423 protein-coding genes, 2 tRNA genes, 1 pseudogene and 1 riboswitch (2 of these 427 running past the window's edge) are annotated in these 461,373 nt (G+C 59.1%); of the genes and pseudogenes, 201 read left to right on the top strand and 225 right to left on the bottom strand.

Going from position 1 to position 461,373, the window contains the following annotated elements:
- The 4 genes from QUE89_RS02580 to QUE89_RS02565 all read right to left on the bottom strand — a co-directional run.
- Positions 1-744, bottom strand: partial view of a RelA/SpoT family protein gene (locus tag QUE89_RS02580; RefSeq protein WP_286221731.1) — the 5' portion only. It extends 1,401 nt beyond the left edge of the window; the window shows 744 of its 2,145 coding nt (coding positions 1-744); the start codon lies at positions 742-744; its stop codon lies off the left edge, out of view.
- A gap of 168 nt (positions 745-912) precedes the next feature.
- Positions 913-1,125, bottom strand: a complete 213-nt coding sequence (gene rpoZ, locus QUE89_RS02575) for a DNA-directed RNA polymerase subunit omega (RefSeq protein ID WP_041340923.1) — start codon at positions 1,123-1,125, stop codon at positions 913-915.
- Between the two features lie 89 nt (positions 1,126-1,214).
- Positions 1,215-1,841 (bottom strand): guanylate kinase, encoded by a 627-nt coding sequence (gmk, locus tag QUE89_RS02570; protein WP_286221730.1) that lies wholly within the window; start codon positions 1,839-1,841, stop codon positions 1,215-1,217.
- A 101-nt stretch (positions 1,842-1,942) separates the two neighbouring features.
- Entirely contained in the window at positions 1,943-2,809 is an 867-nt protein-coding gene (locus QUE89_RS02565) for a YicC/YloC family endoribonuclease (RefSeq protein WP_286221729.1), read from the bottom strand.
- A gap of 187 nt (positions 2,810-2,996) precedes the next feature.
- Between QUE89_RS02565 and rph the strand changes: the two genes are divergently transcribed.
- Positions 2,997-3,713, top strand: coding sequence for a ribonuclease PH (rph, locus tag QUE89_RS02560; RefSeq protein ID WP_138440433.1), 717 nt, complete (start codon positions 2,997-2,999; stop codon positions 3,711-3,713).
- Positions 3,714-3,852: 139 nt separating this feature from the next.
- Here the strand turns inward: rph and QUE89_RS02555 are convergent, their stop codons facing one another.
- Positions 3,853-4,659, bottom strand: a complete 807-nt coding sequence (locus QUE89_RS02555) for an exodeoxyribonuclease III (protein WP_286221728.1) — start codon at positions 4,657-4,659, stop codon at positions 3,853-3,855.
- Positions 4,660-4,740: 81 nt separating this feature from the next.
- On the opposite strand from QUE89_RS02555, the gene pyrE reads away from it, so the two are divergent.
- Both pyrE and QUE89_RS02545 read left to right on the top strand, forming a co-directional pair.
- Positions 4,741-5,379: an orotate phosphoribosyltransferase gene (pyrE, locus tag QUE89_RS02550; RefSeq protein ID WP_286221727.1), complete on the top strand. Its 639-nt coding sequence runs from the start codon at positions 4,741-4,743 to the stop codon at positions 5,377-5,379.
- A 3-nt stretch (positions 5,380-5,382) separates the two neighbouring features.
- Positions 5,383-6,045: a DUF4124 domain-containing protein gene (locus QUE89_RS02545; protein ID WP_286221726.1), complete on the top strand. Its 663-nt coding sequence runs from the start codon at positions 5,383-5,385 to the stop codon at positions 6,043-6,045.
- Positions 6,046-6,160: 115 nt separating this feature from the next.
- On the opposite strand, the gene QUE89_RS02540 is transcribed toward QUE89_RS02545, so the two are convergent.
- Positions 6,161-6,571, bottom strand: coding sequence for a hypothetical protein (locus tag QUE89_RS02540; RefSeq protein WP_286221725.1), 411 nt, complete (start codon positions 6,569-6,571; stop codon positions 6,161-6,163).
- Positions 6,572-6,719: 148 nt separating this feature from the next.
- Positions 6,720-7,061: a DUF2782 domain-containing protein gene (locus tag QUE89_RS02535; protein WP_286221724.1), complete on the bottom strand. Its 342-nt coding sequence runs from the start codon at positions 7,059-7,061 to the stop codon at positions 6,720-6,722.
- A gap of 87 nt (positions 7,062-7,148) precedes the next feature.
- Here QUE89_RS02535 and polA point away from each other — a divergent pair, with 87 nt between their 5' ends.
- Both polA and QUE89_RS02525 read left to right on the top strand, forming a co-directional pair.
- Entirely contained in the window at positions 7,149-9,872 is a 2,724-nt protein-coding gene (polA, locus tag QUE89_RS02530; RefSeq protein WP_286221723.1) for a DNA polymerase I, read from the top strand.
- A 289-nt stretch (positions 9,873-10,161) separates the two neighbouring features.
- The gene (locus QUE89_RS02525; RefSeq protein ID WP_286221722.1) at positions 10,162-10,542 is read left to right on the top strand and encodes a hypothetical protein; all 381 of its coding nucleotides are present in this window, start codon (positions 10,162-10,164) and stop codon (positions 10,540-10,542) included.
- A 43-nt stretch (positions 10,543-10,585) separates the two neighbouring features.
- On the opposite strand, the gene QUE89_RS02520 is transcribed toward QUE89_RS02525, so the two are convergent.
- From QUE89_RS02520 to QUE89_RS02510, 3 genes are all read right to left on the bottom strand, one after another.
- Positions 10,586-11,959 carry an OmpP1/FadL family transporter gene (locus tag QUE89_RS02520; RefSeq protein WP_286221721.1) on the bottom strand — a complete coding sequence of 458 codons (1,374 nt, stop codon included), beginning with the start codon at positions 11,957-11,959 and terminating at the stop codon, positions 10,586-10,588.
- Between the two features lie 107 nt (positions 11,960-12,066).
- The gene (locus QUE89_RS02515) at positions 12,067-13,188 is read right to left on the bottom strand and encodes a PilT/PilU family type 4a pilus ATPase (RefSeq protein WP_286221720.1); all 1,122 of its coding nucleotides are present in this window, start codon (positions 13,186-13,188) and stop codon (positions 12,067-12,069) included.
- Between the two features lie 40 nt (positions 13,189-13,228).
- Positions 13,229-14,263: a type IV pilus twitching motility protein PilT gene (locus tag QUE89_RS02510; protein ID WP_286221719.1), complete on the bottom strand. Its 1,035-nt coding sequence runs from the start codon at positions 14,261-14,263 to the stop codon at positions 13,229-13,231.
- A 141-nt stretch (positions 14,264-14,404) separates the two neighbouring features.
- Here QUE89_RS02510 and QUE89_RS02505 point away from each other — a divergent pair, with 141 nt between their 5' ends.
- From QUE89_RS02505 to QUE89_RS02460, 10 genes are all read left to right on the top strand, one after another.
- A complete protein-coding gene (locus tag QUE89_RS02505) occupies positions 14,405-15,109 on the top strand; it encodes a YggS family pyridoxal phosphate-dependent enzyme (protein ID WP_286221718.1) in 705 nt (234 codons plus the stop codon).
- Between the two features lie 62 nt (positions 15,110-15,171).
- Positions 15,172-16,005: a pyrroline-5-carboxylate reductase gene (gene proC, locus QUE89_RS02500; RefSeq protein WP_286221717.1), complete on the top strand. Its 834-nt coding sequence runs from the start codon at positions 15,172-15,174 to the stop codon at positions 16,003-16,005.
- 22 nt (positions 16,006-16,027) lie between these two features.
- Entirely contained in the window at positions 16,028-16,612 is a 585-nt protein-coding gene (locus QUE89_RS02495; protein ID WP_286221716.1) for a YggT family protein, read from the top strand.
- A 257-nt stretch (positions 16,613-16,869) separates the two neighbouring features.
- Positions 16,870-18,834: a dynamin family protein gene (locus tag QUE89_RS02490; protein WP_286221715.1), complete on the top strand. Its 1,965-nt coding sequence runs from the start codon at positions 16,870-16,872 to the stop codon at positions 18,832-18,834.
- Positions 18,835-18,961: 127 nt separating this feature from the next.
- On the top strand, positions 18,962-20,110 hold the full coding sequence (metX, locus tag QUE89_RS02485; RefSeq protein WP_286221714.1) for a homoserine O-succinyltransferase MetX: 1,149 nt from the start codon (positions 18,962-18,964) through the stop codon (positions 20,108-20,110).
- Positions 20,107-20,712 carry a methionine biosynthesis protein MetW gene (metW, locus tag QUE89_RS02480; protein WP_286221713.1) on the top strand — a complete coding sequence of 202 codons (606 nt, stop codon included), beginning with the start codon at positions 20,107-20,109 and terminating at the stop codon, positions 20,710-20,712. Before metX ends, metW begins: the two co-directional genes overlap by 4 nt.
- Complete coding sequence (locus tag QUE89_RS02475) at positions 20,709-21,164, top strand: DUF4426 domain-containing protein (RefSeq protein WP_286221712.1); 456 nt, start codon at positions 20,709-20,711, stop codon at positions 21,162-21,164. The genes metW and QUE89_RS02475 overlap by 4 nt, the downstream gene beginning before the upstream one ends.
- A 7-nt stretch (positions 21,165-21,171) precedes the next feature.
- Positions 21,172-21,771, top strand: a complete 600-nt coding sequence (gene rdgB / locus QUE89_RS02470; protein ID WP_286221711.1) for an RdgB/HAM1 family non-canonical purine NTP pyrophosphatase — start codon at positions 21,172-21,174, stop codon at positions 21,769-21,771.
- Between the two features lie 4 nt (positions 21,772-21,775).
- The gene (gene hemW / locus QUE89_RS02465; protein WP_434784089.1) at positions 21,776-22,924 is read left to right on the top strand and encodes a radical SAM family heme chaperone HemW; all 1,149 of its coding nucleotides are present in this window, start codon (positions 21,776-21,778) and stop codon (positions 22,922-22,924) included.
- A complete protein-coding gene (locus tag QUE89_RS02460; protein WP_286221710.1) occupies positions 22,924-23,457 on the top strand; it encodes a hypothetical protein in 534 nt (177 codons plus the stop codon). The genes hemW and QUE89_RS02460 overlap by 1 nt, the downstream gene beginning before the upstream one ends.
- 19 nt (positions 23,458-23,476) lie before the next feature.
- Here QUE89_RS02460 and trmB read toward each other — a convergent pair whose 3' ends face one another.
- The 3 genes from trmB to QUE89_RS02445 form a co-directional block, all read right to left on the bottom strand.
- The gene (gene trmB / locus QUE89_RS02455; protein ID WP_286221709.1) at positions 23,477-24,211 is read right to left on the bottom strand and encodes a tRNA (guanosine(46)-N7)-methyltransferase TrmB; all 735 of its coding nucleotides are present in this window, start codon (positions 24,209-24,211) and stop codon (positions 23,477-23,479) included.
- 88 nt (positions 24,212-24,299) lie between these two features.
- Positions 24,300-25,832 (bottom strand): YifB family Mg chelatase-like AAA ATPase, encoded by a 1,533-nt coding sequence (locus tag QUE89_RS02450; RefSeq protein ID WP_286221708.1) that lies wholly within the window; start codon positions 25,830-25,832, stop codon positions 24,300-24,302.
- A 62-nt stretch (positions 25,833-25,894) separates the two neighbouring features.
- Positions 25,895-26,149 carry an accessory factor UbiK family protein gene (locus QUE89_RS02445; RefSeq protein WP_041340869.1) on the bottom strand — a complete coding sequence of 85 codons (255 nt, stop codon included), beginning with the start codon at positions 26,147-26,149 and terminating at the stop codon, positions 25,895-25,897.
- Between the two features lie 381 nt (positions 26,150-26,530).
- Between QUE89_RS02445 and glnK the strand changes: the two genes are divergently transcribed.
- Both glnK and QUE89_RS02435 read left to right on the top strand, forming a co-directional pair.
- Positions 26,531-26,869, top strand: coding sequence for a P-II family nitrogen regulator (gene glnK, locus QUE89_RS02440; protein WP_004578958.1), 339 nt, complete (start codon positions 26,531-26,533; stop codon positions 26,867-26,869).
- Between the two features lie 75 nt (positions 26,870-26,944).
- Positions 26,945-28,213, top strand: a complete 1,269-nt coding sequence (locus QUE89_RS02435) for an ammonium transporter (RefSeq protein ID WP_286221707.1) — start codon at positions 26,945-26,947, stop codon at positions 28,211-28,213.
- Between the two features lie 62 nt (positions 28,214-28,275).
- Here QUE89_RS02435 and QUE89_RS02430 read toward each other — a convergent pair whose 3' ends face one another.
- Both QUE89_RS02430 and speE read right to left on the bottom strand, forming a co-directional pair.
- On the bottom strand, positions 28,276-28,476 hold the full coding sequence (locus QUE89_RS02430; protein ID WP_286221706.1) for a DUF6316 family protein: 201 nt from the start codon (positions 28,474-28,476) through the stop codon (positions 28,276-28,278).
- A gap of 182 nt (positions 28,477-28,658) precedes the next feature.
- Positions 28,659-29,540: a polyamine aminopropyltransferase gene (speE, locus tag QUE89_RS02425; RefSeq protein WP_286221705.1), complete on the bottom strand. Its 882-nt coding sequence runs from the start codon at positions 29,538-29,540 to the stop codon at positions 28,659-28,661.
- Positions 29,541-29,752: 212 nt separating this feature from the next.
- Between speE and speA the strand changes: the two genes are divergently transcribed.
- From speA to QUE89_RS02410, 3 genes are all read left to right on the top strand, one after another.
- The gene (gene speA, locus QUE89_RS02420; protein ID WP_286221704.1) at positions 29,753-31,663 is read left to right on the top strand and encodes a biosynthetic arginine decarboxylase; all 1,911 of its coding nucleotides are present in this window, start codon (positions 29,753-29,755) and stop codon (positions 31,661-31,663) included.
- A 174-nt stretch (positions 31,664-31,837) separates the two neighbouring features.
- A complete protein-coding gene (locus QUE89_RS02415; protein ID WP_286221703.1) occupies positions 31,838-32,437 on the top strand; it encodes a sigma-70 family RNA polymerase sigma factor in 600 nt (199 codons plus the stop codon).
- The gene (locus QUE89_RS02410; protein WP_286221702.1) at positions 32,434-33,072 is read left to right on the top strand and encodes a ChrR family anti-sigma-E factor; all 639 of its coding nucleotides are present in this window, start codon (positions 32,434-32,436) and stop codon (positions 33,070-33,072) included. Before QUE89_RS02415 ends, QUE89_RS02410 begins: the two co-directional genes overlap by 4 nt.
- A gap of 61 nt (positions 33,073-33,133) precedes the next feature.
- Here QUE89_RS02410 and QUE89_RS02405 read toward each other — a convergent pair whose 3' ends face one another.
- Entirely contained in the window at positions 33,134-33,877 is a 744-nt protein-coding gene (locus QUE89_RS02405) for an SDR family oxidoreductase (protein WP_286221701.1), read from the bottom strand.
- A 238-nt stretch (positions 33,878-34,115) separates the two neighbouring features.
- On the opposite strand from QUE89_RS02405, the gene QUE89_RS02400 reads away from it, so the two are divergent.
- From QUE89_RS02400 to QUE89_RS02390, 3 genes are all read left to right on the top strand, one after another.
- Entirely contained in the window at positions 34,116-35,891 is a 1,776-nt protein-coding gene (locus QUE89_RS02400; RefSeq protein ID WP_286221700.1) for an acyl-CoA dehydrogenase C-terminal domain-containing protein, read from the top strand.
- A 170-nt stretch (positions 35,892-36,061) separates the two neighbouring features.
- Positions 36,062-36,853, top strand: coding sequence for a tRNA cyclic N6-threonylcarbamoyladenosine(37) synthase TcdA (gene tcdA / locus QUE89_RS02395; protein ID WP_286221699.1), 792 nt, complete (start codon positions 36,062-36,064; stop codon positions 36,851-36,853).
- A 21-nt stretch (positions 36,854-36,874) separates the two neighbouring features.
- Positions 36,875-38,764: a cation:proton antiporter gene (locus QUE89_RS02390; RefSeq protein WP_286221698.1), complete on the top strand. Its 1,890-nt coding sequence runs from the start codon at positions 36,875-36,877 to the stop codon at positions 38,762-38,764.
- 10 nt (positions 38,765-38,774) lie between these two features.
- Here the strand turns inward: QUE89_RS02390 and QUE89_RS02385 are convergent, their stop codons facing one another.
- From QUE89_RS02385 to QUE89_RS02370, 4 genes are all read right to left on the bottom strand, one after another.
- Positions 38,775-39,758, bottom strand: a complete 984-nt coding sequence (locus QUE89_RS02385) for an NADP-dependent oxidoreductase (RefSeq protein ID WP_286221697.1) — start codon at positions 39,756-39,758, stop codon at positions 38,775-38,777.
- Between the two features lie 72 nt (positions 39,759-39,830).
- Positions 39,831-40,304 (bottom strand): acyl-CoA thioesterase, encoded by a 474-nt coding sequence (locus QUE89_RS02380; protein ID WP_286221696.1) that lies wholly within the window; start codon positions 40,302-40,304, stop codon positions 39,831-39,833.
- Positions 40,301-41,389, bottom strand: a complete 1,089-nt coding sequence (locus QUE89_RS02375; protein ID WP_286221695.1) for an SMP-30/gluconolactonase/LRE family protein — start codon at positions 41,387-41,389, stop codon at positions 40,301-40,303. The genes QUE89_RS02380 and QUE89_RS02375 overlap by 4 nt, the downstream gene beginning before the upstream one ends.
- A gap of 105 nt (positions 41,390-41,494) precedes the next feature.
- The gene (locus QUE89_RS02370; protein ID WP_286221694.1) at positions 41,495-42,292 is read right to left on the bottom strand and encodes an alpha/beta fold hydrolase; all 798 of its coding nucleotides are present in this window, start codon (positions 42,290-42,292) and stop codon (positions 41,495-41,497) included.
- A 415-nt stretch (positions 42,293-42,707) separates the two neighbouring features.
- Here QUE89_RS02370 and QUE89_RS02365 point away from each other — a divergent pair, with 415 nt between their 5' ends.
- The 3 genes from QUE89_RS02365 to QUE89_RS02355 all read left to right on the top strand — a co-directional run bounded on the left by QUE89_RS02365 (position 42,708) and on the right by QUE89_RS02355 (position 45,993).
- On the top strand, positions 42,708-43,790 hold the full coding sequence (locus tag QUE89_RS02365; RefSeq protein ID WP_286221693.1) for an AraC family transcriptional regulator: 1,083 nt from the start codon (positions 42,708-42,710) through the stop codon (positions 43,788-43,790).
- Between the two features lie 2 nt (positions 43,791-43,792).
- Positions 43,793-45,223 carry a cardiolipin synthase gene (gene cls / locus QUE89_RS02360; RefSeq protein WP_286222808.1) on the top strand — a complete coding sequence of 477 codons (1,431 nt, stop codon included), beginning with the start codon at positions 43,793-43,795 and terminating at the stop codon, positions 45,221-45,223.
- Positions 45,224-45,315: 92 nt separating this feature from the next.
- On the top strand, positions 45,316-45,993 hold the full coding sequence (locus QUE89_RS02355) for a GntR family transcriptional regulator (RefSeq protein ID WP_286221692.1): 678 nt from the start codon (positions 45,316-45,318) through the stop codon (positions 45,991-45,993).
- Positions 45,994-46,000: 7 nt separating this feature from the next.
- Here QUE89_RS02355 and QUE89_RS02350 read toward each other — a convergent pair whose 3' ends face one another.
- Entirely contained in the window at positions 46,001-48,196 is a 2,196-nt protein-coding gene (locus tag QUE89_RS02350) for a patatin-like phospholipase family protein (protein ID WP_286221691.1), read from the bottom strand.
- A 19-nt stretch (positions 48,197-48,215) separates the two neighbouring features.
- Positions 48,216-48,833 (bottom strand): hypothetical protein, encoded by a 618-nt coding sequence (locus QUE89_RS02345; protein WP_286221690.1) that lies wholly within the window; start codon positions 48,831-48,833, stop codon positions 48,216-48,218.
- A gap of 242 nt (positions 48,834-49,075) precedes the next feature.
- Here QUE89_RS02345 and QUE89_RS02340 point away from each other — a divergent pair, with 242 nt between their 5' ends.
- Positions 49,076-49,414 (top strand): hypothetical protein, encoded by a 339-nt coding sequence (locus QUE89_RS02340; protein ID WP_434784097.1) that lies wholly within the window; start codon positions 49,076-49,078, stop codon positions 49,412-49,414.
- A 10-nt stretch (positions 49,415-49,424) separates the two neighbouring features.
- Here the strand turns inward: QUE89_RS02340 and QUE89_RS02335 are convergent, their stop codons facing one another.
- Positions 49,425-52,214 (bottom strand): ATP-binding protein, encoded by a 2,790-nt coding sequence (locus QUE89_RS02335; protein ID WP_434784088.1) that lies wholly within the window; start codon positions 52,212-52,214, stop codon positions 49,425-49,427.
- 96 nt (positions 52,215-52,310) lie between these two features.
- Between QUE89_RS02335 and QUE89_RS02330 the strand changes: the two genes are divergently transcribed.
- Positions 52,311-52,544, top strand: a complete 234-nt coding sequence (locus QUE89_RS02330) for a DUF2789 domain-containing protein (RefSeq protein ID WP_286221687.1) — start codon at positions 52,311-52,313, stop codon at positions 52,542-52,544.
- Here QUE89_RS02330 and QUE89_RS02325 read toward each other — a convergent pair.
- The 7 genes from QUE89_RS02325 to QUE89_RS02295 all read right to left on the bottom strand — a co-directional run bounded on the left by QUE89_RS02325 (position 52,538) and on the right by QUE89_RS02295 (position 61,100).
- On the bottom strand, positions 52,538-53,986 hold the full coding sequence (locus QUE89_RS02325) for a GGDEF domain-containing protein (RefSeq protein ID WP_286221686.1): 1,449 nt from the start codon (positions 53,984-53,986) through the stop codon (positions 52,538-52,540). The two genes, QUE89_RS02330 and QUE89_RS02325, sit on opposite strands and share 7 nt — an antisense overlap.
- A gap of 60 nt (positions 53,987-54,046) precedes the next feature.
- The gene (gene xerC / locus QUE89_RS02320) at positions 54,047-55,015 is read right to left on the bottom strand and encodes a tyrosine recombinase XerC (protein WP_434784087.1); all 969 of its coding nucleotides are present in this window, start codon (positions 55,013-55,015) and stop codon (positions 54,047-54,049) included.
- A 1-nt stretch (position 55,016) separates the two neighbouring features.
- The gene (locus QUE89_RS02315; RefSeq protein ID WP_286221685.1) at positions 55,017-55,763 is read right to left on the bottom strand and encodes a DUF484 family protein; all 747 of its coding nucleotides are present in this window, start codon (positions 55,761-55,763) and stop codon (positions 55,017-55,019) included.
- Between the two features lie 25 nt (positions 55,764-55,788).
- Positions 55,789-56,694: a diaminopimelate epimerase gene (gene dapF / locus QUE89_RS02310; RefSeq protein WP_286221684.1), complete on the bottom strand. Its 906-nt coding sequence runs from the start codon at positions 56,692-56,694 to the stop codon at positions 55,789-55,791.
- Positions 56,695-56,708: 14 nt separating this feature from the next.
- Positions 56,709-57,959, bottom strand: a complete 1,251-nt coding sequence (lysA, locus tag QUE89_RS02305; protein ID WP_286221683.1) for a diaminopimelate decarboxylase — start codon at positions 57,957-57,959, stop codon at positions 56,709-56,711.
- A 40-nt stretch (positions 57,960-57,999) separates the two neighbouring features.
- The gene (lptM, locus tag QUE89_RS02300) at positions 58,000-58,176 is read right to left on the bottom strand and encodes an LPS translocon maturation chaperone LptM (protein ID WP_203298795.1); all 177 of its coding nucleotides are present in this window, start codon (positions 58,174-58,176) and stop codon (positions 58,000-58,002) included.
- A 65-nt stretch (positions 58,177-58,241) separates the two neighbouring features.
- Positions 58,242-61,100 (bottom strand): class I adenylate cyclase, encoded by a 2,859-nt coding sequence (locus tag QUE89_RS02295; protein ID WP_286221682.1) that lies wholly within the window; start codon positions 61,098-61,100, stop codon positions 58,242-58,244.
- A gap of 144 nt (positions 61,101-61,244) precedes the next feature.
- Between QUE89_RS02295 and QUE89_RS02290 the strand changes: the two genes are divergently transcribed.
- On the top strand, positions 61,245-63,689 hold the full coding sequence (locus tag QUE89_RS02290) for an EAL domain-containing protein (protein ID WP_286221681.1): 2,445 nt from the start codon (positions 61,245-61,247) through the stop codon (positions 63,687-63,689).
- A 28-nt stretch (positions 63,690-63,717) separates the two neighbouring features.
- Here QUE89_RS02290 and argH read toward each other — a convergent pair whose 3' ends face one another.
- Positions 63,718-65,127, bottom strand: a complete 1,410-nt coding sequence (gene argH / locus QUE89_RS02285) for an argininosuccinate lyase (RefSeq protein WP_286221680.1) — start codon at positions 65,125-65,127, stop codon at positions 63,718-63,720.
- A 172-nt stretch (positions 65,128-65,299) separates the two neighbouring features.
- Between argH and QUE89_RS02280 the strand changes: the two genes are divergently transcribed.
- The 6 genes from QUE89_RS02280 to QUE89_RS02255 all read left to right on the top strand — a co-directional run bounded on the left by QUE89_RS02280 (position 65,300) and on the right by QUE89_RS02255 (position 71,279).
- Positions 65,300-66,292, top strand: coding sequence for a sensor histidine kinase (locus QUE89_RS02280; protein ID WP_286222806.1), 993 nt, complete (start codon positions 65,300-65,302; stop codon positions 66,290-66,292).
- A gap of 9 nt (positions 66,293-66,301) precedes the next feature.
- On the top strand, positions 66,302-67,063 hold the full coding sequence (locus tag QUE89_RS02275; RefSeq protein ID WP_286221679.1) for a LytR/AlgR family response regulator transcription factor: 762 nt from the start codon (positions 66,302-66,304) through the stop codon (positions 67,061-67,063).
- 95 nt (positions 67,064-67,158) lie between these two features.
- Positions 67,159-68,100, top strand: coding sequence for a hydroxymethylbilane synthase (hemC, locus tag QUE89_RS02270; protein ID WP_286221678.1), 942 nt, complete (start codon positions 67,159-67,161; stop codon positions 68,098-68,100).
- Positions 68,081-68,893 (top strand): uroporphyrinogen-III synthase, encoded by an 813-nt coding sequence (locus QUE89_RS02265; RefSeq protein WP_286221677.1) that lies wholly within the window; start codon positions 68,081-68,083, stop codon positions 68,891-68,893. The genes hemC and QUE89_RS02265 overlap by 20 nt, the downstream gene beginning before the upstream one ends.
- Before the next feature lie 8 nt (positions 68,894-68,901).
- The gene (locus tag QUE89_RS02260) at positions 68,902-70,041 is read left to right on the top strand and encodes a uroporphyrinogen-III C-methyltransferase (protein WP_286221676.1); all 1,140 of its coding nucleotides are present in this window, start codon (positions 68,902-68,904) and stop codon (positions 70,039-70,041) included.
- A complete protein-coding gene (locus QUE89_RS02255) occupies positions 70,038-71,279 on the top strand; it encodes a heme biosynthesis HemY N-terminal domain-containing protein (RefSeq protein ID WP_286221675.1) in 1,242 nt (413 codons plus the stop codon). The genes QUE89_RS02260 and QUE89_RS02255 overlap by 4 nt, the downstream gene beginning before the upstream one ends.
- Before the next feature lie 81 nt (positions 71,280-71,360).
- Here QUE89_RS02255 and QUE89_RS02250 read toward each other — a convergent pair whose 3' ends face one another.
- The 3 genes from QUE89_RS02250 to rho all read right to left on the bottom strand — a co-directional run bounded on the left by QUE89_RS02250 (position 71,361) and on the right by rho (position 75,377).
- Positions 71,361-72,353, bottom strand: a complete 993-nt coding sequence (locus QUE89_RS02250; RefSeq protein WP_286221674.1) for a 2Fe-2S iron-sulfur cluster-binding protein — start codon at positions 72,351-72,353, stop codon at positions 71,361-71,363.
- 10 nt (positions 72,354-72,363) lie between these two features.
- Positions 72,364-73,854 (bottom strand): 4-hydroxy-3-polyprenylbenzoate decarboxylase, encoded by a 1,491-nt coding sequence (gene ubiD / locus QUE89_RS02245; protein WP_286221673.1) that lies wholly within the window; start codon positions 73,852-73,854, stop codon positions 72,364-72,366.
- Between the two features lie 260 nt (positions 73,855-74,114).
- Positions 74,115-75,377 (bottom strand): transcription termination factor Rho, encoded by a 1,263-nt coding sequence (rho, locus tag QUE89_RS02240; RefSeq protein WP_286221672.1) that lies wholly within the window; start codon positions 75,375-75,377, stop codon positions 74,115-74,117.
- A gap of 373 nt (positions 75,378-75,750) precedes the next feature.
- Here rho and moaB point away from each other — a divergent pair, with 373 nt between their 5' ends.
- From moaB to QUE89_RS02220, 4 genes are read left to right on the top strand one after another with little or no spacing between them, the layout of a single operon-like run.
- Positions 75,751-76,323 carry a molybdenum cofactor biosynthesis protein B gene (gene moaB, locus QUE89_RS02235; protein ID WP_286221671.1) on the top strand — a complete coding sequence of 191 codons (573 nt, stop codon included), beginning with the start codon at positions 75,751-75,753 and terminating at the stop codon, positions 76,321-76,323.
- 32 nt (positions 76,324-76,355) lie between these two features.
- Positions 76,356-77,570, top strand: coding sequence for a molybdopterin molybdotransferase MoeA (locus QUE89_RS02230; protein ID WP_286221670.1), 1,215 nt, complete (start codon positions 76,356-76,358; stop codon positions 77,568-77,570).
- 2 nt (positions 77,571-77,572) lie between these two features.
- Positions 77,573-77,833 carry a MoaD/ThiS family protein gene (locus QUE89_RS02225; RefSeq protein ID WP_286221669.1) on the top strand — a complete coding sequence of 87 codons (261 nt, stop codon included), beginning with the start codon at positions 77,573-77,575 and terminating at the stop codon, positions 77,831-77,833.
- 1 nt (position 77,834) lies between these two features.
- Positions 77,835-78,281 carry a molybdenum cofactor biosynthesis protein MoaE gene (locus tag QUE89_RS02220; RefSeq protein WP_286221668.1) on the top strand — a complete coding sequence of 149 codons (447 nt, stop codon included), beginning with the start codon at positions 77,835-77,837 and terminating at the stop codon, positions 78,279-78,281.
- A gap of 53 nt (positions 78,282-78,334) precedes the next feature.
- On the opposite strand, the gene trxA is transcribed toward QUE89_RS02220, so the two are convergent.
- The gene (trxA, locus tag QUE89_RS02215) at positions 78,335-78,661 is read right to left on the bottom strand and encodes a thioredoxin TrxA (RefSeq protein ID WP_041340817.1); all 327 of its coding nucleotides are present in this window, start codon (positions 78,659-78,661) and stop codon (positions 78,335-78,337) included.
- Between the two features lie 312 nt (positions 78,662-78,973).
- Here trxA and ppx point away from each other — a divergent pair, with 312 nt between their 5' ends.
- Entirely contained in the window at positions 78,974-80,449 is a 1,476-nt protein-coding gene (gene ppx / locus QUE89_RS02210) for an exopolyphosphatase (protein WP_286222805.1), read from the top strand.
- On the opposite strand, the gene QUE89_RS02205 is transcribed toward ppx, so the two are convergent.
- Complete coding sequence (locus QUE89_RS02205; protein ID WP_286221667.1) at positions 80,446-82,398, bottom strand: ATP-binding cassette domain-containing protein; 1,953 nt, start codon at positions 82,396-82,398, stop codon at positions 80,446-80,448. The two genes, ppx and QUE89_RS02205, sit on opposite strands and share 4 nt — an antisense overlap.
- A 103-nt stretch (positions 82,399-82,501) precedes the next feature.
- On the opposite strand from QUE89_RS02205, the gene QUE89_RS02200 reads away from it, so the two are divergent.
- From QUE89_RS02200 to bamJ, 3 genes are all read left to right on the top strand, one after another.
- Positions 82,502-83,002: a TIGR02444 family protein gene (locus QUE89_RS02200; protein WP_286221666.1), complete on the top strand. Its 501-nt coding sequence runs from the start codon at positions 82,502-82,504 to the stop codon at positions 83,000-83,002.
- Positions 82,999-83,382: a DUF4124 domain-containing protein gene (locus tag QUE89_RS02195; RefSeq protein WP_286221665.1), complete on the top strand. Its 384-nt coding sequence runs from the start codon at positions 82,999-83,001 to the stop codon at positions 83,380-83,382. The genes QUE89_RS02200 and QUE89_RS02195 overlap by 4 nt, the downstream gene beginning before the upstream one ends.
- Before the next feature lie 122 nt (positions 83,383-83,504).
- Positions 83,505-84,224 (top strand): BamJ family beta-barrel-assembly machinery protein, encoded by a 720-nt coding sequence (bamJ, locus tag QUE89_RS02190; RefSeq protein ID WP_286221664.1) that lies wholly within the window; start codon positions 83,505-83,507, stop codon positions 84,222-84,224.
- 68 nt (positions 84,225-84,292) lie between these two features.
- On the opposite strand, the gene rsd is transcribed toward bamJ, so the two are convergent.
- Positions 84,293-84,772, bottom strand: coding sequence for a sigma D regulator (gene rsd, locus QUE89_RS02185; RefSeq protein WP_286221663.1), 480 nt, complete (start codon positions 84,770-84,772; stop codon positions 84,293-84,295).
- 100 nt (positions 84,773-84,872) lie between these two features.
- The gene (locus tag QUE89_RS02180; protein WP_286221662.1) at positions 84,873-85,379 is read right to left on the bottom strand and encodes a disulfide bond formation protein B; all 507 of its coding nucleotides are present in this window, start codon (positions 85,377-85,379) and stop codon (positions 84,873-84,875) included.
- Between the two features lie 123 nt (positions 85,380-85,502).
- On the opposite strand from QUE89_RS02180, the gene QUE89_RS02175 reads away from it, so the two are divergent.
- Positions 85,503-85,946 carry a flagellar basal body-associated FliL family protein gene (locus tag QUE89_RS02175; RefSeq protein WP_286221661.1) on the top strand — a complete coding sequence of 148 codons (444 nt, stop codon included), beginning with the start codon at positions 85,503-85,505 and terminating at the stop codon, positions 85,944-85,946.
- Between the two features lie 17 nt (positions 85,947-85,963).
- Here the strand turns inward: QUE89_RS02175 and rmf are convergent, their stop codons facing one another.
- The 4 genes from rmf to QUE89_RS02155 form a co-directional block, all read right to left on the bottom strand.
- Positions 85,964-86,182: a ribosome modulation factor gene (gene rmf, locus QUE89_RS02170; RefSeq protein ID WP_286221660.1), complete on the bottom strand. Its 219-nt coding sequence runs from the start codon at positions 86,180-86,182 to the stop codon at positions 85,964-85,966.
- A 115-nt stretch (positions 86,183-86,297) separates the two neighbouring features.
- Positions 86,298-87,857 (bottom strand): glutamate--cysteine ligase, encoded by a 1,560-nt coding sequence (gshA, locus tag QUE89_RS02165; protein WP_286221659.1) that lies wholly within the window; start codon positions 87,855-87,857, stop codon positions 86,298-86,300.
- 75 nt (positions 87,858-87,932) lie between these two features.
- The gene (locus QUE89_RS02160; RefSeq protein ID WP_286221658.1) at positions 87,933-90,269 is read right to left on the bottom strand and encodes a Tex family protein; all 2,337 of its coding nucleotides are present in this window, start codon (positions 90,267-90,269) and stop codon (positions 87,933-87,935) included.
- A 55-nt stretch (positions 90,270-90,324) separates the two neighbouring features.
- The gene (locus QUE89_RS02155) at positions 90,325-92,061 is read right to left on the bottom strand and encodes a GGDEF/EAL domain-containing response regulator (protein WP_286221657.1); all 1,737 of its coding nucleotides are present in this window, start codon (positions 92,059-92,061) and stop codon (positions 90,325-90,327) included.
- A 144-nt stretch (positions 92,062-92,205) separates the two neighbouring features.
- Between QUE89_RS02155 and rep the strand changes: the two genes are divergently transcribed.
- Positions 92,206-94,224: a DNA helicase Rep gene (gene rep, locus QUE89_RS02150; RefSeq protein WP_286221656.1), complete on the top strand. Its 2,019-nt coding sequence runs from the start codon at positions 92,206-92,208 to the stop codon at positions 94,222-94,224.
- A 141-nt stretch (positions 94,225-94,365) separates the two neighbouring features.
- Here the strand turns inward: rep and QUE89_RS02145 are convergent, their stop codons facing one another.
- Positions 94,366-94,779, bottom strand: coding sequence for a c-type cytochrome (locus tag QUE89_RS02145; protein WP_286221655.1), 414 nt, complete (start codon positions 94,777-94,779; stop codon positions 94,366-94,368).
- A gap of 202 nt (positions 94,780-94,981) precedes the next feature.
- Here QUE89_RS02145 and QUE89_RS02140 point away from each other — a divergent pair, with 202 nt between their 5' ends.
- Both QUE89_RS02140 and QUE89_RS02135 read left to right on the top strand, forming a co-directional pair.
- Positions 94,982-95,320, top strand: a complete 339-nt coding sequence (locus tag QUE89_RS02140) for a hypothetical protein (RefSeq protein ID WP_286221654.1) — start codon at positions 94,982-94,984, stop codon at positions 95,318-95,320.
- Between the two features lie 10 nt (positions 95,321-95,330).
- Entirely contained in the window at positions 95,331-96,449 is a 1,119-nt protein-coding gene (locus QUE89_RS02135; protein WP_286221653.1) for a phospholipase A, read from the top strand.
- A gap of 158 nt (positions 96,450-96,607) precedes the next feature.
- On the opposite strand, the gene QUE89_RS02130 is transcribed toward QUE89_RS02135, so the two are convergent.
- The 12 genes from QUE89_RS02130 to QUE89_RS02075 form a co-directional block, all read right to left on the bottom strand.
- The gene (locus QUE89_RS02130) at positions 96,608-97,960 is read right to left on the bottom strand and encodes a phosphohexomutase domain-containing protein (protein ID WP_286221652.1); all 1,353 of its coding nucleotides are present in this window, start codon (positions 97,958-97,960) and stop codon (positions 96,608-96,610) included.
- 9 nt (positions 97,961-97,969) lie between these two features.
- Positions 97,970-98,446: a bacterioferritin gene (gene bfr, locus QUE89_RS02125; protein WP_286221651.1), complete on the bottom strand. Its 477-nt coding sequence runs from the start codon at positions 98,444-98,446 to the stop codon at positions 97,970-97,972.
- A 143-nt stretch (positions 98,447-98,589) separates the two neighbouring features.
- Positions 98,590-98,796, bottom strand: a complete 207-nt coding sequence (locus QUE89_RS02120) for a bacterioferritin-associated ferredoxin (protein ID WP_286221650.1) — start codon at positions 98,794-98,796, stop codon at positions 98,590-98,592.
- A gap of 98 nt (positions 98,797-98,894) precedes the next feature.
- Positions 98,895-100,187: a Xaa-Pro dipeptidase gene (gene pepQ, locus QUE89_RS02115; RefSeq protein WP_286221649.1), complete on the bottom strand. Its 1,293-nt coding sequence runs from the start codon at positions 100,185-100,187 to the stop codon at positions 98,895-98,897.
- Complete coding sequence (locus QUE89_RS02110; protein ID WP_286221648.1) at positions 100,180-101,094, bottom strand: LysR family transcriptional regulator; 915 nt, start codon at positions 101,092-101,094, stop codon at positions 100,180-100,182. Before QUE89_RS02110 ends, pepQ begins: the two co-directional genes overlap by 8 nt.
- Before the next feature lie 60 nt (positions 101,095-101,154).
- Positions 101,155-102,171, bottom strand: coding sequence for an ABC transporter ATP-binding protein (locus QUE89_RS02105; RefSeq protein WP_286221647.1), 1,017 nt, complete (start codon positions 102,169-102,171; stop codon positions 101,155-101,157).
- Positions 102,168-103,166, bottom strand: a complete 999-nt coding sequence (locus QUE89_RS02100; protein ID WP_138440247.1) for an ABC transporter ATP-binding protein — start codon at positions 103,164-103,166, stop codon at positions 102,168-102,170. The genes QUE89_RS02105 and QUE89_RS02100 overlap by 4 nt, the downstream gene beginning before the upstream one ends.
- 16 nt (positions 103,167-103,182) lie before the next feature.
- On the bottom strand, positions 103,183-104,115 hold the full coding sequence (locus QUE89_RS02095) for an ABC transporter permease (RefSeq protein WP_138440246.1): 933 nt from the start codon (positions 104,113-104,115) through the stop codon (positions 103,183-103,185).
- Positions 104,112-105,161, bottom strand: a complete 1,050-nt coding sequence (locus QUE89_RS02090; protein ID WP_286221646.1) for an ABC transporter permease — start codon at positions 105,159-105,161, stop codon at positions 104,112-104,114. Before QUE89_RS02090 ends, QUE89_RS02095 begins: the two co-directional genes overlap by 4 nt.
- A 107-nt stretch (positions 105,162-105,268) precedes the next feature.
- Positions 105,269-106,831, bottom strand: a complete 1,563-nt coding sequence (locus QUE89_RS02085; protein ID WP_286221645.1) for an ABC transporter substrate-binding protein — start codon at positions 106,829-106,831, stop codon at positions 105,269-105,271.
- Positions 106,832-107,010: 179 nt separating this feature from the next.
- Positions 107,011-107,733, bottom strand: a complete 723-nt coding sequence (locus QUE89_RS02080) for an LrgB family protein (protein WP_286221644.1) — start codon at positions 107,731-107,733, stop codon at positions 107,011-107,013.
- Positions 107,726-108,100 (bottom strand): CidA/LrgA family protein, encoded by a 375-nt coding sequence (locus tag QUE89_RS02075; protein ID WP_286221643.1) that lies wholly within the window; start codon positions 108,098-108,100, stop codon positions 107,726-107,728. Before QUE89_RS02075 ends, QUE89_RS02080 begins: the two co-directional genes overlap by 8 nt.
- An 80-nt stretch (positions 108,101-108,180) precedes the next feature.
- Here QUE89_RS02075 and QUE89_RS02070 point away from each other — a divergent pair, with 80 nt between their 5' ends.
- A complete protein-coding gene (locus QUE89_RS02070) occupies positions 108,181-108,717 on the top strand; it encodes a YaeQ family protein (protein ID WP_286221642.1) in 537 nt (178 codons plus the stop codon).
- A 22-nt stretch (positions 108,718-108,739) separates the two neighbouring features.
- Here the strand turns inward: QUE89_RS02070 and QUE89_RS02065 are convergent, their stop codons facing one another.
- The 13 genes from QUE89_RS02065 to QUE89_RS02005 form a co-directional block, all read right to left on the bottom strand.
- The gene (locus tag QUE89_RS02065; RefSeq protein ID WP_286221641.1) at positions 108,740-110,125 is read right to left on the bottom strand and encodes a phosphohexomutase domain-containing protein; all 1,386 of its coding nucleotides are present in this window, start codon (positions 110,123-110,125) and stop codon (positions 108,740-108,742) included.
- A 73-nt stretch (positions 110,126-110,198) separates the two neighbouring features.
- Positions 110,199-111,689, bottom strand: coding sequence for a mannose-1-phosphate guanylyltransferase/mannose-6-phosphate isomerase (locus QUE89_RS02060; RefSeq protein ID WP_286221640.1), 1,491 nt, complete (start codon positions 111,687-111,689; stop codon positions 110,199-110,201).
- A 75-nt stretch (positions 111,690-111,764) separates the two neighbouring features.
- Positions 111,765-112,943 (bottom strand): alginate lyase family protein, encoded by a 1,179-nt coding sequence (locus QUE89_RS02055; protein ID WP_286221639.1) that lies wholly within the window; start codon positions 112,941-112,943, stop codon positions 111,765-111,767.
- 29 nt (positions 112,944-112,972) lie between these two features.
- Positions 112,973-114,412, bottom strand: coding sequence for an alginate O-acetyltransferase AlgX-related protein (locus QUE89_RS02050; RefSeq protein WP_286221638.1), 1,440 nt, complete (start codon positions 114,410-114,412; stop codon positions 112,973-112,975).
- A 58-nt stretch (positions 114,413-114,470) separates the two neighbouring features.
- On the bottom strand, positions 114,471-115,118 hold the full coding sequence (locus tag QUE89_RS02045) for an alginate O-acetyltransferase AlgF (RefSeq protein WP_286221637.1): 648 nt from the start codon (positions 115,116-115,118) through the stop codon (positions 114,471-114,473).
- A gap of 11 nt (positions 115,119-115,129) precedes the next feature.
- Positions 115,130-116,293: an alginate O-acetyltransferase gene (locus tag QUE89_RS02040; RefSeq protein WP_286221636.1), complete on the bottom strand. Its 1,164-nt coding sequence runs from the start codon at positions 116,291-116,293 to the stop codon at positions 115,130-115,132.
- 8 nt (positions 116,294-116,301) lie between these two features.
- Positions 116,302-117,720: an MBOAT family O-acyltransferase gene (locus QUE89_RS02035; RefSeq protein ID WP_286221635.1), complete on the bottom strand. Its 1,419-nt coding sequence runs from the start codon at positions 117,718-117,720 to the stop codon at positions 116,302-116,304.
- Positions 117,721-117,745: 25 nt separating this feature from the next.
- Entirely contained in the window at positions 117,746-119,338 is a 1,593-nt protein-coding gene (locus QUE89_RS02030) for a right-handed parallel beta-helix repeat-containing protein (protein ID WP_286221634.1), read from the bottom strand.
- Between the two features lie 9 nt (positions 119,339-119,347).
- On the bottom strand, positions 119,348-120,769 hold the full coding sequence (locus tag QUE89_RS02025; protein WP_286221633.1) for an alginate export family protein: 1,422 nt from the start codon (positions 120,767-120,769) through the stop codon (positions 119,348-119,350).
- A 6-nt stretch (positions 120,770-120,775) separates the two neighbouring features.
- A complete protein-coding gene (locus tag QUE89_RS02020; protein WP_286221632.1) occupies positions 120,776-122,152 on the bottom strand; it encodes a tetratricopeptide repeat protein in 1,377 nt (458 codons plus the stop codon).
- Between the two features lie 14 nt (positions 122,153-122,166).
- On the bottom strand, positions 122,167-123,336 hold the full coding sequence (locus QUE89_RS02015; protein WP_286221631.1) for a PilZ domain-containing protein: 1,170 nt from the start codon (positions 123,334-123,336) through the stop codon (positions 122,167-122,169).
- A gap of 58 nt (positions 123,337-123,394) precedes the next feature.
- The gene (locus QUE89_RS02010; RefSeq protein ID WP_286222804.1) at positions 123,395-124,870 is read right to left on the bottom strand and encodes a glycosyltransferase family 2 protein; all 1,476 of its coding nucleotides are present in this window, start codon (positions 124,868-124,870) and stop codon (positions 123,395-123,397) included.
- 87 nt (positions 124,871-124,957) lie between these two features.
- Positions 124,958-126,268 (bottom strand): nucleotide sugar dehydrogenase, encoded by a 1,311-nt coding sequence (locus tag QUE89_RS02005; RefSeq protein ID WP_286221630.1) that lies wholly within the window; start codon positions 126,266-126,268, stop codon positions 124,958-124,960.
- A gap of 697 nt (positions 126,269-126,965) precedes the next feature.
- Between QUE89_RS02005 and QUE89_RS02000 the strand changes: the two genes are divergently transcribed.
- Positions 126,966-127,042: transfer RNA gene (locus QUE89_RS02000), tRNA-Arg, on the top strand.
- A gap of 69 nt (positions 127,043-127,111) precedes the next feature.
- Here the strand turns inward: QUE89_RS02000 and QUE89_RS01995 are convergent.
- Together QUE89_RS01995 and QUE89_RS01990 are read right to left on the bottom strand one after the other, a co-directional pair.
- Positions 127,112-127,504: a glutaredoxin family protein gene (locus tag QUE89_RS01995; protein WP_286221629.1), complete on the bottom strand. Its 393-nt coding sequence runs from the start codon at positions 127,502-127,504 to the stop codon at positions 127,112-127,114.
- Between the two features lie 114 nt (positions 127,505-127,618).
- On the bottom strand, positions 127,619-131,083 hold the full coding sequence (locus QUE89_RS01990) for a PAS domain S-box protein (protein WP_286221628.1): 3,465 nt from the start codon (positions 131,081-131,083) through the stop codon (positions 127,619-127,621).
- A gap of 441 nt (positions 131,084-131,524) precedes the next feature.
- On the opposite strand from QUE89_RS01990, the gene QUE89_RS01985 reads away from it, so the two are divergent.
- On the top strand, positions 131,525-133,876 hold the full coding sequence (locus tag QUE89_RS01985) for a 7TM diverse intracellular signaling domain-containing protein (RefSeq protein ID WP_286221627.1): 2,352 nt from the start codon (positions 131,525-131,527) through the stop codon (positions 133,874-133,876).
- A 31-nt stretch (positions 133,877-133,907) separates the two neighbouring features.
- Here QUE89_RS01985 and QUE89_RS01980 read toward each other — a convergent pair whose 3' ends face one another.
- A complete protein-coding gene (locus QUE89_RS01980; protein WP_286221626.1) occupies positions 133,908-134,600 on the bottom strand; it encodes a type 2 periplasmic-binding domain-containing protein in 693 nt (230 codons plus the stop codon).
- 214 nt (positions 134,601-134,814) lie between these two features.
- Here QUE89_RS01980 and QUE89_RS01975 point away from each other — a divergent pair, with 214 nt between their 5' ends.
- From QUE89_RS01975 to QUE89_RS01945, 7 genes are all read left to right on the top strand, one after another.
- Positions 134,815-135,510, top strand: a complete 696-nt coding sequence (locus tag QUE89_RS01975) for an ABC transporter permease (RefSeq protein WP_286221625.1) — start codon at positions 134,815-134,817, stop codon at positions 135,508-135,510.
- Complete coding sequence (locus tag QUE89_RS01970; protein WP_286221624.1) at positions 135,503-136,213, top strand: ATP-binding cassette domain-containing protein; 711 nt, start codon at positions 135,503-135,505, stop codon at positions 136,211-136,213. The genes QUE89_RS01975 and QUE89_RS01970 overlap by 8 nt, the downstream gene beginning before the upstream one ends.
- Before the next feature lie 89 nt (positions 136,214-136,302).
- Positions 136,303-137,100, top strand: coding sequence for an ABC transporter substrate-binding protein (locus QUE89_RS01965; RefSeq protein WP_286221623.1), 798 nt, complete (start codon positions 136,303-136,305; stop codon positions 137,098-137,100).
- A 75-nt stretch (positions 137,101-137,175) separates the two neighbouring features.
- Entirely contained in the window at positions 137,176-138,045 is an 870-nt protein-coding gene (locus QUE89_RS01960; RefSeq protein ID WP_286221622.1) for a formate dehydrogenase accessory sulfurtransferase FdhD, read from the top strand.
- Positions 138,046-138,057: 12 nt separating this feature from the next.
- On the top strand, positions 138,058-138,645 hold the full coding sequence (gene mobA / locus QUE89_RS01955; RefSeq protein WP_286221621.1) for a molybdenum cofactor guanylyltransferase MobA: 588 nt from the start codon (positions 138,058-138,060) through the stop codon (positions 138,643-138,645).
- On the top strand, positions 138,621-139,163 hold the full coding sequence (gene mobB, locus QUE89_RS01950) for a molybdopterin-guanine dinucleotide biosynthesis protein B (protein ID WP_286221620.1): 543 nt from the start codon (positions 138,621-138,623) through the stop codon (positions 139,161-139,163). The genes mobA and mobB overlap by 25 nt, the downstream gene beginning before the upstream one ends.
- On the top strand, positions 139,160-140,422 hold the full coding sequence (locus QUE89_RS01945; protein ID WP_286221619.1) for a molybdopterin-binding protein: 1,263 nt from the start codon (positions 139,160-139,162) through the stop codon (positions 140,420-140,422). Before mobB ends, QUE89_RS01945 begins: the two co-directional genes overlap by 4 nt.
- Here QUE89_RS01945 and QUE89_RS01940 read toward each other — a convergent pair whose 3' ends face one another.
- From QUE89_RS01940 to QUE89_RS01925, 4 genes are read right to left on the bottom strand one after another with little or no spacing between them, the layout of a single operon-like run.
- On the bottom strand, positions 140,423-140,899 hold the full coding sequence (locus tag QUE89_RS01940) for a DUF6505 family protein (RefSeq protein WP_286221618.1): 477 nt from the start codon (positions 140,897-140,899) through the stop codon (positions 140,423-140,425). It lies immediately after the preceding gene.
- Entirely contained in the window at positions 140,896-141,600 is a 705-nt protein-coding gene (locus tag QUE89_RS01935; RefSeq protein WP_286221617.1) for a biotin/lipoate--protein ligase family protein, read from the bottom strand. Before QUE89_RS01935 ends, QUE89_RS01940 begins: the two co-directional genes overlap by 4 nt.
- On the bottom strand, positions 141,597-142,442 hold the full coding sequence (locus tag QUE89_RS01930; protein ID WP_286221616.1) for an Mrp/NBP35 family ATP-binding protein: 846 nt from the start codon (positions 142,440-142,442) through the stop codon (positions 141,597-141,599). Before QUE89_RS01930 ends, QUE89_RS01935 begins: the two co-directional genes overlap by 4 nt.
- 19 nt (positions 142,443-142,461) lie before the next feature.
- A complete protein-coding gene (locus tag QUE89_RS01925) occupies positions 142,462-144,441 on the bottom strand; it encodes a 4Fe-4S binding protein (protein WP_286221615.1) in 1,980 nt (659 codons plus the stop codon).
- A 148-nt stretch (positions 144,442-144,589) separates the two neighbouring features.
- On the opposite strand from QUE89_RS01925, the gene QUE89_RS01920 reads away from it, so the two are divergent.
- The 9 genes from QUE89_RS01920 to QUE89_RS01880 all read left to right on the top strand — a co-directional run bounded on the left by QUE89_RS01920 (position 144,590) and on the right by QUE89_RS01880 (position 151,952).
- Positions 144,590-145,168, top strand: coding sequence for a DUF3305 domain-containing protein (locus QUE89_RS01920; RefSeq protein WP_286221614.1), 579 nt, complete (start codon positions 144,590-144,592; stop codon positions 145,166-145,168).
- On the top strand, positions 145,168-145,752 hold the full coding sequence (locus tag QUE89_RS01915; RefSeq protein WP_286221613.1) for a DUF3306 domain-containing protein: 585 nt from the start codon (positions 145,168-145,170) through the stop codon (positions 145,750-145,752). Before QUE89_RS01920 ends, QUE89_RS01915 begins: the two co-directional genes overlap by 1 nt.
- 116 nt (positions 145,753-145,868) lie before the next feature.
- Complete coding sequence (locus QUE89_RS01910; RefSeq protein WP_286221612.1) at positions 145,869-146,480, top strand: TorD/DmsD family molecular chaperone; 612 nt, start codon at positions 145,869-145,871, stop codon at positions 146,478-146,480.
- A gap of 40 nt (positions 146,481-146,520) precedes the next feature.
- Positions 146,521-146,712, top strand: coding sequence for a hypothetical protein (locus QUE89_RS01905; RefSeq protein ID WP_286221611.1), 192 nt, complete (start codon positions 146,521-146,523; stop codon positions 146,710-146,712).
- An 87-nt stretch (positions 146,713-146,799) separates the two neighbouring features.
- On the top strand, positions 146,800-149,685 hold the full coding sequence (locus tag QUE89_RS01900) for a formate dehydrogenase subunit alpha (protein WP_286221610.1): 2,886 nt from the start codon (positions 146,800-146,802) through the stop codon (positions 149,683-149,685).
- A gap of 15 nt (positions 149,686-149,700) precedes the next feature.
- Complete coding sequence (gene fdh3B, locus QUE89_RS01895) at positions 149,701-150,309, top strand: formate dehydrogenase FDH3 subunit beta (protein WP_286221609.1); 609 nt, start codon at positions 149,701-149,703, stop codon at positions 150,307-150,309.
- An 89-nt stretch (positions 150,310-150,398) separates the two neighbouring features.
- Positions 150,399-151,571, top strand: coding sequence for a formate dehydrogenase subunit gamma (locus QUE89_RS01890; RefSeq protein ID WP_286221608.1), 1,173 nt, complete (start codon positions 150,399-150,401; stop codon positions 151,569-151,571).
- Complete coding sequence (locus tag QUE89_RS01885) at positions 151,568-151,708, top strand: hypothetical protein (protein WP_286221607.1); 141 nt, start codon at positions 151,568-151,570, stop codon at positions 151,706-151,708. The genes QUE89_RS01890 and QUE89_RS01885 overlap by 4 nt, the downstream gene beginning before the upstream one ends.
- Positions 151,689-151,952 (top strand): sulfurtransferase TusA family protein, encoded by a 264-nt coding sequence (locus QUE89_RS01880; protein ID WP_286221606.1) that lies wholly within the window; start codon positions 151,689-151,691, stop codon positions 151,950-151,952. Before QUE89_RS01885 ends, QUE89_RS01880 begins: the two co-directional genes overlap by 20 nt.
- Before the next feature lie 23 nt (positions 151,953-151,975).
- Here QUE89_RS01880 and QUE89_RS01875 read toward each other — a convergent pair whose 3' ends face one another.
- From QUE89_RS01875 to QUE89_RS01865, 3 genes are all read right to left on the bottom strand, one after another.
- Positions 151,976-152,740 (bottom strand): metalloregulator ArsR/SmtB family transcription factor, encoded by a 765-nt coding sequence (locus tag QUE89_RS01875; RefSeq protein WP_286221605.1) that lies wholly within the window; start codon positions 152,738-152,740, stop codon positions 151,976-151,978.
- A 178-nt stretch (positions 152,741-152,918) separates the two neighbouring features.
- Positions 152,919-153,734: a DODA-type extradiol aromatic ring-opening family dioxygenase gene (locus QUE89_RS01870; RefSeq protein WP_286221604.1), complete on the bottom strand. Its 816-nt coding sequence runs from the start codon at positions 153,732-153,734 to the stop codon at positions 152,919-152,921.
- Between the two features lie 91 nt (positions 153,735-153,825).
- On the bottom strand, positions 153,826-154,302 hold the full coding sequence (locus QUE89_RS01865) for a DoxX family protein (protein ID WP_286221603.1): 477 nt from the start codon (positions 154,300-154,302) through the stop codon (positions 153,826-153,828).
- A gap of 156 nt (positions 154,303-154,458) precedes the next feature.
- Here QUE89_RS01865 and QUE89_RS01860 point away from each other — a divergent pair, with 156 nt between their 5' ends.
- The 3 genes from QUE89_RS01860 to QUE89_RS01850 all read left to right on the top strand — a co-directional run bounded on the left by QUE89_RS01860 (position 154,459) and on the right by QUE89_RS01850 (position 157,125).
- Positions 154,459-155,355, top strand: coding sequence for a LysR family transcriptional regulator (locus tag QUE89_RS01860; RefSeq protein WP_286221602.1), 897 nt, complete (start codon positions 154,459-154,461; stop codon positions 155,353-155,355).
- Positions 155,356-155,480: 125 nt separating this feature from the next.
- Positions 155,481-156,638, top strand: coding sequence for an iron-containing alcohol dehydrogenase (locus tag QUE89_RS01855; RefSeq protein ID WP_286221601.1), 1,158 nt, complete (start codon positions 155,481-155,483; stop codon positions 156,636-156,638).
- Positions 156,639-156,651: 13 nt separating this feature from the next.
- Positions 156,652-157,125: an acyl-CoA thioesterase gene (locus QUE89_RS01850; RefSeq protein WP_434784086.1), complete on the top strand. Its 474-nt coding sequence runs from the start codon at positions 156,652-156,654 to the stop codon at positions 157,123-157,125.
- 1 nt (position 157,126) lies between these two features.
- Here the strand turns inward: QUE89_RS01850 and QUE89_RS01845 are convergent, their stop codons facing one another.
- Positions 157,127-158,011 (bottom strand): LysR family transcriptional regulator, encoded by an 885-nt coding sequence (locus tag QUE89_RS01845; RefSeq protein ID WP_286221600.1) that lies wholly within the window; start codon positions 158,009-158,011, stop codon positions 157,127-157,129.
- Positions 158,012-158,112: 101 nt separating this feature from the next.
- Between QUE89_RS01845 and QUE89_RS01840 the strand changes: the two genes are divergently transcribed.
- Positions 158,113-159,285: an MFS transporter gene (locus tag QUE89_RS01840; protein WP_286221599.1), complete on the top strand. Its 1,173-nt coding sequence runs from the start codon at positions 158,113-158,115 to the stop codon at positions 159,283-159,285.
- Positions 159,286-159,456: 171 nt separating this feature from the next.
- Here the strand turns inward: QUE89_RS01840 and katG are convergent, their stop codons facing one another.
- Positions 159,457-161,685 (bottom strand): catalase/peroxidase HPI, encoded by a 2,229-nt coding sequence (katG, locus tag QUE89_RS01835; RefSeq protein WP_434784085.1) that lies wholly within the window; start codon positions 161,683-161,685, stop codon positions 159,457-159,459.
- A gap of 450 nt (positions 161,686-162,135) precedes the next feature.
- Here katG and QUE89_RS01830 point away from each other — a divergent pair, with 450 nt between their 5' ends.
- Positions 162,136-162,387: a hypothetical protein gene (locus tag QUE89_RS01830; RefSeq protein WP_286221598.1), complete on the top strand. Its 252-nt coding sequence runs from the start codon at positions 162,136-162,138 to the stop codon at positions 162,385-162,387.
- A 15-nt stretch (positions 162,388-162,402) separates the two neighbouring features.
- On the opposite strand, the gene QUE89_RS01825 is transcribed toward QUE89_RS01830, so the two are convergent.
- Entirely contained in the window at positions 162,403-163,593 is a 1,191-nt protein-coding gene (locus QUE89_RS01825; RefSeq protein ID WP_286221597.1) for a GGDEF domain-containing protein, read from the bottom strand.
- A gap of 149 nt (positions 163,594-163,742) precedes the next feature.
- Between QUE89_RS01825 and nfsA the strand changes: the two genes are divergently transcribed.
- Positions 163,743-164,480 carry an oxygen-insensitive NADPH nitroreductase gene (nfsA, locus tag QUE89_RS01820; RefSeq protein WP_286221596.1) on the top strand — a complete coding sequence of 246 codons (738 nt, stop codon included), beginning with the start codon at positions 163,743-163,745 and terminating at the stop codon, positions 164,478-164,480.
- 158 nt (positions 164,481-164,638) lie between these two features.
- Here the strand turns inward: nfsA and QUE89_RS01815 are convergent, their stop codons facing one another.
- Positions 164,639-165,394: a putative 4-mercaptohistidine N1-methyltransferase gene (locus QUE89_RS01815; RefSeq protein ID WP_286221595.1), complete on the bottom strand. Its 756-nt coding sequence runs from the start codon at positions 165,392-165,394 to the stop codon at positions 164,639-164,641.
- Between the two features lie 44 nt (positions 165,395-165,438).
- Positions 165,439-166,584 carry a mechanosensitive ion channel family protein gene (locus QUE89_RS01810; protein ID WP_286221594.1) on the bottom strand — a complete coding sequence of 382 codons (1,146 nt, stop codon included), beginning with the start codon at positions 166,582-166,584 and terminating at the stop codon, positions 165,439-165,441.
- Between the two features lie 115 nt (positions 166,585-166,699).
- Between QUE89_RS01810 and QUE89_RS01805 the strand changes: the two genes are divergently transcribed.
- Positions 166,700-167,476 (top strand): crotonase/enoyl-CoA hydratase family protein, encoded by a 777-nt coding sequence (locus tag QUE89_RS01805; RefSeq protein WP_286221593.1) that lies wholly within the window; start codon positions 166,700-166,702, stop codon positions 167,474-167,476.
- Here the strand turns inward: QUE89_RS01805 and QUE89_RS01800 are convergent.
- Complete coding sequence (locus QUE89_RS01800; protein WP_286221592.1) at positions 167,442-168,314, bottom strand: Nmad3 family putative nucleotide modification protein; 873 nt, start codon at positions 168,312-168,314, stop codon at positions 167,442-167,444. The genes QUE89_RS01805 and QUE89_RS01800 overlap by 35 nt on opposite strands.
- Positions 168,315-168,453: 139 nt before the next feature.
- Between QUE89_RS01800 and QUE89_RS01795 the strand changes: the two genes are divergently transcribed.
- The 7 genes from QUE89_RS01795 to QUE89_RS01765 all read left to right on the top strand — a co-directional run bounded on the left by QUE89_RS01795 (position 168,454) and on the right by QUE89_RS01765 (position 175,176).
- Positions 168,454-169,446 (top strand): LLM class flavin-dependent oxidoreductase, encoded by a 993-nt coding sequence (locus QUE89_RS01795; RefSeq protein WP_286221591.1) that lies wholly within the window; start codon positions 168,454-168,456, stop codon positions 169,444-169,446.
- Between the two features lie 50 nt (positions 169,447-169,496).
- A complete protein-coding gene (locus QUE89_RS01790; protein WP_286221590.1) occupies positions 169,497-170,018 on the top strand; it encodes a YqiA/YcfP family alpha/beta fold hydrolase in 522 nt (173 codons plus the stop codon).
- 159 nt (positions 170,019-170,177) lie between these two features.
- On the top strand, positions 170,178-171,206 hold the full coding sequence (locus tag QUE89_RS01785; protein ID WP_286221589.1) for a TRAP transporter substrate-binding protein: 1,029 nt from the start codon (positions 170,178-170,180) through the stop codon (positions 171,204-171,206).
- A gap of 123 nt (positions 171,207-171,329) precedes the next feature.
- Positions 171,330-171,923, top strand: a complete 594-nt coding sequence (locus QUE89_RS01780) for a TRAP transporter small permease (RefSeq protein ID WP_041340711.1) — start codon at positions 171,330-171,332, stop codon at positions 171,921-171,923.
- Positions 171,924-171,957: 34 nt separating this feature from the next.
- Positions 171,958-173,244, top strand: coding sequence for a TRAP transporter large permease (locus QUE89_RS01775; RefSeq protein WP_286221588.1), 1,287 nt, complete (start codon positions 171,958-171,960; stop codon positions 173,242-173,244).
- 34 nt (positions 173,245-173,278) lie between these two features.
- On the top strand, positions 173,279-173,719 hold the full coding sequence (locus QUE89_RS01770) for a universal stress protein (RefSeq protein ID WP_286221587.1): 441 nt from the start codon (positions 173,279-173,281) through the stop codon (positions 173,717-173,719).
- 44 nt (positions 173,720-173,763) lie between these two features.
- Positions 173,764-175,176 carry an alanine/glycine:cation symporter family protein gene (locus tag QUE89_RS01765; protein ID WP_286221586.1) on the top strand — a complete coding sequence of 471 codons (1,413 nt, stop codon included), beginning with the start codon at positions 173,764-173,766 and terminating at the stop codon, positions 175,174-175,176.
- 33 nt (positions 175,177-175,209) lie between these two features.
- On the opposite strand, the gene QUE89_RS01760 is transcribed toward QUE89_RS01765, so the two are convergent.
- The 6 genes from QUE89_RS01760 to QUE89_RS01735 all read right to left on the bottom strand — a co-directional run bounded on the left by QUE89_RS01760 (position 175,210) and on the right by QUE89_RS01735 (position 182,622).
- Positions 175,210-177,486 (bottom strand): sensor domain-containing diguanylate cyclase, encoded by a 2,277-nt coding sequence (locus QUE89_RS01760; protein ID WP_286221585.1) that lies wholly within the window; start codon positions 177,484-177,486, stop codon positions 175,210-175,212.
- A 149-nt stretch (positions 177,487-177,635) separates the two neighbouring features.
- A complete protein-coding gene (locus QUE89_RS01755) occupies positions 177,636-178,676 on the bottom strand; it encodes an extracellular solute-binding protein (RefSeq protein ID WP_286221584.1) in 1,041 nt (346 codons plus the stop codon).
- The gene (gene potC / locus QUE89_RS01750) at positions 178,673-179,443 is read right to left on the bottom strand and encodes a spermidine/putrescine ABC transporter permease PotC (RefSeq protein ID WP_286221583.1); all 771 of its coding nucleotides are present in this window, start codon (positions 179,441-179,443) and stop codon (positions 178,673-178,675) included. Before potC ends, QUE89_RS01755 begins: the two co-directional genes overlap by 4 nt.
- Positions 179,443-180,300 carry a spermidine/putrescine ABC transporter permease PotB gene (gene potB, locus QUE89_RS01745; protein ID WP_286221582.1) on the bottom strand — a complete coding sequence of 286 codons (858 nt, stop codon included), beginning with the start codon at positions 180,298-180,300 and terminating at the stop codon, positions 179,443-179,445. The genes potC and potB overlap by 1 nt, the downstream gene beginning before the upstream one ends.
- The gene (gene potA, locus QUE89_RS01740) at positions 180,293-181,414 is read right to left on the bottom strand and encodes a spermidine/putrescine ABC transporter ATP-binding protein PotA (RefSeq protein WP_286221581.1); all 1,122 of its coding nucleotides are present in this window, start codon (positions 181,412-181,414) and stop codon (positions 180,293-180,295) included. Before potA ends, potB begins: the two co-directional genes overlap by 8 nt.
- Before the next feature lie 140 nt (positions 181,415-181,554).
- Complete coding sequence (locus tag QUE89_RS01735) at positions 181,555-182,622, bottom strand: TRAP transporter substrate-binding protein (RefSeq protein ID WP_434784084.1); 1,068 nt, start codon at positions 182,620-182,622, stop codon at positions 181,555-181,557.
- A 182-nt stretch (positions 182,623-182,804) separates the two neighbouring features.
- On the opposite strand from QUE89_RS01735, the gene QUE89_RS01730 reads away from it, so the two are divergent.
- Positions 182,805-183,989, top strand: coding sequence for a response regulator (locus QUE89_RS01730; protein ID WP_286221580.1), 1,185 nt, complete (start codon positions 182,805-182,807; stop codon positions 183,987-183,989).
- 1 nt (position 183,990) lies between these two features.
- Here the strand turns inward: QUE89_RS01730 and QUE89_RS01725 are convergent, their stop codons facing one another.
- A complete protein-coding gene (locus QUE89_RS01725) occupies positions 183,991-185,667 on the bottom strand; it encodes a methyl-accepting chemotaxis protein (protein WP_286221579.1) in 1,677 nt (558 codons plus the stop codon).
- A gap of 248 nt (positions 185,668-185,915) precedes the next feature.
- On the opposite strand from QUE89_RS01725, the gene QUE89_RS01720 reads away from it, so the two are divergent.
- Positions 185,916-187,274, top strand: coding sequence for a CHAD domain-containing protein (locus tag QUE89_RS01720; RefSeq protein WP_286221578.1), 1,359 nt, complete (start codon positions 185,916-185,918; stop codon positions 187,272-187,274).
- A complete protein-coding gene (locus tag QUE89_RS01715; RefSeq protein WP_286221577.1) occupies positions 187,271-187,438 on the top strand; it encodes a DCC1-like thiol-disulfide oxidoreductase family protein in 168 nt (55 codons plus the stop codon). Before QUE89_RS01720 ends, QUE89_RS01715 begins: the two co-directional genes overlap by 4 nt.
- Here the strand turns inward: QUE89_RS01715 and QUE89_RS01710 are convergent.
- Positions 187,416-188,285, bottom strand: a complete 870-nt coding sequence (locus tag QUE89_RS01710) for a cation diffusion facilitator family transporter (protein WP_286221576.1) — start codon at positions 188,283-188,285, stop codon at positions 187,416-187,418. The genes QUE89_RS01715 and QUE89_RS01710 overlap by 23 nt on opposite strands.
- 96 nt (positions 188,286-188,381) lie before the next feature.
- Here QUE89_RS01710 and QUE89_RS01705 point away from each other — a divergent pair, with 96 nt between their 5' ends.
- The gene (locus QUE89_RS01705) at positions 188,382-189,263 is read left to right on the top strand and encodes a LysR family transcriptional regulator (RefSeq protein WP_286221575.1); all 882 of its coding nucleotides are present in this window, start codon (positions 188,382-188,384) and stop codon (positions 189,261-189,263) included.
- Between the two features lie 35 nt (positions 189,264-189,298).
- On the opposite strand, the gene QUE89_RS01700 is transcribed toward QUE89_RS01705, so the two are convergent.
- Complete coding sequence (locus QUE89_RS01700; RefSeq protein ID WP_286222800.1) at positions 189,299-189,646, bottom strand: YchJ family protein; 348 nt, start codon at positions 189,644-189,646, stop codon at positions 189,299-189,301.
- Between the two features lie 60 nt (positions 189,647-189,706).
- Positions 189,707-189,787: pseudogene (locus QUE89_RS01695) on the bottom strand (hypothetical protein); the annotation flags it as partial.
- 111 nt (positions 189,788-189,898) lie between these two features.
- On the opposite strand from QUE89_RS01695, the gene QUE89_RS01690 reads away from it, so the two are divergent.
- Positions 189,899-190,630: a sulfite exporter TauE/SafE family protein gene (locus QUE89_RS01690; protein ID WP_286221574.1), complete on the top strand. Its 732-nt coding sequence runs from the start codon at positions 189,899-189,901 to the stop codon at positions 190,628-190,630.
- Positions 190,631-190,633: 3 nt separating this feature from the next.
- Here the strand turns inward: QUE89_RS01690 and QUE89_RS01685 are convergent, their stop codons facing one another.
- On the bottom strand, positions 190,634-191,311 hold the full coding sequence (locus QUE89_RS01685; protein ID WP_286221573.1) for a Frag1/DRAM/Sfk1 family protein: 678 nt from the start codon (positions 191,309-191,311) through the stop codon (positions 190,634-190,636).
- 171 nt (positions 191,312-191,482) lie between these two features.
- Between QUE89_RS01685 and QUE89_RS01680 the strand changes: the two genes are divergently transcribed.
- Positions 191,483-192,844, top strand: a complete 1,362-nt coding sequence (locus QUE89_RS01680) for a cyclic di-GMP phosphodiesterase (protein ID WP_286221572.1) — start codon at positions 191,483-191,485, stop codon at positions 192,842-192,844.
- On the opposite strand, the gene QUE89_RS01675 is transcribed toward QUE89_RS01680, so the two are convergent.
- The 3 genes from QUE89_RS01675 to QUE89_RS01665 form a co-directional block, all read right to left on the bottom strand.
- Positions 192,841-193,272, bottom strand: a complete 432-nt coding sequence (locus QUE89_RS01675; protein ID WP_286221571.1) for a hotdog fold thioesterase — start codon at positions 193,270-193,272, stop codon at positions 192,841-192,843. The two genes, QUE89_RS01680 and QUE89_RS01675, sit on opposite strands and share 4 nt — an antisense overlap.
- A gap of 92 nt (positions 193,273-193,364) precedes the next feature.
- Positions 193,365-194,747: a ribonuclease J gene (locus tag QUE89_RS01670; RefSeq protein ID WP_286221570.1), complete on the bottom strand. Its 1,383-nt coding sequence runs from the start codon at positions 194,745-194,747 to the stop codon at positions 193,365-193,367.
- The gene (locus tag QUE89_RS01665) at positions 194,744-195,496 is read right to left on the bottom strand and encodes a substrate-binding periplasmic protein (protein ID WP_286221569.1); all 753 of its coding nucleotides are present in this window, start codon (positions 195,494-195,496) and stop codon (positions 194,744-194,746) included. Before QUE89_RS01665 ends, QUE89_RS01670 begins: the two co-directional genes overlap by 4 nt.
- Positions 195,497-195,687: 191 nt before the next feature.
- Between QUE89_RS01665 and QUE89_RS01660 the strand changes: the two genes are divergently transcribed.
- Positions 195,688-196,371, top strand: coding sequence for a type 1 glutamine amidotransferase domain-containing protein (locus QUE89_RS01660; protein WP_041340691.1), 684 nt, complete (start codon positions 195,688-195,690; stop codon positions 196,369-196,371).
- On the opposite strand, the gene QUE89_RS01655 is transcribed toward QUE89_RS01660, so the two are convergent.
- From QUE89_RS01655 to QUE89_RS01610, 10 genes are all read right to left on the bottom strand, one after another.
- Positions 196,372-196,839, bottom strand: coding sequence for an acyl-CoA thioesterase (locus QUE89_RS01655; RefSeq protein ID WP_286221568.1), 468 nt, complete (start codon positions 196,837-196,839; stop codon positions 196,372-196,374).
- A gap of 45 nt (positions 196,840-196,884) precedes the next feature.
- Positions 196,885-198,063: a benzoate/H(+) symporter BenE family transporter gene (locus tag QUE89_RS01650; protein WP_286221567.1), complete on the bottom strand. Its 1,179-nt coding sequence runs from the start codon at positions 198,061-198,063 to the stop codon at positions 196,885-196,887.
- Between the two features lie 111 nt (positions 198,064-198,174).
- The gene (locus QUE89_RS01645) at positions 198,175-199,524 is read right to left on the bottom strand and encodes an MFS transporter (protein ID WP_286221566.1); all 1,350 of its coding nucleotides are present in this window, start codon (positions 199,522-199,524) and stop codon (positions 198,175-198,177) included.
- Between the two features lie 46 nt (positions 199,525-199,570).
- On the bottom strand, positions 199,571-200,350 hold the full coding sequence (gene benD / locus QUE89_RS01640) for a benzoate diol dehydrogenase BenD (protein ID WP_286221565.1): 780 nt from the start codon (positions 200,348-200,350) through the stop codon (positions 199,571-199,573).
- On the bottom strand, positions 200,347-201,375 hold the full coding sequence (gene benC / locus QUE89_RS01635; protein ID WP_286221564.1) for a benzoate 1,2-dioxygenase electron transfer component BenC: 1,029 nt from the start codon (positions 201,373-201,375) through the stop codon (positions 200,347-200,349). Before benC ends, benD begins: the two co-directional genes overlap by 4 nt.
- Before the next feature lie 20 nt (positions 201,376-201,395).
- Positions 201,396-201,887, bottom strand: coding sequence for a benzoate 1,2-dioxygenase small subunit (gene benB / locus QUE89_RS01630; protein ID WP_286221563.1), 492 nt, complete (start codon positions 201,885-201,887; stop codon positions 201,396-201,398).
- Positions 201,884-203,275, bottom strand: a complete 1,392-nt coding sequence (locus QUE89_RS01625) for a Rieske 2Fe-2S domain-containing protein (protein WP_286221562.1) — start codon at positions 203,273-203,275, stop codon at positions 201,884-201,886. The genes benB and QUE89_RS01625 overlap by 4 nt, the downstream gene beginning before the upstream one ends.
- A 31-nt stretch (positions 203,276-203,306) precedes the next feature.
- On the bottom strand, positions 203,307-204,248 hold the full coding sequence (gene catA / locus QUE89_RS01620; RefSeq protein WP_286221561.1) for a catechol 1,2-dioxygenase: 942 nt from the start codon (positions 204,246-204,248) through the stop codon (positions 203,307-203,309).
- Positions 204,249-204,317: 69 nt separating this feature from the next.
- A complete protein-coding gene (gene catC, locus QUE89_RS01615) occupies positions 204,318-204,608 on the bottom strand; it encodes a muconolactone Delta-isomerase (protein WP_286221560.1) in 291 nt (96 codons plus the stop codon).
- Positions 204,609-204,642: 34 nt separating this feature from the next.
- On the bottom strand, positions 204,643-205,764 hold the full coding sequence (locus QUE89_RS01610; RefSeq protein ID WP_286221559.1) for a muconate/chloromuconate family cycloisomerase: 1,122 nt from the start codon (positions 205,762-205,764) through the stop codon (positions 204,643-204,645).
- Between the two features lie 106 nt (positions 205,765-205,870).
- Between QUE89_RS01610 and QUE89_RS01605 the strand changes: the two genes are divergently transcribed.
- On the top strand, positions 205,871-206,773 hold the full coding sequence (locus tag QUE89_RS01605; protein ID WP_286221558.1) for a LysR family transcriptional regulator: 903 nt from the start codon (positions 205,871-205,873) through the stop codon (positions 206,771-206,773).
- Here QUE89_RS01605 and QUE89_RS01600 read toward each other — a convergent pair whose 3' ends face one another.
- A complete protein-coding gene (locus QUE89_RS01600) occupies positions 206,774-207,553 on the bottom strand; it encodes an IclR family transcriptional regulator domain-containing protein (protein WP_286221557.1) in 780 nt (259 codons plus the stop codon).
- A gap of 197 nt (positions 207,554-207,750) precedes the next feature.
- Between QUE89_RS01600 and QUE89_RS01595 the strand changes: the two genes are divergently transcribed.
- From QUE89_RS01595 to QUE89_RS01540, 12 genes are all read left to right on the top strand, one after another.
- On the top strand, positions 207,751-208,566 hold the full coding sequence (locus tag QUE89_RS01595) for a CoA transferase subunit A (protein WP_286221556.1): 816 nt from the start codon (positions 207,751-207,753) through the stop codon (positions 208,564-208,566).
- The gene (locus QUE89_RS01590; RefSeq protein ID WP_286221555.1) at positions 208,566-209,354 is read left to right on the top strand and encodes a CoA-transferase subunit beta; all 789 of its coding nucleotides are present in this window, start codon (positions 208,566-208,568) and stop codon (positions 209,352-209,354) included. Before QUE89_RS01595 ends, QUE89_RS01590 begins: the two co-directional genes overlap by 1 nt.
- An 8-nt stretch (positions 209,355-209,362) precedes the next feature.
- Positions 209,363-210,565 (top strand): 3-oxoadipyl-CoA thiolase, encoded by a 1,203-nt coding sequence (pcaF, locus tag QUE89_RS01585; protein ID WP_286221554.1) that lies wholly within the window; start codon positions 209,363-209,365, stop codon positions 210,563-210,565.
- Positions 210,566-210,579: 14 nt separating this feature from the next.
- Positions 210,580-211,368: an alpha/beta fold hydrolase gene (locus tag QUE89_RS01580; protein WP_286221553.1), complete on the top strand. Its 789-nt coding sequence runs from the start codon at positions 210,580-210,582 to the stop codon at positions 211,366-211,368.
- Positions 211,369-211,521: 153 nt separating this feature from the next.
- On the top strand, positions 211,522-212,442 hold the full coding sequence (locus QUE89_RS01575; RefSeq protein ID WP_286221552.1) for a methyl-accepting chemotaxis protein: 921 nt from the start codon (positions 211,522-211,524) through the stop codon (positions 212,440-212,442).
- 145 nt (positions 212,443-212,587) lie between these two features.
- On the top strand, positions 212,588-213,763 hold the full coding sequence (locus QUE89_RS01570; protein WP_286221551.1) for an ABC transporter substrate-binding protein: 1,176 nt from the start codon (positions 212,588-212,590) through the stop codon (positions 213,761-213,763).
- Positions 213,764-213,861: 98 nt separating this feature from the next.
- Positions 213,862-214,725 carry a branched-chain amino acid ABC transporter permease gene (locus QUE89_RS01565; RefSeq protein ID WP_286221550.1) on the top strand — a complete coding sequence of 288 codons (864 nt, stop codon included), beginning with the start codon at positions 213,862-213,864 and terminating at the stop codon, positions 214,723-214,725.
- A gap of 13 nt (positions 214,726-214,738) precedes the next feature.
- Entirely contained in the window at positions 214,739-215,695 is a 957-nt protein-coding gene (locus QUE89_RS01560; protein WP_286221549.1) for a branched-chain amino acid ABC transporter permease, read from the top strand.
- A 2-nt stretch (positions 215,696-215,697) separates the two neighbouring features.
- Positions 215,698-216,465, top strand: coding sequence for an ABC transporter ATP-binding protein (locus tag QUE89_RS01555; RefSeq protein ID WP_286221548.1), 768 nt, complete (start codon positions 215,698-215,700; stop codon positions 216,463-216,465).
- Positions 216,462-217,175, top strand: a complete 714-nt coding sequence (locus QUE89_RS01550) for an ABC transporter ATP-binding protein (protein WP_286221547.1) — start codon at positions 216,462-216,464, stop codon at positions 217,173-217,175. The genes QUE89_RS01555 and QUE89_RS01550 overlap by 4 nt, the downstream gene beginning before the upstream one ends.
- A 95-nt stretch (positions 217,176-217,270) precedes the next feature.
- Positions 217,271-218,269, top strand: coding sequence for a porin (locus tag QUE89_RS01545; protein WP_286221546.1), 999 nt, complete (start codon positions 217,271-217,273; stop codon positions 218,267-218,269).
- Positions 218,270-218,386: 117 nt separating this feature from the next.
- Positions 218,387-219,193, top strand: coding sequence for an IclR family transcriptional regulator (locus QUE89_RS01540; RefSeq protein WP_286221545.1), 807 nt, complete (start codon positions 218,387-218,389; stop codon positions 219,191-219,193).
- 8 nt (positions 219,194-219,201) lie between these two features.
- On the opposite strand, the gene QUE89_RS01535 is transcribed toward QUE89_RS01540, so the two are convergent.
- Complete coding sequence (locus tag QUE89_RS01535) at positions 219,202-220,158, bottom strand: AraC family transcriptional regulator (protein ID WP_286221544.1); 957 nt, start codon at positions 220,156-220,158, stop codon at positions 219,202-219,204.
- A gap of 162 nt (positions 220,159-220,320) precedes the next feature.
- Here QUE89_RS01535 and QUE89_RS01530 point away from each other — a divergent pair, with 162 nt between their 5' ends.
- Together QUE89_RS01530 and QUE89_RS01525 are read left to right on the top strand one after the other, a co-directional pair.
- The gene (locus tag QUE89_RS01530) at positions 220,321-221,049 is read left to right on the top strand and encodes a MotA/TolQ/ExbB proton channel family protein (protein WP_286221543.1); all 729 of its coding nucleotides are present in this window, start codon (positions 220,321-220,323) and stop codon (positions 221,047-221,049) included.
- A complete protein-coding gene (locus QUE89_RS01525) occupies positions 221,046-222,092 on the top strand; it encodes a peptidoglycan -binding protein (protein WP_286221542.1) in 1,047 nt (348 codons plus the stop codon). The genes QUE89_RS01530 and QUE89_RS01525 overlap by 4 nt, the downstream gene beginning before the upstream one ends.
- A gap of 41 nt (positions 222,093-222,133) precedes the next feature.
- Here the strand turns inward: QUE89_RS01525 and QUE89_RS01520 are convergent, their stop codons facing one another.
- Entirely contained in the window at positions 222,134-223,246 is a 1,113-nt protein-coding gene (locus QUE89_RS01520) for an S-(hydroxymethyl)glutathione dehydrogenase/class III alcohol dehydrogenase (RefSeq protein ID WP_286221541.1), read from the bottom strand.
- 87 nt (positions 223,247-223,333) lie between these two features.
- On the opposite strand from QUE89_RS01520, the gene QUE89_RS01515 reads away from it, so the two are divergent.
- The 12 genes from QUE89_RS01515 (at position 223,334) to QUE89_RS01460 (ending at position 234,332) form a co-directional block, all read left to right on the top strand.
- Entirely contained in the window at positions 223,334-223,921 is a 588-nt protein-coding gene (locus tag QUE89_RS01515) for a TetR/AcrR family transcriptional regulator (protein ID WP_247843956.1), read from the top strand.
- 88 nt (positions 223,922-224,009) lie between these two features.
- The gene (locus tag QUE89_RS01510) at positions 224,010-225,335 is read left to right on the top strand and encodes a DASH family cryptochrome (protein WP_286221540.1); all 1,326 of its coding nucleotides are present in this window, start codon (positions 224,010-224,012) and stop codon (positions 225,333-225,335) included.
- Complete coding sequence (locus QUE89_RS01505) at positions 225,332-225,829, top strand: DUF6231 family protein (RefSeq protein WP_286221539.1); 498 nt, start codon at positions 225,332-225,334, stop codon at positions 225,827-225,829. Before QUE89_RS01510 ends, QUE89_RS01505 begins: the two co-directional genes overlap by 4 nt.
- Entirely contained in the window at positions 225,823-226,518 is a 696-nt protein-coding gene (locus QUE89_RS01500) for a tRNA-uridine aminocarboxypropyltransferase (RefSeq protein WP_286221538.1), read from the top strand. Before QUE89_RS01505 ends, QUE89_RS01500 begins: the two co-directional genes overlap by 7 nt.
- Positions 226,518-226,937: a YkvA family protein gene (locus QUE89_RS01495; protein ID WP_286221537.1), complete on the top strand. Its 420-nt coding sequence runs from the start codon at positions 226,518-226,520 to the stop codon at positions 226,935-226,937. The genes QUE89_RS01500 and QUE89_RS01495 overlap by 1 nt, the downstream gene beginning before the upstream one ends.
- A 65-nt stretch (positions 226,938-227,002) precedes the next feature.
- Complete coding sequence (gene pomA / locus QUE89_RS01490) at positions 227,003-227,779, top strand: flagellar motor protein PomA (RefSeq protein WP_286221536.1); 777 nt, start codon at positions 227,003-227,005, stop codon at positions 227,777-227,779.
- Positions 227,780-227,782: 3 nt separating this feature from the next.
- Positions 227,783-228,733 (top strand): MotB family protein, encoded by a 951-nt coding sequence (locus QUE89_RS01485; protein WP_286221535.1) that lies wholly within the window; start codon positions 227,783-227,785, stop codon positions 228,731-228,733.
- A gap of 220 nt (positions 228,734-228,953) precedes the next feature.
- Positions 228,954-230,162, top strand: a complete 1,209-nt coding sequence (locus QUE89_RS01480; RefSeq protein WP_286221534.1) for an ammonium transporter — start codon at positions 228,954-228,956, stop codon at positions 230,160-230,162.
- Between the two features lie 203 nt (positions 230,163-230,365).
- The gene (locus QUE89_RS01475; RefSeq protein ID WP_286221533.1) at positions 230,366-231,799 is read left to right on the top strand and encodes a circularly permuted type 2 ATP-grasp protein; all 1,434 of its coding nucleotides are present in this window, start codon (positions 230,366-230,368) and stop codon (positions 231,797-231,799) included.
- Positions 231,793-232,731 (top strand): alpha-E domain-containing protein, encoded by a 939-nt coding sequence (locus QUE89_RS01470; RefSeq protein ID WP_286221532.1) that lies wholly within the window; start codon positions 231,793-231,795, stop codon positions 232,729-232,731. Before QUE89_RS01475 ends, QUE89_RS01470 begins: the two co-directional genes overlap by 7 nt.
- Positions 232,728-233,513: a transglutaminase family protein gene (locus QUE89_RS01465; protein WP_286221531.1), complete on the top strand. Its 786-nt coding sequence runs from the start codon at positions 232,728-232,730 to the stop codon at positions 233,511-233,513. The genes QUE89_RS01470 and QUE89_RS01465 overlap by 4 nt, the downstream gene beginning before the upstream one ends.
- A 93-nt stretch (positions 233,514-233,606) precedes the next feature.
- Positions 233,607-234,332, top strand: coding sequence for a proteasome-type protease (locus tag QUE89_RS01460; protein WP_286221530.1), 726 nt, complete (start codon positions 233,607-233,609; stop codon positions 234,330-234,332).
- Positions 234,333-234,337: 5 nt separating this feature from the next.
- Here QUE89_RS01460 and QUE89_RS01455 read toward each other — a convergent pair whose 3' ends face one another.
- The 14 genes from QUE89_RS01455 to QUE89_RS01390 form a co-directional block, all read right to left on the bottom strand.
- Complete coding sequence (locus QUE89_RS01455; protein ID WP_286221529.1) at positions 234,338-235,387, bottom strand: lipocalin-like domain-containing protein; 1,050 nt, start codon at positions 235,385-235,387, stop codon at positions 234,338-234,340.
- 68 nt (positions 235,388-235,455) lie between these two features.
- Positions 235,456-237,759 (bottom strand): FtsX-like permease family protein, encoded by a 2,304-nt coding sequence (locus tag QUE89_RS01450; RefSeq protein ID WP_286221528.1) that lies wholly within the window; start codon positions 237,757-237,759, stop codon positions 235,456-235,458.
- A complete protein-coding gene (locus QUE89_RS01445; protein WP_286221527.1) occupies positions 237,759-238,502 on the bottom strand; it encodes an ABC transporter ATP-binding protein in 744 nt (247 codons plus the stop codon). The genes QUE89_RS01450 and QUE89_RS01445 overlap by 1 nt, the downstream gene beginning before the upstream one ends.
- Positions 238,503-238,537: 35 nt before the next feature.
- Positions 238,538-241,702 carry an efflux RND transporter permease subunit gene (locus QUE89_RS01440; RefSeq protein WP_286221526.1) on the bottom strand — a complete coding sequence of 1,055 codons (3,165 nt, stop codon included), beginning with the start codon at positions 241,700-241,702 and terminating at the stop codon, positions 238,538-238,540.
- Entirely contained in the window at positions 241,699-242,958 is a 1,260-nt protein-coding gene (locus QUE89_RS01435) for an efflux RND transporter periplasmic adaptor subunit (protein ID WP_286221525.1), read from the bottom strand. Before QUE89_RS01435 ends, QUE89_RS01440 begins: the two co-directional genes overlap by 4 nt.
- 160 nt (positions 242,959-243,118) lie before the next feature.
- Entirely contained in the window at positions 243,119-243,778 is a 660-nt protein-coding gene (locus QUE89_RS01430; protein ID WP_286221524.1) for an energy-coupling factor ABC transporter permease, read from the bottom strand.
- An 84-nt stretch (positions 243,779-243,862) separates the two neighbouring features.
- Positions 243,863-245,596, bottom strand: a complete 1,734-nt coding sequence (locus QUE89_RS01425) for a SulP family inorganic anion transporter (protein ID WP_286221523.1) — start codon at positions 245,594-245,596, stop codon at positions 243,863-243,865.
- 7 nt (positions 245,597-245,603) lie between these two features.
- Positions 245,604-246,470 (bottom strand): MBL fold metallo-hydrolase, encoded by an 867-nt coding sequence (locus QUE89_RS01420; protein WP_286221522.1) that lies wholly within the window; start codon positions 246,468-246,470, stop codon positions 245,604-245,606.
- 77 nt (positions 246,471-246,547) lie between these two features.
- A complete protein-coding gene (locus QUE89_RS01415) occupies positions 246,548-248,068 on the bottom strand; it encodes a sensor domain-containing diguanylate cyclase (RefSeq protein WP_286221521.1) in 1,521 nt (506 codons plus the stop codon).
- Between the two features lie 132 nt (positions 248,069-248,200).
- Positions 248,201-248,869 carry a DNA-3-methyladenine glycosylase I gene (locus QUE89_RS01410; protein ID WP_286221520.1) on the bottom strand — a complete coding sequence of 223 codons (669 nt, stop codon included), beginning with the start codon at positions 248,867-248,869 and terminating at the stop codon, positions 248,201-248,203.
- 38 nt (positions 248,870-248,907) lie between these two features.
- A complete protein-coding gene (locus QUE89_RS01405; RefSeq protein WP_286221519.1) occupies positions 248,908-249,675 on the bottom strand; it encodes an ABC transporter ATP-binding protein in 768 nt (255 codons plus the stop codon).
- Positions 249,676-249,678: 3 nt separating this feature from the next.
- Positions 249,679-250,653 carry a FecCD family ABC transporter permease gene (locus QUE89_RS01400; protein ID WP_286221518.1) on the bottom strand — a complete coding sequence of 325 codons (975 nt, stop codon included), beginning with the start codon at positions 250,651-250,653 and terminating at the stop codon, positions 249,679-249,681.
- Positions 250,640-251,581: a cobalamin-binding protein gene (locus tag QUE89_RS01395; RefSeq protein ID WP_286221517.1), complete on the bottom strand. Its 942-nt coding sequence runs from the start codon at positions 251,579-251,581 to the stop codon at positions 250,640-250,642. The genes QUE89_RS01400 and QUE89_RS01395 overlap by 14 nt, the downstream gene beginning before the upstream one ends.
- A 29-nt stretch (positions 251,582-251,610) precedes the next feature.
- Positions 251,611-253,413 carry a TonB-dependent receptor domain-containing protein gene (locus QUE89_RS01390; RefSeq protein WP_286221516.1) on the bottom strand — a complete coding sequence of 601 codons (1,803 nt, stop codon included), beginning with the start codon at positions 253,411-253,413 and terminating at the stop codon, positions 251,611-251,613.
- Between the two features lie 137 nt (positions 253,414-253,550).
- A riboswitch (cobalamin riboswitch) is annotated at positions 253,551-253,775 on the bottom strand.
- 141 nt (positions 253,776-253,916) lie between these two features.
- On the opposite strand from QUE89_RS01390, the gene QUE89_RS01385 reads away from it, so the two are divergent.
- Both QUE89_RS01385 and QUE89_RS01380 read left to right on the top strand, forming a co-directional pair.
- A complete protein-coding gene (locus QUE89_RS01385; RefSeq protein ID WP_286221515.1) occupies positions 253,917-255,794 on the top strand; it encodes a putative nucleotidyltransferase substrate binding domain-containing protein in 1,878 nt (625 codons plus the stop codon).
- Entirely contained in the window at positions 255,784-256,509 is a 726-nt protein-coding gene (locus tag QUE89_RS01380) for a 3'-5' exonuclease (RefSeq protein ID WP_286221514.1), read from the top strand. The genes QUE89_RS01385 and QUE89_RS01380 overlap by 11 nt, the downstream gene beginning before the upstream one ends.
- Before the next feature lie 36 nt (positions 256,510-256,545).
- On the opposite strand, the gene msrB is transcribed toward QUE89_RS01380, so the two are convergent.
- The 5 genes from msrB to QUE89_RS01355 all read right to left on the bottom strand — a co-directional run bounded on the left by msrB (position 256,546) and on the right by QUE89_RS01355 (position 261,559).
- The gene (msrB, locus tag QUE89_RS01375) at positions 256,546-257,742 is read right to left on the bottom strand and encodes a peptide-methionine (R)-S-oxide reductase MsrB (protein WP_286221513.1); all 1,197 of its coding nucleotides are present in this window, start codon (positions 257,740-257,742) and stop codon (positions 256,546-256,548) included.
- Between the two features lie 95 nt (positions 257,743-257,837).
- Positions 257,838-259,343, bottom strand: coding sequence for a sensor histidine kinase (locus QUE89_RS01370; protein ID WP_286221512.1), 1,506 nt, complete (start codon positions 259,341-259,343; stop codon positions 257,838-257,840).
- Positions 259,344-259,346: 3 nt separating this feature from the next.
- Positions 259,347-260,048 carry a response regulator transcription factor gene (locus QUE89_RS01365; protein ID WP_286221511.1) on the bottom strand — a complete coding sequence of 234 codons (702 nt, stop codon included), beginning with the start codon at positions 260,046-260,048 and terminating at the stop codon, positions 259,347-259,349.
- A gap of 35 nt (positions 260,049-260,083) precedes the next feature.
- Positions 260,084-260,386 (bottom strand): hypothetical protein, encoded by a 303-nt coding sequence (locus QUE89_RS01360; protein WP_286221510.1) that lies wholly within the window; start codon positions 260,384-260,386, stop codon positions 260,084-260,086.
- 195 nt (positions 260,387-260,581) lie between these two features.
- Positions 260,582-261,559 carry an NAD(P)H-dependent flavin oxidoreductase gene (locus tag QUE89_RS01355; protein ID WP_286221509.1) on the bottom strand — a complete coding sequence of 326 codons (978 nt, stop codon included), beginning with the start codon at positions 261,557-261,559 and terminating at the stop codon, positions 260,582-260,584.
- 55 nt (positions 261,560-261,614) lie between these two features.
- On the opposite strand from QUE89_RS01355, the gene QUE89_RS01350 reads away from it, so the two are divergent.
- A complete protein-coding gene (locus QUE89_RS01350; RefSeq protein ID WP_286221508.1) occupies positions 261,615-262,196 on the top strand; it encodes a QsdR family transcriptional regulator in 582 nt (193 codons plus the stop codon).
- Between the two features lie 41 nt (positions 262,197-262,237).
- On the opposite strand, the gene QUE89_RS01345 is transcribed toward QUE89_RS01350, so the two are convergent.
- From QUE89_RS01345 to QUE89_RS01330, 4 genes are all read right to left on the bottom strand, one after another.
- Positions 262,238-263,653: an aldehyde dehydrogenase family protein gene (locus tag QUE89_RS01345; RefSeq protein ID WP_286221507.1), complete on the bottom strand. Its 1,416-nt coding sequence runs from the start codon at positions 263,651-263,653 to the stop codon at positions 262,238-262,240.
- Positions 263,654-263,692: 39 nt separating this feature from the next.
- Complete coding sequence (locus QUE89_RS01340; RefSeq protein ID WP_286221506.1) at positions 263,693-264,877, bottom strand: acetyl-CoA C-acyltransferase; 1,185 nt, start codon at positions 264,875-264,877, stop codon at positions 263,693-263,695.
- Between the two features lie 20 nt (positions 264,878-264,897).
- Complete coding sequence (locus tag QUE89_RS01335) at positions 264,898-266,991, bottom strand: 3-hydroxyacyl-CoA dehydrogenase NAD-binding domain-containing protein (RefSeq protein ID WP_286221505.1); 2,094 nt, start codon at positions 266,989-266,991, stop codon at positions 264,898-264,900.
- A gap of 197 nt (positions 266,992-267,188) precedes the next feature.
- Complete coding sequence (locus QUE89_RS01330) at positions 267,189-267,983, bottom strand: IclR family transcriptional regulator (RefSeq protein WP_238942213.1); 795 nt, start codon at positions 267,981-267,983, stop codon at positions 267,189-267,191.
- Between the two features lie 318 nt (positions 267,984-268,301).
- Here QUE89_RS01330 and QUE89_RS01325 point away from each other — a divergent pair, with 318 nt between their 5' ends.
- Complete coding sequence (locus QUE89_RS01325) at positions 268,302-269,231, top strand: 2-hydroxyacid dehydrogenase (RefSeq protein WP_286221504.1); 930 nt, start codon at positions 268,302-268,304, stop codon at positions 269,229-269,231.
- Here QUE89_RS01325 and QUE89_RS01320 read toward each other — a convergent pair.
- Positions 269,217-270,503, bottom strand: coding sequence for a hypothetical protein (locus tag QUE89_RS01320; RefSeq protein WP_286222944.1), 1,287 nt, complete (start codon positions 270,501-270,503; stop codon positions 269,217-269,219). The two genes, QUE89_RS01325 and QUE89_RS01320, sit on opposite strands and share 15 nt — an antisense overlap.
- Before the next feature lie 277 nt (positions 270,504-270,780).
- On the opposite strand from QUE89_RS01320, the gene QUE89_RS01315 reads away from it, so the two are divergent.
- Both QUE89_RS01315 and QUE89_RS01310 read left to right on the top strand, forming a co-directional pair.
- A complete protein-coding gene (locus QUE89_RS01315; protein ID WP_286221503.1) occupies positions 270,781-271,986 on the top strand; it encodes a 3-oxoadipyl-CoA thiolase in 1,206 nt (401 codons plus the stop codon).
- 21 nt (positions 271,987-272,007) lie between these two features.
- The gene (locus tag QUE89_RS01310; RefSeq protein WP_286221502.1) at positions 272,008-273,183 is read left to right on the top strand and encodes an acyl-CoA dehydrogenase; all 1,176 of its coding nucleotides are present in this window, start codon (positions 272,008-272,010) and stop codon (positions 273,181-273,183) included.
- Here QUE89_RS01310 and QUE89_RS01305 read toward each other — a convergent pair.
- The 4 genes from QUE89_RS01305 to QUE89_RS01290 all read right to left on the bottom strand — a co-directional run bounded on the left by QUE89_RS01305 (position 273,168) and on the right by QUE89_RS01290 (position 279,984).
- Positions 273,168-273,464: a hypothetical protein gene (locus QUE89_RS01305; protein WP_286221501.1), complete on the bottom strand. Its 297-nt coding sequence runs from the start codon at positions 273,462-273,464 to the stop codon at positions 273,168-273,170. The two genes, QUE89_RS01310 and QUE89_RS01305, sit on opposite strands and share 16 nt — an antisense overlap.
- A gap of 87 nt (positions 273,465-273,551) precedes the next feature.
- On the bottom strand, positions 273,552-274,904 hold the full coding sequence (locus tag QUE89_RS01300; protein WP_434784117.1) for a DUF1329 domain-containing protein: 1,353 nt from the start codon (positions 274,902-274,904) through the stop codon (positions 273,552-273,554).
- A gap of 41 nt (positions 274,905-274,945) precedes the next feature.
- Positions 274,946-276,874, bottom strand: coding sequence for a DUF1302 domain-containing protein (locus QUE89_RS01295; protein WP_286221499.1), 1,929 nt, complete (start codon positions 276,872-276,874; stop codon positions 274,946-274,948).
- A 122-nt stretch (positions 276,875-276,996) separates the two neighbouring features.
- A complete protein-coding gene (locus QUE89_RS01290) occupies positions 276,997-279,984 on the bottom strand; it encodes a hypothetical protein (protein ID WP_286221498.1) in 2,988 nt (995 codons plus the stop codon).
- A 287-nt stretch (positions 279,985-280,271) separates the two neighbouring features.
- On the opposite strand from QUE89_RS01290, the gene QUE89_RS01285 reads away from it, so the two are divergent.
- The 10 genes from QUE89_RS01285 (at position 280,272) to QUE89_RS01240 (ending at position 290,460) form a co-directional block, all read left to right on the top strand.
- The gene (locus QUE89_RS01285) at positions 280,272-280,859 is read left to right on the top strand and encodes an RNA polymerase sigma factor (protein ID WP_286221497.1); all 588 of its coding nucleotides are present in this window, start codon (positions 280,272-280,274) and stop codon (positions 280,857-280,859) included.
- Entirely contained in the window at positions 280,831-281,523 is a 693-nt protein-coding gene (locus QUE89_RS01280) for an anti-sigma factor family protein (protein WP_286221496.1), read from the top strand. The genes QUE89_RS01285 and QUE89_RS01280 overlap by 29 nt, the downstream gene beginning before the upstream one ends.
- Entirely contained in the window at positions 281,520-281,990 is a 471-nt protein-coding gene (locus QUE89_RS01275) for a hypothetical protein (protein ID WP_286221495.1), read from the top strand. The genes QUE89_RS01280 and QUE89_RS01275 overlap by 4 nt, the downstream gene beginning before the upstream one ends.
- Positions 281,991-282,161: 171 nt before the next feature.
- Positions 282,162-283,478: an outer membrane beta-barrel protein gene (locus QUE89_RS01270; RefSeq protein ID WP_286221494.1), complete on the top strand. Its 1,317-nt coding sequence runs from the start codon at positions 282,162-282,164 to the stop codon at positions 283,476-283,478.
- Positions 283,479-283,849: 371 nt separating this feature from the next.
- Positions 283,850-285,046, top strand: a complete 1,197-nt coding sequence (locus QUE89_RS01265; protein WP_286221493.1) for an acyl-CoA dehydrogenase family protein — start codon at positions 283,850-283,852, stop codon at positions 285,044-285,046.
- Positions 285,047-285,056: 10 nt separating this feature from the next.
- Positions 285,057-286,211 (top strand): acyl-CoA dehydrogenase family protein, encoded by a 1,155-nt coding sequence (locus tag QUE89_RS01260; protein WP_286221492.1) that lies wholly within the window; start codon positions 285,057-285,059, stop codon positions 286,209-286,211.
- A 107-nt stretch (positions 286,212-286,318) separates the two neighbouring features.
- Positions 286,319-287,080, top strand: coding sequence for a class II aldolase/adducin family protein (locus QUE89_RS01255; RefSeq protein WP_286221491.1), 762 nt, complete (start codon positions 286,319-286,321; stop codon positions 287,078-287,080).
- Between the two features lie 26 nt (positions 287,081-287,106).
- Complete coding sequence (locus QUE89_RS01250) at positions 287,107-287,562, top strand: MaoC family dehydratase (RefSeq protein ID WP_286221490.1); 456 nt, start codon at positions 287,107-287,109, stop codon at positions 287,560-287,562.
- A 326-nt stretch (positions 287,563-287,888) separates the two neighbouring features.
- A complete protein-coding gene (locus QUE89_RS01245) occupies positions 287,889-289,838 on the top strand; it encodes a methyl-accepting chemotaxis protein (RefSeq protein ID WP_286221489.1) in 1,950 nt (649 codons plus the stop codon).
- A gap of 256 nt (positions 289,839-290,094) precedes the next feature.
- Complete coding sequence (locus QUE89_RS01240) at positions 290,095-290,460, top strand: helix-turn-helix domain-containing protein (RefSeq protein WP_286221488.1); 366 nt, start codon at positions 290,095-290,097, stop codon at positions 290,458-290,460.
- 16 nt (positions 290,461-290,476) lie between these two features.
- On the opposite strand, the gene QUE89_RS01235 is transcribed toward QUE89_RS01240, so the two are convergent.
- The 8 genes from QUE89_RS01235 to QUE89_RS01200 form a co-directional block, all read right to left on the bottom strand.
- Entirely contained in the window at positions 290,477-291,412 is a 936-nt protein-coding gene (locus QUE89_RS01235; RefSeq protein WP_286221487.1) for a ketopantoate reductase family protein, read from the bottom strand.
- Positions 291,409-293,082 (bottom strand): long-chain fatty acid--CoA ligase, encoded by a 1,674-nt coding sequence (locus tag QUE89_RS01230; RefSeq protein ID WP_286221486.1) that lies wholly within the window; start codon positions 293,080-293,082, stop codon positions 291,409-291,411. The genes QUE89_RS01235 and QUE89_RS01230 overlap by 4 nt, the downstream gene beginning before the upstream one ends.
- A gap of 23 nt (positions 293,083-293,105) precedes the next feature.
- Positions 293,106-293,921 (bottom strand): 5'/3'-nucleotidase SurE, encoded by an 816-nt coding sequence (gene surE / locus QUE89_RS01225; RefSeq protein WP_286221485.1) that lies wholly within the window; start codon positions 293,919-293,921, stop codon positions 293,106-293,108.
- Positions 293,918-294,982, bottom strand: a complete 1,065-nt coding sequence (locus QUE89_RS01220) for a phosphotransferase (protein ID WP_286221484.1) — start codon at positions 294,980-294,982, stop codon at positions 293,918-293,920. Before QUE89_RS01220 ends, surE begins: the two co-directional genes overlap by 4 nt.
- 149 nt (positions 294,983-295,131) lie before the next feature.
- Complete coding sequence (locus QUE89_RS01215) at positions 295,132-295,899, bottom strand: SDR family NAD(P)-dependent oxidoreductase (protein ID WP_286221483.1); 768 nt, start codon at positions 295,897-295,899, stop codon at positions 295,132-295,134.
- A 167-nt stretch (positions 295,900-296,066) separates the two neighbouring features.
- Complete coding sequence (locus QUE89_RS01210; protein ID WP_286221482.1) at positions 296,067-297,269, bottom strand: acyl-CoA dehydrogenase family protein; 1,203 nt, start codon at positions 297,267-297,269, stop codon at positions 296,067-296,069.
- Positions 297,270-297,353: 84 nt separating this feature from the next.
- Positions 297,354-297,794 carry a PaaI family thioesterase gene (locus QUE89_RS01205; protein ID WP_041342320.1) on the bottom strand — a complete coding sequence of 147 codons (441 nt, stop codon included), beginning with the start codon at positions 297,792-297,794 and terminating at the stop codon, positions 297,354-297,356.
- The gene (locus tag QUE89_RS01200; protein ID WP_286221481.1) at positions 297,794-298,588 is read right to left on the bottom strand and encodes an SDR family NAD(P)-dependent oxidoreductase; all 795 of its coding nucleotides are present in this window, start codon (positions 298,586-298,588) and stop codon (positions 297,794-297,796) included. The genes QUE89_RS01205 and QUE89_RS01200 overlap by 1 nt, the downstream gene beginning before the upstream one ends.
- A 143-nt stretch (positions 298,589-298,731) precedes the next feature.
- On the opposite strand from QUE89_RS01200, the gene QUE89_RS01195 reads away from it, so the two are divergent.
- Positions 298,732-300,324, top strand: coding sequence for a class I adenylate-forming enzyme family protein (locus QUE89_RS01195; protein WP_286221480.1), 1,593 nt, complete (start codon positions 298,732-298,734; stop codon positions 300,322-300,324).
- Positions 300,325-300,348: 24 nt separating this feature from the next.
- Here the strand turns inward: QUE89_RS01195 and QUE89_RS01190 are convergent, their stop codons facing one another.
- Positions 300,349-301,089: an enoyl-CoA hydratase/isomerase family protein gene (locus QUE89_RS01190; RefSeq protein WP_286221479.1), complete on the bottom strand. Its 741-nt coding sequence runs from the start codon at positions 301,087-301,089 to the stop codon at positions 300,349-300,351.
- Between the two features lie 162 nt (positions 301,090-301,251).
- Between QUE89_RS01190 and dctP the strand changes: the two genes are divergently transcribed.
- The 4 genes from dctP to QUE89_RS01170 all read left to right on the top strand — a co-directional run bounded on the left by dctP (position 301,252) and on the right by QUE89_RS01170 (position 304,984).
- Positions 301,252-302,298, top strand: a complete 1,047-nt coding sequence (dctP, locus tag QUE89_RS01185; protein ID WP_286221478.1) for a TRAP transporter substrate-binding protein DctP — start codon at positions 301,252-301,254, stop codon at positions 302,296-302,298.
- 88 nt (positions 302,299-302,386) lie between these two features.
- Positions 302,387-302,932, top strand: coding sequence for a TRAP transporter small permease subunit (locus tag QUE89_RS01180; RefSeq protein ID WP_286221477.1), 546 nt, complete (start codon positions 302,387-302,389; stop codon positions 302,930-302,932).
- Entirely contained in the window at positions 302,929-304,239 is a 1,311-nt protein-coding gene (locus tag QUE89_RS01175) for a TRAP transporter large permease (protein WP_286221476.1), read from the top strand. The genes QUE89_RS01180 and QUE89_RS01175 overlap by 4 nt, the downstream gene beginning before the upstream one ends.
- A gap of 106 nt (positions 304,240-304,345) precedes the next feature.
- Positions 304,346-304,984, top strand: coding sequence for a hypothetical protein (locus tag QUE89_RS01170; protein ID WP_286221475.1), 639 nt, complete (start codon positions 304,346-304,348; stop codon positions 304,982-304,984).
- Between the two features lie 77 nt (positions 304,985-305,061).
- Here the strand turns inward: QUE89_RS01170 and QUE89_RS01165 are convergent, their stop codons facing one another.
- The 3 genes from QUE89_RS01165 to QUE89_RS01155 all read right to left on the bottom strand — a co-directional run bounded on the left by QUE89_RS01165 (position 305,062) and on the right by QUE89_RS01155 (position 309,173).
- Positions 305,062-306,459, bottom strand: coding sequence for a sodium-dependent transporter (locus QUE89_RS01165; RefSeq protein ID WP_286221474.1), 1,398 nt, complete (start codon positions 306,457-306,459; stop codon positions 305,062-305,064).
- A gap of 166 nt (positions 306,460-306,625) precedes the next feature.
- Positions 306,626-308,200, bottom strand: coding sequence for a methyl-accepting chemotaxis protein (locus QUE89_RS01160; protein ID WP_286221473.1), 1,575 nt, complete (start codon positions 308,198-308,200; stop codon positions 306,626-306,628).
- A gap of 82 nt (positions 308,201-308,282) precedes the next feature.
- Positions 308,283-309,173, bottom strand: coding sequence for a carboxylate/amino acid/amine transporter (locus tag QUE89_RS01155; RefSeq protein ID WP_286221472.1), 891 nt, complete (start codon positions 309,171-309,173; stop codon positions 308,283-308,285).
- 162 nt (positions 309,174-309,335) lie between these two features.
- Between QUE89_RS01155 and QUE89_RS01150 the strand changes: the two genes are divergently transcribed.
- Positions 309,336-310,733: an MATE family efflux transporter gene (locus QUE89_RS01150; protein WP_286221471.1), complete on the top strand. Its 1,398-nt coding sequence runs from the start codon at positions 309,336-309,338 to the stop codon at positions 310,731-310,733.
- On the opposite strand, the gene QUE89_RS01145 is transcribed toward QUE89_RS01150, so the two are convergent.
- Positions 310,663-311,691, bottom strand: coding sequence for a GGDEF domain-containing protein (locus tag QUE89_RS01145; RefSeq protein ID WP_286221470.1), 1,029 nt, complete (start codon positions 311,689-311,691; stop codon positions 310,663-310,665). The genes QUE89_RS01150 and QUE89_RS01145 overlap by 71 nt on opposite strands.
- A gap of 264 nt (positions 311,692-311,955) precedes the next feature.
- Here QUE89_RS01145 and QUE89_RS01140 point away from each other — a divergent pair, with 264 nt between their 5' ends.
- The gene (locus QUE89_RS01140) at positions 311,956-313,080 is read left to right on the top strand and encodes an HD-GYP domain-containing protein (RefSeq protein WP_286221469.1); all 1,125 of its coding nucleotides are present in this window, start codon (positions 311,956-311,958) and stop codon (positions 313,078-313,080) included.
- 17 nt (positions 313,081-313,097) lie between these two features.
- On the opposite strand, the gene fghA is transcribed toward QUE89_RS01140, so the two are convergent.
- On the bottom strand, positions 313,098-313,943 hold the full coding sequence (gene fghA / locus QUE89_RS01135) for an S-formylglutathione hydrolase (RefSeq protein ID WP_286221468.1): 846 nt from the start codon (positions 313,941-313,943) through the stop codon (positions 313,098-313,100).
- A gap of 26 nt (positions 313,944-313,969) precedes the next feature.
- Complete coding sequence (locus QUE89_RS01130; protein ID WP_286221467.1) at positions 313,970-314,401, bottom strand: CBS domain-containing protein; 432 nt, start codon at positions 314,399-314,401, stop codon at positions 313,970-313,972.
- Between the two features lie 201 nt (positions 314,402-314,602).
- Here QUE89_RS01130 and QUE89_RS01125 point away from each other — a divergent pair, with 201 nt between their 5' ends.
- Both QUE89_RS01125 and QUE89_RS01120 read left to right on the top strand, forming a co-directional pair.
- A complete protein-coding gene (locus QUE89_RS01125; RefSeq protein WP_286221466.1) occupies positions 314,603-315,967 on the top strand; it encodes an alanine/glycine:cation symporter family protein in 1,365 nt (454 codons plus the stop codon).
- 132 nt (positions 315,968-316,099) lie between these two features.
- Positions 316,100-316,753 (top strand): peroxiredoxin, encoded by a 654-nt coding sequence (locus tag QUE89_RS01120; protein ID WP_286221465.1) that lies wholly within the window; start codon positions 316,100-316,102, stop codon positions 316,751-316,753.
- 49 nt (positions 316,754-316,802) lie between these two features.
- On the opposite strand, the gene QUE89_RS01115 is transcribed toward QUE89_RS01120, so the two are convergent.
- Both QUE89_RS01115 and QUE89_RS01110 read right to left on the bottom strand, forming a co-directional pair.
- Positions 316,803-318,062, bottom strand: coding sequence for a methyltransferase (locus QUE89_RS01115; RefSeq protein ID WP_286221464.1), 1,260 nt, complete (start codon positions 318,060-318,062; stop codon positions 316,803-316,805).
- Between the two features lie 49 nt (positions 318,063-318,111).
- Positions 318,112-319,383, bottom strand: a complete 1,272-nt coding sequence (locus tag QUE89_RS01110) for a D-amino acid dehydrogenase (RefSeq protein ID WP_286221463.1) — start codon at positions 319,381-319,383, stop codon at positions 318,112-318,114.
- 218 nt (positions 319,384-319,601) lie between these two features.
- Here QUE89_RS01110 and QUE89_RS01105 point away from each other — a divergent pair, with 218 nt between their 5' ends.
- Positions 319,602-320,411 carry a TatD family hydrolase gene (locus QUE89_RS01105; RefSeq protein WP_286221462.1) on the top strand — a complete coding sequence of 270 codons (810 nt, stop codon included), beginning with the start codon at positions 319,602-319,604 and terminating at the stop codon, positions 320,409-320,411.
- On the top strand, positions 320,408-321,616 hold the full coding sequence (locus QUE89_RS01100; protein ID WP_286221461.1) for a cyclic di-GMP phosphodiesterase: 1,209 nt from the start codon (positions 320,408-320,410) through the stop codon (positions 321,614-321,616). The genes QUE89_RS01105 and QUE89_RS01100 overlap by 4 nt, the downstream gene beginning before the upstream one ends.
- 30 nt (positions 321,617-321,646) lie before the next feature.
- Here the strand turns inward: QUE89_RS01100 and QUE89_RS01095 are convergent, their stop codons facing one another.
- From QUE89_RS01095 to QUE89_RS01070, 6 genes are all read right to left on the bottom strand, one after another.
- Positions 321,647-322,555, bottom strand: coding sequence for a LysO family transporter (locus QUE89_RS01095; RefSeq protein WP_286221460.1), 909 nt, complete (start codon positions 322,553-322,555; stop codon positions 321,647-321,649).
- 34 nt (positions 322,556-322,589) lie between these two features.
- Entirely contained in the window at positions 322,590-322,961 is a 372-nt protein-coding gene (locus QUE89_RS01090) for a PA4575 family protein (RefSeq protein ID WP_286221459.1), read from the bottom strand.
- A 15-nt stretch (positions 322,962-322,976) separates the two neighbouring features.
- The gene (locus tag QUE89_RS01085; RefSeq protein WP_286221458.1) at positions 322,977-323,297 is read right to left on the bottom strand and encodes a DUF2288 domain-containing protein; all 321 of its coding nucleotides are present in this window, start codon (positions 323,295-323,297) and stop codon (positions 322,977-322,979) included.
- An 88-nt stretch (positions 323,298-323,385) separates the two neighbouring features.
- The gene (locus QUE89_RS01080) at positions 323,386-323,799 is read right to left on the bottom strand and encodes a response regulator (RefSeq protein WP_286221457.1); all 414 of its coding nucleotides are present in this window, start codon (positions 323,797-323,799) and stop codon (positions 323,386-323,388) included.
- Positions 323,774-324,970, bottom strand: a complete 1,197-nt coding sequence (locus QUE89_RS01075) for a response regulator (protein ID WP_286221456.1) — start codon at positions 324,968-324,970, stop codon at positions 323,774-323,776. The genes QUE89_RS01080 and QUE89_RS01075 overlap by 26 nt, the downstream gene beginning before the upstream one ends.
- Positions 324,971-324,973: 3 nt before the next feature.
- Complete coding sequence (locus QUE89_RS01070; protein WP_286221455.1) at positions 324,974-326,647, bottom strand: diguanylate cyclase; 1,674 nt, start codon at positions 326,645-326,647, stop codon at positions 324,974-324,976.
- Positions 326,648-326,757: 110 nt separating this feature from the next.
- Here QUE89_RS01070 and QUE89_RS01065 point away from each other — a divergent pair, with 110 nt between their 5' ends.
- From QUE89_RS01065 to QUE89_RS01055, 3 genes are read left to right on the top strand one after another with little or no spacing between them, the layout of a single operon-like run.
- Positions 326,758-328,533 carry an ATP-binding protein gene (locus QUE89_RS01065; protein ID WP_286221454.1) on the top strand — a complete coding sequence of 592 codons (1,776 nt, stop codon included), beginning with the start codon at positions 326,758-326,760 and terminating at the stop codon, positions 328,531-328,533.
- 7 nt (positions 328,534-328,540) lie between these two features.
- Positions 328,541-331,396, top strand: coding sequence for a PAS domain-containing protein (locus QUE89_RS01060; RefSeq protein WP_286221453.1), 2,856 nt, complete (start codon positions 328,541-328,543; stop codon positions 331,394-331,396).
- Complete coding sequence (locus QUE89_RS01055) at positions 331,383-333,326, top strand: sensor histidine kinase (protein WP_286221452.1); 1,944 nt, start codon at positions 331,383-331,385, stop codon at positions 333,324-333,326. The genes QUE89_RS01060 and QUE89_RS01055 overlap by 14 nt, the downstream gene beginning before the upstream one ends.
- A gap of 61 nt (positions 333,327-333,387) precedes the next feature.
- On the opposite strand, the gene acnA is transcribed toward QUE89_RS01055, so the two are convergent.
- Positions 333,388-336,132, bottom strand: a complete 2,745-nt coding sequence (acnA, locus tag QUE89_RS01050) for an aconitate hydratase AcnA (protein WP_286221451.1) — start codon at positions 336,130-336,132, stop codon at positions 333,388-333,390.
- A gap of 159 nt (positions 336,133-336,291) precedes the next feature.
- On the bottom strand, positions 336,292-338,115 hold the full coding sequence (locus QUE89_RS01045; protein ID WP_434784083.1) for an ABC transporter ATP-binding protein: 1,824 nt from the start codon (positions 338,113-338,115) through the stop codon (positions 336,292-336,294).
- A gap of 145 nt (positions 338,116-338,260) precedes the next feature.
- Between QUE89_RS01045 and QUE89_RS01040 the strand changes: the two genes are divergently transcribed.
- Positions 338,261-339,715, top strand: coding sequence for a hypothetical protein (locus tag QUE89_RS01040; RefSeq protein WP_286221450.1), 1,455 nt, complete (start codon positions 338,261-338,263; stop codon positions 339,713-339,715).
- A gap of 117 nt (positions 339,716-339,832) precedes the next feature.
- Here QUE89_RS01040 and QUE89_RS01035 read toward each other — a convergent pair whose 3' ends face one another.
- Positions 339,833-341,281, bottom strand: coding sequence for a rhomboid family intramembrane serine protease (locus QUE89_RS01035; RefSeq protein WP_286221449.1), 1,449 nt, complete (start codon positions 341,279-341,281; stop codon positions 339,833-339,835).
- A gap of 307 nt (positions 341,282-341,588) precedes the next feature.
- Here QUE89_RS01035 and QUE89_RS01030 point away from each other — a divergent pair, with 307 nt between their 5' ends.
- Complete coding sequence (locus tag QUE89_RS01030) at positions 341,589-342,035, top strand: OmpA family protein (RefSeq protein ID WP_286221448.1); 447 nt, start codon at positions 341,589-341,591, stop codon at positions 342,033-342,035.
- A gap of 70 nt (positions 342,036-342,105) precedes the next feature.
- Here the strand turns inward: QUE89_RS01030 and QUE89_RS01025 are convergent, their stop codons facing one another.
- The 5 genes from QUE89_RS01025 to QUE89_RS01005 form a co-directional block, all read right to left on the bottom strand.
- Entirely contained in the window at positions 342,106-342,507 is a 402-nt protein-coding gene (locus QUE89_RS01025; RefSeq protein ID WP_286221447.1) for an MAPEG family protein, read from the bottom strand.
- 2 nt (positions 342,508-342,509) lie between these two features.
- On the bottom strand, positions 342,510-342,752 hold the full coding sequence (locus tag QUE89_RS01020) for a GlsB/YeaQ/YmgE family stress response membrane protein (protein ID WP_041339979.1): 243 nt from the start codon (positions 342,750-342,752) through the stop codon (positions 342,510-342,512).
- Positions 342,753-342,866: 114 nt separating this feature from the next.
- Positions 342,867-343,565 carry a lysophospholipid acyltransferase family protein gene (locus QUE89_RS01015; RefSeq protein ID WP_286221446.1) on the bottom strand — a complete coding sequence of 233 codons (699 nt, stop codon included), beginning with the start codon at positions 343,563-343,565 and terminating at the stop codon, positions 342,867-342,869.
- A 48-nt stretch (positions 343,566-343,613) separates the two neighbouring features.
- Positions 343,614-344,216: a class GN sortase gene (locus QUE89_RS01010; protein WP_286221445.1), complete on the bottom strand. Its 603-nt coding sequence runs from the start codon at positions 344,214-344,216 to the stop codon at positions 343,614-343,616.
- Entirely contained in the window at positions 344,213-346,327 is a 2,115-nt protein-coding gene (locus tag QUE89_RS01005; protein ID WP_286221444.1) for a marine proteobacterial sortase target protein, read from the bottom strand. Before QUE89_RS01005 ends, QUE89_RS01010 begins: the two co-directional genes overlap by 4 nt.
- Positions 346,328-346,530: 203 nt before the next feature.
- Between QUE89_RS01005 and pdsR the strand changes: the two genes are divergently transcribed.
- On the top strand, positions 346,531-347,232 hold the full coding sequence (pdsR, locus tag QUE89_RS01000) for a proteobacterial dedicated sortase system response regulator (protein ID WP_041339974.1): 702 nt from the start codon (positions 346,531-346,533) through the stop codon (positions 347,230-347,232).
- A 3-nt stretch (positions 347,233-347,235) separates the two neighbouring features.
- Positions 347,236-349,299, top strand: coding sequence for an ATP-binding protein (locus QUE89_RS00995; RefSeq protein ID WP_286221443.1), 2,064 nt, complete (start codon positions 347,236-347,238; stop codon positions 349,297-349,299).
- Between the two features lie 2 nt (positions 349,300-349,301).
- On the opposite strand, the gene QUE89_RS00990 is transcribed toward QUE89_RS00995, so the two are convergent.
- Complete coding sequence (locus tag QUE89_RS00990; protein ID WP_286221442.1) at positions 349,302-350,099, bottom strand: ATP-binding protein; 798 nt, start codon at positions 350,097-350,099, stop codon at positions 349,302-349,304.
- Between the two features lie 86 nt (positions 350,100-350,185).
- Between QUE89_RS00990 and QUE89_RS00985 the strand changes: the two genes are divergently transcribed.
- From QUE89_RS00985 to cysK, 3 genes are all read left to right on the top strand, one after another.
- The gene (locus QUE89_RS00985; RefSeq protein WP_041339971.1) at positions 350,186-350,629 is read left to right on the top strand and encodes a methylglyoxal synthase; all 444 of its coding nucleotides are present in this window, start codon (positions 350,186-350,188) and stop codon (positions 350,627-350,629) included.
- 77 nt (positions 350,630-350,706) lie between these two features.
- A complete protein-coding gene (locus QUE89_RS00980; RefSeq protein WP_286221441.1) occupies positions 350,707-353,631 on the top strand; it encodes a transporter substrate-binding domain-containing diguanylate cyclase in 2,925 nt (974 codons plus the stop codon).
- 39 nt (positions 353,632-353,670) lie between these two features.
- Positions 353,671-354,642, top strand: a complete 972-nt coding sequence (gene cysK, locus QUE89_RS00975) for a cysteine synthase A (protein WP_286221440.1) — start codon at positions 353,671-353,673, stop codon at positions 354,640-354,642.
- 62 nt (positions 354,643-354,704) lie between these two features.
- Here the strand turns inward: cysK and QUE89_RS00970 are convergent, their stop codons facing one another.
- The 5 genes from QUE89_RS00970 to QUE89_RS00950 form a co-directional block, all read right to left on the bottom strand.
- On the bottom strand, positions 354,705-355,283 hold the full coding sequence (locus QUE89_RS00970; RefSeq protein ID WP_286221439.1) for a porin family protein: 579 nt from the start codon (positions 355,281-355,283) through the stop codon (positions 354,705-354,707).
- A gap of 141 nt (positions 355,284-355,424) precedes the next feature.
- Positions 355,425-356,726, bottom strand: a complete 1,302-nt coding sequence (locus QUE89_RS00965; protein WP_286221438.1) for a glycerophosphodiester phosphodiesterase family protein — start codon at positions 356,724-356,726, stop codon at positions 355,425-355,427.
- Positions 356,727-356,895: 169 nt separating this feature from the next.
- Complete coding sequence (locus tag QUE89_RS00960) at positions 356,896-357,678, bottom strand: MetQ/NlpA family ABC transporter substrate-binding protein (RefSeq protein WP_286221437.1); 783 nt, start codon at positions 357,676-357,678, stop codon at positions 356,896-356,898.
- A 19-nt stretch (positions 357,679-357,697) separates the two neighbouring features.
- Positions 357,698-358,375, bottom strand: coding sequence for a methionine ABC transporter permease (locus QUE89_RS00955; protein ID WP_286221436.1), 678 nt, complete (start codon positions 358,373-358,375; stop codon positions 357,698-357,700).
- Positions 358,375-359,382 carry a methionine ABC transporter ATP-binding protein gene (locus tag QUE89_RS00950; RefSeq protein ID WP_286222942.1) on the bottom strand — a complete coding sequence of 336 codons (1,008 nt, stop codon included), beginning with the start codon at positions 359,380-359,382 and terminating at the stop codon, positions 358,375-358,377. The genes QUE89_RS00955 and QUE89_RS00950 overlap by 1 nt, the downstream gene beginning before the upstream one ends.
- A gap of 197 nt (positions 359,383-359,579) precedes the next feature.
- Between QUE89_RS00950 and QUE89_RS00945 the strand changes: the two genes are divergently transcribed.
- Positions 359,580-361,001 (top strand): HDOD domain-containing protein, encoded by a 1,422-nt coding sequence (locus QUE89_RS00945; RefSeq protein WP_286221435.1) that lies wholly within the window; start codon positions 359,580-359,582, stop codon positions 360,999-361,001.
- 6 nt (positions 361,002-361,007) lie between these two features.
- Here QUE89_RS00945 and QUE89_RS00940 read toward each other — a convergent pair whose 3' ends face one another.
- The gene (locus QUE89_RS00940) at positions 361,008-361,694 is read right to left on the bottom strand and encodes an anti-sigma factor (RefSeq protein WP_286221434.1); all 687 of its coding nucleotides are present in this window, start codon (positions 361,692-361,694) and stop codon (positions 361,008-361,010) included.
- A 2-nt stretch (positions 361,695-361,696) separates the two neighbouring features.
- Positions 361,697-362,254, bottom strand: a complete 558-nt coding sequence (locus tag QUE89_RS00935; RefSeq protein WP_286221433.1) for a sigma-70 family RNA polymerase sigma factor — start codon at positions 362,252-362,254, stop codon at positions 361,697-361,699.
- Between the two features lie 153 nt (positions 362,255-362,407).
- On the opposite strand from QUE89_RS00935, the gene QUE89_RS00930 reads away from it, so the two are divergent.
- Genes QUE89_RS00930 through QUE89_RS00915 form a run of 4 tightly spaced genes read left to right on the top strand, consistent with a single transcriptional unit; the run spans position 362,408 to position 366,458 of the window.
- Positions 362,408-363,877, top strand: coding sequence for a DUF4331 domain-containing protein (locus QUE89_RS00930; RefSeq protein WP_286221432.1), 1,470 nt, complete (start codon positions 362,408-362,410; stop codon positions 363,875-363,877).
- A gap of 13 nt (positions 363,878-363,890) precedes the next feature.
- Positions 363,891-364,127 carry a hypothetical protein gene (locus QUE89_RS00925; RefSeq protein ID WP_286221431.1) on the top strand — a complete coding sequence of 79 codons (237 nt, stop codon included), beginning with the start codon at positions 363,891-363,893 and terminating at the stop codon, positions 364,125-364,127.
- Positions 364,111-365,325, top strand: coding sequence for a tetratricopeptide repeat protein (locus QUE89_RS00920; RefSeq protein ID WP_286221430.1), 1,215 nt, complete (start codon positions 364,111-364,113; stop codon positions 365,323-365,325). The genes QUE89_RS00925 and QUE89_RS00920 overlap by 17 nt, the downstream gene beginning before the upstream one ends.
- Positions 365,322-366,458, top strand: coding sequence for a HupE/UreJ family protein (locus tag QUE89_RS00915; RefSeq protein WP_286221429.1), 1,137 nt, complete (start codon positions 365,322-365,324; stop codon positions 366,456-366,458). Before QUE89_RS00920 ends, QUE89_RS00915 begins: the two co-directional genes overlap by 4 nt.
- A gap of 50 nt (positions 366,459-366,508) precedes the next feature.
- Here QUE89_RS00915 and QUE89_RS00910 read toward each other — a convergent pair whose 3' ends face one another.
- Both QUE89_RS00910 and QUE89_RS00905 read right to left on the bottom strand, forming a co-directional pair.
- On the bottom strand, positions 366,509-367,120 hold the full coding sequence (locus QUE89_RS00910) for a hypothetical protein (protein WP_286221428.1): 612 nt from the start codon (positions 367,118-367,120) through the stop codon (positions 366,509-366,511).
- Between the two features lie 123 nt (positions 367,121-367,243).
- Positions 367,244-368,737 carry an amidase gene (locus tag QUE89_RS00905; protein ID WP_286221427.1) on the bottom strand — a complete coding sequence of 498 codons (1,494 nt, stop codon included), beginning with the start codon at positions 368,735-368,737 and terminating at the stop codon, positions 367,244-367,246.
- Between the two features lie 67 nt (positions 368,738-368,804).
- Between QUE89_RS00905 and QUE89_RS00900 the strand changes: the two genes are divergently transcribed.
- Both QUE89_RS00900 and QUE89_RS00895 read left to right on the top strand, forming a co-directional pair.
- A complete protein-coding gene (locus QUE89_RS00900) occupies positions 368,805-369,917 on the top strand; it encodes a lysozyme family protein (protein WP_286221426.1) in 1,113 nt (370 codons plus the stop codon).
- A complete protein-coding gene (locus QUE89_RS00895; RefSeq protein ID WP_286221425.1) occupies positions 369,908-370,672 on the top strand; it encodes a sulfite exporter TauE/SafE family protein in 765 nt (254 codons plus the stop codon). The genes QUE89_RS00900 and QUE89_RS00895 overlap by 10 nt, the downstream gene beginning before the upstream one ends.
- 3 nt (positions 370,673-370,675) lie before the next feature.
- Here the strand turns inward: QUE89_RS00895 and QUE89_RS00890 are convergent, their stop codons facing one another.
- Positions 370,676-373,018 carry a sensor domain-containing diguanylate cyclase gene (locus tag QUE89_RS00890; protein WP_353506797.1) on the bottom strand — a complete coding sequence of 781 codons (2,343 nt, stop codon included), beginning with the start codon at positions 373,016-373,018 and terminating at the stop codon, positions 370,676-370,678.
- A 215-nt stretch (positions 373,019-373,233) separates the two neighbouring features.
- Here QUE89_RS00890 and QUE89_RS00885 point away from each other — a divergent pair, with 215 nt between their 5' ends.
- The 8 genes from QUE89_RS00885 (at position 373,234) to QUE89_RS00850 (ending at position 380,124) form a co-directional block, all read left to right on the top strand.
- Positions 373,234-374,028: a MotA/TolQ/ExbB proton channel family protein gene (locus QUE89_RS00885; RefSeq protein ID WP_286221424.1), complete on the top strand. Its 795-nt coding sequence runs from the start codon at positions 373,234-373,236 to the stop codon at positions 374,026-374,028.
- On the top strand, positions 374,015-374,428 hold the full coding sequence (locus QUE89_RS00880; RefSeq protein ID WP_286221423.1) for an ExbD/TolR family protein: 414 nt from the start codon (positions 374,015-374,017) through the stop codon (positions 374,426-374,428). Before QUE89_RS00885 ends, QUE89_RS00880 begins: the two co-directional genes overlap by 14 nt.
- Positions 374,425-374,835, top strand: coding sequence for an ExbD/TolR family protein (locus QUE89_RS00875; protein WP_286221422.1), 411 nt, complete (start codon positions 374,425-374,427; stop codon positions 374,833-374,835). Before QUE89_RS00880 ends, QUE89_RS00875 begins: the two co-directional genes overlap by 4 nt.
- Complete coding sequence (locus QUE89_RS00870) at positions 374,832-375,590, top strand: energy transducer TonB (protein ID WP_286221421.1); 759 nt, start codon at positions 374,832-374,834, stop codon at positions 375,588-375,590. Before QUE89_RS00875 ends, QUE89_RS00870 begins: the two co-directional genes overlap by 4 nt.
- A gap of 326 nt (positions 375,591-375,916) precedes the next feature.
- A complete protein-coding gene (locus QUE89_RS00865; protein ID WP_286221420.1) occupies positions 375,917-376,765 on the top strand; it encodes a formate/nitrite transporter family protein in 849 nt (282 codons plus the stop codon).
- Positions 376,766-376,799: 34 nt separating this feature from the next.
- Complete coding sequence (locus QUE89_RS00860; protein WP_286222940.1) at positions 376,800-378,575, top strand: bifunctional protein-serine/threonine kinase/phosphatase; 1,776 nt, start codon at positions 376,800-376,802, stop codon at positions 378,573-378,575.
- Positions 378,576-378,785: 210 nt separating this feature from the next.
- Positions 378,786-379,304: an Hcp family type VI secretion system effector gene (locus QUE89_RS00855; RefSeq protein WP_203299042.1), complete on the top strand. Its 519-nt coding sequence runs from the start codon at positions 378,786-378,788 to the stop codon at positions 379,302-379,304.
- A gap of 109 nt (positions 379,305-379,413) precedes the next feature.
- Positions 379,414-380,124: a hypothetical protein gene (locus QUE89_RS00850; RefSeq protein ID WP_353506796.1), complete on the top strand. Its 711-nt coding sequence runs from the start codon at positions 379,414-379,416 to the stop codon at positions 380,122-380,124.
- 7 nt (positions 380,125-380,131) lie between these two features.
- Here the strand turns inward: QUE89_RS00850 and QUE89_RS00845 are convergent, their stop codons facing one another.
- On the bottom strand, positions 380,132-382,828 hold the full coding sequence (locus QUE89_RS00845; protein ID WP_286221419.1) for a nitrate reductase: 2,697 nt from the start codon (positions 382,826-382,828) through the stop codon (positions 380,132-380,134).
- Positions 382,829-383,387: 559 nt separating this feature from the next.
- Between QUE89_RS00845 and QUE89_RS00840 the strand changes: the two genes are divergently transcribed.
- From QUE89_RS00840 to QUE89_RS00830, 3 genes are read left to right on the top strand one after another with little or no spacing between them, the layout of a single operon-like run.
- On the top strand, positions 383,388-384,704 hold the full coding sequence (locus QUE89_RS00840) for a CmpA/NrtA family ABC transporter substrate-binding protein (protein WP_286222938.1): 1,317 nt from the start codon (positions 383,388-383,390) through the stop codon (positions 384,702-384,704).
- 23 nt (positions 384,705-384,727) lie between these two features.
- Entirely contained in the window at positions 384,728-385,723 is a 996-nt protein-coding gene (locus QUE89_RS00835) for an ABC transporter permease (protein WP_138439872.1), read from the top strand.
- Positions 385,724-385,734: 11 nt separating this feature from the next.
- Complete coding sequence (locus tag QUE89_RS00830) at positions 385,735-386,592, top strand: ABC transporter ATP-binding protein (RefSeq protein WP_286221418.1); 858 nt, start codon at positions 385,735-385,737, stop codon at positions 386,590-386,592.
- Between the two features lie 24 nt (positions 386,593-386,616).
- Here the strand turns inward: QUE89_RS00830 and QUE89_RS00825 are convergent, their stop codons facing one another.
- The gene (locus QUE89_RS00825; RefSeq protein WP_286221417.1) at positions 386,617-387,915 is read right to left on the bottom strand and encodes a nitrate- and nitrite sensing domain-containing protein; all 1,299 of its coding nucleotides are present in this window, start codon (positions 387,913-387,915) and stop codon (positions 386,617-386,619) included.
- Positions 387,916-388,269: 354 nt separating this feature from the next.
- Here QUE89_RS00825 and QUE89_RS00820 point away from each other — a divergent pair, with 354 nt between their 5' ends.
- From QUE89_RS00820 to QUE89_RS00805, 4 genes are all read left to right on the top strand, one after another.
- Positions 388,270-389,514, top strand: a complete 1,245-nt coding sequence (locus QUE89_RS00820; protein ID WP_286221416.1) for an NAD(P)/FAD-dependent oxidoreductase — start codon at positions 388,270-388,272, stop codon at positions 389,512-389,514.
- Between the two features lie 27 nt (positions 389,515-389,541).
- Positions 389,542-392,049 carry a nitrite reductase large subunit NirB gene (gene nirB / locus QUE89_RS00815; protein ID WP_286221415.1) on the top strand — a complete coding sequence of 836 codons (2,508 nt, stop codon included), beginning with the start codon at positions 389,542-389,544 and terminating at the stop codon, positions 392,047-392,049.
- Positions 392,050-392,213: 164 nt separating this feature from the next.
- Positions 392,214-392,582, top strand: coding sequence for a nitrite reductase small subunit NirD (nirD, locus tag QUE89_RS00810; RefSeq protein WP_286221414.1), 369 nt, complete (start codon positions 392,214-392,216; stop codon positions 392,580-392,582).
- Positions 392,583-392,671: 89 nt separating this feature from the next.
- A complete protein-coding gene (locus tag QUE89_RS00805) occupies positions 392,672-394,039 on the top strand; it encodes a WS/DGAT/MGAT family O-acyltransferase (RefSeq protein ID WP_286221413.1) in 1,368 nt (455 codons plus the stop codon).
- On the opposite strand, the gene QUE89_RS00800 is transcribed toward QUE89_RS00805, so the two are convergent.
- The 4 genes from QUE89_RS00800 to QUE89_RS00785 form a co-directional block, all read right to left on the bottom strand.
- Positions 394,040-394,444: a TM2 domain-containing protein gene (locus tag QUE89_RS00800; RefSeq protein ID WP_286221412.1), complete on the bottom strand. Its 405-nt coding sequence runs from the start codon at positions 394,442-394,444 to the stop codon at positions 394,040-394,042.
- Positions 394,445-394,554: 110 nt separating this feature from the next.
- A complete protein-coding gene (locus tag QUE89_RS00795) occupies positions 394,555-395,343 on the bottom strand; it encodes a class II glutamine amidotransferase (protein ID WP_286221411.1) in 789 nt (262 codons plus the stop codon).
- 50 nt (positions 395,344-395,393) lie between these two features.
- The gene (locus tag QUE89_RS00790) at positions 395,394-396,500 is read right to left on the bottom strand and encodes a GGDEF domain-containing protein (RefSeq protein ID WP_286221410.1); all 1,107 of its coding nucleotides are present in this window, start codon (positions 396,498-396,500) and stop codon (positions 395,394-395,396) included.
- A 103-nt stretch (positions 396,501-396,603) separates the two neighbouring features.
- Positions 396,604-397,419 carry an SDR family NAD(P)-dependent oxidoreductase gene (locus tag QUE89_RS00785; RefSeq protein ID WP_286221409.1) on the bottom strand — a complete coding sequence of 272 codons (816 nt, stop codon included), beginning with the start codon at positions 397,417-397,419 and terminating at the stop codon, positions 396,604-396,606.
- A 218-nt stretch (positions 397,420-397,637) separates the two neighbouring features.
- On the opposite strand from QUE89_RS00785, the gene QUE89_RS00780 reads away from it, so the two are divergent.
- Both QUE89_RS00780 and QUE89_RS00775 read left to right on the top strand, forming a co-directional pair.
- Entirely contained in the window at positions 397,638-398,096 is a 459-nt protein-coding gene (locus tag QUE89_RS00780; RefSeq protein WP_286221408.1) for an NfeD family protein, read from the top strand.
- Positions 398,097-398,098: 2 nt separating this feature from the next.
- Positions 398,099-399,133: an SPFH domain-containing protein gene (locus tag QUE89_RS00775; protein ID WP_286221407.1), complete on the top strand. Its 1,035-nt coding sequence runs from the start codon at positions 398,099-398,101 to the stop codon at positions 399,131-399,133.
- A gap of 25 nt (positions 399,134-399,158) precedes the next feature.
- Here QUE89_RS00775 and yfbR read toward each other — a convergent pair whose 3' ends face one another.
- Positions 399,159-399,752, bottom strand: a complete 594-nt coding sequence (yfbR, locus tag QUE89_RS00770) for a 5'-deoxynucleotidase (RefSeq protein ID WP_286221406.1) — start codon at positions 399,750-399,752, stop codon at positions 399,159-399,161.
- 106 nt (positions 399,753-399,858) lie between these two features.
- Here yfbR and QUE89_RS00765 point away from each other — a divergent pair, with 106 nt between their 5' ends.
- Positions 399,859-400,677, top strand: a complete 819-nt coding sequence (locus QUE89_RS00765; RefSeq protein WP_286221405.1) for a substrate-binding periplasmic protein — start codon at positions 399,859-399,861, stop codon at positions 400,675-400,677.
- A 2-nt stretch (positions 400,678-400,679) separates the two neighbouring features.
- On the opposite strand, the gene QUE89_RS00760 is transcribed toward QUE89_RS00765, so the two are convergent.
- A complete protein-coding gene (locus QUE89_RS00760; protein ID WP_286221404.1) occupies positions 400,680-403,478 on the bottom strand; it encodes a DUF748 domain-containing protein in 2,799 nt (932 codons plus the stop codon).
- Between the two features lie 150 nt (positions 403,479-403,628).
- Here QUE89_RS00760 and pdxH point away from each other — a divergent pair, with 150 nt between their 5' ends.
- Genes pdxH through QUE89_RS00740 form a run of 4 tightly spaced genes read left to right on the top strand, consistent with a single transcriptional unit; the run spans position 403,629 to position 405,724 of the window.
- The gene (pdxH, locus tag QUE89_RS00755; protein ID WP_286221403.1) at positions 403,629-404,264 is read left to right on the top strand and encodes a pyridoxamine 5'-phosphate oxidase; all 636 of its coding nucleotides are present in this window, start codon (positions 403,629-403,631) and stop codon (positions 404,262-404,264) included.
- A 46-nt stretch (positions 404,265-404,310) separates the two neighbouring features.
- Positions 404,311-404,892: a DNA-3-methyladenine glycosylase I gene (locus tag QUE89_RS00750; protein ID WP_286221402.1), complete on the top strand. Its 582-nt coding sequence runs from the start codon at positions 404,311-404,313 to the stop codon at positions 404,890-404,892.
- A 59-nt stretch (positions 404,893-404,951) separates the two neighbouring features.
- The gene (locus QUE89_RS00745; RefSeq protein ID WP_286221401.1) at positions 404,952-405,272 is read left to right on the top strand and encodes a DUF6482 family protein; all 321 of its coding nucleotides are present in this window, start codon (positions 404,952-404,954) and stop codon (positions 405,270-405,272) included.
- The gene (locus tag QUE89_RS00740) at positions 405,269-405,724 is read left to right on the top strand and encodes a DUF3429 domain-containing protein (protein ID WP_286221400.1); all 456 of its coding nucleotides are present in this window, start codon (positions 405,269-405,271) and stop codon (positions 405,722-405,724) included. Before QUE89_RS00745 ends, QUE89_RS00740 begins: the two co-directional genes overlap by 4 nt.
- A 43-nt stretch (positions 405,725-405,767) precedes the next feature.
- On the opposite strand, the gene QUE89_RS00735 is transcribed toward QUE89_RS00740, so the two are convergent.
- The 8 genes from QUE89_RS00735 to QUE89_RS00700 all read right to left on the bottom strand — a co-directional run bounded on the left by QUE89_RS00735 (position 405,768) and on the right by QUE89_RS00700 (position 416,265).
- The gene (locus tag QUE89_RS00735) at positions 405,768-406,766 is read right to left on the bottom strand and encodes a sigma-70 family RNA polymerase sigma factor (RefSeq protein ID WP_286221399.1); all 999 of its coding nucleotides are present in this window, start codon (positions 406,764-406,766) and stop codon (positions 405,768-405,770) included.
- A gap of 160 nt (positions 406,767-406,926) precedes the next feature.
- Positions 406,927-408,378, bottom strand: coding sequence for an aspartate kinase (locus QUE89_RS00730; RefSeq protein WP_286221398.1), 1,452 nt, complete (start codon positions 408,376-408,378; stop codon positions 406,927-406,929).
- A gap of 61 nt (positions 408,379-408,439) precedes the next feature.
- On the bottom strand, positions 408,440-409,708 hold the full coding sequence (gene ectB, locus QUE89_RS00725) for a diaminobutyrate--2-oxoglutarate transaminase (RefSeq protein WP_286221397.1): 1,269 nt from the start codon (positions 409,706-409,708) through the stop codon (positions 408,440-408,442).
- Between the two features lie 213 nt (positions 409,709-409,921).
- Positions 409,922-410,437: a diaminobutyrate acetyltransferase gene (ectA, locus tag QUE89_RS00720; protein WP_203299068.1), complete on the bottom strand. Its 516-nt coding sequence runs from the start codon at positions 410,435-410,437 to the stop codon at positions 409,922-409,924.
- A 150-nt stretch (positions 410,438-410,587) separates the two neighbouring features.
- On the bottom strand, positions 410,588-411,538 hold the full coding sequence (locus QUE89_RS00715; RefSeq protein WP_286221396.1) for a metallophosphoesterase family protein: 951 nt from the start codon (positions 411,536-411,538) through the stop codon (positions 410,588-410,590).
- 9 nt (positions 411,539-411,547) lie between these two features.
- Positions 411,548-412,951, bottom strand: coding sequence for a sodium:solute symporter family transporter (locus QUE89_RS00710; RefSeq protein WP_286221395.1), 1,404 nt, complete (start codon positions 412,949-412,951; stop codon positions 411,548-411,550).
- A gap of 169 nt (positions 412,952-413,120) precedes the next feature.
- A complete protein-coding gene (locus QUE89_RS00705; protein WP_286221394.1) occupies positions 413,121-414,089 on the bottom strand; it encodes a radical SAM protein in 969 nt (322 codons plus the stop codon).
- Complete coding sequence (locus QUE89_RS00700) at positions 414,076-416,265, bottom strand: dihydrolipoyl dehydrogenase family protein (protein ID WP_286221393.1); 2,190 nt, start codon at positions 416,263-416,265, stop codon at positions 414,076-414,078. The genes QUE89_RS00705 and QUE89_RS00700 overlap by 14 nt, the downstream gene beginning before the upstream one ends.
- Before the next feature lie 282 nt (positions 416,266-416,547).
- Here QUE89_RS00700 and QUE89_RS00695 point away from each other — a divergent pair, with 282 nt between their 5' ends.
- Positions 416,548-417,165 carry an RNA polymerase sigma factor gene (locus QUE89_RS00695; protein WP_286221392.1) on the top strand — a complete coding sequence of 206 codons (618 nt, stop codon included), beginning with the start codon at positions 416,548-416,550 and terminating at the stop codon, positions 417,163-417,165.
- Positions 417,159-417,431: a zf-HC2 domain-containing protein gene (locus tag QUE89_RS00690; protein WP_286221391.1), complete on the top strand. Its 273-nt coding sequence runs from the start codon at positions 417,159-417,161 to the stop codon at positions 417,429-417,431. Before QUE89_RS00695 ends, QUE89_RS00690 begins: the two co-directional genes overlap by 7 nt.
- Here the strand turns inward: QUE89_RS00690 and QUE89_RS00685 are convergent.
- From QUE89_RS00685 to QUE89_RS00675, 3 genes are all read right to left on the bottom strand, one after another.
- Positions 417,428-418,189, bottom strand: coding sequence for a DUF6969 family protein (locus tag QUE89_RS00685; RefSeq protein ID WP_286221390.1), 762 nt, complete (start codon positions 418,187-418,189; stop codon positions 417,428-417,430). The two genes, QUE89_RS00690 and QUE89_RS00685, sit on opposite strands and share 4 nt — an antisense overlap.
- Positions 418,190-418,276: 87 nt before the next feature.
- A complete protein-coding gene (locus tag QUE89_RS00680; protein ID WP_286221389.1) occupies positions 418,277-419,167 on the bottom strand; it encodes a cytochrome c peroxidase in 891 nt (296 codons plus the stop codon).
- A 116-nt stretch (positions 419,168-419,283) separates the two neighbouring features.
- Positions 419,284-420,252, bottom strand: coding sequence for a DUF3179 domain-containing protein (locus tag QUE89_RS00675; RefSeq protein ID WP_286221388.1), 969 nt, complete (start codon positions 420,250-420,252; stop codon positions 419,284-419,286).
- A gap of 168 nt (positions 420,253-420,420) precedes the next feature.
- Here QUE89_RS00675 and QUE89_RS00670 point away from each other — a divergent pair, with 168 nt between their 5' ends.
- The 4 genes from QUE89_RS00670 (at position 420,421) to QUE89_RS00655 (ending at position 423,550) form a co-directional block, all read left to right on the top strand.
- Positions 420,421-421,206 (top strand): C40 family peptidase, encoded by a 786-nt coding sequence (locus tag QUE89_RS00670; RefSeq protein WP_286221387.1) that lies wholly within the window; start codon positions 420,421-420,423, stop codon positions 421,204-421,206.
- Positions 421,207-421,361: 155 nt separating this feature from the next.
- Entirely contained in the window at positions 421,362-422,114 is a 753-nt protein-coding gene (locus QUE89_RS00665) for an amino acid ABC transporter substrate-binding protein (protein ID WP_286221386.1), read from the top strand.
- An 18-nt stretch (positions 422,115-422,132) separates the two neighbouring features.
- Positions 422,133-422,807, top strand: coding sequence for an amino acid ABC transporter permease (locus QUE89_RS00660; protein WP_138439839.1), 675 nt, complete (start codon positions 422,133-422,135; stop codon positions 422,805-422,807).
- Positions 422,804-423,550: an amino acid ABC transporter ATP-binding protein gene (locus QUE89_RS00655; RefSeq protein ID WP_286221385.1), complete on the top strand. Its 747-nt coding sequence runs from the start codon at positions 422,804-422,806 to the stop codon at positions 423,548-423,550. Before QUE89_RS00660 ends, QUE89_RS00655 begins: the two co-directional genes overlap by 4 nt.
- Before the next feature lie 45 nt (positions 423,551-423,595).
- On the opposite strand, the gene QUE89_RS00650 is transcribed toward QUE89_RS00655, so the two are convergent.
- From QUE89_RS00650 to QUE89_RS00630, 5 genes are all read right to left on the bottom strand, one after another.
- Complete coding sequence (locus tag QUE89_RS00650; RefSeq protein ID WP_286221384.1) at positions 423,596-424,294, bottom strand: SDR family NAD(P)-dependent oxidoreductase; 699 nt, start codon at positions 424,292-424,294, stop codon at positions 423,596-423,598.
- Positions 424,295-424,324: 30 nt separating this feature from the next.
- Positions 424,325-424,522, bottom strand: coding sequence for a hypothetical protein (locus QUE89_RS00645; protein WP_228264052.1), 198 nt, complete (start codon positions 424,520-424,522; stop codon positions 424,325-424,327).
- Positions 424,523-424,538: 16 nt separating this feature from the next.
- Positions 424,539-425,753 carry a YeeE/YedE family protein gene (locus QUE89_RS00640; RefSeq protein WP_286221383.1) on the bottom strand — a complete coding sequence of 405 codons (1,215 nt, stop codon included), beginning with the start codon at positions 425,751-425,753 and terminating at the stop codon, positions 424,539-424,541.
- 11 nt (positions 425,754-425,764) lie between these two features.
- On the bottom strand, positions 425,765-426,718 hold the full coding sequence (locus tag QUE89_RS00635; RefSeq protein ID WP_286221382.1) for a sulfurtransferase: 954 nt from the start codon (positions 426,716-426,718) through the stop codon (positions 425,765-425,767).
- A gap of 104 nt (positions 426,719-426,822) precedes the next feature.
- Positions 426,823-427,515: a TVP38/TMEM64 family protein gene (locus QUE89_RS00630; protein ID WP_286221381.1), complete on the bottom strand. Its 693-nt coding sequence runs from the start codon at positions 427,513-427,515 to the stop codon at positions 426,823-426,825.
- Positions 427,516-427,696: 181 nt separating this feature from the next.
- Between QUE89_RS00630 and QUE89_RS00625 the strand changes: the two genes are divergently transcribed.
- Entirely contained in the window at positions 427,697-427,840 is a 144-nt protein-coding gene (locus QUE89_RS00625; protein WP_286221380.1) for a hypothetical protein, read from the top strand.
- Here QUE89_RS00625 and QUE89_RS00620 read toward each other — a convergent pair.
- Positions 427,837-428,688: a UDP-2,3-diacylglucosamine diphosphatase gene (locus QUE89_RS00620; RefSeq protein ID WP_286221379.1), complete on the bottom strand. Its 852-nt coding sequence runs from the start codon at positions 428,686-428,688 to the stop codon at positions 427,837-427,839. The genes QUE89_RS00625 and QUE89_RS00620 overlap by 4 nt on opposite strands.
- 96 nt (positions 428,689-428,784) lie before the next feature.
- Entirely contained in the window at positions 428,785-429,408 is a 624-nt protein-coding gene (locus QUE89_RS00615; protein WP_286221378.1) for a YbhB/YbcL family Raf kinase inhibitor-like protein, read from the bottom strand.
- Between the two features lie 193 nt (positions 429,409-429,601).
- On the opposite strand from QUE89_RS00615, the gene QUE89_RS00610 reads away from it, so the two are divergent.
- The 3 genes from QUE89_RS00610 to QUE89_RS00600 all read left to right on the top strand — a co-directional run bounded on the left by QUE89_RS00610 (position 429,602) and on the right by QUE89_RS00600 (position 431,031).
- A complete protein-coding gene (locus QUE89_RS00610) occupies positions 429,602-430,033 on the top strand; it encodes an ankyrin repeat domain-containing protein (RefSeq protein WP_286221377.1) in 432 nt (143 codons plus the stop codon).
- Positions 430,034-430,038: 5 nt separating this feature from the next.
- Positions 430,039-430,779: a spermidine synthase gene (locus QUE89_RS00605; protein WP_286221376.1), complete on the top strand. Its 741-nt coding sequence runs from the start codon at positions 430,039-430,041 to the stop codon at positions 430,777-430,779.
- A gap of 75 nt (positions 430,780-430,854) precedes the next feature.
- A complete protein-coding gene (locus tag QUE89_RS00600) occupies positions 430,855-431,031 on the top strand; it encodes a hypothetical protein (RefSeq protein WP_286221375.1) in 177 nt (58 codons plus the stop codon).
- A 4-nt stretch (positions 431,032-431,035) separates the two neighbouring features.
- On the opposite strand, the gene QUE89_RS00595 is transcribed toward QUE89_RS00600, so the two are convergent.
- Both QUE89_RS00595 and QUE89_RS00590 read right to left on the bottom strand, forming a co-directional pair.
- Positions 431,036-431,596, bottom strand: coding sequence for an LOG family protein (locus QUE89_RS00595; RefSeq protein ID WP_286221374.1), 561 nt, complete (start codon positions 431,594-431,596; stop codon positions 431,036-431,038).
- Positions 431,597-431,833: 237 nt separating this feature from the next.
- Complete coding sequence (locus QUE89_RS00590) at positions 431,834-432,388, bottom strand: carboxymuconolactone decarboxylase family protein (protein WP_286221373.1); 555 nt, start codon at positions 432,386-432,388, stop codon at positions 431,834-431,836.
- Between the two features lie 124 nt (positions 432,389-432,512).
- Between QUE89_RS00590 and QUE89_RS00585 the strand changes: the two genes are divergently transcribed.
- Positions 432,513-433,118: a TetR/AcrR family transcriptional regulator gene (locus QUE89_RS00585; RefSeq protein ID WP_286221372.1), complete on the top strand. Its 606-nt coding sequence runs from the start codon at positions 432,513-432,515 to the stop codon at positions 433,116-433,118.
- Positions 433,119-433,294: 176 nt separating this feature from the next.
- Positions 433,295-434,605 carry an NAD(P)/FAD-dependent oxidoreductase gene (locus QUE89_RS00580; RefSeq protein ID WP_286221371.1) on the top strand — a complete coding sequence of 437 codons (1,311 nt, stop codon included), beginning with the start codon at positions 433,295-433,297 and terminating at the stop codon, positions 434,603-434,605.
- Between the two features lie 52 nt (positions 434,606-434,657).
- Here the strand turns inward: QUE89_RS00580 and QUE89_RS00575 are convergent, their stop codons facing one another.
- Together QUE89_RS00575 and QUE89_RS00570 are read right to left on the bottom strand one after the other, a co-directional pair.
- Complete coding sequence (locus QUE89_RS00575; RefSeq protein WP_286221370.1) at positions 434,658-436,940, bottom strand: bifunctional diguanylate cyclase/phosphodiesterase; 2,283 nt, start codon at positions 436,938-436,940, stop codon at positions 434,658-434,660.
- Positions 436,941-437,109: 169 nt separating this feature from the next.
- A tRNA-Gly gene (locus tag QUE89_RS00570) sits at positions 437,110-437,183 on the bottom strand.
- Between the two features lie 71 nt (positions 437,184-437,254).
- Here QUE89_RS00570 and QUE89_RS00565 point away from each other — a divergent pair.
- The 3 genes from QUE89_RS00565 to QUE89_RS00555 all read left to right on the top strand — a co-directional run bounded on the left by QUE89_RS00565 (position 437,255) and on the right by QUE89_RS00555 (position 440,131).
- Positions 437,255-438,979 (top strand): potassium/proton antiporter, encoded by a 1,725-nt coding sequence (locus tag QUE89_RS00565; RefSeq protein WP_286221369.1) that lies wholly within the window; start codon positions 437,255-437,257, stop codon positions 438,977-438,979.
- 108 nt (positions 438,980-439,087) lie between these two features.
- A complete protein-coding gene (locus QUE89_RS00560; protein WP_286221368.1) occupies positions 439,088-439,648 on the top strand; it encodes a L,D-transpeptidase family protein in 561 nt (186 codons plus the stop codon).
- A gap of 204 nt (positions 439,649-439,852) precedes the next feature.
- Positions 439,853-440,131 (top strand): Lpp/OprI family alanine-zipper lipoprotein, encoded by a 279-nt coding sequence (locus QUE89_RS00555; protein WP_041339864.1) that lies wholly within the window; start codon positions 439,853-439,855, stop codon positions 440,129-440,131.
- Positions 440,132-440,179: 48 nt separating this feature from the next.
- On the opposite strand, the gene QUE89_RS00550 is transcribed toward QUE89_RS00555, so the two are convergent.
- The 8 genes from QUE89_RS00550 to QUE89_RS00515 all read right to left on the bottom strand — a co-directional run bounded on the left by QUE89_RS00550 (position 440,180) and on the right by QUE89_RS00515 (position 448,453).
- Entirely contained in the window at positions 440,180-440,968 is a 789-nt protein-coding gene (locus QUE89_RS00550; protein ID WP_286221367.1) for a slipin family protein, read from the bottom strand.
- A 40-nt stretch (positions 440,969-441,008) separates the two neighbouring features.
- Positions 441,009-442,433 (bottom strand): NfeD family protein, encoded by a 1,425-nt coding sequence (locus tag QUE89_RS00545; protein WP_286221366.1) that lies wholly within the window; start codon positions 442,431-442,433, stop codon positions 441,009-441,011.
- A 26-nt stretch (positions 442,434-442,459) separates the two neighbouring features.
- Positions 442,460-443,212, bottom strand: a complete 753-nt coding sequence (locus tag QUE89_RS00540; RefSeq protein WP_286221365.1) for an SDR family oxidoreductase — start codon at positions 443,210-443,212, stop codon at positions 442,460-442,462.
- A gap of 50 nt (positions 443,213-443,262) precedes the next feature.
- A complete protein-coding gene (locus QUE89_RS00535) occupies positions 443,263-444,318 on the bottom strand; it encodes a L,D-transpeptidase family protein (RefSeq protein ID WP_286221364.1) in 1,056 nt (351 codons plus the stop codon).
- Between the two features lie 53 nt (positions 444,319-444,371).
- Positions 444,372-444,941 (bottom strand): TMEM165/GDT1 family protein, encoded by a 570-nt coding sequence (locus tag QUE89_RS00530; protein WP_286221363.1) that lies wholly within the window; start codon positions 444,939-444,941, stop codon positions 444,372-444,374.
- Between the two features lie 227 nt (positions 444,942-445,168).
- Positions 445,169-446,560: a DHA2 family efflux MFS transporter permease subunit gene (locus QUE89_RS00525; protein WP_286221362.1), complete on the bottom strand. Its 1,392-nt coding sequence runs from the start codon at positions 446,558-446,560 to the stop codon at positions 445,169-445,171.
- Positions 446,561-446,563: 3 nt separating this feature from the next.
- Positions 446,564-446,989 (bottom strand): MarR family transcriptional regulator, encoded by a 426-nt coding sequence (locus QUE89_RS00520; RefSeq protein WP_286221361.1) that lies wholly within the window; start codon positions 446,987-446,989, stop codon positions 446,564-446,566.
- A 177-nt stretch (positions 446,990-447,166) separates the two neighbouring features.
- Positions 447,167-448,453: an MFS transporter gene (locus QUE89_RS00515; RefSeq protein ID WP_286221360.1), complete on the bottom strand. Its 1,287-nt coding sequence runs from the start codon at positions 448,451-448,453 to the stop codon at positions 447,167-447,169.
- 274 nt (positions 448,454-448,727) lie between these two features.
- Between QUE89_RS00515 and QUE89_RS00510 the strand changes: the two genes are divergently transcribed.
- From QUE89_RS00510 to QUE89_RS00500, 3 genes are all read left to right on the top strand, one after another.
- Complete coding sequence (locus QUE89_RS00510; protein ID WP_286221359.1) at positions 448,728-449,630, top strand: helix-turn-helix transcriptional regulator; 903 nt, start codon at positions 448,728-448,730, stop codon at positions 449,628-449,630.
- A 9-nt stretch (positions 449,631-449,639) separates the two neighbouring features.
- Entirely contained in the window at positions 449,640-451,409 is a 1,770-nt protein-coding gene (locus tag QUE89_RS00505) for an ExeM/NucH family extracellular endonuclease (RefSeq protein WP_353506795.1), read from the top strand.
- A 166-nt stretch (positions 451,410-451,575) separates the two neighbouring features.
- Positions 451,576-452,646, top strand: coding sequence for an AraC family transcriptional regulator (locus tag QUE89_RS00500; protein WP_286221358.1), 1,071 nt, complete (start codon positions 451,576-451,578; stop codon positions 452,644-452,646).
- Positions 452,647-452,655: 9 nt separating this feature from the next.
- Here the strand turns inward: QUE89_RS00500 and queE are convergent, their stop codons facing one another.
- Both queE and queC read right to left on the bottom strand, forming a co-directional pair.
- Positions 452,656-453,312, bottom strand: a complete 657-nt coding sequence (gene queE / locus QUE89_RS00495) for a 7-carboxy-7-deazaguanine synthase (protein ID WP_286221357.1) — start codon at positions 453,310-453,312, stop codon at positions 452,656-452,658.
- Positions 453,312-453,977 (bottom strand): 7-cyano-7-deazaguanine synthase QueC, encoded by a 666-nt coding sequence (gene queC / locus QUE89_RS00490; RefSeq protein ID WP_286221356.1) that lies wholly within the window; start codon positions 453,975-453,977, stop codon positions 453,312-453,314. The genes queE and queC overlap by 1 nt, the downstream gene beginning before the upstream one ends.
- A 185-nt stretch (positions 453,978-454,162) precedes the next feature.
- Between queC and QUE89_RS00485 the strand changes: the two genes are divergently transcribed.
- Complete coding sequence (locus QUE89_RS00485) at positions 454,163-454,699, top strand: 3'-5' exonuclease (protein ID WP_286221355.1); 537 nt, start codon at positions 454,163-454,165, stop codon at positions 454,697-454,699.
- Positions 454,700-454,735: 36 nt separating this feature from the next.
- Here the strand turns inward: QUE89_RS00485 and QUE89_RS00480 are convergent, their stop codons facing one another.
- The gene (locus QUE89_RS00480) at positions 454,736-454,975 is read right to left on the bottom strand and encodes a hypothetical protein (RefSeq protein WP_286221354.1); all 240 of its coding nucleotides are present in this window, start codon (positions 454,973-454,975) and stop codon (positions 454,736-454,738) included.
- A 544-nt stretch (positions 454,976-455,519) separates the two neighbouring features.
- Between QUE89_RS00480 and QUE89_RS00475 the strand changes: the two genes are divergently transcribed.
- The gene (locus QUE89_RS00475) at positions 455,520-455,792 is read left to right on the top strand and encodes a hypothetical protein (protein WP_203299103.1); all 273 of its coding nucleotides are present in this window, start codon (positions 455,520-455,522) and stop codon (positions 455,790-455,792) included.
- A gap of 52 nt (positions 455,793-455,844) precedes the next feature.
- Here QUE89_RS00475 and QUE89_RS00470 read toward each other — a convergent pair whose 3' ends face one another.
- From QUE89_RS00470 to QUE89_RS00460, 3 genes are read right to left on the bottom strand one after another with little or no spacing between them, the layout of a single operon-like run.
- Complete coding sequence (locus QUE89_RS00470; protein WP_286221353.1) at positions 455,845-456,258, bottom strand: response regulator; 414 nt, start codon at positions 456,256-456,258, stop codon at positions 455,845-455,847.
- 46 nt (positions 456,259-456,304) lie between these two features.
- Positions 456,305-456,871, bottom strand: coding sequence for a hypothetical protein (locus QUE89_RS00465; RefSeq protein WP_286221352.1), 567 nt, complete (start codon positions 456,869-456,871; stop codon positions 456,305-456,307).
- A gap of 13 nt (positions 456,872-456,884) precedes the next feature.
- Positions 456,885-460,502: a 7TM diverse intracellular signaling domain-containing protein gene (locus QUE89_RS00460; protein ID WP_286221351.1), complete on the bottom strand. Its 3,618-nt coding sequence runs from the start codon at positions 460,500-460,502 to the stop codon at positions 456,885-456,887.
- Between the two features lie 77 nt (positions 460,503-460,579).
- Here QUE89_RS00460 and QUE89_RS00455 point away from each other — a divergent pair, with 77 nt between their 5' ends.
- Positions 460,580-461,373 carry the 5' portion of a hypothetical protein gene (locus QUE89_RS00455; protein WP_286221350.1) on the top strand. It continues 235 nt past the right edge of the window, so only the first 794 of its 1,029 coding nucleotides appear in the window; its start codon is at positions 460,580-460,582; the stop codon falls past the right edge of the window.

The raw sequence follows: 461,373 nt of genomic DNA, 5'->3' as shown, positions 1-461,373 counted from the left end.
GTTGTAGATGCTGTTCAGGTGTTTCTCGCGACCCAGGATGCGCCCGGGCAAGCCACGCTCTTCCAACTTTTCCTGCAGCTTGCCGCGAATCTCTTCAATGATCTCGCGATGGCTGCCCCGCAGCTTGTCGACAGCCTTGGAGATGTACTTGGAGCGCATGGGATAAAGCGAGGAAAAGCCGAGGTCTTCCAGCTCGGTACAAATGGAATGCATACCGAGGCGATTAGCAATAGGGGCGTAGATATCCAGGGTTTCGGTGGCGATGCGCTGGCGCTTTTCGTAGGGCATGGGGCCCAGCGTACGCATGTTGTGCAGGCGGTCGGCCAGTTTTACCAGGATAACCCGAATGTCCCTTGCCATGGCGAGGGTCATCTTCTGGAAGTTTTCCGCCTGCGCTTCCGCCCGGGACCGGAATTCAATCTGGGTCAGCTTGCTGACACCGTCGACCAGCTCGGCCACATCGTCGCCAAACTGCTCGGCCAGGGCATCCTTGGGAATGCCGGTGTCTTCGATGACGTCGTGGAGCATGGCCGCCATCAGGCTCTGATGGTCCAGCCTCAGGTCGGCCAGGATATGGGCAACGGCCAATGGGTGGGTGATGTAGCGGTCACCGCTTTTGCGCATCTGCCCTTCGTGGGCCTGTTCGGCATAATAGTAGGCGCGTCGCACCTGATTGATGCGATTGGTATCCAGATAGGTACTGAGCTCTTTCGCCAGACCCTCAACCGTAGCCTCTGCCGACACCGCGCCTCCGTATATTTATGAAATCCAGGGACAAAAAAACCCGAATGCACGCATCCGGGTCCTTCCTGATCCTGCCAACAACGTCCGTTCTATAGCTACACTATAAAGCGCCGAGACAGATTTCAATGCTTCCGAGGCGCGGATACGTATTTGTACCCGTACCTGAGGTCACTCGTCGTCGTCTTCCTGCAACAACTCACGACCTACTTTGCCTTCAGCGATCTCGCGCAGGGCGATAACTGTCGGCTTGTCGTTCTCTTCAGCCACCGCCGGTTCCGCACCTTTGGTCGCAAGCTGACGGGCACGCTTGGTAGCCAGCATCACCAGCTGGAAGCGGTTATCAACGTTTTCCAGACAATCTTCAACGGTAACTCGTGCCATAACTTCCCCGAAAATAAAATGACTGATCTAGCAGACCGCGTAGTTTACTGCGCCCGGCTCAATTTGTATACAGCAACAAGCACCATAAACTACTGCGACAACTGGGCCAGCAGCTCGCTGTGGCGATCCTGCTGGACCCCGATCCGCACCCGCTGACTGCGGACAATGGCCAGCAGATCCGCCAGCGCCACCTCGAAGTCGTCATTCACCACCAGGAAATCGAATTCCAGAGCGTGCTGGCACTCTTCCCTGGCCTCGGTCAGGCGACGCTCCACCACGTCCGGCGCGTCGGTACCACGCCCGGTCAGACGCTCCCGGAGAGTTGCCGCCGACGGCGGTACAATGAAAATGCTGACGCACTCGGGCATCAGCCGGCGCACCTGTTCCGCGCCCTGCCAATCAATTTCCAGGATAACGTCCTGGCCTCGGGCCAGGGTTTCGCGCACCCAGATGTGAGAGGTGCCGTAATAGTTGCCGAACACATCGGCGTGCTCCAGGAACTCACCCCGCGCAATCATCGCTTCAAAATCCTCGCGACTCACGAAGTGATAGTTCACGCCATCCCGCTCGCCTTCGCGCATCGGCCGGGTCGTGTGGGAAATCGATACACCCAGTTTATCGTCGTTGCCGAGCATGGCGGCCACCAGACTGGTCTTGCCAGCACCGGACGGCGCCGAAATAACGTACAGCGTACCCTGTTCTACTGTCGGGCTCATGAACAAACAACTCCAACCTGCATGTATTCAATAGCCCCACTGGATTCCCAGCGGCGCCTGGAAAACGCCGGATTATACGGTTTTCGGGCGGTCTCCGCACGTCACTCCAGGTTCTGCACCTGCTCGCGCATCTGTTCGATCAGCACTTTCAGATCCACCGCCGAGCGGGTCACCCGGGCATCAATACTCTTGCTGCTAAGGGTGTTGGCTTCGCGGTTCAGTTCCTGCATCAGAAAATCCAGCCGACGACCAATGGCATCGCCACCCTTGATGGTATCGGTGACTTCGCCAACGTGAGCATCCAGGCGATCCAGCTCCTCGGCCACATCACTCTTCTGGGCCAGCATCACCATTTCCTGAGCCACGCGCTCGGGCTCCAGCTCAACACCGGCCTTCTCAAATCGGCTGCGCAGGTTTTCTTCCTGGGCCACGAGCAAGTCCGGCATCAGTTCACGCACCTCGGTTACCAGCCGGGTCATGGTGGCCAGGCGGTCATCGAACAACGGCCGCAACCGCTCGCCTTCCCGCTCACGCACCGTCACCAGCTCTCGCACCGTGTCTTCGAACAGAGCCTTGGCGGCGTCCTTGACCGGACCAAAATCCTGCTCAGTTACCGACAGCACACCCGGCCAGCGCAGAATATCCAGGGCGCTGATGTGTGCCGGGTTGTCCAGAATCCGATTGACGTGATTGGCGGCCTCGTTGACCGCCTTCGCCATGTCGTCATTAATTTCAAAACTCTGTGACGCCTTGTCCGCCGACTGCAGTCGCATGGACACGTCGACTTTGCCACGCTTCAGCTGCTTGCGAAGCTCCTCCCGGAACGGATTTTCCAGCTCTCGAAACGCCTCGGGCAAGCGGAACGAAGGCTCCAGGTAGCGATGATTGACCGTGCGAATTTCGCACGTCAGCGTACCCCAGTCTCCCTGAACATCCTTGCGGGCAAACGCGGTCATACTTCGAATCATGGCAACTCCGGTCATGGTGGAAGACAGTGAATCGAGTTTAACAGGCTCTGAACGCCCTCGGCGAGCCTGACCGCTCCGAAGTCAAACCGACTTGACCGACGTGTTATACTGCCCGCCCTTTCGAAAACTCAACCGGGATCATCCCGGACATCAATCCAGACACCAACCACAGAATTCAGGATTAACTATGCGACCAAGTGGCAGAACGCCCGAGCAACCCAGAGACGTTCGAATCACCCGGAATTACACCCGTCATGCCGAAGGTTCGGTACTGGTGGAATTTGGTGACACCAAGGTGATCTGCACCGCCTCTGTCGAGAACAAAGTACCGCCCTTTCTCCGTGGCGAAGGCAAAGGCTGGATCACCGCCGAATACGGCATGCTGCCGCGCTCAACCGGTAGCCGCATGGGCCGCGAAGCCGCACGCGGCAAACAGGGCGGACGCACCGTCGAAATCCAGCGTCTGATCGGCCGTTCCCTGCGTGCTGCCGTTGACCTGAGCGCACTGGGCGAGCACAGCATCACCATCGACTGCGACGTTATTCAGGCTGACGGCGGCACCCGCACCGCGGCCATCACCGGCGGCTGTGTGGCCCTGGTCGATGCTCTGAACCACCTGGTGGCAGAAAAGCGCCTGAAGAAATCACCGCTCAAGCAGATGGTCGCGGCCTTCTCCGTGGGCGTTTACAAAGGCACGCCGGTCGTTGATCTGGATTACCCGGAAGACTCCGAAGCCGAAACCGACATGAACGTGATCATGACTGACCAGGGCGGGTTCATTGAGATCCAGGGCACTGCCGAAGGTGCACCGTTCGTGAAGGATGAACTGGACAGCATGCTGGACCTTGCGAAGACCGGCATTGAGCAGCTGTTCGAGATCCAGAAGGCAGCGCTGGAAGGTTAAAGAAAACTGCAGAGTCTGGGCATTGGCGTAGGGCCTACTGCCCAGACTGTTGGAGGCCATGGATGGCCGGAAACAAGCGTACAGGGATGTACTCGCAGCGTGTCTGGGCAGTAGGCCCTACGCCAATGCTCGCACCGATCTAGAATCCAATTTCGATGTCGTAATCCATGATCACCGGCGCGTGATCAGAGAACCGGGTTGAGCCATCAATCCAGCCATCCAGAATAGTATTGCGAATGCCCGGGGTCAGCAGGTGGTAGTCCACCCGGATACCCGCATTGCGACGCGCACCCTCAGCCTGCTCAGGCCACCAGGTAAACTGGTTGCTCTGCTTATTAATCTCCCGGAAAGCATCAATACAGCCCATCTCATCGAATAGGCGATCCAGCCATGCCCGCTCATGGGGCAGAAAGCCCGAGAAGTCGTGCTTGTGGTAAAGCGGACTGGCATCGGTCACATGATGGGCGGTCTGGAGATTGGCACAGAGGACAAACTGACGGCGCTTTCGCAGCGTCTTTTGCATGTGAAGGCCAAAACCTTCCAGAAACTCATCCTTGTGATCCAACACCGTGAGATCATCATCACCAATGAGCTCTTCTTCACGCCCCAGGGCACACGGAGCCAGCACACAGCCTACCGACACCTTGTCAAAGTCGGCCTGAATGAAGCGGCCTTCGCGATCAGCCTGCTCGTTGGCAAACCCATACATGATCGCCTTCGGGAAATGGCGGGTGTAAATGCCAACACCACCATCCTCGTTCTTCTCGCCATCAATAAAGTAGGCCTGATACCCCTCTGGGATGAGGTTATAGTCCTCGATCTCATAGGCACGCATGCGGTGATCCTGAACGCAGATAACGTCAGCATCCTGATCCGCCAGCCAGTCAAATAAACCTTTGTCAACGGCCTGGGCAAGCCCGTTAACGCTGATAGATACTACGCGCATACGTGTTCCCTGATTCGGTTTGTGTGTATGATACCGTTTTCACACGTTAAATAAAGATCCACACCCGCCAGAAGCCTTGCCATGCACGACTATCAGCAAAATTTCATCGAATTTGCCATCCGCCGGAATGTACTTCGTTTTGGCGAATTTACGCTCAAATCCGGCCGCACAAGTCCGTACTTTTTTAATGCGGGGCTGTTCAATACCGGCGACGATCTACTGCAACTAAGCAAAGCCTATGCCGCCGCGATAGAACGCAGTGGGCTAGAGTATGACATCATCTTCGGGCCTGCCTATAAGGGCATTCCGTTGGCCACAGTAACCGCCATGGCGCTGGCTACAGACGGTAACAGCAAACCTTTTGCCTTCAACCGTAAAGAAAAGAAAGATCATGGCGAAGGTGGCAACATTGTCGGCGCCCCATTGCAGGGCAAGGTCCTGATCGTCGATGATGTTATCACCGCAGGCACTGCCATTCGCGAATCCATGGATCTGATTCGCAATGCCGGTGCTGAACCGGCAGGTGTGCTGATTGCACTGGATCGCCAGGAAAAAGGCAACGGTGAGCTCTCCGCGATCCAGGAAGTGGAGCAGGAATTTGGCGTCCCGGTGATCAGCATTATCCGCCTGGAACAGGTTCTGGACTACCTGAAGGCCAACCCGGAATTTGCCGGCCACGCCGAAAAGGTCGCCAGTTATCGGGATCGCTACGGAGTCTGATAGATGGCCAGACGCTCTATTCTTTCCAGATTCTCAGCAGTGAAACTCACTGCCTGTACTGTTTTGGCGTTCAGCCTGGTCGCCACCGCAGAAGCCGGTATGTACCGCTACACTGACGAGAACGGGCGGATGGTCATCAGCAACACCATCCCCCAGGAAGCGACCAAACGAGGCTACGACATACTCGGCAGCAACGGCCGGGTAGTTGAAACAATCCCTCCTGCCCCGACCGAAGAAGAAATAGCGGCCCGGGAAGCGGAAAAACAGCGCCAGAAAGAACTGGCTGCTCAACAGGAACTAGACCGGCAGCTGCTGAAACGCTACAGCCACCCGGACCAGGCTGTTCGCGCCATGCACCGGAAAATCCGGGAACTGGAAGGCCTGATTCAACTCAAGCGCGGTAACATCTCCGTCATTTCCAGCCAACTGGACAGCGAGCAAAGCCGGGCAGCGAACATCGAGCGTTCCGGCGGCAACATTCCCGAATCCATGCTGGAAAAAATCCGGCGCCTGGAATCTCAGATCCGCGATCTCGAACGGGAAATCAGCATCCAGAGCCAGGAAATTGATGAACTCCGGGCCGAATTCGAGGCCGATATCAAGCGCCTTGAACAGGTGACCGGCGAATCCCGAACCCTCACCCTGGACACGTCCAGCGACCAATAAGGCCACGCCACGCAAGGCCAACTAAGAAAATCCAGACACTAAAAAAGGCGGTGGTTATTAAAACCACCGCCTTTTTTAGTTGCGGCCACCGACTACCGGTGGCCGCTTCAACGTCTTAGGCAGACGCAGTTGTCTTCTTGGCAGCGGCGCTCTTACGCGCAGTGCTCTTGCGTGCAGCCGGCTTGTTGTCGGTTGCAGCAGCTTTGGCGCTTTGAGCAACGCTGGTTACTTCGTCAGCGGTTTCAGAAACAGCGTCTTGCGCTTCTTTCTCAAGCTTGGCAACCAGGTCGGCTGCGAAGTTGCCGAAACGGCTGTTCAGGTTACGCAGTTGCTCAAACAGGCTGTCGCTGTAGCCGTTGTAACGGGTGCGCAGGCTCTTGACGCTGTATTCACGCGCCTCAGACTCCAGCTTCTCGGCGTATTCAAACGGCTTGGAGGCCAGCTTCTTCTGCTGCTCTTCCGCGGCGTTGATGCCCTTCTCAACGATTTCCTGAATCTGTTCCTGATAGGATTTGAGTTTACCCATGTCTAAATCTCCTGAGGTTTGCCAAAAATTTTTTGGTCCAGCGGCCAAGCGTTAAGCGCTCGCCTTCTCTGATCAACGAATGCCAATCTACGGAGAAAAATTAGAATGTTCATACTAAAACCGAACATGGGTGGGATCGCAGTTATACCTACCAGCGGAACAGCACCCAACTGGGCACAAGCATTTCAGACTCGGTTTCCTGAATCCAGCCACCACCGTCTGAAGGCACCAGGTAATACTCGGAGCCTACTTCCGGTACCACCTTGATCTCCATGAGCTGACCGTTTACCCGGTACTCATAGAATACCTCGTTCTCACCGGGACGAATCACGATCTGAGGCCCTTCGCTGGTCGGCTGATAGTCCGAAATCACCACCGGTTCGTCGGGTGTCTGGACCAGAGTGCCGTCGAGGGAGCCGTTTTCCTGGGCAATGACGGCACCGGACGAGCAGGCAAGGAGCAAGGCCACCGGACGGGCGAATCGTTTCATTTTCGTGATACCCTTTTGCGCATTGAATTCAATACAGAGTTGCACAAGCCAACCAACGCTTCAATCAGAATCCGGACCCCTGTAGACATGACTGAGCAAAAGACCCCACCCGTGGTTCTTGTGGACGGTTCGTCCTACCTTTTCCGCGCCTATCACGCACTGCCCCCGCTAATGACGAGCAAGAACCAACCAACCGGAGCGATCAAAGGGGTGATCAGCATGCTCCGGCGCCTGGAGCAGGATTTTCCCGGCTCTAAAATGGTGGTGGTGTTCGACGCCAAGGGTAAAACTTTTCGGCACGAGATGTACGACGAGTACAAGGCCAACCGCCCACCCATGCCGGACGACCTGGCCTGCCAGATAGCCCCCATCCACGAGATTGTCCAGGCCATGGGGCTGCCCCTGCTGATTGTCTCCGGCGTGGAAGCGGACGATGTCATTGGCACCCTGGCTCATGAGGCCACGAGCAAGGGTATCGAGGTGGTGGTCTCCACCGGCGACAAGGACATGGCGCAGTTGGTTAGCGACCATGTCACGCTGATCAACACCATGACCGAAACCCGCATGGACCGGGACGGTGTGGTGGAAAAATTTGGCGTCACCCCCGAGCAGATCATCGACTACCTGGCCCTGGTCGGCGACAAGGTAGATAACATCCCCGGGGTGAACAAATGCGGGCCGAAAACCGCGGTGAAATGGCTGCAAAGCTATCAGGACATCGACAACCTGATGTCGCACGCGGACGAGATCAAAGGCAAGATCGGAGAGTACCTGCGCGAAGCTACCGAGACCCTGCCCCTGAGCCGCGAGCTGGCCACGATCAAGACTGACGTTGATCTGGAGTTCGGCCTGGAAGACCTGAAACTGCGTGAGCAGAAAGACGATGAGCTGCGGGAACTGTTCCAGGAGTATGAATTCCGCACCTGGGTTGCCGAACTGGAATCCGGCAGCGACTCGGCGGGCGAAGCCGAGGCCCCGAAAACCGAAAAACCTGCCGTGGAAAAACGCTACAGCATCATTACCGACCAGGGTGAGCTGGATACGTGGCTGGAGCGCCTGCGGAAATCAGACCTGTTTGCCTTCGACACCGAGACCACCAGCCTGCGTTACAGTGAGGCTGAAGTGGTTGGCGTGTCATTCGCCGTCGAACCCGGTGAAGCCGCCTATCTGCCCCTGGGTCACGACTACATGGGTGCACCGGACCAGCTCGACCGGGACACCGTACTGGCGCAGCTGAAACCCCTGCTGGAAGACCCAAACCAGGCCAAGGTCGGTCAGAATCTGAAATACGACAAAAACGTGCTGGCCAATCACGGCATCACCCTGGAGGGTATTGCCGAAGACACCATGCTGGAGTCTTACGTGCTCAACTCGGTGTCCAGTCGTCACGACATGGACACTCTGGCTCGACAGTACCTGGACGAAAACACCACCACCTTCGAATCGATCGCCGGCAAAGGCGCCAAACAACTTACCTTTAACCAGATCGAGTTAGACACGGCCGGCCCCTACGCGGCGGAAGACGCTGACATTACCCTGCGCCTGCATCAGGTGCTGACGCCGCTGCTGGAAAAAACCGGCAAACTGGCCTCGGTGTACCGGGACATTGATCTGCCCCTGGTGCCCGTGCTCTCCCGCATGGAGCAGCGCGGCACCCTGATCAATGCCAGCACCCTGAGAAAGCACAGCCAGGAATTGGCCGAGCGTATGGCCGAACTGGAGCAGGAAGCCCACGAGGTCGCTGGTGAAACCTTTAACCTGGGCTCCCCAAAACAACTGCAGGTGATTTTCTACGAGAAGATGGGCCTGCCGGTGATCAAAAAGACTCCGAAAGGCGCCCCCTCAACCGCTGAACCAGTGTTGCAGGAGCTGGCCCACGAGCATGAACTGCCGCGGCTGATCCTGGAGCACCGAAGCCTGAGCAAGCTCAAATCAACCTACACTGACACCCTGCCAGAGCTGATCAGCCACCGCACCGGACGGGTCCACACCTCCTACCACCAGGCGGTAACCGCAACCGGCAGGCTGTCGTCGTCCGAGCCTAACCTGCAGAACATTCCCATCCGCAGCGAACAGGGCCGCCGGATCCGCCAGGCCTTTGTGGCACCGGAGGGTTACAAGTTGTTGGCCGCCGACTACTCTCAGATTGAGCTGCGCATCATGGCGCATCTGTCTGGCGACAAAGGGCTGCTGACCGCGTTCGAAAAAGGCGAAGACATTCACAAGGCGACCGCGGCAGAAGTGTTCGGGGTATCCCTGGATGAAGTTTCCGGGGACCAGCGGCGCAGCGCCAAGGCGATTAACTTTGGCCTGATCTACGGCATGTCCGCGTTTGGCCTGGCCCGCCAGCTTGATGTTGAACGCAAGGTCGCCCAGGCGTACATCGACAAGTACTTTGAGCGCTACCCGGGTGTGCTTACCTACATGGACAACATTCGCAAACAGGCCCACGACGACGGCTTTGTGGAAACCCTGTACGGGCGCCGGCTCTACCTGCCAGAGATCAACGCCCGCAACAAGCAGCTACAGCAGGCCGCCGAGCGTACCGCGATCAATGCCCCCATGCAGGGTACCGCCGCCGACATCATCAAGCGGGCCATGATCGAGGTGGAATCCTGGCTGCTACGGGACCACGCTGACGATGCCCGCATGACCATGCAGGTGCACGACGAACTGATCCTGGAAGTGAAGGAGTCGGCCCTGGACGCGGTCCGGGAAGGCCTGGTACAGCGGATGTCTGCCGCCGCCAGCCTGGATGTGCCACTGCTGGTGGAAGCCGGCGTCGGCGACAACTGGGACGAAGCGCACTAACCACGGAGACCTCCAGAATTCACCCTGGCACCAGGAACTCTACCGGTGCCAGGGGGACCCACTAAAATGGGGCAGATGCCGACATTTTGCACTGAAACAAAGCGCATTTTTTCAACCAGCCCACTCATGCTTTACCTCCGCCCTGACCCTCACCCCCCGACTTTCCAGTGTCCTCCACGGCTTTCATACGAAGCGGCACGATATTCGCAGCATGAGTCAGGTCGGCAGCGCCCAATCCCAAGGGACCACGCCCTGCCATGTTGTGACACCCCATTCCGAGGCCGTAACCATGACATCTCTGGCATCTGAACGAAGCTGGCTGCTGGACCCGGGTCTGCTGAAACTGGTTCATCAATGTCGTCGCCTGATCCGCTCCGAATTTGGCGTAAAGCTGCATCTGACGGAAGAACATCTGGAACAACAACTGGCTGAATTCGCGAGCAAAACTCGCTCCAGCCACCTGACCAACACTTGGAAAACCCTGCAGGAACAGGTTCCGCACTTGTCTGTAGCAACGGCAAGCGAGGAGGAGTCAGCGACACCAAAGCGGTTGTATCGGGGCCAGGAGATCGCGTGGGATAGCCGACCGACGGCAACGGTGGGCGATTCGGAGGGAGAAGACCTGGCACGGAAGAAGAAAGTCATCTACCGTGGCCAGGTGGTTGGCTGATCATTTGCCGTGGATTACAGACTACTGATCAGCCGGTGATGGTTTAAAACGCCTTGCTTACCTGAACCGACGCGCTCCAGGCACTGAGCTCGTAGGTACCCTGGTAATTGGCAGTTGATGACGGCTCAGTCGGATTCTGGTGGGTGTATTCGCGATCGTTGACCTCGGCATCATCCTCAAAGATCAGAGTGCCGACCGCCGCGTCTACGGTCCAGCCGTTACGAATATCCTGCCACTGGGCACCAAGGGTCAGCCAGTGCCGGTCCTCGGAGGGAATCCGAGCCGTGACATACTCATCCACCGGCGACTCGTCCCAGGCATAGCCAGCCTTGAAGGCCCATTCCGGGGTGGCCTGCCAGATACCACCCAGATTGAACTGCCAGGTATTGTTCCAGCGCTCGGTAATGTGGGTGATGTAGGTGCCTGGCTCCGACGATCGGGTAATTTCGCCGTTCGCCTCCCGACTAATGATGTCCAGCTCTTCAAACCGGCTCCAGCGCGCGTAGGTGGCGCCGGCCAAAACGGTGACTTCATCCGTCAAACGATGCCGGGCACCGAAGGTGATGCTCTCCGGAATCGCCAGCGGCACAGTAACTTTCTCATTCAGAGTGGTGGTCTGGGCGTAGGTCGGGGGCACCGGCACGTCGCTGATTTCTGCGTCTCCCTTCAACTCCAGCTCGGTTCCGGTCTGAGCGGTCAGGCCAAACTGGGTACGTTCCGAAAGTTCGTACAAAAAACCAACCCGGAAAGTCACCCCGACATCGTCGCCTTCAATATCGGCATAGGGCTCAGGCAAGACCACGGCCGCCGCACCGGCATCATCGCTCAGGTCCTGGTACCGGCTCAGCCGACCCTCGGCGTACATGATATTGAGCCCCGCCCCCATGGACAGTCCCTGGCCATTGCTGACCGATACCGAGGGCGTGAACGCAATGGCGGTCAGCTCGGTTTTATCAGCAAAGAACCGGCCGGCGAAATCGTTGTCATAATCGGCGGCTAGCCCGTAAGGGGCATGAATGCCAAAGCCAACGTCCACGTTGTCGTTCAACTCATGGGTCAGATAGAAATTCGGCAACACCGCAGGATCGGCAATGTCACCGCCATCAGTGGCCGGCTGTACAGGTACGGAGGGATTTTTCCGGGTAACGGAAATGCTGTCCCGCTTGGCCTCGGCATCGATATCCAGAACAGCGGCACCAAACGACATGTTGGTGCCAGACAACTGGCTCATGCCCGCGGGGTTGAACAGGACGGTGGTGGCGTTCTCAGGATTGGCGGCAACGCCAGCATTGGCCACACCCATGGCGCTGGCGCTCTGTTCGTTCAGGGAAAAGCCACCGGCCAGGGCACTGACCGGTGCGGTCAGTACGGCCAGCGAGGCAAATCGGACAGCCCGGGTAAGCAGTTGGGGTCTCATGTACTGGTATCTCCTTATAAATTTTGCGCGGAGTATACGCAGCACACCTATTTGGCCTCAAATACCAAAACTATCTATTCAACATGCTAATAATTAACGACTTTCCCTTAATCGTCCTGAATCGACAACTTATCAACGCTAGATGACAGCTGATCTGCACCCTGGGCATCCGCCCCGAGCTTGATCATCAGGCGCAGATCATTGGCAGAATCGGCATGGGCCAGGGCGTCTTCGTAGGTGATAGAGCCTTCTGCGTAGAGCTTATACAGGGCCTGATCGAAGGTTTGCATGCCGGTTTCGTTAGACTTGGCCATCAGCTCCTTGAGCTTGTGCACCTCGCCTTTGCGAATCATATCGGCAACCAACGGCGAGTTGATCAGTACTTCGATAACCGCCTTCCGGCCCTTTCCATCCGGCGTGGGCACCAGCTGCTGGGCCACGATGGCCTTCAGGTTCAGGGACAGATCCATCCAGATCTGGTTGTGCTGTTCCGGGGGAAAGAACTGAATAATCCGATCCAGCGCCTGGTTGGCATTGTTGGCGTGCAGGGTGGCCAGGCACAGGTGCCCGGTTTCTGCGAACTGCACCGAGTACTCCATGGTCTGGCGGGTTCGCACCTCACCAATCAGGATAACGTCCGGTGCCTGACGCAGGGTGTTTTTCAGGGCCACCTCAAAGCTATCGGTATCGATACCCACCTCGCGCTGGGTAACGATGCAGCCTTGATGCTGGTGCACGAATTCAATCGGATCTTCGATGGAAATGATGTGGCCACGGCTGTTGCGGTTGCGGTGTCCGAGCATCGCCGCCAGCGACGTTGACTTACCGGTACCGGTGGCGCCAACAAACATAATCAGCCCACGCTTGGTCATCGCCAGCTCTTTGATCACCTCGGGTAATGCCAGGTCATCAATCTGGGGAATCTTGACCTCAATACGGCGCAGCACCATGCCACACAGGTTACGCTGGAAGAAGGCGCTGACCCGGAAACGGCCAATTCCCCGGGCACTGATGGCGAAGTTACACTCGTGGCTTTCCTCGAACTCCGCGCGCTGCTTGTCGTTCATTGAACCGTAGACGAATTCCCGGGTCTGTTCCGGCGTCAGGGCGTTCTTGGTCACCGGCAGCACTTTCCCGTTCACCTTCATGCTGGGCGGAACACCCGCGGTGATGAACAGGTCCGAACCGCCCTTTTCGACCATCAGGCGCAGCAGCTTTTCAAATTCCATACGAATACCTGTGAAGTTTCTTGATTCTTGTTAGTGCAGATCAGAAATTGTCTGGCATTTTGGCCTTGGCACGAGCCGCTTCGCGTGAGATCAGGCCCTTTTGCAGCAGCCGCTCCAGGCACTGGTCCAGGGTCTGCATGCCCAGCGAACCACCGGTTTGAATCGATGAGTACATCTGGGCAATTTTGTCTTCGCGGATCAGGTTCCGGATGGCGGAGGTACCGATCATGATTTCGTGGGCGGCAATCCGGCCACCACCCATTTTTTTCATCAGGGTCTGGGAAATAACCGCCTGCAGGGACTCGGACAGCATCGAGCGGACCATGGACTTCTCTTCGGCCGGGAACACGTCAACAACCCGGTCGATGGTCTTGGCCGCTGAGGTGGTGTGCAGAGTGCCGAAAACCAGGTGGCCGGTTTCCGCCGCCGTCAGCGCCAAACGGATGGTTTCAAGATCTCGCAGCTCGCCTACCAGGATGATGTCGGGATCTTCCCGCAGCGCCGAGCGCAGGGCTTCGTTGAAGCCCAGAGTGTCCCGATGCACTTCACGCTGGTTGACCAGGCACTTCTTGGACTCGTGTACGAATTCGATCGGGTCCTCGATGGTGAGGACGTGCTCATACCGGGTGTCGTTGATGTAGTCCATCATCGCCGCCAGGGTGGTGGACTTACCGGAGCCGGTCGGCCCGGTGACCAGCACCAGTCCGCGTGGCACCGAGGAGATGTCCTTGAAGGTCTGCCCCATGCCCAGGTCTTCCATGGTCAGAACCTTGGAAGGAATGGTCCGGAACACGCCACCGGCGCCCCGATTCTGGTTGAAGGCGTTGACACGGAAACGGGCGACTCCGGGAACTTCAAACGAGAAGTCGGTTTCCAGGAATTCCTCGTAGTCCTTTCGCTGCTTGTCGTTCATGATGTCGTAAATCAGCCCGTGCACCTCTTTGTGCTCCATGGGCGGAAGGTTGATACGACGTACATCACCATCAACGCGAATCATCGGTGGCAGGCCAGCTGAGAGGTGCAAGTCCGACGCACCCTGTTTGGCCGAGAAGGCAAGCAGTTCAGTAATATCCATAGGAATCCTCGGAAGGCTTTTTCTTTTATCCCGGTAGCATCGGTCCGGCGGATTTCCCGGCGCGGTTCACTTGGCATTTCAGTGACCTGCGGGTAACGTGTCACCGTACAGGTGGCACACCGAACGTGGCGATTTCACACTATGAGCAGCATAGCAGACAACATCGGGAGCGTAACCCGACGCATACAAAAAGCAACATTGAAAGCGGGCCGGGAGCCCGGCTCTGTGCACCTGTTGGCAGTCAGTAAGACCCGAACTGCGGATGACCTGCGAGCGGCGATTGCCGCCGGGCAGACCGCATTCGGGGAAAACTACCTGCAAGAAGCCCTCGACAAGATCGACGCGCTGGCCGATATCGCCGGGATCGACTGGCACTTCATCGGGCCGATCCAGTCCAACAAGACCCGACAGATCGCCACCGCTTTCTCCTGGGTCCATAGCGTCGACCGCCTCAAGATCGCCCGGCGCCTGAGCGAACAACGGGCCGCCGAGCTGCCGCCATTGAATATCTGCCTCCAGGTCAACATCAATGAAGAAGACAGCAAGACCGGCTGCACACTGGCGGAGCTGCCTGAGCTGGTGCAGGCTATCGGCGAGTTAACGAACCTGTCGCTGCGTGGCTTGATGGCCATCCCCGATCCGGATCAGCCCGAGGCGGAGCTTCGGCTCAGTTTTCGCCGCCTTACCCGGGCCTTGCACGATCTGAAGGCGCAGTACCCGGACGCAGGGCCGCTGGACACGCTGTCCATGGGCATGTCCGGTGACCTGGAAGTTGCCATTGCCGAGGGCGCCACCTGGGTGCGCGTAGGCACCGATGTGTTTGGCGCTCGCCCTGTGAAGAGCTGAAGCTAGCGGATCCTGTTATGATCAGGGCCGGACGTTTAACCGATCAACCGTTGGAGTGAACCTTGAGCACATCACCAACCATTTCATTCATTGGCGCGGGCAACATGGCCAGCGCCATCATTGGCGGTATGCTGGACAGCGGCTACAAAGCTGCCAACATCTGGGTCAGCGCACCGGATGATGGCCATCTGCAGTCCATCCGCAAGAAGTTCGGCGTAAGCGTCACCACCGACAACCGCTACTGCGCTCAACAAGCCGATATGGTCGTTCTGGCGGTCAAACCCCAGGTCATGGCCGACGTCTGCCGCGACATTGCACCGGTAGTACAGAACACCCGACCACTGATGGTCTCTATCGCCGCAGGCCTGACCGCCGAAACCCTGGACGAGTGGCTGGCCGGTGGCCTGCCCCTGGTGCGGGTGATGCCCAATACGCCGTCATTGGTGGGCAAAGGGGCTGCTGGCCTGTATGCCAATGCCCAGGTGAAGGATGCACAGAAGAAGATGGTCGAGTCGGTCTTCGAAAGCATCGGCTCCGCGCTCTGGGTTGAGGACGAGAACCTGCTGCACGCAGTGACCGCGCTGTCCGGCAGTGGCCCGGCCTATTTTTTCCTGATGCTTGAAGCTCTGGAAGAGGTCGCCGTCGATGCCGGTATCGAGGCAGGCACGGCCCGGGAACTGGCGATCCAGACCATGGCCGGGGCAGCGGAAATGGCTGCACGCAGCGAGCACGACCCCGGTCAGCTCAAGCGCAACGTCATGTCTCCCGGCGGCACCACCGAGCAGGCCATCAACACCTTCGAAGAAGGTGGGCTGCGCGATCTGGTCCGCAAGGCGTACGGTGCGGCGTTCAAACGCTCGGAAGAAATGGCCAGCGAACTGGCAGGCAAACAGTAACCGATAACGGAGACACGGCTTCATGCTGGCAGACATCCTGATTACGATCCTGCTCATTGCATCCACCTTTTACATGACCATCGTGCTGCTACGGTTTCTGCTGCAGCTGGCCCGGGCGGATTTCTATAATCCGATTTCCCAATTCGTGGTCAAGGCCACCAACCCGCCACTGAAGCCGCTGCGTCGCTTCATTCCAGGCTGGGGCGGCATTGACGGTGCATCACTGGTGCTGGCCATCGCCATTCAGGCGATCACCTTTCTGCTAATCCTGATCGCACTGAACGGTGGCATTCCATCGTTCAACCCCCTCACCCTGATGGTGTGGGCGGTGCTGAACGTGCTCGACCTGATTGTGAAGATCTATTTCTGGTCGGTGATTGCCGTGGTCGTGGTGAGCTGGATCGCGCCCGGCAGCGGACACCCGGCGATTCAGCTGGTCGCCCAGATCACCGAGCCGGTGATGCGTCCGGTGCGCAACATCATGCCGTCCATGGGCGGCCTGGATCTGTCACCGATCATCGTGTTCCTGATTCTGAACGTAATTTCGGTGGTCATCGAGCACATGAAGATGGCTGCAGGGCTCGGCTCGATCGGCCTCGGTTTGTAAACTACATCTCAAAAATACATTTCGTTACAGTTCTCGACGAAATGGATTAATCCGAAGCTGCAAGATCATCCCTATGATTTTGCAGCTTTTTTATTGCAAGTCCTGCCGATATAGACGACAGTCTTGTGAGGCCCTGGCTTCAAAGCTGCGGGGAACAGGATACTATTAACAGTAATTAATCCGCCCTCCAGAGCATCGTGCCCCAAGCACCTGGCAGTCGCGCAGAAGGCTCGGTAGTAGCGCAGAAGGAAAGATCAATGAATCAGCAGGGAACTCTGTCGCAGCAGGTAGAGGCATACCACAACTGGAAGAAAGAGCTAATCCGACAGATTGGCCGCTACCGGTTATGGCTGCAGGACAACAACCTTTTTTCGGACGATGTCAGTACCCGTATCCGTCACGGCCTGGAACTGCTGGTTGAAGACGAACTGACCATTGCCTTTGTGGGCGAGTACTCCCGCGGCAAAACCGAACTGATCAATGCCCTGTTCTTCTCCGAATACGGCCAGCGCATGCTGCCGTCGCAGGCCGGGCGCACCACCATGTGCCCAACCGAACTGTTCTTTGATCGCAGCGCCAACCAGAACTACCTCTTACTGTTACCAATAGAAACCCGCACTGGCGAACTGTCCCTGCAGCAGCTGCGCAAGCTGCCTGAGCGCTGGGTCAAGCACGAGCTCGACGAACGCGACCCCGACGTCATGCGCGAGGTGCTGGCAGAGGTGGCCCGGGTCAAGAGCGTGCGCCCGCAGGAAGCCCGCCGCCTGGGCTTCGACGAAGACATGTTGGAGCATGATCGCAACAACCCGGGCCAGGTACTGGTGCCGGCCTGGCGCAACGCCCAAATCAGCATTCGCCACCCGCTGTTCGAGCGTGGCCTACGCATACTCGACACGCCAGGGCTGAACGCCCTGGGCTCCGAGCCTGAGCTGACCATCAGCATGCTGCCCCGGGCCCACGCGGTCATTTTTGTGCTGAGCGCCGACACCGGCGTGACCGCCAGCGACCTGACCATCTGGAAAGAGCACATTGATACCGAGCATGCCGACCACCGGGCCGGACGCTTTGCGGTACTGAACAAGATCGACGTGCTCTGGGATGACCTGCAGGGTGAGAAACACACTGAGGACGCCATTGAGCGGGTGCGCGAATACACCGCCGACCATCTGGGCATGCGCCAGCACGATGTCATCCCACTGTCTGCCAAGCAGGGCCTGGTCAGCCGGGTTCGCAAGGATGAGGCGCTGTTTGAACGATCCAACATCGGACAGCTGGAGCAACTGATCATCCAGCGCATCCTGATGCACAAGGAGCAGCTGATTACCCAGAGTCTGATCAATGATCTGCTGGGCATGCTGCAAAACAGTCAGGCCGCAATGCAGACCCGACTGGACTCACTCCAGGAAGAACTGGCGGCCTGCTCCGGCACCACCATGGACAAGGCCGCGCTGGCCCGGCTCGCCGATCGGGCTCATAAAGACTACGACTTCTACTACAAGAAGCTGATTACCCTGCGCTCCAGCCGTCGGTTGATGGATTCCCAGGGCGACCTGTTGAAACGGCTGGTGGCCGAGAAACGTTTTGAAGACCACGCCGAACGCATTCGCCAGTCCATGTCCAAAAGCTGGACCACGGCTGGCATGAACCGGGCCATGGACCAGTTCTTTGAGCTGCTTGAAAGTGACTTGACCAACCTGTTAAGCGAAGGTCACCTGGCGGAAAAAATGGTCGGCGCCATCTACCGGCGCTACAACGACGACACCCGGGCCCGCCACCTGGAACCGATTCCGCTGCGGGCCGGGCGCCATGTCATTGCAGTTCGTGAACTGCGCAAGAAAGCGCGGCGATTCCGCATCAGTCCCAAGAACCTGCTGACCGAGCAGTCCCTGCTGGTGCGCCGCTTCTTCAATGTCATGGTGGGCGAAGCCCGTACCCTGCACGCCCGGGTGCGCACCGACGTTGATCGCTGGCCCCGGGAAGCATTGCTGCCGATCATGCAGTACTCCATGGAACAGAAGCAGCTGCTGGAGCACCAGATCCGGCGCCTGCGGGACATGGTGCGCAATGACCGCGACGGCCGTGCCGAACGGGAACGCCTGCACAACACCATCTCCGACCTTAGCCGGCAGCTGGAACTGGCCGACGCCATGCACCGCCAGATCCGAAAACCGGCGCCAACCCTGATCCAGCAAAAAGTCGTCAACATCTCCGGGGCGTTCTAAGCCCCCGTCACAGGCACTCGCCATCGGTTGCAGCCATGACGGCCCGGCTTTAAACTGCTGGGCTGGCGATGGCTTTGCCATTGCTGTTCCAGATACTTACAGACCGAACCAGGAACCTTTCGCGCCAATGCCCGATTCCCTGCCTGCGGATTCTGTCGGAGTAGTTGCCCCGCAGACTCTTCATTTCGACACGCCCATCGAGCTGGCCTGCGGCCAGGCCCTGGACAGCTATGACCTGGTGGTTGAAACCTACGGTCAGCTGAACGCCGATGCCAGCAACGCCGTGCTTATCTGCCATGCCCTGAGCGGCCATCACCACGCCGCCGGTTACCACAGCGCAGACGAGCGCAAACCCGGCTGGTGGGACAGTTGCATCGGCCCCGGCAAGCCCATCGACACCAACCGTTTTTTTGTGGTGAGCCTGAACAACCTGGGCGGCTGCCACGGCAGCACCGGCCCCAACAGCATCAATCCGGCCACCGGCAAGCCCTACGGCCCGGATTTCCCCGTTATTACCGTCGGCGACTGGGTGAAGAGCCAGGCCCTGCTGGCGGATAGGCTGGGCATTCAATGCTGGGCCGCGGTGGTGGGCGGATCGCTCGGTGGCATGCAGGCGCTGCAATGGAGCCTGGATTATCCGGAGCGACTGAAGCACTCGGTGGTGATCGCCTCCACGCCCCGACTTACGGCCCAGAATATCGCCTTCAATGAAGTGGCCAGGCAGGCCATTACCTCCGACCGGGAATTCCACGACGGCCGCTACTACGATTTCGGGCTGGTACCCCGGCGCGGCCTGATGCTGGCACGCATGGTCGGCCACATCACCTACCTGTCCGATGCCTCGATGGGCGAAAAATTTGGTCGCGAGCTGCGGGACCAGGCCTACAAGTTCGGGTACGACGCCGAATTCCAGGTGGAAAGCTACCTGCGCTACCAGGGCGAGCGGTTTTCCGAGTCCTTCGACGCCAACACTTATTTGCTGATGACCAAAGCGCTGGATTATTTCGACCCCGCCTACGATTATGGCGGCGACCTGGCCCGGGCGCTGGCTGAGGCCCGGTGTGAATTCCTGGTGCTGTCGTTCAGCACCGACTGGCGCTTCACTCCGGCCCGATCGGAGGAATTGGTCAACGCCATGATTGCGGCCCGACGAAAAGTCAGCTACTCCGAAATAGACGCACCCTGGGGCCACGACGCGTTTCTGATCCCGACGCCCCGCTACACCGACATTTTCACCGCCTACATGGATCGCGTAGCCAGGGAGGTGGGCCAATGAGACCGGATCTTGAAATCATCCAGCAATGGATCCAACCCGGCTATCATGTACTGGACCTCGGTTGCGGTGACGGCACCCTGCTCGACTACCTGCAACGGGAGCGCGGCGCCAGCGGCTTTGGCCTGGAGATCAACCCCGAGCATATCACCACGTGTATGAGCCGCGGGGTCCCGGTCATCGAGCAAAACCTCGACACCCAGGGCCTGGGTAACTTCGACGATGGCAGTTTCGATACTGTACTCATGACCCAGGCATTGCAGGCGGTGCGCCGCCCGGACAGGGTTCTGGACGAAATGCTGCGGGTCGGCCGCGATGGCATCGTCACCTTTCCCAACTTTGCCCATTGGCGTTTGCGTTGGGGCCTGGCGTTGAGCGGTCGTATGCCCGAATCCGAAGCCTTACCGTATAAATGGTACAACACCCCCAACATCCGGTTGTGCACCTTCAAGGATTTTGAAGCTCTATGCCGCCAAAAGGGCATTCGCATCAAGAGCCGACGGGTTGTCGACGGCCAGCATCAGAATAGTTGGCTGGCCCGGTTGTGGCCCAACCTGCTGGGGGAAATTGCCATCTATCGCATCACACGGGAGAACGAACAATGAGACTCGCAAAGCGTCTTTGCCTGTACGCCCTGTCCACCCTGGTGGCGCTGGCGTTTGCCCTGCAGGTACACGCCGCCGGCAACCAGGACTTCGGTGACATCCAGGTGCACTGGAGCGTCCTGCCCAGCACCTTCCTTTCCCCGGAAGTGGCTAAGGCCAACAACCTGCAGCGCAGCAAGGGCATTGGAATTATCAACATTGCGATCATGAAGGAAAACGAAGACGGAACCATGGCGCCGATGGGCGGTCAGGTTGAAGGCAAGGTTTCCAATGATATCCAACAGGTGCGGTTCCTGGCGTTTCGAAGGGTGCAGGAAGGCGACGCGGTGTATTTCATTGCCGAGTACCAGTACAGCTCCGGGGAACTGATGACTTTCAATGTCACGGCCCGCCCCACCGGCGAACAGCGAGACCTGCCGGTCCGGTTTGCCCACACACTGTTCAGCGACTGAGTAAAGCATGACTGACAAAATCGTGATTGCCAGCAACAACAAGGGCAAGATCGCAGAACTAACAGATCTGCTTGCCCCCCTGGGCATGACACCCGTAGCCCAGGGTGAGCTGGGTGTGGGTGAAGCCGAAGAGCCAGCCGTGACCTTTGTGGAAAACGCCATACTCAAGGCCCGGCACGCCTCCCGGATAACGGGCCTGCCGGCACTGGCCGACGACAGCGGACTGGCGGTGGACTGCCTGGATGGCCAGCCGGGCGTGCGCTCGGCCCGCTACGCCGGCGACAATGCCAGCGATCAGGACAACGTCGACACGCTGCTGGCTGCCATGGCCTCGGTACCCGAAGGCCAGCGCGGTGCGCAATTTCACTGCGTACTGGTATTTTTGCGGCATGCAGACGACCCTACACCGGTCGTCTGCCACGGTCGCTGGCCCGGGGCCATCCTGTCCGCGCCCGCCGGTGACGGTGGCTTCGGTTACGATCCGGTATTCTGGGTCTCCGAGCACCAGTGCAGTGCCGCCGAACTGACCCGGGCTGAGAAGAGCCGCATCAGTCACCGGGGCCGCGCCCTGGCGCAACTGACACAACAGCTGAAAGCGGGAGCGTGACGCCGTGACCGCCCCTGCACCGGTGGCGGTCACGCCACCGCTGAGCCTGTATTTGCACATGCCCTGGTGCGTGCGCAAATGCCCCTACTGTGATTTCAATTCCCACGCGGTTAAGCACGAGATCCCGGAAACGGCGTACCTGAAAGCCCTGCTGGAAGACATCGACCAGGACCTTGGCTTTGCCTCAGGCCGGGAAATCCAGACGGTATTCATTGGCGGGGGCACCCCCTCGCTGATGACCGGTGAGTTCTACCACACTCTGTTCCGGGAGCTACGCGCTCGCCTGAACCTGGCGCCGGATGCCGAAATCACCCTAGAGGCCAATCCGGGCACTCTGGAGGAAGGCCGTTTTGAAGCCTTCCGGAGCGCCGGTATCAATCGCCTCTCCATTGGCGTGCAAAGCTTCAACAGCGCCCATCTGCAGGCTCTGGGCCGGATCCACGATAGCCATGCCGCGCACCGGGCCATCGAAGCGGCGCGCCAGGCCGGCTTCGACAACTTCAACGTCGACCTGATGCACGGATTGCCGGGCCAGACCCCGGCCGACGCCATTGCCGACCTCAAGGCCGCACTCAGTCATAACCCTTCGCACCTGTCCTGGTATCAGCTGACGCTGGAACCAAACACCGAATTCTACAGCCGCCCGCCCCGGTTACCCGACGACGAGCGGCTGTGGGAAATCTACCGTCAGGGTGGCGACTTCCTGCACCAGCAGGGATTCCGGGATTACGAGGTGTCGGCCTGGAGCCGCCCGGGACAGGCATCGCGCCACAACCTGAACTACTGGACCTTTGGTGACTACTTGGCACTGGGGGCCGGTGCCCACGGCAAAATCAGCCTCGCCGATGGCAGCATCCGACGCTACTGGAAAACCCGGCAACCGGAAGCCTACCTGAACCGGATCGGCAGCCGAACGGCAGGCACAGAGACCATTGAAGTCGAGGACTTGCCGCTGGAGTTCCTGATGAACGCACTGCGGCTGACGGAAGGGGTGGAGGAAACACTGTTTACCGAGCGTACGGGTTTACCCCTGTCCTCAGTTGCGGTAAAACTTGAGCAGTTGCGTGACGAAAAACTGCTGGAGCGGCATCGCCTACAGGCCACTGACCTGGGCCAGCGATACCTGAACAGCCTGTTGGAGCGATTTCTGTAATGGACTGGATGAAAGAACTCGCAGCGCTACCCAAGACCTTGAGGGTTACCCTGATCACCGCCTTGATGCTGCTTGTGGTATTGATCTTGGTCAACCAGCCATTACAGACCGGCTCGGCGCCCCAGGGCATTGTCAGCTTCCAGATGGCCGGAACCGCGGATCAGGCCCATGCCATTCTCCGCAGCTGGCGCTCTGGTGGTGAAGTCTGGGCTCAGGTGTCGTTGTGGCTCGATTTCCTGTTTATCCCCGCCTACGTGCTGGCGCTGATCCAGCTTACCCGACACTTTACCCGGGATCGTCCCGGTGTCCGTGAGCGCATGGTCGCGCGCTGGGTTCGAGCCCTGTTCGTCGCGGCTGGCCTCAGCGACGTCACCGAAAACATCCTGTTGCTGAACAACTTCAACCCGCCGACCGATGTGGTTAGCCTGTCCGCCACCATCTGCGCCCTGATCAAGTACACCGGACTGACCTTGGGCATTGCCGGCCTGGTCATCGTTCGGGCTTCACGCCGCCACCCGCTCGCTCACGGCTGACGGCTATCGGTTTCCCGAGTCAGTTAGTGCGATGGAACAGCAGGTCCCAGACGCCGTGGCCGAGTCGCTCACCGCGCTTTTCGAACTTGGTGATGGGTCGGTCTTCGGGCCGGGGTGAGAAGGCACCGTTGTCCTGAGTGTTGGCAAAGCCCTCCGATTCGCACATGACTTCCATCATGTGCCCGGAGTAATTCTCCCAATCCGTCGCCAGATGAAGAATACCGCCAACCCGCAACTTGTGACGGATGCGCTGCACGAATTCGTGCTGGATCAGGCGACGCTTGTGGTGCTTTTTCTTGTGCCAGGGGTCCGGGAAAAACACCATCACCCGATCAAGACAGGCGTCCGGAAGGCACAGGTCAATGACGTCGTTGGCATCAATACTGTAAACCCGGACATTCTCCAATCCGCGATCTTCCACCTCTTTCAGCAACGCGCCGACACCCGGCAGGTGCACTTCGACACCAATGAAATCCTGCTCCGGCGCGGCCTCGGCCATGTCCGCCAGCGACCCGCCCATACCAAAACCGATTTCCAGGTTCAGCATGGCTTCGCGGCCAAACACCTCCCGTGGGTCAATCATGCCGTCTTCGCGGGTCAGGCCGTACTTGGGCCAGCTGCGTTCATAGGCTTTCTTCTGGCCCTCGGTCATCCGGCCCTGCCGAAGCACGAAGCTGCGAATACCTCGGCGGGTGGTTACCGGCGACTCTTGAGCAGATTCCTTCGGCTCATGCGGGTCTTTCTGGTCGGTCATTTGAAGTCCTCAACCGCAGGCTGCGGGTCTGGTTAAGCGGAATTTTGGCAACAGTTTACCAGAGTCCTGGGGGTCAGGGGATCAGGGGTCAGGAGGACACCAGGGCACTCTGTCCGTGCTGGCGATCAAGCTGGCGATAGCCCAACGCCTCAACCAGGTGACTGTGTGCCAGGTGCTCGGCTCCGTCCAGATCCGCCAGGGTGCGGGCGACCCTCAATATTCGGTGCAGGGCCCGCGCTGACAGCCCCAGTTTCTCCATGGCACCGGTGAGCAGGCGCTCGCCGTCGGCATCCAGGCGACAGACTTCCTGCAAGGCACGGCCGCCCAGTGCCGAATTCTGTTGTTTACGCTTATTCTGCCGAGCCCGCGCCTGTGCAACCCGGCTCCGGACCACGGCACTGGATTCGCCACCCCCGGCCTGCCCCATCAGGATGTCACCACTTTGAACCGGTACTTCCACGTGCAGATCGAAGCGGTCCAGCAATGGCCCGGAAATCTTCGACCGATAGCGCAACACCTGTTGCGGCGTACACTGGCATTCGATGCTCGGATGACCACTGTAGCCACAGGGGCATGGATTCATCGCACCAACCACCTGAAATCTGGCTGGAAACCGAACCTGGCGAGCGGCCCGGCTGATGGCGATTTCCCCGGTTTCCATGGGTTCACGCAGCACTTCCAGGACCCGGCGTTCAAACTCCGGTAACTCGTCCAGAAACAGTACGCCCCGATGCGCCAGGGAGATTTCACCAGGCCTCGGGCTACTGCCACCACCGACCATGGCAATTGCCGAGGCGGTGTGATGGGGCGCCCGATAGGGCGGGCTGTGCCAGTCGTCCGTAGCCAGGGCCAGACCCGCAACGGAATGAACACTGGCGACTTCCATCGCGGCGTCATCCTCCAGATCCGGCAGAATGCCGGGCAATCGGCTAGCCAACATACTCTTACCAGTGCCCGGCGGACCAAAGAACAGCAGGTTGTGATTGCCGGCGGCGGCCACTTCCAAGGCTCGCCGGGGCACATTCTGGCCACAAACATCGGCCAGATCCGGGAGCTCGCGGCCAGATTCCGATGCTGGCGTACGCGGAGCCCTGGCCACCGGCACCAGCCGGGCACGGGCGGTTAGATGCTCAACCACCGCCAACAGGTGCCCCGCCGCCAGAACCTCGCCCTGGCTGGCCAGGGCCGCTTCAGCGGCATTGGCCTGGGGCACCAAAAGCGCCCGGCCATCAGCCCGGGCAGCCAGTACGGACGGCAAGACACCATTCAGCGGGCGAAGCGCTCCGTCCAGAGACAACTCTCCCACGAATTCGTGGGCAGACAGACTATCGGCGGGAATCTGGCCCGAGGCGGCAAGAATGCCGAGGGCGATGGGTAGATCAAAGCGGCCGCCCTCTTTAGGCAAATCGGCAGGCGCCAGGTTGATAGTGATACGACGGGCGGGGAATTCGAAGCCGGCATTTAGCAGGGCGCTGCGAACGCGCTCACGACTCTCCCGGACGCCGGTTTCCGGCAGCCCGACGATTGAGAGGGCGGGCAGACCACCCGAAAGATGAACTTCAACGGTCACCGCAGGCGCGGAGACCCCCACGCTGGCGCGTGAATGGACAATGGCAAGCATGACAACCTTCCCTGGTTAACATAGATACAACCGGCCCGAACTCCTTTCGGGCCGTTGTCGGGCTATTGCTCTTGCAGCTTTTGCTCGAGCGCGGCAACCCGGTGTTCCAGTGCGTCGACCTTTTCACGGGTCTTCATCAAAACCGCCTGCTGGGCGTCGAATTCTTCCCGGGTTACCAGTTCCAGCCGGGAAAGCACCGACATCACCGTGGCCCGAGCCTGGGTTTCGAAATCCTCACGGGCAGCCCGTGCCATATCCGGAACGAATTGACCAAACTGGCCCTGCAATTGGGCGAAAATATCCTGCGGACCTTTCACGCATCACCTCTACTGATTGAAATAATGGCCGGTTTTACGACCAGACACGGGGCCTGCACCGGTACGCGGGAGTGTATCACACCGCGCCCCCTGCCATACTGTAGCCGGTCGACAGTATAATGACTGGCGCTGCCCCGTTGAGTCGCTCTAATTTGGCCCAATACGGGGCGCAACGCCCGATTTTGGTGCACGGTTTTGCGCCAATCTGGGACAGCCGTTCGCTAGACGACTGTTATTAAAGATTTTTTTTGCGTTGGCACACCCGATGCTAAAGCTCTCGTACGCAATCCGCACAATTGGTGTGCGAGGTGGCAGCATTCCGAACCCAACCGCTGGCCCAGAAGCCTTTGAAGTTGGGACGGCTTTACCAAGGAGAAAGCAATGAAACTTGTGACAGCGATCATCAAGCCTTTCAAGTTGGATGATGTCCGTGAGGCACTATCCGAGATTGGCGTGCAAGGCGTAACCGTCACTGAAGTCAAAGGCTTCGGTCGACAGAAAGGCCACACCGAGCTTTACCGTGGCGCAGAGTACGTAGTGGATTTCCTGCCCAAAGTTAAGGTGGAAGTTGCCATTGGCGACAACCTGCTTGACCAGGTTATTGAGTCCATCACCAAGGCAGCCAACACCGGCAAGATCGGTGACGGCAAGATCTTCGTGACTGAACTGGAGCAAGCCATCCGGATCCGGACTGGCGAAACCGGCGAAGAAGCGGTCTGATCCAGATCTAAAAAGAAAGACTTAGCCAGCGCAAAAAAACTTATAACCTGAAAAGCCTCGTGCGGAGGGCTTCAAATGGAAAGCAATCTTTTTCACCTGCAGTACGCAATGGATACCTTCTATTTCCTGGTGTGCGGCGCCTTAGTAATGTGGATGGCCGCGGGCTTCGCCATGCTGGAAGCCGGCCTGGTACGCTCCAAGAACACCACGGAAATTCTGACCAAGAACGTGGCACTGTTTGCCATCTCCTGCATCATGTACCTGGTGTGCGGTTACGCCATCATGTACGGCGGTAACATCTTCCTGTCCGGCATCGCCGACGTAGATACCGCAGCTGTTCTGGGTGACTTCGCCGGCCGTGAAGACGGCTTCGAGGGTGGCTCCATCTACTCCGGCGCTTCTGACTTCTTCTTCCAGGTGGTGTTCGTCGCTACCGCCATGTCCATCGTTTCCGGTGCCGTGGCTGAGCGTATGAAGCTCTGGGCCTTCCTGATCTTCGCGGTTGTCATGACCGGCTTCATCTACCCGATGGAAGGTGCATGGACCTGGGGCGGCGCGTCTGTCTTCGGTATGTACTCCCTGGGTGACCTGGGCTTCAGCGACTTTGCCGGCTCCGGCATCGTTCACATGGCGGGTGCGGCCGCGGCTCTGGCGGGTGTTATCCTGCTGGGTGCCCGTAAAGGCAAATACGGTGCGAACGGCGAGATCCGCGCCTTCCCGGGTGCCAACCTGCCGCTGGCTACTCTCGGTACCTTCATCCTGTGGATGGGCTGGTTCGGCTTCAACGGTGGCTCGGTACTGAAGCTGGGCGACATCGCCAGCGCCAACTCCGTGGCCATGGTGTTCCTGAACACCAACACCGCCGCTGCCGGTGGTGCGGTTGCCGCCCTGATCACCGCTCGCCTGATGTTTGGCAAGGCCGACCTGACCATGCTGTTGAACGGCGCCCTGGCTGGCCTGGTGGTGATCACCGCTGAGCCGTCCACTCCGAGCGCTCTGACCGCTACCCTGTTCGGCGCCTTCGGCGGTGTCCTGGTAGTACTGAGCATCGTCACCATGGACAAGCTGCGTATCGACGATCCGGTCGGTGCCATCTCGGTCCACGGTGTCTGTGGCCTGCTGGGTCTGCTGCTGGTTCCGATCACCAACGGTGGCGCAAGCTTCAGTGGCCAGATCATCGGCGCAATCACCATCTTCGCCTGGGTTTTCGTCGCCAGCCTGGTCGTCTGGGGCATCCTGAAAGCCGTGATGGGCCTGCGGGTCAGCGAAGAAGACGAGTACGAAGGTGTGGATCTGTCCGAGTGTGGTATGGAAGCCTACCCGGAGTTTGTGAGCGCCAAGTAATACACGGCCTCTCGATCCCAACAAAAAAGGCGCCCTTCGGCGCCTTTTTTCGTGGTTACACTTTAGTGTGTTAGCTGGGCACAGTACGACTGGTACTCAGCCTTTTGCAAATACACACGCAATTCCAGCACAGCCTCAAGCTCAGACTCAAAAGGGCCTTCAATTGAACCCTCCCGGGTTTCAAAGAAATACTCACCATTCACCGAACTCAAGCGCTCTGACCGGAACCAGTTTTTCTCAGACTCCCCTTGTCGCACCGTCATGGTTCCCTCTCCTGACGTAGTTCCCTATCTCAGATCATTTCCCACTGCTCCATCAGTCTAGTCAAGCCATCCTGCTCCGTAGAGACCATCTTGATCAAAGCAACCAGCCGCTCATAGCCGGAAGGAATGACGACACCCGAAACCCGCCAGAAACGACTACAGGTTCAGGTGCCGTCGCCGTATCAGCCCTCGCCGGGTATGACGTGATCCTCCAGTTCATCAACCATGAACTGCGGCATCGCCAGGGCGCCGTGGTGGGTACCCGGGTTGTAATAACGGGTAACAAACGGACGGTTCTCGGCATCTTCCTCGCGGAAATAGCGCACAGGCTTGTCTTTGCCCGCCATGGTGCAGCTCCACCAGCCCGTGGGATAAACCGGCTGCGGGAATGGCAGGGTCTGGACGTGGTCAAAGCCGGCCTTGCGCATGTCGTCGTGAATCGACTTGATGATGGTGCTGGTGTGCAACAGCGGAGACTCGCTCTGCTGCACGATCAAGCCGCCGTCACGCAGAGCCAGCATGGCATCGCGATAGAAATCGAGGGCGAACAGGCCTTCGGCCGGACCGACCGGATCGGTGCTGTCGATGATGATCAAATCGAGGCTATTGGGCTCGATGTCACGAATCCACTGGATGCCATCGCCAAAGAAGAAATTGGCCCGGGGATCACCATTGGATTCACACAGCTCCGGGAAGTACTTTTCCGAAACCCGGGTGACCCGCTCATCAATCTCCACCTGCCAGGCTTCTTCTACGCCCGGATGCTTGAGCACTTCTTTCAGGGTGCCACAGTCGCCACCACCAATGATCACTACCTTGCGCGGATCCTTGTGGGTGAACAAGGCCGGGTGGGTCATCATCTCGTGGTACAGGAAGTTGTCGCGACTGGTCAACATCACGCAACCGTCCAGCACCATCAGGTTGCCGAAGGTTTCGGTTTCATAGATTTCCAGCTTCTGGAACGGCGTCTGCTCCTCATGCACCTTCTTTTTCACCTGCAGGGAAAATGCCGTCCCGTGATCCTGGAATACTTCGGTAAACCAACCTTCGTTCAATGCCGTCATCGTACTTCTCCTGCTGTGGTCCATGAGCCGGGTTAAGGGGCGTATTGTAGGCATGCCACCCCGGTAGCTAAAGCTTTAATCGCCGGACTTGTCGTGTAGTTTCCACACCCGGTTCTTTTAGCCGGCGAGCGGAATCCATACAATGGCGACCATACAATCGGCCGCGTCTGCCCCTATCTCGCCGGCCCCGGTTTTCTGACAGGATAGCAAGCATGAGCGAATCCAGCGGCACCACTGCCCACAAGGTCTACAACATTGCCCATTGGAGCGATGGCTACATCGGTGTGAATGATCAGGGCCAGGTGCTGGTCCGCCCGGATCGTGGCCACAGTCCGGCCCGCATCAACCTGCCAGACCTGACTCAGTCGCTGCTGCAGTCCGGCATACAGCTGCCGGTGCTCATCCGCTTCACCGACATCCTGCACGATCGGGTCAACAAACTGTGCGGCGCCTTCAACATGGTTGCCGGCGACCAGGGCTATCAAGGCCAGTACACTGCGGTGTATCCGATCAAGGTCAACCAGCAGCGCCGGGTGATAGAAGAGCTGTTGTCGGCCGAACCCGCCGCCAGCCAAGGCCAGATCGGTCTGGAGGCTGGCAGCAAGCCCGAACTGATGGCGGTGCTGGCCATGTCCCGGCAGCCCGGTTCGGTCATTGTCTGCAACGGCTACAAGGACCGGGAATACATTCGCCTGGCACTGATCGGCCAGAAGCTGGGCCACCGGGTATTTATCGTGGTGGAAAAGCAGTCAGAACTGCCACTGATTCTGGACGAAGCCCGGGATTTGGGTGTGTCGCCACTGATAGGTGTGCGCGCCCGCCTGGCCACGATCGGCAAGGGCAACTGGCAGAATACCGGCGGCGAGAAATCCAAGTTCGGACTGTCCGCCAGCCAGGTGCTGGATGTGGTCAACACCCTTCGCCAGGCCGGCGCCCTCGACACCCTGCAATTGCTGCACTTTCACCTGGGCTCGCAAATTGCCAACATCCGCGACATCCAGACCGGCCTAAGGGAATGCGCGCGTTTCTACAGCGAGTTGCGCCAGTTGGGCGCGCCCATCGGCACCGTGGACATTGGCGGCGGCCTGGGCGTGGACTACGAGGGCACCCGTTCCCGCAGCAGTTGCTCGATGAACTACAGCGTGCACGAATACGCCTACAACGTGATTCATGTCCTGCAGACCGAATGCGACCGCTACGGCATCCCGCACCCAAACCTGATCAGCGAATCGGGCCGGGCCCTGACTGCGCATCACTCCGTGCTGGTGACCAATGTGATTGACCGGGAAGTACCCCAGGACCGCAGCCCGGAGCAGCCGTCGCCCGAGGCACCGGGGCCATTGCATGATCTGTGGCGGGATCTGCTCAGCCTGGAGGATTCCGACACCCCGCGCTCGCTGGCCGAGATCTACCACGACGTGCTCCACGCCATGGCCGATGTCCATGGCCAGTTTGCCCATGGCGTGCTGTCGTTACCGGAACGTGCCGACGCCGAAACCCTCTACACCCGCTGCTGCCGCCTGCTGCGGAACCAGCTGAATTCGGCCAATCGGGCGCACCGGGAGATCATTGACGAACTGAATGAGAAACTGGCGGAAAAGCTGTTCGTGAACTTCTCCCTGTTCCAGTCGCTGCCGGATGTTTGGGGCATCGACCAGATCTTCCCGGTAATGCCGATCAACGGCCTGAACCGGCCAATGACTCGCCGCGCCGTTATCCAGGACATCACCTGCGATTCCGATGGCCGCATTGACCAGTACGTTGACGGCCAGGGCACAGAAACCACCCTGCCGCTGCCCGAGGAAAGCCCGGGCGAGCCAATGCTCATGGGCTTCTTCATGACCGGGGCCTACCAGGAAATTCTCGGCGACATGCACAACCTGTTTGGCGACACGCATTCGGTAGATGTGAAACTGAATCCGGAAGGCGGCTTCAGCATTGGCCAGCGGATCACCGGCGATACGGTTTCCAAGGTGCTGCGCTACGTTAACTTCGAGCCCGAGGACCTGCTCAAGACTTACCAGCAGAAATTCAGCGCCAGTCACCTGTCCGGTTCCCAGCGAATGCAGTTGTTGGCGGAGCTGACCGCAGGCCTGGAAGGCTACACCTACCTGGAGGAGTGAACCCGGCGCTTCTCCGGAAGCGCCGCCTGCCCCCTCACCCATCCTTCTTTTTCGTATTTGCACTGATCCGGGCACCGATCCGGCCCGTAAATTACCTGACTGACAAACCCGGGACGAGTGCATAGAATGATGGCTAGAACAAGTTCGAATCATGTATCTGTCAAGGAGCGTCCAGTGAGCACACTGGAGCAAAAACCGACCAGCTCTGAAGGAAGAAAAGACCCTTGGAGCCAGTTGCTGCAGAAAGTGGGCAAGAACCAGGATCGCGCGGCTTACCACGCGCTCTTTGAGCACTTTGGCCCGCAGATCAAGTATTACGCCATGGCAAACGGACTGGCGAGCCATGCCGAAGAGCTGGTTCAGGAGGTCTTCGTTTCCATTTGGCGTCGATCCTGCCTCTACGACTGGCGCAAGGCCGCCGCCTCGACCTGGATTTTCACCATCGCCCGGAACCAGCGCATCGACATGCTGCGTAAGATGCAGCGCACTAGCGCGGAAATGCCGGTTGAAACCGAAGATCTCTGGCAGATTCCCGGAGACAATGAGAACGAACCCGTCACATCGTTGCACCGTCTCATGTCGGAGCGGCGCATTCGGGAGTCGCTGACGCATTTGCCCGAAGAACAGACTACCGTGATTGCCAAGGTCTACATGGAACACAAGTCGCACCAGATGGTCGCGAATGAGTTGAATATTCCCCTTGGCACAGTGAAAAGCCGGGTTCGCTTGGCGTTGAACAAGTTGAAAGTGATTTTGCAGGATCAAAACGTATGACACGTCATCATCCCGACAGTCTGAGCTTGATGGAATACAGCGCAGGCAATCTGAGCGAGCCGCATGCTCTGTGCATTCGGCTGCACCTGGACGAATGTCCACATTGCCGCAGTCGCGTCGATACGCTCGACAGCCTGGGTGCGGTGATGATGGAACAACAGCCTAAGGTGTCTGTTTCCGAGGGCATGTTCGATAGCATTCTCTCCATGATCGACAGTGAGCCGGCGGAAGCAGCCAAGGCTGCCACAGCGCCACGGATCAGTGTCTTACAGAAGCTGCTCGGCGACGACATCAACAAGCTGCCTTGGAAGCGGCAGCTGGGTGATGTCAGCGTGCTGGACATTACCGATCGCTTCCCGGGTCAGTCCGAGCAGGTTGTGTTGCAGAAACTGGCGGCAGGCGGCAAGGCTCCGGCCCACACCCACCGGGGCGAAGAAACCACAATCGTCTTGCAAGGTGCATTTGCCGACCAGAAAGGTGTGTTCAATCAGTGGGACTTTGTTGTGCTGGATGACAAGGACGAACACAAGCCCGTGGCTGTGGGTTGTGAAGATTGCATCACGCTGTCGGTATTGAGTGCCCCGGTAAAACTGACCGGCACTTTTACCCGGATGCTGAACCCGTTCATCCGCTGAGCGGCTCAAGGCTGACAAAAAGGGCGATCGTTGATCGCCCTTTTTTTGTGCCCGCCATAACCTACCAAGGCAATTCTGAACCATCCCAACTCAGGAAGCGGCCGTTGTCGTCACTGTTCACATTGCCTATGACCTTGAGCAGATTCTCCGCAGTCTGCGCCGGCGTATGTACCTTCAGTTGCGCCAACGACTGACGAAACGGCTCACTGAACGTCGACTCGGTAGTGCCCGGGTGCAGCGCCACACAGGCTACCGGCATACAACGCCGGGGCAACTCCACCGACAGCCCCCGCACCAGCATATTCAGAGCCGCCTTGGAGCTCCGGTAGGTGTACCAGCCGCCAAGGCGGTTGTCGGTGATGGACCCCACCTTCGCCGAAATTGCCGCAATACGTTTCAGCTCCTTGTGCCTGAGCCACGGGATCAGAGCCTGCACCAGCAGGCCAAATCCGGTGACATTGACTGCAAAAGCCTGGCTCATAGCGTCGGCAGACAAGTCTTCCAGGCGTTTCTCCGGAAACACGGTGTCGGAATGCAGCAAGCCGACCGCATAAATAAGTGTGTCGATACCCTCTCGGGCCGGGAACACAGATTCCAGAGCATCGGTCACTGAGGCCAGAGAACTGCCGTCACTGGCATCCCAAGGCACCAACATGACCCGATCGGAGCTGCGCAACGTCTCGGGCGCCCGATCCGGGTTCCGGCACAGACCCACTACCCGGCTATCCGGGTACTCGGCCAGAATGGCCTCCGCCAATGCAGCACCAATGGCTCCCGACGCCCCAGCTATCAGCACTCGTTCCATGGTATCTCTCCCACTGCTGTGAACATTCTAGCGCTCGGGCTCGCTCTTGAGTCGCGCGCTCAGATCCTGAAGGAAATACGAACAATTTAATGGCTGGACTGCTGGCGCCTGTGAACCGGGACATTAAAACGGGCGTATGAATATCCGGTTCTGATTAACCACACCAACAGACACCACAAGATTTCGGGCGATTGGCTCGGCGTCTCAAGGTCAAGAAGCACACTGAGGAGAGTACTCCATGCAATACCAGGCTCCCGCGAACGATCTTCGCTTTCTGTTGTTTGATGTATTGGGTGCAGACCGGCTCCACGAGCTGGAAAAATACGCCGACGCCACTCCCGACCTGATTTCTGCGGTCATTGACGAAGCCGGCAAGCTGGCCGCGGAAGTGATCCAGCCCACCAACCAGGTTGGCGATCGCGAAGGCTGCAGCTACGATCCCGAGACTCACGAGGTGACCACGCCTGCCGGTTTCAAGGAAGCCTATCAAAAGTTTGTTGAAGGTGGCTGGACCGCCCTGGATGCCCCGCTTGAGTTTGGTGGCCAGGGACTTCCGCACACCCTCAAATTTATTGTCGATGAGATGGTCTGCTCCACCAACCTCTCGCTGGGCATGTACCCGGGCCTCACCCACGGCGCCATCAGCGCCCTTCACGCCCACGGCTCTGATGATCTGAAAAAGGTGTATCTGGAGAAACTCATCTCCGGCGAGTGGACCGGCACCATGTGCCTGACCGAGCCCCAGTGTGGTACTGACCTGGGCCTGATCCGCTCTCGCGCGACACCGAACGACGACGGCAGCTATGCCATCGAAGGCACCAAGATCTGGATCACCGGTGGTGAGCACGACCTGGTCGACAACATTGTCCACCTGGTACTGGCCAAGCTGCCCGGTGCGCCCGACACCACCAAGGGCATTTCCCTGTTCGTGGTACCCAAGGTCCTGCCGGACACCGGCGAGCGCAACCCAGCGTTCTGTGGTGGCCTGGAACACAAGATGGGCATCAAGGGTTCCGCCACCTGCGTGATGAATTTTGAAGGCGCCAAAGGCTGGCTGGTGGGCGAGCCCAACGACGGCATGCGTGCCATGTTCACCATGATGAATGAAGCCCGTCTGATGGTGGGCATGCAGGGTCTGGGCCTGGCCGAAATGGCTTACCAGGAGAGCCTGGGCTTCGCCCGCGAGCGTCTGCAGAGCCGTTCCCTGAGTGGCCCCAAGAATCCGGACGGCCCGGCCGACCCGATCATCGTGCATCCCGACGTGCGTCGCATGCTGATGCGCCAGAAAGTGTTGAACGAAGGCATGCGTGCCCTGGCCCTGTTTACCGGCCACCACCTGGACCTGTCCGTGGCCCACACCGATGAAGCCGTGCGTGAATCGTCGAACGATCTGGTGCAACTGCTGACGCCGGTGGTCAAAGCCTTCCTGACCGATGAGGGCTTCAACAACGCCAACACCGGTCTGCAGGTACTGGGCGGTTCCGGATTCACCACCGACTGGCCGCTGGAGCAGCTGGTTCGTGATGGCCGCATCGCCAGGATCTACGAGGGTACCAACGGCATTCAGGCCATGGACCTGGTCGGCCGCAAGCTCAGCCTGAAGGGCGGACAGCTGGTGCGTAGCCTGTTTGGTGTGCTCACCGGTTACCTCAAGGACAACCCGGAAGCACCCCATCGTGAAGAGCTGAAAGACGCCATCAAGTGTCTTGAGGAAGCCACCCTGTGGCTGGCAAGCAACGCGCCGAGCGATCCGGAACAGGCCGGCTCCGCCGCCACCCCGTACCTGCGACTGATGGCCCTGACGGTGATCGGCTACCTCTGGTCGCGCATGGCCGGTGTTGCCGGTCAGCAGCTGGAAGCGGATGGCGCCAACAAGCCACTGCTGGAGAGCAAGCAGGTGTCTGCCCGTTTCTACTTTGAGAAACTTCTGCCGGAAATCCACTGGCTGCTGGGCGACATCAAGACTGGCAAAGGCAGCCTCATGGCGTTCGACGACGACCACTGGGCCGCTTAAGGTCAGAACCGGTCAGGGCCAAACGGCCCTGACCTTCCCTCACTCTTTCAACACCCTGCAACACCCGGCACCGTCCGAGTACTGCAACACCTGCGGGCTGACCCGGCTCTGGGTTACAATTGCGCTCTTTGATTCCGTCCGGTCCCACACCGGACCCGACCGGAGGCCGCATGAACGCCGACGATTACGCCTTTCGCTTTGGTGGTATTGAACGACTCTATGGGCGCCGCGCCCTGGAGGCCTTTCGATCCGCCCACATTGCCATTGTCGGACTGGGGGGCGTGGGCTCCTGGGCCGCCGAATCGCTCGCCCGTAGTGGCATCGGCACCATCACCCTGATCGACATGGACGACATTTGCGTGTCCAACACCAACCGCCAGCTTCATGCCCTGGAGCAGCAGTACGGTCGTACCAAGACCGATGCCATGGCGGACCGCCTGCGGGCAATCAATCCCCAGGCTGATATCCGGGTGCATTTCGGTTTCCTGACCACCAAGAACGTCGCTGAGCTGATCACTCCGGAGATGACCGGCGTGGTCGATGCCATCGACAGCGTCAAGGCCAAGGCCGCCCTGATCGCTCACTGCCAGCGCCGCAAGCTACCGTTAGTATGCGCCGGCGGTGCCGGTGGTCAGATGGATCCGACCCAGATCCAGGTCGCGGATTTGAGCAAGACCACCCAGGATCCGCTGCTGGCGAAGGTTCGGAACCTGTTGCGCCGGGAGTACGGTTTTTCGCGCAACCCAAAGCGCCGTTTTGGTATTGAGGCCGTATACTCGCTGGAGCAACTGACATATCCTGCCGGGAACGGCGAGGTGTGCTTGCAGAAACCGGCAACAGAAGGGCCGGTGCGACTGGATTGCGCATCAGGTTTCGGCGCGGCAAGCCCGGTCACCGCCAGTTTTGGCTTCTTTGCGGCGTCCCGGTTGCTGAACCGGATTGCCAGACGCGCCAACCAATAACCCTAAGGATTTGCCCTCATTATGCCCATTAGCACGGTCCTGCTGCTTGCCAGCATCGGCGTTCTCTCTCTGTTCTGCCAATGGCTGGCCTGGCGGGTCAGGATGCCGGCAATCCTGTTTCTGCTCGCCGGCGGCCTGGCAGCTGGTCCGCTCTTCGGCTTCCTGGTGCCAGAAGCGGTGTTCGGTGAGCTGCTGTTCCCGGTCATTTCCCTGGCGGTCGCCATTATCCTGTTCGAAGGAAGCCTGACCCTACGCCTGGCAGAAATCCGTGGCCACGGCAAAATGGTGCGCAACCTGATTCCGGTTGGTTCCATCGTCACCTGCATCATCGGCACATTATCAGTACGCTGGCTGCTGGATGTATCCTGGCCGGTGGCACTGCTGTTCGGCGCCATTTCCATCGTTACCGGCCCCACGGTAATTGCACCGCTGCTGCGCTCGGTCCGGCCAAAATCCAATCTGGCCAACATCTTGCGCTGGGAAGGCATCATCATCGATCCGGTTGGTGCCCTGCTGGCGGTCCTGGTGTTCGAGGGCATTGTGTCCTGGGGCCAGGGCAACGTGTTTGGCCACTCGCTGTACATTTTCGGCAAGACCCTGATGGTGGGTTTTCTGATCGGCGCTGTGGCCGGTTACCTGAACGGCCTGATACTGCGCAAGCACTTGGTCCCACAGTACCTGCACAATGCCGGCACCCTGACGTTCATGCTCGGGGTGTACGCTCTGTCCAACGAAATCGCCCATGAATCTGGCCTGCTGACGGTCACCGTGATGGGTATCTGGATGGCCAACATGAAGCAGGTGCCGATCGAGAGCATTCTTGAATTCAAAGAGTCGCTCAGCGTCCTTCTCATTTCTGCCCTGTTCATCATTCTGGCGGCCCGCGTGGAGTTCAGTGCCATTGCCGAACTGGGCTGGGGCCTGGCCCTGGTTCTGGCAATCCTGATGCTGGTGGCCCGTCCGCTGAGCATTTTCCTGTCGGCGATTGGCACCAAACTGAACTGGCGGGAGAAACTGTTTCTGAGCTGGATTGCCCCCCGTGGCATTGTAGCGGCTGCGGTCTCGGCACTGTTTGCTTTTCAGCTTCAGAAACTAGGCTACGAGAGTGCCGGCACCCTGGTGCCGCTGGTGTTCATGCTTATCATTGCCACCGTGACATTGCAGAGCCTGACCGCTCGCCCAGTGGCCAAAATGCTGAAAGTAGACGAGCCGGCGGCCTACGGATTTCTGGTACTCGGGGCTAACCCCGTAGCGCGCATGATCGGCCTGGCCCTGAAAAAATCCGACGTGCCGGTCACTCTGGCGGACACCAACTGGGAGAACGTGCGTCAAGCGCGCATGGAAAACCTGCAGACCTATTTTGGCAATCCGGTGTCGGAACACGCCTCGACCCACCTGGACCTGACGGGTATCGGCAACCTGCTGGTGATCTCGCCCTATAAACACATGAACTCACTGGCCACCTACCACTTCCTGGACTGGTTCGGGAACCACAGCGTGTTCAGTCTCGCGGAAGGCGATCAGGATCAGAAAGCGCGGCACCAGACCGCTGAGAAAATCCAGATGACCCGCGGCCTGTTCGGAGGTGTGAGCTACGCCAAGCTGGCCAGCCTGGCGAGCCAGGACTACACAGTGCGCACTACCCAACTCAGCGACGAGTTCAGCTATGACGACTTCCTGAACAAGTTCCAGCGCCAGGCCCTGGTGCTGTTCGTGTTCGACAGCAAGGGCCACGTCATGCCGGTAATGGACATGGAGACGCTAAAACCGGAGAAAGACTGGATGCTGATCAGCCTGGTTCCGCCCCAGGCTCGCAAGGAGCGCAAGGAGCGGGACGGCCAGGCAGACAATGGCACTGCCGCTGGCGACGGCTCGAACGAGAAGGAGAGCGAGAGTAACCGAGGGGCTTAACCTAAGCCCCTCAGCGGCAGTCCAGCACCAGTTTGCCACGCACGTGACCGCCTTCGAGCAGTTCATGGGCGTGGGCAACCTGATCAAGGGGAAAGATCTGATCCAGATGTACCCGGACATCGCCATCCTCGATCAGCTCGGCAATTTCATCCAGGTGAAAGACATCGGGACGCACGGTCATCCCATGGGCACGCAAGCCCATGTTCTCGGCGGCACTGATGATTTCATCGGCGGTCACCGTCGGGATGGTCACCAGAACACCATGCTCACCGAGGGTATGCAGCGAGCGCTTACCTTCCTCACCGCCCACCAGATCAAGCACAACATCGAGGCCGTAGCACTCTTCAGCCACGTCGGTGGTGCGGTAATCGATGACTTCGTGCACACCCAGCTCGGCCAGGAAATCCCGGTTCGACGCAGACGCCGTGGCCACCACGTGAGCACCGCGCTCCAGCGCAAACTGAACGGCAAAATGCCCTACCCCACCGGCACCGGCGTGAACCAGGATTTTCTGCCCGGACTCCAGCTTGGCCACTTCGAACAGCGCCTGCCAGGCAGTCAAGGCTGCCAGGGGTAAGGCGCCGGCCGCCAGCAGATCCAATTCTTCCGGTACGATGGCAAATTCATCAGCCCCGGCCACCGCGTAACTGGCGTAACCACCGCCACCCTCGGGAAAGCCGATCATGCCCATCACCCGATCTCCGGGCGCCAGTGTCGTCACGTCGTCGGCGACTGCAACCACTTCGCCGGCCACGTCGTAACCCGGGGTCCATGGCAGGCTGTTTTCAATCTGCCGGGCGGCGAAGCCCAGCCCTTTACGGGTCTTCCAGTCGATGGGGTTGAGACCGGCACCATGAACGCGCACCAGTACCTGGCCCGGGCCGGGCTGCGGGATATCCGACGTTTTCACCTGCAGGACATCGCGTTCGCCAAACCGGGCATAGCTGACATGACGCATGGTGTTTTCGGTGCTGGACTCTTCGGGATTTACCATGACGGTCTCCGGACAACGGCAGTAACGGGAAGCAGTTTTTTCAGACTAGCAGAAGATGGCACCAAAGGTGATTCATTTGACGGCCACGCCGGCGCCACCGTCGACTGCGGCGGCGGCCAGGATCTCGGCGAATTCACGGGGAGCCCGGCTCGGGCGCTGGGATTTCATATCGACGCAGGCATGGGTGGAAACCGCCCGTACCAGGGTCTTGCCGTCAGCCGGGCGGACCAGCTGGAACTGGCGCGAAGAGCGAAAGCGGCCGTCATAGCCGGTCAACCAGGTGCCCAGGATCAGCCGGTCACCGGTATTGGCTGAGGTCAGATAGTCGATCTCGGTGCGGGTGATGGCCATCGCCTTGCCGGTGGCCTCATGCAATTCCCAGGTCATACCCAGACTTTCGATGTGGGCCCAACTCACGTCTTCCAGCCAGCGCACGTAGACCACGTTGTTGGCATGCCCCAGGCGATCGGTGTCGTCGTCCCGCACGGTGATTTCAAGGGTAAACGGATCTGGCAGATCCCACTGAAGGGCGCTGGCGTCGGTCATACTTCATCGTCTCCAAGACCGGGAATGGCCTGCAACGGTAGCCGCCCGATACGATCGTTGTGAAGTGAACCAAAGTATAGGTAACCGCCGTGGGGATTGACCGAGGTGATCTCCTGCAAGTGCGTGCCCCGGGTGTCATGGAGACTGGTAATCACCTCCCCATCCCGATCAAAAGCCACCACCAGGCCGTATTCACGCGGCGTGGGCTTTAGGCGGTCCGGCAGCTTGGCCACCAGATCCTTGAGCCAGGGACTGCGGTGCAGGGTATCCACCCGGGTGTCACGAAGCGAGGGAAAGGCCACCCAGTAACGACCCTCAGCGTCCACGGCCAGGTTATCGGGGAAGCCCGGCAGGTTGTCGGCAAACACCTCGGCCTGGCCTGCCTTGGGGCCGTGAATCCAGTAACGTAGGGTGCGGTACTTCCAGGTTTCGTTGACCAGCACAAAGGCCCCGTCCGGCGAGACCGAGACACCGTTGGCAAAATGCAGGTTGCCGAGCAGCACCTCAACCTTGCCGGTATACGGCGAATACCGCAGCAGGCGCCCGTGGGGACGCATTTCCAGGAGGTCGAGCCGGTAATCCGGATGCTGGAAACGGGAACTGGCGTCGGTGAAGTAGATGCGGCCATCGGGACCGATATCGACGTCGTCGGTGAACCGGAACGGGGTGCCCTCGGCTTCCCGCGCCAACACGGTGATAGTCTTGTCCGGCGCGATCGACAACAGGCCTTTCCAGGCGTCGGCCACAATCAGATTGCCGGCGTCATCGAACACCAGGCCCAGGGGGCGGCCTTCGGTCTTGAGCCAGGTTTCCACCCGGCCATCAGGGAACAGCCGGACAATGCGGCCATCCTGGGTGCCGGCGTAGACAGTACCATCGTCACTGACGGTGGTATCTTCCGGGCCATACACTTGCCCGCGTGCCAGCAGGTCCGCCAGCCGGAGCCGCTCATTGGGGGCCAGGGGCCCGGTCAGCGGCGGCGGCGATGGCGGCTGCCAGGCCTTGCTGTCAATGGGCGACGGTGTCAGCAGAAAACTGCCCAGCAACACGAACAGGACCAGCGCTCCCACCATCAACCATTTCATAGATCATGCCCGCCTGTTCGTGTATTCAAACCCGTCCCCGCGATGGCTTAACCTTAGCAGACCGCTGCCACCGGAGAAAAATACGAACCCCGGGGGAAAAATAACCTACTGACCCTCGGCCAGGAACCGGCGACTCAGGGCAGCAAAGGTATCGGCCTTCTCGGCGTGCAGCCAGTGCCCGGTATCCTCAATCACACGCAGCTCCGCGGCAGGAAACAGACGCTCAATCTGCTCCCGGTGCTTCTCCTGAATGTAAGCCGATTCGGCACCTTTCAGGAACAACACCGGCCCTTCGTAGGGTCCGTCGCCTTCCGGAGCCATGGCAAGATTGCCGTAACAGGCATCGATGACCGGCAGGTTCAGGCGCCAGCGGAAGACGGCTCCGCCCTCTTCCTGCTCCTCCCGCGGTACCCGTTCAAGATTCTTCAGCAGGAACTGGCGGATGGAAGGCACATCAACAAACTCAGACAAGAACTTGTCGGCATCCTGGCGAGTGCGCGCATTCTGCAAGTCGAGGCTTTTCAGGCCTTCCAGAATGGCGTCGTGGCGGGGCTTGTAACTGACCGGCGCAATATCGGCGACCACTATTTTCTCGACCCGGTGCGGGGCCTGCAAGGCCACCTGCATAGCCACCTTGCCGCCCATGGAATGGCCAAGGAGACGGGCCTTGTCGATGCCCTGCCGGTCCAGATAGGCAATCACATCCTCGGCCATGGCGGGGTAGTCCATGGTATCGCTGTGGGGAGAACTGCCGTGATTACGCTGATCCAGGGCGTGGACTTGCCACTCGTCCTGCAGCCGGCGGGCAATGCCGCCGAGATTCTCCAGCGACCCGAACAGGCCATGCAACAGGATCAGCGGCGCACCTTCGCCGGTAATTCGGTGGTTCAGCTCGACACTCATGGGTAGACGATCTCCGGTTTAGCGGGTGGTTTCTGACCGGTTACATTACCACCGCCAGTGCAGCGCGCAAATTTTGCCTGGCCGTGATCGTCCTTCTGGAACCAAAGTACAGGCACAAAAAAGCCGGGCCAAGGCCCGGCTTTTTCAGTCGTCGGCGTTACGCCGAAGGACTCAGCAATAGAAGATGCTGTTCAAGTACTCGGCGAGCGCCATAACGTTCGTCCGTTCGGTCTCATTGTGCGGTACAAAAATTTCCTGTTCCATATAACTCCTCCTGAAAACACCGTTCCATTGCATCAACCTGATGACTTAATGCTATCGTTGTTGCCATGACAAACCGTTGACAGGCGGTTTCATTCGCTTGACATTTTGTATCAAACCCAGATGAAAGTTTGTTAACCATCGGGAATACGCCTTGATCTCTGCTGCGTCAGAAAACAACCACACACCCCTGGTGGCCGCCTCCAGTACGCTGGCTCTGGTGCATTACCTCCAGAGCCAGGGCCTGCTGGACACAGCCCGGGTACAACAGATCATTGGCATGGACTTGCAGGCGTTGGCCGATCCGGATTTGAGGATACCGGCGCCGGCTCACTACCGCCTGTGGGACTACGCTGAGCAGGTAACCGGTGATCCGGCCGTGGGTCTGCACGCCGGCCTGGTAGTCGATCCGGAACGCATGGGGCTGGTGGGCCACGTGTTCTTCAACTGCGACACCCTGGGTGAAGCGGTGACCCAGTATGTCCGCCTGCACCGGTTAATCAACGAATCGGTGACCCTGAGTTTTGAGCAGACGGGCGAAGAGGCCATCCTGACCTGGCAACCGGATGCCCCCAACCACTACTCCCGGCAGGACATGGACCGAACCCTTGCAGCAGCGCTGAGCCGGACCCGTCACTTCATTCACCCGGAGATTCAGGCCGAGTGGGTCGAGATCGCTCATCCGCGCCCAAGTTACGCCGGCGAGTATGAAACCCTGTTGGGTGGCCCGGTGACATTTGACTGTGTCTCTACCCGGCTGGCCTTCGACAGTCGCCATCTCAGTCATGGCATCCCCCGCCGCAATCCCTACGTATACTCCGCGGTACTGAAGCAGGTGAACTCGGTGTTGGCGCGGCTGCAACCGAGACGCTCATTCGGCCGCAAGATCCGACGCCTGATTTCCAAGCAGATGGCCACGGAGAGGATTGATGCCGACAGCCTGGCGAGGCAGTGTCACATGAGCCGCCAGACCCTGTATCGAAAACTGAAGCGGGAGGGGCTCAGCTTCCACGATCTGGTCGAGCAAGTTCGCAAGGACAAGGCTCTACGCTATGTCGCTGCAGATCACTACGCCCTGGGTGAAATCGCCTTCCTGCTGGGATTTTCGGAACTCAGCGCCTTTAGCCGCGCGTTCAAACGCTGGACCGGCACGGCGCCGGCCCAGTACCGCGCCAATCAGCTGGCCCGCACCCACCCGACATCCGGGGCCTCAGCCCCTTCGGAAACAGATAAGTGATTATGGAAAATGTCTCTCTGGTGGCAGTGGCGCTTGGCCTGCTTTACTTGGCCGCACTGGCCTGCATCTACCGGATTCTGCTGACCTATCGCACCGCCCAGGGCGCCATCGCCTGGATCATCGGCCTGCTCGGTTTGCCCTACGTGGCGGTGCCGCTGTTTGCGCTGTTCGGGCGCTATCGTTTCGGAGGTTACGTCCGGGCCCGGCGCATGGGGAACCGGGGCCTGACCAACCTGCTGAACCGGTTTGAGCGCCAAACCACGTCCATCGCGGCGCCGGCCGACCAGTACTTTACCGACGAACTCCAGGTGCTGTGCAAACTGGGCCGCCAACCCTTTACCGAGGGCAATCGCTGCACCCTGCTTCGAGACGGAGAGGCCACGTTTGAAGCCTTGTTCGAAGCCATGGAAAACGCCACCCGCTATATTCTGATGGAGTTCTACATTGTCCGTTCCGACCGGGTTGGCCGCCGCATCAAGTCGATCCTGGAGCGCAAACTGGCTCAGGGCGTGGAGGTCTGTTTCCTGTATGACAACATCGGCAGCGTCGGGCTATCGAAAAGCTATCTGAAGCAGCTGACCGCTGCCGGCGCCCGGGTAGCCTCCTTTGGTGATGGCAACGTTCGCCGACGCCGGTTCCAGATTAACTTCCGTAACCACCGCAAGCTGCTGGTCTGCGATGGCACCATCGGCTTTGTCGGCGGCATCAATCTCGGCGACGAATACCTTGGCACTGCCATGGACCAGGAACCCTGGCGGGATACCCATTGCCGGATTGAGGGCCCGGCGGTGACCGGGCTGCAGCTGACCTGGCTGGAGGACTGGAATTGGGCCAGTGATGAGTGCCCGGACCTGGACTGGGCGCCGCAGAACAACACCGCCGGTGAGGATCGGGTACTGATGCTGCCAACCGGGCCGGCGGATGACTGGGAAACCTGCACCCTGTTCTTCCTGAACTGTATCAACAACGCCCGCAATCGCCTGTGGATCTGTTCGCCCTACTTCGTGCCTGACTTTCAAATCATGAACGCGCTGCAGCTGGCTGCCCTTCGTGGTGTCGATGTGCGCATCATGATTCCGGAGAAATCCGACAGCAGGCTGATTGGCCTGGCGGCGTACTCTTATCTGGTTCAGGCCTGTAAAAGCGGTGTTGGCATCTACCGCTATCAGCCGGGCTTCATGCATCAGAAGGTCGTTCTGGTGGATGACCGTTACGCCGCGGTGGGCACGGCCAACCTGGACAACCGGTCAATGCGGCTGAACTTTGAAATCACTGCCGTAACCACCGCGCCTCATTTCATCAACAGCGTTGAGTCCATGCTCGAAGACGACCTGGACAACTGCCGGCTGATGACCGAGCGCGACTACAAGGACAGGTCCATCCTGTTCCGGTTGACCTGCCGTGCCATCCGCCTGCTCGCGCCACTGCTATGATCCCGGCTGCGAGCAAGGTACTGGTTTCTTCCAGCCCGATTATGCGACTATTCCAAGATCTATCGGCCCGTATGCAGTAGCGACACCACACCATGAACGCCTTCCGACCCAGAGAAACCCTGACCGAACAGGTCGCCCGCCATATTGAAAACCTGATTGCCTTCGGCCAGCTACGTTCTGGCGAACGCATTTACGAAGGTGCCATGGCCAAGGATATGGACGTCAGCCACGGCTCCATCCGCGAGGGTCTGCTGTTGCTGGAGAAACGCCACCTGGTGCGGAACGTGCCGCGCAAGGGCGCCTTCGTGACCACCCTCGACGAGTATTTTGTCCGCAGTCTGTACGAGACACTCGAACTCTACCTGACCCACACCGGCCGAAAATTGGTCCGGCAGTGGCAGCCGGCCGACATGGAACGGCTGGAGTCGCTCTATGCCCAGATGAAATCCTGCTTTGAGACCAGCGACCTGATGGCGTTTCTCGAACTGGGTATCGAGTACACCAAGGCCTCGCTGGTGTACGCAGACAACTACTTTATCGTGGCCGCCATTGATGATCTCTGGCCCTCGGCCAAGCGTTGCGCTTTCGTAGCCTTCCAGCGCGGTGGCAGCCATGTCTTCGAGGACAACCTGGCGCACATGCAGGAATCCATCCAGGCGATTAAAGACCGGGATGAGGAGCGCCTGACGGCGATCCTCCACCGCTACGCCATGCAGCAGTGCCAGCAGGTGCTGGACGCCATCGCCGTGATCGAGAAGCAGGACACCTAGCGGAAGATCAGTAGAACAGCTGGGTGAACGAGAAACCGATGTTCAGGTAGGCGGCCCAGTCGTCCCGGTTGTTGTAGGCGGTAGCAAACTGCACCGGCCCCAGAAAGGTATCCACGCCGGCAAACACGCTGTAGGAACGCACCGTGTTACGCCAGCTGGCCTGATCAAACGATTCCCAGGCGTTTCCTGCCTCAAAACCAGCACCGGCAAACCAGGGCACCCACGGCCCGCCAAATGCCTGACTGGCATAGAGTGCACCCAGCAGGGCGTTATCGCCGGTAATCTCGCCCGGCGCGTACGCCGACAACCGGCGGAACCCACCCAGGCGCACCGCGTTCTCGATGCCGGGTTCACCGGCGGTTACCGCCTCGGCAAACAGCAAGCCGGTCATATTGAAGCCTTTCCAGCTGTCGGTGCCCAGCACCATGCCGGTGACCGAATCGAACTGGCGGTCTGAGCCCAGACCCTCGCGCTCCACCCGGCCCCGAATACCAGCGAAGGCGCCGTGGCGGGGGAAGAAGGTGTCGTCCAGGGAATCATGCACCAGTTGCAGGCTGAGACCGCCCCGATGCACGGTATCATCGCGTACGATCGGCTGGCCGATCTGTTCATCCACGGTGGCAAAGCCACGGACGTATGTCAGGCGGATTTCAGCGTTACCGCCCAACTCCATACCCAGAGCCAGGTCCAGATCCCGGTACGTGACGTCCACTTCGCTGACCGGTCGGGTACCACCGTCATAGATACCCAGAGTGTCACGACTGTACTCGCCACCAAGCACCAGGAAACGTTGGTAGCCATAATCGAGTGGCTGATACCACTGGGTTCGTACCCAGGGATCGGTACCGAGCTGAACCCCGCTCTGCCATTCCGCACCCAGATCATTAAGCTCGGTCATCCTCAGACCGGTGGCGATATTGAAACGGGTCTCACCGTCGAAGTTGTCCTCGTACCCAAGGCCAAACGACAGGTAATTCGGCCCCCAGCTTTTCTCCTTTACCCGCACAGTCAACACGGTGCCATCCGGACTCGGTTCCAAGGCGTAGGACACCGTTTCGTAATAGCCCAGACCATAAATACGCTTGAGATCCGCTTCCAGTGTTTCCACGTCGAGTGGCTCACCAGCCTTTTGTTGAATTCGCTCCCGCAGGAATTCAGGGGCCAGGCCCCCACCCTGTTCAATTCGAATACGGCCAATCGGCCCGGCCTGGTAGGGGGTGAATGCCACCTGCTCCTTGTAGCCGGCCCACGCGATAGGCGACACCATCAAAGGCCTCAACTCCACAGCCTTTTCCCTGGCAGCGGTAGCACCCAGTTCGAACAGCATCGGCGCATTGTAGAAATCTGCCGAACTGACGCCCACGAGGTCGGGCCGGACAATGATGTCCTGATCGCCCAGCAGATCAAGCTGCTGTTCGGTATTACGACGGGTCATGATGGTGGTCAGCTGTCCCACTACGGAGAAAGCTTCGTTCAGTTTTTCAGCATCCAGCAGCGGGTCGGTGATATCGACAGCAATGATCACGTCTGCGCCCATGTCCCGGGCCACGCTAACCGGCAGGTTATTAGCCACTCCACCGTCCACCAACAGCCGGCCATTGCGGTTAACAGGAGCGTAAACACCGGGGATACTCATGCTGGCGCGGACTGCTTCGGCCAGATTGCCATCGCCCATCACCACTTGTTCGCCGGATTCCAGATCGGTGGCCACCGCCCGGAATGGGATGGCGAGGCGATCGAAGTCCTCCACCAGCGCGGCGTTGCGGGTCAGTTCATTGAGAATGAAACCGAGATTCTGACCCGCGATGATGCCGCCCCCGACGTACAGGCCATCGGCCCGGACCCCAATGCCCGGGGTAACGGGCAGTCGCACCTCATCCTGTTTGCGCCGTATTGGCTTGTAGACCCGACCGGGATCGTCCTGGAAGCTGGACAGCCAGTCCATCTCAATGAACCGACGTTCGATGTCCTCCACCGGCATCCCTGATGCATACAGGGCGCCCACTGCAGAGCCGGCACTGGTGCCCACCACCAGGTCCACGGGAATGTTCATTTCCTCCAGCACCCGCAGCACCCCGACGTGGGCCATGCCTTTTGCGCCGCCGCCACTCAGTACCAGCCCAACCTTTGGCCGCTCTGCCGCATACAGGGGCGCAGCCATCACGGCGATGGCCAGGACCACAACCTGCAAACCAAGTTTCATTGCCAGCAGTACTCTCGAATCAGGCACCGTGGGTGGGCTTGTCAGTTGCGTCTTCGTCGACCAATGACAGGTGCGACACATCCGGCACCACCGGCGGTGGCAACTCCCGCTCCACGCCCAGATCGGTGCCGGCGGGCGCCAGTGTCCAGTCTTCAATGTGCTGGAACATCGGCGCTTCCACCTCGAGATGCTCCATCAACGTGACACCCACCGGGTCCAGGCTCAGACCCGAGCCGGACAGAATGTCGTCCACCTTGTCACCGGCCACCGGCAAGCGTTCCCCGGGCTCGGTTTCAGGCACCGTGCCGGTTGCCGGGGCTGGCTGCGGCGTTTCAGTGGCCGCCGGCTCAGCGGCACTCGATGCCACGGGCTCCGGAGTGGCCGTGGAGGCCGGACGCGACGGTTCCGGCGCGCCCGCCATAGGCTGAACATAGGCAATCATGCCGTGCTTCTTCAGTACTGCACGGTACTTTTCAGCCTGAACCTCTTCCAGCTTGTTGCGAATCACCACCGGCTGGCCACTGAACATCCGCTCCACCTGCTCGACACTGGCCTTGAACAGGTTGCGCGCATTGGCTCGAGCAGCTTCCGGATCGGTACCGGGAGCGCATTCTCCTTTAAAGACGAGCTGAAACATGCGAATTCCTCTTATATGACTGTCTTATTCACAGAATAGTTGATAGCTTAGCCGCCGGCTGCTGCCAGGCCGCCACCCGAACCGCAACAAACGCAAAAAGTTGAAAAATTAATGCCCTTCACTACGCAAAGTGCCAGCCACTCTGCAATAATCACCTGTAACGAAAGTTTACACTCGGTAACACGAATGTCTGATTGCCACGGGGAGCACCCGTCATGAGAACCACTTTTTTTGCCACTGCCATGCTCGTCACCCTACTAGCAGCCACCGGCTCCGCCCATGGCGAGAACCTCGATATCCTGATGAGCCAGGTTTTTCCCCAGGACCAGGCGACGTACATTGGCTACGAAAGTGTAGAGCGTGAAGACATCCCCGCCTCTGCGGCCGTAGAACGCAAATACCTGATTGTTGATTTCCGGTTTGAAGCCGCGCAGCCCCCAGTAGAGCAACTTCAGGCCAGCGTGCACAAGGTATGCATGACCCTGCTGAAAGACCTCGATCTGATTCGCCAGCTCTCCAATTCCGGTTACGACATGGTTGCGGTTGCCTTCGACCGCCGCTCCCAGTTCGACTGCCTCTAAGGCACCCCGACTATCGCTTGCGACCAAGCAGTTTCGGGAACGATTCCAGAGCACTGTTCACCGCGTCCAGATTAAACGCCTCCACGTCCGCCAGCAGTTTCTCACCGTAATGGGTCACCGATTTCGAGCGGAACCGCTGCCCCCATGCCATCAACCGCCGGGCGAAATCTTTCATCTTCTCCGGATCCCCGCTTTCGCGAATGGTTTGCCACTCATCTCCGAAATCCGAGGCCAACTGTTCCCGCAGCCAGCCACGCTCCTGAATACTCAGGGTCTGGGCCAGCAGGCGCTCGGCTTCCTTGGGTTCGCCTTCGTCTTCGGCTTCTTGCCCGGTTGCCTCCACCCTGGGCAGGACCACGGTAAACACCGAGCCTTCACCGGGCTCACTCTCAAGCTCCAATTCACCGCCCATCATGCGCGCCAGTTTCCGGCTGATTGCCAGCCCCAGGCCGGTACCGCCATAACGCCGGGTATTCTGGCCTTCCTGCTGTTCAAAGGCGTCGAATATTCGGTCGCGCTGATCCGCAGGAATCCCAATACCGGTATCCCGGACCGTAACCACCAGCCGGTAGAACTTACGAACCTCACCGCCGCCGGCGTCCGACTCGCTGGTTTTCTCGGACTTCAGCCGCGTCGCCGTGGCCCGTACCGTAACCCCACCCTCGTGGGTAAACTTGATGGCATTACCCACCAGGTTGAACAGCACCTGCCGCAACCGGGTTTCATCGAGCATCATCGCGGCCGGCATGTTTGAATCGACACTGACCTCCAACGAAATACCCTGTTCCATGGCGCGCAAATCGAAGATGTGTCGCACATCGCCCAACAATCGGCGCATCGAAACCGCCGAATAATCCAGTCGCAGCTTGCCGGCCTCGATTCGGGACAGATCGAGAATGTCGTTGATCAGCATCAACAGGCTTCGACTGCCCGCCCGGATTGCTTCCAGATAGGTTCGCTGCTGGGGATCGGTAACGGTATTGTTGAGCAGGTCGCTGTAGCCAATGACAGCATTCATCGGAGTCCGGATCTCGTGGGACATATTGGCCAGGAACTCACTCTTGGCCAGACTCGCGGTTTCCGCTTCCCGGGCCAGGCGCTCGGCTTCCAGCTTGGCCGCCCGCAATTCATCTTCGCTACGCCGCAGGGCATTCTCGGAACGAATCCGCTCATCCACTTCCCGGGACAGCTTGCGGTTCCAGTACAGGAAGATCAGCACCACCAGCACGGCTATCAGCACCACCCGTCGCACCACCGTGTAGTCAGTCTCCTGCTCGATATCGAGGTGGATCCAGCGGTTGTAGATGGCCTCCGTTTCCGACGCGTCGAGGCTGTTCAGTGCCTGATTCAGAATCCGGTGCAACTCGGGGTTGTCCTTGCTGACCGCCAGCCGCAGGTCGTACTCGTAGGGCGTGATGCTGGTGATTCGCAGATTCGACAGTCCGAGCCGGGCCACGGTGTAACTGACCGCCGGAATGTGGGTAACCATCACCTCCAGATCGCCGTTGGACAACGCCAGCAAGCCTTCCTCAACCGTTTCCACCGGATAGATATCGAGGTTCGGGTGGTTGATCAGCAGGTAATCATGGGCCGCGTGACGATTGACCACCCCCACACGCTCATCGCGCAGTTCGCGCAATTCACCAATAAAGCGGCCGTCGTCCCGAATGGCCAGGGCAATGGGCACAGTCAGGTAGGCGCGGGTAAACAAGTACTCACTTTCGGTGCGCGGGGTTCGAGACAGCCCCGGCAGAATATCGATATCGCCGGCTTGCAACTGCCGCTCGGCGACGCCACGATCCGACACCACCGAACGATTGAACCTGGCATTCAGCTCGGTCTCCAGACGAGTCACCAGATCCGGCACCAGACCGGTTGGCCGGTCATCCTGGGCATACTCGAACGGCGGCCAGTCCGATCGGAAGGCCACTCGCAAATTGGGATGCCGCTTGAGCCACTCCTGATCTGAAGCCGATAATTCGAGGCCACTGCGTTCCAGCGCCGGCACATCGGCCTGCAGCCAGGCCTGGCGGATAACCCGGTGTTCGTTGTGGCTGATTGCCGCCACCGCCTGGTTCAGCACGTGAAACAAACGATCGTCGTCCACGTCCACCTGCAACACCACATCAACCCGGGCCTCCTCCAGCAATGCCGCCAGTCCGATACCACTAATCATCGCCGACTGCAGGTAATCCGATACCACCGGCACGGGTCCGAGAAAAGCATCGGCCTGCCCCGACAACACGCGACTGACGGCATCACCAATGCTGTCGACCGGAACCGGGGTGAAGCTCTCAACCGGGTCGAGCATCGGATACTGGCTAACGTCGCCATCGATGATCGCTATGCGGCCACCTTCAAGATCCGAGAGGCTGCGAATGGCAACGTCGCCGGCACTGACAAACAGACCGTACGTCAGGCTCATCAGGGGTTCGCTGTAACGCTTGCCCGGGGTCACCTGGGCGTCGGGCAGGCGGGTTGTCAGAATTGCGTCGGTGACCGGCCCGGGCGCTTCGCTGTCCTGGCCCAGGGTTACCGGCTCAATGGGCACGTCCAGCTTACCCGAGAGCCGGGCCAGGTAATCGATGTAGGTACCGGCAAGGGTGCCATCGCCGGTATCGAAGATCAGCGGAACCTGGCCGATGTGTACGCCAATCCGAAAACTGTCCTGCTCGCCAAGCCAGGTCAGCTGTTCATTGCCCAGGATCGGCGCTGGCGACGGCTGGGGCGGGTCGGCACGCAATGGGGATTGAAACAGCACGAGAAGGCAGCATAGTAAGAAGGGTGGGATCGCCTTCACTGGATATCCTTAGGGGTTCCGCTACATTTCAGGGAACAATACCTGCAAACGACTGTGATTTCATTCTGGCAAACGCCGATCAGGAGAAACCAACCCATGGACACCAGCAAGCACACGCTCAATACCCTTTTCGAACAACTCGGCCTGGCGGCTGATGAAAAGAGCATTGAGGACTTCGTGACCAAATACTCGCCGTTGCCCGGGGAGATTGCGCTGCAGGATGCGCCCTTCTGGTCTGAGAGTCAGTCACACTTCCTGGAAGAAGGTCTGGAAGAGGACAGCGATTGGGCCGAAGTTATCGACGAACTCGATGCTCGCATGCGTCACTGACTGGCGTCTTCGTCTTCAATATTGATGCGATTCCGACCGGAGTCCTTGGCCAGATAGAGGGCCCGGTCGGCACGTTCAAATACGGCTTCTTCCGAGTCTCCCCGCCTGAACGCCGCCAGGCCCGCCGAAAAGGTCACGCTTACTGGTTCGCCACTGAAGTGAAACGGCAACTTGCTGATCCGCTGCCGTAACTTTTCCATCGCCACCAGGGCCGCGTCCGGTCCCGTCTCCGGGAACATTAATACAAATTCCTCACCGCCATAGCGGGCGACATAGTCGGTAGTCCGAAGGCTGGCTTTCAGCTCCCGGGAAATCAGTTGCAGCACCCGGTCTCCGGCCTTGTGGCCGTAGCCGTCGTTGATACGCTTGAACAGATCAATGTCCAGCAGGCCGATGGTCAGCTCGTTCTGGTACCGCTGCCAACGGTTGAACTCAAACGACAGCCGCTCCTGCCAGGCTTCGCGGTTGGGCAGCTGGGTCAGCAGATCGGTCATGGCACGCTCGCGCTCGCGCCGGACCTCCGATTGCAGTTGCTCGGAATTGGCCTCCATTACAGCAATTTTTTCCTGCATTGCCCTTAGCTGGTCCGACATCACCTTCTCACGATCGGTTTCCTTATCCCGGAACCGGCCGACGGCATCGCCAATGGAAGACAGGTGACGGCTCACGGAGGCTTTCAGCTGAGTCAGGTCTTCACTGTCGCGAACATCAGCCCCAATGCGGGCCATGCCCTCGCGAATTTCCTGATCCAGGGTCTCGGACGCCGACAGCCGATCCATCTGAGCCGTAGATTGCTCCGCGAAATGCTCATGCAACAGCGCCAGCCGCTCATCAAGACGTTTGAGGAAGGCTTCAAATTCGCCACGGCTTCGGTTCACCGCCGTAATCACCAGCTCGGCAACATAATTCAGCCCCTCGCGAAGCTCATTCCAGTCGTCACTGGAAAGCAGGACCCGCTGCAGTTCCCGGGCACGGGCTTCGGCCACGGAATCCAGGGACACTTGATCCAACAGTTGCCCCAGCAGTTGTCCAACTCGCTGGGCAATTCTCAGGCGCCCACTGTTATCCGCCAAATCCCGGTCATCACCCGGGATGGACGCCACCGGTGCTACTTCGGCATTGCTATTGAGGGAATCCCGCGACGGAGCCGACGATGCTTGTGCCTGCTTCGCCTCTGTGTGCTCATCCAGCAACGCAACCTGCCGATCAATCTGCTCCTGCAGTTCGCGCCAGGCCTCGACATCCACCGTTTTCTTGCGAAGATCCTTGCGTACCCGCGCCAGCAGAAGATCCAGCTCCCGGGACTGGCCCTCGGAAGCAAGACTGGTTCGGACCAGCATCCGCTCAAGGGTATTACGCTCGGTTTGCCACTGCTCTTCGCGGCTGTCTGACGACTCCAGCGCCTGCAGGTATTTCTCCTTCCAGGACTGATCCGATGCCATGAAACGCTCCTGTAGTGCTTTCCCAAATCCCATGATCTTGCAGTATTTCCCTATCGTCAGCTAGTCATCAGCTTGACCATCCCCACGCGATTCGCTCGCCGATCCTCGACGGTGCGCACGGGGATGACTCCGGTCATAAACCCGGGCCAGATGTTGAAAATCAAGGTGAGTATAGACCTGTGTGGTGGCAATGTCGGCATGACCGAGTAACTCCTGCACCGCACGCAGATCTCCGCTGGATTCCAGCATGTGGCTGGCAAAGGAGTGACGCAGCAGATGCGGGTGCAGTTTTTGATCCGCGCCCTTGGCCAGCCCCCAGCGATTCAGGCGGGACTGGACACTGCGATGACTGAGCCGGTGGCCGCGCTGACTGACAAACAGCGCCGGCTCGGATTCGGCAGCCAGGCCAGCCCTCAGCGGCAACCAGGTCTCGATGGCAGCGCGCGCCTTGCGGCCAACTGGCACCACCCGTTCCTTGTCGCCCTTACCCACCACCCGGACTTCACCACCGGACAGGTCCACGGACGTCAGGTTTAGCCCCACCAGCTCCGCCAACCGCAAACCCGAGGAGTACATCAGCTCGAACATGCACAGATCCCGAGTTTCCAACGGGTCTTCGGCATCGGCATCCAGCAGGTGATTGAGCTGATCCACGTCCGCCACTTTGGGCAATCGCCGGGGGCTCTTGGGCGCACGAATATCGAGAGCGGGATTGTCGGTCGCCAGACGCTCCCGCAACAGGTACTGGAACAGTCGGCGAATGGCGGACAGGTGGCGGGCAATACTGCGACCGCCGAGCCCGTCACGGCTGAGCGTGGCCACATACCGACGCACGTCGTGGGTGGACACATCCCGCCACTGGTTTTGCTGGCCGGCGTTAAGCCAGTGTGCCAGCCGCAGCAGGTCGCGCTGATAATTGTCGCAGGTTCGGGGGGAATGACGTTTTTCCGAGGCGAGATGACCGATGAAATCGGTCAGGGGTGCTGACAGGCTGTCCGGCAGCTCCGTAGCACCCTGCACCTCGGCCACTTCAGCGGGACTCCGTTGCGATCTCGGTGACCGGGGTTGCTGAGGTATGGCGCTGAACCATCGGGGGAAGCAGACGGCTCAAGGTATCACTGATGTAGCTCAGAAACAGCGAGCCCATGCTCTGGTCAAAATAGCCGGGCTGGCAGCTACCCACGGCAAACACCCCAACCAGCTCGTCGCTGCGCAGAGGTACCAGCGCCACCGAGGCAATAGGCTCTTCCCGGTCCGGAAACAGGAAGGCTCGTTCACTCTCCCGGAACTGGCCACAGACCGCGCGATCACCTTCGAGCAGGGAGCCAAGGCGTTCACGGGCTTCAACCGGACGAACCACGTGCAGTGCACCCTGGGACGCGCCGGCTACGTCAGCGTCGGTAAACAGCAGGACCGACGCAGCGTCAAGGCCAAAATCTCCGCGGATGCTGTCATCAATGGCCGAGGCCATATCGTTCAGGGTGCGGGCTTCAATGACCTGCATCAGCAGGCGCTTGCTCTTTTCGAACAGACGGTCATTCTGGCGGGCAATCGACACCAGCTCGACCAGTTCACGGCGCAATGTATCGCGCTGTTCACGGAACAGGTGCACCTGCCGTTCCACCAGTGAAATGGCTCGACCGCTGTCATGGGGGAGGGTCAGGCTGCGCAGCAGCTCATCCTGATCCACGAAAAACTCCGGATTCTCACGCAGGTAATCTGCTACCTGCTCCCGGGTGAGCTCTTCGGCCTTCTGGTGGGCCGTTTGTTCTGTCATCACGCTCTCCTGACTGTCCGGACCATTATCGGGAGGATCTGCCGTTTCTCCGGCGACGCCCCTGATGGTCGCCTGGCAGCCGCAGTTGGCCCTCGAATACGCTCGTTGCGGGGCCTTCCATCATAACAGGGGCCCCATCACCCTGCCATTCGATCACCAGGCGGCCACCACGCAGCTCTACCTCGACCCGATGATCCAGTAGACCGCGCAGGCAGCCTGCCACGACAGCAGCACAGGCGCCACTGCCACAGGCCAGGGTTTCGCCTGAACCGCGTTCAAACACTCGCAGACGGGCATGGTTGCGATCGATGATCTGAAGAAAACCGATATTGGCACGGGCGGGGAAGCGGGGGTGGTTTTCGAGGCGCGGCCCCAGTGTTTCCACCGGCGCGGTATCGACATCATCGACCAGCAGAACGCCATGGGGATTACCCATGGAGACCGCACTCAATTCCGCGCTGGTGCCGTCCACTTCCACGGTGTACACGTCCTTCCTGCGATCGGCGGCAAAAGGAATAGCCGGTGGATTCAGTTCCGGCACGCCCATATTGACCATCACCAGGCCATCTTTGCCCACCCGCAACTCGATCACGCCCTTGGCGGTCTGCACCCGGATTACCCGCTTGTTGGTCAGGCGCTGGTCACGGACGAAACGGGCAAAACAGCGGGCCCCGTTGCCACATTGCTCGACTTCGGAGCCGTCGGCGTTGAAGATCCGATAGCGGAAGTCCACATCGGGAAGTCCCGGCGGCTCCACCACCAGCAACTGGTCGAAGCCGATGCCGAAATTGCGATCAGCCAGGTCCCGAATCACTTCCGGGCGCAGCCGAAATGGCTGACTGATGGCATCAACCACCATGAAGTCGTTGCCCAGACCGTGCATTTTGGTAAATCGCACGGCCGCACCCTGACCCCGTCGCTGCTGACTCATCTCTGGCGCTCCACTCATTCCGGCAGACAGCTTTCAGGCGCAAGCTGGTCTTCGAGGGTTTCACGGCGACGAACCACGTGCACCTGATCACCATCGACCATCAGCTCGGGTGGTCGGTTTCGGCTGTTGTAGTTCGAGCTCATCACGAAACCGTAGGCGCCAGCGGAACGAACCGCCAGCAGATCACCAGCCTGAAGCCGGAGCGATCGGTCCTTGCCCAGGAAGTCACCGGTCTCGCACACCGGACCCACCAGATCCCAGAACTTCTCGTCACCCTCGGAGTGAGGCTTTACCGGAACGATGGCCTGCCAGGCATCGTACAGGGCCGGCCGGATCAGGTCGTTCATGGCAGCATCAATAATGCCGAAGTTGCGGTGTTCGGTGCACTTCAGGAATTCCACCCGTGTCAGCAGGATCCCGGCATTGGCGGCAATTGAACGCCCTGGCTCCATCACCAGCTCCAGCTCACGATCGCCGAGCCGGGCTGCCAGCGCGGTCACATAGTCTGACGGCTGCGGAGGCTGCTCCTGATTGTAGGTCACACCCAGGCCACCGCCGATGTCCAGGTGGTGCACGGTAATACCTTGCGCGACCAGGGTGTCGATCAGGGCCAGCACCCGGTCGAGGGCGTCCAGAAACGGCGAGACCGAGGTCAGCTGGGAGCCGATGTGACAATCCACGCCTTTGATGTCGAGATTGGGCAAAGTCGCGGCCCGGGCATAGACCGCAGGCGCTTCTGCAATGTCGATGCCGAACTTGTTCTCTTTCAGACCGGTAGAGATGTAGGGGTGAGTACCCGCATCCACATCCGGATTCACCCGCAGGGATATCGGCGCCTTCACGCCCAGCTCACCGGCGACGGCATTCAGACGATCAAGCTCGGTGTCCGATTCAACATTGAAACAGCGCACGCCAACCTCAAGCGCGCGCTTCATTTCCCACTCCTGCTTACCAACGCCGGAGAACACAACCTTGCTCGCATCACCGCCGGCCCGCAGCACTCGCTCCAGCTCACCGGCAGACACGATGTCGAAGCCCGCGCCCAGGCGCGCCAGAACGTTCAGCACCGCCAGGTTACTGTTGGCCTTAACTGCATAGCACACCAGGTGCGGACGGCCTTCGAGGGCATCGTCATAGGCCCGGTAATGGCGCTCCAGGGTCGCCCGGGAATACACGTAGGCCGGAGTTCCAAAGCGCTCGGCAATGGTTGCAACCGGCACGTCCTCGGCGAACAGCTCGCCGTTGCGGTAATTGAAGTGATCCATGATTGTCCTGATTCGTTAAACGGGGCACCCGAGCACTGGGTCAGTCGCCGGCATCCTCATCATCGCGGACGTCCCGGCTGCCGGTTTCGGCCGGAGCCGTGCTCGCTTCCGCTGTCGACTCACCCGGAGCCTCCCGGTAAAGCGGGCCCTTCTGACCGCAGCCGGCCAGTGCCGTCAGCAGAATCAGACCGGTGACCAGAATGTGTACCGCGCGCATGCTTGCTACCCCTGTATTTATATTGGCGGAAGTATACCTGAGACCCGGCCCGTGCGGCGAGAACACTAGCGCCCGCTATTCATTGCCCGGTTCAGGGATTGCTCGAGAATCGATCGATAGTAGAGGTACTGACTGGTCTGTATATCCCGCTGGTAGACTTGGGGATCAAGATCGTTGGGCAGGTGCAGGTCGGTCAGATACACCGGATAGCCCTCCTGATTTTGACGCAGGGACCGGATGTAGTGAGCCACCGCAGGAATCAGCTGGTCGCCGTATTCCTGCACGGTGAATTCATGTTCACCACAGAACAGATCAAAACGAACCCGACTGCCACCCTCCTGTACTCCGACCGCCTGGACCTCCAGGCCAGGCAGGGCCAAGCCAGCATCGTGCTCCGGCCGCAGTTCGGTCTGCCAGCTCCCCGCCCGCTGCACCACTTCCAGACACTGGATACCGGCACCCGCCATCGGCATATCGCCTTGGCGCAGGAGTCTGCGTTCCAGCAGGTTTTCCAGAAAACGCAGCAATGGCGTCAGCAGATAGCGGCGACTGCTGACAGGCTGTTGCCAGCTGGTTACGGACCCCATCTCGTCCACAACCCACAGGCGCGCCTGATCGCCTCGCACATAGTAGAAAACTTGGATGCTGTCCGGCTCGCTGGCCTGGCAAACCGCCCTGAGCGCGGGTTCGTCGATGCCCGCATAGCGATCAAACACTACCGGCAGGTACTGCTCCTGGGGTAACGCCAGGTGTTCCATCAGGCCGGCGAAACTGTCGAGGGCGACAAAACCCGGCTCCTGGCCGCTGAACTGCAGCAGAAAATAGCGCCGGTCCATTTCGATGACGTAGCGCAAGGGGTGCGGCCCGACACCGCCAGCAAAGAACTGTCGCAAGACATCTCCGAACAGTTCCTGAACCCGTCGGGCGACGGCGGCTCCGTGGCCGCGATTATGGCTGTGAACCTGAATGCCGGGCAGATCGGCCGGATTTCCGGCCACCGACGCCAACACGTTTTTCAGGCACTGGATCAGGGTGTCGCCCGCCGCGTAGTGCTGCAGGCTTACCTCGTGCCAGCTATTGAAGGTGGCCTGATCGATGGTCACTACCAGGTTCTCCCGGCCACCACTGAAGCCCAGGGAGTCGTGTCGGGCGCTGAGTTTGTGCAGGCCTTTCTCGGTCAGATGGGCCTGGGGATCAACGGCGACATTTACCAGCAGCAGGTGTCGTAATGGGTGCACCCCTCGGGACAGGGCCTCCCGGTTGGCTGGTTCAACGGGGAACGGCAGGAAACTGGCCAGGGCATCCAGCATTTCCCGCAGCTCGCTGACCGACGCCACACTGTGGCCGGCACGCACGTTCAACCGGGTGGTACGGGACAACAGGCCATTGCAGTAACACCACAACATCAACTCGGTGAGATTACCGGACCGTCGAATCACCGGCTGCCAGAAAGCGTCTGCCGGATCTTCCAGATCCCGGTACAACAGCCAACCATTACCATCGCCGCCCTGCTCCGATTGGTGATGGAACGCCAGGTTCTCCTCCACCAGGGTTGGCGCCAGGCCCGGATTGATCTGCTCTACCTTGCCGGCTTTGCGCTGAAAAGCCGCGTACAGCTTTCGCCCCAGTAGGTTGATGTCGTTGGCACTGATGGCGGCGCGGGTTCCGTGGTCCCGGGCCATTTTCGATAACAGCCGGTAGCTGTGAGTAAGCTCCGCGACAATCACCCGGCGCAACCGGGTGACATCTTCCGCCCGCCAGCGCTGGCGGTTATCCAGCTCGGTCAGCACCGGCTCGGGCCATTGCCAGCGCTCTACCAGTTGCGCCAGCAGGCGAGCACGCCATTGCTCCGGTGCCAGGTCGGCGCGGGTCAGTGGTAGCCCGGCCTTCAGGTACAGGCTCCGCCGCACCAAATCAAGCCTGGCGCCGGCCTCCGGCACGGACAGCCAGGCCTCCAGCCGGTTGTACAGCAAAACATAGGGATCCAGTCCATCGGCATCGGTCTTCCCCAGGTACACCGCGCGCTTGAACACGCTGGACAGCAGCGGCTGATCCGCAGTCTGGGCGTAGCATTCGATCAGCAACAACTTGAGAATCGATTTCCAGGGCGAATCAATGCCCTTGTACAGCTGCCAGACCCCGGCCCCCAGAAACTCCTCCTCGGGAATCGCCGACACCGGACCAAAATCAATGAACTCATCGCCCCGAATGAACCGGCAGTCCACCAGCTGGCGCATGCACTCGTCATAGCGGTCTTCCTGATCGGCAGGCACCAGCCACCACATAGGGTAACGGCCGCCGAGATGAATACTGGTGCGGTAGAATTCATCGAGCAGCAGGTAATGCTGGGCACTTCCGCAATTCTCGCCGGTCACCTCGGCTCGCTGACGCCCGGCCCGCCAATCGTCGGCACAGAATACGAAGACATGCAGCTCAACCCCAAGCGAGGCAGCCCAGTCGGACAGCCGGTCAGCTTTGCGCTCGAGACAGCGGATGCCCCGCTCCGACAAATCGCTGCGATGGCACAACCACACATCCAGATCACTGGCTACAGAATGACCAAGGGTACCGGGGCTGCCCATCAGGAACAGGGCATCCAGGTCCGCTCGGCGCTTGCCCTCGTCGCGCACGCTGAACGTGCGTGCCAGACGACGGGCGGCGCCCAGTGTCGCGGGTGAGGGTTGATAGTGGCTCAGCCCGTAAGGGCAATCAGCGTCCTGATAACCGGGCAAGGCGGGATGATTGGTGTGAAACACCAGCGGCAGGACTTCCAGCACCATCTGCTGGCGATAGGTCAGCGCCGAGTGGGCCCGCTGCCAGCGCTGCTGATTGACCGCAAGAAACCGGTCCCGCAAACGACGCAGGGTTTTGCGATCAATACCCTCGTCAAAATTCAGGGCGATCGGGGCAACGTGGGCGGTCAAGGCAGCTCCCGGGAGAGGTTCTTTTCGAAGTCAGTATCAGTATGATGGAGCATCGTGGCAAAACCGACAAAAAAATAAAAGCGATGCCGGCAGGCATGCGGCCAGCGCGCTGAATGAAAAAAAGAAGACCGAGGCTCCCCCGTCGTGAAAGAATTTGTTATTCGTCGCTACCGTTCCGATCAGCCCAGCGGTTCCGAGCGCAGCACCCTGGTGCGCATTGATGACGAGGGCAAGGTCCTGTTCGCAGACCGTCACGCCGAATCCGTCCTGGGCTACGACGCCGGCGACCTCGAAGGCTTCCCGGCAAACCGGGTGCTGGCCTCCCGCCAGGACGACCCCTTTGCACCCGCCAACCGCCACCAGCTTGAACGGGGACAGACGGTGATGGTGACCTGCCGTCACAAGGATGGCTTTTTCTATACCGCCTGCCTCAGCCTGCGCCTCGACATGCAGGATTCCGATCCCGCCGCCAACGCCAGCATTCACCAGCAGGACAGCCGACACATGGATCCGCGCCTGCTGAAACAGGCCGAGGGCAACGCCGCCTTCGGGCTCTGGCAATTGGACGCCCGGACTAACGAGATGACCTGGACCGAAGGCGTGTTCCGGCTGCTGGAACTGCGGCCTGACTCAGACATCACCCCGGAGCAGGCACTGTTTTACTGCCAGACTGGCCAAAGCCGCATTCGGGCCTTGTATCGCCGCTGCCTCCGGACTGGTAAGCCGTTCACCCTGGAGCTGACTCTGCTCACCGCCCGCCAGCGTTCCCGCCGGGTGCGTCTGTACGGGCGAGCCCTGAAAGACGGTCAGCAAATCCGGCGAGTGGGCGGTAGCCTGGTGGATCTGACCCCGGTAATGGAACAGAATCAGGCCCGCCAGAACGCCGAACAGATCCTCGAGGCCACCACACTGGCCACCCCGGACCTGGTGGCGGCGGTAGACCGGGAGCTCAACCTGCTGCATTGCAATGCCCCGTTTCAACTTCAATTTGCCAGTGTCTTCGGCGTGTCCCCAAGCACCGGTGACAACCTCAGGCAACTGCTGGCCAAGCACCCCAACGAACGCCGGCTGATTGACCGGTTGTGGCAGCGAGCCTTCGACCGGGACAGCTTCGTCGTGGAGATGCCCTTGGCCCAGCAAAACCGGGAACTGCCGGTTTACGAATTTCACTATCAACGGTTAACCAACAGCCAGGGCGAAGTGACCGGCGCGGTACAGGTTGCCAAGGACATCAGCCAACGCATCCAGCACAGCGCCAGCAGCGATTACCGTATCCGCCACGATCCAGTCACCGGGCTGATGAACCGGCGTGCCTTCATCGCCCGGTTGCTACGCACACTGGAACAGAAAACCCACCGCGACTCTTGCGACAGTCTGCTCTATCTCGACCTCGATGGCTTTGAAGACTTCAATGACCGAGCCGGCAGCGGCACCTGTGATCGCTACCTGCGGGAGCTGGCGGGCACCCTCGGCATCCGGGTGCGGCAACGGGATGCCCTGGCCCGACTGTCCGGTGACACCTTTGCCCTGCTGATCGAAAACTGCCCAGAACCCCGGGCCCGGACAATTGCCGAGGACATCCTGGCGCTGATTGGTGAGTTTGTCTTCGAATGGCAGGGTCAGGCCCTGCAGACCACGGCCTCCGGCGGCTTGCTGGTGATGGAGACCGATGCTCCCAGCGATCCCGAGCACTTGCTGAAGCAGGCCGCCAACCTGTGCCACACGGCCAAAACCTCCGGGCGCAACCGGGTGCACACGGCCCGGGCAATGTCCTGCCAGGCCGACGACACCACGGCGAACCAACAGCTGGATTTGATTCGCCGGGCGCTGGACGACAACAACCTGATCCTGATGTACCAGGCGCTCCGGCCGGTGGCCAGCGTCACTTGGGGCGATCACATCGAGATCCTGAGCCGGATACCCAGCGACGATAACAACTCCGAGCCACTGATGCCGGACCAGTTTCTGCCCATTGCCGAGCGTTTCGACCTGGCCAAACGGCTGGACCGCCGGGTCATCGGTGAAACCCTGGCCTGGCTCAACAGGCAGCCGTTACTGGAACCACGAATTAAATACTGTGGCTTTAACCTGTCACTGACCAGTGTACTGGACGACACCTTTGCCGACTTCATGGAAACGCAGCTGCGGCAGTCGCCATTCCCGGCGCACTGTTTCTGCCTGGAAATCCGCGAAGCCCACGCCACCCAATACCCGGAAGTAGTGGCAGTACTGTGTGATGCCCTGCACCGGATTGGCTGCCGGGTGGCGCTGGACGGAGCCGGCGCATCGGTGGAAAGCTACAGCCTGGCGGCCAACCTGCCGGTCGACATCATCAAGCTGGATCGTCGGGTCATGGAAAATCTGGACGAGGATCCTGTGCAGCAGGTTATGGCGGAAGCCCTGCACAGGATTGCCGAGGTAGCGGGCAAACAGACGGTGGCGACGTTTATCGAAAACGACGATACGCTCAGGAAGGTACGAACCCTGGGGATTCATTACGGCCAGGGCTTCCGTTTAGCCCGGCCGCAACCGCTGGCAGAACTGACGCCCGCCGCGGTTGATCTGACCACCGGGCGCATCGGCGGTTAAACCGCGCGCCCTGGTCACCTGGCCGGACTCAGCCCAGCAGCTTGCGCGCTCGACCGACGGCGGCCCGCACCTGATTCGGCGCTGTGCCACCCAGGTGATCCCGGGCCTGGACCGAGCCTTCCAGGGTCAGCACGTCGAATACATCCTCACCGATCACGTCCGAGAACTGTTTCAGTTCGTCCAGGGTCATGTCCGACAAGTCACGGCCCTCCGCCACGCCAAAGGCAACCGACTTACCAACAATCTCATGGGCATCGCGAAAGGCCACGCCCTTTTTGACCAGGTAGTCGGCCAGATCGGTGGCGGTGGAGAAACCATGCTTGGCCGCCACACGCATGTTGTCGGCCTTGGCACGAATCGCCGGGACCATGTCGGCGTAGGCCTTCAGGCAGCCCTTGATGGTGTCGACGGTGTCAAACAGTGGCTCCTTGTCTTCCTGGTTGTCCTTGTTGTAGGCCAACGGCTGGCTTTTCATCAGGGTCAGCAGGCTGATCAGGTGACCATTAACCCGGCCGGTTTTGCCGCGCACCAGCTCCGGTACATCCGGATTCTTCTTCTGGGGCATGATCGACGAACCGGTACAGAACCGGTCTGGCAGATCGATAAAATCAAACTGGGCCGAGGTCCACAGCACCAGTTCCTCGCTGAAGCGCGACAGGTGGGTCATCAGCAGCGCGGAGAAGCTGCAGAATTCGATCGCAAAATCCCGGTCACTGACCGAATCCAGCGAGTTCTCGCTCGGGCGATCAAAGCCCAGCAGCTGCGCCGTCATGTTGCGATCGATGGGATAGGTGGTGCCGGCCAGGGCAGCAGCGCCAAGGGGCATGACATTGACCCGCTTGCGACAATCCTGCAAACGCTCTGCATCGCGTACCAGCATCTCGTACCAGGCCAACAGATGGTGGCCAAAGGTGACCGGCTGGGCGGTTTGCAAGTGGGTGAAACCGGGCATGATGGTCTCCGCCTCGCGCTCGGCCAGATCCAGCAACCCCAGCTGCAGGCGATGCAGCTCTTCGGTGATGACATCGATCTCGTCGCGCAGGTACAGGCGGATATCGGTAGCGACCTGGTCGTTACGACTGCGACCGGTGTGCAACTTCTTGCCGGTGATGCCGATGCGGTCGGTCAGCCGCGCCTCAATGTTCATGTGAACGTCTTCCAGGCTCACGGACCACTGGAACGTGCCGGCTTCGATGTCGGCCTTGACCGCCTTCAGGCCTTCAATGATGGTGTCGCGTTCTTCTTCAGTCAGCACGCCCACCGCGGCCAGCATGGTGGCGTGGGCGATGGAACCGGTGATGTCATGGTGATACAGGCGCTGATCAAAGCCCACGGATGCGGTGAAGCGCTCGACGAAGGCGTCGGTCGGCTCGCTGAAGCGTCCGCCCCAGGGTTTTTCAGACGTTGTGGCCTGGTCAGGTTTGTTCTGATCCGTCATGGTCTATCTTTCCTGCTGACAGCCCGGCATCATCGGCCGGGAATTGGGTACATTAGTGTGGCGGGAGTATAGCATTCTGGCCGATGTAAAGGAGCCACCCCTGAACGGTGACAAAGCGGTAGACGTCAGCGAATTCTTTGTACCAGACCTGTGCCGGGTGCGGGCAGTGTTCATGCTGCTGATCACCAGCGAACTGCTGGTGCTGGTGCTGGCAATCGTCCAGGCCGAGGCCGGCTGGATCGACTGGAACTACTTTGGCCTGCTGTCACTCTTCGTGCAGTGGACCACCCTGACCAGTGCCGCGCTAATCTGCCTGCTGCGGCAATGGCTGGCACGGCTGACGGTGACCAAGGCCACTCTCAGTATTGTCACCATTGTGCTGTTGGACGTGTTCGCGTTCAGCCTGTTTGCCGACAGCGTCCTGCACCCCCAGGCCGGGGTCGCGGTTTGGCAGGGTATCGCCAAGAAACTACTGCTCGCCCTGCTGATCGTACTGATGGTGCTGCGTTATTTTTACCTGCAGCATCAGTGGCAACAGCAGCGGGAAGCCGAAATGCAGTCTCACCTGACTGCGCTTCAGGCCCGGATTCAGCCTCACTTTCTGTTCAACAGTATGAACACCATCGCCAGCCTGATCGCGGTCAATCCGGACCAGGCTGAAGAAGCCGTTCTGGACCTGTCGGAGCTGTTCCGGGCCAGCCTGCGCACCGTCGACCAACTCATTCCCCTGAACCAGGAGCTGGACCTGTGCCAGCGTTATCTGGCCATTGAAGCCCTGCGTCTGGGCGACCGCCTGACCCTGGAGTGGGCCATCGAACCGGGGCTTGAGGCCCAGGCCATTCCGCCCCTGTCACTGCAGCCGCTGGTGGAAAACGCCATTTACCACGGCATCCAGCCCCGGCCCGACGGTGGCATCGTGCGCATTGAGGCGCAGTCCCGCGGGGATTTTGTATACTTGATGGTTCAGAACCCGATACCGGATCAGAACGATCGCCAGCACGAGGGCAACCGGATGGCCCTGGCCAACATCCGGCTGCGCCTGCAGGCGCTTTTTGGCGCTCCGGCGGTGCTCAAACAGAGTCACCACAACAACATTTACACGGTCACCCTGAGACTCCCGCGCCAGAGCGCGAACTCCCAGCCAGCCACAGACCAGAGGAGCTGATTACCCGCCATGCCCAGCAGCCCTTCAAGCCCCCGCAGAATCCTGATCGCCGACGACGAACCGCTGGCACGGGAACGGTTGCGCCGGCTGGTCAGTGCACTTCCCGAGTACACGGTGTGCGGCGAGGCCGCGGACGGCGATGCGGCCCTGCGTCAGATGGCGACTCTGGAACCGGACATCCTGTTGCTGGATATCCGGATGCCCGGCATGGATGGCATGGAGGCAGCGGCCCGACTGGAACAACTCACCAACCCGCCCGCACTGATCTTCTGCACCGCTTACGACCACTATGCGATCCAGGCCTTCGGCGTTCAGGCCACCGCCTACCTGCTCAAACCGGTGCGCAAGGAAGCCCTGGCCGATGCTCTGGGGCGGGTTGGCCGGGTCAACCGGGTGCAGCGGCAGACACTGACGGAGCAAAGCACTGCCAACGATGAACAGCTCGCGGTGCGCACCTACCGGGGCACCGAATTGATTGACCTTGCCGATATCCTGTACTGCGAGGCCGACCAGAAGTACGTGACCCTACACCACGCCGCGGGTGAAACCGTGTGCGATTTCACCCTCAAGGAACTCGAAGGCAGCTACCCCCATCACTTGCTGCGCATTCACCGCCACACCCTGGTTGGCGTGCGCTTCATCCAGGCTTTACGACGCACCGCCGATGGCCAGAGCGTGGTCGCGCTGCGCGACGGCCAGGGCGAACTGCCAGTGAGCCGTCGACACGCCAGCAGCGTGCGCCAGTGGCTGCAGGAACACCAACCGGGCTAAGGTCTTCCCTCGGGAAGCCACAACACCGATCGCGGGACATTTTTGCCGTCACAAGGTAACCTTGGCGTACATTTACCGAACCGACAGTGAGTGGCATGTCCAAACGCACCCTTCGCATCGCAACCCGCAGCAGTGCACTGGCACTGTGGCAGGCAGAATTCATCAAAGCGGAACTGGAACGGCTGAACGACGACATCACCGTTGAGCTGGTCAAGATCAAGACCCAGGGCGATAAGATCCTGGATGTGCCCCTGGCCAAGATCGGTGGCAAGGGTCTGTTCGTGAAGGAGCTGGAAGAGGCCATGTTGGATGGCCGTGCGGATCTGGCCGTGCACTCCATGAAAGACGTTCCGATGCACTTCCCGGAAGGCCTCGGCCTGGTCGCTATTTGCGAGCGCGAGGACCCGACCGACGCGTTCGTGAGCAACAACTACGACAATGTTGACGCCCTGCCCAATGGCGCTGTGGTTGGCACCGCCAGTCTGCGCCGTGAGGCGCAACTGCGGGCCTACCGCCCGGATCTGCAGATCCGCGTGCTACGGGGCAACGTCAACACCCGTCTGGCCAAGCTCGACGCCGGTGACTACGAAGCCATCGTTCTGGCCAGCTCCGGCCTCAAGCGGCTGGGCTTCCACGACCGCATCCGCTACTGCCTGCCGGACACCATTTCGCTGCCAGCCGTCGGCCAGGGCGCGCTCGGCATTGAATGCCGGCTCGACGACAACGAGCTGCGCGCCATGCTGGAGCCGCTGAACCACGTCGACACCTGGGATCGGGTCAGCGCCGAGCGTGCCCTCAACCGTCGGCTCGAAGGCGGCTGCCAGGTGCCCATCGCTGCCTACGCCCTGCTGGAAGATAACGACACACTCTGGCTGCGCGGCCTGGTCGGCGCCGTTGATGGCACCCAGATCTTGCGGGTAGAAGGCCGGGCACCTCGCAGCGAAGGCGAACGCCTGGGCCGCGAGCTGGCCGAAGACCTGCTCGCACTCGGTGCCGACAAGGTACTGGCTGAGATCTATGGCCACACCCCCCGCTAAGTTGCCCGATCTCCAGGGCCGGCACATCCTGATCTGCCGGCCCGAACCCGAAGCCTCCCGTCTTGCCCAGTGTTTTCGTGAAGCTGGCGCGGTGCCCCGGGTGCTGCCCCTTATCGAGCGCGAGCCCTTGCCGGAGACACCGGAGCGCCGCACGCTGATTCTCAGCCTCGATCACTTCACCCACATCATCACCGTCAGCCCCTACGCGGCCCGCCTGCTTCTGGACGAGGTAGACACCTGGTGGCCACAGATTCCGACCGGCATTCGCTGGTACGCCGTCGGTTCCGGAACCGCCGCGGTGCTGGCCGAGCAAGGACTGAGCCCGCGCCGACCGGCCCAGGGCTGGACCAGCGAAGCGCTGCTGGCCTTACCCTCCCTGGCCCGGATTGACGGTGAGCGGGTACTGCTGGCACGCGGCGAAGACGGCCGCGAACTGATTCGGGAAACCCTGGAAGCGAGGGGCGCTCAGGTGACCGTGCTGCCGCTGTATCGCCGCTACCTGCCCGACCACTCCAGCGAACAGATTGATCACCTGCTGGGCGACTTTGCTCCCGAGGCCATCGTCACGCTCTCGGGCGAAACCTTGAACAATCTCATCGCACTATGTGCGAAGAGCGACCATAATCTATACGATAGGTTATTGATTGTTCCCGCAGATCGGGTCGCCGACCAGGCTCGTACTGCAGGGTTCGAATTTCCGTGCATACCAGGAAGCCTTGCCGACAACGACATCGTGGCCACCGTTGCAGAGCAACTGAACGGCCGGGACGGTAGCTCCGGAACAGTTAAGTAAGGACGCCCGTGACTGAGACAACTAATCAACTGCCCGCCACTCTCGCCAAGGAACCAGCACAGCGCCAGAGGCTCTGGCCGGTCTGGCTCATTGCCATCGTCGCCCTGATATTGGCCATTGCCCTGGCTTTGTGGAGCTGGCAGCAGTGGAACAACCACCAGGCCGTTCTGGCCTCACTCGACAATCTCCAGCAGGACACGGCTCAGCTTGAGGACCGCTACGGCGATCGCGGCAGCGAGCAGAATCAGCGCCTGCAATCCCTGGAGCAGACCCTGAGCGCGCAACGGGAACTGATCGCCCGACAGCAACGCCAGATCGATCACAACGCCCGGGAATTGCTGGAAGCCGGCAACCGCACCCGTACTGACTGGCTGCTGGCCGAAGCGGAGTACTTGCTGAGGATCGCCAATCAGCGCCTGATGATTGAAAAGGACATCCGCGGTGCCCGCTCGGCATTGGAAGCCGCCGACGAGGTGCTGACCGAATCCGACGACATTGGCGTGTACCCGGTCCGCCAGCAACTGGCCCGGGAAATCCTCGCACTCAAGAGCATCAGCGGCGTTGACCGCACCGGGCTGTACCTGAAGCTCGAAGCGGCTATCGACAGCATTCACCAGCTCACCGACCAGGCCCTGATCAGCGAGCAGGCGCCGGGCTTTGTTCGTAAAGATGGCGATACCTCCGCCGATACAGGGGAGGAATCTGGCGCCCTGAGCCAGGCCTGGAACACCGCCAAGACAACGTTGAAGCAGGTCGTGGTCGTGCGGCGTATGGACGAACCGGTAAAACCGCTGCTATCTCCGGACCAGAGTGCCTACGCCCGCCTGAATCTGCAGCTGATGCTGGAAGAGGCGGAAATGGCGGTACTCCGCGGTAACCAGCCGCTGTACGAACGGGCACTGACCAAGGCCCGCAGCACCATCGACAGCTGGTACGACGCCAGCAACCCTCGGGTCACAGCACTGTCAGACACCCTGAGCGAACTGGCCGGGCGCAATGTTGATCCGGAATTGCCGGACATCAGCCAGTCTCTGGACCTGCTCAAGCAGCGTCTGGCAGGCCGGCTGAATGGCGGCGAACAGAAAGAGACCGAGGCTCAAAGTGGAACCCGAGGCAAGTCCGAAGGCAATGGAGGCGATAATTCATGATTCGCCTGCTGCTGATTGTCCTGCTGGCCCTGCTGATCGGGACCGGGCTGTCAATGGGTCTGCAATATGACCTCGGCTATATCCGCATCAGCCTCGGGCACTATCTGATCGAAACCAATTTCTGGGTCGGTGTCGCTTTGCTGGTGGCATTGGTTGCACTGATCATGGTCAGCGTCGGCCTGTTCCGACGCTTCCGCCAGAGCACTGGCGTGGTTGCCGGATGGCTGGCCCGTGGCAACGAACGCCGCGCACGCCGTCGTACTACCCAGGGTCTGCTGGCGCTGGCCGAGGGCAACTGGCCCCGGGCGCGCAAGCTGCTGACCTCCTCAGCCAACAACGCCGACACCCCACTGATCAATTACCTGGCTGCGGCCCAGGCCTCGTTCGAATCCGGTGATCACGAAGCCGTGGACGAGCTACTACGCCTCGCCTTCGAAAGCACACCCGGATCCGACATGGCCGTGGGCATCACCCAGGCCCAGTTGCAGCTAGCCGGCAATCGCCTGGAACAGGCCCTGGCCACTCTGGTGCGCCTGCGCAAACAATCGCCGCACCACCCGTTCGTTCTTAAGCTGTTGAAGAACACCTATCTGCGCCTGGAAGCCTGGAGCGAGCTGTCGAAATTGCTGCCCGAGCTGCGCAAGCGCAACGTACTGCCGGACGATGAGCTGCACGAACTCCAGCGTCTGGTTTGGCACAACCTGCTGGAAGATGCGGCCGAGGATTGTCGCCGGCAGCGCAAGGAAGACCCGAACGCCTCGTTGGAACCGCTGACTCGCCTGTGGGACGAGCTGCCTGGCTTCCTGCGCCGTGACGAACACACCATCCGGGACTACGCCAGACTGTTGGCCAACCTGGGCGAAGAGGCCCAGACCGAAACCCTGCTACGCAAGGTGCTGAGAAATCACTGGAGCGATGAACTGGTGAACCTGTACGGCCGGATTGAGGGACAGAAACCGGATGAGCAGCTTCTCGTCGCCGAACAATGGCTCAAAGACCGGCCCAACAATGCCGAACTGCTGCTGGCACTGGGCCGCCTCAGTCTGCGCAACGAGCTTTGGGGCAAGGCCCGCGAGTACTTCGAAACCAGCCTGCGCCTGCGCCGCAGCCGGGAGACCCTGGCGGAACTGAGTCGGCTGAACGCGCACATGGGTGAGGAAGAGGTCAGCATCAAGCTGATGATGCAGGGGCTGGCCAACGACAACGGCCTGCCCGAACTGCCAATGCCACGGGCCTAAAAATTACCCTGAAAAACCAATAAAAAAACGGGCCTGCTGGCCCGTTTTTCTGATCTCTCTATCTTCGACCAATCTTTCTGACTAACCCCGGGGCGCGTACTCCAGCACATCGGAAAAGAAGGCTTCTTCTGGCAGACCGGCCTCAATGAGGGCATCCATAAGCGTGTACACCATGGTCGGTGAACCACTGGCATGCACTTCCACATTAGCCCAATCCATACCGGTGGCCAATACGGTCCGCACCAGCTGATCGTGGTGTCCGCCCCAATCATTGTCCTCGTCATCACCCACCACCGGACGGAAGGTAAACGCTGGCCACTCCTGGTCCCAGCGGTGAGCCAGTGAGCGCAGGTACATGTCCTCATGACGGCGCACGCCCCAGAACAGCGTCACCGGCTGGTTGTAGGAGGTGCTCCGAAGGTAATCCACCAGGCTCTTCATCTGCGCAAAACCGGTACCGGCGGCAACCAGCAACAACGGCTTCGCCGGCGCTTGCGCCAGACAGGCCTTGCCGTGGGGCAACTCCAGGGTCACCTCGCCGCCGGAAGTCAGCGCGTCGATCACTTTCTGGGCCGACACCCACTCCGGTGACGCCTGGATGTGCAGCTCGATGCTCTGCTCCGAAGGACAGCTGGCAATGGAAAAGTAGCAGGGATCGGCGTCCGGCAGGATCACCGACAGATACTGGCCAGCGTGGAACGACAGCTCCCGCCGGCGCGGGAGCTGAAGCTCGACGCGGTAGACGTCATGACTGATGGACTGAACGTCCGCGACCTTTGCCTGAAATTTGCGAGGCTGATTAGCTCCAGCTGCCATAACGGCGTCTATCTCCAGTTCGAGATCAGTCAACGCCCGGCTTCTACACAGCATCAGGGGTTCACCGATCGAAATATTCTGTTGATTTCGGGTATTCAACGCGGTGCCAGCCATCAGCCGGCCACCGCAAAGTTCACACACCCCGTTGCGACAGGCCGCGGGAACCGCGATCCCTGCCCTGGTGGCAGCGCCCAGTAAATCGTCTTCGGGCTCGGCGTCAAAGCTGAGCCCGGAAGGCTGCAAAACCACCCGCTTCACGTTTCTGACCCTATTGGTCGGGGCGATCAGGTCCGGTTTCAATGCCCAGACTGTCCCAGAGTGAATCCACTCGCTGCTTGACCTCATCGGTCATCTCAATGGGCGTACCCCACTCCCGATCGGTCTCCCCTGGCCACTTGTTGGTGGCATCCAGGCCCATTTTCGAGCCCAGGCCGGAAACCGGCGAAGCGAAATCCAGGTAATCGATGGGCGTATTGTCCACCAGCGTGGTGTCCCGGGTCGGGTCCATGCGGGTGGTCATGGCCCAGATCACGTCTTTCCAGTCCCGCGCGTTGACGTCGTCATCGGTGACGATTACAAACTTGGTGTACATAAACTGACGCAGGAACGACCATACGCCCATCATCACCCGTTTGGCATGGCCGGGATACTGTTTCTTCATAGTCACCACTGCAAGGCGGTAGGAACAGCCCTCCGGTGGCAGGTAGAAATCGACGATCTCCGGAAACTGCTTTTGCAGAATCGGGATAAAGACCTCGTTCAGAGCTACCCCGAGAATGGCCGGCTCATCGGGTGGCCGCCCGGTGTAGGTGCTGTGGTAGATCGGGTCCTTGCGATGGGTAATGCGCTCAACGGTAAAGACCGGGAACTGGTCCACCTCGTTGTAATAGCCGGTGTGATCCCCGAACGGTCCTTCCGGGGCCATGTCATCCGGGTAGATGAAGCCTTCCAGCACAATTTCAGCACTGGCCGGCACCTGCAGGTCACTCAATCCGGCTTTCACCAGCTCGGTCCGACTGCCGCGAAGCAGGCCCGCGAACGCGTATTCCGACAGCGAATCCGGCACCGGCGTCACCGCCCCAAGAATAGTAGCCGGGTCCGCGCCCAGGGCAACGGCCACGGGATACGGCTGGCCCGGATTGGCCTTCTGGAATTCCTGGAAATCCAGCGCACCACCGCGGTGGCTGAGCCAGCGCATAATCAGCCGATTGCGACCGATCACCTGCTGGCGATAGATCCCGAGATTCTGGCGTTCCTTGTGTGGCCCACGGGTAATCACCAGCGGCCAGGTCACCAGCGGCCCGGCATCGCCCGGCCAGCAGTGCTGCACCGGAATCTGGTACAGGTCCACCTTATCCTTCTCGATCACCACGTCCTGGCACGGCGCCGAACGCAACACCTTCGGGCTCATGCGCATGACCTGTCGGAACAGCGGCAGCTTCTCGATGGCGTCCCGGAAGCCCTTGGGGGGATCCGGCTCTTTCAGAAAGGCCAGCAGCTTGCCGATATCCCGCAGCGCGGTCACATCGTCCTGCCCCATACCCATGGCCACCCGCTTTGGCGTACCGAACAGGTTCGCCAGCACCGGCATGTCGTGCCCCTTGGGGTTCTCGAACAGCAACGCCGGACCGCCCGCCCGCAAGGTGCGGTCGCAGATTTCCGTCATTTCCAGATGGGGATCAACTTCAACAGAGATGCGCTTCAGTTCGCCCAGCTTTTCCAGCTGGTCCATGAAGTCTCGCAGGTCGTTGTATTTCATCGCGTGCTCCGAAGGTTTCGGGCTTTTTACGGGCTGCGGCGCTTATCGGATGTTTAAACTTAACGCCAGGTCAGGATGGAGGGACGGGTGCGCGCAGGAATCAGGAGAGCAGTGCCGGGAGACCTTGTTCCGGACTGTGTCTTGCCAGGGATGGCAAGACCAAGCCTACAGGGACGTATCCACGGCGTGTCCGGGGCAAGGTCTCCCGGCGCAGCTAAACCGAAAGGTTCAACGCGCCGGGGCTAATCCCTGACTCTGCCTTAACGACGCTTCATCGACTGGAAGAACTCGTCGTTGGTCTTGGTGTCCCGGAGCTTGTCCAGCAGGAACTCGATGGCTGCGGTATCGTCGTCCATCGAATGCAGCAGCTTACGCAGGATCCACACACGCTGGATGTCCGCCTCAGTCATCAGCAGGTCTTCACGACGGGTGCCGGAGCTACGGATGTTAAGCGCTGGGTACGTACGCTTCTCGGCGATCTTGCGGTCCAGGTGCACTTCCATGTTACCGGTGCCCTTGAACTCCTCGTAGATCACCTCGTCCATCTTGGAACCGGTGTTGACCAGTGCCGTCGCCAGGATGGTCAGGCTGCCGCCCTCTTCCACATTCCGGGCTGCACCGAAGAACCGCTTAGGCTTCTCCAGGGCGTGGGCATCAACACCACCGGTCAGAACCTTGCCGGAGGACGGGATCACGGTATTGTAGGCACGAGCCAGACGGGTAATGGAATCCAGCAGGATCACCACGTCTTTCTTGTGCTCAACCAGGCGCTTGGCCTTCTCGATCACCATCTCGGCAACCTGAACGTGCCGCGCGGGTGGCTCGTCGAACGTGGAAGCAATAACCTCGCCGCGCACGGTGCGCTGCATCTCGGTCACTTCTTCCGGACGCTCGTCGATCAGCAGCACCATCACGTGGCATTCCGGGTTGTTGCGGGTAATCGACTGGGCGATGCTCTGCATCAGCAGCGTCTTACCGGCCTTGGGCGGCGACACGATCAGGCCACGCTGGCCCTTGCCGATAGGCGCCACCAGATCGAGCACCCGGGAGGACAGGTCCTCGGTGCTGCCGTTACCGGCTTCAAGCATCAGGCGCTCTTCCGGGAACAGCGGCGTCAGGTTCTCGAACAGGATCTTGTTACGGGCGTTGTCCGGCTTGTCGAAGTTAATTTCATTAACCTTCAACAGGGCAAAATAACGCTCGCCGTCTTTGGGCGGGCGAATCTTGCCGGCAATGGTGTCACCGGTACGCAGGTTAAAACGACGGATCTGGCTCGGAGAGACGTAAATATCGTCCGGTCCCGCCAGGTAGGAAGCGTCGGCGGAACGGAGGAAACCAAAACCGTCCTGCAGAATTTCCAGTACGCCATCGCCGTAGATGTCTTCGCCGCCCTTGGCGTGTCTCTTCAGAATGGTGAAGATGACATCCTGCTTGCGCGAACGAGCCAGGTTATCGAGGCCCATCTCTTGCGCAATTTCGAGCAATTCGGGCATGGACTTCTGCTTGAGTTCAGTAAGATTCATAGTTTGTTGGATTATCAGGAATGGAAGTAATCGAATGTGGGATGACAGGGTGTCCCTGCACGGATTGATCAAAAATTAACGTCGTTGAGCTTGTTGCTGGCCAGATGGAGCAACCGGGTGTAGATGGAATCCGGGTTTAAAAGGGTCTGAAGCCAGAGAGTGGGAACAACCGTCCCCTAGGCAACGAAGATCATCGACCACCTCACTGGCGAATGTCAAGTAAACTGTCCAAATTAACGCCAACTTAACCCGGATCCTGATCCCTGTGACCAACGCCGCCTGGCAGGCTTGGCCGGAGACCTCTTCCAATCCTCGGCCGTGATCCGGATACTTACGTTATCAGTATTTATCCCAAAATTACGGAGCTAACGCCATGGGCATCGACCTCGCCGGCGAATTCAAACCCCTTAACATCGCCCTGTTGACCGTCTCTGACAGCCGCGGCCCCGAGCAAGACACCTCGGGCCAGTTTCTGGCCGACAATCTGCTCGAGGCAGGACATCACTTGGCAGCCCGGCGCATCCTCCCGGACGACGTGTACCTGATACGCGCCCTGATCGCCCACTGGATCGCCGACCCGTCCGTGCATGCCGTACTGATCACGGGCGGCACCGGTTTTTCTGAACGCGACAGCACGCCAGAAGCGGTTGGACCACTGCTGGACAAGACCGTTGATGGCTTTGGTGAGGAATTCCGACGCCTGTCAGCCGCAGAAATCGCCAGCTCCACCATCCAATCCCGGGCCTTTGGCGGTTTATCCAACCACACCGTTATCTTTTGTCTACCGGGTTCCACTGGCGCCTGCCGGACAGGCTGGAACGGTATCCTGCGCAATCAGCTGGACAGTCGACACTCCCCCTGCAACTTTGCCGGGCTGGTTTTGCGCAAACCGGACAAGCCCCTGCACCGGGTAAACGAACAGATCGCCACCCGCGCGACCAATTGAGTGCATTCAGCGAACAACAAGGAGAACCGCTCATGGTCAGCCCTGACCTGACGCCCCTGGAAGATGCCCTGGGTCACTTGCTATCCCGAGCACCGGCGATCAGTCGCACCGAAATTGTGGCGCTGCCCGATGCTCTGGATCGTATTCTGGCTGAAGATCAGAGGGTCCCGGCAGATGTGCCACCGGCGGACAACAGCTCGGTGGATGGCTACGCCCTGCGCCAACAGGACCTTCAGGCAACCAAGCCTCTGCCGATTTCGGCCCGCATCCCTGCCGGCACCGCACCCACGCCACTGGCCGCAGGTACCGCTGCCCGCATTTTTACCGGCTCGGAGATCCCAGCCGGAGCCGATTCCGTGGTCATGCAGGAACAGGTCGATGTTTCTGAAACCGGCATCCGGGTACAGACAGACGTTGAGCCAGGCCAGAACATCCGGCGCCGGGGGCAGGATCTGAACAAGGGCGATCTGGCCTTGCCCCGAGGCACCCGCCTGCGCGCTCAGGAGCTGGGGCTACTTGCCTCCATGGGCGTGGCTCAGGTGCCCGTCATGGGCAAGCTCAAAGTCTCTATCCTCACCACCGGAGACGAGCTGGTGGAACCCGGGCAACCCCTGGGCCCGGGACAGATCTACAACACCAATAGATTTACTCTGCTGGGCCTGCTAAAGCACGCCGCCTGCGAAGTGGTCCTGTGCGAAGGTCTGGCCGACAACCGAGCCGCCACCGAGACCACGCTGAAAAAAGCCGCCGCCCAGGCAGACCTGATCATCACCACAGGCGGGGTTTCCGTAGGCGAGGAGGATCACGTGCGTGCCGCACTGGAGGCCACCGGCAACCTGTCGCTCTGGCGCCTGGCGATAAAGCCGGGCAAACCACTGGCCTTCGGCGCGATCGACGGCACTCCCCTGCTCGGACTACCCGGCAACCCAGCTGCCGTTCTGGTCACCTTTGCCATGATCGTGATGCCCTTTATCCGTCAGTGCCAGGGCCAGCCGCGCATTCATCCGGTCGGCGAGCGGCTGCCAGCGGACTTTGAGGTTCCTTCACCCTCAATCCGCCGGGGCTTTTTCCGGACTCGCAAAGAGCATAAGGCCGGAGAGCTCTGTTTGGCTGCGCACCCCAATCAGAGTTCCGGCATGCTCAGCTCCGCCTGCTGGGCCGATGGTCTGGCAGTGATTCCCGAGAACAGCGAAGTCCGGATCGGCGACGTGCTAACCTACTATTCATTCACCGAGCTTTTGGCCTGATCATGACTGCAGACACCTTCACTGTCCGTTTCTTCGCCCGACTACGGGAGGAACTGGACACCGAGAAGCTCACGCTTCCGGCCGAACCCGGCCTGACCACTGGGGCTATCCTGGCCAGCCTGGCCGAGCGCGGTGGTGCCTGGGGCCAGCTTCAAGGAAAACAGCCGGTAATGATTGCGGTGAACCAGGCCATGGCCAAGCTGTCTACCGAAGTACGTGCCGGCGATGAGGTAGCTTTTTTCCCGCCGGTAACCGGAGGCTGAGATGATTTCGATTCAGACCGAAGATTTCGATCCGGCGGCGGAATACCAACGGCTCAGAGACAGTGGGGCTGGCACCGGCGCCATTGCGACCTTTACCGGCCTGGTAAGGGACAGTGGCGATCTGAGTGACGTTCAAGGCTTATATCTGGAGCACTACCCCGGCATGACCGAGCAGGTCATTGAGGGATTGGTTGCCGAGGCGTCATCCCGCTGGGATGTCCGCCAGGCGCGAGTGATCCACCGGGTAGGCCGACTGGCACTGCAAGACCAGATTGTCTTCGTTGGCGTCTGCAGCGCGCACCGGAGCGACGCATTCGCCGCCTGCCAGTTCCTGATGGACGCCCTCAAGACCTCGGCACCGTTCTGGAAAAAGGAAATCACCGCATCCGGGGAGCATTGGGTGGAGCAGAAGGACTCTGACGTCGCCCGCAGCGACGCCTGGCAATAAAAAACCGCCCGTGAGCGCATGCTCAGGGGCGGTTTTTAGCAACCGGCCGGCAATCAGAGATTGCTGTCCAGGAAGGCTACCAACTGCGACTTGGACAGGGCGCCTACCTTGGTGGCATCAACGTTGCCGTTCTTGAACAGCATCAGAGTCGGGATACCGCGGATGTTGAACTTGGGCGGAGTCTGCTCGTTTTCGTCGATGTTCAGCTTGCAGATTTTCAGCTTACCTTCGTATTCGTCTGCAATGTCTTCCAGTACCGGAGCGATCATCTTGCAGGGACCGCACCATTCCGCCCAGTAATCTACCAGTACCGGAACGTCGGACTGCAGCACGTCCTGCTCAAAGGAAGCGTCGGTTACGTTTACGATATTTCCGCTCATTACCATTTCCTGATTCGTGCGCCCTACATCATGTCAGCCAGCTTTAGAACTGCAGCAGGGCGCTGTTCACTTCGCTGAATGATTGCCTCGTTGTTGAAACAACCTTTCACCCTTATCGAGATGAGCCATACTTTACGCGATTGGTCCGCAATATGTGAAGCGGTAGATCGGCCTGTCCGTTACTGACAGGCCTGAGGGATTTCGCTTATAGTAGCCCGGAAGCTCACCTTTAAAAGGATTTCGACCACCGTGACGGCCGCATCCACCTCCGAAAATTCTGTTCCTCCTTCGGAGGTTCTCGCAGCCATCGACATGGGCTCCAACAGCTTCCACATGGTCGTTGCCCGGCTGGTACACGGAGAAATCCGCACTCTTGAGAAAATGGGCGAAAAGGTCCAGCTGGGCGCGGGTCTCGACGAAGCCAACAACCTGACCCCCGAGGCGCAAGAGCGAGGCCTGTCCTGCTTGCGTCGGTTCGCTCAGCGACTGAACGGCATGCCACCGAGTGGCGTTCAGATCGTCGGCACCAATGCCCTCCGGGTGGCCCGCAACGCCCACATCTTCATGGACCTGGCCGAGGAAGTGCTGGGCTACCCGGTGGAAATCATCGCCGGCCGTGAAGAAGCCCGCCTCATCTACCTGGGCGTTTCCCATACCCTGTCCGACGATTGCGGCCGACGACTGGTGATCGACATCGGCGGCGGCAGCACCGAGTTCATCATCGGTCAGCGCTTCGAACCCGAAGTGCTCGAAAGCCTGCACATGGGCTGTGTATCTTTCCGCAATCGCTATTTCCCGGACGGCAAGATCACCCGGCGCCAGATGGACAAGGCCGTTACCCACGCCGAACAGGAGTTGCTGAACATTCGCCGGCACTTCCGGTCCGTGGGCTGGCAGAGTGCAGTGGGGTCATCCGGCTCCATCAAGGCGATCTCCAGTGTCTTGGCCAACTTGAAGATATCCGACGGCACCATCACCCGAGACGGAATGCTGGAGCTTCGCAAGCGCCTGGTGGACATGGGCAGGATCGAAAAACTGGATGATCTGGGCGTGCGCGCAGACCGCCAGAGCATCTTCCCGGCCGGCTTCGCGATTTTGATGGCTGCATTCCAGTCACTCGGGATCGAGGAAATGGAATTTGCCGATGGCGCCTTGCGGGAGGGGTTGTTATATGACATCGCCGGACGGATTCAGCATGAAGATGTGCGCGAGCGCACCATTTCCGCACTGCAGGAGCGCTATCACGTGGACCAGGCCCATGGCGCCGCCGTCGAGCAGACGGCTGTGGCGGCCTGGGAGCAGGTGGCGGACACCTGGGGTGTGCGCACCGCCAGCGACGAGGAGGTTTTACGCTGGGCCTGCCGCCTCCATGAGATTGGGCTGACCATCTCTCACAGTCAGTATCACAAGCACGGCGCCTATCTGCTGCGTTATTCCGACCTGCCTGGTTTCAGCCAGCAGTTTCAGCGTGATCTGGCCACCTTGGTGCGGGGTCACCGACGGAAATTCTCGCCGGCCATTTTCGAAGGCGTGGATGATCCGGACGACAAAACCCGGCTGCGCTATCTATGCGTGCTGGTTCGCCTGGCCGTGCTGATTCAGCACCCGCGCAACCTGGAGCCACCACCGCGACTGGCACTCAGTGCCGACGCCAACAAACTGACCGTCGAATTTGACGAGGGTTGGCTCGACGATCGGCCGCTCACCCTGGCCGATCTCGAAAACGAACGGGACTATCTTGCCAGGCAGAATTTCGAGCTGGTGATTCCGGTCGCTGAGCGGGCCTAGCCCGTCAGCTCCGCCTCCAACGACTCAACAGTTTCACTAACCTCAAGCCACTCCGCCTCAATGTCTTCCAGCTGGCGCTTGGCCTCCGCCTGCTTGCCCAGCAGCTCTTTCAACCGAGCTTGCCCCTCAGCATCGTACAGGGCCGGGTTGGCCAGGTCGGCCTCCAATGCCTGCAGGGATTGCTGCAGGCCATCCATATCCTTCTCCAGGCTGGTCTGGCGCTTGCGGTACGGACTGATTTTCTGGCGCAGTGCGGCCTCTGCTCGCTTGCGGGCTTTGCGATCGTCAGCGCTCTCACCGACAGGCTCCGCCGTACTGGTTTCTGCCTCAGCGCCGTTGACTGAGGCCTGGTTATTACGCGGAGCCTCGGTGTCGTCTTTGCGACGATCTGCCAGCCAGCGCTCATAATCTTCCAGGTCACCCTGATATTCTTGCACGCGGCCGTCATTCACCAGCCAGAACTCATCCACCGTATTGCGCAGCAGGTGACGATCGTGGGACACCACTACGATGGCGCCTTCGAAGTTCTGCAGGGCCATGGTCAGGGCCTGGCGCATCTCCAGATCCAGGTGGTTGGTGGGCTCATCGAGTAGCAACAGGTTCGGACGCTGCCAGGCGATGATCGCCAGCGCGACCCGGGCTTTCTCGCCACCGGAGAACGAACGGATTGCGCTCAGTGCCTCATCGCCGTGGAAATCGAAGCCGCCCAGAAAATTGCGAATGCTCTGTTCCGAGGCCTTGGGAGACAGGCGCTGAAGGTGCAGGAACGGACTGGCGTCCAGATCGAGGGATTCCAGCTGGTGTTGGGCAAAATAACCAATGGCCAGATGTTCGCCGCAGGTCCGGTCCCCGGCCAGCAGGGTCTTTTCACCGCGCAAGCCATCCATCAATGTCGATTTACCAGCGCCATTGGGGCCCAGAAGGCCAATGCGGCTGCCAGGCAAAAGCGTAAGATTGATCCCGGAGAGAATCGGTGTGGTGCCATGGCCGGCCTGGCCATTACGGATGGACAGCAGCGGGTTGGATACTTTCTCGGACACCGGGAATTCGAAGCTGAACGGCGAATCGATGTGCGCCGGTGCGATACGCTCCATGCGCTCCAGTGCCTTGACCCGGCTCTGGGCCTGCCGGGCCTTGGTGGCCTTGGCTTTGAATCGATCGATGAAGCGCTGAATCTCGGCGATCCGGGCCTGCTGGCGCTCGAAGCCCGCTTGCTGCTGGGCCAGGCGTTCGCTGCGCTGGCCTTCGAAGGCGGTGTAGTTACCGGTATAGAGCTCAAGCTGCTGCTGGTCAAAGTGCACCAGATGAGTGGCCACCCGGTCCATGAAATCCCGGTCATGGGAAATGAACAGCAGGGTACCGGGATAGCGGCGAAGCCAGTTTTCAAGCCACAGGCAAGCATCCAGATCCAGGTGGTTGGTGGGCTCATCCAGCAATAACAGGTCCGAAGGCCTCATCAAGGCCTGGGCCAGGTTGAGCCGGATCCGCCAGCCACCAGAAAACGCCGACACCGGCCGGCCAATGTCGTAATCGGAAAAGCCGAGTCCGCGCAGCAGGGTCTCGGCACGGCGCGACGCCGACCAGGCTTCATGGATATCAAGCTCGCCGTGAATGCGGGCCTGGGCGTAATCATCGCCACGTGCTTCAGCTTCGGCCAGCTCGGCCTCCATACGCCGGAGATCGAGGTCGCCGTCGAGGACAAAATCCCGGGCGCTGCGATCGGAGGCTTTCACCTCCTGGGCCATGTGGGCAATGCGGCAGCCGCCTGGCAGCGACACGCTGCCCTGCTCCGGTGCCAACTGGCCCAGCAGCAGCTGGAACAGGCTGGATTTACCGGCGCCGTTGGCGCCGACAATGGCGACACGCTGGCCCGGCTGGACGGTGAGGTTGACCGCCTGTAGCAACCAGGCGCCGCCCCGTTGTAAACTGAGATCGGTTATCGTTAACATATGTCCATTTTATCAACGTATCGTTGGCAAAGAAGGTCCAGTTACCATGACGGTTTGTTCACAGAGCCCATCGGAACGAACGACGGACAGCTTGGACTTGCCGGTGCAACTGCAATCCGATAACCCTCTGTGGCAATTCGCATTAGCCTTCTGGCAAAAGGCGGGCGTTCAGGAAAATTGCCTGGCGCTGCAGCAGCAAGGCTGGAGTGTCACCAGAGTCCTGTGCGCAGCCTGGCTGGCGCTGGACGATCAATCGTACACCGGAAATGAAGACGCTACGGTAACAGAGTGGCGCAACCGTGTAACGAGCGCCTTGCGCGCTGTTCGACAACGGCTTCCGAAGGCAAGTGCGCAGTGTACCACTCTGCGTGAAGGCGTTGCTGGTCTCGAACTTGAAGCCGAGCGTATAGAACTCGCACTAGCCTGGCATACACTGACAACCAACAATCCGGAAACTGGCGATATGCACGGACGCGATGTACTCATCCAGAACAATCTCGAGGCTGCCGCCCCTTCAACGGGCGCGGTCGCGAACGCAAAGAGCCAATTGAATGCACTGGCCGGCACGCTGGCCGACATCTCCACGGGAGACCACAAGCCATGATTATGAAATGGCTCATCCGGATCTCATTCCCGGCACTGGGGTTGTTATTGATGCTGATTTTCTTTGGCCTCAATGACCCCGAGCAGGTTACAGAATCTGTCGCCGAGGAAACACCTGAAGAAATACCAGCCTTCGAAGGACTGGTACCCTCCCCGGTGCCTACCGACGGACCGGACATCGTATTCAAGTGGCAGGACACCGAGGGCAACTGGCATTACGCCGACCAACCCCCGTCCCAGGGTCGCTGGAACACCCTGGCGATCGAGCGCGCCGACACTGATCTGTCCCGCAACCGGGTCGCCGATCCGGAAAACGACTGGCAGTCTCCCTATCGGGCCCCTTTCTCCATGGGTCCGACCGCGGGCAGTAACGGTAGCTAGGATATCCGTCCGTTTTCTTAACACATGTTCAGTGGCAACTGCCGCCAGAACCCGTTACCTTCTGCGTTCCGACATACACTCTACGGGGCCCTGCCCCGGCACATACGTTAAAGGATGAAGCAATGAAAAAGACACTGCTCGCACTGGCAATGGCTGGCGTTGTGGCCGGCTGCTCCACCCCGCCAGAGACTCCGGAAGATCCGAAGCTGGAATCCACCGACCAGAAAGTCAGCTACGGCATGGGCCTGGTACTCGGTGAGCGGATGAGCAACGATCTGCCGGATTTGCAGATGGATCAATTCCTACAGGGTATTCAGCATGGCCACGCTGGCGACGAAGAAGCCCAGCGCATGAGCCGCGAAGAAATTCAAGCTGCCCTGATGAGCTACCAGCAGGAAATGCAGCAGAAGCAGTCTGAACAGGCTGAAGAGCTAGCCCAAAAGAACCTGGAAGCAGGCGAAGCCTTCCTGGCAGAGAACGCGGATCGCGATGACGTGGAGAGCACGGACTCGGGCCTGCAGTACGAAGTCCTGGAATCAGGCTCCGGCGAGAAGCCAGCCGCCACGGACACCGTCCGGGTTCATTACACCGGCGAGCTGCTGTCTGGTGAAGTCTTCGACAGCTCCCGCGAGCGCGGCGAGCCGGTAACCTTCGGACTGAACCAGGTCATCCCGGGCTGGACCGAAGGCCTGCAGCTGATGAGCGAAGGTGCTCGTTACAAGCTCTACATCCCGGCCGATCTGGCCTATGGCCCTGGCGGCAATCGCGCCATTGGCCCGAACGAAACACTGGTATTCGACGTCGAACTGCTGGAGATTAATCCGCAGGCTGACTCAGAATAACGAGCAGCCAGCAAAAAGCCTCAGCCCGGTTACCCGGTGCTGAGGCTTTTTTTTGCCAATTCCGTCGGTCAGACCGAAGCTAATTTGCCTGCATGCGCGTTGTGCAGATGCTCGATCAGAAAATCTTCCATCTCGAAACGGCTTTCCAGACTCTCACCCAATTTCGACAGTTCGCCATACAGAGCTTTGAGCTCGTCTTCGGACAACTCCTTGCCGTCCAGACGATCGTTGAAGTTCAGGGCCACCTCAGTGGTTTCCTGAATACGAGGATACAATTTGGCCGCCAGCTCCTGGCCACCGTCGTTGAAGTCCTTGGCCTCACGAACCAGCTGCTCGTAGATTTCAAAGTGCCCGGTCGAAACATAATCAACCAACACTTCACACAGGCGCACAAATTTTTCTCTCAGGGCTTCAGTCTGGGAAAAATCGTTTTCCCCGGACAGATCACAGTAATGAACCAGCAACTCCTGACGCTCTTTGAGCCAGCGGTCAATGAGCTCGCTGACTCCGCCCCATCGCTCCCTCGCATTTCGGCAATTTTCCAGCATGACGCCTGTTCTCCGCTTTATTCCGGATCTTCTGTCTCGGTCTTGATGTCTTTTCAAGTAATTTCAACTTACCCCATGGCTGCGGTCTGCCGCAACCGTTTCAGCCGGCAATGCCGTTTTTTGGCGTTGAGCGACGCAACAGCAAGGCAAGGCCGGTCACTACCAGCAGGCTAAAGAACACGGCCGTCCAGCCGGGAATGCTCAGACCCATGAAACGCCAAACCACTTCGGCACAATCACCTGTGCCTTTCAGTGCAGTAGCCAGCACCTCAAAAAACGGCAGTACCTCCAGCATGTAATCGACAGAGGGGCCGCAGGCAGGAACCTGATCCGCCGGAAGGCTCTGCAGCCAGAGCTGACGACCGGCAACACCCAGGCCCGCGCCGGCCATCACGGCCAGCAGCAGACCGTAGATGCGCACACCCAGGCCAGAAGGGCCATGTAACACCGCCATCAGACTGACCAGACCTGCGCCCATGAACCCAAAGCGCTGGAGCCAGCACAGCGGGCAGGGCTCGAGCCCCATCACGTATTGCATGTAAAAGGCGACACCCAGTAACCCGGCGCACACCAGAAAAATAAGTCCGAACACCTGCCTGCTTGTCAAAACAACACCTCGGATAAACGAATTGAACCTGCATCCACCCACAGGGCCTGCTATTCTCGGTCCCATCGGTGGCATCATTGTTGATCGGCCACTTAACCCTAAACCATGACCAACTTCAAGCTTATGACACTTCAGCCAAAACTCGCCCTGACCTTGTTGCTTCTCTTATGCTCACTGGTGGCCACACCACTGGCCGCCGAGGAGCCCGAAGAAGAAGAGGAAGCCGTCGAGGAAGATCGCATTACTGCCTATATTGCCATGGACCCGCCGTTCGTGACCCACATCGGCACGCCGGGCACCAAGGTGACCTATCTCAAGGCCTCAGTCAGCCTTCGGGTTGCCAGTACTGGCGCCCAACCGGCGCTGGACGCACACATGCCGAGACTGCGCCATGAGCTGGTCATGCTGCTTGGTGAGCAAACGGACAGCGAGCGGCTGACAGCCCTGGAAGGCCAGCAGGCTCTGCGAGAGGAAGCGACAACCCGGATCAATCAGGTGCTGGAAGAGCAACAAACCGGTGAAAGCATCACCGGCGTGCTGTTTACTGAATTCGTGGTGCAGAAGTAGCGCGGAGATTAACAGGTTCAGGCGATGCGGGAGAACAAATCGTTGTCCTGCACTGCCTGCCTTTCCCGGGCGACCTGATCGGCGTCGTCCCAACCCGCTTCCCAGGCGGCAATGACCACATCACCGCGGTACGGGCAACGGGCCTTATCCATGCCCATCGAGGCTGCCATATAACCCTGTCGATAGGCCTTATTGAGCGCCTCTACTTCCCAGCCGAGCTTGATATCCCTTGGCATGACGCCATCCCCTGTTGTCCCTGTGATTACAAAAACTAACAGTCGGCCTGAGACCTGACAAACAGTTTGTCTGGATTCTGTGAGTCAGGTCCGCCCAAGCTGCGAGACCCCGGCCTCAAGCCTTCAGGTACTGGTCCAGGAACACGCCAAACGGCGGCTGATCCACATCTTCCATGCGGGCCTGATCCGCCAGGGATTGCTCGGTCATGGCCTGGAACGATGCCTGCATTTCCGGTGACAGACCTTCCTCGCGAAGGGTCTGCTGGTGTTGGCGGGATTGCTCCATCACCCACTCCCGATGGCCCAACCCGGATTCCCGCATGGCATCCACTACCTGGGACGACGGCACCGACCAGACGCCAAGCTCCGGCATTTTTCCGCGCTGCTCGGCCAGTGCGTTGCGATAGGTGTCGGTTCCGGTCCAGCTGTCCAGCAATTCCGCCAGCGGCTCCAGTTGGTCAAAGAGGGCTGTTGCTGCGTCACCCACTGGCTTGCGCGCACCACCCTGGCACAAGTTGAGTTCTCGGTTACGGCCCTGGGCAACCACATCTTTGTAGTTGTCATCCAGCCGCTCGCACTCATCGTCGCCGATACGCGGGCTGTCAGTCAGCAGGCAATCCAGCAGGAACAGGTCCAAAAAGTCGATCTGGGCGGCATTGACACCTTCCGGCGAGAACGGATCCAAATCCAGGCAACGAACTTCGATGTACTCGACGCCGCGGGCCTCGAGCGCCTGAATCGGCTTTTCTCCGCTTTCGGCAGTCCGCTTCGGGCGCACCGCGCTGTAGTACTCGTTTTCAATCTGCAGCACGCTGGTGTTGATCTGGATGAACTGGTCATCGCGACGAACCCCGATCTTTTCATAGGCCGGCCAGGGCGTGTGGATGGCCCGGTCGAGGGTCTGGGTATAGGTGCTCAGTTCGTTGAAACAGATATTGAGCGACGATTGCGCATTGTTGTGGTAGCCCAAATCGCCCATCCGCAGGGAAGTCGCATCCTGGCCGAACCAGGTACGGTCATCTAGCCGGCTAAGCTTGTGGCTGGTGTCGGCAACGAAACTGGCATCCAGGGCCGGGGACGAGCCGAACAGCAGCATCAACAGCCAGCTGCGACGACGGAAATTGCGGATCAGCCAGAAGTACTGATCAGATTTGAAGTCCTTGAGGCTTTGCTGGTTACCCAGCGCTTGCTGCCAGATCTGCCAGAAGCTGTCGGGCAGCGACAGGTTGTAATGGGCGCCAGCGATGCTCTGCATCATCCGGCCATAACGCACCGCCAGGCCCTGACGATAGACATGCTTCAGGCGACCGATGTTGGAGCTGCCGTATTCGGCAATGGGAATGCTGGCATCGCCGTCCAGTTCGCAGGGCATACTAGCGGCCCAGAACACTTCGTCACCGAGATTCTGCTGCACAAACCGGTGGATGTTGCGAAGCGACTCCAGCATTTCATCGGTACTTGAGCATACCGGCGTAATCAGCTCCAGCAGCGCTTCCGAATAATCGGTGGTGATGCTCGGATGGGTCAGGGCCGACCCCAACGCCTTCGGGTGCGGGGTCTGAGCAATAAAGCCGTTGCGATCAACGCGCAGGCCTTCCTTTTCGACGCCTTTACGAAAACCCTGCCAGTCACTGGCGGCAAACTGGCGAAAAACAGAATGGCGGGACTCAGCCATGGTGAACTCCTGCTGCGACCGGCGCAGTCTCGTGAACCGCGCCGATCGATGAAAAGATAGAAAACCGGTTAACGGCTATCCTTTGCGGGCCGAGGCCAGAGCCTGGGCCAATGCACCCGCCATGGCGCCCTGCTGTTGTTTCTGACCGCCGCCGCTCTGGCGTGAATTCCGGCTGCCGGTCTTCTGTTCGGTACGGGCACGCCCGCTACCGGCTGGCTTGCCATCGTTCTTTTCACCCGGCTGATCGTCCATACGCATGGACAGGGCAATTCGCTTGCGGGGGATATCCACGTCCATCACTTTGACCTTGACGATATCCCCGGCTTTCACGACTTCCCGCGGATCCTTCACGAAAGTATGGGACAGCGCAGAAATGTGTACCAGCCCGTCCTGGTGAACTCCAATGTCCACGAACGCACCGAAGTTGGTGACGTTGGTCACCGAGCCTTCCAGCACCATACCTGGCTTCAGGTCACTCAGGGTTTCCACGCCTTCCTCGAAACTGGCGAAGCGGAATTCCGGGCGCGGGTCCCTGCCCGGCTTCTCCAGTTCGGAGATGATGTCTTTAATAGTCGGCAACCCGAATTGTTCTGTTACGTAATCCTTCGGATTCAGACCACGCAGGAACGACGAATCACCCACAATGTCCTCGACCTTACGTTGATTCTTGGCGGCAATCGCCTCCACCACACCGTAGGCTTCAGGGTGCACCGACGAGCGGTCCAGGGGATTATCGCCACTGGCAATCCGCAGGAAACCGGCGGCCTGCTCAAAGGTGCGATCGCCCAGGCGGGACACCTTCAGCAGCTGCTTGCGGTTGTTAAACAGACCATTCTGGCTGCGGAAATCAACGATGTTCTGGGCGATGCTCTGGTTCAGGCCAGACACCCGTGCCAACAAGGGCACGGAGGCCGTGTTCAGATCGACACCCACACCGTTTACACAGTCTTCCACCACGGCATCCAGGCTGCGGGACAGCTGCACCTGAGACACGTCGTGCTGGTACTGGCCTACGCCGATGGACTTGGGCTCGATCTTCACCAGCTCGGCCAGAGGATCCTGCAGGCGGCGGGCGATGGACACGGCACCGCGAATGGTGACGTCCAGGTCCGGCAGCTCGCGGGAAGCGAATTCGGAAGCGGAATAGATAGAGGCCCCGGACTCACTGACCACGATGCGCGCCAGCTTCAGTTCCGGGTAGCGCTTGCACAGGTCGGCCACCAGCTTCTCGGTTTCCCGGGATGCGGTGCCGTTGCCGATCGCCACCAGCTCAATCTTGTAGTCGCGACACCAGCGAGCCAATTGCTCAATCGACTGGTCCCACTGGTTCTTCGGGGCATGGGGGTATATCGCGCCGTGGCCCACCACCTGGCTGGTGCCATCGATCACCGCCACTTTCACCCCGGTCCGAAGCCCGGGGTCCAGCCCCAGGGTTGGACGCGGACCAGCCGGCGCCAACAGCAGCAGATCTTTCAGGTTGGCGGCAAAGACGTTGATCGCCTCAGATTCCGCGGCTTCGCGTACCTGGGCCATCAGGTCGGTTTCGATCTGGGTCGACAGTTTTACCCGCCAGGTCCAGCGCACCACTTCTGACAGCCATTTGTCGGCCGCCCGGCCGCTGTCCCGGAGATTCCAGTGGGCGGCAATGCGCTGCTCGGCCGGATGTGGCTGTTTGCGATTGTCTTCAACATCACCGACCACAATGGTAAACGCCAGGATGCCTTCGTTGCGGCCACGCAGAATGGCGAGGGCCCGGTGCGATGGCACCTTCTTGAGCGGCTCGACGTGATCAAAATAATCCCGGAACTTCGCGCCCTCAGTTTCCTTGCCCTCAATCACCGACACCTTTAACTGACCTTCCTGCCAGATGAAATCACGCAGACTGCCCAGCAGCTCGGCATCTTCCGCGAAGCGCTCCATGAGGATATAGCGGGCGCCGTCCAGCGCGCCCTTGGTGTCTTCAATACCGGCTTCTTTATTCAGATAGCCCTGGGCGGTGGCCTCGGGCTCCAGCGTCGGATCTTCAAGCAGGGCGTCCGCCAATGGCTCCAGACCGGCCTCACGGGCAATCTGGGCCTTGGTGCGACGCTTGGGCTTGTACGGCAGGTACAGATCTTCCAGGCGATTCTTGGTGTCGGCACCGTCGATACTGGCGCGCAGCTCGTCGGTCAGCTTGCCCTGCTCGTCGATGCTGTTGAGGATGGTGCTCCGCCGGTCTTCGAGCTCGCGCAGGTAACGCAGCCGCTCTTCCAGGTTACGCAGCTGGCTGTCGTCCAGCGAGCCGGTAACCTCTTTCCGGTAACGGGCGATAAACGGAACGGTTGCACCCTCGTCGAGCATTTCGACGGTGGCATTGACCTGTTGCTCACGAACGCCGAGTTCGTCGGCGATGCGCCTGGAAATACTGTTCATGCAACCTCTGTTAAATAGGATCGGTATCGGATTAAAGAAGGAAAGGTACAGCGGCTTATCGTTGCAGGCAAGCAGCCTGTCCGCGGTTGCGCAGGAATTGCACCAGGTCTTTCCACGGCATGGGCCGGGCGTAATAGTAACCCTGGATCTCATCGCAGTGTTGGTCGCGCAGGAACTCCAGCTGTCCCTCGGTTTCCACACCCTCGGCAACCACGCTGATCTGCAGGCTGTGGGCCAGGCTGATGATGGCCCGAATGATGTGTTCGGCGTCCGCAGAATGGCCCAGTTCCTGAATAAACGACTTATCGATTTTCACCAGCGATATGGGCAGGTGCTGAAGGTTGCTGAGCGAGGAGAAGCCGGTACCAAAATCGTCCAGCGCGAAGCTGATACCCAGTTGATTGAGTTCCCGCAGACAGCGCTGGGCGTAGTCCAGATCGTGCATCATGGCACTTTCAGTGAGCTCCAGCTCCAACAGACTGGTATCAACATTGGCGTTGAAGATGATCCGGAATATGGTCTCAGTCATCTTGCGATCGTGGAACTGGCGGAACGACAGGTTCACCGCGAACACCAGTCCCGGGAAACCAAGATCTGCAGATTCCCGGAGCCTTTGGCAGGCCTGCTCGATCACCCAGTAACCGATCGGCACAATCAGGCCACTGCGTTCCGCCACCGGTATGAACTCGTCGGGCCCTACCAGACCCCGCTCCGGATGGTTCCAGCGCAATAGGCACTCGACACCGCGCACTTCATCGGTGGCCAGATCGATCCGGGGCTGATAATACAATTCCAGCTCCCGGCCCCGGAGGGCATGGCGCAGATCCCCCTCCAGCCGAAGCTGGTGGCCGGCGGAAATGTGCAGCTGATGATCATAGAAACGGTAGCTGGATCCCGGCTCCCGCTTGGCTTCGAACGTGGCGCGGTTGGCCCGCCGGAGCAGGTTCTCGGCATTATCACCGGACTCCGGGTAGGTCGCCACGCCAACGCTGGCACTCAACCCAATGACCTGACCACTGACCGTGATGGGCTCATCCAGGGCACCGATCACTTTCCGGATAATGTGGGCAACATCGAGGGAGTCCTCGACCTGTTCAACAATGATGGCCAGCTCATCGCCACCAATGCGCATCAGCGAATCCACCCGCCGAAGGGTATGCCGCAGCCGTTCAGCCAGTTTCAGCATTAACTGATCACCGTTCTGATAGCCGAAGGATTCGTTGATGCTGCGGAAATCGTCGATATTCAGATGCAACAATGCCAGGCGATGCTCGCCCCGTTCGGCCCGCAACAAGGATTGTTGCAGCCGGTCGAAGAACAGATCCCGATTGATGAAGCCTGTAGCAACCGCACTGCCAAGCTGGGTGTGCGACGACTCGGACAGCTGGCTCCGGTACCAGAGACTCTTGACCGCCCGGCACAGGTTCCAGTGATCCAGGGTTTGCCGACACAAATAGTCGTCCGCACCAACCGCCAGGAGTTCCGGCGCGCGTTCCTCGGCCGGTTCGGCACTCAGGGCCAGTACCGGCTTCTCATTGCTGGCCACGGCCAGGTATTGCAGAAAGGCTGGTTCGGAGCCGCCGTGAAATACGCAGTCCCAGATAATAACGTCAAAGCTGGCGTTGTGAATCAGGTCGTCACAATCAATCAGGTCCGGGCACCAGATGATGTCAGGTTCGAATTCCCGATCCCGGGACAGGTAATCGTGCAGCCAGAGGTAGTCTGAATAGTCCGGAATGAGGAGCAACAGCCGCAGCTGACTTCGCCGTATCATTTCCAGGGGAAGCGTCATTTAGCAGAATCCATGGTTGCGTGAGCGTCCGAATCCGTCCCATGTAGAATAGACGATACACGGTCAAGGTACAGAAAGTCCTGCTGGTGTAGAATACACCAAACGTTCGATAGTCCCCTTTTGTCCAATTCTGGCCCCTTATTTGTGAACAAGCTCAACCCGAGACAAAGTGAAGCGGTACGCTACGCCGATGGTCCCCTGTTGGTCCTGGCCGGCGCCGGCAGTGGCAAAACCAGTGTTATCACCCGGAAGATCGCCTATCTGATTGAACAGCTGGGCATTCCCGGCCGCCACATTGCCGCCGTAACCTTCACCAACAAAGCCGCCCGGGAAATGAAAGAGCGGGTCGGGCGCATCGTCGACCGCAAACTCACCCGGGGCCTGATCGTCTCAACCTTTCATAACCTGGGTCTGAACATGATCCGGGAAGAGCACATGCACCTGGGTTACTACCCCGGTTTCTCGATCTTCGATGCCGAAGACGCCAAAGCCCTGCTGCAGGACCTGATGCTGCACGAAGGCAGCACCGATGCCGGTGACGAACTGAACGATGTCCAGATGACCATTTCATCCTGGAAGAACGCCCTTCGCAGCCCGAGCGAGGCCCTAAGCAAAGCGGCGGACGAACGAGAACAACGCATTGCACTGATTTATAAGAAGTATAACGAATATTTGAAAGCCTACAATGCGGTTGATTTCGACGATCTGATTTTGCTGCCGGTGCAGCTGTTCCGCAGCAACCCGGAAGTACTGGCGAAATGGCGGCGCAAGATCCGCTACATGCTGGTAGACGAATACCAGGACACCAACGTCTGCCAGTACGAGCTGGTCAAGTTGCTGGTAGCCGAGCGGGCCGCGTTTACCGTAGTCGGTGACGATGACCAGTCAATCTATGCCTGGCGTGGCGCCCGTCCGGAAAACCTGGAACAGCTAAAGGAAGACTTCCCCAGCCTGAAAATCGTCAAGCTGGAACAGAATTATCGCTCCACCGGCCGCATCCTGCGCAGCGCCAACACTGTGATCGCCAACAACCCGCACGTGTTCGAGAAAGCGCTGTGGAGTGACCACACCATTGGCGAGGAAATCCGGATCGTCCGCTGCCGCAGCGAAGACGCGGAGACCGAGCGGGTCGCGACCGAGATCCTGGATCAGAAACTCAAGAAGGGACTGGAATTCCGGGATTTCGCGGTGCTCTATCGGGGCAACCACCAGGCCCGGCTGCTGGAGATGAAACTGCAGGCCTACCAGATTCCGTATCGGATCTCCGGCGGCCAGTCGTTTTTCTCCAAGAACGAGATCAAGGACGCGATGTCCTACCTCCGTCTGCTGATCAATCCGGACGATGACGCCGCTTTTCTCCGGGTAGTTAACGTGCCGCGCCGGGAAATCGGCCCGCGCACGCTCGAACAATTGAGCCACTATGCCCGGGCTCGCAATGTCAGCCTCTTCAAGTCCCTGGGCGACATGGGAGCGGAAACTCATGTCACCGAGAAAGGCCTGGACCGACTGCGCCGCTTTGCCCATTGGGTCGATGCCACCTGCGAGCGCCTGCACGGTGAAGACCCGATTCCGGTGATCAAGCAGCTGTTCACCGACATTGAGTATGAGGAGTGGTTGCACCAGCACTCGGGCACGCCGAAACAGGCTGAACGCCGGATGGAGAACATCTGGTACCTGGTGGAGTCGATCCAGCGCATGCTCGATGACGGCAAGGGCACCGCTGACGAACTGGGCATTGAAGACGCCATCACCAAACTCATCCTGCGCGATATGATGGAGCAACGGGAGGAGGACGACGACAGCGACAAGGTTCAGCTGCTGACCCTGCACGCCTCTAAGGGCCTGGAGTTTCCCCACGTATTTATCATGGGACTGGAAGAGGAAATCCTTCCGCACCGCAGCAGCATCGAGGAAGGCAACATCGAAGAAGAACGCCGGCTGATGTATGTCGGCATCACCCGGGCCCGGGAAACCCTGACCCTGACCTACGCCGCCGCGCGCCGCCAGTACGGGGAAAAGATCGAAACCATTCCCAGCCGGTTCCTGGACGAGCTTCCAGACGAGGATCTGAAGTGGGAGGGCCAGGGCGATCTCGACGTCGAGGCCAACCAGAAGAAAGGCAAGGCCACCCTCAGCGCCTTGCTTGGAGACCTTGGGGCCTGAACTGCCAATGCGCGGATGGAGCTGAGTCACCTCCCGGCACGTTGAGCCTAAAACCCCTTCGACTAGTCGAGGCCGTAGCAACCGCAGCCCATAAAAAAGCCCCCGCAATGCGGGGGCTTTTCATTACTACCGAAGAGCAGCTTACTTACTCTCTGACACCAGATACTCAACCGCGCTGGCGATTTCTTCATCGGGGCAGCTGGCACAACCACCTTTCGCAGGCATGGCATTGAAGCCATTGACCGCGTGGTTGATCAGGGTTTCCATGCCCTTGTCGATGCGAGGAGCCCAGGCTGCGGCATCACCCTTCTTGGGTGCGCCGGCGGCACCGGTGTTGTGACACGCCATGCACACGGCGTCATACACTTCCGGGCCAGGGCGAGGACCAGAGCTGGCAGTCTGGGTTGGCGCAGCAGCGGCACCACACTCGTCACCCTGCATGCATACTTCGCCAACCGGCGCGATGCGTGAGCGAATTTCATCTTCAACATTTGCCATCACGGCACCGGCGGTAAGGCCGAAACCAAGTAGCACGACGGCCAGGACTCTCTTCATCTTCACAATGCACCTCGCATTAGAGCGTTATAATCTTTTGATGTCCGCATTATAGCGACTGAGCCCGGGCAAAAAAACCAAACTGCAAAATCCTTGCTTGAATTCAATCGCTTTCATTGCCATTTCGTAAATCAAACAGCGTTTTGCCGGCATTCCGGCTACCATAGTGACGCTTTTAACTCAGGATTTCAGGAATCGCTAAATGTCCCAGCCCGACACCCCTTCACGCCACCCGTTGCGCAAGCCTTTACTGATCGCCGAATTCACCGCCCTGGCCATTTTGCTGGCCTCCATGGGCTGGTTCTCAAGCTACACCGGTGATGGCGGCACGCTGGACGCAGCTTGGCTTCTGATACCCGCCTTGGCAAGCCTGGGTGTGTTTCTCAGTTTCATCGGGCTGATGTATTTGCGATGGGTAGCGGCAGCAGATACTGCCAACCGTTTTCGCCACAAAGTCATTTTCTCTTTGCTGGCGGTTACTCTTATCAGTGTTTGGGTATACGGCATTGCCAACACCTGGTTCAGCCTGAACGCCAGTTAAGGACCTCATCATGCGTGTACAGCTTTCTGCTTTTACGGCTTTTGGTCTGGCCCTGGTTGCCGGCACCGCCAGTGCCGAGGGCACTGACTCAGGGGACAACAGCGCCCAGCCCAAGCCGCTCACCGCGGAAGAATGCGCGCTGATCGAAAACGGCGTTCGCCGGCTGGCCTGTTACGACCGGGTTCTGGACCCGGGCAAGGCCCGGCAGAATGCCGAGCCGGAAAAGGTTAAGCAGGTTGAGCAGGAGGCCGATAAGACCCTACCCTCCCGGGAAACCGCCGTGAAGGACATGACTGGGGATGGCGATAGCAATGAAGGCGTGATGACCACCATTGTCGACCGCTACATTGCTGCAGAGAAGGCAGTATTCTCGTTCTCCGGAAGTTTTGTCGGGTACCGGCCGACCTATATTCTGCCGCTAACCTGGGTGAAAGATCCCAATTCCAATCCGACCAGTCCGCGCCTGGGCGCCTCAGGTTACGATTATGACCTGGAGCGGGAAGAGGCCAAATACCAGATCAGCTTCAAGGTACCGCTGCTCACCGGCATGCTGGATGACCGCACTACCATGTGGTTCGGCTACACCCAGAAGTCGTTCTGGCAGGTATACAACCAGGATGATTCCGCGCCCTTCCGGGAGACCAACTACGAACCCGAAATTTTCCTGCGCTATCAGAGCGACTTCAAGATTGGCAAGGGCACCCTGAACGCGGTTACGCTCGGCCTCAATCATCAGTCCAATGGTCAGTCCGAGCCCCGCTCCCGGAGCTGGAATCGGGTTACTGCGTCGGCCGCCTACAGCTACGATCGCTGGCTCTTCATCGTCCAGCCCTGGTTCCGGATTCCGGAGGGTGACGAGGACGACAATGAGGACATTGAACGTTATCTGGGCCACGCCAACTACACGGCGGTGTACAAGCTGACGGAAGACCGGACGTTCTCGCTGAATCTGATGAATAACCTGCGGTCGAATAATAAGACGTCGGTGGAGTTCGGGTACAGCTTCCCGATGGGGGATACGGTGAAGGGCTTTTTCCAGTACTACAACGGGTATGGGGAGAGTCTGATCGACTACAACAAGCGGACCGAGCGGTTTGGCATCGGGATTATGCTGAACGACTGGCTCTGAAGCACTCCACGCAAACGGGAGAAGGTCGATCAGTCAGGATGATGTGGCTGAAACCCGCTCAAGCACATTCATGTGGCGCTTGAGCTCCGCCATCCTTGGCTCCGCACAGTTTCAGCCACATCATCCTGCCAGCTCTCCCCGCAGCTACGAGGAGAGTCTTACTGATTCAACCGTTCCATCTCAGCAAGCAGCTCTTCGGTTTTTGCTTCCATCAGCGGAATATCCGCCCGCGATTCCACGTTCAGTCTCACCACCGGTTCGGTGTTCGACATCCGCAGGTTGAAACGCCAGTCGTCGAACTCGATGCTGACACCGTCCACGTGGCTGATGCTTTTCGCACCAACACTGTATTTGGCTTCAATAGCAGCGATCACCTTGGGGGGATCGGCGATGGTGCGGTTGATTTCGCCGCTGGCCGGGTAGGCTTCGATGCGGGCGTCGATCAACGAAGACAGGGTCTGGCCGGACTGGAGCAGGCGCTCTGCGATCAGCAGCCAGGGAATCATGCCGCTGTCGCAGTAGGCGAAGTCGCGGAAGTAGTGGTGCGCGCTCATTTCGCCACCGTAGGCCGCGTCCTCATCGCGCATGCGCTGTTTGATGAAGGCATGGCCGGTCTTGCTTTCGATGGCTTCGCCACCGGCCGAGGCGACCAGGTCGAGGGTGTTCCAGGTCAGGCGCGGGTCGTGGATAACCTTGCCACCGCCGGTTTTGCGCAGGAACTGGTCTGCCAGCAGGCCAACGATGTAGTAGCCCTCGATAAATCGGCCGTTCTCGTCGAAGAAGAAGCAGCGGTCATAGTCACCGTCCCAGGCGATGCCCATGGCGGCGCCTTCGGCGATCACGGCGTCGGCCGTCGCCGCGCGGTTTTCCGGCAGGATCGGGTTAGGCACACCGTTGGGGAAATGGCCATCCGGCTGGTGGTGCACTTTCACGAATTCGAACGGCAGGTGCTGTTCCAGCTCGTCGATCACCAGCCCTGCCCCGCCGTTGCCGGCGTTGACTGCGAGGGTCATGGGTTTGAGGGCGGTGGCGTCCACGTAACCCAGCAGGTGGTCGATGTAGGCACTCATCGCTTCCAGCGGCTCGTAGCGACCCAGCTTGGAGGCGTCGGTGAACGGCTCCAGTACGCGATCACGAATGTCGTTCAGGCCATTGTCGGAGCTGATCGGGCGGGACTGCGGCCCGACCATTTTCATGCCATTGTGGTCTTTCGGGTTGTGGCTGGCGGTGACCATGATGCCACCGTCCATGTCGTAATGGCTGGTGGCGAAATACACCATCTCGGTGCCGCACAGGCCAATGTCGAAGACGTCGGCACCAGCCGCCATCAGACCGGAGCTCAAGGCTTCGGCAATGTCAGGACTGGACAGGCGGATGTCGTACCCGACAATTACTTTCTTCGCACCGGTGATGTCCACATAGGCACGCCCGATGCGTTCAGCCAGCTCCGGATTCAGCTGATCCGGCACCCGGCCGCGCAGGTCATAAGCTTTGAAGCAAGACAGATCCATTGTCAGGTTTTACTCCGCGGCGGATGATTGCAGCTGGATGTAGTTCTGAATGCCCATCTGCGTAATCAGTTCCTGCTGGGTTTCCAGCCAGTCGATGTGCTCTTCTTCGCTGTCGAGAATGCTACGGAACAACTGTCGGCTACCGTAATCCTGGACCTGCTCGCAGTAGGCGATGGCTTCTTTCAGGTCGACGTGGGCAGTGTGCTCAATTTTCAGATCGCAGGCGATCATTTCCTCAACGTTTTCACCAATCAACAGCTTGTTGAGATCCTGCAGGTTCGGCAGCCCCTGAAGGAACAGAATGCGTTCGATCAGCTGGTCGGCGTGCTTCATCTCGTCGATGGACTCTTCGTATTCCTTGTCGGCGAGCTTGGTAATACCCCAGTCCTTGTACATGCGCGAGTGCAAAAAGTACTGGTTGATGGCGGTGAGTTCGTTGCAAAGCACTTTGTTCAGGTATTGGATAACTTTCTTATCGCCTTTCATGACCGGGCTCCTTGATGACGGATGAGTACGATTTCTTAGGATAGCCGGTTATGCGGTAATAAAAAATTGCAGGCGGGAACCAGTTGCAACAATGCCGGCCAGGGCGGCCGGCTCCAGTGGGGGCGAGTAGTGTTAAATGATGCCTAGGCCGGTTGTGCCAGCAGGTTGGCCAGCGACAGGTAGTCCGGGGTCGCCGCTTCTCTCAGGATCTCACGCGCGGTGGCGGCGCAGCGGCCACACTGAGTGCCGACACCCATTTCCTTACCCAACTGGCGCATGGAAGTGACGCCATTCTCGGCAGCTTCGCGGATTTCTCGGTCGGTGACACCGTGACAAAGGCACACGTACATAGGGCTCTCTCACTGACGACAATAAAGTGAGTGATAATTATTGTTATTTGCGTCTAGAATTACAACCCCATCGTGTTAATTTTGTGCAACCGGATGTTTCAGCCGCCCATCTCACGGGTCAGGTTGCAGGCGCCGTCAGCGGTCACCACCACGTTATCCTCTATGCGAATGCCACCGCAGCCCCGCAAATCATCAATCACCTCATGATCGAAGTGCTTCCCAAGCGGCCCCTTTAGCACTGGATCGATTAGTGACGGAATGATGTAGAGACCAGGCTCGATGGTCACCACCATGCCCTCTTCCAGGGTGCGGGTCAGGCGCAAGAACGGTGCATCAGCCGGGGACGGCTCAAGCTTGCCAGCGACATCGTGCACCTGAATTCCCAGGAAATGGCCAATACCGTGGGGAAAGAAGGCGCGGGTAATTCCCTGCTCTACCAAGGCTTCATCGTCCAGCCCCGATACCACGCCAGCTGCGTTCAACAGCGCGGCGAGACCCTGGTGGGTCTTGCGGTGGATAGCGGCGTACTCCACACCGGGCGCAACCATTTCGCACAGGCGATTCTGCAGCTGGTCCAACCCCTGCACCAGGGCCGCGAATCGGCCCTCACCGGGTGCCGGTGTGGTTCGGGTAATGTCAGAACAGTAGCCCCGAAAGCGCACGCCGGCGTCAATCAACAGGCTGCGGGGGCGCTCTGGCGCCTGGGTATCGTAATACTGGTAATGCAGGGTACCGGCGTGTTCGTTAACCCCGATAATGCTGTGGTATGGCGCTTCGGCCTCGCGCTGCCCGGTGGCCTGCTGGTAAGCCAGGCTGATGTCGAACTCGCTGCCACCGGCCAGGAATGCGTCTCGGGCGGCCCGGTGTCCGCCTACGGCAATTTCGTTGGCGCGGGCGAGACAGGCAATTTCGTAAGGTGTCTTGCGCACCCGGGTTTCGTCCAGGGCAGCCAGCAAAGGAGCCGGGTTGTGCTCGCCCGGCACGTCGGCCAGTCCGGCAGGATCACCGATCACCGCCAGCTTGCCCGACTTTTCCATCGACGGTGCGCTCCGGCCTTCGCTGAACCGTACCTCCACGACCTGCTGCCAGGGTTCTTCCGGCAATTCCAGATTGGCGTGCCAAAAGTCGACCGGCTGGTATAGCCACAGTAACGGGGTCTGGCCCGGTCGAATCAGCAACCAGCTGTGCTCCTGGCCCGCCAGTCCGGTCCAATGCAGGAACGGGCCGTAGCCCTGGAACTGCCACGACTGATCATCGCCGTAACGCATGGGGGCGGCACCGGAGCTGATCAGCAGGCTGTCGTATCCGTGCGCCTTCAGGGCCTTTTCGTAGCGTTGCTGCAGGGTCCGGATGTGATCAATCTGAAGGGACAGGATCTCGGTCTCAGGCATGTTGGCTTTCCAGGGTTGTCCAAAGGGTTAATAGGTCGTCAGAGCGGGGCTGGCGCAGTCGGATCAAACGGATTTCCAAGGGCACATCCCATTGGTCGCCGCCGGCGCGCGCCAGACTGCCAAATTGCTCGCTCTTTTCAGTCATACGCTGGGGTAGCCAGCCCATACCAAACCCCTGTTTAACCAGGGCCTTGATACTGGCGGACTGAGTATTCTCGTTCAGTGGCAGCAGATTCGCCGAGACTTTGCTGCGGCTCAGGTGGGCCTCAATCGCTGATTGCAGAAACCCGCGCGGGTGGTAGGCAATCAACGGCACCGGCTGCTCAGTGGTGCCGGGTAGCGGATACCTGGGCCGACCGGCTTCATCGGCCACACTCACCGGCACCAGGAATTCCCGGGCCAGGGTGATGAATTCATAGCGTTGCGGATCGAGCCGCTCGCCCCAGGGCAGGTCCTGATGCCAGTAACACAGCACCAGATCACATTCACCATTATCCAGGGCATCCAGAAACTGTTCACCAACCCAGTTGGTGGCTTTCAGGTTCAGTTGCAGGCGCTCAGCAAGCCCAACTTGTTGGGCCCATTGTTGGTAGAAATGGGAGAACAGACCCTGGGTAGAGCCAACACTGATGCGGGCCGAGGCCTCCGCCTCCAGATCATGGATCCGGTCGCGGGTTTCGCGAACGTCCCGGGTCACCCGTTCACACAACTCGATAAACGCCTCCCCGGCTGGGGTCAGCGACAGCGGCAACGTCTGGCGATTGATCAGCGTTGCGCCCATGGCTTCTTCGAGGAGTTTGATGCGCCGGCTGAACGTAGGCTGGCTCACGTGCTGCAACTCGGCAGCACGTGAGAAATGGCGCGTTCGGGCCAGCGCCATAAAGTCTTCTAACCAGCGTATTTCCATGGGGTCACCGGGAGGGGCAAAAAAGTATGACGGGCATCATAGCTTATCCCGGCACCCCTGTTACAACCGCCCTTCTTCGACCGCGTGGCAAGCGACCTGCGCACCTTCATCGGTGGCGATCAGCTGCGGAATCTCCTGCCGACAACGCTCGTTGGCGTAGGGGCAACGACCATGGAAAACACAGCCCGACGGCAGGTTCACCGGTGTCGGCACTTCCCCTTGCAGGCGGATGTGGTTGGGCCGGTCATCTTCAAGCTTGGGAATGGCCGACAACAGGGCCTGGGTATACGGGTGGCGCGGAGTACTGAACAGGGTCTTGGTGTCCGCCAGCTCGCACACCCGGCCCAGGTACATCACCGCCACACGGGTGCCGAAATGCTCCACCACAGCCAGGTCGTGGGTGATGAACAGGTAGGTCAGGTTGCGCTTCTCCTGAGCGTCCATCAGCAGGTTCAGCACCTGGGCCTGAATGGACACGTCGAGCGCCGAAATCGGCTCGTCCGCCACGATGAACTCCGGGTCCACCGCCAGCGCCCGCGCAATGGCAATACGCTGACGCTGGCCGCCGGAGAATTCGTGACCAAAGCGGCTGCCCCAATCCAGGTCGATACCCACGGACTGCATCACTTCACTGACCTTTTCCTTCACCCGGTCGGTATCCCAGTCCGGGTGATGGAAACGGATCGGCTCTTCCAGAGTTTGCTGGATGGTCATCCGCGGGTTCAACGACGCATAGGGATTCTGGAAAATCATCTGCATCTTGCGGCGGTACGGCAGAACCTCCTTGCCGTCCAGATTATCGATGCGCTCGCCGTCGTAGTAGATCTCGCCGCCGCTGGGCGACAACAGCCCCATCACCGTGCGCGCGACTGTGGATTTGCCGCAGCCGGACTCGCCGACCACGCACAGGGCTTCGCCTTTCTGCACCTGCAGGTCCACGCCGTTGATGGCGTGTACCGCTTCCTGCTTGCGATGAAAACGGCCCTTCTTGAACGAGATCTGCTCCAGCAGGCTGCCGGACAGGTCAAACCTCTTCTCCAGCCCGCGAATGTCGACCAGTGGGGTTTGTGAGGTCATTGTTCCGACTCCTGCATGTGTTTCTCCTGCTCAATAAGATTACTGACTTCGTAACAGGCCACATCCACATTCCCCGACCGCACATACTCGGGCATGGTGCGCTTGCACTGCTCGGTGGCGAACTTGCAACGTGGATGGAACGGGCAGCCGGTGGGGACGTTTTTCAGAGACGGCATGGAACCCGGAATCTGGAACAGCCGCTCACCCGGCTCACCCATCTGCGGCAGGGCGTTGATTAGGCCCTGGGTATACGGATGCTGGGCATCGTTGATGATTTCCCGGGTTGAGCCCTGCTCGATAATCCGGCCCGAATACATCACCAGCATGCGCTGGGTGACCTGAGACACCACACCCAGATCGTGGGTGATCAGCATCAGGGCGACGTTGTCCTGCTCACACAACTCCAGCAGCAGCGCCATGATTTCCGCCTGAATGGTCACGTCCAGGGCGGTGGTCGGCTCGTCGGCGATGATGATTTCCGGGTCGAGCAACAGCGCGATGGCAATGATCACCCGCTGGCGCATACCACCCGACAGCTCGTGCGGGTACTGATCCAGACGTTTCTCCGGCGACGGGATCTGCACCTTGTTGAGCTTGCTCAGGGCAATGGCCCGGGCGTCTTTGGTGCTGATGCGCCGATGCGCCTTGATGGCTTCAACCATCTGGGTGCCGATCGACAGCACCGGGTTCAGGGTCATCATCGGATCCTGAAAAATCATCGCGATTCGGTTGCCGCGAATCTTGCGCAGCTCGCGCTCGCTCATGGCCGCCAGGTCCTTGCCCTCGAACAAAATCTGGCCGCCGGCGATGTAGCCGGGGCGGGCAATCAGGTTGAGGATGGAGAACGCGGCCACGGATTTACCAGCACCGGATTCGCCCACCAACCCCAGGCGCTCGCCTTTGTCCAGGCTGAAGCTGATACCGCGCAGGGCGGTCAGGTCGCCGCCGCGCACGGCAAAGCGAACATCAAGATCTTTTACTTCCAGAAGTGCCATTACTTACCCCTGCCTTTTAACCTTTGTAGAGCCGTGGATTCATGACATCCCGCAACCAGTCACCCAACAGGTTGATGACCAACACGAGCACCACCAGCACCAGGCCGGGAATCAGGGTGATCCACCAGGAACCACTCTGGATGTAATCAAAGCCGGATTTGATCAGCGAGCCCAGCGACGGCTGGGTTTCGGGCATGCCCAGCCCCAGGAACGACAGCGCCGCCTCGGAAATGATGGCGTTGGCGATCTGCACCGTGGCAATGACAAAAATCGGCGACAGGGTATTGGGCAGAATGTGCCGGAACATGATGCGTCGGGTTCCGAAGCCCATGACCTTGGCGGCATCGACATACTCTTTCTTCTTCTCCGCCAGTACCGAGGCGCGCACGGTCCGGGCGATCTGCGGCCACTCGGCCACACCGATGATGAAAATCAGCATGTAGATGGCGATCTCACCGAACATCAGGTTGCCGAAGCTGGCCTTGAACACCGCGCCGACAATGATCGCGACCATCAGGGTGGAGAACGACAGCTGCACATCGGCGATGCGCATCAGGATGGAATCCACCCGACCACCCAGGTAACCGGCCAGCAGGCCGAACAGAATACCCAGCACGGCCTGCAGCACCACGGCGCCAAAACCGATCAGCAGGGATACCCGGGTGCCATAGAGAATGGTGGACAGCATGTCACGGCCCTGGGCATCGGTGCCCAGCGGGAAGGCCGCATCGGCCCCGCTCATGCCCACCGGCGGCAGTTCCGAGTTCATGATGTTGATCTGTGCCAGATCGTACGGATCTGTGGGCGCCAGCAAGGGCGCGAAGACCGCCGCGGCCACCATCAGCACCAGCACCAGAAAGCTCACAATGGCAATCTTGTCGCGCTTGAAGCTGTACCAGAGGAAGGAGTCGCGAAAGCGATCCCAGCGTGAAATCGTCGCCGTCGTCATGCTTTCTTACCTGTCAGTTTTACCGTTGGGTTCACCAGGCCGTAGATCAGATCCACGATGGTGTTGGTAATTACGAAGATCAGTCCCACCACCATCAGGTAGGCCACGATCAGTGGGATATCACTGCGGGTGATGGCTTCGAGGAACATCAACCCGACCCCCGGCCATTGAAAGACCGTTTCGGTGAGGATGGTGTACGCCACCATGGTGCCAATCTGGACACCGCCAACGGTGATCACCGGCAGCATGGTGTTTTTCAGGGCGTGCAGGAAATTGACGCGAGCTGGCTGCAGACCCTTGGCCCGGGCATAGCGCACGTAATCGCTCTGCAGCACTTCCATCATCTCCGCCCGGATCAGCCGGATAAACAGCGGCAGCATGATGGAGGCCAGTGAAATGGCCGGCAGAATCAGGTGCAACAGACCGCCCTGGGAGAAGAACCCGGAGTGCCAGGTGCCAAACAGGTGCGTCAACTCGTCACCTCGGCCATAGGACGGCAGACCGCCTTCGGTCGACAGCGCGCTGTTCAGGCCCTGGCCCCACCCGGTGTCGGCCGGGAACAGATCCACGGTGACGCCGATGGAGAATAACTGAATCAGAACAATGGCAGTCAGGAAGACCGGGATGGAGATCCCGACGGTGCTAACCCCCATAAAGAATTTGGAGAGTAATGCCTGGGGCCGGATGGCGGCGTAGACGCCAATGGGCACCGAGAAAAACAGGATGATCAGACTGGCGCCAATGGCCAGTTCCAGGGTTGCTGGCAGGTGCTCGAGAATGACGTCCAGTGTCGGTTTGCCGTAAAAGTAGGAAATGCCCAGATCACCCTGAACGGCATTACCGGCAAAACGCAGGTACTGGACCACCAATGGATCGTTCAAACCCATTTCATCCCGGATGGCTTCGCGCTCCTCTTCGGAGACCGACATGCCAACCATCTGCTGAAGGGGATCGCCCAGGCCATCCTGGATGGCAAACGCAATCACACTGATCACAAACATGACCAGTATTGCTTGGGATATCCGCTGAACCAAAAACGCTAACATGGATAAATTCCGGAGTTTGCTTTAAGAAGCGCGGGCTTCAAATAAAGCGTGCTGCAAATAAAAGGCCGGCGCCGGAAGCTCCGACGCCGGCCAGCCTTCAGAGGCAATTACTCAACGACCAGGTCACCCAGGTACGGGAAGTTCATCACGTTCAGGATCGGCTCAATCTGAACGCTCTTCTTGCTGGCCCAGGCCAGGTCCTGCCAGTGCAACGGAACGAAAGCAGCTTCGTCGTACAGACGCTGCTCAACTTCCTTCAACATGGCGGCACGCTTATCCAGATCGGTTTCAACGTTGGCCTTGTCAACCAGGGCATCGAGCTCGGCGTTGCAGTAGTTGCCAGCGTTGTATTGGCCAGAACCGCTGTCCGCATCCGGGCAGAAGGTCAGGAACTCAAAGAAGTTCGCCGAGTCTTCGGTATCCGCGTGCCAACCAATCATCATCATGTCCGCAGCGCGGTTGTCGTACTCCGGCCAGTACTGGGCTTTCGGCAGAGTCTTCAGGTCCACAGTGATGTTGATGCGTGCCAGCATGGCGGCAACCGCCTGGGCGATCTTGGCATCGTTCACGTAGCGGTTGTTCGGCGCCATCATGGAGATGGTGAAGCCGTCCTCGTAACCGGCTTCCTTCATCAGCTCCTGGGCCTTGGCCACGTCAAAGCGCGGAGTCAGCGCTTCGTTATGGCCCTGGTAACCTGCGGGTGACATCTGTGCGGCCGGCGTCGCAAAACCTTTCATGATCTTGGCGGCGATGCCTTCCTGGTTAATGGCGTAGGCGATGGCCTGACGCACCTTCGGATTCTTGAACGCTTCAACCCGCTCCTGGTTCATGTGGAACAGGATGATGCGGGTACCGCTCATGGTGACGAGCTCGGAGTTCTTGTCGTTGCGGATACGCTCGAGATCGGTCGGCGGAACCGGCGCCACGAAATCAACACCACCAGACAGCAGTGCAGATACCCGGGTGTTGTTCTCTTTGATCGGAGTCAGCACGATCTTGCCAACGTTGCCCGGAGACTCGGAATCCCAGTAATCGTCAAAACGCTCGAATTCCACACGCACGCCCTGCTGACGGCTGGCCACGGTGTACGGGCCGGTACCCGACATGTTGCTGGAGGCGAACGAGTTGCCGTGCTTGACGATGGCGTCTTTGGCCTGACCGCTGTCGGTCTGGCCGCTGTAAAACTCGCTGTCCATCGGGAAAATGTAAGTCGCGGTGTTCAGCAGCAGCGGGTACGGCTCGCTGGTGACCAGCTCGAAGGTGTAGTCGTCAATAACATTGATGCCACTGAACGGTTTGAAGATGGCCTTGAAATCCTGGCTCTGCTTCAGGCGGTTGAAGGTGAACTGGACATCTTTGGTCGTCAGTTCATTGCCTGAATGGAACTTAACGCCCTCGCGCAGCTTGAAGCGCATGGTGTTTTCGTCAATTCGCTCCCAGCTTTCCGCCAGACGACCATCAAAACCCAGCTCTTTATTCCAGCGAACCAGGGGATCAAAAGTCATATGAGAGAGCTGCAGCATACCGCCGGAAAGCTGCTCGTGAATGTCGAGCGTGACCGGGTCGGCGTCGTACGCCATTTTCAGTTCCTTGTTCGCCTCGGCAGACATCGCTACCGGGGCAGAGGCCAGGGCCATGGAACCAACAAAAGCTGTCAGTAGTTTTTTCATCGCGTTTTCCGTCGCTGTTTTAAGAATTTTGCGGCGCATCGGCGCAACTTCGCACCAGATGTCTGCGCTAAAAACTAGTCGGGGAATCCCGTAACAGCAATCGAAATTGCAAGTGAGGGTTATTCGTGAGGTGAATGACCCTCTATGGGGCAGCCTCGCACGACGAGGCTAAAGTTATGTTACAGCTGGAAAACCAGGGGCAAGATCAGAGCCGTGAACACGCCGGTCAGGCCCATGCCGAGAGAGGCAAAGGCCCCCGCTGCAGGACTGATTTCAAAAGCCCGGGCAGTGCCAATGGCGTGGCCGTTCAGGCCGAGGGCAAAGCCGAGGATGCGTTCGTCTTCTATTGCCAGCGGCCCTGCCAGCAGGTCCACAAACAGTGTGGCGAGCACACCAGTGACCAGCAGCCCACCCATCATCAGGGGCACGGCACCACCGAGTTGCTCGGTTATGCCAATGGCAATCGGAGCCGTGACGGACTTGGGCGCCAGCGAGGCCAGCACCTCCGGGGTCGCGCCCAAAGCCCAGGCAATCACCAGCGCGTACACCGACGCCAGGGTGGCTGCCAACGGCAAGGTGCAGACAATGGGACGCCACAAGGCACGGACATGGTGCATCTGTTGATACAGTGGAATGCCGAGGGCGACCGTGGCCGGCCCAAGCAACAGCATCAACCACTGGGCACCGTGGTGATAGCGGGCATAGTCCAGTGGTAGCAGGGCAATGGTAAGTGCCAGTACCAACGCCGACAGTACCACCGGTGGCAGCCACAGCGGCCGGCCAAGACGGCGGAACAGCCAGTTGCCAATGAAAAATGCACTCAGGGTCAGGCCAATCGCGAGTATCGGCGTGGCCGATAGAGTCTCAGGCAGTGCACGCACACGGGCCAGTAGGTCAGTCATCCGCCCCACTCCCCTCCTGCCTACCTCGCTGCCCGCTTCGCACCAACGCGCGCATCAGCAAGAGCGTGGTCAACACACTAAGGATGGTGCCCAGCAGAAGCGCCACCACCACCGCCAACCACTGGCCCTGAAACTGGCTGACGGTGAAAAACGCGCCCACCACCCCAGGCATGATGAGCAATACCAGCACCGAGATCAGCCCCTGACTGGCGGTAGCCAGTTCGTTGCTGACCCGGCCCTGCAGCATCAGGGTAAAGGTCATGAGAATCATGCCCAGCACACCACCGCTAATCGGCAACACAAACACCAGCCGCAGCGCTTCGCCGAGCAGAAAGAACAGAACCAGAATCAGGAAACCACGCAACATTGAACGGTCGTCATGCTTATCAGGGTGGAATTGCACTACACTAGCGCATACTCATAGCAAGACACCAATCCGGACTCTTCATGGCGCTCAAAGCAACTATTTTCAAAGCCACACTGAACATCGCCGACATGGACCGGCACTACTACGCCGACCATCACCTGACCATTGCCCAGCACCCGTCTGAAACCGACGAGCGGATGATGATCCGGCTACTGGCGTTCGCCCTGAACGCCGGCGAACATCTTGAGTTCACCAAGGGCCTGAGCACAGACGATGAACCTGAGTTGTGGCAGAAAAGCCTGACCGACGAGATCGAATTGTGGATTGAACTGGGGTTGCCCGAGGAAGGTCGTCTCCGTAAGGCCTGCAATCGGGCCCGGCAGGTCATTCTATACACCTACGGTGGCCGCGCGGTACCACTGTGGTGGGAAAAGCATCACAATAAACTCAGCCGGTTCGACAACCTGACCATCGTTAACCTGCCGCAGGAAGCCACCGATTCGCTGGCGAAACTGGCTCACCGCAGCATGTCTCTGCAAATCACCATTCAAGACGGTGTCGTCGGCATCTCCGACGACACTCAGCACATGCAACTGGAGCCGGGCCCGATCGCCTGACCTCGGCATACCAGCGACGCGGTTACAGGGTGACCGCTTCCCGTGGAGCGCGGATGGGCTTCGACAGTTCCTGGATCTGTTCAAGCAGGGTTTCAGTCCGCTCTTCCATCAAGGCCCGGTCAGCACGGCTCTCCACATTCAGACGAATTACCGGCTCGGTGTTCGACATGCGCAGGTTAAAACGCCATTCGTTAAATTCCATGCTGAGCCCGTCGATGTGGTTCAGCGACAGCGCGTCCCGAAGGTAAATCCCTTCGATAGCCTCAAGCACCACAGCCGGGTCGTCCACCGTGCGGTTGATCTCGCCACTGGCAGGAAAGGCTTCAATACGGGCATCGATCAGCGCTGACAGTGACTGCCCAGACTGGCTCAGCCGTTCGGCCACCAGCAACCAGGGAATCATACCGCTGTCGCAGTACGAAAAATCCCGGAAATAGTGGTGGGCGCTCATTTCGCCGCCATAAACCGCATCTTCTTCGCGCATGCGCTGCTTTATAAAAGCGTGGCCGGTCTTGCTCTCCACTGCTGTACCCTTAGCCGCAGACACCAGCTCACGGGTGTTCCACACCAGCCGTGGATCGTGGATGACCTTGCCGCCGTCCTGCTTGCGCAGGAACTGGTCCGCGAGCAGGCCAACAATGTAGTAGCCCTCGATGAAGCGGCCCTTCTCGTCAAAGAAGAAGCAGCGGTCGTAATCCCCGTCCCAGGCAATACCCATGGTGGCACCGCTGGCCAGCACCGCCATGGCAGTAGCGGAGCGATTCTCCTCCAGCAGCGGATTGGGCACGCCATTGGGGAAAGTGCCATCGGCTTTATGGTGCACCTTGTGGAACTCAAACGGCAGGTAGGGTTCCAGGGCGTCAATCACCTCACCGGCACCACCGTTGCCGGCATTAACCACGATTTTCAGGGGCTTGAGACTGTCCCGGTCGACATAACCCAGCAGATGCTTCACGTAGGGCCGGGTCACTTCCAGGCTGCGTAGCGTCCCGGGTTCATCGGCATCCGGCAGGGACTGCTGGGCGCCGTCACGGATATCGGTCAGGCCATTATCAGAACTGATCGGCCGTGCACCCGGCCCCACCAATTTCATTCCGTTGTAGTCCTTCGGATTGTGACTGGCCGTCACCATGATGCCGCCGTCCAGCCCAAAATGGCTGGTCGCAAAATAAATCTGTTCCGTGCCACACAGGCCAATGCTGAAGACGTCCGCCCCGGCAGCCATCAATCCCTGATTCAGGGCATCGGCGATTTGCGGACTGGACAGACGAATGTCGTAACCGACGGCGACCTTGCGGGCGCCGGTCACGGCCACGTAGGCCCGGCCGATTCGCTCGGCCATTTCCGGGTTCAGCTGATCGGGCACTCGGCCACGGATGTCGTAGGCTTTAAAGCAGTTAAAATCCACCAGAGTTCTCCTTAATTCATGGAACCTCGGACAGACCCTTGGACCGGCGTCCGGCCCAAGGGTCTGCCGGTCATCACGCCCGGTTCATCATTACCGGAATCTCGTCTCCCTTTTCCTCGTCGATTTTCTTGCCCCCTTCCTTGTCCTGGGCCGCTTCGGTCCGGCCGTAACGGTCATCCAGACGTTCAATGTCGTCTTCACCCAGGTAGGCGCCAGATTGCACTTCGATCAATTCCAGCGGGATCTTCCCCGGATTGAAGAGACGGTGCACCGCGCCAATCGGGATATAGGTGGATTCGTTCTCCGACAGTAGGAAGATTTCGTCGTCACGGGAGACTTCCGCCGTGCCACGCACAATGATCCAGTGCTCGGCGCGATGGTGGTGCTTCTGCAGTGACAGTTTCTCGCCCGGCTTCACCGTAATGCGCTTGACCTGGAAGCGGTCACCCATGTCGATGCTGTCGTAGCTGCCCCAGGGCCGGAACACTTCGCGGTGTACCCGGGTTTCCGAGCGCTTCTCGGCCTTCAGCTTTTTGACCACGCCTTTGATCTCCTGGACCCGATCGCGATGAGCCACCATCAGGGCATCTTTGGTGTCGACTACCACCAGATTGTCGACGCCAATCATGGCCACCAGTTTATCCGGGGCATGGATCAGGCAACCGGAACTGTCTTCGAGGCAAGCATCACCAAACACCGCGTTGTCCTGCTCGTCTTTGTCGCTGATGTCCCACAATGAGCTCCAGGCCCCCACGTCGCTCCAGCCGGCATCCAGCGGCACCAGCATGGCGCGGGTGGTTTTTTCCATCACCGCATAATCGATGGAATCATCCGGGCAATGCTCGAAAATCTCCGGCGGGATGCGACAGAAGTCCATGTCGGCTTCCAGACTTTTAGCGGCCAGCAGCGCGGTGTCGTAGATATCACGGCTGTGGGTCTTCAGCTCCCGAAGGTAAGCATCGGCACGGAACATGAACATGCCGCTGTTCCAGTAATAGCCGCCTTCGTCCAGCAAACGCTGGGCGGTGGCTTCGTCCGGCTTCTCGATGAACTTCTGCACTGGTCGGGAGCCGTTTGGGTCCTCCTCAGCGCCGGCCGCCGAGACATAGCCATAGCCGGTTTCCGGGCGATCCGGCGTAGTACCGAACAGCACCAACGCACCTTCCTGGGCAACCTCAATGCCTTTGGCAATGGCATCGTGAAATGGCTTGGTTTCGCTGATGTCGTGGTCTGCCGGCAGCACCAGCATAATGCTGGTCGGATCCCGGCGGGCAATCTGGATAGCCGCCATGGCAACGGCCGGGGCAGTGTTACGCCCGAACGGCTCCAGCAACATGGTCTGAGGCTTCAGGCCGATGGCATCCAGCTGCTCCTTTACAATAAACCGGTGTTCCTCATTGGCGACCACCACCGGTGCTTCGACCTTTTCCTTAGGCAAGCGCGCCAGGGTCTGCTGGAACATGCTGTCCCGGGTCAACAATGGTAAAAACTGTTTGGGATAAGCTTCACGGGATAGCGGCCAAAGCCGTGAACCGGAACCACCCGACAATATGACTGGAATCATAATCCTGCTCCTTCTCTCTTTTGATAGGGCCCCGGCTGATGCCGGGGTCGGGTTTCTCTAACCTTATTGGGTTCTTTAATACTGAATGCGCACGTTGCCCGGTGGATGAGGCTCACCCCGAGCCGGCCACCGAGGTTCAATGCGGTACAGGAATTCAATGTCACCTCCCAGCCGGGTGTTTTTGACCGGAGCGTGCTCGGCGAGGAAGCCGTCCATGCCCGGAAGTGGGCCCCAGGTTTCCGCCCATGGCCTCATCCATGCCAGCCCCCATGCGGTACTCAAGCCTTCAATCTTCTGGCTATGGCCGGTGATGTGTTCAATCGTGGACGGATCTTCGAGGCCATCCACCACGTTCTGGGCCAACAGCTCGAAGGTTTCCTTATACCGCCCATACACCGGGGCCTGGTTGACCTCGGCAAACACCGCCATCAGGGTCAGCGGCTGCATGGCGTAGTTGTGGTACTCGAGAGCCCGATTCTCCCGGCTCAACTCTTTCGGCAAGTAGCCGTCGGAAGCAATCTGGCCCATGGCCTGGTCAAACTTGCCCAACGACCATTGCCAGTCACGGTAATTGTCTGTGGCCACCGCCGACGCCATCACAGCCCAGGCCGCCCAGTAATCGTGGTTATTGACCTTGCGCGGCTCACGATCGGTGTAATAATCCCGGACCCCGTCCGCAACCCGCGCAAACCAGTTCTCGATTCGGGCGACCTTGGCGGCATCCAGTGCATTTTCCGGGGCCGAGGATTTAACCCGCAGATAGGCATTAGCCGCCGCAGCCAACGCCCATTTCCGGACCGCCTGGCCAACGTGATTGATGTCGCCTGGCATCAACGCGTCGGCCTCGGCCCAGGTATTCAGGTTGTCTATCAGGCAGGCCCGTGCTTCGGGGCCATCACCATCCACCTGATAATCGTTGGCGGTCGCGATCACCTGTTTCTCGAACCGGCGAATGGTGGCCGACGCCTCCTGATAGGCCTGATATGCCTCCTTATTGAGTTCGTTGCGGGCATTGTCACTGCCCTGGTATTTGCTGGTGAAGTTCATGCTGCCCCGGTGTGGCTCCACGATTTCGCAATCGTAGGAGCCACTCGAGGACGCTTCCGGAATCTGGTAGTAGCCGACCGGTGCCCTCAGCCCCTCATCGCGAAACTCGCCAGCCTCTACCGAGGTCACGCCAATAACGGAAATCAGGGCCGTGGACAGCAGTGTCCTGCCCGGCTTCTGCAGTTTGTCGGTGTATCCGAACCTCATACCTACTCCCATTTACGGGTGGGTTTGCTTCAAATGTCCTGACGCCGGCAGACTTTCGCCGTCACGGTCAGACCTTCGCTGACCTGCTCCGGCTCAAGCTCCAGATCCAGGGACATAAACAACTCGTCGTTCCAGCTCTGCCCCGAGGGCAGCTCGAACATGAATCGGCCGGTGGTTTCGACCCGGTTGCCATATTCCAGATCGACCCGATCCTTACGGCCGAAGACGTACCATATGAACGCGTCCACCTCTTTCACCGAGGGGTCGCTGAACTGCAGATCGATCAGGTACTCATTACTGGACAGCTCGAGGAAATTGCCCCCGCCGTTGTAAAGCACTTCGTTAGTACCAGCCGTCACCGGCGATGTGCGCTCCAGCACCGGCTCGCGCCCCTCGCAGCCGTGGCTGACCATCGGCACCACCTGGCGATAGAACTCACCACTGTCCAGGGTGTGATAAGCCGGTATTTCCCAGACAATGACCTCTGGCGGCGATTCCCGGAAACTGTCGGACATCAGGTACTCAAACATGGAACCGTCATAGCTGCCGCCAGCAACCGCCACGTTCAGGATTTCCACACCCAGGAACTCCTGAAGTGCGCCGGCAAAGTTGTAATCCTGGGCACCCTTACTGTTACTGGTCCCAACCAGAGTAATCGGTGGCATACCCTCGTCGCCGAACAAAGCGCTTTGTTCGTCTCCGGCAATGCCGTCATCGGGATTAGTCCGGTATTCGTCGACATACTGAGCAGACCAGGTCTGGCCACAGATCCGCTGGGCAGCATCCTGCAAGGAACCATTCTTGCGGATCAGCCCGGTACGACGGGTCTTGAACTCCTGAGTCGGCAGCGACTGAAACACCGGCATCTGACGAATACGGTCGGCAACGACGCGGGCAGTGCGACGCGCGCCGTAGGGCGTCCAGTGATGGTCACGCTTGAAGTAATAGGCTTCCTCTCGGTCTGATTCGCGCAGCAACGGCGCCATGTCGGGCACCACCAGGCCGGCCTGACGAAACTTCGCGAGCGCGTCCAAATAGCTGCTACGGGCGTAGGACCAGGAGAAATCCACTGCGGCGTTGTCCGCCAGTTTGTCCGGGTGCACCAGGCCTTTGGTGGGCTGGAACACCAGCACCAACTCCGAGCCGGCGCTTTCCTTTAGATAGCGGGCAAAGCGTTCCAGGTGGCGAAGGCCCTCGGCGCTAGGGCCGAACTGCTCCGGCAGCTCGGCCTCAGAACGAAACAACCAGCCGTCCCGTCCCTGCACCAGAACGTTGAAGTTCTTCAGGTAGCTGGTGTCGTAGGCGAACGAATGCGAGGCCATCTGGCACAGCCGGTTACGAGGTTGAACTTCGTACTCCGGAAGTTCAGCCGCCATCGCGGCGTTGACACCTAGACCACCCAACAGCAGGGTCAGCGGACCACCGGCCCGCCGCACCAGGCAACCTGCCCTCGTACTCAACCATGTCATTGCACTATTCCCCATGTGATTCATAAATCTGGAACGCTATGCCGCTGAATGTCGGTGCTCACACCGAGGTGTCTACCCGGTTCTCAGCCACCACCAGTCGGGGGCTGCCGCCTACATCCATGATGAAGAAGCTGAACACCGTGCCGCGCTGCAGGTTCACCGGAGAGGTGCTGGCAAGCGCTTCGCCGCCGGCAAAAGCACCGAGGGCAACCTTGACCGCATTGATTTCACGGTTGGCGACACTCAGGGACTCGACCGGGTCGATCACCGATACCTTGCCGTTGGCCGTTTTCAGGCTGATGCCGCTGTCTTCCGTCAGGTTATAAAAGGAAATCAGCGCCTTACGCGGGTTCTCGAAGGACTTGTCGGGCAGGATTTCCAGCTCCCCGGAATCCAGCACCACGGCGGTGTAGAAGCGGTCCTTCTCCATGGTGACCGGCGCTGCCTGATCGCCCACTTCCAGCTGATAGGTGCCGGCCGGAAGATGAATGTAGGGGCTGGCCGCCAGAGGCTCGATGTCCTTGATGGCCTTGCCACCGATTTTGGCCTGGGGAATGTTGCCGTTCACATCGGCGTTCACCACGCGGATGAAAGTGGCGCCGTCAGGTGCATCGGCGGCGTAGAGGGCGTCCTCACCGGCCTGACCGAGCACTGGAAACAGCAGACTGAGCAGAAGGGTCACTGCAGTTTTCATCAATAGGTTCATGGCATTACTCCTCATTGCATGGATGGCCGGCTCGGGCTGTCGCCCTGAGCCAACAGATTATCCCGACGCTCAAACCAGGCCAGCGTGGCCTCTGACTGCACCGGCTGGGCCAGGTAGCGTTCGGGAAATTCCCAGATCACAAGTTCAGGTGGGTGATTCCGGAATTCATCAGACCGCAGATACTCGGTCATGGGTTGAAAAGGCCCCTGCCCCTCATCGGACACATTGATCAGGTCGCGGCCAAGATGGCGTTTCAGGGCACCGGGAAAATCCCACAGTGGGTTGGCGCTGTAGCTGGTGCCGACCAGCACCACGTCCGCCGAGTTTTCAGCAAACAGACTCTCGGCGGTGGTGCCGGCTTTTTTCACCGGCGCGGTTGACCGCTCCGTGAGGGTATCCGGTGCTGGGCCCATGTTCGGAAACAGCGGTTCCAGCGGCAGATAAGTCAGCAGGTCGCCTTCGTGCTTATGGGTCTCCCCCAGCGACGTCTTGAATCGGGTGTCGTCCCAGGACTGACCGCCAAACGCGGTCTGGATTGCCGTCGCTGCGGAGCGGGCAAACACATCGGCACCGGCCGGGGTCCAGTGGGTATCGGTACGCAGAAACACCTGAGTGCCCTGGGCCCTGGCATCCGCCAGGGTTGGCAGCAGATCCGGCGCCACCACCGGCGCCGGCTGCATCTGCGTCAGAAAACGCTGGTACAGGGCGCGCATCTCAGGAACCGGTTGCAGGTCACCGAGCTTATCCGAATACAGCCGGGCCTTGGCCGGCACCACCAGCAAGGCCACCGGAACCCCCTCGGCCTGAAGGTGGTTCACCACTGCCCGGACCCGCTCCAGGTTGCGATCGATCACGGCCGGACTCTCGGTTCCCAGGTACAGTTCCTCATCAGTAAACAGCCACTCCTGTTCGCCAACGGCGACGCCAGGCCGGCCTTCCTCGAACACCGTGTAATTGATCGCGGCCCATAAATTGGTGCCCAGTTCCCGCACCGGAAAACCGTCGTCGTAGTGGCTCTCAACGTCGCGAGCCAACTCGCCGTTAACCGGGTCCAGTCCCTTGTCCTGGCTGCCCTTCGGGCTGTAGTCGTCAAGTGACCGCAGCGACAGCGCACCGAGGCCGAGGACAATGGCAATGAACACACAGGCAGTGATTTTTCGTGATGTGGTAAGCATGACGGCCCTCAGAACTGGAAGTAGAGAAACGGTGAAAAGCTTTCCGCCGACAATTTCAGAACCGTCAGCAGGAACACCGGCACCAGCACCACCGGCAGGGCGGCACGCAGGCGGCCGAGGATGGCGGTATCGAATGACCACTGCAGGCGATCACGCAGGCCCATCATCAGTACCACCGCATAGGCCAGCACCAGAATGGCCAGGTTCAGCCCCCGGATGTCCTGCATATAGGCGGCACTGAGGCCCAGGCCATCAAAACTGAACAGCGCCTGGTAAAACCCGAAGGCCTCGTCAATGCTGGCAGCCCGGAAGGTCACCCAACCCAGCATGATGAACAGGAAGGTCATCACCCAGCGGCTGACCCGGAACTGTCGGGCACTGCCACTGACACCCAGGGCCCGTTCCACCGCCAGCAAACCACCGTGCCACGCACCCCACAGCAGGAAGGTCCAGTTCGCGCCATGCCAAAGGCCGCCCAGCAGCATGGTCAGCAACAAATTGCGGTAGGTGCTGACCGTGCCGTTGCGATTCCCGCCCAGCGGGATGTACAGGTAATCACGCAGCCAGCTCGACAGACTGATGTGCCAGCGCCGCCAGAACTCGGTAATGCTCTGGCTGATGTAGGGCTGGTTGAAGTTCTCCGGAAAACGGAAGCCCATCATCAGGCCGAGGCCAATGGCCATATCCGAGTAGCCGGAGAAATCGAAATAGAGCTGGGCGGTGTACGCCAGAATGCCGAGCCAGGCGTCCGCTGTTGATGGATCAGTCAGCGCGAACGCGCCATCGGCCAGGGGCGCGATGGAATCGGCAATGAACACCTTCTTGACGAAACCCTGCATGAACCGGACGGCACCTTCACCGAACTTGTCGAGGGTGTGGGTGCGATAGGTAAACTGGTCCGCCAGGTCCTTGTAGCGCAGCACCGGCCCGGCGATCAGCTGAGGGAACAACGCGATAAAGGCGGCAAAATCCACGAAGCGCCGGGTCGGCTCAGTGTCGCCCCGATACACATCCACCACGTAGGAAATGGCCTGGAAGATGTAGAACGAAATGCCGATGGGCAGGATGATGTGGGCCAGATCCAGCGGCTGGTAGCCCAGCGACAGGAACAACTCATTCAGACTGTCGACACCGAAGTTGGCGTACTTGAAGTAGCCCAGTGTCGCGAGGTTGCCGGCTACGCCGATACCCACCCACTTGCGGGCCCGGGCAGTACCCAGTCCGGCCCGATGGATGCCCAGACCGATCAGGTAGTTCCACAGGGTCACGGCCACAAACAGCAGCAGGAAATCGACCCGCCACCAGGCATAGAACGAGTAACTGCCCAGCAGAATAACCCAGGACCGATGCCGGAACGGCGTCAGGTAGTACAGACCGAGAAGGGCCGGTAAAAACAGGAACAGAAAAATGTTGGATGAAAAAACCATGGTCAGTCTCCGGCAAACGTCCTGATCAGTCGGTGGTGGCGGTTGGCTGCACGCGAACCGCCCGCTGCTGGTTCAGCAGGGCATCGAAGATCTCGGTCTGGTAGCGCCCCAACACGCCATCGAAATGGATCCCCACGTCGGAACGGGGAAAGCGCATGTCGACGTCGTAAAGCCCGATGTACTGAGGGTTGTCGGTGGATAGCGGACCACTGGCATTGGCCGCCAGCTTGCCGCCCACCACCGTCATCGAGACCGCCTGGTGGTAGAAATCCTCTTCGAAGTCCCGGTCGGTTGCGGACAGGTCCTTGACCTGGCCTAGCACACCGAAGGTTCCGTTTAACGCAGCAATGTTGTGGTACACACCGACATCGGTGCTGTTACGCACCCGGATACCGTTGCGCAGGTTGTTCACCAGGCGGTTGCCCCAGAGCAGGTTGTCCGGCGATTCGTACAGGCCAATGCCGTCACCCTGGTTGTCGTGCACCACATTGTTGGCGACCACGTTGTTGCGGCTTTGGCGATCCAGCACGATGCCCGAAAGGCCGTTGTCGTGGCTGTGGTTGTCCAGGATCCAGCTGTCATTCACCTGGCGGGAAATGATGATGCCGTGCTTTTCCTTGGTCCCGTAGACGTCGTTGCCGGCAATCAGCAGATTGCTGGAATAATCGTGGGGATCAATGCCGTAAACGATGTTGTCTTCATAGACGTTATTGACGATGGCGACGTCTTCCGCCTCGTAGCAATAGAAGCCGTAGTAGATATCCCGGAACTTGGAGTCCACCAGCCAGGCGTGGGGCGCGGAGCGCTTGAGCCGGGCGTTGTCGTACTTGGAGTACTGAGCAATTGAAAAGCCGTAGGACTTACTCTGGTTGTAACCCAGGTGGGCGAACTCCGAGCCCAGCACAAACGTCTCGCTACCGCCCCAGCCGACAAAGAACGGCCGGAAATTGGACTTTTTCTGGAACACGGCCGGCGCCCCGCTCTTCTCGCGCCAGCCAACAATGGTGCTGTCGATCACGAACAGAAAGCTGTCGTTGGCAATAAAGGCGCCCCGCTCTTCGGACAGGCGCAGGGTCTGGTCCCGGATTTCCAGGGTTGCACCCGGACGCACCACCAGTGGCAACCGGATGATGTAGGAGCCATCGTCATTGCGCTCCATGTAGCGGGCATCGCTAACCTGCTCATAGACATCGTCCAGTGTGGCCTTACCACTGTTGACCAGAATCGCCTGGGGGTGGGAGAACTGACGGATCACCCATTCCCGGGCCCGGCCCTCATCCACGAAATCCCCCAGTGCGCTCACCCCGGCAATCCGCTCAACGGTGACATTCGGCGCCTCCGCCGGGCGCTGTGCCAGACGTTGCTCCACCGCCTCGCCGTTGTACTTCGACACGTCCGGCAGATCCGGATCCGGCCGGGTTACGGCTTCGGCCGAAACCTGCTCAATGCCATAGTCGTCGGTCTCGTACTGGGGCGCCGTTTCAGACGGCGCAAACTGCGACGGTGCAAGGTCGAGATCTGCACGGGCGTCAGCGACTGCTGGCAGCAAGGCCGCCACAGCAGCCATGGCCAGCGCCAGCAGTCCCATCCTTGATGTCTCAAACCGGGGGTGTCTCATGGTCGCTCCCTAGAAACGCTTGGTCAGATCGAGGACAACCCGGTGCCGGGAATCGTCAGCGTCTTCGCCGTAGGCCTGGCCCGGAAAGAACACGCCGGCGCGCAGTCGGGCATCAAAGGATGTCCAGCTGCCCTCGGTGCCGGCGCCGTAGTACCCCAGGACCATGTCTACCGACTCCCCCAAATCGTCACTGGCGCCGGTAAATCCTGGCTCAACCAGATCAGAATTCACGGTGCCGGATGCATCAGCCAGCCAGTACTTGTGATACAGCAGGTTGGCCGCCCACCAGTTTCGATCAGTAATCGCGGTGTACACCGTGGCGACTTTCAAGTTGCTCCATTCAGGCTGGAACGCCTCACCAAACCGCGACACCTGGGAACGGGTGCCGGTAAACCGCGAGCGGTTGCTTTCCAGCTGGGTCTGGCGGAAGGCGTCAGATTCGCCATCCGAGCTACCACCGGAGGCAATCGCCCCGTGAGCACCAACGACCCAGCGTGGGCTTTCAGTCAGCTGGCCACGCAGACCCAGATCAGCGGCCCAGCCAGACACATCCCGCTCTTCCCGGGTAAAGCCATTGGTGGCACCCGAGTTTTCGGTAAGCCGTGCGTCTTCGCCTGCCACGGCGCCAAACGAAGCCAGGTACTGGACCGGGCTGCGGGAATGCCAATCGAAGTAGCCCTGATCGGCACGGACACCGACCCAGGTCAGAGATTCGGTAACCCGCTCCGGGGCTCCACTGTCAGAGTCCGGCCCCAGGTCGCTCTCGTCGCCATAACGTTCGGCGTGGGTCGTCAGCAGGGTCAGGTAATGATCTTTCTTCCACTGCCACTCGGTGGACGCGAACAAACGTGCAATATCCCGCTCCTGCTTGCGTACTTCGTTCACGTCGGTGCGGGCCTCGGTCAGCTTGTCCGCAATCCCGACCGTGGTTTTCAGCAGCGTGGTGTCGAAGATCCAGCGCGCCAGGGTGATGTCGTCATCCCACCAGGTACCGGTATTTTCTTTCAGCCGCTCACGACCAAAACGAATAGAAGCGCCCGGATAGCTGGACAGGCCGTTGTAATCCAACCAAACTTCACGAAGGCCGACAAAACCGTCGGTCTCGGTGCCGCCGATTTCATCGCTTACATCCACCTTGCCGGTCGCGGCAAAGCCCTGGAGACGAACCTTGGAACGCCAGTGCTCGGACAACTGCCAGACCCATTCCGGCTTTACATCCACACTCAATTCATTGGATTTCCGGTCGCCCGGACCCAGCCCCAGACGACGGTCGCCCTCACTGATGGCACTGGCCTTGGCACTGGTGGACGAATCCAACAGTCGCGGATAATCGGTATTCTCTGAGCCGTCCTGAGCGGCGGCCGGCATGGCAGCAACACAGCCCAAAACCAGGAGCATTGGCCGCAGCCCTGTCGTTTCGTTGATGTTCATCTTGTTCTAACTCCCTTGGCTTTCATTCATTTGCGCTTGTTCTTTCTGCCCTGCGACCAGTTGGCGCCGGGCAGCCAGTTCGCGATTGGCAATCGCTTCGGCGTTTTTCTCCAGGACGCGCGGCATTTCCGGCACCATTTCCAGAAGCAGATCCTTGCCACGCTCAACACCGCCTTCCAGGGCCAGCAACGCAAAAGCCCATGCGTACTGCTTGTTCACCGCGATACCCCGACCTTCCCAGAACATTTCCGCGAGCAGGTAGTCCGCTTTCGGGAAACCACGCCGGGCCGCCTGAAGCAAATAGTCCCGGGCCTTTTCGGGCTCGGCTTCACCGAGATACCCGCGCTTATAGATTCGGCCCAGCAGATAATCGGCCGATGGGTATTGGTCGCGGGCTTCCATGGCGTACTGCACGGCCTTCTCCGGATCCAGCGGCACCAGGCTGCCTCGCTCGTACACCCGGGCCAGCACCAGCGACGCTTTCAGGTCACCCTCCGCACGTGAAGCCTCCAGCAACTTCACTACTTCCTCGGAATCTGCCAGGTAGGTGTTGTCCATAATCAGCCGCGCACGCGCGGTCATGGCCGGGACATAGCCCGGTGTCAGCATCTGGTAGAGATCGTCCGCAATGGCCACCTGCTTGTTCGGCAGATCGTCTTCAGACATCCAGCGGGCAAAAAGATAAAGATCCCGATCGGCAATATTCCCGTCGCGCCAGTCTTGCTTGGCTTCCTCGACGAGCACCTGAAACGCTTCAGTGCGGTCCTGGTCGAGATAGACCTGGCCCAGGATCATCAGACATTCGGGATGGCTCTGGGCGATGGGGGCACACAGGGACACGATTTCACCACCCCGGGCGCTCAACTGGCCTTTCATCAGGTAGTAACGCGCCAGGGCCAGATCTCCCGCCGGATCGCCAACAGAACGGGCCCGCTCAATCCAGGTGCGGGGATTCGCCTGCGGGAATTCCTTCGGATACGCCAGGTACAGTTCTACCAATGGCATCAGGGCGCTATCGTCGCCTTCGGCCAGAGCTTTCTTGAGGTAATGCTCACCTTGCGCCCGCTGCTTTGGGGTCTCGCCTTCACGGGCAAGCATCTTGCCCAGCCGAATCCAGGCCCGGTCGCTGCCCTGTTCCGAGGCCTTGCGATACCAGTGCAGTGACTTTTTCAGGCCAGTCTGGGTGTCCTCCTCGGCATACAAGTCACCCAGCTCGACCTGGGCATCAACGATCCCGAAATGGGCCAACTCCTCAAGCTGCGCCCGCGCCGCCTCAACATTGCCGGCGGCAGCGGCCTTTTCAGCCCGTTCGATATCCGGCACGCTGCTGCAACCGGCCAGGCCAATCAGCAGCAGGCTGAGCGCTCCAAGCTTCCGAGCCATCACCATGCCCTCTCTCACTGTTCGGCAACGCGGTCAATCAGACCGTCAACGGCTGCCATCTGGAACACGTCCACGGTGACACCAATGGGCCGGCCGACCGATTGCATCGGCAAGGCTTCGTCAGCCTGGATCAACGCATTGATGGCGTTACCCGGCTGATTCGGCGTTTCCGAATCTACAAACAACGACTCGATCCGGCCGGTCTGGGTGTCGCCACCCGACATGCGAAGAGTGACCGCTTGCCCTTCTTCAAGGTCTCCGCCATCTTCGAAGTTGAAGCGGGCAATCACGTGCGCCGAGGCATCGGTGGGCGCCAATACGGCCAACTTTTCACCTTTGCTCATGTACTGGTCTTTGGCCGGCAGCATGTTCAGCACCTTGCAGTCACAGGGGCTGGTCAGGGTGCCGCGCACACTCTGGCCCAACAGTTCCTCAATCTGCTCGACGGTGTAATTGCCATTGCCCACCAGGTCATTTACGTAGGACAGCATGGGCGCATCAAAGGAGGCGATGGCCTGGCCGGCCTCAACCTGGTCCCCGGCTTCCACCAGAGTGGTCACCTTGGCGTCTTTCGGGAGCCGGACCGGCACGTTTTCAGACGCCACCATGGCCGATTCCGCGGTGGTCACGAAGTAGATCTGCCAGAGCTGGTAGCCGATAAAAGCCACTGCAATCAGCCCCACCGTCATCATCACCAGGCTGACCACCATGGCCCGGGCACTGGCAAAGAAACCCAGCGCCTGGCTGCCCTTGCCCTTACGGGCCTTAGTGAAGTTTTCACGGGACAGGGTGTTAAGCACGTCACCGGCGGAAACCAGCTCGCCGCTCAGGAACGAGGTGATCAGGTAGCGCAGAACCGAGACTTCATTGGCGCCCAGATTCTGGAACTCACAGCCACAGCGGCCATCGTTACCGGTAAAGTTCCTGGGCACGAATTCCACATCCACGGCCAGGTCAAAGCCGTCAATTCGGAACACCAGGCGCCCGTTATAAACCTGCCCGCGACGCAGGCCTTCGTTGCCGAGCTTGATGCCGAAGCCGCCGGCGGACATATCCTCGATGGGAAATTTCACCGTGGTGCCGTCGAGCTTGACGAACAGCTTGGCCGGCATGCGAACCCGGGCAAACTGTCGCTGAGCCTCGGATTCGTGGACAAACTGCGGTGCTATCGCTGCCGTATTCATTGTTTAATCCCTTGCTTGTTTGAAATCGCTAAAAACATGTCGTCCCGATGCTGGCGAATCAGACGATGAACATGACGGTCGCCAGAAACACACTGACCGCGGAGAAGGTCATGACCCGCGATGACCAGCGGTTCAGCTTTTGCTGAAACGAGGCGGAATCGCCGCTGTTGTTGGTTTTCTGACGGGTCCAGGACTGCCGATCGAGCCGGAAGAACACGTAGATCTTCATCAGTGACCCGAAGATCTGGTTGAAATAGAGGATGACCGGGTAAGCCGGCCCGACCGGATGACCCGTGGCCATCAGCAAGGCGGTCAACACCAGGCGGGTCAGACCGATCCAGAGCAGATAGGCCACCAGAATGATCCCGGAGTACTTGATCGACGCGATGATGGCGGCCGTGAGACCGAGGATGCTGGTCCACATGGAAATGCGCTGATCCCAGAGTACGTACCAGGTGAACCAACCCAGCCGACGAGGGCCCAGTTTGGTGGCCCGGGTGTTCTGCCGCAGCGAGTTGCCATACCAGCGGAACATCAGCTGCCGGGCGGAGCGGATAAAGCTCGGATCCGGCGGGTGTTCGACGGTGTGGATCGACGCATCAGGCACGTAAAAGGTGTCATAACCCAGACGCATCATGCTGAACCAGCTGGATTTATCGTCACCGGTCAGGAACCGGAATTGGCCCAGACGCCAGTGCTTGAGCGAGTCGTATTCCACGTCGCCAATGAACTCAGGACGGGTGATCACACTGGCGCGGAACACCGACATCCGTCCGGTCAGGGTCAGTACCCGGCGGGCCAGACCCATCGAGCACATGTTGATGTGGCGCTGGGCAAACCGGAGCTTGTGCCACTCCGACATCAGGTAACTGCCGTGCACCTCGCAGAACTCGTTGGTGGTCAGCGCGCCCACATTCGGCATCAGCCGGAAGTACGGCGCCGTGCCCCGGACCACGCCGGGGTTCAACACCGTGTCACCATCAACGACCGCCACCACGGCGTCGTCATCGGGCACGTCCCGGGATATGGCCCGGAAGCCATAGGCCAGGCCATCACGCTTGCCAGTACCCGGAATCCGCACCAGTCGCAGCTGGACCCGTTCGGGCGGATCGAGCCGACGCCAGATCGCCCGCATCAGCATCTCGTCCGACAGCTCTACGATTGACGCCACCACGGTGGTGGGCCAGCCGCACTCGACGGCCTCGCGAATGATCGAGGCATAGACCTTGGCGGTGGTTTCCGCATCAATGCGAAAACTGGTGACCATCAGATAGACATGGGACGGGGCCGCCTCTTCGCCCAGTTTTCTGGCCTTGGCCCGTAGCCGTGGGTAGGCAACGTGCAGGAAGTACATACCCCGAACGAAGTGAATGATGCCCACGGAATAGCGCCAGAGCCCGATCCCGCCGATCAGCAGGATGAATTGAGCTCCGCCCGGCACGATAAACTCCCGCGGCAGACTGACCGCCAGGGCACCGAGAATGGCCACATACAGCAGCCAGCCTCCTGTGCGAGAGAAAACGTTATCCGTCATCCATGTCATGATCAGGTTCTCCAGATACCTACAGACTGCACGATCAGGCCGCCCCACTGGGGCGGGCCTGGCTCTGAACGCTGGGGATTACCAGCAGATGCCCTCGAGCACCTCATTGGTGGTGGTCTTCATGAAACCGACCAGATCGACAACCCGCTTGCCCTCGGGGACATCGGCAATGACGGTTTCAAACAGCTCGTCGTTGTTGCCCAACACGATCACCTCGCCGTGTTCGATGACACCGCGCAAATCACTGTCCATCAGGTTGGAGAGATGGGGGATCTTCTGGTTGATGTATTCCCGGTTGGCGCCGTGGGTACGGGCGTAGTCGACGTTTCGGTCGAAGATCTTGAGGTCGTAACCCTTGCCGATCAGCTGTTCGGCCAGTTCCACCAACGGGCTTTCTCGCAGGTCATCGGTATCGGATTTGAAGCTGAGCCCCAGCATGCTGATCTTGCGGGCGCCATAACCGGTCACGATGTTGAAGGCGTTGGCCACCTGCTCGCTGTTGCTGTTCATGATGGAGCTGAGCAACGGGTTACGAACGTCCATCTGATTGGCGCGGTAGGTCAGCGCGCGCACGTCTTTCGGCAGGCAGGAGCCACCAAAGGCAAAACCCGGGCGCATGTAGTAACGGGAGATATTCAGCTTGTTATCGACGCACATCACGTCCATAACATCACGGCCATCCACACCCATGGACTTGGCGATGTTGCCAATCTCGTTGGCGAAGCTCACCTTGGTGGCGTGCCAGACGTTGCAGGTGTACTTGATCATTTCCGCCACTTCGATCGGCTTGCGAATCAGCGGCGCGTCCAGATCGCCATACAGCTCCGCCAGTAGATCACCAGACCGTTCGTCCAGTTCGCCAATGACCGTCATCGGAGGCTGATCGTAATCCTTGATCGCGGTGCTCTCGCGCAGGAATTCCGGGTTTACACAAACACCGAAATCTTCGCCGGCTCGCTTGCCCGATGCCTTTTCCAGCACGGGAATAACCACATCACGAACGGTTCCCGGCAGCACTGTGCTGCGCACCACCACCAGGTGCCATGAAGACTTGGTACGCAGGGCCTCGCCGATATCCTGTGCAACCTTCTCAACAAAGGTCAGTCCCAGATCGCCATTAGGCTTGCTGGGTGTGCCGACGCAAATCATCGAGAGATCCGACTCCAGCACAGCACCAGCGCCATCGGTCACGCCCCGAATGCGCTCTGAGCGAACACCGTCCGCCAGCAGCTCTTCCAGCCCTGGCTCCACAATGGGTGAACGACCGCTGTTGATCAGATCGATCTTCACCGGCGATACATCTACCCCAATTACGTCATGACCGCGGCGCGCCAGGCTGGCTGCACAAACGGCTCCCACGTATCCCAAACCAAATATGCTTACTCGCATCCCTATGTCCCCTTCCGGTGCATCAATGATTCATCTGTTTCGCGTGTTAACGGAGCTAGCGCCTGATTTCTGCCGATTTCGGTTTCATCAGCGAATAAACTCTCGCCTGACTCGATATATCCTCGAAAACGCCAGGCTAAAAGAACCGGTTTTATCGAAAAATCAACGCCACCTGTAAGGCATGGCGCGACACTCGATATATCAACAACCGGCGCCTGGCAGCCCCGTGGAACAGGCGAAAACGTACAGAAACAAAGCGTTAACTTCCTGTTACAGATAGATAATTTTATTGGGGCGATGACTGGGACATGTCCCTGAAAATGGTGTGGAGCCAGGAAAAACACATCAGAGTGCAACTCGCTGTTTTCAGGGCAGAGATGGGTAAAATGGCGGCAAAACTTGAAGGAAAAGAACAGTCAAAAGTTTGACAATGGAATGACCGCTTATAACTTTTCATTATGATGGCTGAGCGGAATGTGCAGAATTGATATTTTAGCGTGACGACAGTAAGTACACTCTTTGGTCTCGAAACTGATCAATAGAAACAAAACACATGCTTTCGATCGGCAATAAAAACCCGAGATCGCAAAATTCGCAAAGGGTGGTATTGAGACATCTGGGGATGGGGCTAGACAGCGTTCGTCTGCGCACGTAAGATTGCGCACTCGAAATTAACGCACTGCCGTTAACTTTCGTTCCGCCCGTAGCTCAGCTGGATAGAGCGCTGCCCTCCGGAGGCAGAGGTCAGAGGTTCGAATCCTCTCGGGCGGGCCATATTCCACAAAAAAGCCCGCTTTATGCGGGCTTTTTTGTTTGTCTGATTCCATATATCGCCTGGTACGATCAGGCCGGCTCGAATCGTTCCTGCAGCCAAGCATTGATCTCGGCCGACTCGTACAGCCAGCGCTCACTACCATCCTCTTGCTGAATCTTCAGACAGGGCACCTTGATGCGACCGCCTCCGGCCTCCAGCGCTGCACGATGCTGCGGGTCATGCTGAGCATTGCGGGTTTCAATGTTCAGGCCAAGCCGCGCGATTTCCTTGCGCACCTTGATGCAGAACGGACAGGCACTGAACTGGTAAAGAGCGAGCTGCTTGCTGACCTCATCAGCGGCGGCCTGCTCTTCAGCGGTGCGGGTCACGCTCTTAGGCGTGCTGAGCTTCTCGCTAAGCAACATAAAGGGTGTGAGCACCAGGCGCACGAAACGAAAAAAGTAACGAATAACAACTCTCATGGGTAAGGCTCGAGCTCCAGATTAAAGTTGGCCCGCCGGGTGTCGGCATTCAAGCTTAGGTTATGCACTCGGCAGCGGTGCGTAAGGGTATCACAAGCCCCCGGCACGTATCTTTCACGCCCGGTGCTTCTCGTACCGATATTGAATGCGCTTATTCAGGGCTTCCAGCAGATCACCAGGTGAAACCTGAGATTTGAGCAACACCGACTCAACCTTTCGGGCCTCTTCGGCCGTCAATTCGGTGCCAGAGAGTACCAGCACCCGTGCCTCAGGCTGACGGACGCGTATTTCAGGCAGCAAATCCCAACCAGAACCATCCGGCAGGCCGATATCCAGAATAATCACGTCGAAACAATCATGCGCAATCCGTTCACGAGCCCTGCGTACGGAGGTCTCCTGCTCAAAATCGAATCGACTGCCTGCCATGGCGCGGATCACCTGGTGAACATCTGAATCATCTTCCACGTGCAGAACACGCACTTTGGGCTGCTCCGATGAGTCAAGCAGCCTCTCAAGGGATTCCAGAAGTCGCCACTCGTCTATGGGCTTGGCCAGCCACTCGATACCAGCAAAATCACCATTGATGGCCAGGCGCCCCTCTTCCATCTTGGCGGATAGCACCATGATCGGGATATCCGCCGTATCGGGCTGCTGGCGCACATGACGAATAATATCCATCCCGCTCATATCCGGCAGCATCAGGTCCAGGCTTATGGCGTCGTAACTGTGCTCCGCCAGAGCCTCCATAGCTTCTTGTCCGGTGTGCGCAATTTCAACCCGGTAGCCACTGCGGGTAAACAAAATGCCAAGCACCTCAGCCACATCCGGTTCGTCTTCCACCACCAGAATTCGTGACGCGCTCAACCGCACCGGATCCTCGGGAATAGCATCCGGATCAAATCGATTCTTGTCGAACAGCGGGAGTTCAAACCAGAAAGCCGTCCCTTGACCCTCTACCGAATCGAAACCAACTCGCCCGCCCATGTGCTCAACGAGCTCGCGCGTGATCGCCAACCCCAGACCAGTGCCGCCTTTCTGACGGGTATCGGATGAATCCGCCTGGGAGAACTTCTCGAAAATCCGTGACTGAAAGGCTTCCGGGATACCAGGCCCCTGGTCGGCCACCACCACGCGCGCCTGCCCAGACACCTGCTGCACAGAAACACTGACAGAACCGCCCTCGGGTGAAAACTTGATGGCGTTCGAAAGCAGGTTGGCCAGCACCTGTTGCAGTCGCTGGCTGTCTACCCGAACATCGGCATCTGTCGATTCAGAATCCAGAGACAACACCACGTTGCGCTTGCCGCCGAAGGTCCGGTGACTTTCCAGTGCCTGCTCAATGAGTGGCATCAGCGGCTCTGTCTTCATATCAAATTGCAGCTTCCCGGCGGATATTTTTTCAATATCCAGCAGATCGTTAATCAGGTGAGTAAGACGCAGACTGTTGTTCTGAGCAATGCTCACCATTTGCCGAACCTGCTCCGGCAGCTGGCCCAAACCACCACCAACCACCAGGCCGAGCGCACCGGAAATGGAAGTCAGGGGTGTGCGCAATTCATGACTGACCGTGGAGACAAATTCGCTTTTCATGTTCTCCATGCGTTTACGCTCACTGATATCCCGCACCATGCCTACGTATATCGGCTGCTGATACTGGGTGATCTCCGACACGCCCAATTCCATAGGGAACAGACTGCCGTCTTTGCGCTGGCCCTCAACCTCTCGGTCAATGCCGATGATTCTTGCCACGCCGGTGCTTTGATAGTTCCGCAAGTAACTGTCGTGAGCCTCACGATGCGGGCTGGGCATGAGCATACTGACGTTGTGCCCGAGTAATTCTTCGGACTCATAACCGAAGATCCGTGTCGCCGCGTGATTGGCTGACTGGATAATACCGTCTGAATTGATGGTGAAGAGGCCGTCTACCATGTTATCGAGAATGGTCTGGGTGTGTTTCGCCTGCTCCCCCAATGCCGTTTCAGCTTGTTTACGGGCGGTGATATCAACACCGATGGTCACAATGAACTCGACCTCACCCTGCCCGTCGAGCAACTCCGCATTTGACCAGTCATAGAGACGACGCGTGCCATCACGCATCACCCACTGACTTTCGTGCCGGGCGGGAACACTGCCCGGCGTCAGCTTCTGGAAAACAGCCTCGACAGCGGCGCGGTCTTCCGGTGGCGCCAGACACTCCCAGCCCAGCTTGCCCTCAAGTTCCTCAACCCTATAGCCGGTTGCGATTTCCGCAGCCTGATTAAAGCGGACGATCCTCCCCTCCCGGTCGAGTACCGCCATGATTGCCCCCGCCGAGCTGAACAGGGCCGCGTTAAAATCGCGCAATTCCCGAACCCGCCCGGCCAGCAATCCGGACATCTCGCGCATGCTCTTGCCAAGGCCATCATATTCGGCGATTCGACTACTGGGCAGGTGCGGCTCAATACCCTGGCCAATCTGACGGCTCAAATCCCGGCTGGTGCGTTCCAGTTTGCTCAGCGGTCGGGTCAGACGCTCACTCAGGAAGCGGGCAATCAGGATGCCCACTGCCAGCAGCGCTGCGAGAAAGGTGAACATGCTCACGCTGGCCTGCTCCAGGGTTCGGACCAGCGGTGTCGCCGACTGCTCCATGACCACTTCGGCCAGACCTTCGCCGCCGTCTAGCGGCACACTGATGTGATAACGCCCCTGCTTCCAGCGAGGCATAGCGGGCATGTCGCCCGCGGGGAGCCAGATAGACAGACCACTTTCGAGAGTATGCAAACGACCCCGACGCCCCGAGAAGCTGGCGACTTCACCCTGGCGAGCCAGTATCTGGCCATCAGGACCGCGCAATGCCAGCCCGATGTCTTCCAGCTGTCGCCCTGCGCTCAGGCGCTCAGCCCATTGCCCGGGTGATACCTCCCTCAAGCGCGCAGCAACATCGCTCGCGCGTTCTGACATTCGTTCCGCCATGAAGGCTTCCAACTGCACCCTCTGGCTGTAGCCTTGACTGATGATGGGCACCGAACCGGTAATAAGAATGGTCGTCAGAAGCACATGAAACAGGAGACTTGGCAGCCCCGCGGTACCCAATACTCTGCGGTCGCCAGCGCGCCAGTTCAGCTGCAAGCCCAGGATGACAAGGCCGGCAAGCAGCGCATTGAACAGGCCGTTCAGTAGTTGTTTCAGGGTGATCAGGGTGGTGGCTTCCCACGCCATACCCATCGCCCCTCGATAGAACACCAGTACCAGTGGGGCACCCAGTACCAACCAATACACCAGGTCAGCCAGCACCAGATTCCGCAGCCCTCGTCGATACAGCAATCCCACCGCGGCCGCCTCAAGAGTGAAGATCACCAGGGCATAGGGGTGTCCCCACAGCACCAGCGTGTAAAGACCACCAGTGATCGCCACCAGAATCGCTGGCAACGTGCCCAGAAACCACACCGCCAGCATTACCATGATGGAGCCGAAGATAAAGCTGACCCCGAAAAACAGTGGCAGACTGAGATAATTCCCTCCCATCGCCAACAGGGCGAGCGCCAAGGTGGCAATGGCTTTGCCACGCAGACTTACTACAGAGGTTTCCGAAACGCCCATGACGAATTCCCAGTGCCCGTTGTTTTATTGTTAAACCAGAAACTCGCGCTCTCATTGGCCGGCCAGGCCAATCGTCTCCGCTTCATTCTCGCTCGGTTCGTGAGGCTCATGAGGTTAGTTTATTTCACCTGCCCCATTTACACTGCGACTGCGCCTAGGATAGCCCAGTCCCAAAGGCTCGCCAATTTCCTGCAGCGTGTAGTTCTCGCTGGCAAAACTTGAAGCACTTGCGGAAAGTCGATCAATAGCGGGATCAACGGCTTCGGCCTCTCAAATCGCCCGTACCTTTCAGAGGCAAATTGTCGCAGCGTGGAACTATACATACAGCACCCGTTTAAGTAGGCTCCGAAGCATCGTTACAAACGACACACCGCTACAAAGTACAGCGTCAAGATTTCCAATCTTGTGAAGTTCAGACACATGAGCAGGCAGGATAGACAGATGGGCCATGTTGAATCAAACGTCTTGGGACTCCGAGCAGTACTGGCGCTCTTCCTCCTGTGTATCTCCTCAGATTTGTGGGCAAACGGCGACTCAGCGGGTTTTCTCGATCTGGCTCCCCGAATGGAAGTCTTCGAAGGCGATTGGGATAGCCCTATCCGTCCAGCCGAGTCAAAACAAGGCTGGACACCTATGGCCGAGACTTCGTTCAGAGCGCAGGACACGCGGCAATTCATCTGGTTGCGTGCTCAGCTCACGAGCTCTGAAATCACCTCAAAACCGTTTCTCCTGTTGCACCCTTACGCCCAAAAAGTGCAAGTCTATGTGGATGGAGAAGCCACGACTGCTAAGCCGGTTGCTTATTGGAGTCATCCTGAGCAAAGACCTTTGCCCCACCATTTCATTGCGATTCCCTTGGATCAGGTCAAGCCGGATACCAAGACCGGGAAGCACACGATCCACATCAGGATCGAACCACACATGCACATCAACACCTTTTTTTACTTGCTCGATGAACGCGAGCTGGTAAAAGAATTGACCTTTCACACAGCATTGGCGTTTGCTCTACTCGCGATCATCGTCATCATGGCGATCTATAACCTGTTTCTGTATTTCAGCGTTCGGGACCGGGTCTATCTGATCTATGTGGCGGCGTCCCTGGCTACCCTGGCCTACTCTTCTCTGCTGATGAACGTTCAGGTTTATTTTCTGGATGTACCAGACTTCTCCCCGAAAATAGGCTTTTTTGCCGGTTTATCCTCGTTGATTCTCCATGTGCTGCTTTTTCAAAGGCTATTGGATACAAGACAGACTTATCCCCGCATCCACAAGTTTTCCTACGGACTCACCGCATTCGGTATAGCCTGGATCATTTCTGCGCCCTTGCTGACTTTTACCGTCCTGCTGATAGGGTGGATGGCCGTGGGCTATACGGTTTATCTCGGTGCACTGGTTCTCGCCACCCCACTGGCAATAAAAGGATATCGGCCTGCCAGATACTTCCTTGTCGGCTGGATTCCTTATCTTGCTGCTATTGTTCTAACCAGTTTTGAATACGCATCATTGATTGAACCAACCAACTGGGCTTCTTACTTCGTCCCGGCGGCGCTTTCCTGGGAAATGGCACTGTTCTCTCTCGCTTTGGCGTCTCGCATAAAAACCCTCCGTGACGAACGCGACACCCTCCTGGCTCACCAAATTCAGGTCAGCGAAACAGCCCGTGAAGCGCTTGAACGCAGCAACCGCATCAAGGACGACTTCCTGAATGCCGTCAGCCATGAGCTGCGAACGCCCTTGCACACTATTCAGGGCCAGCTTGATCTGCTTCAGGATGCACCATTCAATGCAGAGCAGAGCGAGGCCCTTCGTCTGATCGAACGCGCCAACCTGCGCGTTACCCGTCAAGTCGGAGGCATTCTGGACTTTGTGGATGCCCAGGACGACAACCTGCTCACTTCTCCCCAGGTGTTCGAGCCGCGATCCCTGTTTGATCTTCTCGGCTATGAATTCAAAGAAGCGGCAATGGCAAAACCGGTGTCTCTCACGTTCCGCATGAGTGAAAAGATGCCGTCCAAAATCTCTATGGATGGGCTGATGCTGGAAAAGGTGTTGTACCAGCTCATTGATAATGCAGTGAAATTCACACCCTCCGGCGGAGAGGTATTGGTGCAAGGGAGCCAGCATCAAGACGACTCGGTTTTACGCATTCTGGTTTCAGACACTGGCCCGGGCATCAGGGATGATCAGAGAGAGAAGGTCTTCCAGGCCTTCAAACAGGGCGATGCCGGTCTTACCCGCCGCTATGGCGGCGTGGGCCTTGGATTGCCCCTGGCCAGCTCATTAGTCAGTGCCCTTGGCGGACACATAAAAGTTGTTGGGTCATCAAACCAGGGCACGACACTGGAAGTCACAGTGCCTTATGGCGACGTTCATCAATCCGGCATTGATGAGCCTAGCGTGGAAAGCCCCCAGCCTGTTAATGCTGTACCGAAAGTTCTTGTGGTGGAGGACGATGCCTGCAACCGGATGATCATTCGCAAACAGTTGGAAAGACTGGGGGCGGTTTCGAAAAGCGTCCAGAACGGCCAGGAGGCTGTGAAAGCGGCAATAAATGAGCCCTGGGACCTGATCTTGATGGACTGCCAGATGCCCATCATGGATGGTATTGAGGCAACCAGAGAAATCCGACTGAACGCCTCAGCTAATCTGGACACCCCGATCATCGCAGTCACGGCGAATGCCAGTGAAAGCTTCCGTACCCAGTGTCTCGAGGCAGGTATGGACGATTACTGCACCAAACCGCTGCGCATGGAAAATCTGAAACAACTGGTGGCCCGGCATGCGGAGGCTTAACTATCTATGCCCCGGTTTCTCTCATTGCCCTTTAAGAGCGACACCGAGCATTCGCGGCATTCATGGCATGCAATAGTTCTGGCGCGTGGTTGCTCACATAAAAGGCCACATTCAGATCGCGCATTTTTTCGACCACAAACGGTTCGTCACTATCGGCGGTCATGGCGCCGAACGTTTTCTCGGTGATGAGGACATAATCAACCCGTTGCCTGCGCAGCATCTCTAGTGCCTGACCCCATTCACTGACCGCAAAGATCGGCCCTTCAAGGTCTTTAAGCATGGTTTTACCCGCAAACCCGCGAATGTAGGCATACCTGACATCGCGCCCTTCAGGCTGAGCCGAATTGGCTGGCAAAGATACTCGCAGGTAACTTGAGCCCAAGACGGCGTCGCCGAAGGTGGCGAATCCATCCCTGGAAGGATCATGAACAAGCGGCAGCCCCACATCTACGTTGCCCACTCGCAGCTCATTGATCAACCTCGCCAGCGGCAAAACCACGAATTGAGCGCTGTAGCCCGAATTATTGATCATACAATTGTAGGCTCGGGAAATTTCTCCCTTGAGCTGCCCGCTCTCCGGTGCAATGACACTGGCGAACTCCTGCCCAATGCCTATGCGAATATCTGCCCCCAACCCAGAACCGGAAAATGCCATTAGCGCCATGAGCAACACTGACATTCTTGGGGCTTTCATTTTTCTGTTGGCTGGCCTTGCGAGAACCATAATTCCTCCTTGAATTACTGCTTAAAGTTTCGCACCTTGCACTGATCAATCACTGAATCTACAGATGTTGGTGATGAGCGGAAAGCGATACTTGAATGAGTTGAGAATACGGACGGTTTCTTCACCGCTCAGCTTCGATCCGCCCGAAACCCTTGAGAATCTGGAACAAAGAAGGTTCAATCTCCGATTCACTACTTCAGGACTCCACTCGTAAATGGACTCTTTGGTTGAAGCCTTTCGACTGATAATTACGCTGGACGCAGATTTATTCGAAATTCTCTGGCTGTCTGTCCAGGTGAGTCTGGTTGCACTGTTGATCTCCGCCATCATCGGTTTGCCGCTCGGAACCTGGCTGGCGATCACCCTATTCCCGGGACGGAAATTCTGCATCCTTTTGCTCAATGCCCTGATGGGCATGCCACCTGTAGTCGTGGGGCTGATGGTTTATTTACTGCTGTCGCGGTCTGGCCCGCTGGGCTGGATGGGACTGCTATACACACCCACGGCCATGATCATCGCGCAGGTCGTACTGATCACCCCGATCATCGCAGCTCTGTCGAACCAGGTGATTGAGCACCTGCACCAGGAGTACAGCGATACCTTTTACTCCATGGGTGTCACCGGACGCCGTGCGGTGGCGGCGTATCTGGTGGATGCGCGCTATGCCCTGACCACCTGCATTCTGGCCGGCTTCGGACGCGCCATCGCGGAGGTTGGTGCCGTTATCATCGTAGGCGGCAACATTGATCACCTGACCCGAGTGATGACCACCGCCATCGCACTGGAAACCTCTAAAGGCAATCTGACTCTGGCCCTGGCGCTGGGTGCAGTACTGCTTACGCTCTCTTTACTGGTCAACGCCCTGGTGATCGGTGTCCGCGAATACGCAGCGAAGCGCCAATATGCCTAATCCGCTCTTACCGATTCGTATCAGTGATCTTCGCCTGATCAAGGGCGATCGCCCGGTGCTGGGCGGTGTGGATCTGATGATTGATACTCCCGGAATCACGGTGATCATGGGGCCGAACGGCGCCGGCAAGAGCCTGCTGCTACGCTGCCTACATGGGCTGATCAGGCCGGATCAGGGTCACATTACGCTTGGTCAGCTGAAAGTACCGGAAAGCCGGAGCTGGCAGGCGATGGTGTTTCAGCAACCGGTGCTTCTGCGGCGAACGGTACTGCAGAATCTGGCCTTCGCCGCCCCGGAGATTGCAAAGTCCAGCCCCCAGCGTCTGCTTCAGGCCCTGGATGCTGTGAATCTGGCAGAGTTGGTCGACCAGCCGGCTCGCATGTTATCGGGAGGAGAACAGCAACGACTGTCTCTCGCACGGGCGCTGCTGAGCAGGCCCGCGCTGCTGCTGCTGGATGAGGCAACGGCCAGTCTGGACCCAGCGTCCGTGCTGTTGATTGAATCCCTGTTGAAAGCCCAGAGCGCCCAGGGAACCAAGGTGATTCTGGTCAGTCACGACCAAGGTCAGGCTCGACGAATGGCCGATGAAGTCGTATTTATATCCAATGGCCAGGTAGCCGAACAGGGGCCGGCGCAGGAGTTCTTCACCTCCCCCGAAACCCCGATGGCACAGGCATACCTGGCCGGAGAACTGCTGTTCTAGGCGCCTTCATGTTCCATGGGCTGCGCCGGGCGACGACAGCTGTTTGAGAGGGCCACTGTTTGAGAGAGCACCTGTTTGAGGGAACAACCATGAAGTACCTGTTTATTGCCGCAGCATTGGCCCTGAGCACCCAGAGCCTGGCCGACACCATTATTGTTCAGTCGACCACCTCAACCAAAAACAGTGGTTTGTACGATTATCTGCTTCCGATGATAAAAAAGGACACCGGCATTCAGGTCAACGTCGTGGCCGTAGGTACCGGGCAGGCGATCAAGAACGCTCGACGTTGTGATGGCGACGTCCTGCTGGTGCACGCCAAGGAAGCCGAAGAAAGGTTTGTCGCCGACGGTTATGGCGAATACCGTCACGACCTGATGTACAACGACTTTGTCATTGTCGGGCCCGAAACCGACCCGGCCAAGGTAGCAAGTGCCAGCGATGTCATCGAGGCCTTGCGCCGAATCCGACAGGCTGACGCCAAATTTGCTTCACGCGGTGATGACTCAGGAACCCACAAAAAGGAACGCGCCTTGTGGCAAGAGGCGGGTATTGACCCAGTCAAAGGTTCTGGCCAATGGTACCTTGAAACCGGCAGCGGCATGGGCGCCACCCTCAACACCGGCGTGGGCCTCAGTGCCTATGTGCTGACCGACAGAGCCACCTGGATCACCTTTGCCAACAAGCAGGATGCGGCCATTGCCTTTGAGGGAGACCCAACCTTATTCAACCAATACGGTGTCATTCCCGTGAGTGCCGAGAAGTGCCCCAGCGTTAATCGAGAGGCGGCGGAGATCTTCGCACAGTGGTTGCTGTCCGAGACCGGACAGGCCGCCATTGCGGCCTATCAGGTTGATGGCAAACAGCTATTTTTTCCAAATGCCAACTGATCGGGGCAGATACGACTGAGTGGATCGAGCGTAATTTCTTACAATTGAAAGACTCCCATACGGGCGATAATAACAATGACGATAGAACCTCTGCTTCCCAATCCGGCCGACCCCAGGCTATCCCGCACGGTTGAGGGCGTTGATGAAACCGGGCAACCGAAATCGATCAGCGTGATCGAAGAGCGCCCGCTGACCATCTACCTGAACAGCCAGGAAATCGTCACCGCCATGACCATCAGCGACTACCCGGAATACCTGGCGCTCGGGTTCCTTTTGAATCAGGGTATGCTTCATGAGAGCGACCAGGTTACCGGCATTGATTTTGACGAAGAGCTGGAAGTGGCTGTCGTTCGCACCGCCGGTGTCACGAATGTCGAAGAAAAACTGAAAAAGAAAACCCGTACTTCGGGCTGTGCGGTGGGGACGGTGTTCGGAGACATGATGGCAGGCCTCGATGGCTTGTTACTGCCGGACACGCCGGTGCACACCAGCACCTTTTACGACCTCTCGTACCAGATCAACCACACCCCCAGCCTGTATATGGAAACCGGCGCCATCCATGGCACCGCGCTGTGTCAGGGCCAGCAGGTACTGGCCTACATGGAGGATGTCGGGCGTCACAACGCGGTCGACAAAATAGCGGGCTGGATGCACCTGAACAAGATTCCGGCAGCCGATAAAGTCCTCTACACCACGGGCCGACTGACCTCCGAAATGGTGATCAAGACCGCCCTCATGGGCATCCCCACGCTGATCAGTCGGTCGGGGTTTACCGCCTGGGGTGTCGATATCGCCCGGCAGGTGGGATTAACGTTGATCGGACGAATGCGCGGCAAGAAATTCACCTGCCTCAGTGGTCAGCACCGGCTGGTGTTCGATCAGGATCTGACCCAGGTGCCGGATGAAGACAAAAAGATGCGACGCAAAGGCGCAGCCCATGATTGATGGAGACCAGCCATGACGGAATGCGCTGTCATTCTGGCCGGCGGCCAGGCAAACCGCATGGGCGGTGGTGACAAAGGGCGTTTGATGCTGGGCGACCAGTCCCTGATCCAACGTGTGATTGATCGAATCACACCCCAGGTCGATGCCGTGGTGCTGAACGCCAACGGGGATGTGAGCCGCTTCGACGATTTGGGCCTGCCGGTGGTGGCGGACTCGATCCCGGATTTCCCCGGCCCACTGGCCGGTGTACTGGCAGGCATGGATTGGGCCGCCGAGCAGGGCCATGAGTGGCTGATCAGTGTTGCTGCGGATACGCCATCATTCCCATTGGACCTGGCCGAGCGACTGGCGGAGTGCCACACTCCGGTGGTATTGGCGGCGACACCGGATCCGGAGCGCGGCCGCCTGCCTCAACCCACCTTTGGTCGATGGCGTGTTGCATTACGGGATGATCTGAGAGCGGCCCTGCATGACGGCGTGCGCAAGATCCGGCAATGGACCCAGGCCCAGGGCGAGTCGCTGGTGGTGTTTGGGCCGGACGACTTTTTCAATATCAATACGCCAGAGGATCTGGCTTGGGCGGAGCAGCACCTGAAGTGAACGTTATTGGCATCGTAGGTTGGAAAAACTCAGGAAAAACCACCCTGGCAAGCGCATTGATCCGCGAGTTCAGTTCCCGGGGACTGCGAGTGAACTCGATCAAGCATGCCCATCACGGAGTGGATGTCGATCAGCCCGGCACCGACAGCTACCAGCATAGGGAAGCCGGAGCCCAGGAAGTGATTCTGGCCGGAGGTCAGCGCTTCGCCATCATGCACGAATTGCGCGGCGCAGCTGAGCCAACCATGGATGAGTTGCTGACGCGGCTTGGCCCCTGCGACTGGGTGGTGGTGGAAGGCTTCAAGTCCCACTCGCATCCAAAAATTGAAGTACACCGGCAGGCGAGCGAACGGGCGCCCCTGTACCCCCAGGACGACAGCATCATTGCCGTTGCCGCGGACTACACTCCGGATTTCTCGGGCCCCGTTTTCGACGTCAATGATGTTGCCGGAATTGCCAACTTTGTCCTGGCCCTGGAAGAACCTTCCGTGAACCAGCGACATACGGGAGACGCATGAACGAAAACACCGCCAAGCCACTGCGTAACGACTGTTTCGCCCTGCCCCCGGGAGTATACTGGACACCGGTAGACGAAGCCCTGAAGCGGTTGCGTTCTCGCTTGCATCCTGTGGTGGGCGTAGACCGTGCAGTTCCGCTGTCACAGGTGAATGGCCGGATCCTGGCACAAGACGTTTATGCGCCCCGCGCACACCCTCCCAGCAGCAATTCCGCAGTCGACGGTTATGCCTTTGCCGGGCCACTGACCACCGTGCCCTGCACCCTGCCGCTGATGGATGGCCGGAGTGCTGCTGGCGAGCCTTACACCGGCCATGTCCCCGAAGGCCACGCCATCCGAATCCTTACTGGCGCAGTGATGCCTGAAGGCACTGATACCGTGGTTCTGGAAGAAGACTGCGAGGTCATCGATAAGGAACTGCACCTGCACGGCACATTGAAGGCCGGCGCTAACCGTCGCAAGGCCGGTGAGGACATCAAGGCGCAGGATCACATCCTATCGGCGGGAACCCGGCTGACACCCACCCAGATTTCCGTCCTGGCCAGCGTAGGGGTCGAGTCGGTCGACGTTTATCGGCGCCTGCGTGTCGGCGTCCTGTCCACCGGTGACGAAGTAAAACCGGTCGGCTCCGCCGTCACCGACTGGCAGATTTACGATGCCAATCGCCCAATGCTGAGCGCGCTGGTGGCACAGCTTGGCTATGAACTGATCGACCTGGGCCACGTGCTGGACCGGGCCGATGAGGTGACAGACGCACTGGAGCGGGGAGCCGAGCAATGCGACCTGATCCTGACCAGTGGCGGTGTGTCAGCCGGCGACGAGGACCACGTGTCGAAAATCCTGAAGGCCCACGGCGACATCAGCAACTGGCGCATTGCCATCAAACCGGGCCGGCCCCTGGCGCTGGCCATGTTCAATGGCACGCCAGTGGTGGGCTTACCGGGCAATCCGGTCGCGGCCTGGGTCTGCGCGCTGCGCTTTGGTGCACCGGCCATGGCGTTGCTGGCCGGCGGCGACTGGTTCGAGCCCCAGAGCTATGTCGTGCCCGCGAACTTCTCCAAGAACAAGAAACCCGGGCGCAGCGAAATGCTGCGGGCTCGGGTCCGTGATGGGCAAGTTGAGGTGTTCGGTTCAGAGGGCTCGGGCCGAGTGACCGGTCTGGCCTGGTCCGATGGCTTGGTGGAGCTGGATGAAAGCGCCCAGCAGATAGAGCCGGGCACCCCGGTGCGGTTTATTCCTTATGCCAGCTTCGGGCTGTAATCACTCGACGCTGCCGTGCACCGCAAAGGCCTCGAGGGAGGCACCTTGCGGGGCCCGGGTGCGGTAGGTTTCTTCAACGCCCAGTTCGGTCAGCGTGCGGCTGACCATCAGCAGGGTGTTGTCCTCAAAGTCTTCACACATGCGTTGCATCTGGTCGATTTCTTCGCAGGCAACGGGATAGGCGGCGTCGATATCGGGCGCGCCGTAGAACTCAACAAAGGTCTGAGCGAGGGTCTGGCGCAATTGCTCCAGTTCCGCTGGAGTGATATCGCAGACCCCAACAAAGCTGGCCCTCCCGCCCGATTCGATACTGTACCAACCGTTGCTGAAAGCCTGGCGTGCCTTGCCGGTCAGATTGGCTTCCGTCCAGTTGGAGAATTCAAAGCCGCCCGAAATCGCCCATTCACCACTTGGGGCCGGGTTTTCAAACACTTTGTCATCGGATACATCCAGTCGCAGGGTTCGGGCCAGTTTCATAGGTGCTCCGCGAATTCAATCAAACTCAAGGTCTCGGTCATCGCGCCCTGGCGCAACAGCATTCGGCCTTTTTCGTCCAGGCCAACGAACACGCCGGGCATTGGCTTCTCAATGGTTTCGCCAAGCGTGTCACAGCGAGGTCGCCATTCGTCGTGGACGCGCTGAAAGCCGCTGTCCATAAAGTAGGTCAGCCACAACAACGTGTGTTTCGACCAGCTTTCCAGCAAACCCATGGGGGTGATATCGACACATCCTTCTTCATGCAGACAGGTAGTGTTTGGGTTTTCTCCCGGCTCATTGCCCGGGTGGATGAAGGGCATTTCGATCCCGATCACCAACCAGTCCGGCTCCGCCCTGGGGTCCGACACATCCGATGCAAATCGAACGCTGCCACAAACCGCGCCATTCACTTTGATGCGGTCGGGCCAGACAAAGTGCACCGGCACTTCGGGTGGAGCCAGTGCTCCCAGACTCTCAGCCAGGCCTATCTGGGCCACGTAGACGGCCTGAACAGCCTCTTCCAGCGGTGTTTCCGGCGCCAGCACCAACGCGGCCCGTAACGTGTCGACAGCCTCAGAGTAAAAAACGGTGCCCGAATCCACACCGGCAATGGCTCGGCTGACGGCTTTATCGAATGGATCGGTGTGCCGCGGGACCGCCTCTCCCGAGAACAACGGTGGGAACTGAGGTGATTCGGTCATCGCAGCGCCCGGGCGTAAACATCGGAGGCCACGATGTCATCGGCAATGCGCTGGAAGGCCTGAGCCTGGGGGCTTTCCGGCTTGGACACGACAATCGGAACGCCGCCGTCGGAACCAATCCGGATATCCAGATCGAGGGGAATCTCACCCAGGAAAGGCGCTCCCAGTTTTTCCGCCTCAGCCCGGGCGCCGCCGGAGCCAAAGGGATGGTGCTCTTTGCCGCAGCCGTCACAAACGAAAGAGGCCATGTTCTCGATCAGGCCAAAGAGTGGCACCTCCATACGGTTGAACATGTCGATGCCCTTGCGGGCGTCCATCAGGGCAATGTCCTGGGGGGTCGAGACCACAACCGCGCCAGCGACAAAGAATTTCTGACTCAGGGTCATCTGGACATCACCGGTACCCGGAGGCAGATCCACCAGCAGCACGTCCAAACGGCCCCAATCCACCTGATTCATCATCTGCTCAAGAGCGCCCATCAGCATGGGCCCACGCCAGACAATGGCTTCGTCTTCCGTGGCCATCAGGCCCAGAGACATCAAGGTCACACCGTGATTGCGCAGAGGCAGGATGGTATGTCCATCGGGGCTGGAAGGGCGCCCTGAAACACCCAGCATGCGGGGCTGACTGGGTCCGTAAACGTCCGCGTCCAGCAAACCCACCTTGAGGCCTTTCGAGGCCAGGGCAACCGCCAGATTCGACGCTACCGTCGACTTGCCCACGCCGCCCTTGCCCGACGCAATGGCAATAATACGATCAATGCCCTTCGGGTTTTTATCCTGTGGCCGCGGTGCATCGGTGCCGATGATGCTGCTTTTCCCGGCGTCAACGTATTCAACCATGTTGTGTCCTGTTGAGTGTTTAACTGTCTCGGTAGTCGTCACTGGTGCGAACCCGGGGACGCTCGCCCCCGGCCATGGGCGCGTTCTCGCCATGGAATTGGGCTTTGACCCGACAATCGTCACACATCTTGATGAGCTGCACATTGTCAGAATTGGTGTACATCCAGTGCTGGTTCTCCAGCTTCTCAACGATCCGCTTGATCGTGCTGGCGACGCCGAAAGGCTTACCACAACTGATGCACTCAAACGGCTCCTCGCCGTGCAGTGCCCGGGCGCTCAGCGCATCCTTCGAGAGATCCAGTTGAGGCTTGAGCATGATGGCTGTCTCGGGGCAGGTGCTCTCACAAACGCCGCACTGAACACAGGCATTTTCTGTGAACTGTACCTCTGGCCGGTCCGGATGATCGTTGAGCGCGCCGGTCGGGCACAGGGAGACACAGGCCAGGCACAGCGTGCATTTATCAGAATCAATTTCAATCGCACCGTACGGGGCGCCCACTGGCAGAGGAATCGGCGCCTCGATCTTATCCGCCATCGCGCCAACCGTGACCCGCGTAATGTCGCGGCGGCCACCAACCAGCAACACCGGTTCGCTGACACGTCCGGCATTGTCGCCAGCCCCACTCAGTTCGTCAGCTTCGACAACCCGGACTCGACTGGGAGACTGATGGGCACCGCTGACCATGACCTGGGTAAGTTCAACCTCCGAGGCAACGGCCTGACGGTCTTCTTCATTGTCGGCAAGGATCAGCACTTCGGCGTAACCTGCCCCCAACGCTGCCAGCAGTTCGGCATGGCCAATACGATCCACATGCTCCAGCCCCAGAGGAATCAGATCATCCGCCAGCCCATCGCCATAACGAGCCAGGTGCGCAATGGCATCACCACCCGTGTTGAGGGTGTGGAAAACCAGGCGCGGGGATTCGTTGGTCTGCTCACGGTAGACCTTGGCCATCACATCAACCGCTTTGGTAATAGCCTCGAACGGCGTTTCGTTCATGGTCACTGCCGATGTCGGACAGACTGCCGCACAGGAGCCGCAGCCGGCGCAGATATCCGAATCGATCTGAACATGCTCTCCAAAGGAGAAAATGGCTTCGGTCGGACAGACATCCAGACACCGAGTGCAACCGGGTTGGTTGGCTCGGGAGTGCGCGCACAACGAGGTTTCAAGGTTGAAGTACACGGTTTTCTCAAACTCACCGACCCGGTCCCGGGCCGTTAAAGCGATACGCTCCAACTCGCCGGGTTTGGATGGGTCGGCCCAAAAATAGCCATTGCGCTTTTGATGGCTGGGGAACGCGGGCTCACCACCGCGAAGGTCGATAAACACGTCGCACTGACTGCGGGCGCTCGCTTTTACCTCACCGTAACCGACAGCGCCGCGGCCCGCGGGATTCAGACTTTGCAGCTGGGAAAACTCAAGCTGGAAATTGCCCAGCGCGCCCTGGGCGGCGATCAGTTGGCCCCGCGCCACGTCGTAACCGGCGGACGGTAGTTGTAGCAATCCCTTGTCACTGACGACACAGGTGACACCGAGTTCGTCCTGCACCAACTCGGCCATGCGAATGGCCTGCTCGGTGGGGCCAACGATGCAGCAAACGCCGCTGGACTGGATGGTCTTTACCGGCGCCATGGGCGGCGGCAATTGCGCTGCAGCAATCAGCGCCGCCTGCTTGGCGTTCAGGCGCCTGGGGTCGGCATTCGGTGCACTCCATCCAGCGCGATCACGAATATCGATGGTATTAAGAGGTGCCGAGTGCTGAAATTCCGCTTCAACGTCTTCACTTAATCGTTCAAACAAGGCGGCCTGTTGGCCACACGCGATGAGGACGTCGCTCTTGCCGCTCAGAGATTCCGCAGCCGTGGCCAGCTCGTTGCCGCACAGTTGATCAACTGCGATGACGTGATCCGCTGCCGCGGCCGTTCGCAGTTGCTCCGGGTCAAACGACTGGGTTTTGTCGCAGCTGCAGAGCAGTAGGTTTTTTTTTGCCGTCATCAGGATTTTGACTCTATCGTTGTTTTTATACGTGTACGTAGCCAACCCAAGTTTCGAGCATGCCACAGCCGTTTGATCTTGGACAATTGGATATTTGGATATTTGTAACGCCACTGCTAGCTTCAAGAGATAACAAAAGAGAATCCTCATGAGCCGTCGCACAGAGAGTTGGAAGCGCGAGTTAAAAGTCGGGGCCGTTGTTCGCCGGTCACCGGGCGTTACTCGTTGGGCGCAAGAAATCTGGAAGCCGGTCGCGGTGATTCCTGGCGCACCGGAGGCATTCTGGAAAGAAATGGTCCGCGAGGGTGAAGTGATCGATTACCACGCCGGTACTGTATGTATGGAGCTATTCCGTGCCGACGTTGAATCCTATCTGGTGTCCCTGAACATGACGGTCCCGTCTGTGTGGATCATCATGGATCGCGACGACACCAATCGCTCCCCGTCCGGGTGGTTCGTCAGCACCATTACCGCCAGCGCCTTCGAAGCGCTGGATGCATTGGACAGTGGTGAGAGCATCGTCGAACCGGTTCCAGTGCCTGAGTCGCTGGCAGCCTGGATCAAAGAGTTCGTCGACCTGCACTACATCGAAGAGCCGTTCAAGAAACGCCAGCGGGACAAACACCGAATTGACGGCATTCAGGATGGCAAAGGTGATGCTCGCATTCGCCAGCAGAGCGATGTCTTCCGCGCGCCTTCCAATATCAAAAAACCGAGAGTGCACTGATGGCTGAGTCACGCTGGCAGCGTTGGTCGCGCATAAAAACCGAAGCTCGGCACGAGGTTGAGCCCGCCCCACCCTTGGCTGTTGAGCCAGAGCCAGCTCCCTTAGAACAGGAACTTGCCGTAAACGAAGCCCTCCCCGAGCATGAAGTACTGAAGAAGTACGATTTGCCCGATCCGGATGCCATCGAGCTGGGCACGGACATAACCGGATTCATGCGCAAGGAAATCCCGGAACTTCTACGCCGCAAGGCCCTGCGCTCGCTCTGGAAATCCAACCCCGTTCTGGCGGTGCTCGACGGACTCAATGACTACGATGAGGACTTCACCGATTCGGCTCCCGGCATAAAAGGGGCAAAGACCATTTATCAGGTCGGCAAGGGTTTTTTGAACCGAACTGACCGGGCAATGGAAAAACCTGATGAACAGGTTGAGGACCGGATCACCGATCAAGCCAAAGAAGAAAACCCAAGAGAAAGCCGGGAACCGGTCAACGAGCCCCAAGCCGAAGAGCGCATCAAGCCTGTAATTGCAGACGCTGAGGAAACACCGATACCACATTATCGGCCACGGATGCGTTTCGACTGATCAATTCAGAAACCTTGTCAAAAGATGAGAGTCTCAACTATCGGTTGCGCGCTGATCCGAACGGGTCTATAGACAGTAGTTAAAACAATTCCAAAAATTAAAATGAGAGAGCAGTTTTGACCAACGCCGTTGAAGCTCCGTGCCCCCGCTCGATTTGTGAAGAAGATCGAGCGCGCGCACAAATGTATCAGTTGCTGGGCGCCCTGCTCGGCAACCCGCCTTCGCGCGAATTGCTGCGGGGATTGTCATCTCTGCAAGGCGACAGCACGCCAATTGGCTCTGCTTCGAAGAATCTTGCTGCCCTTGCTGAACGCACCTCACCTGTTGACGCTGAACGGGAGTACAACAGCCTTTTCGTCGGCCTTGGCCGTGGTGAATTACTGCCCTACGCCAGTTATTACCTCACCGGATTTCTGAACGAGAGACCTCTCGCTGAGTTGCGTACCGATTTAATGTCCAGGGGCATCAAAGCGAACGACGACGTCAAGGAACCCGAAGATCACATGGGCACGCTGTGTGAAATCATGGCGGGCATTATTACTGGTGAGTTCGTGTGTGACAGTGACCTGCCTTCGCAAAAAGCCTTTTTTGACGCTCACTTAGCCAAATGGGCGGAGTTGTTTTTTACCGATTTGGAGAAAGCGCAAGCTGCGGTTTTCTACGCGCCTGTCGGCTCCCTCGGGCGAGCTTTCATGGCCGTGGAGGCTGATGCGTTTGCGATTCAATGACGGGATCGAGGCGATCCCTTTACTGAGGTAGAGGTGTTCTATGGACCACCAAGAGCAAGAAAACAGTCGTCGTCGCTTCCTGCGACTGGCAGCCGCTGCCGCTCCCGCAGCCGTTGCCATGGCCGTTGCGCCAAACGCCACCGCTGAGGTCATCAAACCCAATGTCCCGAAAAGCCGCGGCCTGCGTGACACTGAGCACACACGTAAATATCTCGAATCGGCTCGCTTTTAAGGAAGCGTGAGTCAGCCAAGGTTGCGTGATGCCCTAGGATGACCGCACGCCTCTGAAACGAGAAGAAAAACAACAGAGGTAACTGACATGTTAAGGAAGAAGACCAACGGGGTTGCGAAAGGCTCCCGTGCAGGATCTTTACTTTCATCCCTCTCCGCGAAGACCATGGATCGTCGTCAGTTTCTGACCACCTCCGGTGTCGCTGTGGGCGGCATGGCCGCCTTGTCGCTGCCCACCACTCGCGTTAAGGCAGCCACCCCGGAAACGGGAGGTGGCGAAGTCGTTCGCAAGAAATCAGTCTGCACCCACTGTTCGGTCGGCTGTACGGTCGAGGCTGAGATCCAGAATGGCGTCTGGACGGGCCAGGAACCCGGTTGGGACAGCCCCTTCAACATGGGCGCCCACTGCGCCAAAGGTGCTGCGGTTCGGGAACACGCTCACAACGAGCGTCGCCTGAAACACCCGATGAAAATGGTCGATGGTCAGTGGCAGAAGATCTCCTGGGATCAGGCGATCAACGAAATTGGCGACAAGATGCTTCAGATCCGCGACGAGAGTGGCCCGGATTCCGTCTACTGGCTAGGCAGTGCCAAATTCAACAACGAACAGGCCTATCTCTACCGCAAGTTTGCCGCCTACTGGGGCACCAACAACGTCGATCACCAGGCCCGAATCTGTCACTCCACAACCGTTGCTGGCGTAGCCAATACCTGGGGCTACGGTGCGATGACCAACTCCTACAACGACATTCACAAGTCCAAAGCGATCTTCCTGATCGGGGGCAACCCGGCGGAAGCGCACCCGGTGTCGCTGTTGCACATCCTGAAAGCCAAGGAAGAAAACAACGCCCCGCTGATCGTTTGTGACCCTCGCTTCACACGCACCGCCGCTCACGCCGACGAGTATGTTCGTTTGCGTCCGGGTTCAGACGTTGCACTGACCTGGGGCATCCTGTGGCACATTTTCGAGAATGGCTGGGAAGACGGAGAGTTCATTCGCACCCGGGTTTACGGCATGGACGAGATCCGTGAGGAAGTGGCGCGCTGGAACCCCGAGGAAGTGGAACGGGTTACTGGCGTTCCGGGTGGGCAACTTGAGCGGGTAGCGCGTACCCTGGCAAACAACCGCCCGGGCACCGTCATCTGGTGCATGGGTGGCACCCAGCACACCAACGGTAACAACAACACCCGCGCTTACTGCATATTGCAGTTAGCACTTGGCAACATGGGCGTTGCCGGTGGTGGCACCAACATCTTCCGTGGTCACGATAATGTCCAAGGCGCCACGGATCTCGGCGTGTTGGCCGATACCCTGCCCGGATACTACGGCCTGAGCGCTGGAGCCTGGGGCCATTGGGCGCGGGTCTGGGAAGAAGATCCGGAATGGCTGAAAGGCCGCTTTGCCACCTGGGACAAGAGCGGCAAGACCAGAGCCATGATGAACGAGAAAGGCATTCCCGTGTCTCGTTGGATTGACGGCGTTCTGGAAGCCAAGGAAAACCTGGAGCAGCCCGACAACACCCGAGCGATGGTTTTGTGGGGCCACGCGCCCAACTCGCAGACCCGCATGCTCGAAATGAAAGAGGCCATGGAGAAGCTCGACCTGTTGGTGGTCGTGGACCCCTTCCCCACGGTGTCCGCAGTGCTGCATGACCGCAAGGATGGCGCTTACCTGCTGCCAACGACCACTCAGTTCGAAACCTCGGGTTCCGTAACCGCCTCCAACCGTTCGTTGCAGTGGCGCGAAAAGGTTGTCGAGCCATTGTTCGATTCGAAGGTTGACCACGAAATCATGAAGCTGTTTGCGGACAAGTTCGGTTTCACTGATCGCATGTTCCGCAACATTGCTATCGACGGCGATGAGCCCTCGATTGAAGACATCACCCGGGAATTCAACCGAGGCATGTGGACCATCGGTTATACCGGTCAATCGCCGGAACGCCTGAAAAAACACATGGCGAACCAGCATCACTTCGACAAAACCACTCTGCGCGCAAACGGCGGGCCTTGCGATGGCGACATCTACGGTATGCCCTGGCCGTGCTGGGGTACTCCCGAGATGAATCATCCGGGAACACCGAACCTGTACGACATGTCCTTGCCGGTATCCAAGGGCGGCCTCACCTTCCGGGCCCGCTTTGGTGTGGAGCGCGACGGCGAAAGCCTTCTGGCGGACGGCGTTTACTCCAAGAACTCCGAGATCAAGGATGGCTACCCGGAATTCACCATGCAGATGCTGATGGATCTGGGCTGGGATTCCGACCTGACCGCGGAAGAACGGTCCTCCATTGAGGGCGTTGCCGGTGCTAACACCAACTGGAAGACCGACCTGTCGGGTGGTATCCAGCGTGTAGCGATCAAGCACGAGTGCGCCCCCTTTGGTAACGCCAAAGCCCGCGCCATTGTCTGGAACTTCCCGGATCCGATCCCGATTCACCGCGAACCGCTGTACACCACGCGCCGCGATCTGATCAAAGACTACCCGACCTATGCGGATAAAACCTTCTGGCGTGTTCCGACTTTGTACGAATCCATTCAAAAGAATGACTTCAGTAAGGACTTCCCCATCATCCTGACGTCCGGCCGACTGGTTGAATACGAAGGTGGTGGTGACGAGACGCGTTCCAATCCCTGGCTGGCAGAGCTGCAGCAAGAGATGTTCATTGAGGTAAATCCGCGCGATGCCAACAACCTCAACATCCGGGATGGCAACGACGTCTGGGTGGCCGGCCCCGAGGGCGGGCGCATCAAGGTCAAAGCGATGGTCACGGAGCGTGTTGGCGAGGGCGTAGCCTTTATGCCATTCCACTTCGGCGGGCACCTGGAAGGTAAGTCCCTAAGGGACAAATACCCCAAGGGCTCAGACCCTTATGTTCTGGGTGAATCCACAAACGTTGTTCAAACATACGGGTATGACTCGGTCACGCAGATGCAAGAGACCAAAGCCACCCTGTGTTCGATTATGCCGGCATAACAAGAGGTGTAGACCATGGCACTTGAAGGACAAGCAAGAGCGAAATTCCTTTGCGACGCCGAGCGCTGCATCGAATGTAATGCCTGCGTGACGGCCTGTAAGAATGAGCATGAGGTCCCCTGGGGCATCAACCGTCGACGCGTAGTAACCGTCGAAGACGGCAAACCTGGCGAGCGCTCGATCTCGGTAGCCTGCATGCACTGCTCAGACGCGCCTTGCATGGCCGTTTGCCCAGTGGATTGCTTCTACCAGACCGAGGACGGCGTGGTGTTGCACTCCAAGGATCTGTGTATCGGTTGTGGGTATTGTTTCTACGCCTGCCCCTTCGGCGCGCCTCAGTTCCCCCAGGCGGGCAACTTTGGCAGCCGGGGCAAGATGGACAAATGTACGTTCTGTGCAGGTGGTCCGGAAGAAGACAACTCCACGGCTGAATTCAACAAATACGGACGCAACCGCATCGCCGAGGGCAAGCTGCCGATCTGTGCAGAGATGTGCTCAACCAAGGCCCTGCTGGCTGGTGACGGCAACGATGTAGCGGACATCTATCGCCAACGCGTGGTGAACCGTGGCTTCGGTTCGGGCGCATGGGGATGGGGCACAGCCTACGAGAAGAAGGGTGCATAACACCGCTTGAGTAGATTCCGGGGTCCCTCGTGGCCCCGGAATTCTCCGAGGCAACGAATTCTTCTGGTTGATTCCGTTGGAGTGCTCGAATGAATCTAAAACTCTTAGGTGCCGCCCTGGTTGTCTTGGCAGCACTGGTCTCCAACCCGCTTTGGGCGGAAGAGGCCTCGGCGGGTGATCGGACCGCCACCGGGGGTGCACAAACTCTCGAAGACATCATGGCCCGTCAGCAGCAACTGAAAGTCGACGAAAGCTTTCGATCTGAAAACCTGGGGAATCCCGCTAACGCCGCACCCATCAACGATCAGTTGGGTACCAACGGTGGCCGCTCGGATGCCGACATCTGGCGCGGCTTACGCTATAACGAAGCGGACGTCAGAACCCAGGCCCAAACACCTGCAGCTACTGTCCTGATTCAGGACGGAGGCATGCCCTGGTACAAACTGCGTGAAGGGCCCTTGATCACCTACGGTGGTCTTGCGTTGTTAGGCATGATCGCGCTGTTAACGGTGTTTTATTTCATTCGTGGCAGAATCAAAATCGATGGTGGCCCAGCCGGCACCACGATTGAACGCTTCAAGGCCATCGAACGCTTTGGCCACTGGTTGCTAGCTGGCTCGTTTATCGCCCTGGGTATAACGGGGCTGATCACGTTGATGGGGCGCAGCTTCCTGATCCCCGTTCTGGGGCCGGAGGCCTATGCAACTCTGGCTGCCGGTTCCAAGTGGCTACACAACAACATCGCCTGGGCCTTTATGTTGGGCCTGGTAATGACGTTCTGCATGTGGGTGGTACACAACATCCCGAACAAGCTGGATTGGCAGTGGATTAAGGCTGGCGGCGGTATCTTTACCAAGTCTCATCCCCCGGCGAAGAAATTCAATGCCGGCCAGAAGATCATTTTCTGGACTGTGATGTTGCTGGGCTTTTCTGTCTCCTTGTCGGGCCTATCCCTTCTGTTCCCGTTTGAAATGCCCATGTTTGCCAAGACATTTGGCATCGTTAACAGCGTCTTGGGAACGGATTTGCCAGCGGTTCTGACACCGCACGAAGAGATGCAATACGCCAACATCTGGCACTCGATTGTGGCGTTCGTGATGATGGTGGCCATCATTGCTCACATCTACATTGGATCGGTCGGTATGGAAGGTGCCTTCGACGCCATGGGCAACGGTCGGGTTGACGTGGAGTGGGCGCGCCAGCACCACGACCTGTGGGTCGCTGAGGTCGAAGCCAAACAAGGCAAAGGAGGTTCATCATGAAGGTTATGATTGCCGGTTTTGCCGCCGCGCTGGTTATCGCCTATGCCGCTCCATTGGTTCTGAACCAGTTTGGCTGGTCTTCAGCCGAAGAATACAGCAGCGAAACAAGTGTGCGCCTTGATCAATCAAGCCACTGACCAGGCTCCCGAGCTGACTGAGGTAATCCAGATCGACGCTGTCGGTCTGGTCTGCCCTCTCCCTATACTGCGCTTCAAAAAACGCACCCAGCACCTGCCCAGCGGCACCCAGGTGGAATTTCTGGCCGACGACCCCACCGGTCGCAAAGACCTGCAAGCCTTATGCGACATCACCGGCCACCGTATCGAGTGGATCCGCGAAGAAGGCGCGGGCGTCCTCCGGTATCGAATTTCATTAGCCTGAACGGCGCCTGGGAAGGTTAACGCCTACCCACACCGAACAGCCGGCCGGTCGGCCATGGCTAGAAGCCGTTCCTGCGACTGTTGAATCAAGCCCCCATTGGAACTCGCAGTTTCGTCCAGCACCCGCACCAGCCACGACGGGATTTGCCGATTGAAGGAATAGTAGATCCACTGGCCACGGCGCTCCGTTTCCAGCAATCCCGTGTCTTTTAAAGTTGCCAGGTGCCGGCTGACTTTGGGCTGGGGCACATCGAAGGCTTCGGTCAGTTCACAAACGCAGAGCGGGCCCTGATCCCGAATCAGCAACAGCGCAGACAGCCGAAATTCATCGGCCATGGCCTTAAACACCGCAACGGTATCGTATTTTATGGGCTTTCGGCCGGTCTCCTTCTGGTGCACCAGGGTAAACAGTGAGATCCGCTCTTTGATCTCCTTGAGGGTCTGGGCAAAGGTGGTGTGGCGATTGGTAGGAACCGGATCGGGAAAATCCCAGGCAATCTGTTGCGCGGGCTGGCAGACGTTACCGCATTCGTCTGCAGCTTTCTCACACAGTGTAATCACATAATCCCAGTGCTGCTCCTGCAAATCCGCCAACCGTTTGCTCCGCAGGCCATCTGTGGCAATACGTGCCTCCTGCAGCACTTGCAACGCCATCGGGTGAGGAGACGTCGGACCGGTGCCTGCACTGGCCACTTCGAACAGGTCTCCAGCCATGTCACGGAGCAGAGCTTCTGCCATCAATGAACGGGCGCTATTGGCGGTGCAGATGAACAAAACCCGGCGCTTCATTTCGTACCCTCGACATATACGGATTTTTGAATATACGTTTTTTCGGATAGTAAGCCCAGAACAGTGTTGAGTAAAGGTTTTACGCGCTTAACGAACGGAGTGAAGCGCCAGCAACTCACGTTCCCGATGCCCAGCGTTTCATCTCAGTACAACACGAGGGCACTACTGCTTTGGCCGATTAAGGGCTTGAAACTGCCTTCCAATGAAACGTCCCCGACTGCTTTCCCAAAATGGTGGCGACGATACGGCCATCGCTTGGCCCATTAGCGAGCCCGTAACACACGTGAAGAGGCAACAGGTGCTCCTCCCTGGGATGGCAGAACCGGGCGTGGGGTGCGGACTCCCAATTCACCAGCCGCTCATAGCGCTCTGTTTCGGTTAGGTTGGGGTCACTACAGGTCTGCGCCAGCCAATCTTCAAAGGCCTGATTCGACGCCCGGACCTCTGGGGTGTTCGGCGCAAAAAACGCCCGCATGTTGTGGAAAGAGAATCCCGACCCGATCACCAGCAGATTGTCATACTCCAGGTGTCTGAGCGCACGCCCTATCGACAGATGGGTAGCGGGATCCAAGCTGTTGACCAGCGAAAGCTGAACCACTGGAACATCCGCTGCCGGGTACATCAGTTTTAGTGGTACAAACACGCCGTGATCAAATCCCCGCTCGCCATCGAGCCTCGGCGACAGCCCAGCCAGTTCCAGCGCCCCATACACCCGGTTTGCCAGCTCGGGCTCGCCCGGACACGGGTACTGGATCTCATAGGCCTCGGTAGGAAAACCATGGTAGTCGTAGATTAACGGGGGCTGACTCCCCGCGGTAATTGTTGGTGCCGATTCTTCCCAATGGGCGCTAATAACCACAATGGCCTGGGGCTTGGGCAATGCAGCGGCCAGCGTCGTGAGCTGGTCCACCATGCTTTGATGACCCGGATCGCCCAACAGCGGCAAGGGCCCACCACCATGGGACAGGAACACAACATCGGTTCGGGTATTCATTTCGCCTGCTCCTCCTGAAACCAAAGCGCTCCCCGTTTTCGGGGAGCTGTACTGGCTGAACTATGCGCTGTGTCTAACCACCGTTGCAGCGTCAGGCTGCTGCCTGCCGGCTGCGGCTGGCACCGCCAATTTGCTGCTGCAGCAGTCCGTCCAGCGAGAACCGGCCGCCTCCCTGGATTGTCAGCGCCACGGTAACCGCAAACAGAGTCAAAGCGTATTCGTAACCGTTGTTGGACATGAAGATACCATTGCTGAAATGGACCGCAAAAATCGCCACGAGCATAGTTAGTGCCGACACCAATGCCGCTGGACGGGTCAACAAGCCAAGCACCAGCGCCAGGCCGCCAAAGAACTCAGCACTACCGGCCGCCAGCGCCATCAGGTAGCCCGGTTCAAGACCGATGCTTGCCATCCACTGACCAGTACCTTCCAGCCCGTAACCGCCAAACCAGCCAAACAGTTTCTGCGCGCCATGGGCCGCCAGGATCAAGCCAACCGGAACCCGCAGGATCAAAGACGCGAAACCACCGTTGGAGCCGAATAATACCTGTGCAAATTGAGTGTTCATGATTGTCACCTCTAAGCTTTCTTTAGTTGATGTGTCCTGAAGCCCTGCCTCAGTCGATGAAGACACTTTACTCTCACCAAACCGAAAGACTAAGAGGACTATTATTGAGTTATTATCAACGCTGCATTGATAATGACTAAGCGAAAGGAGAAAAGTATGGATCGCATCGAGGCCATGCGCGCGTTCGTGAACGTGGTCAATGAAGGTACGTTCACCAGCGCCGCCGACAGGCTGGCGATGTCACCTCAGCTCGCCAGCAAGTATGTCTCCCAATTGGAGCAACATCTGGGTGTGCGCCTGCTTAATCGCACCACCCGCAAACTGCACCTGACCGAGGCGGGAGCCCGATACCACCAACACGCCCAGCAGGTGTTGGACGACATTGACGACATGGAAAGCCAGCTGGGTGACCTCCAGGCCCAGGCGCGGGGCCTGCTCCGAATCAGCGCTCCGGTTTCCTTTGCCACCCGCCACATGGCCCAGTTGCTGAGCGATTTCCAAAGCGCCCACCCGGATGTCGGCATAGACCTGCAGCTGAATGACCGTAAAGTCGACATCGTAGAAGAAGGCTTCGACATCGCTCTGCGTATTGGCCACCTGAAAAGCTCATCGCTGATTGCGAAGCGGATTGCTCCGGTGCGCCTGGTACTGTGCGCCTCGCCCGATTACCTCGCCAAATATGGCACCCCTGAGAGCCCGGGAGACCTCGATAACCATCGCTACCTGCGTTATAGCTATCTCGACACCGAAGCCAGCCCGGCGGTGCTTAAGGGGTTCCATGGCAGCGGCCGTGACATGATCAGCAACAACGGCGATGTGCTGGTGGCGGCAGCCATCGAGGGTGCGGGGATTGCCCTGCAGCCCACCTTTATTTCCAGTGCCGCCATCAAAGAGGGTGCCTTACAGATCATACTGCCCGACTACGAGCCCGAGCCCATGTCGCTGTATGCCGTGTACGCCCATCGCCAGTTGCTGGCCAGCAAAGTACGCAGCTTCATCGACTTTATCGACGGCTATTTTGGCGAGCCACCCTACTGGGATCAGTTTGAGTAACCGGAAGTGGTTCAATGCTATGCTGATCTTTTTACCGCTGACCTTTTTACCGCTAACCTTTCTACCGCTAGCAAAAGCCGCTGACAGCACAGCGCCACTGGCGGCTCAGACTTGGGAGAAGAACAATGACAGCATTCACCTTTAACACCACCAAAAGCGTTATTTGCGAGCCAGGCGCGATCAGAAAACTGGGCGCAATCGTGAAAGAACAGATCGGTAAGCGTGTGTTGATCGTGACTGATCCTGGGCTGATCAAGGCGGGCCTGTTGACCAGTGCCACCGACTCTCTGGATCAGGCCGGTGTGGAATATCAGGTGTTTGATGGCGTTGTCGCCGATCCGCCAGTAGCTGTGGTGGAAGCTGCGCTAGCCGAGGCGCGGGCAGCCAATATTGATGGCGTTATCGGCTTTGGCGGCGGCTCTTCCATGGACATCGCCAAACTGATTGCGCTGCTGATGGGCGGCGGTGAGAAACTGGACGACATCTACGGCGTCGGAATGGCTAAAGGCCAACGACTGCCACTGATTCAGATCCCCACCACGGCCGGTACCGGCTCTGAAGTCACGCCCATCTCGATCATTACCGTGGGCGAGGCCGAAAAGAAAGGCGTCGTCGCACCTCAGTTACTTCCAGACGTTGCCCTTTTGGATGCCGAACTCACCCTTGGCCTGCCCGCTCCGGTAACGGCGGCCACAGGTGTGGACTCGATGGTGCACGCCATTGAAAGCTACACCTCAGCCTCAGCCAACAATAACCCGGTATCCCGCACCCTGGCCCGGGAAGCTCTGCGCTTGTTGGGCGCCAATATTGAGACGGCAGTGAAAGACGGCCGGAATGTTCAGGCCCGCTCCAACATGCTGCTGGGCGCCATGCTGGCCGGCCAAGCCTTTGCCAATTCGCCGGTAGCCGCCGTGCATGCCCTGGCCTACCCGATAGGCGGCATTTTCCATGTGCCCCACGGCCTTTCCAATGCCCTGGTGCTGCCCCATGTGATGCGTTTTAACGCCGATGCCTGCGCCGACGCCTACGCCACCCTGGCGCCGGATGCCTTCCCGGACCTGGCCTCAGTGCCAGAGACGCAACGGGTGGATGAGTTCATCAACCGGCTGGAAGCCTTAAGTGCGGATATCGGGCTTGAGCAAACGCTGCGGGAAGTCGGCATTGGCGAGAGCGACCTTCCGGTCATGGCGGCTGACGCCATGAAGCAGACCCGCTTGCTGGTGAACAACCCACGGGATGTCTCTGAAGCGGACGCCTTGGCCATATACCAGGCGGCGTACTGACACCGCCCCCTATATGCCCCGGCCCGGGAGGCCGGGCGTATCAGAGCCGACCAACAGGAGAATCTCTTTGGAACGAAGCAGCTTCCCGGTGTTCTATCCAATCAACACCCGGTGGATGGACAACGACGTCTACGGCCATGTAAACAATGTCACCTATTACTCCTACTTCGACTCCACCATCAATCGCTACCTGATTGAGGAAGGCGGCCTTGATATCCATAAAGGCTCGGTGGTCGGGTTCGTGGTCAGCTCCCATTGCCAGTTCCGCAAACCCGTGGCCTACCCGGAGACCCTGGAAGCCGGGTTACGGGTGGTGAAAACCGGCAACAGCTCGGTGACTTACGAGGTGGGCATTTTTCGGCAGGGCGACAACGAGGCATCGGCAGTGGGTCAGGTCGTGCACGTGTTCGTGGACCGGGATACCAACGCCGCCACCCCAATTCCCGGTAATCTCCGAAGTGCCATGAAGAGAATCAGTCAATCCTGACCTAAAGGGACTGCCAGCGGGCACTGAAGAAATCGAGAAACACCTGAATGCGGGCCGACAACGTGGTGTTGCGATAGTAAACCGCATTCACCAGCTCGCGCGGATTGGGCCGGGTCAGGTGCTCGCCGAGCACTTCCACCAGGCGACCTTGCTTCACATCCTCCCCCACCATGAAGCGCGACAGGTAGGCCAGACCATTGCCTCCCAGGCACAGCTGGCGTACCGCTTCGCCACTGCTGGCCCGAATAGCTGGCCGGATCTGAAGGCCATCACCTACATGCCACAGATTGAGCGATTCCGGCGCGGTAAAGCCGATCAGCGTGTGCCTGGCCAGATCGTGGGGCGTATGGCATCGCCCATGCTCCCGAAAATAATCTGGCGAACCTACAATCGACAACGGCGAACGCCCCATCGGCCGCGCGTGCAGTGTCGAATCCTCCAGCGGTCCGATCCGGATTGCGACATCAATGCGCTTTTCCAGCAGATCCACCATCCGATCACTGGCAGTCAGTTCCAGCTCTATTTCCGGGTACGCCTCCCGAAACGCTTTTACGTGCGGCACGATCTGATGCAGGACAAAGGGATTGGCAGCGTCCACCCGTAATCTGCCCGCAGGTTTCTGCCGCCGAACCGCCAGCGCTTCCTCCGCCTCTTCCAGTGTGGACAAACCGGCACGCACCTGGGCGATAAAGGCCTGGCCTTCCTCGGTGAGGTTGACCTGGCGTGTGGTGCGATTGAGTAAGGTGGCATTCAGGGATTTTTCCAGACGGGACACCGCCCGGGAAACCTTGGTCACCGAGATTTCCAGATGTTCCGCAGCGGCGCTGAAACCGCCGCTGTCGACGACCGCCAGCAGGAAAACCAGATCCTCAGAACGACTCTTCATTGCACATTCCGCAAAGGTAATTTTCAAAAACAGGCATTTATCGCAAAAGTATGCGGCGCCAGACTAGCCAGCGTCAATCAAACTTACTGGAGATATCCGCTATGCCCATTGCGCTATTTGCACTGACGCTCAGTGCCTTTGCAATCGGGACCACCGAGTTCGTTATTGTCGGCCTGGTCCCGACCATCGCCCTGGATCTCGGAGTCAGCCTGCCCTCGGCGGGGCTGCTGGTCAGCCTGTATGCACTCGGTGTTGCCGTAGGCGCACCGGTTCTAACCGCCCTCACTGGGCGCTGGAATCGTAAGCTGGTACTGCTGTCGCTGATGGCATTGTTCATCCTGGGCAACGTGCTGGCATGGATGGCACCGAACTACGGCTCGTTGATCACCGCACGGATCCTGACCGGCCTTGCCCACGGGGTGTTCTTCTCGATCGGCTCGACCATTGCCACCAGCCTGGTTGCGAAAGATAAAGAAGCCAGCGCCATTGCCATCATGTTCACCGGCCTTACCGTGGCCCTGGTGACAGGCGTACCACTGGGGACCTTCATCGGCCAGACCTTTGGCTGGCGCGCCACCTTCCTCATCGTCGCCGCTCTGGGTACCATTGCCCTGGTTGGCAGCGCTCTGCTGGTCCCGAAAAACCTTAAGCAATCGGTGCCGGCGAGCCTGAGCCAGCAACTGCAGGTGCTCACTCACCCGCGCCTGCTACTGGTCTATGCCATGACCGCGATCGGCTATGGCGGCACATTCACCGCGTTCACCTACCTCACCCCCATTCTCGAGGATGTCACCGGCTTTGCTTCTGGAATGGTGAGCCTGTTGCTACTGGTTTACGGCGTGTCGGTAGCTACCGGCAACATCTGGGGCGGTAAACTGGCAGACCGCCTGGGGCCAACCTCAGCGCTCTACATTATCTTCGGTGGCCTGGCGGCAATCATGTTTGCGCTCACCTTCAGCGCCCACTACCCGATTGCCGCCGTCATCACTCTGCTGGTCTGGGGGGCCTTCGCCTTCGGCAATGTGCCTGGCCTGCAGGTGTACGTGGTGCAACTCGCTGAACGCTACACGCCCCATTCGGTCGATGTCGCCTCCGGCCTCAACATCGCCGCGTTCAACATCGGCATTGCCGGGGGCGCCTGGCTTGGCGGGCATATCGTCGAGGATATGGGGCTGATGAGTACCCCCTGGATTGGCGGGCTGATCGTGCTTTCGGCCCTGATACTGACGCGAATTTCAGCTTCGCTGGATAACCGCAGCCCTGTACCCGCTTAAATAACCTCCCTAAAAGCTTCCGGTTATGGCGGGCACGTGCAGAGCCGGAGGCATACATCCCTCAGCTTGAACGGGACAATTTACTCCCACCCAGTCGGCAAGGTGTTATAAAAAAGGGGCATGGCAGTTCTACTGCCATGCCCCTCAGAGGTTGTTTGACTGACCGATTATTTAGGCCAGATCAAACCGATCCGCGTTCATCACCTTGTTCCAGGCGGCAACAAAGTCCTTCACGAACTTCTCCTTGGCATCGGACTGGGCGTAGATCTCGGAAATCGCCCGCAGTTGCGAGTTCGAACCGAAGATCAGATCCACCCGGGTACCGGTCCATTTGACGTCCCCGGTCTTGCGGTCGCGGCCTTCGAAGACATCGGGGTCGTCGGAGGTTGGCTTCCACTCGGTCTCCAGATCCGTCAGGTTCACGAAGTAATCGTTCGTGAGCTGGCCTGGGGTATTGGTGAACACGCCGTGATTGGCCTGCTTGTAGTTGGCATCCAGAGCACGCAGACCACCCACCAGCACGGTCATTTCCGGCGCACTCAAGCCCAGCAACTGCGCCCGATCAACCAGCATCTCCTCGTCCGAGACCGTGAACCGGGCCCGGCGATAGTTGCGGAATCCGTCGGCTTCCGGCTTCAGGGGCTCGAACGACTCGGCATCGGTCTGCTCGTCAGTGGCATCGGTGCGGCCCGGAGCAAACTCGACCATCACCTTGTGACCGGCATCTTTCGCCGATTTTTCGACGGCTGCGGAACCGCCCAGTACGATCAGATCGGCCAGGGAAACCTGCTTGTTGCCAGTCTGCGCGTCATTGAACGCTTTCTGGATGCCTTCCAGAGTCTGCAGCACCTTCGAAAGTTGCTGAGGCTCGTTGGATTCCCAGTCTTTCTGAGGCGCCAGCCGGATACGTGCGCCATTGGCGCCACCGCGCATATCGGAGCCGCGGAATGTGGAGGCAGAGCACCAGGCAGCCGCCACCAGCTCAGACACAGACAATCCGGATTCCAGGATTTTGCTCTTGAGATCCGCAATGTCCTGGGAATTCACCAGTTCATGGCTCACCGGCGGAACCGGGTCTTGCCAGATCAGGTCTTCGGCCGGCACTTCCGGGCCGAGATAGCGAACCTTCGGGCCCATGTCCCGGTGGGTCAGTTTGAACCAGGCTCGGGCAAAGGCGTCAGCAAACTCTTCCGGGTTCTTATGGAATCGCTCGGAGATCTTGCGGTACTCCGGATCCATCTTCATTGCCATGTCGGCGGTGGACATCATGATCGGGACTTTCTTGGACGGATCTTCCGGGTCCGGTGCCATATCGCTTTCAGTCAGGCCCACCGGCTTCCACTGATTAGCGCCCGCCGGGCTCTTGGTCAGTTCCCAGTCGTACTTGAACAGCACGTCAAAGTAGCCCATGTCCCACTTGGTCGGGTTTGCCGTCCAGGCGCCTTCCAGGCCACTGGTGATGGCATCCCGGCCTTTACCGGAGCCATGACTGTTCTTCCAGCCCAGGCCCATCTGTTCCATCGGGGCCGCCTCGGGTTCCGGACCTACGTTGTCAGGATCACCGGCACCGTGGGTTTTACCGAAGGTATGGCCACCGGCGGTCAGGGCTACGGTCTCGTAGTCGTTCATCGCCATGCGGGCGAAGGTCTCCCGAATGTCCTTGGCCGAGGCCAGCGGATCGGGATTGCCATCCGGGCCTTCCGGGTTCACGTAGATCAGGCCCATCTGCACTGCCGCCAGAGGATCTTCCAGGTCCCGGTCGCCGGAATAACGGCTGTCGGCCTTGTCACTGGTAGCCAGCCATTCATGCTCGGCGCCCCAGTAGATGTCCTCTTCTGGCTGGTAAATATCGGCCCGGCCGCCACCGAAGCCAAAGGTTTTGAAACCCATGGTTTCCATGGCCACGTTACCGGTCAGAATGAACAGATCGGCCCAGGACAGTTTGTTGCCATACTTCTGCTTGATCGGCCAGAGCAGACGGCGAGCCTTATCAAGATTGCCGTTGTCAGGCCAGCTGTTGATCGGGGCAAAGCGCTGGTTACCGGTTGCGGCGCCACCACGGCCATCACCCTGGCGATAGGTACCGGCGCTGTGCCAGGTCATACGGATAAAGAAGGCGCCATAGTGGCCGTAGTCCGCCGGCCACCAGTCCTTGGAGTCGGTCATCAGGTCGGCCAGGTCTTTTTTCACCGCCGCCAAATCCAGTTTCTTGAACTCTTCGGCGTAATCGAATTCCTCGCCCAAAGGGTTAGAGCGGGGAGAATGCTGATGCAGAATATTCAGGTTCAGCTGGTTCGGCCACCAATCCGCTACAGAGGGGCCACGGCTGTCCATTTTTGTCTGGGCTCCGTGCATCACCGGGCACTTACCAGCACCTGATTGATTCGTACTTGAACTCATAACTCTCTCCGGGGTGTGCAACATTGTCGTTGGTCTATCCAAGATAGACCAAGTTCACAATCCGGCAGCCTCCTGCGATGGGCACAGCAAAAAAAACTTTGCCGCGCTGGTTAGTCCAGGAACTCCGCCAGCTTCTATCCTTATAGTTGTAGCAGCCGTACACGGTTGTCACTATTAGCTTTTTCTAACCACAGTCATAGTTTTTTGTTGTCGATGGAAAAACCATCAACGCAGGGATTCTGGAATCGCACGAGGGAGGTTCGGGGGGAAGGCTCGAGGGAGCCTGGAGTTGATACCGGAAGGGCAAACTGGATTAAAAGTGATCAATCGGGGATAATTGCTGTCACTTTCTTAACCCATTATTGATGTCACTTTCTTTTCATTATGACGTTTTTCAATATCGCTCAGCTTGTCATCTTCACTGTTCTGCTTCTCAACACCGTGCACCTGATGCCAACACTTGGTCGCAGCCTGCGCTCGCCTGAGACTGCCCTACAGTCGGGCTATCTATGCACGCTGCTCGCCGTGCGTCTGGCGCGAAACGTTCTGGGCCTGATCCTGGTCACCGCCAGCACTGCGCCCAACCCCGAGATTCACGCCCTGGTGCCCAAAGGCATCCTGCTCTTTGTTGTGCTGGCTGGCGCCAATGTTGCGCTGACTCACTATCGCCAGCGCAACAGTGTGGAAGGGGCCCGATTCTAGGACCACTCGACGAATTCAGCAGGATCCGGAGTGAGCGCTGGCGAAAAATTGCACCCGGTTTCGCCCTTTTTCCTTAGCCTGATACATGGCCGAGTCTGCCAATCGCATCATGTCGTTAAAACTGTGAGTTTGTGGTGAGATCGCGACGCCACCAATGCTGGCTGACAGGTTCAGGGCGCGCCCATCCACCCGTTGACCGCGCTCTGCGATCTTCCGCAGCAGGCGCTCGGTAACGGCTTCCACTTCCCTGCAACTGCCGGTATTCAGAATGGCGGCAAATTCTTCACCGCCAATTCGGCCGATGATGTCACCGTCCCGCAGTTCCTCGGTCATGATGGTGGCGACAAAGCTCAAAACGCTGTCGCCCACTTCGTGGCCCCACTGATCGTTGATCTCTTTGAAATAATCCAGGTCAATCATCAGCACCGTCAGCGTATTTTGCTGTGCACGAGCCTGCTCGAACGCGGCGATGCCTTCCTGAAGAAAAGCACGCCGGTTCAGCAGCTGCGTAAGTTCGTCGCGCTCGGCCAGCAGCTTCAGATTGCGCTCTGCCTGGGTAAACGCCAGCAGCGGCAGCGCCATAACAGTGGCCGTTGCCAGCAACAGATGATGAGCCAGAATCAGCGTGAGCACGGCATCCACGTCCAGGTGGATCAGCTCCCACTTGCTGGTGGCAATCACCAACACCTGCAACATCATCAGGATGCCGTGGATACCGAAGATGGTCTGAAGTATCTGGAACGGCAATCGGGGCGTACGCGCACAGCTTGCCAGGCGATAGATCGCGACACTAAACACCAGTGCCGACCAGAGCGCTGTCAGCAATCGGGGGATCAAAGAATCGCCCGCATAAGACGCCAAAAGACTTGCAACATAGACCACCCCGCAGACAGCGAGTACCCGAGATGATTTAACCCCGCCGGCCAGAGGCAGTCCCAGGAGGCGGTGAATGCCCGCCAGCACCAGCCAGGGAGACAGCCCCAGACACAGGTGAGCGGCAAACACGGTAACAAAGGGTGCCTCCACAACGGAGCCAGCACAGGCCAGCAAGCTGCCGCCCACAAAGGTCAAGCAGGCAAGTGTCCACAGCCGGAAACAGACCTGGCGATCCCGCAACCGATAGACCAGCCACAGCAAGCCACCGACCATCAGATTAACGGCAACCGACAACAGCAGCAGGGTTGGCAAATGCAGGTTCAATTCCATGGAAGCTCTAGGTTGGATGTCTGGGTAACGTAGAAGACTGGCCTCTTAGGAGATTAGCAGCTCCCATCGACTTTTCGATAGGTTGCTTTGTAGCGTTTGGTATCGTTATTGTCACTGTTCCTTACCTTACTCACCGAGACTGGATCGCCATGAACGCCACCATCGAACTTCTGCAGTCCCATCGCTCGATTCGTAAATTCACCGAGCAGAAAATTCCCCACGAGCTTCTGCACGAGCTGATTCGTGCCGGCCAGTGCGCTGCCACGTCGAACCACGTTCAGGCCTACTCCGTGATCCACGTAACCAATCCGGAAAACCGGCAGGCTATCGCCGAGCTGGCCGGTGGTCAGACCTACATTGCCGACTGCTCTGATTTCCTGGTGTTCTGCGCCGACATGAAACGCTCTACCAACGCGGCCGAGCGCGCAGGCGCCGAGGTGGTGCGGGGCACAACAGAACAGCTTGTCGTAGCGAGTGTCGACACCGCCCTGATGGCACAGAATGTCGCCGTGGCAGCAGAATCCGAGGGACTGGGGCTATGCTACATCGGCGGCATCCGCAACAACCCGGCCGAAGTCAGCAGCCTGCTGCGCCTGCCAGAGGATGTGTACCCGGTATTCGGCATGTGTCTGGGCTACCCCGACCAGAACCCGGAGGTTAAGCCACGACTGCCGGTAGATAGCATTCTGATGGAAGACTACTACCGGGACGATCAGGAGGAACAGCAGGTGTCTGGGTTCGACAGCACCATGAACCAGTACTACCGGGACCGCAGTGATGGCAACAAGGACACTACCTGGTCAGAGCAACTGAAGCCCCTGTTCACCACCAAACTGCGGCCGCACATGCAGGGCTTCCTACAAGGCAAAGGCTTTGGGCTCAAATAGGCGGGCATAAAAAAACCGGGGTATAAGCCCCGGTCCAAGCATTCACACGATGAACAACACCAGTGCAAATCGTCCTGATGAGGCTTAACAATAGCCCCATCCCGTGACGTTTTGATGACAACTCGCTTTCGCCAATACGCCAGCGAATGCCGTGCCGATCAGGCGCTGACTTTCTGCCAGACAGAGAACTCCGAGAAGCTGTGCTGGAACTTGTTCCGGGTTTCCCGGATCACGAATGGCAGGCTGCGCGGCTCGCCGAGAAGACGGAAATGCGGCGCCAGCATGTCTTTCAGACCGTCCAGCGTGGTGTATTCCTTATCATCCTTTATGAAACCACCCACCCACGAAGCCTTGGGCGTGTATTCCTCCATCCAGGTGTAGGGCGAGGCAATGGCCAGCAATCCGCCTTCGTTGATCCGTTCGTGCACGGTGGTCAGAAAGTCCGCAGGCCTATAAAGCCGGTCGATCAGATTGCCGGCCAGCACCAGGTCGTAACCCGCGAACGAAGGGTCGAGGGCACAGGCATCGCCCTCATGAAACGCCACCCGTTCCGTAGTTTGCTCCAGCCCCAGGGACGCCAGGGTGCGTTCGTGATAGCTCACCAGTTCACCTTCCTCCGGCCGGGCGTAGCGAACCTGCTTGTCCGCGGCCATTTCCCTGCACTTGCGAATGAAGTTAGCTGAAAAGTCGATGCCGTCGACATGATCAAACGTCCTAGCCAACTCAAAACTGCTGCGGCCGCAGGCGCAACCAATGTCCAGTGCCCGCCCCAGGGTCCGACCGTCCATGGCGCCCAGGGCCGCATCCGCCAGCTCTTTTGGGAAATTCGGCTCGCCGTGCCACTGCTCGCCATAATTGAACTCCAGATACTGGGCAAGCGTGGTGTTGTCTTCATAGAACGCGTGTTGCTGCACTTAGTCATCCTCCGGGATAGACGAAATAGGTATCTGAGCCGGTGTTACTGGCCTGCCAGTTTCGGGTAAAACGGCTCCATAACCGGTTTGAGACCTTTCGCATCGTCGATAAACAACTGCAGATGCGGGAAGGGAATTTCTATGCCGGCGTGATCCAGGGCGTCTTTAATCTGCTCCAGCAACTCCGCCTTGATACTGGGCTGTACATCGAGGTTATCCGGGCCGATCCAGGCCTGAACGATAAGATCAATCGAAGAGTCACCCAGATTCGACAGCATCACCTTGGGCATCATGTCGGCGACCTGCAGCACCTCGGGATGTTGTTCCAATATCGGCATAATGATCTGGCGGGCCGCCTCCGCTCGCTCCTTGTAGGCGATACCGACCGAGATGTTCAGCCGGATGGCGCCCTCGGTACTGAAATTGACGATCTCGGACGAGGCTACGCTGTCGTTCGGAATCATCGTGAAGATGTTGTCCCGAGTCCGCAACCAGGTGGTTCGCAGGGCAATTTTCACCACCTTGCCGTCCTGGCCATTGATAGTGACCCAGTCCCCGATCCGAAATGGCCGCTCGATCAGCAAGGTTACCCCGGCAATGAAGTTGGACAAGGTGGACTGAGCCGCGAAACCCACTGCGATGCCAACGATGCCCAGACCAGCCACAATGGATAAGACATCAAAGCCAAATTGCGCCAGCACGGTGACGGCCCCGAAGGCGACCAACAGTACCGCAAACAGGTTATCCACCAGCTGCCGGATGGACGGGTCGAGATGGGCGCGCTGCATGGATTCAACAATGACTCGGCCCAGCACCAACCAGCCGACGTAGAAACCGAGGGCGATAAACCCGGCCTTGGCAACCGACTGCAGCAACTCGGGGGTGGCGCCAAACTGGGCCAGCACAGTGAGCAGGAAGCCCAGTCCGACCAGATAGCGCAAGCCGGTACGAACATGGGCGAACGTGTGACTGTTACTTCGCTTTTGCCCGACTACCGATTTTAGCACTGCCATAACGGCAAGGTAGATGCTGGCATAGAGGCCGAGATAAACCATCAGAATCAGCAACTGGCTGATCACCCCCACTCCGAGGTCAGTCCAATCCACCTCCCCGGCTCCAAGGGCCTCCAGGGAATCCCCGAGATTCTTTTTAAGCTGTTCAGTCACGGCTTGCCAAAAGCTGTCCGCCATTGTTGCTTTCCCTTTTCAATCGTTTCGTGTGGCCAACAAGTTAGCCCGATGCCCTGCTATCTTAGGGGTAATACCAAATTATGGATCAATCACGTCAATTGCGCAGGGCCCAGCCATGACCACCGCTTCCGTTCTTACCGAGCTCGACAATGGCATTGTCACCATCACCGTGAACCGACCGGACCAACGCAACGCCATCGACCGACCCACTGCCAACGCTTTGCGCAAGGCCTTCACCGACTTTGAACAGAACGAAGCCGCGAAAGTCGCGGTGCTGTGCGGCGCCGGCGGCCACTTTTGTGCCGGCGCCGATCTGGGGGCCCTCGACGATCCCGAGCGCCGCAACGAAGTCGATCCCCATGGCATCGGTCATGGTCCCCTGGGGCCAACCCGGATGTCTCTGTCCAAGCCGGTGATTGCCGCGGTGTCCGGCTATGCGGTGGCGGGCGGCCTGGAGCTGGCCCTGATGTGCGATCTGCGCGTGGCTGAACACTCGGCTGTCTTTGGCGTGTTCTGCCGACGCTGGGGCGTGCCGCTGATTGATGGCGGCACCGTACGCCTGCCGCGCATTGTTGGCCAGGGTCACGCTCTGGATATGATCCTGACCGGGCGACCGGTCAAGGCAGACGAAGCCCTGTCCATGGGGCTGGCCAACCGGGTGGTGCCCGATGGCTCTGCCCTGGACGCCGCCCGGGATCTGGCGGCAACCCTTGCCGGTTTTCCGCAAAAGTGCCTGCTTGCTGACCGGGCCTCGGCCCTGCACCAGTGGGACCTGAGCGCCCACGAGGCTTTGGTAGCCGAGGGCGCCGGCGGTTATCCGGTGGTCTTTGAGGAGGCCCTGGAAGGTGCCAAGCGCTTCAAGGGCGGCGCCGGTCGTCATGGCCAGTTCTGAGCAGCGACGCCAGCCAGGGATTCAGTTCGGGATAAGCCGCCAGATCCAGAACAAACTCCTGGCCCCGGGCCGCGCACTGCAGGTAACACCAGGGTGCATCCAGCCGCCAGCGATCGGCCTTGGTGTGGTAGCTCAAGGGCGGCCGCTCCTTGCCAGGATAAAAGGCGGCGGGCAACCGCCACTGGGTCGGTAACCGGCCCTCAGGGTCACTCAAAATATGGGGCGCATCCAGCTCGGTGAACGCACCTGCCCCGGGCAGTTCCTGGCCGAGACCCGGCAACTGGACGCCATTCGAGGCCAGATACAGCGTATTGCCGGGATCGGGCTGACCGTGCAAATGCGGATGATACCGGGCCCAGGGCAAGTCCGGCTCCGACATCTCATCGACAGTCACCACGTCGCCAATATGCAGCCAGCCCCAGAGCGCATGAAATGGCCGGGTGCCGGGTACAAAACGCCAGCGCCGACGCCAGAGTTCGGCGTAACGAAACACCCCGAAGAACAGAAACAGGTCGCCGGCCGTCACTCCCTGGTTGCGCAGATGGCCCTGGGCAGCACCGGTCTGGCCAAGCACAGGCCGCCAGTTTTCTGCACGGGGATAGGCTTCCGTCAGTAAGTCTGGATCGAGGTGAGCACCGTCGCCGCCCCGAACCCGGCCACCACTCAGATCCCGGGCCAACTTGCCCAGCCTGCGCTCGCCAAAACGCACGTCGTCGTAACGGATTCGGGATTGGGCATCGGGTATCGGCAGCACACACAGGGTGCCACCGGGCAGCACTGGGCTAGGGCAGCCCCCGGCGGAGGAATCGAAGCCTTTTCGGCTCAGGATCAGGCGCATGGGATCACCACAGCAAAAAGCATGAAGCACGGGCGCGCCATGGTAACCCAGCTATCGGGGGAATGCCCGCGGGCGGGTTGAAACCCTGCCACTTCGGCACCATGATTTCCGTCTCACAAACGAATGTTGCTGGAGCCCCATGCGCACCCGACCTGATTATTCCCTGCTCGAACTCGCCTCGGTTCGCGAGGGCGATTCCGTTGGTACCACACTGGCCAACAGCGTCGCTTATGCCCAGCACGCGGAGGCCCTGGGGTTCCAGCGGTTCTGGCTGGCCGAGCACCACAATATGGAGGGCATCAGCAGCTCTGCAACCTCGGTTCTGATTGGCCACATTGCCGGCAAAACAAACCAGATTCGGGTTGGCTCTGGTGGCGTCATGCTGCCGAACCACCCACCGCTAGTGATTGCTGAACAATTCGGCACTCTGGAAAGCCTGTATCCGGGGCGCATTGACCTGGGCCTGGGTCGGGCACCCGGCACTGACCCTGTTACCGCGCGGGCCCTGCGCCGGGATGGCCTGGGTGCGGAACAATTTCCGGAAGATGTGGCTCGGCTTCAGGAGCTGCTGGGGCCGCTGCATCCGGGCCAGGCAGTGAAGGCCATTCCCGGGGCAGGCACCGAGGTGCCGATCTGGCTCCTGGGCTCAAGCCTCTACAGTGCCCAGTTGGCGGCTATGCGTGGCCTGCCCTATGCCTTCGCCGGTCACTTTGCGCCGCGACTGTATCGCGAGGCTCTGCGAGTCTATCGGGAGAACTTCCAGCCCTCAGAACAGCTAGACAAACCCTACGCCATGCTCGCAGTTCCGGCCATTCCCGCCGATTCCATGGCCGAGGCCAAGTTCCTGGCGACCACCAGTTACCAGCGCATTCTCTCCCTGTTTCGAGGCCAGCCGCTGTGGATGCGTCCACCGGTCGAGTCCATGAACGGGCTCTGGAACGCTGGTGAGAAGGCCAGTGTGCAGGACTTTCTCTCGCTGCAAATGATGGGCGATGCCAACGACCTGAACCAGCAGCTTGATGAGCTCTTGGCCAGCGTGGAGGTGGACGAACTGATGTTCACCATCGACATCTACGATCCGGCCCACCGTCGTCGTGCCCTCGATATCCTGGCCCAAACCCGGGCAGAATAACGCTAGAACCCGGATTAAATACCGCTGACCAGCAACCCGGAGCATGGACTATGACCACCCCCCACCTGCATGTATTACTATCCCACGGCCTGGAAAGTGGTCCGGGTGGCACCAAGATTCAGGCCATGAAAGCCGTCGCCGAGAGTTTTCCCGGAGTGACCGCCATCGCGGTTGACCATCGCAGCACCAAGGTGCCCGCGACCCGCCTTGAGCAGATGGCCGCAGCCATGGCCGAGGCCGGCGCCGATCCGGCCCGAACAGTGTTAGCGGGCTCGAGCATGGGCGGTTGGGTTTGTGCGCAAACCAGCGCCGATTTACCGGTACTGGGCTGTTTCCTGCTCGCCCCGGCCCTGGCCATGGCTGGCTACCCACAGTCCAGCCCGAAGATTCAGGCCCGCCATTGCCAGATCATTCACGGCTGGGACGATGACGTGGTGCCGGTGATGCCGGTGCTTGAGCTGGCTCGCGAGCAGGCGCTGCCGGCGCTGGTGCTGCCTGATGGCCACCGGCTCGAGAACAGCGTCGACCGGGTGGTCTCGGAGTTCCGGCTGTTTATCGAACTTTGCCGTTAAAACCCGAATAAGTTCTAATTTCATGCACTTGCAATATCAGTTCAAAACTATGGCTTGAAATTATTGTTTTGGTGGTTTCCTTGCGAAAACGTCGTTGTTTTGCCAGTCTTTATTGATGGAATGCTAAGTTTCATTAAAAAAATGGACGGAGAAAACACGATGAGCAGCATCAGTAAACTCAAGAAACTGGCCGGAATTTCCGCGTTCGCTTTTGCGGCCATGACCGCCGCCAACTCTGTTAACGCCGCCAACTGGCGCTATGCACACGAGGAGTACGAGGGCGACGTTCAAGACGTGTTCGCGTATAAATTCAAGGAATACATCGAGAACAACTCCGAGCACACCCTGCAGATCTATCGCTTCGGCGAGCTGGGCGAGTCTGACGACATCATGGAGCAGACCCAGGCCGGCATTCTGAACTTTGTTAACCAGTCTCCTGGTTTCACCGGCGCGCTGATTCCGGAAGCACAGATTTTCTTCATTCCTTATCTGATGCCCACCGACATGGACACGGTAATCACCTTCTTCCGTGAAAGTGATGCAATCAACGAAGACTTCCCCGAGCTGTATGCAGAAAAGGGTCTTGAGCTGCTGAAGATGTACCCGGAAGGCGAGATGGTCGTTACTGTGGACGAGCCGGTGACCAAGCCTGAGGACTTCAACAACAAAAAGATCCGGGTTATGACTAACCCGCTGTTGTCAGAAACCTACAGCGCCTTTGGTGCCACCCCGACTCCACTGCCCTGGGGTGAAGTGTACGGCGCCCTGCAGACCAACATGATTCAAGGCCAGGAAAACCCGATCTTCTGGATCGAGTCCGGCGGTCTGTATGAAGTATCCCCGAACCTCGTCTTCACCAGCCATGGTTGGTTCACCACCGCCATGATGGCGAACAAGAGCTTCTATGAGGATCTGGCACCGCAAGACAAAGAGCTGGTTCAGATGGCCTCCGACTACGCCTTCGAAGAAATCATCAAGCACATCGATGGTCTGGCCGACGAAGCACTGGCCAAGATTCAGAAGGCATCTGACGACGTTACTGTGACCCGTCTGGACGATGAGCAGATCAAGGCATTCAAGGATCGCGCTCCTCAGGTTGAGCAGAAGTACATCGAAATGACCGGCGAAAGCGGCAAAGAGCTGCTGAACCAGTTCAAGGAAGACCTGAAAGAAGTTCAGAGCAAGTAATCTGACCCGCATCATTCCTGATGCACCACGGCCCGCCGGCGCCAGCCGGCGGGCCTGTCTCTTAACCCCGCGCCGCCGGGGGTAGCCTACCGGCCGGGCGCAGCATGTTCTGGAGCAGAACCCATGTCCGAGAACTCCCCGGATCTTGAGGACGATACAGGCAGCTACGAATCGGGCCTACCCGGGTTTCTGGGAACCATCGATGTCTGGATCAGTAAGATTGAAGCGGTAATGCTGGCGGTTGGGGTCATCCTCATGGCCATCAACACTTGCGTAAACGTCATTGCCCGTTTTGTCTTTGGCGAAGGGCTGTTCTTCTCCGGTGAGATTAACCGGATCCTCATCATCCTGATCACTTTTGCCGGTATAGGCTACGCCGCACGCCATGGTCGCCACATCCGTATGTCCGCGGTCTACGACGCCTTCCCCGCCAAAGGCCGCAAGGTCCTGATGATCTTCATTGCCCTCTTCACCTCCGTGGTGATGTTTTTCCTGTGTTATCACTCATTTGGTTACGTCGAGACTCTCTACAGTCGCGGCCGGATCCTGCCCGCGCTCGGCTTCGAAATCTGGTGGATTTATGTCTGGGCACCGGTTGGCTTCGCCATCACCGGCATTCAGTACTTTCTGACCGCCGTCAAGAACTTGACCAGCAAGGACGTGTATCTCTCAACCGGGGTGGTTGATGGCTACAGCGATACCGAATCGGAAGTATGAACCACGCAGCTGATACCAGGTAAGGATAGAAAACATGGCAACTACAATGATGTTGATCATGATCGGGTTGTTGCTGCTCGGCTTCCCGATGATGGTTCCGCTGATCGCCGCCGCGGTGTTCGGCTTTGTAACAATGTTCGATGGCTTTGGCCAGATGGGCACCTTTATCCAGCAGATGATGGGAGGAATCCGGCCAGCCTCGCTGATTGCCGTGCCCATGTTTATCCTGGCTGCTGACATCATGACCCGAGGCCAGTCGGCCGACCGGTTGATCAATATGGTCATGGCCTTCATTGGCCACTTCAAAGGCGGGCTGGCAATCAGCACCGCAACCTCCTGCACCCTGTTTGGTGCCGTTTCCGGGTCCACCCAGGCTACCGTGGTCGCCGTTGGCTCGCCGCTTCGTCCGAAAATGCTGAAAGCCGGCTACTCAGACCCATTCACCCTGGCCCTGATCATCAACGCCAGTGACATTGCCTTCCTGATTCCGCCCAGCATTGGCATGATCATTTACGGGGTTATCTCGGGAACCTCCATTGCCGAGCTGTTCATAGCCGGTATCGGGCCTGGCGTACTGATCCTGTTCATGTTTTCGATCTACTGCCTGATCTACGCCTATAAGAACAACGTGCCTACCGAGGACAAAGCCTCCTGGGGCCAACGCGCGGTGTCGGTCCGCGACGCCCTGTGGCCATTGTTCTTCCCGGTAATCATTGTCGGCGGTATCTACGGCGGCATTTTCAGCCCGACCGAGGCGGCTGCGGTGTGTGTGCTCTACGCCTTCCTGCTGGAATTCGTGGTGTTCCGGGAGCTGAAACTGGCGGATATCTATCGCATTGCCAAGTCCACCGGCCTGATCACCGCCGTGGTGTTCATCCTGGTGGCCGTGGGCAACGGCTTTTCGTGGATCATTTCGTTTGCCCAGATCCCGCAAGCCATTCTGGAGGCAGTTGGCGTTAACGAGGCCGGTCCGGTTGGCGTGCTGATCGCAATCTGCATCGCGTTCTTCATCGCCTGCATGTTCGTCGATCCGATCGTGGTCATCCTGGTACTGACCCCGATCTTTGCACCGGCCATTCAATCCACCGGACTCGATCCGGTCCTGGTGGGCGTACTCATTACCCTGCAGGTGGCCATTGGCTCGGCAACGCCGCCGTTTGGTTGCGACATCTTTACGGCCATCGCCATCTTCAAGCGGCCGTATCTAGAGGTAATCCGTGGCACGCCACCGTTCATCTTCATCCTGGTGGCAGCTGCCGGGTTGATCATCGCGTTCCCGGACATTGCCCTGTTCCTGCGTGACGTTGCCTTCAGGGATTGACCCATAACCGGCCCAGAGGCTTAAGGAGAGAACCATGTTCAAAAGGATCCTGGTTGCCGTTGATGGCTCCAAGACATCCCTTAAGGCCATGGACAAGGCCATTGAACTGCAGCAGCTAACCGATGCCGAGATCTACCTGCTGTGCGTGTACAAACACCACAGCCTGTTCGAGGCATCGCTGTCGATTGGTCGGCCTCCGAGCATGGACATTCCCGATAAAGTGCTCTCGGAATATGCCAAAGAGGTGGTCAACCATGCCAAAGATCTGGCAAAGTCGCACGGCGCCACCAAGGTACGGGGCTTCGTCAAAGGCGGTCGGCCGTCAAAAGTGATCACCAAGTTCGCTCAGGACAAGGAAGCCGACCTGATCGTTGTGGGTACCAAGGGTACCCACAACGATAAAGACGGCATCCTGCTCGGCAGCGTCTCCCATCGGGTGGCGTCCAACGCCAAGTGCCCTGTTTTGGTGGTGTGAGTAGTTAACCCAATTATCCCACCAGATTTCCTACAGGAAGCACCATGACTGCGGTCGTTGATTTTCTAAACTCCATACTCTGGGGCTACGTCCTTGTGTACGGCCTGCTGGCCGTTGGCGTATTCTTTACCATTCGCCTCGGGGGCCTCCAGTTCCTGCATTTCGGCGAAATGATCCGTGCCATTCGCGGCTCCCGTGAGAGCGATGTCCACGGTATCTCACCCTTTCAGGCGCTTTGCACCAGCCTTGCTTCGCGGGTTGGCACCGGCAACCTGGCCGGTGTCGCGGTTGCGCTCTACCTGGGTGGCGCCGGCGCCATCTTCTGGATGTGGATGGTGGCTCTGGTCGGCATGGCCACCGGCTACGCAGAAAGCACCCTGGCCCAGCTCTACAAACGCCGCGATGGCAAAGGCCAGTACCGCGGCGGCCCCGCGGTCTATATTTCCAGGGGCCTTGGCGCGCCCTGGGCCGGCGGTATTTTCGCCGTTTGCCTGATTGTGTCCTTCGGACTGGTCTTCAACGCAGTTCAGGCCAACTCCATTGCCGACGCCATGAAAGGTGCCTTCGGTATTCCCAAGCTTTACGTTGGCGTTGCTGTTGCGGTACTGGCCGGGATTGTGATCTTCGGCGGACTTCGCTCCATTGTCCGGTTCGCCGAACTGGTCGTTCCGTTCATGGCGGGAAGCTACGTGCTGATTGCGCTGGGCATTATGATCGTGAATTACGATCAGGTAGGAGACGTTCTGGCGTTGATTGTGAAAAGCGCTTTCGGTCTGACCGAAGCCACCGGCGGCGTTGCCGGCTCGGTCACCGCGGCCATGTTGAATGGCATCAAACGCGGTCTGTTTTCCAATGAAGCAGGTATGGGTTCAGCTCCCAACATCGCGGCCACCGCGACACCTGCGCCTCATCACCCCTCTTCCCAGGGGCTGGTCCAGGCTTTCGGTGTATTCATCGACACCATTGTGATCTGTACCGCCACCGCAGTGATGATCCTGCTCTCGGGCGTACTTGAGCCTGGCAACGGCGTCACCGGCACCCAACTGACTCAGGACGCCATGGCGGGCCATATTGGCGAGTTCGGCAATTACTTCATCGCGATTGCGATTCTATTCTTTGCCTTCACCTCTATTGTCGCCAACTACACCTACGCGGAAAACGCTCTGGTTTATCTGGGGGGTGACAACGCTCTGGCACTGAATCTGCTGCGCAGTGCAGCCCTGGCAATGGTGGTCTGGGGTGGCTACGAGGCCGTAGTGACCGTGTTCAACGCCGCCGATGCGTCCATGGGTCTGATGGCCTCGATCAACCTGATTGCCATAGTATTGCTCTCCGGCACCGTGGTGAAATTGACCAAGGACTACCTCAGTCAGCGCAAAGAGGGTGTGGTTCCGCACTTCAAGTCCAAGGACTACCCCGAGCTACACGAGAAGATCGACAGCGACATCTGGCACTAAGCGAGATACGGCAACTGCGAAGGCCAGGTACGCTCAGGCGGCCTGGCCTCCGTGGATCCAGACCCGATTACGCCCTTCTTCCTTCGCCTGGTACAGCGCTTGGTCAGCGAGACTGAGAAGCTGGCGCGGCTCACCATCAGTCTCCGGCCAACTGGCCACTCCCACCGACACCGTCACCGCGCCAAGATTCCGGCCCTCGAAAATCACATCAACGTTGGCAACAGCATCGCATAGGCTTTGGGCCCGCTCTCTGCCATCGTCAGTCAACGCCCCCGGCAGTATCACCACAAACTCCTCGCCGCCAAATCGACACACAATGTCGCTTTCCCTGAACTGGTTGAGCAGCACAGAGGCAACGGATTGCAGCGCCCGGTCACCGGCTTCGTGCCCGTGGGTGTCGTTGAAGACCTTAAAATGGTCGATATCAACGACAAGTAAAGACAGCGGAGAGCGTCCGCGCTGAGCTACGGCACACTGATGCTGAAACAGCTGATCGAAGGAGCGGCGGTTCTTCAAGCCGGTTAATGCGTCTTCATAGGAGAATTTCTGCAGCTCCTCCCGCAGGGAGATACTCGACAGGGTGATGCCGATGCGCTGGATTGCCTGATTCAACACCGCAAAGAGCCGTGCCACGCCGTATTCGCTCCCGGCAACATCGAACAGGCCCTCACTCTCCAACAGCAATACACTATCGGTCACCAGGCCGTCACTGGCTGTTTCCACGTTCATCCAGAAACAAAGCTGCTGGTTGGCCCTCGACCGTTCCCGAACCGATGTCGCCGCCTCGGACGAGGCCGGCGGCAGCTCCGAAGGCCTTGGCAAACCATCGCTGGTATTCAGCTGAAGTGGCATAGCAAAACTCTCGCTTTCCTGACCCCATTGCGAGAGCCTCTCATAGGCCTCCTCGGGCGTGCGCCGATACAACGCACCGCGCAGGGGGCTGCACAAGTCCGGCAAGCTGCCGGTCAGAACGGCGTAGGCCTGCCCCAGGTTCAAACAGTCCTGCAACTTGGTGATCATATCGCCCAGCACCCGGTTTTTTTCGTTTTCAAAGGTCAGCAGTCGCACCCGCGCCTGCTCGCGGCGAGCGAGAGATTCTGCTCGCTCGGTACGCTCCGCCACCTTTTGCTCCAGGGAAATCGCCAACTGAGTCAACGCTTTTTGAGTGCGCGCGTAATGCCACAGGGCAATCACCACCACTGCCAGCAAGAACACCAGTATGCCCCAACTTACCGGTACCCGGCCCCACGGCAACACGCCGTGGGCCACTGCCATCTCGGCCACCAACAAGCCGCAAAATACGCCATAGGTCAGCAGCAAAACCCGTTGTTCCCGTAATAGATGACGGAACCGGCGCGCCGCCACCGTAGCCATACAGGTTACAGTGATAAGAAACAGGGCATCAAAAAGCGGGAAGGTCGACGACAAATCCACCAGCCCGGACAGGGACAAACCTAGTGCGCCCATCAGGTATGCCAGATGCAGCTTCCAGATCCGGTTAATCAGCCAGGGACGGTGATCAGACAACCAGTGCTCCAGCATCAGGGCCAAGGCCACCGGCAGCATGTAATAAGAGCCGGCGGCCAGATAGTCCCACAACAGTGGCTTATAAAAGATCAGCAGGCTGGCCTGGCTTTCAGCCACCAGCATCAGGCCGGCAGACATGGCCAGCAGGGCAATACAGGCGAAGGTCCTTTTTTCCGATTGCAGCAGGGAGAAAATCAGTGCCAGGATCGCAATCAGGGCGGCAAAGCCCGCGACAATCAACGCCTCCAGGGAGTTTTTCAGGATGAAAAGCACCAGGTTGGTGTAGTCCATAATCGCGACTTCGCCCCAGAGGCCGATGTCGGTGTAGTCCGAAAACACCCGAAAATAGATCGGCTCGCTGTGGTAGTTTTCCGGCAAAGGTATGGCGTGCCAGGGCCAGCCTTCAAATGAGCCTCGGCCGTCGCTATCAAAAGTTCCGTACTGATAGATCTTGTCGCCACCCAGGTACACCTGAAAGATGATGTCGACGCTGAATATGTAAAGCACAGGCTCCTGGAAATCACCGGATGGCAGGGTTACACGATACCAAACGTGTTCCTGATCATTGCGATCGGGTGGATTGGAAGGGAAGCCTATGCTCTGCCACTCGCCCGGGGCGTCCTGCTGGCCCCAATTGGGGGCACCATCTGCATCAACGGCAGAATCTCCCCAGCGATATTCCCAGCCCTCGGTCACCGGCTGAGGCGCAGCCATGACTGTACCGGGCAGCATCAGCGCCAGCAAAAACAAGATAATCAGGTGCAGGGAGCGGGCCACAGGCATCTGGTTTGGGGACCTGAACTGGATAAGAATCAAATATTAACTATAGATCAATACAGCACATATCGGCCCCATCGGCCAATAAAAAAAGGAGGCCGAAGCCTCCCTTTTTAGTACGCCTGTTAAGCGCGCCTGCTTAATCACAACCCGATCTAGCGCCCGGATTTCAGCATTTCCCAGTATTTGGCATAGATCTGCAGGGCTTCATCGCCAATGTCGGTCTGGAATTCGGCATTCAGCATATCCTGCGCAGACGGGTAGCTGGCGCGGTTATTAGCCACTTCCTCGCTCAACACCTCCCGGGCCGCCAGATTCGGCGTCGCGTAGCCGATTTCCTCACTGATAAGGGCGGAAATTTCAGGCCGAAGTACAAAGCTGATGAACTGATGCGCGGCTTCCGGGTTCTTGGCGTTCTTCGGAATCACGAAGCTATCCAGCCAGGCAATAATGCCCTCTTGCGGGTAGACATACTCCAATGCCGGCATGGAGTCCTTGCCCATCACCGCTTCGCCGTTCCAGATCATGCCGACGTCGGTTTCACCCTCGAGGTAAGGCATACGCGGCGCATCGGAATTGAAGGTCCGGACTGACGGCATCAACTCGGACAACTTTTCATAAGCGGCTTCGATTTCCTCCGGGTTGGTGCTATTGCCGGAGTAACCCAGCACCCGCAGGCCCACATGGAAAACTTCGCGCATGTCGTTAGTCAGCATGACCTTGCCCTCAAAGCGCTCATCCCACAGGTCTTCCCAGGCGTCGACCGGCTCGCCCTCGATGTCGGAGGTGTCCACAGCCAGCCCGGTGGTGCCCCAGAGATACGGCACGCTGTATTGGTTTTCCGGGTCGATATCCAGGTTCACCAACTCCGGATCCAGCTTTTCAAAGCCATCGATTTTGCTGCGATCGATGGGCATCAGCAATTCTTCCTGACGCATCTTGCTGACGTAATAAGTCGATGGAATCGCCAGGTCGTAGGCCGCGTTGTCGTCCAGCAGTTTCAGCCGGGCGTACATGGCTTCGTTGCTGTCGTAAGTTGTGTAGATCACCTGGATTCCGGTTTCTTCCTGGAACCGGTTCAGTACTTCCTGGGGCATGTATTCTGACCAGTTGTACAGGTTGAGGACTTTGGGCTCCTCCGAACTGCAGCCGGTCAGACTTACTGCCAACAGGCCGGCCAGTGCCAGTTTCTTCATCGTTTGCTCCTTATCAGAATCCATTGGGATAACATCAGCATGACCAGTGAAAACACCAGCAACAGAGTGCCGAGGGCGTTCACCTCGGGCTTCAGCCCCACACGCACCATAGAATAGATGCGCAGGGGCAGAATTTCATAACTCGGGCCACTGACGAAGGTACTCACCACCACATCGTCCAGAGACAGGGTAAAGCCCAGCAACCAGCCCGCCAGCAGCGCCGGCATGATGGCCGGTATCAGGACGGTACGGGTCATGATGAAATCGCTGGCGCCCAGATCCCGGGCCGCCTCGGGCAGGCTTTCGTCAAAGCCGCTGAGCCGCGCCATCACGGTAATCACCACGAACGGCAGACAAAAGGTCACATGGGCCAACATCAGTGACACATAGCCAAGCTGCAAGCCGACCAGCAGAAACAGCGCCAGCAGGGAGATTGCCAGCACGATTTCCGGCGACATCATCACCACAAACAGCATGCCGTTGAGTACCCGCTTGCCCCGGAACCGGTAGCGATGCAGCGCCAGGGCGGTCAAGGCGCCAATCAGGGTCGACACGGTGGCGGCTGACAAGGCCAGCCACAGGGAGTTCCACATGGCCCGGACCATGGCGGTGTTGTTGAAGAGTGCCTCGTACCAGCGCAGGCTCAGTCCGCCCCAGTCATAACCGGTGCGGCCGTCATTAAATGAAAACACCACCAGTACCGCAATGGGCACGTACAGCAGGATATACACCAAAGTGAGGTAGGTTCTGGGCAGCCAGGTTTTCATCAGGCGCCCTCCTCACCCAGGCGCCGCTTACTCAGTTTATGAGCAAACATGAGCAGCGCCATGGTCAGCGTCAATACAATGCTGGCAGCCGCACCGAACGGCCAGTTTCGGGCATCCAGAAACTGGTTCTTGATTACATTACCCACCAGCAGGTTGCGGGACCCGCCCAGGATATCCGGCACGAAGAACAGTCCCATGGCCGGCAGCAACACCAGCATCACGCCCGCCAGCACGCCCGGCAGGGTCAGTGGCACGATCACATGCACGAAGGTCGCCAGGCGGCCCGCGCCCAGATCGTGCGAGGCCAAAAGAAGTTCCTGCCGCAGATCATCAAACACCGAGTACAGCGGCAGGATCATAAACGGCAGCAGCAGGTACACCAGACCAATGATCACCGCCCCCTCGGTGTACAGCATCTGCAATGGCTCCTCGATGAGCCCCACCGACAACAGTGCTTTGTTCAGCAGGCCATTGGTGGCCAGGATCAGCTTCAGGGCGTAGGTGCGAACCAGGGAGTTGGTCCAGAACGGCACGATCAACAGGAAGATCAGCAGCAACTGCCGCTGTTTGGCGACTTTCGACAGCGCCCAGGCAAAGGGATAACCGATAAGCAAACAGATCAGCGTGGTCATAGCCGCCATGTACAGGGAATGCAGGAAAACGTCCAGGTACAGCGGATCGAACAGCTGCCGGTAGGCATCAAGGTTAAACGGCAGCGACAGGAACGTGGCCGGGTCACGGGTCATCACGCTCGCGCCCACCACCAGCAGGTTGGGGGTCAGTACCAGGAACAGCAGCCAGCCCCAGACCAGGGCCAAAACCGCCGTTTTAAAGGGTTGTTGCCGGATACTATGCATCAGCCGACAATTCCTTGTCGGCGATCTCATCCGCTTCTTCCGGGAGCAGCCACTCCCAGCCGTCAACCCAGCTTACCCTGACCGGCTCGCCGAGGCGGTAATCGAACATCGGGTCATCCTCGTCGAAGAACTCACTGGCCAGTACTTCGGTACCGTCTTCCAGATGGATCACCGAATCCAGGGTACTACCCTTGTAGTTGCGCTCGACGATCTTGCCGGCGACACCCTGGTCGCCGCTGGGATCCAGCACCCGGATATCCTCCGGACGCAACAGCACGTGTACTGGCTGGCCGTCCTGAACCGAAAAACCCGGGCGCCGCAGCTTGCGACTGAACCCAAGCACGTCCACCAGCAGGCTATCATCGTCCTGGCCCAGCACCCGGCCCGGAAACAGGTTGGTCTCGCCGACAAAGCCGGCGGTGAACAGGTTGGCCGGCCGCTCGTACACTTCCCGCGGGGTGCCCAGCTGCTGCACCATGCCACTCTTTAGCACCACCACCCGGTCGGACATGGACAGCGCCTCTTCCTGATCGTGGGTTACAAACACAAAGGTGATGCCCAGTTCCCGCTGCAGGCGCTTGAGTTCAATCTGCATGGTTCGGCGCAGCTTGTAGTCCAGAGCCGACAGGGGTTCGTCCAGCAACAGTAGGCGTGGGCGTTTGACCACCGCGCGGGCAATCGCCACTCGCTGCTGCTGGCCACCGGACAGCTGATGCGGCTTGCGCCGGGCGAAGTCCTGCAGCTGAACCATTGCCAGCACTTCGTCCACCCGCTGGCGAATCTCGTGCTTGGGCCGTTTTTCCATTTTCAGGCCGTAAGCCACGTTGTCGAAAACCGACATGTGCGGGAACAGCGCGTAGTGCTGGAAAACCGTATTAAGAGGCCGGTGTTCAGGCGTCAACTGAGTGAGGTCGGTGCCATCGAGGGTAATAGTGCCGGCATCCGGATGCTCAAACCCCGCAATCAGCCTCAGCAGCGTGGTTTTACCGCAGCCTGAAGGACCAAGAAGAGTGATGAACTCACCATCCAGGATGTCGAGGTCCAGGGCATCGAGAACGGTCTTGCCGCCAAAGTGTTTGGAAAGTTCACGCAGTGAAAGGAGTGTTTTCTTCATCTGACCTGCCCAAGGAATGAGCAAGCTATTTTTTCAGAAAGCGGGGCAAACAAAAAGGGGCGTTGGGATAATCCGAAACCCCAACGCCCCTTGCTATCAGCTTACTACCAGCCCATTACAGGCTGATGCCTGCCTCTGCGTTATTCTCCGGCCACGCTATCGAGATAGGCCTTGTCTGAAATATTGGTCCACTGACGCACCTGCCGCAGGTACTCGCGCTGGGACGTGATAATTTCCTTCGCCAGCGGGTCGTTCTCGGCGGCCTCTTTGAGCAGCTTGTTGGTGGCGCTGCGCAGAGCCTCAATGACTTCCGGCGGGAAAGTTCTGTGAGTCACGTCCGGGTAGTTCTCTTTCATCTTGTCCCAGGCCACGCCGCTCTCGTGGGTGCTCTGGATGTACATATCATAGGCGGCAGTACGCATGGCCACGCGCAGCACTTCCTGCAGATCCTTGGGTAGTTTGTCCCAGGTTTGCTTGTTGATCAGGAACTGCACTTCGGCACCCGGCTCCTGCCAGCCCGAGTAGTAATTCTTGGCGATCTGGTGGAAGCCCATGCTGAAGTCCAGGGCCGGACCGACCCACTCCAAGGCATCGATGGTGCCGCGTTCCAGTGCGCTATACAGCTCACCCGGCGGAATGTTGGTCACCGCAACCCCCAGCTCCGACATCACTTCACCGGCAAAGCCTGGCGTGCGCATCTTGATGCCTTTCAGGTCTTCCAGGGAATTGATCTCTTCGCGGAACCAGCCGCCCATCTGGTTGCCGGTGTTACCACCCGGAAACGACAGCAGGCCATGTGGCTCATACACCTTGCGCATCAGGTCCATGCCCTCGCCGTGGTAGAACCAGGCGTACTGCTCCGGGGCAATCATGCCAAACGGTACGGTAGTAAAGTACATGGCATTAGGGATGGTGCCCTTGTAGTAGTAGGACGCCGTGTGACCCATGTCGTACTGACCATTGCGCACCAGATCGAAGATGCCGAACGGCGCCTTGTGCTTGTTGGAGGCATCGATACGAATCTTGAGCCGGCCACTGGACATGGTTTCGGCCATCTTGGCCATGTGTTCTACGGTTTCGCCGAGAATCGGTGAATTCGGGCCCCAAGTCTGCGCAAGGCGCAGTGTGAAACTGTCCTCAGCCAGGCTGAGTGGACTGAAAGCAAACAGCAGCGCAAGCGCGGCCATTTTTAGCGGGCGAGTTATCATTGTTGGCACCATTAATCCGATTGTTTTATAGATATTTTTTATCCCGAACCAATACTAGCGTGGGACCAAGCTCCCCGCCAAGCCCTACTCTCCGCTTACTGGAATAGCCCCGACGATTGGGCTATGTTCCACTATGGGATAACACTTCTCCAACCAACCCGGACGGATGCTGGACAATGCACATGGACATTAAAAAGGATCTCGATAGTCCACAGGCACGCCTGAAACAGCTGCGACAAAGCTACCAGGAACGGCTTCCCAGGCGTCTGGACCGGTTGGAGTACCTGATCAGTACCATTCCGGTGGACCGCGAATACGCCGAGGACGGTGCCGCCGTGCGCTCGGGCCTCAACATGACCTACCAGGAGGTGCACAAACTGGCCGGTTCCGCCGGCTCTGTCGGCCTTCACTCGGTGTCCGACGCCGCCAAGCGCCTGCTCGATCTGATTGATGGCTGGTTCAGCATGAATCCGCGTGACCCGGAAGAAAAACAAAGCGAAATGCTGAGCCTGGTACAGAAAATGCGCACCATGGATTTTGACCAGGAGCCCGAAATCGATCAGCGGTTCTTTCCGGGCAGCCGCAAAATTCACATCATTGAAGATAACGAGCTGGTCGCCAACGAAATGCTGCTGTGGCTGGAAGCAGCCGGTTTTGATGCCCAGGTGTTTTTATCGGCCACCATCTATGGCGATACGTTCGAGATACTGCCAACCCCGGATTTGATCATCATGGATGTCATTTTCGGCAATGAGCGCAACGCTGGGCCCCGCGTTATTGAATTACTCAAGCGCACCGTGGGACGATTGCCCCCTGTGGCCTTCGTTTCGGTCCGGGATGATATGGAAGCAAGGCTTGCCGCGTTCCGGTCGGGCGCTTCACGCTACCTGTCTAAACCGATTTCCCAAACCGAACTGATCGACCTTGCCCACGAATTCACCGACCGTAAGGATTCGCCACCGTTCCGGATACTGATGGTTGACGATGACGACACCACTCTGCAGGTGAATCAGGTACTGCTGGAGCAGGCTGGACTGGCGGTTTATCCGGTTAGTGACCCGATGAACGCGCTGGAGACCGCGCGAGCATTTGAACCGGACGTTGTGCTGCTGGACGTAATCATGCCGGAAGTATCCGGCACCGAGCTGGCGGCGATTCTCCGCCAGGACCGGCGACTTGACCCAATCCCAATCCTGTTTTTGACCAGCGAAACACACCCCGACCAGAAAATCATAGGCGCCGCCCTCGGGGGCGATGACTACATCACCAAGCCCTTTGACGCCGACTACCTGCTCACCACCCTGCTCTCCCGAGCCCGGCGTTCGCGCCGGCTCAGGGAATTGCTCAGGCAGACTGAGGGTATCTAACTCACACCTTGAACTGGCCCACCAGCCCCCGCAGGGTTTCGCCCAGGCGGGCCAGTTCGAGGCTCGCCTCATTGGTCTGGGTCACGCCGGTATCGCTGCGCTGGGCGGCATCAACAATGCGTACCACGTTCTGGTTAATTTCCTCGGCCACCTGGCTCTGTTGTTCCGCTGCGGTGGCAATCTGGGTCACCTGATCATGGATCTGACCCACTGATTTCTCGATGGTGCCCAACGCCGTGGCGGCGTGATCGATGCGTTCCACGGTTTCCGTGGAGCGGTCGCGAGACTTGTTCATGCGGTCGACTGCGGAGCGGGACTCTGACACAAACCCATTCACCATTTCGCGGATCTGTTCGGCGGACTCGGCACTGCGCTTGGCCAACTGACGCACCTCGTCGGCGACCACGGAGAAACCTCGACCATGCTCACCGGCCCGAGCAGCCTCAATGGCAGCATTCAGCGCCAGCAGGTTAGTCTGCTCAGTGACCGCATGGATAACATCCAACACCTGCTGAATGTCGTCAGATTTCTCCGCAAGCACATCGATAGTGCGGGCACTCTCCTTGATCTCCTCAGACAGTTTGTTGACGGAACCCTGAGCGCTGACAATGGTTTCACCACCGTCACGGGCAACGCGATCGGCATCAGAGGCGGCACTTTCGACCTGATTGGCATTGCCTGAAATCTGCTGGATGGTCGCCGCCATTTCATTGATCGCCGACGCAATCTGATCGGTCTCTGAACCCTGCTCCTGAACCGAGGCACGGGTTTCGTTCGCCACCCGGCTCAACTCCTCAGCGGCGGAGGCGACCTGATCGGTGGTGGCACCGACTTCGCGAATGGTGTTCTGGATCTTGATCACAAAGGCATTGAAACGACGCCCCAATTCAGACAACTCATCATTGCCTTCATCCGGTAGGCGCTGACGCAAATCGCCCTCGCCGTCGGCAATTTCCTGCATTATATCGCTGACTTGCTTCAGAGGCTTGGTAACGGAGCGGCCAACCACAAGGCCAATCAGCATGGCGATGACCACGACAACAACGGTCACCAGCAGGATAAAACCAAGCGTGGCATTTCGTTCTTCAGCAATCTCGGCTTTGGCAGCGGCGACGTCACGATCAATATTAGTGACGTACACGCCGGCACCAATCATCCAGTCCCAGCCCGGAATAATCGTGGAATAGGACACTTTCGGCTCTTCCTGGCCCGAACCCGGGTTCATCCAGTCATAGCCGTAATAGCCATCGGACTCACCTGCGGCAAACAGCGCCCGCACCAGCTTTTTCAATGTCGGGTTATTGGTCGGGCCTTCCTTGGAAGGGTCCGGGGCATAGGCCAGATTCACCACATCACGGGTGTAGGCGAACACATAGTTGGTTTTATCGAACCGGATACTGCGCAGCCGGGACGCGGCCTCCGCCTTGGCCTCCTCTTCGGACAGGTTGGGATCGTTCTTCGCTTCGAGGACCACGGCCTCGGCGGCATCCACAAGATTTTTCAGTCCGTTCTTCCGGGTTTCCAGCAGTTCGGATTTGAGACGCTGAAGCTCGGCCTCACCTTGGGCGTCAATCTGACTGATGGTAATCCAGGCGAGCGTGGCCGCAGTAATTAAGACGGGGACCAGAACCGCCAGAAGCAGCCGCGAGCGAATGCGAAGGGTGTTCAAAAAGTTCATGTCAACGATCCTTGGGGACTGATTAGAGTTATGGATTATCCACAGAGATTCGTCGCGTGCTGTTCCAATCTGTTAAGGCAGGTAACGATGCGGCTAAAAGAAGTCGGAACACAAAGTGCGCCCTATGCACCTACCTCACCGTGACTCTAGACTGGTCTGGTTCACGCTCGATCTAAATCCGGATATCGGCCACCGGCCGCAGAACTTGAATCCAGCTTAACCAATCGCCCCTGCAGCGGGATTGCATCATGAAGCAGCTTTTTCTAATTCGACACGCAAAATCCAGCTGGGCCGACGACAGCCTCAGCGACCGGGACCGCCCCCTGAATGCCCGAGGGCAAAGCCAGCTGGCACCGCTGAGTGTGGCGTTGGCCCATCACGGCGCCTTTGCCGGCGAAGTTCACGCCAGCACTGCCGCGCGGGCTCAGGCCACCCTGACCGGGGTTTTGCCGAAAACCTTTCCCGAAACGCGGGTGCATATTTGCCCGGAGCTCTACACCTTTGACTATCAAAAGCTGCTGCACTGGCTTCAGGGGGGTGGTGACCAGGAAACCGTTGCCGTCATCGGTCATAATCCGGCACTGCTGGAGCTGGCCCAGTGGCTATTGAAACAGTCGCCGGCGCAGTTGCCGACAGGCAGCTTCATGCACTTGTGCATCCCCGTAGATCACTGGTGCCAGCTCGGCAAAGCCAGGTGCAAGGGCAAGCTGGAAGCCCTGCTAACACCGCAGCAATTCAGCTACACCCACTTTGTCCGCAAACAAAAGAAGCGCGCCAACCCCGACACTACAGGGCGTAAACGGGACCTTGCCGATACTCTCCAGAGCCTCCACCACTGGCTCAAGGATCTGGAGCCGGGGGTATATTCGGGGCTGGATGACGAATTCTTGCATCAATACCGGATTACCTTGCGGCGCAGCCGCGCCATCGCTGAATCCATCCGTGAAGTCAGTGGCTCCAAACTGTTGACCAAACCCGTCAAGCGATTCAAGCAACAGGCCGGAGCCACCAGTCAACTGAGGGATCTGCACGTGCTGCTGCAACAGCTGCCCGAGCTTTGCGGCGGCAATGAGGAGCTCGAGACCGGCCTGCGCACCTACTTCGAACAGGCCACAGACATCGAACAACAGCGGTTGAACAAAAGCCTGACCAGCAAGCGCCACCAGAAGCATAGCCAGGAATGGCTCAACCTGATTGAGTCCGGCCCCTTTCAGAAACTTGCCAAAGCGCTGAGTCACAAAGACATCCGAACAACCGTCGACCGACGGATCACCCAGTGCAACCGGACAACGGCCGAACTCACACCCGAGTCATCGGACGAGGAGATTCATGCCCTGCGCAAGTTATTGAAGCGTGCCCGGTATCTGATGGAACTAGAGCCGGACCGATGGAAGGGGCTGCTGAAACGAGTAAAAGCTCGCCAACAGTTGTTCGGCCAGTTTCAGGATCTGTCGGTGCAGATTCAGCTTCTGCATCAGTTTCGATGGGATTCGCCGGAGGCTTTACCGGCGGCCGTTGCTGGTTTGGAGACTCAATTAACCCAGCGGAAAACGGAGGTCCGCGAGCAAATATTAGCCCTTGGAGAACTTGATGGATCACCGCTGTGACACGCTTTTTTTACGACGGTCAGTGTCCGCTGTGCAGCCGTGAGATCCGAACCCTGCGCAAACTCCAGGGCGGCAACCTGATGTTCGTCGACATCCATGAGCAGACCGGCACCAACACCGCAGCACTGCCGACAGGCAGGCCTAGACCAGACTGTTGCGAATGAAGATCGCCGGTCGCACCGGCAATTCCGCCAGCTCTTGCATCAAATCACGCTTAAGACGCTCAATTCTACCTGGCCAGTTGCCTGGTAGACGAATCTCCAGCATCAGGCTCGGACCTATCTTGGCCATCTTCACCTGTTGAGGCAGGATGCCTTCCGCCTTGAGCACACCGTGCACTTCGTCGGCCACCGACTCAGGCGGCGCTGCCAGCATCAGTTCCCGAACTGCCCCGGCGGTCATTTTTACCGGCACGACAATGAAATAGGCCGAAATAAGTACCATCATGACCGGGTCCGCATACACCGCCAGGGCTGACCAGGCACTCTGTTCCAGCCAGGCACCCACACCAAAGCCGATCAGAACGGCGGCGCTCAGCACGGTATCCATCAACCACTGGCGGCGTTCCGCCACCACCAATCCGGATCCAACCCGCTTTCCTACCCAGGCAAGGTACAGCCACACTGCCAGGCAACCCACAACACTCACGGCCGCAAACACCATAGCCATGTCGGCGCTGACCGCACGACCACCCTCGATTAAAGCCATAACGGCCGACACCATCGACAACAGACACACCAGCGCAATGACCAGCCCTTTGACCGCAATAACCAGGGGCTCAATCGCGCCGCGACCAAACGGGTAGTCGGCACAGGCCGGACGACGAATCACCCGCGCTGCATAAAGCGACAACAGCGACAACACCACACTGACCAGTGAATAGGCGCCATCGAACAGGATCACCAGCGAGCCAATCCAAAGCCCCCAACTGATGCCCACCAGCGCAAACAGACCCGCCGCAATGGCCGACAGGGTCAGCGCCATGTTTTCCCGCGCTATTAACATCAACATTTTTGCTCTCCCGTGATTTAAAGCCCATATTAGCGACACCCGCGCCCTGGCGTGAGTCGGTGACCGACGGAAAACCCGTCGCAAGGAGAGCAGTCGTTGAAAACATCGCAGATTAAGGTATTCCTGGCCGTAGTGCGCAACGGCACCATCGCCTCGGCCGCCCGGGAACTGAACCGAAGCCGCACCACGGTGAGCACCATGCTGGCCGCACTGGAAGATGACCTGGGTGTTGAGCTGTTCGAGCGCACCGGCAACCAACTGCACCTGACGCCCATTGGCAGCGCCATCGTCACCGATTGCCGGCGCTTTGATCAGGTGGCCGGGCAGATTCGTGCCCGGTGCCAGCATCATCTCAGCGGGGCCGAATCGGTCCTGAGGATTGCCCGGGACGATGCCCTGCCCGAGGCCGCCTGGCGGGGTATTCTACGGCAACTTAAAACCCGCTTCCCCCAGACCAGCCTGTCCGTTTACCTGGCACCACCCCGAGAGTTGCCTACCCTGGTACGGAACCAGTCGGTGGATGTCGCTTATGGCCTGATGCCAGAACTGCAGAGTGAGGGCTACCAGTGGTTCCGGGAACTGGCTGATGTGCGCATGCTGACCGTCGCGGCCCCGGACCACCCCCTGAGCCAACTAAAGCGAGTAACCCAGGACGACCTGGTGAGCCACACGGAGGTGACTCTGGCCTACATGAACAATGCGCGAGTAGAAGCGGAATCGCCGGAAACTGCCAACTTCCTGGCATTCACCCAGTACGAACTGATTCGTGATGCCGTCATCGAAGGAGCGGGCTGGGCTGATCTGCCCCTGCCGCTGATTGCTGAGGCGCTACGGCAACAACAACTGACCGTTATTCGGCATCGTAGCGCCCAGTGGTGGAAAGTGTTCAGCACCCTGGAATCGGAACAGGCCCAGGGCGGTGCTGTGGTTGGCTGGCTGGCAGGAGCCCTGGAGACGTATTTGGATGCGGAGCACTAAAGCGCCGGTGAGCAGTACCAGCCGCTCACTGGCACCTACAGACAGCAGGCTTTGTATTTCCTGCCACTGCCACAGGGACAACGGTCGTTGCGTCCGGGTTTTAACTGGCCCTCGCTGGTATCTCCAGTGACGTACAACCACCGGCCCTGTTCACGCACAAACTCAGACCGCTCTTCCAGATAGCCCCAGCCTTCGGCGACCCGGTGCACGGCCCTGAAGTGGACCTGGCCCGCATCCCCAACCTCGGAACTGTCGAGAATGGTTAACGACACCCACTCTGGCGACTGTTCCAGACTCAGCTCACCCGGCCGGGTACTGGAGTGCCAGGTGGCCAGCAGATAGTCGGCCTGTCCGACCACAAAGGCACTGTACCGTGACCGCATAAGCGCCTCCGGCGTGGCGGCGACCTCTCCTCGATGCAGGGGCTGGCAACACCTTGAATATTCCAGGCTGGAGCCACAGGGACATTGAGATATCTCTTTTGAGAGGTCTTTGGAGGAGTCTCTGGAAAGGCAGTCTGTCATCGGGCGTGATCCGTTCTTACACCATGGTCTGATAGCTCCCGGCAGTCTATCAGTTTCAACCGCTAGCCCGCTGTGTTATCAAAGCACACCGCTCATAACCCGGTGATGATCTTGGATGATATAAGCCTGCTACAGGTTCTTCTCGCAAATGCCGCTCTTCTGGCCGGTGCCTGCCTGCAGGGCGTAGCCGGTTATGGCATTGGCACCCTGGCGGCACCGCTGCTGTTTCTGATCAGCCCCATACTGTTGCCTGCACCACTGATCCTGAATGCGTCGGTGCTGACGGTGTTGATGCTGGTCCGTAACCGGGGTGCCCTGGCGATCCGGGAAGTGCGATTTGCGATCTGGGGCGGAGCCATCGGGACGATCCTGGCGGCGCTGATCCTCCTGGTGCTGTCACCGAAAGGCTTTGAACTGATTTTCGGCATCCTGATCCTGACCGGCGTGGCCCTGAGTGTTGGCGGCCTGCGCCCGGCCCTGAATGCCCGCAACAGTGTCATTGCCGGGGCCGCCTCCACTTTTATGGGCACCATCACCGCCGTGGGCGGCCCGCCCATCGCGATGATCTACCAGAATCAGAAGGGCCCGCTGGTGCGCGCCAACATGTCAGCGTTCTTCCTGACCGCAAGTTTCTTCAGCCTGGCGGCCCTGCTGTTCTCCGGGTATCTGGGGCTCCGGGAACTGCGCCTGTTCGGACTCACCTTTCCGGGCATGCTCATCGGTTTCTGGCTGTCCGGTCACCTGGTGCACCGGATGCCCGCCAACGGGCTTCGGCCCGTGATCCTGATCATCGCAGCCGTCGCCGGCATTGCCGCCCTCGTGCGAGGCTTGATGTCGCTGTGACCGTCAATCCACCCAGAACCGCACCCGGAACCCGCTCTTGCGCCAGAGCAAGGCCAGCCACAGGGCATGAACATTGATAAGCAGGGCAAAAACCCACTCGAAGGCGTCGTCGGTTCGGCGATAGAGGTCTGGCGCCAGGGCATTCAAGAGTACTGACAGTATGCCGATCGCCAGGGTCAGCTGGCACAATCCCAGCAACCACCGGCCCTGACGGCTCCAGGTTGGATGTTGCCGGAGCGCCCCACTGATCAGGAGTTCGCATAGAAAGGTCAGGGAGAGGTAGAGCACCACTCCGATACGCCGCATAAGATTGAAGCCATCGCCCTCATGGCCCAGGGCCACCGTATAGATTCCCAGCGCAAGGCCTGCGACCAACCCCAACCATGGCACCCAGGCCGCGCCTGCGGAGCGCAACCCAAGCTGACCAAGCCAGGCGCGATTGCCGTACCAAAACAGAATGCCAACAATGGCAGCCGGCAGCATAGCCCCTTTGAAGATGAAATAAGCTGTGCCGTAGCGCCCGGTTCGACTAATGCTCGTACAGCTGTCCCAGTAGGGCACGCACAACGAAACATGGCCCTCCAGAACCGAGACTAGAAAAGTCAGGTGAATAGTCAGAAAAGGGACCAGTGCGGCGCCAAGTGCTAGCCACCAAAGCCGGACACTGTTGTGATTGTGCATCGCCGATAATCCAGTCTACTCTATTGATTATAAGGCGGGCCGCCGGCAAGGAATTCAGCGACCCACCAGCTGAATGAACACCATTTGACCAGATTTTGCAATTCAGCCTGTCCGCAGCTGAGGTTTCACCTCAAACTAGGCGCATGACATAGGGAAGACTGAATATTGGCCATGGGCAAAACCCACAAAGAAATCGTTGAAACCCGAGTCCACGTCTCTGAACTGGTGCTGGGCATGCACGTTGTGCGTCTGGACCGGGCCTGGGAAGAAACGGATTTTATGCTGCAGGGCTTTGTGATCCGCGATCCCCAGGAGATTCATTCCCTGCAGACCCAGTGTGACTTCGTCTTTATCGAAGGCCGGCTGGACACCGTCTCGCAGCACTCAGCGCACCCGACCCGATCCGCGTCCAAACCGAAATCGTCGGGCTTCATGGGCATGTTCAAAAGCGCTTCCAAAAAACAGCCCGCGCAGAACGAGCCAGTCAAGAAGATGGCTCCTCGAAAACGAGTCACCTACATCAACAAAGTCGATGTAGGCACCGAAATGCCGTTCGCGGCGGTCAAGTTCGAAGACGCCCAGAAAACCGCCAAGTCAATCATGTCGGGTTTACGGGTGGGCCGAGCACTGGACCTGAACAATGCCCGCACGGTGGTGAACAGCTGCGTTGAAAGCGTTCTACGCAACGAAAACGCCCTGCTACTGCTCACCAAGATCAAACATCAGGACGAATACACCGCTGAGCACTGCATCAACGTCTCGATCCTGTCGGCGGCATTCGGCAAGCATCTGGGGCTACTGGAAGGCGAGATTCGCACACTGGCCCTGTGCGGTTTGCTGCACGACGTCGGCAAGACCCGAATTCCGGATGCGGTGCTGAACAAACCCGGAGCGCTCACTCCAGAAGAGTTCAAGCTCATGCGGACCCACACCACCCACGGCCGCGCCATCCTGATGGGCACCAGCAATTCGTTGGCCACCGCAGTGGACGTTGCCTACAGTCATCATGAGCGAATGGATGGTGAAGGCTACCCAAGGGGCCTTGAGTCCCAGCAGATCCCCTACTTTGCCAAGATCGTGGGTCTGGTCGACACCTACGACGCCGTCACCAGTGACCGGGTTTATGACAAAGGCCGGGCGTCCATGCAGGCGCTTGATGTAATTCACAAGCATCGGGGCACCCAGTTCGACAAGGAACTGGCGGAAGCCTTCATCCAGATGATTGGCATCTACCCGCCGGGCTCGATCGTGGAAATGCTCAACGGCGAGGTCGGGATCGTGGTCGAGAGTCACCCCAAGCACAAACTCAAGCCCAAGGTGCTGATGGTGCGCGATGCCAATCGCGTGGAGCTGGCGCCGTACCAGCATCTGGACCTGATGAAGTCACCAAAGGATTCAACCGGCGCAACCTACCAGATTGCAAAGGAAGTGCCGGATGGCGCCTACGGCATCGTACTGCAGGACTTTGTCGATCAGGGGCTGATCATGTCAGCCCCGATTCCCGAAACTTCAGAAGAACCCTGGAACGATTAGCGGCCCGGCAGCTTGGTCACCGCCATGGTCAGCCTGGAAATACAGGTGGACTTGCCCTCCTCGTTCTCCAGGCGGATTTCCCAAACCTGAGTGGTACTGCCGATGTGCAGCGCCGTTGCGGTACCGTATACCCAGCCCTTGCTGACCGGGCGCAGGTGGTTGGCGTTGATGTCCAGGCCCACTGCCACCGTGTCGGGGCTCTTCAGGCAGCAGTTGGCCGCCATGCTCCCCAGGGTTTCCGCCAGCAGTACCGACGCACCGCCGTGGAGGATGCCAAATGGCTGGACAGTGCGCTCGTCCACCGGCATACGGCCTTTGACATAGTCGTCGCCAACTTCCAGATACTCGATCCCCATGTGACCGACTGCGGTGTTTTTACTGGATTCCATGAACGATTCAAGATTCGGGGTGCGGGTCCAGATAGCCATTAGACGACTGCCTCCTGTGATAGGTTTTATGGTAGTAAGAGGTCCAGTCTAACCAGATAGGATGCGAACAACTATCGCAATCTGCTCCGGATTCACTCAACCCGGACCAGCTCCTGCTTGTCCCACCCCAGCCGACCGGTCTCGGCAATCTGCCGGCGCATGCCCGGCACCGGCCGGATCATGAACAGGTCACCATTGCGCCCAACCAGGGTTTTCGAGACGCCAACGCCTTTGGCAAGTTGCGCATGGGCATCCATGTGCTCACCCTCTCCATGCACCGGAATGGCGATCTTCGGCCGCACCCACTGGTACATGGCCTGAAGCTCTTCCTGGGCCGGGTGGCCGGAGGCGTGAATTGGCACGGCCGATTGCTCGGCGGTAATCACGGTGACGCCCATTGCCCGAAGCCGGTCGATCAGAGCCTCAATAGCTTCCTCGTTACCCGGAATGGCGCGGGCGCTGAAGATCACGGTATCACCGGCTTCCAGCTCGAAATCCGGATGGCTGCCCATGGCCAGGCGGCGCAATGCGGTGCGCGGCTCACCCTGGCTGCCAGTGGCCACGGCCAGAACCTCGCCCTTTGGCAGGTAGCCAAGGTGCGAAGGGTTGATCAGCTTGTCAGCCTGATCCCAGATACCTGCGGCCCGTGCGGCCCCACTCATGTTGATCAGCGAACGCCCGAGCAGCCCCATGTAACGCCCGGTTTCCCGGGCAATCAGGCCAAGGGTATGCAGGCGGGCAATGTTGCTGCCAAAGCAGGTCACCACCACTCGCCCCGGGGCGCCCCGGACCGCCTCCAGCAAGCCCTGGTGCAGCGCCGCCTCGGAAATGGAATGCCCGGCCACCGTGGCGTTGGTGGAATCGCAGACCATGGCATCCACGCCCTCGCTCGCCAGATCGGTAAACGTCTCGCGGGAGTAGCCATGGCCCACCAGGGGATGGTCGTCCAGTTTCCAGTCGCCACTGTGGAAGATGTTGCCGATGCCGGTGCGAATCATCAGGGCATTGGGGTCTGGAATAGAGTGGGTCAAGGCCAGCCACTGAACGTTGAACGGGCCTACCTGCCGGCGTTCGCCGGTCTCCACCACAATGATAGGAACCCGATGAGCCAGATCAAATTCCGCCAGCTTTCTCCGAAGGATCTCGGCCGTGAAGCGACTGGTGTAGATCGGGCATTGCAGCAACGGCCAGAGATAAGGCACGGCGCCGACGTGATCTTCATGAGCGTGGGTAATGATCAGTCCTGCCAGCTGTGCCCGGCGGTCGGCAATAAAGGCCGGGTCAGCCATCTGCACCGGAGGCTCGCCACGGTGGTGGACGGTGCCATCCGCTGACACCCGGCCGGGCTTTGGGAAGGTCACGCCACAATCCACCATCAGCCATTGCCCATCGTGACCGTAAAGATTGAGATTCATTCCGATCTCGCCAGTTCCGCCTAGCGGCAGGAACCAGAGGTCATTATGGTCCGGAGTCATTGAGCGGCTTTATCCAGATAGTCTGCAGCGTGTTTGCGATAGATGGCATCAAGCTCATCCAGCTCAAGTGCATGGCGAAGGTCGTCCACGTAGTCATGAGCCGCCGAATACTTTGACACCGCGATGTAGCGACGCTCACCGGGCACCGAGAACGGCGATACCGACACCCTCAAACCCAGGCGGTTTGCGGTGTACTGGCCGACCACTTCTGGCGCCACCACAACGTCGACACGTCCCCGCTCCAGCATCAACATCAGGTTTTCATACCGGGGCGCGGACTCCTTCAAGATTTTTTCGTCAGCATCGAACCGAGGGAAATAGCTGGCCCCCTCCACCACACCAATAACGCGTCCGTAGAGGTCTTCGTAGCGTTCGATGCGTTGGGTGTCGGTCTGATAGAAGAACAGGTGACGCTCGGATGAAAACGCCGGGATGGCATAATCCAGATACTGCTCCCGATCCTCCGTTCGCCTGGGTCCTAGCACAACATCCACCTCCCCCTGCTGAATCAGGAGAAGCGCACGACGGATAGGGGCTTCCCGGTAGCGCACAGTCCAGCCCAGATGGGCGGTGATCGCCTCGAACACGTCAACATAGAGCCCGGAGCGCACGCCATCTTCGACCACACGATAGGGCGGGGTATGACTGATCCCAACAGTGACAGTCTGCGGTTCGACGGCTCCCGCGCCATGTTGCGCCCACGCTGGCAGCGCGAGCAGCGTAAGCAGGAGCAGTTTCCATGCGCCCATTCTGACCCCCTCCTTGAACACTCGGTATGTCGAATCTGAAGTCTACCGCAATGTACTGAGAAAAGCCCCGGACAGATCTGTCCTGCTCTATTCCACGTAACCCCGGTTGAATTTGTTCCATTAGGCTCCAACTCGATACCAGGCGCAGTTGAGATTTGCCATTCATTCGTCGATAAAAGGACGGACACACTATGAAAATTTTGATGGTTCTGACCTCCCACGACCAGATGGGCGATACAGGTCACAAGACGGGCTTTTGGCTCGAAGAGTTCACCGCGCCCTATTACGTCTTTCGGGATGCCGGTGCCGAGATTACTATTGCCTCCCCGAAAGGTGGTCAGCCGCCGGTTGATCCCAACAGTGAGGGAGAAGACGCGCTGACCGAAACCACCCGTCGATTCCAGGCCGACGCTCACGCCAAGGAATCACTGGCCAGCACCAAAAAGCTGGCAGACGTGGACATGAACGATTTTGACGCCGTGTTCTATCCCGGCGGCCATGGCCCGCTGTGGGATCTGGTCAACGACCAGAAATCCATTGAGGTGATCAAGACCGCGTACGAACAGGACAAAGTGATCGGTGCGGTCTGCCACGCCCCCGCAGTATTCCGGGATGTGGAAGTGAAGCCGGGTCAGAACATTGTTGGCGGCCGCAACGTGACCGGCTTCAGCAACAGCGAGGAAGAAGTGGTTGGCCTGACCAACGTTGTGCCCTTCCTGCTGGAAGACATGCTGAAGGAAAAAACCGGCACCTACACCTGCGGTGACGACTTCACGCCACACATCGTGGTAGACGGCAAGCTGATCACCGGTCAGAACCCGCCCTCCTCGGAAGGCACCGCCAAGGCGGTGATCCAGGCCCTGCAGGAAGGCTAATCAGCCCTCCTGTACTTGCTCCCCGGCGTGGCTTATCAGCACGCCGGGTGCTCCCGCCTCCAGTAATTCCCTGATCGTTCCCGGCACCGCCACTTTTGCCATCATTGACGGCTGAATCATCACATAGGTGATGTCGGCGTCGGCGATCAACTGCTCCTCACCAAACCGATAGAACTCCAGATGCAGCGCGAACGACGTGTTGCCGATTCGCCCTGCCCGAATGCGGGCTTCCAGCACGTCGTCAAACTTTGCCGGTGCTTTCCAGTTCACCGTCAGGCTCACCACCTGAATATCCAGGTCCTGATCCAGCAGCCGCTGGTAATCCCCAAACAGGGTACGGATGTACTCGTTCACGGCGATGTCGACAAAGTCCGCATAGCGGGCATTGAACACCACGCCCTGGGCGTCACACTCGCCGTAACGCACGCGGAATCGGAAACGAAATGGCAGTTCGATGTGATCGGTCATGATTGAGCAGCTCTCATAAATGTGCTCCCAGCCTAGCCGAATCCCTCAGGTTTTTCTGCTACCGCCGCCATTGAGCACCAGGTAACACCCATAGCCGATGACAACACCCCAGAAAGCAGACGACAACCCGTACAACGACAGTCCGGAGGCGGTCACGATGAAGGCGATCAGCGACGCCTCCCGGTGACTGGCATCTTCCAATGCCGAAAACAGGTTACCGGCAATTGCACCCAGCAAGGCAAGGCCCGCCAACACCGCAACAAATGCCGCCGGCAGTGAGGTAAACAGACTGACGATAGTGCCAGCAAAAAGCCCTCCGACCAGATAGAACACACCATTGGCAACCCCGGCTACATAGCGTTTGGACGGATCCTTGTGGGCATCCTCGCCAGTACAAATCGCAGCGGTGATAGCCGCCACCACGGTGGTGATACCACCAAAAACAGCCATTGGCAGCGACACCAGACTGGCAACCCCGATAACCGGTTTCGCTTTGACGTGATAACCAGCGCCGTTAAGGATGGCCATGCCCGGCAGAAACTGCCCGGTCAGACTCACCAGAACCAGCGGAATCGCCAGACTCAGGGTGGATTCCAGATTCCATTCCGGGCTGATGAATTGCGGTACAGCTAAACTCCAGCGCACGCCTGACAGCGAGGCGCCTTCCAGAACCACCGCCAGAATCACGCCGGTAATGAGCAACAGCACCAGGGTATATTTTGGCAACAGGCGCCTGAACACCACATAGGCGACGACCATTCCCAGCGCCAGCGCAGGGGTAGTTTCAATCGACGCAAATGCACCAACCCCGAACTGGAACAGGATCCCGGCCATCATGCCAGCGGCAATACCTTTCGGAATGGCACGCACAAAGGCATCGAAGGTTCCGGTAATACCGATCAGGAAGATGATGAGAGCGGCGGTAATGTAGGCGCCAACGGCCTCGTTCAGGGTGAGTTCAGGGAATAGGGTGACCAGCAACGCCGTACCGGGCGCAGACCATGCAGTCACAATCGGGGCTTTGAGCCATAGGCTCAGGACAATACCCGAGATAGCGGCGCCCATGGAAATAGCCCAAACCCAGGATGTCATCATTTCCGGAGAGATACCGGCGCTGTTGCCAGCCTGGAAAAAGATAGCCAATGGGCCGGAGTAAGACACCAGCACAGCCAAAAAACCGGCGACAACTGCAGATAAAGACAGGTCTTTCGTGAATGCGGCCATGAGAGGTCCTTGTATCGCTAAATAAAAGAAAAAAGGCCCGCGAAGCTTACGCTCCCGGGCCAAAGTGGGCTACGACTGACCGTCTACCCAGACACAACTTCAACGCTCAATTCAGTTAGTGGACGCTGCAGCTACTGGCCCAACTTGCGCGCGGGGCTCACGCGACAAGCCCTTCCGGTCTACCAATGCAATGGCAACAGTGGCAATGGCCCCGGGAATCGCCAGCGCCAGGAAATTCATTTGATGCGGCAGCGCCATTGCCAGCAGGGTACCGCCGAGCATTGGCCCAACAATCGCGCCATTGCGACCGATGCCTGAGGCCCAGCCCAGGCCAGTGGAACGAATACTGGTCGGGTAATATTGGGCCACGTAAGCGTACAGCAGAATCTGTGAGCCAATGGTGGTCGCGCCGGCAATACCCATAAGGGTGTACAGGAACCACATGGGGCTCTCATAGCCCAACAGGATCAGCGAGCTGGAACCCAGCAGGAAGAAGCTAACCAGTACTGACCGGAGGGAGAATCGGTCCGCCAGCCAACCGCCGCCCACGGCACCGACAATCGCACCAACATTCAGCACCATCAGGAACATCAGGCTGGAGCTCAGGGCGTATCCGGCTGAAGACATCAGTTTCGGCAACCAGGAACCCAGGGCATAGACCATCAGCAAGCAGCAGAAGAATGCCGTCCAGAACATCATCGTGCTCATGGCCCGGCCGTCGCGAAACAGCTCCAGCACCGGCGCTTTGCTTTCTGTGGTCGGCGGCACGATCAACACGTCGCGCTCAGTGATGTTTCTGTCCGGCGCAACACGTTGCAGAATCGACCGGGCTTCGCCTTCGCGTTTCTGGGCCATCAGGAAGGCCACCGACTCCGGCAGGAATTTCAGCATGAACGGCAGCATCAACATGGGCACGATGGCCAGATAAAACATAATCTCCCAGCCAAAGTTGGGCACGATCCAGATGCCAAGCCCTGCTGACATCATGCCGCCCACTGCATACCCCGAAAACATCAGTGCTACCAGGGTGCTTCGGCTTTTCTTGGGGGAGTACTCGCTCATCAGCGATACCACGTTAGGCATCACACCGCCGATACCCAAGCCGGCAATAAAGCGAAGAATGCCGAACTCCCAAGGTGTGGTCGCAAACCCGTTGATCACGGTGGTCACACTGAACAGCACCACGCACATGATGATCGTTTTCTTGCGCCCCAGTTTGTCCGAGAGCATGCCAAAACTCATAGCCCCGAACATCATGCCAAACAGTGCGCTGCTGCCAAGCAGGCCGGCCACGTAAGGGTTCAAGCCCCACTGATCCATCAGGAGCGGAAGAACGACGCCGTAAATCACCAGATCATAGCCGTCGAAAATGATAATCAGGGTGCACCAGAAGAGTACCTTCCAGTGAAATTTATTGAACGTTGCGTTATCAACAACGTCGTTTACATCGATGTTTCTCATGATCTCTCACTTCCGCTTTTGTTATTGTGCGGAGTTTTGTGATTGGTTAACCCAGGTCTCCGCCTGCCACAGGCAGGACGGTGCCGGTCATGTAAGATGACGCATCCGATGCGAGGAACAGGATAGGTTCCGCCTGTTCGTCCAGGGTTCCATAGCGATGCATGAAGCTGTTTTCCGTGGTCTGGTCTATCAGCGACTGGTACCAGGCCTTTTCCTGTTCGCTCTGTTCCTTGGCGTTGCGAGGTGTCAGCCGCGGGGGTGCCTCGGTACCGCCCGGCGCCGCCGCATTTACGCGAATATTGTGAGAGGCATACTCGTACGCCATATTCACGGTCATGGCATTCACACCGCCCTTGGCGGCACCATAAGGCACTCGCATCAGGCCCCGGGTGGCCACCGATGACACGTTCACAATCACGCCACCGTTTTGCTTCAGCATGTAAGGTAAGACAGCGCGACAACTCCACAAGGTGGTGAACAGCGAGCGCTGGATTTCCTTTTCAATCTGCTCCGGGGTGTAGTGTTCGAAAGGCTGCGCCCAGATCGTACCGCCGACATTGTTGACCAGGATATCAATGCGTCCGTACTGCTTTTGCGCCTCGGCCATCACCGTTTCAGCACCGGCCCAGGTTTCCAGGTTGGCCAGCACCGCCACAGCATCAGCACCCTGGTCACGGAGTTCGGCTGCAACGCCCTGCACATAATCAGCAATATCAACCAACACCAGCCGGGCGCCTTCGGCAGCCGCCAGTTCGGCGACTCGCTTGCCAATTCCCTGGGCAGCGCCAGTAATCACCATAACCTTGTCGGTGAAGCGGGCTTTCATGCGACGTTCTCCTTGGCCGCAGGCGCACTGGGCGTGAACTTCTCGTAGTGGAACGAATTCGGCTCGATGCCCTGCTCCCGGAAAAACCCGAGCACGGAATCCACCATCGGCGGTGGCCCGCACAGGTAGACATCGACATCGCCATCATTGAGCGGCGCCTCGTCCATGTGTTCGGTGACATAGCCCTTACGTGGGTGATCGCTGTCCTCTCCGGACACCACCGTGACGTAGCTGAAGTTGTCCAGCTCCGCAGCAAAGCGATCCAGGATATCCAGGCACACCAGGTCGTCGTCATTGCTGACGCCATACACCAGATGAGTCGGTTGATCACAACCGTGGACCTTCAGATACTCCAGTTTCGCCAGCATCGGTGCCAGGCCAGTGCCGCCCGCCAGCATCAGGATCGACCGCTCAACCGGGCGCAAGTAGAAACTGCCCATGGGCCCGGTCAATGTCACCTTATCCCCGGTGCGCGCCTTGCCCACTAACCATGAGCTCATCAGACCACCCGGCACGTTGCGAATCAGGAAGCTCAGGTCCCGGCTGCCAGGTTTGGAGCTGAAGGAGTAGGCGCGCGTTTCCTCGGTGTCGGGCACCTGGATGTTCACGTACTGCCCGGGGAGGAAAGCTATGTCGTCGTCCGCAGCGATCTTCAGCTCGATCGACGTTGGCGAGATCAGGTTCACCTCCGCCACCGTTCCGGTCACTTCGGCATTGCCGGTCTTGCACATAGTTGAGGCAACCGGGACTTCCACCACACAATCGCTGGAGGGCACCATCTGGCAAGTCAGTACCATGCCACGGTCCGCTTCCTCGTCTGACAAGGCTTCGTCGATGTACTCCTCGCCCATGTCGAAGTCGCCCTGGTGGCAGGCACCTTTGCAGGTACCACAAACGCCGTCGGAGCAGTCCATCGGCAGGTTGATCTGCGCGCGGTAGGCGGCATCCAGGACCGTTTCACCGTCATTGCAGGAAACGAACCGGGTCACGCCGTCTTCAAAGTTAAGCGCAATGTTGTAACTCATGATGATGCTCTCCCCATCAATTACAGGTGGTAGACGTCCAGCACCTGATTGATGCAATCGTTGTTCAGAACCATTCGCTTCTCCCGGATTACGGGCTGCTCACCGGTAATATCCAGGGTGTAGAAGGAGGTTCCGAAGAATTCCGCCGTTTGCTTGTAGCGATAGGCCTTGGTCAGCCAGTTGAACCGCAGCTTCACTTCACTGTCGCTCTGGGACAGAATTTCCAGATTGCTGGTGAAGTGCGTGGTGCGTGGCTCAGGCATGGAGCTGGCACCAGAACGCTCGGTCTTGATCCGATAGATCCGGTCCTCCAGCCCCTCTTTGTTGGGGTAGTAGATGAGCGAGATCTCGCTTTGTGGATCCTCGGTCAGCTCATCGTCATCGTCCCAGGCCGGCATCCAGTAGGTGACGTCCTCGTGGTAGCACTCCAGCCACTTGTCCCACTCGCGATCATCCAGAAAACGGGCCTCACGGATGATGAACTGTTCGATATCGTGGTAGCTCAGGCTCATGCGGACGCCTCCTCTGAATCTGTTGAACTCGAAGCCAGGGGAATGAAACGGGCACGCTCAGCTTCGATGGCACGGGTCATTTCCACCTGCCAGTGTTTGTGGTGATTTACGTACAGGCCTTCGTCGTCCGGCCGCGCACCACTCATGGTCGGCTTCATGTCGATCTGGTTGGCATGCTCGTCTGGGCCGTCGATCCAGTGTGCAGCGCCCCGGCTCATGTCGTTCCAGCGCATATCCCGGGCTTCATAGCCGTTCTGGCAGGCACGGAATTCCTCGAGGTCGTCCGGGGTGCCCATGCCGGTCACATTGAAGAAATCCTCGTACTGACGGATGCGCTTGGCGCGCAACTCGGCCGGTTCGTTCTTCGGACCAAAGCCATAGATGGTCACTTCGGTCTTGTTGACACCAATGGGGCGGGTCACCCGAATCTGGGTGGAGAACTGGTCCATCAGGTAGACATTCGGGTACAGGCACAGGTTCTTGGTGGTGCGGACAATGGAGTCGGCACGGGCCTCGCCGTAGGTCTTTTGAAGACGTTCCAGTTGACTGAAAATCGGGCGCACTTCCGGGTTCAACAGCCGGGTCCACAACATCATGTGGCCATTCTCGAACGAGTAGAAACCGCCCTCGGCCGACCAGCTCTTGGCATCGACGGCTTCGGTGCCACCCTTGTCGTAGTTACGCTGTCCCATGGTCGACAGGTAATTCCAGTGCACCGTGCCGACGTGGTAGCCATCGGCACCATTTTCCGCGGTCAGCTTCCAGTTGCCTTCGTAGGTGTAAGTTGAGCTGCCCCGCAGTACTTCCAGGCCGTCTTCCGACTGATCAACGATGTTGTCGATGATCTTGGTGGTTTCACCCAGATGCTCCTCGAGCGGCATCACGTCGGCATTGAGACTACCGAACAGGAAGCCACGGTAGTTCTCAAACTTGGGCATCTGCTTCAGATCGTGGGAGCCGTCGGTATTGAACTGCTCCGGGTAACCGCCCTTCTTCTGGTCCTTGGCCTTCAAAAGCTGACCGTCGTTGCGGAAAGTCCAGCCGTGGAACGGGCAGGTAAAGGAGGTCTTGTTACCGCGCTTCTTGCGGCACAGAGTCGCGCCCCGATGCGAGCAGGTATTGAGAATGGCTTTGAGCTCGCCGTCCTTGGTGCGAGTGATGATCACCGGCTGTCGACCCACGGTCACGGTGAAGTAATCGCCCGGCTCCGGTATCTGGCTCTCATGGGCCATATATACCCAGTTGCCTTCGAAGATGTACTTCATCTCCAGGTCAAACAGCTCCTGGTCGGTAAAAATGCCCCGGTCGCACTGGTAGCGTCCGGTTTCAGGGTCGGCAACAACAGCGCTGCGAACCTTGTCTGCGAGTTTTTCGAGTTTATTGGTCATGTCGTTCACTCCGTCTTGTTCTTGGTGGCGCTCAGGCGACGTCGGCTTCCAGGGCGCGACGACGTGCGTGGCGCTCTTGAAGCTCAGGCTTGTCCGTGGCTACCAACGCAACGTTGAACTCCACTTCGGTAATCGGTCCGGTAACGCCGTGGCGGGCGCCGTCTTCGGACTGTTCAACACGCTTGGCTTCAACCACCAGTTCTTCGCGGGTGGCAAAGGCAAAGTCGTCGAAGGTGTACTCATCACCGGCAATGTTGATCTGGGTAGTCAGATGCTTGTAACCCGGCTTGGACACGAAGTAATGAATGTGCGCCGGACGCTGGCCATGGCGGCCCAGGTGGTTCAGCAGCTGCTGGGTTGAACCCTCCGGTGGGCAACCGTATCCAGATGGCATGATGCTCTGGGCAGCGTAACGGCCTTCGGCATCGGTCTTGATGCGGCGACGCAGGTTGTACTCGCTCTGGGACTGATCAAAGTAGGAGTAGGCGCCTTTGGTATCGGCGTGCCAGATGTCGACAATGGCGTCGGCCAGCGGCGCACCGTTTTCGTCGGTGATCTGGCCCTTGATCAGGACCACTTCGGCTTCGGTATCCGAGCCGTCGTCCATACGATCAAAGCCTTCACTCAAGGGGGCTCCGGCCACATACAACGGACCTTCAATGGTACGGGGGGTGCCACCGGTCAGGCCGGCCTGCTCGTCTTCGGCGTCCTGACGGATGTCCAGGTAGCGGTCCATACCCAGGCCCGGTGCCAGCAAGGCTACTTCACCATTGGCACCCAATTCGCCCACGTAATAGACGGCACTCCAGAATTCTTCGGGCGTGACATCAAAATCTTCCACGATCTGAAAGATATCGTGCATGACGCGGTGAACGATTTTCTTCATTCGCTCATCGCCACCGTCCTTGTTGAGGCCGGCTACCTTTTCCAGCAGGTCCTTCACTTCCGGGGTTTGCATGGTTTTAACGGTCATTGTTGGTCTCCCAATTCTTTTGTTGTTGTTGCTTTGATCAGCTCATCGGTTAGCAACGGGGCGTTGGATTTAACGATCGTCCTGTTGGATGGACGACGGGTGCCGGCACAGGGGCGCGACAGTGATATCCATGTAGGGAAACAGCGGCAGGTTGCTGATCAGCTCCTGCAATTCCGCGTTGTCTTCCACATCAAAAATGCTGACGTTGGCGTAGCTTCCTGCCACCCGCCAGAGGTGACGCCATTTGCCCTGCTCTTGCAGGCCCTGGGCGTAGGCTTTTTCCCGAGCCTTGATGTCAGCCGCAACTTCTGCCGGCATGTCGTGGGGAATATTCACCTTCATCTCGACTTTAAACAGCATGTGCTTTCCTCCGTTCTCGATGTCTTCCGGCGCCTCAGGCTTTCCGGCTGTAATAGGTCAACTTGTCTTCATCAAGCTCGATTCCCAGGCCTGGGCCCTCGGGTAGATCGACACCGTGGTCGTGAAAGCGCAAGGGCTTGGCTACGATGTCGTCCTTCATCAGCAAGGGACCGAACATCTCCGTCCCCCAGTGCAGGGTTTCCAGGGTGGACCAGGCGTGCAGCGAGGCCACAGAGCCGATCGTGCCCTCCAGCAGGGTGCCGCCGTACAAGCCGATACCGGCCGCCTGGGCAACGGAAGCCTGCTCAAGGGCCCGAATCGGCCCACCGGCCTTGGCGATCTTCATGGCAACAGCGCCACTAAAGCCGGCCGCAGCCAGGGCGTACATATCCTTGGCATCCGCTACGGCTTCGTCCGCAAGAATCGGCAGATGGAATTTGTTGGACAGGCGCACCAGCGCGGCATAGTCCTTCATTGGGGTGGGCTGTTCGACCAGATCGATGCCGGCAGCCTGAAGCTCAGCCATACCTTTCGCGGCAGTGGCTTCGTCCCAGGCCTGATTGACATCAACACGAACACTGGCCGACTCACCGACAGCCTCTTTGATGGCGGCCACATGACGGACATCGTCCATCAAACGGCGGGAACCGATCTTGAGTTTGAAGTCACAATGCCGACGGGTTTCGATGAGACCGCGGGCTTCTTCAATATCTTGGTCGGTATCACCGCTGGCCAGAGTCCACAGCACCGGAATGTGCCGATGGACCGCCCCGCCAAGTAGATCCGCTACCGAACGATTCAGGCGTTTGCCCTGCAGATCCAGCAACGCTGTTTCAATGGCCGACCGTGCCAGGTTGTTACCGCGGGTGGAGCGGTTTAACATTACTCTCAGGGTATTGATATTCTCGGCTGGCTGGCCAATCAGTTGCGGAGTGAAATAGGTGTCAATCGTAAGTTTCACGCTTTCCGGGCTCTCTGCACCGTAAGCCAGGCCACCGATGGTGGTGGCCTCACCCAGGCCCTCAAGCCCATTGGAGTCCGTCATCCGCACGATCACCATGCTCTGAACCCCCATGGTTGTCATGGAGAGCTTATGGGGGCGGATGGTCGGGATATCGACCAATACTGCCTCAATGGACTGGATGGTTGCGGACATGGGATCTCCGGATCACGAATTAAAAAACCTGTGATTCGAACAATACGAAGTTCCACGGACACGAACCAATATTGATTAAGTAGCAACCGATACCCTGGAGGTATGGATGGAGCTGAGACACCTGCGGTACTTCGTTGCAGTGGGAGATGAAGGCAACCTGACTCGGGCGGCAGAAAAATTGTTCATTGCGCAACCACCATTAACCCGCGCCATGAAACAACTTGAAGAGGAAGTCGGAGTCGAATTATTCATCCGCAAACCCCGGGGACTGGAGCTGACCAACGGCGGTGAGTTTTTCCTGGAACAGGCCCGGCAGATTCTGGACAAAGTTGCGGCAACGGTGGAGGACACCCAGCGTATTGCCCAGCATCGCAAGACCATTTTCTCCATCGGCTTCGTACCGTCGGTGTTCTATGGCCAACTGCCATTGATGGTACGGAGACTGCGGCGAAACAAAAATCTGGAGATTGTCCTGCACGAGCTGAAAACTCGCGAGCAGGTCGAAGCCCTGAAAACGGGCAAGATCGATATCGGCTTTGGAAGAGTCAGTATTGACGATCCGGATGTGGAGCAGGAACTGCTTTTTGACGAGCCCATCATCGCCGCCATCCCATCCGGACATGAGCTGACCCGCAATCCACCGTCCATGAAAGACCTATCCCACTGGCCGATGGTGGTTTTTCCTTCAGGGCCGGGACCCAACTTTGCCGACATCACTCAGGGCCTGTTCCACCGGCGTGGGCTGAAGGTGCATGTCAGCCAACATGTGAACGACCTGCAAACGGCGCTATCACTGGTGGCCTCCGAGATGGGATTCACTCTGGTGCCGGAGCAGGTTCGCAAACTTAACCGTGAAGGCGTGGACTTTACACCGCTGGAAGACCCCAACATCACCACCCCGGTGATCGCCTCCCGCCGGCGAGGGGAAAACCCGAACGCGGTCATGCGCCTGGCCAACACGATCCTGGATGAACTGGTGCAAAATCGCCTGACCGGGCGCTACCCGTGATCAGCGGGCTGCCTGTCTGATCTTCTCGGCAACATCCTGGAGCCGCGGGAGATACAGGCCCATGAGGGTATCCATATCCACCCTGGCGGCATTGGTACTGACGTTGATGGCGCCCAGTAGCTCACCGCTACCTGCAAAGACCGGCACAGCCACCGACCGAAGGCCCTGATCCAGCTCCTGGTCCACCAGAGAGTACCCCTGCTCGCGCACCCTTTGAATCTCATTTCGCAAAGCGTCTACCGAGGTAACCGAGGAAGGCGTTAGTGCAGATAACTGAACCCGTCCGAGAAAGGCGTCCAGCTCGTGATCCGGCAATTGACCCAGCAGCACTCGACCCATCGAGGTGTATGCCGCTGGCAATCGCGTCCCCACCGAGAGCGTGATTGCCATAAGCCGATGCCGTGCGGCAGAACGAACAACATAGACCACGTCGTCACCATCGAGCACAGCCAGTGACGAAGACTCCCCCAGCTCCGCCGTGATGGCTTCGAGATACTGTTGAATCACCGCCCGATACTGATTCGACGCCTGGTAGGCGTAGCCCAGCTGTAGAACCCGAGGCGTGAGTTCGAACTGGCGCCCGGCCCGCTTCACAAACCCGAGTGCCTGCAATGTCAGCAGGAAACGCCGCGCTTTGGCCCGGTCCATTTCCGTTCGCGCTGCCACTTCGCTCAACGTCATGCGTGGGTGCTCCGCATCGAAGGCCTGAAGTATTTCCAGCCCGGCAGCCAGTGCACCCACGTAATCCCGATCTCCGGGCTTGAGAATTTTATCGTCCATTTAAGCTCCTTAAGCGCCCTTGGAAGTCAGGGTCAGCGCATGGTAGCAGCTCGTTCGCACTCCGAACATTCGTGCACCCAGCCAAATTGATGAAATTTTGTACTTGACGCTGCAAATCGAATCACGCCATGATGTTCGCATAATAAACTTATGTTCGTATATCGAACTTATTGTCAAATCACGATGGAGACACTGCGATGGCTGAATTCCTCTCTCTCCGGGACGCGGTAAGCAAACACATCAACAACGGTGACACCGTTGCGATGGAGGGCTTTACCCACCTGATCCCGTTCGCTGCAGGCCACGAAATCATCCGTCAGGAAAAACGTGACCTGACACTGATCCGTATGACCCCAGACCTGGTGTACGACCAGATGATTGGGGCCGGCTGCGCCAAGAAACTGATCTTCTCATGGGGCGGCAACCCGGGGGTCGGCTCGCTGCACCGCCTACGGGATGCGGTCGAGAAAAGCTGGCCAAACAAGCTGGAAATCCTGGAACACAGTCACGCCGCCATGGCCTGCGCCTATGAAGCAGGTGCCGCGGGCCTGCCGCTGGCCGTTCTGCGCGGCTATGTCGGCAGCGATCTGCCAAAGGTGAACGATCAGATCAAGTTCATTGAGTGCCCATTCACCGGAGAACGCCTGGCCGCCGTACCGTCCGTGCGCCCGGATGTTGCAGTCATTCATGCCCAGCGTGCCGATCGCAAAGGCAACGTGCTGATCGAAGGCATTGTCGGCATCCAGAAAGAAGTCGTACTGGCCGCCAAACGCAGCATCGTCACCGTTGAAGAAGTGGTGGATGATCTTGGCGCTTCCGTGAACGCCTGCGTGCTGCCGTCCTGGGCTGTTACTGCCATTGCCGAAGCCCCCAAAGGCGCGAGCCCGTCCTATGCGCTGGGCTATTACGACCGCGACAACGCTTTCTACAAAGAGTGGGACGGCATCGCCCGGGACCGAGACACCTTCCAGGCCTGGCTGAAAGACAATGTTTTTGAAAAAGGAGCTGCGTGATGAGCCTCGAATTTTCCTCTTCAGAAATGATGAGTGTCACTGCCGCCCGCGCACTGACCAATGACATGACCTGCTTTGTCGGCATCGGCCTGCCCAGTGAAGCCGCCAACCTGGCACGGCTGACCCACGCCCCCGATGTTACCCTGATCTACGAGTCCGGCACCCTGCAGACCAAACCGGACGTCTTGCCGCTGTCCATCGGTGATGGCGAACTGTGCGAATCGGCGTTGACCACGGTCGGCGTTCCGGAGATGTTCCGTTACTGGCTCCAGGGCGGCCACATCAGCGTCGGTTTCCTGGGCACCGCCCAGATCGACCGCTTCGCCAACCTGAACACCACCCTGATCGGTGATTACCGGGAGCCCAAAGTGCGCCTGCCCGGTGGCGGTGGTGCCCCGGAAATCGCCACCAACGCGAAGGAAGTCTTCATTACCGTGAAGCACTCCAAGCGCACCTTCGTGAAGGACGTGGATTTCGTGACCACCGTTGGTTTCGGCCGTGACGGCAAGGCCCGGGATAACGTGCCCAATATTGGTCGCGGCCCCACGGTGGTGATCACTGACCTGTGCATTCTCAAGCCAGACCCGGACACCAAGGAGCTGGTGGTGACTTCCCTGCACCCGAACGTGACCCGGGAAGACGTTATCGAGGCGACCGGCTGGGAAATCCGTTTTGCGGATCAGCTGGAGACCACACCGGAGCCGTCTGCCAAAGAGCTTGAGATTTTACGTGATCTGAAAGCGCGCACTCATGCCCATCACGCTTCAACTCAATCGGGCCAACAGTGAGGTTCACCATGACTGACGTATTTCTCTGCCATCCCCGCCGTTCCGCCATTGGCCGCTTTGGCGGAAGCCTGGCCAGCGTGCGCCCTGATGATCTCGCTGCGCATATTTTCAAGGCCGTACTGGAGCAGGCGCCAGACCTGAACCCGGCCGCAATCGACGAAGTCATGATGGGCAGCGCCAACCAGGCCGGCGAAGACAACCGCAACATCGCTCGGATGTCGGCCCTGCTGGCCGGCTTGCCGACGTCAGTACCAGGCACCACCCTTAACAGATTGTGTGGTTCCGGCATGGACGCCGTCGGCACCGCATTCCGGGCGATTCGTGCCGGCGAAATGGAGCTGGTACTGGCCGGTGGCGTGGAATCCATGTCCCGCGCGCCCTATGTCATGGGCAAGGCTGACTCCGGTTTTTCACGGGGCCAGAAGATCGAGGACACCACCATTGGGTGGCGCTTCGTGAATCCTCTGATGAAGCAGCAGTACGGCATTGACTCCATGCCTGAAACGGCGGAAAACGTCGCCGAGCAGTACCAGGTGTCGCGGGAGGACCAGGACCTGTTTGCCTTCCGTTCTCAGGAAAAAACTGCCCGGGCTCAACAGGACGGCATCTTCGCCGAGGAAATCGTGCCGGTATCCATTCCTCGCCGCAAGCAGGAGCCGTTGGTGTTTGATACCGATGAGCATCCGCGCAGCAGTAGCCTGGAAAAACTGGCAGCCTTACCGACTCCGTTCCGGGACAATGGTAGCGTGACTGCAGGCAATGCTTCCGGGGTTAATGACGGTGCGGCAGCCATGCTGGTGGCCAGCGAAGCCGCAGTAAAGGCCCAGGGCCTGAAGCCCATGGCCAAGATCCTCGGGATGGCCACTGCCGGTGTTGAGCCACGCGTCATGGGCATTGGCCCGGTCCCGGCGGTGCGCAAACTGCTCGAGAAGCAGGGCATCGGTGTCGACGAGCTTGACGTTATTGAGCTGAATGAAGCCTTTGCCTCCCAGGGACTCGCCGTATTGCGTGAGCTGGGCATTGCCGACGACGATAGCCGGGTAAACCCCAATGGTGGTGCCATCGCCCTGGGCCACCCGCTGGGCATGTCCGGCGCCCGCCTGCTGATGACGGCGGCCCACCAGCTGCAGCGCACCGGTGGCCGCTACGCCCTGTGCACCATGTGTGTGGGCGTGGGCCAGGGCATTGCTACACTCATCGAACGGGTCTGAGCGAGGAAACGACCATGGCATTTTTAAAAGAAAACGGCCGGACCATCTGTTACCGCCTGCTTGGCGACAGCGCAAAACCCTTATTGGTGCTTGCCCACCCTCTGGGTATGACTCAGGGCGTCTGGGACGACATGCTACCGGCTCTGCTCGAAAGGTTTCGAGTGCTAACCTGGGATCTTCCCGGCCACGGCGCCAGTGCCAGCTGGCCAGAAGCCAGTGACGAGATCACCCCAGAATACCTGGCGCACGAGACGTTGCTGTTAGTGAAACAGGCAGGAGCAACCTCTTTCCACTTCGCTGGCACCTCCATCGGAGGCGTCATTGGCCAACAACTGATCAGCCAGCACTCGGACCAACTGCTGTCCGCAACACTGACCAATACCGGCGCCGTTATTGGCACCCCCGAAGCCTGGAACCAGCGCTCAGCCAACGTCGGCAAGCTGGGGCTCGCCGCCATGGCTTCAGACATAGTGCCACGCTGGTTCGGCCAGGCGGCGTGCGATGCCGAACCGGCGCTGCTGGATGGCTGGCAGGTCATTATGGGACGGGGTGACGGGCGCAGTTACGGACTGTTGTGTGAAATGCTCGGACGCTGCGACTTCCGTGGCCGGTTGGCCGGACACAAGCTCCCGATCCTGCTGCTTGGCGGTCGCGACGATGTAGCAACACCGCCGGACACGCTAAAGACACTGGGCGAACACTGTGATGGCAAGGAGCCGGTTATTCTGGACGGAATAGGTCACGTACCCTCCGTGGAGTGCCCCGACCAGTTCTGCGATCTGCTGGTACAACACTGCGTTTGATCGTTCTCACCAAACAGACTGGCGTGAGCCAGCCTGTTTGGTGGCCGGTGTTCAAAATACGGATAATGGTTTGCAGCCTACGGATAGGCTCAGGGGCTCGCAGCCCTTAGTTTCTTGTTGCAGAAACAACCTTAGTCCGATGGAACCCGAACCATGGCCAACACCGCCACCCTGGCCTCCGAGCCATCCCGCCCTACCAAATACTTTGCATTGATCGCACTCGCTGGCGTCTTTGCCGCCATTGTCACTCTTCTGCTCAGCGCCGATTCTGCAAAGGAGACTGTGCTCGCCTCAGTCGCCCTGGCATTCGCCAGCCTGTCCTGGCTTTGCTACCTGAAGTACCCGATCACAGTCACTGAAACCCGCTATGTCGAGGTCCCTGCCGAACCGCAACTGCCAGACCCCACACCTGAAGCACTTGCTCCTGAGCAGCCAGTGCAGGCGTCCGAACCTGACCCGGATCTCATGGCACACCTTGATGACCTGCGCGCCAACGTCGATTCGATCCTGGCCGAGATGGCCGAGGCCGGAAAGCTGGCCAAGGCATCCGGCGCAAAAGTGACCGAGAGCCACGCCTGCATCAGTGGCTCAGAGGCCGCCATCCGCGAGCTGGCAAGCTACATGGAACGCATCGACACGGTATTCAACGAACTGGGAAATCAGTCGGAAGAAATCGCCGACATCGTTGCAAAAATACAGGACATCGCCAAACAGACGAATCTGCTGGCGCTCAATGCCTCAATTGAGGCCGCCCGCGCCGGCGAACACGGTCGCGGGTTTGCGGTGGTTGCCGACGAAGTCCGCAACCTGTCTTTGCGGGCAAACCAATCCAGCGAGGACATTCGCGCCATAGCCGACAACCTGAATACCACAGCCACCGATGCCGGCGAGGGCATGGACCAGATTGCCAAGTCCTGCAACCACTGCCTGGAGCAATCCGGTGACGCGCTGCGCGCCATGGAGGCAATCCAAAGTGGCGCCGTGGCACGCATGCAGGTTGTACAGGGCATTACTGACCGACTTCAGATCCAGAAGGATCTGACCAGTCGCGTGTACGCGGACCTGTCGCGGTAAAACGATCACCCTGGTTTTCTTCGGTTCTGATTCTCCCCGTGCAGGCGTGCATACAGGGGACACCGGTGTGCAGAAAATGGATATTTCTGCACCGCTTTGACGCCTCTAATGACAGTACCGCACAACAACAATTTGAGGTGTTGAAATGAGCAGGATCAAAACACTTGCCGGTGCTGTACTGGCAACCACCCTTACCGCCGGGCTATCCACTACCGCCCTGGCAGCCGCTGGCGACACCGTGAAAGTCGGTGTCATGTTGCCATTCAGTGGCATATACGCACAGCTGGGCGAAGCCGGCCGCGATGGCCTGAAGCTGGCGCTGAAGGAAAACGCCGCCAACCTGCACGGCGCGGACATTGAATTTATTGAGCTGGATACCGAAGCCAAACCATCACGGGCTCCGGAACTGGCGTCGTCTCTGCTGAACCAACACGAAGCGGACTTTATAATTGGCCCGGTTCATTCCGGTGTTGCCATGGGAATGATCAAGATGCTTCGCGGCAAGGATACCGTGATGATCATTCCGAACGCAGGTGCGGCAGCGGCTACAGGCCCATTGTGCTCGCCCAACATGTTCCGGACGTCCTTCTCATCCTGGCAGCCGTCCTATCCCATGGGCAAAGTTGCTCTGGAAAAGGGTTACAAGAAAGTTTATGCCATCAGCTGGAACTACGGCATGGGCCGCGAGAGCCTGGACGCTTTTGAAGAGTCGTTCACTGCTGGCGGTGGCGAGATTGTCGAGAAAGTGCTCCTGCCCTTCCCATCTACCAACTTCCAGTCTCATGTGAGCTCCATCGCGGATACAAATCCCGATGCTGTATTCACCTTCTTCGCTGGCGGCGGTGCCATCAAGTTCGTGAAGGACTACGATGCCATGGGCCTGCGCGGCAAAATTCCGCTGCTGGGGTCCGGCTTCCTCACCGAAGGCACTCTGCAGGCGCAGGGCGACGCTGCCGAAGGCGTGATGACCGGTCTGCATTATGCAGAGCAACTGGATGTTCCCAAGAACCGGGAGTTCCGCAAAGCCTTCAATACCGAATACGGCCATTACCCGGACATCTACGCCGTACAGGGTTATGACGCGGGGCAGGCCATCGCCAACACCATTGATCAGCTCAAGGGTGACATTTCGGACAAGCAGGCCGTGATCAGCACCATGGAAAAGCTGACCATCGACAGCCCGCGTGGAGAGTTCACCTTCTCCAAGGCCCACAACCCGATCCAGAACGTCTATCTGCGGGAAGTGAAGAATGGCGTGAACGTGGTGCAGAGCGTCGCCGCAGCGGCGTTGGAAGACCCGGCTCGTGGTTGCAAACTCTGAGCACCGGCTCCGAAAGCCTCCGGCAATAGCCGGGGGCTAACCCGAAGTTACCTCCCCGTACCTGAACTGACTTCTCTGTAAAACCGTTGGGTATCACTATGTCTACCGAACTTATCTTCGTGCAACTCGTTAATGGTATCCAGTACGGGTTGCTGCTGTTTCTGATTGCCTCTGGTCTGACCCTTGTGTTTGGCGTAATGGGCATTCTCAATCTGGCCCATGGTTCCATGTACATGGTCGGCGCGTACCTGGTGTGGTACTTCGTCTCAATCACCGGCAGCTTTACGCTATCGGCGCTACTGTCCGCGGTGATCGCGCTAGGCCTGGGCATTCTGATCGAGCGGGTGCTGATACAGCGATTATACAATCGCAATCACCTGGATCAGGTGCTGCTAACCATCGGCATGATCTTCGTCTTCAACTCCCTGCAAAGCATTCTCTGGGGTAATGATCCTTACGGCGTTGCCGTTCCGGACGCGCTTGGCGGATCTGTCCCCTTCACTGACAACTCCAGCTACCCGATCTACCGCATTTTTGCGGCACTGATCTGCATCGCTATCGCCGCCGCGCTCTATTTCGTTGTCAGTAAAACCCGCCTGGGCATGCTGATCCGAGCCGGGGAATCCAACCGTGAAATGGTCGAAGCCCTGGGCGTCAACATCAAGAGCCTTTACACCATCGTGTTTGCCATTGGCGTCATGCTGGCCGCGGTGTCCGGCATTATCGCCGCACCGATGCGTTCCATCGTGCCGGGTATGGGCGAAAGCGTGCTGATCACCTGTTTCGTGGTGGTCGTCATCGGTGGCATGGGTTCGATTAAAGGTGCCTTTGTGGGTGCACTGTTAGTTGGCGTCATCAGCACGTTCGCAGCGGTGCTGATGCCCAGCATGTCCAACATGATTATTTACATCTTTATGATCCTGGTGCTGCTGGTGAAGCCCCAGGGCCTGTTCGCCAAGTAAGCGGGAGCCGAACATGATTTTCGAGAAACGCACCGAGCGCATTTTCCTGGCGATATTCTTTCTTATCGCCCTCTGCATCCCCCTGTTCCTGGAGGACAACTCGTTCTTCGTCGGAAAGGCCACCACCATCCTGATTCTGGCGGTGTTCGTGATGTCCCTGGATTTCCTGGTAGGCCGTGTTGGTCTGGTGACCCTTGGGCACGCCCTCTTTTACGGACTGGGTGGGTACCTGTTTGTAATTCTCACCCCGGAGTACGAAGCCGTTAATTTCTGGATTTATGCCGTCTACATCCTGGCAATCAGCGCCTTGATTGCCCTGGTTGTTGGTGTCGTCGTTCTGCGCACCTCCGGCATCTACTTCATCATGATTACCCTCGCGATATCGCAGATGGCCTACTACTTCTTCTTCGACTCTCTGGAGTTCGGGGGCAATGACGGCCTGTTCATCTTCATGAAGCCAGAGACCAGCATCTTTGGCCTGAACTTCCTGAATCTGGATAACCCAACGCACTTCTATTACCTGTCACTGCTGGCCGTACTGGTTACCCTGCTGGCCATCAAAATCACCCTGCGTTCACGCTTTGGCCGCATTGTCGAAGCCAGCCGTCTGAACCCTGAGCGAACCGAAGCCCTGGGCTACAACATTTTCGCGTTCCGCCTGATCAGCTACATCATTGGCAGCACCCTGGCCGCTTACGCCGGATTGCTGTTCGCCCTGCAGTACGGCTACGTGAACCCGCAGTTCATGACCTGGGAAATGTCCGGCACCGCGCTGGTGATGTCGATCCTCGGCGGTATGGGCACCATCTACGGCGCCATTCTCGGCACCATCACCTATGAAGGCCTGCAGTATTTCTTCGAGCACATGAGCGAAGACTGGATGCTGTTTATGGGCGGCGCCATCATCCTGATGGTCCTGCTGCTGCGCAAAGGCCTGGCCGGCTACCTCGAAAAACTGCTGGAGAAATGATCATGGCCAACGACATCATTCTGGAAACCGAATCCCTCAGCAAACACTGGGGCGGCATCAAGGCACTCAACGACATTTCACTGCAGTTCCGGGACCGGCAACTGCACGGTGTAGTCGGCCCCAACGGCGCTGGCAAGAGTACGCTGCTGAACATGCTGTGCGGAACCCTGAAGCCAACCAGTGGCTGCATCTTCCATAAAGGCGTTCAGATTGAAGGCATGAAGCCCTGGAAGTTTGTGCGCCGGGGCATTGGCCGCAGCTTCCAGAAAACCAATATCTACGCCGATGTTACCTGCCTGGAAAACTGCGCCGTCGCGGCCCAGCGCCGCTTCACCGGAAGCTTTAATCTGTTTGCATCACGCCATTCCAACACGTTGGTACGGGACGCTGCCGAAAAAGCACTGCGCCAGGTTGGTCTCGACAGTCGCATCAACACGGTCGCCGCGGAAATTTCCTACGGGGAGCAGCGACAGCTGGAACTGGCCATGGTGTTGGCGACCGACCCCTGCATCCTGCTTCTGGATGAGCCCATGGCGGGCATGGGTCACGAGGAATCCCAGCGCATTATCGAGCTACTGAACGAACTCAAGCAGAGCTACAGCATTGTCCTGGTAGAGCACGACATGGACGCCATTTTCGAACTCTCCGACCAGTTGACCGTGCTCGACAACGGCACTCACCTGATCACTGGCACGGTCGATGAAGTGCGCAACGAACCTCGGGTCAAAGAGGCCTATCTGGGGAAAGAAGACGAGGAGGAAGCCGCATGAGCAACTGCCTTCTGGAAGTAAAGAATCTGAACACCCTTTATGGCCGAAGCCACATCCTGCACGACCTGTCCTTCAAGTTGGAGAAAGGACAGTCCATGAGTCTGATGGGGCGTAATGGCATGGGCAAGACCACCACGCTCAAGTCCCTTCTCGGCATCGTGGCACCGCGCAGTGGCCACGTCTATTTCGACGGACAGGACATCAGCAACCTGCCCACCTGGAAACGGATGCGACGCGACATTGCCTATGTGCCGGAAGGACGGGGCATGTTCCACAATCTTACCGTCCGCGAGCACCTGCAGATGGCCGCACGTCCGGACAGCAGCGGCAGGATCGGCTGGGATTTTGACCGGGTCATGGCCACTTTTCCCCGCCTTCAGGAACGGTTATCGAACCTGGGCACGGAGTTGTCCGGCGGTGAGCAACAGATGCTCGCAATCGGCCGGGCTCTGGTCACCAATCCCCGGCTGATGATCCTTGATGAAGCCACCGAAGGCCTGGCGCCTCTGATTCGACAGGATATCTGGAACGTCATTGCCACGATCCGCGAATCCGGCATTTCGACACTGGTTGTGGACAAAAACATCAAGGCCCTGAAAAAGCTCTGCGACCGCCATGTGGTGCTGGTAAAGGGCAAGGTTCACTTTGATGGCAGCTGCGAGGAACTGGATGCCAACGTCGAAAAGGTCGAAACCGCGCTTAGCGTTTAAATGTTCAGAATACGGATAGTGATGTTCATTCTCGGGATATTTGACCTGCACTGAATAACCGATAGTTCAATTGCCCAACAACAAGGAGAAGGCAAATGAACTATCAAAAATCACTCATGGCGCTGGCGGTAGCCTCTACCCTTAGCGCCACTCCCGCCCTCGCCCTCGACCTCGGCACCTTCAAAGGCACCAGCGTCAGCATCGGTGGCTATCTGAAGGCAGAGGGCATCTACGAAGATCCCGAACAAGGCGAGTCCCGCTTCTTCGGTCGCGCCAATCAGAGCCGCCTCAACCTTAAGACCGTCACCCAGAAACAGGGCCACACCATTGTGGGGTTTGTGGAGGGCGATTTTTACGGCGGACTCTTTCCAGGCGAGAACAATGATCTGCGGCTCCGGCACGCGTTCATCAAGGTGGACAATGCCACGGTAGGTCAAACCTGGACCGGCCAATTCTGGGCTGTCGCCTACAACGATTACCTCGATTTCCTGGGCGGGCCTCGCGGTACCTTGGGCGGTCTCAATTTCCGAACAACTCTGGCCAGCTATCAGTTCAACAATTTCCGGGTAACCGCCCAGGATCCCGTCAATAACGATGCAGACACACCGGACCTGGCCATCAACTACAACCTGAACTTCGACGGTGGCCACCGACTGATCCTCACAGCCAGCGGCCGCGAAGTGGCCAACGGTGACTTCGTAGCCGGCGGTGCTGTTGGTTCAGAGATCAAACTCGGGCGCCACAGCCTCACACTCAACGCCCATCACGGTGAGGGCCTGGGTGCCTTTACCGGCGTCGGCGTCGGGGGCTCCCTTTCCAGTGATGTCGAGAATGGCGATGCTATCAGCCAGACAGGCTTCAACGCCGGTTTCCGTTTTGTCATGAACGATCAGTGGCGCGCCAATGTTGCCTACACCACGGTCGAGGTTGATGACCAGGCCGACACCCGGTACGAAGCCCCGCGCGTGAATGTAATTCACAACATCATTCCGGAGCTGGAAGTCGGGGTGGAATGGCGCAAATACAATCTGGCGTTCGGCCCGCTGATCCCGGAAGGACAGCAGATTGAGGTAATGGCAAAATACTCGTTCTGAACTGAGCATTCAGAATTGGTACCCTTACCGCAAAAGGACACAGGTGCCGACCGTCTTCCCGGCACCTGTGCTCCATACGCTCCCGGAACGATCCATCACTTCATAGCGACGGCCTACATGACTGACGAAAGCCCCAAGCGGCAGGGAATTGGTTCTCTCGAAATCGGCCTGCACATCCTGAATTACATTGCCAACGCAGCGCGACCGCCCTCACTGAAGGAGCTGTCCAGAGCGCTGGACCTCTCACCCAGCCGGGCTCACAAATACCTGGTCAGTCTGTTGCGCGAGGGTTATATCAACCAGGTCAACCAGACCCAGTACACCCTCGGCAATTCCAGCCTGACACTGGGCATTTCCGCCCTGCGCCGGATCAATCCGATCCAGCTTTCCTACGAGGCGGTTGACCAGCTCAATGAAGACACCGACAAAACCGTGTCAGTAACGGTGTGGAACGGTTCCGGTCCACTGGTGATCAAATGGCTCGACTCAAGCATGCCAATTTCGGTCAACGTACGCCTGGGGGCGGAGCTGTCGCCACTCAATTCCGCGTCTGGCCGCATCTTCCTGGCCGCCCTGCCACTTGAACGCCGGCGCGAACTCATCGATCAGTTCTACAAACAGTCCAGCAACTTGCCAAAACACCACGGCAGAGACATTCCCCGGGAACAGCTGGGAGCCCATCTGGAAGCAATCAAACAGAAGAATTACTGCGCATTTTTCAGCGATTACCTGCCTGAAATCAATGTCCTTAGCGTGCCGGTCTACGACCTCAACGGGTCCATCGTCACAGTCATTACGCTGCTGGGCCTTGCTCAAGACACCGACATTAGCGAAGGCTCTCCGTTGTTCGAGCAGGTCAGGCAGTGCGCGGAGAAAGTCACCCGGCAAATATGCGGTCAACAAAGACAGGTGGCTCAGGTATAGGGCCGGGATTACCCGGCCATGCGAAGGGTTTCTGAGGGCAATTCACCAAACATCTTGCGATAGTCTGACGAGAACCGCCCAAGGTGGCTGAACCCGTAATCCAGGGCAACCTCGGTGACGTTTCGGCATCGACCCGTCAGCAAGTCCGCTCTCAATTGCTGCAGTTTTCGTTGTTTCACATAGCACTTAGGGGTGATCGAAAAGCTTTTCGAGAATGCGTTGTAGATTGACCTGACGCTCATATTGGAAACCGCAGACAACTCTTCGACATCAATGGCCTGCTTCAGATTCTGATCGATGTAATGAATCATCCGGGCAACGGCTGGCGAGAAAACCGGCTGATCATCGTCGACCGTCCAGGTACTACGGAACACCGTCAATAACTTCTTCAGGATGATTTCCCGATAGGGTGCGGACACCAACCGGATATCATCATCCCCTCCCTCCTCAAGCTCCAAGAAGACCGCATTCAGGATGCTTGGCAAAGACGGGCAAAGCTTCAGGTTTACCGGGCTGCGCTCAAAACGAAGCGGCTGTTCGGGGGCACCGGTACGACCGAGAGGCCTGGCGGAACAGAGTACCTCTTCCGGAACTTTGATAATCACCTTTTCGCAGTCCGCTGAGTATTCCAGATCAATCCTCTCATAGGGGTTCACCATCATGGCCTCACCGGCCTGAAGGCGAAGCTGATCAGCCCCCTGATGCCAGATGCACTCACCCCGGGTAACGATCTGGAAGTGATAAATGGATTCCAGTTCCGGGCTTGTAACCCGCACTTCATTACCGTAGCTGATCCGAGAGAGGCCAAAACCCGCGAACTCCCGAAAACTGAGACTGGAGGCCGCCCGGCTCTTGCTCTTGAGCTCCAGACGATGCTGCCCGATGTGATCATTGACGAATCCCGAGACTTCTTCCGGGAAGGCGCCCCTAAAAACGGTATTGCCGGCAAGCGTATTTCCAAACATAGCGCAACTCGATTTACTTATTATTAATGCGTTCACCTTATATAAACAGGATCGATCAATCAACAACCAATTTTATGCCCGCAGCTTTCTTTAATCCGCCCTTCATTCCAACCACGCTGTGCTATGTTTTCCTGATACTTCTTCCGAACACTGGCGGTGTTTATGAGCAATCCCAAACACACCCTTTTCTGGATGACGTTGTTTCTGGCGGTTGTCCTGATCGTCGGCGCACTCATTCACAAACCCCTGATGACCGCGTTCATGGCGAACTGGGTCTTCAACCTGCTGATCGTGGGCGTTCTGATAGTCGGCATCGGACTGACCTACCGGCAGGTGTTTGTGCTGTTTCCGGAGATGCGCTGGATTTCCCAGTTCCGGACTGGCCACTCGGGGCTGTCGGTGCTGCAGGAGCCCCGGTTGCTGAAACCCCTGGCCCGGCAGCTGGGCGAGGAATCCAAGCGCGACCGTTTCACGCTCTCTACCCTGTCCCTGCGCACGGTGCTTGATGGCATTCACTCGCGCATGGACGAACAGCGGGAAATCACCCGCTACTTCATCAGCCTGCTGGTTTTCCTGGGGCTGCTGGGCACCTTCTGGGGGCTGCTGGGCACCATCAATGCCGTGGGTGAGGTCATCACCAACCTCGACATGGGCCAGGGCGATTTCGGCAAGGTTTTCGCCGATCTCCAGGCCGGCCTGCTCACCCCGCTGCAGGGCATGGGCACCGCCTTCAGTTCGTCCCTGCTGGGGCTTGGCGGCTCGCTGATCCTGGGTTTCCTGGACATCCAGGCCGGCCATGCCCAGAACCGGTTTTATGACGGCCTCGAGGAGTGGCTTACCGGTGTCACCAATCTGGTGGACATCGTGGACGAAGACAACGTGCGGTCATGATTGGTTCCAAGCGCCGCAGCCGCAGTGCCACCAACGTCTGGCCGGGTTACGTGGATGCCCTGTCGGCCCTGCTGATGCTGGTGATCTTCATGCTGCTGGTCTATGTCGTGAGCCAGCTGTACCTGTCTCAGACCCTGTCCGATCGCAACACGGAATTGGCGCGCCTGAACCAGCGTTTGAATGAAATCTCCCAACTGCTGGGACTGGAGCAGAGCAAGACCGAGGCCCTGGAGCAGCAGATGGCCGCGGTGCAAAACGATTACAGCGATGCCCTGACCCGCAACGACGATCTGCAAGCTCGCCTGGACGCCTCCCGAAATCAGTTGATGCAGCAATCGGCGGACGCCGAGGCTCGGGCCGCGCGCCTGGCCAGCATGAACGAGGAACTGGAAGAGCAGGATCAGCTCTCTGCCAGCCAACAGGCGATGATTCTGCGGCTATCAAATCAAATTGCCTCTTTGCAGGCGCAGTTACGGCAAATTACCGCGGCCTTGAAGCTGCAGAAAGAGGAAACGGCAGAGAAAGAAGATGAGCTGAAAGATGTCAGCCAGCGGCTGAATACCCTGCTGGCAGAGCGGGTGAATCAACTGGAACAGTATCAGTCTGAGTTTTTCGCCCGCTTGCGGAACATCCTGGCCACCAATGAAAACATCCGGGTGGTGGGCGACCGCTTCCTGCTGCCGTCAGAGTTGCTGTTTGCCTCCGGTTCAGCGCAATTGGGTGAAGAGGGTAAAAGCGAGCTGGACAAGTTGGCCGAGGTGCTGCTCGATGTGGTGGCCGCCATTCCCGGCGACATTGACTGGATCCTGCGTATTGATGGCCATACCGACCTGATCCCCATCAATACCCCTCAATTCCCCTCCAACTGGGAACTGTCGACTGCGCGGGCAGTGGCGGTAGTGCGTTACCTGGCTGCTCAGGGTGTGCCGGAGAGGCGCATGGTGGCCGCCGGCTTTGGCGAGTTCTTCCCGGTTGCCAGCGGCACCACGCCGGACGCGCTGCAAAAGAACCGGCGCATCGAGCTCAAGCTGACCGATCGCTAGCAGTGATCAGGGCGGGGCCATCCCACCCTGATCAATTCAACTCAGAAGTGAATGACCGTGCGAATGCTCTTGCCTTCGTGCATCAGGTCAAACGCCTTGTTGATGTCTTCCAGCGGCATCTCGTGGGTGATGAACACGTCCAGCGGGATCTCGCCCTTCTCGGCCTTCGCCACATAGCCCGGCAACTCAGTCCGGCCCTTCACCCCGCCAAAGGCGGAGCCCTTCCAGACCCGTCCTGTCACCAGCTGGAACGGGCGGGTGCTGATTTCCTCGCCGGCACCGGCGACGCCAATGATGATGGATTCACCCCAGCCCTTGTGACAGCACTCGAGAGCCGAACGCATCAGCTGCACATTGCCGACACACTCAAACGAGTAATCCACACCACCATCCGTCATCTCAACGATTACTTCCTGGATCGGCTTGTCGTAATCCTTGGGATTAACCACATCGGTGGCGCCCAGCTGTTTGGCAATGTCGAACTTGCCCGGGTTGATGTCGATGGCAATAATCCGGCCGGCTTTGGCCATGGTGGCGCCGATAATAGCCGCCAGGCCGATGCCACCCAGGCCGAAGATAGCGACAGTGGCCCCCTCTTCCACCTTGGCGGTGTTCAGCACGGCACCAATGCCGGTCGTCACGCCACAACCCAGCAGGCAAACCTTGTCGAGCGGTGCTTCCTTGGGAATCTTGGCCAGCGACACTTCCGGCAGCACGGTGTACTCAGAGAAAGTGGAGCAGCCCATGTAGTGGTACAACGGCTCACCGTTGTAAGAGAACCGGGAGGAGCCATCGGGCATCACGCCCTTGCCCTGGGTGGCTCGAACCGCACCGCACAGGTTGGTCTTGCCGGAGGTGCAGAACTTGCACTCGCCGCATTCGGCGGTATACAGCGGAATGACGTGGTCACCCACTTCCAGGTCTTTTACGCCGGGGCCAACCGCTTCCACGATGCCACCGCCTTCATGGCCAAGAATGGTCGGGAACAAGCCCTCGGGATCGGCACCTGAGAGGGTGTAGGCATCGGTGTGGCAGACGCCAGTGGCGACAATGCGAACCAGCACTTCGCCCTGCTGGGGCGGGGCAACATCGACTTCGACAATCTCGAGCGGCTTGTTGGCCTCGAACGCAACGGCGGCGCGGGATTTAATCACGGGCAATCTCCTCTGAAACGGTGGTAAGGAATATCTCGGATGTGCCTGGTTTGACTCACTCTAGACGACCGGTCTAATCTATCATCCATGCAATCGAACGACACTCGCAATCACATTATTCAGACCGGCGCCGAGCTGATTGGCCAGAAGGGCTTCAGTGCCACCGGCCTCAACGCCATCCTGACGGCAGCTGGCGTGCCCAAGGGCTCTTTCTACCATTACTTTAGCAGCAAGAACGATTTCGGCCTGGCCGTCATCGATACCTTCGCACAGGAATACGACACAACGCTGGATCGGATTCTCAGCGATTCCAGCCGCTCCTGTGTTGACCGGCTGCGGGCCTACTTTGATACTGGTTTTGAGTCCATGGCCAACTGCCAATACACCAGCGGCTGCCTGATCGGCAACCTGGGCCAGGAGCTGGCCGGCCAGAACGAAACCTTCCGCCTGCGCCTGAATCGTGTGTTCTCAGGCTGGGAACAGCGTTTCGAGCGCTGCATCGCCGAAGGCCAGGCGGCCGGCGCCATAGATTCCTCCATCAACGCTTCAGACGCGGCCAGCCTGCTGCTTTCCGGCTGGGAAGGTGCAATCCTCCGATCCAAGGTGGTCAAGTCTACGGAGCCGCTGGAGCGGTTCGTTCGCGTGTTCTTCAAACAGTGCCTGGGCATTGCCTAATCCACCTGGGCAATAATCTCTTGCCGGCTTAAGGGCGTACATCCCAGGATCTGACGACTGCATAAAGACTGGACAGGAGCGCACCGACTTGCACACCCTCTACTGGTTCACCCGCGACCTGCGCCTGCACGACAACGCCGCCCTGCTGGCTGCGTCGAAATCCGATGTCCTGCTCTGCGTCTACGTGGTGGACCCACGCTGGTTTGCCCCCGGCCCTCTGCAGTCCCGGGCCATGGGCACACACCGCTGGCGTTTTCTCTGGCAAAGCCTGATGGCGCTTGAACGCAGCCTGCGGGAGCTGGGGCAACGGCTGCACATCGTCTACGGCGAGCCAGAAACGGTCTTGCCCAAGCTGGCCCACGAACATCGCATCACCCGTATCATCCGTTCCCGTCAGCCTGGTACCCGGGAAGCCGGCCAGTGGCAACGCCTCAAGGAGCAGCTGCCCAACACCCTGTTTCAGCAATTCGAGACGCTGAGTCTGTTCACCGAAGGCTCACTGCCGATGACGTTGGACGAGCTCCCGGACACTTTTTCGCAGTTTCGTAAGCAGGTGGAGAAAACCGGTGAGCGCAATTCCGAACGGCTGCGCATTCGCACCCTGACCTCGCTGCCGCCGCCACCGGGCTTTCCGGAGGACAACCGCGGGGACTGCCCCGCTATTGCCAATCCAATGCACCCACTGCCATTCCGGGGTGGCGAAGCGATGGGGCTGGCGCAGCTGAAGCAGTTCCTGTTTGTGGATCACAGCATCGCCCAGTACAAAGAGACCCGGAACGAACTCGACAAGTGGGATTCATCTTCAAAATTCTCACCCTGGTTCGCCAATGGCTGCCTGTCAGTGCGGGAAGTGGCGGAGAGCATCACCGAGTACGAGCGCACCGAGACCAGCAACGAATCGACTTACTGGCTCTGGTTCGAGCTACTTTGGCGGGAGTATTACTACTGGTACGCTCTGAAACACGGCGCCAACCTGTTCCGGCGGGACGGAGTGCAGCGCAAGAATCGGCCGGCAACCTTCTACGGCCACCGGTTCATGGCCTGGTGTCAGGGTAATACCGAGTACCCACTGGTGAACGCAGCCATGAATCAGCTCCGGGAAACCGGCTACATTAGCAACCGGGCCCGGCAACTGGTGGCCAGCTGTTTCGTCAACGAGCTGGAACTGGACTGGCGCTACGGTGCGGCCTGGTTCGAGCAGCAACTGATCGACTATGATGTCGCGAGCAACTACGGCAACTGGCAATACTTGGCTGGCGTGGGCGCCGATCCCCGCGGGTTGCGGCAGTTCAATCTCGACAAGCAGGCCAAACAGTACGATCCCGTTGGCACCTTTGTGGATCGTTGGGATGGCCACGCCGAGCAGCCGGTGGGCTTACACACGGTAGACGCAGCAGACTGGCCGATTCTATGACCGCATCAACCAACACTGGTAGCGCCCGCGAGGTACTCGCGCGCATCATCGACACCACCCAGCCGGCAACGCTGGTGTGTTGCGGTGCCGTGGCGCAAGAGGTGGCCGAACGCTGGCAAAGCCACCGGAGCGACGCCCGGATCTGGCGCCTGGACACCGCCGACCCCAATGCGGCGCTGCCGCCAACCGCAGTCCAGGACCTGGCCCTGATTACCGATACCCTGGAGCATCTGCCCCACGGCGAGGGCGCCCTGCTGCTGGGCCAGCTGCGCAATTACGGCACCCATCAAATTGCCGTGCTGGTGGGCGACACCCCCGACTGGGCCTTCAAGGATTTCATTGGCCTGGGCTTTCGCCGCCACGCGGAAATACAGGGCGAGGCCGGCATACTCACGCTCTACACCTACAACCTCGACACCTACAACCACAAGCGCGCCTGGAACAACCCCGACAACTGGGCCAACCCGGAAATGTGGGGCAAGGCCTGGTGGTAAATAGGCACCGGCAGCAATCCATCTGCCCGCATTGCCAGTTGCACGCCAATATTTGCGTATGTGACCAGTGCCAGGCAGTGGCCAATGGCACCCCGATTACGGTCATACAGCACCCGACAGAGGTGGGGCGCAGCAAGGGCACTCTCAGAATTCTTGAACGCTGCCTGGATCAGGTGCAGGTTGTGGTGGGTGAATCCCCCGAGCAACTGCAGCGGGCCGGATTGAGTCTTGCAGATTTGAACGCAGACACGGCGGTGCTGTTTCCCGGCCCCGCCAGCCAGCCCCTTGAGGAGGCCGACACCAGCGCCATCAACCGTTGGCTGCTGCTGGACGGAACCTGGCGCAAGGCCGCGAAGATCCTGCACCTGAATCCACACATTGCTGCCCTGCCCCGCTTCCACTTTGCACACCCGCCGACGTCGCAGTATGTGGTTCGCAAGGCACCCGCGGAGCACTACCTCTCTACTGCCGAAGCGGCCGCCTACCTGCTACAAACTCTCGAACCCGGCCTGAACGTTCAACCAATCAACACCGCCATGGCCACACTCGTGGATAAACAGCTGGCCCAGATTCCGCCGGAATTGAGGAATCGCTACCAAACACCGTTAAGCCCGCAGAGGTTGGCAACCGACTCAGGCTTGAGCGATCATGGTGGCTGCACACTTTCTCTGGCAAAGGACACGCTGTAATGGCCCTGTTTAATGAGAAAAACGCGGAAAAACAGCTAAATGCCGAGTCCGGCAAGGTGCATCGCGCCGACCTGGAAACCCTGCTGGAGCGCCAGCGGACGATTGAGGAAAAGGTGAAAGGCAGCGGCAAGCTCAACCGCTTCAGCGCCGACATCAAGCTCATGTTCGCAATGATCCGCGACTATTGGTATGGCAACTACCGCAGCGTGCCCTGGAAGACCATCGCGGCCATTGCCGGCGCGCTGCTTTACGTTCTCAATCCCCTGGATGTGATCCCCGATCTGATCCTCGGTTTCGGTTTTATAGACGACGCCGGCGTGGTCGCCCTGTGTCTGAAACTGGTGGAATCGGACCTGCACCGCTACGCTGCATGGAAAGAACACTACGACGCGCAAAACAAATTTACACATTCGAATTGATTGGTACACAAACCGGACGTACCCTTTCAATCGTTTCTTTCATTGCCCCTGCCTCTGGAGACGACGTGGATTTTGCCACCCTGATTGGCCTTGTTGGCGCTATATTGCTCATCGCTTCTGCCGTTATTCTCGGCGTCTCACCCGATGTTTTCATCAATGGCCCCTCCCTGCTGATTGTCCTCGGGGGCAGTGTGTTGGTGGTGCTTTCGAAATTCAGTTTTGGCCAGTTCTTTGGCGCATTCAGCGCCGCAGCCCGGGCCTTCAAGTTCAAATTACCGGAAACCCAGTCTGCCATCGAGGAACTGGTGGATGTGGCACAAATTGCCCGCAAGGAAGGCGTGCTGGGGCTCGAGGGCCGTGAAGTCGAATCGCCCTTCCTGGGCCAGGGCATCCAGATGCTGGTGGATGGCCAGAACGCCGACACCATCAAGCAGTTGCTCAACAAAGAGCGGCTGATGACCCTGGAGCACAATCGCTCTGGGGCCAAGGTGTTCACCGCCCTGGCCGACGTTGGTCCAGCCATGGGCATGATCGGCACCCTGATCGGTCTGGTGCAGATGCTGTCGAACATGGAAGACCCCAAATCCATCGGCCCAGCCATGGCCGTGGCACTGCTGACCACCCTGTACGGTGCCATGCTCGCAACCATGATCGCCTCTCCCATCGCCGACAAGCTGTCGCTGCGGATGACCGAAGAGGCACGCATGCAGTCCCTGTACATTGATGCCCTGGTCGCGGTTCAGGAAGGCACCAACCCACGCGTGATTGAGCAGCTTCTATCGAGCTACCTGTCGCCGAAAGAGCGCGCCAAGGTTGGCGAGCCAGAACCAGCCAACGGGTAGGTCATGGACGAGCTTCCAGAAGAGGAAAAACCGGGCATCCCGGCCTGGGTTGTTACCTTCGCCGACCTGATGTCGCTGCTGATGTGCTTCTTCGTGTTGCTGCTGTCGTTCTCTGAAATCGACGCCATGAAGTTCAAGCAGATCGCCGGTGAGCTGTCGAAGGCCTTCGGGGTTCAGCGCGAAGTGCCGACTCTGGACATTCCCATGGGCACCAGCCCGATTTTTGACAAGTTCTCGCCGGCGCCGCCTGAGCCCACCGTGGTGAACGAGGTTCGGCAGACCACGTCAGACCAGAAGCCGGAGCTTCAAACTCTCAAAAGTCCAACCGAGCAGGCCATTGAGGCCGCAACCCAGGACCAACTCGACCAGAGCACTCAGGACATAACCAAGGTGCTGGAAGAGGCCATCGAAGATGGCCGCATCAATGTGGCCCAGGATGAGGATCAGCGCAGGATCGTGATTCGCATTGAGGAAAAAGGCTCCTTCCCTTCCGGCTCTGCCGATCTGACCTACGATTTCGAAACCTTGCTGCTGGACATGGCGGATGTGCTCGCGGAGATCCCAGGCAGGCTAACGGTAGAAGGACATACCGACGACATCCCCATTCGCACGTCCCGGTTCTACAGCAACTGGGATCTCTCGGCAGCACGAGCCGCGGCCGTAGCCAATGCCCTGTTGGCGGTGGAAGAGGTTGAACCGACCCGATTGGCAGTGAAGGGCCTGGCGGACACCAAGCCCCGGGTCAGCAACGACACCGTGGAAAGTCGCGCCAAGAATCGCCGGGTGGAAATCATTGTTGATCTTTCAGGCCCGCTGCAAGAGCAGGAGGTCGAACTCCGGGAACTGGTGGAGTCAGGCGCCCTGGACCAGGAAGCGGTGATTGATTTTGAAGCGAACCCCACGCCTGAGATCCTTCTCGACGACAATAACCCGGACAATAACATCACCTGGTAATCGGCCTCGCCGAGTGCCCATATCAGTGCAAACCCGACATGAGCGCACTTTTTTGGTGCGAAAATTCCATTAAGAGCACCATCTTACCTTCCCTCTCCCCTAGCAACTGACTAACGTCGCTACTTTTGCATCGTTTTGGAACGCCTCTTGCTTCTGTGCACCCGACCAATGCACAACAAGCCCATCCGAGGCCAATAAAACAATTCAGGAGCGAAAACCCGTGGACATCACGAGTGCAGTACATACCCTGACTGAGAGCGCTAACACGCTGTTCATCCTTATCGGTGCCATCATGGTACTGGCCATGCACGCCGGTTTTGCCTTCCTTGAAGTGGGCACTGTGCGTCACAAGAACCAGGTCAACGCCCTGGTCAAGATCATGACCGATTTCGGCGTCTCTGCCGTGGCCTACTTCTTCGTGGGTTACTACGTCGCCTACGGCAGCCACTTCATGACCGGCGCGGCAGAACTGACCGCCAGCAATGGCTACGAGCTGGTCAAGTTCTTCTTCCTGATGACCTTCGCGGCCGCCATTCCGGCCATCGTCTCCGGCGGCATTGCCGAGCGCGCAAAGTTCTACCCCATGCTGATTGCTTCCGCCCTCATCGTGGCCCTCGTGTACCCGTTCTTCGAAGGTCTGATCTGGAATGGTAATTTTGGATTCCAAGCCTGGCTTGAGAGCCAGTTTGGTGCATCTTTTCACGACTTCGCCGGCTCCGTTGTGGTGCACGCCGTGGGTGGCTGGATCGCCCTGGCCGCGGTTCTGCTGCTCGGCGCTCGTAACGGCCGCTACCGCAACGGCCGCGTGGTCGCCTTTGCCCCGTCCAACATTCCATTCCTGGCCCTGGGCGCCTGGATCCTGACCGTAGGATGGTTCGGTTTCAATGTTATGTCCGCGCAAACCCTCGACGGCATCAGTGGCCTCGTAGCGGTGAACAGCCTGATGGCCATGGTCGGCGGCATCCTGGTGGCCATGCTGGTGGGTCGCAAGGACCCGGGCTTCATCCACAACGGACCGCTGGCCGGCCTGGTGGCCGTTTGTGCCGGCTCTGATCTGATGCACCCGGTAGGCGCACTGATCACCGGCGGTATTGCCGGCGCCATCTTCGTGTACCTGTTCGAATGGGCCCAGGCCAAGATTGAGCGCCTGGACGATGTGCTGGGTGTCTGGCCGCTGCACGGCGTCTGCGGTGTCTGGGGTGCGATTGCCTGCGGTATCTTCGGCCAGGAAGCCTTCGGTGGCCTGGGCGGTGTCAGCCTGATGTCCCAGATCATCGGTTCCGTTGCGGGGGTTCTGGTGGCTTTCGTAGGCGGTCTGATTGTATACGGCGTTATCAACGCCATTTCCGGCCTGCGCCTGACTGATGAAGAAGAGTTCAACGGCGCGGACGTCAGTATTCACCGTATTGGTGCAACTTCCGTCGAATAAGGCGATTTGGTAACACTTTGAAGCAGGCGGCCACGTGGCCGCCTGCTTTCGTTTTAACCCCTGAATTGACAGAACGGCCGTACTCTCCTTTGCTGTAAGACAGGGCATGACACCATCAACAGAGCCGATGGCCCGCCTTTTGCTGCCCATTACCGTATTGAGTGCCAACTTCACCGGCACCCTTCAGGGAGACGAACAGAATCATGTTGATTGAGACGCCGGACGCAGGTCTGTTTGATGAGCTGTTCGATGAGAACAACCGAGTGCGGCCACATTGCCGTATGCTGGAAAACTGGTTACTCGAATCGGATGAAAACCTGATCGCGGAAAAGCGCCGCGAAGCCGATGTGTTGTTCCAGCGCCTGGGCATTACCTTCAACGTCTACGGTGAGGATCAGGGTGCCGACCGACTGATCCCGTTTGACCTGATTCCACGGATCATTTCCGCCAGCGATTGGCACAAACTCCAGGCCGGCCTGCGCCAGCGAGTAACGGCGCTGAACCGCTTCCTGCACGACATCTACCACAGCTACGAAATCGTTAAAGCTGGCGTAATCAGTGCCGAGCAGGTGTTTGCCAACAGCCAGTATCAGCCCGGCATGCAAAACCTGAAGCTGCCGAGAAATCTGTATTCCCACATCGCTGGTATCGATCTTATCCGGAACAACGATGGCGATTTTTACGTGCTGGAAGACAACCTCCGGTGCCCCAGCGGGGTGTCGTACATGCTGGAGAATCGCCGGATGATGATGCGGCTTTTCCCCGAACTGTTTGCCCACTCACCGGTAGCTCCGGTGGAGCATTACCCTAATCTTCTGGGTGAAACCCTGCGAGCCGCGTCGTTGAAAGCCAACCCGACCGTGGTGGTTCTCACCCCGGGCCGCTTTAACAGTGCCTATTTCGAGCATGCCTTCCTGGCGCGACAGATGGGGGTGGAGCTGGTCGAAGGCGCCGACCTGTTCGTGCACCAGAACAGGGTCTATATGAAAACCACCGTCGGCCCGCAACAGGTGGATGTCATCTACCGCCGGGTCGACGACGACTTCCTCGACCCGCTGGCTGGCAACCCCAGTTCCATGCTGGGCGTGCCCGGGCTTTATGCCGCGTACCGAACCGGTAACGTAGTCCTGGCCAACGCCATGGGCACCGGGATTGCGGATGACAAGTCGATCTACCCGTATGTTCCGGACATGATCCGCTTCTATCTCAGTGAAGAGCCCATTCTGAAGAATGTGCCAACCTGGCAGTGTCGCAAGAAAAAGGACCTGCAATACGTGCTGGATCACCTGCCGGAACTGGTTGTTAAAGAAGCCCAGGGCGCCGGCGGCTATGGCATGCTGATTGGCCCCAAGGCCAGCAAGAAAGAACTGGAAACCTTCCGCGGTCTGCTCAAGGCGCACCCCGAAGATTACATTGCCCAACCGACACTCAGCCTGTCCACCTGCCCCACCTTTGTGGACGAGGGCGTGGCACCCCGGCATCTGGATCTCCGTCCCTTCGTGCTGTCGGGCAAGAAGATTCAGATGGTTCCCGGCGGGCTGACCCGCGTAGCCCTGAAAAAGGGCTCCCTGGTGGTGAACTCGTCCCAGGGCGGTGGCACCAAAGACACTTGGGTACTGGAGGACGACTTATGCTGAGCCGCGCAGCCTCCAGCCTGTTTTGGATGGCCCGTTACCTGGAGCGGGCAGAGAGCCAGGCCAGACAACTGGATGTCAGTTTGAACATGGCCCTGATCGACGTTCCGGAAGACCGCACCGAACAGCTTTCGGTGCCGTTACTGGTCTCTGGCACCTATGATGAGTTCTTCGAACACCATGAAGAGATCACGCCCCGGAACCTGATCGACTTCCTGTTGCTGGACGACCAGCACCCGGCCAGCGTCTTTAACTACATCCGTAACGCCCGGGACAACGCCCTGCATGTTCGGGGCAACCTGTCGGCCGACGTCTGGGAAACCATCAACCGTGCCTGGCTCGACTTGAAAGTACTGCAGCAAGAGGGAGTCACCGAGTCCAACGCCAGCTCAGTATTCGACTGGATTCGCGAACGCTCGCACATGTTCCGGGGCGCCGCTTACGGCACCCTGTTGCGCAACGATGCCTTCCACTTCCTGCGCCTGGGTACGATCATAGAGCGCGCCGATACCACCGCGCGGGTGCTGGATATTCGCCACGTCATGGCCACGAGGGCGATGGAGGAGCAGGCGACTCAGTCTTTCTTCGAGTGGACCGCACTGCTGAATTCCCTGGCGGCGTTTGAAGCTTACCAGAACACCTACGGGCATAGCCTCGATCCTACCAGTGTCGCGGAATTGCTGATTCTGTCCCATGAACTTCCGCGTTCCCTGCACAGCTGCCTGGAAGAAATTGCCGGCCTGCTCGACCGGGTTGAAAGTGGTTCTGCCCAGCGAGCCCGGCGCATGGCCTCCAGCCTCTACGCCAACATCCGATTCGGTGATACCGACTACATCGAGGAACGTGGCCTGCATGACTACCTCGTGGATTTCCTGGCAAGGATTCAGCGCATTGCCGGTCAAATTCAGAAAGACTACATGGGGTGGCACCAATGAGACTGCATATTCGTCATGAGACGACCTACACCTACGAATCGCCGGTCCGCAACAGCATCCAGTACATCCGGCTGACGCCCCGGAACACGCCCCAGCAGCGTATCTTCGAATGGCGCCTGGACATACCCGGCGAAACCAGTGAGATGATCGACGGTTATGGCAACCCGGTGACGGTGATGACACTGAAAAAGGCGTTCCCCAGCATCACCCTGGTCGCCGAGGGCATTGTCGACCTGACCGGCAAACCACTGACCAAGGACGACTCTCCGTTCCCACCCGAAGTGTTCCTGTGCGACACGCCACTGACCGAGGTGGACGAAGATCTGAAGGCGTTCGCCGAACAGTACTCACCCAACAAACGCAGCCTGCTTCGCCTGATGAAGCATTTGCGCGAGCACATCGCGTTCACCCCGGGGGCCACCAGTGTGACCCACACCGCGGCGGAGGCCTTCAAGCTCGGTGCCGGTGTGTGCCAGGACCACACCCACATCTTCATCGCCTGTTGTCGCTACATCGGCGTGCCGGCTCGTTATGTCAGTGGCTACATTCATTCGGTCAGTGATGACCATGTGGCCACCCATGCCTGGGCTGAAGTCTGGCTTGGTAGTAACTGGCAGACCTTCGATGTGGTCAACACCCTGAACGTGGCCGAGAGCCACCTGAAACTCGCGGTCGGCCTGGACTACCTGGATGTAGCGCCCGTTCGCGGCATGCGCAATGGCGGCGGAACCGAGCACATGCAGACCCGGGCCTGGGTGACTGAGGCCGCGCAAGCGCAGTAACAAAACTGCCGAAAAACGCACAATAAAGCGCTCACGTTCCGACGGGATTCGTTTTAGACTACGCGCATTATTGGAGCCTGGCAGGAGGGCTTTATGACTTATTGCGTAGCGATGCGACTGGCCGACGGGCTGGTGTTTGCCTCGGATTCCCGAACCAACGCCGGTTTCGACCAGATCTCGACCTTCCGTAAGATGCATGTCTTCGACAAGCCGGGCGAACGTGAGCTGGTGTTGCTGTCCGCCGGCAACCTGGCCACCAGCCAGAGTGTCATCAGCCTGCTGGAGCGCCGCGCGGGCACCGACACCACCAACGTGCTCAACACCACTACCATGTTTGAGACCGCCGAAATCGTGGGCCAGACCATGCGCGAAGTGATTCGCCGGGACAACCCGGACGGCAAGCTGAGCCATGTGGATTTCAGCTGCTCGCTGATTCTCGGGGGCCAGATCAAAGGCGAGGCACCGCGCCTGTTCAACGTCTACCCGGAAGGCAACTTCATTGAGGCCACCGAGGAGACACCCTACTTCCAGATTGGCGAATCCAAGTACGGCAAACCGATCCTCGACCGGATCGTGAACTACCGGACACCGCTGGACCGGGCTTATCAGTGCGCCCTGATCTCGTTCGACTCCACCATGAAGAGCAACCTGTCCGTGGGAATGCCCCTGGACATCGCGATCTATCGCAAAGACGCCCTCGAGCCCTGTCTGATGGAGCGGGTTGAGGACCAGTGTGAATACTTCCACAGCTTGCGGCAGCAGTGGCATAACGGCATTCAGGAGCTTTTCTCCAGTCTGGAACCACCAGCGATCAGCTGAACAACCTACTCCACCTCATACCCGGTCAGCTCCATGTAGCCCTCCCCGTAGTGACTGCCGCTGACGCTGACCGGACTTTCCCAGTACGGATATTGGCCCTCGTTAAGGTATTCCCCGGGCGGCGCGGCAATGTCCAGATCGACGCCGTACTGCGGTATTTGCAGCCGCCAGCGGGTTGGCGTCGCCTCGCTCTCAGTTACCGGGGTCAGAATCAGCTCATCGGCACTCAGTGCCATCGCCTCCCCTGCATCGGTAATCCAGGTACCGGAGACAAACGCGCCGCCCTCCTCCCGCAACCGGAACGCCATCAGCTTGTCGCCGGAATCCAGGTGCAGGGCAAACCAGTCCCAACCCTGCTGCCCGGTTTTTAGCAGCTGACTGCTCCACTCGCGATCGAACCAGCCCTTGCCCCGGACTTTCTGAGTTTCGCCATCGATGGTGACTGTACCGGCAATGGCAATATCCACCAGGCTGAAATACATCGAACCCTCACCACTGGCGGACTTGGTACTGAAGCCCCGGTCACCGTGCGCCACCGGCGGGCCCTTGAGCCGCAAAGACAGATCGTATGACCAGTTGTCGGCCGACACCCGCAACCGCCAGGAGCCAGACTCACCAGTACTGGTCAGCCGCCAGTCATCAAGCCAGACCTCGAACGGTTGTGCCGTGGCACCGGAGTGACCAACGTCGGCCCGGGCCAGCCGCTCGGCAAAATGATGCTGACCACGCCAGCTGAGCGCACCGTGAGCCATCCACGCCGCCTGCAATGGCCACTGGGACGGCGCCGGCGGTGTCGCATCCGCAGGCCTCGGGGTCAGGGCCTGGCGAAACTGCGTCCATTGCAGGCCCAGCGGCTCACCCGCCTGGTTTTCGAGATTGGCAGTCAGGTACCACCACTCGATGCGGTGCTGGGGGTGGGGTCCGAAATCCTCCGGGAAGTTGAGCCGGTCGCCCGGGCCAGGCTGCAGGAAAGGTACGTCGGTGCCTGCCTGTTGCGATTCGGCAAGCCCGGCAAAGCCGCTGTCCTCGGACTCCCCAGAACAGCCAACAACCAAAAAAAGACACGAAAATGACGCCAATATCCGAAAAAAGGCCGGAAATCCAAGCGAACGCACACGAAACGTCACCGATCACCTCCAGCCAGGCTACTGGCGGAAGCCGGCATGGTAGCCGGCTGCTGGAGCTGACGGCGCATCAGCGCGGCGATACTCAGGCCAATCACCAGGCTGAGGCCGATCAGTTCTACCCAGAACTCCGGATACACGGCCATCGGCAGTGACCAGCCAAAGGCCAAGGGGTTGATCCGGTGCACGAGTACCCAGGTCAGCCAGATCCCCAGCGGCAGCGCCAACACCGCAATGCCAACAGTCAGACTGATGGCAAGGCGCACCATCTGGCCGGCCACCTCCCGGTCGCGCAGGCCCCACACCGCCAATAGCCGGTAGTACCAGACCCGGGTTGAGAAGAACACCCAGCCCATGATCAACAAGGCGGCGGCCGCCAGGATCAAAGTCAGCACGGTCATGGCGCGAGTCAGCAGGAACGTCTGGTCGAACACGGTATCCGCCAGCTCCCGAATCCGCTCATTGTTCCGCACCGTCACCGTCTCCACCTGCCATACCTGCTGCAGCCCCGATACCACGGTTGCCATGTCCAGAGTGCCCGGATTGATAGACAGGCTCTCGAATCCGGGTTTGAACGCCGCCGGCAACAGCCCGGCATTGAGCAGCACCTCACCAGCCGGACGACCATAGTCGGGATAGATGGCCAAAACGGGCAATGACAGGACTTCATCGGCCACTGTCAGGTTCAAGGTTTCACCCACCGCCAGCTCCTGCCGGCGCGCCAGCTGTTCATTGATCATGATGCCCTCGCCCCGGGCAAAGGCCTGCCAGGGCTGGTCTGCAGCTGCCTGCAGACGCCACTGGGTCAGCAGCCGGCCTACAGGCGCCACGGCCAACAGGTCGACACTCTGTCCCGGCTGAAACTCCAATTCCTGCTCGGCACCTGGCACCGTCAGCTCCGCCTTGCCCCTCACCACTCGCTGCCAATCGCCGCTTGCGGCCAGCTCAGGCTCGTCCGCCAACCAGTCGACGGCGGCTCCGGTCTCGGCACCCGCAGGCACCTCGACAAAAAAGTCGGCCGCCAGCCGTTGGGACAGCCACTCATCAAAAGTGGCTTCAAACACCGTCACCAATGCCTGCACTGCCAACACCATGGCCAGCGCAAACTGCAGTGCCACCAGCGGCAATGCCAAGCGCCGGGCCAAAACACCAAATTCGGCGAAGTGCCAGCGTTTAAGCGGGTCCGGCGCAGCCCGGGCAAGGCGCCGGGCCAAACCGGACATCAGCATCGGAGCCAGCAACCCAGCGCCGACGAACACCAGGGCAACGGCGAGAAACACCAACACCAACGACGAGGCCACTAGAGCCAGCACCAACCCGAGCAACAGAGCCCCCAGGGCCAGGGACCGTTGCTGCCCGGCCAGGAGCGTTACCGGCGCCCGCGAAACCGGTCGGATCAGATCAATCAGGCAGACCACCATCACCACCGCCATCATGGTCAGAACCGACCATAGCCAGCTCGCCTCCTGACCGGCGTACAGCGGCGCATCGAACAGATTATCCAGGGCCTGGCCGAATCCGCTGCCCAGAAGCCCTGCCAGCAACCGCCCTAATGCCACACCCGGTATCACACAGAGCCCGGCCAGTAGGGCCATTTCAAGTACCAGCAAGCGATTGACCGACACTGGCGGCACGCCGAACCGGTGCAACAACGCGAAACTGTCCCGGCGCTGAGCCAGCCCAAGCTGATACACGCTGCGCAACAGCAAGGCCGTGATCAACAGCACCAGCACGCCGAGGGCATCCAGATTCAGCAGGAAGCTCTCACCCAACTCTCCGGTATCGGGGCCAAGGCTGAACCGGGTCAGGCGATAACCCTCGGGCAAAGCAGCCTCGGTGACCTGCTCCGCCACCAGCAGCGTCAACTCGGCAGACCGATCGTCGGGGCCGGTAGTCAGGGCTGCGGCATCGCGAATATCCAGGAAGGGTTTGCCGTTCAGGGGTTGATTCCAGGCTTGCGCCGCTTCGCCGGCACCGGAAAAACAACTCGCCGCCAGCCCATCCACGCCCACCACCCGGCCCTGGGCATCCGGGCGCTGAACCTCAAGCCAGGGCATGACGCAGACACCGGCCCGGCGCAGGGTCACGAAATCAGCTACCGCAATCGACTCTCCGTCCAAACGAACCACTTGCCGGCGCTCCGCTACTGCCTGCTCACTTTGACCGAGACTGGCCCTGGCCTGATAGGTGAGATGACTAACCCCGGTCCACAACATGGTGGCGACCACAATCATGATCGCCAGGGCGAGCAACTGCAGCGGGTGACGCCGGTAATGACTGAACAATGCCGCGAACAGTGTCATCACTGGGGCCGGTCAGCAGGCGCGGAGCTGGTAGAAAGCATGGAGGATGCAGAAGGCGCAGAGGAGCTGGACAGGTGCGCCAGATCCAGGCGCTGGCCACACCGGGCCGCCAGTTCGGCATCGTGGGTGGCGAGAATCAGGGCGCAACCGTGTTCAGCCTGAAGCCGGAACAGTTCATCGGCAACGTCATCCGCGGTGTGTCGGTCGAGGCTGCCGGTCGGTTCATCCGCCAGGATCAGCGCCGGTTGCATGGCAAACACCATCGCCAGGGCCGCACGCTGGCGCTGACCGCCTGAGACCTGATCCGGAAACCGGTCGCCCAGGGTGCCGATGCCCAGGCGTTCAAGCCAGGCCAAACAGCCCTGATCGTCCTGACCAGCCAGCCGGGCCCTCAACCGTACGTTGTCGAGCAACGACATCGCTGGCATCAGGTTGGCGTCCTGGAAGACGACACCGATGCGCTGGCGCCGCAGATCGGCCCAGCACCGGGCCTGTGCTCGTTGGTCAGAAGCCTGGCCGCCGTCAAAGCGTTGCCCGTCAATATCGATCACACCGGCGTCCGGGTACTCCAGGCCACAGAGCATATTCAACAAGGTGCTTTTCCCGGAACCAGACCGACCCATTACCGCCATGGACTGGCCCTGGTTCAAGGTTAAGGCCAGGTCCGCCAGCACAGGGATCTGCTCGCTGCCGCTCTGAAAACCCTTGGCCAGTCCGTGAACCGTCAGCAAAGCTTGTCCCATCGAAAATCTGCCCTTATTCGTCAACTCCTATCCCTTTATTCGTCCACTCCTATCAAAGGAGCGTGTTCACCGTGTCGTTGGGCCCGCCATTCCCTGAACTGCTCGAGCCAGGACAGCAGGGCCGGTATCACCAGCAGCACCAGCAGTGTCGACAACCCGAGCCCGAACGCGATTGACGTCGCCATGGGGATCAGGAATTGCGCCTGCAGCGAGGTTTCAAACAACAGAGGCAACAGGCCACCGATAGTGGTCAGCGAGGTCAGCATTACCGCCCGCACCCGTTGCACCGCGGCCTCGTTCAGGGCTTCGGTGATGTCGAGGCCCTTTTTTCGCTGCTGGTTATAGAAAGCTACGAGGATGATGGCGTTATTGACCACTATTCCGGACAAACCAAACAACCCGAACAGGGACAGAATGGTGAGCTGGAGCCCCATCAGCCAATGCCCGATGAGGGCTCCGACCAAGGCAAAGGGGATAATCGCCATGACAATGACCGGAAGACTCCAGGACGCAAACACCCAGACCAGCACCACGTACATCAGGCCGAGGCCAATGATCAGACCGGTCTGCATGTCGGCCAGTGTTTCGCGCTGGTCGGCGGCCCGGCCTTCGAAGCTGTAGCGCACGTTATAGCTGCTGGCGATTTCCGGCAGGACCTCGGCCTGCAGGCTGTTGAGAATCTGGTCGGTGGTGCTGACCTGGGTATTCAGCCCGGAGCTCACCTCCACCGCCAGCTTGCCGTCAGCATGGCGGAGGGCTTCGAAGCCCTGCCGGTGATCCAGATTCATAACCTGGCTCAGTGGAACAAAGCGGCCATCCAGCACTCTTACAGTCATCTTTGACAAGGTGGAGAGTCGCTCGCGCTGATCCTGGGGCAACTGTACCCGCACTTCCACTTCGTCCCGTCCATCCTGATAGATCTGGGCAATACGGCCATCAAAGGCGGCCCGCAATTGTCGGCCCAGATCGGAGGTGGTCAGGCCGAGGGCCTCGCCATAGGCGCTCACCTGGTAGATCAGCTGTTCCCGCCCCCAGGGCATGTCGTCTTCCACGTCGAGCACACCCGGAAGGGTCGACAGCGCCTGGGACAGGGCTTCGGCGGCAGCTTTCAGGGATTCGGCATCATCGCCGGTCAGGCGCACGTTGACATCCCGGCCCGGTGGTCCGGCTTGCCGCTCGGAAATACTCAGGTTTTCCAGCCCCGCAGGCAGCGCCAGGCGGCTGCGCCATTCGTTAATGAACTCGGGATTGCGAACCAGGCGCCGGTCTGAAGGTGCCAGCTCTATGAACATGGCGCCGAGCTCCTCACCAGTACGTGACCGCCCTCCGGCCCCCAGGGTTGCGCCCTCGCGGGTAATAGCGTGCAGGATCAGATCGCCGCCGAGGGCCTCCTCGGTTTCGTCCAGGCTTCGTCGCATGTCCTCCAGAAACCGGTCCACCGTGCGCTCATCGGTTCCGGCCACAAAGCTGGCGTTGGCGTAAAAAATCGAGGGCTCGGGCGTCGGGAAAAAATTGAAGCCAAGCCGGCCACCGGCCAGCAAACCGACCGTAAGCAGGGCCAATGCGACCGCACTTGCCAGGGTTACGCCCCGGTGCTTCAGGCTGAGCAGGGAAAACCGGCGAAACCGGCCTTCGCGGAACTGATCGAACTTCGTCTCAAAACCCGAACGCAGGCGCGCTACAGGATTTCGGCTAACGGACGCGGGCTGTTTTTCACCACCGGAGCGACCGCGGGGCACGAAGGCGTGGCGCAGGTGCGCGGGCAGCACAATAAAGCACTCCAGAAGCGAAGCCACCAGCACGCAGATCATCACCGTGGGGATATCGCCCAGGATATTACCAATCACACCGCCCACGACCAGCAACGGCATGAACGCGGCCACGGTGGTCAGCGACGACGCCAAAACCGGCCACACCATGCGCTTGGCGGCGCCCTCGGAGGCGTATATCGACTCTTCACCCATCCGCGCGTGGGCATCGGCGTCTTCGCCCACCACAATGGCATCGTCAACAATTACCCCCAGGGCCATGATCAGGGCAAACAGCGAAATCATATTGATGGAGCCGCCGATGCCCCACAGCACCGCCATGGACGCCAGGAACGCGGTGGGTATGCCAATCGCCACCCAGACGGCCACCCGGCCCGGCAGGAACAGGTACAACAGGCAGACCACCAGCACCAAACCGCCAAGCCCGTTATTGACCAGCAGGGAAATACGATCGTTCAGCAGCTGCCAGGACTGGTCGTACACTTCCAGGGTCAGGGAGGGCGGCAGGGTCGGCCGGGTTTTTTCCAGCCAGTCATCCAGAACCTGAGCAGATTCCAGGGAATCGCCATTTTCGGCGCGCTGAAGTACCAGCTCCGCCGCCGGGTACCCGTTGCGACTCAGGGTCACCTGATTATCCCGGGCTTCCTGCCGGATAATGGCAATGTCCCCCAGCCTGAGCTGGATCCGCTCACCACTGAGTACCGTGACGTCCTCGAACGCCTGGGCAGACCGGCGCTGCTCCACCGCCCGCAACTCCCGGGTAGCATCCTGCTGCGCCATCATGCCGGCGGGCAGATCCCGGGAAATGGAAGCCACCCGGTCGGCAATCTGTTCCAGGGACAACCCCAGGGTCTCCAGGCGTTCAACCGGCACATCGATGCTGATCTGCTGCTCCGGCAGGCCGGAGATTTCAACCCGATCAATGCCCTGCTCCAGCAGCTCATCCTCAAACCGGTAACTCAAGTCCCGCAATTCGCTGCGATCGACATCTCCGTAAACCAGTAATCGCGCCACCGGCTCGTAACGTTCAATCCGGGTGACCTGAGGCTCTTCGGCATCTGCCGGCAGGTTGGTGAATTCGTCCACCTGCTGATTGACGTCGTCCAGCGCCTGCATGGGGTCCGTGCCCTCATGGAACTCCAGGGTGATGGAGGACACGCTCTGGGCCGAGGTGGAAGTCATCTTCTTGAGGCCGTCGATGCTGCGCAGCCGTTGCTCAAGAGGATCGGTAATACCCTGCTCGACGTCCTCAGCTGAGGCACCGCTCCAGACCACCCGGACGCTGACAATGTCGAGGGCAAAGGTCGGGAAAAACTGCATATTCATCCGGGTCAGCGCGAGCACGCCACCCAACAACATCACCAACATCACCAGATTGGCGGCAACCCGGTGATGCACAAAAAAACCGATCACCCCTCGGCGGCCTGTCATTCAGCAGCCTCCGCGCCCTTCTGTTCCGACCCTTCAGGGGCCACCGACTCAACCTTTAATCCGGTCATGGCATTGGGCAAGTGCGTGGTGATCAGCTTTGCACCCGGCTTGAGCTCTCCACCCGCTACCAGGAGCCGGCGCTCGCCGTTGTTCGACATGGCCTCGCCTATGCGCTCGACCCGAACCCGCTCCATACGCTGGTCCTGGTTCATCAGATAAACGGCATTGGCGCCATAAAGAGCGCTGAAAGGGATGGCAACGGTATCCGCACGTTCGGGCCGTTGCAGGTTAACCGGCAGCAACTCTCCGGGGCGCAAGCCGCCACCATTGCCCACCAGGGCCAGGATGGCTTCGGTGCCGGCCGCATCGGCGGTGCCGGCAAACCGGACCAGTTCAAACCGGTGCTCCCCGCCTTCACTGGTTGCCATCAGCGTGTCATTCCGGGACAGGGCGTCGAGCAGCTCTGCACGGAACATCGCCGGCACCCGCGCTCGCAGCTCAAGGTTCTTTGCCGGATAGAGCGACAGCAGAGGTTCGTTGCGGGCTACCAGATCCCCGGGTGCCACCTGGACACCGGTAACCACGCCATCGAACGGGGCGGTAAGCCGCGACCGCTTGGCATCCCGCTCGATGGTTGCCAGGTTGGCTTCGGCCTGGGCCAGCTTGGCTTCCAGACTCTGCAATCGGGACGGGTGTTCGTCGATAGCCCGCTGGCGCGTGCTGACCGTCAGCTCCGCCCGGGCCAAGGCGTCGGTAGCGGCTTCCAGGTTTTCCTGCGAGGCCAGATTACGGCCGACCAGAGACTTGGTGCGCTCCAGTTGCCGGGCCGCATTATCGCGAATCGCCTGCTCACTCTTGATCGCCGCCCGGTCATTGCGGTGCCGGACCTGCTCCGACTGGAGCTGGGCCTTGAGATCGGCCACTTGTGACTCCGCCTGGGTCAGCACCGGCCGGATATCGGCGTCATCCAGAGCCACCAGCAGATCCCCGGCCTGCACCCGCTCGCCTTCCGAAACAGGTCGTGCGTCAATCCGCCCGGCCAGTGTCGCGGTTACGTTCAGCTGCTCGGGCGCCGCAACCTGGCCATACAGGGGCAACAACGGCGTGTGGTTTCCCGGCTCAACAATCTGGGTGCTCACCCGCCAGCTGCGTTCCGTGGCGCTGACTTCGGCCGGTTCAGGACGGGTCATCTTGAGGGCGAGAAAACCAAGGACACCAAGGGCAAGGATGATCAGGGGAAAGAGTCTTTTGGGCATTACTTCATGGCCAGCTTAGGTAAATGGAGCCCGCCCATTTCGGGCGCTGTTCTTGTTAACAACGGGAGTAAACCACATTTTCTGGCGTTAGCGCATACCAGCCTGTTCAATGGCCTACTGAACCATGCGCGGGAGTGTAGTCGAGACCCTGCCCGTTCGCTTACCGATAGCGTCGCTGATCCAGGGTAGTGAGCCGATCCGGATGAAAAACCATCAATCCGGTAACAAAGGCACCGTTGGCAAACCCCTCGGGAATCATAAACAGCGGCAAATACCGCAGGTATTCATGGACCAGCTCGGACAAATCATAGACGCCACTGGACCAGAGCAGCAGGCACATCACAATGCCAGCCGCCGCTACCGCAATGCCGGCACCGAAAAAACCACACACGAAAATATAGGCGAAAAAGTTCTTAAAATTTTTGTGGCGCTCCCAAAGCATGATGCCATGACTGACTAACGCGGGAATCATAACGGTAATCAAGCCGTTGGCCGCAAACATCAGCAAGGGTTCGCGTCCAGTGATCACAGTAATGACCAGCGCCAGCAGGCCAGCCAGAACCGCCAGCGCCCAACCCAGCATGAGGGTAATCACCGTAATACCGAACACATGAATGGAGAGGCCGGGAGACAGCCCCGCCCGCAACTGCCAGAGAAATCCCAGCACTACCGCCGCACCGAAGAACGTGTGCTGCAGGGTGTTATCCCGGCGCACAGCCTGCCAGTCGATGGTGCGCACCGCCCGCGCCAGGATCAGCAGAAACAGCACCAGGGTGATGAGCCACTGGGTGGTCGAAAGCAGGTTTTCGGTCATACCCATAGTGCACGTGCCGTTATCTGAACACCGAAAGGAGAAATTACATAGTACCGGTCGGCCCTACCCATTGGGCAAGCACGCTGTCGGCTAGACAATAATACGCTGCGCTACCGACTGCCCGATCAGTCTCTGCCAGGCTTCAAAGGTGCTGAGGAAAACCTCACCACTCAAATTGGCCAGCAAATCCGTATCCCTGAGACGGTCCATCACCGGCCCTTTCACCTCCGACAGGTGCAGAGCGACGCCGGCATTTCGCAGGCGGTCGTTGATGGCTTCCAGGCTCTCCAGCGCCGAGGCGTCGATCAGATTTACCGCCGGGCAGACCAGCACCAGATGCTTCAACGCCGGCTCACCGGCCACCAGATCCATCACCCGCTCTTCCAGGAAACGGGCATTGGCAAAATACAGGCTTTCGTCCACCCGCAGAAAGGTCACCTTGGGACAAAGTTCAACATCGTGACGCAGCACGTTTCGGAAGTGTTCGGTTCCAGGCACCCGACCAACAACAGCACTGTGAGGCCGGCTGGTGCGGTAGAGAAACAGGCCGATGGACAATCCCACACCAGCCAGGATGCCAGCCTCAACGCTGTGCACGAGGGTCAGCAGGATGGTGGCCAGCATGGCGCCAAAATCGGGCCTGGAGTAGCGCCAGGTCCGCGCAAGCGCGGGCAGATCAATCAGGGTGGCAACCGCCACCATGATGGTTGCCGCCAGCGTCGCCTGGGGCAGATAGGCAATAGCCGGGGTCAGGTACAGGGTGGCCAGCGCAATCCCGACTGCCGTGAAGGCGCCAGCCGCGGGGGTTTCGGCGCCAGCGTCGAAGTTCACCACCGACCGGGAGAAGCCCCCGGTCACCGGCATGCCGCCGGACAGGCCAGCGCTGACATTGGCTGCGCCCAGCCCGATCAGTTCCTGATCCGGATCGATACGCTGACGACGCTTTGCAGCCAGGGTCTGGCCCACCGACACCGACTCCACAAAACCCACCACACTGATCAACAGGGCACTTACGGCCAGCTGCTGCCATAGACCCCAGTCGAGGCTGGGCAGACCCAGGGATGGCAAGCCTGCCGGCACCTGGCCAACCAGCTTTACACCCTGGGCACCGAGATTCAGCTGCCAGGCCAGCAACGTCGTTACCAGCACCGCCAGGATTGGCGCGGTCTTGGTCAGGATATCCGCCAGCCGGGGTGCCAGCCCGACGGCGCGCAACAGCGGATTCAGGCGTTGGCGAGCCAGCAGCAGGAACAGCAAAGCCCCGGCGCCAACGGCGACTGTCGCCCCATTGGTCTGGCCAATGGAACCCGCCAGGGAGGTCACGATTTCGAGCAGATTATGACCGGACGCCTCGACACCCAGAATGTGCTTGAGCTGACTCGCCGCGATAACAATCCCGGAGGCGGTGATGAAACCGGAAATCACCGGGTGGCTCAGAAAATTGGCCATAAAGCCGAGCCGAAGCAGGCCCATGGCCATGAGCATCAACCCGGACAGCGTTGCCAGCACCACCGCGCCAATGAGGTACTCCGACGTTCCGGCCTGGGCCAGCGGCGCCAGCGCTGCCGCCGTCATCAGGGATGCCACCGCCACCGGCCCAACCGAGAGCGTGCGACTGGTGCCGAACACCGCATACACCACCAAGGGCAGGATACTGGCGTACAGCCCCACCTGGGGCGGCAAGCCCGCGAGCAACGCGTAAGCCAGCGACTGGGGAATCAGCATCACGGTGACAATGACCGCGGCGACCAGATCACTGGCGACCTGACTACGGCCATAGCCGGGCAGCCAGTCCAGAAGGGGCAAGTAGTGTTTGACGTTCATTGCCGCCTCAGAACCGGTTGATAGGCACTTTCAGATAAACCTGGTCATTGTCCTCCGCCGGTGGAAACTGCCCGGCGCGCATGTTGACCTGCACTGCGGGCAGTATCAGCCTCGGCATGCCGAGGGTGGCGTCGCGCTCGGTGCGCAGAGTGACAAACTCATCCTCAGACACGCCATCGTGCACGTGAATGTTGTTGTTGCGTTGTTCCGCCACGGAGGTCATCGGGGCGTAGTCATCCCGGCCAGGGGCCTTGTAGTCGTGGCACAGAAACAGCCGGGTCTCCGGCGGCAGTGCCAGCACTTTCTGAATGGAGCGGTACAGGGTGCGGGCGTCGCCGCCGGGGAAATCACACCGGGCAGTGCCGTAATCGGGCATGAACAGGGTGTCGCCAACGAAAGCCGCGTCACCGATAACGTAGGTAAGACACGCTGGCGTGTGACCGGGCGTGTGCAGAACGCAAGCCTCCAGCCCGCCAATCCGGAAGCGATCGCCTTCCTGGAAAAGCCGGTCGAATTGGCTGCCATCACGGGCAAAGTCGCCGCCCGCATTGAAAGCCTTGCCAAAGATCTCCTGGACATCGCGAATGTGTAGGCCGATGCCAGTCTTGCCGCCCAGTTGTTTTTTCAGGTGCGGCGCAGCCGACAGATGGTCGGCATGGACATGGGTTTCCAGAACCCACTCCACCGTCAGGTCATGGTTGTGCACATAGGCCACAATGTCATTGGCGGAGTCCACGGCGGTGCGACCGGCGGCGTAATCGAAGTCGAGTACCGAATCCAGAATTGCACAGGCCTGGCTGTCCGGATCGCGAACCACATAGCTGAACGTGTTGGTGGCTTCGTCGAAAAACGGCTGGACGATGGGATTACTCATGGCGTTCACCTTTGCCTGAAATCTCTAATTGATTATAAGCATATAGCATTTAGAGATATAAGGTGAAGTACAGCTTCCTACAGACCAAGCGGGCCGGAAACATCGAACGCACAATCACGGCCCGACTGTTTAGCAAGGTACAGGCGATGGTCGGCCCGGCCGATCACCGCGTCGACCGAAATCATCCGATCGTCCCGCTCCCGGACCGAGGCAACCCCGGCGCTTACCGTGACCGGGATCGAGCGCCCCTCGAAGACGAAACTGCCATGGCGCACCGCCGCCAGAATCCGACCAATCATCTGCTTGACGGCCCCCTGCTCGGCGCCCGGAAATACCACCATGAATTCCTCGCCGCCGAACCGCGCCACCACGTCGGTGGAACGGATCAAATCCTCCAGAATGTCAGCAAACCGGCGCAGGACAAAGTCGCCACCGAGATGACCAACGGAGTCATTGATCTTCTTGAAATAGTCGATATCCAGCATGGCGATGGTGAAATTTTCGTCGTACCTCTCGGCTCGTTCCACCAGCTCACTGAGCCGCGGCATCAAGTAACGGCGGTTGTGCAGGCCGGTCATCGGATCCCGGATCGACTGGTTCAACAATTGTTCCTCAAGCAAGTTCCGCTCCAGGGCACCTGACAACAGACTTGAGACGATGATCAGCAGATCGTGCAGATCCCGGCGCCACTCCCGCGGGGCCAGTGAATCGAGACCAAGGAACCCAACCACGTCACCCCGAGCCCGCACTGGCACACAGAATACCGACGCGGTGTCGGAGGAGGAGGATTCAGCCTCGGATTGAAGCACAGCAACGTCGGGCGGCGCGTCGGAGACATCCTGAACGTGGGCAACCTGATTGCTATTCACCATCTCCAGAAGCTGTTTTCGCCAGCACTGAAAGGCATCGATAGATACGGTCTGGTCTTCATCCACCAGCGAGGGCACGCCCTCCCGGCACCATTGATGGGTTTTGGTGATCTTGGTGTAGTCCTCGCTGAAGGCGTAGAGATAAGCCCGATCCATGGAAAAGAACTCACCCACGCTCTTGAGCAGCTCATCAATGCACTCGTCAATAGTGCCAAAGCCCAAGTTAATGAACTCTGTCGACAGACGAGCCACCAAACGTTGAAATCCGGCTTGAAACGAATACTCCGACTCACTCTCACGCAGCTCCTGTTCCAGCTCCTTATAGTGCTGGATATTGTAAAACTGGCCATACCAGAGCGTGCTGCCATCGGGCTCTCGGATTGGGTGGGACAGCTCTTCGAACCATTGATAGCCGTTATCAATCAGGTGCAGGCGGGCCCGGCATTGAAAGGGTCCCAGAGTACGGGCCGATTCCCGGATACTCTGTTCCAGGCCTTCGATGTCATCCGGGTGGATGATGTCGAATAATGGTTCAGCGCTCTGCTTCAATACCTCGGGATCGATGCCAAACAATTGCAGGCTGTGATTGCTGACGTAGGGAAACGCATGGGACTTGCCATCGGTGCTGAGCCGATAAGCGAAAAGTATGCCCGGCACCGCTGACGCCAGCTTGTGAAAGAATTCTGCGGACGGGGGTGATGCCGGTGGTTGAGACTTCCTTTTCGCCATGGCGAATAACTTCCCTTACCGGGGCTGTTCGCCCCCTTCAGGAAAAGTGTAGTTCACCTCAATGGGCCCGGCGAGAGTTACCGATCCGAATCGCCGGCAGTATCCAAGCCCGCACTAGGGCTGCAGGCAGACCTAGTTCTCGACGGTGCAGGACAGAATTTTGGACAGGTGACTGTACGGCAGGCCGGTTTCCTGATGCCAGCGGTTAAACGCCTCCTGGGCCTGGGTCAGTGCTTTCTTGCTGCCAGGAGTGGCGTCGAGCAGTTCTTCCCGACGCAGACCGGCAAGTACATCCCGGGACAGAATGAAGCCGTCCCAGCCGACATTGCGCAGAAAGTACTGGGCGGTCGCGCCTCCCAGCCGGGCACCATTGCGCTTCAGCCACAGCAGCAAGCCGACCTGATCCTCTGATGGCCACTGGCTGAGAAAGGCACCAAAGCTGCCGTGCTCCCGGGCAGCATCGACGATCATGCGGGCATTGTCCGGCACAGTGCGAATTTTCTGCATGTTTCGAACGATCCGCACGTCCTGGGCCAGGTCTTCCAGCACCTCTGGCGGAACCTGCTGCCAGTATATGGGAACAAACCCGTCGAAGGCCGCCTCGAAATCAGGCCATTTCCGGTTGATCACCCGCCAGACAAAGCCAGCTTTGAAGATGCATCGGGTTATCTCCGACAGGTACCGGTCGTCGTCCAGCGCCGCCAATTGACCAGGCTCAGCCAGGGACGGCAGCAGGGCCTGCAGCGCTTGTTCACCGCCCTTGCGGTCCGCGGCCTGCTGATAGATTCTCGCAAAGCTCATTGCTTGTCTCCGAATACGATCTGGAACGGTCGGCCCGATTACCTGGCCGGCACAAACACCGGCGCGCCGTCAGCCTCTACTGTCACCAGTTTCTGTCCGTACAGCTGTTCCAGCGCCGCCGGCACCAGCATGTTCTGCGCCGGCCCCCAGCAAGCTTCGCCGCCGGGGTATAGCAGTAACAGATGATCACACCAGCGCGCAGCCAGATTTAGATCGTGCAGGCACATGAAGACGGCATGCCCGGCAGCAGCCTGCCCGGTCAGCAGGCCCATGGTCGCAACCTGGTGGTGCAGGTCCAGATGATTAGTGGGCTCGTCCAGCAGCCAGAGTCCGGGCGCCTGAGTCATCAGAGTAGCAATAGCAACGCGCTGGCGCTCCCCACCGGACAGAGTGTGTACCAGCCGATCCCGGAGGTGGATCACGTCGAGGGCTAACAGCGCCTGCTCGGCCAACTCCAGATCAGCCCGGCTTTCCATTTGCCAGGGCAACATCCAGGGATGGCGGCCAATCAGCGCTGTTTCCAGGACCGTCGCCGGGAAACCATCCTGGCGATCCTGGAACACCAGGCCAAGGTGCCGCGCCAGCTGCTTGCGCTTCATGCCGGTCACGGGCTGCTCGTCCAGCAACACCTTTCCGGCCCTGGGCTGGCGCAGGCCGGCCAGGGTGTGTAACAAGGTGGTCTTGCCTACACCGTTGGGGCCGAGCACGCCCCACACCTGCCCCGGCTCGACACACAGATTCAGCGGCTGTCCCGATGGCCGGCCGGGAATGTCGATGATCAATTCGCTGGTGCTCAGGCCTGTCATGAGTTATCGGCTCCGATACAACAAGTAGAGGAACGTAGGCACACCTACCAGCGCCGTGATTACACCTACCGGCAGTTGTTCCGGCGCAATCACCACCCGCGCCAGGGCATCGGCCAACACCAGCAGGCCACCACCGGCGAGCGCGCAGGCCGGGAGGATCAACCGTTGATCGTTGCCCAGCACCAACCTCAGCATGTGCGGCACCACCAGGCCAACAAAGCCAACACTGCCGGCCATGGTTACGGCTGTTGCCGTGAGAATGCTTGCCAGCAGATAAATCAGCCATTCCAGAGGCCGCACCGACACCCCCAGGGCGGCAGCCTGCATCGGTCCCCGAGCCAGCACGTTCAGCGAACGCCCCAGAGGAAACACCAGCAGGCAGACCAACACCAGAATGATCAGCGCCGGCCCAGGTGTACCTGCATGAGACAAATCGCCCATCAACCAGTAGAGCATGCCCGGCAACCGGCTCGCCGGTGTCATCGCGAGAATCAGGGTAATCAGGGCGCCCCAGCCGGAGGCCATTACTACCCCGGTGAGCAAGAGTCTGGAGGGCGTCCAGCTGCCTGTGCCATGAGCCAGCCCAAACACCAGCAGGGTGGCCAACATGGCACCGGCAAACGCCGAACCGGAAACCACAAAACCGGCGACACCCGCCAGCATGGCCAGCAAAGCACCAACCGCTGCGCCGCCGGACAGCCCGAGCACGTAGGGATCTGCCAGGGGATTGCGCAACAAAACCTGCATCAGGGCGCCGGCCACGGCGAGCAAGCCGCCGGTCGCAAACGCACTGAGAGTGCGCGGCAAGCGCAGATCCAGGATCAGGGTCTGTTGAAGCTCGGTACCGCCACCGGCCAGCACCGCCAGAGTCTGGCCCAGCTCCATGGCACTGGAGCCGATACTGACGGAGACCACCATCGCCAAAACACTGATCAGGGCGAGCACAATCAGCGGGCGCAAAGTGCTAGAGAGTGGCACGGGCACGCTCCAGGGTTTCGCACAGGTGGCGGGTGCCATCCAGCATGCGGAAGGTTGGCCGCGCCAGCAGTGACGGCGGCTCGATAAACAAATTATTGCTCTTCACCGCCGCCAACTCCGGAAACTGCTGCCAGCGAGCCAGTCCCGACAGGTCGCTGCTATCCTCGCCTGAAGTCACAATGGCCTCAGGGTTAGCCACCACCACAGCCTCAGCACTGATCCTTGGCACCAGTCGGGGCAAATCGGCGAATACATTCACGCCACCACAGAGAGTGATGGCTTTGCTGATCAGCTCTTCACGGTTCACAGTCATTAGCGGCTGATCCCAGATCTGGAAGAACACCCGGATTGGAGGGGCAGCGGCATACTCCGTCTGAAGTTCCGACAGCCCTTCGCGAAAATTGGCCGCACGCTGCCGACCCACCTCCGGTTGCCCGGTGAGCAGGGCCAGCTGTTCCACCGCCTGTGCGATCTCTTCGAAACGACGGGGAGCCAGCCAGAATACGTTGATGCCAATAGCGCTCAGCTTCTCCAGCTGGGCCCGGGAATTGCCATCGATCCAGGCCACCACCAGATCTGGTGACAACGCGACAATGGTTTCCAGATCAAGCCGGTTGCTATCGCCGACCTGGGGAAACGCCTCCGCCTGGGGCGGATAATCACTCCAGGCACTGACCGCCACCACCCGGTCACCCGCGCCGGCACTGAACAACAATTCGGTGGCGCCGGGAGACAGCGACACCACACGTTCGGCCGGACTGGCCAGGCACAGCTTCTGATCCAGCGCGTCGTTAACGCAGACCTCAGGCTGAGCCGAGACCCGGCCTGCCAGCAGCACCAGAGCCATTAACACTGTTAACAACAGGCCCGCATGCACGGCTCTGGTAACGCTACCCAACGCTGCCTGCCGGTATCCCGGTGTCTCCATTCTGGCTCCCGCCGCGCGGCTGAATCCTGTTATTGGACGAAATCATACCGTACCGACAGGAACACGGTACGGCCAGAGCTGATAAAGTCGGTGTTGTCGAAACGCTTGGCCGTGCTGTACTCCCGGTCCAGAACGTTGTCCACTGTTAGCGAGGCCAGCCAGCCCGGTGCCATTTCCCTGGACGCCCGCAGATCCCACACGCCAAAGCCAGCGATGCGCTCGCGCCCTATGCCGAACAGATCCTCATAGCGCTCGCTTTCAGCGCGCACGGTGGTGCCCAGCACCCAACGACCCAGCTCCTTGTCCAGATCCACCCGCACGGTGTTTTCCGCCCGACGAATTAGTTGACGGTCATCCTCGGCATTCTCATAGTCGCCAACCGTGGCCGCTGCCTTCAGCGTCCAGCCCTGGGCCTGCCAGCCACCACTGAGTTCGACGCCGCGCAGGCGGGCCTCCGGCACGCTGCCGGCGGCATCCTGTGACGGCAGGGACAGATCCTCAACATCGGTATGGAATACGGCCATATCCCAGAACCAGCGCACGTAGCGGCCTTCGATACCGACTTCGTAGCTCTTGGCTTCCTCCGGCTCCAGATCCGGATTGCCAAATCCGGGGAAGTAAAGATCATTGAACGACGGCGCTTTGAACGACGTACCAACGCTGGCCCGCACCCGGTGGTTGCGATCAAGCTCATAACCGACGCCGGCACCCCAGGTGGTTTCCTTGCCATAGGCTTCGTTGTCATCGTTGCGCAGGCTGAAATGGGCGTCCAGCGGCCCAAAGTTCAGCAGGGCCTGGCCAAACACCGCCGTGTTGGAGCGACTGGATTCGTCGTAGTTGGTAGTACTGTCGACCCGATCAACCAGGTGCTCGGCGCCGAGCACCAACTCATGAGTGCCAACGGTGAACCAGTTTTCCAGGCGGGAACTGCGGGTCTGGGTGTTGAACTCACCCGGGAAGCTGCTGAAGTCCTCGAGCTCGTCGCGGGCATCGGAGAACTGGACCACGGAGCGCCAGGTGCTGGTGATGGGCACTTCCAGGTTCACACCTGCGGTCTGGAACAGGAAGTCCTCTTCACCGCCGTCATACTCGGTGGTGCCCCGGGCACCGAGGAAGGTAAAGCCGGCCCGCACACCGTTGCTGAACTCGTGGCTGGCACTGGCCACGCCGGAGGTGTTGTCGTAACCCTTGTCATCGCCGCCTTCAATAACCGGAGCACCATCGGTCCGGAAATAATTGGTGGCCACATTGATGCGGGAACCACCTTCCACCGACGAGACGCCGGCACCGTACTGTTGGCTGTCGAGATTACCGGCACCGGCATTCAGCCAGCCCCGGGTGCCGTCCTGGGTTGGTGTGGTAAAGGCCTGCACGACCCCGCCGACGGCATCAGCACCGTAAAGGCTGCTGCGGCTGCCACGGACGATCTCGACCCGGTTAATGAGTTGCGGCGGAAGATACTGCCAGGCGGGACCACCCACCGTTGCGGAGCGAATACGAATGCCGTCCACCAGCAGAATCGATGCATCCGAGGCGTTACCGCGTAGGAACACGCTGGTCTGTTTGCCGTAGGAGCCATTGCCCACTACCGAAACACCGGGCTGGGAGGCAATCACCTCACGAAATTCCTTGGGCTGCTGACGCCGGATTTCTTCCTCTTCAATGACGGTGACCGATGACAGGCTTTCACCCACTGTTTTCGGGCCCAGCGTAGCGGTAACCACGATGGGATCCATCAGGTCCGGATTCTGATTGGTCTCGGCTGCAACAGCGAGTGGCAGGGTAAGAAGAGAAAGGCCTGCGATCTTGGCAGGAAAAGGACAACTAGCCATGTGTACTTGCTCCGTATTCCGCGCGCACCCGCACGGGAATTATCGTTATTGTTGCGGAACAGGTAGACAGGGGCGGGCGGTGGTCTGGCAAGGAAGCTGAAACCGGGGAATCGCCCACCCACAGTCGCCCACCGCAACGTCGGGTGTTTTTGCAGGCCGGTCTCCGGGCTTGCAGGCGGAGCCCATGACGGGTTCCCGGGCAATCACCTTCCCATGCCAAAGCACAGTGGCGCATCAGATTGCCGTTATCCTGCTTACCGTTGCGGGGGCAGCATCAGACTTTCCGGCTCACAGCCGAACTCACCGATTTCCCGTTTCACCCGTCGCGCTTTGCGACGGACACCTACAAAAGTGGCGCAAGGCTAGCAACGTAGCCGTGAAGGGTCAACGAAATACATCATACGGTCTCCATGCACGCTAATCGTCTGACATGGCTCCGGCACAGTGACCCTGCTATATTCCTTTCTTTACAATAACTTTCCGCACACCGAGCAGGGAGTGTTATGCAGGCCGAGCTCATCGACATCCGCAACCACATGGCCAACTACCCGCCGTTCGATGAAATGTCCGAGGAGCTGCTCGACCGGGTGGTGGGCACCATTGAGGTGGAGTATTTTCGCGCCGGCACCAGCATCCTTGAATTTGGCAAGGCCAACCACTGGCTGTATTACATTCGCAGCGGTGCGGTGGAAATCTACCGGCGCTCCGGAGAGCTGTATAACCGCATCGGCGAAGGTGAAATGTTCGGCCAGTTCGGCCTTTTGATGCATCAGAAGGTACGTTTCCCGGCCAAGGCCCTGGAAGACACCCTGATCTACCGGTTTCCTGAGGAAATCTTCCGTCTTCTATTCGAAAATGATGACAACTTCGCCGATTTTGTCGAAGTTGAGGATAACTCCCGGCTTCGTTCGGCACTCTCCCGCCGCGAGAAGTCAAATGAACTGATGACTTCCAAGGTCACCCGATTGATTACCCGGGAGCCAGTATCAGCGCCCTGCACGGTACGCCTGCAGGAAGCCGCCCGGATCATGACCGACCAGGGCGTCTCGGCGTTGCTGCTGATGGAGGAGAACAAAGGGCATACCGATCTGAAAGGCATCATCACCGACCGGGATCTACGCACGCGGGCACTGTCCGAAGCCCTGCCCTCGGAAACGCCCATCAGCGACATCATGTCCGAAGATCTGATTACCATTCGAGACACCGCCTTTATCTTCGAAGCCATGCTGACCATGCTGCACAACAACGTGCACCACCTGCCGGTGATGGACAAACACGAGGTTCGGGGTGTGATTGCGCTGTCGGACATCGTCAAGTACGAGAGCCAGAGCAGCCTCTACCTGGTCAGCAACATCTACCATCAGCAGGATGTTCGGGGCCTGCAAAAAATCAGCCGGGACGTGCGCGACAGCTTTGTCCGCATGGTGAACGAAGACGCCAACTCCCACATGATCGGCAGCGCCATGGCCGGCATCGGCCGCAGCTTTACCCAACGGCTGCTGGAGTTGGGCGAGGAGAAACTGGGGCCACCGCCGGTTCCCTACTGCTTTATGGCACTGGGCTCCATGGCTCGGGACGAACAGCTGGTGGTCACTGACCAGGATAACGCCATGATCCTGGACGACAGCTTCAACCCCAAAGAGCACGATGAGTACTTCCTGGCGCTGGCCAAGTTCGTCAGTGACGGCCTGGCCGAGTGCGGCTACACCTACTGCACCGGCGACATCATGGCCACCAACCAGAAGTGGCGTCAGCCGTTGAAAGTCTGGAAGGGCTACTTCACCGACTGGATCGAGAATCCCAAGGCTGAGGCGTTGCTGAACAGCAACATCTTCTTCGATCTGGACGGCATCTACGGTAAAACCGATTTCGCCGAAGACCTGAAGACCCTGGTGGCGGAGAAGGCCAGCAACAGTCAGCGCTTCCTCACCATGATGGCCCGCAATGCCCTGAACCGGACGCCGCCGATCGGCTTCTTCCGCAGCTTCGTGCTGGAAGAAGACGGCCAGCAGCGCAAGAGTTTCAACCTGAAACGCCGGGGTACCGCGCCGCTGTCTGATCTCATCCGGGTGCACGCCCTGGCCTGCGGCTCCCGGGCCCAGAACTCGTTCGAACGCCTGAGAGCTATTGGCAATACCAAGCTGCTGCTTGATGATGACCTGGGTAACTTACGGGATGCCCTGGAGTTCATTGCCATTGTCCGGATCCGGCACCAGGCCATTGCCATCGAGGAAGGCCGGGACCCAGATAACAATGTGCATCCGGAAGATCTGTCACCATTCGAGCGCAGCCACCTGAAAGACGCGTTCCAGGTAGTGAGCAATGCCCAGAAATTCCTGCGCTTCCGCTACAACGCCGGGGTGGGACGCAATGTCCCGTAAAGCAGCCGTGGTCTCCACCCAAACTCCCGACTGGTCCGAGCGCTTTGGTGCCCTGGCGGGCGAAGCCCGCCACCCGCGGCTCAAAGAGTACTATGCGGCCGGCTGCATCGCCCCGGACACGCCCATCAGCGACGTGCCACTGGTCGCGATGGATTTCGAAACCACCGGCCTGAATCCGGACCAGCATTCTATCGTCAGTGTCGGACTGGTGCCCTTCAGCCTGAAGGGGATCCAACTGGGGGCCGGGCGGCACTGGGTGGTTCGGCCGCGCCTGCCACTGCATCAGACCTCCATCGAAATCCACGGCATCACCCATGCCGACATCGCCAAGGCACCGGACCTGGAAGATATCCTGGACCCGATGTTTGAGATGCTCCGGGGCCGGATTCCGGTGGTGCACTATCGCAGTATTGAGCGGAGATTCCTGGACGTTGCCCTGAGATGGCGGCTGGGCGAAGGCATTGAGTTTCCAGTGCTGGACACCATGGCCATCGAAGCGCACCTGCACCCAAACCGGCGCCCGACACGGTGGCAGCAGTTCCGGGGCCAGAAACCGGTGTCGATAAGGCTGGCCGATAGCCGCATTCGCTACGGCCTGCCCCATTACGCCGCCCACAATGCCCTGATCGACGCTATCGCGACGGCCGAGCTGTTGCAGGCGCAGATCCATCATCACTTTGGCCCAGAGGCCCCGGTCCGGGACCTCTGGCTCTAACGGTGGGATTGGACTGCGGTAGTTAGTTGGAGAGCATTAGCTGCGCTGGCCACCGGTGACGTCATCGATGTACTCGGCGTAGCCCCGCGCTTCCATGTCTTCCAGTGGGATGAATTCCATCGCTGCAGAGTTCATGCAGTAGCGCAGACCGGTCGGCGCCGGGCCATCGTTGAATACGTGACCCAGGTGCGAATCGGCGTGGCGGCTGCGAATCTCGATCCGGGTCATGAAGAACGATTTATCTTCACGCTCCACCACAACACCGGACTCGATGGGCTTGGTAAAGCTGGGCCAGCCAGTCCCGGACTTGTACTTGTCCCGGGATGAGAACAACGGCTCTCCCGATACCACGTCCACGTACAGACCAGGTTTCTTGTTATCCCAGTAGCGGTTATTGAACGCAGGTTCGGTGCCATCTTCCTGGGTGATCTCGAACTCCATGTCGCTCAGCCGCTGCTTCAAAACCTCGCGGTCCGGCTTCACGAAGCGCTGGGCATCAAAACCGGCGCCAGCCCCGGAGTTAGAGGCCTTGGTCATCCCGCCAGGCTGATACTGGGAGAAATCCAGCTCATAGTTCTCGCCATAAACCTTCTCGATGAACTGATAGCGCCCGGAATTGAAGGTGTAGAAGTTGTACCTCACCGGATTCTTCTTGTAATAGTCCTGGTGGTACTCCTCAGCGGTGTAGAACTCGGTGAATGGCACAATCTCGATCACCACCGGCTTGTCGTAGACTCCAGAGGCCTGCAGCTCAGCCTTGGCCGCTTCCGCCAGGCGCTTCTCTTTCGCGTCATGGTAGAAGATGGCGGGACGATACTGCTGGCCCCGGTCGACAAACTGGCCATTGGCATCGGTCGGGTCCATCATCCGCCAAAGCCCTGCCAGCAGGCCTTCGTAGGTAATCTGATCCGGGTCGTAGTAGACCTGCACGGCTTCGGTATGGCCAGTCTGTCCGGACGCTACCTGCTTGTAGCTGGGGTTGGGCTCTTCACCACCGGCGTAACCGGAGACCGCCTCAACTACGCCAGGAATTTTCTCGTAACCGGATTCCACGCACCAGAAACAGCCACCCGCAAAGGTGGCAACCGCCAGATCCGGGTTATTGGGGGCGAACTCGGTGTCTTTTTCGGCCCGCGTCTCGGCACTGGCATGGGTTAGGGTCAGGGACAGCGCAAGCGTACCTGCGGCGCCCACTAACAGCGCAGTGGCCATGCCTATGAATTTGCCTTTCATACTTTATCTCCTGTGACTGGTTTACTGACTCCAGCCTAACGTGCTGCCTTCACAAAACCTTCTGATGTTTCTTACGAATCTATAACGACACAGGTTTATTTTCCGGGCAGCCAGACCTGAAACTCGGCACCGGCAGACGTGCCATTCTGCACCGATAGCTGACCTTTTTGCAGTTGCGCCATGCGCTGGGCAATGGCCAGACCCAGGCCGGCGTGGCCCGTGCGGGCGGCATTGGCGGCCTGGTAGAAGGGCTCGAACAATTGGGCCAGGTCATCTTCGTTGATGCCCGGGCCGGCGTCCGCCACGGTGACACGAGCGCCGCCATCGGCACCCTGCACCGCCAGGGTCACCTGGCTGTCGGCAGGGGAATGGCTGACGGCATTACTGATCAGGTTATCGAGAATTCGCTCGGTCATGGCAATGTCCGCCCGCACCATCACCGCATCGGCAGCAGCGATAACCATGCCCACTCCGGCGCGCTCAGCTTCAGGCTGGTGTTTCTGCACCACATCGTGGACCAGCTCAGCGATCAGGAAAGGCTCCGGCACCGGCTGTTTTTCCCGGGCCTCCAGCGCCGCCAACTCAAACAACTCATCCACCAGCCGGCCCAGGCGATGGGTCTCCGCGAGCGCGACTTTCAGAAATCGTCCGCGCTCAACCGGGCTGAGGTCGTCCTGCTTCATCTGCAGGGCTTCGAGATATCCCTGGATAGAGGCCAAGGGCGTACGCAGATCGTGTGACACCTGCGCCACCAATTGCCGGCGCTGATGGTCCTTGTCCTTGAGCAGATCAAGCTGGCTGGCAATGCGCCGAGCCATCTGTTCAAACTGCGCGGCCAGGTAATCGATATCATCGCCCCGCTCCGGGACGCGCTCGGCGTCAGGGTTGGCATCAGGGTTGGCATCGGGGACGGCATCAAGGGCTGCCTCGCCATCGCCGGCTTCAAAACGCTCCACCCTCTCGGTCAGCCGCGACAGTCGCCGGGTCAGCAGACGGAAAAACACCAGGCCCGCCAGCAGGCCCACAAACAGGCTCACTGCCAATGCACCGGCGCCCATTTGCAGCAGCCGTTCGCTGTGGACCATGCTTTCAGCGGCGTCATACTCCTCACCGCGCAGCACCACATAGAGATACCCAGTGGGGTTGGCGTTGGTAGGCACCGGAGTCACGGAGAATACTTTGCGCCGGTCATGGCTGCGTGGATCATCCCCCGGCAGGGGGTAAGCGCCCGGGTCCGCCAACAGGGTTTGAATCGGGGCCAGTGAGACCCGGTTACGCTTGATTTTGTCGGGATCCGCGGAATAGGACAGGATGCGGCCCTGTCGGTCCAGCAGGTAAATCTCGATGCTCGGGTTGATTGTCATATACAGCCCGAACAACTCCTTGAGCGCCGCCCGGTTAAGCTCGCCATCGGTCACCAGGTTGCGGTCGGTCACCAGGCTACTGGCCAGATCGCGATTTAGCTCCTGATAGACGGCTCCGGTGTATTCCCGCACAGAGTAGAGGCTGAGCATGGTGAACAGGCCACCAACTATCACCAGCAGCAGGAACAGGCCCAGAGCCAGTCGGGCGTAGAGGGTACGGAATAGCGATGGCGCCATGGATCAGTCCATAAACCGATAACCGACGCCCCAGACCGTCTGAACGTACCGGGGCGCGGCCGGGTCGGTCTCGATCTTGTTACGAAGCCGGTTGATGTGAGTATTAACGGTGTGTTCATAGCCTTCGTGGTTATATCCCCAGACCGCATCAAGCAGCTGGGCCCGGCTGAACACCCGGCCACGATGGCAGGCAAAGTGCCAAAGCAGATCGAATTCCCGGGCGGTCAGATCCACTTCCCGGTCATCCACAAAAACCCGGCGCCGGACCGGGTCCACCCGCAAACCATCTATTAACACCTGCTCCGTTTCCGGCGCGGGGTCTGGCTTGGCCGACAGGGCGTCAATCCGGCGAAACAGGGCTTTGATCCGCGCCGCCAGTTCGGCCACGCTGAAGGGTTTGGTCAAGTAATCATCGGCGCCCATTTCCAGCCCGAGCACCCGGTCCAGTTCGCTACTCTTGGCGGTCAGCATCAGCACCGGCACATAGCCCGCACCGGAGCGAATACCCCGGCAGACCCCAAGCCCGTCCAGGCCCGGTAGCATCAGATCCAGGATAACCAGATCAATTCCGCCCTGATTGAAGCGTTCGAGGCCATCGTCACCGCGATCGACAAGAATGGCGTCCATGCCCAGGTCGGTGACCTGCATTCGCACCAGCTCGCCGATTCCGGGGTTGTCCTCAATGATCAGTACGGTTCGTGTCATGGTTCCCTGGCTCTGATTCCGTCCTCGGAAAATAGTTACTCCATGGTGTCTTTGTCGCCCATGGATTCTTCTTCCATCGACATATCGTCCATGTCCTTGTCCATGGTGTCGTCCATGCCCTTGGCATCCATGGCGTCATCTTTCATACCGTGCCCCATGTCATCAGCCATGTCATCCTTTTCCATGCCCTTCTCAGACATGCCCTGCTCAGACATACCCTGCTCCATGGCGTCATCGCTCATCATGCCATCGTCGTGCTTCATTTCGTCGCCAGCGACAGCAAACAGCGCAAACAAACTCAGGCTGGTTACGGCAAGCATTCGGGTCAGATTTCTCATTGTGATCTCTCCTTGTGATTCGTCAGTCGGCGCCGGCACGGCGTGCTGGCACGACTGGGAGAATGGCAGGTGCCGCTCACGGCAGGATCACAAACGCTTAAAGAGTGTATAGCGGAACTATCACAAAACCTTCACGCCCGTGAGGGATACAGCGGGCGTGATGGAGTTTAGAAAGGGGCTGGCTCTTGCCCAGCGTTAGGCCAGGAAGCCCGTCAGACGCTTACGAACAATTTCCTCGGCGTCAGCCATGATCCGGCTGATCAGCTCTTCACAGCTGGGAATGTCGTGAATCAGGCCGGCCACCATGCCGCAACTCCAGGCTGCCTCGTCCATCTTGCCTTCCTGCAGCACCAGCCGGCCTTTCACACCGGTGACCAGGTGGCGGATGTCGTCGATGGTTTCGGCCTCACCTTTTTCCTTTTCAATCCGGATGATTTCGTCAACCGCGGCGTTCTTCATCACCCGCTCGGTGTTGCGCAGGTTGCGCATGATCAACTTGGTCTGAAGTTCATCGGCTTCGACGATGGCCTGTTTGACGTTGTCGTGAATCGGGGCATCCTTGGTCGCCAGAAAGCGGGTGCCCATGTTCATGCCTTCGGCGCCCAACGCCATGGCCGCAACCAGGCTGCGACCGTCGGCCATGCCACCAGACGCCACAAAGGGGATGGTCAGTTCCTCGGCCGCCCGGGGCAGCAGGATGAAATTGGGAATGTCATCCTCCCCCGGATGGCCGCCGCACTCGAAGCCATCAACACTGACGGCATCACAACCAATACGTTCGGCCTTCAGGGCATGGCGCACCGAAGTGCACTTGTGGATAACCTTGATGCCTGCCGCTTTGAGCTGGGGCATGTACTGTTCCGGGCTACGGCCGGCGGTTTCCACCGCCTTGACGCCACCTGCGATGATGGCGTCAATGTACTCCGGATACGGCGGAGTATTGAACGACGGCAGGAAAGTCAGGTTGACGCCAAAGGGCTGGTCGGTCATTTCGTGGCAGCGAGCGATTTCCCGGGCCAGATCCTCAGGCGTCGGCTGGGTCAGGCCGGTAATGATTCCCAGACCTCCGGCATTGGAGACAGCCGAGGCCAGTTCGGCATAGCCCACATGGTGCATGCCACCCTGGATAATCGGGTAGCGCGTGCCGAACATTTCAGTGATTCTGGTCTTCATAGCGGCTTTCCTTTTTTGTGTTTAGAATGGCTGCAAATCACCACATGAGGTTTCAGTGACCGAGCAAACACCAACCCGAGCAACACCGGCGGACGCTCTGAAGCGGGCCCGACGCATGTGGCTCAAGGGCGAACGCATCCACCTTGCCGCCCTGTCGGACGAGCTCAGCATTGGCCGGGCCACCCTGTTTCGCTGGGTGGGCAACAAGGACCTGCTAATCGGTGACGTCCTCTGGTCGCTGTACGACCCCCTGCGCCAGGAGGCACTCAGGGCCACCCCCGGCACCGGGATCGACTATGTGGTGGGTGTCTATCGGCACATCAACTCCACCGTGCTGCACTTCGGGCCCCTGCGGCAGTTCATCCACCAGGATCCGGAGTACGCGCTGAAAATTCTGACCTCGTCCCAGTCCACCTTGCGCAGCCGTACCGTCGAGGCCAACACCCGGCTATTGAAAGACCAGGTGGCTCGGGGCCAGATCACGCCACCGATGAATATCGAAAGCTTGTCTTACTTCATGATCCGGCTGGCCGAGTCCTGCCTGTACAGCGACATCCTTGGGGGTCGAGAGCCCCGGGATGAAGAGCTGGAAGACGCATGTACCGCCGTTCGGATTTTGCTGGGTGGCAAGGCCTGAGTTCCGGGTCCGGAGTCTGGCCCCCGAGCCGACTTCGGGTGTTACATCTGGAGTGATCGCACTTCCAGGAATTCTTCCAGGCCCCATTTGCCGAATTCACGGCCGAGGCCTGAGTGGCCGAAGCCGCCGAACGGTGCCTGAGGGTTGAACGCGCCACCGTTAACGAAGACCTGGCCGGTGCGCAGTTTGCTCGCAACCCGCTTGGCGTTGTCCTGGTCGGCCGACCAGACTGCACCGGACAGACCGTAGGCGGTGCCGTTGGCAATTTGGATGGCGTCGGCTTCATCGGTGTAGGGAATGATGCTCAGTACCGGGCCGAAGATTTCTTCCTGGGCAAGGCGGCTGTCCGGTTTGACGTTGCCGAACACCGTGGCCTGCACAAAATAGCCCTGATCGCAGCCTTGCGGCGCGTCTGGACCGCCGGCCACGAGGGTGGCGCCTTCTTCGATACCCAGTTTGATGAAATCCATCACCTTGTCGCGCTGTTGCGCCGAGGCCAGCGGCCCCAGGCGGGTGGTTTCTTCCAGCGGATTACCCGGAGTCATTTTGGCTACCGCGGCGGCCGCCAATTCACAGGCTTCGTCGTGCCGATCCGCCGGCACCAGCAGGCGGGTTAACGCGGTGCAGGTTTGCCCGGAGTTGAGCAGGCAGTTGTTTACCGTGCCTTTCACCGCGGCTGCCAAATCGGCGTCCGGCAACACCACCGAGGCAGACTTGCCGCCCATTTCCAGGGCAAAGCGTTTGAAATCTTCAGCGGCTGCGTGGGCAATCAGGCTACCGGTGCGGGTTGAGCCGGTGAACGACACCATGCGCACGTCCCGGTGATTGATCAGAGTGTCGCCGACCGTTTCGCCAAGACCACACACCAGGTTGAACACACCTTTGGGCAGATCGGTGCCATCGAGAATCTCCGCCAGAATGTAGGCGCTCTGGGGAGCAATTTCGGACGGTTTCAGCACCACGGTGCAACCGGCGGCGATGGCCGGAACGATTTTCAGGATGACCTGGTGCAACGGGTAGTTCCACGGCGTAATACAGCCCACCACGCCCACCGGCGCATACTGCACTTCCGAGTTCTTCACCTGCTCGGTAAAGGCAAAGTCCGGCAGCAGTTTCAGGTAGCTCTTGGTGATGGTGGCGGGCAGCCCGGCCTGTATGCCGGTGGCCAGCTTGATCGGCATGCCCACTTCCCGACAAATGGTTTCGGCGATCTCGTCACTGCGGGCTGTCAGGCCCTCGTGCAGTTGTTCCAGTACTTTCAGGCGCTGCTCAAGCGTGCTCTCTGACCAGGTCTCGAAGGCGTCATGGGCGGCGGCGATGGCCTGTTCCATAACCACACGGTTGGACGATGGCACCTTGGCAAGCACCTCGCCGGTGGCGGCCTCGTGGACATCCAGGGTGTCACCACGCCAATCAACCCACTGTCCGTTGATGTAATTCCTGCTCAGATCGTTCATGCCTTTGCTCCTGATTTACCCGTCACAATGAGAATGCATTTACACCACTTCGAACAGTCCGGCTGCACCCTGGCCTCCGCCAACGCACATGGTAACCACCACATACTTGGCACCACGGCGCTTGCCTTCAATCAGGGCATGACCGGTCAACCGGGAGCCGGTCACCCCATAGGGATGACCTACTGCAATGGAGCCGCCGTTCACGTTGAGCTTTTCCATGGGAATGCCAAGACGATCCCGGCAGTACACCACCTGGGACGCAAACGCCTCGTTCAGCTCCCACAGATCGATGTCGTCCATGGTCAGACCATTACGCGCCAACAAACGCGGAATCGCAAACACCGGTCCGATGCCCATTTCGTCCGGCTCGCAACCGGCCACGGCGAAACCGCGGAAGATGCCCATGGGCTCGATGTTATTCTTCTCGGCATAGGTGCTGTTCATCACCGTACATACGGACGCACCGTCAGACAGCTGGCTGGCGTTGCCGGCGGTGACAAACTGATCCTCGCCCCGAACCGGGTCCAGGCCCTGCAGGCCTTCAAGTGTCGTATTCGGGCGGTTGCACTCGTCCCGATTCAAGGTGACGTCGCGTTCACTGACCTCGCCGGTTTCCTTGTTCTTCACCAGCATGGTGGCGTCGAATGGCACAATCTCATCGTCAAACCGGCCCGCTTCCTGGGCTGCGGCTGTACGCTGCTGGGAGATCAGGGCGTATTCGTCCTGGGACGCGCGGCTGACCTGATAGCGCTGCGCCACGATATCCGCCGTTTCGATCATCGCCATGTACAGCTCAGGCTTGTGCTTCATCAGCCACTCGTTGCGGGCATGGAAGCTGTTCAGCTTGTCGTTCTGCACCAGCGAGATGGATTCCACGCCACCGGCGACCATGGCCGGCACTTTCTCCGACACAACACGCTGGGCAGCGATGGCGATGGACTGGAGCCCGGAACTGCAGAACCGGTTGATCGACAGACCTGCCGTCGTCGCCGGCAATCCGGCCCGCAGGGCGGCCAGGCGAGCGATGTTCTTGCCCTGGGCGCCCTCGTGGAAGGTGGCACCAAGGATCACGTCCTCAACGATATCCGGGTCAATCCCGGCACGCGCAACCGCGTGCTGAATCACATGTCCGGCCAGGTCGACACTGTGGGTGTTATTCAGGGCGCCCCGGTAGGACTTGCCCAGGCCGGTGCGCGCGGTGGAAACAATAACTGCTTCAGACATTTCAGATAGCCTCAGTTCGTTCAGAGATCAGCGAAGGATTTGCCTTCCGCCACCAGACGCTTGAGCAGAGCCGAAGGCTTCCACTGATCACCACCGATGTCGTCGTGGTACTTTTCCACGGCATTCAGGATGGTATCCAGGCCCAGCTGGTCGGCCCAGAACATGGGGCCACCCCGGTACGCCGGGAAGCCGTAACCGAAGATCCACACCACATCGATGTCCAGAGCCCGATCGGCGACGCCCTCTTCCAGAATCTTGGCGCCTTCGTTGATCATCACGAACATGCAGCGCTCGAGAATTTCCTGATCGGTGATGTCGCGCGGAGTAATGCCCTGTTCCTTGCGGAAGTTGGCAATAATGGCGTCGACAGCCGGATCAGGGATCGGCTTGCGACTGCCTTCCTCGTAGCGATAAACGCCGGCCATGGTCTTCTGGCCAAGGCGGTCCTGTTCGGCGAGTTTGTCCATCCAGCTCAGGGGCACATCCTCACCGGAGTTGCGGCGCTCCTGGCGGATCCGATATCCCACGTCGATGCCAGCCAGATCGGACATGGCAAACTGGCCCATGGGGTAGCCCAGGTCAGTCAGCACCTTGTCCACCTGCTGCGGTGTTGCACCCTCGTTAACCAACGCCATGGCTTCGGCACCGCGCTTGTGCAGCATGCGGTTGCCAACAAAGCCGTAGCAGTTGCCAACCAGCACACCCACTTTCTTAATCTTCTTGGCCACCGCCATCACCGTGGCTTTAACCTCATCCGAGGTCTTGCTGCCACGCACGTTCTCCAACAACTTCATCACGTTGGCCGGGCTGAAGAAGTGCATGCCGACGACATCTTCCGGGCGCTTCGTGGCCGAGGCGATCTCGTCGATATCCAGGGTGGAAGTGTTTGATGCCAGGATAGCGCCGGGCTTACACACGGCGTCCAGCTGGGCGAAGATTTCCTTCTTGATGGCCATGTTCTCGAACACCGCCTCGATCACCAGATCGACGTCCTTGAAGGCGTCGTAGCTGAGGCTGCCGGAGATCAGCGCCATGCGCTCTTCCACCTGTTCGGTGGTGATACGGCCTTTCTTCGCGGAGCTTTCGTAGTTCTTGCGGATGATCGCAAAGCCCTTGTCCAGAGCTTCCTGCTTCACTTCCACGATAGTGACGGGAATGCCAACGTTAGCGAAGTTCATGGCAATGCCACCGCCCATGGTACCGGCACCGATGATGCCGACACTGTTAACGTCGCGCACCGGGGTGTCTTTGGCCAGACCTTTCACCTTGGATACTTCACGCTCGGCGAAGAAGGCGTGGATCAGTCCGCCGCGCTGGGGCGAGTCCATGCACTGGACGAACAGTTCACGCTCGCGTTTCATGCCTTCATCGAATGGCAGGGTGACCGCGGCTTCCACCGCATCCACACACTTGAACGGCGAGAACAGGCCACGGGCCTTTTTCTCCAGTTGGGCGCGGAACTCATCAAATACCTCACTGCCCTGATCGGCGGCGATCTTGTCGGTCAGGTCCCGAACCCGGCGCACCGGCTTGCCTTCATCGGCAATGCTGTTGGCAAAGGCCAGGCCGGCGGCCCTGATGTCGTCACCCTTATCAACGGCATCAACAATACCCAATTTCAGGGCGTCGCCGGCACCGACAAACTCACCAGTGGTGATCATTTCCAGGGCCTTGCGGGCACCGGTCAGGCGCGGCAGGCGCTGGGTTCCGCCGGCACCGGGCAACAGGCCCAGCTTCACTTCCGGCAGGCCAACCTTGGCGCTGCTCAGGGCAATCCGGTAATGACAACCCAGGGCCGTTTCCAGGCCACCACCGAGGGCGGTGCCATGAATCGCGGCGACCACAGGCTTGTCACTGTTCTCGAAAACATTCATGACTTCAGGCAGCGATGGCTCCTGAATGGGCTTGCCAAACTCGCGAATGTCCGCGCCGGCAATAAAGGTACGACCTTCACACACCAGCAACAGCACCTTGGCCTCGGAATCCTTCAGCCCTTGCTCAAGCGCGGCCAACAGGCCGGAACGAACCGCATGGCCCAGGGCATTCACCGGTGGGTAGTCCACAGTAATGACGCCAACGGTGCCTTCACGGTTATAAGTTACGACCTCAGACATAATCTCTCCTCGCCTAATATGGAATATAGTTTTAACAAGCGAAACTTGAGTACGATTTAATAGTAGATCTTGCGGGGTTTCAACCATCAATTAAAGACCAGGCACAAAAAAACCGCAGAGTTTCCTCTGCGGTTTTTGCGTTGGCCTACTGGGCCAGGCCGTTCACGGGGGTGTTTGCAGCCCTGTGGCTGCAGCGATCACACGCCCAGGGATTCGATATCACCAGCCAGCATGGCCAACTGGTGGGCGATGGACCCACGCAGCTTCTCACCGGACACCAGGTACGATGGCGCGGCACAGGTCAGCGCCATAATGGTGCCGTCCTGCAGGTGAATGGGCACGCCGGCAGAGTTGATGTTGCGATCCCACTCGCCCAGCGAGAGGCAGAAGCCGTGCTTCTCGTAATCTTCCCGGGCGCGCTCGAGCCCCTCTTTCTTTTCGAGCCAGCCCTCGGCTCCGTATTTCGCTTCCATGGCATCGTCGATAACATGACGCGCCTTATCGGTAATGGCGCAATAGTAAGCACGGCCAGCGGAGGTGGTTGCCATCGGCAGCTTCAGGCCGATGTCCATGCGCAGCAGGGAGGCCTCCGGCGGCAGGCGGTTCTCCACGTAGATCATGTGCAGGCGGTCCCGGCAGGTCAGGCCAATGGACATATTGGTCTGGCGGGCAAACTCATCCATGTAAGGCTTGGCGAGCTGACGCACCTTCAGGTTCGACACATAGGCGTAACCCAGGGCCAGCACACCGGAGCTGAGCTGGTACTTCTCCAGCTGTACGTTGTAACTCAGGTATCCCAGCTTGGTGAGGGTGTAGGTCATGCGCGAAACAGTGGGCTTTGGCAGTCCGGTAATCCGGGCGATATCCTGGTTGCCCAGGATGACCGAGCCCTGACTGAAGGCGCGCAGAACGTCCAGGCCTCGGGACAGCGCCTCCACGAACTTGCGGTCTTTTTCCGGCTTTACCGGCTCGCCGTCACCGGACGCAACCATCAGTTCCGGTGAGGTGGATTCTGCTTTCGACATAAAGGGGCGCCCTCCGACAGCGTCGCCTGATCAGGTATCCGGGATATAAGTCCCATAAATAGAAAAGATGCAGCATTTTAATCGTTCGCAAAGTCAGGTACCACAGACTCACGTCAAAAAACGTTCAATTTTCGTGCCGGTTTTGAAACACTATTCCCTAATGTCTCAAGCTAACAGGCCACTTTTGTAACATTCGCCCGTAATCACTGGTACTTTTCGGGATAATATTCTGCCAAGCAGAACAGCATAACGAGATCATTCCGCTTTTTCGAACACGGAGGCTTCATGAAAGTGCTATTCGTCGCCGGGGACCCCAAACCCGAACGCTGGACCCAACCCATTCAGGCGCTTCTGCCCGAAGCCGAGGTTGTGACCTGGGATCCGAACGGCAAGCCGGTTAACGCCGACTACGCCATTGTCTGGCGCCCGACAGCGGAACTGTTCGCCCGGGAGCCGCACCTGAGAGCGATATTTAACCTCGGCGCCGGCGTCGACGGCCTGATGTCGCTGCCAGAACTACCGGCCGACCTCACGGTGGTTCGCCTTGAGGATGCCGGCATGTCGGTGCAGATGGCAGAGCACGTGATGCACCAGCTACTGGAAATCAGTCGCAACATGCAGGTGTACCGGGCCCAACAGGATCAGAACCAGTGGCAGCTTCACCGCCCGATCAAACGCAGCGAATGGCCCATTGGCGTCATGGGCATGGGCCAGATTGGCAGCCGCGTTGCCAGCACCCTGGCCAGCCTCGATTATCCAGTGAATGGCTGGGCGCGCAGCGAGCACTCGTTGGCAGGCGTCACCACCTTTGCCGGCCCCGACGGGCTGGCGCCCTTTCTGCAGGCCTCCCGGGTATTGGTGAACACCCTGCCGCTCACGGGCGACACCCGGGACCTGATTAATTACGACGTGCTCAGCCAGCTCCAGCCCAATTCGGTGGTTATCAACGTCGGCCGGGGCGAACACCTGGTGGAACAGGACCTGCTTAAAGCTCTGGATGACGGGCGGGTAGCCCGGGCTTCCCTGGACGTATTCCGGCAGGAGCCACTGCCTGCGGATCACCCTTTCTGGCAGCATCCGAACATCATCGTCACGCCCCACATCTCGGCGCGCTCGCTACGGGAATCGACGCTGGAACAAATCACCGCAAAAATCCGGGCCCATGCCCAGGGCGAAACCATCACCGGCGTGGTTGACCGGTCACTGGGCTATTAAGGCCAGGAACGCCAGCAACAGCGGTACGGCAATGACCACGAACAGGCCGTTCCAGCGAAAGGCCACCTTCCAGCGGGAGACCTGACCGAACCGGGACAACAGCATGACCGAGGGGCCAAACGGTGACAGCATCATCGCCAGCGAGAAACCAATCACCAGGGCCACCGACACCGGCAACGGGTCCATGCCCTCGGCCACCAGCTGCGGCAGCAGGCCGGCGAGTATGCTCAGGACCGTGATCGGAATGATGCCGATGGCCGACATCATCGGCAGTATCAGCAAGCCGGCGGCGGCAAGCAGGAAGACACCACCGTCAGCACTGGCCAGCCCACTGAGGGCATCGCTCGGGATAACGCTGGAGAGGGCCACGCCCAGGATGGCAGAGGCCGCAAAAATCCCCATTTCATTGCTCATGGAGACGACCTGCTCGGCACTCTCCCGGACAATGGCCGCCGGGGCGCGCTCCTTCCACAGCATGTACAACAGGGTAATGGCAGGCACCGCCAGCATCGCCGCGGCAGACACCTTCAATCCGGTCAGTACCACCAGCACCGCCATCGCGGTGAACACCACCAGCATCAACACCAATAATCCCAACGCGCCGGCAGGCCAACGCTCCAGGGCTACCCGCTCGGCACTGACCTGCCGGAACCGGCGCTGCTCCAGCAGCCAGCCCAGCAGGATCAGACCGACGGCAACGAGGGCACCAAACGGCAACAACGTCGACCAGTTTAGCGCTGGCAGCTCGCGGGTCAGAATGGCCACGGCGACACTGGTCGGGGCCACTAATGGCACCAGGGCAAAACCCCGCAGCACACTGATCAGGACACTGCGCAGCCAGCGCAACCGGGATTGGCCGGTTATGCCCCGCTCACGCAGGGTCTCGGACAGGGTGCCGCAGAGCAGATTCATCATGCCGAAATTCAACACCGAGGCGACGCCACAACTCACTACCGCGTATTTCGGGTACAGCCAGAGTGGGCGCCCGCCGAGCAGCACATCGTGAATCTGCCGCAGCACCTCGAAACGCCGAACCAGGCACTGCATCAGCCCCAGGCTACCCAGAAATGCCGCGTAAAAGCCGGCGTCGGCAGCTGCCTTCAGCAGTTGCGGTACGGCGAGCTGGCCGTCATAAGTCAGCCACGCGGTGACCGACAGCGCCACCAATAAAAGACCACGGGAATAGCCCTGCAGCCGCCGACCGGCAAACAGGAAACCAACCAGGAACAGCCCTCCGGCCAGCGCGCTGAGGGGTTTGCTGGCCACGCACATGGCCAGCAACTGCAACGCCACGGCAATGGTCAGTAACCAGTGCTCAATACCTTTTGTTCGAAGTTCTGAGCTCGTCACACCGAACCCAGTGATGGAAGCTTAGTGACTGCTTGCATTTTAAACACACCCGGATTAGTCTTTTCGGAACTCATTACAAAACTCTGTTTCGCTGAATGAAACTATATTAGCATAAATAACATGGTTTGCCCGGCGACTATCTTCGCCGGTTTAATCCGCCCACAATGACATACAGTCGCTTTAAATAGAGGAAGCCGCCATGAGCGCGTACATCTACGATGGCCTGAGAACCGCTTTCGGCCGTCATGCCGGTGCCCTAGCCAAAGTCCGTCCCGATGACCTTCTTGCCAGCGTGATCAAAGCCCTGGTGGAGCGCAACGCTTTCGCACTCGACGCCTATGAAGACGTAATCGCCGGTTGCACCAACCAGGCCGGCGAAGACGCCCGCAATCTGGCCCGCCACGCCGGCTTATTGGCCGGCCTGCCGGTTGAGACTGGCGGCCTGACGGTTAACCGCCTGTGCGGCTCCGGCCTCGCGGCGATCATTGATTCCGCCCGTGCCATCCGCTGTGGCGAAGGCGAGCTGTTTGTTGCCGGCGGTGCCGAGAGCATGAGCCGGGCGCCGTTTGTCATGGCCAAGAGCGAGTCGCCTTTCAGCCGCGACTTCCGGGCTTTTGACAGCACTATTGGTGCCCGCTTCCCGAACCCGCGCATCGAAGCCGACTTCGGCTCCGACAGCATGCCGGAAACCGCCGACAACATTGCCCGGGAACTGAATCTGGATCGGGAACTGGTGGACCAGTTTGCGGCCCAGAGCCAGGCCCGGTTTGAAGCCGCCCGCCAGGACGGTTTTTACGACAACGAAATCCTGCCCATTGAGGTACCCCAGGGCCGCAAGAAGCCGGCCATTACCGTGAGCGCCGACGAGCATCCGCGGCCTCAGTCCACGGCGGAAGCCCTGTCCGGCCTGCGCCCGCTGTTTGAGGGTGGCGTGGTGACTGCAGGCAATGCTTCTGGCATCAACGACGGCGCTGCGGCGCTGATCATCGGTTCCCTCGAGGCTGGCGAGCGTGCCGGCATCCAACCTCGGGCGCGCATTGTGTCGTCGGCCATCGCCGGCGTCTCGCCCGACGTTATGGGCTATGGCCCGGTACCCGCCAGTGAAAAAGCCCTGGCCCGGGCCGGTCTGACACTCAAGGATATGGACGTTATCGAAATTAACGAGGCCTTTGCTGCACAAGTCCTCGGCTGCACCACTCGGCTGGGTATTGATCCAACCGATTCGCGACTGAACCCGAACGGCGGCGCCATTGCAGTGGGTCACCCACTGGGTGCGTCCGGCGCTCGTATCGCTCTCACCGCGACCCGCCAGCTAGAACGCAGCGGCGGGCGCTACGCGCTGATCAGCATGTGCATTGGCGTAGGCCAGGGCATTGCTGCTGTTATCGAACGCGTTAACCACTGATTTTTACTGAGGAGAAACACCATGGCTCTGGCTTCTGCACCTTGGGATGACCTGCTGCAATTCGACAAGCAACTGGACGAGACCGAACGTCAGGTCCGTGACAGCATCCGCAGTTTCTGCGACCAACGCCTGATGCCCGGCATTATCGAGGCTAACCGGCACGAAACCTTCGACCGTACCATCTTCAACCAGATGGGCGAACTGGGCATGCTCGGCGCTACCCTGCCGGAAGAGTACGGTGGCCCGGGCCTGAATCATGTCTGCTACGGTTTGATTGCCCGTGAAGTCGAGCGGGTTGATTCAGCGTACCGCTCAGCATTGAGTGTTCAGTCGTCGCTGGTCATGCACCCGATCTACTCCTTCGGCCAGGAGGCTCTGAAAAAGCGCATCCTGCCCAAGCTGGCATCCGGCGAACTGGTCGGCTGCTTTGGCCTGACCGAGCCCAATCACGGCTCCGATCCTGGCGGCATGGAAACCCGCGCCAAGAAAGTTGATGGCGGTTACCTGGTGAGCGGTTCCAAGACCTGGATCACCAACTCCCCCATTGCCGACGTATTCGTGGTCTGGGGCAAGCTGGATGGCAAGGTCACCGGCTTTGTGATCGAGCGCGAAGGCGCCAAGGGGCTGGATACACCCAAGATCCCAGGCAAATTCTCGCTGCGAGCCTCGGAAACCGGCTCCATCTTTATGGACGAGGTGTTTGTTCCTGAGGAGAATAAGCTGGATGTGGAAGGCCTGAAAGGTCCGTTCAGCTGCCTGAACAAAGCCCGTTTCGGCATTAGCTGGGGTTCGTTGGGTGCGGCTGAATTCTGCTGGCATGCAGCTCGCAGCTATACTCTGGAGCGCATCCAGTTTGGCAAGCCGCTGGCAGCCAATCAGCTGATCCAGAAAAAACTGGTCGACATGCAGACGGAAATCACCCTGGGCCTGCAGGGCGCACTGCAGCTAGGCCGGATGATGGACGATGGCACCGCCACGCCCGACGCTATCTCACTGCTCAAACGCAACAACTGCGGCAAGTCCCTGGACATTGCCCGGGTTGCCCGTGACATGCACGGCGGCAACGGCATTGCCGACGAATACCACGTGATTCGTCACGTAATGAACCTTGAGGCCGTCAATACCTACGAAGGTACTCACGACGTTCACGCCCTGATCCTTGGCCGCGGCCAGACCGGCATTCAGGCCTTTAGCTGAACCACGTTCACATCGGGTGCAAGAGCCAGCAGGGTGTTACACAGCTCGCAGTCTGGCTCTTCGCACTCGGTGATCGAGTGCTGCACAAACTGCCGGGCACGCTCCGGCTTTTCCTTTCTTAATACTCCGGTACAGATCGTCACGTGACGGTAGAGCGCCTCAATGGCCTCCAGTCGTGACCGATAGGGACCAAGCTCCGGAATTTCCCGGGTCTTCACGACCCACTCCCCTTCCCGAGTCAGCATGCGTTTGTCGATCTCGACCAACGGTCGGCTACCCATGATTCCAATCATCGCTTGTTACCTCCGTTAACCGACTAACCCCGGGAGCGGAAGCCGCTGCCGGGGTCAGTCACTATCAATACGCCATCAGCGCACGCCAGACCGGCGCAGAGCTGCAGGGGTGTATTCCCGCGAGCTGCGCTCGGTGCCGTATACGTATGGCTCATCTTCTTCGTTGGTCAGACCCATCAACAGGTAGCGACCAGACAGCAGGTCGTACAGGGATTCAAAGGCATAGGCCGGGATATTGACGTCGTACATCTGCATCGTGTGCGCTTCAGCTACGCGCCACAGGTTGCCACGACCGTCGTAGTGATCGATCAGTGAGATCTGCCAGGAGTCCTCATCAATGAAGAAGTCACGCTGCTCGTAAACATGACGCTCTTCGTCCTTCAGGGTCGCCTTGACGTGCCACACACGGTGCAGCTCGTAACGAGTCAGGCTCTGGTCAACGTGACCTGGCTTGATGATGTCCTCGTAGTCCAGCTCGGCACTGGCGGCACGGTAGGAGTTGTACGGGATGTAGATCTCTTTCTTGCCGACCAGCTCCCAGTTGTACTTGTCCGGGGCACCGTTGTAGAGGTCGAGGTTATCAGCGGTGCGCTGACCGTCAGCCGCAGTACCCGGACCGTCGTAGGCGACGTTCGGTGCGCGACGCACACGACGCTGGCCGGAGTTGTACAACCACGCACGACGCGGCTCTTTAACCTGGTTAATGGTCTCGTGTACCAGCAGAACGTTACCGGCCAGACGCGACGGTGCAGTAATGGCCTGCTTGAAGTAGAACATCACGTTTGGATCTTCGGACGGATCGTAATCAGACAGCGCGACCCGCTCGGTGAACGACTCGGTGAATTTCACCTCACTGAAGTCACCGTTGGGCTGAGGGGTAACCTGGGCCACGTTACGGTCAATCGAACCGCCACGGTAGCGAGTGAGATGGTTGAAAATGACTTCCAGACCGTTCTGGGGAATCGGAAATGGTGTCGCGGTCTGATAATTCTTCATGCCGTTACCACTTTCCACCAACTCAACCTGAGTGGCATTTTCAACGGTCTGCTGCATGGTCTTTTCAGGGTAAGTCGCGGTACGACGAGTCTGATAGACCGGAATGAAGTAGTCATCATAGGTCTTGATCATCGCGACCTGGCCCGGCGTCAGGTTCTCCGAGTACTCATCCACGTTGCTCTGGTCAATTCGGAAAAGTTCCTTGTCCTCAGGGAACGGATCTACGTAGCGGCCGTCGTCCTTAAAGCCCGCCGGCGGCTGGGTCAAACCACCATCCCAGGCCGGAATTTCATCACCGTTACCGGCTTTAGTGGCGCCGATTGGCGTCAGGGTATCGCCAAGCTTCGCAGCTTCCTCGGCGGAGACCGCCGCGAGGGCGGAGCCCGAGGTCAGCAGGGCGCTGGCTACAGCGCCGTACATCAGGGTTCTCATGGTGTTCATTGGGTCAACTCCTTTTATGAATCGTTGGTTGCTTAGAATGAGTAGGAGACGGAGGCCGCGATGAAGTCACGATCGTTGGTCTCGTTGTAATCGCCGCCAAAATAGTTGGTGTAACTGATGTTGGCTTTGTAAGCGTTCTGGTAAGTGGCCTCGAGCCCCAGACCGATCGACTTGTTGCCTTCCTTGAAGTTGCCGCCTGGATCCGGCGCATAACCTTTCACGTCGTGCGTCCAGAACAGTTTCGGGCGCATGTTGATACCGGCCACGGCATCCGGGTAATCCCAGACAAACAGGGTCCGGTAACCCCAGGAGAAGGAGGTGGTAAAGCCGTCATTGCCGCAGTTGGTCGGATTGATATTCAGACGGGTCGGATCGCCAGCTTCACGTCTTCTGCTGTCTTCATTGCCAGTCGCCGGGCCGTCGCTGCAGAAGTCGCCGGTAAAGCTTTCGCCTTCCAGGGGAACCGAGCCAACACCGTAGATACCGGAACGGCCATAGCGCGCTTCAGACTTGTCTGGCAGGTCGTGCACGTAGGTCGCACCAACTTCAGCCACGATGATGAAACGGGCCGCACCCATCACACGGTCGATGAAGTGAATCGCGGTGGCCTGGGCCTGGGATACGCCGTAACGGTCATAGCCATCAACCGCTGTACCTGCGTAAGTCCCACCTTTTTCCTGACGACGCTGTTCCAGCTTACTGATCACCTGGCCGTCCGGACCGCGCTGCTGCAAGCCGCCGTAGATCAGCTCAAAGGTGTTCCACTGGATCGGCATGTTCGGACGGTAGCTGTACTCCGCGCCGAGCGATGTGCCGGTTGGCAGCGTGGTGTTGATGCTCACGCCGTACAGGTCGATACCCTTGGGGTACTCGATGAAGTAGCTGGGGAACCGCGAAGACGGCTTGGACGGATCGTACTGCTGGGTTTCGTCCGCATCCTCGGGGTTGTTCACCACACCACTGATGTACGGCAGGCGGCTGTGGTAGCGGGTGTAGAACACACCAAGCTCAGCGTTGAGATCGGTTGCGAAGTAGCGTGCTGCCACACCGAACTGGTCCTTGTCGCCGGGCTCTTTATCGCCCAGACGAGGCGCGATGAAGCCTTCTTCAAAGGCCTGGGAATCAGGCACCTGACCAGCCAGCAGTACCGGGCCACAGCCGTCGGCGGCAACGTCAGCAGAGGAGAAGAACGTGCCGCAATCATCAATGCGGAACGGCTCCCAATCGGTCTGGACAAAGGCTTCGACGGTAATTTCTTCGGTGACACCTGCTGAGGTGTAGAGCATCTCAACCGGCAACAGTACGTCTTTCAGCTCAGCGCCCGGGGCGCGGAACGCCGGTACATCGATCGGGTTGATGGCATTGATACCACCCAGGATGAAGGTACTCTCACCCCAGTTAACGACTTGACGGCCGTAACGGATGGATACCGGGGTATCGCCAAAGTACCAGTCGGTGAACACGTAGGCGTCCAGCAGATCAACGCCGGACGCGTTGTCTTTCGCCTCAGGGTTCAGCTCACGCTGCTGACCCACCGGGTCAGTTGCCCGCGGGTTATCCTTGAGCTCGAAGTCGTAGTAGTAGCTGGCACGAGCCAGTGCGCCAACCCGGGTCAGGGTGTCGCTGTCTGGCGCGTAGTCCAGAAACAGCTCACTACGGCCACGGACGATGGTGGAGTAGGGATCGTTTTTCTCGAAGTTGAGGTTACCGTCGTCGAAGTTGTTGGACGATGCGCCGGTGTCACTGAACGCGAACTCTGGGCCAAGGTTACCCTGGCTGATCAGGCTCTTGTCCTGATCTTCCAGGCGGTAGGCGGTACCCACTGTCAGTGTGGTGCTGAAGGAGGCATCAATCTCGTAGATGCTGAAATCGAAGGCTGCGGCCGTGGCCGAAAAGCAGGCCAGCTTTACCGCCACTGCCAGACGAATCGATTTGGGCAGTTTGGAGTTTTTTGTTGTCATTGCGTTTGCTCCGCAAGTTTTGGGCAAAGCCTCCCCGTATGGCGAGGCTAACGCCTTGATTTACTTATTATCGTGAGAGTCGTTGGGGCGCGCCCCGGGCTCCTGGGGCGCCGTCCGCTAAATTAGAACGGCAGGGGGACTAGGCCACCGTCATCACCGCCGCCGGAACCTCCGTCAGGGTCTGCACCGGGATCGCTGTTATCCGGGTTGTCACAGTCAGTGCCGTCAATACCCTGAACCACACAGCCATTAGTCACAGATACCCCACCGGTGGAGAACAGCTCCAACAGCTGGGCAACCATCTCGTCGAAGACCGCAGCGGATGAGAAGGCTTCAGATTCCTTGGTGCCAGCAGAGATCGGATTACCGTGCGCGCCTTCGGTGTAGCGAGTGATAACGGGAAGGGTGTTGTCTCCAGCAGCTTCCTGAATGGCTGCCGCACCCATGGCCGCAGCCATTGGATCGGTACCTGCCAGCGGCATATTTTCACCGTCGATCTCAAAGCCGGTCTCGGCAATGGTGGTGCTCAGCGGAGGCAGATTGCCTTGCTCGTCTGCAGCATTCGGAATAGTGCCGTCGGTCGGCTTCTCGGGATCGGCGGGATCACCGGCGATCTCGGTCACCAGAACTGGCTGCCCTTTGTAGAGCGGAGCGAAAGCGCTCGGATCGGCCGAATCCAGCAGGCCCTGGAAGATATTGAAGTACAGATCCAGCTCAATACGACCCTGCGCCAGGATGCCGTCCGAAGCTTCATCCAAAGTAGACAACAGTCCTCTCTCTACCGCTATGGTCTTGGAGTTCTCTGCCACACGGCTGAACTGGCCACCAGTGTTGAAGAAGGTGGAAGCCGTGACAGGCACCAAGGTGTTAGTAATGCCGGCATCTTCGTTGGCGGTAATCGCGGTGTTCGTCACGTGATGAACAGCCGCACCACCCATGCCACTCAAAGAGTGGGTTACGAAGTAGACTTGGCTGGTGTCCAGAGTTGGCGAGTTGGTACAACTGCCACACGCATCTAGCGCCGCCTGAATGTTGGCCAACGAGGCATTGATGTTCAGTTGGTCAATAGCACCCTGGCGCATGTTGTCCCGGGTATTTGCGTAATTGGTGAAGTTAAGGAAGAGAGAGCCAGATCCAGGCTCTTCTACTTGATCGGCCGTCACAGCATTGAGGTCGGCGTCAGCGGCAAAGCCGAAGTGACGCTCGGTGGCTTCAGCTGAAGCACCGGCCTGGCTGGGGTCGTCACTCGTGATCGGGAACACGTTGCCCACGACACCGGTATCGAAGATGCCGTGCAACGGCTGGTCAATGCCAATGGTGACGAAGCAATCCGCTGCTGGCTCGGCCGCACACGTCAGGCCCGCTGCGGTCGCCAGCGGCAGGATAGCCGAACGATCGGTGGTGGCTGCATGCTGGTAGATAATCACCGGGAACGGCTGATTGGCAGCCAGGGTGTTACTGGGCGCCGCCACGATGATTGGGACCGTGGTATCCGTGTTTTTCTGGGCGAACGGGAAACGGTAAGTCACTCGATCTGAGGGAGACGCAGTCAGAGTGCCGGTTTCGTCGGCGCTGAAATCAGCAGCAACCCAGCTCTCAGTTTTCAGGGCACTGCCATCGCTTTCTGAGGGTACACCCAGGTAATACGGCAGAGTGATTTCACCTTCGTAGATCCGGGCGGTAACCTCGTCGCCAGCGACGGGAGTCGGATCAAACTGCAGCGCTTCGTTAATCTCATTACTGTTACGCTGGCTGAAGATAGTGACATCACGCGGCTTGGGCGTATCCAACAGCGTATCGGCGGCATCGGCCATGGCCGTCGCCTCGGCGTCCACATCGACGCTGGCATCCGTCGCTTGGGCTGCTGCTACCTGAATGACGTGGGCAATCCGGCGATCGGCTTTTACATCTGCAACCACGTCGCCATAAAGGATGGCGGTGCCGCTGCCGTTGGCGTCGGACAAGATGGTCGCCAGCGCCTCGTCATAAAGACGGAAGGACGTATCAGTGAGCGTAGCGTACAGAGCCGAATTGAGATTTTCTTCTTCGGCGCTGGCATCGCCGCCCAGCGATTGACCGCTGAGGTTATAGAAACCGTCGAACAGTTTTCCGAGTTCCTCCTGACGCTGCTCAATCTTCAACGACGAACGGAAGTAAGTGACTGGCGCGGCATTGGCCAGCAGCACATCTTCCACTGCGGTGGTGGTGATGGCTGTGGCATAGGGCACATCGTCAAAGTCAGCGGCAAAGTCGGCAGACCCCGGATACTCACGTTTGAAATCGAAATAATCGGCGGCAAGCCTGCGGGCCGGGAGCATAGCGTCACGGAACGGCTGGAAAGCCCCGTTCGACAGCACCCGATCGGGATCGGCAACCGACTGATAGATGGGCGAGCCAACCAGGGGCTCACCGTTGGCATCGACAATGTCGTTGGTCACTGCCAGCACGTACTGGGTCTTGGCCGTCAGCGGGGTCAGGGGCAACACACGGATCAGATTGTTCTGACCACCGTCGATGTCCAGCAGTTCAATCCGCACCTTCGGGGCCAACAGCTCGCTGAAGATGGTGTCGGCGGCGGCAGTATTTCCCGTCTCCTGCAAACGCAGCGCTTCCCGGTAACGGGCAGCAGGCATCAGGCCCGGCGCTTCGGTGATGAGTGCCCGAACGGTGTCGCCACTGGCGTATTCAACCGGAATCAGGAAAATGTTCTGGTCTGGGTTTGGAACAACCTCGCCGTCCACCTCGACAAAATCACGGGCATCGAGATTCTGCTGGCTATCCAGGCTGGCGCTGATCTTGACATCAATTGGCGCGAGCACCGAGGCACCGTCCATGAAACCTAGCCCCTGGGTAACAGGGTTGGCCGGGTCGCTTCCGTTCAACATGGTGCCGTCGTCCACTTCGCTCAGGAAGAACAGAGCGTCACTGGGAATGACAAACTCCGTTTCCAGGGGATCGAACAGCGGATGAGTGCCTTTTACAGTCTGACTACCGTTGATCCGGTACTCGGGGTTAGCGTTATTGCTGGTCTGACCGCCGCTTTCGAGACAGCCCGTTAGACCCAATGTGGCTGCCGACACGGCAGTGAACAACACGTTGCGGATAAACATACTCGGTCACCTTTAATAGGGTTTCTTGTAGTTCGGCGTATCCATCGCCTTTGCAGCACACCACGTAGGTCTAATTGCAATGGTTCCAAGGTGACTGAAAGTTTTTACGTAAAAACGCCTATTTTTTTGCGCAAGTGCCTGTTCATTGGAGGTTTTTCCTCGTGCTTTTTTTTACAATATCGGCATACCCCTAAGTCGCACGCGCTGGTAGACTGCATATCTGTAATAAATGAAACCAGATTTCTGCCGCACGATCCCCGTGCAAGGTGATCATCAGGGGTACCCATTTGGCCTTGCTTCCGTTTCGCCAGTCCAAGTCAAAACGCTTCGAGCGCCTGGTCCATCCACACCTAAGAACCCTGCATACGTTCGCGTACCGGCTAACCGGCAACCAGCACGATGCTGAAGACCTGGTTCAGGATGTAGTGACCAAACTGTTCCCAAAAGTGGACGAGCTTGAACGGGTGGAAGAACTGCGCCCCTGGCTGCACCGGGTGTTGTACCGCCACTTCGTGGATACCCTGCGCAAGCGGCCGGTCGGACGCGAAACCAGCGCCAGCGCCCTGGACCGGCCGGACCAGCAGACTACGTTCCTGGAGTCACTGCCGAGCAACGAACCTGACCCCATGAGCCACACTGACAACGATCGGCAGAGCACCCTGCTCCGTCGCCTGATCAGTGAATTACAGCCCGACCAGCGAACCCTGTTGCTGATGCACGACTCTGAGGGCTGGCGCCAGGAGGACATCGCCGAAGTACTGGGCGTGCCCCTGGGAACCATCAAATCCAGACTTCATCGAGTGCGGGCACAACTGCGCGAAAAATTGCAAAAGGAGTTGGAACCTTTTGAGACACGGCAACGTGGATGTCAATGAGGTGAACGCGATGAACTGCAGCGACTTTAAAAACGATGTGGATGCCCTGGCCGTTGGCGAGGTGCCTGAAACAACCGAACGCGCTCTGCGTGACCACGCAGCATCGTGCGACGATTGCGCCATGGCACTGGCCACTGCGCAGTACATCGCCGAACAGCTTGCTCGCGATCATGCGCCCGAACCTGACAGCGATTTTGAAACGCGCATCCTGAACCAGGCGACCGGGCAAACTAAAAAATCCGGGCACGCTCCCGTCTGGGGAGGCGCAATTGCAGCTGCACTGGCAGTGGGTATTTTAATTGGCAGCCAGTTTTCGTCGACGCCGGTAGAGGTAGGCACCGAGGTTGCCGACACCTCAGTGCCCGCAGCGACGGGCATAGCCAGCCCGCAACAACAGACGGTCCGCGTGGCATTTACGTCTGCGCAAGCGGTTGAAAATGTAACGCTTACCCTCGAGTTGCCGCCCAACATGGAGCTTACTCCATTCCCCGGGCGCCACAAGGTAAGCTGGAAAGTAAACCTGAAACCCGGGGACAATCTGCTGGCACTGCCAGTGAATGTTCTCTTCCCGGGCGAGGGGACGCTCGTCGCCCACTTGGGTGAGGGCGAAAAGCGAAAGACCTTTAAAACTGACATTGGCAAACAAATGGAGCCATCGTCATGACATTACGGAAGATATCATCCGCACTATTCGTCAAGGCGCTCCTGATGGGATCGCTGCTGGCGCCGGGACTGGCTGCAGCACAATCGGATCTCGACATCACCATGCGCATGGTTGCCGATGACGAAGAGCTTGACTCGTCGTTTGTGCAGGAAATGCAGATTCCGGATTCGGTCACCGAGCTGGAAGGCGATGAAGGCTTCGAGACCCTGGATGCAAGCGAGCTTTCAACGGAAGCCCAAGAGCTGTCCGAGAGCCTCTCGCTGCAAGCCCGAGAAACACGGGATGCTCTGGGCGTTGAGCTGCCTGGTGAATCCGAGTTTGAACAACCGGGCGTTGAATTGCCGGGGGTAGACCTGCCTGGAGGCGATCTTCCTGAGCCGGATCTGCCTATTGGCGATCTGCCGGATACCGATCTGGATCTGCTGGAGGACGGCACCTCGACTATCAACGGCGTTACCGGCCAATAACAACGCTTGCCCAACAGCCCGGCAAGCTCTCCAGATGCGTAACGGTGCCGTTAACGTAGACTTCCCCTTTGCTATGTGATTTCCCCCTTAGTGTGCTAGGTTAAGCCTTTCGTACCAGAGACATGGAACGTTCGAAAGGCTTAACCTTTTTCAGCTTCGAGGGAAATCCGCTTGTTGTCTCGACTTTCTTTGCTGCTGTTTTTGACGCTGCACATCCTCGCGCCAGGCATCGCGCATGCCGACACCAAAACCTCAACAGCCAAACAGCAGATGCGAGCGGGCATCACCGCCTTTCAGAACAACGATCTTGAGCAGGCCCGAAAACTCCTGGAGGCCGCCGCAACCAAGCTTGATTCCCGAGCTTTGACCTACAACCTCGGCGTGCTCTATTACAAGCTGGGCGAATATGACTTGGCGGAAAACAGGTTTCGCCAACTCCTGGATACCAAACAACGCGGACTCGCCTTCTATAATATGGGCTTGGTAGCACTGGCCCAGGACCACCCACGTAAAGCTCGCACCGCTTTCCGCAATGCCGCCATTGAAAGCGCCGAAGACAAACTCGGCAAACTGGCACGTGCCCAACTCAAAGACCTGGGCGACATTCCACCCCCCAGCCAATGGCAGGGCCTGATTTCCCTTGCCGGTGGCTATGAAGAAAACATCGGACTGTTCCCGGACACCGCTCCAAGCAGTGTCGACGACAGCTTTCTGGAATCCGTCGGCGTAGTCTCCGGCTACCCGGTGCGCAAAGGCAACGATGCCATGAAGGCTCAGTTGCAATTGTACGGCCGGCAGTACGCCAGCGAACAAGATTTCAACACCCACCTCGTCCGGCTCGACACAGCCTGGGAACGGTCATCTGCGCCTTATCGATTCAGCCTTGGCATTGGCGGCGACCAGCTCTGGCGCGGTGGAAGTTCCCAGGAGCAGCGCGCGCGCCTGTCCGGACAGATTGCCACCAGCGCCTGCCAACTCAGCTCCGAAGCCGCTCGCTGCACCGTTTCCGTCGATGCGGAACAGGTCTACGCCGATACACGGCTCGACGCCTACGATGGCCAGCACTACCGTCTCGACCTACGCTATAAGGCGAAACAGGATGCCTGGCGTGGCGATGTCCGCTATCGGCTGGATTACGATGATCGGGAAAACTTCGACACCGGCACCGAGTTTTACAGCGTCTCGCCCATGGGTCAGACCCTGAGGTTCGGCATTGGCTACGCGTTCACCCCAGCATTCGAACTGGGCACGTCCGCAGGCTATCGCCTCAACTATTATCGTACCGCTCACCGGTTGCAAACGGCCGAGGGCCTACTGGTGATCAACCGCAAGGATCACCGTTACACGGTGGGCATTGATGGTGAATACCGGCTCAATCCCACACTCTCCCTGCTACTGGATGTGCAGGTGGTGAAAAACGACAGCAACATTGCCCGCTACGATTACGATCGCCAAACCGCCAGCCTGGGCGTGGCCGTTCGCCTCTAGCGGCGACAGCTATTCGAACACGCCTACCGGCCCGGCAAGAGCCTGAACCTCGCTTACGATTTTACAAACGCTCACCCCTTGCTGAACAAAGTTAGCCGCCACCGCCCGTCGGAGCTGCCTCGTCGACGTTCATCACGCTGAAAGCGTTTCTATAACCAGATTCCGCCTGTCGGTACAGGCTTTCGTATTAAATTCGTTTTTCAGTAAACTTTTCCGTCAGAATCGTCCGATTCATATTTCTCAAAGCCATTTTTACAGGATTTGAACGATTATGTTTCATTGACATTGACACGTGCGCTGTTAGTGACGGATCATTGGGTAATTCTGCTATGCGGTATATATTTTCGCTGTGACGCCAAACGAGGTTGCCCATGAACATGAACTACACAGCCGAGGAGCTCGCCTTCCGCGACGAAGTACGCGCGTTCCTGGATGACAAGCTACCGGCGGACATCGCCGCCAAGGTCAAAGCGTTCCGCCCACTGACCAAGGACGACCACCAGCGCTGGCAAAAGATTCTCAGCGCCCAGGGCTGGTACGCCACCCACTGGCCGGAAGAGTACGGCGGCGTTTCCTGGTCACCGGTTCAGAAACACATCTGGGACGAAGAATCGTCCCGCTACGGCGTTCCCCGTTCGGTACCATTCGGCGTCAACATGGTCGCCCCGGTTATCATCAAATTCGGCAATGAAGAGCAGAAGCAGACGTACCTGCCCCGCATCCTCAGTGGCGAAGACTGGTGGTGCCAGGGTTATTCTGAACCCGGTGCCGGCTCCGACCTGGCGTCCCTGAAGACCCGGGCGGTGCGCGACGGTGATCACTACATCGTGAACGGTCAGAAGACCTGGACCACGCTGGGTCAGCACGCCAACATGATTTTCTGCCTGGTTCGAACCAACACCGAAGTGAAAGCCCAGGAAGGCATTTCGTTCCTGCTGATCGATATGGACAATCCGGGCATTACCGTGCGCCCGATCATCACGCTGGATGGCGAACACGAGGTCAACGAGGTCTTCTTTGAAGACGTCAAAGTGCCGGTGGAAAACCTGGTGGGCGAGGAAGACAAAGGTTGGACCTACGCCAAATTCCTGCTGACCTACGAGCGCACCGGCCTGGCCGGAATTGGTCTGTCCAAGGCAGCACTGGCACACCTCAAGCAGCTCGCGTCCCGTCGCCTCAAGAACGGCCGGCCATTGATCGAGGACACAACCTTCAGCCAGCGCATCGCCAAGGTGGAGATTGACCTGACCGCTGCCGGTATCAGCAACCTGCGCATCATCGCCTCGGTTGAAGGCGGCGGTGTACCGGGTGCGGAAAGCTCCATGCTGAAGGTAAAGGGCACCGAGATCCGGCAATCGATCAACGATCTGGCGCGCCGGGCCATTGGCCCCTATGCCCTGCCGTTTGTTGAGGAAGAGCTGGCCGACGGTTTTGACGGCGAGTACCTCTCGGACGAGCACGCTGCGCCCTTGTCGGCCCACTACTTCAATAACCGCAAGCTCTCGATTTTTGGCGGATCCAACGAGATCCAGAAAAACATCGTGTCAAAAATGATTCTTGGGCTTTAAGGAGGCGACCATGGATTTCCGACTGAATGAAGAGCAGCAGATGCTGCAGGACACCGTGGCCCGCCTGGTTCGCGGCGAGTACAGCTTTGAAAAACGCCTGGAATTCAGTGAAACCGAAGCCGGTTTCAGCGAAGCATTCTGGGGCCAGCTCAGTGAGCTGGGCTTGACCGCGGTGCCCTTTTCCGAGGAACTCGGTGGCTTTGGCGGCGGTGGCGTTGAAGTCCAGTCCGTGATGACGGAACTGGGCCGCGGCCTGTGCCTGGAGCCGTATCTGCAATCCGTTATCCTCGGTGGCGGCCTGATCGCCCAGGCGGGTAACGACAGCCAGCAAGAGCAATGGTTGGGCGGAATTGCCAGCGGCGAGCTGAAAGCGGCCGTGGCCCTGCAGGAACCCCAGAGCTTCTACGACCTGAACGATGTCGCCACCCGCGCTGAAAAGTCCGGTGACGGCTATGTCCTGAATGGTCGCAAAGCCGTGGTCATCGCCGGCCACTGCGCCGACCTGATCCTGGTTTCTGCCCGCACCTCTGCCCCCAATTCTGGCGACACCCGCGATGCCGATGGTATCAGCCTGTTTGCCCTGAGCCCGGACACCGCCGGCCTTGAGCGTCGCACCTACCCGACCATTGATGGCTCCAAAGGCTGCGACATCACCCTGAACAATGTTCAGGTAGGTGCAGACGCCCTGCTCGGCGAAGAAGGCAAAGCTGCCGATGTCATCGAATACCAGAGTGGCCGTGCTATCGCGGCCCTGTGTGCCGAGGCAGTAGGAGTAATGGAAGTCGCCAACGAGCTGACCCTGGACTACCTTAAACAGCGCAAGCAGTTTGGCGTGCCCATCGGCAAGTTCCAGGTGCTGCAGCATCGCATGGTCGACATGATGTCCGAGCTGGAACAGGCTCGCTCCATGGCGATCCTGGCCGCCAGTGTTGCCGATGTCGAGCAGAGTGACGAGCGTCGGCGTATCCTGAGTGCCGCCAAAAACGTTATCGGACGCAGTGGCCAGTTCATTTCCGAGAACGGCATCCAGTCCCACGGCGGCATTGGTATGACTTGGGAATACAATTTTGCGCACTACGCCAAGCGGTTGATCGCCATCAACCATCAGCTGGGCGACGACGACTTCCACCTGGAGCGGTACGCCAACCTGTTACAGGTCGGCTGACACCGTCATTAGCGAGTCCGGGACCTCCCCCTTCGAGTCTGAGGTCCTGTTCAGGGGGTGTCCGCAAGGTCACCCCCTTTTTTGTTCCGATCCATTGAGGTGAACCAATGACAACAAGCACCGAGCATCCGGAAAGCAAAGCCCTGCACAAGGCTGAATGGCAGGTTCGTACCGAGCTGGCCGCCGCCTATCGTTTAGTGGCGCTGTTTGGCTGGGACGATCTGGTCTTTACCCACCTGTCCGCCCGCGTGCCCGGCCCGGAGCATCACTTTCTGATCAACCCCTATGGTCTGCTATTCCATGAAATCACCGCCTCGTCGCTGGTGAAAGTGGACCAGGACGGCCAGGTGGTGGCCGCAGGAGGCCTGGGCCGGGTCAATCCCGCCGGCTTCACGATTCACAGTGCCGTGCACATGGGCCGGGACGACGCCGGCGCGGTGATGCACCTGCACGCCGCTGACGGTGTCGCGGTGTCCGCGCATCGGGACGGCCTGCTACCACTGAGTCAGACCGCCATGCTCTGCCTGGACCATCTCAGCTATCACGATTACGAAGGCGTGGCCCTGAACCTGGACGAGCGCGAACGACTGATCAGCGATCTGGGCAACAAATCGATGATGATGCTGCGCAATCATGGGGTACTGACCGCTGGTCAGACCGTGCCGGAAACCTTCACCTACCTGTACTTCCTGATGAAAGCCTGCGAGATCCAGGTCAAAGCCCAGAGCTGCGGGCCCACCTGGATGCCGTCGGAACAGGCAATACAGACCACCGCCGAGCAGTCGCAGAACCTGGGCGCCGCGGCCAAGCTGACCTGGCCGGCCCTGTTGCGCCTGCTGGACAGCAAAAACCCCGGCTACGCGGTGTAAACGATGGAACCAACAAGGAGTATGCCGTGCTGACCCCGACACTCGAAGAATTGAACGACTACAAGGGCAAGGTGATCGGCCACAGCCCCTGGCAGACCATCTCCCAGGACATGATCCAGGCTTTCGCCGATGCCACCGGCGATCACCAGTGGATTCATGTGGATGTGGAGCGTGCCCGTCTGGAAAGCCCCTGGGGCAGTCCGGTGGCTCACGGCTTTCTGACCGTGTCGCTGATTCCCAAGCTGAATACCCAAGTGCTTCAGGTCAGCGGCATCAGCGCCAGCATCAACTACGGTTTGAACAAACTGCGCTTTCCGTCGGCAGTGAAATCCGGCTCAGACATCCGCTCGCGGATGGAATTGATCGATGTCACCCGAGTAGATGAACAAAGATACTTGGCCAGCTACCACACCACGGTGGAGATCAAGGGCGAGGAAAAACCGGCCTGCGTGGCTGAAAGCCTGGTGATGTACATCCGATGAATCAATGGTGGTCATCTTATCCGATGGGTGACCGCCCCTTTCGCCAACCCACAATGTCGCACTCCCCTAAGCAAAGACTCCTAAAAAGTCATTTCAAAAGCACCAATTATAAAATGCCGTCAATAAAAACTCACATGCTAAAAGTTTTATTTAAAGCATATATAAGAACAAAAACAGCAAAATATTAGACAACATCACACTCTTATATATAGTATTTTATTAATAACATTACCTTGATTTAATGACGGAATTATTAACATCTCTCGCCAAAACGGTAGCTAACGGACGGAGCCACTACTACCGGCACTGATCACCGGATCTCCAGAATGCAGCGTTTCATATCGAACACCTCGGTAAAAGTTAAGCTTTTATCGGCTTTTGGTCTCGTGCTTTTCTTAATTGCCTGCACCGCCCTATTCTCTTATTCAGCTTTCCAGGATGTATTTGACCGGATTGATAAAACCAGCTCCGTTTCCACAATAAACAATTACCTTGACGAAGCCCGTTTCAACGAAAAAAACTATTTTCTTCGTGGCCAATCCCGCTACATCGATGACACCAATCAAGCCATTGATTCTGCCAGCGCCGTCGCCGCAGCTGCCGAGGTCCGATTTGAGACTCCGAGCAAAAAAGAAGGTATGAGACTCATTCAAAAGGACCTTTCGGATTATCGCGACGCATTCCAGAGGATGGTTGAGCAAAAAACCGCCAGCGAAACCGCTCTGAATTCAATGGAAGCCCGTGCCCGAGAGGCGGTCGACGGTTTCGTGGAACTAGAGCAGTTCTTCCAGACTCGATCACAACAACAACTATCAGCGGGTCAGGAATTGAAGGCGCGAGAGACCATGCTCAAGGTCCGCCGTTCAGGTGAGTTAGCTCGGGAAATGTTAGACGCCCGTCGCATCGAAAAGAACTTCGTACTGTCCGAAAGCTCCGACGATGCAGCAGCATTGAAAAAGCGCCTGTCAGCTATTCAGGAAGGCACCGAAGAACTTGCAGACTATGCCACCACCCAAGTCGCAAAGGACCGGATTGCCGAACTCGGACAAGCCATCAGTGCCTACGAGAAAACCTTTTCCACACTAATCCAGAACATCGCAAACATGACTCAGGATGAAGCCCATGTTACCGAGCTTGCACGAGACTCTCGGAAACAGGTAGAGCTGGCCGTGGCGAGCGAGCAGGCCGCCATGGCGAAGACCAGGGACAGCGCATTAATGATCCTGCTTCTCGCCACAGTCGTCGCCGTGGTTGTCGGCACCGGATCGGCACTGTTGATCACCCGTGCCATTGTAAATCCTTTAGAGCAACTCATCGCCCACGCCAGCAAGGTGGCTGATGGTGACTTATCTCACAACATAGAAACTGATCGAAAGGACGACCTGGGCAAGCTAATGATGGCGATGCAGGTCATGACCGAGAATCTCCGGCACATGGTCAAGGAAGTATCAGAGGGCATTTCACAGATTGCCAGTTCCGCCGAGGAGTTGTCGGCAGTTACTCAGCAGACCAGAGCCGGCGCAACACAGCAGCGGGACCAGACTGATCAAGTCGCCACAGCGATGAATGAAATGACAGCCACCATCCAGGAGGTCGCTCAGAATGCAGAAGCGGCTGCCCACTCTGCTTCCGATTCGGACACTCGCGCTAAAGAGGGGTATAAGGTGGTATCCACAGCGATGAGTAAGATCGAAACCTTATCTCAGAACATTGATGACACGGCAGGACAAATCTCCAAGCTAAGAGATGACAGTGCAAACATTGGCTCCATACTGGATGTCATTCGCGACATTGCCGAACAGACGAATCTGCTGGCATTAAACGCAGCAATCGAAGCAGCTCGGGCCGGTGAACAGGGGCGTGGATTTGCGGTCGTTGCTGACGAAGTTCGTGCGCTGGCGCGTCGAACTCACGATTCCACTGGGGAAATTGAAACTCTGGTCAAGAACCTTCAGCAAGGTGCCTACAACGCAGTCGAAAGCATGCACAGCAACAGTGAGAGCGCGGAGTCGTCAGTCCACACCTCTCGCACAGCCGGGGAAGCTCTCTCCAGCATTGCCGATTCCGCTGCGACCATTCAGTCAATGAATCAACAGATTGCAACTGCCGTAGAGGAACAGACGTCGGTCGCCGAGGAGATCAGCGAAAACGTCATCAGTATTCGCGAAGTAACCGACCAAAACGCCTCCGCCAACGACCAAATCGCTGTCTCATCCAACGATCTGGCTCAGCTTGGCAGTGACCTCAAGCGGATTTCCGGACGTTTCAAATTGTGACTGGTTAGAGTAGGTCCAGCGCGGGGAGGGGGCAGAAGGTTACAACACACTGAATCCGGACTAATCTGTTAAGAACAGTCTTGACCACCACAAACCGCCCCGCGCTTATTGCCTATAAGGCTATTTTCTCGGCCCTTTATGTGCCTTATGCACCTTTGTTTGCAGGAATAATTAAACGTAACATCGTCGCCTTGGAAATCAGAGAAAGCGCATGAACTTAGGGCAGGCAATCAGACGTTTGAGGAAGCAGCAGGGCATGACCCTTGCGGAGTTGGCTGAACGCAGTGAATCCCACGTAGGCAATCTGTCACGAATCGAACGAGGGCTAGCGAGGCCCAGTCTCGAACTGCTGCACCGGCTGGCCCTGGCGTTGGATCTTTCCCTTACGGACATATTTTCAGTTGCCGAACGAAAGCAGCTCGATTCTGAGCAGGTAGCTCTCAATGCTGCCTTCATCTCCCTGATTGAAGAGGACCGGCAACTGCTTCTTGATTTCGCTGAGCTTTTACAGCGCCGTTCCACTCAATCGTTAAGCGATGTTAGCGTCGGCCAAGACTCCCTGCCTGCCAACAAAACCGGTACAGATCCTACTGAAAACGAGTCGGAAAAGACCTCCGAATAATATCCTCCCCTGCTCCTCAGGCACGGCCTTCCAGGCTGGCACGCATCTTAAGCGTCACCAGCACCGTGTTCAGGTGTGGCACCGCAATGCCATGGCGTTCAGCCAAAGCAACCACATTGCCCAATACGGCATCCCGTTCAATAGGCCGATCGTTCAGATAGTCCAGCGCCATGCTGTTCTTGTAGGGCGGCATCTTGCGGGTACCCTCAATGTTCTGCTCAATCAGCGACTCCTCCATGGGGTAACCTTCTGCGTCAGCGACTGCCATCACTTCCCGGATCATGGCCCGAATCAGTGCCTCACCACCCTCGGTATCGAGAATAGTCCGGGTGTCCGCGCCATTGGCGATCACCGATAGCGGATTGAACGGGGTATTCCACAGGCATTTGCGCCAGCGCTCTCCCACCACGGCCTCGGTCAGGTCCACCTTGATACCGCCCTCAATGAACAGGCCGGACAGGGTTCGGCAATCCTCACTGATACCCTCGGGGTAACTCCCCATCACCAGCTTGCCGTAGGCCTTGTGTTCAACCACTCCGGGCTCGGTGCGACTGGCCGCGATGAATGCCAGGCAGCTGATCAGCGGATTATCCGGGTAGGCCTCCGCCAGCTCCCGTTCGATATCCAGACCGTTCTCGATCAGCACCAGCCGGGTATTGGGGCCCATCCAGGGGCGTACCAGCTCGGCACGGTCGGTGCCCGGCAGTACCTTCACACACAGGATCAGGTAGTCCGGCGGGGATTGCGGACTGTCGCCATCGCGGTAGACCTGGTCCGGCCGATAGGAGAGATCCCCGAGCGGACTGGAAATGCGAATGCCGTTTTCTTTCACCGCCTCGTACTCGGAACGCAGAACGGTGCTGACCGAGCAACCGGCCTGCTTCAGAATGGCCCCGTAAAAGCTGCCGATAGCACCGGCGCCGACTATTAGAATGCTGGGTTTATCACTCATGCGGTTTTATTCCTGGCTTCCCACTCTTGTTCCTGCAGCGCGCGCCACATCAACTTGCCGGTGGGCGACTTGGGCAACGCGTCGACAAATTCAACGATCGCCGGCACCTTGTAGGCCGCCATCTGTTCCTTGCACCAACCGGTGATGTCCTCGACCGAAGTAGCGCCCTCCGCCTCCGGAGTCAGCACGATGCAGGCCTTCACGGTTTCGCCGCGCTTGGGGTCAGGCGAGGAGATAATGCAAACCTCATGGATGGCCGGATGGCGGTACATCAGTGCCTCAACCTCGGACGGCCAGACCTTGAAGCCGGAGGCATTGATCATACGCTTGACCCGGTCGACCATGAAGAAATAGCCGTCCTCATCGTAATAGCCCAGATCGCCGGTGCGGAAGAATTGCTTGCCGTCGATTTCCACAAAGGCCGCTTCGGTTTCCGCCGGCCGGTTCCAGTAGCCCTTCGTCACCTGCGGGCCATTGGATACAATTTCGCCAGTCTCTCCGGGCGCCTTCTCTTCCAGGGTATCGACATCAATGATGCGGCTATCGACATCAAACACCGGGATTCCCAGACACTGGGCCTTGGGATTGGCGTTCGGGTTGATGTGGGTGGCGGCCATGGTCTCGGAGAGGCCGTAGCCCTCAATGTAATCCAGGCCGGTCAGTTTCTTCAGCTTCTCGGCGACGGCGACCGGCATGGCAGCACCGCCACCGCCAATCATATTCAGGCTGGTCAGATCGTATTGGCCGATGTCCGGGTTGGACAGGAAATCCACCGCCATGGTGACGATGTTGGTCCAGCCGGTCACTTTATAGCGTTCAATCAACCGGGAGGCGGTGGTGCGGTCCCATCGGGTCATGATCACCGAGGTCGCACCACAGTATATAGGGCCGTTCATTGAGCCGGTCATGCCGGTCACGTGGAAGAACGGCAGGGTCGCCAGCTGCACACTGTCCTGGGTACTCAGGTTCCAGAACACCCGGTGCACAGCCGTGGCCATCACCGATCGATGGGTATGCATGCAGCCCTTGGGCGCACCAGTGGTGCCGGAACTGTAGGGAATCACCGCCAGGTCATCCGGACCGGCGGTGTGCTCGGCCGGCACCCGAGCCTCTGCCATGGCGGCTTCCCAGCTCACCAGGCCCGGAACGTCGTCAGACCAGGCCGGAGCGGACACCTCCGCCGGCAGCTTCAGATCGGTGTCAGGCTTGATGTAAGTGCTGTAGGAGGCCACCACTACCCGCTCCAGATCGGTCTCCGCCAGCAGCGGGGTAATAAAGCCCTCCAGCTCCTGACCCGCCAGGCACACGTGGGCACCGGTATCGGCAATGTAATGCTCCAGCTCGGCCGAACGGTTCATCGGGTTAACCGGAATGACCACGGCGTCGGCGCGCAGGATGGCGTAGTAGGAAATCACATACTGCGGCGAGTTCTGCATGTACAACAGCACCCGATCACCCTTCTGCACGCCCTGGGACTGGAGGTAACCGGCCATGGCCTCAACTTCCGTCAACAGGCGACGATAGGTGATAGGCGCGTCGTAGAAGATGATCGCAGTATGATCGGGAAACCGCCGCGCCGAGATCTCCAGGTTGGTGAAGAGGCTGGTCTTCGGCAAGGTCATGGTTTTTGGCAGTTCGTGCGGCCATACCTTGTGGTGGCGTGTGAACATGTTTGCTGTACTCCCAGTGTTAGTCAGTCAGCCGCAGAGGCGGCCAAATCGAATTCGGTGCTGCCCCCAGGCAGCGGATCCTCGTGCCGTAAAGGCTGGATGGCGATCGCTTTTTCCCGCAGCACCGAAACATCGGCATCCGGCTCGACGATGTGCCGGGAATCGCGATCAAAGCCCAGCCACCAGTACGGCAGGCTGCGGGCATCCTTGCCGGCCAGCAGCCGGGACCTTTGAATGGAGCCGGTAGATTGCCGGCACCAGCGCGCCAGCTTGATATCATCCGCGTCGCAGGCTGGAAAGTTCACGTTCCAGGCGCGGACTTCGGAGCTTTGCCAGAGTTTGCGGACAACCGTCTCGCCAAATTGCCGGACCGGGTCCCATTGAATACCCTCGCGGGACAGGAACGCCTGGCTCAGGGCGATGGCTGGAATGTTCATGTGCAAGGCGCTGAGGACAGCGCCCACGGTGCCGGAGTACTGCACCGAATCGCTGATATTGGCGCCGCAATTCACCCCGGAGAGAACCAGATCCGGCGGCGTTTCCTCAAACCACTTGGCCAGAGAATAGAGCACGCAATCGGCCGGGGTACCAGACACCGCGTAACGCCGTGTCCCGGTTTCATACACCCGCAGGGGATCATGAATAGAGATGCTCTGGCCGGCGCCACTGCGATCGTGCTCCGGAGCAACAATCCAGACTTCGTTGGCCAGCTTGCGGGCAATCGCCTCAAGGATCGCAAGCCCCGGCGCGTTGATGCCGTCGTCATTGGTAATCAGGATGCGCTCAACGATGGGGCCGGTATCTACTGTCGCTTCACTCATGGCTGTCTTCTCGCTCATGGCTGTACTCCTTCACTGGCAATCTTCCAGCCAACCTGGGCCAGCAGGCTGGCGCGCTTGCCCACATCCAGGGCATTGGCGTTGGCGGCATTGCCATCCAGAGCCCGTTTGTAGACACCCTGCAGGATAGCCGCCAGGCGGAATAGCGAAAACGCCAGGTATACGTGCCAGTCGTCGATGCCATCCCGGCCGCTCTGGTCACAATAGCGCTTGATGGTCTCCTGCTCGGTTGGAATACCCAGCGCTTCCAGATCCTCGCCCAACAGACCGCGCATGCCTTCCAGATCTGACGGCAGGTGGTACGGCAGGCAGTAATAGGCCAGGTCCGCCAGCGGATGCCCCAGGGTCGACAGTTCCCAATCCAAGATCGCGATAACCTGCGGGCTATCAGGTGCCAGCATCAGGTTTCCGAACCGGTAATCACCGTGAGCAATGGCGCACTCGTCGGTCGACGGCAAGTTCTCAGGCAGCCATTCGATCAGCTTGTCCATTTCGGGCAGATCGTCGGTTTTCGACGCGAGGTACTGCTTGGTCCAGCGTGAAACCTGCCGGGCCACATAGCCCTCAGGCCGACCATAGTCACCCAGACCGATGGCATTCACGTCCACCGAATGCAATGCCGCCAGAGTGTCGATGGCCGAATGATGGGCTGGCCGCCGCTCGGCTTTGTCCAGCGACCGCAGGGCCGAGTGGCTGACGATCCGGCCGTCCATGAAGTCCATGACGTAAAACGGCGTGCCAATAACCTCGCTGTCTTCGCACAATACCCGAGCCTTCGGCACCGGCACTGAGGTGTTGTCAGCGAGGGCGCGGATGACTTTGTACTCGCGTTCCACCATGTGGGCCGATGGCAGAGTTTTGCCCGGCGGCTTTTTGCGCAGCACATAGCGGCCGCTGTCGGTATCCAGCAGAAACGTGGGGTTGGACTGGCCACCCTGGAACTGCTGGACCTGCAGGCGATTGCCGAATCCTGGGATGGCTTGTTGTAGCCAGGCCAGGAGGTTGGCTTCGTTGAATTTGTGGGCTGGCAGGACGTCTACCAGCTCTGGGTTAGTGCTCATTTTGTTCTTTGCCTTTATTTAGGGGGCAGCGGCCGGCAGGCGGGGGCGCCTTTCTTCTGGGAAAAATAACTCGCTGCGCTCAGACATTTTTTTCCCGGCAGAAAGACACCCCCACCCACCAGCCTTGGCATACCTTTATCTGAATACCCTTAACAGATTGTTTCGCCGCCGTCGGCTACGATGACTTGGCCGGTGATGTAGGCGCTGGCCTTGGTTGATAAAAAGACCGCCAGGCCGGCGATGTCGACGGGGTCGCCGATTCTTCTTAGGGGTGTTTTGTCTTCGGCGCGTTTTACTCGAACCGGGTCTTCCCACAAGGCTTTGGCAAAATCGGTTTTGATCAGGCCGGGGGCGATGCTATTGATGCGAATGCCTTTCGGACCCCACTCCACCGCCAGGTTTCGGGCCAGGGCCGCTTCGGCGGCTTTGGATACGCCGTAGGTGCCGATGGTGGTGTTGCCGCGAATACCGGCGATGCTGGACAGCAAGACCACCGCACCCTCACCATTCTCCGCCATCTGCGGCAGTACCATATTGGTAAGCCAGAAGGTGCCTTTGACGTTGGTGTCCATGATCTTGTCCCAGGCCTCGTCGGTCATCTCGGACGTTGGGCCGTACACGGGATTGGTGGCTGCGTTGCACACCAACACGTCGATGGCACCCCAGGCTTCGTTGGTCTTTTCGACCAGACTCTGGAGGTCTTCCTTCTTGCCTACGTGACAGGGAATGGCGATGGCCTCGTAGCCCTGCTCTTTCAGCTCATTCGCGACCTGCTCGCAGGCCTCGGCTTTGCGGCTGGAGATCACCACTTTTGCACCCAGGCGAGCCATTTCTTCGGCAATGGAACGGCCAATACCTTTGGTGGAGCCAGTGACCAGGGCAACCTTGCCAGTCATATCAAAAAGCGGGTTGTTCATCGTTCGATCCTCATACTCACAAGATGGCGGAGCGTGCGAACAGGGGCCTTCCGGGACTGTGAAAAACAGGGAAGTTTTTCACAAGCCTACAGGGACGTATTAACGGCGTGTCTCGGAAGGCCCCTGTTTGCGTGGTCCCTCGCCCAATGTCTCGGGCCGGGCTCAGATCAGCGGTACTGACGCAGTTCCAGCTTGGCCACCGAATCCAGATGCACCTCATCCGGCCCATCCGCCAGCCGCAAAGTGCGAACCTTGGCCCAGGCCGAAGCCAGGAAGGTGTCCTGACTGACACCGGCGCCACCGTGCACTTGGATAGCACGATCAATAACCTTCAGCGCCATGCTCGGGGCGATCACCTTGATCATGGCGATCTCCTGACGGGCCACCTTGTTACCCACGGTGTCCATCATGTGCGCCGCTTTCAGGGTCATCAGTCGCGCCTGCTCAATTTCCATACGGCTGCGGGCGATGTCCTTGCGGATGGAATCGAAGCTCGACAGCGGCTTACCAAACGCCTCGCGCTCATTGGCGCGCTTGCACATTAGCTCCAGCGCCCGCTCGGCCACGCCGATGGTGCGCATGCAGTGGTGAATCCGGCCCGGCCCGAGGCGGCCCTGGGCAATTTCGAAACCCCGGCCTTCGCCCAGCAGCATATTGCTGGCCGGCACCCGCACATTCTCGTAGTGAATCTCGGCGTGGCCATGGGGTGCGTGATCGTAGCCGAACACCGTCAGCGGTCGGATCATCTTCACGCCCGGGGCATCCAGCGGTACCAGAATCATTGACTGTTGCTGGTGCTTGGGCGCGTCCGGGTCGGTCTTGCCCATGACAATGGCAATCTTGGTAGTGGTCGTCATGGCACCGGAAGACCACCACTTGCGACCGTTGATCACATACTCATCGCCCTCGCGACGAATCTCGCAGGCGATGTTGGTGGCGTCCGAGGAGGCGACGTCGGGTTCGGTCATGGAGAAACAGGAGCGGATCTCTCCGGCCAGCAGCGGTTTCAGCCACTGCTCCTGCTGCTGCTCGTTGCCGTAGCGGGCAATGGTTTCCATGTTGCCGGTATCCGGCGCGGAGCAGTTGAACACCTCCGGGGCCATTTCCGACCGGCCCATGATTTCGCAAAGGTGGGCGTACTCGAAGTTGGTCAGGCCGGCACCCAGGTCACTCTCTGGCAGGAACAGATTCCACAGTCCCTCCGCCTTGGCCTTGCTCTTCAGTTCCTCGATGATCGGCACCGGTGCCCAGCGATTTTCCGCCTGTTCGATCTGCTGGTGATGGACGTGCTCGTTTGGATAGATGTGGGCATCCATGAACTCGGTCAGTTGCGCCTGCAGTGCTTTGACCTTGTCAGACAGTTCAAACATGTCGACTTCCTCTTTAATAAATCTGGCGTTGATTCGGTGAGTCGTAGTAAGCGCAATCACCGGCCTGTTGTTCTTATTCAGTGATCAGATCGGCACACCTTCCGGCTTGTCGCTGCCGGAACGAATGCGGAACGTGCCTTCGGCAATGGCCAGCAGGTTGCCCTGGTCATCGTGGACTTCCCCGGTGCTGTTGAAGATCCGAGTACCACCGGCACGCTTTCGGCCAGTGACGCGAATGACGCCACTCGAGCACTGCCCGGTGAAGGTGGTGGTCAGCGACAGGGTGATGGCTTTGCGCATGCGACCTGGATAAGGGCAGTGCGTACCGGCCTGTGCCATGGCAATATCCAGTAATGAGGTCAGCACACCGCCGTGAATCACGCCACCCAGATTCAGGTGCCGGGCCTGGAGCTCCAGCTCAATCACCGCCTCGTTTTCTTCCCAGGAGGCCTGGCTATAACCCAGCAGGCTGTGAAAACCGGGCAGATCGGTTCCGTTCATCAGATCAGGTTCCTCGTGACTCATCAGACTTTCATCCCGGGCATATTCAGGGACGCAGTGTTGCCCCCGTCCACCGGCAGGGCCTGACCGGTGATGTAACTGGCGTCGTCGCTGGCAAAGAACAGAATTGCGGCGGCAATTTCCTCGGGGTCGCCGTAGCGGCGCAGTTCACAGCGGGAGCCAAGCTTATGGGCTTTTTCATGGGCGCGGGCGTAATCGAACACTGCCTGGGTCATGCCGGTTTCCACCAGCCCCGGGCACACTGCATTGACCCGGACATTGTCGTCGCCCAGATCACAGGCCGCAGTCATGGTGAGATTGACCACCCCGGCCTTGGACGCACTGTAGGCGTTACCACCGGCGCCGGAGCGCAGCCCTGCTACCGATGCGGTGTTCACGATCGAGCCCAGCTTGCGGGCCTGCATGTGCGGGGCGGTGTGCTTGATCAGCAACATCGAGCCGATCAGGTTCACTGACAAGACCTGATCCCACTCCGCGCGCTCGTTCTCTGTCACAGGGGGATGGCTACCCTGGGAGCTGGCAATACCGGCGATGTTGCACAACACATCCACCTGGCCAAAGTGCGACAGGGTCTCATCCACCAGCGCCTTTACCTGAGCTTCATCGGACACATCCACCACCCGGCGCAGGCACTCGGCCCCTTCCGGCAGGCGATTTTCGGTATCCAGCAGGCCAGCATCGGACACATCCGCCAGCACCACCCGGGCACCTTCGCGCGCTAAACGCAACGCGGTCGCCCGGCCAATACCACTGCCGGCACCGGTGACGATGGCAACCCGATTATCGAAACGCGCCATGCCGTTCGCTCCTCAATATTGGCTTGTTGTTGTCATTGTGCTTTTAGCGTTCGCTTTAATTTGTCACGCCTTCCGGTTTTGAGTCAATATATTCGAAAGGTAATTTCACTAGATAAAACACCATAGCACCGGAGTGATCAAAAATGAAAAATAATGTGAGTTCGATGTCGGTCTATGCACCAACCTATCCGGACGAAGTTTTCGACTCGATCGGCCAGCAGATCCAACAGCACGCCCATGAGCGCGGCGACCATCCCGCGTTGATCACCGACCAGACAGCCATCAGCTGGCGCGCGCTGCTCACCCAGGTCAATCAGATTGCCAACCAGCTGCGGGCCGAGGGCCTGCAAACCGGCGACTCGGTCGCGGCCCTGTCGGAAAACAGCGCCAACTACGTCGCCTTATACCTGGGTACATTGGTAGCGGGCGGCTGCATGGTGCCGCTATCGGGCATGGCCAGCCCCGAGGCACTGGCATTGATGCTTGCGGACTGCGAGGCCCGTTTCCTGTTTGTGTCCTCGAAAAACCGGGAACTGCTGTCGGATTTTCGGCCTCAGCTGACGAACCTGTCCGATAACCAGATCCTGGCTCTCGATGAAGAACAGGCAGGCATCGGCCAGTACCTGGGTGACTGGCTAGCAGGCGCCTCTGCAGAAGCCAACCCGGCGGAGGTGACCCTGGACGATGCCTTCAACATTATTTACAGCTCTGGCACCACCGGCACCCCCAAGGGCATCCTGCACGATTACCGGTTCCGCCAGCGCCAGATGGCGCGCATGAGCCGGTTCGGGCTGGACGGCGACGCCATCAACCTGGTGTCCACCCCGCTGTACTCCAACACTACGCTGGTGTCGGTGCTGCCCACCCTGTTCTATGGCGGCACCCTGGTACTGATGCCGAAATTTGACGCCTACCGGTTCCTGGAACTGGCCGAGCGCCACCGGGTGACCCACGCCATGCTGGTGCCGGTGCAATACCAGCGCATTCTGGCCGAACCCGATTTCGACCGGTTTGACCTGTCCAGCTTCAAGCTCAAGCTGTGCACCAGCGCTCCGCTTCGGGCCGAAGTCATTGCCGACGCCATGGCCCGCTGGCCGGGCAACATCCGGGAAGTCTATGGCCTCACCGAGGGTGGCATTTCGACCTGCCTGGATTGCGCCGCTCACCCGGACAAATGGGAGTCGGTCGGGCTACCCACCGAGGGCGCTCAGGTACGGGTCATCGATGACCAGGGCTATGAACTGCCCCAGGGAGAGATTGGTGAGATTGTCGGGCGCGCCATCTCCATGATGCGCGGCTACGTGAATCGGCCAGAGCAGACCGCGGAGATGCTGTGGACCAGCCCCGAAGGCGAGGTGTTCTATCGCAGTGGCGACATGGGCCGTATTGATGAGGACGGGTTCATTTATATTCTGGACCGCCGTAAGGACATGATTATTTCCGGCGGCTTCAACATCTATGCGGTGGATCTGGAGCAGGCCCTGCTGGGCCATCCAGCGGTCGCAGATGTGGCAGTGATTGGCATTCCCAGCGAACACTGGGGTGAGACACCGCTGGGGCTGGTGGTGCGCAAGCCAGGCCACAACGACAGTGATGCCAGCATCCTGGAATGGGCCAATGCCAGGCTCGGCAAGTCCCAACGTCTGGCCGCCATTGAAGTGCGGGATGAATTGCCCCGCTCCACCATCGGCAAGATCCTCAAGCGGGAACTGCGAGCACCCTACTGGAGCAAGTAAACGCAGCTCTGGCGCTCATCAGGATTAGCGCCGCGTCAAACGGTTCAGTGCATTCTGGCAATCCTCGGACCGGAGCCGTTCGGAGAACACTTCCCGCTCCCGTTCGAGTGCTTCTTTTACCTGGTCGCGCCAGGGTGCGCGCATCAGGCGCTTGCTGGCACGCAGGGCGTCCCTGGGTTTTCCGGCAAGCCGTGTCGCCTGGGCCAGGGCCTCGTCCAGCGCCGTGCCGTCATCCACCACTTTACTGGCCAGCCCGCACTCGCGGGCTTCGGCACCCTTCAACACCTCGCCCATCAGCAACAGGTCTGCAGCCCGACGCGCGCCCAGATGCAATGGCATGGTCACGGTAGACGCGGCCTCAGGCACCAGACCCAGGTCCACGAACGCGGTCTTAAAGGTAGCGCTGCGGCCGGTAATCACCGAATCACAGTGCAGCAGCAACGTCGTGCCAATACCAATAGCCAAGCCCTCTACCGCAACAATGACCGGGGTATCGCAGTCCATCAGGGCTTCTATAAAGGCCAATCCGGCCGATGGCTTGGGATTAGCATCGGTGGCACGAGCCCTGAAGTCGTCCAGGTCATTCCCGGCGGTAAACACACCTCCGGCACCAGAGAGCACGATGGCGCTGACCTCGGCATCCTGATTGGCCTTGGAGACCGCCTCGGCAAGGGCGTTGTACATACTGCGAGTCAGTGCGTTCTTTTTTTCCGGGCGGTTAATTACCAGGTGAAGTACTCCGCCAGACTGCTGGGCATCGATCATTGGTCTATCCTGTCTGAAGATTAATCAGTCGTTGTGGCTAAACATCCTATTGCAAAAGACCAATCTTGTGATAGATTCAGATAACATAAATTCACCATGCAGTCGTTAGTTCTGCACAGTGAAACTAAAAACAAAATGAATACAACCATCATGAGGTCTGCCATGAACCTGTTCGCAAACGCTCGCAAGAGTCTGACCGTATACGCCTCAGCATTAACTCTGGGCATCTCTGCTGCGCTGAGCGCGGCACCGGCCGCCGCCCAGGACACTTACACCTGGAAAGTGCAGTCACACTGGCCCGGTTCCAGCAGCTCTTATACCGACAGCTTGATGCGTCTGCAGCGGGTTCTGGACGAACGTACCGATGGACGCCTGCAGCTGAAACTGTATGAAGCCGGCGCACTCTTCAAATCCAAGGAAATCTTCAACGCCGTCAGCCGGGGCATTCTGGAGATGGGCACCATTGCCCCCGCCTATGCGCAGGATAAGGTTTCCCTTGCGGGTATCGCTTCTGGCCTGCCATTCGCGTTCCGTAACGTCTGGGAAGCCGCCTATTTCCACAAGAACATGGGCTTCGAGCAGATGCTTCGTGACGAAGCCGCCGAGCATGGCGTTTACTGGGCGACCGACAAGGTCTATCCGACCGAAATGGTGGTTAAGCAACCGATCACCAACTGGGATGACTTCACCAGCCTGAAGATCCGTTCCTCCGGCGCACTGCAGACCTTCCTGACCGAATCCGGTGCTGCTGCATCCTACATCCCTGGCAGCGAACTCTACTCGGCACTGGATTCCGGCATCGTGGACGGCGCTCACTGGGGCGCCTCACAGGGTGCCTCCAGCATGGGCCTCTATGAGGTGGCGAAATACCACGTCCAGCCAGCCCTGAACATCGCCGGTACCGACGTGATCATCATCAGCCACAAGGCGCTGAATAAGCTGCCTGAAGACATGCAGAAAATCGTCAAGGACGCTCTGGACGAGCAGTTCTGGATTCGCACCAACGAATATCAGTACAAAGAGCGCATCACCCTGGCCAAGGCCATTGCCGAGCAGGGTGTCGAGGTAAACGTGCTGCCGGATAACGTCCAGGACAAGCTGGTTAAAACAGCCCAGGCCATGTGGGACGAAGAAGCCAAGCGCAGCGACAACGCCCAGAAAGCGCTGGACATGCTGAAGAGCTATCTCTCGGAGCTTGGTTACCTCTAAAACGGATTAACCAGCACCTTGCAGGCCGGAGCGTTTCGACTCCGGCCTTTTCTTGCGAAATACAGTCACCGTCCTTCCGGAGAATGCCATGAGTGTGCTGAGTGCATTCATGAGAGGGGTTACCCGTCTCAACGACTTTGTCGGGCGCTGGATAGCCCTCCTCATTTTTGCGATGTTCGCGTTCCTACTGTTGGAAGTGGGTTTTCGCTACCTGCTGAACGCCCCCACGGTGTGGACCAATGAATTCACCCAGATGCTGTTCGGCATCTACGCGGTGATGTCCGGTGGCTACATCATGGCGCACCGGGGCCACGTGAATGTCGACCTGCTGCACTCTCACCTGAAACCGCGCAAGCGGGCGGTGCTGGACCTGTTCACCTCGACAATTTTCTTCATTTTTACTCTGGCCCTGCTCTGGTTCGGGATCGATATGGCCCAGGAGTCCATCTCCAGCTGGGAGACCTCCTATTCGGCCTGGAACCCGCCCATCTGGCCCGTAAAACTGGCGATCCCTCTCGGGACTGGCCTGCTGGTGCTGCAGGGGTTGGTCAAGCTGTTAGAGGACATTGCCATAGCCTTCAACCTGGATTACTACACGCCGGATCAGGGCGAACCTGAGGGAGAACATTTGTGAGTATTGAAGCCCTGACCCTGATGTTCTTCGCAGCACTGCTGTTCTTCCTGTTATTGGGCCTGCCGCTGGCGTTCGTGCTGGGCGGCGTGTCGGTTGTATTCCTGTATTTCACCTGGGGCTTCGACTCCTTCTATATGGTCGCCTCCCAGATCTGGGGCACCATGGGCAGCTTTACCCTGGTGGCCATCCCTCTGTTCGTATTCATGGCCATGATTCTGGAGCGCACCGGCGTGGCCCGGGACCTGTACCGAATGATGCACCTCTGGTGCGGCGGCCTCCGGGGCGGCCTGGCGCTGGGCACCCTGGGTATCTGCGCGGTGTTCGCCGCCATGGTGGGCATCAGTGGTGCCGCCGTTGTCGCCATGGGCACCATTGCCCTGCCCTCCATGCTGGAGCGCGGCTATGACAAGAGCATGGCGCTGGGCGTAATCAACACCGGTGGTGGCTGGGGTATCCTGATTCCTCCCAGCATCCTGATGATCCTGTATGCGCTGATCACCGGCGTATCCGTGGGCAAAATGTTCGCGGCCGGCATCATGCCGGGCGTGTTGCTGATGGTACTCACCGCCATCTACATCATTGTGCGCTGCCACCTGCAGCCGGAACTGGCGCCGGCACTGCCGAAAGAAGAACGCGCCAGCTGGCCAGAGAAATTCCGCGCGCTGAGGGCAGTGCTGCTGCCGATCGGCGTAGTGATAATGGTGCTGGGCTCAATCATCGGGGGCATCACAACGCCGACCGAAGCCGCCGCCATGGGTGTTCTCGGTGCGCTGATCTCGGCCGCGGTCTACCGCCAGTTCAAATGGAGCGTGCTGCAGGAAGCGGCCATCCGCACCTTCAAGCTGACCGGCATGATCATGTGGATCCTGTTTGCCGCTCACGCCTTCAGTGCCGCCTACCAGAGCATGGGCGCCCAGGAGCTGATCGAGAGCCTGATGAACATGATCCCGGGCGGTCCCTGGGGCATCATCATCGCGATGATGGTGATTGTGTTCCTGCTGGCCATGGTTCTGGACCCGGTCGGCATCATGCTGATCACCCTGCCGGTGTTTATGCCCATTGTTGAAAGCCTCGGGTTCGATCCGATCTGGTTCGGCATCCTGTTCGTGATCAACATGGAAATCGGCTACATGACGCCGCCGTTCGGCTTCAATCTGTTCTATCTGAAAGGCATCGTGCCGCCGGGCATCACCATGGGCGACATCTACCGATCCATCGTTCCATTCGTGCTGGTGGAGATCGTTGGCCTCGGCTTGATCATGGCGTTCCCGGAAATTGCCACCTGGTTACCCGACCTGTTCTTCTGATCGGATAAGGTAGCTAGCCAAGCTGGCAGATTCACAATTCAGGGATTACTCTCAGATAAGGCCCCGGGGATCGCAGAACCGGGGCTTTTCGACAAGGAGAGTTCCCATGTCCGACCCTGACCTCAATCCCTGTTTAAACCGCAGGGTAAGCCCTACCCTCTATTCACAGTGCGTCCGTGCACTAGTGCCGGTATTGATGGCCCTGCTCGCCCTTGGCTCCGGGCCAGCTTCCTCCGCCGAGGCTTTGACCGGCGCCCAGGTTCAATCCTTTCTTGCCAGCCTGAACGCAGCCCAGGCGCTGGAACCCGAACTCGAGGCCATCCAGGACGAGATGGAGGCCAGCACGATGGAGGGCAACACCGAGGCGCCGGATTTCGCGCGGATTTTTTCCGAGACTGTGCGCAACATGGAAGGCCAGCCTGTTTATGATCGGCTGGAAGACATCGTCCAGGAGCACGGCTTTAGTGATCTGCAGCAGTGGAGCCAAACCGGCGACCGGATTTTCCAGGCCTGGATGGCCATCGAATTGCAGGAACAGAACCCTCAGGCCCAGCAGGAAATCGCCGAAGCCATGGCGGAGATCGAAAACAGCCCGCACATGACCGAAACCCAGAAAGCTCAAATGCGCGCCATGATGGAAGGCGCCATGGGCGCCATGGAAAGTGCGAAAAATGCACCACCGGCGGACATCGAGGCCATTCGCCCTCACCTGGATGAACTCCGGGCCTTTTCCGAAGCCGAGTAAAGCGCCCATAAAAAAACCGGCTCTGCAGTGAGAGCCGGTTTCTCTTCGCTTCTTTCTACCAAATCAGCGGTCTGTGCTCAGCCCATCAGGTTGTAAGCAAACACAATGATAACCGCCACTGGCGTCACATAACGGATCAGCCCATACCAGAGCTGGAAGCCGCCGCCATCGAGCACCAGATCCAGCTTCAGCGATTCTTTCGCCACGAACCAGCCCACGAACACCGCGGTCAGCAGACCAGACAGGGGCAGCATGATATTGGCGGTGAAGAAATCCAGTAGATCGAAGATGGTCTTGCCCTCGAACCGCTCAAACATGCCCAGGGGTGCCACGTCGGACCAGACATTGAGGGACAGAATAGAGGCTATGCCCAGGCCCCAACAAAGAATGCCCACCAGGATGGCACTGCCAGTGCGGGCCAGACTGGTCTTTTCCTCAACCCATTCAACTACCGGCTCCAGCAGGGAAATGCCCGAGGTCCAGGCGGCAAACAACAGCAACACGAAGAACAGGGTGCCGAACAGCCCGCCCATGGGCATGTTGCCAAACGCCAACGGCAGGGTCTGGAAGATCAGTCCCGGGCCAGCTCCGGCCTCAAGTCCATTGGCAAACACCACCGGGAAAATGGCCAGGCCTGCCAGCAGGGCCACGCCGGTATCCATAACCGCAACACTGATGGCCGTGCGGGCAATGGAGATGTCCCGACCCAGGTACGAACCGTAGGCCATCATGATGGCCATACCCAGGCTCAGGGTGAAAAAGGCATGACCCAGGGCAATCAGCACACCGCTGACCGACAGGGCGCCGAAGTCGGGCGTGAACAGGAAACTGACCGCCTCACCAAAGTGACCGGTGGTGGTGGCGTAACCCACGGCCACCAGCAGCAGGATGAACAGGGCCGGCATCAGAATGGTAGCGGCTTTCTCCAGGCCACCTTTAAGCCCACGAGACACCACCAGCACCACCAGCGCCATGAACACGGTGTGCCAGATCAGCAACTGGACCGGGCTGGCCAGCAAACCACCAAACAGATCGCCAATGGACTCAGCGGTACCACCGGTGAAGTCGCCCATGGCCGCGTGGCCCACGTAAGACGCCGACCAACCACCAATCACCGAGTAGAAAGACAGGATCACAAACGCCGCGATCATGCCCACGATGGCGGAAATGCGCCACATCGGCGATTTCAGGTTGCGCTCTGCCACCAGACGCATGCTGGTAATGGGGTTGTGCCGGCCGTTCCGGCCGATGAACACCTCGGCCATCAGGATGGGGATACCAATGATCGCGATGCACAGCAGATACACCAGCACAAAGGCGCCGCCGCCGTTTTCACCGGTGACGTAGGGAAACTTCCAGATATTGCCGAGACCTACGGCAGAACCGGTCGCCGCAAGAATAAATGCCAACCGGGAGGACCAGAGACCACGGGCTGCCTCTGCGCCATTGCCCGAAGCCGAGTTGGACTGAGTCATGATAATTTCCTGTGCTTTTGGCTGAGGAATAGGGAACGAATACTCACGCCGGGGCCGGGCCCAGGCTATCGGGGCGGAATTCTGCCAGCACTGGCGGTTTGATGCCAGTGCTGGTCGGGAAGGAATATCAGGTCGACAGGAACCCAATCACATCAGGAGTCGATAATTACCCGTTTTTACTGATAAAGCGGGTGACCAGGTCTTTCAGGCCGCGCGACATGGCACTGAGGTGATCGCTACTTTGTTTTGCGGAACCGGCCTGCTCGTCACTATGATCAGCCAACTCAGCAATATTAGTGACCTGCCGATTAATTTCATCCGACACTTGGCTTTGTTCCTCGAAAGCCGCCGACATGCTGATGAAACTGTCGGAGATTGTCTGGATGGAGATCACGATATCTCGCAAGGACGTTTCCGCTTCCTGAACCTTGGTCAAACCTTTGCCTGCTACCGCCTCTCCGTCCCGCGTCGCCTGCACGGCCACATCGACCTGTTTCCGGAAATCATCAATGACATCCTGAATACGGACGGTGGACTCCCGAGTTCGCCTGGCCAGGGAGCGCACCTCATCCGCCACCACGGCAAAGCCGCGCCCCTGCTCTCCGGCTCGGGCCGCCTCAATGGCCGCATTCAGCGCCAAGAGATTGGTTTGCTCTGCAATCTCCGAGATCAGGCTCGCAGCCTCACCGATACTTTTTGTTGACTCCCCCAGCTGGCCGATGCTCTTGCCGATGCCATTTACACGACCGACCAGCTGTTCTATCGCCTCCAGCGCCTCGGAGCTGCGATCACTGCCGACCAGAGCCAGACGATTGGCTTCTTCCGCTGCACGTGCGTTGACGGAAACCGATTCAGTGACCTCCTGAATCGATGCGGTCATCTCATTGATGGCAGAGGCTGTCTGGTCGGTTTCGGCACGTTGACGGGCGATTGCCGACGCGCCGTCGCTGATATACCCATGTGATGCCCGGGCCTGTTCAGACAACAGCTCGGCCTGATCCTCAATACGTGCGAGCGCCGTTCTGATACGGGCGTCCTCACTCAACAACAGCAGGCCAAGCTCCGAAAACAATCCACTTTCATTGCTGTAGGTCCTGGCGACGACCGGATCATGGAAGGCATCGGGACGCAGTCCAATAAGGCGATTTAGACGTCCGGTGATCGAGTTCAGCAACAAACCAGATCCCAGAAGATGACCGACTACGACAATCGAGGCCGCCAGCCAGGTCTGTTCAAAGCTCAAGGCCACCAGACTCAACACCAGCGAGAGTATCATCGGCCAACCAGATTTCACGATCGACGCAACCCGGTTCCCGGCACTCAGAATTGGTTTATCGGCAGACAATCGCGAATACAGTGACATCGCCCGCTCGATCTGATCCCTGCCAGGTGCAATCCGAACGGATTCATAACCAATCACCTGGCCATTCTCACGGATGGGCGTTACATAGGCACTTACCCAGTAGTGATCGCCATTTTTGGTCCGGTTTTTCACCATCCCCATCCAGGCCTTCCCGGCTTTGAGATACTCCCACATGCCCTGAAAGACCGAGCTCGGCATATCTGGGTGACGAATGATGTTGTGAGCCTGGCCGATCAACTCCTCGCGGGAGAATCCGCTGATGGCCACAAACGCGTCATTGCAGTACGTGATCACGCCCTTGAGATCGGTAGTAGTGATCAATCGACTGCCCTTTGGCATGGCGACTTCACGCTGGGTCACCGGGAGATTTTTACGCATAGGGGTCTGCTCTTCCTTGGGGATCAGATATAGACAGGGGTCTTCTTTGGCATCCCCTTTAACGGCATTCTTTTGACCGACTTTAGCCCGCCGACGCCTCTGCGCTTTTTGCGACCAGCCGCGCCCGGGGATGGAAGCGGGCATTCACCCACAGGGAAAGCGCAATCACGCCACCACCGATAGCCAGCCGGGTGAGGTCCGCATCCCGGTTCCAGATCAACAGATTCACCAGTAAACCGGCGGGCACCAGGGCGTTGTTCATGATCGCCAGGGTGCCTGCATCCACATAGCAGGCGCCGCGATTCCACAGGAACAGACCCAGACCCGAGGCCGCCAGCCCCAACCAGACCAGAATTCCCCACTGCAGCGAGGTAGTTGGCAGTCGGTCCGGATTACCGAAGATCAGGAACGAAGGCAGCGCAATCACCAGCGCGCCGATGAAAAAGTAGCCGAAGGTGCGATAGGCCGGCAGAGCCAGTTGATGGCGCTGCATGATGTGCTTATAGCCCACCTGGCCGGCGGCAAAGGTGAAGTTGGCCACCTGCAGCAACAGGAAACCGGTAATGAAATCCTCACTCAGGCCATCGTAGCGGATGATGCCCGCGCCCAGAGTGGCAACGGCGGCGGCAACCAGCGCCACAGGTGAGAAGCGCCGGAACAGGGCGTCATCAATCAGGGTTACGTACAGGGGCGTGAAGATGGTGAACAGCAGCACTTCCGGCACGCTCAGGTAACTGAAGGAGCGATACAGACACAAGTAGGTGATGCCAAACTGCAGCATACCGGTCATCAGGATGCCCAGTTTCATGCCACTTGGCACACCGCGCCAGCGGGTGAAAGGAAGGAATACCAGAGCACCCAGTAATACTCGGCTGAGCACCGCGAAATCGCTATCCACCTGGCCGGCCAGGAATTCGCCGATCAGACTGAACGAGAAAGCCCACAATACCGTAACAAAAACCAGTAAACCCATTTTCACTGCCACCCTTTGAAATCAAGGCGCGTACTTTACCGCTTTTGGGCCGGCGTTGCAGTGGCGAAAAGGCGCATAAACACCGATGCCGGGGCCCCGCCCAATCGGTTACCATGCCTGGCCCGCACACCCAAAATCCCGACAACCCGGACCAGCCCAGCCATGGACGAAACTCACCAGCCATTACCGGAAGTGCGCCAGCCACTGGTGACCCGAACCCTGATCGAATGGCGCACCCTGGCAATACTCGGCGGCCCGATCCTGATCGCCCAGATTGCCCAGATGGCAAACGGTGTCATCGATACTGTTATGGCCGGTCACGCCAGCGCCAGGGATCTGGCTGCCGTGGGCATCGGCAGCAGCCTGTGGATGCCCTTGTTCCTGTTTTTCATTGGCCTTCTGGGCGCCTTACAACCGATCATTTCCGGCTACAACGGTGCCCGCACCCTTGAGAAGATTATGCCCGCCACGTGGCAGGGGCTGTATTTGGCCGCCGCCGGCTCGGTGATCATGATCCTGCTGTTAACGAACGTGCATCCGGTGCTTGCCCTGCTTAACCTGGAGCGCGATACCGCCGGAATAACTCAGGGCTACCTGGACGCCTTTGCCTGGGGTGTGCCGGCCATGCTGATGATGACCGCCCTTCGGGGGTTAACCGACGGCCTTGGCCACACCCGGGTGATCATGGCGTTTTCGGTACTGAGCACCCTGATCAACCTGCCACTGAACTACATTTTTATCTACGGCAAACTGGGCCTGCCGGCCATGGGCGGGGTTGGCTGCGGTTGGGCCACCTCCCTGTCCAACGGCATCGCCGCCGTGGCGCTGCTGGTGTACCTCAACCGCAGCCACGCCTACCGCCGGTTTCACCTGCTCGCGGACTGGGCTAAACCGGAGCTCGCCGGCCTGGTGTACATCCTGAAACTGGGCGTACCGATTGGCTTCACCATCTTCGTGGAAGCCAGCATGTTTTCGGTCATTGCCCTGTTCCTGGCCCCGTTGGGGCCAGTGGTGGTTGCCGGCCACCAGATTGCGTTGAACGTGGTTTCGCTGTTGTTCATGCTGCCCTTGAGTATTGGCATGGCGCTAACTCTGCGGGTCAGTTTCCTGATGGGGGCCGGGGCACCGGATACCGCCCGACTGATCTCCCGCAGTTCACTGATATTGGCGGCAGGCACGGCTCTGGTGTTCGCGGTCTTGCTGTGGGTGTTTTCCGAGGGAATCGCCGCACTCTACACCGGCGAAAACGAGGTGCAACAGGTGACGATCCGGCTGCTGCTGTTTGCCGCCCTGTTCCAGATTGCCGACGTGATTCAGGTTACCTGTATTAGCGCCCTTAGGGGCTACAAAGATACCCGCATCCCGATGTTCATCATGCTGTTTTCATTCTGGGGCGTGGGCCTGCCGCTCGGCTATCTGCTGACCTTCACGGATGTGCTCTGGCCCGCCATGGGTGCGGCCGGCTTTTGGGTGGGCCTGACCGGCGGACTTACGTCAGCGAGCATTCTGCTTGGCTGGCGGCTTTTTCGGTATGCGCCCAATCGGATTGAGCATAGATAATGCGATCGCGCCCGGACTCCTTGGCCCGATAAAGCGCGGCATCGGCTCGGCCCAACCACTTGTCCACGTCTTCCCCGGCGATCAACTGGGCCACGCCAAACGATACCGTCACCGTCCCGCCCGGGTGTGTCAGATAGCGCCGAAGCACCGTTTGCAGGTTGTTCAGTACTGTTTTCAGGCCCTCGTCGCCGGTACCCGGGAACAACAGCACAAACTCTTCACCACCATAGCGGAACAGACGGTCGGTGCGGCGGGTATGCTGCTGGATCAATGCCACCATTTCTACCAGCACAGAGTCACCAACCCCGTGGCCATACCGGTCATTGATCTGTTTGAAATGATCGATATCCAGCAGCGCGATGGAGTAGACCCCGCCGCTGCGATCGGCGTTGGCAATCGCCCAGGCAAGCTCCTGATCCATAGAACGGCGATTGCGGACGCCCGTCAACGGATCAATGGTGGCCAGGTGTTCCAGCCGCTCGCGCTGGGACTCGTTACGGAAAGCGAAGACATAGGCACAGGCACTGACAACCACAGCACCAGCGGCAAAGGACCACATTTGCACCAGCGAGCGAAAGATCTCGGTCTGCGCCATCATGGCCGAAATGGCACCCAGGTTAATGAGGATGGCCAGGCGAGGACTGGCCAGGAAAAAACTGGTAACCAGACACGGAAACAACCAGAACAACCCTGGCTCTCCGGTCACCGCGCCAACAACCACGGCGCTGGAAGAAGTCATGACCGCCAGGAACAGACCACTGTACTTGGTTCGGCCTGTTACCCAGGCAAAGGCCACACTGCCAACAATACCCGCCAGGATAACGACATCGACAATGGCCGCCAGTAGGTTGCCCTGCAAAAACCGATACGCGGCAAAGGGCGTAATGCCCAGGATCGCACTGGCACCCAACAGGGTAATGATCGATAGCCGAAAATCCGTTTTAAGGCGGTAAAACATCTGGGACATACCCACAGGAGGTTATATTTAGTTCGCCAGCATAGCCCAACGCTGGTGTTCGATCCTCCTAACGGAGATAGATTTTACAAATCCATGACGCATCGTCACAAAATGTGAACCCGTAATCAGTTTTTACCACCGACAGCCCGCCTGCTACTGTCAAATTGAGTAAAAGAATCAATCCGCATCAAAGGGATATAGAGCTTAGGTGTCGTTCAGAGTTACACTTTGGACAATCAAAACCTGTAAACCGGATTCCACATATTGAACAATCTTGTCCGAATCGCACCGGGCGCCCTGGAATTGGGCCGACCACTGCCATGGAACGTGTACGATGCCAACGGCAACGTACTGCTGCGCCAGGGCTATGTGATTCAGACTGATAATCAGCTGGAGCAACTGTTCGAGCGCGGCCGGTTCAAACCCCGCAAGATTGAGCGTCCTCAGGAAGACATCGTTGAGGACCAGCGTCAACGCAATCCCTTCGCCGACTACGCTGACCTGCTGCAGACCCTTGAAGTGACCCTGAGCGCCATCACTGACGGTGATCCCTCGGCCCAGAAACGGTTGATGGGGCTAACCCGGATGATCGAACGCACCTGCACCGAGGCGCCCGATGCCAGCCTTGCCCTGGTGCACCTGTACTCGATTGGCCCCACGATACTTGAACAAACTCTGTTCTACGCCATTCTTTGCCAATTCACCGCCCGCCAGTTTGGCCTGGATGACAAACGCACCAGCGTACTCACAGCTGCCGCGCTGACCGCCAATCTCGCATTGGTCCCTGTTGCCGACCAACTCAATGCTTCCAACAAGCTGCTTAGCCCGGACCAGCGCCAGGTCATCAGCAAGCATCCGGAACGGAGCGTACAGGCGCTGCAGGAAGCCAGCATCGACAACCAATTAATCGCCACCATCATTGCCCAGCATCATGAACAGGCAGACGGTAATGGCTATCCACGTGGGCTCAGTGGTACCGAGATCCGCCCGGAGGCGGAAATCCTGGCGTTGTGCGAGCGCTACGTTGCAATGATCACCAAGCGAGCCTACCGGACCCGGTTGAACGTTACCGATGCCCGGCGGCTGATCGCCACGCTGGGCGACGGCACCTTTCGGCCAGCCATTCCCAAGGCCCTGCTCAGGGTTCTGGGGGACTACCCACCCGGGGTTCTGGTGCGGCTTGATAACAATGAAGTGGGCGTGGTCAGCGGCCGCCCGGTGCGCGCCCGCGGTCCCTTCGTCAAGGCCATCTTCGGCCCTCGGGGCAATCGCTACAATGGAACTTTTGAGCGGGACACCAGCGTACTGGAGTACAACATTCGGGCTCTGGAAGAGCCCGAAGTTATGCCGTCAATGGACTTCAGCCTGATCTGGGGCTTCCGGTCCTAGGCCTGCGCCCTATCGGATCAGCGTAAGCCGAGGGCCTGGGCGTGATGATCCAGATGGTCATCGATGAATGAGGCGATGAAGAAATAGCTGTGATCATAGCCCCGATGCATACGCAGATTGATGTGGTGGTGGAAAGTTTCGCAGACTTCCGCCAACGCGTCAGGGTTCAACTGGCTGTCCAGAAACTCATCGGCCGTGCCCTGATCCACCAGCAGTGGCAAGCGCTCGCGGGCTGTCGGGATTAACAGGGTGGCATCCCACTGCTCCCACGCTTTCGTATCGTCCCCGAGGTAGCCGGTGAAGGCCTTTTGGCCCCAGGGGCACTCACTCGGATTGGCAATGGGTGCGAACGCAGAAACCGAGGCGTATCGACCCGGGTTTTTCAGCGCCGCGATGAGCGCGCCGTGGCCTCCCATGGAGTGACCGCTCACAGACCGCTGGTCAGTCAAAGGCAGCTGATCCTCTATCAGTTGCGGCAATTCCTTAACCACATAATCGTACATCCGGTAATGGGGCGCCCAGGGTTGCTCCGTGGCGTTGATGTAAAAGCCCGCGCCGGTTCCAAAATCGTAACTGTCGTCCTCGCCCGGCAGATTGAGCCCTCTTGGACTGGTGTCCGGGCAAACGATCGCAAGCCCTAACTTGGCGGCGTGCTTCAAGGCGCCTGCTTTCTGCATGAAGTTCTGGTCGGTGCAGGTCAGGCCGGACAACCAGTACAGCACCGGGACCTTAATCGGATTTTGCGTAACCGCACCCGGTGGCAGGAACACGGCGAATTCCATGTCACACTCCAGGGTTGCGGAGTGATGACGATAGCGACGATGCTCACCGTCGAAACAAACGTTCGTGGATAAAAGTTCCATAGCATCCTCACCAGATAAAGAGATTCTCAGTCGTCAGCGCTGGCGTACTTTGGCAACTCAATACCACAGCCGGAACGCGCTAACTCCGCCAGGATGGCAGTACGCGTCACAATACCGATCAGTTTGCCATGGTCAATCACCGGATAGACCTTGGGCTTTCCGGCACCAAGATTTTGCGCCAGATCCACCACCGCCATGTCCGGAGAAACCGAAACCGGCTCACGGAACATCACGTCGTCGACGATGGGGTCGCCCTCGCAGTGGTAACTGCTGACCAGCAGCGCATGAATGCAATCCTGTTCTGACACAAAACCCAGCACGTGGCGCTGATCGTCGACTACCGGCAGCCCGGTGACATGATTGTGCAGCAGGGATTTCACCACTCGGGTCAGCGGCGTGCCACAGCGGACAGGCTCAATATGATTCGACATGACATCAGAGACTTTCAGTGATCGCATGGGCAGGTTTCCTCCCGTTGGCTTCAGCTGTCCCGGCCAGAATGCAGGCCTCTATCTATAAACATAGGCAATCGACCGGGGAAAGGAAAACAGAAAACCCGGCAGATAGTTTACAGCGAGATTTTATCGCTTAAACTCCGAGGGTTACGCCTCAAAAGGGCAACAATAAAGGGCAACTATCGCTAACTTCGGGAGATCCCCATGGAAGCCATCTCTGATTTCGTTGGACAACTTAATTCGCTGGTGTGGGGCCCACCCATGCTGGTCCTCATTCTCGGTGTCGGGCTATTCCTCAGCCTTGGCCTCAAACTGATGCCAGTTTTCAAGCTGGGTGCCGGGTTCCGGTTGATGTGGCAGGGCCGTAAGGCCACCGGTGCCGAGTCAGAGGGCGAGATTCCTCCGTTCCAGGCCCTGATGACCGCCCTGTCGGCCACGGTCGGCACAGGTAACATCGCTGGTGTAGCCACCGCCGTATTCCTCGGTGGCCCCGGCGCACTGTTCTGGATGTGGCTGACGGCCCTTGTTGGCATGGCCACCAAGTATTCCGAGGCCGTTCTGGCGGTGCGCTTCCGCGAGGTGGACGAGCGTGGCAACCATGTTGGCGGGCCGATGTACTACATCCGTAATGGCCTGGGCAAAAAGTGGGCCTGGCTGGGTGTCTTCTTTGCCGTGTTCGCGGCCATTGCTGGTTTTGGCATAGGCAATACCGTGCAGGCAAACTCGGTCGCCGACGTGATGGAGGCCAACTTCGGCCTGCCGCACTGGCTGACCGGTATCATCCTCATGGTTTTGGTGGGTGCCGTCCTGATCGGTGGTATTCGCCGAATTGGTCACGTGGCCAGTGCACTGGTTCCGCTGATGGCTATTTCCTACCTGATCGCCGGCCTGATTGTACTGGCGATCAACGCCGCCGATATCCCTGCGGCACTGACCATGGTGGTGCAACACGCATTCTCCCCCATTGCCGCTGAAGGTGGCTTCGCGGGTGCGGCTGTGTGGGCGGCTATCCGGTTCGGTGTGGCCCGAGGCATTTTCTCCAACGAAGCCGGCCTGGGCTCTGCTCCCATTGCGCACGCTGCGGCCCAGACCAAGAACCCGATCAACCAGGGTATGGTGGCCATGCTGGGCACCTTTATCGACACCATCATCATCTGCACCATCACCGGACTTGTGATCATCACCTCCGGTGTCTGGACCTCAGGCGTGTCCGGCGCCGAGCTGACCTCGCTGGCTTTCGCAGAAGCGCTGCCCGGCGTTGGCAACTACCTGGTGGCAATCGCCCTGGCGGTCTTCGCCTTCACCACTATCCTTGGCTGGTCGTTCTACGGTGAGCGCTGCATCGAATTCCTGTTCGGCGTAAAAGCCATCGTGCCTTACCGGGTCGCCTGGATTCTGGCGATTCCCGTTGGCGCCACCCTGAACCTCGGTTTTGTCTGGCTGGTGGCCGACACCCTGAACGCCATGATGGCACTGCCCAACCTGATCGCCCTGCTGTTGCTGAGCCCAGTGGTGTTCAAGCTGACACGCGAGCACTTCGAACAGGAAAAAACGCCGGGCAATGCCTAATTCCTTGTAACTCGCCCTTGTATTTCGCCCTGGCACAACCCACATCTGTTGGCAGGGCGAAGTAACATTCCGGCAGGGTTCTATGCCGGACAAACGGCACCTGCCGAACGTCGCAGAAAAGGAGAAGAGCTTATGAGTTTACGTCTTGGAGATACCGCACCGGATTTCGAACAGGATTCCAGTGAAGGCCGGATCTCGTTCTATGACTGGCTCGGTGACAGCTGGGGCATCCTGTTTTCACACCCGGCGGATTTCACCCCCGTGTGCACCACGGAGCTCGGCCTGACGGCCAAACTCAAGGACGAATTTGCCAAGCGCAACGTCAAGGCAATCGCACTGAGCGTTGATCCGGTCGACTCTCACAAGGAGTGGATCAAGGACATCAACGAGACTCAGGGTTGCTCGGTCAACTTCCCGATCATCGCCGATCAGGATCGTAAAGTGTCGGAACTCTACGACATGATCCATCCAAATGCCGACAGCAGCCTGACCGTTCGTTCCCTGTTCGTAATTGATCCGAACAAGAAGGTGCGCCTGATCATCACCTACCCGGCCAGCACCGGTCGCAACTTCAACGAAGTACTGCGGGTGGTGGATTCACTGCAACTGACCGAAGACCACAAGGTGGCCACTCCGGGGAACTGGGAGCGCGGCGGAGACGTTGTCATCGTGCCGTCGCTGCAGGATGAAGACGAGATCAAGCAGCGCTTCCCACAGGGCTACAAGGCCGTAAAATCCTACCTGCGGATGACGCCTGACCCACACGCCAACTGGGGCGGTAACTGATCCAACAGGCAAACGCGAAACCAGAAAAGGCGCCCTCCGGGGCGCCTTTTCAATTGTCCGCTTCGACTCTTTTCCTAACCGCGTCCAGTAACAGATTCCTGGGAGTCAGTGACCGGTCACAGAATTCCCCAAGCCGCACCCGATAGCCCTGTTCCTCAAGGTAGAGCGCGTAGTCCAGCACCATCCACAGTTCCAATGGTCGGCGGAACAGGTGGCGAACCAGTTCGTGGCGGCGCACTTGCTGCCAGCGCCGGGCACCCTGCGCTTCCCAGGCGTCGAAGTCGATATCCGGCGGCAACGCTATTGCCTTCTTGTTGGCCGCCCAGCGACAGAAGCCGGCAAAGCCCTCGTGGATCACTTTGGAGGGATGCGAAGGCACCGCCAGATACTCATCCATGCCCCGCAACTCCCGCTGCAGGCTATCAAAGCCCAGTCGCCACTGGCTCACCAGCCGGGTCTGCTCTCGTACCCGGGCCGGCGCGGTCACCGTTTCCCGCACCGCAAGGCGCAAGTCACTTCTGGACGGAGCCAGGAGTCCATCATGGCTGGCCGCCCGACGCGACATTGGCCGATAACTATCAGCATCCGTCAGATGATAACAACAAGGCGAGACACTTAACCGGGACAGACCCGCCTCGCTGCCCCGGCGCATCAGGCGTCGGTGCAGGTCGCCACAGGCGTGCAGGGCGACACCGTGGCTCCCCGGCGGCAAGACCAGATCTTCCGCCAGGACATCCTGACACTGCAGTAATACTGCATCGCCGTACTTTACCGCCAGTCGGTTGCCTTCTCTCACCAGTTCGGCGTTCCATTCCAGGCCATTAACGGGCTCCTGGCACACCGCCGCCAGCGTGCGGGCAAGATGGCCCTTGCCACAGCACCAGTCCAGCACCGACTGCTCCAGAGGCCGAATGGCAGCCGCAAACGCTCCGGACTGACCGCGCTTGCGCCCCGGCATATCTACCGCCCGAACCTCCGGCAAGGTAGCCTGACTGACCTCGGACTCAGGCGGCCTCAGATCGGCCAATGCGGTCAGGCGCTCGTATCGTGCCAGCGAGGGCACCTGCGCTCCAACCATGGCCGCCAGCTGAGCTGGTGCATCGTCCAAAATCTGGCGTTGCTCGTCACTGACCTCAGCGATGAGCCGAGCCAGGCCCGGATACTGCCTGGTCCATGGCGGCGCCGGCTCCATGAACGGCGCGGGCTGCCAGAACCCACGATGTTCACGCAGCCAGTCGTTAAGCGCTATCCATTGGCTATAAAACGATTCGTGAGGGTCGTTTAAACTCGCGGCCGGAGGTACTGTCATGCAATTGGCCTTTGCTCTCGTTGAACCAAAAGTTCCTGCCGCAGACCGGCTACTCGCTGAAGCGACCGGGGCGGAAGGCATCCAGGCACACCGACGGAGCCTCGCCATCGATCACCTGGGCAATCAGATCGGCACTACCGGCCGACAGGGTCCAGCCAAAGGTGCCGTGACCGGTATTGAGAAACAGGTTATCCCGCGGGCCACGGCCAATGATGGCGGGGCCGTCTGGTGTCATCGGGCGAAAGCCGGTCCAGGTTTCAGCCGCGCCCAGGTCAGCACAGCCGGGAAAACGCGAGGTCACGGATTTCCAGATGGTGGCCAGCCGGGCCTCCGGGATATCCCGATTGAAGTCCGCCAGCTCGACAAACCCAGTGGCCCGCAGGCGATTCCCCAGTCGGGTGGACACCACCTTGTAATTATCATCGTGAACCGTCGAGACCGGCGCATGATCAGGGTTACTCAGCGGCACCGTCAGGCTGTAGCCTTTGACCGGATAAATCGGTAGCGCCAACCCCAGCGGCCGAACCAGGTGATCGGACCAGCACCCGGCGCTGATAACAAAGGCATCCGCCTCAATCAGCTCCCGGTCACCGTCCTCGGTGGTGATGTTGATTGCCTCAACGGCATGGTCATTGGCAACCAGGCTCTGGGCTTCCACTTTATAGCGAAAACGGACACCCCGCGCCTCGCATTCACTGGCCAGCGCCTGGGAGAACTGGTGGCAATCGCCGGTGCCATCGGTGTCATAACTCAGGGCTCCGTACAGGGGCCCATTACCAACCATGCCGGGCTCGGCGGCGCGAACCTGCTCCGGCGTCAGCATTCGAGACGCTATACCCAATTCCGCCAGCAGCGCCTGGGTCTGGCGATAGCCTTCCAGCGCCTCCGGGGTGCTGGCCAGGTGCAACAAACCGCGGTGATCACCATCGAAGGTCAGATCAAGCTCGTTTTCCAGGGTCTCGAACCGTTCGCGGCTGTGCACGCCCAATCGCAGCATGGCGCGGCGGTTCAGCCCAAATAATCCGGGCGCCCAGGCGTAACGCAGGGTAGACATCATGAAGCGAATGGCTTCCACGGAGGGCGGCATCCGCCATTTCAGCGGGCCGTCTTGCTTCAGCAGCCAGGGCACCGCTTTCAGTACCATCTTCGGATCCGCCCAGGGGTATACCACTCCGTAGGAACGCTGGGCGGCGTTACCCTTGCTGGTTTCATTACCGGCGATCGAGTGTCGCTCCAGCACCGTCACCTCGTGGCCACGGCGATTCAACTCGTACGCCGTGGCGACACCAACGACCCCACCACCGACGACAACAATGCGCATCTACGACTCCCTGTGTTGAATATTGCACGGTAACTGGATACCGAGATGATTGAGCTTCCAGCTTTCACGAAATTTATCAAGGCGCGCTGAAAACCAACATGCCGGGAATTTCCTATGGTCTTTAATTGGGGTAACAATCGTACAAGGTGCTAGAATTCATACAATCAATTCTCAGCGTAGCAGCCCCTTGTAGCTGCGATGGAGCTAACCCCTCGGCAATGAGCAAAAAACGTCGCGAGATCCCTGTATTTGATCATCCGATCATCGAAACCCACTGCCATCTGGATTACCTCAAGGATCGCCCTCTGGAGGAGACCCTGGACCAGAGCCAGCGGGTGAACATCGAAAAAGTAATCACCATTGCGGTATCCCCGGACAACCTTGCCCGGGTCCGGGAGCTCAGCAACATGACCCCGTGGCTGTATGGCACCCAGGGCATTCACCCCCATGAGGCTGAGCAGTACTCCGACGCCACAGAAGCGGAGATCCGCACCCATGCCGGTGACAACAAGATTGTCGCCGTCGGTGAAATCGGTCTGGACTACTTTTACGACAACGCCGACCGGAGCATACAGAGGGAGGTGTTTCGGCGTCAGCTGCAGATCGCCTGTGACACCGATCGACCCGTGGTTATCCACAGCCGCGAGGCCGACGACGACACCATCGAGATTCTCCGGGAATTTGAACAGTCGCTGACCCGTCGTGGCGTGATTCACAGCTTCACCTCCGGTCCGGGTCTGGCACAGTACGCCCTGGATCAGGGCTGGTGCCTGGGCTTTAACGGCATCACCACCTTCAACAAGGCGGAAAATGTGCGTGACATCGTGCGGATGTCCCCCATCGAACAGATCCTGCTGGAAACCGATGCGCCCTTCCTGACCCCGGTACCCTATCGCGGCCGTGAAAACGCCCCGTTCTACCTGCCCTTCGTGGCGGAGAAGATCGCGGAAGTCAAGGAGTTGCCTCTGGATGAGGTGGTGGCGACGACCTATCACAACAGTCTGAGGACGTTCTTCCCCGAACAATGATCAAACGCATCCCCATATCCGCCCTGAGAGTCGGCATGTACATCACCGACCTCAACAACGACTGGATTCCTCACAACAGCCAGCGCAAGCAAGGTGTGATCAAAAAAGAGGAAACGGTCGAGAAAATCCGGCGAATGGGGGTCACGTTCGTTTATATCGATGCGTCCAAGGGGCTCGACACCCAGGATTCGGAAACCGCCGCTGAAGTAGATCGCCGCAACGAAGCGGCCTTGCAGAAAGCCGGCGAGCAAACACAAGGGCTGAGAGCACACGTGCCCATGGAAGAAGAACTGGTGGTGGCGCAACGCATCCACAACCAGGCTCAGGGACTGGTGGGCAGCTTCCTGAATAACGTGAAGATTGGCGGCGCCGTTGATGTCGCCCCCATCCATCAGCTTGCCGACGAACTTCAAAATTCAGTCCTGCGCAATGCCAACGCCCTGAGTTGCCTGGGCCGGATTCGGGAAAAAGACAACTACCTGCTCGAACACTCGGTCAACCTCAGCGTGCTGATGTCGCTGTTCGGCAATTACCGCTCGCTGCCCGCCGACGTTCTGCATCAGACTGTGGTGGGCGCACTACTGCATGACCTCGGAAAAATACTCACCCCGGATGAAGTCCTGAACAAACCTGGGCGGCTGAGCGCCGAGGAATTCGAAGTCATGAAACTGCACGCCCGGCACTCCCGGGACATCCTGGCCAGCACCGAAGGCATCGGGGAGCTGAGCGTAATCACCGCTGCCCAGCACCATGAGCGCATGGACGGCACCGGCTATCCGGAAGGGCTTAAAGGCGATGAGATCTCTGAGTACGGGCGCATGGTTGCCATCACCGACGTCTATGACGCGATCACCGCGGACAGGGTCTACCACAAAGGGCTGACACCGTCTCAGGGTCTGAAGAAACTGGTGGAGTGGAGCGGCGACCACCTGGACTCCAACATGGTCAAACAATTTATCCGTTGTATCGGCCTCTACCCTGTCGGTAGCCTGGTTCTACTCGAGAGTGGCCGCCTGGCCGCCGTAGTGGAAGCCAACGAGAAAGACCAGCGCCTGCCGGTGGTCCGGGTTATGTACCACACCAACTTCCGCATGGCGATTCCGGTGGAGACCCTGGATTTGGCCAAGCCCGGCACTCAGGATCGCATCGTGCGCTCAGTCGACCCGGACGACTATCGGATCGACATCCGCAAGTTCATGACCTAGAGCCTGAGAGGGTCCTTCGACTGTCCGGGTTTACCCCAGGGACAGAAACACCCCCATCAGCACCGGTGAAAGGAACGACAGCAGAAAGCCGGAGGCAATCGCCACAGGCACGCACGCCAGCCCACCGCTGCTTCGGATAACCGGCAGCGTGAAGTCCATGGCAGTGGCACCGCCATACCCAATAGCCATGGCCGGCCGGGCGCTGATCAGCAGGGGAATGATGGCCAGGGCGATGATTTCACGGATAACATCGTTCAGGAAGGCGACACCACCCCAGGCCGGCCCCAGGGCATCACCGATGACGATACCCGACAGCGAGTACCAGCCAAATCCGGATGCCAGCGCCAGCACATCGTGCCAGGGCAATGCCAATACCGGGATCAGCAGCACCCCGGCAAGCAAGGAGCTGAGTGTCAGCGCCAGTGCAATACCCAACCCCTGCCGGTTCATCAGCAATTTGCGCAAGGACAATCCGGCATTCCGGAGCTGAAGACCAATAAAGAACAACAGCAGCATCAGCGCGCCGGTGGCAATGGTTTCAGCCATCGGCAAGGGTGGCAGCAGGTAATAACCCGCCAGCAGGCCGGCCAGGACCGCCAGCATCGGTTTCAGACCCGCCAGAAACAGCCGCCGGTAGCTCGGACTACCACCTGCTTCGCCCTCAGCCGGCGCCATAGGCTGCCAGCGATGGAACAGCCACAGCCCGGCCATGTTGGCCACAAACAGGGCGGCCACCAGCACCAGCACCTGCACGGCCATACCACTTAGCTGGTCCGCCAGGCCTTCCATCTGCCCCAGGCCAAGGCCAAGCAAGCCCAGAATAAAATACACCAGTGCCTCCACCGAGTAGTGGATCACCGTCATCGCCTGGCGGTTCTTCAGTGGCAAAGCAAAGCCCAAAAATAACGGGGCAAGAATCAACAATGCGCCGGTCAGCATAAAATCCTCGGGAAGGCGTAAAGGGAGTGCGTTATTAGACGAGAGGTTCGAACTGATCCGGGTCGACCGATTCGGTGGTGGCCCGGCTACTCTGATCGGCGCGAATGGATCGTGACAGCCGCTGGGCGGTTACCGACCAAACTACGTAATCTGAGGGGCGGGCTTCATAGCCATTACCCATCAGGGCGCCGGCCGTTCGACGCAACGCCGACTCGGCTTGCGCCAGAGTTTTCCAGGGCCCCTGGCACTGCTGGCGTTCCGGTCGCCCTTGATCAGGCCCGGCCAGGACCACCAAGCCCCAGGCCTGTTCGGCCAGGGGCTTGATGAACAACTCCAGGCGCTGCTGCTCACGCACCATAACCAGCACCCGGATGGGCTCACGGCCATGGAAATAATGCAGCTTCACAGCGAATCCACGGCGTTAGTGCAGGGCATGATCGGATCGATCCTGCACCAGGACCCAGGGCGCGATCACCACGGCCCAGAGTTCGGTGTTGTTGTCGTACCAGGACTGGGCCAGGGCCGGTGGAACTTCACCCACCTTGCTATCTGCCATCCACTGCTCGAACCGGGTCTTGTTATCGGCGGTTAGCTCCGTGGCAACGTCCAGCAGATCAAGTTCCGAAGCAACCCGGACCACGTGGCCTCGGGCAAAGTAGGTTTGCAGGTCGTGCCAGTGAATGCGGGAAGTTTCCAGATTCAGTTTTGCTTTCAGTTCATCTCTGGAAGATTCTGACGTCATTATCGGAGCCTCAAGATTGCCAGCTGGATCAATACTACAGGTTACCCGAATGAACAGCCGGGACACCAGAGCAGGCCGGATCAGAAGCTTATGCTGAACGCTGTCCCGGCTCCAGGTTGCTCCAGATGTCTCGAATCTTGTCCGACAGTGCCATGGGATCAAACGGTTTCGGAATCACCGCAACGGCACCCTGAGACAGATAACCATTGACCTCTTCCGGCTGCACCTTCGCGGTCATGAAGATGGCTGGCGTGTCGACAAATGCGGGATGCTCACGGATAGCTTTCAGGGTAGTCGGCCCATCCATGCCCGGCATCATCACATCCAGCACAATCAGTTGAGGCTTGAAATCGGCCAGGGTTTCCAGCGCCTTCTGGCCCGAAGCACAGGTCGTCAGGGTGAAACCACCCACCGCTTCCAGCGCAAGCTCTGCTACTGCCCGAATATCCTCCTCGTCTTCCACCAGCATGATGCGATCAAGTGTGGTTTCCATCTCCGTCATTCCCGTCATCCTCATGCTTCTGCTCATCTTCACTGGATTGCTTGTGCCATTCTTCCAGTCCTAGCTGTCGTAAAATCTTGCCCAACTCCGCTTCCGGCGGTTCCTTCGCGGCCATCAACGCGCCAGCCCTCATGATCAGGCGTTCCTGAGTCACGTTCTCCCGCGGCAGGTAATGCACTGCACCAATGAGCTGTCGAAGTTCAAGGGGAAGAAACCACTGTATCTTGAGTTTATTGCCATAGGGCTGAGCCCAGTCCCTAAGTGCCTGCAACACTTGCTCGTCACCCAGTTCGCCACCCTGTCGCTGGTACTGGTCAATCACCTTGAGCACAGCCAGTTCGCCAATACGGCTCAACAGACCAGCGGTGAAAAATTGCGGTGAGCGCTTGCCCAGGGAAAGCGCCACACGCTGCGCTTCAAGGGCAACGGTTTCGGCTTGCTTCTGATGCTCCATGGCACAGGTGATCAACACCTCGGACGAGAACGCCGCGCTGACATCCAAGGCCAGAGCCAGGCCCTGATTCAGCGCCATGGGCACTCCCATGGAGGCTATTGCATCGCGCATATGAACGACCGGCTCTCCGGTTCGTCGGAAGGACGAACGATTGGCAACGTCAAGCAGGCGCGAGCTCAAGGACGCATCGTCCTGCCAGCGTTCGGTCAGCTGGGCTGCCGACAACTCATCTGCCCGGCCGAGAAGCTCGAGCATAGCCGCCGCATCTGTTTTTACCGGCAACTGGATGACTGTCTTCACGCCATTGGACAGAACAGCCTCCAATGAGGCAAGCGGCTCCGGTTCCTCCGGCAACACCTGGCCAACCATTTGCACCAGGCGGTCGTGCAGCATTCCCACATCGAATGGCTTACTGATGTATCCGTTGATGCGGTAGTGAGCAACTTTCAGGATGGATTCCCGGTCGGCACGACCGGTGATCATGACGATGGCTGCGTCCTTATCACTCGCACGGACCTTGCGAACGATCTCCAGACCAGAACCGTCCGGAAGGTTCCAGTCAACAATCAACAGACTCGGTTTGCGCTTTTCCCACAGCGCCAATGCCTCATAGAATCCGGAAGCTTTTGCTACCGTGATGGCAGGATGGAGCCCTGCTACCACAGTTTCCAGCAAATCCGCCATCAAATCGTCATCGTCTACTATCAGAGCATCCATATCTCAGCCCAGCGTCCTTTCCGTTGTTCGCATATCACCGCCCACGGTCACGCCGTTGCGTCCGGCCTGCTTTTGCCGGTAAAGCGCCTGGTCCGCAGCGTCGATGGCATCGTCACTGGTCAGGTAATTCTGCAGCGGCACAATTCCCACGCTCAAGGTGACCGTGAACTCCTGGCCATCACTGTGGAAAACTATACCGGCCATGCGCTCACACACGGACTGAAGCACCCTACTGGCGTCAGTCAGCGAGCAATTCGGCAATGCCACCACAAACTCCTCGCCACCATAGCGACCAATCACATCGGATTTTCGGAGCTGATGTCGCAGCAAATTGGCCAACCCTTTAATCACCAGGTCACCTGTGCGATGACCATAACGGTCATTAACCTGTTTGAAGTGATCCAGATCGAGCATTGCAACGACTGATTGCTCCCCCTGACGCTGGCAGCGGGCATATTCCTTGTTGATTTCCGACCGCGCCACCGAGTGTTTAAGCAAACCGGTCAAACTGTCCCGCGACGCCAACTTATCCAATTGGCGGGCTCGGTAACACCGCACGGTGACAGCTCTCAGCAGAAACGCATCAGAAACAGGTTTGGCAAGAAAATCGTCGCCACCCTTCGCCAGGGCATCAACCTGGAAGTTGCGGTCGTTTTCAGACGACAGGTAGATGATTGGCAACCCGAGCCACTCCGGCTCAAATCGAAGCAGCCTGGCAAGATCAGGCCCCCGGAAATCACCCATCTGCACATCCATGAGCACGATGTCTGGCCGGAATTCGGACAGGGCACTCAGAATGTCAGCTGGATTGTTGACGCGCCAGACTTCCAGCCCGCCCTCTTCCAGGACCAGCCCATAATGCTCCAACAGCTCCGGGTCATCATCCACAATCATTACCCGACCAGAACCACTCTCATCACGCTCGGTGATCAGTCGCTCCATGTTATCCGCCAGCGCTGGCACATCGACTGGCTCGCACAGGAAACCGTCAACGCCACACTTAGCCAAGGCATAGCGCTCGTCAAAAGAATCTCCTGCCCCGACACACACAATCGGCGGTGTATCGCAAACGGAATCCAGTGCCTCGCCTTCGCGAAGCATCTTGGAATCTTTTACCACAAGGGCAGATACCCCTGACAAACCATGCGCCACAGCACCTTCAAGAGATGGCAGGGCGACTGGCACAAAACCGTGCAGTTTTAGGCCTTCGGCCAGGCCCTGAGCCTCATCTGGATCGGAATGCACGATGATGATGACGGGTTCTGTTGCCGCTTCGGTTATAACAGGCAGTAGCGCTGCGCCCGTGCTTTGACTGACAACCTGATCAGAAGACAAGAAATCGACAAGATTTTGCACTCGTGACACGAAGGTCAGATCAACCACTTCCTGAATCTGTTCCGGCGCAAGCTCCGGGCTGGGTTCAGCCAGCGGTTTGAGCAGCATTTCAAGTGCACGGGCTTCCTCTCCCAGTGCGGTAAAGCCAAACGTACCGGCGGACCCCGCAAGCCTGTGCAGAGAATGATAGGCCGCAGCGACGTCATTGGGCCCGAAGCGCCCCAGGCGAATATTGTCCGCCCTCTGCCGCACCAGCCCAATATCCGTTGCCGCTTTTTCCTTGAATCGCGACTTGAGAAGTTCCAGCTTCCGTGCTACTTCAGAGATGTTCTCTTCAGACATGGCTCATCAATGTAACGTACTCCACAATTCATTCGTGTCAGAGCTATTCGTGACAGACTACTACAGACATCAAAGCAACAATTACCCCAAAGTGCCACAAGGATTTTGATTTGCCTTCACTTTCACTCGGATCACGACTTGCCCTGATTATTCTGCTGGGAACCATCACAACCGTTGGTTCTGTGCTATTCGTGGCTTACAGCGCGCTGGTAGAAGATTTCGAAGACATCCTAACCGAGCAGCAGCTTTACGAAACCCGGCGCATTGCCACCGAGGTCAATCAGCGGCTGCAGTTGAAGCTGGACGTGCTGGCAGAATCTGCAAGCCTGCTCAGCCACGGCGACAAACTGGTCAGCAGTAGTGAGATCGCGATTCAACTGGAACGACAAAAACTTCTCAACGCCCTGTTCCCCGACGGAGTACTGGTTTTCGATGACAATGCGACGGCCATCTTCGAGAATTTCTACACGCCCGGACGAATTGGTACTAACTACTCCGACCGCAGCCATTTCCGCCAGGCCATGGCAAGCCGAAAGCCGGTCATCAGCCGGCCCCTTTTAGGTCGTACGACTGGCGTTCCGCTACTCTCGTTTCTGGCGCCAATAGAATCGGACGAAGGGGATTTACTGGGTTTATTGGGCGGCACCATCAACCTGGGTAAAACCAGTATTGTGCCCGTTGCCATGCTGGAGGAAATCGCAAATGAGGAAGCGACCTTCACCATCATCGACAGCGAAAACTTTCTGTACATCGAAGGGGGTGCAATTACCAAAAATGGCATTATTCCCTTACCTGCACCTGGCGACAACGCGCTGATCGATGCTGCGCTCTCGGGCATCACGTCGGGGCACGCCGTAGGTCCGGATGGACGGACACTCATATACGCCACCAGCCACCTGCAACGATTGGGCTGGCAATTTGTTCGAGCGGTACCCCATGAATGGGCGACCGCGCCGGCCAAGGAGTCATTTGGCCAATTTTTCTGGATCAGTCTCAGCATTGCACTGGTGATCGCTCTGATCAGTTATATTCTGACTCGTTCCGCGATTAACCCTCTTGACCGAATGACTCGAAAAATCAACAGCATGGTTCAAACTCCATCGAAAGCGGATCGGCTGGACCCAAGCGGAGCCAATGAGGTTCGAAACCTGGCCATCGCCTTTAATCAACTGATGGATGAACGGGATGCCATCAGTACCATGAAGGACCAGTTTGTCTCCAATGTCAGTCATGAGCTGCGCACGCCCCTGACGTCGATCAATGGTGCACTGCGCCTGATTGATTCGGGTGCTACTGGTGACCTGCCAACCCGAGCCCGGGCCATGAACAGTCTTGCGTTGCGTAACGGCCATCGGTTGCAGCTTTTGATTTCAGACCTTCTGGACTTCAGCAAACTATCCGCCGGGCGCATGTCGGTGACATTGGCGACGGAATCATTGCAGCCTATTCTCGAATCAACGGTTTTTGACAATCAAACCATGGCCCATGAGTACAAGGTTGCTTTGACCGCACACTGCAATCCCCGGCAGAAAGTGATCACCGATGCGCATCGATTACGACAAATACTCGACAATTTCGTCAGTAATGCTATTAAATTCTCACCGGCAAATGGAAAAGTCAGGGTTTTCGTCGAGACAGGAACGGCCGGCTCTACACGAATTGTCGTTCAAGATCATGGTGAAGGTGTGCCGGAAACCTTTGTCGAGCGCCTGTTTGATCGATTTTCCCAGGCGGATTCGGGAGATACCAAGGCAACCGCCGGAACCGGGCTCGGGCTGGCAATTTGCCGGGAGCTTGCCGCCCTTATGAATGGACGGCTGGGCTATTACTATGAACAAGGCGCTCATTTCTGGGTTGAGCTGCCCTCTGTCGGAAATGAGGCCTGAGTCGACCATGAAAGCACCGGAAATACCGTCGAATGAACTGGAGCGCCAGTTCGCTCTCGACCAGTCGGGATTGCTGGATTTAGGTCCGGAGGAACGCTTCGATCGCTTTACCCGCATGGCCTGCAAGATGTTCGATGTGCCCATTGCCCTGGTCAGTTTGATCGACCAGAACCGGCAGTGGTTCAAGTCTTGCCAGGGGCTGGGCGCCCCAGAAACTCCTCGGGATATTTCCTTCTGCGGTCACGCCATCCTTCATTCCGACCTGTTCATCATCGAAGACACCCTTCAGGACGACCGTTTCAGTGACAACCCGCTGGTAGTGGACGCCCCCTCTATTCGCTTTTACGCCGGCGCGCCCTTGCACAACAGCGAAGGATACCGACTTGGCACCATGTGTCTTATTGATCGGAAGCCGCGCAGGTTTGACGGCGAAGATCAGGCCTTGCTTCGAGAGTTGGCAGACTGCATCGAGCGTGAGATCAACATTCAGGCAGCCTCGGAATTCTACATCGACCTCAAGCGAAGCGAGCGCCGGGCGCGCGCAGTGATCGAGGGCACCAGGGTTGGTACGTGGGAGTGGAATGTCCAAACCGGGGAGACGGTCTTTAACAAACGGTGGGCAGAGATCTGCGGTTATCGCCTGGAAGAACTGGAACCGGTCAGCATCCAGACCTGGCGAAATCTGGCGCACCCGGAAGATCTGGCTGAATCGGAGCGCTTGCTCACTGCTCTCTTTGAGGGAGCTGTGGATGAATACGACCACCGATGCCGCATGCGCCACAAAGAAGGCCATTGGGTATGGGTGCATGATCGGGGTCAAGTCTTTGAATGGACCTCCGATGGCCAACCGCTGCGCATGTACGGAACCCATGCCGATGTCACCGCGGAAATGGCCAACCTTGAAAAGATGCAGCAGCAAAACACGGCGCTGAGCATCCTGAACGACCTTGCCCTCGATCCTGAGACCGACGATGACACCCGTATCCAGAAAGCTCTGAAACTAGGTGCTGATTACCTGGACCTGCCCCTTGCCATTGTCAGCGAAATCACCGGCAGCGTGTACACCGTTCGATGGTTCGAAGCTCCAGAGGATTCCGGACTCAGCACGGGGCAAAGCTTTGCCCTGGGCGACACCTACTGTTCCATCACCGTTGATTGCGACGAGAGCCTGTCTATTGAGCATATGGCCCGATCCCCATACCGCAGTCATCGTTGCTACGACCAGTTTGGCCTGGAGAGCTACGTCGCCGCGCCCATTTATCTGCAGAACAAACTGTTTGGCACCCTGAATTTTTCGTCACCTGCCCCCCGGCTTCAGGGTTTTTCCGACACCGAGGTTACCTTCGTAACCTTGCTGGCCCGCTGGATAGCCGGCGTGATCGAGCGCCAGATGAGCGTGCAGATGCTGACCAAACTGGTGAAACAGACTCCCGGCATGCTGTACCAGTACCGACTCTGGCCAGACGGCTCGTCCGCCATTCCATTCTCCAGCCCGGGTATCCGTGACATCTTTGGTGTCTCCAGTGAAGACGTTGCCGACGATGCTACTCCCTGCTTTGGCCAGATCCACCCTGATGACGTCCCAACCGTAAGCGAGAGCATTGCCAATTCGAGCCGCGATCTGGAAGTCTGGCAGCAGCAGTATCGGGTTCGGAACGGCGACCATTGGCGCTGGATCGAAGGCCGGGCAACGCCTGAAAGCCTGGCTGACAACAGTACCATGTGGCATGGCTATATCACCGACATCGACGACAAGAAGAAGATCCAGCTCGCGCTGCAGGAAAGTGAAGACCAACTGCGCCGCCTGTTTGAGTTGTCGCCCATCGGTATCGCCCTGAACGACTACCACTCCACCGGGTTCCTTGACGTTAACCAGTCCTTGCTTACGCCCACAGGCTACGAACGGGAAGACCTGATGGCGCTCAACCTGAGTGACTTGCTGGCGGGGGGCATCGAAACAGTCCGTGACCGGGCCATGATCGAACTGGAAAACACCGGGCGTTTCGGCCCGTTCGAACAGGACATTGTTCGCCGCAATGGCTCAGTGTATCCGGCGGTGATTCAGGGCATGCGCATTACCAACGCCTCTGGCCGGGCGCTGGTCTGGTCGCTGATTGAGGATATCTCGGAGCGCAAGAAAGTCGAGCGGATGAAGAACGAGTTCATCTCCACTGTAAGCCATGAATTGCGCACGCCGCTGACCTCGATTGCCGGCTCCCTCGGTTTGGTGGCCGGAGGTGCACTGGGCCAACTACCGGAAAAGGCCGAGCGCATGGTCTCAATTGCCGCCCGCAACAGCGACCAGCTGAAACGTCTGATCGACGACCTGCTCGACATGGAAAAACTGATTTCCGGGCGGATGTCGATCCGGATGCAATCCGAGACCATCAGCCCCGTGGTCCATGACTGCATCGAACGGTTGCACACCTATGCCGTGGATCGCGGCGTCTCCATCCTGTTCAGGGATCATCATCCACAACAGCGCATCCTGGTTGACCGCAACCGCCTCGATCAGGCGCTGGCGAACCTGTTGTCCAACGCCATCAAATTCTCGCCCGAACATTCCGAGGTGGTGGTTGAGACTCTCTTCGACGGCCAGCATTTCCGCATTCAGGTCTCGGATAATGGCCCAGGCATTCCAGCAAGTTTCCGATCGCGAATCTTCCAGAAGTTCGCTCAGGCCGACAGCTCGGATACGCGGGGCCGTGGCGGCACCGGCCTGGGCCTGGCCATCACCCGTGAGATCATGACCCAGATGGGCGGTTCAGTCGGCTTCGAATCCATTGAGGGTGAAGGCGCCACTTTCTGGCTACAAGCCGCAGCCAATGAAACCACGTCGGATGCAAATCATGGCGACGACTAATCGCGACTCGCGGTTCTTTACTCTGATCTGGGCATCCCGGCTGGCCATTCTGATATTAATGGTCGCGGTGTCTCTGCTTCTGGATGCTGCAGGCACCTCTAACCACCGAACCGATGTCAGGCAGCAGTGGCAGAACGAACTGGATGAAGTCAGCCTGAATCTGCAAAGCACTATCATCCAGAACATTCAGACGGTCTGGGGCCTTGCCGCCAATGTTGCTGTCGAGCCCGACATTGACGATGAGCGATTCCGGGATCTGGCCTCGGTTATTTTTCAGCTGGCTCCCCAATTGCGAAACATTGGTCTGGCGCCTGATTTTGTCATCCGCCATATTTATCCCCTCGAGGGCAACGAGGCCGCCCTGGGTTTGGACCTGAGCAAGGGAAGCCTGCCCCCTGCGCAGATCGAGCAATTATTCGAGACCCGGCAGGCCATATACTCCGGACCCATCAATCTGATTCAGGGTGGCCAGGGTCTGGCCGGTCGCATCCCTATTTTCGCACGGGATTCCGGCGAATTCTGGGGCGTTATTTCCGTGATCCTTGATCTGGAGCGCATGTATCAGGCTGCCGGCATCCTGCCGATGAAGGACAGCATGAGGTTTGTCCTTTCCAGGTCAGATAACCCAAAAAACCAAGCCGATATATTCCTCGGCGATGCCAAGACCGATTGGCAAGACCCAGTCGCCGCCACTATGAACATGCCCGGCACCCGCTGGACCCTGTTCGCCGAGCCGGCACAAGGGTGGCCCGATCACCCGGCATCCCCCCTGCTGACCCGCGGACTACTGTTGGCCATGGTACTGCTGGTAACCGGGGTCACCTTCTGGCTTACCAGCCTTATGCTGAAAGACCGGGAAATGCAGCGCCGGTTTTGGGGTCTGTTCGAGCAGGCACCCATCGGCATTGCGCTTTACAGCAGGCATCGTGGAGACCTGTTGCGATCCAACCGGGCGTTCGACCAAAGCTTTGGCGATCTGGCCAGTTCGCTGCAGTATTTCGAACGCGGATTCGATCAGCACGGTCAGCCGATACCAGGAGGCCTGGGCATTCAGCGGCGCCTGGAAAACGATGTCAGCTTCAGCGGGGTGGAAAGCTACCTGCCTGGGCCAGACCAGGCCCTGAAACCTATCATGCTTCAGGGTCTGCGGCTGGAAACCCGTGACAGCGAGTCGGTTGTCTGGCTGATTACCGAGGATATATCGGCCCAGAAGAAAGCGGACCGCCTGAAGAACGAATTCATCTCCACCGTCAGCCACGAACTGCGTACCCCCCTGACCTCCATTTCCGGCTCGTTGGGCCTTCTTGCCAACAACGCCGTAGGCCAGCTACCGGAGAAGGCCTCCAAACTGGCGAACATTGCCTATCGCAACAGCCGCCAGCTGGCACTATTGATCAATGACCTGCTGGACGTTGAAAAACTGGCGGCCGGCAAAATGCCGTTCGTGCTCGACGAATACCCCCTGCCCCAAATGATCCGGGAATGCGCGGAAAACATGGAGCCGTACGCCCGGGATCGCGATGTCAGGATCAACATCGGCCACCTGGAGGATGCTCAGGTACAGGTGGATCAGCATCGCTTCCATCAGGCGGTCACTAACCTCTTGTCCAACGCCATAAAGTTTTCCCCCAGGGACACTCGGGTCGACATCTTCACGGAATCCCGCGAAGGCTGCGTCAGGCTCTGCATTCGCGATCATGGCGAGGGCATTGCCCCGGAATTCCGGGAGCGGATCTTCCAGAAATTCTCCCAGGCGGATGCTTCGGATCGGCGGGCAAACGGAGGCACCGGGCTGGGCCTGGCTATTACCCGCGAGTTGATGGTGAATATGAAGGGCACGGTGGATTACGCCTCTACGCCTGGCGAAGGCGCGGTGTTCTGGCTGGAACTTCCGGTTGCCCATAGCGCCGTCGAGCAGGCATTCGACTAAGTACTGGATTACGCTATTGAGCTGAAAACGCCCGGCAGGTGTCACCTGCCGGGCCAAGGGCTTACGCCGACTTGAGCATCTCACGCACCACGTAGTGCAGGATGCCGCCATGCTTGAAGTACACCGCCTCATTGGCAGTATCAATACGAGATTTCAAGTCACAGCTTGCGGTCGAGCCGTCCTTGTAGGTCACCGTCATGGACAGGGTCTGACCCGGTTTGATGTCACCCGACAAACCCTCGATGCTGATGGTTTCCTCGCCGGTGAGCTTCAGGCTCTTACGATCCGTGCCCTCGGGGAACTGCAGCGGCATCACGCCCATACCGATCAGGTTGGACCGGTGAATCCGCTCATAGGATTCAGCCACCACCGCCTTTACCCCCAGAAGGCGTGTGCCTTTGGCAGCCCAGTCCCGGCTTGAGCCGGTGCCGTATTCCTTACCAGCGATGACCACCAGAGGCGTGTCCGTCTCCTGGTACTTCATGGCCGCATCGTAGATCGGCATTTCCTCACCGCTCGGCACATGGCGGGTGAAACCACCTTCAACACCATCGAGCATCTCGTTGCGAATGCGCACGTTGGCAAAGGTGCCCCGCATCATGACCTCGTGATTACCCCGGCGAGAGCCATAGGAGTTGAAGTCCTTGGGCGCCACACCATGTTCCTGCAGGTACTTACCGGCCGGGGTGTCAGGTTTGAACGAGCCCGCCGGGGAAATGTGGTCGGTCGTCACCGAATCCCCCAGCAACGCAAGGATGTTGGCATCCTTGATATCCTCGATGGCGTCTGGCTGCTCGCCCAGCCCTTCGAAGAACGGCGGATGCTGGATGTAAGTGGACTTGTCGGACCACTCATACACCTTGCTCTCGGGCACCTCGATGGCTTTCCAGATCGCATCGCCGTCAAAGACTTCGGCGTACTCCTTGCGGAACATACCGGTTTTCACTTTCTCCACCGCCTCGGCGATTTCCTGCTGGCTCGGCCACAGGTCCTTCAGGTAAACCGGATTACCGTCGGTATCGTTCCCCAGCGGATCCTTGCTCAGGTCCAGACGGACGTTACCGGCCAGGGCGTAAGCCACCACCAGGGGCGGCGACGCCAGCCAGTTGGTTTTCACCTGGGGATGAACCCGGCCTTCGAAGTTTCGGTTACCGGACAACACCGACGCGACCGTGAGATTGCCATCGTTAATGGCTTTCTCTACCGGGTCTGGCAGTGGCCCCGAGTTACCGATGCAGGTGGTGCAGCCATAACCCACCAGGTTGAAGCCCAGTTTGTCGAGGTCGTCGTCCAGCTCGGCCACTTTCAGGTAGTCGGTGACCACCTTCGAGCCGGGGGCCAGAGACGTCTTCACCCAGGGCTTGGTTTTCAGGCCCTTTTCCACCGCTTTGCGAGCAATCAGGCCAGCGGCCATCATGACACTCGGGTTGGAGGTATTGGTGCAGGAAGTAATAGCGGCGATCACCACGGCGCCTGGATCAAGACGGGATGTCTCACCGTCGAGCTCCAGGGGCTGACTGGAGGCATGCCGGTAGCTGTCGTCAACGCCCACGGCGGTCTGGCCACCTTCGGATTCCAGCTTATCCTTTCGGTCCTCGGCAGGGCCCTCGGAGGTTTCCATCAACAGCTCGAACGATGCCTTCATGTTCTTCAGGGCCACCCGATCCTGAGGCCGCTTGGGCCCGGCCAGGCTGGCCTCGACTTCGCCCATGTCGAGTTCCAGGGTATCGGTGTAAACCGGCTCGTGCCCCGGCTCGCGCCACAGGCCCTGGGCCTTGGCGTAGGCTTCTACCAGTGCGATCTGGTCGTCCTCACGCCCGGTCAGGCTCAGGTAGGTCAGCGTCTGCTCGTCCACCGGGAAGAAGCCACAAGTAGCACCGTACTCCGGCGCCATGTTGGCGATCGTGGCGCGGTCAGCCACGGGCATGTCTTTAAGACCATCGCCATAGAACTCGACGAACTTGCCCACCACGCCTTTCTTGCGCAGCATTTCGGTAACAGTCAGCACCAGATCGGTGGCGGTGATGCCTTCGCGCAGTTTGCCACTGACCTTGAAGCCCACCACTTCCGGAATCAGCATCGACACCGGCTGACCAAGCATGGCCGCTTCCGCCTCGATACCACCAACACCCCAACCGAGGATGCCCAGGCCGTTGATCATGGTGGTGTGGGAGTCGGTACCGACCAGGGTGTCCGGGTAGGCAAAGGTTTTACCGTCCTGATCTTTTGACCACACGGTCTTACCGAGATACTCCAGGTTGACCTGGTGACAGATCCCGGTGCCCGGAGGTACCACACGGAAATTGTCGAACGCCTGCTGGCCCCAGCGCAGGAACTCGTAACGTTCCTGGTTACGCTCCATCTCGATGGCCACGTTGTCCTTGAACGACGAAGCATCGCCAAACTTATCGACCATCACCGAGTGGTCGATCACCAGGTCCACCGGTGATAGCGGGTTGATCATAGCGGGATCTTTGCCCGCCTTCTTGACCGCTTCGCGCATAGCGGCCAGATCCACCACGCCGGGCACGCCGGTGAAGTCCTGCATCAGCACCCGGGCAGGTCGAAACTGGATTTCAGTGTCGGAACCCCGGTCCTTCAGCCACTGCACCATGGCATCAATGTGGCTGCGATCGACCGTTGTACCATCTTCGTTACGAAGCAGGTTCTCCAACAGAACTTTCAGTGAGAATGGCAGGCGGTTGATATCTCCGAGGGTCTCGGCCGCCGTCGGCAGGCTGTAATAGTGGTAGGTCTTGCCTCCCGCTTCCAGGCTGGACAAGGTATTCAGGCTATCGTTTGACATGGTCTGCCTCCTTTGCGTCGTATTCCGACTGATTCGATAACTATTGCACCGATTAAACAGAGTTCAACCGCGGAGCCCTGAATGTTCGACATTCGCCCGCTGAATAGTGGCCTTGCAGCAGTGTCATTAGAGCAATGCCTTTGCATTGCTCCAAGATACCTATAATTGCCGCTCGCCGTACAGCTGGGCATAGAGTCCGTCCTGCTGGATCAGCTCATCGTGGTGACCTTCTTCGATAATCTGCCCGTCCTCAAAGACATAGGCCCGGTCCGCCTGTTTCACGGCGCTGAGCCGGTGAGCGATGATCAGGGTGGTGCGCTGGCTCAGGAAGGCTTCCAGATCCCGGTGCAGCTGGTACTCGGTTTCGGAATCCAGCGCCGAGGTGGCTTCATCGAGAATCACCAACGAGGGATCGGACAGGATCATCCGGGCAATAGCCAGGCGCTGTCGCTGGCCACCGGACAGCCGCACACCCTGACGTCCGACCATGGTGTCGAGCTGCTGGGGCATGTCGGCCACCGTTTGGTCCAGCTGGGCAATCTTCAGCGCCTGCCAGAGCTCGGCATCGGTTTTCTCCCGGCCCAGGGTGAGGTTTTGGCGCACGGTGTCGTTAAACAAGGCCGGATGCTGCAGCACCGTGGCCACATGCTCCCGGAGACGCGGCAACCCGATTCTCTGCACCGGTACGCCATCAATCAGGATCTCCCCGCGCTGGGGCGTGTACATGCCCAGGATAACCTGCACCAGGGTCGACTTGCCGCCGCCACTGGTGCCGACCACGGCGACTTTTTCGCCGGGCGCCAGGTGCAGGTTGATGCCGCGCAGCACGGCCTCGTCGTCGTAGCTGAAGTGCACATCCTTAAGGGTCAGACTGACGGTATGCCGCTCCCGGAAGGGGTTTTCCAGGGCCGGATAACGGGGCTCCTCCTTCAGCTCCAGCAACCGGTTGATCCGGCCCAGGGCGGCATTGGCGGCAAACCAGGCGTACTGCATGTTCAGCATCTCCTGCACCGGTGTCAGCATGAACCAGAGATAGCCAAAAATGGCGAACATCATGCCGATGCTCAGATCGCTGAACAGCACCGTTACCATGGCCGCGCCACGGAAGACATCGACGCCAAACTGAAACAGCGCAAAGCTGGCCCGAGTGGCGGCATCGCTGCGCCATTCGAACTGGATGGCGTGATCCCGGACCGCCCGTGCCCGATCAATCAGGTGGCGCAGGTAGTGCTTTTCCCGGTTCGCGGCCCGAAGCTGGTGAATGGCATCGAGGGTTTCGGTGAGGTCGCCCTGGAATTCCTCGTAGGCTTCGTTTTCCCGGCGTTTCAGTTCCTTGACCCGCTTTCCGATCAGGATGGTGGAAAAAATTACCAGAGGGTTAAACAGCAAGATCAGCAGGGCCAGCTGCCAGTGCACCCACAACAACACCATGGCGGTGCCGGTCACGGTCAGACTGGCCACCAGGAAACGGCTGATGGTGGTGCCCAGGAACTGGTCGATGGTGTCCAGGTCGGTAATGAAGTGACTGCTGATGCCGCCCGCACCACGGGTCTCGTACTCAGACATGGCCACCCGCTGCAAACGGCCGAGCAATCGCGACCGGATCCGGAACACCACATCCTTGGAGACCTTGGAAAACTGCCGGGACTGCAGAACATTGAACGATAACGCCGCCAGCCTCAGGCCAAAGGCGATCAGCACCATCACACCGATATACACCAGCGGCTGCTGCCAGGCCTCCGGCAAGACCTGGTCCATCACCGGCAGCACCGGCCCGCTCTCTTCCAGCAGTACCTCATCCACCAGCACCGGCAACAGCAGGGGTACGGGTACACTCATGAGTGTCGCCATGATCGCCAGGCCATTAGCCTTGACCAGGCGCGGCTTGTGCTTCAGCGCAAGCTGAAACACATCGCGCCACTGGTATTTGCGCTGGCCGCCGTCCTGATCGGCAGTCTGACTGCGGTGATGATGCTGGTTCAAAAATCCTCCGGATTGAATGCCTATCAAGATCGATACGATGGCGACCAGCCATCAGTCTACCGTGTGACGGGATTGCTGCGATTGCTGATCAGTTCTGTCATGATTGACCGACGCTTTTTCTGACGGACCAGGACCAACACCCGCTGTGAAACACGACTGCCATTACCACCCCGGCGACCCGGCCAAGTGGCACTGCTCTGAGTGCCAGATGCATTACTGCACCCGCTGCATGCCCGATGCCGACACCCGCCAGCGCCGGGCTCTGTGCCCCCAGTGCAGCAAGGCCATGCGCTACCTGGGTGCCGCCACCGAGGTGGTGCCCTTCTGGAACCGCATCGGCGCATTTTTCCGGTACCCGTTCCACAGCGACCCGCTGATGGTGATTGCCATCTGCACCCTGGTTCCCATTGTCGCCCCGGCCAATCTCATAGGCATCGTGATCTGGGTGCTGCTGGCCCTGGCCCTGTTCAAGTACACCTACGCGGTGATTAACCACACTGCCGAAGGCCACCTGAAACCGCCCCCGGTTTCCGTAGCGTTCAGCGGCAGTGGCTTCAGCATTGTACTGCTACAGTTTCTGGTGTTTGTGCTGATGGGCGGCCTGGTCGCTTCTGCCGGCATGCTGGGCGGGCCGCTATTGATGATGCTGGCGCTGGCATTCGTGGTGCTGGCGCTGCCGGCCAGTATCATGGTTCTGGCCATGGAGCGCTCGGTGGGCGCTGCGGTCAACCCAATGAACCTGGCCATGCTGATCTCCCGGATCGGCAGCCCCTATTTCCTGCTTTACGGTTACCTGATCCTGCTCACCCTGGCCTCGGGGGCCGCTCAGGATTTCGCCGTTAATCATTTTCCGTTCTGGGTATCTCAGCCACTGGCCGGCTTCCTGAACAGTACCTTCACCCTGATCCTGTTCCACATGCTGGGTTACCTGCTATTCCAGTATCAGGAGGAACTGGGTTTTGCCTCGGACCTGCAGGACGGCCTGGAGCAGCAGGATAGCCAGCACCGTGACCGAAGCGCCCGCTTCGACGCCGACATCGACATGAATCTGAAAGACGGCAATTACGATCGGGTTCAATCGATGCTGAAAGAGGCTCTGAAGCGCGACCGGGATAACAGCCAGCGCCTGGGCCAGCTGCATCAGTTGCTGACCGCCCGCAACGACGTCTCTGAGCTCTACCGCTATCACCCCCGATTGCTGGCCTGGCTGGCCGATCGCAACGACGGCGATAGCATGGCGGCATTGCTGGACACCCTGCAAACCGCCGAACCCCAGTTCCGGCTCGACGACCCTGAACTGGCAGTACGTTGCGCCCGAGCGCTATACCATCGCGGCCAGTTCAAACCCGCGCTGCGCTTGCTCCAGGACTTTCACAAACGCTTTCCCGACAACGATCAGTTGGCGCAGGCCTACCTGCTGGTAGCCCAGTCTCTGGCGAATGGCCTGAATCAGTGGGAAAAAGCGACGGCGTTCCTGACCTTTATCCAGAAACGCTGCGGCAACGATCCGCTGCACAAGCAGATTGGCACCTACCTGGAGCAGGCCGAGAAGCGCGAGCCGCTCAAGGGCCCGAAGGCGAACTTCGCAGTTCAGGAGTAGGTTAGCCGGGCGGGCTGCTTCCGAAACACGCTGTGAATACATCCATGTACGCTCGGCTCCGCCATCCATGGCTCCGCACGGTTTCGGAAGCAGCCCGCCCGACTACCCAGCAATCATTCAGTTCGCGTTCAACAACTGCCGGTAGTGCCGCGCCTTCGGCTCCATCTGCAACTTCTCGAATTCCTCCACCAGCAACCGGCACGCCTCTGAGGTAAGCAGTTGATCACCGGTGCCGCGCAGCCGCTCGAAGGCTTTTTCGGCGGCCTTCATATCGTGCTGCTTCAGGCTGGTGAACAGCACCCGGTTGTGGTCTTCAGCATCCAGGGGCTGGTGACTCTCGCCCTTGCCCAGGAATTCCTTCCAGATCTCAATCACCTGCTCCGGCTGGCGCCGGGCCAGGGCGTCGTTCATCAGCTCCCGCGTACGGTCCCGGTACTCGGGTAAATCCGGGCGTAATTTGGCCAGCTGATACAGGTGCTCAAGCAGAATGGGCCGGTCCGGGTAGTGCTCCCGCAAAGCTACGAACTGATGGCGGGCCAACTCGAACTCCATGCGGCCCAGGCTGGCCATGGCCTGGGCGTAGCCAGTGGTAAAACGGGCATCCTGCTCGTCTTCCTCGGGCTCGAAAAACTCTTCCCGCACCTGCAGCCAGCTGCGACCAAGCATCCACACCAGGCCCGCGCCGGCGATCAGACCGCCCGCGTGCGCCATGTAAGCAATCCCGGTAGCACCGGCAAACCAGTAATCGTAGATCTCCTTGCCCAGCCAGACCGGCAGCATGGCCAGGGCCGGAGCCCGGAAATAGTTGAAATACACCCCGAGAAAGTAGAAGAACCGGATTTTCTGCAGACCATAGATGGCCACGTACATCCCCATCAGGCCGGAGATGGAGCCAGACGCGCCGACCAGGGGCACATAGCTACCAGCCGAAAACGCGGTAAACACCAGACCGGACAGGGCACCACAGATCAGGTAGGCCACCAGGAATCGCCCGGCGCCGAGGGCCTTCTCCACGGTGAAGCCCAGCAGAAACAAAAACACCAGGTTGCCGATGATGTGACCCCAGCCGCCGTGCAGGAACTGGTAGGTAATCAGGTTATAGAGAGACAGTTTCGCCGGCACCAGACCAAGCTGGAAGGAACTGAGTTTCTGGATGAAGTTCTCTTCGATAGGAAGCCGCTGCTCGGCCCAGCGAGCCCTGTCGGCCGGCGCCCAGATTACTTGCTGATTGTTCTGCAGGTAGCGGAAGAACTCCCGATCCATCAACAGACTCAGCGCCAGCCAGAAGGGCTCGTCGCCCTCGCGTAGCTCCTGGAACTGCTGCAGCTCATGGACCCTGTCCTCGGCGCCTTCAAAGCGGATCTGGCGCTGGAGGTAATCCTCGTAGGCCGGGGCCTCAAGCGATCGCAGATCGGAATCCAGGTACTGGCCCACCGCCTGTTCGATTTTCCGGCTGTCGCCACCCTGATAGAACAGGAAGACCAGCAGGCACGTTAGCATCAAGCCAAGGGTGATCCAGGGCGGGCGCTTCCAGTTAACGGTGTTCTCGGCGGGGATTATCAGCATGGGCGGTCACAATTCATCACAATCTGTCCCTGAAAACCTGTTTTTTACCACAGTAAGGCCTTCTTTTCGCGGTGTAATGTCTTTTAAGCGGTAAGGCGTCACGAATGCTCGTCAGCAACGATGACCAATACCATGGATTAGCTGATGCCCTGTCATTGAAAGGTCACAGAAATATCATCTAATCAGGCCATCAGGGTTGCCGTGCGAACGCTTATCGACTTTTCGCCAATTGCCGTTAGTCCCGCGCCAACGAATAGTGAGCCGGACTAACAAGAAAAACCGGATACCGGAATCAAGGAAATTGCCAATGACCGTACTCGTTTTGGATAACCCAGAGCTGATTGCCAAGGCCGCCGTGGCGTCCGGTTTCACAGCCGCTGCCCTTGCCACCGATGCCAGGCGTCCGCACCGGATGAAGTTTCATTACGGCTTCAACAAGCACGCGCTGGATGCCACCGACGTCGCCATTCTGCAGCAGCATGCCACCTATTTGCGGCAATACCCGGGAGTCCGGGTGCGCATCCACGGTCACTCCGACAATTTTGGCGCTGAGGATTACAACCAGTTCCTGTCACGGCTCCGGGCCAACGCCGTCGCCCGGCTACTGATGCAGGAAGGCGTCGCCGAGAACCAGATTCTACTAACTGGCTGGGGCTCGACCCGGCCACTGGCAACCCTGGAAGACCATGCGGCCAATCGCCGGGTGGAACTGGAATACCTGACCCAGGACATGGCCCAGGCGCTACAGGGTTAACATCGGCGCAAAAAATCGGCGAAAAAAAGGGGACTCGCAAGCCCCCTTTTTTGATACCGGTCTGAGTAACTCAGCCGTACACCTTCCAGACATTCCACAACAGCAGCACGGCCGTGAACAGAATGGCCAGCCAGGTCATAACAATGCCCAGAAAGCGCGCCCAGTGGGTGCCGCCCCGGCCGTTCAACATGCCCCAGGCGTGCAGGATACGGCCGACCACCAATACCATGCCGGTCCAGTAAACCAGGCCGGTAGCAACACCGTTCAGCTCGGCAATACCCAGCATGATCAGAGCAATGGGTGCGTATTCCACCAGGTTTCCGTGGGCCCGGACCGCCGCCTGAAAATCGCGGTCTTCGGTCACGCCCATGCCCTTCTTGAACTTGAGGCGGAACTTCACCACCTGAACCGACAGCACCAGCAAAAGAATGCCAATGACTGCGGCAAACACTCCAGTGACGGGTACGATCATGGTCAGCCCTTCTTGATCTGACTAACAATGGCCAGCAGCAAGACCGCCCCCACCGTTGCTGTGACCAACTCGCCAACCGCACCCTGAGCCGCCAGACCGAGCAGACGGAACACGAAGCCGCCGATCACCGAGCCGACGATACCAATACCGACATTGGCCAGCACACCAAAACCACGGCCTTTCATGATCAGCCCGGCCAGCCAGCCAGCAACACCGCCGATTATCAAAAACAGAATCAGATTCATGGTTTGCCTCTCCGTGAAGTTCGTTCAACAATTTTTCAGACCCGCAAAGCCTGCCCTGTTTCCCCAGGCGCTTCAAGAACTTCCACAGGTCAGTGGGGGACAATTACAGAATGGCTACAGATCGGCGATCGTCTCGGCCATCAGCTTATGGCATCGGGCCATCAGTTCGGGGATGTCTGCAGTGGTCATCCCGGCCGTTTCGATGGGCGGCAGGATGCGGACCGGCACTGGTTCACGCTGGCCACTCCAACCCAGGGTCTTGTCCTGATACTGGCGGGCACACACCAGGGTGATGGGCGCGCCGGAACCAACGGCAGCGTGGAAGGCGCCTTTCTTGAATTTCTGCAGGCCGCGGCCCTGGCTGCGGGTGCCTTCGGGAAACACCCACAGGCTCTTACCGTCGCGGGCAATTGCTTCGCTGGTGGCCTGCATCACTGCAATGGCCTTGTGGGACCGGGCGCGATTAAGGATCACGTTGCCACCGAGCCAGAACACCTGACCAAAGAACGGAATCCACACCAGCGCCGATTTACCCACCGTGACCGTGCGTGGTGGCAGCAGGTCGCCCAGCACGAACAGATCGTCGTTGTGCTGATGATTGGCAAGCACCACGGTCGGACGGTCGGTGGGCACATTTTCCCAACCCTCCAGTGGGCGTTTCATGCCCAGAAAAGCACGGCCGACCCGGGCCACTGCAGTGCCCAAGAACCGGTTGTTGTCCGGGTTAAACGGCCGGGCTAGGTAGAGCACCAGTGCGAACAGGCAGATAACCGGTACGCTGATCCAGGCCAGAAATTTTCTTAAAGCTCCCATGACATCCAACTCTATCGCCAAACTTTGGCGCACAAGTGTACGCTAACCTCAAATTCCGGCAACAGTATCCATTGGTTCCAGTTGGTTACGGTTTAGTGGCATCTCAGCACGGGCCTCCACCACATACCGCAGGGGACCACGGGCGTCCATGCCATCGAACGGATAACAGGTCACCAGGATCAAGGCATCGTCGGCCAGTGCCCGGGTATCAATCCGCTCCGATCGGCTGTCGACAATCCGCGTGGCCTGAACCCGGTAATGGCGCCAGCCACCCGCCCGGTCCTGCAACCGCAGTTCGCTGCCAGTCTCCAGATACTGTAGCTGATCAAAATGGGTATCGCGGTGACCGGCGATGATTACCGGGCCCCGACTGCCCTCCGCGCCCAACAATTGTCCCGGCCCAAATGCCAGGCTTTCGCCATGACCGCCCGCCAGCACAATCATCGAGTCGCCCAGCTCCGGAACGGTTAACCGGGCCACCGGCCAGGTGTCGGCCCAGGGCCAGGGCCGGGTTTCGGCCTGCCGGGCCTGACTCTCGGCCCAGGCCAGCTCAAGCAACTCCTGGGCAACTACCGCCTTGAGGGGAATCCACAGGCCAAACACGAGCAAAGTCGCAGACGAGGTCAGTAGCAACAGCAACAGACGGCTCATGAGGTGACTCTCCGCTGCAACAATCCGAAGGCCAGGGTAAACATCAGTCCAATCAGGCCCAGGGCGGTAAACAGCGGGGCCAGGGTTGCGGTCTGGGGGTAACGCAACATGCCGGCCTGACTGCCCGCGGGCAACAAGGTGGGTAGATGCTCGGTTTCAGCCGGCACCCCGCTGGGCCGGACCGGCACCTTATCCACCGCGACAAAGCTGGTGTAGGGCGACATCAGGCTGTGCTCCACTGCCAACTTGGTCACCCGCGCCTTGTTTGGCTCGCTGCCTTCCACACGTGCGCTATCCAGCAGGTGGTCGATTTTCTGCCGGGCCCAATGGCGGTTCAAACCACGTCCCGGCGCCGCTTGCTGCAAATCCAGCGATTGCGCCCAGCGCCGACCACCAGGCAACTGGCCGGACACCTTCAGCACACCCGCCGGCGCGGTGCCGCGAACCACTTGTACCAGCGGCTCACCCCGGAACAGATCACCGGTGCGGGCGGGGAAACTTTCGACCTTGCCGCCTTGCCCCGGCCACTGCACCCGAACATCGGTCAACACTGGCGCTTCCATGGCAGAGAGCAGGCGCTGTAAAGGCCCACTGACATCAGCCGGGTCCTGAATGGCGGTGTACAGGCCGCGGCCCCAGCGTGCCGCTTCACGCATGAAGTGCATGTTGGGCGCCGAACCAATGCCAACGGTAAACAGACGCTGGCTGCCTAGCTGCTTGCGAATCTGGGCAAACAGGGCGGCTTCATTGCCCACCGCACCGTCGGTGATAAACACCACCTGGCGCACCCGCTCGCCGGCGTTTTCGCCCGCACTGGCTGATGTGGTTAGGGCTCGCTCCAGCGCCGGGGCCATCTCGGTGCCGCCATCGGCCTGCAAATTGGCCACGTAGCGTCGGGCCCGCGCCAGGTTGTTGCCCGTGGCCGCCTCCGGTTGCATGAACAGGGCATGGGTCTGATTGTTAAAGCGGATAACGTTAAAGCGGTCGTCCGGGGTCAGGGTCGCGAGCCCCTGCTGGAGTGCCGACCGGGCCTGGCGAATGGATTCCCCGGCCATGGAGCCTGAGGTGTCGATCACGAACACCAGATCCCGGGGCAGCACCTGAACCTCGTTAACCCCGGGCACCACCATGGCTAACAGATAATCCTCGTCCTGCCAGCGCTGATGAAACACCGCCGCCGTTGGCTCCCGCCCGGCCAATGGCTGCCAGCGCATCACGAAATCCCGGTCCATCAGTATCTGCTCAGACTGCACCTGAACCGTCTGACCGTCGAGGCGCGTCTGCAACGGATGGGACGGACTGACAACCCGGGCCAGCGGCAGCCCGGCATCAATGGTCATCCGAATGTCAGCCCGATGACTGGTAGCGGCAACCTCATCCGCCTGGACCGTAAACGGGCTGATGGCATCGGCATCCGGCACCTGGGTCGAGGGCAGCGCCCAGCCGCCGTGCCATTCCCGGGGCTGTCCTGCCAGCAGCTGACCAGGCATGTACCGTGGCATCAGGGTGGTGGGCACTCGCAACTCAAACTGTCCCGCCCGGTAGTTCACCGGTTGCTGGTATTGGAGCTCGACACGGATGGTCTCGCCCGGGGGGATGTTGGCTACCCGGGCGTTAAAAAGGTTTGGCCGCTGCTGTTCGACGTTGGCGGCACTCTGCCCGGCCGACCGGGCCTTCTCATAGGTCTTGCGGGCTTCGGCTTTGGGCTGCACCTCGCCGACAATGGTGCGCTCACCCACTGTCATGGTCAGCCCATAGACACTGGCTTTCTCCGGTAACGGAAACACAAACACGCCCTCGCGCCAGTCATCGCTGGTATTGCGAAACCGCCGCGACAGTCTGGTTTCCGCCAGCAGGCCACTGACCTCAATATCGAACTCACTGTCCAAAACGATGGCCGGCTCCTGCCACCGGCCGGCGGCATCGACAAAGTGCAGCACACCGGCGCTGTCCGATTGGCGCTGATCGGCCTCGGCATACAGCGGGTGGACAAACAGCATCAGCAGGACCGCCAGCCACAGGCTAACGCCTTCGGCAAAGCGCCGGGCCCGGCGACACTGGCTGTCGGTTCGCGTGGGTGTTAATTTGAGCAATCCGGTAGAGAGCATCATGTCGGGATCCTTTTGGCTGCATGCTTGGTCGAGGTGTCAGCATTTCAGCAATCCCGCGGGTTCAAGAGGTGGCAGAACCGGGCATTCCGGCCGCAAATAATGATCAATTGTGGCAACCATCGGTGACAGCCTTGTGCCGACGCCTGCAGATGTTTAAATAACAGTTCCCCTATTAATCAGACCGTAACCAGACTGCCGTGACCATGAAGAAGCACATTGTTCTGATCGAAGACGAGCCTGCCATTCGCGACAATTACCGGGTCGCGTTCGAGCGCCGTGGTTACCAGGTGTCGGCCTTCGGCGACCGGCCATCCGCTTGGCAGGTGCTGCGCCAGGAACTGCCCGATATCGCCATTATTGATGTCGGCCTGGGCGAGGAACCGGAAGGGGGCTTCGCCCTGTGCCAGGACCTTCGCGCACACTCCAAGACCCTGCCCATTATTTTCCTGACCGCCCGGGACAGTGACATCGATTCGGTGCACGGCCTGCGCCTGGGCGCCGACGATTACGTCACCAAAGACATGAGCATGGAGCATCTGCTGGCCCGGGTGACGGCGCTGTTACGACGCGCCGAAGCCTGGGCCGAGGCCCTGCAGAAACCCGATGAAGTGCTGGAGCGGGGGCGCCTGACCCTGAACCTCGACCGCATGACCGTGGCCTGGGACGATCAGCCCCTGGACCTGACCGTAACCGAGTTCTGGATGCTGCACTCGCTGGTGCGGCATCCCGGCCATGTCCGCAGCCGCGATCAGCTGATGGAGGCTGCCAGCACCGTGCTCGACGACAACACCGTGACTTCCCACATCAAGCGGATTCGCCGCAAGTTCATCCAGGTAGACGACCGCTTTAACGGCATCCAGACCGCCTATGGCATGGGTTATCGCTGGAACGCCCATGAGGTCTGAGCCTTGACCCTGAAGCGGCAACTTCTGGTTGCCAGCCTGCTCATGCTGTTCATTCCGTGGGCGGGTCTGCAGTTTGTGCTGGAACTGGACGACGCCCTACGCCAGCAGGCCGGGGAGCAGCTTCAGATGCAGGCCAAACGGCTGGCTGAAACCGCCGGCGACGCGCTGATTGGTCAATCACCGGTAACCTCCGATGAGCCCGCCATTTACGTCGACACCCTGAACCGCTCGCTGAATCTGGATGGCTACCCGGACGACTGGCCCGGCTACGAAGAAGGGGCAGCGAATGAAGAAAGTCCCGTCTCAACGCCAGCCAGCGGCGAAGGGGAAACCAGCCAGCCGGCCCTAACCTGGCAAGCGGCCTCGGATGGCCGCCACCTGTACCTGCTGATCCGCATCAGCAACCGGCAACCGGTGCTGTACGACCCCGGCAACCCCGACGCCGCCCACGACCGCCTTTTGCTCTGGCTGAAGCCACCATCGGATAGCGTCGATGAGACTATCGGGCAGCAAACCTGGCTGATCCGAACTACCGCACCCGGCACTTTCTATGCCGTAAACGGAGGGGATGGAGAATCTGGAAAAGCCAGCAGTCGCCCCGACTACCGGGTAACGGGGAGCTGGCAATCCACGCGTTCAGGGTGGCAACTGGAACTCCAGATGCCAGCGCCGCCGCCAGGCAGCCGGCTTGGCTTCGGTGCCCGCTGGACCGAACAGGGCAATCAGGTAGGAGTAAGCACGGCAACGGAACCGCTACCAATGCTGGTGCGCCCGAATCAGACATTGGAACGGCAACTGGAACCACGCCTGAATCCCGGCCAGCGGGTGCGGGTTCTTGAGCCGGCGGGCTGGGTTCGGGCGCAACAGAAGGTTGGCGCAGAGCAAATCCGGCCGGAATTTGACCAGCTCAGTCCGCTCGAAGTCACCGAACAAATCAGCCTGAATGCCTTGCGTGCGCTGATCCGGTTCTATCAGCCGGAGCCCGCTCAAGCGCTTGGCGCAGGCCACCAACTAACCCCGGAAACGCGACCGTCGGAAGGCCTGGTCCGACACAGCGATGGCAGCACCTGGCTGCTCACCACTGAGCCGGTGTTTGGCGGCCGCACTCTGATCCTTGAGCAGTCCCTGGACCAACTTCTGACCCTGTCCGGCTCGGCGCTGGGATCGGTCATTGCCCGCAGCACCCTGATTATCGTTGGTCTGACCCTGGTACTGCTGGGCTATGCCAGCTGGCTGTCCTGGCGCATCACCCGGCTACAGCGGGCGGTCAGCGCCAGTGTTGACGACGACGGCAGGATTATCGGTACCCTGCCCGCGGCCCGTTCCAACGATGAACTCGGCCAACTGCAACGCCACTTCAGCCAGATGGTGAATCGCCTGCATGGCTACAACCGCTATCTGGAGAGTTTTTCCCGGCGCCTGTCTCATGAGCTGAAAACCCCGGTCGCCGTGGTGCGTTCATCACTGGAAAATCTCAGCCACAGCGAATCCGAGGCTGAACGGGCGCAGTACCTGCGCCGGGCCTCGGACGCCACTGACCGCTTGCGCCAGATCCTGAATGGCATGAGTGAGGCGGCCCGGCTGGAGCAAAGTTTTGATCACGCCGACAACGAGCCCTTCGATCTGGCCGAAGTCGCGTCCCAGGCCACCGCTGCCTATCAGGGCGTGGACCCAGGCCACCGGATTCAATACGTCGGCCCTGAACAAGGGCTGGCCATGACCGGTTCACCGGAACTGATCGTGCAACTGCTGGACAAGCTGGTGGATAACGCCCGGGACTTTACCCCCGAGGGTGGTCTGATTCAGGTGGCCCTGGCATCGCAAGCGGACGGCCTGTGCCTGACCGTGTTCAATGAAGGATCGGCACTGCCGGACAATACCGGCACCGACATTTTTGACCCGTTCGTTTCCCTGCGCGATGGACACGAGGAAGGCCACCTCGGGCAGGGCCTGCTGATCGTCCGCCTGATTGCCGAATTCCACGGAGCAAAAGTAGACGCCGACAACGCCACTGAAGGCGGTGTGGATGGCGTCCGGTTCCGCCTTACCCTGCCCCCGAACGACTGAGGCTAGTCCTGCGCGAACGAATGCCCCGCGAACTGGCGATAAAACTGATTGGCCGTGCGGCCGTTGCGAACGCCCTTGCCGGTCGCAAACCGAATAGCGTGCCGGTGCAGCGCCTCCCGGTCCGGCACCTCCGGGAACAGGGCATCGACGGCCTGTAGATAGACGTCCTGGGAGAACGGATAGAACGACAACTGAAGACCAAAGCGATCCGCCAGCGAAACCTGCTCCTCAATGGCTTCAGCCGGGTGCAATTCACCATCCTGCATGGTGCTCTTGAGGTTGTCAGACATGAACTCGGGCATCAGGTGTCGGCGATTGGAGGTCGCATAAACCCGGACATTCTCCGGCGGCAATTCCAACGAGCCTTCCAGCACGCTCTTTAACGCCTTGTAGCTGGATTCGCCGACATCGAAAGACAGGTCGTCGCAGAAGATCACGAACCGGAAATTCAGATCGCAAATGTCATCGACGATTTCCGGCAGATTCACCAGATCGTCCTTGTCCACTTCGATCATCCGCAAGCCGCGATCACTGTAGCGATTCAACAGAGCCTTGATCAGCGAGGATTTTCCCGTGCCCCGTGAGCCCCAGAGCAGGGCATTGTTGGAAGGCTGGCCGGCCAGGAATCGCTCGGTATTCCGGGCCAACGCCTGTTGTTGGCGTTCGATACCCGTCAAGGCCTCCCACTGAACCGGGTCGAGGCGGCGGATTGCGCGTAAACCGGACCGGTGCCGGCGCCAGACTGCGGCGGGCGTGGTGGTCCAATCCACTGTACTGGCAACTGTACTGGTCACTGGCATACCCCTTCTGTCCTATTCCGTCCCTTGTCGGCTTGTGAAACACTGAAGCCCTGGATGGATTCTGTAACACGGAGACTTTACCTCAAATGGCCGTAAAATCCGTCGCCCTGGTGGCGCACGACAACAAGAAGAAGGAACTGGTGGACTGGGTCGCCGAGAACCGCACCCGCTTTACCGCTCTGACGCTGTACGCAACCGGCACAACCGGCCGCCTGCTGGGCGAACATCTAAAGCGGGACGATATCCGTTGCCTGCTCAGCGGTCCTCTTGGTGGCGATCAACAGATCGGAGCCAAGATTGCTGAAGGCGAAATCGATCTGCTGGTGTTTTTCTGGGATCCCCTGGAACCCCAGCCACACGATCCGGACATCAAGGCCCTGTTGCGCATCGCGGCGCTGTGGAATATTCCGGTGGCCTGCAACCGGGCAACGGCTGAGTTTATCCTCACCTCCGCCTACATGACTGACGACCACCACCAGGCGAAACGACCCGACTTTAACGACTATACCAGCCGAGACGTGTCTTCCTGAGCGCCAGCCGCGTTGGGCAATGCCGACTGCACCGACTAAACTGTAACCAACAATAATGTCGAGCAGCCGGCAACCCAATGAACGACAGGTTGGCCCCCCTCAAGAGTTCACTTTTAACCTGCCTGGGGCTCGTCGTTCTCGCTGTACTTCTGATTCTGAACTCGCGCCCGATCCTGGGCGAAGAGACCTCGAACGACAATCCCGTCGTCTCCATTGGCGTCGTCGCCGACAGCAAGCCCTATTCCTTCTTCGAAGGCCGATCCACTTCGGGATTTTCCGCCGACATCCTCAAAGAAATTGCGGCCAACAGCGGGCTGGAGTTTAAATTCCGCGCCGGAAACTGGCCCGAGCTCTACGCCGCGTTCCTGAACGGAGATCTCGACGCCATTGATGCGATCTCCTATCGGGAGAACATGGCCGACGAAATCCTGTTTACCAAGCCCTACCACATCCGCCAGACCTACCTGATGCAGGACGACACCCGGCCTATCGGAGAAATCCAATCCCTGACTGACCTGCAAGATCTGAAGGTGGGTGTGGTGGAAGACGTGTACTACCGAGACCTTCTGGTTGATCAGGGCATTGCTGTCAGCACCTACGATTCGTTCCCAAGCCTCGTGCGCGCGCTGGCCTTCGGCTGGGTGGACGCCATCATTGGGCCGCGGCTGAGCCTGAAATACCAGGCCAATATTGCCGGTCTTTATTTCCTGTCGATTGCCGGTGCGGCTCCTCTTGGCCCTAAAGCGCAGGAAGATCTACGGATCGGCGTACGAGCGGACAACCCTCGGCTGTTCCGTAAAATACAACTGGGCCTGGAGGCCATTCCCAAATCACGAAAAGCCGAATTACTTCAACGTTGGCGGGAGTTCGGCGGCGCCAGCCTGATCGACGGGACCGACTTCCAACTGGATGAAGACCAGCGGGAGTTCCTGACTCAACTGGGACCGGTCCGGGTCGGATTAATGGAAGATTATGCGCCGTTCAGCTTCAAGGACGCGGGCAAACTTCAGGGCTTGTCGGTGGATGTGCTGACGCGCCTGGCGGACCTCACCGGACTCCAGGTCATTCCCGTTAGCGGTCAGTGGTCCGAACTTTTTCCGATGCTGCGCGAGGGCACCATCGATATTCTTGGCAATATGTCCCTGACCGAAGACCGCAAAGCCTTTGCCCGTTTTACTTCGCCTTACTACACCATCCCCAATGTCGCATTCACCCGAGATGGTGGCCTCGAATTTGAAGGTTTGAGCAGCCTGCACGATTACACCGTGGGAATCAGTTCAGATATCTACTATGAGGACGAGTTGGTCAGCGTGCTTGGCGACAACATTAAGGTGTTCAAATCCCAGGAGACGATGTTCTCGGCTCTCGAGCAGGACCGCATTGATGTGGTGCTGGCCGCACTCCCCAACGGCAACTACTGGGTTCAGGAACTGCGTATTCCTGGCGTTCGGATTGCCGGAGAACTGGTGCTTGAAGACCATCCCGGAGAAGACCTGCGATTTGGCATCCGCAAGGATCTCACGCCTCTGGCCAGCATTCTGAACCAGGCGCTGGCGGCCATCAGCCCTACCGAGATGCGCACCATCGAAAACCGCTGGTTGGGCGCGTCGGCCGCCCCCAGCGATCGGGACTCCGACAAACCCAGGTTTTCAGCTGAACAACAACAATGGCTGGACCAGCGTAACCGAACCTTCACCTATTGCATCGACAACAACTGGTTGCCTCTGGAGGGACTGGATTCATCAGGCACGCACTCGGGTTTGTCGGCCGAGGCCCTCCGTCTGTTCAGCGAACGCGGAGACATACAGTTCAAGCTGGTGCAAACCGATTCCTGGCAGGCCAGTCTGGATGCCGCCAAAGAGCGGCGCTGTGATCTGCTCACTCTGGCAATGCGCACACCCGAGCGTGCCCAATACATGAACTTCACCACGCCGTACCTGCACGTACCCAACATTATTTTGGGACGCATCGAGGCGCCGTTCATTGAAAACGTCGGAGACCTCCGCGATCAGCGGGTGGGCCTGGTCCGCGGCTACGCCTTCTCCGAGCTCCTGAAATACCGTTATCCCGGGCTGGAGCCGGTCAAGGTAGCGGACGAAACCGAAGGCCTGAAACGGTTGCAGGACGATGATCTGGACGGCTACATCACCACCCTGGCAACCGCCATGTACCATATGCAGGAGCTGGGATTGGCCGATATCAAAGTCATTGGCCGTGTACCCGCAGACTGGTCGTTATCGATCGCCACCCGCAATGATGAACCCGTCATGCTCGACATCATGCAAAAACTGGTCGATAGCCTGACGCCGGAGGAACGACAAAATCTCGAGAGTTACTGGCGCGACATCAAGATCGAGCAGTCGGTGGATTACCGGGTGGTCTGGCAAGTACTGGGCATTGCCCTGTTTGGCGCCTCACTGCTGTTCTACTGGAATCGCAAACTGGACCGGGTTAACCGCCAGCTGGAGGGGGCCAACGCTGCACTGGCCCGCCTGAGCGTGACCGACGATCTGACCCAGCTAGGCAACCGCAGCTACTTTGACCGTGAATTCCGCAAGAGTTTTCAATGGTGCCAGCGCAATCGCGACGGATTTGCGATCGCCATGGTTGATGCTGACCTGTTCAAGGGCATTAACGATACCTACGGCCACGAAGCCGGGGACCACTGCCTGAAGGCTCTGGCGGAGAAAATGAGGCACCATTTCAGGCGCGAGACCGACCGCCTCGCTCGCTTTGGCGGCGAAGAGTTTGTCATCTTCACCACCTACCAGACCGCCAAAGAGATTGTTGAGCGCCTGAACCGGTTCCGAACTGCCGTCTCCGAGGGCCCAACCGTCTGTGAGGGACGGGACATCGAGTTAACCGTAAGCATAGGACTGGCCACCGGTGTGCCCGAGCCGGACGACTCGCCGGCGCACTTCCTGCGACTGGCCGACCAGGCGCTTTATGCCGCCAAGCAGAATGGCCGCAACCGGCTGGAAGTGCGCGCCATCAGAGATTGATGGGTGCTAGACTGCAAGAAAAATCGCAAGGAGGACACCATGGCACGCATCTATCAGGACAATTCCCTTTCCATCGGCAACACCCCCCTGGTTCAGCTGAACCGGGTCAGCGACGGGGCGACCATCTGGGCCAAGATTGAAGGCCGCAACCCCGCCTATTCCGTTAAATGCCGCATCGGTTCCGCCATGATCTGGGACGCCGAAAAGCGCGGCACCCTGAAACCGGGCATGACCATTGTCGAGCCCACCAGCGGCAATACCGGCATCGCACTGGCCTTTGTCGCCGCTGCCCGTGGTTACCGGCTGGTACTCACCATGCCGTCCTCCATGAGTCTGGAGCGACGTAAGGTGCTCAAGGCTCTGGGCGCCGAGCTGGTGCTGACCGAACCCGCCAAGGGCATGCCCGGGGCAATCGCCAAGGCAGAAGAAATTTTCGCGGCCGATCCGGACAACCACTTCCTGCCCCAGCAATTCCAGAATCCGGCCAATCCCCGAATCCACGAGGACACCACCGGCCCGGAAATCTGGCAGGACACCGACGGCGAAATCGACGTCTTTGTCTCCGGCGTCGGAACCGGCGGCACCCTGACCGGGGTCTCACGCTACATCAAGGAAACCCGGGGCAAGAAGATCACCACGGTGGCCGTGGAGCCAACCGACTCACCGGTCATTACCCAGACCCTGAACGGGGAAGAGCCGAAACCCGCGCCCCACAAGATTCAGGGCATAGGCGCCGGCTTTGTACCGAAGAATCTCGATATGGCAATGGTGGATCAGGTCGAGACAGTCTCCAATGACGAGGCCATGGAGATGGCCCACCGGCTTATGCAGGAAGAAGGCATTCTGTGTGGCATTTCCTGTGGTGCGGCGGTGGTTGCGGCGGTGCGTGTCAGCAAGCAGCCGGAATTCAAGGGCAAGAATATCGTGGTAGTGCTGCCGGATTCGGCGGAACGTTATCTGTCATCGGCGCTGTTTGCCGACCGGTTTAGCGAGCTGGAAAACAAACAGTAAAGCTGAAATGCAGGGCACGGCCGCTGGCCGTGCCCTGATAGTCCGTGTACCAAGCTTGTGGCTTAGAACTGGTACTTCAGACCTACCCGACCCGTATCAAACTCAGGCCCATCGTTGGTGACCTGGCCGTTGAAGTCATCCTCGTCGATGTCCACGTTATAGTGGTTGTACTCGGCAAACGCGGTCAGCTGGCGTGTGACCCGGAAATCAACACCAGCGCCGACAAATGGACTGACCTCATCGTAGGTTTCGTCTTCATCAAACGCGTCAACATCGAACGCTGATGCAAAGGCACCCACCTTACCGTATACACCGAAGCTGTCTGTCAGCGGAAGGCGGCCAATGGCACTGAGTCCTGCGCCCTTCAGCTTGCCTTCGACGTCGTCTTCACCAAAATTACCAAAGTCGATGTACTCTGCTTCCAGGGCAAAGTACGGATTGAACTGATAGCCCAGAGCTGCGCCGAGCATGTCGTTTTCATCCTCGAATTCACCGCCGTGGGCCTTGTAGCCACCGTAGCTACCGCTGATGTATGGCCCGGCCTGCTCACGATCAACACCAGACTGTGCCCATACAGCTGGCACGGTGAACGCAGTTGCAGTTAGAACCGTGGCACAGGCAAAACGGGTTGTGGTCTTCATAAGGCAGTCCTCCAAGTAAGTTCAGATGTCGTCCTTTCTATCAGGCAATCAGTCACCTACGTCGCGATTGCTTGGACTAACCCTAACCGGATTCCTGCCTTTCCGGGGTTAAAACCGGGCTACAATGTTGTCATCTTCTGTTCATTTCGGACCGTTCCCCTTGCCCGCGAACCCCATGCAGTTGGCGTAGAAAGTCGTCGTCGCCGGCCAGTCGGAGAAGACTCCGATAACGCCAACCTCCCGTGCCAGAACATCAAGAACGGTCAGCATGTCGCCGTCGTTGTTGATGGCGTCGGTCACGCTCTGGTAGTACCAGCCGCCGCCTTCAGGCAACGGACCACTGCGCTCCAGTGACCAGGCGATCATATTGAGGCCAGCCGTGCTGGCATTCCTGGCGTATTCCGACGGTACAATTTCCTGGTGGCCGTTCAGTGTCAGCATCTTCCAGATCGCCGGTGCCAGAATGTTCACGCCCTGTTTCTTCAGGCCCTCCATATAGGCCAGGGAACTGTTGGACTCCGTGTGCGCAGCTTGATCAAGGAACACCGCCTGACGGCCATAGCGCGGCGTTTTATTCACCCAGAACAGAACGTCATCCAGATTGAACGATTGCGGCCAGACATCATTCGGGGTCACGCCGGCTTCGCGATACTCGGCGATCAACTGTCGAGCATAATCCTGCTGGCTATAGTCACCCTCGAATGGCATGTCCACCACCGGCGTTTTCAGTTCCGGCGTGAACTTCACCCCGAGGGTCTTGAACAACTCGATGCTCTCCTTGTGACTCATCAAGGTGCCACGTGAGGAGTAAAGATCCGTACGCCAGTCCGCGGTACCGCCGACATACTCCTCCGGCGTGGTCGCCATCGGGTCATAGGCATCCATCTTGCCGTTCAGCGACTTGAACTCTGCCAGAGTGATGTCACTGGTCCGGCATTCCGCCTGCGCCTCCTGGCCGCTGCCCGGATCTGCCGGCACAAACGGCTGGGTGCACTTGGCATTCAGTTCGGGCACGGTGACGATGTTGGTGGTGGTGTGAAGATCGTTCTGGGCATGACGGCAGACCAGCTGCCGATCTTTGGTAAAAGCCACATCGCACTCAACAATACCTGCACCCATGCGGGCGGCCGCAATGTAGGATTCACGGGTATGTTCCGGGAACTGCAGCGGCGCGCCCCGGTGTCCAATGGAAAAATCGGTGCGTTTCATAGTCTTGGTTCGGCAGGACTGCAGGCGCTGTTTCAGCGGGCCCTCATCCATATCATCCACCAACCAGAATGGTCGCGGCCCGACCTCAACAGACGCCCGGGCTTTGCCGTGGTGACCACCTTTGTGCTGCGCGGGCTCAGACCAGTTTTGGGAATCCTGGGAATGAGACGAGGCCTGGGCAAACGCCAAGGGCATCGAACACAACACCATGCCTACCAGTATGCGTAACTTCATATCCAGCTCCTTTTGAAATGAATGTACTGACACCTCAGTGTTAACACGCAGGGTTACGTTAGCATGACCCTTATCTGACAGGTGGTTGGCGACAGGCCAAAAAAAAGCCAGCGGCCCAAGTCCGCTGGCTTTTCTATAGGACAACCGCCGCCCGCGAGGGCGGCCTTTATCAGAATGCCGGAACGACGGCACCCTCATAGCTGTCCATGATGAAGGCCTTCACCTCATCGGAGTTCAGAGCCGCGGCCAGCTTCTTCATCGCTTCGCTGTCCTTGTTGTCCGGACGGGCAACCAGAATGTTCACGTAGGGCGAATCAGAACCTTCAATCACCAGCGCGTCTTCAGTCGGGTTCAGGCCCGCTTCCAGCGCATAGTTGGTGTTAATCAGGGCCACGTCGACCTGGTTCAGGATGCGCGGCAGCGTAGCGGCTTCCAGTTCCTTGAAGTCCAGGTCTTTCGGGTTGTCAGCAATGTCACGGGGTGTCGCAGTGATCTTGCTGGAATCCTCAAGGGTGATCAGGCCAGCTTTCTGAAGCAGCAGCAGGGCACGACCACCGTTGGTGGGATCGTTGGGAATGGCAACGACTGCGCCGTCTTCCAGTTTTTCCAGAGAATCAATCTTGCTGGAATAGGCGCCGAACGGCTCTACGTGGACACCCGTTACAGTGACCAGCTCAGTACCACGGCCAGCATTGAATTCATCCAGGTACGGCTGGTGCTGGAAGAAGTTGGCGTCCATACGCTTCTGGTCAACCTGGATGTTGGGCTGGATGTAATCAGTGAATACTTTTACATCCAGCTCCACGCCCTGCTCGGCCAGAGCTGGCTTTACGAATTCGAGGATTTCGGCGTGCGGCACCGGCGTTGCTGCCACGGACAGTTCTTCGGCGGAAGCCGCAACAGAGAAAGTTGCCGCTGCGGCCAGCACAGCCATTGATTTCTTGAGGTTCATAGAGGATCTCCTGTTTGAATTATTTACGGCTGAAATGCAGCACCAGGCGGTCGCCCAGCATTTGCAGCAATTGAACAAAAATCACCAACAACGCCACGGTAATGACCATGACATCGGTCTGAAAACGTTGGTAGCCAAAGCGGATCGCCAGATCGCCCAGACCACCGCCACCAATCACGCCGGACATCGCAGCGTAGGACACCAGAGTGATCGCGGTGACGGTTATGCCCGCGATGATACCTGGCAGCGCCTCTGGCAAGAGGGCGCCGAACACGATCTGTTTGACGCTTGCACCCATCGCCTGGGTCGCTTCGATAATGCCGCGATCAACCTCGCGCAGCGACGTCTCCACCAAGCGCGCAAAAAATGGCGCTCCGCCTGCAACCAGAGGCGGTATGGCACCGGCCACGCCCAGCGAGGTACCAATCAGCATCACCGTGAACGGAATCATCACGATCAGCAGGATGATAAAGGGCACCGACCGTAGCACGTTCACCACGAACGATAACACCGCGTAGGCCGCCGGCTGCGCCAGCAACTGGCGTTTGCCAGTGAGGAACAGCAGCACCCCGATCGGCAAACCAATCAGCACACTGAACAGCAGGGACATGCCCACCATGATCAGGGTGTCCCAACTGGCCAGGCCAATCTCTGACCAATCGACGTTACTCAACAGTCCATCCATCAAGGCTTCCATCAGCGCAGCACCTCCACGTGAACATCGGCGGCTTTGAGCGCGCTCATGGCAACATCAAGATCGCCACCGACCAGCGACAGGGTGAGCTGCCCATAGGGCGTGTCCTTGATGTGATCTATACGCCCGGACAGGATGCTGAAATCGACACCGGATTCGCGGGCCACACTGCCCAGCAGCGGCTTGTAGGTGGCATCGCCCTTGAACGTGAGTCGCATGATACGACCCTTGGCCTTCTGCAGATCTTCCTGCATTTCCTCGCTGTCGATGCTCTCGCTTTCGAACACGAAATCCCGGGTGGTTGGGTGTTGCGGATGCAGGAACACCTCGCTAACCGGCCCCATTTCCACCACGCGCCCAGCGTCCATCACCGCGACCCGGTCGCACACCCGGCGCACCACGTCCATTTCATGGGTGATCAGAACGATGGTCAGACCCAACTCGCGGTTGATGTCCGCCAGCAGCCTCAACACCGACTGGGTGGTTTGCGGGTCCAGGGCGCTGGTGGCTTCATCACACAGCAGGATGGTCGGCCGGCAAGCCAACGCACGGGCAATACCGACACGCTGTTTCTGGCCGCCAGACAATTGCGACGGGTATTTATTGGCGTGGTCAGTCAGGCTGACCCGAGCCAGCAGTTCCTGCACCCGGTCCCGGATTTCGGCTTTTGAGTAGATACCCGCCAGCTTCATGGGAAACGCGATGTTGTCGGCTACAGTTTTCGACGACAGCAGGTTGAAGTGCTGGAAAATCATTCCAACCTTGCGCCTGAATGCGCGCAACTCCGACGCGCTGTAGTGGGTGATGTTCTCATCGTCGATCAGGATCCGACCGCCGGAGGGCGGCTCAAGCAGATTGATCAGACGAACCAGCGTGGACTTTCCCGCGCCGGAATGACCGACGATGCCAAATACCTCGCCGGTTTCAATGGTCATATCAGTGGGATGGAGCGCGGGGATCGCCCGGCCGTCCACCTGATACGACTTCTGTACCTGGTCAAATACAATCACGGTCAGCGCCTTGTGGGTGCAGCGATTAAAGCCGGCGATTATAGCCCATTCGGGCGCCAAACCCGAATCCGGGGCATGTCGCCCGTGTGGGTAGTTGCCCTTACACAAACCGTTACCTGACACCCACTCCCGCGGTGCATTAGACTGACTTCAAAGGCGCTCCGAATCCCAACAATCACCGCCCAGAGACCACCACTGTGACCACTGACAACAAAACCACCCCTGCAAGGATGACGTCGACCCAAGCCTGGGTGACCTATCTGAGCAAGGTAGAATTGCCGGTTCTGGCCAACACGTTGCGGCGTATCAATGAATTGGCCGACAACCGCAACAGCACGGTCAACGAGTTGGCCAGCGTCATCCTGAACGATGCCCAACTCACCTCCCAGGTGCTACGGCTGTCCAACACCGTGTTCTATAACCAGACCCGGACCCAGGTCAGTACCGTCAGCCGCGCCATCACCCTGATCGGCTTTGATGCGGTGAAATCCATGGCCATTTCATCTCTGATAGTCGACGCCCTGTTGCAACGCAACGACCGTCCGCACCTGTTGCGCTGCCTGGCCCGGGCCATTCACGCTGCGGTTCAGGCTCGGTGTCTGATGCCCAAGCGCAACGAAACCGCTCTGGAAGAGGTGTTTATTGGCGCTCTGCTGATGAACATCGGTGAACTGGCGTTCTGGTCCTGCGAAACCGATCAGGCCAACGAACTGGAGCAGCGGCTTCGACTGGACGAGGCTCCGGTGCCGGCACAAAAAGCAGTGCTGCATTCCACCTTTACCGAGATCACCCGTGGCCTGGTCGAGGCCTGGTCACTGGGCCCGTTTATCCGGGATGTGGTCTCACCGGGACCAGCCAATTCCCCGGCCGCCAGCCTGGTACGCCATTCGGTGGAAATGGCCCGGCTTTCAGAACAGGGCTGGAGTGGCGCCGAGATGGACAAGATGCTGGAAGAGTTAGGCAGGGACATCGACGACAACCCGGCGACCGTTCGAGACCGGATCAAGGTCAACGCCTCAGAAGCCGCACGAGTGGCGGTTTCCCTCGGCATTCCCCAGGTCACCGCGCTGATGCCCGGTAATCGCAAAGCCGATGACCAGCCCAAGGCCCAAGCCCCGGTAATGGATCCTGAATTACAATTGCAGATCCTTCGGGACCTTACCCATAGCCTGGCCGAGGAACCCAATATCAATGAGGTCTGTGAGCTGGTGATTGAGGGCATACACCGGGCCATCGGCATGCAACGGGTTGCCCTATTGATGGCAGATCGGGACGGACAGACTCTGGTGCCACGAAAACTCAGTGGCCGGGGCACTGAACGCTGGCGCGACCACCTCACCATCGCAAAGAACGGCAGTGGAATACTGGGCGGCCTGTTACCGGAGAATGGCTGTTTCATCTATCGGCCAGGAACAACACCGGGGTCGGTCAACTACGACCGCTGGCTAGGTCGGGTGCCGGCCTTGATCGGGCCATTGCGGGCCGGTAATCGCCTGGTGGGATTGTTCTATGCGGACAACGCCGCCGGCGATTACACACCCTCCGAGCAACAGCTGACGGCGTTCGGACACTTCATCCAGAACGCCCAGCTGTGCCTGACCCTGATGGCCGCCCGCTAGGCGGCGTCAGAGCTCATACAGTTTGGTTACGTGCAGAATTGGACCGGTGGGGGCACCCGTCGGCGAGCCGCCCACGGGCTCCAGGCTGATCGCCAGGGTACGGCTCTGGGACAGTGCTGTCCGGGCCTCATCGGTCAACGTGACCTGATGCACGCCGCCCGCCGGAATGACCCCGAGCGATAGCGGCTGGCCCTGTTCGGGCACAATCCAGAGCTCGTAATCCTTACCGGCATCAGCCGCGCTGGCCGCAATCGACCGCAATTTCAGCAACCGGTCCGGCCCAGACTCACTGACCAGCCAGAGCGGATCACTGACATCGGCCTGGACAATCGCGCCAGAAAGCTGGGGTGAAGGCGCCGGCTGCTGCACAATCAATACCGCCAACATGACAGCTGCCGCTGTCGCCAGCAGACTCCAACTCGGCCATAACCAGCTCAGGCCTGAGCGGGCGCGTTTACCCGACTCCGCTGCTTGCGGCCACAACCGGCGTTCAATCGCCTGCCAGACGGACTTGGGTGGTTCGACTGGCTGCACTTCCGCAGACAGCTGGCCCAGCTTCTGTTCCCAGAACCAGACCTCCTGACGCACCCGGCCCGACTCCATCATCCAGCGCTCGAACCGACGGCGGGCCTGACCATGCAGAGAACCCAGCACATACTCTGCCGCCAGAATCTCAATTCGCTCCCTTGTCATTCTCATTTCTCGAGACACCTCTTGAGGGCAATCAAACCGCGTCGAATCCAGCTCTTGACCGTTCCGATCGGAGAACTTAATGCCTGCGACAGTTCGTCGTGGGTCAGGCCCTTGTAGTAAGACAGCAAAATACTGTCCCGTTGCACGTCGCTCAGCTCATCCAGACATCCGCTCAACTGGGTCGCACCAGCACTGCGGAGCGATTCATCCAGAGGACCTGCGCGCTGGTCCTCCACATGTTCGAGATGTTCCTCACCAGCGTGTTGGCGAACCTTTCTGGAGCGCATTAAATCCAGCGTTCGATAGCGGGCAATCGTCATCATCCAGCCCAGAGGCGTTCCACGATCGCTGTGATACTCACGGGCGTGGTGCCAGATCTGGATGAATGTCTCCTGCAAGGCTTCTTCCGCCAGCTCCCTCTGTCCGGCCAGTTTCAGGCAAACGCCAAACATTCGACCGGCAATCAGCTCGTACATCCGCTGGAACGCTCGCCGGTCCTCGTGGGACACCGCAATCAAAAGGCGCATCAGATCATCCTGACTGGCGTCAACTTGAGACATTTGAGCTCCACTAATCGTTGTTTTTGGTACGCGCCGACTCTCGAGTGAGATGCAGCACAGGGTTCGAATTTATTTTTAGTTGGGGGTGCATCTCTATCACACGGCTGCCCGTTGCTTCTCTTGCACAACCCAACAATAGACGAGGAACACGCAATGAACACAGCCACAAAACGCTCGGCCCTCGCAATCGCCGTAGCGGGAATCTGTTTAGGCGCCAGCCTGAGTCAGGCGTCCAGCCACCGGGAAGCTCCGTTCATCACTGAAGTTCCAAAAGTAGACGGAACCGATTTTTACATGTTCCGCAGTTATGAAACAGGCCGCGAGGATTTCGTGACCCTGATTGCCAACTACCTGCCGCTGCAAGATGCCTACGGCGGGCCGAACTATTTCGATCTCGATGAAGACGCGATTTACGAGATTCACATCGATAATGACGGCGATGCGGTTGAAGATCTTACGTTCCGTTTCGAGCCCTCAGACGTGTTCAACGACATTCAATTATCGGTCGGAGACGCCGGCGCCGAGGAGATGGTGTCCGTACCACTGAAGAACATCGGTGACGCAACCGCAGACGCCAATGTTCAGGCTAGCCAGGAATACTCGGTGAAAGTTATCCGCGGCGACCGCCGCACCGGCACCGTCCAGACCGCTACCAACGCCACCACCGGCATGGACAGCTTCGACAAGCCGCTGGACAACATTGGTGGCAAATCATTTACTGATTATGCGGGCTATGCCGATGGCCATATCTACGGCATTAACATTCCTGGCTGCAGCATTAACGGCAAGGTATTTGTCGGCCAGCGTAAGGAAGCTTTTGCTGTGAACCTCGGCGAAATCTTCGATCTGGTCAATACCGACCCCCTTAATGCAAACCGAAGCAATGAAAATCCTGGCGACCTGGCCGACAAAAACGTCACCTCCTTTGCCCTGGAAGTGCCGACTGCCTGCCTGACCGGCACTGCGGCCAATTCCAGCGGAGAGCCAGTGATTGGCGCCTGGACCACGGCCAGCGTGCGTCAGGCTCGCGTCCTCAATCCAGCCCCGACCTCTGATGGCAAAGGCGCGACAGTTGAAGGCGGCGCCTACACTCAGGTGTCCCGTTTGGGCATGCCACTGGTCAACGAGGTGGTTATCGGCCTGAAGGATAAAGACCTGTTCAACGCCAGCGAGCCCAAGGATGACGGCCAGTTCGCGACCTACGTCACTCACCCGACATTACCTGAACTGCTTGAGATACTGTTCGGCGTCACCGCGCCCAACAACTTCCCACGAACTGATCTTGTATCAGTCTTCCTCACTGGCGTCGCCGGTGTAAACATGCCGGTCGGAGTGACCACGTCGGAAATGCTACGACTGAACCCGGCCATCGCTGCCACACCCGCAGCGACGCAAGATGACCTTGGCGTTCTGGGAGGCGATAACGCCGGCTTCCCCAACGGCCGCCGTCCGGTTGATGACACCGTAGATGCGGCTCTGCGCGTAGCTATGGGCGTGCTCGCTGACCCAAGCGATGCTCCTGATGGAATGCTGCCGTACACCGATGGAGTGCAGCTGAATGCTATGGAACTCAGGACGACCTTCCCGTACCTGGCAACGCCGCTGGCCGGCTCACCCAACTGATCAGGAGATCGTCATGAGTAATCTACTCAAAATGACTGTACTGGCTGTCTCGGGACTGATCTTGGCGGGCTGTTCCGACAGCTCCAATAACCGGGTCGAGCGGCCGGATCCGTCAGTGGATTTCACCACCTTCGTTAAAGCGGAAATTGCCAATACCAGCGATACCCGTGCGGCGGTGGAGATCAACGACACGGACTTCAGCTTCAACGATGAAAACGACCCGCAGGCCTACGATGACCTGTTCCGTTAAGAAGACCCTTCGCCGGGGCGACATCCGTCGTCGTCCGGCGATTTTTCTCCCTGCCCTCCGGGGCAGGGCTTTTTGGCTTGGGCTCAGCCTGGCCGGATCACTGCAGGCAACACCAGCAGTAATTGCCGCGCCGAACCCAATCCAAAACGATTTCTCGGACGATGCCGTGTTGGCAACGCTGCCTGAAGTGTCGCCCAACCTGAACTCTGTTCCCAAGAATGTCGATGAATTGGCTGATGAAGTACAACAGCTGATCGGACAGGCCCGGGAAACCGGCGATCCCCGATTCCTGGGCTACGCCGAGCGCCTGCTGCAGGAGTGGCCGCAGGCCGACTTTACCGATCGGCTGCGAGTTCTGCGCGCCACCCTGGCCCAGAGCCTGCACCGTTTCGATGCCGCCCGGCAGGATCTCCAACAAGTACTGCAGACCACCGAACAGCGTCAGCAGAAGATTCAGTCCCGGCTGACCCTGGCCAATCTTGAGCTGGTACAGGGCCGCTACACCGAAGCCCGCCAGCACTGCCAGGCGCTGGCCGATGTTTACCCGGGACTGATTGCCGCCAGTTGCCTGGCGCAAACTGAAGCCCGAACAGGCGATGCCGAGTCCGCCTACCGGCGCTTGCAGAACCAGCTCGCTTCAACCTCAAACACCGATCCAATCAGCCGACTCTGGGCCGAGGGAACACTGGGAGATCTAGCGGCTCAACTGGGCCTGGACTCCGCAGCAGTCCACTGGGGCAGTGTGCTTCAACACGCACCTGATGATCTGTATACCCGGGCACAACTGGCAGACTGGCAGCTACAGGCCGGCAACCTCCGGGCAACCCTGGCACTCACCAAAGGCTATGACCAGGTCGACGCTCTGGCGGTTATCCGGGCCATTGCCCTGCGCGAAGCCGGGGCCCCGGAGGCAGACGCCCTGACAGACTCTCTACGGGAACGGTTCGCGGAAGCCCAGTGGCGCGGCACGCTATTACATCAGCGGGATTTCGCCCGCTTTCAGCTCGACATTGAGAATCGCCCAGAACTGGCCCTGAAGCATGCGCTGGCCAACTGGGAGACCCAACGCGAGCCACTGGATACCCGTTTGGCACTGCGAGCTGCACAGAGTGCCGGAGACCCGTCCGCTTTGAAGCGACTACACCAGTGGCTGGCGCAGTACGATCAAACTGACCAGCGCTACCCGGAGGCACCGTGACGCTCCAAATCGCTTCCATACGCCTGCTGACCGTGATTCTCTGGCTGCTGGCGCTGGCCAATCCCGCGCTGGCCCACAAGGCCAGTGACAGCTTCATGTACCTGGACACTAACTCCGGGCACTTCCGGATCGACGTGGCTCTGCGGGACCTGGCCCTTTTAGTCCCCCTCGATACCAACCGCGATGGGGAGGTGACCGGTGGCGAGGTACGTCAGCATCGAGGGTCGATTCTAAACGCCATAGAGGCTGGGATTACGCTGTCTGCCGGCAACTCCGCGTGCGAGCTGCGGGGCCAGCAGTGGGGCATAAGCGAACACAGCGATGGCGCTTACGTCGCTACCCGTTACCAGGTGCTCTGCGACAGCGGCCAGGCCCCGGAACGCCTTGAGTATCATCTGCTATTCGAGCAGGACAGCCTGCACCGCGGGCTGATTCAGATCAGTACCGGCGGCGAAGCGTCGCTGGCTGTGGCAGGGCCAGACAGCCAGACCGTGGATCTACGCCCGGCAAGCCAAGCGGGCCTCTGGCACAGCTTCGCCACGTTTCTCCAGGAAGGCGTGGTGCACCTGCTGATCGGCCTGGATCACATCCTGTTTTTGCTGGTGCTGGTGCTTCCGGCCAGCCTCGCGCGTAACCGGGCAGCCACTGCGGCCCGGCGCTGGCTTCCCAACCGATCCCAGGTACTCGAGCTAACCGCCGTGGTCACCGCCTTTACGGTTGCGCACTCGATCACCCTGGCACTGGCGGCCCTGAAGATCGTGAGCCTGCCCATTGCCTGGGTGGAAACGGTGATTGCCGCCTCGATTGCGGTGGCCGCGGTGAACGTCGTCTGGCCCGTACTTGGGCGTAAAACCTGGCCCCTGGCCTTTGGCTTTGGGCTGATTCACGGCTTCGGCTTTGCTAGTGTGTTGTCGGACCTGACCTCTGGCACCGCCAATCTGGCCGTCGCCCTGGCAGGCTTCAATGTCGGCGTGGAACTTGGCCAGCTGGCACTGTTGGCGATCTGTTTCCCACTGCTCACTCTGCTGGCACAGGCCACCCCGCTCTATCGGCGGGCGCTGGTACCACTCACCCTGCTGGGAGTGATTGGCGTCAGTCTGATGTGGGTGTGGGAGCGCGTACCGGCCATCTAGCGGGCAGCTAGAGGCCGGTACAGGTTAAGAAAGGACTTAACTGGCGTTGCTTAGTGCAGCGCTCTCAGCTCTCTGGGGTAGAGGGCTGCGCTGACTTCCGGTTCTTCAAGAAGATCAGCCAGTTCCCGATCAACGTCCGTTTCCTGGCCTTCGTCGGGCAGTGGCTCGAACAAGGTGCTGAGCCAGGCCGCAACCGACGGGGCTTCGTGCCGTTTATAGTCGGTGGACAGCGCCTTGATTCGGCGGAAGCCGACAATGCGCTGATGCTTGGGATCCCGAATCTGCTCGAACCCCCGCCAGTACACATGATCTCGGGTGTGCAGCTGGACGAACAGGGTATCGATCGGGCTGTTATCGGAGGCGTCTGCATCAGCGTCGGCATGCTCCGAATCACTGTCCGGCGCCATTTCCGGGTTTTTGTGACGAATGGTGGTCCAGGCTGGGTACAGCACGGCCACTGCATCCGCTTCCACATGCTCGCGGGCGGCGCGGAGGATCAGTCCCCAGCGGGCCTTGTCGGCATCGGTTTCAAGGGAGTTAATGGGCAAGTCGTAGCTTTGTTCACTGGACAGGACGATTGCCATCATCGGGGCGTCTAGCTCCCCCATTGCCTCGGCCTGTGCTACTGACACCAGATCATCGATTGCCATCGGTTGGTTCATAATACGCTCGCCTCCTCGATGCCATCAGGGTCGTTCAGGAAGGAAGGAACCTTCCTGATTGACAGCATAGCCTGTTCCGCACACAAAGATAAACGTGGAGTTTCCGCAACCGGATCACAACCCCTAGCCGTCAAATTCGTTATCCAGGCGCTCGTATTGGCCAAACCAGGGGTTTGCTTCTTCCAGCTGGGCGGCTAGTTGCAGCAGCCGGGCTTCATCACCGTGGCGGCCACCAAACTGGACCCCAACCGGTAAACCGGACTGGGTCCAGTGCATGGGAACCGACATCGCCGGGGTGCCTGTCAGGTTAGCCAGCTGGGTAAACGGCGTGCGAGCCAGGCTCTCCATCGCCATCTGATCCACCTGGCCGGTGCGGTGCACCAGCTTCCCCGCTTTCAGCGCCAACATCACTTTGGCCACCAGTTTCAGGTGCGCCGGTGTATCCAGCTCGCCGATCCGGGCCGGAAGCTGGCCGGTGGTCGGACACAGATAGAGATCATAACGGCCAAAGAAAGCACCCAGGGCACGGGAAAAGTCATTCCAGCGCTGACGGCGCCGAACGTAATCAGGCAACGGCATGGTGTTGCCCAGCATCCCGATCAGCCGGGTATCCAGCTCAAAGCTGTCATCCCCGGCACCAAACTCCTCGCGAGCCCGGGCCATCATCGCGGACACCTCGCCAAAGTAGAGCCCGAGGTAGCAGCGAGCCAGCGCGATGCCGTCGTAATCCGGGCGGGCGTATTCCACCTCGTGACCCAGGTTTTCCAGCACCCGCGCCGTGGCTTCCACGGCGGCAACGCAGTCCGGAGCCACGTCGGTCCCGTAGGGCGATGCCGTGAACACACCGATCTTCAGGGTGCCCGGAGACTGCTGGATCAGATCCCGATACCGGCCCTCTGGCGCCGGGATTTGAAAAGGATCGCCGGGGGCCGAGCCACCGAGGACATCCAGCATGGCCGCGCTATCGCGAACCGTGCGGCTGACCACATGGTCAGAAGAGGCGCCCGTCCAGGCCTCACCCACCAACGGGCCACTGGAAATGCGGCCCCGGGAGGGTTTGAGACCGAACAGGCCGTTGTAGGCCGCCGGAATGCGAATGGAGCCGCCGCCATCGTTGGCACCGGCCATGGGCACCACCCCCGCAGCCACCGCCGCACCGGAACCACCACTGGAACCACCGGGGGTGCATTCGGTTTGCCACGGGTTACGCGATGGCCCCCACAGCTCAGACTCGGTCACCGCTTTGAGCCCGAATTCCGGAGTCGCGGTGCGGCCCAGGAACACCAGGCCAGCCTCCCGGGCACGCCGGACAAACTCGGAATCCTGAGACGCAATATTCCGGGTCAGGCTCCGGCTGCCATAGGTGCAGGGATGACCCGCCTGCTCCTGAGCCAGGTCCTTGAGCAACAGCGGCACTCCCGAGAACGCCGCCGAGGCCGGAAACTCCTGTTCCAGGGCTTCTGTGAACTGGGGGTGGCAGATGGCGTTCAGCGAGCCGTTGACCCGGGTTGCCCGGTCTATAGCCGCCTCACACACTTCCCGGGGCGTTACTTCGCCGCGCTGAATCAAATCCGCCAGTGCGGTAGCGTCATACCTCAGATATTCTGATTGCTTCATGAGCGGTTCCGTTTGTTATTGTGGTCTCGGGACGGTCACGGATTTATCGTATATGGATTGGAGAGTCATGAGCTTACGACAGCTCTGTGTGTTTTTCACCCTGGCCTGGGCGACGCTTGGCACCGCCAGCGCCAACCCGGAGAAAACCGCCACCAGTGACGACTGGACCCAGGTGGTTCGGAGCTCGCCTTACTGGGTCAGCCAGGGGGTCTACAGCAATGTGTTGACCATTCGCGGCTGGGTGCTGAGGGAATCCGGTTACTGCGCCGATGCCGATCGCCACATTCTGTTTGATATGCGGGGCCAGTTTCTGGCCTGGATCAGCGATGGCGCTGATCGGGACGAAACCCAGGCCCGGCTCAACAATACCCGACAAGCGCTGTTCGATGATAACCGCACCGATACCTGGCTGCCTGGCAAAACAGGCCAGACCGGCTACCCCTTCGCCCTGGCCTGCGACCAGCCACATGTGAACCTGGACGAGGCGGTGGCCCGCTACCTTGGCACCCTGCCTTCGGAGCGTATCTGGGGTGCCTGGGACGATCTGAACTTCGCCTCCAGCGGCCAGCCGGAATCCCTGCACAACGCTCTTCGTTATATCGTCCAAACCCGTCAGGACCAGAATCGTCTGGACCTGCCGCGGGAGCTGCCCCTGTACCTGGCAGGCCAGCTCCTGATCGAAAGCGGTGGCCAGGCCCGCGCCCATTCCGGCGCTAATGCCCGGGGTATCCTGCAACTGTCTCCCTCAGCGCTGTCAGATTGCCAGATCAAACCACGCAATTACTGGCACCGTCTGGCGCAGATCGACTGCGCCCTGCGCCTGATGAATCAGAATGCCCGCAATCTCGAGCCCGCATTTGCCGAGCGCTTTGGCCACCTGCCCGAAACCAAGCAACAGCGCCTGTTCACCTTGCTGCTGATCCAGGCCTACCATGGTGGTGCTGGCCGGGTTGAGGCCCTGCTGAACGACGACGCCCTGTCCAAGCCCGCAGCCTACTTCGCCCAACATCATGACCGATTCACCGCCGGCGACATTGCCTTCGGCATGGTGTTCCATAACCTGGGCCGTGATCGCCTCGGGCTGGCCTCCCTGTATTATGTGGCCGACGTACAGCTGGCCACGGAAGCGCTGTGCCGGTCCCCCCGACTGAGCAACACGGACTTCTGTGCATGGAAATAACTCTCCTGCCCGACAGCCTGAGCCTTCCGGTTGCGGCTTTCCTGTTGGCCTGTTCGGTCCTGACCTCAATGATCACCGCCAGCCTGGGCGCCGGCGGCGGGGTACTGTTGCTGGTACTGATGGCCAACTGGATGCCGCCCGCGGCAATCATCCCGGTGCATGGCATGATCCAGCTCGGCTCCAATGGCGGCCGCGCACTGCTGACTCGGAAACAAGTCGATTGGAAGGTGATTGGCGCCTTCGCGCCGGGTGTACTGGTGGGTGCGGCCCTGGGGGCCTGGCTACTGGTCGATCTGCCGGCCTCTGCCTGGCAACTGACCATCGCCCTGTTTGTGCTGTTTTTGTGCTGGGGACCGGCTCTGCCGAAAGCCTCGTTTGGTAACACGGGAATATTTCTGGCCTCGGGCCTGACCAGCTTCATCAGCCTGTTTGTCGGCGCCACCGGGCCACTGGTTGCGGCCTTTATCAAACAGATTCACCGCGACCGGTTCACCACCGTGGCCACCTTCGCCACCGCCATGACCTTGCAGCACGCGCCCAAGGCGCTGGTTTTCACGGTAGCGGGATTTGTGTTCCCGGATTGGCTGCCCTTCATCCTGGCGATGATTGCCAGTGGCTTTGCCGGAACCTGGCTGGGCCTGCACGTGCTCAAGTCACTCAGTAACCAGTGGTTTCACCAGGCTTTCAATCTGATTTTAACTGCCCTGGCCGCCCGGCTATTGTGGCAGGCTGGCCAGTCCTCAGGCTGGTGGTAAGCTTCAAGACGGAGCTGGCATCAGCACCACGGCGTTGCGACCGCGGGACTTGGCGGTGTAGGAGCCCTCATCGGCCCGGGCCATGACGTCCCGCGGCCCACTGTCACCGGGAGCGAGTTCGGTCAACCCGATACTGGCGGTGACACCAAAGCTTCGACCGTCCTGTTCGATCCGCAAGCCCTCAACCCGCGCCCGAATGCGTTCGGCCAGGGCCTCCGCCCGCTCCAACCCACACATGGGCAGAATAATGCCGAACTCATCACCACCCAGCCGAGCCACGGTGTCCGACTGTCGAACCGTGTCCTTGAACAGGTCGGCCAGACGCTTGAGCAGGTCGTCACCGAGCAGGTGACCGCCTTCGTCGTTTACCGGCTTGAAATGATCCAGATCGATCAGCATCAGCACCGAGCGTGCCGATGGCTCGGTCACTTCTGCCTGGCATTTGAGTAGGGCGGCACTGAAAGCCCTGCGATTAAGCAGGTGGGTCAGACTGTCGTGGGTGGCTTCCCAGGACAGGCGCTCTTCCTGGCGACGGCGTTCGCTGTCATCCCGGATCACGAACACCATACGTTCGTTATACCGGCCCTGACGAACATGAAGCACGGTCAGATCGATATCGTAACGACCGTCGTTGCGATTCTTCAGGGTGGCGTACAGGCTGTCGATATCGCCACCAGTCAGAAAATCATTGTGGGTCAGAACCTTGTCGTCACTCAGTATCTCCACCAGATCAAAGAAATTCTGCTGGGCACAGTCGCCTTCGGCGCCGAGGAACTGGCAGGCAGTCTGGTTGGCGAACCGGATCCGGCCTTCAACATCCACCATCAACACACCTTCCTGGAGCACACTGAGAATATTTTCGGCGCGCTGTTGCTCCTCGCGCAGAGCCTCTTCCACCTCCAACTCCCGGGACACGTCCCGAATAACGGTAATGCTGCCCAGGGTCTTGTCCGGTGTTTCGATCACCGAGCTCATCACATCACCCCAGATCAGGTCCCGCTCGCCGCGACTTGGAATACGGAATCGGCCCCGGAACACTTCCTTACTCTTCAATGACTGTTGCCAGCCGCTCAGTACCGCGTCCCGGTCGGCTTCATAGACACCGTGGATCAGATAGGTGTGCTGGAGTTCGGATGCAGGGCGCCCGATGAGGCTCTCAAAGGCCGGGTTCACGAAATCGATGCGACCAAGGACATCGGTCTGGATAATGCCGATCGGTGCGCTTTGGGTCAGGGAACGGAAAAAGGCCTCCCGCTCCGCCAGCGACGTCAGTACATCTTCGCGCTCGTCCATGACGGTATTGAAAATCTCAGCCACCTGCTGGATTTCCCGACCACCGCGGACATCCACCGGCGCAGAACGAACCCCAAGGTGTCGTTCATTGATTTGCTGGCCCAGAACCTGAAGCGGCGCCATCAGCCGTCGGAAACGCCAGAGTGCAAACGGTGTCACAACGCCGAAAACACCGAGCAGCGTCCACAGGAAGGCATCAGTCATCCGGGTAATCGGTGCAAAAGCTTCCCGAGCCGGCCATACCGCCGCGACAAACCAGGGCACTTGATCCATCTGCTGTACCGACATGATGGTACGGACGCCGTCGCCATTGCGGGTTTGCCGGGTACCTTCAAACCCTTCCATGGCGTCCTTGAGCACCGGATTCTCGACACGCACAGGCACCATCACCTGGCCAGTCCGTCCATGAGCAAGGGTGATACCGCTGCGGGTGGCCACGCCCAGGTAGCCGGTTTCGCCAATACGAAGGCCGGAAACTTCCTCCATGAAATTTTCGCCGCTCAGCAGCAGGGCACCACCAATCATCCCGATAAATCTCTGACGGTGATCGAAAATCGGCGCAGCAATCATCACTGCCGGCTGGTCCTGATGGATAGAGACATAGGGTTCGCTTATGACTGGCGTCAAGCGCTGGGACGCATTCTGAAAATAGTCACGGTGACTGACATTGAAGCCGGTCAAACCGTCGGATTCGGGGTTTTCTGCCAGAATATTCCCATTAACATCAATCAGGTACAAACCATCGAACAGATGTTGGAGGGCGGTTTGCTGACGGACGAGCACACTGGCTCGAGCGGTCAGCACGGCCTCGCCCATGGTGAAGCTTTTGGCTACATGGCTGAGAGTGTCCAACCGGCGCGCCAGACTGTCGTCCATCTCACTCGCCAGCAATTGGGCAATGGTGGACACCTGATTTTTCGCCTGCTGCTCAAGCTCACTCTGGCTAAGCAAGGCACCTACCACAGTAACGACCAGCGCTGACAACAGGGTGAAGCAAATCACCAGCACCACCGCACGGTTCACCAGACTCCCGAGCCAGCGTCTAATCATCATTATGTTCCGGCGTTGAGAGTTTGGGGATTTGGGTCGGGGTTAGGGTTGGGCTAATCAGATCGTCTCCGCAGCTGACCACGTTGTGGTTGGGCTTGATGAATTAAAGACTGACGCCGGCCATTTTAGCAGAGCTGGGGCGATTGTCCGATTACACCTTGCAAACGAATTGATAAGCGTTATCATTTGCACCTGAATTTATTTTTGCGAGGCTCCCCATGCCAGATTCTTCCCTGTATTCATCGGCCGAGCCCTTCAACGGCCCGCTAGCCCAGCTGTTTGAGATGGGTGGGCCAGTGATGATGGTGCTTGCCGCCCTCGCAGTAATCGGGTTCGTAACCTTTCTCTATCTGATGCTGATCGGTGCTTTCTACGCACCACGCCTGACCCGCCATCTGAAAGGCTTCATGAAAGTTTGGCAACAAACACCCGCTGATGCCCAGCCCGAGACGAGCCGGCAGCAGGCCGGAGCCGTCGGCCGCCTTAACCCGTTGCTGCAACTGGTACTCGATACCGCCAAGGCCTGCCAGGAGCAGCGCGACCAGGCCCGTATCAGGACGACGGCGGCCCGGGACGCCCAGCAAGCACTGCAGCCATTTGAAGCCCCCCTGAAGATTATTGAAGTCATTGCCGCGCTTGCGCCGCTGCTGGGGTTGCTGGGTACGGTGATGGGCATGATCGACGCCTTTGGCGCCATGGCGGCATCCGAGGGCCGTGCCAACGCGACGCAACTCAGTGGTGGCATCTACGAGGCTTTGACCACCACCGCCGCTGGCCTGGTGATTGCCATTCCCTTTGCGGCCCTGGCCGCCTGGATCGAATTCCGGCTGCGCCGACTGCACGCCACCATCAACAGTACCCTGGTGACGGTCCTGAATGGCGCTGACGGCCTTGAGCTCGCGACAGCGGGACCGAAGAACGAGCTGGGGCAAGAAGCCGGCACAGGAGACAGCCGCGCGCCACAGGATTTTGCAGCACGCAGTCGACAGCGCCTGGCCCATGCAACTGGTTGAACCCCGGCCCAGCCGACCTATTCCCATTCGCATGACACCGCTGATTGATGTGGTGTTCATCCTTCTGGTGTTTTTCATGCTCACCAGCCGTTTATTGCCCGTGGGTGCACTGGAACTGGCCAATGCCACTCCGGACCAGCGCACCGAGGCCGGTGAGCCGATACCGGAACTGACCGTTGGCAACGACGGCCAGGTACTTTGGCTCAAAAGGGGGCAGGAAAAGGGGCAGTGGTTTGCACTGAACGAGCTGATCCAGACCCTTGCCGCAGCAAAGGTCAGCGAAGTCTCTCTGGGCACCCGCCCGCAAACCACACTGGGGCAGTTCACCCAGGCCCTGACCCGCCTGGACGCCGCCGGTATCGAAACCCATTGGCAACGACAACCTGAACAGACCCCATGACCGACCTGGTTCCACCACCGTTCAGCTCAGGCAAGACCTTGATGGAGCGCGTGGAAGATGCGCTATTGCCCCTGATCAATCTGGTGTTCCTGCTGCTGATGTTTTTTATCGTGGCCGGCCAGATTGCCGATGAACCGCTGCCCGAGCTGCCCACGGCCGAGACCGGAGCGCAGCAGCAGGAGCCCCGGGCCGATCTATCGGTGACCAGCAATGGCGACTGGCAAATCGCCGGTCAAGTCCTGAACACGGAACGCCTCCTTGCGTCGCTGCCGCCGGCAGATCCACAACAGCCGTTGACCGTCGCCGCGGCCGAAGGCCTGGCCATGACCAAACTGGAGAGCCTGTTCAGGGTCCTCGAGAACGCCGGTTACACGGAAATTCTGCTGTTGACGGAACCGGCCTCATGAAAGCGCCCCAGGAATTGATCAGGGCGGGGCTGTTACTGGTCGCGGTGGTGACCGTTGGGCTGATCCTGCTGTTCGCTATATCTCAGCAACCGATCACCCAACTGGCAATGGGCGAGGCGCCCAGCAACACTGCTCCGGCGGTTCGCATCAGCCTGGCCCCACCACAAGAACCTGAACCGGAGGCGGCCCCCGATCAGCCGTCAGAGCCGGAGCCCCAGCCAAAACCCGAACCAGAGCCAGCACCGAAACCGAAACCGGAGCCTGAGCCCGAGCCCGAACCCAAATCAAAGCCTGAACCCAAGCCGGAACCAGTGCCTGAGCCAAAACCGGAGCCAAAGCCCGATCCGGCTCCGGAACCGCCGGCCGAAACCAGCCCGCCTGAACCATCAGCAACCACAGCCACGGACGTTGCCGAGAGCACCGAACCGCAAAACCAGCAGGTACAGCTTGAGGCGGGCAGTTCCGCCAGAATCGATGAATACCTGAACCAGCTCAGCCGGCATCTGAGCCAGCATTACCAATACCCCAGACGGGCACGTCGGTTGGGACAGGAAGGCACGCCACTGGTGGTCTTCAGTTTCGATCGGGAGGGGGAGCTGCTGGAACTGCACTTGAAAACCGGTTCTGGTCACGAGCTGCTCGATGACGCCGCCCTGGAGATGCTCAGAGACGCCGAACCCCTGCCGGCGGTGCCTGCCAGAATGAAAGGCCAGAGTTTCAGCTACGCTCTGCCCGTCCGATTCCGTCTGCGTTGAGCCCGAACTGAACCGAATCGGTCCGAACCACAGTGCAGCACTGACCGAAAAATACGCACTGAACGGGTGCGTGGCATCGGGCGAAAAGGCCAATGAGCCACTGCGAAAAACCAACCACCCTCCGTAAGCCGCTGAACCAAATAGGCTTTAAGCTTCACCTCACGACTCTGGCACAGTCCCTGCACTAACCAGATCAGTAGAGCCAACTTGGGCTCTGCTCACAGCGACAGCATTATTTCAGACAACGGCGTCTGCTCTTCACCCTGCACAGGCAGCATTACAGGTGGTGGGCAGCGCCGTTTTTTTGTGGGCCAGAGGAACCAGTTATGTCTTATATCTTACCTTCCGAGTTCGCGACCAAGATGGTGGACGCGGGTGAATCCAAGATTTTCATGTCCACCCGTGACACCCTGATCCGTGCCTTCATGGCCGGTGCAATCCTGGCCCTGGCGGCGGCGTTTGCCATTACCGTTGCGGTTCAGACCGGGGTATTCCTGATTGGCGCCATCCTGTTCCCGATCGGGTTCTGCATGCTGTACCTGATGGGCTTTGACCTGCTCACCGGCGTGTTCATGCTGACCCCACTGGCACTACTGGATAAGCGCCCGGGGGTTACCCCCAAGGCCATTCTGCGCAACTGGGGCTGGGTGTTCCTGGGTAACCTGGGCGGCGCCCTGACCGTTGCCTTCATGATGGCGTTCATCTTCACCTACGGTTTCAACACCGACCCGGGCGCCGTCGGCGCCAAGATCGCCAGCGTGGGCGAAGACCGCACCCTGGGTTACGCCGAGTTCGGTGCTGCCGGCTGGGCCACCATCTTCATCCGCGGCATGCTGTGCAACTGGATGGTTTCCATGGGCGTGGTTGGCGCGATGATATCCACCAACGTCAGCGGCAAGGTGCTGGCCATGTGGATGCCAATCATGCTGTTCTTCTTCATGGGCTTCGAGCATTCCATCGTGAACATGTTCCTGTTCCCGTCCGCCATGATCATGGGCGGTGAATTCTCGGTCATGGATTACCTGTGGTGGAACGAGATCCCAACCGTTCTGGGTAACCTGGTGGGTGGTCTGGCCTTCACCGGACTCACGCTCTACAGCACCCATGTGCGCACCGCGCCCAAGCGCCCGGCGCCTGCGGCCTTTGACGATTCCGCTTTGGCCAACCGTGCCTGAATCCTGTCCTGATCCGGCCACCGCACAGGCCGGAATGCCCCCGCCGGTGTTGTCACCGGACGGGGGCAAACCCGTTTCAGCACAACTGGAAATCACAGTGGGTCAGTACTCGGATCGCGGACTGAAAACCAGCAATCAGGATTTTCACGGTCTGCTGATTCCCGATCCGCTGCAGCGGGCAACCAAGGGCATTGCGGTGGCCATAGCCGATGGCATCAGTTCCAGCAATGTCAGCCAGGTGGCGAGTGAGTCGGCGGTGGCCGGCTTTCTCAGTGACTACTTCTCCACGCCAGAAACCTGGTCGGTCAAGAAGTCGGTCCAGCGCGTACTGCTGGCCACCAACGCCTGGCTCCACGCCCAGACCCGCCGCAGCCAGTTCCGGTATGACCTCGACCGGGGTTACATCTGCACCCTGAGTGTCCTGGTGCTGAAATCCACCACCGCGCACGTGTTCAACGTGGGCGACTCCCGGATTTACAGGGTTCACAATCGGGCCCTGGAGCAACTGACCACGGATCATCGCCTCTGGCTGTCCCGAACCGAAAGCTGCCTGACCCGCGCCATGGGCATGGATCATCAGCTGGACATCGACTACCAGCAGGCTCCGCTGCAGGTCGGCGATGTGTTCCTGCTGGCCACCGACGGGGTTTATGAATACCTGACCGAAGCGGACATCCTGGAACGGCTGAACCGACACCCGGATAACCTGACAGCGGCCGCCAAAGCCCTGGCCGCAGCGGCACTGGCGGCCGGCAGTGCCGACAACCTGACGGTGCAGATCATCCGCATCGATAACCTACCGAAGTCCCAACAGGCGGGGGAGCTGAGCCGCGAACTGAGCCAGCTGCCGTTCGCCCCGGAACTGGCCCCGGGGCGAACCTTCGACGGCTACCGTATTCAGCGCCAGCTCCACGCCAGTGGCCGCAGCCACGTGTTCCAGGCGGTGGACGAGGCAACGCAGGCACCGGTGGTGATCAAAATCCCATCCACGGATCTTCGTGACGACCCGGAGTATCTGGAACAGTTCGCCACCGAGGAGTGGATTGCCCGTCGCATCTCAAACCCGCACGTAGTACGGCCTTTCGCCCCGGACAGACCCCGCAGCTGGGTCTATCTGGTGACCGAATTCGTGGAAGGCCGAACCCTGAAACAGTGGATGCTGGATCACCCGGCGCCTGCCCTGGAGACGGTTCGCAATCTGGTGGAACAGATCGGGCGGGGCCTACGTGCCTTTCACCGACTGGAGATGGTGCATCAGGACCTGAAACCCGAAAACATCCTGGTGGACGCTGCTGGCACCGTCACTCTGATCGATTTTGGCGCCACCCGGGTCGCCGGCCTGCAGGAAATGACCGACACCGATACCGCACCCTATTCATGCGCCCCCCGCGGCGCGGCCCTGTACAGTGCACCAGAAACCATGCTGGGTGAAGCAGGCAGCTGGCTCGCCGACCAGTTCTCCCTGGGCGTCATCACCTATCAGATGTTGACTGGCCGACTGCCTTTCGGTGCAGAAGTGCCAAAAATACGCAGCCGCAGCCAGCAACGCCGACTCACCTATCAATCGGTCCGGCCGTACCGGGAAGATGTCCCGGTGTGGGTGGATGACGCCCTGGCGAGGGCACTCCATCCCGAACCGCACCGCCGCTATCCGGCACTGTCGGAATTTCTGCACGACCTCCGCCAACCCGGCGCCGACTGGCAAAGCCGGCACCGGCCACCCTTGATGGAGCGACACCCCGTCGCCTTTTGGCAAAGCCTTTCAGCGCTGCTTCTGCTAGCTCTGCTGGCCACCCTGGCGTTCGAATGAGACTGGCCGGGCGAGATTTGGCCCAGCCAGCAACTCCTCGCTCAACACTCGGGCACCGTCTTGCCCGACGCCGACTAAAGCCGACTCAGAGTTCGCCTTAACCACTGTTTTATATAGTCTTTAGTTCACTGGCACGGAGTTTGTAACTATCGGGAAGTCCAGGGAAGACCCACAGGGACACTCATTCAATCACACGTCATGGAGCAGACAATGCCAACTCCTTGTTATATCAGTATCGAAGGCCAGACACAGGGCAACATCACCGCCGGCGCATTCACCTCCGACTCGGTCGGTAACATCTACGTGGAAGGTCACGAAGACGAAGTGCTGGTGCAGGAATTCAGCCATGTGGTCACAGTCCCGACCGACCCCCAGTCCGGCCAACCTTCCGGCCAGCGCGTGCACAAGCCGTTCAAGTTCACCTCTGCCCTGAACAAGGCCACACCGCTGATGTACAACGCCCTGGCCTCCGGCGAAATGCTGCCCAAAGTGGAGCTGAAGTGGTACCGCACCTCGGTTGAGGGCAAGCAGGAGCACTTCTTCTCGACCATCCTTGAAGACGCCACCATCATCGACATCCAGTGCAACATGCCTCACTGCCAGGATGCCGCCAGCGCGGACTTCACCCAGCTGGTCACCACCTCCCTGTCGTACCGCAAGGTCACCTGGGAGCACGCCGTTGCCGGCACCTCCGGCGCTGACGACTGGCGCTCGCCGTTCGAGGCCTGATCCAACCGCGTTGCCATCTCTACATCGGCCAGCCTCAGTGCTGGCCGATGTGGTTTTGCGCCGGCCCCGGGAGCGGGTATCATCAGCATCGATACTCCCGGAAAAGCATTTGCTAGATGGCTCCTTGATGACCAGTACCCAGGCCCGGCAACTCGGCCAACTGATGTGCGACACCACTTACGACGTACTCTGGCAACCAGCCACCGGCTGGCTGACAGACCGCCTCCCAGGCAGCTCCCTGCAGTGTCGTGTCGGTGCCGGCCAGGCCACCTACCACCGTTTTGACCCCCAACGAAAACAGCATCTGATCACCTACGGCGTCCGCATGGTCGAGGCCAAGCAACAGCCAGACACCGCCCATGGCTGGCTGTCCAGCCGGGAAATCCGGAAACGGGGTTATTTTGACGGCCAGTTGAGCCCGCTCAACCTGTTGGCGCACACCTGCTGCCATGAATTCGCGCATCTGTTACAACAGAACGCCGGAAAACGCTTCCGGGGTTCGGTGCACAACCGGCACTTCTACGAGATTCTGGATGAACTGCACGCCAGTGGTGGGGCTGTGGCGGTGCGGCGGTCTCTGGCCATCCGCGCCGCCGACCGTGGCATGGCGCTGTCGACAGAGCCATTCGAGTTGCCAGATCCGGTGGTGGCGCGCAAACACTGGCAGGTCGGCGAGGTAGTGACCTTCGGAGCCGGGAACCGGGAAGTTCAGGGCCGGATTCGCCGGGTCAACCAGAAGACCTGCACGGTTGAGGGCACCGGCCGGTCTGTAGGTTTGCGCTACCGGGTGCCCTTACCGCTACTGCGCAAGGCCGGCTGACCTGAGCTCAGGAAACCTCGGCCGCTTCCGGCGCCGGATATTGACTCAGCAAACCCCGCAGTTCCGGAATGCAGGAGCCACAGTTGGTGCCGCATTTCAGGGCCTGACCAAGCGCTTCCACACTGTCCTCACCGGCCCGAATCGCCTTCGCAATCTGCTTTTCGCCCACCTGGAAACAGCTGCACACCAGTGCGCCGGTGTCTTCGCTGTCCACCGCTCGAGCCGCCAGCAGGCACTGACGTTGCTCGGGGCTCAGGCACTGCGCCTCAAAGCATCGGTCCAGCCAGGCCAGGTCCGGCAACTCGGCAGCACTCGGCGCCACCAACAGAACCGCCTGCAACTGCCCGTCAACGATGCGAGCGGCCCGAAACCGGCCGCAGGCGACATCGCCCATCAACACCTGAGCCGCACCACCCAACCAGGCATCCGCCTCCCGTTCCCAATCCACCGGCTGATTGCCCGCCAGCCACCAGCTCTCGCTGTGACTCAGCGGCTGCCGGGCCCAGTAACCCGAGGGACTGGCCAGTTCCGGCTGCCATCCGCTGGCCGGGCGACGGATCACCCGGGCGTGCCAACGACTCGGCAACGGTTGCAGGCTGGCGACGCCGTGTTTGCCCTCCGGCTGCCCGGAGACCGGATCGGTAACGGCCATCATCAGGTCCGTCGCCGTGCCCCTGGAGGCAAACTGACGGTTCCAGTGGATGGGCACAAACACCTCGCCCGGGCGCTGATCCGGTGTTACCCGAATCCGGCCCACGTATTCGCCACCATTGCGGCCAGTCAGCCGGCCCAGCTCGCCCTCGGCCAGGGTCAGGGCCTCGGCGTCGTTGGGGTGCACCTCAATAAACGGCTCCTGCCGATGGGCGAGCAGCCTTGGTGCCAGGGCGGTCCGGGTCATGGTGTGCCACTGATCGCGAATCCTGCCAGCGTTGACCACCAGCGGCTGGGCCAGCGAGGTCTGTTGACCCGCGCTCACCGTGTGGATGGGCACCATTCGGGCACGACCATCGGGGGTGGCAAAGCCGCCTTGACCAAAGAGTCGGCGGGTACCGGCAATCCCGCCCTCGGGCGAGGCTGAAACTGGCCATTGCACCGGTTCGAATTGGTCGTAATCGGAGTCGGACAGGGTTTTCAGACAATCGATATCAAACTGGCGGCGACTGCCGCTGGCCTGGACGGCAATTCCGGAGAGCGCAGCGTGCTCGCGAAAGATATCCACCGGCCGCTGGTAGCCGAACGCCTCGCCAAAACCCAGCGCCTGGGCCACGCTCGCCATGATCCACCAGTCCGGCTTCACCTCGCCAGGCAGAGGCAGGAACGCTCTTTGCCGGGATATACAGCGCTCGGAATTGGTCACCGTGCCGTCTTTCTCGCCCCAACCGGCGGCGGGCAGCAGGATGTCAGCGTAGGCGGTGGTGTCGGTCTCGGCCATGCAGTCGGAGACAATCACCGTGGGGCAGCGCGCCAGCGCCTCGCGCACCCGCGCCGACTCCGGCAGGCTGACCGCCGGGTTGGTGCCCATGATCCAAAGCACCTTGATCTCGCCCCGATGCACTGCTTCGAAAAGTTCCACGGCTTTCAGGCCGGGGCCCTCGGGAACTCGGCCGGTACCCCAGAACCGAGCCACACTGTCCCGGGCACCGGGGCTGTCGTAGTCCATATGGGCCGCCAGGGTATTGGCCAATCCGCCCACTTCCCGCCCGCCCATGGCGTTGGGCTGACCGGTCAAGGAGAATGGCCCGGCCCCCGGCAAGCCGACCCGGCCTGTGGCCAGATGGCAATTGATAATGCTGTTGCACTTGTCCGTTCCCGCCGACGCCTGATTGATGCCCTGGGAAAAACCGGTCACCGTCCGCGGGGTCTGTGCGAACCATTGGTAAAAGGTTTCCACATCGGCGACCGGAAGATCGCACTGTTCAGCCACAGAACCGGCTGAGGGAGCCGCTTGGGTCGCGGCCGCCAAGGTTTCCTCGAAGCCATGACAGTGGCGGGCGATATAACCCTGGTCCAGGCCACTGTTATCCGCTAGCCACACCAGGAGGCCGTTAAACAGAATAGTGTCTGTGCCTGGTTTCAGTTTCAGGTGCAGGTCCGCCAGCTCTGCAGTGGCGGTCCGGCGCGGGTCAATCACCACCACCCGACGTCCCTGACGGCAGGCCGCTTTCATGCGCTGATACAGCACCGGATGAGCCCAGGCGGCGTTGCTGCCAGCCAGTACCAGCAGATCCGCCAACTCCACATCGTCATAGCAGCCGGGTACACAGTCTTCCCCGAACGCCCGTTTGTGGGCTGCTACTGCCGAAGACATGCAAAGACGGGAGTTGGTATCCACGTGCGGTGTGCCAACAAACCCCTTGGCCAATTTGTTGGCGACGTAATAGTCCTCGGTTAACAACTGGCCTGACAGATAGAACGCCACTGAACCGGGGCCGTGCGTGGCCACCGCCTCCCGAATGGCCCCAGACGCGGCTTTCAGGGCCTCCGGCCAGTCGCTTTCCACACCGGCGAGCCGGGGCCGCAACAGACGACCGGCAGGCACCAGGGTCTCGTGCAAGGCCGAGCCTTTAACACACAGTCGCCCCTGATTGGCCGGGTGCTGCTGATCGCCACTGACTTGCCCGGGCCGGGCCGTCACGCCGCAACCGACGCCACAGTAGGGGCAGGTGGTCCGAACGCCGGTCGCTGTCTGATGCTCGCTGTTCACGTCGTGTCCTTTTGTCTCTAAGCCAAATTGTCTCTAAAACAAAGACGCCCGCTTCCGGGAACCGGTATATCCGGCACAAGGGAGCGGGCGTCTTTGCCTGTTCATAGTTATCAAGAGTGCTGTCTAACGTGTCATCTGAAGTCTTTTTGCTGAGTTAACCGCTGCAATAACAGGGCCATCCTGGCATTCAAGCTATAACGCACCTCGGCGGGCAGGAGCGCCACTTTTCACGGCCCACAATGGTGCAAGGCTTAAAAAAGCGCACTAAAACACATCGGCAACCACACGCCAGATTCCGACCCATTGTCGGGCCTGAATCCTTACTCGACTGTTTTAAAAAACTTTTTTATCTCTGGCACAAGCTGTGCAATCAACACCTTTGAACACTTCAGATCATTGTTGATCCAACAGGCATGGGCGCCTGCCTTCCGACAGCGGAGGGCTGGCGCTTTTTTTTGCCTGCAAGAACATTGCGAGGAAAGCATCCATGAAGACATCCCTGACAACCGTCTCCGGCACACTAAGACAACTGGCCGGACTGGCCGCAGCCGTCTCCCTGATGGCCGGCACCGGTCTGGCCCAGGCCGAAATCGGTGCCCCGGAGAAACCGGACCTGAAGATCGGCTTCATCAAGCTGACCGATATGGCACCCTTGGCCGTAGCCTGGGAACAGGGCTTCTTTATGGACGAAGGCCTGTTTGTCGAGCTCGAAGCCCAGGCCAACTGGAAAGTACTGCTGGACCGGGTCATCACCGGCGAACTGGATGGCGCGCACATGCTCGCCGGCCAACCCCTGGGCGCCTCCATCGGCTACGGAACCCAGGCCGACATCATTACCGCCTTCAGCATGGACCTGAACGGCAACGGCATCACCGTCTCCAACCAGGTCTGGGAAACCATGAGCCAGCACATTCCCGAGGAAAACGGCAAACCGGTGCATCCGATCAGCGCCAGCGCCCTGAAGCCGGTGGTGGAGCAATCCCGGGCGGAAGGCGAACGTTTTCGTATGGGCATGGTGTTCCCGGTATCGACCCACAACTATGAGCTGCGTTACTGGCTGGCCGCCGGCGGCCTGAACCCAGGCTTCTATGCGCCCCAGCGCGGTGACACCAGCGGCACACTAGAAGCGGACGTGCACCTGTCGGTGACGCCACCGCCACAGATGCCCGCCACCATGGAAGCCGGCACTATCCAGGGTTACTGCGTGGGCGAGCCCTGGAACCAGCAGGCGGTGTTCAAGGGCATTGGCGTGCCAGTGATCACCGACTACGAAATCTGGCCCAACAACCCGGAAAAGGTGTTCGGAGTGACCCAGTCCTGGGCCGAGCAGAACCCCAACACCCACCTGCGCCTGCTGCGTTCAATGATTCGCGCCGCGCACTGGCTGGATGAAAACAACAACGCCAACCGTGCCGAAGCCGTGGAAATCCTGGCCCGGTCCAGCTATGTCGGAGCCGACGCCGAGGTCATCGCCAATTCCATGACCGGCACCTTCGAATACGAGAAAGGCGATGTCCGCGAGGTACCAGACTTCAACGTCTTCTTCCGTCATCACGCCACTTACCCTTACCCGTCCGATGCCATCTGGTACCTGTCGCAGATGCGCCGCTGGGGCCAGATTCCCGAGGCCAAATCCGATGACTGGTATATGAAGACCGCAGCCCAGGTATATCGCGGTGACATTTACGCCCAGGCGGCCCAGTCGCTGATCGACGACGGCCTGATGCAGGCCGAGGACTTCCCGGATTTCAGCCAGGAAAACTTCGCCCGCCCGTACCAGGGTGAACTGATCGACGGCGTTGCTTTTACGCCACGCCAGCCGAACGCCTACATCGACAGTTTTGATATCGGCCTGAAAGGCGCCGAGACACCGTAACCGGGCTTAGCCAGGAGAACGACATGACCACCTTAACCAACCCTAGCTCCAGAGCCGGCACACCCGGCTGGCTGAAAGCACTGGCGAGCCGGTTTACCGGCGCCGAGCTGGCCCAGTCGGGCAAGCAACTGCTGCTGCCCACCATCGGCATCCTGATCTTCCTCGGGTTCTGGCATCTGGCCGCGCCTCAGGTCAACACATCCCTTGGCGCCTTTCCGGGCCCGGCTCAGGTCTGGGAGCAGGGCGGTCAGCTCTGGCAGGAACACACCAACCAACGGGAGCGAGCCGACAAGTTCGTGACCATGCAGGAAGAGCGTAATGCGCGCATCCTGGCCGACAATCCGGATGCCGAGGTCAAAATCCGCGACTACCCGGCCGCACCCACCTTTCTGGACCAGGTGGTTACCAGCCTGATCACCGTGCTTGCAGGCTTTTTTCTGGCGACGGTGATTGCGGTGCCACTGGGCATTGTCTTTGGCCTGAACCACTACTTTCAGGCGGCGGTCAATCCACTGATCCAGATATTCAAACCGGTATCGCCGCTGGCCTGGCTGCCGCTGGTGACGATGGTGGTCTCGGCCACCTACGTCAGCGACGACCCGATGTTCGAGAAGTCGTTCCTGACCTCCATGATCACTGTCACCCTGTGCAGCCTCTGGCCCACGCTGATCAACACCAGTGTCGGCGTGGCGGCGGTGAATCCAGACCTTCTGAATGTGTCCCGGGTCCTGCGCCTGTCGTTCTGGACCCACGTGCGCAAGGTGGTACTACCCTCATCGGTACCCATGATCTTTACCGGCCTGCGGGTCTCTCTGGGTATCGCCTGGATGGTGCTGATTGCGGCGGAAATGCTGGCCCAGAGCCCGGGCCTGGGCAAGTTCGTGTGGGACGAATTTCAGAATGGCAGTAGTCAGTCCCTGAGCCGGATCATGGTGGCGGTACTGGCCATCGGTTTTATCGGTTTTCTGCTGGATCGGCTGATGCTGATGATCCAGAAGAAAGTCGCCTGGAATGAATAACGGAGACCATCATGACTAAAGCACATCTGGAATTGACCGGCGTGGAAATGGCCTTTGAGACACCGAAAGGTTCCTTCGTCGCACTCGACAACCTCAACCTGAAAATCAAGAAGGGCGAGTTTGTGTCCTTGATCGGTCACTCAGGCTGCGGCAAATCCACCGTGCTGAACATTGTCGCCGGCCTGCTGCAAGCCACCAAGGGCGGCTGCGTTCTGGACGGCCATGAGGTCAACTCGCCGGGACCGGAGCGGGCGGTGGTGTTTCAGAACCACGCCCTGATGCCCTGGCTGACCGTGTACGAAAACGTGGAACTGGCGGTGCAACAGGTATTCCGCAAGTCCATGGCGAAACAGGAGCGCAAGGACTGGATTCATCACAACCTGGAGCTGGTGAACATGGCCCACGCCGCCAACAAGCGGCCGGGGGAGATTTCCGGCGGCATGGCGCAGCGAGTGGGCATTGCACGGGCGTTGGCGATGAAGCCCAGCGTATTGCTGATGGATGAGCCGTTCGGCGCGCTGGATGCGCTGACCCGGGCCCACCTGCAGGATTCGCTGATGGAGATTCAACAGGAGCTTAACAATACGGTGATCATGATCACCCACGACGTCGACGAAGCCGTACTGCTGTCCGACCGCATTATCATGATGACCAACGGCCCGTCAGCCACCGTCGGAGAGGACCTGCGCATCGAACTGCCGCGGCCACGAAACCGGGTGACCCTGGCGGATGATCCCACGTATGTGCACTACCGCCAGGAAGTATTGAAGTTCCTGTACGAGAAACAGCGCAAGCTGGAGAACATCAAGACCCGCAAAGCCCGCAGCACAGACCAGGAGAACAGCACCGCTCAGGCCGCAGGCGCCTGAGCCTAACCGCTCTTTTCTCCGTTTTTACTTTAGAACATCGGCCATGGAGACCAGGGCCCGAGCCACCTCGGGTAGCTTCTTGCCCTGGTTCATGGCCAGTTTCCGGAGCACCCGGTGAGCCTCGTTGTTGTCGATCTTGCGATGCTCCATCAGCAGAAGCACCGCTTTCTCCTGGGTTCTCCGATCTTCCAGCGCCTCCTTGGCGCTCTGCAGTTCGTCGGTCATCTGCTGCAACCGGCGAGTCTGTTCCTGCACCAGATCAAAGATGGATCGACCAAACTGCTGACCCACACCCTCACTGTTCCAGGCTTCCCCGGACCGGGCATCATCGCCGGAATCGCACAGCACCAGCAGCGGCTGCGCTGGCGGGTTCTGCTCGTCCAGTGACGCGATCAGGGTTTCCTGGTGGGCCAGGGAGTTTCGAGCCTCGGCAAAACGTTCGACACAGCGGGTGTGGAAACTGCCCTCAACCGCGTCTTCAACCTTCTTGAGTTCATCCATGCGTTCCGACATCAGCGCAAACCAGCGATCCGCCAGCCCGGAGTCCAGGGTTTTATAGCGCCCCACCGAACAGCCGAGCTGACGCAGGCGCTCGATTTCTGTCTCCCGGTCATGGGAACGCAAGGTCTGCCACAAGGCACGGCTGTCGTCATCGGCAAAGCTGACAAACACCTCAAAACAACGTTCCTGTGCTTCAACCAGGTGCGTCATGCGCTTGGATAGTGCACTGTCGAAGCCGCCACTAGAGAAGCCGGCCGAACCCACGGCACGCTCCTGACCACAGAATTCCTTGCCATTCATCAGGTGCACCATGGCCACCAGCAACCCGGCCAGGGACGGATCAACCGCGGTGTCGGCAGCTTCAAACACCACCGTGATCAGTGCGTGGATCCGGCCGCCATAAGCCTCGGTGGCCTCTGCCGCGGACACCGCCTGCGCGGCTACCTGGGAGCGCAATGCGGGCAACTGCTGCAATCCGTGCAGGGCATTGGCGAGATGGTTCAGCAGATGACTGCTGACCGGATGCGCCGTCAGCGCCTCCTGCACCTCAGCCAGAGCCTGCTCAAACAGCTCCGCTAACCGGTCGGATTCCTGAATCATCGCTTCCCGCTCGTCGGCAAATTTCTCGCCGCCCGAGCCCAGGAACACGTTGGAGGCGCCCCGCTCCCGCTGCAGGCCGTGCACCAGGTTACTGATGCTCTGCACCACCTTTCCCATCTGCAGGAAGTACTGGAGGTTCATCAGTTCGCATTGCCGTGACGCAATCAGGAAATCCGCGGCGGTGGGTGGTTTCGGATTGTGCTGCTGTCGCTTGGTGTTCATGAAAGTACTCCCGGCACTGGCCGTGCTGTCTCGATAGCAATTACCGCAGCAATAACTACGCCAGAGGAAGCCTCAAAGTCGTGCAAAACGCCCCAGCACGGGGCAGATAATCCTGCCGGGAACCGCCAACACAACCAACGAAAATCAGTATCTAACTGATTTAATAGGACTTAAAAAACTGGCACGAAGATCGCAGAGTCTTTGGCAAGGATGAATGTCCCGGCCAAGGATTCGGCCGGACCATCAGATCATTGTTGTTGGCATTGGCGCCGGACCATCGATTCCCCTCGGGGATGCGATGCTCCGGCTTTTTTTATGGGTTCAGGAAAAGGTTCAGGAAATCGGAGCGCGGCTATGACCAGGACTATAAGCGGAAACAGGGAGCGCACCTTGGTGCTTTGCGGCCACGGCATGGTGGCGCAGCGCTTCCTGGAAGAACTGATGACCCAGGCGCCAGTGCCCTACCAGAGCATCATTGTCTTCAACGGCGAGAACCGGCCAGCTTATAACCGCATCCAGCTGTCGGCGCTTTTAAGCGGTGATGCCGATGAGGACAGCCTGACACTGAAGCCCGACGACTGGTTCGCCAGCCACGGCATCCAGGTGCATCACGGCGAACCGGTCCGTGCCATCAACCGCCAGGAGCACACCGTGACCACCCTGACCGGTCGCAGCCAGCATTACGACACCCTGGTACTGGCTACCGGCTCCCGGCCCGGGCAATTGGGGCTGCCGGGTGAAGACCTGGACGGCGTCCGCTACTTCCGGGACATCAACGACACCCGAACCTTGATCGAGCAGAGCGAAACCCGGCAGCGCGCGGTCGTGGTCGGCGGCGGATTTCTGGGCCTGGAGGCGGCCGCCGGCCTACTCCGTCGCGGCGTTACCGTCACCGTGCTGCACCGCAGCAACTACCTGTTGAACCGGCAGCTGGATACCGTGGGCGGCCAACTGTTGGCCGAGGCACTGGAACGCAAGGGCCTGAACATTCTCACCGGAACCGCCCCGCTTCAGTTGTTGGGCCGGGACCGGGTCCGGGCCGTGCAACTGAGTGACCAGACCCTGATCAGCACCGATCTGGTGGTCATTGCCACCGGCATAGTGCCGAACCGGGAACTGGCCGAGACCGCAGGCCTGGACTGCGGCCGAGGTATTCGGGTGAGTCCTCAGCTGCGCACCAGCGACCCTGACATCTACGCCCTGGGCGAGTGCTGTGAACTGAACAACGAAACCTTTGGCCTGGTGGAGCCCGGCTACCAGCAGGCCCGAATACTCGCCCGGGTGCTTGCCAACGACACCGGTGCTGCGGGCTGGGCCCCATCGGTCATCGCCACCCGGCTCAAGATCAGCGACGTGCCGGTGTTTTCCTGCGGTCAGCAGAACCCAGATGAGGCCACCGAATCACTAATCTTCCGGGATTTCGACAACGGCAGTTACAGCCATCTACTGGTCCGCGAAAACCGCCTGATAGGCGTGGTGCTCATTGGCAACACCAGCCAGGGCCCCTGGTACCAGGAGCTGATTACCGACCACACCGACATCACCGGCATCCGCGCCCAACTGCCCTTTGGCAAACCATTTTGTGAGGCGGCGGCCTGAGCCGCTGCCAGGAGAGAGGACATCACCATGAGCAAGAAAACCCTGATCGTCGTTGGCAATGGCATGGTTGGCCATCACTTCCTCGAACAGCTGGTCGCCAGCCCGGCCGCCGCAAACTACAACATCCTGGTCTTTGGCGAAGAGAAACAGCTGGCCTATGACCGGGTGCATCTGTCGGAATACTTTGCCGGGTCCACCCACGCCGATCTCGCCATGGGCACCGCGGACTGGTACACCGAACAGGGCATCCAACTGCTGCTAAACGAGCCGGTCACGGGGCTGGATCGCGACCAGCGCACGGTGACCACCCCCAAGGGCGATTACAACTACGATGAGCTGGTGCTGGCCACCGGTTCCTACCCGTTCGTGCCGCCCATTGAAGGCAAAGAGCACCCGCACTGCTTTGTTTACCGCACCCTGGAAGATCTGGATGCTATCCGTGCCAGCGCCCAGGCTGGCAAGTCCGGCGTGGTGGTCGGCGGCGGCCTGCTGGGTCTCGAAGCCGCCAATGCGCTCAAAAGTCTGGGCCTGCAGGCCCATGTAGTGGAGTTTGCACACCGGCTGATGCCGGTACAGCTGGACAGCGACGGCGGCGCGCTGCTGCGCCACAAGATCGAAGAACTTGGCGTGCAGGTACACACCGAAAAGGCCACTACCGCCATTGTCGCCGGCGAAGAAGCTCGCCTGCGTATGAACTTCAGCGATGACAGCCACCTGGAAACCGACCTGATCGTGTTCTCCGCCGGTATCCGGCCCCAGGATGCGCTGGCCCGAGCCAGCGGTCTGGAGGTCGGCGAACGGGGCGGTATCGTGGTGAACGATCAGTGCACCACCTCAGACCCGCACATCCACGCCATTGGCGAGTGTGCGCTCTGGGATCAGCGCATTTTCGGCCTGGTTGCCCCCGGCTACACCATGGCCCGCACCCTGGCGTCGGTTCTGAACGGCGATACCGACGCCGCCTTCACCGGCGCCGACATGAGCACCAAGCTGAAACTGCTGGGTGTGGATGTCGGCTCCATCGGCGATGCCCACGGCCAGACTCCGGGCGCCCGCAACATCCGTTTCAACGACGAACAAATCGGCCACTACCGCCGCATGGTCATCAGCGAGGATGGCAAGAAACTGCTCGGGGCCATCCTGGTCGGCGACAACAGCCACTACGACACCCTGCTGCAATACGCCCTCAACGGCATTGCCCTGCCGGACAACCCGGAAACCCTGATCCTGCCGGAGAGCCAGGGCGGCGCCCCGGCCCTGGGCCCGGATGCCTTGCCGGAAACGGCGTCGATCTGTTCCTGCCACAACGTCACCAAGGGCGACATCTGTGGCGCTATTGATGCCGGCTGCGGCGACCTCGGCAGCGTCAAGGCCGAAACCAAGGCCAGCACCGGCTGTGGCGGCTGCACCGCACTGCTGAAAAACGTGGTCGACAGCGAACTGGAAAAACGCGGCGTGGAGGTCAGCAAGGACCTGTGCGAACACTTTCCGTACAGCCGCCAGGAGCTGTTCCATCTGGTTAAAGTGAACGGAATCCGAACCTTTTCCACCCTGATCCGCCAGCACGGCCGTGGTCACGGCTGCGACATCTGCAAGCCGGCGGTGGGCTCAATCCTTGCCAGCTGCTGGAACGAACATATCCTGGCCACCGACCATGTGCCGCTACAGGACACTAACGACACCTTCATGGCCAACATGCAGAAGAACGGCACCTATTCCATCGTGCCGCGCATTCCCGGTGGCGAGATCACCCCGGACAAGCTGATCGTGCTGGGAGAGGTGGCCAAACAGTACAACCTGTACACCAAAATCACCGGCGGCCAGCGGGTCGATCTTTTTGGCGCCACCCTGAGTGAGCTGCCGGAGATCTGGGAAAAGCTGATCGCCGCCGGCTTCGAGACCGGTCACGCTTACGGCAAGTCCCTGCGTACGGTGAAATCCTGTGTCGGCAGCACCTGGTGCCGCTACGGCGTGCAGGACAGTGTCGGCATGGCGATCCGTCTGGAAGACCGCTACAAGGGCCTGCGGGCACCGCACAAGGTCAAGATGGCGGTTTCCGGCTGTACTCGGGAATGCGCCGAGGCCCAGAGCAAGGACTTCGGGGTGATCGCCACCGAAAATGGCTGGAATCTGTATGTCTGTGGCAATGGCGGCATGCGTCCGCGCCACGCCGATCTGTTTGCCACCGACCTGTCGGACGAGGAACTGATCCGCACCATCGACCGGGTGGTGATGCTCTATGTGCGCACCGCCGACCGGCTGCAGCGCACCAGTGTCTGGATGGAAAATCTGGAGGGTGGCCTGGAGTACCTCAAGCAGGTGGTGCTGGAGGACAGTCTGGGGATCTGTGCGGAACTGGAGGAGCACATGGATGGCATTGTTGGCACATACCAGTGTGAGTGGAAGACGGCAGTGGAGGATCCGGAGAAACGGAAGCGGTTCCGGGAGTTTGTGAATGCGCCGGCGCAGAAGGATCCGGTGCAGCAGTGGACTACGGAGCGGGATCAGCGGCGGCCGGTGCTTGAGTCGGCCTAGCCTGCTGGCCTCGGGGTGGAGCGAGGGGCACGGGGATGCTTTTCTTCTGGGAAAAATAACTCGCTTCGCTCAGACATCTTTTTCCCTGACAGAAAAGCATCCCCATACCCCCCCACTCAGTGAACTTTCGAAGATAGAAAGCAAAAGAATTAGGGAGAACAATCATGAAAGCTCGGACTTGTTGGGAATCAGTTTGTACGGTAGAGGATCTGGTGCCGGAATCGGGCATCGCGGTCTGGACGGAGGACGGACCAGTAGCGGTGTTTTATCTGCCGCATCGGCTGCCGGCGTTGTTCGCCATCAGCCATACCGATCCGTTCAGCGGCGCCAATGTACTGGCCCGGGGGCTGACTGGCGATCTGAAGGGACAGCCGGTAGTGGCTTCGCCATTGTACAAACAGCATTTCAATCTGGTGACCGGCCAGTGCCTGGAGGACGATTCAGTATCTGTTCAAACCTACCCGGTGTTGCTGGACGGCAATGAGATTCGGCTTGAGGTTCCGATCAAGCAATCAGAGACCGAGGCGGCCTGATCAGGCTTTGAGGATAAACAGGGCAGTGACTTCGCGAGGCAGTTTTCTCGTGTAAGATCAAGGCAAACACCAAGAACAAGGATGCCTCTGTGAAGTCACTCAGTCCCACCGACCAGTTGTTCCTTTGGCTCGAAAAACGTCAACAGCCCATGCACGTAGGTGGCTTGCAGCTGTTTTCATTTCCAGAAGATGCGCCCGATGACTATGTTGCCCAACTGGCTGAGCAGCTCCGCCAGCAAACCCAGGTTACCGCACCGTTTGACCGGCGTCTGAACAGTCGGTTGGGACAGCCAGTCTGGGTGCACGATGAACACCTGGATCTGGAGCACCATTTCCGCTTTGATGCCCTGCCCACGCCGGGCGGGGTTCGTGAGCTGCTGAGGTTTGTCTCGGCCGAGCACTCTCACCTGATGGATCGGGAGCGGCCGCTGTGGGAGTTTCACCTGATCGAGGGGTTGGGTAATCGTCAGTTCGCGCTGTACAGCAAGATTCACCATTCCCTGGTAGATGGTGTTTCCGCCATGCGCATGTTCCAGCGCATGCTGTCCACCGACCCTTCCAAGCGCAATATGCCGCCAATCTGGGCTCTACCCCGGCGCAGTGGCAGGAAAACGGATGATGGCCAGCCTTCTCTCTGGCAGACCATCGGACAAATTCTGGGAGCATCGGGCAAACAACTTGGCACGCTGCCCAAGGTGACCCGGGAGCTGCTGCGTACGGTGAACGAGGCCCGCAAGGATCCGGCCTACGATTCCATCTTCCATGCCCCCCGCTGTGTGCTGAACGAGAAGATCACCGGTTCCCGCCGCTTCGCCGCCCAGTCCTATTCGCTGTCGCGGATCCGGGGTATTTGCCAGGCCTTCGACACCACCGTCAACGATGTGGTTACCGCCATGTGCGCCAATGCCCTGCGAACCTATCTGATGAACCAGGATGCACTGCCGGAGAAGCCATTGATCGCCATGGTGCCGGTGTCGCTGCGCAAGGATGACAGTGCGGAGGGCAACCAGGTCGGCGTTATTCTGGCCAATCTGCATACCGATGAACCTGACCCGGTGGAACGGCTGATCAAGATTCATCAGGGCATTCGCGCCGCGAAAGAACGCTACGCCAACATGTCATCCGAGGAAATCATCAACTACACGGCGATGCTGCTCTCGCCTGCCGCTTTCCACCTGCTCACGGGCCTGGCCCCGAAATGGCAGACCTACAACGTGGTGATTTCCAACGTGCCCGGTCCCAAGGAAACCAGTTATTGGAACGGCGCCAAACTTGAAGGCATGTACCCGGTCTCCATTGCCATGGACCGGCTGGCCCTGAACATGACACTCACCAGCTACAACGACCAGGTGGAGTTTGGCCTCATCGGCTGCCGCCGCACTCTGCCCAGCCTCCAGCGCATGCTGGATTACCTGGAAGAGGGTTTGACCGAGCTGGAGCAAGCGGCCGCCCGGTGATCAGCCGAACCGCCGTTCCCTGTTGCGCTCGGAGATCTGGTCATTGAGGGTCCAGAAATCGAACAGCACACCCAGCAGGAACAGGCCGCCGGTCAGAAGGTAGATAATGCCGGTGATCCACTTACCCTGGTACATCCGGTGCAGACCAAAGACCCCGGTGAAGGTCAGCAACAGCCAGCCAATGTTGTAGCTGACCTCGCCGTCCCGGAACTTCAGGTCCGCTTCCCGATCCATGGCCGGAATCAGAAACAGGTCAATGATCCAGCCGATGAAGAACAGGCCCAGGGTGAAAAACCAGATGGTGCCGGTGATCGGCTTGCCGTAGTAAAAGCGGTGGGAGCCGAGGAATCCGAAGATCCAAAGCAGGTAGCCAAAGAGTTTGCTGTGGGTATCGGTTCTGTCCATTACTCTCCCGTTTTCCTTGCCAGTTACGTGAAATCTCTGCTTTTCACTATGTGGTGACAACCTCAGCTTTCACAAGTGTTTCAGGATCTTGTGGCCCGGTCGGAACATCGCTATGAAGCGGAGGCCGCCGCGGCACCGGTCATCACCACCTCGCCCTTACGCCACAAACGCCATTCACCGGGCTGATAGATATCCCAGACCTCGTCGGTGGTGAGCGGCTCGGTCACGATCACACTGACGATGTCGTTGTGGGTGGTCTCGGATTCGAAATCGACAATGACATCGGCATCTTTCAGACGCGCCGGGCCAAACGGCGCTCGGCGGGTGATGCTGGCCATCTTGGTGCTGCAGTAGGTGAACAACCAGTCGCCGTTGCTCAGAAGGAGATTGAACACGCCCTGGCGGGCGTAGTCCCGGGCCAAACCCACCAGACGCTCGACGATGACCTCAGTCGCGGTATCGCGATCACAGTCCCGGCGCAGGTGGTTGAGGATGTCGCAAAACAGCGTCTCGCTGTCGGTTGCGCCGACCGGTTCGTAGAATCCAGGCGACGGCCGGAAGCCGGTGAGCTGGCCATTGTGGGCAAATACCCAGTAGCGTCCCCACAACTCCCGGATGAAGGGATGGGTATTGGCCAGGCAGATTTCACCAACGTTTGCCTGCCGGATATGGCAGACGGCCACTTCACTCTTGATCGGGTGGGTCTGCACTACTTCGGCCAGGCGCGAATTGGCACTGGCGTCAGCATCGTGGAACGCCCGCACACCCTTGCCCTCGTAGAACGCCACGCCCCAGCCGTCTTTGTGGGGCCCGGTGTCACCACCACGGCGGGTCAGGCCGGTGAAGCTGAAACAGAGATCGGTGGGAGTGTTGGCACTCATCGCCAGCAGTTCGCACATAATCGGGGCTATTCCTCCAGGATATAGGTAATGCCCCAAGAGTAACCGATTTAGCCCGTCCGGCCAGCGGAAATCCCTCGCGCCGGGGTCAGCCTGGCGCCATCGGCCCGGGCGACGCAGTTACGGCCGGCGCGCTTGCCAGTGTACAGACCCCGATCCGCCATGCGGAACAAGGCCTCTGCACTTCGGCCGTGTTCCGGCCATTGGGCGATGCCAAAGGAGGCGGTCACCCGAATGCGGGCCTCACCGTATGACAACTGCCGGTCAGCAATGCGCTGACGCAGTTCATCAACCAATTCAAAGGCGACCGCAGACTTCACATCCCGGATTATTAAACCAAATTCCTCACCGCCCAGGCGACCGACCGAATCGGTGACTCGCAGCCGTTCGCTCAGGCGTTGCCCGATACTTTGCAGCACCCTGTCCCCGGCCTCGTGGCCGAGGGTATCGTTAACCAGCTTGAAGTGATCAATATCCATGAGCACCAGCGCAAACTCAGTGCCGCTGCGCTCGCATTCGGCAATGGTCCGGTTGAGCGTACTCTGGAAACTGCTTCGATTGGCCAGGCCGGTGAGGGCATCGGTCTGAGCCATATCCACCAACCGCTGCTCCGATTCTTCCCGGCGCTGTTCGTAGACATGCATGAAGGTCAGCATGAGTACCGCGCACAGCAACAAGTTGAGCAGATCAATCAATACCTTGGCGTCGCCCATGTCGCCAAGGTGGCGGTAGTAGATGAATGCTCCCACCAGCATGAATGGCAGCGAAAGAATCATGCCCTCGTGCTTTCCTAATAAAAGGTACGCCAGGACCGGAATCATCAAAACCCAGACGAAGGCCGAAACCGAAGCCTCAGGCAGCACCATGATGATCAGGAAAAATGAGAACAGCAGTACCAGGTAGGCGTAGATCCACTGCTGCAGGAAATCGGTAACCTGCAGGCGCCAGACCCCAAAAAACAAAAATGCACTGGCCACCAGCTCTCCGGCTGCTACCCACCAGTAACCGTTCAGGACCTGCAGGCACGAAAACACAAGCAGCGCCGCACCGGTGATGGAAAAAAGCAGACGCATCAGGGAGCGGCGATGGCTGTCCCTGAGGCCTGAACGACTTTGTTCGAGGGTCGCCCCCAAATCCGTATGGTTCGGCGTTTTCATGCTGTGTCTTCCCTGGCTGATCAGCAAGTATAGACCGTACTTCGAGCCTGTAAACTCACCCGTTTTCGGTCTGCACAGCAATCAAAACAGGGTCCAGAGGCCCTCAGCGATATAGGTTCTTGCGGGAGAATCGCTCCACCAGCGGCTGGTAGGCGGCGCCCAGCAAACGGTTGATGGCCTCGATACCCCAGGCGTCCGGCCCCACCAAAATCCGGGATTCGTCCTTGAGGATGCCCTTCACGATAGTGGCTGCGGCCTTCTCCGGTGTGGTGAGCGCCATCTTGTCAAAGCCCTTGCGCTGCGCCGCGGCGTTCTCGGACTTGCCCATACGCGCCGAGTTGGCGATGTTGGTGCGAATGCCACCGGGGTGAACGCAGCTGACCGCAACTGGTTGCTCCTCCAGCTTCATTTCCTGACGCAGAGCCTCGGTAAAACCGCGCACCGCGAACTTGGCAGAGTTGTAGGCACTCTGCTTGGGCACACCAATCAGGCCAAATACGCTGGATACGTTCACCACATGACCATCACCGGAGGCAATCAGATGCGGCAGGAAGGCCCGGGTGCCGTGGGCAACGCCCCAGAAATCAATGTCCATGACCCACTTGAAGTCGTCGTCGGTCATTTCCCGGATCGAGGCCGACAGCGCCACTCCGGCGTTGTTGATCACCAGATTGACCTGACCAAAATCCGCCGCCACCGCGTCTGCATGGGCGTAGATGGCATCCCGGTCGGACACGTCCAGCTGATAACTTCTGACTTCCACTTCTTCCAGCCCGGCTACCGTCTCCGCCAGCCCGATTTCATCAACGTCCGACAGCGCCAACCGGCAGCCCCGGGCCGCCAGGGCTTTGGCCAGTGCACGCCCGATACCCGAGCCCGCGCCAGTAACAACGGCAACCCTATTGGTCAGATCCTTCATGGTCACACGACCCCTTTTGTAGGTGTTCGGAAAGCTTGGTGAGTATTCAAACAGACTGATACCTTACCAGTTGCCTGGACGCTGAATATGGCCCCAGTCGACATCACCAACAGACACTGCGGCCACCTTGGGACGCCATTGCCGGAATTGGGTACAATCGATTTCCGTCGGCCGGCGAGTACCGTCAGCCCTCCACCTCTGGACAATGGTAGCTGTATATGGAATGGAGTCTTACACATTTCTGGCTGATACTGGCGCTGGTTCTCAGCCTGGCCGAGCTGACTTCCGGTGTTCTGCTGTTGCTGGCGCTGGGCATTGCTTCAGCCCTGACTGCAGTGCTGGCCTTCATTGGTTTGCCGTTCGAGTGGCAACTGGTGGGCATGGGAATTTTCTCCGGCGTACTGGTGCCCGTTGCCATCCGCTGGATCCGGCCACGATTCTCCCCCAAGGGCGTAGCCTATGGCACCACTGGTACGGGCGTTGAACACGGCCGACGCTACCGCACCCTGACCCGGGACTTCGACAGCGCTAGTGGCATTAAGGTAAACGGTGATTTCTATCGCCTGCGGGTCGAAAGCACCGGCAGCACAGAGCTTCCGCCAGGCACCGAGGTTCTCTTCAAGCACTTTGACGGCACGACCGCCGTCGTTGAAACCATCACTCACACGGAGCAGTAAACATGGAGTCGTTCATCTCACCGGGGCTGGTGCTCAGCCTGGTTTTTGTAGTCATCGGTATTTTTATCATTGCCAAAGGCCTGGTGATTATTCGCCAGTCAGAGGTAATGGTCATCGAACGTCTGGGATCGTTCAATCGGGTTCTGGAAAGTGGCGTCAATATCATCATTCCATTCATCGAGCGGCCCCGCCCGATCACCATGATTCGCTACGTGCGCATGGGCGAGGACTATCATCCGGTCACCAGTGACGAGACCCGTATCGATCGCCGGGAAACCGTAATGGATTTCCCCGGCCAGCCGGTGGTCACCACTGATAACGTCACGGTCAAGATCAACGGCGCACTCTACTACCAGATCATCGATCCGCGTCGCGCCGTATACGAGGTGGCCAACATGAGCCAGGCGGTTGAGGTTCTGGCCAAGACCACCCTGCGTTCTGTGGTCGGCAAGATGGAGCTGGATAAGCTGTTTGAATCCCGCAGCGAAGTAAACAACGCCATCCAGGCCGAGATGGAAGAGCCGGCCTCAAAATGGGGCGTAAAACTGACCCGGGTGGAAGTTCAGGACATCAGCATGCCGGAAGAAGTTGAAGAGGCCATGCGCCTGCAAATGGCCGCCGAGCGCAAACGCCGCGCCACCGTTACCGAGGCCGAGGGTGAGAAGGCGGCAGCCATCGCCATGGCCCAGGGTCAACGGGAATCGGCAATCCTCAACGCCCAGGGCGACAAGGAATCCGCCATTCTGCGCGCTCAGGGTGAGCAGGAATCCATCCGTCTGGTCCTTAGCGCCATGGGCGACTCCGAAGACAACAAGCAAACCGTTATCGGCTACCTGCTGGGTCAAAGCTACATCAAGGCCCTGCCGACCATGGCCAAAGACGGTGAACGGGTATTCGTGCCCTACGAGTCTTCCGCCCTGCTCGGCTCCATGGGCATGTTCCGGGAGCTCGCCGGTAGCCCGGAGGACACTGTGCGCCAGTCGCTAAATCGTGATGGCCTGCGTGGTGGCCTGGTCGGTTCCGCCGCCGACGCCTGAGAGCAGGGGCTGCCTGCTGGAGCAATTACTCCAGCAGGTTATCCAGTGGCTTGTCATAACTGGGCGCGAATACGTCCATGAAATACGCCACTTCTCGCAGCCCGTCCTCGTCGAGACGGGCCTTGATCTGATCCGCTGCCGGCTCGAACTCACTGTTGCCGGCACGAATTTCCGCCTGGCATTTCAGCCACGCCGACAACCGGTCGGCCGCCTTGATCAACTCCTTGTCTTCCGCTGGCAGTTTGGATTCCCGGACGTAAGGCGCGAAATCGGCGCGCAGATCCTCAGGTAACAGCGCCAATAATTCCCCTTCCGCCTTGTGCTCAATGTCGCCAAAGGCTTCACGCATCACTTTTGAGTGATATTTGACCGGCGTTGGCATATCGCCGGTGATCACTTCCGTAGCATCGTGGTAAAGCGCTGCCGCAGCGATCCGATCGGCGTTGACCTGGCCGCCAAAGTGGCGGTTACGGATCAGGGCCAGGGCGTGGGCGAGGGTGGCCACTTCCCAGGAGTGGGTAGCCACATTTTCCTCAATGGCATTGCGCATCAATCCCCAACGTCTGATCCAACGCAGGCGTGAAACGTAAGCAAAGAAGTGGCTTGCGGCGTGAACCATGTTGCACTTTCCTATTTTGCATAACTTTATAATTGAAAGGTTCAGTCTTGGTATGCCGGGTGTTAGCCTGAACATGTACCAATCTGCTACACAATCTGGGTCAAGCATGTCAGTCCTTTACAGACTAAACCGAATCCTGACACTGGTCGTTGCCGCACTCTTTCTGGGCGGACTTTCGACGGTACAGGCAAAAACCGTGATTACCGTGGGTGCCTACCATTTCCCTCCGGTTGCAGAGGTTGATAAAGACCATAAACCTCAGGGATTGCTGGCCGATCTGATCCAGGGACTCAAAGCGGCCCACGACGACATCGACCTTCAAATCTTTCACACCTCGCCCAAGCGCCGGCACCTCGATTTCGACGCCGGCCTGTACGATGTGATGTTCTTCGAAAGCCCGGACTGGGGCTGGACCAACCGGGATATCACCGTAAGCCGTCCAATCCTGACCGATGAAGACTTCTACGTTGCCCTGAGAAAGCCCGGCCGGGACCTGGATTTTTTCGAAGACATCCGCAACCGTAATCTGATTGCCATATCCGGCTACCACTACGGATTTGCCGACCTCGAAAACAACACCAAAACGCTGCAGAACAACTTTAGAATCGAGTTTTCCGACAGCCACAGCCGTAACCTCAAATTGATCAAGGCTGATCGCCCCTCGGTGGCGGAGGTGGCGATTATCAGCCGGGCCTACCTGCAGCGGCACCTGTCGAAGCAACCGGAAGACTGGCGGCAGCTATTGATTTCTGACCGGCTCGATCAGCGTTACGAACTCCGAATTATTGCCCGCAAACACGGCCCGGTCAGCGCCAGCGACATGATGCGTCGGTTAGAACCGCTGGTGGCCGACGGTTCTTACCGGATGATGGTCGAAAAGTGGGGGCTGCAACTCCCCCCCAGTTTCCTGACCAACTTCAAGTGACGCTAACGGACGTCCAGGCTGAATTGCACGGTCACCGCGCCACGTTCATCCACCGACGCCTGACGCGACGGATCGAGCATGAACAGCTGGTCCGCCGGTACTTCATGAGTATCCAGCAACACGGTTCTGACCGCCCGGCCCCGGGCTGAAGCCAGATTGTTCAAGGCCTCTGGCGGCAAGGTGCGTTCACCAGCCAGGTAAGCCTGACGGGCAGCCTGCCAATCACTCTCCGACAACGGCCTGGTACCGCCTGCGGTCAGTTCTTTGCGCAGCAGTGCCAGGCCATCGGCTTCGGGCGCGATTCCGCCACGAACACTCAGCAGCAGATTGGGACGGTCCAGAAGGGCATCAGCCAGCGCCGCCAACTTGGCGGGCTCATCCTCCGCCAGTTCAGTGCTGCCGGGCCTGAAACTGACCTGCCCCAATTCGTTGCTGTTAAAACCAGCCAGGTCGGCGATAGACCCCAGCATGCCGAATGGCGAAGAGGCCGCTTTCGCAAGCACATTCACAAAGGCCCGCATGACCACCCGGCTAATGTTGAACTGCGGATCAGAAAAATCACCGCTGATTGGCAGCTTTACTTCGATAACCCCGTCCCGGTCCCGGAGCAGCGCCAGCCCCAGTGACACCGGGGCATCGACGGCCTCAGCGCTGACTACTGGCTCGCCAAGCTCGAGACGGTCCATCACCACCAGGTTGGTTCCGTCCAGCCGGGTGCCAGTGATTTCATAATTCAGATCCAGATTGAGCTTGCCACTGTCGACCTCATAGCCAATGTAACGGCCGAAATAGGGGCCCAGTTCCGGCAATGACAATTCGGTCATGGCCAGTTTCATCTGACTGACATCGTCGGTGCCCAGTGTGCCGAGATTACCTGAAAAATCGAGCTTGGCCACCTCACCGACACGACCGCTGATTCTGACCTTGCCCTGTTGCGGAGGAATGTTACTGAGCCCGGTCACGCTGCCGGACAGCTGGTCAAAGAGCGTGGTGAATACCGGTTCGATGGAGCGATCGGTGTAGGCGATCTCGCCCTGCTCCAGCATCAGTTGCTCGATCCGGAAAATGAAGCCTGGCTCGCTGTCGCCATCGTCCCCGGCAGCATCGTCCGGACTGGAACGGAATATCCGGGCCAGGTTATGACTACCGCTGGCGTTGCGAACCACATTAACCTTCGGCCCGGTCAGCGTCACCGTGCCGATCTCAAGCCGGGCCGGGGCAACGTTGTATTCAATCGGTGCCAGGCGCAGGGTCTGCCAGGACAGGAGCCGGTTGTCCTGGTCCTGGAGCTGAACTGCCAGCCCGGCCACCTCTGCAGTGCCGCTAAAGGTCCCTGTTAAGGGCTCCTGCTGGCCATCGAGATCCAGGTTGCCATCCAGCCCGAGGGTGCCACCGGCAATGCTCAGGTTGGCGCCCTCCTGGAGATAGGGCTCGAAGGCAGTCAACGCAATCTCTGAGCCGGACACCGCCGCTTCCAGGGTGAAGGGTTTTGGCGTCAGCTGACCGTCGACGGTGAGCCGGCCACCGCTGGCCAGGGTTGCCTCGGCCCGGTAGTTCACCGGCTCATTCAGAGTGTGATCCAGAGACCCGACCGACAGCGACAACTGCTCCAAAGCCAGATCCACCGGCGTTTCCGTTTGCTGATCCCGCCACCGCAACTGGCTCTCAGACAGGGCGATTCCCGCGACTGACCAACGGAATGCCGATGCCCCGGACTCTGACGCCTCGGTTTCCGATGCCGACTCATCGGCGGTCTGCGAGAAGGGCGCCAGCCAGTCGATGGCGCCGGACTGACCCCGGGTCACGGCGAGCCGAAGTCCTTTCAGGCTTACCTGGCCCACGTCGGCCTCCAGAGCATTGAGGTCAAAACCGATCTCATCGACACCAATGGTGCCCGAGGTCAATTCCGCTTCCTCACTGTCCTCATCAATGGCGATGGCCAGCTCATCCAGTGACAGACTGCCATTGCGGGTCACCAGCAGGAACCGTTGCCCGATCTGCAATTCGTAATCGGAACTCAGGCTGACCTTGCCACCGCGCAAATCGTAGGGCAGATAGGGTGCCAGGAAATGCTCCAGGGTTTTGAATCCAATCCCACTGACCTTGACCGAGCCCTTGGAGTAAAGCGGCGCCAGGCTGAGGTCGCCCTGCCAGTCGATAGTCTCATCGCCAAAAGCGGCTTGCAGGCTGTCATCACTGACCTGCTCATCCCGGGGCCAGCTGGCGAGGTCATTCAGACTCAGGTCGAGCGGGCTGATCCGGAATTCGGCCGGCTCCGCCTTGCTGAAATCGCGAAATAGAAGCTCACCGCCATTGATACTGATCTGGCCGAAATAGAACCGGGGCAGGGCAGACTCGTCATCGGTCGCGTCGCGGTCGGCAGGCTGGTCCGGGGCCGGATTATTGCGCTGCCAGTCCCGGACAAAATTGACGTTGTAATCCTCCAGAAGGTCCAGACGAACGAACGGCTCCTGAAGCTCAATGGCTTCAAAGCCTACCGTGCCACTGACCAGCTGAACCAGGTTCAGATCCAGCGCCAGGCGCTCAAAACTGAGCACCTTGGCGTCATCGCTGTCCTGCGCCGACAGCCCTTCAGCGCCAACGGTGAAGGTGAGCGGATTGAACGAAACATCGTCGACCTCGACCTGCCAGCCCAGTCGCTCAGCCAGCTGATCGGGCAACGCCCGCTCCAGCCACCAGGGCACCAACAGGAAACCCGCCAATACATACAGCGCGATGAGCACCAATAATCCCATCGTCAGGTAACCAATCAGGCGGTTTGCTCGACGGCTCGCGGCCACAGATTTCTCCTTCTCAACAGCGGGATACGGGGCGTGCGCCCCCTCTGCTCAATAGGATAGTCGGGCGGGACCCGTTTTGTCAGCCGCTGCTGAACCCGATATGCTCAGCGATCGTAAAGGACATCGTTACGTGATGGCGAGGAACGTTCTATGGACATCGGCGATATGCGTCGTGATTTTGAAAGCGAGGGGCTCGATCGCGACGCCCTCAATGACAACCCTGTGCGTCAGTTCCACCACTGGTTTGAGGACGCCCGGGAAGCCGGCATCCTGGAGCCAAACGCCATGTCCCTGGCCACCGCCGGCAGCGACGGCATGCCCGATCTGCGCACCGTGCTGTTGAAGTACTTCGACGACAAGGGTTTTGTGTTCTACACCAACTACGGCAGCCGAAAGGCCCGGGAGATCGATGAGAACCCTCGGGCAGCCCTGTTATTTCCCTGGATTGGTCTGAATCGTCAGGTGTGCATTCAGGGCAAAGTAGAAAAGGTCAGCAAGGCCGAGTCCCTGCGTTACTTTGCCTCCCGCCCACGGGGCAGCCAGATTGGAGCCTGGGTCTCTGAGCAAAGCAAGGTCGTCACCTCCCGGGGCTTGCTGGAGCAGAAAGTGGCAGAGCTGAAACACAAGTTCAGCGAAGGCGAGATACCGCTGCCCAGCTTCTGGGGCGGTTACCGGGTGGTGCCCGAGCGCATCGAATTCTGGCAGGGCCGCCCGAGCCGATTGCACGACCGATTCGAATACCTGCGCAATGGCGATGGCTGGTTGATCCAGCGTCTCCAGCCCTGATCTGACCCTGGCAGCGACTCGCCGGAAAATAGGAGTACAACACCCGATGCCAGACATGGAACGCTGCCCCTGGTGCGGCACCGACCCGCTCTATGTACACTACCACGACACGGTCTGGGGCCGGCCGGAGTACGACGACTTGGCGCTGTTCGAAAAACTGTGCCTGGACGGCCAGCAGGCCGGGCTCAGCTGGATTACCATCCTGCGCAAACAGGGCAGTTACCGGGAAGCCTACGACCACTTCGACCCGGAACAGATTGTGCACTACGATCAGGCCCGGATCGAAGACCTGCTCACCAACCCTGGCATCATCCGTAACCGGCTGAAAGTCAATTCAATCATCAAGAATGCCCGGGGCTTTCTCGAGCTCCGGGAGCAGGGTATCGGGTTCAGCGATTTCCTGTGGTCGTTCGTGGGTGGCAGCCCGATTCAGAACCGCTGGAACCGCATCGACCAGGTCCCGGTCACCACTCCCGAATCCGAGGCCATGTCCGCGGCCCTCAAGCGCGCCGGCTTCACGTTTGTCGGCCCCACCATCGTCTATGCCTTCATGCAGGCCACCGGGATGGTGAATGACCACCTGCTGTGCTGCCCCCAGCACGAGGCCTGCCAGTTGCTCGGTGACTGATCCCATAACGCTCCAGGGTCGTAAGACTGCCTATATCTTCAACTCCTCGGAGCGTCATCGTGAGAATCACCCTGGAAGAACTGAGAACCAGCAATGACCTGGTCATTGACCTGCTGGAAATCATCTCCCTGGAAGGCCAGCACTACATGGCACGCCTGACCGTGAGTGGGCGCCAACTGCTGCTGTCGGACAAGCGCGGCATCACCAGTCTGTTCCGCAGCGCATGGCAGTTGCAGGATACCCTTGCCGCCATTCGGGTGCGGGAAACCCAGGTCGTCCATCCTTCCGCCTACCACGAAATGGTGGGCATGGAGCCTGCGGAAATTGAACCCCTGCGCATCCGTGTTCAGAAAGAGAAAGAGCAGAGGGAACAACCGTGATCGCCGTAGCGCGACTGGCGATCGTCGTTGGCATCGCTGGGCTCTTTCCGTTCATTGCCGCCGTCGCTAGCCTGTTCCTGTTGCCACAATTCAGTGTCACGGCGATCTCATGGTTCTATGTCTACAGCGCCGGCATCCTGGCATTCATGGCGGGGGTGTACTGGCCGATTGCGATGCAGCTGGAGAATTGCTCCTACCCGCAATCGCCCTTCGTTACTATGGTGCTAAGCCAAATCTTTTTCATCATCGCAGGGGTTGGGCTGCTGCTGCCGACACTCGGGCAGGTGGTGCTCTACAGCATCGCCTATCTGGCGCTGTACGCAGTTGATGTGCGCTGGATGCGGGTGTACTGGCCGTCCTGGTATTTGCGCATGAGGCTGGTACTAACGCTGGTCGTTCTGGTCTGCCAGCTGACGGTCGGGACGTGGTATGTGCTGCTGCATGGTGTCTGATCGATAAGGGCTTCACGCCCTTACCGGCTATTGGTTTGAACCTTCAGGCTCCCAACATATCTTCCAAGCCGTTGAAGCTGGCTTGCAGCTTTTTCAACGCGGTCTTCTCGATTTGACGCACCCGCTCCCGACTGATGCCCAGGTCGTCAGAGATGACCTGCAGGGTGTCCGGTTCGGGCAGGCCCAGACCGTATCGGCGCGACAGTATCGTTTTTTCCCGATCATTGAGTTCACTCAACATCGCGGCCAGAGTGCGGGTGTTGTCGCGCTCAGACATCGAATGGTCTGGCGCGGCCTGCTCGCCACTTTCCAGACTGTCACCCAGCGTAACCGAGCCGTCCTCAACCAGCGGTACGTCCGTGGAAATTTCCCTCAACGCCAGGGCTCTGAGCTCACCGATTCGTGACGGCGACGCTTCCATCTCCTGAGCCAGCTCCGATTGCGACGGCGTGCGGCCCAGATGCTGATGCATGCTCAACGACACCTTCTGCAATTGCCGGATCTCGTCAACGACGTTTTCCGGGGTATGCACCAGGCGGTTGCCCCGCTGCAGGCAACGCTTCACTTCTTCGCTGATCCACCAGTAGGCGTAGGTGGAAAACCGGAAGCCCTTGGTGGGATCAAACCGTTCGGCGCCCTTGATCAGGCCAACATTGGCATCCTGGATCAGATCCGACATCGGAATACCGTACTGGGAATAGCGACGGGCAATGTGCACCGCCAGTCTCAGGTTGCTCTGAATCAGCTTGCGGCGACAGGCGGTGGCCAGATGAAAGGCCCGACGGCTGCGCGATGAGAAGGCACACGCATCGCCCAGGCTGCCGACAACGGCCCTGAAGGTCTGGGGCGTATCCTCCGGCAGCGCCAGTTCGGTGCTAAGCACGCGGTAACACAAGATCAGTTTGCGACAGAGGCGGCGCTCTGCCACATCGGTTAAGAGTTCATACCGGGACGCATCCCTGAAGTACAACCCAACCAGGGAATCCCTTTCGCCATCGTTGGCTGTAGTCGGAGACGGTCCTAGCTTATCGGTCTTACGCATAGCTTTGGTACCGGTCAGAAATTTAACAAGAATACGTCCGAGGGGCACTGATGGATTTATCAGCAGAGGGGCCGGAGCCGGCGTTTTGGACAGGAATCAGGGGGCCTGAAAACAAAAAAGCCCGACCGCATGGCGGCCAGGCTTTTCAGAGGAGATGCGGTTACTCGATTGAGGCCGCGACGATCGCGTACTCGTGATTATGGGGTTCGATCAGAACCTCATGGAGGGCCGCAATCGCCTTCTCGTAATGGTCTTCATCCACCACAAACTGAATGTCCACCTGGCGCATGCACTGGTGAATCGCCAGCACGCTGATCTCGTTGTCCGCCAGCGACTTCACCGACCGGGCCAGAATACCCGGCACCTTGATGTCACTGCCAATCGCAGACACCAGTGACACCTTGCGAGTGCTGATCTCAGCGTTCGGGAACTCTTCCTTCAATGCGCGCACCACCCGCTTCACGTGCTTGAGCGTGCTGCCCACATAGTGAGTGATGGTGTTGGCGTTGGTGTCCTTGGCCATGAAGCGCACCTTCAGGCGACTAAGCACATCCAGAATCCGGCGGTCGGAACCGGGCTCGCCCTGCATGTCCTGGTCGAACACTTCGATGGCAAACGCACCCTTGGCGCCGGCGATGATTTCCACCTGAGGCGTCTCACTGACGTAATCGCCGGTGATCAGGGTGCCGGTGTGCTCGGGCTCGAAGGTGTTCATCACCCGCAAAGGAATTTCATTCTGGCGCATGCCCTTACCGGCACGGGGATGGATCGCTTCCATGCCCAGATTGGCCAGCTGGTCAGCAACGTCGTAGTTGGTACGACCCAGCGGTACCACCTTGTCCTCACCAACAATGTTGGGATCGGCGGAGCTCAGGTGATATTCCTTGTGGATGATCGCTTCCCGGGCCTCGGTGATCACCGCGACACGGCTGAAGGTCATCTCGCTGTAGCCGCGGTCGAAGGTACGCATCAGACCTTCTTTGCACTGGGCATAACCGGTGACGATAGGCAGTTCCCGGGTCAGGTCGACAGCGTCAAACGCCTGCTTGAGCTTCTGGTCCAGCGGCAGCAGCTCGGCATCACGCCAGCCGGTCAGGTCGACAAACCGGGCGTTGATACCTTCCTGTTGCAGCTTGAGTGCGGTGTTGAAGGCACTGTGGGCCTCACCGATGCCGGCGAGCATCTCCCGTACCGTCAGCAGATGTTCCTCGAGCTGGAACTGGCCGTAGGAACACAGACGCTGCAAGTCGATCAGGCAACCCCGGACGCCTTCGATCCGGTCGGTAATGAACTGGTCGGCCTGCTGCTTGAGCATCGGATCTTCGAACAGATCACCGTTCAGGTCGGTGAGAAACTTCACCAGCTTGGTGAGATCGTCGCCCCAGGCCCAGTCCGACTCGGCATCAGCAAACAGGGCATAGACCCCGGGCTCGCCCGTTTTCTTGTGCTCCAGCAACTCGTTGGTAACGCCGCCATAGGCGGATACCACGAAAATACGCTGGTAAAGCTCGTCCTTGCTGCGATTACCAATAATGATGTTGTCTCGGACAGCCTCGTAATTGCTCATCGAGGTGCCGCCGATTTTCTCAACGGTGTGCTGTTGCGTAGTCATAGGTTTGCCTTCGCTATCCTGCAGTTTGAAAGATCTGGGCTGGCCGGGGAGGCGGAGCGTCTTACGACGCCTCGCTGACCCCTTCCTGCACGATCTCGTCAACGCTTTCCGCCAGCAGAGCGGCGCCCTTCTTCAGATCGTCTTCGCTGGTCGTCAACGGCATCAGACACTTGATGACCTCGTCGTTCGGACCGCTGGTCTCGATGATCAGGCCACGCTCAAAGGCGCGCTTGGTGATCGCACCGGTCAGATCGGCATTCTTTGCTTCGATGCCGCGCATCAGACCTCGGCCTTTCATTTTGAACTGACCAGGATACTTGTCGCAAATCGCCTGCAGGGCATCACCCAGAACCTTGGTCTTGGCTTTCACCTCGTTGGCGAATTCGTCGTCTTTCCAGTAGGTCTCTACCGCAGTACGTGCGGTGATGAACGCCATGTTGTTACCACGGAAGGTGCCGTTGTGCTCGCCCGGATCCCAAACATCCAGCTCCGGCTTGAACAGCACCAGCGCCATCGGTAGACCATAGCCACTCAGGGATTTGGAAACCGTGACGATGTCCGGCTTGATGCCTGCGAACTCAAAGCTGAAGAATTCACCGGTACGACCGTTACCCGCCTGGATGTCATCCAGGATCAGCAGGATGTCGTGTTTCTTGCACAGATCCGACAGGCCTTTCAGCCACTCAGCACGACAGGCGTTCAAACCGCCCTCACCCTGCACGGCTTCAACAATGACTGCCGCCGGCAGCTCAAAGCCGGACGAGCCATCGGAGAGCAGCTTGTCCATGATCTGCAGGCTGTCGACGTCTTCGCCCAGGTAACCGTCGTAGAACATGAAGTCGACGTTACCCAGCGGGGTGCCAACACCACCGCGGTGATGCTTGTTACCCGTGGCCGCGACCGCGCCCATGGTCACACCGTGAAAGCCGTTGGTGAACGAGATAATGCCGTTCCGGCCTTTTACTTTCCGGGCCAGCTTGAGCGCGGCTTCAACACAGTTGGTGCCGGTAGGGCCGGTGAACTGCATCTTGTAGTCCAGACCACGGGGATCAAGGATGTGCTTCTTGTACGACTCAATGAAGTCGTGCTTGGCCGTGGTAAACATGTCCAGGCCCTGGCTGACGCCGTCTGCCTCGATGTACTCAAGCAGTGCCTTCTTCAGGATGTCGTTGTTGTGCCCGTAGTTCAGGGAACCGGCACCCGCGAGGAAGTCCAGGTATTCCTTGCCATCTTCGGTGTACAGGTGCGCGTTTTTCGCACGATTAAAAATCACCGGGAAGGCACGGCTGTATACGCGTACTTCTGACTCAGTGGACTTAAAAATTTCCATTATTTTCGCCTCTTAGCATGTAAGGTTCGAGGTAAATGCGCGGGGGGCCAATCTAGCAGTGCGTCAAACAGTGAAGTGCCGATCGCAATAAAGCCCGCCGTGCGTTGGTTAAAGCTGAATGGCAGACCTACCTCAGCGGTCTGCCAGCTTGTCCAAACACAGTCTCACAGTCGTTCACCACCGGACATGGGCCGGCGTGGTGGACCGGGGCTCTCAGACAGGCTTCGTGAAGGGCCCGATGCGCAGCAGGAACTCAGAATCGTGCTGCCCACCAAAGTGGGTCTCTTTCTCGAAGTGCTCGTGATAGGTGAGCTCAGCTCCCAGATCACGGGCGAATGAGCGGAACAGCGCCCAGGAAGCCTCGTTGTCAGCGGTGATCGTCGTCTCCATGTGCGTCACAGCTTTGCACGCATCACGGCCAACGATTTCTTTCAGCATCCGCTTGGCCAGGCCTTGACCACGACCTTTCTCGTGAACGGCCACCTGCCAGACAAACACGGTCTCGGGCTGTTGGGGAGGGATGTATCCGGAGATAAAGCCGACCAGATCGCCTTCCTTCTCCGCGGCCACGCCGGTTTCGGCAAAGTGGCTGCACTGCAAGAGGTTGCAGTAAATAGAATTGGGGTCCAGAGGCGGGCATTCAGCCACCAACTGGTGCAAACGGAAGCCATCATCCTTAACCGGTGTACGGAGGGTGATGGCGGTGGTATTCGAGCCTTCAGATGTCATAGCGTGATCTTTTTGTCTTAAAAAGTTAGTGCAGAATTATATAGACCACAAAATATATATCAAGTCAGCGATTCGCTGCACCCACCTGCGGCCCCCGAATTCATCTATTCAGAATAGCCCGGTTTGTCGCTTTCGCCAGTGACAAATTGGTTAGAAGACCGAACCAAAAACCGCCTGCTCCGGTGCCAGGGACGCGCCCTGAACGATGCGGGATCGATAGGAGAGAGCCGCATCTGAACCGGCCGGCCATAAGCCATCAAACTGCGGCAGCCAGGCCTCGAGATCGAAGGCCACGGGCACCAGGGAAATCCGGACGCTGCCCTGATCATGGCCGACAACAGCGCCACCTACAGGGGCTTCGGTGCTGATGCGGGTAATCAGGCCGCGGGCATCGGCGTACAGATTACCCATGCCGGCCGACCCGTTATTGACCACCGTCCGCGTCCGCTCCCCAACCCGTCCCGACCACAGCACCGGCAGGCAGGTATGGGTGGAGGCAATGACATCGGCATCCGTGGCCTGAAACCAGGCCTGCACGGCAGAATCGTTGCCGGCACTGAAGGCCTCATGGGCCAGACCCCAACCAGCCAGGGAGTCCGGGTCACCATGCACAACCAGAATCTTTAGGCCTCCAAACATCAGGCACAGATAGCGGGGCTGGCGCGCCAACTGATCCTGAAGTTCCGGGTGGTGGGCGGCTATACCCTGAAGTCGGGTCATGATGCGGTTCGACCGCTCTACCACGCCCTGGTCAACAAAGTCCGGGTAGGCACAACCACACCCGGCCTCGTCGCTGGGATTGGCCAGCTCGAACTCGACATTACCCAAGCTGACAGTGTGCCGGAGCACCCGACGGTTAATGTCCTGAAACAGCTCGTCACTAGCGTTGAACCAGTTGAAATCGCCGTTGAATACCAGCCGCACCCGGCGCCCGGCCTGCTCCTCGGCCCGGGCCATGCGTTCGATCTCCGTCAGGGCTTGGGGGTTGCCGTACAGACCGCCAATAACGTAGATCACGTCTTCCGAGACGGGTATTGGCTCGGCACACAATTGGTCGGCCCGGTACCGGTATGCCAGTGGACAACTTCGACCTTCGGTCATAACGCGGCCTCAGGCCTCGCCAGCTGCGAGCGAGCGACCGGCCAGGCGACGCAGCAACAGGGGCAGGAAGAAGCCACCAGAGCAGATCAGGAAGCCGTAGGCGTTCACACCCAGCAACATGGCGTACTTGCCCTCGCCAATGGCCCAGCTGGCCGGAATCAGCCCCACCGCCAGCAACACGCCAAGCGTCAGCCCGGTCCAGAAACTGAGGTGGAAACTCCACGGCGACCACTGGGTAAAGCCGTAGAACAGGAACACCGGACCCAGCCCCATCACCATGGTGCCGGAGATGGTGGTGGCCTTGAGGATATCGGTGCCGGCGAACATCGGCAGGTTACCGGCAAAGGCAAATATTACCATCACCACCGCGCCAACCCGGATACTGGGCAGCCGGTCCTTGGCCCGACGCGCCAGCCGCGGCAGATCCACCGCCAACGATTTGGCCAACGAGGTAAAGGTGGAATCCAGCGTCGAGCCCGCTGAGGTCATCATCACCACGCTCATGAAGAACAGCGCCGCCAGACCCAGCGACTGACCCACTGCGGCCGGGGCATTGCCCATGGCGTCAATGCCGTTCAGACGGGCGTGCACGCCCACCAGACTAAAGATAAAGACCGCAACAAAGCCGAGCAGACCCGCCACCACAAAACTCTTCAGCATCGTCTTTTCCTTGTTCACGAAACCCCGGTCGGTCAGGACCGGATCGTGGAACGGGTAGCTGAACATCTGCAACAGCGCGACCAGCAACAGGTCAAAACCGGCATCCAGCCGGAACTCGCCGTTATTAAGCAGGGCACTGGTGTCGTTGGCAGGAATGATCAGGAACAGCACGGCCCCGACAAAGAACACGAACACCACCGCCTGAATCACATCGGTGAAGATCGACGACCGCAGCCCGCCTTTCAGGCTGTAGGCCAGGGTGAAGATAGTGAACAGCATGGCCGAGACGTAGTACTCCCATTGCCCCGGCAGGCCAAAGTAACCGCCCACGACGGCGGTGTTACTCCAGACCTCGTTGTACAACCGGATCAGAATCGCCGCGGCGAACGCCAGTGACGCCAGCCGCCCAAAGCGCGAAGTCAGGAAGTCCTGAAGCGAACGGGCCCCGGTCTGGGTCCGGATCAGGTAGATGATGTAGCCGGCCACCGGAATCGACAGCCAGTAACTGGCGTAAGCCAGGCCGCCGGTCACCCCGTAGGCAGCACCCAGGTTAGCGGCATTGGTCACCGACTTGGCGAAAATCCAACTGATGAAGATACTGGCGGTCAGTGACCACTGACCAACCGGATTGCCCTGATCATCGGCGCCCTTGTAAAACGAATTGGCGTTCTTGCTCTTGGGCGACAGCACGTACATCACAACGCCGTACACCACCAAAAAGCCCCAGAACAGGGCGCCTTCAAAAGTTGTCATCTCTCACTTCCACTCTTGTATTTAGAAGACCGCACCAAGGTCAGCGCGGTCTGTGGGGCGGGAACTTTTCTCCGCCAGGAAAAGGTGTCTGAGCAAAGCGAGTTCTTTTCCCAAGGAGAAAAGTTCCCGCCCCACAGGCCGCCAATACCCAACTAGCAGGCTACGATTATCAGCCAGGCGCCGAACAACTCGCCCCAAACCGGTAACAGGAAAAGCACCGGTGATGCCGCAACATAACCCGCTCATCCATACTCTCGGCCAGCGTACCGCCCAAATCGTACTGCGGATCGTCATCCACCAGCGTGCAGGCAAATACCCGAACCTGATCGCCCTTCTTCACCAGCATCCGGGTATAGGTGCACATGAAGTGGCCCCGGCTGTCTTTGGTCGGGAACTTCTCCATGCAGGTCTCGGTAATTTCCGGACTGCCGTCCTCGGATCCTGGCGTTCCGAGATCCGGAAACGCGGTAAAGGCCAGGTTTTCGGCAATGTTCCACTCCCGGAAGATGGCGCGGAACTCCGCCTCCACTTCCGCCGGAATCTCATCCGGATCGGTCTGACGAGCGATGGAAACCTTGAAGCCCTGTTCCAGCAGCCAATGGATTCCCTCCAGCGCCTGATCAAAACTGCCATCACCCCGATCCTTGTCGTGGCGTGCCCGGCTGGGGAAATCGAGACTGACCCGAAAATGGATCGGGTAGGGATTATCCAGCAGCGGCAGCACCTGGTGCTTGCGCTTGAGCAATGGCTCGGTGGCGTTGGTCAGCACGAAACAGGGCCGGTGCTGGCTGGCGTAATCGAGAATATTGACGAAATCCCGGATCACGAACGGCTCGCCGCCGGTGAACGAAAACTGCTCCACACCCATCTCCAGGGCTTCGTGGATAAACGGCTCCACATCGCTAAGCTTCATGCCCGGAATACGGCCATCGCCCGGGTGTGAGCCCTCGAGGCAGAACGGACACGCCAGATTGCAGGCGGTGCCGGTGTGGATCCACAGCTCCTTCAGGCGATCGGCGTCAATGTAGCCACGCGGATCGCCGTTGCGGGTGTGGGTCCAGCTGTCCCGCGCTCGGGGTTCAAGCACTTCAACCGCCGGAATGCGCTTCCGAGCCGGCCGTGTTTCAGTCAGGGGCATATACGCTCCGAGATTCTTTGGTGTCTTTGCCACGGCGCCAGCCGTGCAGTTTTTCCAGCAGATTCAACACGCCCTGAGGCGCGTGGGCCCGTTTCCATTCCCCGGCGGCAAACTTGGCCGACTCGTTCCAGGTGGGATAGGGATGAATGGTGCCCAGAATCTTGTTCAGCCCCAGACCATGCTTCATGGCCAGGGTAAATTCCGCCAGAATTTCACCGGCGTGAGTCCCGACGACCACCGCGCCCAGGATCTTGTCCTTGCCCGGCTGCGTCAGCACCTTGATAAAGCCATGATCGGCACTTTCGGCAATGGCGCGATCGAGATCATCCAGACCGTACCGAGTCACCTCGTAGGCCACGCCCTGCTCCTTGGCTTCCGTTTCACTCAGCCCAACCCGGGCCACCTCCGGCGAGGTGAACGTCACCCAGGGCATAACCCGATAATCCACCTGGAACCGCTTGAACTGGCCAAACAGTCCGTTCACCGCCGCATACCAGGCCTGATGCGCAGCGGCGTGAGTGAACTGATACGGGCCAGCCACATCGCCACAGGCAAACACATTCGGGTAGCGCATGCTCATATCTTCTTCCACCGGCACCGTGCCGTTGGGCAGGGTTTCGACCCCGATCTTGTCCAGACCCAGATCCCGGGTATTGGCCGCACGACCAACAGCGACCAGTACCTGGTCAAAGGCTATACGCACCCGTTCGCCCTGATGCTCGCAGTACACCACCTTCTCACCGTCTTCGATGGCGAACTCCTTGGCCGCATGCCCCAGGCGCACGTCGATGCCATCTTGCTCAAACTGGCTCTTGATCAACTCGGAAACGTCACTGTCCTCTTTCATCAGTAACCGGTCCGCCATCTCCACCTGAATCACCTGGCTACCGAGGCGGGCAAAGGCATGGGCCAGCTCCGAACCGATCGGCCCTCCACCCAGTACCAGCAACCGTTCCGGCTGGGTTTCCAGGGACCAGAGGTTGTCGGAATTCAGCGGCTCCATCTCGGCCAGACCGGGAATCGGCGGCATCGCCGGCTTGCCGCCGGTGGCAACAACAATACTGCGAGCCGTCAGGCGCTCGGTATGGCCATCGCTGTGGGTAACTTCCAACTCCCAGGGCGATACGAAACTGGCGTGGCCCGAGATGCAGTCGACGCCAAGTTTCCGGTAACGCTCCGGCGAATCGTGGGGCTCGACCTTGGCAATGACGTTTTGCACCCGATCCATAATGGCCTTGAACGAGCCTTTGACCGGCACTGCCTCAAGGCCATATCGGTTGGCATGGCGCAGGGTGTCCGCCGCCTTGGCACTGCGAATCAGCGCCTTGGACGGTACACAGCCGGTGTTCAGGCAGTCACCGCCCATCTTGTGCTGCTCAATCAAAGCCACCTTGGCCTTCACCGCGGCCGCAATATAGGCCGACACCAGGCCGGCGGAGCCACCACCGATTACCAGCAGGTTGTAATCAAACGACGCCGGTTTCTGCCAGCCGGCATACACCCGGCGCCGGCGGATAAAGCCGACCACGAATTTCGCAATCAGCGGAAACAGGCCCAGCAAGGCAAAGGACAGCAGCAGGTCGGCCGAAACGATGTCACCGGTGGACTCGATCTGCGCCAGTTGAGTGCCGGCGTTCACATACACGAAGGTACCCGGCAGCATGGCGGCCCAACTGACCAGCGCGTAAGTGCGCAGTTTCATGGCGGTCAGGCCCATGGCGATGTTGATCAGGAAAAACGGGAAGGCCGGCACCAGCCGCAGGGTGGCCAGGTAGAAAGCGCCGTCTTTTTCGATGCCCCGATCCATTCGCGCCACCGTGCTGGCGTATTTTTCCCGCAGGGTGTCGCGGGCCAGGAAGCGAGCCACCAGGAAGGCGATGGAAGCGCCGATGGTGGAGGCGACAGACACCGCCGCCAGGCCATAGACATTGCCAAAGAACGCACCACCAGCGAGGGTCATGATGGTCGCGCCCGGCAACGACAGCGCCGTCACCGCAATGTAAATTACCATGTAGCCGCCAACCGCCATCCAGGCATGGTCGACAATCCAGGCATCCAGGCTCTGCTGGTGGGCTTTCAGGGCATCGAGGGTCAGGTATTCCTGGGCTCCGCTGCTCCAGAAGGCCGCCACTACAACCACGATGGCCAGAATCGTCAGCCACTTTTTCGCGTTCATCACATCATCCTTTGCTAAACATTGGTTACGTCATCGACGCTAAAATGGAGCCGTTGTTACAGTTCCTCGAGAAAAAAGTTCCCGTACTGACATAATTCGCATTAAGTACAGAGTACGTGAGTCAGAAGCAGTAAAGGTCACAAATTAATAACAATCCCCTCAAAAATCTGGTTCCTGATCTAAGCTTGAGAACAAAATCCACGTTCAGGCCAATTTATCGGGAACCTGAGCCGCCCAGCGCGGACCAATGGCTGAACAACCACCAATCGGCAGAGAGCGACCGTGAACGCGCACCCGGATCTTGATGAAAGCAGACTGGTTGAAGCCCTGAAGCGTGGCGAACAAGCCGCCTTTACCGAGGCCGTCTCGACCTATACCGCCGGCATGCTCGCGGTTGCACGCTACTATGTTGATCCCGCCAACGCCGAGGAAATCGTGCAGGACTGCTGGGTCACGGTGATCGACGCCATTCGACGTTTCGAGGGCCGCTCGGGCCTGAAAACCTGGCTCCACCGGATTGTGGCCAATCGCTGCAAAAACCAGCTGCGGACCAGCCACCGCGAGATCACTACCGACTTTTCAGAACGCCTGGAACCAGAGCTGGACAGCCGGTTCAAAGCCTCGGGCCGCTGGGCCACGCCACCAAAGTTGCGGTTTGACGAATCCGCCGACGCTCTGCTGGAGAACGGCGCCCTGAGCGATTGCCTCGACAAGCACCTTGGCCACCTGCCGGAAAATCAGCGTTCGGCTTTGATCCTGTACGAAGCGCACCAGCACAAATCCGATGACGTCTGTAACATTCTCGATGTCAGTGCATCTAACCTGCGGGTTATGCTTCATCGTGCGCGTCAGAAAATCTTTCTGATGGTGGAAACGTTTCAGGAGACCGGCGAATGCTAATGTGCCGCGAGCTGGCGGGGATTGCCAGCGACTACATAGACGGCGAATTGAGCACCGGCAGACGCCTGTCCGTGCAAATGCACCTGATGATGTGCCGCCACTGCCGCTCATTCATCGGCAATCTACGGGCGAGCACGGAACTGCTGCGGGGGCATTCGTCCGCGCGCGTTGAACAGTCAGTGATTGATCGCATCAACCATTGCGTCACTGAGGCCTTGAGCCACCGCCCCGAGGCTCCTGACGCAGACCCAGATTCGGACCGTTAAGCCTTGTTCGCCAATGCCGGTTCAGGCGATGGCAACCAGGACAGGGCCCGTCGCTGTTGCTCCCCGGTGAGCGCCGCCGCCCAGCTATCCAGATCCACCGGAATGGTGCCGGTCACTTCCAGCCGCCGATCTTCCAGAACGTCTGCCAGTGATCGCCCGCTGTCCTCGGCCAGCACCTGGTCACGGTGGCGCAGCAACGCTTCGACCTGGGGTCGGTAGCAACGCACCATCGCCGTGAGCCAGCGATTGACTGGCCAACTCGGGTAAGCGTGGTCAAGATTGAACCGATCCAACGACGCAATTACCGATGCAGCCCCGAGCCAGCTTTCATCGGTAACCCAGCGATTGACCGCAAACAACTCGGTAGGAAACCCCCAGGCATCCATGGCGATCGCCACCAGGTGCGCGACCCGATCCTTGCCCACAGGGCCCAGCACAGGCTCCGCCTCGCCGGGCAACGCCGAATTCCGCAAAAACAGATGGAAATGGCCATGCTCGTCATGGTCGCTGCGGTGGGCATGGTAGTAGTACTGAGATGCCGTAGCGGCATCGAAAACATCGTCCTTGGGGTAGTGATCCAGTTCGTAGAACGGCCCCTGGCCCCGCAACACCTCTCCGACGATGTTCAGGCCGCCTTTTTCCAGCACCCGGTAGCATTCCCGAATCTCGCTGATCGCCGCCAGGCTGGTTCGAATCTGCTGGTCACTGATGCTGGTGAGCTCCGGTGACTGAAGCTTAATCAGTGTTTTCTGCGTCATACCTGTCTCCCTCTTCCATTGCGCCGGTTCCGATGGCGTGTGGCCTTAATGAACCAAGCGCCACCGGATTCCGGTCAGCATCTCGCCTCAAGCCGCCGATGCTGCCGTGGCTTTCAGCTGTGCCGATGCGCATGGATTCTTGGCCGCGCACGGGTTTTTGGTGGCACACGGGTTCTTCGTGGCGCAAGGGTTCTTGCCCGCACACGGGTTGCAGGCACCGCATTTACCGCCTTTCAGGGCGCAGGGATTGGCCGCCAGTTCAGTCTGTACCTTGGCCATATACGCCGTTAACGCCGCCAGTTGCTCGCCGTCCCAGGGCAAAGGTTCCGTGGCCATGGGGCGAACCATGCAGATCTGGACCATTTCGTCGAGGTGCACGGTTCCCATGCCAAAGACATCCCGGGCCATGGCCACCGAGTGCGGATAGGCTTCGGCAAAGGTGGCGTTATAGCCGGCGCCGTTGTTGTGGCAAGTAGAGCAGGCCAGGCCGTTGCTGCTCAGCGAGGTGTCGTTGAACAGCTTCTTACCCATGGCCACCAGGGCGCAAGGGTTGCCCTCATACGGCTGATAGCCGGCCGGTCGCGTTACCCGTTTGGCGGCGCAGGGATTTGGCTTGGCGGCGCACTTGCCAGCCGCGGCACAGGGATTACAGCCTTTCGTGGCACAAGGGTTACAGCCCTTGACCGCACAGGGGTTGCAGCCCTTAGTGGCACACGGATTCTTCACCGCGCATGGGTTTTTGCTAGCGCAGGGATTCTTGGCCGCGCAGGGATTCTTTCCGGCGCAGGGGTTGCACCCTGCCTTACACTGCTGCGACGCACCGCATTTACCCTTGCATGGCGAACACGGGTTACAGGCTGCTGCAACACCGCCGCCACCGGTCAGCAAGGCGGTCACCAGCAACGCCGACCACCAGTTGCTGTGCCGGTGTTGCTGACTGGCGCGAATCGCTTGTCGTAGTGGGTGGATTTTAGTCATGACATCTCTCCCTGATCACAGAGTTAGTGGCGAAGCCTCAAAGCTCCGCAACCGCCTTATCAGGCGGTTATCAGTGAGACACATGATTTACTCAACCATTACAGAATGCAGGCAAATTAATTGCTCTCGAAGATTCCGGTGTCCGGATGGAAGGTGTACCAGGCGAACCAGAACGCCCGGGTGGCGGGCAGCAGCGATCCATCTTCATCCCGGAGTTCCGCAGAGGGGGTATCCGGATCGTAGTGAACGGTGACCGGCTTGCCACCAACGGAGTCCTGCAGCACGCCATCGTGCTCGGCCAGCTCCGGAAACGGCCAGGCCTTGGCCTCGCCGTTGTGACGCCAGCCCAGCACCCAGGTTTTGGGGTGGTATTTGCGACTGGTCTGGGTCACCGGGAAATAGATCCGCTCCGACTGCTCGTAGTTGCCGTAGGGCGATTTTCGGTAATCCCGGCCGTAGCCGGTGTCGGTCGACAGCACTTCCCCGTTGTCGGCAGCCCGCGCCTGCCACGCCTGCCAGCGCTCGTGCCGGACCGGCACGTGCTGCAATTCCTGGCCTGCCATTGGGCCTGATACCGCGCGCCCCTCAATCTGCGACCACAGGGACTCGGTCTGGTGGTCGTACATCAAAAGGTCGCTGTTGTAGAGCAGACCGGAAACGCCAAAGGTCAGGTGTTGGCCGTCGACCACCGGATCAAAGCCAATGCCGGTGCCGCACAGCGGGCAGAAAGTAATCACCAGGGGCGGCACCTGATTGGGCAGGTTGACGATCTCGTGCCAGTTCAGGATACCAATCGGAAAAGCCCGGCTAACGCCCGCACCGTCGTAGGTCAGCATCAGGTCCTTGGGCTGCCAGGGCTGGCTGCCGTCAGGGCGCTCAAACCTGGGCCGCTGTATCGCCGGGATACCGTCCCGGGGCGGTCCCCCGCGCATAATCTGCTCCGGCGGAATCAGTGCCGATTCCAGATTAAAGCCGTTCTTCTGCTGGGCCAGCAACTCCATCGGTCCCAGTAGCAGACACAGCCCGGCAGACCAAACCCATTGCCAGAGAGGTATTCCGCGAAGCCGCTCCGTTCTCGTATCCATCGTCCACCTCCTGGCCTCAGCACGACTAACACCGAACCGCACCCTTTGTTTTCATTAGGGCATCTTTGTTACGACACACGAAGGCTGGTTTTGTTACGGCCGTGATCCGAGGTCGGCACGGCCCCCCTCTGTCCGCTAAAGTAGGGCTAGGAAACAGGAGAGGAATACATGGGCAGCATTTTGCGCTGGCTGTCAGGTTGGCTTGCCAAGTACCTGACCAAGCAGATCACCGAGAAATCGATACCGACCTCCACCTATCGGCAGCTGGAGCAGGCATTGCGACCCGCTGATGTGCTTCTGGTGGAGGGCGACACCCGTATCAGCGTCGCGATCAAATACCTGACCCAATCCACCTGGTCTCACAGCGCCCTGTATCTGGGCCCCGATGCTGGCTTGGGCCAGAGCAACACTGGTGAGCCCAATGTCCTGATTGAAGCCGACCTGGAACAAGGCATTCGCGCGCTGCCGCTGTCGTACTATCGCCACAGCCATACCCGGATCTGCCGTCCGGTGGGTTTGAACAGTGACGACATTCAGCAACTGACCGGCTTTGCACTCAGTCGGCTCGGCAACACTTACGACCTCAAAAACGTTTTCGACCTGGCCCGGTACCTCTTACCCACACCGCCAGTGCCCACCCAGTACCGCCATCGGCTTCTGGCGTTCGGCAGTGGCGATCCGACTCGGGCGATCTGCTCCACCTTCCTGGCCGAAGCTTTCCAACAGCTACGCTACCCTATCCTGCCCCTGATCCGGATGGTGCCTGCCGACGACCCCGACTGCGCGGATTGTACCCGGGTCGCCTATCGAGTCCGACATCACTCCCTGTTCACACCCCGAGATTTCGATGCCTCGCCGTTTTTCCAGATAATCAAGCCGACTCTGACGCCAGACTTTGACTATCACGGACTGGCTTGGGAAGATCGCTTGAAACATCCCCCGCAAACGCCATAACGCACCCAGAGCAAACCAACCTCTAGGAAAGCCCGTATCGATGACCGGTCCAGGCTTGCTAAACTATTGGCAAATTCGATTTCAATCTTCATTCTTATGCGCCTGCGCAATCGTCACTGACGACAACACGGCAACAAACCGGAAAGGACGAGATTATGAAAACCCTGCTAGCTTCTGCACTGGTGATCCTGTCACTGGTAACGACTTCCGTTCATGCCCAGGACGACACCATCCGGGTCGGCATGTCTGGCCAGTACTTCCCATTCACGTTCGTTGAACAGGACACCCTGAAGGGCTTTGAAGTGGACGTTATGGACGCCATCGCGAAGGAAATGGGCCGTGAGGTCGAGTACCAGACCGCTGCCTTCTCCGGCCTGTTTGGCATGCTCGGCGCCGGCCGCATTGATACCGTGGCCAACCAGATCACCATTACCGAAGAACGCCAGCGGGCCTACCTGTTCAGCGAGCCGTACGTTTACGACGGTGCCCAGGTGGTCACCAAGGCCGGCAACGAAGATATCAACGGTGTGGAAGACCTCAAGGGCAAGACGGTTGCGGTTAACCTGGGCTCAAACTTCGAGGCGCTGCTGCGTGACCTGCCTTACGCTGACGAGATCGACATCAAGACTTACGAGAGCAACATCGAGCGCGATACCGCCCTGGGCCGGGTCGATGCCTTCGTGATGGACCGGGTCAGTGCCAGCCAGATCATCAAGGAAAAGCCGCTGCCGCTGGCACTGGCCGGACCAACCTTCTCCCAGATCACTAACGCCTACCCGTTCAAAGACACCGAGCGTGGCCGGGCCTTGCGGGATGAAGTGAACGCCGCCCTGAAAACACTGCGGGACAATGGCACCCTGAAAGCCATTTCCGAGGACTGGTTCGGCACCGACATCACCGCGCCCTAATCACACAGGAAACACGCTATGGGCGCTCTCGACGTCGACTACATGCTCGGTCTGGTCCCCGTGCTACTGGGCTACCTGCCCCTGACCCTGCAGCTGGCGTCGCTGGGCATGGTGCTGGCGCTGATCCTGGCGTGCCTGTTTGCGGTCATTCGGGTGCAGCGGATTCCGGTGCTGAACCAGTTCACCGTGGTGTTCATTTCCTTTTTCCGCGGCACGCCGCTGCTGGTCCAGCTGTTCCTGTTCTACTACGGGTTGCCCCAGCTGTTCAGTGCGCTCACCGTCATCGACGGCATCACCGCCACCATCATGGGTCTAACCATGCATTTCTCGGCGTACATGGCCGAGTCCATCCGGGCCGCCATTGTCGGGGTGGATCGCAGTCAGACCGAAGCTGCACTGTCCATCGGCATGACCAACAGCCAACTGATGCGCCGGATCATCCTGCCGCAGGCTACCCGGGTCGCCCTGCCCACACTGATGAATTACTTCATCGACATGATCAAGGCGACGTCACTGGCCTTCACCCTGGGCGTCACCGAGCTGATGGGCGCCACCCAGAAAGAGGCGTCCGGCAGCTTCCTGTACTTCGAGGCCTTCATCGTGGCAGCGATCATGTACTGGATCGTGGTGGAGATGCTGTCCTGGCTGCAGGGTAATCTGGAAACCCGTCTGAACAAGGCCTATAGCCGATGATTGAACTCAAGGGGCTGCGCAAGCAGTTTGGCGATGCGGTGGTGCTCGACGGCATCGACCTGACCATCGAGAAAGGCGAGATCGTGGTGATTATCGGGCCCTCAGGCACCGGTAAGTCCACCTTGTTACGCTGCGTGAATTTCCTCGAACAGCCCACCGCTGGCGAGATCACCGTCGGCGATCTGACCGTGGACGTAAACCGGGCCAGTAAGAAGAACATCCTGTCGTTGCGTCAGCAGACCGCGTTCGTGTTTCAGAACTACGCTCTGTTTGCCAACAAGACCGCCCTGCAGAATATCGCCGAGCGGTTATTGGTGGTTGATCGCTGGCCGAAAGCCAAAGCTTACGAGCGGGCCCGGGAAATCTTGCGGCGCATTGGTTTGGAAGACAAAGCCGACGCCTACCCGGCGTCCATGTCCGGTGGTCAGCAGCAGCGCGTGGGCATTGGCCGGGCCATGGCGGCCGGCGCGGAAGTGATCCTGTTCGACGAACCCACCTCATCCCTCGACCCGGAATGGGTCGAAGAGGTACTGGCATTGATGAAGCAACTGGCGGCGGAACGCCAGACCATGATGCTGGTCACCCACGAGATGTCCTTCGCCCGCGACGTCGCCGACCGGGTGATCTTCATCGACGACGGGCGGATTGTGGAACAGGGCCCTCCGAGCGAGATTTTCTACCACCCGAAAGATCCCCGCACTCAGGACTTCCTGCAGAAAATTCTGGCGACGCACCAGGGCTGAGTCCGGCCCTTAACCTGGCCTCACTCAGCCCATCAGGCACAACGCCTACCAGGTCTCACCGAACGGTCGCAGATCCAGCTCAAAGGTCCAGGCCGACGGTGCCTGCTGGGTCAGCATCCACACCGCATCGGCAACGGCGGCGGGTTGGACGAAGAAGTCGTCCGGTTTGTCGCCCATGGCCTGGCGGGTGCGCGGCAAATCCACCACGCCATCGATGATCACGTTAGCTACATGGATGCGCTCGGGGCCTAGCTGTCGTGCCATCGATTGCGCGAGGCTGCGTTGGGCCGCCTTGGCAGACGCAAACGGCGCAGTATTGGCGCGCCCCCTCAAGGCCGCCGACGCACTGGTGATCACGATGCTCGCCGTGTCATGCTGGCGCAGTTGGGGCAGCACCGCCTGAAAGGCGGCGACCAGGCCACCGACATTGATACGCCAGTTGGCTTCAAAGTCGTCTACGCTGGCGTCCTCGGCACTCTTGAACACACCACCGCCGGCGTTGTACAGCAACACTGAGACAGCGCCCAGTTGCTGTTCGATCCGGGCAAACACCGAGGCCGCCGCTTCCAGATCGCTGGCGTCGTGGACGAAAGCATGGGCACTGGACAACTGCCCCGCCAGACGTTCGGTAAAATCCTTGCTTCGCGCCAGCATGGCAACGTCATAGCCTTCCTGGCAGAACCGGCGCACCAGGGCTTCACCATTGCCCGGGCCGACACCAATCACCACACAAACCTTGTTCATCTCATACCTCCGGCCGGTCACCCGGCAGGCTCAGTCTCGAGTAGACGGACACGGTGCACCGCAGGGCGCGCACGCAGTTTCGTCACGCTGGGTCAGGGCGGTTTCCACATTGCCCTGGCCTGAATTAAATGCGAACGTCGGGCTTTTCAGGTGATCGGCCAGAATCAACACCAGCAGGATAGCCAGGACCACCAGAATTCGGGTTCGACTGTAAGCTTGCTCCACCATCGGTTCTCTTTCCCTATCAGTTTGGCAGGCGGAACCAGGGCCGCAAGCGGATGCCTACCAACGAGCCAACAAAGGCACAGGCGAACCAGATCCAGGCGTGCACGCTGGCCGAGGCGATACCGGAGAACAGAGCGCCAATGTTGCAGCCGAAGCCCAGGCGGGCGCCATAACCCAGCAACAAACCGCCCACCACGGCCGCATAGAACTGCCGGGGTTCCGGGCGATTGCGACTGGCCTCATTGAAGCGGTTGGCCAAGCCGGCCGCCAGCATGGCACCCAGCAGCAAGCCAAAGTTCATCACCGAAGGGATGTTGGTCAACACCGAATCCTTCAGCGCCATGGCCGGGTACTCCCACTGCCAGAACTCGAACTGGCCCATGTTCACACCCACGGCTTCCAATGCCTTGGCCCCCCAGACGTTAAAGGCAAAGGTAATACTCCAGGGCGAACCGCCAATGGCCAGAGTCAGGGCGTTGCCCAGGGCCAGCACCAGGATCGCCCAGGCAAACGGCCAGCGCCCGGTCAGCAGTGTTCGAACTGGCCCGTGACTGGGCGCTTGCCAGAGCAACGCTGCACGCTCCACCGAACCATGGGCCTTACGCTCGATGCGATTCACCCAAAGCGCAATCAACCCCAGGCCCAGCCACTGGGCCAGAATCGCACCGCTGACGCCGAGGGGCGTGACCAGGGATATGGGATCCACGCCGGGCTGGTCCAGCCACCAGGGCAGGTGGATGGAGCCCATCACCGTGCCGAGGATGAAAAACACCAGGGTGATCACCATGCGGATATTACCGGCGCCGACAGTAAACAGCGTGCCGGAACCACAGCCGCCGCCCAGCTGCATGCCCAGACCAAATAGAAATGAGCCCACCACCAGGGAGGTGCCCACCGGCGCCACCGCGCCAATCAACCCGTCCTGGCCACTGTGCAGCAGCGGCACCATGATCAAGGAGCTCAAACCAAACAACAGCAACTGTGCCCGCATACCGGCGCCCTTGCGGTGCACCACCAGGTTGCGCCAGCCGGCGGTAAAACCGAAGGCACCGTGATACAGGGCAATGCCCAGCACGGTGCCAATCACAAACAGCGCCACCATGAATGGGGCAGTTTCCAGCCAGATCAACCCGCCCAACAGGGCGACACCGGCCAGGGCAGTGCTGACGACAAAACGGTCTATCTGCCAGCGGCCGCTATACGAGGGTGGCTGGGCAACAGCGGATTCGGTCATGAGTCGGGCTCTCAGTCAAACAGGTTCAGAATCTTACCCAAGCCCTTACGGGCTACCTGAATCGGCCGACTGCTGTCCTGGGACCACTCCGACATGGAGCCGTCGTACAAGGCCACTTCCTGGAAGCCGGCCAGTTCACTCAGCACGAACCAATCGGTGGCGGCCCAGTGTCCGGTGTTGCAGAAGGAAATTGTGCGGGCATTCGGGTCCAGCTCGGCGGCATTCACCTGGGCGGTGATGCGATCGGCATTCAGGTACCAGACCTCATCCTGCTGACCAACAAACTCGTGATGGGGCAGATTCTTGGCGCCGGGAATGGTGCCCGGAGCCTTGGCTGCCGGCGACTTGGTCTCGCCCCGGAAATAATCCGATGGCCGCGCGTCCACCAGCTGGGCCTGGGACTCCCGTGCCTCTTCGACTTCCTCCAGGGTGGCAATCAGGTCCGCCTGCAGGGCGCCCTCAAAGTTCGCCAGTTCAAAGTCTGCGCCCGCTCCGCTGACCACCTCGTAGCCGGCCGCACGCCAGCCGGCGAAACCGCCATTGAGAATGGTGACCTGATCATGACCCAACACCCGGAAGGTCCAGTAGACCCGGGCCGCACTGCCGAAATCGGTCGCTCCAGTGCCGGCCGGCACGATCACCACGGTGTTGTCATTACCGATACCCAGGCTGCCAATCAGGCGCTCCAGGCTTGCGGTCGGGGGCAACACCCCCTGCACACCGTCACGACTCTCCCGCCAGCCATCGCCGGTGTAGCTGCTGTAACGGGAACCGGGAATGTGGGCCTGCTGAAAGCTGCTGCGATCACCGCCATTGTCGATACCGGAACGAACATCCAGCACCACCAGCTGGTCCTTTCCCAAATTCTGATTCAGCCAGTTGGCGTCTACCAGAGCTGGTGGCTGGGTTTCGGCGTGGGCCAGCGACCCCGCCAGAAAAAGGATGATTGCGAAGAAACGCGCCATAAGATCACCTGTCTGTGGATGCGATTGGACTGAAATATAGACTTGGTTTCGCCAGCGTGCCTAGTTGGATTGCCGCCGGGGGCAAAGGTTCAAGGTCTATCGAATCAGACCTGACCGTCCAGTTGCAACCAACGCGCCAGCCGGGACTGGGGGCGGCGACTGAGATACAGGGGCAGGGTGCTCATAACCACCAGAATGACAGCGGCAGCGATGACAGTCAGTACCGGGTTGAATTCGAAGGTATGGCCGAGCCCGGCGAAGACAAACGTCATCGGCAGCATGCCCAGGGTGGTGGCTAGAGCGTAGCGCCAGAGCGAGATGGCGGTCACGCCGGCGGCGTAACTGATCAGGGCAAACGAAAACAGCGGTATCAGGCGGGTTAGGAGCACCGCAACGAACAGGAAACGCTGGGAACCGCGGGCTGAAAACACAGGGTTCTGATCCAGCTTGCGCCGCACCAGTTCCCGCCCAAGGATTCGCGCCAGATAAAACGCAATGATGGCTCCGGCCAGGGCGCCCGCTACGGCAACCGCGGTGCCCATGGCAGTGCCATAAACCAGGCCGGCAGTGGCGCTGATCGGCAGGGTCGGTATCGGGCCTATCACTACGGCCAGCACCATCAGCAGCATCAGCAGCACCATGCCCAAGCCATCCTGCTGACTGAGCCACTGGGACAACGCGTCTGGTGCCAGGCTGGCAGGCATGCCCAGCTGGCGCAATACCAGCCAGATGGCAGCCATCAGGAGCCCGACAAAGATCAGAAAGGAAAAACGGAAAACCCATTGGGTGTGGCGCATCCGGGTATTCTACCCGTCCTGCTCGCCCAAGAAAGCCTGATCGAATGGCAACCATGATTTATGCGTTGCAGGCGTAATCCTTCGCCCGTTCGGGTGTCCATGTTGTGTAAGCCACTCGGTGGTACCGGCGACCTGGGGTGACACAGAACGGGTGGCAATTGGCGACAAAGGGGACAGGACGATGAAAATCTTGACACTAACCGGGCTTTTACTGGCGTTCGCGCTGGGCTCAACGGCTTTCGCCGAAGGCGTCAGCGACGAAGACATCGAGTGCGGAAACAACCGGATCTGCCTCGAAACACCCATGGTCGGGGAGGACAACTAACTCACTAGACGATTGAGCTGTTCCACGAATCCGGCCGGCACATGATCCAGTGCTGGCCGGACATCTCCAGACATTTCAGGATTTGGAGCGTCCGGCTCCCAGGCCAGTGTGGTTGGGGATTCGGACCAGTGCAGCAACTCCAGCCGACCGTTCCCATGCTCCACCAGAGCCGTACAATGCTCCACCCAGTCACCATCGTTGCAATACAACCCGTTTTCGCTGCGCAGAAAGCCAGCGGAATGGATATGACCACAAATAAAACCGTCGTAATGGCCCTTTTCAGCCACCGTCAGCGCCGCCAGCTCGAAGCGACGAATGAAGGTCCGGGCCTTGCCAATGCGGGATTTAACCCAGGCCGCCATCGACCAGTAGGGCTTGCCCTGCAGCCGCCGCAATCCATTGACCCAGCGATTCAGTCTAAGCAGCAACCCATGGGCACGATCCCCCACCAGCAGCATGAGGGGACTGCAACGCACCACCTGATCAAACTGATCGCCGTGGCAGACCATGAACCGGCGACCATCTGCGGTGGTGTGCACTACCTTGTGCTTGAGCTCTATGCCGGCGATGGTCTGGCCACAGAATTTACGAAAGAATTCGTCGTGATTGCCGGGCACATACACGACTCGGGTTCCGGTGGCGGCAAGTTCCATCAACCGCTGCACGACGGCCTGATGCTCCGGCGGCAGATGTACCCGCTTCTGCATCGCGATCAGGTCAACGATATCGCCGACCAGATACAAGGTTTCACAACGCACCTGATTCAGGAAATCCAACAGATAAGCCGCCTGGCAATCTGCGGTGCCTAAATGCACATCGGAAATAAAAACGCTGCGGTAGTCTCGCATGGTATCTCCTGCCATCAATCCGCCCGGATAACAGAATCTTTGCACGGACGAATGACGGCAGGGTGACAGCCTCAAGACAGTTCAATGACTGCGCGCTCAGCGAAGGGCCGGGTTGAGCGTATAGGTACCCGTTACCCGGGCACTGGCCAGAACGTGTCCAGCCATGGCTTCGCGCACGGCATTACCATCGAATTCGCCGGTGAGGCCCAGACTTTCGACATCCAGCGCATGTACCTCGAAGTGGTAGTGATGCATGATCTCGTCATTCCAGGGCGGGCACGGGCCGTCATAACCGGCGTAGGTGCCCGCCATGTCCGGATTACCGGCCAGGAACTGGGTGTAGCTGTTCACACCACGAATACCGATGGGGCCAGGGCCGAATTCCTTTCCTTTCGGAATCACGCCATCGCTGTCCTCACCCTCAGGGATACGGCTGATTCCGGCGGGCACATCGACCAGTAGCCAGTGGAAGAAATCTACCCGGGGCAGGTCTTTGGCCACGGTCTTGCCTTCCTGGTTCACATCATCCGCCACGCTGGGAACGTCCGGATCAAACATCATGACCACAAAGCTCTTGGTTTCTTCCGGCGCGCCCTCCCAGAGGGTTTCCGGGTTGCGATTGGGGCCAAAACTCATATGATCGGTGTCGCTGTAGACACCAAACGCGAATTTCTCCGGAACTGGCTGACCTTCTTCGATGCCTCGAACTTCTAATTTCACGACGTTGCCTCCTGTTGATCGTGGGCTCACCTTACAGACATTGTGTCTTAAGCCGGCCTGTTCAATCATACGTGTGTGATACAGCGGTTGTAGCAATGCAGCTGCACGTCTGTCCAGAGGATCGAAGCACGAGACTGATCGCAGCCACCGTACAAACTTCTTGCAACCATCCTGACCTACCAGGGGAGTCACCATGAGCAAACAGCAACCCGGCCAGCCGCAGGCACCGGACAACCAGAAAGATGAAGACGCCGTTGCCTTCGCCCAGGGCATCTTCGAACTGGCCCGAAACGGCGCCGCCGGACTGCTAATGCCGCTACTGGGCGCCGGCGTGCCGGTGGATATCCGTACCAGTGAGGGTGAGAGCCTGCTGATGCTGGCCACCGCCAACGACCACACCCAGACCGTTGAGGTGCTACTGGAGCAGGGCGCCAACCCGAACCTGGCAGACAACCAGGGCCGGACGCCCCTGATGATCGCGGCCGACAACAACGCGGTTCATCTGATTGAGCCATTACTGACCGCTGGCGCCACGCTGGAACTGACCGACGACAAAGGCGCGACCGCGCTCGACCATGCCCGCGCGGCCGGGGCGGAATCGGCCATCGCCAGGCTAAGTGCCTGACGCCTGTGTTCAACCAGGGAGAGATTATTCACCACGCCAAGGACGCCCTCGGCAGCATCCTGGTGATTGATTACCGCAAGCACCGGGTGCTGACCTTCAACTCGGCATTCGAGCAAAGCAAGATCGACCGGCGTCGCCCGCATCTGCCGGTGCACGAGTATAACCGTGCCATGATGTTGCCGGCGGCCTTTGCCCAGCCCCGCCATGTCACCATTTTAGGTCTTGGCGGTGGCGTGATGGCCAGTGCCTTCCACCACCTGTATCCGAACTGCCACATCCACGCCGTGGAGTTGCGTCCGGAGGTTGTGGCGGTGTCCCGGGAATACTTTGGACTGCCCGAGAGTGACCGGCTGACCGTGACCATTGCCGACGCCCGCGATGCGCTCTCGAAACTGCCGGATGCCAGCACCGATCTGGTGTTGGCCGACCTCTACAGCGGCGACCGGATGAGTCCGGCCCAGGCCCAGCGGATGTTTATCGACCAGTGCAGCCGGGTGCTCAGCCCGAACGGCTGGCTGACCCTGAACTACCACCGGCCACCGGAGCCGGGCAGTGTCTATTTGCGCCAGCTCCGGCAGCAGTTTGCCAAGCTGCTGATGTTTCGGAGCAAAACCAACAACACCGTGATCTACGCCAGCAAGCAGCCTTTCGAAGCCCTGCACAGCCGCGATCCTGCTCTACTCGCGCTGGAGCAGAAGCTACCTATTGACTGGCGCAAGCTGATGACCAAGGTCATGCCCCTGTGAACGCTTCCGCCTTGATCAATGGCCAGGATGTTCCATAGTTATAGGTAACAATCCCGCCACGGGAGGACGTGGACCATGCCTGACGAAGAGTACAAAAAGCTTCACCCGATCCTGAACGAGGTCACCCAGACCTACGTTGGCCTGTACACCAACCGGCCCGATGAAAAAAACCGGGAAAAGCTGATCAAACTGGAAGCGCTGCTGCACGAAAAACTGGAACAGCTAGAGAAGGCCCGTAACGAAGCGGAGTAATGATTCAGCTCCATTTCTCATGGGGCGGGCAGTATCGACGGAATCCATCCACCAGCTGTTCAGGCGTGTCCGCCAACACCAGCATGTCGATGTATTCCTGTTTCAGAAAACCCTTCTCTTCCATGCGCTGCGCCATGGCCAGCAGAGGGTCATAGAAGCCATCCACGTTATAGAGCGCACAGGGCTTGTGATGAAAACCGAGCTGCCCCCAGGTCCAGGCTTCGAAAATTTCCTCCAGGGTGCCAATGCCACCGGGCAAGGCGACAAAGCCGTCCGCCAGCTCAGCCATCTTGGCCTTGCGCTCGTGCATGTCCGCCACCACAAACAGCTCGGTCAGGCCGGGGTGGGCCAACTCCCGGTCCCGCAGATGCTCGGGAATCACGCCGTAAACCTTGCCACCGTGAGCCAACACCGCATCGGCAACAATCCCCATCAGGCCGACATGGCCGCCCCCGAACACCACATCGATACCGTGGCTGCCCAAATAGGCGCCTAATGCTTCGGCTGCGCGCGCAAATTTCGGGTCTGAGCCCGAACGGGAACCGCAATAGACTGCAATTTTCATCAAACCCTCACTGATTTCTTACCAACGCCAACATCCGGCTGTTCCTAAAACAGTAGCAGAGCGCAGGCACAGAGGGAGAAGAGAGCGTTGTTAGAGGTGTTCGCAGGGTTACGCCGCGCAGACAGCGACAGGGCAGCGTGGACAGCAGAGGTCTTAAGATCAGGGCAGTAAAAAGGGCGGGCAACAGACAAACGAGGATGCAGGCCGGGCCCGCATCCTCGTTATTGACCAAGAATATTACTTGGCTTTTTTCCAGGCGAACTTCTGGAACGGCTCGTCGACCGGGGTTTCGGCGATGTGGTTGATGTAGTTACTCATCACCTTTTGCGACAGCACCAGAATCACTTCCAGCACGTGACTGCGCTTATAACCCGCCTCGTAGAAGGCATTAAGGTCTTCGCTATTCACTTCGCCACGCTTGCGAACGACAGCCAGGGTGAAGGTCCGCAGCGCTTCCAGCTTGTCGCTGGGCAGCGGCGTCTCATCACGCAGGGCGTTGATGATGTCATCCGACACCTTCATGCTCTTGGCGATGCCGGTGTGCGCTGGGACGCAGTAATGGCAGGCGTGCTCAACGTTGATGGTCTGCCACACCACTGTAGTCTCGTCGTTATCAAAGCTGGTATTCAGTACCAGTTCATGGAGCTTTTGGTAACCATCAAGAACGGTGGGCGCATCAGCCATGACCGCATGTAGCCCAGGAATCATTCCGAATGCCTTCTGAGAGTTTTCGAGCAGCGGCTTGGAGTTTTCCGGTGCTGAATCTTTATCGTGCAGAGTAAAGTCGGTCATATCAGACTCCTAATTTGAGTGATTGCTCAACAACACATTCACACTATCTGTTATTGAGTGATCATTCAAGTTATAATTTGAGCATTCATTCAATATCTCTCGAAGACCCGAACGGACCGAAGTTATGGCCAGGCACGCCCGCTACGATCGACAAACCGCATTGGCAAAAGCCATTGCCCTGTTCTGGGAGCGTGGTTACCACGGCAGCTCCATGAAGCAGATTGAACAGGCTCTGGATATGCGCCCGGGTAGTATCTACGCAACTTTTGGCAGTAAGGATGGGTTATTTTCCGAAGCCCTGGCAGCGTACGCCGAACAAGGCAGCCAGGAGTTGAAGACCTACCTGGAGCCGGCAGAGTCCATCGTCGATGGTCTGGAGGCGTACCTGCGCGGTATCGCCCAGACCGGCAATCAAACCCAGGCCAAGCCCTCCCGGGCCTGCATGATTGTAAAAACCCTGCTGGAATCCAGTAACACCCACCCGGCGCTGGCTGAGCAGGCCAACCGGATACTGGCCAACATTCAGCAGGCCCTGTGCGCGGCCCTGGAAACCGCCAAGGCCCGGGGTGAACTGCTGGCATCCACCGACTGCCATCGTCTGGCGCGCCTGCTGCAGGCTCAAATTGTTGCGATCCGCTCCATGGCCGAACGGGACCTGGCACCGGATGAGCTGTCGGACCTGGGCGCCGATGTCGCCAGCATTCTGGAGAGCTACCGCACCCGGCACTAATACCATCGCCCTTCGGGCACCCATAGCACTTCCGTCCAATTGTGCCTGGGGTGCCCTCCGCGTTACTCTATTCCTTCAGCATCAGTACCCTACATTTTCTGCCCCGTCCCAGTGACGACAGCCAAGCATTTTGTCCGGAGAGTGCTTGGCTTTCTTCACTTCAGGGGCTGATTGTTATGGAAAACCTTCATCACATCGTGGTGGTCGGCGGGGGCGCCGGCGGGCTGGAACTGGTAACCCGGCTCGGCAACAAGCTGGGCAAAAAAGGTAAAGCTCGCGTGACCTTGGTGGATGCCGGGCTGACCCACGTCTGGAAACCACTGCTACACGAAGTTGCCTCCGGTTCGCTGGATGCCAACGCCAACGAAATCAATTATCGGGCCCACGCCCGCAAGCACCATTACGAATTTCAGCTCGGCCGCATGAATGGTCTGGACCGTGACGCCGGACAGCTGCTGATATCCGCCTTTCACGATCAGGACGGTGCCGAAGTTGTGCCCGAGCGGCGCATCCGTTACGACACCCTGGTTATCGCTGTCGGCAGCACCGCCAACGATTTTGGCACTCCGGGCGCGCAGGACCACTGCCTGTTCCTGGACAGCCTCAGTCAGGCCCGCCGGTTCCACAACCTGTTGCTCAATGCGTTCCTGCGCAAAAACCACGAGGCGCTGCAGGGCCAGAATCACAGCCTGAACATCAGCATCATTGGTGCCGGCGCCACCGGTGTCGAGCTGGCCGCCGAGTTACGTCTGGCGTCCCGGGAATTGCCGGTTTACGGGATGAACCATCTGCAGCCCTCGGATGTTTCGATCACCGTGATCGAAGCGGCCGACCGCATTCTGCCTGCATTGCCGGCCAGGTTGTCGGCCGCTGCCAATCGGGAGCTGGAGCATCAGCACATCAACGTGCTTACTGGCCAGCCGGTCAACGAAGTGCGGAGTGCCAGCATCGTCATGAAAGACGGCACCGAGCTACCCTCGGAAATGACCATCTGGGCAGCCGGTATCAAGGCACCGGCGTTCCTGGCGGATCTGGATGGACTGGAAGCCAACAAGGGCAACCAACTGGTGGTCGAGCAGACCCTACAGGCCACCCGCGACGACAATGTCTTCGCCCTGGGTGACTGTGCCGCCTGCCCACAACCGGATAGCGACCGGCCGGTGCCGCCCCGGGCCCAGGCCGCGCACCAGCAGGCTGATGCGTTGTTCAAAACCTTACGCAACCGTATCAACGGCGGCGACGCGGTGCCATTCGTCTACAACGATCACGGTTCGCTGATCAATTTCAGCCACTACACCACCGTCGGCAACCTGATGGGCAACCTGTCCGGGCGCAGCATGTACATTGAGGGCAAAGTCGCACGGCTGTTCTATGTATCGCTGTATCGCATGCATCAGGTCGCCCTGCATGGCCCGATTAGAGCCGGCGTTATCTGGCTGATGGACAAAATCAGCCGCGCGATGCAGCCGCGCCTGAAACTCCACTAGTTTGTACCGAGCCCCGGATGGCGGCGTCTCAGGCATCGACCATAGACGTTGCTCAAGGGGAGGTTTGATCGTCGTCCGCACGTTCAATGATCTCAAGAATCCGCTCGAGACGTTCCGGCCGACTGAACAAAAAGCCTTGCCCGAAGGTGCAGCCCAAGGCAGCGACAAATGCCTCCTGCTCCTCTGTTTCTATCCCTTCAGCGACAGTGGTCATGCCCATGGTTTGCGCCATGTAAACAATGCTTTTCACCAGGGGCATGTGACTTCCTGAGGCGCTGCCCCCACTAACAAACGACTTGTCGATCTTGATGGTCTCCAGCGGATACAGTTGCAAATACCCAAGCGCGGAGTAGCCGGTACCAAAATCATCGAGAACTAAGCGGTACCCCCTGCTACTAAGCTCCATTAGCACGGTGTGTTCGCTGTCCTGCTCTGTGATCAACAGACTTTCAGTGATCTCGAGCTTCAGCCGCGAGGAATCATGATCATATTTGCGCAACAGTTCATCCAACCGGTCGGGGAATTTTGGATCGCGCAATTGCTTGACTGAAACATTGATGGATACGGTCAGCTTCTGACCAGTTCGTTGATCCATTTCTGTTAAATCTTCCAGTACCTTCCCGGCGACCCAGAGCCCGATGTGCTCAATGGCGCCACTCTCCTCAGCAACAGGAATGAAATCACTGGGCGAAACGTCGCCTAGTTCCGCACTGCGCCATCGAAGCAACGCTTCCAACCCGCGCACACTTCGATCACGAAGGTCATAAACCGGTTGATACACCAGATAAAGCTCTTGGTTAGCCAAGGAAGTAAGCAGCTGGGATTTCAAAGCATTGCGTTGCCGAGAGTGGGTTTCCATCTCTTCGCTGTAAAAACGGTAGCCGTTCTGGCCATGTTTTTTGGCAGCGTACATGGCCATGTCCGCGTACCGGAAGACGGTGGAGCAGTCCGCTGTGTCGTCAGGGATAATCACGATTCCGGCGCTAACTCCGATGACGACCCTGTGGCTTCCAAGGCTCACTGGCCGAAGAAACTGGCTCTGAATCTTGCCCAACACACGTTCAATGTCACTGGCATCCGTTATCCCGGTAAGCAGCAAGCAGAACTCGTCGCCACCAAAACGTGCGACGACATCTTCCCCTCTGACGCTGTTGCTCAGTTCCTCAGAGACAAGGCAGAGCAGTTCGTCACCAACATCATGACCCAGGGAGTCATTGACCGCCTTGAATCCGTCGAGATCGATGTAAACTACCGCCGCTTTTTCCTTGTGGCGGAAACACCGATTCATCTCCCGCGACACCAATTCCAGAAAAAGAGGGCGGTTCACCAGTCCGGTCAGAAAATCGAATTGTGCCTGCTGGTACAGTACCTCTCGGCTGCTCACTAACTCCTCGAAATGGGCGTGTGCAATACGGCCGTAAGTTCGCAATTTGGTGTAGAAGAACAGACACGCCAATGTCATGAGCAGGCCTGCGCCACCGGCCCAGGGCAGCACCAGGGCCAAAAACTGTTGTCCTGGGCGTTCCGGTGACCATTCCAAATGCCCCAGTACTTGCTCGCCTGGGCCGCTCAGTGCAATCGAGTGTTCGTTGTCAGCTCCAGATTTTTTGGGCGAAAACGTCAATCCCGTTATGTGAAAGTCATCTGACCAGGCAGACAGCAACTCCTGATCCAGCAGTTTGATCAGGATCAGCGAGCCATGGGATTCATTGACGTTAAATTCAGTGGGCTCGTATACCGCGTAGGTTGTCACCGCGGCAATTGCGGGTGTACCGCCGACATCGACGAATCCCACTGCAGGCACGGGATCATTGAAATCAGTATCAACAGCTGCCTGGATCAGAGTATCCAGATTGGCAGACTTCAATTCGCCAGGCCGATCCTGTTGCAGGACCTCGTCCCCGTAACGCCCATAGACCAGCTCACCATCTGCCCCCAAACTGATAATAGCTTCAAGGCCATAGCGTTCCTGTAGATAAACGCCGACATAAGTCTCCGACCACTCCAGGTCACGCTTGTAGATCACCATGTCAACGGCTTCGTTCCACCAGCCGTATTCAAGGCATAGATCTGCTAACCTCCGGACCTCGACATCCAGAAGGCGCTGAGTCTTCTCCAGCGACTTCTCCCCGGCATAGTCGTCAAGCCTGTTGGCGGCAAAAAAAACAACAATGACAATCGCTGCCACGCACAGCAGGACTCCCACCACACTCGCAATTAATCCATTGCCTAACGAACGTATAAGGGCTGCCCCATCACGTTCGCGCTCCTGTGGTTCCAGGTTCCTCAGGGCTGCTTCACCGAAGCGCAAATCTTCGGGATAATTGCTGCTCATAGGCTGTCGTCATTGTTGTATTTTTTTCATGCCCGAATAGACTGGTTTTTTTGATCTTTCAGGGCGCCCCGGCCCTGTTCACGGCCCGTCCTATTATTCAAAATAGTCGGTATGAGATAGGAGTGCATCACTTTTGCCGACGGCACCGGCAACGATTTTGGAAGCATGATGGAGCGGGTGAAGGGAATCGAACCCTCGTATGCAGCTTGGGAAGCTGCCGTTCTACCATTGAACTACACCCGCCTTTGCGGTGACTGCGTAAGCAATGTAAGCAGCCAGACCGCAAATGAGCAAGCACTCTAGCTGGAGCATTGATGGATCCCACCCTAACCCTGATTGGCGCCCTGATGCTGGTCATCAGTATTGTGCTTAGCCCGTTGTCGAGCCGGGTGGGCATGCCGGTGCTGCTGATTTTCCTTGGGGTCGGCATGATGATGGGTGAGGACGGCCCGGGCGGCATTCAGTTCGACAACTTCGAACTGGCATTCCTGATTGCCAATCTGGCGCTCGGGGTGATCCTGCTCGATGGCGGCATGCGCACGCGGGCCGAGACCTTCCGGGTGGGCTTACGCCCGGCACTGGTACTGGCCACCCTGGGCGTGTTCATGACCGCGGCCGGCGCCGCCGTAGTGGCGCGCTGGGTCTTTGACCTGGAATGGCTGACCGCACTTTTAGTAGGAGCGATCATTTCCTCCACCGACGCCGCCGCCGTATTCTCGCTGCTGCAGGGCCGGGGCCTGCACCTGAACGAACGGGTCAGCGCGACCCTGGAAATCGAATCCGGCAGCAACGACCCGATGGCCATTTTCCTGACGTTGATGCTGGTCACCCTGATCGGTAACAGCGGTGACAGTCCCACCTGGTCAGCCCTGATCATGCTGATCAAGCAATTCGGCATTGGCAGCGTGGCCGGGATTCTGGGCGGCTACCTGGTGGTGGAACTGGCCAACCGAATCCGGCTGACACCGTCGCTATACCCGCTGCTGGTTGCCGCCGGCGGTATCTCAGTGTTCTCCGCCACCAACGCCTTGGGCGGCAGCGGTTTCCTGGCGATTTATCTGACCGGTGTGGTTATCGGCAACCGCCAGGTGCGGATGATGCCGATGATCCTGCAGGTCCACGACGGCCTCGCGTGGCTGGCACAGCTGTGCCTGTTCCTGATGCTGGGGTTACTGGTCACGCCTTCCGATCTGCTGCCCCTGCTGGGCGGCGGCCTGATCCTGGCGCTGGCGCTGATCTTTGTGATCCGGCCACTGACGGTGCTGCTGACACTCTGGCCATTCGGCTTTAACCGACGAGAGCTGGGCTTTATCAGCTGGGTTGGACTGCGGGGTGCTGTACCCATCGTGCTGGCCTTGTTTCCAATCATCGCCGATCTGCCGGAAGCACAGCTGGTGTTCCACGTTGCCTTCTTTATCGTTCTGGTATCACTGGTGGTGCAGGGTACCACCATGGCACCGCTGGCTCGTAAGCTTCGGCTTGAAGTTCCAGCGGGCGAAGACCCTTATCGGCGCCTGCCGCTGGATGCGCCCGGCGCCGGCGATCACGAACTGATGCTGTTTCCCCTGCGCGGCGAGCCCTGGGAGACCCCACGCCCGCTGAGCCAACTGCGATTCCCGGAAAATACCACCGTCGCCGGTGTATTCCGCAACCGGGTGTGCCTGCAGCCCAAGGGTGACCTGGAAGTGTCCAGTGGCGACATGGTGGCCATGTTCGCCACCCCAGGGGTGTTACCCGAGCTGAGCAAGGCCCTGAGTGGCCGTCATGCACCCCGATACCTGGCCGAACGGGCCTTCTTCGGGGACTTCGTGCTCAACGGCGATGCCCTGCTGGGGGATGTCGAGCAGGTGTACGGTATCGAGTTTGACGACCTGCCACCGGAACTGTCCCTGGCCGAGTGCTTTGCCAAGCGCACCAAAGGTCACCCGGTTGTCGGTGATACCGTGACGCTGGGGCCGGTGGTGCTGGTTGCCCGGGCTACCGAATCCGACCAGGTCACCAAGGTGGGTCTCAAGATGGAGGGTTCACAAAATCTCTGATCCTGAAAAGAGATAACTGAAAAAGTTAACAAAAGCCCTCAACATTCCGTCGACGAGCTATGTTATAAAAGTGGCTATTCGAACATTAACCATTGGTAAGTTAAGGCCATGTTGACCCGTTTTCTGATTACCGTCTGTCTAATTGCAATCACTGCTCTCGCCCCCCTTACCGGTGCGGCCAGCGAACTGCTGGCACGGGCCGACCTGATCATGCCCGGAGCAGAGGTGTTTGACCACGACTCGGTAGACATCAACAAGGTGCTGGTGCGCAAGAGCGAGCGCCGGTTGTACCTGATGGACGATGACCAGGTGGTGAAGAGTTATCGCATCTCCCTGGGTGACAACCCGGAAGGCCACAAGCTCTACGAAGGCGACGAGCGCACCCCTGAAGGTGATTACACCCTGGACTGGCGCAATGCCAGCAGCGACTTCTACAAATCCATCCACATCTCCTATCCCAGCGAAAAAGACCGTGAACTGGCACATTCATGGGGCCTGAGTCCCGGTGGCAGCATCATGATTCACGGCCTGCCCAACGACGCCGAAGACATGGCGTTCGCCTACCGCGGCCTGGACTGGACCGATGGCTGCATTGCGGTAACCAACGAGGAGATGGACGAAATCTGGCAATTGGTCGCCAACGGCACCCCGATTCGCATCCTGCCCTGACCGTTCACTGACAACTGCATTAAGTTGTTGTCATAAGCCGTGAAAATATACGTATCCCCAGTTAACATTTTGTCTCAGAGTGTTTTACACTGTTTAACGACTCCGGTAGTCAACGCCTATCGGGCCGGTTTGACAGGAAGTCGTCCATGTACTGAACTGACTTCCGGATCTTAGGAAATAACTCGACCAATAAGGGGATTTACAATGCGTAAACTGACGATCGCCGGGTTTGCAATGGCTACTGTACTGACGGCCGGTTGCGCCTCTAACCAGGCAGCTATCGACGAAGCCAATGCAACTGCGAATTCCGCAGAGCAAACTGCAGAGAATGCACTGAACACCGCTAACAGCGCTGCCAGCTCTGCACGTACTGCCCAGCAGACCGCCGAAGAAGCTCTGGCCGCTGCCAAGGCAGCTCAGAAGTCTGCTAACGAAGCGAACGAGCGCGCCAAGCGTATGCTCGAGCGTTCTAGCATGAAGTGAAGCTCAGCTTACGCTGATGCTAAAAAGGCCGGGTAATCCGGCCTTTTTTTATGCCTCCGGTTCAGGCTTTTCAGGTGAAGCTGGCGCGTTCTCCTTCAGAAACGTCGTCATCAGTTCCATCGGCAGCGGGAAGACGATGGTCGAGGTATTGGTGTTGCTCATATCGGCCAATGTCTGCATATATCTGAGCTGCATCGAACCCGAGTTCGCCGACATCACGTTGGCCGCTTCTACCAGTTTCTTCGACGCCTGCAATTCCCCTTCCGCGTGAATAACCTTGGCCCTACGTTCGCGCTCGGCCTCGGCCTGACGGGCAATGGCCCGAATCATGGATTCGTTCAGATCCACGTGCTTGATCTCGACATTGGCCACTTTGATACCCCATTCCTCGGTCTGGGCATCGATGATTTCCTGAATGTCTGAGTTCAGTTTGTCCCGTTCCGACAGCATTTCATCCAGATCGTGCTTGCCCAACACCGAACGCAGGGTGGTCTGGGCCAGTTGGCTGGTGGCGGAGTTGAAATCCTCAACCCGAATGATGGCGCGCTCGGGGTCCACCACCCGGAAATAGAGCACGGCGTTAACCCGAACCGTGACGTTGTCGCGGGAAATCACGTCCTGGCTGGGTACGTCCAGGACAATGACCCGGAGATCAACCCTGACCAGTTGTTGGATACCCGGGATCACGATAATCAGGCCGGGCCCTTTGACCCCCTGAAAGCGCCCCAGGAAAAACACCACGCCGCGCTCGTATTCCGGCAGAATCTTGATCGCCGAGCCAAGAATCAGCAACAACACCAGGGTCGGTGCCAGGTAGGGAATCAGTTCACCAATCATACGGCCTCCTTGAGTATGCCGTGAGCTTGTCTGCGCCGGGTCAGCCGTTTTCGTCCATGACCTCGACAGTTACTGTCAATCCTTCCATTGCCTTGACCTGAACCGAGTCGCCCTCGCTGACCGGGCCGGAGCTGACGGCCTTCCAGCGCTCGCCATTGAGCCGCACATGACCGCTGAACCGGTCGTGGTCCTGGGCGAAATCGTCCAACGCCAGGCCCTGCTCCTGGCTCATCAGCTCACTGCCGCTGACCGGTCCCTTGCGTCGCAGGCCGATAAACTTGGTCACGGTCCACAGGATGAAGCCCGCGGCGACTACGGCGGTGCCGCCAATGGTGGGGAGTGAGATGTCCCGGTGCGAGCCATCCATCAGGATCACCGAGCCGGTAACAAAGGCGACAATGCCGCCCACGCCCAGAATGCCGAAGCTGGGCACAAAGGCCTCGCCGACAATAAAGGCCAGCCCGAGCAGAATCAGCGCCAGGCCGGCGTAATTCACAGACAACACCTGGAAGGCGAACAACGCCAGGATCAGGCTGATAGCACCAATCACCCCGGGCACCACAGCGCCCGGATTGGCCAGTTCGAAGATGATGCCGTAGAAGCCGATGATCATCAGGAAGTAAGCAACATTGGGATCGGTAATGACAGAGAGCAGCCGGGTACGCCAGTCTGGTTGTGAGCGCACAAGGGCCAGCGAGCTGGTTTCCAGCGCCAGGTCACCGCGGGCCATGCGCACGGTGCGGCCATCAATTTGTCGTAGCAAGTCGCCCAGGCTGGGCGCCACCACATCTATCACGTTCTGCTCCAGAGCAGCATTGGCACTGAGGTTGACCGCTTCACGCACGGCCTCCTCGGCCCAGTCGGCGTTGCGGCCGTGGCGCTCGGCCAGCCCGCGAATGTAGCTGACGGCATCCTCGAGCACCTTGCGCTCCATGGCGGTGTTGCCCCGGCGCTTGCCATCTTCGTTCTGGTCACCATTCGCTGGCTCTGGTTCCTCCTCTGGGCTACCCGGCAGGCCGCCCATCTGCACCGGCGTTGCTGAGCCCAGGTTCGTGGCCGGGGCCATGGCGGCGATGTGGCTGGCATACAGGATATAGGTGCCGGCGCTGGCGGCCCGGGCGCCCTGGGGCGAGACATAGGTGGCGACCGGCACGTCAGAGGAGAGGATCGCCTTGATGATATCGCGCATGGAATCCATCAGGCCGCCGGGGGTATCCATTTCCAGCACCACCAGGGCGGCGCCATCGGCTTCTGCTCGCCGGATACCGCGGGTGATGTAGTCCATGGTGGCCGGGCCAATCGCGCCATCGATGGTCAGCACCAGGGCGGTGCTGGAGGCTTCCTGCTCGGCGTGGACCTGATGCAGCAGGGATCCGAGTGCAAGCAGCAGACCGGCGACCAGGGTCGCGCACCAGATTTTGAGCCGTTTGGCGCGGGTTGAAGACAAGGGTTGGAAATCCTGCATACCACCTCCCCGGCCCTGATTGAGGCTCAGAACATCTTAGCCAGCGCCGACACGGGTAGGCGGCGCAGCAGAAATCCGACTGCCGTCCATGGCCAGCCCGGTACGAAACACTCCGCCCGGCCAGATTCAATAGCTTTTACCATGGCCTTGCAGCCGGTTTTGGCATCCACACGAAACGGCGCATTCTTTATTTGTTCGTTTATGGCCGTTTTTATGTAGCCTGGATACAGTGTAGTCACACGAATCGGAGATTTCGCCTTTGCAAGTTCGACACGCAGTCCTTCCGAAAGTGCCGCAAGGCCGACCTTGGTGGCGGCGTAGGTGTTGATGCTGCCAGGCATGCCCCTTACCGCCGATACCGAGGACACGGTCACCAGGTGACCCTGCTCCTGCTGGCGGAAGATCTCCATCGCCGCTTCCATCTGGGCCAGGGCAGAGACAAAGTTGGTTTCAGCGGTCTGGCGGTTGGCCTCGAAGTTGCCGGTTCCCAGTGCCTGACCGCTACCGATACCGGCGTTCACGATGACCCGACCCAGAGTGCTGAATTCGCTCTGGAAGGCACGGAACACCTCAAACACCTGGTCGTGATTGTCTACGTCCAGGGCCCGGACACTGACGGTGACGCCAGGATAATCCCGTTCAAGTTCCGCTTTCAGATGATCCAGGCGCTCCGTTCGGCGGGCACACAGGGCCAGGCGGTCACCACGGGCGGCAAATTCCCGGGCCATGCCCTCGCCGAGACCGGAGCTGGCACCGGTAATCAGGATGGTACGAGCCATGGGCTCTCCTTGTTGTTGTCATTTTTATTGAGAAGAGCCGTGCATAAGGCTCAGAAATACAGTGTGGATGTCGACTCTTGGTCGGTATTCGGGGCTTTGTCTTCGGAGCTCTCGTCGGCCGCCACCTGGGTGACCCGCTCCCCGATCATGGTGGGAATACCATCGGCCTGGTCAACGGTGATTTCGATCGCCCGGCGCTGAATTTCCACGCCCGGGTGCTGCTTGCGGAAGACCTCTACTTCGGCCAATGCCTGGCGCCAGAGTTCGTCGCGATCCGAACGTGGGTATTCCTCGTCCGGGCGGTGCACCTCCAGCCAGACCTCGCCACCGGACAGGCCGATCTTCACCGGATCCCGGATAACTTGTACCGACGTGCCCTTGTCGACCTGATAGACAAAGCGCGAAATGTCTTCGTTGTACATGCGGAAACAACCATGGCTAACCGCCATGCCCACGCCAAACTTCTTGTTGGTGCCGTGGATCAGGTAGCCCTTCTCGCTCAGCAGCAAGGCGTGGCTGCCCAGAGGGTTGGAGGGGCCGGGTGGAATCATCCTTGGCAGATAATCGCCATCACGCTCGTACTCGGCACGAATGCTGGCAGGCGGATACCAGGCTGGTGATTCCAATGGCATGGTCACCTTGGCATCGGTCAGCGGTGACGGGTTTTCGGCCTTGCCGATGCCAACCGGATATACCTGCACACCGTTCTCGGTGAAATAGTACAGGCGGTACTCCGCCAGGTTGATGACAATGCCTTCACGCCGGGCATCCGGCATGACGTAACGCCGGGGCAGAGTAATTGCAGTGCCTTCTCCGGGCAGCCAGGGGTCCACTCCGGGGTTGGCTTTGACCAGTTCCAGATAACCCAGTGCAATCCGGTTTCCGATACCGGCAAAGGTGTCCTCGTAGCGGGTAGTGAACACATCGATCCGACCCGCCAGGTCGCCCTCCAGCTCAAATGTTGGCACGCGCGGGGAACGATCAGCCGCCGCTTCCTCGCCTTTTGCTTTAGCGTCGGGGCCGGACTTGCTGTCTTCGGATGCCTGCAGCGGCGCCACCGCCAGAACCAAAGCCATCAGGGCAAAACTTACACATTTGAACCACATAGAGATTCTTTCCAACCGTCTTGTCGACACGGGTACAGTGACAACCGCCAGCATCAGGAGTTCACGAGAGTGGCGGCGATAGTCACAATCGCCAGCACCACGAACAGAACGCTGGCACAGATTCTTGCGGTGGCCAGGGGCAATCGATCCATCAGCCAGCGCCCTGCCATGATAACCGGTATATTGGCAATCAACATCCCCACGGTAGTACCAAGAACTACCCATACCGTTTCGGTAAAGCGTGCTGCCAGCACCACGGTGGCCACCTGGGTCTTGTCGCCAATTTCCGCCAGGAAGAACATCACCGTGGTGGCCATGAAAGCACCCATGCCCAGGAAGCGGGAATCTTCGGAGTCGTCTTTGTCCGGAATCAGCAGCCAGGCGGCGATGGCGACAAAACTTACGGCCAGAATCCACGGCAGCCAAGCCTCCGGTAGGAAATTGGCTATCCAGGCGCCGAGCCAGGCCGACAAGGCATGGTTGAGCAAGGTCGAAATGAAGATGCCAAGGATAATCGGCAGGCGCTGGCCGTAGCGCACCACGAGGAACAGGGACAACAGTTGGGTCTTGTCGCCAATTTCAGCAATGGCGACAGCGGCCGTTGAGGCCAGAAAGGCTTCCATAAAGAGCTCCAGGGCGGATTACCAGACATGAGACAGCGCACCTTCCGCCCAACGGAGATGCCCTGCCTCAGGTCTTGCCAATTCCACAGATACTCCGTGGAACACGATAGCCATGGAGATTGAGCCCCAAGTGTGTTGACTACCGTCCGGCCATCAAATACTGCATGGCTCGGAGGCTACTCCCCTGAAGGAGCGCAAAGTGTATGCTTTTGACACTCGGGAGGCAACTAGGCCCGCATTTTCCAGACCGGGATGACAGCCAGCGCGACAAACACCGCCACCAGCCACCAGGCGGTGTGGAACGCCTCAATAGTGGGCATGCCATTGCGGTGTTCACCAAACTCGATGGTCAATGCCACCATGTTGACGCCAAAGGCACCCCCCAACTGGCGGGCGAAATTGATGGTACTGGAACCAGCGCCCAATTCTTCCGGAGCCAGCGGATTCAGAGCACCGGTCGAAAGAGCCGGCAGCATGAAACCAATACCAATGCGACCGACCACAGTCCAGAGTGCCAGCCAGCCGAACGCCAGCGTCAGGTCCGACACCGCAAACAACACCGCCGAAGCGGCAAACAGCACGATGCCGAACACCACCAGTTTGCTCGAACTTTGCCGGTCGGCCAAACGCCCGGCCAGGGGAAAGGTCATACCCAGAACCACACCGGCCGGCAACATCAACAAGCCGGCGTCGGTAGCGGTGTAATTCAGCGCAGTCTGAACAAACAGCGGTATCAGGTAAGTTGATCCGAACAACGCCAGACCCAGTGCCAGGGCGCCGATATTGGCGTACAGGAACACCGGCTTGCGCAACAGCGATATATTGACCAGGGGATGACGGGTGCGCCGCTCCCGGAACAGGAACAACACCAGTGTCAGGGCCGACAGCACGCCACCGATGGCCACGCGCGCTTCCTGGCCAGCCAGATTCTGCAACCGGTTCAGGGTGTCGAGCGACAGCGCCAGGGTAACGCCGAGCAGGATCAGGCCCAGCAGGTCAAAGCGGTAGGGCGCTGGGCGGGAGGGCGGTAAGGGCAGGAACCGCCAGGCCATGGCCACACCAATGATGGTAACCGGCGCCGGCGCAAACATGACGTAACGCCAGCTCAACTGATCAACCAGAAAGCCTCCCAGCACCGGCCCCAGGGCGGGCGCCAGGATCACCCCCATGCCGTAGATGCCCATGGCCTGGCCCCGCTTCTCCCGGGGGAAGATGCGGAACACCAGGTACATGCCCATGGGCTGCATCAGACCGGCCATCGCGCCTTGGCCAACACGGGCGGCTATAAGCTGTTCCGGGGTGGCAGCAAAGCCGCCGGCAATGGAAATTACGGTGAACATGAACATGGCGCAGGCCAGGGTCTTGCGGACGCCAAAATGGTCCAGCAGCCAGGACGATGCCAGCATGGTGGTGGTCATGGCGGCAATAAACCCGGTCGCCAGCCAATGCACCCGGCCCTGGCGAATGCCGAACTCCAACATGATGTCGTGCAGGGCGACGTTGACCACCGTGGCACTGAGCACCGTCGCCATGGTGCCGAGCATCACTGTGGCCACCGCCAGCCAACGCCAGCGTTCCCCGTATCGGGCCCGGAGACCCTCGACCGTGTTGTCGCTCAAGACTTACTTCTGCTTTTCAGCGTTTTCCAGGATCTTGTTGAATACCCGGACCGTGGTTTCGATGTCGTCGTCACTGATGCCGTCCAGCATCTGTTCCCGCAGCTTCTCAGCCCGCACAGTCAGATCGTCCATGAACTCCCGGCCAGCCGGGGTCAGGTGTAACCGGCGCGCGCGACGGTCATTGGGACAAGGCCGGCGCTCGATCAAACCCTGCTCTTCCAGACTGTCCAGCAACCGCACCAGGGTCGGGTTCTCAATCGCCATCAGGCTAGCCAGCTCCCGTTGGGTCAGGCCTTCGCCGCCTTTGTCCAGATACACCATGGTGCTCCAACGGGCCTGGGTTACGCCCAGATCCTTAAGGCGCTCGTCGAGCATTTTTCTCCAGCGACGGGTAACCCGGGCCACGGCAAAGGGAAACTGATCTCTCATGCCTCAAACTCCACTCAAATAGGCGGGTCAGCGGAGTGCCATCCAACGGGACTGACACGCCGACCTCGAATTGATCTTAAAACTGACCTTATCGGAAAGGTAACAATAGTATGCTAACCATTGCTATAAATACAGATGTGAATACAAAAACAACGTCGTAGAAAACCGAGAGATGGGTCAGCCCGCCGGGTTTTGGGTCGCCCGCTGAATGTCCTCCATTTCGGGCGACTCGTGAAATTCCTCGTTACGGGGGTCAATTTCCGTCAACACCGATGAGGTCTCTGGCATGGCCGGGACATAATGCTCCTGATCCTGCACCGCCACATCGTCGGTGTGACTGATGCGATAGCTGGTAATCACCGCCAGCACCAGCAGGAAACCGGCGTTGCCGAAGAACAGGCCTGACGGCCCCAGCACATTGATCAGTTCGGCCATGACCACCGGGCCAATCACACTACCCACGCCATAACTGAGCAGCAGCGTGGCACTGGCGGCAACAATCCGGCTGCTCTCCATCCGGTCATTGGTGATGGCAACCGCCACCGGATACAGGGTTGCTGACAGACCGGTAAACAGCCCGACGAACAGGGTCAGCTGCCAGATGTTATCCGCCCCGAGGACCGCCACGGCAACGGCAGAGCTGGCCGCCAGTATGGCCACCCAGAACATCACCCGACGCCGGTCAAAATGATCACACAGGCGCCCCAGGGGCCAGGCCAGGATCATGGCCGCAACGATGGCGCTGGCCATGAAGGTCGAGGTTTTGGCCACATCCAGTCCCACCAGGGTGGCGTACACCGGACCCAGGGCATAAAAGCCGCCAATCATCACGCCACAGGTCAGGGCGCCGGCAACACCGGTAAACGATTCACGGGCGAGCGTAAAAATGGAGATCCGATCCACCTGATGAATGGCCGGCGCCTCCATCCGGGTCAGCGACAACGGAAGCAGTGCCAGGGTGAGCAGGATCGCCGCCAGTGAAAAGGGCATGAAGTTGGCCGGGTCGCCGACGTTGACGATCAGCTGACCGCCCGCGGCCGAGGAATAGAATACGATCTGATAGACCGCAAACAGTGCGCCCCGGTTGGTATTGGTGGCGCGGCTGGAAAACCAGCTTTCGATGACCACCAGCACACCGGCAATACTGAATCCGGAAATAACCCGGAGTACCGCCCAGAACGGCTCGGATACGGCCATCGGGTAGAGCAGCGCCGCCACGGCGGAAGCTGCGGCAAAAACCGCAAAAGCCCGAATGTGGCCAACCCGACCGATGATTTTGTGCACATACAGGGTGCCGAGCACAAAACCAATGGAGTAACACACCAGAATCCAGCCGATGATGTCAGGCGACACCGCCTCGATACTCAACCGGATGCCCAGCAGGGTCATCAGAAAGGCGTTGCCGCTGACCAGCAGCACGATGCTCATAATCAGGGCAGACAGGGACGCGACCATCTGGGTCATGACGACAGACTCCGGGTATTGCAGATACGGTAGGTGGTAACAGAAAACCGACAACATCAAGATCCGGAATCGGCCGGACGCGCATTAAATCAGTACCGAATATTCATCACCACTAAGCACTTGCCGAAACACTCTGCAAGCGTAGTCGACTCCTCTACAACTCCGCCAGCGCGCGGTTTTACAGTGTTTTACATTAATGGGTCGTAACAGACTGCACGTACGAGAGCAGGTAACATGAATTTCAGCTATTTATTAGACTCGTGAGCGCGTCGTTATGAAAAAAACGGACTGGCCCATTCGCTGGGATTTGCTGCTTCGCTACCGACTGATTGAAACCATTGCCCTGTGGGAAGGTCGCCTGACCACCAACCACATCTGCCACAGCTTTGGCATTGGTCGTCAGCAGGCATCGAAGGACATCAACACTTATCTGCGCGAACTTGCCCCGGGCAACCTGGTCTATGACCGGCACCTGAAAGGCTATGTCCCGGCTCCCAACTTCCAGCCGGTGGTAACCCGCGGGCTGGTGGCAGAGTACTGGGACTTGCTGGCCCGCCAGCAGAACCTGAGCACCACCTTCGAATCGCTCAATATCGGCCCGCCCGAGAGCACCATTGTGCAAGGTCCGAACCGGGTCATTTCCCCGGAAACCATGCGCGCGGTGGTGCTGGCGACACGTCACGGCCGGCAGCTGCGGGCCAGCTACGTGTCCCTGAGTCGCCCGGAAGCGGTCGAGAGCATTCTTGAACCCCACACCCTGGTGTGCACCGGCAACAGCTGGCACCTGCGAGCCTGGTGCGAATCCAACCGGGAGTTCCGGGATTTCGCCCTGAGTCGTTTCCATCGGCCGCCCGAGGCACTGCGCCAGCGGGCCAAACGCGACCGCCAGCAGGACAACGACTGGAACCGCGAGGTCACCATGGTGCTGACTCCGGATCTGCGCCTGACCGAAGCCCAGCAACGCATCATTGCCCGGGATTACGGCATGGAGCGGGGCCGGCTTGAGGTTGAAACCCGCGCAGCCCTGGCGCCTTACGTGTTGTCCCGCCTGGGCATCACCCTCGACAACCAGCACCCGGACCCTCTGGTACAGCAGCTAGAGCTGGCCAACCCGGACCAGCTAGGCTTTGGCAGCAAACGGGAGCGGGCACTGAAAGCGGTAGCCGGCGTCTGCTAGACTGTCGGCGTGACCACCACCGCCCGTTTTCTCCTTCGTGCCACCGCTCTGGCGCTGTTGCTTCTGCCCCCGGCAGGCGCGGCAGCGGCGTCCTGTGGTGACCCGGCCACCCCCATTGCCCGCATTCAGGGTACCGGTGACCACTCGCCCATGGCCGGCCAAACCGTCACCGTCGAAGCCGTCATGAGCCACGACAGCCGTCAAAAGGGCGGCTTTCAGGGTTTCTACCTGCAGCAGGCCGACCACCAGACCGACTCCGATCCGCGCACCTCCGAGGCCCTGTTCGTGTACACCCGGCGCAGCACCGGTGACATCGGCGATCGCCTGCGCATTACCGGTACTGTGAAGGAGTTTCACGGGCTCACCGAACTGGTTGGCATCAAGGCTCTGACTCGTTGCGGGCGCGAGCCAGTACCCGCTCCTGTTGCCCTGAGCCTGCCCTGGCCACAGCACCCGGAATCCCTGGAAAACATGCGGGTGCGCTTCGAACAGCCGCTAACGGTGATCGACAGTCACAACCTTGCCCGCTACGGCGAACTAACCCTGGCCCAGGCCGATCAGGTCAACGCCACCGAGTACCTGGAGCCCGGGCCGTCGGCCCAGCAGGCCAATGAGCGGCAGCGCCTGCACCGGGTAGTGCTGGATGACGGCCGCCGGCAACAGCAGCCCCGGCCAGTACCCTGGCCGCCAGGAGGACTGACAGCCAACAACAGCGTGCGTGCCGGCAACCGTTTCGGTCAGCTGGCCGGCGTTCTGGACTTCCGCTTCGGCGACTGGCGCCTGCAGCCCGAGGCAATGCCAGAACTACTGAAGGCCAACCCCAGGCAGCCGCCGCCAGCACGCCCGGAACAGCCACACCTGCGACTCGTCACCTTGAACCTGGCCAATTACTTCAACGGCAATGGCGACGGCCAGGGATTTCCCACCAGCCGTGGCGCGCGCTCACAAACCGACTACGAACACCAGCACCAGCGCCTTCTGGCCGCCTTGCGGGCGCCGGACCCGGACATCCTGGCGCTCACCGAACTGGAAAACGACGGCTATGGCGCCACCAGCTCGGTAGCCACCCTGGCCGAGGCCCTGGGGCCACGCTGGCGCGTGGTGACTACTCCCGGCGCCGACGGCCAGGATGAGATCCGCACGGCCTTGTTGTACCGCTCCGATCGGGTGCAAACCAGTGGTCGTGCCGAACGCCTGACCACAGGACTGTTCCAGCACCGGGGTCGGCCACCGGTGACTCAGGTATTCCGCGCCAAAGACGGCGACACCGGGGTTCGAATCACCGCCCTGCACCTGAAATCCAAGTCCTGCCGCGGCGCCACCGGAGCCGACCTGGACCAACGGGATGGCCAGGGCTGCTACAACGATCGCCGGGTTCGGGCCGCCCAGGCTATCATGCAATGGCTCTCGGAATCGCCCAAGCCTGACCATCTGGCGGGCACCCTGATTACCGGTGACCTCAACGCATACGCACTGGAAACACCGCTTGAGGTATTCCGCAGCGCCGGCTTCGCCAGCATGGTGCACCAGCTCCAGCCCTGCGATGCCAGCACCTGCCCGCACTACACCTACCGCTACAAGGGCGCCCGCGGCTCGCTCGACTACGCGCTGGCATCTGACCCCTTGCAGCCACGAATCCTCACCGCTGCCACCTGGCTACTCAACGCCGACGAGCCCCGGGCGCTGGCCTATGACGGCCCGCTGGGCATCAAATCAGTTCTGCCCTGGCGCTCTTCCGACCACAACCCGGTAATCACTGACATCCGTCTCGGCCACTAAGCCCCACCCCGCTGCGATTCACCGATGCCTGTCCGAATGGGTCAATTGGCCCTTTTGGCCCACTCCTCTGTCAGCGGGGTCATGGGGGGCAGCACAGGGACAGGTCATAATCCTTGGCAAACGACGTCCTTTGATAACAACAACAGCCTGAATACGAGGAACCTCCATGCGCGCGTCCACCTCCACCGCACAGGATCTGGGCATGCCGGCCATCTACCTGCACCTGCTGGCCGACCTGCTTCACAGTATCGGTATCGATGAAAAAGCCTTGCTGCTGCGGGTTGGTCTCGATCCGCTCAGGCTGAATTCTCCCGACCTCAGGGTCAGCCAGGCCCAGGCCAGCGAATTTGTCACCCGGGCCATTATTGAAAGCGGCGAACCTGGCCTTGGCGTCATGCTGGCGCGGGAACTGAAGATGCCCCTGCATGGTGCCCTCGGGATCGCGATCATGAGCAGTCGAACTCTGGAGCAGGCGCTGGAGCTGATGACCCGCTACCTGACGCTGCGGGCACCGAACCTGCACGTCACCAACCGGCACAGCAATGGCAATGCCTGCTATTCGGTGACCTGTGATCAGGATTTGGGGCCGCTGCAGGGCTTCATCATGGACGCCATGTTGTTCGGCTGTATTTTCATGGGTGCGCAACTGACCGGCTCTACCGTGCCCGGCTTCCGGATCTTACGACGGGGGCCGGAGCCCGCATTCTTCCAGCGCTTCCGCCCGACGCTGCCGGTACCGGTGGAATATGGAGCTCTGGAGGACGCCTTGCTGATCCCGGTCAGCCAACTCGATATGCCGATCCGCTTCTGCGACGACCAGCTGGCCGAATCCTCTCGGATTAAGTGCGAAGAAGCACTCAGGGAACTGACGGAAGACGCCGGCTTTGCCTGCCGGGTACGGCGGGTAATTGAAACCAGCTACCCGTTCCCGCCGAAACTGGCGCGGGTGGCCGCCACCCTGTTCGTATCCGAACGAACGCTGAAACGACGTTTGCAGGAGGAATCCGCCAGCTTCCAGAATTTGGTGGATGAGGTACGACTGGAGCGGGCTCGAGCCTTGCTGACCACCACCGGCATGAACCTGAGCCAGATTGCCGACGCCCTCGGCTACGCCGACGCCGCCAACTTTACCCGCGCCTTCAAGCGCTGGACCGGAAGCAGTCCGAGCCGGTACCGCAACTGGGCACGGCAACCCAAGGCGAAGCCAGCGCCGGCGGCAATGGCCGCCAGCGTCTGAGTCAGCGGTTCAGTCGATGCCGATGATCTTGTGCATCTGCAGGGTCAGGCGCCACTGGGGGTGAGCCAGGCAGTACTCGGTGGCTTTGCGGGTGTTGCTCTGCTTGATCGGATCCGGGCCCGACCCGGGCACGGTCGGTGACGCCATCGGTGACAGGAAATAGTGCTGGGCACGAATGTGCTGGAATCGATCCGGCATGGCCAGGACCTGGGGATAGACCAGCTTGAGCTCATTGCAGGTTTCCAGCACCACCTGGGCGTTGGCCTTCGGGCTCACGCACAACCAGTCAATGCCTGCGGGCGCCGGCAGGGTACCGTTGGTTTCCACCCCCACCTCGAAGCCTTCCCGGTGCAGGGCTTCAATTAGCGGCACGTCCAGCTGCAGCAACGGCTCCCCACCGGTACAGACCACGTAAGGGCGTCCAGGGGCATCCGGCCACAGGCTGCGGATGTGCGCCGCGAGCGCTTCGGGAGTCTCGAACTGACCTCCGTTCTGGCCGTCAGTGCCGACAAAATCAGTATCACAGAAATTGCATACCGCTGCGGCCCGATCCTTTTCCCGGCCAGTCCACAGATTGCACTTGCTGAACCGGCAGAATACAGCGGCGCGCCCAGCCTGGGCACCTTCGCCCTGCAGGGTGTAAAACGCTTCCTTCACCCGATACATCAGGCGCTCTCCTCATACACCAGGGGGTCGGTTACGCCATGGATGGCGAAAGCTTCCAGACGCTCGACACAGGAGCCGCAACGACCGCAGGCGAGCTCCCGGCCGTTGTAGCAGGTCCAGGTCTGGCTGTAGTCCAGGCCCAGCTTCAGCCCTTTGGCCAGAATCTCACCCTTATCCAGGGCCATGAACGGCGCCTCGACCGCTACCGGCTCATAATTGGCCACTCGGCATACTGCGTCCATCTTCTCGACAAACTCGGGACGGCAATCGGGATAGATAGCGTGATCACCACCATGGGCACCATACCAGACCGCGTTGGCGCCAACGGTAACGGCATAACCGGTGGCCAGTGACAACAAAATCATGTTGCGGTTGGGGACCACCGTCGCCTTCATGTTGCCCTCTTCGTAGTGGCCCTCGGGCACGTCCACGTCCGAGGTCAGCGCTGAGCCGGCCATCACCTCGCCCATGGCCCGGATATCAATGACCTTATGGGGAATGTCGAGGCTTTCACACACTGCCGACGCAGACTCAAGCTCCCGAACATGACGCTGGCCATAATTGAACGACAGCGCATGCACGTTCAGACCCCGGGACCGGGCCACGTGCAGCAGCGTGTAGGAGTCCATGCCTCCGGAATAGATTACAACCACGGTGTCAGTCATTCGGAATCCCCAGTCGGTGTGGTGCAGGTTCAATCGGCCAACGGCCGCGCCCAATACAGGTAGCTGTCATCAGGCTTTTACAATCAGTGGACATATTGTAACAGTGCACGCACAGGTTGGGTTCGCGTCTCACGACCGGGGCGGGTAAACTCGGCTAAAAACAACGCATCGACTACACTGAGCCCATGACCACCGACAGCCACCCGGCCTTCATTGATTTTGAGGCTTCCAGCCTCGACCTGATCGCGAGCTATCCGATTGAGGTCGGTCTCTGCATGCCCGATGGCACCCTTCATAGCTGGCTGATCGCACCACACGTACTTTGGCAGGACTGGTCAGACAGTGCCGAACGCATCCACGGCATATCAAGGGCAACGCTGGACGCCGAGGGCACCTCGGTACGGGACGTGGCGCATCACCTTAACGAACTGCTACCAAGCCAGGTGTTTTGCGATGCCTGGACCTTTGACAGTTTCTGGCTGCATCGACTGTTCCGGGCGGCCAAGGTACGGCCGGAGTTCCAGCTCGAATCCATCTCCATGCTGCTGAACACACAGCAGGTCCGGGAATGGTCTGGGGTTCGCCAGGAGGTCATCGTCGAACTGGGCTTACCAGTACACCGGGCCGCCAACGACGCGCTGATCCTGCATAAAACCTGGGAACGAATCAGTCCAGAGGGCAACGCGCCTCTGCCATCAACGGATCACAGCCATCAGGCTTGATGCCTGTTACTGATAGACCCCCGAGAAACCTGGCCGTTAGTGGCGAGCGCTTTTGGCGCGCAGAGCGATGACTTCCAGACCATCCCGAAGGGTATTCAGGGTCCAGTAGGTTACCAGGGCCATCAGGCCTGCGCCGGCAACGGTAAAGATAAGATCTTCGCCAACTGGCTTTTCTTGTGCAAAAACCATGTACAGGGCCAGGGCGGCGATGAGGGCAAGTTCGATAACTACGTGAGAGCGGAATTTATTGCGGATAGAACCGGCTTGGTCGGTCATTTGCTTAGGTTTCAACCTCGTTGAAATTCGATATGAATGATTAATCAGTGAACAAATTATCACCAAATCAATGTCGAATTACTGTACGAAGTAATGGCTACGAGGTTTCCACTATCAAAAAAAAACGCAGCCAAAAGGCTGCGTAGAAAGGAGAGATCCATGCAGTTTCTGGCTCACCAGAAGCTGTGGATTGCACAACGTAAAAACACGTGACACTGCGAATTATCCCGACCAAGCCCCAAGCCGTCTGTACGGGTTTGCCGAAGCTCCCAGGCTCTTGCAAACCCGCGACTAGCCTATACACTGATGACTGAACCGAACCACAAAGAGCCGGTATGTCCAAGTTGATCACACAAACGAGTTTCCAGTCCGCTACAGATTGCCGCGTCGCGCAATCTGTGCGCGCTATGGTGAAAGACATCTAACGGCTTTCGGTCAGTCCCGGGAGCCTCAGCAGCGACCGGGTCAGCTTCTCCGCAAGAACCCCGGTTGCTCAGGCTCCGGGGTTTTGTTTTTGCAGCCGCAAAACGACAAGGAGAACATCATGAAAAGACAACCCACAACACGTGCAGCAAACCAGCCTGACCATCAGCGTCCCGGAGCCCTGAAGCGCCCGGCCAAGCTGCCGCTGCTGGATGCGATCTGCAAAAAACTGAACCAGCGAGTCAATCTCGACGACGAACAGCGAGTGCTGGGTGTGTACGAGCGTGGCTGGATCTTCAAGGGCGTGCTCGGCAATCTTGATGGCGCCGAGGCCCGCTATGTCAGGGCCCTGGCCACTCGCTACAATTCCTGGATTGCCCGTCAGGTGGCTTGATACTTAACCGCGACCGGTCCTGCCTGCCAGGACCGGTGCAGCGCCAGAGCGGCTAGTGGCGTCGGTTGAATTCAAGCACCACGGCAGATTCACCGCCGTGCACTATTGAGTAGTTGCTAATCACGTCGGAAATCTTTTCCTGGGAATAGGGTTTAACCACGTAACCATTAGCGCCGGCACTGATAGCGCGCTGGATGCTTTCAATGGAATCGTCGGCAGTCACCAACACGATGTGCTGCTCGGCCCGCGTACTCTTAAACGCCCGCAACAACTCGTGCCCGTTGCCATCCGGCAGTCCCAGGTCGAGCAGGATAATCTGAAACTCCTGATCCGCGAACGCCGCCTTGGCTGCCGCCGCATCGACACAGGCAAACACCTGAGTGGCACCGGCCTGATAAAGCATGTTGACCAGCCGCTCACGCATGATTGGCTCGTCTTCTACCACCAGCACCCTGAGGTCACTCATTGATTCTCTCCTTCAGTCTCTTGCACCCGGTCATTGTCTGATTCCTTCATAGTGGATCATTGCCCGACCGTCGTGGCAGATCGAGCGGTCCAGGCCGGACATCGCCAGAGTGATGGGCGTCAGCCGTCGCATCGCCATAGCCATCACCATAGCCAGTTCCTGAATCCGCACCTTCAGTGCCGAAGCGGGTCAGGATGTTACTGATGCTGACCGCAGTGGAATACAGGGAGATGGCAATAATCAGCAGGATCGGCTGCACAAACGCCACAAAACCGGGTACCTGGCTGCTTCCCAGTATACTCAGCATAAGAATAATCGCAGGCCCTAGTACGGCAAACAACGTCAGGGCGATAAAGAACACGATCCGTTCCTTGTACCGGCCGAGATCCCGGTTGGTCACCAGGCCCAACACGAACTTGCCAATGGCCAGGCCAGCGAGGATGACGGCGGCAATACTCAGGTCCGGGCGCATCAGGGTTTCATACAGCCGGCCATCCCAGAGCCGTTGCATGCCCAGCACCAGAAACGGGAAGAGCACAAACAGGATATCGGCGTAGGTGCCGTACATCATGCTCAGGGAAAACTGTTCGCTGCGGGGGTGCCTGTCATTCATTCGTCAGTTCCTGTTATTGGTCTGAGAAGTGCGATTGGGGTGATGTGACTGCTGCCGAACATGCTCGTTCAATCATCGCATTGAGCTCGTCCAGCTCACCGCGAACCCGCGCCCAATCCTGAGCCTCGGCTTTCAGCAGAGCCTCAACCGCGCCGGCCTGCTGGGTCATTTGCGGGTACCCCATGGCCCCCGCAGTGCCCTTGATCTGATGTGCCTCGGATTTCAGGGTCTCGACATCGCCGTGAATGCAAGCCGAGTCCATGCGCCGCAGACGCTCCGGCAGACCGGCCAGGAACTGAGGCACCAGACGTTCAATGTCTTCATCCTCGACGTCGCCCCTGACACTTCCGGTCTGGGGCCGGAGGTAACGTTCCAGCAGGGCCTGAACATGGGTATGGTCAATGGGTTTATTGAGCACGTCGTCACATCCGGCCGCCAGCAGGGCGTCGCTCTCTTTCTGATCGCCAGCGGTGAACGCGATAATGGGGCGCCGGAAACCGGTCTGGCGCAGCAGCCGGGTGGCGGCGACCCCATCCATGCCCGGCATGTGGCTATCCATCAATACCAGATGGATCGACTCGGACAGGGCACGGCGCACCGCGTCCTCACCACTGGCCACCGACAGCACTTCCAGACCCTGACGGCCCAGCATCCGCTCCACCAGGCGACGATTGTCCTCGCTGTCCTCAGCCACCAGAACCCGTCCCTTAAAGGCACGGGCCGGAGGTTCGACTGATTCCGGCGTGAACTCCAGGTATCTGGCCAGGGCCTCGTAGAAACGCTGTTTATCGATGGGTTTGGCTAGATGCTCATTGCAGCCCGCCAGACGATAGTCGGCTATGTCTTCGGCCATGACGTTGGCGGTGAGCGCGATCACCGGCGTATTGACGCCTGCCTCCCGCAACGCCGCAGTGGCATCGCGGCCATTCATCACCGGCATCTGGATATCCATCAGGATCAGGTCGAAGTAGTCGCGCAGGGCCAGCTCAAGGGCCTCAGCACCATTGCCAACGTGCACCAGCTCGGCACCAGTGCGCGCCACCAACAGCGACACCAGGCGCCGATTGGTCTCGTTGTCTTCGGCGCAGAGAATGCGTCCCGTCAGTCTTGGCGCCAGCACCATCGGAATCGAGCGCCGGCGCTGGCTCAGTTCCGACGCATCCTGCAGGAAATATACATTGGCAAGGGCTCCGGTACGGATCGAGACCTCGAATTCACTGCCTTCCCCATAGGTGCTGCGGACCTCGATATCACCACCCAGCATTTCTGCCAGGCGCCGGGAAATACTCAGGCCCAGCCCGGTACCGCCGTACTGCCGGGAGATGGCGGCGCTGCCCTGGGCAAAGGGATCGAACAGCCGAACCAGCTGTTCCGGCTTCATCCCGATACCGGTATCAACCACCCGGGCAACCAGAGTTTCCTCAGCACGATTGCACCGAATCAACAGGGAAATAGATCCTTTTTCGGTGAACTTAAGCGCATTTCCGCACAAATTAATAATGATTTGCCGCAATCGGGTGGGGTCAGTGAGAATCCTTTCCGGCAACGGATATTCACAGACAATGCTGAACTCCAGGCCCTTTTCCCGGGCTCTCGGGGCAAAGAACGCGCGGATTTCATCCAGTAGCTCCGGCAGGTCCACCGACACCACGTCCACGGCCAGTTTGTTGGCGTCGATCTTGGAGTGATCAAGAATATCGTTGACCAGTTCCAGCAGGTGCCGGCCACTGCGGACCACGGTTTCCGCGCTGCTGCGCTTTTCCTGGGGACTCAGGTCCGGTTCCAGCAGGGTCTCGCCATAACCGATGATTGCCGCCAGCGGGGTCCGGATTTCATGGCTCATGTTGGCCAGAAACTGGCTCTTGGCCTCGGCCGAATTGCGCGCCACCTCCTTTTCCAGCCGCTCCTGTTCGCGTTCGCGCTCAATGCGCTGGCGCTGGCGACTCTCGGTGGCATCGATGCAGGTGCCTTCCAGATGGGTGGGTTCGCCTTTCGCGTCGTACACCGTGTGCAGGGAGATATTGGCCCAACGCTCTTCGCCATCGCAGGTCAGGTACCGGGTTTCCACGCCCTTGATCTTACCCTCAGCTTCCAGCTTCGCCACTACCTGCTGTCGGACCCGATCATCGACGATACAGGTTTCCAGCACGTCGAGGTTCCGGGCCAGAAGATCACGGGCATTGCCGTACCCCATCAACTCTGCCATCGCCGGATTAACGGTGATGAAACGACGGTCCGGCGACATCTGAAACACACCCTCAATGGCATTATCAAACAGCGACTGATAGCGCTGCAGGTTCGACAATGCCCGCTGGCTCCAGCCCAGTGCTTCGCCCTGAACCTGCTTAATCCGGTCGGCCAGGGCAAAGGAAAACAGGATGATCTGGGCCGTCAGCCCGATCTGTGGTGAGTAGTTGGTGAGGGAATTGAGCGGCAGATAACCCATCACGGTGAGGGCATAAACCCCGAACCCGATCAACGCCAGGGTCCAGGCAAAGAAGTAGAAGCGGGCGGCCGGGTTGTAATAGCGCCAGGACAGATAGCTGACCACGATCAACACCACACTGAGCACCAAAGAGCCAATGACGATCCACTCCATCGCCACATGGTAGGGCAGGAACAGCGACAGCACGCCCGTCACCACCACCGAGTAAAGGCACAGCCGCAGCACCTGGTCGAGATCGGCCGAGCGTTCCGGGGTTTCCAGCAGGTGGCGGGCCATCAGCAGGCCCCAGAACCAGGTCATGATGATCTGAAAATGCAGGTAGGATTTATCAAACAGGGCCGGCCGGCTGTCCAACAACTGGATACCATGCACCTGTTCGGTGACGATAAATATGGCCGCTGACACCAGGTAGAGCACGTAATAGATGTTACTGCGTTCGCGCACCGACACCGCAACGAACAGATTGTACGCAAGGATGGCCAGCACGGCGCCTAACAGCAGTCCCCGCACCACCTCGTCCACGGACACTTTCTGGATATAGGCATCGGGATGCCAGAGGCTGAGCGGCAGTCGGAAGGTATTGGTGTTGGTAATGCGCAGATAGACAGTGTTCACCGAATCCGGCAATAACCCGAGCCGGAAGGTAGGGTTAGGGACGGCCAGATCCCGCTCGGTCCAATTGTCCTGGTAACCGGCCCGGCTCTGCTGCAAGACCTCACCGCCCTGCACCAGATACAACCGCACCTCATCCACCAGGGGCAGGGCCAGCTCCAGGATCCAGTCGCTGGCCCCGGCGCTACCGAGCGTGCGCACGTCAAACCGGACCCAGTAGGCTGATTCGGTGTAACCGAAGTTGAGTACGCCCCCCTCGTGCCGGGTAAAGGCGCTGAGGCCACGATCCTTGACGGTATTGAAACCCAGCTGCTGTTGAGGGTCTTCCAGGTACCAGATGCAGCGGCTCAGGTCACGGACGGAGGTGGTACTGCTGTTCAAAACCAGGGCGCCGTCACGACAGACCGGCTGGGTGGAAGCTGACGATGACAGCGATGCCGTCAGCAGGAACAACAACGCCACGAACACGCGCAGCGCAACGCGAACCACTGGGCTAGATGTCGAAAAATGCCGTTGCCGCAAAATGTGATCTCCGCGCGGGCAGATGCCTGTCTTATCGTTTATTGTCAGCATTCACAGCGGGGCCGAGTGTCCCGCAGACAATCACTTTAGCGGTTTACCCGCGATTGCGCACCTCAGAGTCCGACTAAATGAGACATTTCCGCCACTTCATTCGGATTGCCTGCATCCCTCTGGTGCTTGCCGGCTGCGGTTCCGAGGATTCCGGTCCAAGTGCCTTCAACCCCGCCACAAATGTGGATGTTACCTTTTCGACCTTTGCCCTGACCGAGGCCACCGACATTCTGTTGTTCAGTGACCTGGTTCTGGCGGTAGAGCCGGCTGACAGTGGTGACACCGCAGACCAGAATATCGCCGAAGGGATCCGCGCCCAACTTGCCGTCTTTCTGGAACTGAACTATCCAGACGATGACCCAACGGCCATCGCCTCGGTGCGCAACCCGCTGGATTTGATGCGCCGGGTGATTGGTGAAAGCGCTATTGGCAATTTTATCGATGGCCGACGCTACATGAGCGAGCGCATTGATGACGGCCAGGCTGGCGAGTACAGCAACACCACCAACAACGTCTCAATCCGATTCACCGATCAGCAGGCGTTGACAGACGGACTGGGGGTGTCCGAGTACAGCTGGCGTTACCCGATCGTGAAATGGGTGTACACGCCAGACAGCTCCAATCGGGTCACCCGGGTGATCAACTGGGTGGCGTCCGGGTCATTCGAAGCAGATACCACCAACCCCAGCGCCACCCTCGGCACCCAGTACCTGGCACGGGACTTCCAGACCTCCGGTTACAATGACGGCGCCCGGGCACTCACGGAAGGCAGCATCGTGATTGAGGGCGAGCGGGAAATGGCGTTTGTCCGGGAGTATCAGGGGCTGAACACTGACATCGTGCGAATTGATGGCACGGCTATTGGCACCAA

The organism is Marinobacter sp. LA51, assembly GCF_030297175.1.
Lineage (GTDB): Bacteria > Pseudomonadota > Gammaproteobacteria > Pseudomonadales > Oleiphilaceae > Marinobacter > Marinobacter apostichopi.
Note: the sequence above shows the minus strand (reverse complement) of the source record. Positions and strands in the feature narration are given on the sequence as shown.

What these genes read in the sequence shown, in the direction of transcription:
- rpoZ (WP_041340923.1), bottom strand. Translation starts at nt 1,125, where the DNA reads ATGGCACGAGTTACCGTTGAAGATTGTCTGGAAAACGTTGATAACCGC.
- gmk (WP_286221730.1), bottom strand. Translation starts at nt 1,841, where the DNA reads ATGAGCCCGACAGTAGAACAGGGTACGCTGTACGTTATTTCGGCGCCG.
- QUE89_RS02565 (WP_286221729.1), bottom strand. Translation starts at nt 2,809, where the DNA reads ATGATTCGAAGTATGACCGCGTTTGCCCGCAAGGATGTTCAGGGAGAC.
- rph (WP_138440433.1), top strand. Translation starts at nt 2,997, where the DNA reads ATGCGACCAAGTGGCAGAACGCCCGAGCAACCCAGAGACGTTCGAATC.
- QUE89_RS02555 (WP_286221728.1), bottom strand. Translation starts at nt 4,659, where the DNA reads ATGCGCGTAGTATCTATCAGCGTTAACGGGCTTGCCCAGGCCGTTGAC.
- pyrE (WP_286221727.1), top strand. Translation starts at nt 4,741, where the DNA reads ATGCACGACTATCAGCAAAATTTCATCGAATTTGCCATCCGCCGGAAT.
- QUE89_RS02545 (WP_286221726.1), top strand. Translation starts at nt 5,383, where the DNA reads ATGGCCAGACGCTCTATTCTTTCCAGATTCTCAGCAGTGAAACTCACT.
- QUE89_RS02540 (WP_286221725.1), bottom strand. Translation starts at nt 6,571, where the DNA reads ATGGGTAAACTCAAATCCTATCAGGAACAGATTCAGGAAATCGTTGAG.
- QUE89_RS02535 (WP_286221724.1), bottom strand. Translation starts at nt 7,061, where the DNA reads ATGAAACGATTCGCCCGTCCGGTGGCCTTGCTCCTTGCCTGCTCGTCC.
- polA (WP_286221723.1), top strand. Translation starts at nt 7,149, where the DNA reads ATGACTGAGCAAAAGACCCCACCCGTGGTTCTTGTGGACGGTTCGTCC.
- QUE89_RS02525 (WP_286221722.1), top strand. Translation starts at nt 10,162, where the DNA reads ATGACATCTCTGGCATCTGAACGAAGCTGGCTGCTGGACCCGGGTCTG.
- QUE89_RS02520 (WP_286221721.1), bottom strand. Translation starts at nt 11,959, where the DNA reads ATGAGACCCCAACTGCTTACCCGGGCTGTCCGATTTGCCTCGCTGGCC.
- QUE89_RS02515 (WP_286221720.1), bottom strand. Translation starts at nt 13,188, where the DNA reads ATGGAATTTGAAAAGCTGCTGCGCCTGATGGTCGAAAAGGGCGGTTCG.
- QUE89_RS02510 (WP_286221719.1), bottom strand. Translation starts at nt 14,263, where the DNA reads ATGGATATTACTGAACTGCTTGCCTTCTCGGCCAAACAGGGTGCGTCG.
- QUE89_RS02505 (WP_286221718.1), top strand. Translation starts at nt 14,405, where the DNA reads ATGAGCAGCATAGCAGACAACATCGGGAGCGTAACCCGACGCATACAA.
- QUE89_RS02495 (WP_286221716.1), top strand. Translation starts at nt 16,028, where the DNA reads ATGCTGGCAGACATCCTGATTACGATCCTGCTCATTGCATCCACCTTT.
- QUE89_RS02490 (WP_286221715.1), top strand. Translation starts at nt 16,870, where the DNA reads ATGAATCAGCAGGGAACTCTGTCGCAGCAGGTAGAGGCATACCACAAC.
- metX (WP_286221714.1), top strand. Translation starts at nt 18,962, where the DNA reads ATGCCCGATTCCCTGCCTGCGGATTCTGTCGGAGTAGTTGCCCCGCAG.
- metW (WP_286221713.1), top strand. Translation starts at nt 20,107, where the DNA reads ATGAGACCGGATCTTGAAATCATCCAGCAATGGATCCAACCCGGCTAT.
- QUE89_RS02475 (WP_286221712.1), top strand. Translation starts at nt 20,709, where the DNA reads ATGAGACTCGCAAAGCGTCTTTGCCTGTACGCCCTGTCCACCCTGGTG.
- rdgB (WP_286221711.1), top strand. Translation starts at nt 21,172, where the DNA reads ATGACTGACAAAATCGTGATTGCCAGCAACAACAAGGGCAAGATCGCA.
- QUE89_RS02460 (WP_286221710.1), top strand. Translation starts at nt 22,924, where the DNA reads ATGGACTGGATGAAAGAACTCGCAGCGCTACCCAAGACCTTGAGGGTT.
- trmB (WP_286221709.1), bottom strand. Translation starts at nt 24,211, where the DNA reads ATGACCGACCAGAAAGACCCGCATGAGCCGAAGGAATCTGCTCAAGAG.
- QUE89_RS02450 (WP_286221708.1), bottom strand. Translation starts at nt 25,832, where the DNA reads ATGCTTGCCATTGTCCATTCACGCGCCAGCGTGGGGGTCTCCGCGCCT.
- glnK (WP_004578958.1), top strand. Translation starts at nt 26,531, where the DNA reads ATGAAACTTGTGACAGCGATCATCAAGCCTTTCAAGTTGGATGATGTC.
- QUE89_RS02435 (WP_286221707.1), top strand. Translation starts at nt 26,945, where the DNA reads ATGGAAAGCAATCTTTTTCACCTGCAGTACGCAATGGATACCTTCTAT.
- QUE89_RS02430 (WP_286221706.1), bottom strand. Translation starts at nt 28,476, where the DNA reads ATGACGGTGCGACAAGGGGAGTCTGAGAAAAACTGGTTCCGGTCAGAG.
- speE (WP_286221705.1), bottom strand. Translation starts at nt 29,540, where the DNA reads ATGACGGCATTGAACGAAGGTTGGTTTACCGAAGTATTCCAGGATCAC.
- speA (WP_286221704.1), top strand. Translation starts at nt 29,753, where the DNA reads ATGAGCGAATCCAGCGGCACCACTGCCCACAAGGTCTACAACATTGCC.
- QUE89_RS02410 (WP_286221702.1), top strand. Translation starts at nt 32,434, where the DNA reads ATGACACGTCATCATCCCGACAGTCTGAGCTTGATGGAATACAGCGCA.
- QUE89_RS02405 (WP_286221701.1), bottom strand. Translation starts at nt 33,877, where the DNA reads ATGGAACGAGTGCTGATAGCTGGGGCGTCGGGAGCCATTGGTGCTGCA.
- QUE89_RS02400 (WP_286221700.1), top strand. Translation starts at nt 34,116, where the DNA reads ATGCAATACCAGGCTCCCGCGAACGATCTTCGCTTTCTGTTGTTTGAT.
- tcdA (WP_286221699.1), top strand. Translation starts at nt 36,062, where the DNA reads ATGAACGCCGACGATTACGCCTTTCGCTTTGGTGGTATTGAACGACTC.
- QUE89_RS02390 (WP_286221698.1), top strand. Translation starts at nt 36,875, where the DNA reads ATGCCCATTAGCACGGTCCTGCTGCTTGCCAGCATCGGCGTTCTCTCT.
- QUE89_RS02385 (WP_286221697.1), bottom strand. Translation starts at nt 39,758, where the DNA reads ATGGTAAATCCCGAAGAGTCCAGCACCGAAAACACCATGCGTCATGTC.
- QUE89_RS02380 (WP_286221696.1), bottom strand. Translation starts at nt 40,304, where the DNA reads ATGACCGACGCCAGCGCCCTTCAGTGGGATCTGCCAGATCCGTTTACC.
- QUE89_RS02375 (WP_286221695.1), bottom strand. Translation starts at nt 41,389, where the DNA reads ATGAAATGGTTGATGGTGGGAGCGCTGGTCCTGTTCGTGTTGCTGGGC.
- QUE89_RS02370 (WP_286221694.1), bottom strand. Translation starts at nt 42,292, where the DNA reads ATGAGTGTCGAGCTGAACCACCGAATTACCGGCGAAGGTGCGCCGCTG.
- cls (WP_286222808.1), top strand. Translation starts at nt 43,793, where the DNA reads ATGGAAAATGTCTCTCTGGTGGCAGTGGCGCTTGGCCTGCTTTACTTG.
- QUE89_RS02355 (WP_286221692.1), top strand. Translation starts at nt 45,316, where the DNA reads ATGAACGCCTTCCGACCCAGAGAAACCCTGACCGAACAGGTCGCCCGC.
- QUE89_RS02350 (WP_286221691.1), bottom strand. Translation starts at nt 48,196, where the DNA reads ATGAAACTTGGTTTGCAGGTTGTGGTCCTGGCCATCGCCGTGATGGCT.
- QUE89_RS02345 (WP_286221690.1), bottom strand. Translation starts at nt 48,833, where the DNA reads ATGTTTCAGCTCGTCTTTAAAGGAGAATGCGCTCCCGGTACCGATCCG.
- QUE89_RS02340 (WP_434784097.1), top strand. Translation starts at nt 49,076, where the DNA reads ATGCTCGTCACCCTACTAGCAGCCACCGGCTCCGCCCATGGCGAGAAC.
- QUE89_RS02330 (WP_286221687.1), top strand. Translation starts at nt 52,311, where the DNA reads ATGGACACCAGCAAGCACACGCTCAATACCCTTTTCGAACAACTCGGC.
- QUE89_RS02325 (WP_286221686.1), bottom strand. Translation starts at nt 53,986, where the DNA reads ATGGCATCGGATCAGTCCTGGAAGGAGAAATACCTGCAGGCGCTGGAG.
- QUE89_RS02315 (WP_286221685.1), bottom strand. Translation starts at nt 55,763, where the DNA reads ATGACAGAACAAACGGCCCACCAGAAGGCCGAAGAGCTCACCCGGGAG.
- dapF (WP_286221684.1), bottom strand. Translation starts at nt 56,694, where the DNA reads ATGAGTCAGCAGCGACGGGGTCAGGGTGCGGCCGTGCGATTTACCAAA.
- lysA (WP_286221683.1), bottom strand. Translation starts at nt 57,959, where the DNA reads ATGGATCACTTCAATTACCGCAACGGCGAGCTGTTCGCCGAGGACGTG.
- lptM (WP_203298795.1), bottom strand. Translation starts at nt 58,176, where the DNA reads ATGCGCGCGGTACACATTCTGGTCACCGGTCTGATTCTGCTGACGGCA.
- argH (WP_286221680.1), bottom strand. Translation starts at nt 65,127, where the DNA reads ATGACGGATCAGAACAAACCTGACCAGGCCACAACGTCTGAAAAACCC.
- QUE89_RS02280 (WP_286222806.1), top strand. Translation starts at nt 65,300, where the DNA reads ATGCTGCTGATCACCAGCGAACTGCTGGTGCTGGTGCTGGCAATCGTC.
- QUE89_RS02275 (WP_286221679.1), top strand. Translation starts at nt 66,302, where the DNA reads ATGCCCAGCAGCCCTTCAAGCCCCCGCAGAATCCTGATCGCCGACGAC.
- hemC (WP_286221678.1), top strand. Translation starts at nt 67,159, where the DNA reads ATGTCCAAACGCACCCTTCGCATCGCAACCCGCAGCAGTGCACTGGCA.
- QUE89_RS02265 (WP_286221677.1), top strand. Translation starts at nt 68,081, where the DNA reads ATGGCCACACCCCCCGCTAAGTTGCCCGATCTCCAGGGCCGGCACATC.
- QUE89_RS02255 (WP_286221675.1), top strand. Translation starts at nt 70,038, where the DNA reads ATGATTCGCCTGCTGCTGATTGTCCTGCTGGCCCTGCTGATCGGGACC.
- ubiD (WP_286221673.1), bottom strand. Translation starts at nt 73,854, where the DNA reads ATGAAATACAACGACCTGCGAGACTTCATGGACCAGCTGGAAAAGCTG.
- rho (WP_286221672.1), bottom strand. Translation starts at nt 75,377, where the DNA reads ATGAATCTTACTGAACTCAAGCAGAAGTCCATGCCCGAATTGCTCGAA.
- moaB (WP_286221671.1), top strand. Translation starts at nt 75,751, where the DNA reads ATGGGCATCGACCTCGCCGGCGAATTCAAACCCCTTAACATCGCCCTG.
- QUE89_RS02230 (WP_286221670.1), top strand. Translation starts at nt 76,356, where the DNA reads ATGGTCAGCCCTGACCTGACGCCCCTGGAAGATGCCCTGGGTCACTTG.
- QUE89_RS02225 (WP_286221669.1), top strand. Translation starts at nt 77,573, where the DNA reads ATGACTGCAGACACCTTCACTGTCCGTTTCTTCGCCCGACTACGGGAG.
- QUE89_RS02220 (WP_286221668.1), top strand. Translation starts at nt 77,835, where the DNA reads ATGATTTCGATTCAGACCGAAGATTTCGATCCGGCGGCGGAATACCAA.
- trxA (WP_041340817.1), bottom strand. Translation starts at nt 78,661, where the DNA reads ATGAGCGGAAATATCGTAAACGTAACCGACGCTTCCTTTGAGCAGGAC.
- ppx (WP_286222805.1), top strand. Translation starts at nt 78,974, where the DNA reads ATGGGCTCCAACAGCTTCCACATGGTCGTTGCCCGGCTGGTACACGGA.
- QUE89_RS02205 (WP_286221667.1), bottom strand. Translation starts at nt 82,398, where the DNA reads ATGTTAACGATAACCGATCTCAGTTTACAACGGGGCGGCGCCTGGTTG.
- QUE89_RS02195 (WP_286221665.1), top strand. Translation starts at nt 82,999, where the DNA reads ATGATTATGAAATGGCTCATCCGGATCTCATTCCCGGCACTGGGGTTG.
- bamJ (WP_286221664.1), top strand. Translation starts at nt 83,505, where the DNA reads ATGAAAAAGACACTGCTCGCACTGGCAATGGCTGGCGTTGTGGCCGGC.
- rsd (WP_286221663.1), bottom strand. Translation starts at nt 84,772, where the DNA reads ATGCTGGAAAATTGCCGAAATGCGAGGGAGCGATGGGGCGGAGTCAGC.
- QUE89_RS02175 (WP_286221661.1), top strand. Translation starts at nt 85,503, where the DNA reads ATGACACTTCAGCCAAAACTCGCCCTGACCTTGTTGCTTCTCTTATGC.
- rmf (WP_286221660.1), bottom strand. Translation starts at nt 86,182, where the DNA reads ATGCCAAGGGATATCAAGCTCGGCTGGGAAGTAGAGGCGCTCAATAAG.
- gshA (WP_286221659.1), bottom strand. Translation starts at nt 87,857, where the DNA reads ATGGCTGAGTCCCGCCATTCTGTTTTTCGCCAGTTTGCCGCCAGTGAC.
- QUE89_RS02160 (WP_286221658.1), bottom strand. Translation starts at nt 90,269, where the DNA reads ATGAACAGTATTTCCAGGCGCATCGCCGACGAACTCGGCGTTCGTGAG.
- QUE89_RS02155 (WP_286221657.1), bottom strand. Translation starts at nt 92,061, where the DNA reads ATGACGCTTCCCCTGGAAATGATACGGCGAAGTCAGCTGCGGCTGTTG.
- QUE89_RS02145 (WP_286221655.1), bottom strand. Translation starts at nt 94,779, where the DNA reads ATGAAGAGAGTCCTGGCCGTCGTGCTACTTGGTTTCGGCCTTACCGCC.
- QUE89_RS02140 (WP_286221654.1), top strand. Translation starts at nt 94,982, where the DNA reads ATGTCCCAGCCCGACACCCCTTCACGCCACCCGTTGCGCAAGCCTTTA.
- QUE89_RS02135 (WP_286221653.1), top strand. Translation starts at nt 95,331, where the DNA reads ATGCGTGTACAGCTTTCTGCTTTTACGGCTTTTGGTCTGGCCCTGGTT.
- QUE89_RS02130 (WP_286221652.1), bottom strand. Translation starts at nt 97,960, where the DNA reads ATGGATCTGTCTTGCTTCAAAGCTTATGACCTGCGCGGCCGGGTGCCG.
- bfr (WP_286221651.1), bottom strand. Translation starts at nt 98,446, where the DNA reads ATGAAAGGCGATAAGAAAGTTATCCAATACCTGAACAAAGTGCTTTGC.
- QUE89_RS02120 (WP_286221650.1), bottom strand. Translation starts at nt 98,796, where the DNA reads ATGTACGTGTGCCTTTGTCACGGTGTCACCGACCGAGAAATCCGCGAA.
- pepQ (WP_286221649.1), bottom strand. Translation starts at nt 100,187, where the DNA reads ATGCCTGAGACCGAGATCCTGTCCCTTCAGATTGATCACATCCGGACC.
- QUE89_RS02110 (WP_286221648.1), bottom strand. Translation starts at nt 101,094, where the DNA reads ATGGAAATACGCTGGTTAGAAGACTTTATGGCGCTGGCCCGAACGCGC.
- QUE89_RS02105 (WP_286221647.1), bottom strand. Translation starts at nt 102,171, where the DNA reads ATGACCTCACAAACCCCACTGGTCGACATTCGCGGGCTGGAGAAGAGG.
- QUE89_RS02100 (WP_138440247.1), bottom strand. Translation starts at nt 103,166, where the DNA reads ATGGCACTTCTGGAAGTAAAAGATCTTGATGTTCGCTTTGCCGTGCGC.
- QUE89_RS02095 (WP_138440246.1), bottom strand. Translation starts at nt 104,115, where the DNA reads ATGACGACGGCGACGATTTCACGCTGGGATCGCTTTCGCGACTCCTTC.
- QUE89_RS02090 (WP_286221646.1), bottom strand. Translation starts at nt 105,161, where the DNA reads ATGTTAGCGTTTTTGGTTCAGCGGATATCCCAAGCAATACTGGTCATG.
- QUE89_RS02085 (WP_286221645.1), bottom strand. Translation starts at nt 106,831, where the DNA reads ATGAAAAAACTACTGACAGCTTTTGTTGGTTCCATGGCCCTGGCCTCT.
- QUE89_RS02080 (WP_286221644.1), bottom strand. Translation starts at nt 107,733, where the DNA reads ATGACTGACCTACTGGCCCGTGTGCGTGCACTGCCTGAGACTCTATCG.
- QUE89_RS02075 (WP_286221643.1), bottom strand. Translation starts at nt 108,100, where the DNA reads ATGTTGCGTGGTTTCCTGATTCTGGTTCTGTTCTTTCTGCTCGGCGAA.
- QUE89_RS02070 (WP_286221642.1), top strand. Translation starts at nt 108,181, where the DNA reads ATGGCGCTCAAAGCAACTATTTTCAAAGCCACACTGAACATCGCCGAC.
- QUE89_RS02060 (WP_286221640.1), bottom strand. Translation starts at nt 111,689, where the DNA reads ATGATTCCAGTCATATTGTCGGGTGGTTCCGGTTCACGGCTTTGGCCG.
- QUE89_RS02055 (WP_286221639.1), bottom strand. Translation starts at nt 112,943, where the DNA reads ATGAGGTTCGGATACACCGACAAACTGCAGAAGCCGGGCAGGACACTG.
- QUE89_RS02050 (WP_286221638.1), bottom strand. Translation starts at nt 114,412, where the DNA reads ATGACATGGTTGAGTACGAGGGCAGGTTGCCTGGTGCGGCGGGCCGGT.
- QUE89_RS02045 (WP_286221637.1), bottom strand. Translation starts at nt 115,118, where the DNA reads ATGAACCTATTGATGAAAACTGCAGTGACCCTTCTGCTCAGTCTGCTG.
- QUE89_RS02040 (WP_286221636.1), bottom strand. Translation starts at nt 116,293, where the DNA reads ATGCTTACCACATCACGAAAAATCACTGCCTGTGTGTTCATTGCCATT.
- QUE89_RS02035 (WP_286221635.1), bottom strand. Translation starts at nt 117,720, where the DNA reads ATGGTTTTTTCATCCAACATTTTTCTGTTCCTGTTTTTACCGGCCCTT.
- QUE89_RS02030 (WP_286221634.1), bottom strand. Translation starts at nt 119,338, where the DNA reads ATGAGACACCCCCGGTTTGAGACATCAAGGATGGGACTGCTGGCGCTG.
- QUE89_RS02025 (WP_286221633.1), bottom strand. Translation starts at nt 120,769, where the DNA reads ATGAACATCAACGAAACGACAGGGCTGCGGCCAATGCTCCTGGTTTTG.
- QUE89_RS02020 (WP_286221632.1), bottom strand. Translation starts at nt 122,152, where the DNA reads ATGGCTCGGAAGCTTGGAGCGCTCAGCCTGCTGCTGATTGGCCTGGCC.
- QUE89_RS02015 (WP_286221631.1), bottom strand. Translation starts at nt 123,336, where the DNA reads ATGAATACGGCAGCGATAGCACCGCAGTTTGTCCACGAATCCGAGGCT.
- QUE89_RS02010 (WP_286222804.1), bottom strand. Translation starts at nt 124,870, where the DNA reads ATGACGGATAACGTTTTCTCTCGCACAGGAGGCTGGCTGCTGTATGTG.
- QUE89_RS02005 (WP_286221630.1), bottom strand. Translation starts at nt 126,268, where the DNA reads ATGCGAGTAAGCATATTTGGTTTGGGATACGTGGGAGCCGTTTGTGCA.
- QUE89_RS01995 (WP_286221629.1), bottom strand. Translation starts at nt 127,504, where the DNA reads ATGAGAGTTGTTATTCGTTACTTTTTTCGTTTCGTGCGCCTGGTGCTC.
- QUE89_RS01990 (WP_286221628.1), bottom strand. Translation starts at nt 131,083, where the DNA reads ATGGGCGTTTCGGAAACCTCTGTAGTAAGTCTGCGTGGCAAAGCCATT.
- QUE89_RS01985 (WP_286221627.1), top strand. Translation starts at nt 131,525, where the DNA reads ATGGGCCATGTTGAATCAAACGTCTTGGGACTCCGAGCAGTACTGGCG.
- QUE89_RS01980 (WP_286221626.1), bottom strand. Translation starts at nt 134,600, where the DNA reads ATGGTTCTCGCAAGGCCAGCCAACAGAAAAATGAAAGCCCCAAGAATG.
- QUE89_RS01975 (WP_286221625.1), top strand. Translation starts at nt 134,815, where the DNA reads ATGGACTCTTTGGTTGAAGCCTTTCGACTGATAATTACGCTGGACGCA.
- QUE89_RS01970 (WP_286221624.1), top strand. Translation starts at nt 135,503, where the DNA reads ATGCCTAATCCGCTCTTACCGATTCGTATCAGTGATCTTCGCCTGATC.
- QUE89_RS01965 (WP_286221623.1), top strand. Translation starts at nt 136,303, where the DNA reads ATGAAGTACCTGTTTATTGCCGCAGCATTGGCCCTGAGCACCCAGAGC.
- QUE89_RS01960 (WP_286221622.1), top strand. Translation starts at nt 137,176, where the DNA reads ATGACGATAGAACCTCTGCTTCCCAATCCGGCCGACCCCAGGCTATCC.
- mobA (WP_286221621.1), top strand. Translation starts at nt 138,058, where the DNA reads ATGACGGAATGCGCTGTCATTCTGGCCGGCGGCCAGGCAAACCGCATG.
- QUE89_RS01945 (WP_286221619.1), top strand. Translation starts at nt 139,160, where the DNA reads ATGAACGAAAACACCGCCAAGCCACTGCGTAACGACTGTTTCGCCCTG.
- QUE89_RS01940 (WP_286221618.1), bottom strand. Translation starts at nt 140,899, where the DNA reads ATGAAACTGGCCCGAACCCTGCGACTGGATGTATCCGATGACAAAGTG.
- QUE89_RS01935 (WP_286221617.1), bottom strand. Translation starts at nt 141,600, where the DNA reads ATGACCGAATCACCTCAGTTCCCACCGTTGTTCTCGGGAGAGGCGGTC.
- QUE89_RS01930 (WP_286221616.1), bottom strand. Translation starts at nt 142,442, where the DNA reads ATGGTTGAATACGTTGACGCCGGGAAAAGCAGCATCATCGGCACCGAT.
- QUE89_RS01925 (WP_286221615.1), bottom strand. Translation starts at nt 144,441, where the DNA reads ATGACGGCAAAAAAAAACCTACTGCTCTGCAGCTGCGACAAAACCCAG.
- QUE89_RS01920 (WP_286221614.1), top strand. Translation starts at nt 144,590, where the DNA reads ATGAGCCGTCGCACAGAGAGTTGGAAGCGCGAGTTAAAAGTCGGGGCC.
- QUE89_RS01915 (WP_286221613.1), top strand. Translation starts at nt 145,168, where the DNA reads ATGGCTGAGTCACGCTGGCAGCGTTGGTCGCGCATAAAAACCGAAGCT.
- QUE89_RS01905 (WP_286221611.1), top strand. Translation starts at nt 146,521, where the DNA reads ATGGACCACCAAGAGCAAGAAAACAGTCGTCGTCGCTTCCTGCGACTG.
- QUE89_RS01900 (WP_286221610.1), top strand. Translation starts at nt 146,800, where the DNA reads ATGTTAAGGAAGAAGACCAACGGGGTTGCGAAAGGCTCCCGTGCAGGA.
- fdh3B (WP_286221609.1), top strand. Translation starts at nt 149,701, where the DNA reads ATGGCACTTGAAGGACAAGCAAGAGCGAAATTCCTTTGCGACGCCGAG.
- QUE89_RS01890 (WP_286221608.1), top strand. Translation starts at nt 150,399, where the DNA reads ATGAATCTAAAACTCTTAGGTGCCGCCCTGGTTGTCTTGGCAGCACTG.
- QUE89_RS01885 (WP_286221607.1), top strand. Translation starts at nt 151,568, where the DNA reads ATGAAGGTTATGATTGCCGGTTTTGCCGCCGCGCTGGTTATCGCCTAT.
- QUE89_RS01875 (WP_286221605.1), bottom strand. Translation starts at nt 152,740, where the DNA reads ATGAAGCGCCGGGTTTTGTTCATCTGCACCGCCAATAGCGCCCGTTCA.
- QUE89_RS01870 (WP_286221604.1), bottom strand. Translation starts at nt 153,734, where the DNA reads ATGAATACCCGAACCGATGTTGTGTTCCTGTCCCATGGTGGTGGGCCC.
- QUE89_RS01865 (WP_286221603.1), bottom strand. Translation starts at nt 154,302, where the DNA reads ATGAACACTCAATTTGCACAGGTATTATTCGGCTCCAACGGTGGTTTC.
- QUE89_RS01860 (WP_286221602.1), top strand. Translation starts at nt 154,459, where the DNA reads ATGGATCGCATCGAGGCCATGCGCGCGTTCGTGAACGTGGTCAATGAA.
- QUE89_RS01855 (WP_286221601.1), top strand. Translation starts at nt 155,481, where the DNA reads ATGACAGCATTCACCTTTAACACCACCAAAAGCGTTATTTGCGAGCCA.
- QUE89_RS01850 (WP_434784086.1), top strand. Translation starts at nt 156,652, where the DNA reads ATGCCCCGGCCCGGGAGGCCGGGCGTATCAGAGCCGACCAACAGGAGA.
- QUE89_RS01845 (WP_286221600.1), bottom strand. Translation starts at nt 158,011, where the DNA reads ATGAAGAGTCGTTCTGAGGATCTGGTTTTCCTGCTGGCGGTCGTCGAC.
- QUE89_RS01840 (WP_286221599.1), top strand. Translation starts at nt 158,113, where the DNA reads ATGCCCATTGCGCTATTTGCACTGACGCTCAGTGCCTTTGCAATCGGG.
- katG (WP_434784085.1), bottom strand. Translation starts at nt 161,685, where the DNA reads ATGAGTTCAAGTACGAATCAATCAGGTGCTGGTAAGTGCCCGGTGATG.
- QUE89_RS01830 (WP_286221598.1), top strand. Translation starts at nt 162,136, where the DNA reads ATGCCAACACTTGGTCGCAGCCTGCGCTCGCCTGAGACTGCCCTACAG.
- QUE89_RS01825 (WP_286221597.1), bottom strand. Translation starts at nt 163,593, where the DNA reads ATGGAATTGAACCTGCATTTGCCAACCCTGCTGCTGTTGTCGGTTGCC.
- nfsA (WP_286221596.1), top strand. Translation starts at nt 163,743, where the DNA reads ATGAACGCCACCATCGAACTTCTGCAGTCCCATCGCTCGATTCGTAAA.
- QUE89_RS01810 (WP_286221594.1), bottom strand. Translation starts at nt 166,584, where the DNA reads ATGGCGGACAGCTTTTGGCAAGCCGTGACTGAACAGCTTAAAAAGAAT.
- QUE89_RS01805 (WP_286221593.1), top strand. Translation starts at nt 166,700, where the DNA reads ATGACCACCGCTTCCGTTCTTACCGAGCTCGACAATGGCATTGTCACC.
- QUE89_RS01800 (WP_286221592.1), bottom strand. Translation starts at nt 168,314, where the DNA reads ATGCGCCTGATCCTGAGCCGAAAAGGCTTCGATTCCTCCGCCGGGGGC.
- QUE89_RS01795 (WP_286221591.1), top strand. Translation starts at nt 168,454, where the DNA reads ATGCGCACCCGACCTGATTATTCCCTGCTCGAACTCGCCTCGGTTCGC.
- QUE89_RS01790 (WP_286221590.1), top strand. Translation starts at nt 169,497, where the DNA reads ATGACCACCCCCCACCTGCATGTATTACTATCCCACGGCCTGGAAAGT.
- QUE89_RS01785 (WP_286221589.1), top strand. Translation starts at nt 170,178, where the DNA reads ATGAGCAGCATCAGTAAACTCAAGAAACTGGCCGGAATTTCCGCGTTC.
- QUE89_RS01780 (WP_041340711.1), top strand. Translation starts at nt 171,330, where the DNA reads ATGTCCGAGAACTCCCCGGATCTTGAGGACGATACAGGCAGCTACGAA.
- QUE89_RS01775 (WP_286221588.1), top strand. Translation starts at nt 171,958, where the DNA reads ATGGCAACTACAATGATGTTGATCATGATCGGGTTGTTGCTGCTCGGC.
- QUE89_RS01770 (WP_286221587.1), top strand. Translation starts at nt 173,279, where the DNA reads ATGTTCAAAAGGATCCTGGTTGCCGTTGATGGCTCCAAGACATCCCTT.
- QUE89_RS01765 (WP_286221586.1), top strand. Translation starts at nt 173,764, where the DNA reads ATGACTGCGGTCGTTGATTTTCTAAACTCCATACTCTGGGGCTACGTC.
- QUE89_RS01760 (WP_286221585.1), bottom strand. Translation starts at nt 177,486, where the DNA reads ATGCCTGTGGCCCGCTCCCTGCACCTGATTATCTTGTTTTTGCTGGCG.
- QUE89_RS01755 (WP_286221584.1), bottom strand. Translation starts at nt 178,676, where the DNA reads ATGAAGAAACTGGCACTGGCCGGCCTGTTGGCAGTAAGTCTGACCGGC.
- potC (WP_286221583.1), bottom strand. Translation starts at nt 179,443, where the DNA reads ATGAAAACCTGGCTGCCCAGAACCTACCTCACTTTGGTGTATATCCTG.
- potB (WP_286221582.1), bottom strand. Translation starts at nt 180,300, where the DNA reads ATGCATAGTATCCGGCAACAACCCTTTAAAACGGCGGTTTTGGCCCTG.
- potA (WP_286221581.1), bottom strand. Translation starts at nt 181,414, where the DNA reads ATGAAGAAAACACTCCTTTCACTGCGTGAACTTTCCAAACACTTTGGC.
- QUE89_RS01735 (WP_434784084.1), bottom strand. Translation starts at nt 182,622, where the DNA reads ATGATAACTCGCCCGCTAAAAATGGCCGCGCTTGCGCTGCTGTTTGCT.
- QUE89_RS01730 (WP_286221580.1), top strand. Translation starts at nt 182,805, where the DNA reads ATGGACATTAAAAAGGATCTCGATAGTCCACAGGCACGCCTGAAACAG.
- QUE89_RS01725 (WP_286221579.1), bottom strand. Translation starts at nt 185,667, where the DNA reads ATGAACTTTTTGAACACCCTTCGCATTCGCTCGCGGCTGCTTCTGGCG.
- QUE89_RS01720 (WP_286221578.1), top strand. Translation starts at nt 185,916, where the DNA reads ATGAAGCAGCTTTTTCTAATTCGACACGCAAAATCCAGCTGGGCCGAC.
- QUE89_RS01710 (WP_286221576.1), bottom strand. Translation starts at nt 188,285, where the DNA reads ATGTTGATGTTAATAGCGCGGGAAAACATGGCGCTGACCCTGTCGGCC.
- QUE89_RS01700 (WP_286222800.1), bottom strand. Translation starts at nt 189,646, where the DNA reads ATGCGGTCACGGTACAGTGCCTTTGTGGTCGGACAGGCCGACTATCTG.
- QUE89_RS01685 (WP_286221573.1), bottom strand. Translation starts at nt 191,311, where the DNA reads ATGCACAATCACAACAGTGTCCGGCTTTGGTGGCTAGCACTTGGCGCC.
- QUE89_RS01680 (WP_286221572.1), top strand. Translation starts at nt 191,483, where the DNA reads ATGGGCAAAACCCACAAAGAAATCGTTGAAACCCGAGTCCACGTCTCT.
- QUE89_RS01675 (WP_286221571.1), bottom strand. Translation starts at nt 193,272, where the DNA reads ATGGCTATCTGGACCCGCACCCCGAATCTTGAATCGTTCATGGAATCC.
- QUE89_RS01670 (WP_286221570.1), bottom strand. Translation starts at nt 194,747, where the DNA reads ATGACTCCGGACCATAATGACCTCTGGTTCCTGCCGCTAGGCGGAACT.
- QUE89_RS01665 (WP_286221569.1), bottom strand. Translation starts at nt 195,496, where the DNA reads ATGGGCGCATGGAAACTGCTCCTGCTTACGCTGCTCGCGCTGCCAGCG.
- QUE89_RS01660 (WP_041340691.1), top strand. Translation starts at nt 195,688, where the DNA reads ATGAAAATTTTGATGGTTCTGACCTCCCACGACCAGATGGGCGATACA.
- QUE89_RS01655 (WP_286221568.1), bottom strand. Translation starts at nt 196,839, where the DNA reads ATGACCGATCACATCGAACTGCCATTTCGTTTCCGATTCCGCGTGCGT.
- QUE89_RS01650 (WP_286221567.1), bottom strand. Translation starts at nt 198,063, where the DNA reads ATGGCCGCATTCACGAAAGACCTGTCTTTATCTGCAGTTGTCGCCGGT.
- QUE89_RS01645 (WP_286221566.1), bottom strand. Translation starts at nt 199,524, where the DNA reads ATGAGAAACATCGATGTAAACGACGTTGTTGATAACGCAACGTTCAAT.
- benD (WP_286221565.1), bottom strand. Translation starts at nt 200,350, where the DNA reads ATGAAAGCCCGCTTCACCGACAAGGTTATGGTGATTACTGGCGCTGCC.
- benC (WP_286221564.1), bottom strand. Translation starts at nt 201,375, where the DNA reads ATGAGTTACAACATTGCGCTTAACTTTGAAGACGGCGTGACCCGGTTC.
- benB (WP_286221563.1), bottom strand. Translation starts at nt 201,887, where the DNA reads ATGAGCCTGAGCTACCACGATATCGAACAGTTCATCATCCGTGAGGCC.
- QUE89_RS01625 (WP_286221562.1), bottom strand. Translation starts at nt 203,275, where the DNA reads ATGACCAATAAACTCGAAAAACTCGCAGACAAGGTTCGCAGCGCTGTT.
- catA (WP_286221561.1), bottom strand. Translation starts at nt 204,248, where the DNA reads ATGACCGTTAAAACCATGCAAACCCCGGAAGTGAAGGACCTGCTGGAA.
- catC (WP_286221560.1), bottom strand. Translation starts at nt 204,608, where the DNA reads ATGCTGTTTAAAGTCGAGATGAAGGTGAATATTCCCCACGACATGCCG.
- QUE89_RS01610 (WP_286221559.1), bottom strand. Translation starts at nt 205,764, where the DNA reads ATGTCCGCAACCATCCAGTCCATTGAGGCAGTATTGGTCGATATCCCG.
- QUE89_RS01605 (WP_286221558.1), top strand. Translation starts at nt 205,871, where the DNA reads ATGGAGCTGAGACACCTGCGGTACTTCGTTGCAGTGGGAGATGAAGGC.
- QUE89_RS01600 (WP_286221557.1), bottom strand. Translation starts at nt 207,553, where the DNA reads ATGGACGATAAAATTCTCAAGCCCGGAGATCGGGATTACGTGGGTGCA.
- QUE89_RS01595 (WP_286221556.1), top strand. Translation starts at nt 207,751, where the DNA reads ATGGCTGAATTCCTCTCTCTCCGGGACGCGGTAAGCAAACACATCAAC.
- QUE89_RS01590 (WP_286221555.1), top strand. Translation starts at nt 208,566, where the DNA reads ATGAGCCTCGAATTTTCCTCTTCAGAAATGATGAGTGTCACTGCCGCC.
- pcaF (WP_286221554.1), top strand. Translation starts at nt 209,363, where the DNA reads ATGACTGACGTATTTCTCTGCCATCCCCGCCGTTCCGCCATTGGCCGC.
- QUE89_RS01580 (WP_286221553.1), top strand. Translation starts at nt 210,580, where the DNA reads ATGGCATTTTTAAAAGAAAACGGCCGGACCATCTGTTACCGCCTGCTT.
- QUE89_RS01575 (WP_286221552.1), top strand. Translation starts at nt 211,522, where the DNA reads ATGGCCAACACCGCCACCCTGGCCTCCGAGCCATCCCGCCCTACCAAA.
- QUE89_RS01570 (WP_286221551.1), top strand. Translation starts at nt 212,588, where the DNA reads ATGAGCAGGATCAAAACACTTGCCGGTGCTGTACTGGCAACCACCCTT.
- QUE89_RS01565 (WP_286221550.1), top strand. Translation starts at nt 213,862, where the DNA reads ATGTCTACCGAACTTATCTTCGTGCAACTCGTTAATGGTATCCAGTAC.
- QUE89_RS01560 (WP_286221549.1), top strand. Translation starts at nt 214,739, where the DNA reads ATGATTTTCGAGAAACGCACCGAGCGCATTTTCCTGGCGATATTCTTT.
- QUE89_RS01555 (WP_286221548.1), top strand. Translation starts at nt 215,698, where the DNA reads ATGGCCAACGACATCATTCTGGAAACCGAATCCCTCAGCAAACACTGG.
- QUE89_RS01550 (WP_286221547.1), top strand. Translation starts at nt 216,462, where the DNA reads ATGAGCAACTGCCTTCTGGAAGTAAAGAATCTGAACACCCTTTATGGC.
- QUE89_RS01545 (WP_286221546.1), top strand. Translation starts at nt 217,271, where the DNA reads ATGAACTATCAAAAATCACTCATGGCGCTGGCGGTAGCCTCTACCCTT.
- QUE89_RS01540 (WP_286221545.1), top strand. Translation starts at nt 218,387, where the DNA reads ATGACTGACGAAAGCCCCAAGCGGCAGGGAATTGGTTCTCTCGAAATC.
- QUE89_RS01535 (WP_286221544.1), bottom strand. Translation starts at nt 220,158, where the DNA reads ATGTTTGGAAATACGCTTGCCGGCAATACCGTTTTTAGGGGCGCCTTC.
- QUE89_RS01530 (WP_286221543.1), top strand. Translation starts at nt 220,321, where the DNA reads ATGAGCAATCCCAAACACACCCTTTTCTGGATGACGTTGTTTCTGGCG.
- QUE89_RS01525 (WP_286221542.1), top strand. Translation starts at nt 221,046, where the DNA reads ATGATTGGTTCCAAGCGCCGCAGCCGCAGTGCCACCAACGTCTGGCCG.
- QUE89_RS01515 (WP_247843956.1), top strand. Translation starts at nt 223,334, where the DNA reads ATGCAATCGAACGACACTCGCAATCACATTATTCAGACCGGCGCCGAG.
- QUE89_RS01505 (WP_286221539.1), top strand. Translation starts at nt 225,332, where the DNA reads ATGACCGCATCAACCAACACTGGTAGCGCCCGCGAGGTACTCGCGCGC.
- QUE89_RS01495 (WP_286221537.1), top strand. Translation starts at nt 226,518, where the DNA reads ATGGCCCTGTTTAATGAGAAAAACGCGGAAAAACAGCTAAATGCCGAG.
- QUE89_RS01485 (WP_286221535.1), top strand. Translation starts at nt 227,783, where the DNA reads ATGGACGAGCTTCCAGAAGAGGAAAAACCGGGCATCCCGGCCTGGGTT.
- QUE89_RS01475 (WP_286221533.1), top strand. Translation starts at nt 230,366, where the DNA reads ATGTTGATTGAGACGCCGGACGCAGGTCTGTTTGATGAGCTGTTCGAT.
- QUE89_RS01470 (WP_286221532.1), top strand. Translation starts at nt 231,793, where the DNA reads ATGCTGAGCCGCGCAGCCTCCAGCCTGTTTTGGATGGCCCGTTACCTG.
- QUE89_RS01465 (WP_286221531.1), top strand. Translation starts at nt 232,728, where the DNA reads ATGAGACTGCATATTCGTCATGAGACGACCTACACCTACGAATCGCCG.
- QUE89_RS01460 (WP_286221530.1), top strand. Translation starts at nt 233,607, where the DNA reads ATGACTTATTGCGTAGCGATGCGACTGGCCGACGGGCTGGTGTTTGCC.
- QUE89_RS01450 (WP_286221528.1), bottom strand. Translation starts at nt 237,759, where the DNA reads ATGACACTGTTCGCGGCATTGTTCAGTCATTACCGGCGTCACCCGCTG.
- QUE89_RS01445 (WP_286221527.1), bottom strand. Translation starts at nt 238,502, where the DNA reads ATGGGACAAGCTTTGCTGACGGTTCACGGACTGGCCAAGGGTTTTCAG.
- QUE89_RS01440 (WP_286221526.1), bottom strand. Translation starts at nt 241,702, where the DNA reads ATGACAGGCCGCCGAGGGGTGATCGGTTTTTTTGTGCATCACCGGGTT.
- QUE89_RS01435 (WP_286221525.1), bottom strand. Translation starts at nt 242,958, where the DNA reads ATGCCCAAAAGACTCTTTCCCCTGATCATCCTTGCCCTTGGTGTCCTT.
- QUE89_RS01430 (WP_286221524.1), bottom strand. Translation starts at nt 243,778, where the DNA reads ATGGGTATGACCGAAAACCTGCTTTCGACCACCCAGTGGCTCATCACC.
- QUE89_RS01425 (WP_286221523.1), bottom strand. Translation starts at nt 245,596, where the DNA reads ATGAACGTCAAACACTACTTGCCCCTTCTGGACTGGCTGCCCGGCTAT.
- QUE89_RS01420 (WP_286221522.1), bottom strand. Translation starts at nt 246,470, where the DNA reads ATGAGTAATCCCATCGTCCAGCCGTTTTTCGACGAAGCCACCAACACG.
- QUE89_RS01415 (WP_286221521.1), bottom strand. Translation starts at nt 248,068, where the DNA reads ATGGCGAAAAGGAAGTCTCAACCACCGGCATCACCCCCGTCCGCAGAA.
- QUE89_RS01410 (WP_286221520.1), bottom strand. Translation starts at nt 248,869, where the DNA reads ATGAGCTTTGCGAGAATCTATCAGCAGGCCGCGGACCGCAAGGGCGGT.
- QUE89_RS01405 (WP_286221519.1), bottom strand. Translation starts at nt 249,675, where the DNA reads ATGACAGGCCTGAGCACCAGCGAATTGATCATCGACATTCCCGGCCGG.
- QUE89_RS01395 (WP_286221517.1), bottom strand. Translation starts at nt 251,581, where the DNA reads ATGGAGACACCGGGATACCGGCAGGCAGCGTTGGGTAGCGTTACCAGA.
- QUE89_RS01390 (WP_286221516.1), bottom strand. Translation starts at nt 253,413, where the DNA reads ATGGCTAGTTGTCCTTTTCCTGCCAAGATCGCAGGCCTTTCTCTTCTT.
- QUE89_RS01385 (WP_286221515.1), top strand. Translation starts at nt 253,917, where the DNA reads ATGCAGGCCGAGCTCATCGACATCCGCAACCACATGGCCAACTACCCG.
- QUE89_RS01380 (WP_286221514.1), top strand. Translation starts at nt 255,784, where the DNA reads ATGTCCCGTAAAGCAGCCGTGGTCTCCACCCAAACTCCCGACTGGTCC.
- msrB (WP_286221513.1), bottom strand. Translation starts at nt 257,742, where the DNA reads ATGAAAGGCAAATTCATAGGCATGGCCACTGCGCTGTTAGTGGGCGCC.
- QUE89_RS01370 (WP_286221512.1), bottom strand. Translation starts at nt 259,343, where the DNA reads ATGGCGCCATCGCTATTCCGTACCCTCTACGCCCGACTGGCTCTGGGC.
- QUE89_RS01365 (WP_286221511.1), bottom strand. Translation starts at nt 260,048, where the DNA reads ATGACACGAACCGTACTGATCATTGAGGACAACCCCGGAATCGGCGAG.
- QUE89_RS01360 (WP_286221510.1), bottom strand. Translation starts at nt 260,386, where the DNA reads ATGAGAAATCTGACCCGAATGCTTGCCGTAACCAGCCTGAGTTTGTTT.
- QUE89_RS01355 (WP_286221509.1), bottom strand. Translation starts at nt 261,559, where the DNA reads ATGAAGACCAGAATCACTGAAATGTTCGGCACGCGCTACCCGATTATC.
- QUE89_RS01345 (WP_286221507.1), bottom strand. Translation starts at nt 263,653, where the DNA reads ATGAACGATCTGAGCAGGAATTACATCAACGGACAGTGGGTTGATTGG.
- QUE89_RS01340 (WP_286221506.1), bottom strand. Translation starts at nt 264,877, where the DNA reads ATGTCTGAAGCAGTTATTGTTTCCACCGCGCGCACCGGCCTGGGCAAG.
- QUE89_RS01335 (WP_286221505.1), bottom strand. Translation starts at nt 266,991, where the DNA reads ATGTCTGAGGTCGTAACTTATAACCGTGAAGGCACCGTTGGCGTCATT.
- QUE89_RS01330 (WP_238942213.1), bottom strand. Translation starts at nt 267,983, where the DNA reads ATGGTTGCGTCCGGTGACGGCGAGCCGGTAAAGCCGGAAAAAGACCGC.
- QUE89_RS01325 (WP_286221504.1), top strand. Translation starts at nt 268,302, where the DNA reads ATGAAAGTGCTATTCGTCGCCGGGGACCCCAAACCCGAACGCTGGACC.
- QUE89_RS01320 (WP_286222944.1), bottom strand. Translation starts at nt 270,503, where the DNA reads ATGTGCGTGGCCAGCAAACCCCTCAGCGCGCTGGCCGGAGGGCTGTTC.
- QUE89_RS01315 (WP_286221503.1), top strand. Translation starts at nt 270,781, where the DNA reads ATGAGCGCGTACATCTACGATGGCCTGAGAACCGCTTTCGGCCGTCAT.
- QUE89_RS01310 (WP_286221502.1), top strand. Translation starts at nt 272,008, where the DNA reads ATGGCTCTGGCTTCTGCACCTTGGGATGACCTGCTGCAATTCGACAAG.
- QUE89_RS01305 (WP_286221501.1), bottom strand. Translation starts at nt 273,464, where the DNA reads ATGGGTAGCCGACCGTTGGTCGAGATCGACAAACGCATGCTGACTCGG.
- QUE89_RS01300 (WP_434784117.1), bottom strand. Translation starts at nt 274,904, where the DNA reads ATGAGAACCCTGATGTACGGCGCTGTAGCCAGCGCCCTGCTGACCTCG.
- QUE89_RS01295 (WP_286221499.1), bottom strand. Translation starts at nt 276,874, where the DNA reads ATGACAACAAAAAACTCCAAACTGCCCAAATCGATTCGTCTGGCAGTG.
- QUE89_RS01290 (WP_286221498.1), bottom strand. Translation starts at nt 279,984, where the DNA reads ATGTTTATCCGCAACGTGTTGTTCACTGCCGTGTCGGCAGCCACATTG.
- QUE89_RS01275 (WP_286221495.1), top strand. Translation starts at nt 281,520, where the DNA reads ATGACATTACGGAAGATATCATCCGCACTATTCGTCAAGGCGCTCCTG.
- QUE89_RS01265 (WP_286221493.1), top strand. Translation starts at nt 283,850, where the DNA reads ATGAACATGAACTACACAGCCGAGGAGCTCGCCTTCCGCGACGAAGTA.
- QUE89_RS01260 (WP_286221492.1), top strand. Translation starts at nt 285,057, where the DNA reads ATGGATTTCCGACTGAATGAAGAGCAGCAGATGCTGCAGGACACCGTG.
- QUE89_RS01255 (WP_286221491.1), top strand. Translation starts at nt 286,319, where the DNA reads ATGACAACAAGCACCGAGCATCCGGAAAGCAAAGCCCTGCACAAGGCT.
- QUE89_RS01245 (WP_286221489.1), top strand. Translation starts at nt 287,889, where the DNA reads ATGCAGCGTTTCATATCGAACACCTCGGTAAAAGTTAAGCTTTTATCG.
- QUE89_RS01240 (WP_286221488.1), top strand. Translation starts at nt 290,095, where the DNA reads ATGACCCTTGCGGAGTTGGCTGAACGCAGTGAATCCCACGTAGGCAAT.
- QUE89_RS01235 (WP_286221487.1), bottom strand. Translation starts at nt 291,412, where the DNA reads ATGAGTGATAAACCCAGCATTCTAATAGTCGGCGCCGGTGCTATCGGC.
- QUE89_RS01230 (WP_286221486.1), bottom strand. Translation starts at nt 293,082, where the DNA reads ATGTTCACACGCCACCACAAGGTATGGCCGCACGAACTGCCAAAAACC.
- surE (WP_286221485.1), bottom strand. Translation starts at nt 293,921, where the DNA reads ATGAGCGAGAAGACAGCCATGAGTGAAGCGACAGTAGATACCGGCCCC.
- QUE89_RS01220 (WP_286221484.1), bottom strand. Translation starts at nt 294,982, where the DNA reads ATGAGCACTAACCCAGAGCTGGTAGACGTCCTGCCAGCCCACAAATTC.
- QUE89_RS01215 (WP_286221483.1), bottom strand. Translation starts at nt 295,899, where the DNA reads ATGAACAACCCGCTTTTTGATATGACTGGCAAGGTTGCCCTGGTCACT.
- QUE89_RS01210 (WP_286221482.1), bottom strand. Translation starts at nt 297,269, where the DNA reads ATGTTTGAACTGTCTGACAAGGTCAAAGCACTGCAGGCGCAACTGACC.
- QUE89_RS01205 (WP_041342320.1), bottom strand. Translation starts at nt 297,794, where the DNA reads ATGAGTCACGAGGAACCTGATCTGATGAACGGAACCGATCTGCCCGGT.
- QUE89_RS01200 (WP_286221481.1), bottom strand. Translation starts at nt 298,588, where the DNA reads ATGGCGCGTTTCGATAATCGGGTTGCCATCGTCACCGGTGCCGGCAGT.
- QUE89_RS01195 (WP_286221480.1), top strand. Translation starts at nt 298,732, where the DNA reads ATGAAAAATAATGTGAGTTCGATGTCGGTCTATGCACCAACCTATCCG.
- QUE89_RS01190 (WP_286221479.1), bottom strand. Translation starts at nt 301,089, where the DNA reads ATGATCGATGCCCAGCAGTCTGGCGGAGTACTTCACCTGGTAATTAAC.
- dctP (WP_286221478.1), top strand. Translation starts at nt 301,252, where the DNA reads ATGAACCTGTTCGCAAACGCTCGCAAGAGTCTGACCGTATACGCCTCA.
- QUE89_RS01180 (WP_286221477.1), top strand. Translation starts at nt 302,387, where the DNA reads ATGAGTGTGCTGAGTGCATTCATGAGAGGGGTTACCCGTCTCAACGAC.
- QUE89_RS01170 (WP_286221475.1), top strand. Translation starts at nt 304,346, where the DNA reads ATGTCCGACCCTGACCTCAATCCCTGTTTAAACCGCAGGGTAAGCCCT.
- QUE89_RS01165 (WP_286221474.1), bottom strand. Translation starts at nt 306,459, where the DNA reads ATGACTCAGTCCAACTCGGCTTCGGGCAATGGCGCAGAGGCAGCCCGT.
- QUE89_RS01160 (WP_286221473.1), bottom strand. Translation starts at nt 308,200, where the DNA reads ATGCGTAAAAATCTCCCGGTGACCCAGCGTGAAGTCGCCATGCCAAAG.
- QUE89_RS01155 (WP_286221472.1), bottom strand. Translation starts at nt 309,173, where the DNA reads ATGGGTTTACTGGTTTTTGTTACGGTATTGTGGGCTTTCTCGTTCAGT.
- QUE89_RS01150 (WP_286221471.1), top strand. Translation starts at nt 309,336, where the DNA reads ATGGACGAAACTCACCAGCCATTACCGGAAGTGCGCCAGCCACTGGTG.
- QUE89_RS01145 (WP_286221470.1), bottom strand. Translation starts at nt 311,691, where the DNA reads ATGTTTTACCGCCTTAAAACGGATTTTCGGCTATCGATCATTACCCTG.
- fghA (WP_286221468.1), bottom strand. Translation starts at nt 313,943, where the DNA reads ATGGAACTTTTATCCACGAACGTTTGTTTCGACGGTGAGCATCGTCGC.
- QUE89_RS01130 (WP_286221467.1), bottom strand. Translation starts at nt 314,401, where the DNA reads ATGCGATCACTGAAAGTCTCTGATGTCATGTCGAATCATATTGAGCCT.
- QUE89_RS01125 (WP_286221466.1), top strand. Translation starts at nt 314,603, where the DNA reads ATGGAAGCCATCTCTGATTTCGTTGGACAACTTAATTCGCTGGTGTGG.
- QUE89_RS01120 (WP_286221465.1), top strand. Translation starts at nt 316,100, where the DNA reads ATGAGTTTACGTCTTGGAGATACCGCACCGGATTTCGAACAGGATTCC.
- QUE89_RS01115 (WP_286221464.1), bottom strand. Translation starts at nt 318,062, where the DNA reads ATGACAGTACCTCCGGCCGCGAGTTTAAACGACCCTCACGAATCGTTT.
- QUE89_RS01110 (WP_286221463.1), bottom strand. Translation starts at nt 319,383, where the DNA reads ATGCGCATTGTTGTCGTCGGTGGTGGGGTCGTTGGTGTCGCCACGGCG.
- QUE89_RS01105 (WP_286221462.1), top strand. Translation starts at nt 319,602, where the DNA reads ATGAGCAAAAAACGTCGCGAGATCCCTGTATTTGATCATCCGATCATC.
- QUE89_RS01100 (WP_286221461.1), top strand. Translation starts at nt 320,408, where the DNA reads ATGATCAAACGCATCCCCATATCCGCCCTGAGAGTCGGCATGTACATC.
- QUE89_RS01095 (WP_286221460.1), bottom strand. Translation starts at nt 322,555, where the DNA reads ATGCTGACCGGCGCATTGTTGATTCTTGCCCCGTTATTTTTGGGCTTT.
- QUE89_RS01085 (WP_286221458.1), bottom strand. Translation starts at nt 323,297, where the DNA reads ATGACGTCAGAATCTTCCAGAGATGAACTGAAAGCAAAACTGAATCTG.
- QUE89_RS01080 (WP_286221457.1), bottom strand. Translation starts at nt 323,799, where the DNA reads ATGACGGAGATGGAAACCACACTTGATCGCATCATGCTGGTGGAAGAC.
- QUE89_RS01075 (WP_286221456.1), bottom strand. Translation starts at nt 324,970, where the DNA reads ATGGATGCTCTGATAGTAGACGATGACGATTTGATGGCGGATTTGCTG.
- QUE89_RS01070 (WP_286221455.1), bottom strand. Translation starts at nt 326,647, where the DNA reads ATGTCTGAAGAGAACATCTCTGAAGTAGCACGGAAGCTGGAACTTCTC.
- QUE89_RS01060 (WP_286221453.1), top strand. Translation starts at nt 328,541, where the DNA reads ATGAAAGCACCGGAAATACCGTCGAATGAACTGGAGCGCCAGTTCGCT.
- QUE89_RS01055 (WP_286221452.1), top strand. Translation starts at nt 331,383, where the DNA reads ATGGCGACGACTAATCGCGACTCGCGGTTCTTTACTCTGATCTGGGCA.
- acnA (WP_286221451.1), bottom strand. Translation starts at nt 336,132, where the DNA reads ATGTCAAACGATAGCCTGAATACCTTGTCCAGCCTGGAAGCGGGAGGC.
- QUE89_RS01035 (WP_286221449.1), bottom strand. Translation starts at nt 341,281, where the DNA reads ATGCTGATAATCCCCGCCGAGAACACCGTTAACTGGAAGCGCCCGCCC.
- QUE89_RS01030 (WP_286221448.1), top strand. Translation starts at nt 341,589, where the DNA reads ATGACCGTACTCGTTTTGGATAACCCAGAGCTGATTGCCAAGGCCGCC.
- QUE89_RS01025 (WP_286221447.1), bottom strand. Translation starts at nt 342,507, where the DNA reads ATGATCGTACCCGTCACTGGAGTGTTTGCCGCAGTCATTGGCATTCTT.
- QUE89_RS01020 (WP_041339979.1), bottom strand. Translation starts at nt 342,752, where the DNA reads ATGAATCTGATTCTGTTTTTGATAATCGGCGGTGTTGCTGGCTGGCTG.
- QUE89_RS01015 (WP_286221446.1), bottom strand. Translation starts at nt 343,565, where the DNA reads ATGGGAGCTTTAAGAAAATTTCTGGCCTGGATCAGCGTACCGGTTATC.
- QUE89_RS01010 (WP_286221445.1), bottom strand. Translation starts at nt 344,216, where the DNA reads ATGAGCCGTCTGTTGCTGTTGCTACTGACCTCGTCTGCGACTTTGCTC.
- QUE89_RS01005 (WP_286221444.1), bottom strand. Translation starts at nt 346,327, where the DNA reads ATGATGCTCTCTACCGGATTGCTCAAATTAACACCCACGCGAACCGAC.
- pdsR (WP_041339974.1), top strand. Translation starts at nt 346,531, where the DNA reads ATGAAGAAGCACATTGTTCTGATCGAAGACGAGCCTGCCATTCGCGAC.
- QUE89_RS00990 (WP_286221442.1), bottom strand. Translation starts at nt 350,099, where the DNA reads ATGCCAGTGACCAGTACAGTTGCCAGTACAGTGGATTGGACCACCACG.
- QUE89_RS00985 (WP_041339971.1), top strand. Translation starts at nt 350,186, where the DNA reads ATGGCCGTAAAATCCGTCGCCCTGGTGGCGCACGACAACAAGAAGAAG.
- QUE89_RS00980 (WP_286221441.1), top strand. Translation starts at nt 350,707, where the DNA reads ATGAACGACAGGTTGGCCCCCCTCAAGAGTTCACTTTTAACCTGCCTG.
- cysK (WP_286221440.1), top strand. Translation starts at nt 353,671, where the DNA reads ATGGCACGCATCTATCAGGACAATTCCCTTTCCATCGGCAACACCCCC.
- QUE89_RS00970 (WP_286221439.1), bottom strand. Translation starts at nt 355,283, where the DNA reads ATGAAGACCACAACCCGTTTTGCCTGTGCCACGGTTCTAACTGCAACT.
- QUE89_RS00965 (WP_286221438.1), bottom strand. Translation starts at nt 356,726, where the DNA reads ATGAAGTTACGCATACTGGTAGGCATGGTGTTGTGTTCGATGCCCTTG.
- QUE89_RS00960 (WP_286221437.1), bottom strand. Translation starts at nt 357,678, where the DNA reads ATGAACCTCAAGAAATCAATGGCTGTGCTGGCCGCAGCGGCAACTTTC.
- QUE89_RS00955 (WP_286221436.1), bottom strand. Translation starts at nt 358,375, where the DNA reads ATGGAAGCCTTGATGGATGGACTGTTGAGTAACGTCGATTGGTCAGAG.
- QUE89_RS00940 (WP_286221434.1), bottom strand. Translation starts at nt 361,694, where the DNA reads ATGACAAGGGAGCGAATTGAGATTCTGGCGGCAGAGTATGTGCTGGGT.
- QUE89_RS00935 (WP_286221433.1), bottom strand. Translation starts at nt 362,254, where the DNA reads ATGTCTCAAGTTGACGCCAGTCAGGATGATCTGATGCGCCTTTTGATT.
- QUE89_RS00930 (WP_286221432.1), top strand. Translation starts at nt 362,408, where the DNA reads ATGAACACAGCCACAAAACGCTCGGCCCTCGCAATCGCCGTAGCGGGA.
- QUE89_RS00925 (WP_286221431.1), top strand. Translation starts at nt 363,891, where the DNA reads ATGAGTAATCTACTCAAAATGACTGTACTGGCTGTCTCGGGACTGATC.
- QUE89_RS00920 (WP_286221430.1), top strand. Translation starts at nt 364,111, where the DNA reads ATGACCTGTTCCGTTAAGAAGACCCTTCGCCGGGGCGACATCCGTCGT.
- QUE89_RS00910 (WP_286221428.1), bottom strand. Translation starts at nt 367,120, where the DNA reads ATGAACCAACCGATGGCAATCGATGATCTGGTGTCAGTAGCACAGGCC.
- QUE89_RS00905 (WP_286221427.1), bottom strand. Translation starts at nt 368,737, where the DNA reads ATGAAGCAATCAGAATATCTGAGGTATGACGCTACCGCACTGGCGGAT.
- QUE89_RS00900 (WP_286221426.1), top strand. Translation starts at nt 368,805, where the DNA reads ATGAGCTTACGACAGCTCTGTGTGTTTTTCACCCTGGCCTGGGCGACG.
- QUE89_RS00895 (WP_286221425.1), top strand. Translation starts at nt 369,908, where the DNA reads ATGGAAATAACTCTCCTGCCCGACAGCCTGAGCCTTCCGGTTGCGGCT.
- QUE89_RS00890 (WP_353506797.1), bottom strand. Translation starts at nt 373,018, where the DNA reads ATGATGATTAGACGCTGGCTCGGGAGTCTGGTGAACCGTGCGGTGGTG.
- QUE89_RS00885 (WP_286221424.1), top strand. Translation starts at nt 373,234, where the DNA reads ATGCCAGATTCTTCCCTGTATTCATCGGCCGAGCCCTTCAACGGCCCG.
- QUE89_RS00880 (WP_286221423.1), top strand. Translation starts at nt 374,015, where the DNA reads ATGCAACTGGTTGAACCCCGGCCCAGCCGACCTATTCCCATTCGCATG.
- QUE89_RS00875 (WP_286221422.1), top strand. Translation starts at nt 374,425, where the DNA reads ATGACCGACCTGGTTCCACCACCGTTCAGCTCAGGCAAGACCTTGATG.
- QUE89_RS00870 (WP_286221421.1), top strand. Translation starts at nt 374,832, where the DNA reads ATGAAAGCGCCCCAGGAATTGATCAGGGCGGGGCTGTTACTGGTCGCG.
- QUE89_RS00865 (WP_286221420.1), top strand. Translation starts at nt 375,917, where the DNA reads ATGTCTTATATCTTACCTTCCGAGTTCGCGACCAAGATGGTGGACGCG.
- QUE89_RS00860 (WP_286222940.1), top strand. Translation starts at nt 376,800, where the DNA reads ATGCCCCCGCCGGTGTTGTCACCGGACGGGGGCAAACCCGTTTCAGCA.
- QUE89_RS00855 (WP_203299042.1), top strand. Translation starts at nt 378,786, where the DNA reads ATGCCAACTCCTTGTTATATCAGTATCGAAGGCCAGACACAGGGCAAC.
- QUE89_RS00840 (WP_286222938.1), top strand. Translation starts at nt 383,388, where the DNA reads ATGGCCGGCACCGGTCTGGCCCAGGCCGAAATCGGTGCCCCGGAGAAA.
- QUE89_RS00835 (WP_138439872.1), top strand. Translation starts at nt 384,728, where the DNA reads ATGACCACCTTAACCAACCCTAGCTCCAGAGCCGGCACACCCGGCTGG.
- QUE89_RS00830 (WP_286221418.1), top strand. Translation starts at nt 385,735, where the DNA reads ATGACTAAAGCACATCTGGAATTGACCGGCGTGGAAATGGCCTTTGAG.
- QUE89_RS00825 (WP_286221417.1), bottom strand. Translation starts at nt 387,915, where the DNA reads ATGAACACCAAGCGACAGCAGCACAATCCGAAACCACCCACCGCCGCG.
- QUE89_RS00820 (WP_286221416.1), top strand. Translation starts at nt 388,270, where the DNA reads ATGACCAGGACTATAAGCGGAAACAGGGAGCGCACCTTGGTGCTTTGC.
- nirB (WP_286221415.1), top strand. Translation starts at nt 389,542, where the DNA reads ATGAGCAAGAAAACCCTGATCGTCGTTGGCAATGGCATGGTTGGCCAT.
- nirD (WP_286221414.1), top strand. Translation starts at nt 392,214, where the DNA reads ATGAAAGCTCGGACTTGTTGGGAATCAGTTTGTACGGTAGAGGATCTG.
- QUE89_RS00800 (WP_286221412.1), bottom strand. Translation starts at nt 394,444, where the DNA reads ATGGACAGAACCGATACCCACAGCAAACTCTTTGGCTACCTGCTTTGG.
- QUE89_RS00795 (WP_286221411.1), bottom strand. Translation starts at nt 395,343, where the DNA reads ATGTGCGAACTGCTGGCGATGAGTGCCAACACTCCCACCGATCTCTGT.
- QUE89_RS00790 (WP_286221410.1), bottom strand. Translation starts at nt 396,500, where the DNA reads ATGAAAACGCCGAACCATACGGATTTGGGGGCGACCCTCGAACAAAGT.
- QUE89_RS00785 (WP_286221409.1), bottom strand. Translation starts at nt 397,419, where the DNA reads ATGAAGGATCTGACCAATAGGGTTGCCGTTGTTACTGGCGCGGGCTCG.
- QUE89_RS00780 (WP_286221408.1), top strand. Translation starts at nt 397,638, where the DNA reads ATGGAATGGAGTCTTACACATTTCTGGCTGATACTGGCGCTGGTTCTC.
- QUE89_RS00775 (WP_286221407.1), top strand. Translation starts at nt 398,099, where the DNA reads ATGGAGTCGTTCATCTCACCGGGGCTGGTGCTCAGCCTGGTTTTTGTA.
- yfbR (WP_286221406.1), bottom strand. Translation starts at nt 399,752, where the DNA reads ATGGTTCACGCCGCAAGCCACTTCTTTGCTTACGTTTCACGCCTGCGT.
- QUE89_RS00765 (WP_286221405.1), top strand. Translation starts at nt 399,859, where the DNA reads ATGTCAGTCCTTTACAGACTAAACCGAATCCTGACACTGGTCGTTGCC.
- pdxH (WP_286221403.1), top strand. Translation starts at nt 403,629, where the DNA reads ATGGACATCGGCGATATGCGTCGTGATTTTGAAAGCGAGGGGCTCGAT.
- QUE89_RS00750 (WP_286221402.1), top strand. Translation starts at nt 404,311, where the DNA reads ATGCCAGACATGGAACGCTGCCCCTGGTGCGGCACCGACCCGCTCTAT.
- QUE89_RS00735 (WP_286221399.1), bottom strand. Translation starts at nt 406,766, where the DNA reads ATGCGTAAGACCGATAAGCTAGGACCGTCTCCGACTACAGCCAACGAT.
- QUE89_RS00730 (WP_286221398.1), bottom strand. Translation starts at nt 408,378, where the DNA reads ATGACTACGCAACAGCACACCGTTGAGAAAATCGGCGGCACCTCGATG.
- ectB (WP_286221397.1), bottom strand. Translation starts at nt 409,708, where the DNA reads ATGGAAATTTTTAAGTCCACTGAGTCAGAAGTACGCGTATACAGCCGT.
- ectA (WP_203299068.1), bottom strand. Translation starts at nt 410,437, where the DNA reads ATGACATCTGAAGGCTCGAATACCACCGCCATCACCCTCCGTACACCG.
- QUE89_RS00715 (WP_286221396.1), bottom strand. Translation starts at nt 411,538, where the DNA reads ATGACCGAAGGTCGAAGTTGTCCACTGGCATACCGGTACCGGGCCGAC.
- QUE89_RS00710 (WP_286221395.1), bottom strand. Translation starts at nt 412,951, where the DNA reads ATGACAACTTTTGAAGGCGCCCTGTTCTGGGGCTTTTTGGTGGTGTAC.
- QUE89_RS00705 (WP_286221394.1), bottom strand. Translation starts at nt 414,089, where the DNA reads ATGCCCCTGACTGAAACACGGCCGGCTCGGAAGCGCATTCCGGCGGTT.
- QUE89_RS00700 (WP_286221393.1), bottom strand. Translation starts at nt 416,265, where the DNA reads ATGAACGCGAAAAAGTGGCTGACGATTCTGGCCATCGTGGTTGTAGTG.
- QUE89_RS00690 (WP_286221391.1), top strand. Translation starts at nt 417,159, where the DNA reads ATGCTAATGTGCCGCGAGCTGGCGGGGATTGCCAGCGACTACATAGAC.
- QUE89_RS00685 (WP_286221390.1), bottom strand. Translation starts at nt 418,189, where the DNA reads ATGACGCAGAAAACACTGATTAAGCTTCAGTCACCGGAGCTCACCAGC.
- QUE89_RS00680 (WP_286221389.1), bottom strand. Translation starts at nt 419,167, where the DNA reads ATGACTAAAATCCACCCACTACGACAAGCGATTCGCGCCAGTCAGCAA.
- QUE89_RS00675 (WP_286221388.1), bottom strand. Translation starts at nt 420,252, where the DNA reads ATGGATACGAGAACGGAGCGGCTTCGCGGAATACCTCTCTGGCAATGG.
- QUE89_RS00670 (WP_286221387.1), top strand. Translation starts at nt 420,421, where the DNA reads ATGGGCAGCATTTTGCGCTGGCTGTCAGGTTGGCTTGCCAAGTACCTG.
- QUE89_RS00665 (WP_286221386.1), top strand. Translation starts at nt 421,362, where the DNA reads ATGAAAACCCTGCTAGCTTCTGCACTGGTGATCCTGTCACTGGTAACG.
- QUE89_RS00660 (WP_138439839.1), top strand. Translation starts at nt 422,133, where the DNA reads ATGGGCGCTCTCGACGTCGACTACATGCTCGGTCTGGTCCCCGTGCTA.
- QUE89_RS00655 (WP_286221385.1), top strand. Translation starts at nt 422,804, where the DNA reads ATGATTGAACTCAAGGGGCTGCGCAAGCAGTTTGGCGATGCGGTGGTG.
- QUE89_RS00650 (WP_286221384.1), bottom strand. Translation starts at nt 424,294, where the DNA reads ATGAACAAGGTTTGTGTGGTGATTGGTGTCGGCCCGGGCAATGGTGAA.
- QUE89_RS00645 (WP_228264052.1), bottom strand. Translation starts at nt 424,522, where the DNA reads ATGGTGGAGCAAGCTTACAGTCGAACCCGAATTCTGGTGGTCCTGGCT.
- QUE89_RS00640 (WP_286221383.1), bottom strand. Translation starts at nt 425,753, where the DNA reads ATGACCGAATCCGCTGTTGCCCAGCCACCCTCGTATAGCGGCCGCTGG.
- QUE89_RS00635 (WP_286221382.1), bottom strand. Translation starts at nt 426,718, where the DNA reads ATGGCGCGTTTCTTCGCAATCATCCTTTTTCTGGCGGGGTCGCTGGCC.
- QUE89_RS00630 (WP_286221381.1), bottom strand. Translation starts at nt 427,515, where the DNA reads ATGCGCCACACCCAATGGGTTTTCCGTTTTTCCTTTCTGATCTTTGTC.
- QUE89_RS00625 (WP_286221380.1), top strand. Translation starts at nt 427,697, where the DNA reads ATGAAAATCTTGACACTAACCGGGCTTTTACTGGCGTTCGCGCTGGGC.
- QUE89_RS00620 (WP_286221379.1), bottom strand. Translation starts at nt 428,688, where the DNA reads ATGCGAGACTACCGCAGCGTTTTTATTTCCGATGTGCATTTAGGCACC.
- QUE89_RS00610 (WP_286221377.1), top strand. Translation starts at nt 429,602, where the DNA reads ATGAGCAAACAGCAACCCGGCCAGCCGCAGGCACCGGACAACCAGAAA.
- QUE89_RS00600 (WP_286221375.1), top strand. Translation starts at nt 430,855, where the DNA reads ATGCCTGACGAAGAGTACAAAAAGCTTCACCCGATCCTGAACGAGGTC.
- QUE89_RS00595 (WP_286221374.1), bottom strand. Translation starts at nt 431,596, where the DNA reads ATGAAAATTGCAGTCTATTGCGGTTCCCGTTCGGGCTCAGACCCGAAA.
- QUE89_RS00590 (WP_286221373.1), bottom strand. Translation starts at nt 432,388, where the DNA reads ATGACCGACTTTACTCTGCACGATAAAGATTCAGCACCGGAAAACTCC.
- QUE89_RS00585 (WP_286221372.1), top strand. Translation starts at nt 432,513, where the DNA reads ATGGCCAGGCACGCCCGCTACGATCGACAAACCGCATTGGCAAAAGCC.
- QUE89_RS00580 (WP_286221371.1), top strand. Translation starts at nt 433,295, where the DNA reads ATGGAAAACCTTCATCACATCGTGGTGGTCGGCGGGGGCGCCGGCGGG.
- QUE89_RS00575 (WP_286221370.1), bottom strand. Translation starts at nt 436,940, where the DNA reads ATGAGCAGCAATTATCCCGAAGATTTGCGCTTCGGTGAAGCAGCCCTG.
- QUE89_RS00565 (WP_286221369.1), top strand. Translation starts at nt 437,255, where the DNA reads ATGGATCCCACCCTAACCCTGATTGGCGCCCTGATGCTGGTCATCAGT.
- QUE89_RS00560 (WP_286221368.1), top strand. Translation starts at nt 439,088, where the DNA reads ATGTTGACCCGTTTTCTGATTACCGTCTGTCTAATTGCAATCACTGCT.
- QUE89_RS00555 (WP_041339864.1), top strand. Translation starts at nt 439,853, where the DNA reads ATGCGTAAACTGACGATCGCCGGGTTTGCAATGGCTACTGTACTGACG.
- QUE89_RS00550 (WP_286221367.1), bottom strand. Translation starts at nt 440,968, where the DNA reads ATGATTGGTGAACTGATTCCCTACCTGGCACCGACCCTGGTGTTGTTG.
- QUE89_RS00545 (WP_286221366.1), bottom strand. Translation starts at nt 442,433, where the DNA reads ATGCAGGATTTCCAACCCTTGTCTTCAACCCGCGCCAAACGGCTCAAA.
- QUE89_RS00540 (WP_286221365.1), bottom strand. Translation starts at nt 443,212, where the DNA reads ATGGCTCGTACCATCCTGATTACCGGTGCCAGCTCCGGTCTCGGCGAG.
- QUE89_RS00535 (WP_286221364.1), bottom strand. Translation starts at nt 444,318, where the DNA reads ATGTGGTTCAAATGTGTAAGTTTTGCCCTGATGGCTTTGGTTCTGGCG.
- QUE89_RS00530 (WP_286221363.1), bottom strand. Translation starts at nt 444,941, where the DNA reads ATGGAAGCCTTTCTGGCCTCAACGGCCGCTGTCGCCATTGCTGAAATT.
- QUE89_RS00520 (WP_286221361.1), bottom strand. Translation starts at nt 446,989, where the DNA reads ATGAGAGATCAGTTTCCCTTTGCCGTGGCCCGGGTTACCCGTCGCTGG.
- QUE89_RS00515 (WP_286221360.1), bottom strand. Translation starts at nt 448,453, where the DNA reads ATGACCCAGATGGTCGCGTCCCTGTCTGCCCTGATTATGAGCATCGTG.
- QUE89_RS00510 (WP_286221359.1), top strand. Translation starts at nt 448,728, where the DNA reads ATGAAAAAAACGGACTGGCCCATTCGCTGGGATTTGCTGCTTCGCTAC.
- QUE89_RS00500 (WP_286221358.1), top strand. Translation starts at nt 451,576, where the DNA reads ATGCGCGCGTCCACCTCCACCGCACAGGATCTGGGCATGCCGGCCATC.
- queE (WP_286221357.1), bottom strand. Translation starts at nt 453,312, where the DNA reads ATGTATCGGGTGAAGGAAGCGTTTTACACCCTGCAGGGCGAAGGTGCC.
- queC (WP_286221356.1), bottom strand. Translation starts at nt 453,977, where the DNA reads ATGACTGACACCGTGGTTGTAATCTATTCCGGAGGCATGGACTCCTAC.
- QUE89_RS00485 (WP_286221355.1), top strand. Translation starts at nt 454,163, where the DNA reads ATGACCACCGACAGCCACCCGGCCTTCATTGATTTTGAGGCTTCCAGC.
- QUE89_RS00480 (WP_286221354.1), bottom strand. Translation starts at nt 454,975, where the DNA reads ATGACCGACCAAGCCGGTTCTATCCGCAATAAATTCCGCTCTCACGTA.
- QUE89_RS00475 (WP_203299103.1), top strand. Translation starts at nt 455,520, where the DNA reads ATGAAAAGACAACCCACAACACGTGCAGCAAACCAGCCTGACCATCAG.
- QUE89_RS00470 (WP_286221353.1), bottom strand. Translation starts at nt 456,258, where the DNA reads ATGAGTGACCTCAGGGTGCTGGTGGTAGAAGACGAGCCAATCATGCGT.
- QUE89_RS00465 (WP_286221352.1), bottom strand. Translation starts at nt 456,871, where the DNA reads ATGAATGACAGGCACCCCCGCAGCGAACAGTTTTCCCTGAGCATGATG.
- QUE89_RS00460 (WP_286221351.1), bottom strand. Translation starts at nt 460,502, where the DNA reads ATGCTGACAATAAACGATAAGACAGGCATCTGCCCGCGCGGAGATCAC.